The following is a 461373-nucleotide window of genomic DNA, read 5'->3' on the forward strand; positions in this document are numbered from 1 at the left end:
CGATCGCATCCGGCCTCTTTCGGTCCGGATCGAAAGCCGCGACGTAGGCTAGCGTCTCGGCTCCCGCCTTCATTGCCATGCGCGGGGAGGGGTAGAAACTCGGGTCAGGTGTCCAAGTCATGACGCGTCCTCCTCTTGAGATTCAGGCTGGGCAGTCTTCACCCAGACCAGGTTGGGTATTCCATCCAGCTTACTCCCTTATTCGAGAGTGAGACGTGGATATGGCTGGCGGTGTGCAGCTCGCGGGACAGGTCACAACCTGCCGAACCGCAGCGGTAAGACGCATCACCCGATCGGTGGATGCGGAAGCCGGCGCGCCCCGCACCGCTTGCGCACGACGCGTCAATAGTTCTGCAATATTCGTTGGGCTTCCGGCGAGAGGAACATGTATTTACACCGACGAATATCCAACTTCGACTACTCGAACCGGTTCCAAACCGGCTACGGTTGCAGCCGTATTGGTTGAGGAATACCGTGGAGCGACGGTGCGCAATCTCGGGTCCTCACTTCATCCGCTTGAACCGCACGCTCTTGCCATCGGCCTGCCGTGTCGCGATGTAGCCGCCGGCGAGGCAGGCTTCACGTTGCGGCATCTTCTCCTGCGGGCTGCGCAGCGTCTCCCACCACGACGCGCGATGCGCGGCGCGCGGCAGCGCGGCGTCGATGATCTCCTCGATCTGCTCGAAGCTCAGCACGAATTCCGGCAGCTTCTGCTTCTTCAAATAATCGCGCAGCGCGTCGTAGTCGTTCACTTGTATCCCCGGTTGCGCGGTTGCTCGAAGCCGCCCCCGCCCGCAGCGGCCTTATCGCCGGAATCCGGCAACCAAAAGTTAACTCATTAGCAAAACCTTGTCGCCACTTAAGGCCGCGGCAACCACTCCCGTTGCATCCAGAAGGATCGGGAGCGAACGATGCGATTTGGACGGCGCAAAAATAATGCCAGCCGGCCCTGGCTGCTATCGGCGAAGCTCTTGATCGCCTCATCGGTGGTGACGGTGATCGGCTTCTCCGCGATTTGCGCCAGCGTCATGCTCGACATGCGCCGTGGCGAGGAAGAACTGGCGCGCCAAACGCTTGAAAATCTTGCTTCCGGCATCGAGGCCGACATTAGCCGCAACATCGAGCTTTACGACCTGTCGCTGCGCGCGGTTGCGAGCAACGTGGTGATGCCGGAAATCAGGGACGTCAGCAGGGAGGTCCGGCATCTGATCCTGTTCGATCATGCCGCGACCGCGAAATATTTCGGCGCGATCCAGGTGTTCGACGCCGAGGGACGGTTGACCAACGACGCCTCAACACTCGATCCGGTGCGGGAGGATCGCAGCGACGAAGAGTATTTTCGGGTTCATCGCGATGGACCCGACGTCGGCCTTTATATCAGCCGCCCGATGCTGCATCGCGGCGCCTATTCCATCGTGCTGAGCCGCCGCATCAGCGGCGCCGACAGAAGCTTTCTCGGCGTGGTCGCCGGCTCGATCCGCTTTTCCTATTTTCACGACCTGTTCGGCCGGCTGAAACTCGGCCCGGGCGATACCATCACCGTCCTGCGCACCGACCGCACCATCATCATGCGGACGCCGTTCGACCTCGACGTCATCGGCAAGAATCTGGCGGAGCGGCCGAACTGGAACCCGGCGAATTTGCAGAATACCGGATCATATTCGGGCGCGGGCCCGGTCGATCCCATCCCGCGCATGTACGTCCGGCGCAGCGGCTCTAGTCCGCTGTTCGTTGTGGTCGGAAAGCCGCTGGACAGCATCTTTGGCCTGTGGCGCACCGAAGCAACCCGGATCGCCGGCATCATGCTGGCGCTGACTGTCTTCGTGATCGCGGTGACGCTGTTCCTGGCGCGTGAGATTACCCGCCGCGCGCTGGCCGAGGACAAGCTTGAGGAGCTTGCAACCACCGACGCGCTGACCGGGTTGAAGAACCGGCGCAAATTCGACGCCGAGATCGATTCCGAGTGGCGCCGCGCCACCCGCCAGAAAATGCCGCTGGCGCTGTTGATGATCGATGCCGACCACTTCAAGTCCTACAACGACAGCTTTGGGCATCAGGCCGGCGACGAGGTGCTGATCGGCATCGCCATCTGCATTTCGGATTCGGTGCGGCGCGCCGGCGACTGCGCCGCGCGTTATGGCGGCGAGGAGTTTGCCGTGCTGTTGCCGGGGGTCTCACCCGCGGACGCGCTGCGGATCGCCGAAACCATCCGGCTGAAAGTTCAGCAATGGTCCGGTGGACCGACGCCGACGACCGTCAGCATCGGCATTGCCAGCCTGACGCCGTCGGCGGCATTGGATCGGACGATTTTGGTGGAAGCCGCCGACAAGGCGCTCTACGCCGCCAAGGCCAATGGCCGCAACCAGTCGGCGCTGGCGAGTTTTCCGCAGCTCTCGCTGGTGGCGTGAGGGCGGCGAAGACAATGGCGCGTAGACGTCATCCCGAGGTGGGCGCTCTTTGGCAGCCGTGGCGCGCATCGTCCAGCTTGGCATGTACTCCGGCTCTGGACCATCCGTCTACGAACGGACGCAACCGTCCTCACTTGATCGCATGGTGACCGGCCGCCTGTCCTCCGTCGACGTGGAGAATTTCTCCAGTTACGAATCCCGCCGAGTCCAGGTACATCACCGCGTCAACGATGTCCGACACTTCTCCCATTCGGCCCATGGGATGTAGCGAGGCCAAGACCTGATAGGCCTCGAGCGGATGCATCGAGGTCTTGATGATTCCCGCCGAAACTGCATTCACACGCACGCCATTTTTTGCGTACTCTATCGCGAGCGATTTCGTCGCGGCGTTCAAGGCACCCTTGGTGAGAGATGCGAGTACGGCCGGCACGCTGGTCATCGGCTGGTCAACCAGGCTGGTCGTGACAGTCACGACATGACCACTTCCTTCGCTATTCATGACCTCTATCGCACGTTGGGTCATGTGAAAGAAGCCCGTGACATTGGTGGCCATATAGGCAGCGTAGTCATCGTTCGAATAGGCGGTAAACGGCTTGGCCATGAACATACCGGCGTTGTTGACCAGCGTGTCGACACGGTCGAAGCGATCCATCGCTTCCTTGAACACCAGATTAGCTGTCTTCGGGTCGGCCACATCTCCTTGCACCGTCGCGATATCAGGATCGTCGCTTGGTTTGATAGATCGCGAAGTCGCAACGACCCGGTAGTTGCGGCTTCTGAAGGCATGGACGAGCGCTGCGCCGATTCCCTGCGATGCCCCCGTTATCACGGCCACTGCCTGAGCTGATCTCATTATTCAAACCAATCTATTGATGACGTTCGATGCACTGAATAATCAAGAGGGGGCCGGTCTCGAACAACCCGTGATGTGATGCTTCAGGCCGCGCCGCTCGCCAGTAGCGGATCGTAATCCGGTCGTTTCATCATGGTATGAAGCTGACGCCGGCGGACACCCATGTTACCGCCGTCGAAGATCGGAAGAGCGAGTGCATCCTGCAAAAGACGTCCCAGTGGGGCTTCATGATCATAGCTGTCGATGCCGACGACGCGCATCAGATCGATGATCACACGAACCGCCGTCTCGGAGCCGTAGATTTTGGCCTGGATCGCAAGTTCATCAGCAGCAGGAGACTGCGTGTCGACGGCATGGCACGCGCGCCAGCTCAGATATCGCGCCGATTCGATCATCATTTTTGCGTCGGCCAACGCATATCCCACCGCCTGATGCTCGATGATCGGATGAACGCCGCCACGCCGTTCGGTCCGGGCGAAGTTCAACGCGAAGTCGAACGCCGCCCGCATCAACGCCACGCCAAGGATTCCGACCAACGCCGCGGTGCCGGTAAAGCTGGCAGCCGTCAGCGCGAGACCGCCACCCTCCTCCCCGAGCAGATTGTGCCGCGGCACGGAGACATTCTCGAAACGGAATTCCGGCGTGAGATGCGCACGGTGACCGACAGAATCGATTGCGCGCTCAAAGACGATGCCTGATGCGGGTCGTTCAACCGCAATGACAGAAATGGCGTTCTCAGGCGGAACGTCAGGGTCGGTACGGCACACTACACATAAAATGTCTGCACCTTTCCGATCCCAGCCAGTCGCCGAGGAAACCCACTTCTTTCGGCCATTAATGATCCAGCGGTCGCTGTGGAGTTTGGCGACGGTGCGCACACCCTCGCCTGGCAGCGGAGCAGCGGCGTTAGCGCTGCCACCTGGTTCGGTTGAGCAAAACCCGGCCAACGGCGCCCCGCTCTTCTTCAAGAACGGGCCGAGCAGCCGGCTACACTGCTCCGGCGTGCCTCCGAGCAAAATCGGCAAAAGACCGAGCACAGTTCCAAGCATCGTCAAGGTGACGCTTGCATTTACGCTATAGAATTCCTCGGCCATGACGGCCATGTCGATCAGGCCAGCGTTCTCGCCACCTGCCGGAGCCGGAATGCATTTCCGCAAAAAGCCGGCTGCCACCAGGGCTTCGTAGATAGGCCGGGTCGCAAGAAATCGCTCCTCTGGGGTTGGCAGCAACTCGGCGGCCTTTGCCCCTGCAAGCACGTCTGCGGCGAACCGGCGGGATTCGAGCTGGAGCTCGCGCTGCTGTGGCGTAAGCGTAAAGTCGATTGCCATCGAGACTTTCCCAATTTGATGACGTTTTAGCCGCCCGGCAAACGGCTATCCGATCGGAGCAGGAAAGTCTTGGAGGGTAGCGCCCGATTTATTGGCTTATGGTGCACCACAGCCTGCGAGATCAACCGCAGTCGCGCTACGGGTTATTGTCTGGGCGTGATCTTTTCGGAGAACCAGCTTTTTTCCGGATCGCGCTTTAGCCAGAGCTCGAACTCATGGTGCGACGAAACTCTCGGGGTGTCGCGCCATTGGCGCGCTTGAACAGCCGGTTGAAGTGCGAAATATCCCGAAAGCCCGCAGCGAACGCGATTTCCGCTATCGTTTTGTTTTTGTGATTGTCGAGCAAATTACGGGTGCAGACAAGAATCCGCTTGCCGGTTACGTGCTCTCCAACCGACCGACCCGTCTCGGAAAACAGCTTGTGCACATAGCGCTGCGAGCAATGAAATTTTCGCGCCAGGGTCGCAGCGGAAATGCTGGGATCGTCGCTATTACGATCAATATGGTCCAGCATCATCGACAACAATACGGGGGCGTTGGTCCGCTCGGACACCCCTTCTGCGAGCACACCAGTTGCATGAAAAATCAGATCGACAATGTGTGCGCCGCTGAGGGCAGCCATTTCCGAAGGTGCCTGTAAGCTGAGGCAAAGTTCGGCATAACCTGCGAGCGTGCGGGAGAGGGCACGGCCTCCTTCTGTCGCAGACAGGGTCAGCCGCGGCCGCTCGGAAAAATTGCTCGGCAGCAGATGCCTCGGTACGGCAAAGCAAAATAGTTGAAAATCACGACCATTTGCGATTTCGAACGGCTCCGTCGTGTCCGCGACAGCAAGATCTCCCGGCCCGCAGATCTGCTCGTGACCGCGCTGCGTGTAGCGGCCCACCCCTTCAAGTTGAAGATTGATAAAGCACAGATCGTCGCTACTGCGCGCTATGTGGGAACGCAAGCGCAGAACCCTGTGTTTGGTTGCCGTGACGCGGGAAATCTGGATGGGAGCAGCGTCAGTCCTGGATATCGACCCTTGGAAAGGATGCTCGATTATTTTGCGCGGCTCCAGTTGGACGAAAGCGTTCGCGAGATCGTCAGCCCAGCTGCCAAAGGGCTGATCCGTTTGACACTGTTTTGCCGACCACTCCATGGCGTCCCAATAAATGCGGCTGCAAACCCGACGGTCTAATCAGGATACGATATATTTTGGCGGAGAACGGATCAAATCTCGCGGAGGACATTCGAGTGCCGGCGAAGCTCCGCGAAGCAATCCGGAGCCCCGGGGAAAAGGTGGATTGCTTCGGCGCTTCGCTCCTCGCAATGACGGTGGAAAGAGCCTGCACTCCCTCACTTCTCCAGATACCTCTTCATCTCTTCCCGCAAACCGTCGCGCAACTCCGCGCGGGCCATGCCGTAGGCGATATTGGCGCGGAGGAAGCCGGCTTTCGAGCCGCAATCGTGCCGCTCGCCCTCGAACTCGACGCCGTAGAAACTTTGCGTCTTGGCGAGGCCGATCATGGCATCGGTAAGCTGGATCTCGCCGCCGGCGCCGCGCTCTTGCGTCTCCAGGATCTTGAAAATCTCCGGCTGCAGGATGTAGCGCCCGGTGATCGAGAGATTGGACGGCGCGGTGCCCTTGGGCGGCTTTTCCACCATGCCGTCGACCTCGAACATGTTGCCGTGGGCATGGCGCTTGCCGACCCCGCAGATGCCGTATTGATGGGTGAGATGCGCGGGCACTTCCTCGACCGCGATCAGGTTGGATTTTTCACCGAGCTTGCCGGCGGCCTCGATCATTTGCGCAAGGCAGCCCGGCGTGTTCAAGACCAGCTCATCCGGCAGCACCACCGCGAACGGCTCGTTGCCGACGATGTCGCGGGCGCACCACACCGCGTGCCCAAGTCCAAGCGGCGCCTGCTGCCGCGTAAAACTCATGGCGCCGGCTTCGGGCTGGTCGCGCGCCAGAATTTCGATTTCGGCCTTCTTGCCTCGGGCCTGGAGGGTGGTGTCGAGCTCGAACATGCGGTCGAAATGGTCCTCGATCACGCCCTTGTTGCGCCCGGTGACGAAGACAAAATGTTCGATGCCGGCCTCTTTGGCCTCGTCGACCACATATTGGATCAAGGGCTTGTCGACGATGGTCAGCATTTCCTTCGGCATCGCTTTGGTGGCGGGCAGTACGCGGGTGCCGAGGCCGGCGACCGGGAAGACGGCTTTGCGGATTTTCATGGGATGAGCGGATTACCTTTGAGGGTGCGGGCGGGCGGTGCTTTTCAATGGCATGTTGGTAACTGTTTTGCAGCCGGTAACAAAGGCGGATGTAAGGAGGGCCCGCAGCTGCCCTGCCGGGGCTGAACCGCCTTCCTGCCTGCAAAATCTTGCTTTTGTTAATCTATTGGAAACCGTGACAATGCCTGCTGAAAGCGGGATATTTGCGTGTATTGCGGGTGGATCATGACACGACCGACCGGACGTTTGGCCGACAGGCGATGGAGCGCGCTGGTCCTTGCAGTGGCGCTCCTGGTATCCGGCGACGCCCGCGCGCAGTCCACGGGCGGCGGGCTGTCGAACCTGTTCGGCAACATTTTTTCCGGATCGAACTCCGCTTCCCCCGCGCAACCGCAGACGACACCGGGCGGTAATGGGGCGCCGCCCTGGAGCGGCGAGGACGGCGCCTCTGGCCATCCCCTGATGACGGCGAGCGCGATCCGACAGGCTGCCGCTAATTTCGGCAATTGTGTCGCCGCGATGTGGCCGGACGCTGCGCGCCGCAACATCACGCAAGAGAACTTTCAGCGTTTTACCGCGGGTCTTGAACCCGATCTGCGCATCATGGACCTGATGGATTCGCAGCCGGAATTCACCAAATCGATCTGGGACTATCTCGACATCCTGGTGAATGACAACCGCCTCGCCAAGGGAAAAGAGATCCTCGCCAAGTACAAAGCGCAGTTCGATGCGACCGAAAAAGCCTATGGCGTCGACCGCTATGCGATCGCGGCGATCTGGGGCATTGAGTCGAACTATTCGACGCAAATGGGCGACCGCAGCGTACTGCAATCGACCGCGACGCTTTCCTGCATCGGCCGCCGCCAAGCCTATTTCAAGGACGAGTTCCTCTCGGCGCTCGAAATCCTCAACCGCGGCGATCTCAAGCCGGAACAGATGCGCGGCTCCTGGGCCGGCGCATTCGGGCCCACCCAATTCATGCCGACCGCGTTCAAGCGCTATGCCGTCGATGCCGACGGCGACGGCCGCCGCGACGTCGTCGACGATCCCGCCGATCTGATTGCCTCGACCGCCAATAATCTGAAAAAGGACGGCTGGCAGACCGGCCAAACCTGGGGCTACGAGGTCGTGGTGCCGCAAAACTTCAACTACATGCTGGCGGACCGCGCGAAGACGATGACGATCGCGCAGTGGGAGCATCTCGGCATCAACCGCGCCGGAAACCAACCCTTCCCGCATCCGACCGAGAAAGCCTATCTCTTGGCCCCGGCCGGCGCCGAGGGCCCCGGTTTCCTGATGCTGCAGAATTTTCGCGTGATCATGAAATACAACCCGGCCGAGGCCTATGCGCTGGCGATCGGCCATTTCGCCGACCGCTTGCGCGGCGGTCAGCCGTTCGTGCAGCCCTGGCCACGGCAGGAGCGCGAATTGTCGCGGGCCGAGCGGCTGGAACTGCAGCAGCTTCTGGCCCAGCGCGGTTTTTACCGCGGCACTCCGGATGGGCAACTCGGCGGTCAGACCAGGGAGGCGCTGCGCAGCTTCCAGGCCTCAATCGGGGCGCCGGCGGACGGATTTGCCTCCTCCGACGTGCTGGAGCGGCTCAGGGGGCACTGAAACGCCGGTTTCAGCCCCGAAAGTAACCCTGAAAACCACGTTTGCGCGCAGCCCTTGACGGCTGCGGGAAATGCCCGGTTTATGGCTTCGAAATCTGCCCGCTTGCAGCCTGATTCCGCTATCATAGTTATTGCCGATCGATTGCGACGAAGCCGCATGAACCAGAAAAACTCCTTTTTGCGCCTGTTCACCGAGACCGGTCCGCTGGTCGCGCTGGCCGTGGCGATCGCGCTGTTGGTGGGGATCGCCGGCCCGGCCTCCGCGCAGTTTTTCAATTTCGGCGGCTTTGGCGGGCCGCCGCGGCCGCAACCGCGCAGCAATGGCGGATTCGGCGGTGGCGGCGGCTGGTTCGGCGGCGATCTGTTCGCGCCATTCCAGCAGCAGGCGCCGAAGCGGCCGGTGGAGAATTTTTCCAAGGCGCCGCCGCCGGAGAAGCGCGAGAACGCGACCGCGCCGGAGCGCAACGTCGTGGTGCTCGGCGACGCCATGGCCGACTGGCTCGCTTATGGTCTCGAGTACGCCTACACCGAACAGCCCGACATGGGCGTGATCCGCCGGAGCAAGACCGTCTCCGGGCTCATCAAGTATCAGCCCAAGGGCGATCCGGCCGATTGGGCCGCCGCCGCCAAGGGCATCCTCGCCAACGAGAAGCCGGACGCCATCGTCGTGATGCTCGGGCTCAACGACCGCGTCGCGCTGCGCGAGCCGGCGGTCGATAAATCCGACAGCAAGTCGTCGGACAAGAAGACTGGCGACAAGGGCGACAAGAAGGACGCCAAGGCCAAGCCCGACGCCAAGCCTTCGGATGGAAAACCCGGCGACGCCGCCGCTGCAAAACCGGAAGACAAGCCGGTCGATACCGAATTGGCTCCGGAGGATGCCGATAATGACGCGCCGCCGGCGATCGCACCGGAAAAAAGCGCGCGCTCGCCGAACGGCCTCTACGAGTTTCGCGAGGAGCGCTGGGTCGAGCTCTACACCAAGAAAATCGAAGAGATGATCGCGGTGATGAAATCCAAGGGCGTGCCGGTATTGTGGGTCGGCCTGCCCGCGGTGCGCGGCGCCAAGGCGACCTCCGACATGCTGTTCCTGGATGCGCTCTATCGCGATGCCGCCGGCAAGGCCGGCATCACCTATGTCGATGTCTGGGACGGTTTTGTCGACGAAGCCGGCCGCTTCGTGCAGAAGGGCCCGGACTTCGAAGGCCAGATGCGCCAATTGCGCACCTATGACGGCGTGTACTTCACCGAGCGCGGCGCGCGAAAACTCGCCCATTATGTCGAGCGCGAGGTCACCCGGCTGTTGGCTGCGCGTTCGGCCCCGATCACGCTGCCGACTGAACCGGCGACCCCTGATGCCAATGCGCTGCCGGGCCAGCCGGCGCCGCGGCCGCTGGCCGGACCGATCCTGCCGCTGGTGGCGTCGTCGGTCGGCACCGATCAATTGCTCGGCGGCCCCGGCTCCCGCCCGGCCGCGGTCGATGCGCTGGCGGCGCGAACGCTGGTCAAGGGCGAGCCGCTGGCGCCGCCGGCCGGCCGCGCCGATGATTTCGTCTGGCCGCGCCGCGAAGTCGGGCGCGAACAGGCCAAGGGCGAAACGCCGGTGGCCTCCGTTGCCCCCGACGGAACGGTCGCCGCGCCGGGCGCGCCGGCAGCGCCACTGAAGCCGAAAAAGCCTGCGCCGAGTCAATCGGGCGCACCGCCGCGGAATTTCTTCGGATTTGGCAACGCGCCGCGTCAGCCTCAATTCGCGCCGCGTCCGCCCGGCAACGTTCCGCGCCCACCGGCCAACGTCGGACGGTCGGCGGGACTACCAGGTTTCTGGTGAGGAGCGAGTCTCGCGGGTCTCCAAGCATGAGGCCGCAGCCGTCCGAAAAGCGGCCAAGGCTGCCGCTCAGAAGGAAGCGTTTGGCGATCGACTTCGCCTAATATCGATAGCGCCAGCGTGGCGGCGGCCGCCGCGGCGGGCGCGTCATGAATAGCGCCAGCGCAAATCCGATACCGGCCGCGACCAACAGCGCACCGAGCGGATTGTCCTGCACCTTCCTCGCTACCGCCTGCGTACCGTCGCGAAGAGTCTCGCCGCTGTGCTCGTAGACGTCCCTCGCCTGGCTGGCGACGGTATCGCTGGCTTCGCGCGCGGCGTCCTTTGCCTGGCCGTACAGGTTCTGCACGGTGCCTGCCGCCTCGCGGGCGCGGCCCGCGGCCTTGGTCTGGGCATCGCCTGCGATATCGCCGGCAGCGCCTTCGACCTTACCGGCGAAATCCTTTGCCGATCCGGCAATTCGATCCTTGTTCATCGCCTAACTCCTTGTTGCGCGCGTATTCGGAATCGCAAAACCGGTTTCCACTTTTGCGGAATACGCGCCTCGAAATGAATCTCGATGAGCTAACCGATGAGGCTCGTTGCGGTTCCTAACGCTTACAGAATGAGTCCGCCGTCGACCACGAGCGTCTGGCCGACGACGTAGGATGAAAGCGGCGAGGCCAGGAACAGCGCCGCGCCGGCCATGTCGGCCGGCGTTCCCAATCGCTTCAGCGGGATGCGCTCGATCGCGCCTTCGAGCCGCTTCGGATTTGCCGTCGTCACTTTTGTCATTTTGGTATCGACAAGACCGGGCGCGATGCCATTGACGCGAATGCCGTCTTCCGCCCACGCCTGCCCCAGCGTCCGGGTCAATCCGACGGCGCCGGTCTTCGAGGCATTGTAGGCCGGATTGCCCTTTGTCGAATGATAGGCGGCGGTCGAGCTGACGATGATGAGCGAGCCTTTGCTCGCGCGGAGCATCGCCTGGAATTTGCCGGCGCAGGCCATCAGGCTCATCAAATTGACTTCGAGCACTTTTCGAAAGCCTTCCATTTCGAATTCGCCGCGCCGGTAGATCACCGCGCCCTGCGCCAGCACCAGCACATCGAGCCGGTCGAACGCCGGCTTGAAATCCTCGATCGCTTTTGCGTCGCTGACGTCGAGCTGCGCGTAATCGAGACCCGCAAGCTGCGATCCCTCGGCCGGCGAATAATCGGCGGCGGACGCGCGGGTGCCGCAGACATGGACCTGCGCGCCATGGGCGCGAAAGGCCTGCGCGATGCCGTTGCCGATGCCGCTGGAGCCGCCGACCACCAGAACCTGCTTGCCGCCAAAATCCAGTTCGTTCATCGTGGGCCTCGAATTTTTGGGTCGCGGCGAAAACATAACAGCAAATAGTCCGGGGAAGAAACGCATGTCCGATTTCAAGCAGCTCAGCCGCTCGGTCAGAGGATTGACCGTTCTCGTCACCGGCGCTGCAAGCGGCATGGGCCGCGCCACCGCGCATGTATTTGCCGCCGAGGGCGCCAACGTCGCGGTGACGGACTTTGCGGCTGACGGCGCCAAAACCGTCGCCGCCGAGATCACGGCCAAGGGCGAGACGGCAAAAGCCTGGACGCTCGATGTCGCCAATCGCGAAGAGATCAACGCCGTGGTTGGCGACGTCGCCGCGCATTTCGGCGGCCTCGACATCATCGTCAACAACGCCGGCATGTCGGTCCACGCCAAGATCGACGATGAGGATTACGACGCGGCATGGGCGAAGGCGCTTGCGGTGATGCTGACGGCGCATCCGCGGGTGATCCGCGCTGCGCTGCCCTATTTGCGGAAATCGAAATCGCCGCGGATCGTCAATATCGCCTCCACCGAGGCGCTTGGCGCCACCGCCGAGCTCAGCCCGTATTCCGCGGCGAAGGCGGGCGTGACCGGTCTGACACGCTCGCTCGCGGTGGAACTCGGCCGCGAGGGCATCACCGTGAACTGCATCTGCCCGGGTCCGATCACGACCGCGATCACGGCGCGGATCCCGGACGAGCACAAGGAGATCTACGCCAAGCGCCGCACCGCGCTGCGCCGCTACGGCGACCCCGAGGAGGTCGCGCACATGACCTTAAGCCTGTGCCTGCCGGCGGCCTCGTTCCTGACCGGCGCGGTGATTCCGGTCGACGGCGGCCTGATGGCCCGGAATGCGTGAACAACTCATCATTGCCGGGCAAAAGGCGCGAAGCGCCGTCTTCGCCTTGACGACCCGGCAATCCATCCCCTTCGAAAGGGCCTTTGCGAAGATTGGATCAAGTCCGGGCATGACAGATGTGTGCGCTGCACAGCCCGCAAAACGTTGACATCGCATCCTCTGAGGGTAATTTTTTCGCCAAAATAAAATAATGTGGGGCAACCGCTCCGTCGTTCGATCAGGAGAAACGCCATGACGGTCTCGATCCGGCAGCTTCAGGCGCATTTTTTCGGCGAGGTGTCCGGCGTCGATTTGCGTAAGCCCCTGACGCCGCAGGAGGCTCGGGACATCGAGGCCGGCATGGACAAATACGCCGTGCTGCTGTTCCCCGGCCAGGACATTACCGACGAGCAGCAAATGGCGTTCGCGCTGAATTTCGGCGAGCGCGAGAATCCCCGCGGCGGCAATATCATCAAGCCGCAGGAGTCGCGGCTCTCGACCGGCCTCAACGACGTCTCCAACCTCGGCAAGGACGGCAAGCCGCTGCCGCGCGACAGCCGCGTCCATCTGTTCAACCTCGGCAACTGCCTGTGGCACTCCGACAGTTCATTCCGCCCGATTCCCGCAAAGTTTTCGCTATTGTCGGCGCGAGTGGTGAACCCCAAGGGCGGCAACACCGAATTCGCCGACATGCGTGCGGCCTATGACGCGCTCGACGACGACACCAAGGCCGAGATCGAGGACCTGATCTGCGAGCACTCGCTGATGTATTCGCGGGGATCGCTGGGTTTCCTCGATTACAGCGAGGAAGAAAAGGCGATGTTCAAGCCGGTGCTGCAGCGGTTGGTGCGGACCCACCCGGTGCATCGCCGCAAGTCGCTGTATCTGTCGTCGCATGCCGGCGCCATTGTCGGCATGAGCATGCCGGAGGCGCGGCTGTTGCTGCGCGACCTGAGCGAGCACGCCACGCAGCCGCAGTTCGTCCACGTCCACAAATGGACGGTGCATGACCTCGTGATGTGGGACAACCGCCAGACCATGCACCGGGTGCGCCGCTATGACCAGTCGCAGCCCCGCGACATGCGCCGCGCCACTGTGGCCGGCACGGAGCCTACCGTCGCGCAGCAGGCGGCGGAGTAAGACTGCTTGTCAGGGGCTGGTGAGCCAATTCACCATAGCTGTCATCGCCCGCGAAGGCGGGCGATCCAGTAAACGCAGCTGTTTGTAACTACGACGGCCGGCGATTACTGGATGCCCGCCTTCGCGGGCATGACGATCCATTTTTGGGTGACACAACGCCCTACGCGTGCCCGGCTTCGTTCGACAGCACGCCGGGGTCAATCCCGATCTTGCGCAAGGCGCGGAGGTATTTCTCCTCGACGTCGCCGCCGAAGATCAGGTCCGGATCGGCATCGCAATGCAGCCAGCCATTGTCCTGGATTTCATTTTCCAATTGTCCCGGCGCCCAGCCGGCATAGCCGAGCGCGAGGATGGCGTGCTTGGGGCCTGCGCCCCGCGCGATCGCCTTCAGGATATCGACGGTCGCGGTGAGGCAGATGTCGTCGTCGATCCGAAGCGTCGCATCCTTGATGAAGAAATCGCTCGTATGCAGCACGAAGCCGCGTCCCGTATCGACCGGGCCGCCCTTGAGCACCTTCATGCTCTCGGCGTTGACCGGCAGCTTGATCTGGTCGGCCTTCTTGATGATGTCGAGCTGCACCAACAGTTCGGGGAAATCGATGCTGCCCGCGGGACGGTTGACGATGATACCCATGGCGCCTTCGGAGGAATGCGCGCAGAGATAGATTACCGAACGCTCGAAGCGGGGATCTCCCATCACCGGCATCGCGATCAGCAATTGACCATCGAGGTAGCCGCGATTGGGCAAATTGTCGCCGACGCCGGCTTCGTTGCGGCGAACCATCTTCGGTTTTTTGCCTTCAGGGTCCATCCGCAAAGGACTCTCGTGTCGATCCACATCCTGATATTGGGTGGCGCGTCTGTCAATCAAGCTTGCAACCGCCTTTAGTCACACATCACAAGCAATTCAATGGTTTGCGCTTCCGCTAGCCTGTAAAGACGTCTCATGATCGTCACAGTTCCCCTGCGCGGCGCGCGCGGCTTTGCCGCAACTTTATGCGCGTCATGCCTGTTTGCCTCAGCCCTGGCGACGGCGGCTTACGCCCAGGATGCCTCGCCCTGGCTGCGGGATGGACACTCCGCGGTGCGGCTCTTGGCGGGATCGCGCAGCGGCGCGGTGCTGCTGGGCGGCATCGCCTTCCAGCTGCAGCCGGGGTGGAAAACCTACTGGCGGACGCCCGGCGATTCCGGGGTGCCGCCGCGTTTCGACTTCTCCAAATCGGACAATGTCGAAGCTGTGACCGTGCTGTGGCCGGCGCCGACCAAATTCGACGACGGCGCCGGCGGCCATTCGCTCGGCTATCACGACGGAATCGTGCTGCCGCTGCGGATCGTCCCGAAAAGTGCCGACAAGCCGGTGATGCTGCGCGCCGATATCAACTATGCAGTGTGCGAAAAACTCTGCATTCCCGTTGAAGCCAGCATCGAACTCCCTTTTACCAGCGTGGCGAGCACTGAAGACAGCGCGCTGTTCGCAGCGCTCGATACCGTGCCGAAGCCGGCCAATGTCGGCGATCCCAATCCCTTGACCATCCGCGACGTCAAGCGCGAGGGCAAATCCACCGTGCTGGTCGACGTGGTCAGTCCCGACGAGCGGGCGGTCAACCTGTTTGTCGAAGGGCCGACGCCGGACTGGGGGCTGCCGGTTCCGAAATTGCTCGAACACAGCCCGCCCGGGGTCAAGCGTTTTACCTTTGAGCTCGATGGCGTGCCGCCCGGGGTGAATCCCGACGGCGCCGCGCTGAAACTGACACTGGTCAGCGGCGACCGGTCGTATGAGTTCAATATCAATCTGGATTGACCCTCGGTGTCGTCCCCGCGAAAAAGCGGGGACCCATACGCCGCGGCCTCGCTATCTAGCGCTGGGGCCAGACGGCTTTCTAACAACTAGCTTCGGTGGTTATGGGTCCCTGCTCTCGCAGGACGACGGCGGAAGCATTTCGGGACGACAGAGCCACCGAATCTTAACGAATAGTTGATAGGCCGCTTCCATCGCCGCCTTTGTGCGGTTCCTCGGGGAACTCCTGCTGTGGCCGTGACGGACACTCAATCCGCAACAGCTTTGCCGCGAGGGGTGATCGCTCGGCTGCGATCGATGCTGAACGGCTTGCTTGGCGGCTCCGGCGAAGCGTCGGTGACCAGGCGGCTTGCCGGCACGATTTTTGTCATTCGCGTGGTCAGCGCTGGCCTCGCCTATCTTTCGCAGATCCTGCTGGCGCGCTGGATGGGCGGCTCGGATTACGGCGTCTATGTCTATGTCTGGACCTGGGTGCTGCTGCTCGGCAGCATGATGGATTTTGGCATTTCGGCGTCGGCGCAAAAGATCATCCCGGAATACCGCACCAGCGGCGAGCACGCGCTATTGCGCGGCTTTCTCTCCGGCAGCCGCTGGATGACGTTTGCCGTGTCCTCGGCCGTCTCGCTGCTGCTGGCGGGCGTGATCAGAGCGCTGTCGCCCTGGATCGGTGCGAACGAGATCGTTCCGCTTACTATCGGCTGCCTGACGCTGCCGCCCTTCGTGGTCGCCAATACCCAGGACGGCATCGCGCGTTCACATGACTGGATGCGGCTTGGGCTGATGCCGCAATTCATCGTCCGCCAGGCGCTGATCATCGGTTTCACCGCGGGCGCGTTTGCGCTCGGCTTTCATCTCGGCGCGACCGCGGCGATGCTCGCGAGCGCGGGTGCGGTGTGGATCGCGATGATCGGGCAGATGGTGGTGCTCAACCGCAGGCTCGAAGGCCATATCGAGCCGGGCCCGAAGGCCTACGACTTCCGCGGCTGGCTCGCGATCTCGCTGCCGATCCTTCTGGTCGAGGGTTTTTATCTGCTGTTGTCCTACACCGACGTCTTGGTGCTGCAGCAATTTCGCCCGTCCGAAGAGGTCGGCGTCTATTTCGCCGTGGTCAAGACGCTGGCGCTGGTGTCTTTCATTCATTACGCGATGTCGGCGACAACAGCTCATCGCTTTGCCGAATATCACGCGCTTGGCGACAAGCCGCGGCTGTCGGCCTATGTCGCGCATGCGATCAACTGGACGTTCTGGCCCTCGCTCGCCGCGACCATCGTGCTGCTGGCGTTGGGCAAGCCGCTGTTGTGGCTGTTCGGACCGCAATTCGTTGTCGGCTACGACATCATGTTCGTCGCCGCGATCGGGCTTGTGGTGCGCTCGGCGATCGGCCCGGTCGAGCGATTACTCAATATGCTCGGCCATCAGCATATCTGCGCGCTGGCCTATGCGCTGGCCTTTGTCATGAACCTGGCCCTGTGCGTGGCGCTGGTGCCGCACTTCGGCGGCCACGGCGCCGCCGCCGCGACCTCGATCTCGCTGGTGTTCGAGACCGTGCTGTTGTTCTGGATCGTGCGGCGCCGGCTCGGCCTGCACGTGCTGGCGTTCGGGAAGCGGGACTCCTAACCTCTTCCCGCTCTTTTGCGGGGAGAGGTCGAAGCCGAAGGCTTCGGGTGAGGGGCGAGGCAAAATATCAGACGCGATCAAACTCGTGGAAGACCGCGATTCTGATGTTTCTCGATCTTGGCTAACGTCGTGCCTTGCCCCTCACCCGCTCGCAAGATGCTCGCGACCTCTCCCCGCAGAAGAGCGGGGAGAGGTTAAGAAGGCGCTGGCCACGAGCGCCAGCCCCTACTCCGCGGTCCAGCCGCCGTCGATCGAGAGATTGGTGCCGGTGATTTGCGCTGCGTCGTCGCTGCACAGGAACAGCGCCAGGGCTGCGACCTGTTCGGAGGTGACGAATTCCTTGGTCGGCTGCGCTGCCAGCAACACGTCGCGGATGACTTGCTCTTTGGTCATGTTGCGCGCCTTCATGGTCTCCGGAATCTGGTGCTCGACCAAGGGCGTCCAGACATAGCCGGGGCTGATGCAGTTGCAGGTGACCTTGAATGTCGCAAGCTCGAGCGCCACGGTCTTGGTGAGGCCGGCGATGCCGTGCTTGGCCGACACATAGGCCGACTTGAACGGCGAGGCGACCAGCGAATGCGCTGAAGCGGTGTTGATGATGCGGCCCCAGCCGCGCTTCTTCATGCCGGGCACGGCGGCGCGGATACCATAGAACGCCGACGACAAATTGATCGAGATGATCGCTTCCCATTTCTCGGGCGGAAATTCCTCGATCGGGGAGACGAATTGGATGCCGGCATTGTTGACGAGAATATCGACCGAACCGAAGGTCTTTTCGCCGAGCCCGATCATATCGGCGATCTCGGCGGGCTTGGTCATGTCGGCAGGCGAATAAACCGCCTTGACCTTGAAATCGGTCTCGATCGCGGAGCGCTCCTTCTCGATGTCGGCCGGCACGCCCATGCCGTTGATGACGATATTGGCGCCGGCGCCCGCAAAGGTGCGCGCATACGCAAGGCCTATGCCGCTGGTCGAGCCGGTCACCACCGCAGTCTTGCCTGTCAATGTACCCATTTATTTGTTCTCCTGTTTGCCGTCGGAGGTCTCAGAGCCGTCCCCCGTGAGGTCGTAAGTCACCATGGTCTCGCCGTTTTGCGGCCGCTCCAGCCACTCCTTGTGGCGCATCGACAGATGAACGTCGCGCACGCCCGATTCCCAGTGCTCGACCATGCCGACATGCGAGAAGTCGTAGTCCTTGGACGACGACTCGTAATTTTTGCTCTTGTAGATCAGGTGCACCACCGTGACTGTGTTTTCCTTGGCGGCCTTGCAGAGGATTTCGACCGACGGATCATTCCTCAAATGATCGGGCAGCTTCTCCAACAAGTCGCGCAGCGCCTTGCGGGCGTTGTGAATCTCTCTGTTCTTGTCGGTATTCATGCGGGTGCGGCTGGAATAGCGGATATCCTTCTCGCGCTCCGAGGCCTCGAGCAGGGAGGCCGGCAGCGGACCGCGCGCGCTGAACAGGTCGACCTGGAAGATCAGGAGATCGTTGGTGGTTTCCATGTCCAGCACATAGTCGAGCGGCGTATTGGAGGCGACGCCGCCATCCCAATAATGCTCGCCTTCGATCACGATGGAGGGGAAACCCGGCGGCAATGCGCCGGACGCCATGATATGTTCCGGGCCGATTTTCTTGCCTTGCTTCCTGAATTCGAAATTGTCGAAATACCTGAAATTGCCTGTCGTCACGCTGACGGCGCCGACGCTGAGACGGCATGTCAGATCGTTGATCCGGTCGAAATCGACCAGGCGCTCGAGTGTCTTGTGCAGCGGCGCGGTGTCGTAATAGCTCTGCGATTGGGGGCTGCCCGGCGGCCAAAGCGGCGCCGGTGGAATCCGCGGGGTGAAGAAACCGGGGACGCCGAAGGTCGCGATCAATGCGGCGCTGGTCTCGTTGAACAACACACGCCCGCGGTCACTTTTAGTGACGGGATTCCAGGGCACCGGTGCTGAAACCATCTGCCAGAATTCCTTGAGGCGCTCTACCCGCTTTTCCGGCGGGTTGCCGGCGATGATCGCCGCATTGATGGCGCCGATCGAGATCCCGGCGACCCATTCCGGTTCGAAATCGAAGTGACACAATGCCTGATAGGCGCCGGCCTGATAGGAACCGAGCGCGCCGCCGCCCTGCAGGACCAGCACGCGCTTCGCCTTCGCAGGTGTCGTCGCTGGCTCTGGGCTGGAAATATCCATCATGACCGCTCGATCAAATGACAAAATGCGATTGCACCGTGGCGTCAGTTCGCGATGCCGTCAATCAGCCAGGCGGCCAGACAGCGATCACGCCGAGTTTATCGCAGATCCGAGGATGCGAGAATAAGCGTCCAGAACACCTTGTACTTGGTATTTGGAGCATAGCTCGCCGCGATGCCTAATTTTGTGACACCATTTTTCAGCATATTCGCCCGGTGCGGGGGCGAGTCGCGCCAGCCCGAAAACGCTTCCGCCAATGTGTGATATCCGGCGGACACATTTTCCACGGCTAGCGTTGCGGGATAACCGGAGGCGTTCAGGCGCTTGGCGAGCGGCGCCTTGACATCGTGGTCCATCTTGTTCGCGCTCGCCATGGCCTGGGATTGCTGCTCCGCAAGCTTCATCAAGTCAGGATCGACCACGACGGCGCCGACGCCATTGTTCTGCCGGTACAGCGAGATCATCGAGGCGGCGGCCTGGGCATCCAGCTTGGCTGCCGGATCGGCCATGCTGACATACATCGAGGGCTGCTCGATCGGTGTTTCCGACGCGCAGCCGGAGAGCGCCAAAAGCCCGATAACGGCGAACACCGCCCGCATGATTCGAAGTTCCCCCAAATGAGGGGCAGTTGTTGCATACCAACCGTGGCTGAAAGGTGAACGGCGGGGCTTTTTTGGGCCCGGCGAAGCCGCCACAAACACCGGCGTCATCACCCGCGAAAAGCGGGTGATCCAGTATTCCAGAGACGTCAGCGATAGAACCGAAAAGCCAGGGCGTACTGGATACCCGCTTTTCGCGGGTATGACAGTCGTTACTGGTTGAGCCAGCTTACGACGTCTTCACCGTATGAATGCCGCATTCGGACTTGGCGCGGCCACGCCAGCGGCCGGCGCGGGCGTCCTCGTCGGGCGAGGTCCGGCTGGTGCAAGGCATGCATCCGACCGATAGAAAGCCCGAGGCCGCGAGCGGATGCGGCGGCAGGTTTGCGCCCTTGAAAATCGCCTCGATCGCTTCGCGCGAGACGTTGGCGAACGGATTGAATTTCAGCCTGATGCCATCCTGCTCGACGACGGGAATATCGGCGCGCAGCCCGCCCTGAAAGCGCTTGCGCCCGTTGATCCAGGCGGCAAACGGTGCCAAGGCCCGCTTCAGCGGCTCGACTTTGCGGATCCGGCAGCAGGCATCGGGATCGGAGAACCACAATTCACGATCGGGATCTTCGCGAGACAGCGTCTCTTCCAGCGGCTTGATCGAGCGGACGTCGCGCAAGCCCAACTTTTCGATCAGCGTGTCGCGATAGGCGAGCGTTTCCTCAAACAGCCATCCGGTGTCGAGAAACACCACCGGGATCGCCGGATCGACATCGGCCATCACCTTCAGTAGCGCCGCTGACTCCGTGCCGAACGAGGACACCAGCGCGAGACGCTCGCGGCCGACGGTCTTCAGGGCGGCGGCGATCACCTCCGAAGGCGATGCCCCGCGAAGCGCGCGATCGAGTTCCTCGGCCGGCGGCGAGGTAGGCGCGCCCGGGTCCGGCAACACTTGATGTGCAAGCGCACTCATGGATTGGCACTTTCCGAATGGCGCAGTTGCATCCGCCGGTGCAGCGCCGAGATGCGGCCATCGCCGGTCGGCTGATAGAACACCGAGTAGCGTTTTGCCGTCGCAGCGAACGCCTCGGCGTCGCTTTCCTTTTTCACTTCAAACGCGTCGAAGCCGGCGCGCAGCATGAACACGAATTGGTCGCGAAGCACCTGGCCGGTGGCGCGCAGCTCGCCCTTGAAGGCGTGGCGTTCCCGCAACAACCGCGCCTGGCTATAGGCGCGGCCATCGCGAAAATTCGGGAACACCAAGGCCACAACCGCAAGGCCGTCGAGATAGGGCACGAGATCGTCGACGTCGCGATTGTTCGGCCAGATCACGCCGGTGCGGCCGGCGCGCCGCGACAGCGCCTCGGCGTCTTCGAGAAACCGTGCGGCCGAAATCAGGATCGCGCCATCGAGGGGAATCTCGGCGTCATCGGCGACATGGACGAACGCGTCGGTTACGATTTTACCGTTCTTAACGAGTGGCATAGACACGCTCCCTGAAAGGTTCGACGCCGAGCCGCTTTACCGTATCGATGAAAAGCTCATCGGGTCGCTCGCGCAGCGCAAGATAGGCTTCGACGATATCCTCGACGACGTCGGCGACTTCGCCGTAGGGCACCGCCGGCCCGATCAAGGTGCCGACCGCGGCGTTTTCGTCGGCGCGGCCGCCGATCGTGATCTGGTAAAATTCCTCGCCGTTCTTCTCGACGCCCAGAATTCCGATGTGGCCGACGTGATGATGGCCGCAGGCGTTGATGCAGCCGGAGATGTTGATGTGCAGCCGCCCGATCAGATTGGCGGTCTCGTGGTTGGCGAAACGCCGCGTCAGTTCCTGCGCGATCGGTATCGAGCGCGCGTTCGCCAGCGCGCAATAATCGAGGCCCGGGCAGGCGATGATGTCGGAGACCAGATTGACGTTCGGGGTCGCAAGGCCGGCCTTGTCGAGCGCCTTCCACAGCGCCGGCAGGTCGCGCCGCGCGACATGGGGCAGCACCAGGTTCTGTTCGTGACCGACCCGAATTTCGCCGAAGGAATATTTGTCGGCGAGATCGGCGACCGCATCCATCTGATCGGCGGTGGCGTCACCGGGCGGTCCACCGACCGGCTTCAGCGACAATGTCACGATCGCATAGCCCGGAACCTTGTGGAGGAACACCGAATTCTTGCGCCACGCCTCGAAATGCGGATCGTGCGCAGCCTTCTTCAGTTCCTCCGGCATGTGCGGCAGCTTCTCGTAAGCCGGATAGGTGAAGCGCGAGCGGATGTCCTCGACCATGGCATCGTCCAGCGTCAGCGCGCTGTCGCGCATCGCCTGCCACTCGTCCTCGACTTCCTGGGCAAATTTCTCGATGCCGAGCTCGTGCACCAGGATCTTGATGCGGGCCTTGTAGATGTTGTCGCGCCGGCCGTACTGGTTATAGACGCGCAGTATCGCCTCGACATAGCTCAGGAGATCGCGGCCCGGCACGAATGATTTTATCGTTTTGCCGATGAACGGGGTGCGGCCGAGGCCGCCGCCGACCAGCACTTCAAAACCGGTTTCGCCGTCGGCATTCTTGTGCAGGCGCAAGCCGATGTCGTGCACTTTTATGGCGGTGCGATCGTGCTCGGACGCGGTGATGGCGAATTTGAACTTGCGCGGCAGGAACGAGAATTCCGGGTGCAGTGTCGAATATTGCCGCAGCAATTCCGCCCAGATGCGCGGGTCTTCGATTTCGCCCGGCGCGACGCCGGCCCACTGGTCGGAAGTGATGTTGCGGGTGCAGTTGCCGCTGGTCTGCATGGCGTGGATGCCGACTTCGGCCAAATCGGCCAGCGCGTCCGGCAGTTCGGCGAGCTTGATCCAGTTGAACTGGATGTTCTGGCGCGTCGTGAAGTGGCCGTAGCCGCGATCGTAGCGCCGCGCCACATGGGCGAGCCGGCGCATCTGCTCCGACGACAGCGTGCCGTAGGGGATGGCGACGCGGAACATATAGGCGTGCAACTGCAGATAAACGCCGTTCATTAGCCGCAGCGACTTGAATTCGTCCTCGGTGAGTTCGCCGGAAAGACGCCGCTTTACCTGATCGCGAAACTCAGAGACGCGCTCGTTGATCAGCGTGCGGTCGATTTCATCATATGCGTACATGGACTTAAAAACCTTACGCCGGAACCGGCAGCTCGATGGTGACGCCCTGGCGGCGGATTTGTTCGCGCAGATTGCCGGGCTCGATCTTGCCGCCGTCCTTGATTTCGACCGGCGCGATATAGGCGCCGATGGCGCCGACATCGTCGGCGACCGATTCGGAAAGCAGCTCTCGCGCCTCATCCGCGGCGCGGACGATCGCGGCATCGGACAAATCGGTCGACCAGCCTTTTGCGGCCGTGCGGTAGATCACGACGCCGTCCCAGGTGCGGTTGGCGGTGACGATGGAGGGGCCGGTGATCTTGATTTTTTGTTGCAGCGGGGAGGTCATTCGGCAGCTACCTGAAAATAAGAGGCCAGTTGAGCGAGGTTTTGGTGGCGCCATGGCGCGGAGTGCGCGACCACATCGCCGATGATGAGAATGGCGGGACCGCCGTCGATCTTTGCGACCAGGTCCGGCAATTGATCGAGCGTGCCAACGGAAGCTTGCGCGTCCGGCCGCGTCACCCGCGCGAATACCCCGACCGGGGTTTGAGGCGAGCGCCCGGCGGCCAACAGACCAGCGCGGACCGATGGCGCCGCGGTCATGCCCATGTAGACGACGACCGTCATCTTCTCGTCAGTCAGTGTCGACCAGTCAACGGTCTGGGCGTCCCTGGCCTTGTGCGCGGTGAGGAAGGTGATGCGCAGAGCCTCGTGGCGGAAAGTGAGCGGCACTTCGAATTGCGCGGCAGCGCCAAGGCCTGCGCTAATTCCGGGAACCGCCGAATAGGCGACGCCGGCCTCGCGCAATGCTTCGATTTCCTCGCCGCCGCGGCCAAACACAAAGGGATCGCCGCCCTTCAGCCGCACCACGCGCTGGCCTGACTTCGCAGCTTCGATCATCAGTTTGTTGATGGCGTCCTGGCCGATGCCGGGTTTACCGACGCGGCGGCCGACGGCGATGCGCGCGGCATCGCGGCGCGCGCGATCGAGAATTTCCGGCGACACCAACTCATCGTAGAACACGACGTCAGCGTCCTGCAGCGCGCGCAGCGCTTTAATCGTGAGCAAATCCGGATCGCCCGGACCTGCGCCGACCAGCGTCACCCGGCCGTCGGCCTGACCGGACGCGGACGCGCCGGCAAAGGCCGAGGGATCGGCGATGTCTTTCAGCGCCGCTTCAGCATCACTGCTGCGCCCGCCGAGCACCAGGGCGCCGATCGGGCCGTCGACGACGCGCTCCCAGAAACGACGCCGCAGCGCGAACTCGGGAATGCGGCCATGGATGGTCTTGCGCCAACGGCCGATGAAATTTGCGAGATCGCCGATGCGCGCGGGCAGCGCCGCTTCGATGCGCTCGCGGACGCGCCGTGCCACCACCGGCGAGGCGCCGCCGGTGCCGACGGCGATAACGACGTCGCCGCGATCGACGATCGCGGGAAAGATGAAGGTCGAATGCGCGAGGTCGTCCATCACGTTCACGGGGACGCCGACCGCCTTCGCGCGCGCCGACATCGCAGGTCCAACCTCGCCCGCGCCGGCACAGAGGATCGCAATCACGCCGGAAAGCTCGGCGGCGAGTGGGTCGCCATGGGCAAGCTCAACCCGCGAGGCGTCTTCCGTAGAGAGCCCGCTCACATCATGATCGCCGTCGGTTGCGTACCAGCGGACACGCGCCCCCGCGGCCGCCAACAGGCGCAGCTTCGCCCGCGCCAGGTCGCCGGCGCCCACGAGAAGCACTGGACCGGTGCGCAGATCGAGAAATACCGGCAGGAATCGCATGCGATACTCGCTTCCCCAACTTCTGGGGTTGACTGGAATTATTTTCTATATATGTGTCTTTCAACGCCCGCAAAGAGAAAATTATTTCTTCTCTATTGCAATGCAACTATAGAATTTTCGCCTCTCAAGTCCAAGGGTCAGAGATGCATCTTCTCGACAATAATTCCGCTGGCGACCGGTTGCTCAGGGCGGATCTGCCCGAGGGCTCGGTGGCGACGAAAATTTCCACCCATCCGCGCTTCGAGCCGCCGACGATGGACCATCTCGACGCGCTGGAAGCGCAGAGCATTTACATATTCCGCGAAGCCTTCGCGCGGCTCAAGAAGCTCGCTCTGCTGTGGTCGCTGGGCAAGGACTCCAACGTGATGATCTGGCTGGCGCGCAAGGCCTTCTTCGGCCGCGTGCCGTTCCCCGCATTGCATGTCGATACCGGCAAGAAGTTTCCGGAGATGTATGCATTCCGCGATCGCTACGGCAAGGAATGGGAGCTCGATCTTCGGATCGAACCCTGCCCGCCGCTGGAGACCATCGATCCGACCCTGCCGCCGGCGGCGCGATCCGCTGCGCGCAAGACTGAAGGGTTAAAGCTCGCGCTCGCCAAATATGGTTTTGACGGATTGATCGCCGGCATCCGCCGCGACGAGGAAGCGACCCGCGCCAAGGAGCGCGTGTTCTCGCCGCGCGGCACTGAAGGCGGATGGGACGTGCGCGATCAGCCGCCGGAATTCTGGGACCAGTTCAACGCCTCGCCGCCATCAGGCGCGCATTTGCGCGTTCATCCGATCCTGCATTGGACCGAGGCCGACATCTGGGCCTACACTCAGCGCGAGAACATCCCGATCATCCCGCTTTACCTCGCCAAAGACGGCAAGCGCTATCGCTCGCTGGGCGATCAGGACATCACCAATCCTGTGGTCTCGAACGCTTCCAGCATCGAGGAAATCCTGATCGAGCTCGACGGCACCAAGGTGCCGGAGCGCGCCGGGCGCGCGCTCGATCACGAAACCGAAGACGCTTTTGAGCGGCTGCGCGTCGCCGGCTATCTTTGAACGGATAAAGAAGTTGAGTGCCCAGATGAACATGATCGTCCCATCAAGCGTATCGTCGACGCCGAACGGCACCACGCGTCCGCAAGTCCGCATCGTCATTGTCGGCCATGTCGATCATGGCAAGTCGACGCTGGTCGGACGCCTGCTGCACGAGACCGGCAGCCTGCCCGAGGGCAAGCTCGAGATGCTCAAGGCGGTCAGCGCGCGTCGCGGCATGCCGTTCGAATGGTCGTTTCTTCTCGACGCGCTGCAGACCGAGCGCGACCAGGGCATCACCATCGACACCACGCAAATCAGATTCCGCACCCGCTCCCGCGACGTCGTGCTGATCGACGCCCCCGGCCACGCCGAATTCCTGCGCAACATGATCACCGGCGCCTCGCAGGCCGACGGCGCCGTCCTGATCATCGACGCGCTGGAAGGCGTGCGCGACCAGACCCGGCGCCACGGCTATCTCCTGCATCTGCTCGGGGTCAAACAGGTCGCGGTTGTCGTCAACAAGATGGACCGGGTTGATTTCAGCGCGGCGCGCTTTAACGCGATCAGCAAGGAGATTTCCGCGCATCTGACAAGCCTTGGCGTCACGCCCGCGGCGGTGATCCCGATTTCGGCGCGCGATGGTGACGGCGTTGCCGAGCGCACGGCGAAAATTGCCTGGTACAAGGGACCGACCGTGGTCGAGGCGCTCGATGCGCTCGAGCCAGCGCGTCCGCTGGAACAACTTGCGCTGCGGCTGCCGGTGCAGGCGATCTACAAATTCGATGACCGCCGCATTGTCGCGGGCCGCGTCGAATCCGGAAGCCTCAGTGCCGGCGACGAGATCGTCATCATGCCCGCGGGCAAGATTGCCAAGATCAGGACTGTCGAGAGCTGGCCGGTGACGCCGGTCAGGGGACGCCAGGGCGCGGGCCGTTCGGTCGGCATCACGCTCGATCGCGAATTGTTCATCGAGCGCGGCGACGTCATTGGGCATGTCGGAACCAGTCCGCGCGATACCAGCCGGATCCGCGCGCGCATTTTCTGGCTGCACGACAAGCCGCTGGCAAAAGGTGACTCGATTTTGGTCCGCCTCGGCACGCGGGAAACCCGCGCCACCGTGGTCGCGATAGAGAAGGCGGTCGATCCCGGCGAATTGTCGAGCGTCGAGACAAAGTCGATCGCGCGCAACCATGTCGGCGAGATCGACATCTCGCTGGCGCATCCTATGGCCGCCGATCCCTATACGGAAAATCCGCGCACCGGGCGTCTGGTGATCGAGGTCAATGGTCGCATTGCCGGCGGCGGGCTGGTGCTGTCGGTCGATGCCGGACAGCGCGCCATTCCCGTCGATATCGTGCCGGTGGAATCGGCGCTCCGTCCCGACGAGCGCTCGGCGCGCTATCACCACAATGGCGCGGTGGTCTGGCTGACGGGATTGCCGGGCTCCGGAAAATCGACCTTGGCGCGCGCGCTGGAGCGCCGGCTGTTCGGCAATGGCGGCTCGCCGATCCTGCTGGACGGCGATACGCTACGCGCCGGGCTCAATGGCGATCTCGGTTTTTCAGCCAGCGATCGCACCGAGAACATCCGCCGGCTCGCCGAAGTCGCCACCCATCTTGCGCGCAACGGTCACATCGCGATTGTCGCCGCGGTGTCGCCGTCGCGGGAAGATCGGGCCGCGGCGCGCCGCATCGCCGACGATCTGTTCCGCGAAATCTATGTCGCGACGCCTGCCGAAGTGTGTGAGAGCCGCGATCCCAAGGGCCATTACGCCAAGGCGCGCGCCGGCACGCTCAATGGGTTTACCGGCATCGGCAATGATTACCAGCCGCCGACATCGAGCGAATTGATCATCGACACCTCGACGCGCCCGGTTGCGGAGGCGACCGACGAGATCGAGCGGATGCTGGCGAAATCTGGCATTCTGTTCGACGAACTGGTGGACCTCGCGGCCAATATCTAAGGTTTTGTTGCACGCCTTTGTTATGGGCAATTCGGCGTCGCCCATAGCGTTTTCGAGCGAAGTGGGTACCGTTTCGCGTGAAGAAAACGCGTCAAACAAAGACTTAGAGCCCTTCTCACAACCCCGGCTTTAGCGCTAAAAGGGCATTGAACATGCCCTTTGCGGGGCTGTTTTGCCGTTTGTCCCCCTGAAAGCCGCGGCCTAGCCGGCGGTTTCCGTTAAGAAAAATCCCATCATGAATCGCATCGAAGCCCACGGATTGAAGATCGCCCCCGTTCTGTTCGACTTCATCGCCAAGGAAGCGACCCCGAAAACCGGAATTTCCCCTGACGCGTTCTGGGCTGGCGTTGCCGCCATCATCCGCGATCTCGGGCCGAAAAACCGCGAGCTGCTGGCGGTCCGCGACGCCCTACAGACAAAGATCGACGATTGGCACCGCGCCCACAAGGGCAAGCCGTTCGACATGAATGCCTACACGGCGTTCCTCAAGGAGATCGGCTATCTCTTGCCGGAGCCGCCGACCCGGAAGGTCGAGACCGCCAATGTCGACGAGGAAATCAGCAAGATCTGCGGACCGCAACTGGTCGTGCCCCTCACCAATGCGCGTTATGCGCTCAACGCCGCCAACGCGCGCTGGGGCAGTCTTTACGACGCGTTCTACGGCACCGACGCGATCCCGCATGATCCCAGTGAAAGCGGCAAGGGATACAACAAGGCGCGCGGCGACAAGGTGATCGCGAAGGCAAAAGCGTTTCTCGATTCCGCGGTGCCGCTCGCGACCGCGAGCCACACCGACGTGACTTCCTACAGCGTCATCGCCGGGCAGCTTGCAGTCAAACTGAAAAGCGGCAACGCCACCGCGCTGAAATCGAACGCGCAATTCGCGGGCTTTCAGGGCGATGCTTCGGCTCCCTCGGCGATCCTCTTGGTCAACAACGGCATGCACATCGAGATCAGGATCGACCGCGGCCACATCATCGGCAAGGATGATCCGGCCGGCGTCGCCGATATGATCCTGGAATCGGCGGTCTCGACCATTCTCGACATGGAAGACAGCGTCGCGGCGGTCGATGCCGAAGACAAGGTTTTGGTCTATCGCAATACGCTCGGCCTGATGAACGGAACCTTGTCGGCCGATTTCGAAAAGGGCGGCAAGACGCTCAAGCGCGCGCTCAACCCCGACCGCGTCTACAAGACGACGGACGGCAAGGAACTCACGCTGCATGGGCGCAGTCTTTTGTTGATGCGCAATGTCGGTCATCACATGTTCACCGATGCGGTGCTCGACGAGACGGGCGCCGAAATTCCGGAAGGCCTGCTGGATGCCGCCGTCGCCGGCCTGCTTGGGCTCCACGATCTCAAGGGCACTTCGAAGCTGCGCAACAGCCGCACCGGATCGATCTACATCGTCAAGCCGAAGATGCACGGCCCCGACGAGGTGGCGCTGACCTGCGAATTGTTCGGCGGGGTCGAGAAAATGTTGGGGCTGCCCGAGAACACCATGAAGGTCGGCATCATGGACGAGGAGCGCCGCACCACGGTAAACCTCAAGGCCTGCATCCAGAATGCGCTGGAGCGCATCATGTTCATCAATACCGGCTTCCTCGACCGCACCGGCGATGAGATCCACACCTCGATGGAAGCGGGTCCGATGATCCGCAAGAACGACATGAAGGCGCAGCCCTGGATCAAGGCCTATGAAGACTGGAACGTCGACATCGGCCTGATCGACGGCCTGCCCGGGCATGCCCAGATCGGCAAGGGCATGTGGGCCGCGCCCGACAAGATGGCCGACATGCTGGCGCAGAAGATCGCGCATCCGCAGGCCGGCGCCACCACCGCCTGGGTGCCGTCGCCGACCGCGGCGACCTTGCACGCGCTGCATTATCACCAGGTCAACGTGCTGGCGCGGCAGCAGGAGCTGGCGAAGAATGGTCCGCGTGCGAAACTTTCCGACATCCTCACCATCCCGGTGTCGCAGTCGAACTGGGCGCCGGTCGATGTGAGGCAGGAGATCGACAACAACTGCCAGGGCATTTTGGGCTATGTCGTGCGCTGGATCGACCAGGGCGTCGGCTGCTCCAAGGTGCCCGACATCCACGACGTCGGCCTGATGGAAGACCGCGCCACCTTGCGGATCTCGAGCCAGCATCTGGCGAACTGGCTGCATCAGGGCGTCATCACCAGGGAACAGGTGATGGAGTCGCTGAAGCGGATGGCGGTCGTGGTCGACAAGCAGAATGCAGGCGATCCGCTGTACCGGCCGATGGCGCCTTCGTTCGACGGAGTTGCCTTCAAGGCCGCGTGCGATCTGATCTTCAAGGGGCGCGAGCAGCCAAACGGCTACACCGAATACATCCTCACCGCGCGCCGCAGGGAAGCCAAGGCGGCGGGCTAGAGTTCCGTCGGAACGTTCGAACTGCGCAATCGTTGATTTGCCATCAACGCAAGAGGAGATGGCGAATGGATTGGAACCGGGTCGAAGGCAACTGGAAACAGTTCAAGGGCAAGGCCAAGGAGAAGTGGGGCAAGCTCACCGACGACGATCTCAACGTGATCGAGGGCCGCCGCGAGCAGCTCGAAGGCAAGCTGCAGCAGCGCTACGGTTTTGCCAAGGACCAGATTCACAAAGACGTCGATGACTGGTTCAGGACGCTGAAGTAATTTTGCGGCACTGAACGAACGAAAAGCCCCGGCAAAATGCCGGGGCTTTTTTGTTCGTCATTGCGAGCCAACGGGTCGGCGCGAAGCGCCGCCCGATGACAGGCTCCGCGAAGCAATCCATAGCGCGGCAATGGGGAAAGCTGGATTGCTTCGTCGCGGAGCCTGTCATCGGGCGCGCGTTCGCGCGACCCGTTGGCTCCTCGCAATGACGAGAAGCTAAAACACCGCGATGTATTTCAACAGCGAAATCACGCCGAGGATGATGACGACGACACGCGCGATTTGCTTGGCGCGGCCATCGAGCGGCAACATGTTGATCAAGTACAGAACGAGAATGATGACGAGAAACGTGATGAGTACGCTGACAAGCATCCGAAATCCCCCTGACCACGTGAGATGCGAAATTAGGCGTTTGTTAACGCGTGTCGGGCTGGTCGGTTCCAATGGAGGAACCGGCGGCTGCCGCGGCGAAGCCGCCTTCCGCCGCCACCGTAGAATTACGGGTTAACACACTGTCTAAATCTTTACCTTTATTGGCCTAACTACGTGAGACTGGGGGCCAATTATGCTGAATCGCTTGACCGTTGGTGCGCTGCTCAAGGCCGTCATCCTGACAACCGCCTTCTGCATTGTCATCGGATTCTCACTCAACGCCTGGGAATCCTGGGGGCGCCTGCAGGTGACGAGCCGCATCGCGGTGATCGCGGATGCGTCGGCCGACCTGTTCAAGGCCATGCACAACCTGCGCACCGATCGATCGACCACCACGAGGCTCCTGAACTCCGATGCTCCCGTCGACAGCGAGGTCGACAAATATCTGCGCAGCGTTCGCGACGCGCAGATGCCCGCGATGGCCAATGCGCTGACGCTGCTGCCCTCCATCGAATTCGCCCAGCAGCAGACGCTGGTTCCGGAGCTCGACCGCCTGTTCAAGACGCTGACCGCGGAGCAGAAGGAATTCTGGGAGGAAATGAGCAAGCCGAAGGGCTCCCGCCGTGCGGCGCTGCCCAAGGAATACATGGAAACGACGGGCGCGTTGCTCGAGACGCTCGACAAATTGTCCGCCGCACTTGCCGCCGCGGTCAACCATCAGGATCCGGTGATCGACCAGTTGCTGGCGATCAAGCAGATCGCCTGGCTGCTCCGCAACACCGCCGGCGAGGCGTCGCTGCTGGTTTCGCAATCGATCACCGCTGGACAGCTGTCGCCGGAAGCCCAGGTGAAATATCTGAAATTCGTCGGCGGCATCGATATCGCATGGAACGCGCTGCAATTGACGGCCGCGGGAATGAAATTGCCGCCGGCGCTTGCCGCCGCGATCGACGCCAACAAGACCGCCTATTTCGAACCGGAATACGTCGCCCTGCGCGATCGCCTGATAGCGACGCTGATGAGTGGCGGCAAGCCCGAATTGACCGCCAACCAGTGGACCCCGATCACGGTCGGCCGGCTCAGCGCCGCAGTCAAGGTTGCCGAGACCGCGCTTGATGCGGCCAAGGACCAGACCGCCGTCCAGCACGCATCCGCGCTGCGTTCGCTGGTGGTGCAGCTCACGCTGCTGGCCGTAGCGCTTGGTTTGACCTTCGGCGCCATGATGATGGTCACCCGCCGCGTCATCACGCCGCTGCACAACATGCGCGACGCCATGCTGAAGGTGGCCGCGGGCGATCTTGCCGTCGACACCGGATACACCGCCCGCCGCGACGAGATCGGGGCGCTTGCCGGCGCGCTCGAAACCTTCAAGCAGCAGGCGACCGACAAGCTGCGGATCGAAGCGCAGGAGCGCGAGCGCAATGCCGGCGCCGCCGCGCGCCAAAAGGCGATCGAGGCTTATGTCGGCGATTTCGAGGGCATGGTTCGCCAATCCCTGCAGCAATTGGGCGACGCCTCGAACCAGATGCGGACGACCTCCTCCGGTCTGTCGGCGGTATCGCGCCAGACCAACGAGCGCGTCCAGGTCGCCGAGAAGGCCTCCGGCGAGGCCTCGATGAGCGTCGAAACGGTTGCCGCCGCGTCGGAGGAATTGAGCGCATCGATCAACGATATCAGCCAGCAGGCGGCGCATGCGGCCGGCATCGCCAGCCGCGCGGTCAGCCAGGCGCGGGAAACCGACGGCACGGTGCAGGGGCTGGCAAAGTCCGCGGGACGGATCGGCGAAGTCGTCGGCCTGATCAACACCATCGCCGCGCAGACGAATCTCTTGGCGCTGAATGCGACCATCGAGGCGGCACGCGCCGGTGAAGCCGGCCGCGGCTTTGCCGTGGTGGCGTCGGAGGTCAAATCGCTGGCCAGCCAAACCGCGAAAGCGACCGAGGAGATTTCCGAGCAGATCGCCGACATCCAAAAGGTCGCCGGCGACGCCATCGACGCCATCAAGGGCATCGGCAGCATCATCGGCGAGGTCAACGAGGTCGCGACCGCAATCGCAGCCGCCGTGCAGGAGCAGGGCGCCGCCACTCAAGAGATCACCCGCAGCACGCAATTCGCAGCCCAAGGCACCAAGAACGTCTCCGAGAATATCACCGGCGTCAAAACCGATGCCGATGCAGCAGCCGCGGCGGCGGAGGACGTCAAGCACGCCTCGCAGACGCTGGAAACGCAGAGCCAGCAACTGGGCAACCAGGTGACGGACTTCCTCGGCAAGATCCGCGCGGCGTAACCCTACGTCGTCCCTGCTTTCGCAGCGACGACGATTATTCCCGAGCCACCACCGGCACGCGTTGATAGCGCGCGCGGATCCGTTCCGATGCGGGCGAGAAATTCAACGACGCGCCGCGCTTGTCGGCGACGCGCCCGGCGGCCATCAGCGCTCCATCGGCGCCCACGACGATGTCGCCCTTGCGCAGGGTCGGATCGTCCTCGATTTTGACCGGCGCCAGCCCCATCTGGTCATGGCCGTTGCAGGTGCATCCCGCAACGATCTCGCTGCGATAGCGAAACGCGTTCGGCAATTCGGAATATGGTTTTCCGTTCTCGGTTGCGGCGTCATCGATATTGCTGCCGTAGACGATCTCGGTTTTGCTGGCCGGGCAGAAATTATTGCAGGAAGCCGCCCGGCTCTGGCTATCGGAAGCGACAATCGGGAAATAGCGCCCGTCGCAGGTGCGCACGCAATAGGCCTGACCACCGGACCAGGCGCGCGGGCGTACATCGATGGGCGGCGCCAGCGGGCCGCCATCATTGGCGAATGGCATCGAGATCACCGGCGGCCGGCGGCCGAAGGCGCCGAACAGCGCCGAGAAGAAGTCTTCGGCATGCGCGACCTGCGCCAAGGCCGAGGCGCCCAAAACCGCCGCGACACCCAGCGCGACCTTTCCGCCTGATCTCCTGATCATCCTGGTCCCCGCCAAACTCTAGTAAAGCGCCGAGGTCGAGACGTTCATCGCCTGACGGCCCGTGGGCAGCGCGGTCACGGCCGGGCGCGGCGCCACCGGGTGAACAGTGGCCGTCCCGCGCGCCTCAAGCCGCGGCGCATTCTTCGGCAGCACCACGACCTTGGTGCCGACGCCGACGCGGCTGAAGAGATCAGCGACGTCTTCATTGGTCATGCGGATGCAGCCCGAGGAGACGAACTTGCCGATGGTGGTGGGATCGTTGGTGCCGTGAATGCGATATTGGCTCGAGCCGAGATACATCGCCCGCGCGCCCAGCGGATTACCCGGCCCGCCGGCGACGAAGCGCGGCAGATAAGGCTGGCGCGCGATCATCTCCGACGGCGGATACCAATCCGGCCACTCGGCCTTGCGGCTGATGGTCTGCACGCCGGCCCAGGTGAATCCCTCGCGGCCGACGCCGACGCCATAGCGAATGGCCTTGCCCTGGCTCAGCACGTAATAAAGCGCGGTATTGGGGGTATCGATGATGACGGTACCGGGCGCTTCGGTGGTGTTGTAGGTGACCGTTGTGCGCCGCAGCCGCTCCGGCAGCACGCTGGTGGTGCCGTCGCCTTCGTCGGTCAGCGCCGGCGAGGCTGGCGCGAACCCATTGGCCGAGGGAAATGCACTCTGCGGTGCAGATGCGTAGCCGAGAATTTGCGCATTCGCCGCGTCCGAGAAGATTACGGGCGAAAGCAACAATGCGGCGCCGACCACCAGCGCGCCTGTCGCGCGCAGCGAAAGAGTGCTGATACCTGAGATATTCTGTGTCATGAGCTGCCCCGTTGGATATGCATCACGGTGATGCTCTGCGGCGAACCAACGTCACCGGGGCTCCTCGGTTCCATCGCGACTCGAACCGAGCACGGGCCTGTCAAGCTGGCCGCCCTCACGTTTCCGCGATGGAACTTTTGCAAGGTGCGCAAGTTGAGCGGTCCGGAGCCAAGGGTGAAACATTGCGTATCCTTCCCGTCGAAGCGGCCGGCACACCACTGTCTGAGAGCAATGCCGAACAACCGCCGCTGATCCGACGCGCGGAGGCGGTTGCGTTCGCGCTGGTGGCGCTGCTTCTGATCTGCGTCGTCGCGGTGCTCTACGTCGCCAAGGGGTTCTTCCTCCCGGTGGTGGCCGCCTTCATTGTCGGCACCATGCTGTCGCCGGCCGCCGGATTTCTGGAGCGGCATCGCATTCCCCGCGCCGTATCGGCGGTGCTGATCGTGAGCGCGGTCTGCGCCGGGGTTACCTTCATTGTCGGCCTGATCTCCTCGCCGCTGATGGAATGGAGCACGCATCTGCCGGAGCTCGGCGCGCGGCTGCGGGACAAACTGCATGTGTTCGACCGCCCGCTGGTGCTGTGGCAGGAATTGCAGAACATGCTCGGCGTCTCGGAATCGCTTCCAGCCGCGCCGTTTCAGCTGCCGAAATTCGACTGGGTGCAGCCGACCGTGGAATTCCTCTCGCCCACCTTCACCGAATTCCTGCTGTTCTTCGCGACCCTGGTCCTGTTCATCGCGAGCTGGCGCGACCTGCGCCGCACGCTGATCATGAATTTCGCCGAACATGACGCGCGTCTGCGCACGTTGCGGATCCTCAACGAGATCGAGGGCCAGCTCGGCGGCTATCTGCTCATGGTCACCGCGATCAATCTCGGTGTCGGCGCCGCCACCGGCATCATCTGCGCGCTCACCGGCATGCCAAATCCGGCCGGGCTCGGCGCGCTCGCCGCGACCTTGAATTTCTTTCCGATCATCGGCCCGGTCGCGATGTTCGTGACGCTGACGGTGGTCGGCGTGATCAGCTTCTCGACGCTCAGCGCCGGCCTGATCGCGCCGCTGGCCTTTGTCGGGCTGACGTTTCTCGAGGGTCATTTTGTCACACCCACCATCATCGGCCGCAGGCTGGAGCTCAACGCGCTCGCGGTGTTCATGGCGCTCGCATTCTGGACCTGGCTGTGGGGCCCGATGGGCGGCTTTCTGTCGTCGCCGCTCTTGATCGTGGCGCTCATTCTCAAAGAGCATCTTTTTCCGGTGCATTCGCCGCAGTTGCCGCCGGACTGATTGCGTTTCGTCAACGCGGGCGACTTGCGAAGGCGGAGGAAGTGGCCTGCGGAACTTCCGGCACAGGGGAACGTTTCTCCCAATGCAATTCCAGTTTCAGGGAGCTTTTGATGTCCAGTACCAATGGCGAACTCGGAATGAAGGATATCGTGGACAAAGCGACCTACGATCGTCTCGAAAAGGATGTAACAGCCGTGAAGAACGATATTTCAGCTCTGACCGATCAGATCACCGACGTGCTCAACTCCTTCGCCGGCACCGCAAAGAAGCAGGCGCGCCAGGGCTACAAGCAGGCCCGGGCCAATGTCGATTCGGCTGTCGACGACCTCTCGGAGCGCGGCGGCGCGGCACTCGATGCCGCGCAGGACGCCGCGATGTCGATCGAGGAGACCCTGGAAGACATCATCACGCAACGCCCGCTGGCGACTGTTGCCATCGCGCTCGGCCTCGGTTTTCTGATCGGCGCGGCGTGGCGGCGTTAAAGGCTGCCGAAGCGATATTTTGATCTGAAGAGCGGCGCGAACGCGCCGTCTCTATGTTTGAGAGCATTACTTTAGAGCGAGGCGTCGATGTTTGCGCGCTTGATCGATGATTTCAAGGACAGGACCGGGACGGCGTTGCGGCTGACCTCGCTCGCGGCGATGGCGGCCTTCACTTTGCTTATCGCGATCGCGTTTCTCTTCGCCGCGGGTTTTGTCTGGACGCTCCGGACCTACGGCCCGATCGCAGCCTGCGTGGCGGCAGGGTGCATCTTCCTTGTCCTCGCCCTCATCATGATGGGCGTCTACCTCTCGCGCAAACGTCAGATCGAGGCCCGCGCCGCGGCGCGAACCAAATCGGCGTTGCAGACCGCGCTTACCGATCCGATGGTGGTGGCGGCCGGTCTTCAAATGGTCCGCGCCATCGGCGTCAAGAAACTGATCCCGATCCTGGCGGTCGCCGGCCTGGCGCTGGGATTGATGGCGAGCCGCAACACTGATTCCGCCGGCGATCAGGCGCCGGCGGAGTGAGCTGGGAGCGCGGAGGCTTGTAGCCCGGGTGAAGCGAAGCGAAACCCGGGACCCCACCCTCAAGCAACGAAGGCCCCGGGTTACGCTTCGCTGCACCCGGGCTACGGATTCATTTTTCAAACAGCCGCAGCTTCGCGATCTCGCCGCACGTTTTGCGCGAGGTTTGCAAGAACATTCCGCCCTCTGAGATCCGAGGGCGCAGGGAATGCCGGGCGCCCGATGCGCCCGATAGCCGCGTGTGCAATGGTAGTGGTAGAGCGCACACGCGTTAGTCAGGTCACACCGGAATCACCCGGCATCCCCCGCGCAATGGTTTTACGGCTTATATCGTGCTCTCCCCGGTGAGCCGGGCTTTCTTGCCACCGTCATCGGCGGAATTACTTCCGCCAACTTGACACCAGCGTCGGGGTGTCAGGACCACACGACTTCGCCGTCCGCAAGTCAGCGCTCTCGTCAATAGCGCCGCCCGCGTCCACCGCATCCCGCCCCGCGTCCGTGACGATCGCGAGCCGCCCCTCTGTGGGACGAGACGGCGGGGGATATAGAGGTGATTTGGGGTAAGCGCGAAGCGGCATATTTTTGCAAAGGGGACTGGACGACCCAAATCAGCCTGAAGTTGTTCACGAATTTTCTGTTTTGGCGCACGGCCGTTACGGCACTCAATTCGTCATCACCGGGCTTGACCCGGTGATCCAGCGGCTTCGGAAAAGTTCTTTTCGAAGCGTGATGGATTGCCGGGTCAGGCCCGGCAATGACAGGAGGGGAAACGGCTCAGGTCACGCAGCGGCCGGGCTGCAGTTGTTTTGCAACTTCTGTCAGCACGCTGACCACGGGTTCGCAGGCGACCGTCGGCTTGCGGGCGCCGGACGATTTGGTCACGAACGGCGGCCGCGCCATGCTGCGGGCCACGGAGGCGACTGGTACCCGGATAAGAAACGACGTCGCGGCAAACCCGTCCAGCCGCAGCGAAACGGTCCGCGTCGGCATCGCCTGCCCCGCCGCGCGAACGGCACGGTCGGCCTTGGCTTCGCGATTGATGCTGGCCTCGGGCTCACCAAAACCCTGCAGAAAATTTGCCTGAAGCGTGGGCAGATCGCGGCCCGACGCGAACTGGACGGCGCCGAACGTCAACGCGATGGCGCTCGCGCCCAGAATTCCCTTGGAAATTCCTCTGGAGAGCTGTGACATGTTCGGTTTACCCCTCGCCCCATTGGCGATCAGGGACACAACGCGAACAGACGATGGCGGTTCTCTGAACCGTGATCACTTAACCGTGTGCAAAAAATTTTGAAAAATATTTGGGAGCGCGGGAACGACTCCGGGGGGTTCTGCGTCATCCCAGCAGCCGGTTATCCCCCCTGCCCCATTGACCGGCGATGTAGGGCGCGACTGTGGTGATGCCAGTCGCGCCCTGCTTTTTTATGGCAAAAGCAATCTAAAGCAATCTGCTGTGTACGAGCCCTGTGGCTGGTGCCGTTACAGCGAAAGTCCGGCGCGCCGCAAAGCGCGCCGGACTTTTTCAATGCCGCCGCTGGCTCAGCTCGCCGCCGCCCTCGGCGTGCGGTTGCGGGAGTTGCGCTGGAAGAACAGCGCCTGGCTTGCGACCGCCGAAACCATCGCCGGCTGGAACGGCTTTGAGATCAGGAACGCCGGCTCGGGGCGTTCGCCGGTCAGGAAGCGCTCGGGATAGGCGGTGATGAACACCACCGGGACCTCGAACACCCGCAGCAATTCGTTGACGGCATCTAACCCCGAGCTGCCGTCGGCGAGCTGGATGTCGGCCAGGATCAGGCCCGGCCGCTTGTTCTTGGCGAGCGCGACGGCGTCGGTATGGGTGCGGGCGACGCCGATCACGTTGTGACCGAGGTTCCGGACCAGGCTCTCCAGATCCATCGCAATAAAAGTCTCGTCCTCGATGATCAGCACATCGGTCGCGATCTCGGCGGCCATTTCCCGGCCCGCGGCGTCGGCGAGTTTACGGGTCTCGGCGATGTCGGTGCCGAGAATGAAGGCCACCTCCTCCTCCGAGAAGCCTTCCAGCGACAGCAGCAGGAAGGCCTGGCGCGGTAACGGGGTGATGTTCGACAGCCGCCGCTCCGGCGGCATCGGCAACGTCGCCACGTCGGCATTGTCGTTGACGGCAACCGAATTCCAAATCTGGGTAAACAGCCGGAACAGCCCGGCGCGCGGTCCGTGCCGCTCGTCGAGCAGCGACGGATCCTGAAGCAGCGCCTCAAGCATGGCTCCGACATAGGCGTCGCCGGACGCCTGGTTTCCCGTCAAGGCGCGGGCATAGCGCCGCAACAACGGTAAGTGTTCAGCAACGAGCTGTGATCGGGACATCCCCACTCCGTCATTTCCTAAGGGTCAGAAACATCACGTTGGGGCGACCCGGTTCCCCCTGGTGTGCCTATTTACGCGTGAACCGCATAAAAGTTCCCGCCTCCAGGAACTTTATCGTCCGGCTCGAATTAGTCCCCCTACAGTTGATGCCGTGGCAGAGCTTCAGATTCAAAGATAACTCTTGAAGTTACAATGGCTTAACTCTCGGGGAAACGTGGAACATGTCATGAAAGATGTAAAGTCTCAAGCCAGCAAGAATGCGGCACCGGGCAAGCAGGGCGGCCTCAATGCCGAAATTCAATCAAGGATCGGCCACCAGCTCCGCGCCATGTATGACGATGTCGTGCGCCAGGGCGTGCCGGATCGTTTCGCGGAGCTGATCCGCAAGCTTGATGTTCCCAAGCCCGATACCCAAGTGGAAGATACGGGCGATCAAACAATCAAGAATGACGGGAGGGACTAATGCCTCTCACAGACTCGCTTCGCGACGACATCTTGGCGTCGGTGCCCAGCCTGCGCGCGTTTGCCATCTCGCTCTCCGGCAACGGCGATCGCGCCGACGACCTGGTGCAGGAGACGCTGCTCCGCGCGCTGGCCAATATCGACTCGTTCCAGCCCGGCAGTAATCTCGCGGCATGGCTGTTCACGATCCTGCGCAATCTGTTCCGCTCGGACTACCGCAAGCGGCGGCGCGAGGTCGAGGACGCCGATGGCAGCTATGCCAAGACGCTGAAAACCCAGCCGGCGCAAAGCGCGCATCTGGAGTTCGAGGAGTTTCGCGCAGCACTGGACAAGCTGCCGCAGGACCAGCGCGAAGCCCTGATCCTGGTCGGCGCCTCCGGCTTTTCCTATGAGGACGCCGCGGCCATTTGCGGCTGCGCCGTCGGCACCATCAAGAGCCGCGTCAACCGCGCGCGCTCAAAGCTCTCGGCGCTGCTCTATGTCGATGGCGCCGAGGATTTCGGCCCCGATGAAACCGTGCGCGCCGTGATCGGCGGCAGCGGCTGATAGGACCCACATTCCGTCATTGCGAGGAGCAAGGCGACGAAGCAATCCAGCTTGCTTCGCGGCCATGGATTGCTTCGCCGAGGGTCGCAATGACCTCTTCTTACCTCGCCCCGCTTGCGGGGAGAGGTCGAAATTCTCGCGTAGCGAGAATTTCGGGTGACCATCCGCGCGTTCGGTGTTCGCGGAGGCAGCCCCTCACCCCGACCCTCTCCCCGCAAGAGCGGGGCGAGGGAGAAGGGACGAGGAGCAAGGCGACGAAGCAATCCAGCTTGCTTCGGGGCCGTGGATTGTTTCGCTGAGGGTCGCAATGACGGATTCACGCCGTTGTCGTCCCTGCGAAAGCAGGGACCCATAGCCACCGGCGCGCGTGGTGAGGTCAGCTGGTCGCTCCAGCTTTTCAAACGTCGAATATCGGTGGTTATGGGTCCCTGCCTTCGCAGGGACGACGGCTGATGATGTGTAGCTACCGCCCCGCCCGCGGCGGGGCGGAAAATTGTTCGGTGCGGTCGCGCTCGGTCATGTCGATCACGGTCTCCATCGGCGCGGTGAGTTCGTAGACGTAAGAGACGTCGGTGAAATACCGCTTCGAGACCCCGCCGAGCGCCTCCGGCGCGACGCGGTCGAGCAGGATGACGCCGAAATCGCTGTCTTCGCGGCGGGTCGCGGCGCTGGTGTTGAACTCCTCCCAGCGAAAATGAAAAATCGTGTCGGGGTCCTCCCCGTTCACTTCCCAATGCGCGACGATATGCGGGTGCTTGCCGACCAGCGACAACCCCTCGTCGGAATGCGACGCCAATTCGAAGAACAACAGCGACAGGCTTTGCGCGGCGCGCGCGCTCACCGCGATATCCGGACCGCTCACCGCGATGCGCTCGGCATGCGGGATCGCGCGCGCCTCGAACAGGCCTTTCAGTTTCACGCCCTGCCACTGGCTTTCGCTCAACAGCGAGACCACGTTCGACATCGCATGGATGCGGCCGATCAAGAGTTCGCGCGCGACGTCGATGTCGGAGCCATGGCGCAGCGTGCGCGTCACGATCGACTGGATCACCGCGAGGATGTTTTTCACCCGGTGATTGAGCTCGTCGATCACGGCGGTGAGCCGGCGCTCGAAGCCGATACGCACCTGGATCTCGCGGCTGAGCCGCAGATTGTTGTAGGCGACATAGCCGAACAATCCGCAGACGATGCCGGTCAGTGCCAACCCGATCGCCGCCACCACGGCCGCAGTCTCCTCCGCCCGCTTCACCGCATTGGTCTTGGCGTAATAGCCGAGCTGCCAGTCGCGGCCGCCGAACGTCACCGTCCGCGTCATCGAGGGCGGCGGCCCTTCCTGCGAAGCAGTTCGCGCGGTGACGATGCCCTGGTCGTTGGCGATCAATTCACCATTCGGGCTGCGCGGATCCTTCAGCACCACCGAGAACAGCGAGAAATCGTCATTCGCCAGCATCAGCGGCGCCAGTTCATAGGAGAACGTGACAAAACCCGCCGGCTGCGTCGCGCCCTCCTGAAGCACGGGCGCGGCCAGCACCACGCCGACCGGCCCGTTCGACCGCAATAGCGGGAGCGGGTCGGACGCGACCGGCTTACCCTCGATCATCGCCTGGGTCAGCATCGGCCCGAGGATCGGATGCTGATCGAGCGCGCGGCCCGCGGATGCCATCGTCTCGGCGTTGCGCGGTTCGACGTCCATCAAGACATCGATCGGCTGATTGAGCGCGCGCGTATCCTGCGGTTTATCGTCGTAATTACGGATGGTCGGGTTGGGAAATCCGGCGCTCAGGAGCTCCGTGCGGGCCGCGTCCAGCTCGTTCGGCTTGAGCCGCGCGACCCAGCTTGCGACCACAAAATCGGTCTTGAAGGCATAGATCGAGGCGCGCAGCGGCTGCAGCATATTGGCCTTGATCACCGATGGCGCCCGAAACAGGCCGGAGGCGACGCGGGCGAGCAACTCGCGCTCGGTCAAGCGGTCCTGGACCAGGCTGGCATGGATGTCGATCGCGCGCGCCAGGGCGATGCCGTCGACCGTCAGCTCCTGATCGTGGACCCGGAACGCCGCAAGCCCGGAGAGCAGAACTCCGATGAACGCGATAAAGCCGATGATGAAACCAAGCCGAACCACTCGCTTGCTCAAATCATGCGAAGTTGGCGAAAAGGAAGTAGCAGCATCTTGGGTCCGCCGGGGCGGCAACAAACCGATACAGGATGGAAATCAACCGTCAGGGATATTGGAGGAGCGATCATTCGTACGCAACTGCGGTTGATGGAGAAGCTTAATAGAGCGGGCCAGGGGGCTTAATCTGGCGAGGACCGGAGAATGCTAATCGCGGTAAATCGATTTGGTTCCGGCGGAGCGCAAAAAGGCTATTATTTTGCCCCGATCGAGCGTCGCGGGGAAAAGAGTGTTAACACCGGAGCGCGCGGATTACTCCGCGTTAACGAATGGGTGAGCTTGCCGTTTAGCTCGCTTTGGCCTTTGCCCCGTCCTTGGCCTGCGAACGCAGCCCGCCCTTGTCCTCGATGAAGCCGACAATGCGCTCCAGCCCCTCGCTCTTGCGCAAATTGGTCATCACGAAGGGCCGTTCGCCGCGCATCCTTCTCGCGTCGGTATCCATCTTTTCCAGCGAGGCGCCTACATGCGGCGCGAGGTCGATCTTGTTGATGACCAAGAGGTCGGAGCGGGTGATGCCGGGGCCGCCTTTGGAGGGGATCTTGTCGCCGGCGGCGACATCGATGACATAGATCGTGAGGTCGGCAAGCTCCGGCGAGAAGGTGGCGGCAAGATTGTCGCCGCCGGATTCGATCAGCACCAGATCGAGATCGGGAAATTTCGCGCGCATGTCGGCGACCGCGGCGAGATTCATCGAGGCGTCCTCGCGGATCGCGGTGTGCGGGCAGCCGCCGGTCTCGACACCGGCAATGCGATCCGGTGTCAGCGACCCCGAGCGCACCAGAAATTCCGCATCCCATTTGGTGTAGATGTCGTTGGTGATCGCGGCGATATCGTAGCGCGCCCGCATCGTCTTGCAGAGCAGGTCCATCAGCGCCGTCTTGCCCGATCCGACGGGGCCACCGATGCCGACGCGAAGCGGGCCGTGGGGGTTGGACATTTCAGTTGCTCTTTCCATTATCGTCGTCCCTGCGAACGCGGGGACCCATACCGCGTGATCTATCAATGAAGCGGCGTGGTCGACGCCTTTTGCAACAATTAGCGCCGGTGGTTATCGGTCCCCGCTTTCGCGGGGACGACGGATTGATAGATGACATCATGACCGGAACAACCTGGTATATTGCGTCTCGTGCCGCAGGCTCGCGAGATCGGCGCGAAAATTGGCGCTGCCGAGATCATCCAACGATGCATCGAGCGCGCGTCTGGCGGTTGCGGCGACGACCGGCTCGAGCCGGGCCAGCACGCGCTGGCTGTCGGTTTGTCCCAATGGAACGAGCCGGCTACCTGCAGAGATCCAGTTCGATGTCAGCGCGTGAAGGAAGGCGTGCAGCGTGGATGCGAGCGGGATTTTGTGCGCGGCGCTGACGAGACCGACTGCGACGGGATAGACGAGCACCTCGCCAGCCGCAATCATTTGCTCGAGGCCGTCGCAATTCCATGCCGCGCGCGCGATCTCGATGAAGGCGCGTCCCTGCGAGGACGTCTCGAGCTGCCGCTCGCGCGAGGGCACGAAGGCGGCCGCGAGTTCGGCGATGTCGCGAAGGGCTCCGTCGTCACCAGATGACGCGGCGCGGTGCGCCTGCGCCAAAAACACGCCATCGCAAAATCCGGACCCGTCTGACAGCATCGATGACAGCCAATCCCGCAGTGACGAAGCGTCGACGATATCGCCGGCTTCCACCGCCCATTCGATGCCACTGGAATAGGAGAACGCGCCGACCGGAAAGGCCGGCGATAGAAAGGTCATCAACCGAAAAAGCGCCGCGGCCTCGCTTTCGCTCAGGCCATCCCGGTCGTCGATCGGTGGCTTACTTGTGGTCATGAGCATGGGAATGGCCGTGATTGTCGTGGTCGCAATGCTCGTCGTGGTGATGATGATCGTGGTGCTGATGATCGTCATGGTGATGATGATGATCGCCATGGTCATGCGACGAATGATCGTGCGATGCATGATCATGACCCGCGTGCTGGTGCGGGTCGCTTTCACCGGCGTGCGCGTGGCCGCCGGCGTAGGCGCCGCCTTCGGGATCGAACGGCGCCTCGATCTCGATCACGCGCGCGCCGAGGCCTTTCACCATCGCTTCGATGACGTGGTCGCGCCGGATGCGCAGGCCTTTTGCCATGATCTGCGTCGGCAGATGACGGTTGCCGAGATGCCAGGCCAGACGGACCAGATGCTGCGGGTCGGCCCCCCTGATCTCGATCAACGGCTCCGGCGCCGCCACCACCTCGATCAGCCGGCCATCTTCCAGCACCAGCGCGTCGCCGCCGCGCAGCGCGACGGCGTTTTCAAGGTCGAGCAGGAATTCAAGTCCGCGCGTGCCGCTCATCGCCATCCGCCGCCGGTGCCGGTCGTCGAAATCCAGCACGACGGTGTCGGCCGGGGCTTCCGTCCAGCGATGCTGACCATGGACCTTGGTTGCGCGGATCATGTGCTTATAGCTTCTCGACCTTGCCGTCGCTGATGATCTCGATCACCGTCGGCGACACTTTTAGCGGCGCGGAATATTCGCGCCACACCTTCATATGCGGGGCGCGGCCATGCGCGTTGAGGTCCTCGCGGCTCTCCCAGCGCTCGACCACGACGAACAGATTGGGATCGTGGATGCTGGTGTGGCTGTCATAGGAAAGGCAGCCCTTTTCCTTACGGGTGGCGGCGACGCATTCCTTGGCGCCCTTGATGAAGGCATCCCGCGCCTCCGGCTTTACCTGCGAGGTGGCGACGACATAGATCATGGTGTTTCTCCCGGTTGGTTTTCTTGATTAGCGGACATCAACTTTTTCCGGCGTGATGATCTCGATCTTCGGCGGTGCGGCAAAACAGTTCACGGCGGTCCGGCCAAACGTTTTCATATGCTCGGCGGCGCGGTGCGGCACCAGCGCTTCGGCGTTTTCCCATTGCTCGACGAACACCATCTTGGTCGGATCGGTGACGCTTTCATGCATGTCATAGGCGATATTGCCGGGTTCCTTGCGGGTCTCCTTGATGCACGCGGTCGCGGCCGCGATGAATTCGGCGCGCGTCTCAGGCTTCACGGTCAGCGTGGCAACGACGTAAATCACGAAAGTCCTCCCGGCTATGTTCCGGCTTCAAGCGCCGGGATGACCCTAGTACATGAAATAGCGCTGCGCCATGGGCAGCACCTCGGCCGGCGCGCAGGTCAGAAGCTCGCCATCGGCTCGGACCTCATAGGTCTCCGTATCGACCTCGATGTTGGGCGTGGCATCGTTGTGGATCATGCTCTTCTTGGAGATATTGCCGCGGGTATTTTGCACGGCATAGAGCCTTTTCTCGATGCCGAGCTTCTTGGCCAGCCCCGAGGCCACCGCAGCCTTGGAGGAAAACACCACCGAGGATGCCGTGAGCGATTTGCCGAAGGCTGCGAACATCGGCTGGTAATGCACCGGCTGCGGGGTGGGAATCGACGCATTCGGATCGCCCATGGGCGCTGCCACGATCGAGCCGCCCTTGATGACGCATTCGGGTTTCACGCCGAAGAACGCGGGCGACCACAGCACGAGATCGGCGAGTTTGCCTTTTTCCACCGAGCCGATCAGCTTTGAGACGCCGTGCGCGATCGCGGGGTTGATGGTGTATTTCGCGATGTAGCGCTTGACGCGGAAATTATCGTTGTTGCCCTTGTCCTGCGGCAATGACCCGCGCTGCTTCTTCATCTTGTCGGCGGTCTGCCAGGTGCGGATGATGACTTCGCCCAGCCGCCCCATGGCTTGCGAATCCGACGACATCATCGAGAGCGCGCCGAGGTCGTGCAGGATGTCTTCCGCCGCAATGGTCTCTTTCCGGATGCGGCTTTCGGCAAACGCGAGATCTTCCGCAATCGAGGGATCGAGATGGTGGCACACCATCAGCATGTCCAGATGCTCGTCGATGGTGTTGCGGGTGAATGGGCGGGTCGGATTGGTCGAGGACGGCAGCACGTTCTTCAAGCCCGCGATCTTGATGATATCAGGCGCATGGCCGCCGCCGGCGCCTTCGGTGTGGAAGGCATGGATGGTACGGCCCTTGAAGGCTTTTACGGTGTCTTCGACAAAGCCTGACTCGTTCAGCGTGTCGGTGTGGATCATCACCTGGATGTCGTGATCGTCCGCGACCGAAAGACAATTGTCGATTGCGGCCGGCGTGGTGCCCCAATCCTCGTGCAGCTTTAGCGCACAGGCGCCGGCCTTGATCATCTCGACCAGCGCTGCCGGGCGCGAGGCGTTGCCCTTGCCGGAAATGCCGAGATTGACCGGAAACGCGTCGAACGACTGGATCATCCGCGCCATGTGCCAGGGCCCGGGCGTGCAGGTCGTCGCGTAAGTGCCGTGCGACGGCCCGGTGCCGCCGCCCAGCATCGATGTAACGCCGGACATCAGCGCGTGCTCGATCTGCTGCGGACAGATGAAATGGATATGGCTGTCGAACCCGCCGGCGGTGAGGATCTTGCCTTCGCCGGCGATGACGTCGGTGCCTGGGCCGATCACGATGGTGACGCCGGGCTGGATATCGGGGTTTCCAGCCTTGCCGATGGCGCTGATAAAACCCTCTTTGATCGCGACATCGGCCTTCACGATGCCCCAATGGTCGACGATCAGCGCGTTGGTGATCACGGTATCGGCCGCGCCCTGCTTGTTGGTGACCTGCGACTGCCCCATGCCGTCGCGGATCACCTTGCCGCCGCCGAATTTTACTTCTTCGCCATAGGTGGTGAAATCTTTCTCCACCTCGATGATCAGATCGGTATCCGCAAGCCGCACCCGGTCGCCGGTGGTCGGCCCGAACATGTCGGCATAGACGGAACGTTTTATCTTGACGGACATGTCGTGCTCCAGCTCTCAGATCGCGAGAATCTCAATATGCCAGTCTCAGCGCTTACCAGAATGAGCAGCGCGTTGGGAATCCAGTGCAGCGACTTTCGTGCCCATTGCCGGCTTGGGGACTCGCGGCCACCCCTCTCCCCAACCCTCCCCCGCAAGGGGGGAGGGAGCGACGGAGCGGAGCTTTTGTCGAACGCGATCACGGCTTCCCCTTCGTGTCACTTTGACGCGAGCCACCGGCGGAAGGGTTCCCTCCCCCCTTGCGGGGGAGGGTTAGGGCGGGGGGTGCCGCTTGCTCCGCTGCCTGACCAATAGCCAGCACGACACCCTCCAGATTCTTCATCACATCGTCATTGGTGAAGCGGAGCATGCGATATCCGCGGGATGCAAACCATGCATCACGCCGTTCATCATGGCGGACGCGCTCCTCGAAATCGTGGCTTTCGCCGTCGACCTCAACGACGAGTTTACAGGAGTGCGCCACGAAATCCGCGATGTAGTTGCCCATTGGGCTTTGTCGGCGAAATCCGAGCCCGGCGAGCCGATTTGCCTTCAAATGGCGCCACAACAAGATTTCGGCGCGCGTCATTTCGCGTCTCAACCGTTTAGCACGGGCTCGCTGTATCTCATCCACCGGAGTGTGCGGCATACCCCCCTCCCCAACCCTCCCCCGCAAGGGGGGAGGGAGCCCGACAGCGGTGATCGCCTCACAGGAAATCACAGCTTCCCCATTACATCGCCGCGGAAACCGTAGACGGTGCGTTTGCCGGCAAGCGCCACTAGCTGCACGTCGCGGGTTTGGCCCGGCTCGAAGCGGACCGCGGTGCCGGCGGCGATGTCGAGGCGCATGCCGCGGGCCTTCTTGCGGTCGAATTTCAGCGCGGGGTTGGTTTCGAAGAAATGGTAGTGCGAGCCGACCTGGATCGGCCGGTCGCCGGTGTTGGCGACGTTAAGCGTCACCGTCTTGCGGCCGGCATTGAGCTCGATCTCGCCGTCCTGGATGAAGAGTTCGCCGGGGATCATCTTTCCTCCTCCGTCATTCCGGGGCGAGGCGCAGCCTCGAACTATGATGTGCAATTGCACATCGGAGAATCTCGATCAACAACTTCTGGATTCCGGGTTCGCACTTCGTGCGCCCCGGAATGACGATTTCAATTTCATCTGATCGGCTCATGCACCGTCACAAGCTTCGTGCCGTCGGGAAAGGTCGCTTCGACCTGGATGTCGTGGATCATCTCGGCAATGCCCGGCATCACCTGGGCGCGGGTCAGGACCTGCGCGCCGGCCTGCATCAATTCGGCGACGCTGCGGCCGTCGCGCGCGCCCTCGACGATGAAATCCGAGATGATGGCGATGGCCTCGGGGTGGTTGAGCTTGACGCCGCGTTCCAGCCGCCGCCGCGCCACCATGGCCGCCATCGAGATCAGAAGCTTGTCCTTTTCGCGGGGAGACAGATTCATGCGAGCACTCTAATAAATTGGAAAGGCCTTACTTGATCTAACCTAATTGAGCCACAGCCGGGGCAGCGCGGCGTCAGATGCGCGGCCGAGCACCGCGATCATGTCGGCGCGCAGCCGCGCCGCATCTTGGGCACAGAAGCGGGCCATTGCAAACCCATTCCACGCGGAAATGCCGACCTCGCCACCGAACGAATTCGCCACCTCGCGAATCCGCGTCACCAGCGCCTCGTCGCCCGGCACGATCAGCGCGGTGCCGATCGCCGCGCCGCCTTTTGCGACCGCCGATTTTGCGAGTTTTTCGCCGATATCGCCGTCGAGCCGGATGTTTTCCGCGAACACCAGCCGGCCGCCGCGCGTGAGCCGCCAGCGGTCGACGAACTCGCCATGTAGCATCCGCTCGCCCATCGCGGCGCGGCCGAACACCACGATTTCGCAGAGCAAGAGCGAGGCGTCCGCGGCAAGGTCGATGTCGATCCGGCGCGAGACCCGAGCACGGTCGAACAGAATGGTCTCCTGCGGCAACCAAGCAAGGTGCGCACCGGCCGCAACCTTCAGCGCAATATCGAGCTCCGCCGCCGGGCCCTGCGCGCGGTAGATTTTTTCCGCCGCCGCGGTCGTGACCGCAAGCCGCGTTCCTTCGCCGGCCGCAATATCGATCTCAAAACGGTCGCCGCCGGCGACGCCGCCGGCGGTGTTGACAAAAACCGCCGACAGCCCGTCGCCCTCGGGCGAGGGAAAGCGGACGCGCAGCGAGCCGGATTCATGCAGATGATGGCGGCGGGTCACGCCTTCGACCTGGCGCACGTCGAACCTGACCGCGCCCCGCGCCCGGTTGGCCGCGAAAATCACAGACGCCGCGCTCGTGGTATCGGTCCGCATCCGCCCCTAAACCCTCCCCAACAGGGCGCGCGGCCTTGTCGGGCCGCCTCACCAAGCCTCGTTACAGCGCCATCTGACGACTAATCTCGGCGGGATCGAGGGTGCTGCGATCGCAGGAAAATTTCACCGCGCCCCGGTCCATCACGGCGAAATAGTCGCCGAGCTCGCAGGCAAAGTCGAGATATTGTTCGACCAGCACGATCGCGATGTTGCCGAGGCTGCGCAGATACGAGATCGCGCGCCCGATATCCTTGATGATCGACGGCTGGATGCCCTCGGTCGGCTCGTCGAGAAGCAACAGTTTTGGCCGCATCACCAACGCGCGTCCGATCGCGAGCTGCTGCTGCTGGCCGCCGGACAAATCGCCGCCGCGGCGCCCGAGCATCGATTGCAGCACCGGAAACAGCGAGAATACGTCATCGGGAATATGACGGTCCTCGCGCTTCAACGGCCCAAAACCTGTCTTGAGATTTTCCTCCACCGTCAATAGCGGAAAAATCTCGCGGCCCTGCGGCACGAAGCCGATGCCCTTGCGCGCGCGCTCGTAGGGCCTCAAGCCCGTGATGTCGGCGCCGTCGAAATTGATCGAGCCCGACGCAATCGGGTATTGGCCGACCATCGCGCGCAGCAGCGAGGTCTTGCCCACGCCGTTGCGACCCAGCACGCAGGTGACCTTGCCGGGCTCGGCCGAGATCGAGACGCCGCGCAGCGCCTGGGCGGCGCCGTAATAGAGGTTGATGTTTTCGACCTTCAGCATCGCGCTCACCGCCCCAGATACACTTCGATCACCCGATCATTGGAAGAAACCTGATCGATGCTTCCCTCTGCCAACACTGTGCCTTCATGCAGGCAGGTCACCTTGACGCCGAGCTCGCGGACGAAGGTCATGTCGTGTTCGACCACCATCACGGTCTTGTCCTTGTTGATTTCCTTCAGGAGCTCAGCGGTCTGATGGGTTTCGACGTCGGTCATCCCGGCGACGGGCTCGTCGACCAACAGCAATTTGGGATCCTGCGCCAGCAGCATGCCGATCTCGAGCCATTGCTTCTGGCCATGCGACAGGCTGCCGGCCAGGCGGTTGCGCGCGTCAGTGAGGCGGATGGTTTCCAGCACCTTCTCGATGCGCTCGGTTTCCGGCTTGCTCTCGCGCCAGAACAGCGTGCCCTTGACGCTGTGATCGACATTGAGCGCGAGCAGCAGATTGTCCTCGATGGTCTGGCTTTCGAACACCGTCGGCTTCTGGAATTTGCGGCCGATGCCGAGCTCGGCAATTCGCGTCTCGTCGAGACGGGTCAGATCCGTGATGCCGTCGAACAATACCGTGCCCTCATCCGGCTTGGTCTTGCCGGTGATGATGTCCATCATGGTGGTCTTGCCGGCGCCGTTCGGGCCGATGATGGCCCGCATCTCGCCGGGCGCGAGCGTCAGCGACAGATTATTGATGGCGTGAAAGCCGTCGAAGGAGACGTGCACGCCGTCGAGATAGAGCAGCGCCGAAGTCGCCCGTGTATCCATGACGTTCATGCGCTCACTCCGCCGGGTTCGGTTCGCTGACGCCGTCCTCGCGCGCGGCGCTCGCGGCGGCCGCCGTCACCGCCAGGCGCTGCGCCTTCCAGGGCTCCCACCAGGCGTTGAAGGTGCCGACGATCCCCTTCGGCAATAATAACGTCACCAGAATGAACATCGCGCCCAGCATGAACAGCCAGTACGGCGCGAGCGAGCCGGAGGTGAAGAAGGTTTTTGCGTAATTGACGACGACGGCGCCAAGCGCAGCCCCGATCAGCGTGCCGCGGCCGCCGACCGCGACCCAGATCACCGCCTCGATCGAATTGCCCGGCGCGAATTCGCTTGGATTGATGATGCCGACCTGCGGCACGTAGAGCGCGCCGGCGACGCCCGCCATGCAGGCCGACAGCGTGAACACGAACAGCTTGTAGGACTCGACGCGGTAGCCGAGAAACCTCGTGCGGGATTCGGCGTCACGCACCGCGATCAGCACCTTGCCGAGCTTCGAGGTCACGACCGCGCGGCAGATCAGAAAGCCGATGATCAGCGCCAGGCAGCTCAGCGCGAACAGCGCGGCGCGGGTGCCGTCGGCCTGCACGTTGAAGCCCAAAATGTCCTTGAAATCGGTCAGGCCGTTATTGCCGCCGAAGCCGAAATCGTTGCGGAAGAACGCCAGCAGCAACGCGTAGGTCATGGCCTGGGTGATGATCGAGAGATAGACGCCGGTGACGCGGGAGCGAAACGCCAGCCAGCCGAAGCAGAACGCGAGCAGGCCAGGCGCCAGAACCACGATCAGCGCCGCGAACCAGAACATGTCGAAGCCGTGCCAGTACCACGGCAGTTTCGGATAATTCAGGAACACCATGAAGTCGGGCAGGATCGGATTGCCGTAGACGCCGCGGCTGCCGATCTGGCGCATCAGATACATGCCCATCGCGTAGCCGCCGAGCGCGAAGAACGCGCCATGGCCGAGCGAGAGGATGCCGCAATAGCCCCAGATCAGATCGATCGCGAGCGCCAGCACGGCGTAGCAGACATATTTGCCCCATAGCGCCACCAGATAGGTCGGCACCTGGAAGAACGAGCCCGCCGGCAACAACAGGTTCGACAGCGGGATCAGGATTCCGCAACCCGCGACCACGATCAGAAACAGCGTCGCGCTGCGATCCAGCGAGCGCGTGAGCACGTGCGGCATCATTGGCTCTTACCTCTCCCGCTTGCGGGGGAGGTCGACGCGCTCGGCAGAGCGCGGCGGGTGGGGGAATTGCCTCCACTTGGCGCCGGCGCTCGTGGAGAGACCCCCACCCCGACCCTCCCCCGCAAGCGGGAGAGGGCGCTAGAGCCGCGCCCGGCAAGGCATTCAAATGCAACAAGCGGCATCATGCTTCCACCGCCCGCCCCTTGAGCGCGAACAGGCCACGCGGGCGCTTCTGAATGAACAGGATGATCAGGACCAGAATGGCGATCTTGCCGAGCACGGCGCCGGCGACCGGCTCGAGGAACTTGTTGGCGATGCCGAGCGTGAAGGCGCCGACCAGCGTACCCCAGAGATTACCGACACCGCCGAACACCACCACCATGAAAGAGTCGATGATGTAGCTCTGGCCGAGATTGGGACTGACATTGTCGATCTGCGACAGCGCAACGCCTGCGATCCCGGCAATGCCCGAGCCCAGGCCGAAGGTCAGCGCATCGACGCGCGAGGTCGCAATTCCCATCGATGCCGCCATTCTGCGGTTTTGCGTCACCGCGCGCATCTCGAGCCCGAGCGCCGTATAGCGCAGCATCGCCAGCAGGATGACGAATACCGCGAGCGTGAAGCAGAGGATCCACAGCCGGTTATAGGTGATCGTGATCTGTCCGATCTCGAACGCGCCGCTCATCCAGGAGGGATTGCCGACCTCGCGGTTGTTGGGACCGAAGAGGGAGCGCACCGCCTGCTGCAGCACCAGCGACAATCCCCAGGTCGCGAGCAGGGTCTCCAGCGGCCGGCCGTAGAGAAAGCGGATGATGCTGCGCTCGATCAGGATACCGATCGCGCCGGCGACGATGAAGGACAGCGGCACCGCGATCAACAGCGAATAGTCGAACAGTCCGGGATAGCTGGTGCGGATGATGTCCTGCACCACGAAGGTGGTGTAGGCCCCTAACATCACCATCTCGCCATGGGCCATGTTGATGACGCCCATCACGCCGAAGGTGATGGCAAGACCGATCGCGGCCAATAGCAGCACCGAGCCGAGCGACAGCCCGTACCAGGCGTTCTGCACCATGGACCACATCGCAAGGGTATTCTGGATCGACGAGGTGGCGCTGGCGGCGGCGCGCGCGATCGCCGGCGGCTGGTCTCCGCTCAACCCGGTCAAGAGCGCCAGCGCTTCCTGATCGCCGCGCGACTTGATGGCGGCGATGGCTTCGAGTTTTTCGGCGTCGGTGGCGTCCTCCTTGAACAACAGGATCGCCGCGCGCGCTTCGTTGAAGGCGAGCTTCGCGCCCTTGTTGGTCTCCTTGGCGAGGGCACTGTCGATCGCCGGCAACATGGTCTCGTCATGGGTCTTGAAAACCGATTGCGCGGCCTGGATCCGCGCGGCGGGATCGGGCGATTGCAGCGTCAGGCTGCCGAGGGCTGCCTCCACGGTGCGGCGCAGGCGGTTGTTGAGGCGTACCGCGGCCGCGCTATCGGGAATGCTGTCGACCGGCGCGCCGGTTGCGGCATCGATGATCTTGCCGTCCGCTTCTTTGACGTAAACTTTCTTGGTATCAGGATCGGCCATCAAGCGGTCGTCCTGCAGCGCGCTGATGATGCGGTAGGCCAGCGGATTGCCGCTGGCCGCGACAACGCCGATGGCTTCCTCGGTATCGGAAAACTCGTCATTTGCGAATTTACTGACCGCGTCGTCGAACGGTCCGGCTATGACCGGCAGCGCGGTGGCAATAATCAGCAAGAATGCAAATGGGAATGCGCGGACGTATTTAACGGCTTTGGTAAACACTGGACGACCCCGGCAGAAGCAGAAGGAAGGCGGCGGATATCGCCGCCTTCCTGGTTTTTGGGCGCTAGAGCGTGATGACTTTTCTTCGAATCGTCATCCCGCTCTATCTTTATCTTTTATTTGAGCATGATCTTCTCGGAAAACCGGTGGCCACTTTTCCGGATCATGCTCGAGGACTTAGCTCAGGAGCCCTGACCGCCGCACTTGTTGGTCTTGGTGTTCCAGTTGCCGCACTTCTTGCCAACCCAGTCGCCGATCAGGTCCTTGGAGCCCTCGAGCTCCTTCGACCATGCATCGCCGGCCACCAGGCCCGGGGTCTTCCACACCACATCGAACTGGCCGTTGCCTTTGATTTCGCCGATGAACACCGGCTTGGTGATGTGATGGTTCGGAAGCATCTTCGAGATGCCGCCGGTCAGGTTCGGCGTTTCGATACCGGGCAGAGCGTCGATCACCTTGTCGGCGTCGGTCGACTTCACTTTCTCCACCGCCTTCACCCACATGTTGAAGCCGATGACGTGCGCCTCCATCGGATCGTTGGTGGTGCGCTTCGGGTTCTTGGTGTAGGCCTGCCAGTCCTTGATGAACTTCTCGTTCGCAGGCGTCTTGATCGACTCGAAGTAGTTCCAGGCGGCGAGATGGCCGAGCAGCGGCTTGGTGTCGATGCCGGCGAGTTCTTCTTCGCCGACCGAGAATGCGACAACCGGAATGTCGGTCGCCTTGATGCCCTGGTTGCCGAGCTCCTTGTAGAAGGGAACGTTGGCGTCGCCGTTGATGGTCGAGACCACCGCGGTCTTCTTGCCCGCCGAACCGAACTTCTTGATGTCGGCGACGATGGTCTGCCAATCCGAATGACCGAACGGCGTGTAGTTGATCATGATGTCTTCCTGCTTGACGCCTTTCGACTTCAAGTAGGCTTCGAGGATCTTGTTGGTGGTGCGCGGATAAACGTAGTCGGTGCCGGCCAGCACCCAGCGCTTCACCTTTTCGTCCTTCATCAAATAGTCGACGGCAGGGATCGCCTGCTGGTTCGGCGCCGCACCCGTGTAGAACACGTTGCGCTCGCTCTCTTCGCCCTCATACTGCACCGGGTAGAACAGGATGTTGTTCAATTCCTTGAACACCGGCAACACCGATTTGCGCGACACCGAGGTCCAGCAGCCGAACACGACGGCAACCTTGTCCTTGGTGATCAACTCACGCGCCTTTTCGGCGAACAGCGGCCAGTTCGAGGCGGGATCGACGACGACGGCTTCGAGCTTCTTGCCGAGCACGCCACCCTTTTTATTTTGCTCGTCGATCAGGAAGAGGATGGTGTCCTTCAGCGTGGTTTCGCTGATGGCCATGGTGCCGGAGAGCGAATGCAGAACGCCGACCTTGATGGTGTCGTCGGCGGCTTTCGCTGACGTGAACGCGGCCAGGCCCAAAACCAGGCCGGCGGTCGCCGCAAGCCAGCGGCGGCGGCTCAGCGTCGCTATATCGTGAGTAAGTTGTGTAAGCATGAAATGTCATCTCCCTGACGCAGGCGTGAAACGCTACGAAACGGCCCCAACGGCCGCCTGCGTTAATGGAATCGCAAGAACCATGCCACGGTAGGCACCAGTGGTAACGTGATGGCTTCGTTGAGGAATCCCCTGTTGCGAGGCGATCCGCGGCGACTATTGCCTAAATTTTAGACTGAAAAGATGTATACTAAATCGGCAAAGTGTTTAATTCGCCAGCAAATATGACACGTTGGCTAAATTTACGGCAGGCAGCTTTTTTGCACTGCAGCGTGCACCAAGACCCCAATTTCGATTGGTAAATCAGGCCTTTGGGGTCCGCCTCTTAACCGCAGCGGCGGGCCCCTGCACGATTCACCTTGAAAGCGCCGTGTTCGTGTTCCATATCAGGGGCACGACCTAGGGAATCACCGGGTCATTGCGAGCCGCGTGTTCTGAGCCCGTCCAACGGTTTCTGGCTTGCCCTTATCAGCTAACCAAAACCGACGCCCCAAACACGCGGGTGTCTCTGACACCCTCGCGCGCTCCTGGCGAACACCGCCGGGCGCCTGCCTTTTGTAATGGAAAGAACCCACCTTTTGACCTCCTTTCAGGATTTCGGCCTCGCCGAACCCATCTCGCGTGCGCTCAAAGAAGAGAATTACCTCACGCCCACCCCCATCCAGGCTCAAACCATCCCACTCGCGCTGACCGGCCGTGACGTCGTCGGCATCGCGCAGACCGGTACCGGCAAGACCGCCGCGTTCGCGCTTCCGATCCTGCATCGCATTCTGGAGAACCGCATCCGGCCGCAGCCCAAATCCTGCCGCGTGCTCGTGCTTTCTCCGACCCGCGAATTGTCCGGACAGATTCTCGACAGTTTCAACGCCTATGGCCGTCATATCCGCCTCACTTCGGCTCTCGCGATCGGCGGCGTCCCGATGGGACGTCAGGTCCGCTCGATCATGCAGGGTGTCGAAGTCATGGTAGCGACCCCCGGCCGCCTGCTCGATCTCGTGCAAAGCAACGGGCTCAAGCTCGGCCAGGTCGAGTTTCTCGTGCTCGACGAGGCCGACCGCATGCTGGACATGGGCTTCATCAACGACATCCGCAAAATCGTCGGCAAACTGCCGATCAAGCGGCAGACGCTGTTCTTCTCGGCGACCATGCCGAAGGATATCGCCGAACTCGCCGAAGCGATGCTGCGGGATCCGGCCCGCGTCGCGGTGACGCCGGTCGCCTCCACCGTCGAGCGTATCACCCAGCGCATCATCCAGGTCGATCACTCCAACAAGCCCGCCTTCCTGGCGCAGCTCCTCAAGCAGGAACCGGTCGATCGCGCGCTGGTCTTCACCCGCACCAAGCATGGCGCCGACAAGGTCGTGAAGGGCCTGGCACGGGCCGGCATTAGTGCCGATGCCATTCATGGCAACAAGTCGCAGAACCACCGCGAGCGGGTGCTGGCGGCATTCCGCGCCGGCGACATCCGCACCCTCGTCGCCACCGACATTGCCGCCCGCGGCATCGACGTCGATGGCATCTCGCATGTGGTGAACTTCGACCTTCCCAACGTGCCTGAGACCTACGTCCATCGCATCGGCCGCACCGCGCGCGCCGGCGCCGAGGGCGTCGCGATCTCGCTGATCGCGGGCGCTGAGGAAATGGGGTATCTGCGCGACATCGAAAAGCTGATCCGCATCGTCCTGCCGCGCGAAGACCGTCGCACGCCGGGCCACCGCGATGCAGCACCCGCGCCGGCCCAGCATCATCGCGGCGGCCGTCCCGCCCCGCGGGTGCATGCCGCCAGGGTCAATGACGCGGCACCGGGATCGAAAGGTCCTCGCCGCGGCCGCCGTTCCGGTGGTAATAATGGCGTTCCGCCAACCAACCGGCACGAGGCCAACCGGCAGGAGCCGCACCGAGCCTCGCCGCAAGGCGGCGGCAAGGCTGAAGGGATGCAAGGGGTTGCTTTTTTGCATCGCGAAAGCCGACCGAATACCAAACCCAACCGCACCCAACGACCACGCTAGCCGTCGATCGATCTGGAGAGAACCATGGCTAAAGAAGAGCTGATCCAGTTCGAAGGACTGGTGACCGAAATCCTCCCCGATGCACGTTACCGCGTGCAGCTCGATGCCGGACACGAGATCGTCGCCTACACCGCCGGCAAGATGAAGAAGAACCGCATCAAGACACTGGCGGGCGATCGGGTGACGATCGAGATGTCGCCCTACGACCTGGAAAAAGGCCGGCTGATCTTCCGTCACAAGGACGAGCGTCCCGGTGGCGGCGGCGGCGCGCCGCGTGGTGCACCGCCGCGCGGCCAGTTCCGGCGCAGGTAAGCGCTGGAGCCTCGGTCCCGATGGATCAGAACCGAGGCTCCGCTCTTTATTTGACGCGTTTTCGTCACGCCAACCGCGCTTCGCGCGAAAACGCCCCGATCGCCATTGCCTCGAAATCGCGCACGACGAAAACGTGTCGCCGCGCCGTTACTAGCCCTCGCGCGCAACGGCGGGCGTGGCCAAAAAATCGCGCACCTCAGGATTGTTTTGGGGGCTATTTTGGAATAATATGACCTTATCGATTTTCGGCCGGACGACATTAGCTATCCACCGGTACAGCCGGTTTAGACGCTGACGACCCTTCCAAAAATTCGATCTCACCAGCCCATTGAAAGTGGGCTTCGACTATATCTTTCTTGAGAAGGGACTATCCCGTGAGCATGGGAACCGTGAAGTGGTTTAACGCAACCAAGGGCTTCGGCTTCATTCAACCGGACGACGGTGGCAACGATGTGTTCGTGCACATCTCTGCCGTCGAGCGCGCCGGCCTTGGTACGCTGCGTGAAGGCCAGAAGATCAGCTACGAGATCGTAGCCGATCGTCGCTCTGGCAAGTCATCGGCCGACAATCTGCGCGCCGCCGGCTAAGCGAATTTCTTATCGTCCGGCCTTACGCGAGCCCGGACTTTAGGGAAATTCCATCCGCATCAAACAAGAAAGGCCGCGCTGATAGCGCGGCCTTTTTCTTTTAGCGATGCTTGCATTGGCGTACCGCCGGTTTGCATTGGCGTGCCGCCGGTCATCCGCCTCAGGTCTGCGGACAGAGGTTGTTGTTGGCGGCGACGTTGGGCTGCGGAGGGTTAGGAACAGTATAAACGACGCAAAGGGCCTGACGCGGCCTGCTATAGGCGACGTCGCTCAGCGTCAGGTTGTTCTTCAGCACATAGCCGATCCCCATAGGCTTGTAGTTATAGCTGACCTCGCTGAACAGCAGGTAGGTTTTCTTCACGAGAAGCGCCGCCGGAACGATAGCTGTAACGATGTCGCCCGCAGTGCGCGTCGAAGTCGTCAGCGTTGCCTGCGTGTCGCCGTTGCTGGCGATGAACCCGGCCCTGCTCCATTGGATCTTCGCGACCTGGTTGTTGTCGACATAGATCTCCGAAATCTGCAGCTTCGCGGCTGTTACGTCATAAGGCTTCAGGATCGGTATGGCGGACGTGAAGACATTTTTCAGATAGGTATCGTCGACGGGCGCGTATTGTGCATTCGTCACCGCCGGGTCCGGCGCCGCCTGAGACGTCACGTCGGCCAGCGTTCGCGCGTCCAGCGTTACTTTGCGGTCGACCGCCACCCCGGATGAAACCTCGACCGCGCCAAAGAACATCACCGCCATGATCGGAAGGATCATGGCGAATTCGGTCGCCGCGATGCCGCGCGCATCCTCAAGACACCGCACGGCTGCGAGCCGCATGCGAAGCCAGAACCCTTGCATTGACATGGTTTTCATCTGGTTCGGCCCTCAGTAAGGCTCGGTCTGGAACGCCGCGGCCGCGGTCAGCAATCGCTTGCTGCCACCACACAAACTCGAAATGTTGTAACCGAGCCCGGTAACGATCATGGGCCATTGGTAGAACAACCGCACGACCACGATCTGGCTGGGGCCGCCGGGGTTGTAGCCGATGCCGGTGGGGTCGAAACAGCCGCCGCTGTCGATCTGACTGCTGAGGACGACGTTCGAGAATGCCGGATAGCTCTTCACATCGATAGAGAGGTTGGCGCAACTGAATAGGATCGGGATCTGGTTGCAGACATAGGACTGGAAATCGGCTTGCTGGTACTTCGCGGTCTGCGCTTGCCCGGTCATGATCATGCGCGCGCCATCCTGGGCCATGGTTTCGAGCACCTGGCCTGCGAAAAACACCATCGCGGTCTCGAGGATCGCAAACAGCAGCGCAAAGAACATCGGCGCGACCAGGGCGAATTCGACGGCCGTCGAACCGCGGCGGCTGCGGCGGAATCGGCGCAATATTTTTCGCAATGAGACGGTTGAGGCAGCGGAGGATGGCATCGAGGAACCCCAGGAACGGCAGCGATGGCCTGCGTACAAGAGTTAGCTGAAACTGATTGTCGAAGTGTTTCGCCAAATCAAAGCAGCGTGGGCCGCACTATTAACCGCGCGCTAACCATGATCTGGATGTTTGCGCGAAGCCGCTCCACCAAGCCGGGAAGCAAGAACCTTCACTTAGCGGCCCGCCAAGGCTTCGCGCTCATCGGCACGAGGGATTGCAGGTGAACGATTGGCGAGTGGCGGCGCCCCGGTAAATGGTGATGAGCTTGTTGTCGGCGGTCTCAACGACCTTTTCCGGTCTACTGTCGGCGATGCTGCGCAGCGCCAGTGACAAGATGCCCTCCTGGCGTGCTCTCGCCAACATCTCTGCGTCGTTAGGCGACAATTCCAACGTGGCGGTTTTTCCCAGCACCGCGTTTTGACCGTCCTTCTCCTTGGGCGCCTGATCGATCGCAAGAACACGGACATTGGTCAGTACGGCCTGAGACGTGATGATATCGGGGGGCGTGGAGCCGTCGGGACTTGCCGGCGCGTGTTCGCGCTTGGTTACCAGGACATCGACGCGATCATTGGGCAGAATAAAGCCGCCCGCGCCGGTTTCCGCCGAGATTTCCGTCGAGACCGCTCGCATGCCGGTGGGCAAAATCGCGGCCATGAAACCCGATCCGTTGGCCTTGACCAGCTTCTGCTCGCGGATCGGTTCGCCGGCGATAAAGGGCGCGCGGGCAATCGACCCGGCGAGTTCCGTGGCCGCCTGGGGGCGGTCGCTGCGGCGAATGAAGCTGCCGCTTGACGAAGATTGGGTCCAGGTCTGCCACAGCAGATTTTCGGGGGCGACGGTCTGGCCAAGGGCGATGTCGTCCTTGGCGACCAGGACGTCGACGGTCGGCAATTGCGCGACCGGTTCCACAGGTGCCTTGTTATCCGAGGATCCGCTGACAAGATAGGCGGCCAGGCCGCCCGCGATCAACGCGATGGCCAGAACAATAATGCGTGCGGATTTCATACGCTTTACTCTCACAATACGCCGGGCGGGAACTTCCCGCCGTAGGACCGGAGTTAATCAGTGATCCGTCAAAACTCGATTAACGAAGCGTATTGAAATGGTTCCACCAAGCCCTCCGAATTCAGAGGGCTTCATTCAGGCCGCACTTGCGACGGCTTTTGGCCGGAGGGCGCGCGCGGCAAGGGCGTGGCCAAGCCGGTTGAAATGACGCTCGAACAAGGGTTCGATCACGTAATAGCTGACCCCCAGCGAGGCGCCGGTGACCAGCACGAACATCGGGATCAGATCGACCGAAATCAGCCTGATGATCGCCGCCGCGCAGGCGAAGTGCGTGAGGTAAATGGCGTAGGAATGTCTCCCCAGAAGCGCCATAAACGACACCGCGACGTTCAATGCCAAAATCGCGAACGAAATGACAAACAAAACGAAGATTTGAGCTCCCCGCGAATCTTCCCATGACCAGCACAGACACGCTCCAATCAGCAACAGGATACCCAGTGCCGGCGGATTTTTTTGCTCGATGCACTGGTAGAGCAAGATGCCTAGTCCGAAGCAGATCAATTGCCGCGGCAGCCAGCAATAGAAGAACGCGTTAGCAAGATACGCCTGGTTCGCCGGCAGCGAGGCGGCCATCTGCGGTATCAAATATCTTTGCGCCGCGAATTGCCCGACAACGCTGATCAGGGCGACCGAAACGTAAAAGAAAATCGGGCCGTTGCGCCGCCTGAGGATATAGATGATCAGCGGAAACAGCAGGTAAAACTGCATTTCCACGGCGATGCTCCAGCCGCCCGGAACCACCGAATTAAATGCGGTGACGCTCGACCAATGCAGGAAAAACAACGTCAGCAGGATGTCGCGCGCACTGATGCCGTCGGGGGCCCAGAGCTTAATAAGGCCCTCGCCTTTCGTCACCAGGAGGTAGAAAAGGATGGCCAGCCAAAACAGCGGAACGATCCTGAAGATGCGACGAATATAGAACGAGCGGGCCGCGGCGAGATCGTCCCTGGCTCCGTATGTCAGCATCATCGTATAGCCACTGACGATGAAAAATAGCTGAACGCCCATCTCGCCATGGTTCGATGCAAATGAACCCAGGCCCGCGACGATGCTCGTCGTGAACCAGGCGCAATGCCCGAGCAGGACCAATAGGATGGCCATGCCACGCAACACGTCCAGCGATTGATTGCGTTCGGTCATGGCTTGCCCGGTCAATGGGCGGTGCGGACATGCAGCACGGCGTTGTCGTCCGCATAGACGCGGCTCCAGCCGTCGAGATGGTCCAAGAGGCTTGCCGCCGGCGTCACCGGCGTCAGCAGCACCGCGTCGATGTCGTAATCCCTGAGCAGGTTGAGAAAAAGATTGACGTCCTTGAGCTGGAGCGCGCGGTAATAGTTCATCTCGAAGGCCTCGCCGTACAGCTCGGCGCGGCCGTCGATGAACACGGGCAGTTGCCGCGAGATCAGATATCCACCGAACGGAAGGTCGTTGAGAACCCGCTTGGGGTGTCTCGCGATCAGTGCATCGACGGCGGCGGCCGGCGACTGGATCGCCGTCGGCGAATATTTGGAAGTAGCCGCGAAGGCCCAGGTCGAGGCGCCGAGCAAAGCGGCCAGTATCGCGGCTGACGCGATCGGGAAATTGGTCCTGACCGGGCGCACCGCCTTTAGCCCGAATTGCGACGCGACGGGCGTGAGCACCACGAGCGGCATCAGCAGCGCAAGGATCTCGATGTTGCGGACGTGCGAAAGGGCCATGTGAAACAGCCCGAGCACCAGCAGGATTCGCGGCGGCGTAAGCTTGACGCCGCAATAGAGCGCGAGCGCGATCGAGGCGAAGACATAGGCTTCGAACGGACTGAGGCGGCTGAAGTCCGCCGGCATCCATTCGTAAATCAAATGCAGCAATTCGCCGAGGTCGAGGATCTTGCGCGCCGCAAGGATCGATCCCCATCCGTAGGGCGTCGCGCAGCACGCCACCAGCGCGCCGATGCCGAAGGCGATCCATCGCAGCGCCAGCCGCCGACGTTGCGGGGCTTGCGCATTCCACAGTGCGTCAAGTGCGAACGGCGCGACCAGAGCAAGCCCGAACACGAAGCCGCCGTGAAGGTTTGCCCACAGCGCGATCAGCGGCAGCAGCCAGAACGACGGCGCCTCGCGCCGCTCGCTCGCTTCCACCAGTCCGTTGACCCACGCCACCATGACCGGCAGCACCAGCACATGCGGGCGCGCCAGCAGGTGACCCGTCGACAGCATCAGCGCCGCCAGCGCAATGATGTTGGCGTAGGTTGCGGGAATCTTGCGCCCGAGAATGTGCGCGAACAGCGCAAACGTCGCGGCAATGCTTGCCGCCGACAGCACGACCGGCCCGCTCCAGCCCGCCAGCTCGTAGGCTTCGGCAAACAAGACCTGCGCCAGCCACGAACTCGAAACCCAGGGCTCGCCGGCCTTGGTGAAGGAATAAAGATCGACGTGCGGGACGGCGTTATGATCGAGGATCCATTTCCCCGCCGCGATCTGCCAGTAGGTATCGGAATCGTTGAGCAGGCTGCCGCCGTTGATCACGAGAAGCAGGTATACGCCGAGGCCGAGCCAGAGCCAGGCCGGAAGCCGGCCAAGACTGAAAGCCCTCTCTTGATGGACGGTGTCGACGCTGACGCTCATGAAGAGAGCTCTCAAACCATCGCGCTAGTGGCGGAACGGATAGGCCAATTGCCCGCCGATCTCGGTGGGGATCGCCGGATCGTCGACGCCGTAATTGTCCGGCAGGCTGTTCTCCGGCATCCGGAAGGTGCCGAACAGGATATCCCAGACCGGAAAGGTCCCGGCGAAGTTGGTGTTGCCGCCCTCTTCCAGTGAGGTGTGATGCCAGCGGTGGAACACCGGCGTCGCCAGCACATATTTGAACGGGCCGAGCGTCCAGCTCAGATTGGCGTGGACGAAGGCCGAGTGGAAGGTCGTGAACGGCCCGACCCACAGCATGATGTTGGGCGAGATGCCGGCGGTCAACAGGATGACGTCGACCATGATGGTTCCGAGGAACAGGTTCACCGGATGGAAACGCGCCGCCGAAATCCAGTCGAGATCCTCCGAGGAATGATGGATCGCGTGATATTTCCAGAAACTGCTGCCGTGAAACATCCGGTGCAGCCAGTACAGCATGAAATCCGACGCAACCAGGAACACGATGGCCTGCAGCCACAGCGGCATCATGGCGAGCGGGCCGTGACCGTTGTCGTAGAACGCGACCAGTTCGTCGGCGTCGTGAATCTTGAAAATGAGGCCGGCGCTGAACACCAACAGCCCGATCCGCAGCACGCGCGCGAACACCGGAACGAAGAACCAGTAACAAATGTCGGTCACGAGCTCGCGCTTGCGCCACCACGGAGTGCCGGCATTGCAGGCCCAGAAATGGGTCAGCACGGAGAACACCAGCGCCAGCACGATCGTGATCGGCACCACTTTGGCGATCGTCTCTCCCAGCAGATGGACGACTTCCAAGGGCAAACTGGACATGACTACCTCATCTGATCGGGGACCTTACGCCTACGCCTCGCGGCTTAAGGAGCCATGAATCCGGCGTGGTCGATCGTGCATGATAACGCCGCGCGGTCTCCATGATGAAGGCCGCCAAGATCGACATCGGATTCTAGCGAAGCTCTTAATTCGAAATTTACTGTGCTCAACAAGAGCCCGTTCCAGCGGTGTTTCCGCGATCGAATTAACTGTGCCGCAATCGTCCCTGCTTACGGTTCCCCCATGGTCACGGTGTGCTGAGAACGCCGGGGATCAAACTTAAGTTCGACCAGCCACGTGTACACATGGAGCTATTTATGAAGAATATCGTTTCGCGTTTTGTGAAGGACGAGTCCGGCGCAACCGCCATCGAATATGGTCTGATCGCCGCCGGTATCGCCATTGCGATCATCACCGCTGTTAACGGCGTCGGCAGCAAGCTGTCCACCAACTTCAACACGATCTCGACCTCGCTGAAGTAAGCGTCGGTTCGGAAATCGGCTGCGAGGGCCCCGGGGCATCCCCGGGGCCTTTGTTGTCTCCGGCGGATATGGATGGCGTAACCATGCGTAAGCCCGATGTCGCTTCCGTCACGCGAGGCAAGGCGTCGCTGCCGGCGGCGAGCCGCGACGAAGCTTCGACGCAACTGGTCTGTCTCGCGCTGGCGCTGGCGCTGGTCGTCCTCGCCGCCCGGATCGCCAGTATCTGGTGATTGCGTCCTTACCGTTTCCCGATTGTTCATCTCTGGCCGCTAACCTAGCGGCGATGCTCCGACCCCGCGTCAGCCGCACGGACCATAGAACCCCATGATCCTCGATATCGCGCGCCTCGCTTTGTTTCCGGCCCTGATGGCGTTCGCCGCCGCGAGCGACCTTTTCACCATGACGATACCGAACCGGGTATCGCTGGCGCTGGCGGCGGGGTTTTTGGTGCTGGCGCTGTTGGGCGGGATGGCCCCCTACGAGATCCTCTCGCATGTCGGCGCCGGCGCTGCGGTGCTCGTGGCGGCCTTCGCCTGCTTTGCCATGGGCTGGGTCGGCGGCGGCGATGCCAAGGTTGCGGCTGCGGCCGCGCTATGGTTCGGCTTCGGCGATCTCATGGACTATCTGCTCTATGCCTCCTTGCTTGGCGGCGGCCTGACGGTGCTGCTGCTGCAGTTCCGGCAATGGCCGCTGCCCTCCCCGTTCGCCGGGCAAGCCTGGCTGATGCGGCTGCACGCCAAGGAAACCGGAATTCCCTACGGGATCGCGCTCGCGATCGGCGCGCTGTTGATCTACCCGGAGACGGATTGGATCAAGGCGGTCGACCTCACCCACTTCGCGATCCGCTGACCGGGCCGCTAGCCGCGAAATACCTGAAGTAACCCGGCGTTAAGGCGATTTAGATACGCCTCATTAACCATGCTTTGACGAATAGCTGGTCAACTCCCATCACGGCGGCGGAAGCGTCGCCGCGTAATGTGGAAAGTGAAGCGTAATGAATACCGCACGCATTGTCGTCCTGACCATCGCTGTCGGTGCCGGCGGCGTCACCGCATGTCTTGCGCGTGGGATGGACACCAGGTCTTTCCCGGCTGAACCCGGCGCGCACCTGCCGTCGGCGGGCACGCTGCCGCCGGCGCAATACAGCATTACCGATCTCAACGCGGCCGATACTTCCGGCGATCAAGCTCCCACACGCGGCAGCATCAAATTGGTTCGCTCCGGCGTCTCGACCCCGGCGATGGCACAGAAGTGACCGAAAGGACGACCGAAATGGAATGCAGGGGAAATCAACCGACGATGCGGGCCTTTTTGGTCCGCGCCCTGTCGTTTTCGGCCGTCGTCGCGCTGACCCTCAATCCGGCCCTGACGCCGGTGGTGGCGAGCGACTATCGCGCTGCGGCGCCGCTTGCCGCGCCCGCCGGACAGATGAACGCGCGCTCGCTGGCGCTCGGCGTCGGCAAATCGACGGTGATCGATTTACCGCGTGACATCAAGGATGTGCTGGTCGCCGACCCGAAGATTGCCAACGCCGTGGTCCGCTCGGCGCAACGCGCCTATATCATCGGCGCCGCGGTCGGCCAGACCAACATCGTGTTCTTCGATGCCGCGGGCGAGCAAATCGCTGCCTACGATATTGCCGTCACAAGAGACCTCAACGGCATACGCGCCGCGCTCAAGGCGACGCTGCCCAATTCCGACATTTTTATCGAAGGCCTCGGCGACGGCGTGATCCTGACCGGCTCGGCGGCGTCCCCGATCGAGGCGCAGCAGGCGGGCGAACTGGCGGCGCGGCTGGTGGGCGGCGCCGACAAGGTGGTCAACTCAGTCACGGTCCGGGGCCGCGACCAGGTGATGCTGAAGGTCACCGTCGCGGAAGTGCGGCGCGACATCATCAAGCAGATGGGCATCGACCTCAGTGCCAACCTGAATTACGGCACCGCGGTCGTGAAATTCAACAATGCCAACCCGTTCACCGCAAACGGTGCGCCGCTTGTCACCAACAACGCTCTGACGACGTCGTTCGGCGGCGCTCCATCGGTGCAGGCCACACTGCGCGCGATGGAAAGCGCCGGCGTGGTACGGACGCTGGCCGAACCCAACCTGACCGCAATCTCCGGCGAGTCCGCGACCTTTATATCCGGCGGCGAATTTCCGATTCCGACCGGCGTGACCTGCCAAACGACGACGTCGGGCGCGATCGGACAATGCGTCCAGACCGTCACCTACAAGAAATTCGGCATCTCGCTCAACTTCACGCCGGTGGTGCTGACCGAGGGGCGGATCAGCCTGCGGGTGATGACCGAAGTGTCGGAAGTCTCGACCGAGAACTCTTTGACTGGCGGCGCCGGTGGAACGACGATTCCCTCGGTCAAGACCCGCCGTGCCGAGACCACCCTGGAGATTCCATCGGGCGGCGCGATGGCGATGGCCGGTCTGATCCAGGATCAGACCAAGCAGGCAATCAACGGATTGCCCGGGATGGCGCAATTGCCGATCCTCGGATCGCTGTTCCGCAGCCGGGATTACATCAACAGCCAGACCGAGCTGGTGGTGCTGGTGACGCCTTTCGTGGTGCGCGCCGTTGCCCAGAAGGATCTGTCGCGTCCCGATGACGGGTTTGCGGCGTCATCGGATCCGCAAGCCGATCTGTTGGGCAGCGTCAACCGCATCTATGGCGTTCCGGGCCGCGTCGAGCCGGCACGGAATTATCACGGCACCTATGGCTTTATCACCGACTGAGACGGGACGAGGACGAAAACGATGACAGCCAGGATACCCGTCGATCACAGGCGCGCTTTCCGCATCGCCGGAGCGCTGATCGGCCTTGCCGTCGCGCTCGGCGCCTGCACGCATACCGACGAGGGGGTGTCGCAGGCGAGCATTCCCAACGATTATCGGCTGCGTCATCCGATAGCGATCGAGGAAGCCAACCGCTCGGTCGTGATTTTCGTCGGTCACGCGCGCGGCGGTCTTTCCGCGAACCAGCGCGCCGATGTGGTGGGGCTCGCCGAAGTATGGCTGCATGAAGCGACCGGCGCGATAACAGCCGATGTGCCGGTCGACACGCCCAATGCGCGGCCGGCGGCGGATGCATTCCGCGAAGTTCAGGCGCTGCTCGCCTCCGCCGGCGTGCCGCCGCGCGGCATCGTCGTGCACCACTATCACCCGACGGATCCGCGCCAAATGGCGACGATCCGGCTGAATTATCCGAAAATTTCCGCCATCGTTGGTCCTTGCGGGGTGTGGCCGGAGGATCTCGGACCCTCGATCAAGAACAAGGGATATTACGAGAACAAGCCGTATTACAATTTCGGCTGCGCCTATCAGCGCAACATGGCGGCGATGATCGACAACCCGTCGGATCTGGTGCAGCCGCGGCCCGAAACGCCTTCCTATACGACGCGGCGCACCGAAGCTTTCGAGAAATATCGAAAGGGTAATACCACCACGACCACCTATCCCGAGGCCGATAGGGCCAAACTTAGCGATACCGGCAAATGATCAGCTACGCCCGTCAAACCCCCGAAGCGCAGCCAGACGACGCGGCGACGCCGGCAGACGATCACATCGCGCCGGCACCGCGCGTGTCGGTGCAGGCGTTTTGCGAAACGGTGGAAACCGCGGCCGCCGTGCAGTCGGCGGGCGAAGACCGCCGCCTCGGCAAGGCCCACCTCAAGATTCAGATGGGCGGCATGGCCGCCGCCATCGAGGCCTATCGCACGGCGCCGACCCCGAACGTGATCATCCTGGAGACCGAAGGCCGCGGCGACATCCTCGCCGGCCTCGATCAACTGGCGACCGTGTGCGACTCCGGAACCCGGGTCGTGGTGATCGGCCGCATCAACGACGTCACGCTGTATCGCGAACTGGTGCGCCGCGGCGTCAGCGATTACGTGCTCACGCCGGTAAATGCGCTCGACGTGGTGCGATCGATTTGCGGATTGTTCTCGGCGCCGGAGGCCAAGGCGGTCGGCCGCATCATCGCCATCGTCGGGGCAAAGGGCGGCGTCGGCGCCTCCACCATCGCCCACAACGTCGCCTGGGCGATCGCGCGCGACCTCGCGCTGGATTCGGTGGTCGCCGATCTCGACCTCGCGTTCGGCACCGCCGGTCTCGACTACAATCAGGATCCCTCGCAAGGGATCGCGGATGCGGTTTTCTCGCCCGATCGGGTCGATACCGCGTTCGTCGACCGCCTGCTGTCGAAATGCACCGATCATCTCAGCCTGCTGGCGGCGCCCGCGACGCTTGATCGGGTCTACGATTTCGGCGTCGAAGCCTTCGATTCGATCTTCGACACGCTTCGCACCACGATGCCCTGCATCGTGCTCGATGTTCCCCATCAATGGTCGGGCTGGACCAAGCGGGCGCTGGTGGGCGCGGACGATATCCTGATCGTCGCAGCGCCCGATCTCGCCAACCTGCGCAACACCAAGAACATATTCGACCTCTTGAAGGCGTCGCGGCCCAACGACCGGATGCCGCTCTATTGCCTCAATCAGGTCGGCGTGCCGAAGCGGCCGGAAATCAACGCCAGCGAATTCGCCAAGGCAATCGAGAGCCAGCCGATCGCATCGATCCCGTTCGATCCGCAAATGTTCGGCTCGGCCGCCAACAACGGCCAGATGATCGCGGAAATCAACGCCGCGCATCGCACCACCGAAATGTTCCTGCAGATCGCGCAGCGGCTGACAGGCCGCGGCGAAACCAAAAAGCCGCGGGGTTCGTTCCTGTCACCCCTGATCCAGAAGTTGCGGGCAAAGAAGTAAGCGCCCGCGTGGAGTACTATCGTGTTTGGTAAGCGTAGCGGAAATGAAGGTGACCAGCGGGCCATGAAGCCCGCCGCGATCGCGCCGGAACCGGCTTCCAGCCCGGTGGCGGCGCCCGTCGCTCCGCGCGCCGCCCCTCCGCCTGCCATTGCCTCGCCGCCGCTCGCGCCCGCCAGACCGGCGGCGCCGCCGCCCGCGATGGAGGCGCGGCGGTCGGACACCTATTACCAGGTCAAAGCGACCATCTTCGGCGCCCTGATCGAAGCGATCGACCTTGCCCAGCTCGCCAAGCTCGACGGCGAGTCGGCGCGCGAGGAAATCCGCGATATCGTCAACGAGATCATCGCGATCAAGAACATCGTGATGTCGATCGCCGAGCAGGAAGAACTGCTCGACGACATCTGCAACGACGTGCTCGGCTACGGCCCGCTGGAGCCGCTGTTGTCGCGCGACGACATTGCCGACATCATGGTCAACGGCGCCGGCACGGTGTTCATCGAAGTCGGCGGCAAGATCCAGCGCACCGGCATCCGCTTCCGCGACAACCAGCAGCTCCTCAACATCTGCCAGCGCATCGTCAGCCAGGTCGGCCGGCGCGTCGACGAATCCTCGCCGATCTGCGACGCGCGGCTTGCCGACGGCTCGCGCGTCAACGCCATCGTGCCGCCGCTGGCGATCGACGGCCCCGCGCTCACGATCCGCAAATTCAAGAAGGACAAGCTGACCCTCGACCAGCTCGTCAAGTTCGGCGCGATCACGCCGGAGGGCGCGGAAATCCTGCAGATCATCGGCCGCTGCCGCTGCAACGTGCTGATCTCCGGCGGTACCGGCTCGGGCAAGACCACGCTGCTGAACTGCCTGACCCAATATATCGATGAGGACGAACGCGTCATCACCTGCGAAGACGCCGCCGAACTGCAGCTGCAGCAGCCGCATGTGGTGCGGCTGGAGACCCGTCCGCCCAACATCGAGGGCGAGGGCCAGGTCACCATGCGCGAACTGGTCCGCAACTGCCTGCGTATGCGCCCTGAACGCATCATCGTCGGCGAAGTCCGCGGACCGGAAGCCTTCGACCTGCTGCAGGCCATGAATACCGGTCACGACGGATCGATGGGGACGCTGCACGCCAACAATCCCCGCGAGGCGCTGTCACGCTGCGAATCCATGATCACGATGGGCGGCTTTTCGCTGCCGTCGCGAACCATCCGCGAGATGATCTGCGCCTCGATCGATGTTGTCGTCCAGGCCGCGCGCCTGCGCGACGGCTCCCGCCGCATCACCCACATCACCGAGGTGATGGGGATGGAAGGCGACACCATCATTACCCAGGACCTGTTCATCTACGATCTGGTCGGTGAGGATGCCAATGGCAACATCATCGGCAAGCATCGCTCGACCGGCATCGGACGGCCACGGTTCTGGGATCGCGCACGCTATTACGGCGAAGAGAAGCGGCTTGCCGCAGCACTCGACGCTGCCGAAGGGAAGTAAGGGGCGGCCCATGAACACGCAAACACTCGCATTATCCTTTCTCGCGGCCACCACGATCGGCGGCCTGGCCTGGGTCTTTGTCTATCCTCTGCTGTCGGGAGAGAAACAGGCCGAGAGCCGCCGTGCGTCGATCGGGAAACCGGAGCCGGCCGCGCGCCAGGCCGAGAAGACCCAGCGTTCGCGCCGCGAGCAGGTCGAAGGAACGCTGAAGGATCTCGAAGCGCGGCGTCAGAAGGAAAAGCGGATTTCGCTGAACGTCCGCCTGATGCAAGCCGGCCTCGCCAGCTGGTCGACCCAGAAATTCATGACCGTTTCCGGCATCCTCGCTGCCGCAGCCTTTGTGCTGGCGTGGGTGGCCGGGGGCGGGATATTGGGGGCAGCCGGCCTCGCCTTCGGCGCCGGCTTCGGCCTGCCGCGCTGGGGCCTGAGCTATCTCAAGAACCGCCGGGAAAAGAACTTTCTCAAGGCGCTGCCGGATGCCGTCGACGTGGTCGTTCGCGGCATCAAGGCCGGCCTGCCGCTGTTTGACTCGATCAAGGTCGTCGCGGCCGATGCGCCGGAGCCGCTCAAGAGCGAGTTCAACGCCATCATTGAAACCCAGGCGATCGGCATGCCGCTCGGCGATGCATGCGCGCGGCTATTCGAGCGGATGCCGGTGCCGGAAGCGAACTTCTTCGGGATCGTCATCGCGATCCAGCAAAAGTCCGGCGGTAACCTGTCGGAAGCCCTGGGCAATTTGTCGAAGGTGCTGCGCGACCGCAAGAAGATGGCGGAGAAGATTCAGGCGATGTCGATGGAAGCCAAGGCGTCCGCGTCCATCATCGGCTCGCTGCCGCCGATCGTCATGCTGCTCGTCTACATGTCCACGCCCGACTACATCGCGCTGCTGTGGACGCATCCGACCGGTCAATTGATGCTGGTCGCCTGCGTGACCTGGATGTCCATCGGCATCCTGGTGATGAAGAAAATGATCAACTTCGACTTCTGACGGTGCACCATGGCTGATTTTCTGATCACAAAGCTCCACGACCCGCATTTCATGACCATGTTGCTCGCCGCCATCGCGGTAAGCGCGACCGCGTACACGCTGATCATGCCGCTGTTTGCCGGCGAAAGCCTGGCGAAGCGGATGAAGGCGGTCGCGAGCGAGCGCGAGCGTATCAAGCAGCGCGAGCGCGAGCGTCTCAACAAGTCCGAGAAGGTATCGTTGCGCCAGACGCCGAAGCAGCTCGTCTCCAAGGTGGTGGAGGACTTCAACCTCGGAAAATGGCTGGCCCAGGAGGCCGCGCGCGAAAAGCTCACCATGGCGGGCTACCGCGGACAGGCGCCTTACATCACTTTCCTGTTCTTCCGCCTGGTGACGCCGATCGTGTTTTTCCTGGCGACGGTGCTGTATGTGTTCGTGATTACGCATTTGGAAAAGCCGATGACGATCAAGATCGGCATCTGCATCGGCGCGGCCTATTTCGGACTGCAGGCACCGATGCTGTTCCTGAAGAACGCGATCTCGAAGCGTCAGCTTTCGATCAAGCGCGCGTTTCCCGACGCGCTCGATCTGCTTCTGATCTGCATCGAGTCCGGCATGTCGATCGAAACCGCCTTCCGTAAAGTCAGCACCGAGATCGTGACGCAGTCGATCGCGCTGTCGGAGGAATTCACGCTGACCACGGCCGAATTATCCTACTTGCAGGATCGCAAGGTGGCTTACGAGAATCTGGCGAAGCGCACCGGGCTCGAGGGCGTGAAATCGGTCTGTCTCGCTCTGCAACAGTCGGAGCGTTACGGAACGCCGCTCGGCCAGAGCCTGCGCGTGATGGCGCAGGAAAACCGCGACATGCGCATGAACGAGGCCGAGAAGAAAGCGGCCGCGCTGCCGCCGAAGCTCACCGTGCCGATGATCCTGTTCTTCCTGCCATGCCTGTTTATCGTCATTCTCGGGCCGAGCTACATCAAGGTCACGATGCTGCAGTGAACCTGGCGGCGGCGGTTGGCTAGAGCGGCGGCATCTTCGCCGAAATTTCCTCGCACGATGCTGTCGTCGCCCGGCATAGCCGTCCGAAGGACGGCGTCGCTTCCGCTCGCCTATGACCGGGCGATCCAGTACGCCGCGGCGTATGATTTCATCATCGGCGTCTCTGGAATACTGGATCACCCGCCTTCGCGGGTGATGACAGCTTCGAATCCCTTACTCAGCGTGGCTGAGGGCTGCGATCGGGACCGCCGCGGCGCGGCCGCGCGGACTGTCCTTGTGGCTCAGCATCTCCTTGAGATAAGCGACGTTGGCGGTCGCCTCCTCCGGCGGCAGATCGGCCTTGACGATGCCTTCGGCCTCGCTGAAGCGGCCCTGCAAGCCGACCACCAGACCGAGATTCTGCCGTACCCGCGCATCCGCACCCTTGCTGGCATAAGCCTGCCGCAGCGTCTCTTCGGCTTTCGGCAAATCCCTGGAGAGCATGTAGGAGAGGCCGAGATTGGATAGCACCGACGGCTCGTCGGGCACGATCTTGAGCGCGCTGGCGTAATAGCGGCGCGCCTCGTCATGGCGGCCCATTTGATCGAGCGTGGTGCCCTGTACCGACAGGATTCGCCAGTCGGGATTGTCCGGGGTATGGGCGCGGCTCAGCACGTCGAATGCCTGCTGGAAATTACCGTTATCGGCGAGCGCCCGGCCCCAGGCGGCGAGCAGCGCCCGGTTGCCGGGATGGGCGATGGTGGCTTGCTCGAGCACGGCGGCGGCCTGGGAGCGCTGCCCGGTGGCGCGCAGCGCCTGTCCATAGGCGAGCGCAGCCTCGGCATCCCTGGGATTGGCGCGATAGCGCTCGCCGTAGGCATCCACCGCGCGGCGCGGCTCGGCATCGGGGCTCGGGTTGGCGTCGGCCTTGGACGTGATCGATCCCGTGATGTCGGACATGGTTTGGCAGCCGCCAAGGCCCGCGGCCAACATCGCCGTCACGGCCGCGGAGGCGAGAAGCCGGGCAAGGCTGCACTTGAGAGGAATGGGCACTTTAGCTCACGATTTCGGGCAAATTGATCGAGCCGAACGCGCCAGCAATAGACTGTTAACCCTAATGGCTGGTTAATTGCCGCATGCGGCGGCAGCCGGAGGCGTTCTTCCCTTCTCCCCTCGTGGAGAAGGTGGTCATAGGCGGCCTTTGGCCGCCGTTCTTTAATAGGACGCCGATGCTTTGCATCGGCTATGCGCGGTCCGCGACGGTTGAGGGGTCTGTATCCGCGGTGAGAACCCCTCACCCGCCTCGCTTCGCTCGGCACCCTCTCCCACAAGGGGAGAGGGTAAGCCAGCCGCCGGCTTCAACCCAGCCGGTCAATATTCGATGGCGAGGCGTTTCCTGATCTCATCAACACGCCTGTCGAGCGCATCGAAGCGGGCGTGAACGGCCCGGTCGTGAAGGTAGAAAATATACCCCCCGGCCAGAAATCCGAAAATCCAGTGATGGGTTTCCACGTAGATCAATATCTGCTCAATCGCGTGACCGATGGAAACAACGATGTCCCACACGACGTTCCTCGTTTCGAAAAAATGAGATTTCCGATTTTGAATACCGGATTTTTGGGCATGCAGAGCCTATCACGATCCCCAGGCGGCGTGTAGTGGGCGGCAGCATGCTGCACCAAGCGATTGCGGTGCCGCAAAAAAGCTGCAAGCTCTCGCCAGTTGACCCGTTGCGCCAATTCCGCCCCTGCCCTGCCTCCAATTGAAGATCGAGAACCGCATGCCTTCCGTGTTCGAAACCGCCCCCGCCGCATCTTCGATCCCGATCCTGTTCGCGACCAAGGCGACATGGGTGGAGATCTGCGCCGGGCTTCCCCTCGAGGCCCGCCAGTTCGCGCTGGACAATGGCTTTGCCGCCAAACCCGGCGCGTGCCTCACGCTGCCGTCAGCGGGCGGAAAAATTGCGCAGGTTCTGTTCGGCCTCGAGGACGCGACCGCCAAATCCCGCGACCTGTTCCGGCCCGGTTCGCTGCCCGGCCTGCTGCCGCCCGGCATCTACCGCTTTGCCAACGCGCCCCACGACACGCGGCTTGCCGCACTTGCCTTTGCGCTCGGCGCCTACCGCTTCGGCCGCTACCGCAAGACGGAGGCGCCTGAGGTCAGACTGGTGCCGCCGGATGGCATTGACGCCACCGATATCACGCGGATGGCGGACGCCGCCTGTCTCGCCCGCGATCTCATCAATACGCCATCGAACGACATGGGGCCCGAGGAATTGGCGCAGGCTGCGGAGCAACTGGCAAAGCGCTTCGGCGCCAATTTCAACTGCATCGTCGGCGACGAGCTGATCCGGCAGAATTTTCCGCTGATCCATGCGGTCGGGATGGCGTCGTCGCGCGCGCCCCGGCTGATCGATTTCAGCTGGGGCGATCCGGCCCACCCCAAGGTGACGCTGGTCGGCAAGGGCGTCTGCTTCGATACCGGCGGGCTCGACTTAAAGCCCTCCAGCGGCATGCTGATCATGAAGAAGGATATGGGCGGCGCCGCCAATGTGCTGGCGCTGGCCCAGATGGTGATGGACGCAAACCTCAAAGTGCGCCTGCGCGTCCTGATCCCCGCGGTCGAGAACGCGGTCGCCGGCAATGCCTTCCGCCCGCTCGACATCTTCCCCTCGCGCAAGGGCCTGACCGTCGAAATCGGCAACACCGACGCCGAAGGCCGCCTGATCCTGGCCGACGCGCTGGCGCTGGCGGATGAGGAAAAGCCCGATCTGCTGGTCGATATGGGCACCCTGACCGGCGCGGCGCGGGTGGCGCTGGGGCCGGATTTACCGCCCTTTTACACCGATGATGAGACGATGGCCGCAGATCTCGCGGCTTGCGCGAAACAGGAGAACGATCCTTTGTGGCGAATGCCGCTGTGGCCGGCCTACGACACCTGGCTCGATTCGAAAGTCGCAAACCTCAACAACGCGCCGTCGGGCACCTTCGCCGGCTCGATCACCTGCGCGCTCTTCCTGCAGCGCTTTGTCGAGGATGCCAAGAGCTGGCTGCATCTCGATATCTATGGCTGGACGCCGTCGGCAAAGCCGGCGCGCCCCGAGGGCGGCGAATGCCAGGCTGCGCGCGCGCTCTACAAACTATTGAGCAAACGCTATGGATGATCCGCGCCTGACGCCGGCGAGGGGCGACCTCGCCGCCAAATATCTGGAGGGCAAAGTCAAGGCGGCGCGCTTTGTCGAGGGTGAGGAATTCGAGATTGCCGATGCGCTCGCGCCGTTGCGCGAGGCGCCGTCCTCCGATGCCACGCTGTTGACGCAGGCGCTGAAAGGCGAGCACGTCACCATCTACGACCGCAACGGCGAAGGTTATGCGTGGGGCCAGTTGAACAGCGATGGCTATGTCGGCTGGCTTCCCGACCGCGCGCTGGCAAAACCCGGCGGCAGGCCGACGCACCAGATCACGAGCTTGCGGACATTTGCCTTTCCGGGTCCCTCCATAAAACTGCCGCCGCTCGATACGCTTGCGATGGGCGCCTTGGTGACGGTTGCGCGCGAAGACGGTTCTTTCGCGGTGACGAGTGAGGGCTGGTACCTGCCGCGGCAGCATGTCGGCAGCATCGGCCATCCTGAGAAAGATTTCGTCGCGGTCGCCGAACGCTTTGTCGGCACGCCGTATTTGTGGGGCGGCAAGACGAGTCTGGGGATCGATTGCTCCGGCCTGGTCCAGGTATCGCTGACCGCGGGGGGTACTGGCTGCCCGCGCGACAGCGACATGCAGCAGGACGGACTAGGCAGAACGCTCGATCCGGCCGAGTCAAAAAAATTGCAGCGCGGCGACCTGATTTTCTGGAAGGGCCACGTCGCCATCGTGCGCGATGCCGAGACCATCGTCCACGCCAACGCACATCACATGGCAACCGTGATCGAGAGTACCGGCGAAGCCATCGCGCGCATCAGGAAAGCGGGCAGCGAGGTCACGTCCATCAAGCGTTTGGCGTGAAGCGCTATTCGGCGACGACGTCGCCCGGCGCGGCCTCGAGCCGGAATGCGGCGGCAAACAGCGCGCGGGTGTAGTCGGTCTGCGGCGACTTGAACAGTTCCGACGCCGGACCCTCCTCCACCACCTTGCCGTCCCGCATCACGATCAGATGGCTTGCCAGCGAAGCAACCACGCGCAGATCGTGCGAGATGAACATGTAGGTCAGGTCGCGCTTGCGCTGCAATTCGCGCAGCAGATCCACCATTTGCGCCTGGAACAGCATGTCGAGCGCGCTGGTCGGCTCGTCCAGCACGATGAAATTCGGCTCCAGCACCACCGCGCGCGCGATTGAGATGCGTTGGCGCTGGCCGCCGGAGAATTCATGCGGATAACGAAACCGCGTCGCCGGATCGAGGCCGACATCTCTGAGCGCCTTGATCACCCGCGCCTCGCGCTCCTCCCGTGACAGCCCGCTCTGATGCACGCTGAGTCCTTCGGCGACGATGTCGCCGACCGGCATCCGTGGGCTCAGCGCGCCGAACGGATCCTGGAACACGATCTGCATGTCGCGGCGGAACGGCCGCATCTCCTTGAAACGCAGGCCCTGGATATTTTTGCCGAGAAACACGATCGGGCCGAGGGAGGTGATCAGCCGCAACAGCGCGAGCCCCAGCGTGGTCTTGCCGGAACCGGATTCGCCGACGACGCCGAGCGTCTCGCCCTTGCGCACCGACAGCGTGACGCCGTCGACCGCCTTGATGAAGCCGACGGCCGAGCGGAGCAGCCCGCGCCTGACCGGAAACCAGACTTTCAGGTCGCTTGCCGATATCACGACGGGGGAATCCGGCTGCGGCGGCGCGGGATCGGGTTTCGGCTCGGCCGCGAGGAGATCGCGTGTGTAGGGATGTTTCGGCGCGGTGAAAACCTGTTCGACCGGCCCCTGCTCGACGATCTTGCCGCCGTTCATGACGCAGACCACGTCCGCGATCCGGCGCACGATGCCGAGATCGTGGGTGATGAACAGCATGCTCATGCCGAGGCGGGTGCGAATTTCCGCGAGCAGCGTCAGGATTTGCGCCTGCACGGTGACGTCGAGCGCGGTGGTCGGCTCGTCCGCGATCAGAAGATCCGGCTCGTTGGCGAGCGCCATCGCGATCATGACGCGCTGGCGCTGACCGCCGGACAATTGATGCGGATAGCTTTGCAGCCGCGTCTCCGGTTCGGGAATCCCGACTTGCGTGAGCAGCTCGAGCGTTCGCGCCCGTGCCTTCGCGCCGCTGATCGGATTGTGCAGCTGCAGGATCTCGCTGATCTGCTGCTCGATCGTATGCAACGGGTTGAGCGAGGTCATCGGCTCCTGGAAGATGATCGAAATGTCGTTGCCGCGAATGCCGCGCATCTCGCGCTCCGACAGGCCGAGCAATTCGCGGCCCTGGAAGCGGATGCTCCCCGAGGGATGCGACGCGGTCGGATACGGCAACAGCTTCAGGATCGACAAGGCGCTGACGGATTTTCCGGAGCCGGATTCGCCGACCAACGCCACGCACTCGCCGCGCTTGATCTCAAAGGAAATATGATCGACCGCGACGGAAGTACCGCTCGGCTGATGGAACGCCACCGACAAATCCCTGACATCGAGCAGCGGCTGGTTGATCGCGTCCATGGGCGGCGCCTACCTGAACGTCTTGCGCGGATCGAAGGCGTCGCGCACGGCTTCGCCGATGAAGATCAAGAGCGACAGCATGATCGCGACCGCGAAGAAGCCGGTAAAACCGAGCCATGGCGCCTGGACGTTGGCCTTGCCCTGCGACAGCAACTCGCCGAGCGACGGCGAGCCCGGCGGCAATCCGAAGCCCAAAAAGTCGAGCGCCGTCAGCGTCATCACCGAGTGCGACACGATGAAGGGCAGGAACGTCATGGTCGCGACCATGGCGTTCGGCAACAGATGGCGGAACATGATCACGGCATTGGAGACGCCGAGCGCGCGCGCGGCCTGGATATATTCGAAATTGCGCCCGCGCAGGAATTCCGCGCGCACGAGGCCAACCAGCGACACCCAGGAAAACAACAGCAGGATGCCGAGCAGGATAAAGAAGCCCGGCGGCAAAACCGCCGATATGATCAAAAGCAGATAGAGGTAGGGAATCGCATTCCAGATTTCGATGAAGCGCTGGAATAGGAGATCGATCCAGCCGCCGAAATAGCCCTGCACGCCGCCGGCGGCAACCCCGATGATCGAGGAGAGGATGGTGAGCGTGAGCCCGAACAGCACCGAGATGCGGAAGCCGTAAATCAGCCGCGCCACCACGTCGCGGCCCTGATCGTCGGTGCCGAGCCAGTTATATTCGAGATCGCGGCAGCTGTTCAGGCCCTTCTTCTGCACCACTTCCTTGCATTCGGCCTCCGTCAGCATCCAGGTAGGCTTTGACGGCGCCGGCGTCGGCAGATCGAGATTGTGGGTGTCGTAGGAATAGCGGATCAGCGGCCAGACGATGAAGCCGCCCTTGTCCTTGATCAGCTTCTGCAGATAGGGATCGCGGTAATCGGCGGCGGTCTCGAAATCGCCGCCAAAAGTGGTCTCGGAATAAGAAACAAACGCCGGAAAATACAGATGTCCGTCGAATTTGATCAGGAACGGACGATCGTTCGCGATCAATTCGGCAAACAGCGACACGAAGAACAGGATCAGGAAAATCCAGAGCGACCAATAACCCCGGCGGTTCGCCTTGAAATTCTGCCAGCGGCGCTGATTGAGCGGCGACGGGGCGAACGCATGGCGCGTGACCGGCACGGCTTGGCCGAGCGGCGTCGGCGTCTTGGTTTCGACCGGCGGGATTGCGGTGATCGTCATCAGACCTCCCGCGCCTCGAAATCGATCCGCGGATCGATCCACATGTAGGTGAGGTCGGAGATCAGATTGACCACAAGGCCGATGAGCGAGAAGATGAACAGCGTCCCGAACACGACGGGATAGTCACGATTGAGCACGCTCTCGAAACCGAGCAGGCCGAGCCCATCGAGCGAGAAGATGGTTTCGATCAGGAGCGAGCCGGAAAAGAACGCGCTGATGAACGCGCCGGGGAAGCCGGCGATCACGATCAGCATGGCGTTGCGGAAGATGTGATTGTAGAGCACCTGCCGCTCGCTGCAGCCCTTGGCGCGCGCGGTCATCACATATTGCTTGCGTATCTCGTCGAGGAACGAATTCTTGGTCAAAAGCGTCATGGTGGCGAAGGCGCCCAGCGCCATCGAGATCAGCGGCAAGGTGATGTGCCAGAAATAATCGAGGATCTTCCAGTACCAGGGAAATTGCGACCAGCCGTCTGAGGTCAAGCCGCGCAGCGGGAAGATGTTGAAGAACGAACCGCCGGCGAACAGGATGATCAACAGGATCGCGAACAAAAATCCGGGGATGGCGAATCCGACGATGATCACCGCCGAGGTCCAGGTATCGAACTTCGAGCCGTCCGCTACCGCCTTGCGGATGCCGAGCGGGATCGAGATCAGGTAGGTCAGAAGCGTCATCCAGATGCCGAGCGAGATCGAGACCGGCAGCTTCTCCTTGATCAGTTGCAGCACGCTGACGTCACGAAAGTAGCTCTTGCCGAAATCGAATCGTGCAAAATTCCATACCATCAACGCAAAACGTTCCGGCGCCGGCTTGTCGAAGCCGAACTGCTTTTCCAGGCTCTTGATGAAGTCGGGGTCGAGCCCCTGGGCGCCGCGATATTTCGAGCTGACGACGTCGGCGGATGCGCCCACCTGCTGGCCGCGCGCACCGAAATCGCCGCCGGATGAACCCGAAATCCGCGAAACGCCGCCGGTATCGGCGCCGGAAAGCTGCGCGATCACCCGCTCCACCGGCCCGCCCGGCGCGAATTGCACCACGGCAAAGGAGACGAACAGGATCCCCAACAGCGTCGGGATCATCAGCAGAATGCGGCGGGCGATATAGGCGCTCATGAAATTATTTAGCCTGCTCGAGCTTGGCCGCTTTGGCGGCATCGTACCACCACAGAATGCGCTCGCCGACGCTCGACGAATAATTGTCGATCTGATAGCGCGGCAAGGTCTCGGGATGACCGAACACATCCCAATAGGCCACCGGGTGATTGGCGCGATACCAATGCGGCACCCAATACCGCCCGGCGCGGAACACCCGGTCGAAAGCGCGACAGGCGGTCGTCAGGTCGGCGCGGGTGTCGGCGGCCAGAATCTTCTCGATCAACGCATCGATGGCTGGATCGGCGATGCCGGCCAGATTGTACGAGCCTTTGGTAGCGGCAGCCTGCGACGAGAAGGTCGGACGCATCGAGTCCCCCGGCGTCGCCGCGATGCCGAGGCGCTCGGTGGTCATATCGAAGTCGAAATCCTCAACCCTGGCACGGTATTGCACGGCGTCGACCAGCCGCAGGCTGGCGTCGATCCCGAGCGTGCCGAGATTCTTGATGAAAGGTGCATGGTGCGGTTGGAACGAAGGCTCGTCGAGCAGAAATTCCAGCCTGAAGACCTCGCCGTTCGGCAGCAATCGCTTGCCGTCCTTGATGACGAGTCCGGCCTCGTTGAGCAGTTGCGAGGCCTTGCGCAGCAAGGCGCGATCCTGCCCCGACCCATCCGACACCGGCGGCACGAAAGGCGGACCGAACACCTCGTCCGGCACCTGGCCGCGAAACGGCTCGAGCAGCCTGAGCTCTTCGGGCGACGGTGGCCCGTTCGCCACCATGTCCGAATTCTGAAACAGCGATTGGGTGCGCGCATAGGCGCCGTACATAATCGTCTTGTTGGTCCATTCGAAATCGAACGCCTGGATCAGCGCTTCGCGCACGCGCGGGTCCTTGAACTGCGCGCGGCGCGTATTCATGAACCAGCCCTGCGCACCCGCCGGCGACTGATCCGGCAAGACTTCGCGCTTGACGCGGCCATCCTTGATGGCGGGGAAGTCGTAGCGCGTCGCCCAAATCCGCGCGGTAAATTCTTCGCGGAACAGATAGCTCTTGCCGCTAAATCCCTCGAAGGCGACATCGCGGTCGCGGTAGAATTCGTAGCGAACGGTATCGAAATTGTAGACGCCGCGGCTGACCGGCAGATCGGCTCCCCACCAATCCTTGACCCGATCGTATTCGATGTAGCGGTTGGCTTCGAATTTTCCGACCTTGTAAGGTCCCGACCCCAACGGCGGATCCAGCGTCGATTCGTCAAACGGACGCGTCGCATAATAAGCCTTCGAGAAAATCGGCAAGGTCGCGACATAGAGCGGCACATCGCGCCCGCGTTTGTCCGCGAAGGTGACGGCCACCGTCATATCGTCGAGCGCTTCGGCCTTCACCATATCGCGCAACTGCACGATGACGAGCGGATGGCCCTTTGCTTTCAGCGTCGTGAACGAAAAAGCGACGTCATGCGCGGTCAGTTTCGAACCGTCGTGAAAACTGGCCTGCGGCCGCAGCGCAAATTTGTAGGTCAGTTTGTCCGCGGAAATCTGCGCCGACTTCGCCGCAAGGCCGTACACCGCGTCCGGCTCGTCACCCGCGCGCGCCATCAGCGTCGCAAAAGTGAGGTCCATGCCCTGCGCGCCTTCGCCCTTCAGGATGAAGGCGTTGAGCGAATTGAACGTAAAGTAGGACTGATTATACGAGCGGACCGAGGGAATCGTCGAAAACGTCCCGCCTTTCGGCGCGGCGAGATTCACATAGTCGAGATGATGGAAATCCGCCGGATATTTCAGGTCGCCGAACACCGATAGCCCATGAACCTCGGCGCCAAACTCCTCCGCCGCTCTTGCGGGCCGCAGCAGGGGTGCGCTCAGCGCGCCAATTCCGAGACCGAGCACATGCCGGCGGGAGAACAGCGCCATGCGCGAAAAATCCCTCAAGACCGCTTGCCGATCCTGGCAGCCTTGTCGGCGTCGTACCACCACAATGACGGCAGACCGGAACGGCCATATTTCGGCAGCGGCTCGGCGTGGCTGAAGCGATCCCAGCGCGCATAGCGCGAAAAGCCATAGGTGAATTGCGGCACGACATAGAAATTCCACAACAGCACACGGTCGAGCGCTTTGGTCGCGGCCACGAGGTCGGCGCGGCCCTTGGCGAAGATGACCTTGTCGATCAGCGCATCGACGGCGGGATTCTTGATGCCGATGGTGTTTTTCGCGCCGGGCTGGTCGGCGGTCTGCGATCCCCAGAACTCGCGCTGCTCGTTGCCGGGCGACAGCGACTCGCCCCAGACATCGGTGATGATATCGAAATCGAAGCTGCGCAGCCGGTTTTCATACTGCGCGTCGTCGACGACGCGGATCGAGGTGGTGACGCCGATGCGTTCCAATGACGGCTTGTAGAACAGCGCGATCCGTTCGGCGGACGGGTCCTGAACCAAAATCTCGACGGTGAACGGCTTGCCTGCCGCATCCACCAATTTGCGGTCGCGGATCTCGTAGCCGGCCTCTTTCAAAAGCCGCATGCTCTCCCGCAAATTGGCCCGCACCGCTTCCGGATTGCCGCCGACCGGATTCTGATAGGGGGTCGTGAAAACTTCCGGTGGCACCTTGTCGCGCACGGTCTCGAGGATCTCCAATTCCTGCCCCTCCGGCAGTCCCTTTGCAGCCAGCTCCGTTCCCTCGAAATAGCTGTTGATGCGTTTGTATTGGCCATAGAACAGTTGCTTGTTCATCTCCTCGAAATCGTAAGCATAGTTGAACGCCCGGCGCAGCCGCGCATCCTTGAACTGGTCGCGGCGCAGGTTGAGCACGAAACCCTGCATACGGCCCGAATCGTTGATCGGGAATTCTTCCATGACGACGCGCTTTTCGGTGACCGCCGGAAAATCATAAGCGGTCGCCCATTGCTTCGCCGAATTCTCGGTGATCCAATCGGCCTGGTCGGCCTTGAACGCTTCGAGCGCTACGGTGTTGTCGCGGAAAAACTCATAGCGCATCTCGTCGAAATTGTTCTCGCCGATCCGTACCGGCAGCTTCTCGCCCCAGTAATCCTTGACCCGCTCCAGCACGACCGACCGGCCGGCGACGAACTGTTTGATGCGGTAGGGGCCGGACCCCAACGGCGGCTCCAGCGTGGTCGCCGAGATATCGCGCTTGCGGCCCTGGCTGTCGGTGCCTTCCCAATAATGCTTCGGCAATACCGGCAATTCGCCGACGATGGTCGGCAGTTCGCGGTTTCCCGGAGCATCGAAAGTGAATTTTATATCGCGCTCGCCGATCTTCTCGTATTTCACGACGTGACGATAATACGAGCCGTACATCGGGCTGTATTTCTTCAGCGCCTCGATCGAGAAAATCACGTCCTCGGGTGTCACCGGCTGGCCGTCATGCCAGCGCGCCTCCTTGCGAAGCCGGTAGGTCACCCAGGCGAAATCGTCGGGATGGGAAGCGGCTTCCGCCAATAGGCCATATTCGGTGACGATCTCGTCCTGCGACTTCGCCATCAGCTCTTCGTAGATCAGGGCGGCGGCCGGCGCGATCGAGCCTTTGACGCCGGCAACCGCGATGTTGAAATTGTCGAAGGTGCCGAGCGAGATCATGCGGGCGACGCCGCCCTTGGGGGCGTCCGGATTGACGTAATCGAAGCGCTTGAAGTCGGCGGGATATTTGATGTCGCCGAACAGCGACAGCGCGTGCCGCCAGGCCGGTTCGCTAGTCGCGGCCTGCGCCGCCGCGGGGCTTGTCGCCGGGAGGCCGGTCGAAACTCCCAAGACCGGGGCTGCGGCGGCAAGGGTTCCACTCTGAAGAAGCTGTCGTCGGGTAATTGCCAAATGGGAGTTCCTGTTGGTACCGCGCTATTGAGGACGCAATATAAGGCAAGGGTTCGACAGGTTAAGTTGCTTTTTCCTCATGATACTAGCCCGCTCGGAGCGCCGGTGCGGCGAAACGTCCCGATAACGCGGGCGCGACCAGCAAAAGTGGGTACCGGTTTTGCGTCCGGTCGCGCTCCAACTTATAAAAGCGCATGATCTTACCGCCAAACCGCTCACACTTTGGCGGATCATGCGCGTGACCTGATAGCAAAACGGCCAGGCGATGCCCGGCCGTTTGCAGCAGAAGATCATTCCGGCCGGAGGCCGTTACTTCGACGCCGTCGGCAGCGGAACCGGATTATCCGCAAGCGTGTGCAGATAGTCGATCACGTCGGCGCGCTCGCTGTCCTTCTGGATGCCGGCAAAACCCATCGCGGTGCCCGGAACATAGCCCTTGGGGTTGGCGATGAACTGGTTGAGGTCGTCATAGGTCCATTCACCGCCCTTGGCCTTCATGGCGGCCGAGAAATTGAACCCGCGTCCCTCGCCCTTCTTGTCGCCGACGATCCCGTAAAGGTTCGGACCGACCCGATTCGGGCCGCCCTTCTCGAAGGTGTGGCAGGCGGCGCATTTCTTGGCCGCGGCGGCGCCCTTTTCGACGGAGGCGGTCTGCAACAGCTTCTCGATCGGCTCGGACGGCGCAGGTGCGGCCTCCTTGCCACCGGCGGGCGCCTCTTCCTTGACGGCGATCTCGAAGCCTGGCTTTTCCGGCATCTTGGGGGCGAACAACGCCTGGGCGGTGAAGCTCGTCACCAACAGAACAAGGCAGGTGGCGAGAATAGCACCGAGAATTTTATTGAGTTCGAAGGAGTCCATATTCGGTCAGGCTCCAGGCCGGAAATGTCGACTTTAGGCCGGAGGGAAACGGCCGCGGATGCATCAGGATTAAAGCTTTCGCACCGCACCCGAGCCACGATCAGATATCGGTTTGCCCGTGCTCTGGCAACCCGTATAAATGCGCCGGCTTTCGCCTGATCCCCATCATTCCAACCGTGTTATCAACCGGGTCCAGACCTCATTCTGATGCCAGAAAAGCGCACTTTGGTGCTGATTCCCGCCCGCATGGCGGCGACCCGCCTGCCCGGCAAGCCGCTATTGGATATCGCCGGCGTGCCGATGATCGTCCATGTGCTGCGCCGGGCCGAGGCCGCCAAAATCGGCCGCGTGGCGGTCGCGACCGACACGCCCGAAATCGCGGCGGCGGTCACCGCCCGTGGCGGCGAAGCGGTCATGACGCACGGCGACCACCCTTCCGGCTCGGACCGGATCTACGAGGCGCTTGGCAAGCTCGATCCGAGGGGTGAGGCCGAAATCGTCGTCAACCTGCAGGGCGATTTCCCGACCATTTCGCCTGAAAACATCAGAAGCGTGCTCGGCCCGCTCGCCGACCCCGCGGTCGATATCGCGACGCTTGCCGCCGAAATCCATACCGAGGAAGAGGACACCGCCCCGAGCGTGGTAAAGGCGATCGGCTCGCCCGTGAGCCCCGGGCGACTGCGCGCGCTCTACTTTACCCGCGCGACCGCGCCTTACGGCGACGGGCCGCGCTACCATCATATCGGCCTCTATGCCTACCGCCGCGCGGCCCTGCAGCGTTTTGTAGCGCTACCGCCGTCTCCTCTCGAGAAGCAGGAGAAGCTCGAGCAGCTGCGGGCGCTCGAAGCCGGCATGCGCATCGATATCACCCTGGTCGAGACGGTGCCGCGCGGCGTCGATACGCCGGCCGATCTCGAAACCGCGCGTCAGCTACTAGCGCCCCGTTTCCGAAGTTCGTAAACCCTCGCGGCCCCACTATACGAACTTCGGAAACAAAGAGGGGCGCTAGCAAATATTGGTTTCCAGTGCCGCTTATCGATTTGAAGTTCCCGGGGTGGACTCGCGGCAAACACTGCAGGAACTTCAAATCGGCGGCACTGGCCAAAACCTAAGCGGCTGGTAAAAGGCGCGCCATGACCAAAGCAACGACCAGACTTAAGAAAATCGCATTCCAGGGCGAGCCCGGGGCAAATTCCCATATCGCCATTGCCGACGCCTATCCCGACGCCGAGCCTCTGGCCTGCGCCACCTTCGAGGATGCGCTGGCCGCGATCACCTCCGGCGAAGCCGATCTAGGCATGATCCCGATCGAGAACTCGGTCGCCGGCCGGGTCGCCGATATCCATCATCTGTTGCCGGCTTCGGGCCTGTTCATCGTCGGCGAATGGTTCCTGCCGATCCGACATCAATTGATGGCGCCGCGCGGCGCCAAACTTGCCGACATCAAGACGGTCGAGAGCCACGTCCACGCGCTCGGGCAATGCCGCCGCATCATCCGCAAGCTTAACATCAAGCCGATCGTGGCGGCCGATACCGCCGGCAGTGCGCGGGATATCGCGGAACGCGGCGACAAGAGTGCGGCCGCCATTGCCTCAAAGCTCGCGGCCGACATCTACGGCCTCGATATCCTCTCGGCTGACGTCGAGGACGAGACCCACAACACCACGCGCTTCGTGGTGCTCGCGCGCGAGGCGAACTGGGCCAAACAGGGCTCGGGGCCGCTGGTCACCACTTTTGTTTTCCGGGTGCGCAACCTGCCCGCCGCGCTCTACAAGGCGCTCGGCGGCTTTGCCACCAACGGCGTCAACATGACAAAACTCGAAAGCTACATGGTCGACGGCAATTTCTTCGCCACGCAGTTTTATGCCGACGTCGACGGCCATCCCGACGACCGCGGGCTCGCGTTCGCGCTGGAGGAGTTGAAATTCTTCTCGCGTGAATTTCGGATCGTCGGCGTCTATCCCGGCCATCCCTTCCGCGCGACGTTTAGCGAGAAGCAGGATTAAAGAGCCACATCACCATGTCGTCCCTGCGAAAGCAGGGACCCATACCGCGTGATTTATCTACAAGGCAGTGTGGTCGACACATTCCGCAAAATTAACGCCGGTGGTTATGGGTCCCTGCTTTCGCAGGGACGACGAATTTTACGCCGCGGCCTTCTTGTCTAACCCGAATGCGTCCGCCAAGAGACTATAGGATTTCTTGCGGGCGTCGTGATCGTAGACGGCGGTGATAACCATGAGCTCATCGGCCTGGCTTGCCGTGATCATCGGCTGCAGCTTTTGCATCACGGTTGCGGGGCTGCCGACGAACAGCCGTGAGCGGTTGCGGGCGATCGAGGCGCGTTCGCTGTCGGTGTAGGGATAGGCGAGAGCCTCCTCGACGCTCGGCAGCGGCGTGTACTGGCCGCGATCCCGGCGCAGACGGTTGAGATCCATCGACGACGCCAGCCGCTCAGCTTCCGCATCGGTTTCGGCCGCGACCACGGCCACGGCCAGAATGCCATACGGTGTCGCGCGCCAGGCCGACGGCTTGAAATGCGCGCGATAATTTGTCAGCGCGTCAACCGCATCGAACGACGCAAAATGATGCGCGAACGCAAAACCCATCCCGACTTGCGCGGCGAGCTCGGAGCTATAATCGCTGGAGCCGAGCAGCCAGATCGGCGGCAGCGGCGTGTCGTCCGGCATCGCCACCACGTTGTTGTAGGGATGGTTTGGCGGGAAATCGCGGGTCTCCCACAAGATCAGTTCATGCAACCGTTCGAGAAAGTCGTCGCCCTCACGGCGGTCGAGCCGGCTGCGCAGCGCATAGGCTGTGGCGCCATCGGTGCCCGGGGCGCGGCCGAGGCCGAGATCGATACGGCCGGGAAACAATGCCTCCAGCATCTTGAAGCGCTCGGCCACCACCAGCGGCGCGTGGTTGGGCAGCATCACGCCGCCGGAGCCGACCCGGATGTTTTTGGTCACGGCGGCGATCTGCCCGATCATCAAATCGGGCGCGGGGCTTGCAACCGATGCGAGATTGTGATGCTCGGCGAGCCAATAGCGGACATAGCCGAGTGCATCGGCATGGCGCGCCAGATCGATGCTGTTGCGCAAGGCGGCCGCGGGCTTGGTGCCGGTGGTGACGACGGAGAGGTCGAGTATGGAAAGCGGGATCATGGGCGTTAAGTTAATGCACGATAGCGGGCGGACAATGATGCCTGTCATGCAGATCAGGCCCGCGCCGGCGGCTGGCGGGGTGACGGTTCGGACGATGGCAAGTGGGACGACATCCAGATGGGGACATCATCTTGCATCATGCCCACTTGAAGGTCGCAAGCAAACTCAAATCACCTTTTACGAGAAATCCATAAATTACAGCATATATCCTGACATTCCAGGGCAAACCCAGGCCAAAGAATATTGCCCACCTTCCTGATATTTCCGGCCTACGTTATATATATTCTACAGATATTGGGCCATTTCCCACGGCCGATGGGCTGTCTGATCCCTGCCATTTGGCTTATTTTAGCGCCCTGCAGCTAGACCTGTGCCTGACCGGAATGAGTGGAGTTTGTGGTTGCCATGACCGAGGTTGCGCCCCCCACGCCGGATGGACACCGCGCGTTCAAAACTCCTGATATCTCGTTCGAGTTTTTTCCACCGAAGACCGAGGAGATGGAGCGCAGCCTGTGGGAGACGATCAAGCGTCTCGCGCCGCTTTCGCCCAATTTCGTCTCGGTGACCTATGGCGCCGGCGGATCGACTCGCGAGCGCACCCATTCCACCATCGCCCGCATCCTGGCTGAAACCGACCTGTTGCCGGCCGCCCATCTGACCTGCGTCGGCGCGGCACGCGGCGAGATCGATGAGATCGTCGGCCGCTATCACGAGGTCGGCGTCCGCCATATCGTAGCACTGCGCGGCGACCCGCCCGGCGGCATCGGCACGCCCTACTCTACCCATCCCGACGGCTATCGCAGTTCGGCCGAGCTCGTCGCCGGCATCAAGCGGCAGCATGGCGATGTCGAGGTTTCGGTTTCCGCCTATCCCGAAAAACACCCGGAAAGCCCTGACTTCGATGCCGACATCGATTTCCTCAAGGCAAAAGTCGATGCCGGCGCGACGCGCGCGATCACCCAGGTCTTCTTCGACAACGACATTTACTTCCGCTATCTCGATCGCGTCCGTGCCCGCGGCATCGATATTCCGATCGTGCCCGGCATCATGCCGATGCACAATTTCAAGCAGGCCCGCAATTTCGTCACCCGCGCCGGCACCAGCGTGCCGGACTGGCTGGCGGAGAAATTCGAAGGCCTCGACGATGATCCCGAAACCCGCAAGCTGGTCGCGGCCACCGTTGCCGCCGGCCAGGTGCAAAAGCTCGCCAAGAACGGCGTCGACACCTTTCATTTCTACACCATGAACCGCGCGGACCTCGTCTTCGCCATCAGCCATTTGCTGGGCATCCGCCCCAATGGCGCACAGAAAGCCGCCTGATCCGATGACCGTGCCTGTTTCCGCCAAACGAACAGCTTTGCTCGCCGCCGCCCGCGAGCGCATCCTGGTGCTCGACGGCGCCATGGGCACCATGATCCAGGGCCTCGAATATGACGAAGCCGCGTTTCGCGGCGAACGCTTCAAGGATTTCCATCGCGACCTCCGCGGCAACAACGATTTGTTGATCCTGACGCAGCCGAAGGCGATCGAGGACATCCACGCCGATTACTTGCGCGCCGGCGCCGACATCGTCGCCACCAACACTTTTTCCTCGACCTCGATCGCGCAGGCCGATTACGACCTCTCCGGCATCGCATATGAGATGAATCTCGAAGGCGCAAAGCTGGCGCGCGCCGCCGCCGAGCGGGTGACCGCCGAGGACGGCAAGCCGCGCTTTGTTGCCGGCGCCATCGGCCCGACCAACCGCACCGCGTCGATCTCGCCCGATGTGTCCAATCCCGGTTTCCGCGCCGTCACGTTCGACGATCTGCGCGCAGCGTATGGCGAACAGATCAAGGGGCTTCTGGACGGCGGCGCCGATCTGCTGCTGGTCGAGACCATTTTCGATACGCTCAACGCCAAGGCCGCGCTGTACGCGATCGCCGAAATCACGGAAGCGCGCGGCATCGACGTGCCCGTGATGATCTCCGGCACCATCACCGACAAGTCCGGCCGACTGCTCTCGGGCCAACTCCCCGAGGCGTTCTGGAATTCGGTGCGTCACGCAAAACCCGTCACCATCGGTTTCAACTGCGCGCTCGGCGCTGAGGATTTGCGCGCACATATCGCGGACATTGGCCGCGTCGCCGACACGCTGGTCTGCGCCTATCCGAATGCCGGATTGCCCAACGAATTCGGCCAATATGACGAGAGCCCGGAATATATGGCGCGGCTGATCGGCGAGTTCGCGCAGGCTGGCCTCGTCAACATCGTCGGCGGCTGCTGCGGCACCACGCCCGACCATATCTTAGCGATTGCCGCCGCCGTCGCGCCGCACAAGCCGCGCGCCGTTCCCGCGATCGAGCCGCGGCTGCGGCTCTCGGGCCTCGAGCCATTCGAGCTGACGCCCGCGATCCCGTTTGTGAACGTCGGCGAGCGTACCAATGTCACCGGCTCCGCGCGATTCCGCAAATTGATCACCGCGGGCGATTACACCGCGGCGCTTCAAGTCGCGCGTGACCAGGTCGAGAACGGTGCGCAGATCATCGACGTCAACATGGACGAAGGATTGCTCGATTCCGAAAAGGCGATGGTGACGTTCCTCAATCTCGTCGCGGCCGAGCCGGACATCGCCCGCGTCCCTGTCATGGTGGACTCTTCGAAATTCGCGGTGATCGAAGCCGGCCTGAAATGTGTTCAGGGCAAGCCGGTGGTGAATTCGATCTCGATGAAGGAAGGCGAGGAAAAATTCATCCACGAGGCCAAAATCGCGCGGCGGCACGGCGCCGCCGTGGTGGTGATGGCGTTCGACGAAGTCGGACAGGCCGACACGTTCGCGCGCAAGACCAAAATCTGCAAGCGCGCCTACGATATCCTAGTCGACCAAATCGGCTTCCCGCCGGAAGACATCATCTTCGATCCGAATATCTTTGCGATCGCGACCGGGCTCGAGGAGCACAATAATTACGGCGTCGACTTCATCGAGGCGACGCGCTGGATCCGGCAAAACCTGCCGCATGCGCATATTTCCGGCGGCGTATCGAATCTCTCCTTCTCGTTCCGCGGCAATGAGCCGGTGCGCGAGGCCATGCATTCGGTGTTCCTGTATCACGCCATCAAGGCCGGCATGGACATGGGCATCGTCAATGCCGGGCAGATGATCGTCTATGACGACATCGATCCCGAGCTGCGCCAGACCTGCGAAGACGTCATTTTGAATCGCGACCCCGGCGCGTCCGAGCGGCTGCTCGCTTTGGCCGAAAAATTCCGCGGCAAGGAGAAACAGACAAAGGAGCAGGACCTCGCCTGGCGCGAATGGCCGGTCGACAAACGGCTGTCGCATGCGCTGGTGCACGGCATCACCGAATTCATCGACGTCGACACCGAGGACGCGCGCAAGCTTGCCAAACGTCCGCTCGACGTCATCGAGGGGCCGCTGATGGCCGGCATGAACATCGTCGGCGACCTCTTTGGCGACGGCAAGATGTTCCTGCCGCAGGTGGTTAAATCGGCCCGCGTCATGAAGCAGGCGGTGGCTTACCTCATGCCGTTCATGGAAGAGGAGAAGGCGCGCAACCTTGCCGCCGGCATCGCCAGTGACGGCCGCAGCTCCGCCGGCAAGATCGTGCTCGCGACCGTGAAGGGCGACGTCCACGACATCGGCAAGAACATCGTCGGCATCGTCCTGCAATGTAACAATTTTGAAGTCATCGACCTCGGCGTCATGGTGCCCGCGACAAAAATCATCGAGACCGCGAAGGCCGAGGGCGCCGACATCATCGGCCTGTCCGGCCTGATCACACCGTCGCTCGACGAGATGAGTTTTTTGGCCGGCGAGCTCGAGCGGCAAGGCATGACGGTGCCGCTCTTGATCGGCGGCGCCACCACGAGCCGCGTCCATACCGCGGTAAAAATCGACCCGAATTATCGCGGCGGGCCGGTGGTGCATGTCAATGACGCGAGCCGCGCGGTCGGCGTCGCCTCCTCGCTGTTGTCGCCCGACAAGCGCGAGGCCTACGCCACTGAGGTGCGCGCCGATTACGCAAAAATTTCCGCGGCGCATTTCCGCGCACAGGCCGACAAGAAGCGGCTGAAGCTCGCGAACGCCCGCGCCAACGCGGTCACGATCGATTTTGCAAAAACGCCGCCGAGGAAGCCGGCGTTTCTCGGCATCAAAAGCTTTCGCGACTACGACCTCGCCGAACTCGCAAAATACATCGACTGGACGCCGTTCTTCCAGACCTGGGAACTGACCGGGCGTTTTCCGGCGATTCTCGACGATCCCAAGGTCGGTGAAGTCGCGCGCTCGCTCCATGACGACGCGCGCAAGATGCTCGACCTGATCGTGAAGGAAAACTGGTTCAAGGCGCAGGCAACCATCGGCTTCTGGCCCGCCAATGCCGAAGGCGACGATATTCTGGTCTATGCCGACGACAGCCGCAAAAACCAGATCGCCACCTTCCACACGCTGCGCCAGCAGCTCGAAAAACGCGAAGGCCGTTTCAATGCGGCGCTGTCGGATTTCATCGCGCCTCGCGCGAGCGGCGTGGCCGACTATATCGGCGCGTTCGTGGTCACCGCCGGGATCGGCGAGGATGTCATCGCCGACCGCTTTAAAAACGCCAATGACGATTACTCCTCGATCCTGTGCAAGGCGCTGGCCGACCGTCTCGCCGAAGCCTTTGCCGAGCGGATGCACGCCCGCGTACGCCGGAAATTTTGGGGTTACGCGCCGGACGAGGCGCTGTCGCCGGAAGACCTGATCCTGGAAAAATACCAGGGCATTCGCCCCGCGCCCGGCTATCCCGCGCAGCCCGATCACACCGAGAAGGCGACCTTGTTCGCGCTGCTCGACGCGGAAAACACCGCCGGCGTCAAACTGACCGAGAGTTATGCGATGTGGCCTGGCTCATCCGTCTCCGGGCTTTATTTCAGCAACCCGGAAAGCTTTTACTTCGGCGTCGGCAAGATCGAGCGCGACCAGGTCGAAGACTACGCCGCGCGCAAGGGGTTTGAGGTCACGGAGGCCGAGCGCTGGCTGGCGCCGGTGTTGAACTATATCCCCGCGCAGGATCAATCGGCGCAAGAGCGGCTGGTGAAAGAGGCGATGCCGACACTGGCGCCGGCCTCCGCCGTCCCCGCCAACGATGTGGCCTCGCATCCGCCCGGCTGCACCTGCGCGGTGCATCTGGCATACCGGAAGAAGGCGGCGAGGGCGTAGCCTCAACCTCTCTGTCATACCCCGCGAATGCGGGGTATCCAGTACGCTGCGGCCTCTCGATTGATCACCAGCGTCTCTGGAATACTGGATCACCCGCTTTCGCGGGTGATGACAGCTGTGTGCGTTGCTCCTGGCTCAGATCATTTCCCGCTCGGCGGGGCCAGCGGCTGCACGATTTCCTGGAACGGCGGCAGCGCTTCGCAGCGCGCGGCGTGGGCGGCCAGGGCCGGATATCCCGCGCCGTCAAACAGGGCCGGATGCGCTTCGCCGGTAAACCGCAGCACGCAGGCGACCGCGATGTCGGCATGCCCGATATTCTCGCCAAACCAGAACGGTTTTGCGATGGCGGCACGCTGCTTTTCGAGCGCCGTAAGCACGCCGCCGATCTGGGTCTGGCAGCGCTCGACCCAGACCTTTGACTCCTTCTTGCGCAGCGCACGCTCATAGAGAAGACTGACCGCCTTGTCCGCCAGCCCGGTCGCCAGCGCGCAGATTTCCAGGGCATGGCGGCGCTCCGGCCCGCGCGCGGCAATCATGGCCTTTCCCGGCCCGACCCATTCGTCGAGATAATCGAGGATCGCCGTGCTCTCGATCAGCACCTCGCCGCTGTGCAGCACCATGGTCGGCACCCGCCGCAGCGGATTATAGGGCGCGATCTTGTCGCCATCGCTAAAGGTCGACCACGGCCAGTGCTCGTAAGGCAGCTCGTAAAGCCGCAACGCAATCGCGACGCGGCGGACGAAGGGGGAATCGTATTGGCCGATCAGGATCATGGCGGTCGCATCCCTTCCCTATTCATCATGGCGGGCATAGCCGGCTGAAGGACGGCGTCGCTTCCGCTCGCCATAGCGTCCAAAGGACGGCGTCGCTTCCGCTCGCCTATGGACCCGGCCATGACGGCAGAGCGAATCCTACCCCTCTCCCTCGTCTCTCGCCAAGAACCAATCCCTTCCAACCGCTCGCCCGGCCCCCGGCCTGCTCGCGGAATTCCATTTTTGACTGGCGGGCCGGCCCGAATCACCGGCTTGATGCAGGATAGGCTGAGGGAGCGAAGCCGTGTCGCGCCACCATATCCTGCCGCCGATCGTCTACACGCCAGTGCCGAAGCCGAAAAAGGCCGAGAGCCGGCCGAAGACCGGCCGCCTGCAAAAGAAGGGCGCGGCCGCGAGCGGGGAGGTCGGCGACCTCGAAGAGACCGGCGAGGTCGGGGCATTCGCGGCGGCGCGGGCGGCCACTCACCCATTGCCGGATACCTCTACGTCGATCGGGGCCGCCGAACAGCGAATTCCCTCGACCACCGGCAAGCTCAGCGAGAGCACCTTGAGAGAGCTGCTGCTGGCGCAGGAGCAGGAAAGCGCGGCCGGGGCTGGCACAGACGTGAATGCCCGGATCAAGTCCGGGCATGACGACTGAGAACGCCTACCCCTCCCCCTCATCGCTCGCCAGCACTCCCTTCACGGCGCGCGCCCAGCCGGCGAGCTTCCGCTCGCGCGTGGCCTGGCTCATGTTCGGCTTGAAGCGGTGCTCCAGCCGCCAATTGTCGGCGAATTTTGACGGTTCGGGATAGACCCCCGCCGCGAGGCCCGCGAGGTAGGCGGCGCCGAGCGCGGTGGTTTCCTGGATCATCGGGCGGTCGACCGGGGCGTCCAGCAAATCGGCGAGGCGCTGCATGGTCCAGTCGGAGGCGGTCATGCCGCCGTCGACGCGGAGCACGATGTTGGCGGCTTTGGCGTCGGGCCAGTCGGCGCGCATCGCGGCCCACAGGTCAAAGGTCTGGTAGCAGACGCTTTCCAGCGCGGCATGGGCGAGCTCGGCAGGTCCCGTGTTGCGGGTGAGCCCGAACAGCGCGCCGCGCACGCGCGGATTCCAGTAGGGCGCGCCGAGGCCGACGAAGGCCGGCACCAGGTAGACGCTCTGGGTGGAATCGGACTGGTCGGCCAGCGGACCGGTTTCGGCGGCCTTCTTGATGATGCCGAGCCCGTCGCGGAGCCACTGCACCGACGATCCCGCGACGAAGATCGAACCCTCCAGCGCATAGGTGCGCTGGCCCTTGAGCTGATAGGCAATCGTGGTGAGCAGCTTGTTCTTCGACTTGACCGGCGTGGCGCCGGTGTTGAGCAGCGCAAAACAGCCGGTGCCGTAGGTCGATTTCATCATGCCGGCCGAAAAGCAGGCCTGCCCGATGGTCGCGGCCTGCTGGTCGCCGGCGATGCCTGCGATCGCGATGGCGCCGCCGAACAATTCGGGCCGGCTTTCGCCGAAATTGGCGGAAGAATCCTTGACCTCCGGCAGCATCGAGCGCGGCACCCGCAGGATTTTCAGCAGCTCGTCGTCCCACTCCCCCAGGTGGATGTTGAAGAGCAGCGTGCGCGAGGCGTTGGTGGCGTCGGTCGCGTGCACCTTGCCGCCGGTCAGCCGCCACAACAGGTAGCAATCGACGGTGCCGAACATCAGTTCCCCGCGCTCGGCCCGGGCCCGCGCACCGGGCACAGAATCGAGGATCCAGGCGACCTTGGTGCCTGAGAAATAGGGGTCGATGATCAGGCCGGTCTTTGCAGAGATCGCGGGCTCGTGACCCTCCGCTTTTAGTTTGGCGCAGATGTCGGCGGTGCGGCGGTCCTGCCAGACGATGGCGCGATGCACCGCGGTGCCGGTGGCGCGGTCCCAAACGACCGTCGTTTCGCGCTGGTTGGTGATGCCGATCGCGGCGATGTCCTTTGCCGTAAGGCCCGCCTTCTCCATCGCATCGCGGCAGGTGATGACGGTCGAGGTCCAGATGTCCTCCGGCTCGTGCTCGACCCAACCCGAGGCCGGAAAATGCTGCGGGAATTCCTGCTGCGCGGTGGCGGCGATGGAAATATCGCTGCGAAACACGATGGCGCGCGAGGATGTGGTGCCCTGATCGATGGCCAGCACAAAGGACATGGCGTTTTTTCCTGGCGTTGCTTCCCGGGGGTGGTTGGTGGTGTTGCGGCAAGGCAAGCGGATTGGCGCGCGGAGGTCAATATGGCGGCGAGTGCGCCGCACCCTCGGTGTGCCCCCTCTCTCGCGCTTGCGGGGGAGGGCTGGGGTGGGGCTCTCGCCGCAATGGGATTCGCGGAGAGAGCCCCCACCCGCCTCGCTTTGCTCGGCACCCTCCCCCGCAAGCGGGAGAGGGGAAGAGGCTACGCGGACGCTGTCGTTACGCCGCCGTCGACCACAATCGTCTGGCCGGTCATGAAGCTCGAGGCATCGGAGGAGAGATAAGCGACCGCGCCGGCGATTTCGTCGGGTTCGCCGATCCGGCGGAGCGGTGTGGTGGCGCAGCGGTGTTTCAGGCGCTCTTCGTCTTCCCACAAGGCGCGGGCGAAATCGGTCTTGACGAGGCCGGGCGCGACGCAATTGACGCGGACGCCTTTCGGGCCCCATTCGCCGGCGAGGCTGCGGCACAGCGCAAAATCAGCGGCTTTCGAAATCCCGTAGGCGCCGATCACGGTCGAACCGCGCAAGCCGCCGATCGAGGAGATGATCACGACCGAGCCGTTGCCGCGCGCCGCCATCGGCGGGATCGCGAGCGCACAGAGCCAGATGTTGCTCTTGACGTTTGAGCCCATGATCTTGTCGAAGGCTTCGTCCTTGATGTCGAGCAGCGGGCCGTAATAGGGGTTCACCGCGGCGTTGCAGACGAGGATATCGATCTTGCCGTAGTGTCTTGTGGCGCCCGCAATCAGCGCCTCGACTTCCTCGCGGCGCGAGATGTTGCAGGGGATGACATGGGCGTCGCCGCCCGCTTTGCGGATGCCGGCCGCCACTTCCTCGCAGGCGTCCGCCTTGCGGCTGGAGATCACCACCTTGGCGCCGAGTTTTGCCAACAGCTCCGCCGACGAACGGCCGATGCCGCGGCTGGAGCCGGTGATGACGGCGACTTTTCCGGTGAGATCGAACGGGGTGTTTTTCATGGCACGTACTCCCTCTTCTGTTTTATTTGCTTGCTCTCGTTTCGTCATGGCCGGGCTTGTCCCGGCCATCCACGTCTTTCTTGCTGCTATACCGTAAAGACGTGGATGCCCGGGACAAGCCCGGGCATGACGAGGATAGTGAATCGCGCGAGCGCAAATTCCACGCGCTCGGGACGACGTGAGCTACACCAATCCGCCGCTGTTGGTGACGCGGCGCAAATGATAGTCCGTGTCGCCAAGGCTATTCTCGATCATGGTCAGGCGCTTGAAATAGTGGCCGATCTTGGCCTCCTGGGTCATGCCGATGCCGCCATGCAATTGGATCGATTGCTGGCCGACGAATTTTCCGGATTTGCCGATCTGCACTTTCGCCGCGGCGATCGCGGTTGCGCGCTCCCTGGCGTCGTCGAAGTCGGACGCCATGGTCGCGAACATCGACATGCTGCGGGCCTGTTCGACCGCGACGAACATGTCGGCGGCGCGGTGCTGCAGGGTCTGGAAGCTGCCGATCGGCACGCCGAACTGCGTGCGGGTCTTTAAATATTCGACGGTGGTTTTTAGCGATTCATCCATGATGCCGACGGCTTCCGCGCACATCGCGGTGCGGGCGTCGTCGACCACACGCTCGATCAGCGGCAAGGCATTCTCGGGATCGCCGATCGCCGCATCGGCGCCGACCTCGACGCCGGTAAAGGTGATGTCGGCGGCGTGCAGGCCGTCCTGGGTCGGATAGGCTTTTTTTGTAACGCCCTTGGCGTTGCCGGGTACCAGGAACACGCCGATGCCGCCAGCGTCACGCTGGCCGCCCTTGGTGCGCGCGGTGACGATCAAGATATCGGCGGTGTCGCCATTGAGCACGACGAACTTTTCGCCGTCGATCACCCAGCCCGAGCCTTTTTTCTTGGCCGAGGTCGCCACATCCTGCAGGTCGTAGCGCGAGTTCTTCTCGAGCTGAGCAAACGCAAACGTCTTGCTGCCGTCGATGATGCCGGGGATGTGCGCGGCTTTCTGCTCGGCCGAGCCGCCGCGCCGCAAAAAGCCGCCGCTGATCACAACCGTCGGCAGATAAGGCTCCAGCACCAGCGCCTTGCCCAAGGCCTCCATCACGATCATGGTCTCGACCGCACCGGCGCCGAAGCCGCCGTCGTCTTCCGAGAACGGCAGGCCGAGCAGGCCCTGTTCGGCGAGCTTGCCCCAGACGGCTTTGCTCCAGCCGCCCTTCTCCTTCATGTATTTCTTGCGCGCGTCGAAATCGTAGGACGAGCCCAAGAGGCCGTCGACGCTTTCCTTGAGAAGCCGCTGCTCCTCGGACAAATCAAAATCCATGTTCTTTAGTTTCCTCTGACTACCATTTGTCGCCGCGACGCGCTGGCTTCTTAACCTCTCCCCGCCTGCGGGGAGAGGCATAGGCCGCCTCCGGCGGCCGTTCCTTAAAGAACGCCGAAGCGTAGCTTCGGCTATGTCGCATCGCAGATGCGATCCGGGTGAGGGGGTACCGCGCTAACTGTTGTCTTCAGTGTTCGCGGTGGGAAGCCCCTCACCCCAACCCTCTCCCCGCAAGAGCGGGGCGAGGGAGAAGAATTAAAGCCCCAGCACGGCCTTGGTGATGATGTTGCGCTGGATCTCGTTGGAGCCGCCGTAGATCGAGACCTTGCGGTTGTTGAAATAGCTCGGCGCGATCTGCGCGGTCCAGTCCATCGTCTCGTTGGAGCCGTCATCGCCGTGCTCGTCATAGGGCGCGGCGAACGGGCCGATCACTTCCATCAGAAGCTCGGTGGTGGCCTGCTGGATTTCCGAACCCTTGATCTTCAAGACCGAAGACGCCGGGTTCGGCTTGCCCTTGCCGTGCTTGCCCTCGTCGGCGACGACGCGAAGCTGGGTCAATTCCAGCGCCTTCAGCTCGATCTCGACCTCGGCGAGCTTTTCGCGGAATTTAACATTCTCCAGGATCGGCTTGCCGCCGGACTCGACCTTGGACGCCAGGTCCTTGATGCGGCGGATGCGCTCCTTGGAAACGCCGACGCGGGCAATCCCGGTGCGCTCATTGCCGAGCAGGAACTTGGCATAGTCCCAGCCCTTGTTCTCCTCGCCGACGAGATTTTCAAGGGGAACCTCGACGTCGTCGAAGAACACTTCGTTGACTTCGTAGCCGCCGTCGATGGTCTGGATCGGACGCACCGTGATGCCCTTCGACTTCATGTCGACCAGGATGAAGGAGATGCCGGTCTGTTTCTTTGCGGACGGATCGGTGCGGCAAAGACAAAAAATCATGTCGGCGTGCTGCGCCAGCGTGGTCCAGGTCTTCTGGCCGTTGATGACGTATTTATCGCCCTTGCGCTCGGCTTTGGTCTTGAGCGAGGCGAGATCGGAGCCGGAGCCGGGCTCCGAAAAGCCCTGGCACCACCAGTCGTCGACACTGGCGATGCGCGGCAGATAATGCTTCTTCTGCTTTTCATTGCCGAAGGTGTAGATCACCGGCCCGACCATGCTGACGCCGAAGGCGAGCGGCGCCGGCGCCGGGTGCATCTGCAGTTCCTCGTTGAAGATATAATGCTGCACCGAGCTCCAGCCGGTGCCGCCATATTCCTTCGGCCAGTGCGTCACGCCCCAGCCCTTCTTGTTCAGGATGCGCCACCAGTCGACCATCTCCTGCTTGGAAAGATGCCGGCCTTCCTGCAGTTTCTGCCGCGTCGAGGGCGGCACGTTGTCGCGGAAAAAGGCCCGCACCTCTTCGCGAAACGCCACTTCTTCCTTGCTGAAGCTGAGATCCATTGGATCCTCCTGTGAGCGAATGAGTTTTATTCGTAAGCTACGCGTTATCTTTATCTTTCGTCGTCCCTGCGAAAGCAGGGACCCATAACCACCGGCGTTCGTGAGTAGCAAAGCCGGCTACCACACTGCCTCAAGCGTATCCCCGGCGTATGGGTCCCCGCTTTCGCGGGGACGACGAGGGTGCGAGATGTCATGACCGACCTCCTGATGCGACCTGTTGCTTCGCCTGCGCAGGCTGCCGGTTGCGCAATTCGTGGCGCGAGAGTTTGCCGACCGAGGTGCGCGGCAGTTCGTCGACGAAATCGAGCGCGGCCGGAATTTCGTGTTTCCCCAGTTTGCCGGAGAGGAATGTTTTAAGCTCTTCCAGGGTGAATGGAGTTGCGCCAGCGCGCAATTTGACAAAGGCCTTCGCCGCCTCGCCGCGGTAATCGTCGGGAATGCCGATCACGATCACCTCATGCACGGCGGGATGGGTGTAGATCGACTGCTCGATCATCTGCGGATAGACGTTAAACCCGCCGGAGATGATCATGTCCTTCTTGCGGTCGACCAGATAAAAATAGCCATCGGCATCCATGTAGCCGATGTCGCCGGTCAGGAACCGGTCGCCGACAAAAGCTTCCGCGGTTTCCTTCGGCCGGTTCCAGTAACCCTTGGTGACGTTCGGCCCTCTGATCCGGATTTCGCCGACCTCGCCCACGGGCAGCACCTTGTTCGGATCGTCGAGCGCAACCACGTCGAGTTCGATGCCCGGCAGCATCAGCCCGATCGAGCCCGGCTTGTCCGGACCATCCTGCGGATGCGCGGTGCCGGGCGAGCAAGTCTCGGTCATGCCCCAGCCGCTCTTCAGCTTCATGCCCACCTTGCGCTCGAAGATTTTTGCGACCTCGACCGGCAGCGGCGCGCCGCCCGAGCCGCAGCTCGCCAGCGAGGAAAGATCGCGCTTGTCGAGATCGGGCAGCGCCGCGATCGCGATCCACATGGTGGGAACGCCGGGAAACGCGGTCGCGCGCTTCACCTCGATGTCGCGCATCACGGCTTCGACATCAAAGCGCTGGTGCAGCGAAATCAGATTGCCGCGCTGGAGCGAGGACAGCATCACGACCGTCAGCGCGAAGATGTGAAACAGCGGCAGCACGCAGACCACGCGCTCGATCGCGTCGCGCTTGGCGCGGGCCGCCTTGCCCCAGACATCGTACATCGACACCGCCGAAGTCAGATTGCCGTGGCTGAGCATGGCGCCCTTCGGCAAGCCCGTGGTGCCGCCGGTATATTGCAACAGCGCGACGTCATCGGCGTCGATCGAAGGCCATTGCGAGGGCTTCGTCGCACCGTCGATGAACTGCCGGTAGGTGATGATCGCAGGACTTGCCGGCAGCGGCGTCTGCGGCGTTCCGACCTTGCCCCAGTGGTCGTCCTCGCAGACGATCAGGCGGTCGAGCAGGCCTTTTGCCAAAAACTTCAGCGCCGTCGGCAATAGTGCCGAAAGATTGGAAGTGACGAGAATGCGTGCGCCGCTGTCGCTGAGCTTGTGCGACAGCGCGATCTCGCCGTCGAGCGGCGACAGATGCACGATCCGCGCGCCTGCCTTCAGCGCGCCGAAGAAGTTGATCGGATGATCGGGGGTGTTGCCGAGGAACAGTGCCACTGAATGGTTCTTGCCGTAACCGGCGCGCAGGAAGGCTGCGGCCGCCACCTCGACCATCGCTTCCAGTTCGGCGTAGCTAATCGGGCGGTCGCGGAATTCGATCGCCGGCCGCGCGCCATATTGCATGGCCGCATTCGACAACAGATCAGGGAGCGTGCCCCGCGCGATCGGATCGTCCCAATGGACGCCTTCCGGATAAAACTGTTCGCCGGGATGGGTCATGCGCGCATCGCCGATCGCGAGGTGAGCGCTGCTGCGCAGGCTCCCCTCCCCCTTGCGGGGAGGGGTTGGGGAAGGGGGTCCACACGGGCAGTCCCACCTTCGCCCTGTGAGCTACGGCGGGCAGTCCCGATGCGGCTACCCCCCGCCCTAACCCTCCCCCGCAAGGGGGAAGGGAACGGAGAAACTGTGCTGTTAATCACCATCAAGCCGCTTTCGCGGTCTGCGCCAGCGACGCAAAGGTCTTGCCTTCACTGGCCAAGCGCTTGAGCAGCGGCGCCGGCTCCAGCGAGGGATCGTTGGTCTCCTTGGCGTAGAACGACAACCGGTCGGCGATGTGCTTCAACCCGACCTGGTCGGCATAGAACATCGGGCCACCGCGATAGATCGGCCAGCCATAACCATAGAGCCAGATCACGTCGATATCGCTCGGACGCGCAGCGATCCCCTCTTCCAGGATCCGCGCGCCCTCGTTGATCATCGGATACATCATGCGCTCGAGGATTTCGTCGTCACTGACGACGCGGCGCTTGCGCCCGAGCCGCTGCAGGGTCTCGTCGATCAGTTTTTCCACTTCCGGATCGGGCAGCGGCGAGCGCGAGCCGCTTTCATATTTGTAATAGCCCTTGCCGGTCTTCTGGCCGAAGCGTCCGGCCTCGCACAGCGCATCCGCGATTTCCGACTTGATGCCGCGATCCTTGCGCGAGCGCCAGCCGATATCGAGGCCGGCGAGATCGCCCATCGCGAACGGCCCCATCGGCATGCCGAACTTTGTGACCACGGCATCGACCTGCTGGGGCAACGCGCCTTCGAACAGGAGCTTTTCGGCCTGCTTGCCGCGCTGCGCCAGCATACGGTTGCCGACAAAGCCGTCGCAGACGCCGACCACCGCCGGCACCTTTGCGATCTTGCGGGCCACCGCAACCGCGGTGGTCAGCGCATCCGGCGCGGTCTTTGCCGCGCGCACGATCTCGCACAGCTTCATCACGTTCGCCGGTGAGAAGAAGTGCATGCCAAGCACGTCCTGCGGACGCTTTGTCTCCTTGGCAATCTCGTCGATGTTCAGATACGAGGTGTTGGAAGCCAGCACCGCGCCCGGCTTTGCAAATTTGTCGAGCGCTGCGAACACTTCCTTCTTGATCGCCATGGTCTCGAACACGGCCTCGATCACCAGGTCAGCGTCCTTGACGTTCTCAAGGCCGACCACGCCGTTGATCAGGGCCATCCGCTTGGCGGGTGCGTCGGCGGGAATGCCGCCGCGTGCGGCGGTGGCCTCATAATTCTTCTGCATCACGCCCATGCCGCGCTTGAGCTGCTCCTCGCCGGTCTCGATCAGCGTTACCGGAATGCCGGCATTGGCAAACGACATCGCGATGCCGCCGCCCATGGTGCCGGCGCCGATGATGGCGACGCGCTCGACGTTACGCGGCTTGGTGCCGTCTGGGACGCCGGCGATTTTTGCGGCTTCGCGCTCGGAGAAGAAGGCGTAGCGCTGCGCCTTCGATTGATCGCTGGCGACGAGCTTTAGAAAACCTTCGCGCTCCTTCTTCAATCCTTCATCGAACGGCAGGTCGATCGCGGCGCCGACCGCATCCGCCGCGGCGAACGGCGCTTCCAGCCCGCGCGCCTTCTTGGTCATCGATGCGACGGCGTTGGTGAAGATCGAACGGTCGGCCTTGGCGGCGGCAAGTTTTGAATCGTCGTCGCGCAATTTGCGCAATGGACGCTTCTCCGCCAGCACTTTTCGGGCAAAGGCCTCGCCGCCGGACGCCGGCCCCTCGACGATTTCCTCGATCAGGCCGTTCTTGAGCGCGTCAGACGCGCTGATCGGATCGCCGCCGACGATCATCTTGACCGCGAGCTCGGGGCCGACCGCGCGCGGCAAACGTTGCGTGCCGCCGGCGCCCGGCAACAGCCCGAGCTTTACCTCGGGCAGACCCAACTTCGCGTCCTTGGTGGCAACGCGAAAGTGGCAGGCAAGCGCGACTTCGAGGCCGCCGCCAAGGGCTGTGCCATGAATGGCGGCAATGATCGGCTTCGGCGAGTTCTCCATCACGGTCAGCACCTCGTGCAGGCCCGGAGGCTTGGGCGGCTTGCCGAATTCGGTGATGTCGGCGCCGGCGATAAAAGTGCGCCCCGCACAGGTCAACACGATCGCCTTTATTTCGGGATCGGCGATGGCGCTGTTGATGCATTCCAGAATGCCGCCGCGCACCGCGGCGCTCAGCGCATTCACCGGAGGGCTGTTGACCGTGACGATGCCGACGACGTCATGACGCTCGAGTTTTACGACTTCGCTCACGAGACTCTCCCTGGAATAAGCTGCGCTTCGTTGTGTTGTTGTTAACGTGAACCGCTTGACTTGCGTTTACCGGCTATTTCGCACTGCGGAATTTAATTCCACATCTTGACACGGAGGGTTATTTTGAAGCAGGTCCGTTGTCAACGAGGTCCGTACAGCGGCAGGAAATGAAACGTCCAGGCAAGAAGGTGGCGACCGATCGCAGCTTCGTCGTCGCGCTTTCCCGCGGCCTTGATGTGCTACGCGCATTCCGTCCCAACGACGGGCTTCTTGGCAATCAGGAGATCGCGGCCCGTACCAACTTGCCAAAGCCGACCGTTTCCCGGCTGACCTATACTTTGACCAAGCTCGGTTACCTTACACCCGTTCCGCGGTTCGAGAAATATCAGTTGGCGCCGTCAGCCATGTCGCTCGGCTATGCCGCCCTTGCCAATCTCGGCGTTCGGCATTTGTCCGAGCCGTTTCGCGAGGAAGTGATGCGGGAGACCGGCGGCGCGGTCGCGGTCGGCGGCCGCGATCGCACCAGCATGATCTATTTCGGCCAGAGCCGCGGCATGACTCTCGGCGTTCAACTGGACGTCGGTTCGCGAATACCGATTGCAACCACGGCCATGGGCCGCGCCTATATCTGGGCGCTGCCGCCCGACGAGCGGGCCGCCTTACTGCGCGAACTGCGCGAACATTACGGCAGCCGCTGGCCGAAGATGCGCGACGGCATGGAGCGCGCCGGCGAAACGGTGGCAAAACTCGGTTTTGCCATCTCGGCGGGCGAATGGCATGACGACATCCATGCGGTCGGCGTTGCGCTGAAGCTGAACGACGGAACCGGTCCTTACGCGTTTAACTGTGGCGCTCCGGCATTCCGTTTTACGGAAGATCGGCTGCGCAACGATATTGGACCTCGCCTCGTGGCGATGGTAAGGAACATCGAAGCCGCCTTGGGCGGCGCGGCGCCGCAATCAAAAAAAGACAATAAGAAGTTGAAATCAGGAGGGAAAGTTGCACGTGTGGTCGAGGGGATCAGATAGCCTTCATCATCGCGACCAGCGAACGGGTTCGCATGGTCACTCCAGCCCAGCGCGTGATATGGGCGGGACCAGATGACGCAGGCACAGCTCGCGCAGGGACAAGATCCCCTGCTTGCGGTCCGCGACGTCAGCGTCGTGTTCGGCGGCATCGTCGCGTTGAATGGCGTGTCCTTTGACATGCATCAGGGCCAGATTCTCGGCCTGATCGGGCCGAACGGCGCCGGCAAGACCACCCTCTTCAATTGCCTTTCCCGGCTCTACCAGCCGAGCGCCGGCGACATCCTGATGGAAGGCCGCAGCATTCTGACGCGTCCGCCGCACCGGATCGCCGAAATCGGCATCGGCCGCACCTTCCAGAACGTAGCCCTGTTTGCCAATCTGTCGGTGCTCGACAACGTCCGGGTCGGCACCCATTCCCGCACCAACAGCGACATCATCAGCGACTCCCTGAAGCTGCCCTGGGTGCGCCGCGGCGAGGCCGCCCTCAACAAGCACGTCCACGACATCGTCAGCTATCTCGACCTCGACGACGTCGCCCATGTCACGGTTTCCGGATTGCCGTTCGGCACCCAGAAGCGCGTCGAATTGGCCCGCGCGCTCGCGGCCGATCCGAAGATCCTGCTGCTCGACGAGCCCGCCGGCGGCCTCAACCACGAGGAAGTTCACGTGCTCGGCGACCTCATTCGAAGGATTCGCGACGAACGCAACGTCACCATCCTGCTGGTCGAGCATCACATGGGCCTGGTGATGTCGATCGCCGACCACGTGGTGGCGCTGAATTTCGGCCGCAAGCTCGCCGAGGGGACGCCGGCCAAGGTGCAATCCGACCCGGACGTCATCAAGGCCTATCTGGGGAGCAAGGACCAATGACGGCGATGCTCAACGTCAAGGATTTGCGGGCCTATTACGGCCAGGTGCAGGCGCTTCATGGTCTCAGTTTTGCGCTCAACGAGGGCAGCCTGACCACGCTCCTGGGGGCCAACGGCGCCGGCAAGACCACCACCCTGCGCGCGATCTGCAGCATGGTGCGCTCGACCGGCGCGATCGAATTCGAAGGCAAGCCGTTGTCCGGCCGGTCGACCGAGAACGTCGTCCGTCTCGGCATTGCACATGTGCCGCAGGGCCGCGGCACCTTCACCACCATGACGGTGGAGGAAAATCTGCAGCTCGGCGCGATCACACGCAACGACAAGAAGAACATCGTTTCCGATATCGAGCGCATGTACGACCATTTCCCGGTGCTCAAGCAGCGCTATGCCCAGCAGGCCGGCACGCTGTCGGGCGGCGAGCAGCAGATGCTGGCGGTCGCCCGCGCGCTGATGCTGCGTCCGCGGCTGATGCTATTGGACGAGCCGTCGTTCGGGCTGGCGCCGCTGATCGTGCGCGACCTGTTCAAGATCCTCGGCAAGATCAATCGCGAGGACAAGGTCACCATCCTGGTGGTGGAGCAGAACGCGCAGCTCGCGCTGGAGCTCGCCGACCAGGCCTATGTGATCGAAACCGGCCGCATCGTGATGTCGGGAAACGCCGCCGAGATCGCGAATAACGAAGACGTGCGTAAATCCTATCTGGGTTACTAAGGGGAACGCGGTCATGGAGCTTTTCGTCAATCAAATCCTGGCCGGGATTTCCACCGGCGCGATCTATGCCTGCATGGCGCTCGCCGTCGTCATGATCTACCAGGCGATCGATCATCTGAATTTCGCGCAGGGCGAAATGGCGATGTTCTCGACCTTCATCTCCTGGCAGTTGATGCAGTGGGGCGTACCCTATTGGGGCGCCTTTGTGCTCACGCTGGCATTCTCGTTCGCCGGCGGCATCGCGATCGAGAGGTTGCTGTTCAGGCCGCTGGCGAAAGCGCCGATCCTGACCAACGTTGCCGGTTTCATCGCACTGTACGCGATCATCAACAGCGTCGCCGGCTTGATCTGGGATTTCACCATCAAGCAATACCCGACGCCGTTCGGGTCCTCGCCGTTTCTCGGCAGCCAGCTGATCTCGACCCACCAGGCCGGCATGATCGGCATCACTATCCTGCTGTTGATCGGACTGTATTTCTTCTTCCAGTTCACGCGGATGGGGCTTGCGATGCGGGCGGCCGCCTCGCTGCCTGAATCGGCGCGGCTGGTCGGCATCAACACCTCGTGGATGATCGCGCTCGGCTGGGGCATGGCGGCCGCGATCGGCTCGATCGCCGGCATGATGATCGCGCCGGTGGTGTTTCTGGAGCCGAACATGATGCTCGGCGTCCTGATCTACGGATTTGCCGCCGCGGTCCTCGGCGGGCTGACCAGTCCGTTCGGCGCGGTCATCGGCGGCTTCCTGGTCGGCATCTTCGAAAATCTGGTCGGGACCTATATCCCCGGCGTCGGCAATGAATTGAAACTGCCGATCGCGCTGGCGCTGATCATCACCGTCCTGGTCGTCAAACCCGCCGGCCTGTTCGGCCGGCCCATCGTGAAGCGAGTTTGATCATGAGCGCAATTCAGGAAGTCGTCACCGAAGCCCCGGCGGTAGAGGCCGTTCCCAAGCGGGCCATGACGCTCGGCGCCGGAACCTCGCTGGTGGTGCTGGCGTTGCTGATCGCGGCGCCCTTGTTCGTCAAGAACTTCATCATCTTCCAGCTGACGATGCTCCTGATCTACGGGCTCGCGGTGCTGGCGCTCAACATCCTGACCGGCGGCAGCGGCCAATTCTCGCTCGGCCAGAGCGCGTTCTACGCGGTCGGCGCCTACACCTCGGCGATCCTGATGGAACATCTGGGCATGAATTACGCCCTGACCTTGCCGATCGCCGGCATCATCTGCTTCGGCTTCGGATTCCTGTTCGGCCAGCCGGCGCTGCGGCTCTCCGGTGTCTATCTGGCGCTGGCGACCTTCGCCTTGGCGACCGCGATGCCGCAACTGCTAAAACTCGGCTATTTCGAGAACTGGACCGGCGGCGTGCAGGGCCTGGTCGTGACCAAACCCGACGCGCCGTTCGGGCTGCCGATGTCGCAGGACATGTGGCTCTATTACTTCACGCTCGTCGTCACCATCGCGATCTATATCTTCTCGGTCAACCTGCTGAGGTCGCGTTCGGGGCGCGCCTTCATGGCGATCCGCGACAACGAGATCGCGGCCTCCGCCATGGGCATCGACGTTGCGCTGTACAAGACGCTGGCGTTCGGGGTCTCCGCCGGCATCACCGGCGTTGCCGGCGGCCTGGGCGCGATCGCCGTGCAGTTCGTCGCGCCCGACGGCTACACCATCCAGCTCGCGATATCGCTGTTTCTCGGCATGGTGGTCGGCGGCGTCGGATGGCTGCCCGGATCGATCGTGGGTTCGGCCTTCATCATTTTCGTACCGAACATCGCGGAGGGCATCTCAAAAGGCCTCTCCGGCGCGGTGTTCGGCGTGCTGCTGTTCCTCGTGATCTTCCTGGTGCCGCATGGCGCAAGGCAAGTCGCCATGGTCGCCCATCAACTGGTCGGCAAGTTCAAGAAAAATTAACAAGGAGAAACAATGCTTTCTGCAAGAATACTACGAATCGCCGCGTTTTCGACGGCGGTCATCGCTTTCGCTACCACCTCGGGCACCGCACTTGCCCAAAAGAAATACGACACCGGTGCGACCGATACCGAAATCAAGCTCGGCAACATCATGCCCTATAGCGGCCCGGCGTCGGCCTATGGCGTGATCGGCAAGATCGAAGACGCCTATTTCAAAATGATCAACGAGCAGGGCGGCATCAACGGCCGCAAGATCAATTTCATCAGCTACGACGACGGCTATAGCCCGCCGAAAGCCGTCGAACAGGCCCGCAAGCTGGTCGAGAGCGACGAGGTTCTCTTCCTGTTCGGGCCGCTGGGGACGCCGTCGAACTCGGCGATTCAGAAATACCTGAACTCCAAGAAGGTGCCCCAGCTCTTCGTTGCAACCGGCGCGACCAAATTCGGCGACTACAAGGATTTTCCCTGGACCATGGGATGGCAGCCTGCCTACCAGAGCGAGGGCCGCATCTACGCGAAGTATCTCTTGAAGGAGAAGCCTGACGCAAAGATCGCGATCATGTATCAGAACGACGATTTCGGTAAGGACCTGTTGAAGGGCCTGAAAGACGGTCTCGGCGACAAGGCATCTTCCATGATCGTGGCCGAGGAGAGCTACGAGGTGGCAGAGCCGACCATCGACTCGCACATCGTCAAGCTGAAAGCGACCGGAGCGGACGTCTACTTCAGCATGACCACGCCGAAATTCGCCGCCCAGAGCATCAAGAAGGTGGCCGAACTCGGCTGGAAGCCGATGTACTTCCAGAGCAATGTCGGAGCGTCCGTCGGATCGGTGCTGCAGCCCGCCGGTTTCGAGAATGCGCAAGATATTCTCTCCGCAGCCTATGCCAAGGACGGCGCCGACGCGCAGTGGGACAATGACGAGGGCATGAAGAAATTCTACGCCTTCCTTGCGAAGTACGCGCCGGAGGCCAACAAGGCCGACGGGTCGGTCGTGTTCGGCTACGGTCAGGCTCAAACCATGGTGCAAGTGCTGAAGCAGGCCGGCGACAACCTCACGCGCGAAAACATCATGAAGCAGGCCGCCAGCATCAAGGATTTCGCCCCCGACACGCTGCTGCCGGGCGTGAAAATCAACACCAGTGCGACGGATTTCTATCCGATCGAACAGCTCCAGATGATGCGGTTCAAGGGTCAGAAGTGGGATCTGTTCGGACCCGTCATCAGCGGGGAAGTCGGCGGCTAGAAGCGTTTTCAAGCGAAGTGGAAACCGGTTCGCGTTAAGAAAACGCGTCAAATCAAAAATCTAGAGCCCCGTTTCGATGGAATCGAAACGGGGCTCTAGGCCGCGCCTTTCACGGGTCTGTGACCCGACCCTGTTCGACTAAATGACGCCCCCTGCGACGCTGTCGCAGGGGGCTTTTTGTTGCTGGTCGGCTGCGGAAGGTATTCAATCCGGCGAGGAGCCAACAAGCGCTCCCAATCAAGAAAATCGACACATTCAACCGGGACCAAGGAGGTCGACATGCCTGCTATCCATTTGCGATTGGGGGCCTTTTCGGCTGCCCTCGCAGTGCTTGCGTTAGCCAGCAACCCAGCACTGGCGCAAAAGAAATACGACATCGGCGCCACCGATACCGAAATCAAGATCGGCAACATTATGCCCTATAGCGGGCCCGCCTCCGCCTACGGCGTGATCGGCAAGACCGAACAGGCCTACTTCAACAAGATCAATGCCGAGGGCGGCATCAACGGCCGCAAGATCAATTTTATCAGTTACGACGATGCCTATAGCCCCCCGAAGACGGTCGAGCAGGCGCGCAAGCTGGTCGAGAGCGACGAGGTGCTGTTCATCTTCAATTCGCTGGGCACGCCGCCGAATTCGGCGATCCAGAAATACATGAACACCAAGAAAGTGCCGCAGCTGTTCGTCGCCACCGGCGCCACCAAGTGGAACGACCCGAGGGAATTCCCGTGGACCATGGGCTGGCAGCCCAACTACCAGAGCGAATCCCGCATCTACGCCAAGTATATTCTCAAGAATATGCCGAATGCCAAGATCGCTATCCTCTACCAGAACGACGACTACGGCAAAGACTACGTCAAGGGCCTGAAGGACGGGCTCGGCGCCAAGGCCCCCTCGATGATCGTCGCCGAGGAAAGCTACGAAACCACGCAACCCACCATCGATTCGAGCATCGTCAAATTGAAATCGACCGGTGCCGACGTGTTCTTCAACGTCACCACGCCGAAATTCGCGGCGCAGGCGATCAAGAAGATCTCCGAAATCGAGTGGAAGCCGCTGCATATTCTGAACAACGTCTCCGCCTCGATCGGCGCCGTGATGAAGCCGGCCGGTTTTGAGAACTCGCAGGGCATCATCTCGTCCACCTACCTGAAGGATGCGTCAGATCCACAGTGGAAGGACGATGCCGGCATGAAGGCCTTCGACGAGTTCCTCGCCAAGTACTTCCCTGAAGGCAACCGGGTCGATGCCAACCTGATGTACGGCTACACCGTCGCGCAAGGCCTCGTTTATGTGCTGAAGAACTGCGGTGACGATCTGACGCGGGCGAACATCATGAAGCAGGCGGCGAGCATCAACGGGCTCGAGCTCGGCGGGCTGCTGCCGGGCATCAAGGCGCAGACCAGCGCTACTGACTTCGCTCCGATCTCCCAGCTCCAGTTGATGAAATTTAATGGCGAGAAGTGGGATCTGTTCGGCGACATCATCTCCGGCGACGTCGGCGGCTGACACCGTTCCGAGCCGGTTATTCCGGCCGGCTGACTACTAAAAAGGCAGCCCCTGCGGCAATGCTGCAGGGGCTTTTTGTTGCTGGCCGCCCCCAAATGGTATTCAATCCCGCCCGCGTCGCAAGAAATCTCAATCAACAAAATGGCGCATGCACAAGCATCTCAACAATGGGAGATCAGGAATGCCTGTTGCCATCAGCAGAGTAGCCATTGCTTCCGCCGCGTTCGCTCTGTTCGCTGCGTCGAGCAGCGGCGCGCTCGCTCAAAAAAAATACGACACCGGCGCCACCGATACCGAAATCAAGATCGGCAACATCATGCCCTATAGCGGTCCCGCTTCCGCTTACGGCGTGATCGGCAAGACCGAGGCCGCCTACTTCAAGAAGATCAATGATGCCGGCGGCATCAACGGCCGCAAGATCAATTTTATCAGTTACGACGACGGTTATAGTCCGCCGAAGACCGTCGAGCAGGCGCGCAAGCTGGTCGAGAGCGACGAGGTGCTGTTCATTTTCAATCCGCTCGGCACGCCGCCGAATTCCGCGATCCACAAATACATGAATTCGAAGAAGGTGCCGCAGCTGTTCGTCGCCACCGGCGCCACCAAGTGGAACGACCCCGCGAACTTCCCGTGGACCATGGGCTGGCAGCCGAACTACCAGAGCGAGTCGCGAATCTACGCCAAGTTCCTGTTGAAGGAAAAGCCTGACGCCAAGATCGCGGTGCTGTACCAGAACGACGATTACGGCAAGGACTATCTGAAAGGCCTGAGGGACGGGCTCGGCGCCAAGGCGGCCTCGATGATCATCGCCGAGGAGAGTTTCGAGACCACCGAGCCCACGGTCGACAACCACATCGTCAAGCTCAAATCGACCGGCGCCGATGTGTTCGTCGATATCGCGACGCCGAAATTCGCCGCGCAGGCGATCAAGAAGGTCGCCGAGATCGAATGGAAGCCGCTTCACATCCTCAACAACGTCTCGGCTTCCATCGGTGCGGTGATCAAGCCGGCGGGCTTTGAGAATTCACAAGGCATTATCTCCGCCACCTACCTGAAGGATGCTTCCGATCCGCAGTGGGACAACGACCCCGGCATGAAGCAGTTCTATGACTTCATGACCAAGGATTTTCCGGAAGGCAACAAGCTCGACGGCTCGACCGTGGTCGGCTACGGCGTCTCGCAAACGCTGGTCGAGGTGCTCAAGAAGTGCGGTGACGACCTAACCCGCGAAAACGTCATGAAGCAGGCGGCAAGCCTGAAGGATTTCCGCACCGAAGTCCTGCTGCCCGGCATCATGATCGACACCTCACCGACCGATTTCGCCCCGATCAGCCAGCTTCAGCTGATGCGGTTCAAGGGTGAGAAATGGGATCTATTTGGCGACGTGATCTCCGGCGACGTCGGGGGCTGAGTTCCCTCTCCGCGGAGCCGGCGTGTTTCTGCTCCCTCGCCCCGCACTTCGCGGGGAGAGGGTTGGGGTGAGGGGCTGCTTCCGCAGGTTCCTTAGGATGACGAGTTCGAGGTGAGTCCCCCTCACCCGGATTGCTTTCGCAAATCCGACCTCTCCCCGCAAGCGGGGCGAGGTGGAGCAACCCCCCGCAGCGTGCTGCGGGGGTTTTCTTTTGCGAAAATCGGATGGATAACCTGACGGTGCAAGTGTCCATCCCGATTCCCGTGAAGCCATGACCGACAGACGTCCCCTCCTGCGCGCGATCTTCGATGCCGCCGTCGCCGCCGCACATCCCGACATGGTGCTGGCGGCACACCTGCCTCCCGCACCGAAAGGCCGGGTGATCTGTCTCGCCGCCGGCAAGGGCGCGGCCGCCTTGGCCGCGGCGGCCGAGCGGCACTATCTCGACCAGCTTGGCCTGCCGCCGTCGCGCCTCGAAGGCATCGCGACCACCCGCCACGGCCATGGCGTGCCGACGCGACGGATCAAGGTGATCGAGGCCGGCCATCCGGTTCCCGACGAAGCCTCGCTGAAGAGCGCGGAGGAAAGTCTGCATCTCGCCGCGAGCGCCGGCGCTGACGATCTCCTGCTGGTGCTGTTGTCGGGCGGCGGCTCGGCGAACTGGATCGCGCCGGTCGAAGGCGTGTCGTTCGCGCAGAAGCAATTGTTGAACCGCGCGCTATTGCGCTCGGGCGCGCCGATCGGCGAGATGAACGCGGTTCGCAAGCATTTGTCGCGGATCAAGGGCGGTCGGCTCGCACATGAAGGCAAGCGCGCCGAGATCGTGACGCTGGCGATCTCCGACGTTCCCCGTGACGACCCCTCCGCGATCGCGTCGGGACCCACAGTACCGGATCCGACGACCTTAGCGGATGCGCGCGCCATCATCGCGAAATACGGCATCAAGGTCGACGACGCGATCCGGCGCGCGCTAGACGACCCCAGAAACGAGAGTTGCAAGCCCGGTGACCCCGCTTTCGTCCGCGCGCGGTTCGAATTGATCGCGCGACCGCGGGCATCGCTCGACGCCGCGATCCGGGAGGCAAGCGCGGCGGGATACGACATCGTCGATCTCGGCGCCGACCTCGAAGGCGAGGCGCGTGAGGTGGCCAAGGATCACGCGAAACTTGCGCTGCGGGCGCGCAGCGAGCGCAAGCGCGTCGCGATCCTGTCGGGCGGCGAACTCACCGTCACCGTGCGCGGCAACGGCCATGGCGGTCCCAATCAGGAATATGCGTTGGCGCTGGCCGACCTGCTCAAGGGCACATCCGGCATTTCGGCGCTGGCGGCGGATACCGACGGCGCCGATGGCGGCGGCGGCAGCGCGACCGACCCGGCCGGCGCCATGATCGATCAGATCACCTTTGCGATGATGGCATCGCTTAACCTCGATCCGCAGGCCTATCTCGACAACAACAACGCGACCGCCTTCTTTGCCGCCACCGGTGATCTCCTGCTGACCGGCCCGACGCTGACCAATGTCAACGATATCAGGGTGATTTTGGTGGATCGCGAATAGGCGCTTGAACCCAGGCGAGCGCCTGCATCATCCAAGCTGGTTGGCGGGTTTTGGCGCCTCCAGTACTGTTCGGCCGATCGATTGCCAGGCAGGCGACGCCGCGGGCGCACGACATGGTTGATCCCGCCGACGGAAGCAGGAATTTCAATCCCCTGTGGAACGCGATGTTCTCGGGTGAACTTCCGATGCTGCGGGCCGGAAAATGCTCCGGCTGATGTCTCCGACCGCACATGACCGCTGCCGCCTCTGCTACGCCGGCTTCGACGGCTTCACAGCGCCGATCATGCGCGCCATGGGCCGCGCGCAATGGCGGCGCAATCCTCATTATTGCGAGAAGTGTGAATCGGTGCTCGCCGAACAACGCGGCGGCACCGAGATGGAAATCGCGGTGCTCTTTGCCGACGTACGCGGCTCGACGCAGTTCGCTGCAAGCATGCGGCCCGCCGAATTCGCGGCGCTGATACAGAGATTCTTCAAGACCGCGACCGAAATATTCACCTGGACCGACGCCATCATCGACAAGATGGTCGGCGACGAGGTGATCGGCATCTTTGTTCCCGGCCTGATCGGTCCCGATTATCGCCGGCGCGCCGTTGCGGCTGGACTCAAACTGCTTCGCGCCACAGGCCATGCTGATCCGGCCGGACCTTGGCTTTCAATAGGCGTCGGCGTGCATGCCGGTGAGACGTTTTTGGGCTCGATCGGCGCCGAAGGAGGTGCCTACCAATTTGCCGTGCTCGGCGACACCATGAATTTCGGGGCCCGGCTGGTCGCCGCCGCCAAGGGCGGCGAAATGGTCCTGAGCGAGGCCGTATGGAAGGACGTCTCCGGCGAGGTGGCGGCTCAACCGCGAAGCCTCGAACTCAAGGGCTATGCCGGGCCGGTCAGGACTTACGCGACGCAGCTGACGCCGAAATAGTCCGCGCGCGCGGCGCGCTCCAAGACCCCCTCAGACGGCCAAAATTATTAACCCTTTGTTGAGCGAATTTTAAGGAACTCGCCAAAAATCCGGGCATCTCAAGGGCGGAGTTCACCAGCTTTGGCTTCTAATAGGCCGCTCCCAGCGTCGGAGCGCCGCAACAATTTGCGGCGGGGGAATACCAGAAATGACGTCGGAATCTATTGCGCATACCGCCGATCCGAGCCCGGCCGACCCGACCCGGCTGCTCGAGCATGCGATCAACAATCTGTCGCTCGGGCTGATCATCTTCGACGCCAAGCGGGAGGTCGTGTTCTGCAACACCCGCTATATGGAAATCTACGGGCTTTCGCCCGAGCAGGTGAAGCCCGGCACGCCGACCGCCAAACTGATCCAGCACCGGCTGAATTTGGGACTCAAGGTCCAAGCAAAGCCCGAGGATTACGTCCGGCAGCGCGTCGAGGGCGCCGTCGTCGCCGACACGACCACACAGGAATTCGCCGACGGCAGGGTCATCGCCTACACGGTTCACCCGATGCCTGGCGGCGGCGGGATGGCCACGCATGAGGACATCACCGGGCGGGAAGAAATCGGCGCCCGCCTGCAGGCGCAAGTCGAGTTGGGCAAGCAGCAGGAAGAGGATTTGCGGATCCGAAATTTCCAGTTCGATACCGCGATCAACAACATGTCGCAGGGACTATGCTTCTTCGACGCCTCCCATCGGTTGATCGTGTGCAACGACCGCTACATCGACATGTATGATCTGCCGCGCGACCGCATCGGTCCCGGCACGCCGCTGACCGAGGTCGTCGATTTGCGGTTTGAGGCCGGCAGCTTTCCTGCGATGTCGCGCGATGAATATCTGCACTGGCGCACCAATGTTGCGATATCCAACGAGCCGACCGACAGCATCGTCGAACTCCGTAACGGGCGCACCTTCAAGATCAGGCATCGGCCGATGCCCGACGGCGGCTGGGTTGCGACCCACGAGGACATCACCGAGCAGCGGCAGTCCGAGGTCAAGATCGAATATATGGCCCACCACGACGCGCTCACCCACCTCGCCAATCGGGTGCTGTTGAACGAGCGGCTGGAGCAGGCGCTGGGCCGCCGCATCCATCGCGAGCAGATGGTCGCGGTTCACCATCTCGACCTCGATCAGTTCAAGGCCGTCAACGACACCTTCGGCCATCCCGCCGGCGACAAGCTGCTGAAGATCGTCGCCGAGCGCCTGCGCGCCCTGGTCGGGGAGACCGACACCATCGCGCGGATGGGCGGCGACGAATTCGTTATCGTGCAGGCGCCGATTGCCGATCCGGCCGACGCGACCGCGCTGGCGCTCCTCATTATTGCCTCGATGAGCGAACCCTTCGAGCTGGACGGCCATCAGGCCGTGATCGGTGCCAGCATCGGCATTGCGGTCGGCCCCAACGACGGATTGCGGCCTGATCGATTGCTGCGCAACGCCGATCTTGCGCTATACCGCGCCAAAGGCGATGGGCGCAGCACGTTCCGCTTCTTCGAGCCGGCGATGGATTTGCAGATGCAGACCCGCCGTACCATGGAGCAGGATCTGCGCAAGGCGCTGCCCGGCGGCGAGTTCGAGCTCTACTACCAGCCGGTGGTCAATTTGGCGAGCAACGAGATCAGCGGCTTCGAGGCGCTGATCCGCTGGAACCATCCGAAACAGGGAATGATTGCGCCGGCCTCGTTCATTCCGCTGGCCGAAGAGATCGGCTTTATCGTCCCGGTGGGCGAGTGGGTGATCCGGCAGGCCTGCGTCACCGCGGCGGCGTGGCCGGAGCATCTTCATGTCGCGGTCAATATTTCAGCCGCCCAATTCCGCAGCCCCGGCCTGATGCAGGTGATCGTGGGGGCGCTCGCAGCCTCCGGCCTGTCGCCGACCCGGCTCGAGATCGAAATCACCGAAACCGTGCTGTTGCAGAACAGGGAAGCGACGCTTTCCGTGCTTCACCAATTGCGGGCGCTCGGCATCCGGATCGCGATGGACGATTTCGGTACCGGCTATTCCTCGCTGACCTATTTGCAGTGTTTTCCGTTCGACAAGATCAAGATCGATCGCTCCTTCGTCAAGGACATCACGGAAAACGCCGGCTCGCTCAACATCGTCCGCGCGGTGGCGGCGCTCGCCAGTGGCATGGGCATGACGGCGACCGCCGAAGGCGTCGAAACCTCGGAACAGCTCGACACGATCACGTCCGAAGGCTGCACCGAGATGCAGGGCTATTTGTTCAGCCGGCCGCTTCCCGTGGCCGAGATCGAGCGGCTGTTCCTCTCGCGGCGCGAGACGCCCGGCCGTATTGTCGCGGCGTGATTAAGCCACGCCGTCATTCCGGGATGGTCCGAAGGACCAGACCCGGAATGACGGTGTGCTCAAAACTCCTTCGCGATCGTGGCCAGCATCTCGAGCAGCGCAGCGCGGTTGGCCGGGCCCAAGAGTTCGTTGAGACGCGCTTCATGCTTGGCGGCGACCAGCTTCTTGGCGCGCGCCAGCACCGCTCTCCCTTTGTCGGTCAAGACCAGGATGTGGGAGCGGCGATCGTTGGTCGAACGCATCCGCGTGCAGAGGTCGCGGCTCTCCAGGCCGTCGAGCATCGCGACGAAATTCGGCCGGAGGATGCCGAGCGTGTTGGCGATCTCGGTCTGGTTGCGCCCGGGATTTTTGTCGAGCAATAGCAGCACGGAAAACTGCGCCGGTGTCAGTTGCAGCGGCTCGACGCAGCGCAGAAAATCCTCGAACACTTTCAATTGCGCACGCTTGAGCGAATAGCCCAACAGCTCCGACAACTCCCCGAGCTGCAGCGCCGTGCCTTCCGCCGCCCCCTCGGCAGGCTCCTTGCGGGCGGGGCGGGACGTCTTGCCGCTTTCCTTGGCGGTTTCGACCGCAGCTGTCTTGGAAACAGTCATCGCTCGATGCTCGTAATCCCGGTAGGCTGCAAGCGGCCGAGGCCGAAATTGTCCGGCCCTTGAGGTTATATTTAATAATTGTTATACACTATATCAAATACCCACGGCGTTTTTCAACTGCTGTGATCGGGCCTTCCGGGGGGCATCCCAAGCCGCTTCCGGCCCGAGGTGTGAGGGGGAGCGTCCGATCTTGAACACGACGATCATGCTGTTCCTGCTGCAGGACGGCATTACCAACGGCGCGATCTATGCATTGCTCGGCCTGGCGCTGGTGCTGGTGTTCGCCGTGACCCGGGTAATCCTGATCCCGCAGGGTGAGTTCGTCACCTATGGCGCGCTGACCTATGCCTCGCTGTCCTCCGGCCAAATGCCCGGTACCGCCCGGCTGGCGGTGGCGATGGGCGTCGTCGCGTTCGGCCTCGATCTGTACGCCGGCCGCCGAGCGCTGCACCTCGCGCTTGTCGGGCGCGCCTTCGCGGTCAATATCGTTTTGCCCGCGCTCATCTTCGCGATCACTTCCTGGCTCGCCGGCCGCCATCCGCCGGCCGGCGTCTGCATCGCGCTGTCGCTTTTAATCGTCGCCTCGATCGGGCTGTTTCTCTATCGCATCGCGTTTCAGCCGATTGCCCACACCTCGGTGCTGGTGCTGTTGATCGCCTCGGTCGGCTGCCATCTTGCGATGCAAGGATTTGGATTGGTATTTTTCGGCGCTGAAGGCCAGCGCGGGCCGACCATTGCGGATACCGCCTTGACGGTCGGCCCGCTGCGTTTCACCGGCCAGAGCCTCGCCGTCTACGGCATCACCATTGCCTTCATTATCGCCCTGTGGCTGTTCTTCGGCCTGTCACTGTACGGCAAGGCGCTGCGCGCGACCGCCGTCAATCGGCTCGGCGCGCGGCTGGTCGGCATAAGGACCACGCTGTCGGGACAGATCGCGTTCCTGCTGGCATCGGTGATCGGGGCGATTTCGGGGATCCTGATCGTACCGATCACGACGCTCTATTACGACACCGGATTCCTGATCGGGCTGAAAGGCTTTATCGCCGCGATCATCGGCGGCCTCGTCAGCTATCCCTTGACCGCGATCGCGGCGCTGGTGGTTGGATCGGTCGAGGCCTTTTCCTCGTTCTATGCCAGTAACTTCAAGGAGGTTATCGTTTTCACGCTGATCCTTCCGGTCCTCTTGCTGCGGTCGCTGGCGGCGCCCGCGGTCGAGGAAGAGAAGGATTGACCGCGATGCCGCAGCGGCTGCCCATCATCCTGTTTGCGCTCGTCATGGCGGCGATCCCCTTCATCCCGGACATGCCGCCGTTCTGGATCGTGCTGTTGGACAATATCGGCCTGTCGGCGCTGGTGGCGATGGGGCTCGTGCTTCTGACGGGCGTGGGCGGTCTCACCTCATTCGGCCAGGCAGCGTTTTGCGGGTTTGGCGCCTATACCACGGCGGTGTTGACGACGGCCTATGGAATGTCGCCATGGCTGACGCTGCCGGCCTCGCTTCTGGTGAGCGGCCTTGCCGCGGTCCTGCTCGGCCTCGTCACGGTGCGATTGTCCGGCCATTATTTGCCGCTCGGCACCATCGCCTGGGGCCTCGGGCTTTTCTATCTGTTCAGCAAGCTCGAATTTTTGGGCCGCAATGACGGCATCTCGGCGATCCCGCCGCTCTCGATCGGCTCCTTCAAAATGATCGACCCCGGAGCGATCTATTTTGCCATCTGGATCGCGGTGCTGCTCGCGGCGCTGCTGACGATGAACCTCTTGGATTCCCGCACCGGCCGCGCCATCCGCGCGCTGCGGCGCGGGCATATCGCCGCCGAAGCGTTCGGCGTGCAGACGCCGCGCGCCAAACTCCTGGTGTTCATCTACGCCGCGGTGCTGGCGGGCCTTTCCGGCTGGCTCTACGCCCATTTCCAGCGCGCCACCAATCCGACGCCGTTCGGCGCGCAGGCGGGCATCGAATATCTCTTTGTCGCGGTGGTCGGCGGCGCCGGCTATGTCTGGGGCGGCGTGCTGGGCGCGGCCATCGTCGTCATCCTGAAGGAAATTCTTCAGAGCTATTTACCCTATGTGTTCGGAGGCCAGGGCCAGCTCGAGACCATCGTGTTCGGCATCCTGCTGGTGCTCTTGTTGCAACTTGCGCCGACCGGGGTCTGGCCCTGGCTGGTGGCGCGACTGCCGTTCAAACCAAGCCGCAAGCGTCCCGATACTTCGCTGCCATTGCCACCGCGGCCAAAGCCGCCGGCCTCTGTTGGCGTGCTGCTGCAGATCGACAATGCCCGAAAACAGTTCGGCGGCGTGGTCGCGGTCAACGATGTCTCCTTCGACGTCCAGGCCCGCGAGATCGTGGCGTTGATCGGGCCGAACGGCGCCGGCAAGAGCACGACTTTTAATCTCATCACCGGCGTGCTTCGCCCGACCGGCGGCAGCATCTCGATTCTCGGCAACAAGTTCGGTCATGCGCGACCACAACAGGTGGCAAAACTCGGGATCTCCAGGACCTTTCAGCATGTGAAACTGGTGCCGGACATGACGGTGTTGGAAAACGTCGCGATCGGCGCGCATCTGCGCGGCCGCGCCGGAGCGCTCGCCAGCATGTTCCGGCTTGACCGGACTGATGAGGCCAGGCTGCTGGCGGAAGCCGCGCGTCAGATCGAGCGCGTCGGGCTCGGCGACCAGATCGATGCGCTGGCGGGCTCGCTCTCGCTCGGCCAGCAGCGCATCGTCGAGATCGCGCGTGCGCTGTGCGTCGATCCGATGCTGCTGTTGCTCGACGAACCGGCGGCGGGATTGCGGCATATGGAGAAGCAGCAGCTGGCTGCGCTGCTACGCCAGTTGCGCGACGGCGGCATGTCGGTGCTTCTGGTCGAGCACGACATGGGATTTGTGATGGATCTCGCCGACCGCGTCGTCGTGCTCGACTTCGGCACCAAGATCGCGGAAGGCACGCCCGACGCGATCAAGACCAATCCCGAGGTGATCAAGGCCTATCTCGGAGCGGCGGCATGAGCGCTCTTTTGCAGGTCACCGATGCGCATATCGCCTACGGCAAGGTCGAGGCCGTGCGTTCGGTGTCGCTCGAGGTCGGCGACAACGAGATCGTCACCATCGTTGGCGCCAATGGCGCCGGCAAGACCACGCTGTTGAACGCCGTCATGGGGATCTTGCCGCTGAAGGGCCGCGTGCGCTTTGCCGGCGCCGACCTGGCGCGGCTCGAGATCGAGGACCGCGTGGCGGCGGGCTTGAGCCTCGTGCCGGAACATCGCGAACTATTCTCCACCATGAATGTCGAGGACAATCTGCAGCTCGGCGCGTTCCGGATTGCAAAAGCCACCGCCGCAAAATCCTTTGAGCGCGTCTACACCCTGTTTCCACGGCTGAAGGAGCGGCGCAAGCAATTGGCGGGCACGCTGTCGGGCGGCGAGCAGCAGATGCTGGCGATGGGCCGCGCTTTGATGGGCGCGCCGCGGCTGTTGATGCTGGACGAACCCAGTCTCGGGCTCGCGCCGATCATCGTCGCCGATATTTTCCGCACCATCGCCGAATTGCGCGCCAGCGGCGTGTCGGTGCTCCTGGTCGAGCAGAACGCGCAAGCCGCGCTGCAAATCGCCGACCGCGCCTATGTGATGGAGCTCGGCGAATTCGTGCTCGATGGCCCGGCAAAAGACATCGCCGCCAACGCACGCGTCGTCGCGAGCTATTTGGGATTTCAGCACGAAGGCGCGAGCGCGGTTTAACGCTCACCGGCCGTCATGCCCCGCCACCGGGTCTCGCCTTCGGCGAGCCCGATGACAGGCTCCAGCGGGGCATCCAGTACTCGGCGACGTCGAGATTCTTTCACTGCCGGCGGTGATTACTGGATCATCCGCTTTCGCGGATGATGACAGTGGTGGTGTGGCCTCACTTCGCCAGCACGTATTTCCCATCCTTCACCGTCAAGAGAATGCGCGAGCGGTCGTCGAGGCCGTAGCGGTCTTTGTCGGTGAAGTTGTAGACGCCCTGGCTGGCGGCAATGTCGCGTTCGCTGATCAATGCCTGGCGGATCGCCTCGCGGAATTCCAGCGTGCCGGGTTTTGCGGTTTTCAGCGCGACCGGGACGACGCGTTGGAGCACCAGGAACGCATCGTAGGAATGGCCGGCGAACTGGCTGCGGCTGTTCGCGCCGTATTTTGCCTCGTAGGCCTTGTCGAGCGCGAGGCCGGGCTTTTTCGTCAGCGCGCTGTCGGGCTGATCCTCGGGATCCATCACCGGCCCCGACGCCATCAGCACGCCCTCCGCCGCCGGACCCGCGATGCGAATAAAATCCATGCTGGCGGCGCCGTGGGTCTGGTAGATCAGGCCCTTGTAGCCGCGCGCCCGCAACTCGGTCTGCGGCAGCCCCGCCGCGGTGCCGGAAGCGCCGACAAGAATGGCGTCGGGATTGGCGGCGACGAGCTTCAGCACCTGCCCGGTCACCGACGTGTCCGGCCGCGCAAAACGCTCTTCATCGGCCAGCGTCATGCCCATTGCGACGCCTTGCGACTTGAAATCGTTGAACCAGAGATCGCCGTAGGAATCGGAGTAGCCGATATAGCCGACGGTTTTGACGTTATGCGCCTTCATATGCTCGTACAGCACCTTGCCCATGATCGGGATCGGCTGCGGCATGGTCACCGACCATTTTGCGCGGTCCGGCGTGATCGGGAACGGCGACAGGCCGATATGGGGAATGCCGGCTTCGTTGGCGACATTGGATACCGCAATGGTCGGCGGCGTCGTCGACGAGCCCATGATGATGTCGGCCTTGGACTCCGTGACGAAGCGCCGCGCATTGGTGGTAGCGTTGGTCGGATCGCCGCCGTCGTCAAGCACGATGACCTTTAGCGGTACGCCGGCGATTTCCTTGGTCACGAAATCGAGCGCGTTGCGCTCGGGAATGCCAAGCGCCGCGCCCGGTCCGGTGGTCGTCAGCGTGATGCCGATGGTGATTTCATTGGTCTGTGCCGGCGCGGGCAACGCCGGCAGCGCAACCGACGCCGCAAGCACCGCAGCCGACAGATAAAACCTCTTCATTGGATCCTCCCTTGGAATTGTTGTTCAGTCTCTTTGTTTGAGCATGATCTTTTCGGAAAACCGGTACCCACTTTTCCGGATCATGCTCTAGATCAAAATTCGCTTCGCAATTCAGCCCCTTCTTTAGGCGATGCGCGTCGTTTGGTCACGCTCCCGGCTGATCAGCCCCGCATGAACTTCGCAACGATCTCCTCCGGCACCGCTGCTGATTTCAGCTGCGACGGATCGTCGGGGTGACGGCCGACCAGCACGCGGGTCTCGAACGCCTCGATCGCCAGCGCCTCGCCCTTGAACACCTTGTGGGTCACCTCAAAACTCGATCGCTTAAAGCTTTCGACACGGCTCTCGATCGCGATCCAGTCGCCATGGGTGGATGCGATATGGAATTTCGCCCTTGTATCGACCATGGGAATGCCGACCAGGCCATATTTTTTGATGATGTCCTGCTTGGAAAAACCCGCCGCCTCGAACAGGATCGAGGTCGAATCGTCGAACATCTCGAAATAGCGCGGATAATAAACGATGTTGGCGGGGTCGCAGTCGCCCCACTGGATCTGCACATTCCTGCGGTTGACGAACATGCAACGTGCCTAGCGCGGCGCCATGCGGAGCGCGGCGTCGAGCCGCACAACTTCGCCGTTCAAATAAGGATTGTCGATCATGTGCAGCGCCAGCGAAGCGAACTCGTCGGCGTGCCCGAGCCGGCGCGGGAAAGGTATCGCCGCCGCCAATGAGTCCTGCGCCTCCTGCGGCAGATTGGCCAAAAGCGGGGTGAGGAACAGCCCCGGTGCGATGGTCAGCACGCGAATGCCGAACTGCGCCAGTTCGCGCGCGATCGGCAAGGTCATCGCGACGATGCCGCCCTTTGACGCCGAATAGGCCGACTGTCCGATCTGACCGTCATAGGCCGCAACCGACGCGGTCGAGATCACGACACCGCGCTCGCCGGTCGCAAGTGGCTCCAGTTTTGCCATCTCGGCGGTCGCAAGGCGGAGCATGTTGAACGAGCCGATCAAATTGACTTTTATCACTTTATCGAAATCGGCAAGCGGCATCGGGCCGTCCTTGCCGACCACCCGCTTGGCGACGCCGATGCCGGCGCAATTGATCAAGACCCGCGCCGGGCCATGGGCCTTGGCCGCCGCGGCGACGGCGGCTTCGGCGGAGGCTGCGTCGGAGACGTCGCAGACGATGGCCGTCCCTTTGATCTCGGCGGCGACGCTCTCGGCGAGTTTTGCGTTGAGGTCGCAGACGGCAACTTTTGCACCCTGCGCTGCTAGTCTTCGCGCGGTGGCGGCGCCCAGTCCCGATGCGCCCCCGGTGACGATGGCGGCCTGATCCTTTAACTGCATGATGTCTCTCCCTGGCGGAATTGTTGTTGGGGTTGGCTAAAGCGTTATCACGTGCGCAGGCAGCGTTGGCGAATAAATCTCGTCGATCAGGCCGGCGCGATGATCCAGCACCGCGCGCTGGTTGATCGAGCCCTTGTCGGTGACTTCGCCGCGATCGATCGACAGCGGCGTGCCGAGCAGCACCGCGCGGGTGATCCGTGTCGACGATCCCGTCGCGGTCCCCAGGAATTTTGCAAACCGCTCGCGAAACGCGGATCGAATCAGGGGATCGGAGGCGGTCGCGGCAAGATCGTCGATCGGAAGCGTCGGATTGATCAGGCGGCAGCCGTCGAGATCGAGCACCACCAGCGCCGAAATCTCGTCGCGGTTGATGCCGGCGATCACGACGTCGCGAACCAGCGGCGCGCAGGCCGCGACAAATCGCGCCCGCAGGGGGCCGACGCTGACCCAGGTGCCGCTGGCGAGCTTGAAATCCTCGGCGATGCGGCCGTCGAAATCGAAGCCGGCGCTGAAATCGTCCGAAACGACCGGTTTCAGCGCGTCGCCGAACTTATAAAAGCCTTCCTCGTCGAAGGCCGCGGCGGTCAATTGCGGCTGGCGCCAATAACCCGGTGTGACATTCGGCCCTTTGGCGCGAACCTCGAGCTTGCCGTTGTTGGGAACAAGCTTTGCGTCGTTACCGGACACCGGCAGCCCGACATGGCCGGAGCGGCTGGTGGCAGGTTTTACGGACATGAAGAACGGCGCGGTCTCGGTGGCCCCCAAGCCGGTCAGCATGGGCACGCGGTATCCGGTCTCCTGCGCGCCGAGTTCATCAAGGCTGTTCCAGATAAACGGCGATAGCGCCGCGCCCGAGAAGAACATCGCATGCAGCCTTGCGAAGAATTTTGCGCGCAACGCCTTGTCGTCGCGCAAATAGGGCAGCAGCGATTCATACCCCTTCGGCACGTTGAAATAGACCGTCGGCGAAATCTCGCGCAAGTTACGCACGGTCTCCTCGATGCCGCCGGGCATCGGCTTGCCGGCGTCGAGATACATCGAGCCGCCGTTATAAAGCGTCAGCCCGATGTTGTGATTGCCCCCAAACGTGTGGTTCCACGGCAGCCAATCGACGATCACCGGCGGCTCGTCTTTGAGGAACGCCAGCGTCTCGCGAAGCATCACCTGATTGGCGCAGATCATCCGCTGGGTGTTGATGACAGCCTTGGGATTGCCGGTCGAGCCCGATGTCAGCAGGAATTTTGCGATCGTATCCGGACCGATGGCGTCATGCGCGGCATCAAGGTGCCGATGCTCCGGCGTCGCCAGCAACTCGCCGAGCATCGTCACATCGCGGCCGGGCACGCGGCCGTGCGCGGCCACGATCTCGGTGCCAAGGGAGACATTGGCTTCGAGCGCTTCCGCAAATTTCGTGGCGTCATCGGCGAACACGAGCCCGGGCGTCAACAGCTTCATCAGAAAAGCAAGCTTGCCGTAGTCTTTAGACACCAGCGAATAGGCCGGCGACACCGGGCAGAACGGAATGCCCGCATAGAGCGCACCGAACGCGACCAGCGCGTGGTCGATCGAATTGCCGGAGAGGATCACGACCGGCTTTTCCGCGGAGAGGCCGCGCGCGATCAGGCTCGAGGCAATGCGCCGGCTCGATACCAGCAATTCTCCGTAGGTGATTTGCCGCCAGCCGCCGCTCGCATCGCGCTCCGCCATGAAGACGCGGTTGGGCTCCGCCTTGGCCCAATGATGCAGGCGATCGGTCAATCGAACCGGATACTCGCCGAGCGCCATTTTCGGGCGGAGATAGATCGTGCCGTCGCTGCGGCGGTCGATTGCGACGTCGGGGTCGCCGAACGAGATCGGGCGCAGCGGCGCGTCGCTGCGCGGGGTCGGGACCGACATGTTGGGTTTTGCAATCATGTCAGGTCGGTTTTACCTTGGCGGTCTTGCGATCGAGAAACGCGCGTATCCGAGTTTTGGCCTCTTTGTCGCTCTGCGCCACAGTTGCCATCAGCGACTCCATCAGAAGTCCGGCCTGCGGGTTGGCTTCCGCGATCATCGGCAGCGCCTGCAGCACCGCGAAATTCGTCAGCGGCGCGTTGGTCGCGACCTTTGCGGCGAGCTCCATCGCCTTCGGATAGGCATTTCCTTCCTCGGTGAGATATTGCGTAAAACCGTAAGCCGCGCCCTCGATCGCGGAATAGACCCGTCCCGTGAGCATCATATCCGTCATCCGCGCGACGCCGATCAGCCGCGGCAGCCGCACCGATCCGCCGCCGCCGACGAAAATCCCGCGCTGGCCTTCCGGCAGTGCGAAATAGGCCGACGGTTCGGCGACGCGAATATGCGCCGCGCATGCAAGCTCGAGCCCGCCGCCGATCACCGCGCCTTTCAGCGCCGCGATCACCGGCACGCGGCAATATTGCACGCGGTCAAACACCCGGTGCCACATCTGCGAATGCTGCAGACCTTCGGTCGCATCCTGCTCGGTCAGCTCGGAAAGGTCGAGGCCGGAGGAAAAATGATCGCCGATGCCGTGGATCACCACGGCTCGGATGTCGTCGGGGATGTTCGAGAAGCAATCAGCGATGGCAAGGATAATGCCGTCGTTCAGCGCATTACGCTTGGCCGGGCGGTTGAGGCCAACGGAAAGCACGGGGCCGGAAACCTCGACCTTGAGCAGCGCGGGCTGGCCCGCAGTCGCGGCAGATGCGGCGTTTCCCATCGGTTTATTACGTCCTGTGCAGAATAGTTATAGTTTATAACTATTGCGGGTGGAGTCAATCCTAGACGGACGCGCGGTGCGCCCCCTCTCCCGCTTGCGGGGGAGGGCTGGGGTGGGGGCTCTCTCCGCATTGGAATTCGCGGAGAGAGCCCCCACCCGCCTCGCTTGGCCCGGCACCCTCCCCCGCAAGCGGGAGAGGGAGGAATCGCCGGGACGATTCGCGGAGAGATTCGGCGGATCCTCACAACACCTGATGCACCGCGATCTCGACGCGGTCGGGGTGCCTTGCGCCGACGCCGATGAACAGGTTTTCCATCAGCCAGCGGTATTTTTCGGCACCCGTTTCGAATCTCGGCACCGAGCGGAAATAAATCAAAGCGGGATCGACCGTTTCGCCTTTTGCAATCCGGTCCAGAAGCTCCTTCGGACCAAAGCGGATGCCGATATTTTCGATGTAGACGATGGCGCCGTCGTCCAGCTCGAAAGCGTACTTTGCCTCGAGCTCGGTAAAACCGTTCGGACGAATGGTCTGGAAATCCGCGCCGACCGGAAAGATTTTTCCCTGGATGCCCTCGCCGAAAACCTCGCCGCCGAGGATCGGAATGATCCGCCTGATACCATGGCCGTGATCGCCGGCAACGATTGGGGTGCCGACCCTGATCGCGAGGCTGAAGACATATTTGGTTTGAAGCGCAGGGATCATAGAATTCCAAGCCCTCTCTAAATATTTTCCAGTTCGATGGCTTCATCCTTCGAGACGCATCGCTTCGCGATGCTCCTCAGGATGAGGTGTTAGACCCTCATGGTGAGGAGCGCGGCAAAGCCGCGCGTCTCGAACCATGTGGCCCCGTTCGATGCCCTATTGAGCCATCATCCGCTGCGGCAGCCAGGTCGCCAGCAGCGGAAATGCAATGAGGATGACGAGCCGGACCAGGTCGGTCAGGACGAACGGGATCACGCCTTTAAAGATCGTGGCAAACGACACGTCCTTGACCACACTCTTGATGACAAAGACGTTCATGCCGACCGGTGGATGGATCAGGCCGAGCTCGACCGTCATCACGATGATGACGCCGAACCAGATCGGGTCGAAGCCGAGATGGGAGATCACGGGGAAGATGATCGGTACCGTCAGGATGATCATCGCCATCGCGTCCATCAGGCAGCCGAGCACCAGATACATCAGCATGATGAGGGCCAGCACGCCGTAGGGGCCGATGCCGAGGCTAGTGAGAAATTCCGTGACCTTCTGTGGGGTCTGCGTCACCGTCAAAAAATATCCGAAGATCAGGGCGCCGATCAGCACCGTGAACACGGCGGCGGCGGTGCGGGTCGCCTGCAGAAGCGAGGCGAGAATCTTTTCCCGGTCCAGCCGTCCGGTGAGCAGGCCGATCAGGAACGCGCCGGTGGCACCGACGCCGCCGGCTTCGGTCGGGGTAAAGCGCGGCAGGAACGGCAGGCCGTACAGCCCGCCGATGACGAACACGAACAGCAGCACCGGCGCCCAGATCTGCTTCAGCCCCGCAAAACGTTCGGGCCAGGTGGTGTGCGTTCCCTTTGGCAAAAAGCCCGGCCGGAAGTAACCGATCAGCGCGATGGTGATCATGTACATGGTCATCGCAAGCAGGCCGGGAATGATGCCGGCGATGAACAGTTTGCCGATGTCCTGCTCGGTGATGATGCCGTAGACCGCGAGTACGGTCGACGGCGGCAGCATGGCGCCCAGCGTGCCGCCGGCCGCAATCACGCCGGTGGCAAAGGATTGCGGATAGCCGAAGCGGCGCATTTCAGGATAGGCCACGGCCGAAAAGGTCGCGGCGGTCGCGACCGATGAGCCGCAGATCGCGGCAAAGCCGCCGCACGCCGCAACCGTGGCAATGCCGAGACCCCCGCGTAAATGTCCGACAAACCCGTTGGCGGCGCGGAACAGTTCGCGGCTCATCCCGGAATTGCTGACGAACGTTCCCATCAAGAGGAACATCGGAATCACGCCAAAGGTGTAGTCGGTCACCGTACGCATCGAGGTCTGGCCGACCAGTTTTAAGGCCGGCGTGCCGCCAACGAGATAAGAGAAGCCGGAGACGCCGACGAGGCCCATCGCCATGCCGACCGGCACGCGCAACAGCATCAGCGTGAACAGCGCGACAAACCCCAGGATGGCGACGGCATCGGTGCTCATGCCGTCTACTCCACGGTCTTGATCTTGGGGTCGTGCATCAGATCGGGATGAAAGATCAGGCGGTACGTACGCACGGCGATCAACAGCACCGCGGAGACGTCGCCGGCCCAGGCCACCGCAAAAAACGGCCAGGTCGGCATGTGCATGTCGAAGGTGAGCACGTTGTCGTTATAGGTGACGCGCACCTTGTCGAACAGCGTCCAGGTCTGCACCGTCACCACAAACAACAGCACCAGCGTCGCGAACACATCGATCATCCGCTGGTATCTTGGGCCGACATTGGCCCAGATCAGGTCGACGGTGATGTGTCCGCCGCGATAGCTGGTGGCGGCGATGCCCCAGAAGATCAAAATCCCGAGCAGCAAGCGCCCGATATCGAAGGAGTCCGGGATCGCATAGTTCAGCGTGTTGCGCAGCAGGACCGAGATGAAAACATCGAGCGCGACGATGCCGACGAAGCCGGCCGCGATCCATTCGATCGTGTCTATGAAGCGGTCCATCGAAGCGCGCTGCATTTCTCCCCCTTGAAAGCGTTTGCGCGGTGAAAACGGCGGCGGGAGATTTTCCCGCCGCCGCTCTTGAGGCGTCAGTGACGCGTGATTACTGCGTCAAGGCGTTATATTTGGCGAGCGACGCCTTCAACTCCGCCATCGCCGCGTCCGGATCGACGCCTTTGGCCTTGACGCCATCGGCCCAGGTCTTGACCAGTGGCTCGGCGGCCTTCTTCCACTGTGCAAGCTGGTCCGGTGTCAGCGTATAGACTTCCTGGCCGGGCTCGGCCTTCACCTTGTCGACGCCCGCGTCCTCGAACTTGCCCCAGGGTTCGCCGACGCGGCCGGCCGCCTCGGTATTGCAGTTGTCGTCAATCGCCTTCTTCTGGCGGTCCGACATCTCATTGTACTTGTCCTTGTTCATCACGAAGGCGAAGGTCGTGACATAGAGCGGCGCGTCCATGTGATACTTGGTCACCTTGTCGACGCCAAACAGCACCAGCGACCCCCAGGGGAAGGTAACGCCGTCGGCGACGCCGCGCTCGATGATGTCGCGCACTTCCGGCGCCGAGGACTGCACATTGGTGCCGCCGAGCAGCGTCACGAAATTCCCCATCGTGGCATGCGCAGGCCGGATCCTCAGGCCCTTGATGTCCTCGGGCACCACGATCTTCTTGGTGCGTGAGTGGAACGATGACGGCGAATGGATGAAGGCAAGGCAGAACTTGACGTCCTTCATCTCCTTCTCCGCATACTTGCGATACCAGGCGTCCAGCCCCTCGGAGCCGCCCTTGGCATCCGACATCAGGAATGGAAGCTCGCCGGCGCCGATGATCGGGAAGACGCCGGGATCGTAGCCGGGATTGACGTAGGTGACGTCGGCGATGCCGTCGCGCGCCATGTTGTAATGGTCTTTTGCCTTACCGAGTTGTTGCGCCGGAAACACCTTGTACTTGATGGTGCCGCCTGAGGCCTTCTCAACCGCGGCGCCCCAGTCTTCCATCGCCTTCTGCAGCGGATGGGAGGCCGGCACCCAGTGCGAAATCTTCAGCTCGAAGGTTTTTTCCTGCGCGAATGCGGGCGTCACGCTCAACGCCAGCGCTAACGCCAATAGATTCTTCCTCATCGACATCCTCTCCCTCCTGGCACAGGCTTTCAGTGGCCCTTTGCAGATATTGTTATATGATATAATTATCATTGCAAGTCGGCGGCCGCGACCGCAGCTCAGGTTGAAGCCTATAACACCGGAGGGAGCAAGTATTGCGGACAAAAGTAGCAATCATCGGCGCAGGCCCCGCGGGATTGCTGCTGGGCCAACTGCTTCACTCTTACGGGATCGACAATTTCATTCTGGAACGCCAGACGCCGGACTATGTGCTCGGCCGCATCCGCGCCGGCCTTTTGGAAGAAGGCACGGTGGCGCTGCTCGACGAAGTCGGCGCCGGCGTGCGCGCCCATCGCGAGGGACTGGTGCATGACGGCATCGAGCTCGCGTTCGGCGGGAGCCGCCATCGCATCGACATGAAGGCGGCGACCGGCAAGACCGTGATGATCTACGGCCAGACAGAAGTGACGCTCGATTTGATGAATGCGCGGAAGGCCGCCGGCCTGACCACGGTTTACCAAGCGGCCGACGTCAAGCCGCACGACTTCGACACCGATCACCCGCGTGTCACTTACGTCAAGGACAGCATCACCTACGAACTCGACTGCGATTTCATCGCGGGCTGCGACGGTTTTCATGGCGTCAGCCGCGCCAGCGTAAAACCTTCGGCGATCGAGACGTTCGAACGGGTCTATCCGTTCGGCTGGCTCGGGATTCTGTCGGAGACGCCGCCAGTCAGCCATGAATTGATCTACTCAAATCATGCGCGAGGCTTTGCGCTGTGCACCATGCGCTCGATGCACCGCAGCCGTTACTACGTGCAGTGTCCGCTCGACGATCATATCGATCAATGGCCTGACGACCGGTTCTGGGATGAATTGAAGCGGCGGCTCGACCAGAAGGCGGTCGACAGTCTCGTCACCGGGCCGTCGATCGAAAAGAGCATCGCGCCCTTACGCAGTTTCGTCGCCGAGCCGATGCGGTTCGGGCGGATGTTTCTGGCCGGCGACGCCGCGCACATCGTGCCGCCGACCGGCGCCAAAGGATTAAACCTCGCCGCGAGCGACGTGCACTATCTCTCGAGCGCGTTGCGCGAATATTACGACGAGAAATCTTCCGCCGGGATCGATGGCTATTCCGCAAGAGCACTGGCGCGGGTCTGGAAGGCGGTGCGCTTCTCCTGGTGGATGACATCCATGCTGCATCGCTTTCCCGACACCGAAGGTTTTGGCGCGAAGATTCAGTTGGCTGAATTGAATTATCTCGTGGGTTCGAAGGCGGCGACGGCATCGCTGTCGGAGAATTATGTCGGGTTGCCGTATTAAGGTGCTCGCGCGACACACGACCCTCGTGGTGAGGAGCGCGTCTTCGCGCGTCTCGAACCATGAGGCCCGCGGACCATCCTTCGAGACGCGGCGAAGACGCCGCTCCTCAGGATGAGGGCGGAGTTTGTTGCTGGATGAGGGCGGTCATACCATGCTCACACTCTACTTCGCGCCAGGCTCGAGTTCGATGGCCGTGCACATCGCGCTGCACGAAATTGGGGTGCCGTTCGAAGCAAAGCGGATGTCGTTCAAGGGCAACGACATGAGCTCACCGGATTATCTTGCACTCAACCCGGAAGGCAAAGTCCCGACGCTCCTCGTCGACGGACGCCCGCTCACCGAGGTCGCGGCGATCCTCTATTATCTCGCAAAGCGTTTTCCGGAATCTGCGCTACTGCCGCGCGACGATATCGAGGCCGACGCGCAGGCGCTGTCATGGATGTCGTTTGCCGCCTCCACGCTTCACCCGGCGCGACGGCGTGGGCTGGATCATGCCAGGGAAGTCTGGGGAATTGCCGATCGGCGGCTGGGCAGCGGCTGGGCGCTGCAAGATTATTCGATCGCCGACATCCATCTATTTCGGCTGTATTGGCGGTTCGCTAATTCGCTGAAGCCCGCACCCGAAATCTTTCCCAACCTCACCGCGCATTATGCACGCATGATGGCAAGGCCCGCGGTGCAGAAGACGATCGAAGTCGAATCCGCGATTGGGTATGAACTGCCGGCGTAATTGTCGTCACACCGTCGTCATACCCCGCGAAAGCGGGGTATCCAGTACGCTGCGGCCTATCGTTCCTATCGCAAACGTCTCTGGAATACTGGATCACCCGCTTTCGCAGGTGATAACGACCGGGGCTGTTTAAAACTTTGTATGCGGTGCATTTCGCGATGAGATCGCGTTCAATGGCAGCGACGATCGCCACCATTCGAGCGCTGCATATGACTGACACCGATATCCCCGCAGGCTTCGAGCCGCATTTCCGCAAAAGCCCGTTCACCGATCCCTGGGAACCCTTGTATTCGATGCGGTCCGATAAAGCCGTCATCATGGGATTGCGTCTGGCAAAACCGCATACCAATGCCCGCGGGCTGATTCACGGCGGGCTGATCGCATCGCTTGCCGACAACGCGATGGGCCATAGCTGCGGGCAGGTCGCTCGCCTGGGCGCTGCATCCTCGCTGGTGACGATCGGGCTCGCCGTCGATTTCGTCGGCTCCGCGCAGCTTGGGCAATGGCTCGCGGTCGAGCCGGAGGTGATCAGGACCGGCAGCACCATCTGCTTCGCGCAATGTCTCATCAAGGCCGACGACGCCGTGATCGCCCGCGCCAACGGGACCTTTCGCGTGGTGCCGAAGAAGCCTTAATTCGTTCCGGTGCCCGCATCAATTTCCGCCGTCATACCCCGCGAAAGCGGGGTATCCAGTACGCCGCGGCGATTATGGGAATCGAGACGCTGCGTTTACTGGATCACCCGCCGGAGCCTGTCATCGGGCGGCGCCTTGCGCCGACCCGGTGGCGGGTGACGACACCAAACGTTACGTTCCAAAATGCCAGTCGCTGATCTCGACCACGAGGTCGATGAAGGTCCGCACCTTGGCCGACAACAGCCGCGAGGTCGGGTAGACCAGATGGATCGGCAATGGCGGCTGCTCGAATTTTTGCAGCACGATCTTGAGCCGGCCGCGCTCGATGGCGTCGGCGGCCTGATACGCCAGCACCCGCGTCAGGCCGCCGCCCTGCTCGGCATATTGGATCGCGGCGTCGGCGCTGTTGGTCGTGAAGCGCGGCGTAGCGGCGAGGCGAACCTCGCGGCCGTCCTCGACGAACTGCCACTCGGTTGAAGCCGTCGCGCCGAACTGGATCGTTTCGTGAGACTCGATCGCCGCCGGCCGCTTCGGCTCGCCGCGCGATTTGAGATAGTCGGGTGAGGCGACCACGATCCGCCGCATCTCGCCGACTTGGCGCGCGACGAGCGTGGAATCGGGTAGATGGCCGATCCTGACCGCCAGATCGACGCCGTCTTCGACGAGATTGATCACGCGATCCGATAGCCGCAACTCGCCCGCGACCTCGCCATAGCGCATCAAATAGGCCGACATCACCGGACTGACGTGCAGACGGCCAAAGCCGACCGGCGCCGAGACCACCAGCCGCCCGCTCGGCCGCGTCCGCTCGCCCTCGGCCGCGCCTTCGGCTTCCTCGACGTCGGCGAGAATGCGACGCGCGCGCTCCAGATAGCGGGCGCCGACATCGGTCAGCGCGACCTGCCGCGTGGTCCGCTGCAACAGCCGCGCACCGAGACGATCCTCGAGCGCTGCGATCAGCCGAGTCACGTTCGAGGGCGACTGCCCGAGCTTGCGCGCTGCGGGGGCAAAACCGCGCAAATCGGCCACCGCGACAAAGGCCTGCATGGCGTCGATACGGTCCATGGCATTATTTCATATCTTGCAATGATGAAGTGTCAATCCGGACGATTGTTCAAATTTCAAAAATATCCATGTTGGCGGGCGGAAACCGGCGCAAGGCGCCGCTGACTGCAAGGAGAAGCTCCGATGTCAGACGTTCACACTTATTCCAGCGACGTGGCGTTCAGCCCGGCGGTGAAGGAAATTCAGACCCGCAAGGGATCGCGCCGCGCTTACGCGCATGCCGAAGAAAATGGCGGCTGGCGCACCGAAATCGATGAAAACCTCGAAGCGTTCCTGGCCGCGGCCAACAGCCTCTATTTCGCCACCGCGAGCGCGGATGGCCAGCCCTATATCCAGCATCGCGGCGGGCCGAGGGGCTTTGTCAAAATCCTGGACAAGAACACCCTCGCTTTCGCCGACTACAGCGGCAACCGGCAATACATCACGCAAGGAAACCTCTCGGAAAATCCGAAGGCGCATCTCTTCGTGATGGACTACGCCCATCGCCGCCGGGTGAAGATCTGGGGTGAGGCGCGGGTGGTCGATGACGATCCGGCGCTGATGGCCTCGCTGATGCCGCAGGGCTACACGGCGCGGCCCGAACAGGTCATCTTGTTCAAGATTTCGGCGTGGGACACCAACTGCCCGCAGCATATTCCGCAAAAGTTCGATGCGGCCGACGTCGCGGCAGCGCTGTCCTCGCGTGATGCACGGATCGCGGAATTGGAGGCGGAGCTGGCGGCGATGAAAGGCGGGGTAACATAAAAATATCGTCGTCCCAGCGAAAGCAGGGACCCATAACCACAGGCGTCAATTGTTACCAAAGCCGTCTGCCAGTGTGCCGCTTCCGACGGCCGCGGCGTCTGGGTCCCCGCTTTCGCGGGGACGACCGAGGTGGTTCATGCAGCCTCCTGCTGCGGAGCCCACGCAAAATCCGGATAATATTGGAGCATCATCCGGTCGACATAGGCCGTAAGATTTTTGAAGCGTTCAGTGCGCTCGCGTAGTGGCGAAGTGAAGAACGGCGTCAGGATGCCGGCGAGCGCGCCGAAGGCGGTGGCATCCGTGCCGCAGGGCGTGTCGCCCATCAGATAGGGCTTGTCGCCGAGCTGGACGGAGAGCGCAAACAGCGAGCGGGCGGCCAGGTCGACGTCCTCGTCCGGGGCGTGGCGGCCGAGGCCGCTCAGCAGGTAATTCTCGGCGACGCGGAATTGCGCGTCCTCGCGAAGTTTCTCGCGCATATGCTCGGGCGCGCCATCGAAGAAATGCGTCGGGCCCTTGGCAAAATTATTCGGATCGACCCAGCGCGCGCCCACCAGCGCCCAGTAGACGTGGTGCTCGATCATGCGTTCGAACGCCCAGACCTGGGCACGCTGCTGCAGGTTGAGCGGCGCGTCGAAGTCGAAGCCGTATTTGCCCTCGATATGCGCGCGAATGAAGGTGGAATCGGCAATGCTCTCGCCTTCATCAACGATATAAGGCAATTGCCCCTTGGGCGAGGCCGGGGGCATTGCCTTTTCCTTGCGATAGGCAAGACCTGCCATCTTCAACTGGACTTCGGTCTTGGTCACAAACGGGCTGATTTCCGGCAAGCCGAAGCCGGTGCCGAAGCCATAGAGGGTGATCATCAGAGCGCTCCCGATTTCTTGAGCAGGCGCTTGAGGCTAGCCATCCCCTGCTGCCACCGTGGTGTCAGCAGCGGCGACATCGAGGTCCAGAGGTCGAGGCCGTATAGGATCATCATGGACAAAATTCCCTTTGTTGGAGTGTTGTCCCGGTATACTGACCCCCTGCTGCCAACATGCTGTCAGCAGCGGTTAGCGGCCCTCTAATAGAGACAAAAGAGACTTCGCCATGAGACGCGCCGACCGGCTGTTCCAGATCATCCAGGTGCTCCGCCGCACCAGGAATCCGCTGACAGCGGATGCCATCGCCGCCGAGCTCGAGACCTCGAAGCGGACGATCTATCGCGACATCGCCACCCTGATCGGACAGCGCGTGCCGATCCGCGGCGAGGCCGGCATGGGCTATATCCTGGAGAAGGGATTTGACCTGCCGCCCCTGATGCTCACCCCCGATGAGATCGAAGCCGCCGTGCTCGGCGCGCAATGGGTCTCAGGTCATGCCGATGCCGTGCTGGCACGCGCAGCCGAAGACCTGATGTCCAAGATCGCCGACACCGTCCCCGAGCGCTTGAGGCCGTTTGTGCTCGAACCGGCAAGCCGCGCCCGCCCGGCCTGGCAGAAGGAGGCCGACCGTATCGACATGGTGCGGACGCGCTCGCAGATTCACGAGGGCAAGAAGATCGCGCTGCGCTATCGCGACGAACACGGCCGCGACAGTGAACGCACGATCTGGCCGATCGCGATCGGCTATCTCGAGGCGGTGCGGCTGTTGGCGGCATGGTGCGAGCTGCGCAAGGATTTTCGCAGCTTCCGCACCGACCGCGTCGTCGACGCCGTCTATCTCGACGAAAAATATCCGGAGCGGCGTGACCTGCTGCGGGCGAAGTGGCGAAGGAGCCTTGTGTGGGAACCGCCCGGCGATACCTGAGGGATGCAGCCACGCGGGCCATGGCCGGTCGGCTAATTCCGCGCTAAACGGGACGCATGGAAACCAGCGACAGCATCATTGACGACAAAAGCCCGTGCCAGGCCTGCGGCGCCTGCTGCTCCTATTCGCAGAACTGGCCGCGCTTCACCACCGAGGACGATGCCGCGCTTGATCTCATTCCGGCAAGATTCGTCAATGAAAGATTGTCGGGCATGCGCTGCGAGGGCGACCGCTGTTCGGCGCTGTCAGGCAAGGTCGGGGTTGCGACCTCCTGTACCGTCTACGCGGTGCGCCCGGAAGTGTGCCGGACCTGCGTGCCGGGCGATGTCGAATGCCAGATGGCGCGGCGACGGCACGGGCTGCCGGTGTTAGTCTAATTTTTTTGGTGTCGTCCCTGCGAAGTTCGCAGGGACGACAGCTGCTACGCCGTGACGGCTTCGGCAAAATCGTCGTCGAGTTCGTCCTCGATCGGCGAGAAGGTGGAAAGCGGCTTGGTTGAGAGCGTGATCGGCTTGCGATTGCCGTAGGAGGACGACGGCGCGCTGCGTGCCGCGGGTTCGCGAGACAGTGCGTAAAGGGTCGAGCCGACGCGGCCGCCGAGATGGACCAGTTCGCGCTCGCTGCAGCTTGCCGCGATCGAGAGCGCCAGCGCATGCAGATGGCTTCGGCGATAGCAGAACAGCGCGAGCATCGCCCTGACATCGGAAGAGACACTCGCGACCAATTGGGGCAGACCGTTTTCGTTGGCGCGGTACATTTCGCCAAGCAACTCATCCCCAACCGGGCAGAAATCGTTCTCAAAGGCGTCGCGGCTTGAAAACATGAGCAATCCCCCTGTTAACAAGATGCAACGCGACTCTCTAACGAAAGGTTAACCACGGTTCCCGTAATCGCTCGGGCATGCTTGTAGGGATAACCCGAATCGGACAGGCCAAAGCTTGCTCTACAGCCCGTTCGCCTTGATCCAGTCGGCCACCGCCCGGCCGATGGCCGGCCCGGAATCCTCCTGGATGAAATGCGAGCCGGAGACCGTCACTTCGCGCTGATTGTTCCAGCTCCTGCAAAATTCCCTGGACGCGCCGATCAGGATGGCACCGGGCTCGGCGTTGACGAACAGCTTCGGGATATTGTTCTCGGCCATCCATTGCGAATAATCGGCCGCGATCTGCACCACATCGGCGGGCTCGCCGGCGATCGGGATTTGGCGCGGCCAAGTCAGCGTCGGCCAGCGGTGCTCACGCTCGAGAAACGGGGCGCGATATTCCGTCATCTCGGCCTCGCTCAGTTTCCGGAGCACCGAGCCCGGCAGCACCCGCTCGACGAACATGTTGCGGTCGAGGATCATCGCCTCGCCCTTGTCGGAGCGGAAGCCCTGGAAGATCGGCACCGCCTGCGGGCTCCAATGGTCCCAGGAGGCGATCGGCCGCACGATCGCCTCCATATAGGCGATGCCACGGATACGGTCGCGGTGCCGGTTGGCCCAGTCGAACCCAAGCGCCGAGCCCCAATCGTGCACCACGAGCACGACGGATTCTTCAGCGCCGATCACCGCGTCAATGAAAGCGTCGAGATATCGGCGGTGGGTCACGAAGCGGTAGGTGTCGGGACCCGGATTCGGCAATTTGGCGGAATCGCCCATGCCGATCAGATCGGGCGCGATCAGCCGGCCACGGCCGGCAAGCTCGGGAATGACATCGCGCCACAGATAGGACGAGGTCGGATTGCCGTGCAGCAGCAGCACCGGCCTGCCCTCGCCGCGTTCGTGATAAGCCATGCGGCTGTCGAGCACATCGACGGTCTTCTTGGTCAGCGGCTGCTCTGTCATTTGGATTCTCTCAATCGGCAATAGCGATCGCCCTGGTTTCCAATGTCATCATCCGCGAAAGCGGATGATCCAGTATTCCACCGGCATTGAGTTCCAGCACCGGCTCCTCGGTATACTAGATACCCCGCCGGAGCCTGTCATCGGGCTCGCCGAAGGCGAGACCCGGTGGCGGGGTATGACGGCCTAGATGGATGTCGCGCCGCAAACCGCCAGGCGCGTCAATTCGCCGCCATGAGGATCGCGAGAAAAAAATCGGTGAGATGGTGCAGCGCCTGATCGACCCCGATCAGCGTCCAGAACCACGGGTGCTCGTTCTCCAATGTGACGCCAAATCGCGAGGCGCAAAGTCCCTTGGCGCGGTCAACCGTGATGTGAATGGCAAAATCGATCAGGGCGACGAACCAGAACCGCGGCGCGATAATCAGGATCAGCACCATTGCAACCGCAAGGTGCACGAGGCAATGCGCCAGGAGCGGCAGCGCCCATCCGGTCTTCTGGTCCTTGCCGATGGCCATCCAGGACGTCTGCAGGACGAAATCGGCGATGACGTGCTTGACCGTCAGCACGAGCATCCAGCCGATCAGCGCACCAACCGGGACCGACGAGGACAAAAGGGGGAACGACAAAGCTGGCGGCCTCGCTCGGACTGAAGGGCACGGACAGAACTGGGAGGCTTGCGCGCAACTTCTTCTTAAATCCGGACATTTCGACCGGTATTGCTCATTTATGACACCTCCCCGGACAGAATGCACCTACGGGGAACCCGAAAAACCTCTGGTGTGACTTAACTGCGATAGGTCGGCGCGCCTCCGCCGGCAAGGTTACCGGAAGCCCTGATTTGCAATCCGCCCTGAGGCGGATATCATCATAGTGCTGGAAAATTGTCGTTCTTTTTTAGATATTTACGATCTCGTTGGGCGAACCTTCGGGGCTGGTCAGGCCGCGATGCGCTCCGCGGGGGCGGGTATGAGCCATGAACGCTGAAGTCCCAACGCAGCAAGCGAAAGCGCCCCCCACGCTCGTCACCAGCAATCGCCGACAGGTCGTGCTGTTTGCCGCGCTGACATTGATACTGACCATTGCAACCGTTTGGGGTGGCCGCATCTGGCTGAAGCATTACGAAACGCTGGTGTTCGCCGTCGGCGACGCCAACGGCCCGGAGGCGCGATTCGCCGCCAAGCTTGCCACCGTGCTCAAGAGCAACGCATCGCGGCTGCGGCTGAAGATCGTGGCCAACGCCGATAGCGCCAAAGCGCTCGCGCAGTTCGATCGCCGGCAGGCCGATCTGGCCGTGCTGCGCACCGACGCAAAAGTTCCGCCGCACGCGCGCGCGCTGGCGATCCTGGAACACGACATCGTGCTGCTGATCAGCCCTCCCGGCAAAAAGATAAAGTCGCTCGCGGAACTGAAGAAAAAGAAGATCGCGGTTCTCGCTGCCAGCGACAGCAGCGCGGTCTTCGTGCGCAACAGCCTCGACATCTCGGAAAACTCCGACGCGGCCGCGCGGGTCCAGATGGCGCCGCCGAATTCGTTCGAAAAGCTGTTCAGCTCGGGCGGTTTTGGCGCGGCGGTGGTGATCGCGCATGCGTCGACGATCGTCAAGGACAAACGCTACGAAGAATATGCCAAGCGTGGCGGCTTCACCCTGAACGCGATCGACGAGTCGAAGGCGCTGGCCCGGCGAATTCCCGGGATTACCGAGGAAACGCTGGCAACAGGCATGGTTTCCTCCTCGCCCGCGATACCCGATGACGATCTCGATACCATCGGGTTGCAATGGCTTCTGGTCGCGCAGAACAGGATGTCGACGGGTACCGCGGGAGATCTCGCGCGCGCGATCTACGAAAACAAGGCCGAACTGGTGCTGGACGACGGTTTCGCCACCAAGATCGAACCGGCGGACACCGACAAGGACGCCTTTGTCATCGCCCACCAGGGCGCGGCGGAATACATCAACGACGAAACCAAATCGTTCATGGACCGCTACAGCGACATGATGTATCTGGGCGCCGGCGCGCTCAGCGTCATCGGTTCGATATTTGCCGCGATCTACACCAATCTGACCCGGGTCGCGCCGGAAAAGGCCAGCGAACTCGCAACCGCCATCCTCGACATCGGCGAGCGGATGGAACATGCGACCTCGCTGGACGCGCTTGACGCGCTGCAGGATGAACTCGAGGCGATCCTGCGCGGCGCGGTGGTCGGACTGCGCGACGGCACCATCTCGACCGACGGACTGGAGACGTTCAAGCTCGGCTACGAATTCGTGCGCGACGAACTCGGCATGCGGCGCGAGAGCCTGAAGCGCCACGCCGGCCATGAGGACAATGTGGTGATCGTCAAGTCCGCCCAAAGCGCGTAGGGGTGCTCGTTTAACGCTGCTTTCGTACCTCGTTGACGGCCTCCTCCCGCCCGGGCACTTTGGGGGACCGGTCGCGCGCTGCGCGGCCGCATCTGGTGTTTTTTCCAGCGAAAGGCGCTGCCTCCCCGATGCCCAAGCCGCGTTCTTTCCCGGCTCTGACGCTATTCGTGATGGCGACGGCCGGCCGCAACCTGACCCGGACGGCCTATGTCGCGGTCTTGACCGGCGTCGTCATGATGGTGCTGCTGACGGTCGACCCCGCCTATGAGGCCGCGCATCATTGGGTCGACGCGGTGCTGTGGGCGTGTCTTTCCTTCTTCACGTTCGAATGGGTGGTCCGGCTTCGCCACGCTTTTCACGCGCGCCGCATCCGGACTTACGCGCTATCCGGCCGCGGGCTGCTCGACGCCGTCTCCGCGATTGCGATCCCGCTCGCTCTCATCCTTGGCTTCGATCCCAAAACGGCTTGGCTGCTGGGCATCTTCTGGATGTTCAAGGTGGTCCCGGGGATTCCGGGACTACGGCAATTACGCCGGGTGCTGGTGCTGGAATCCGGGCCGCTTTTGAGCGTGCTGGTGCTCTTCCTGATGGTCTTGTTCCTGGCCTCGGTCGTAATGTATTTCCTGGAGCGCGACGCCCAACCGATGGCGTTCGGCAGCGTGCCTGCGGCGTTATGGTGGGCGGTCGCGACCCTGACCACGACCGGATATGGCGACGTGGTGCCGATCACGCCGCTCGGCCGGCTGATCGCGGCTTTGGTGATGATCTGCGGCCTCGGCGTGTTCGGGCTCTGGACCGGTATCCTCGCCACCGGTTTTGCCGCCGAGACCCGCCGCGACAATTTCCTGAGAACCTGGGAGTCGGTGAGCAAGGTGCCGTTCTTTGCGGCGCTTGGTCCCGCGGCGATCGCCGACGTGACGCATATGCTGCGCACCATGGACCTGCCGGCGCGCACCATGATCATCCGCAAGGGCCAGGCCGGCGACTGCATGTATTTTATTGCCGCGGGCGAAGTCGAGGTCGATCTGCCGGGCAAGAAGGTGACGCTCGGCGAAGGCGCGTTCTTCGGCGAGATGGCGCTGCTCGGCAACAACACGCGTTCTGCCAATATCACGACCACGCGGGTGTCGCGGCTATTGGTGCTCGATCTCGTCGATTTCCGCCTGCTGATGGCGAGGCATCCCGATCTTGGCGAGACCATCGATGCCGAAGCCAAGCGGCGCGCGCTGGAGAACAAATGATGCAGGAACACGCTCCCCGCACCACGGACGCAGCGAGCCCGCCGGTGCTCGATATCAAGGACGCACGCGCCACCATCCGCCTCAACCGGCCGAAGCATCTGAACCGGCTGCAGCCCGAGGATCTCGATGTGCTGGCAAACCTGTTCGACCGGATCGAATCAGATCCCGCGATCCGCGTTCTGGTGCTGACCGGCACCGGCCGCGCCTTCTCGGCCGGATACGATCTTGGCTCGATCGCCGATCGCGCGGCTAAGGCCGAGGAACAGACCGCCGGATCGGCGTTCGAGATCGTCGTCAACCGGCTTGAAGACCTCGCGATCCCGACGATCTGCCGGATCAATGGTGGTGTCTATGGCGGTTCCACCGACCTGGCGCTGGCCTGCGACTTCCGCATCGGCGTCGACACGTGCGAGATGTTCATGCCGGCGGCCCGGCTGGGCTTGCATTACTACACGAGCGGCATCGCCCGCTACGTGTCGCGGCTCGGCGTCGACAATGCCAAAAAACTGTTCCTGACCGCAGAGAAGATCGGCGCGGCGGAGATGCTCCGGATCGGCTACCTCACCGCGATGGTGCCGGCGGAAGCGCTCGACGAAGAGGTCGATCGACTGGCGGCGACGCTCGCCGGCAACGCCCCGGTCGCGATGGCCGGCATGAAGCGCGCCATCAACGAATTCGCCCGGGGCCGGCTCGATGAAGCCGCCGCCGACCACCGCCACCGCGACAGCATGCGCAGCGCCGAGATCAAGGAAGGCATCGCGGCGTTCGCGGAAAAGCGCCCGCCGAAGTTTTAATCGGTTTTCAACGCGGACCTCGACCTTATCCTTCGTCATGGCCGGGCTTGACCCACCACTGTCCGGTTCGATTTTTGTAGACAGGGTGCATGACGAGGATTCTTCTGTGTTTTGAGCGCTTCGCACACGTTCGAGACACCGAAGGAGGTCCACGCCATGCGGCATCAGAATAGCGTATTTCACAGTCTAACAAAGCACGTTCCTTGGTCTAAGTTCGAACAGATCGTGGAGAAGTACGGGGCCGACCGGCTGGTGCGGAAATTGACGACGAAGCGTCAGTTCATCGCATTGCTGTACGGGCAATTGAGCGGCTCGACGAGCCTGCGGGAGGTCGTGACCGGGATGGCGAGCCACGAGACGCGGCTTTATCACGTGGGGGCGGCACCGGTGAAGCGTTCGACGATGTCGGACGCCAATTCGACGCGGCCTTGGCAAGTGTTCAGCGAGCTGTTCGCGCAGATGCTGCCGCAAGCGCATCGTGGGCTGCGGCGCGCGACGGCAGACGCGGTCCGGCTCATTGATTCCACCAGTGTTCGGCTCTCCAGCCTGAGCGAGGGCTGGGCGACATTTTCGGCCGATGTGTTCGGCGCCAAGGCGCATATCGTCTACGATCCGAATGCCGATCGGCCGGTTTACTTTGCGGTGACGCCCGCTAACGTCAACGACATCACAGCCGCCAAGGCGATGCCGATCGAGCCGGGCGCAACCTACGTCTACGACCTCGGTTATTACGATTATGGCTGGTGGGCGCGGCTCGATGACGCCGGCTGCCGCTTCGTGACGCGACTGAAGAAGAATACCCCGTTCAGCGTGGTAAAGGAGAACCGCGTCCCCAAAAACAGCAATATTCTGCGCGACCGCGTCGGTCATTTGCCGGCCCGGCTCGCCAACAGCCGCAAAAATCCGCTGCAAGTTCCGGTCCGAGAGATCACCGTGATCATCGACACCGGTAAGCTGTTGCGCATCGTGACCAATGATCTCGACGCGCCGGCAGAAGAGATCGCAGAGCTTTACAAACAGCGCTGGCAGATCGAATTGTTCTTTCGCTGGGTCAAGCAGACGCTTCGAATCAGGCACTTCATCGGTGTCTCCGAGAATGCCGTCCGCATTCAGATCGCCATCGCCCTGATCGCCTTTCTCATCTTGCGCATGGCCCAGCTGGCTCAAAAAGCGGTGCACAGCCCTCTCGAATTTGCCCGCCTCGTCCGCACCAACCTCATGCACAGACGCCCGATCAACCATTTGCTCGAACCCCTACAGCCGATCCCGATAAACCCCGATCAGTTGAAACTTGGACTATACTTCCAATGAACCGGACAGTGGTGGGCTTGACCCGGCCATCCACGTCTTCCTGCTCGGGCCTCAAGACGTGGATGCCCGGGACAAGCCCGGGCATGACGGCTTTTGTGCGGAGCCGGTTATTCGTCCACGAACTTCACCGTATCGGCAAGGCTCGCCCGCGTCGTCCGGTAGCTGTTGGCCTTGTGCTCGCGGTCCGGATATCCGAACGAAATCCCGCACACCACCCGGCGGTCGTCGCCGAGCCCAAAATGCTTGCGCACCAATTCGGAGTGAAACGCCAATGCGGCCTGCGGTATCGTCGCCACGCCCAGCGCCTGCGCCGCGAGCATAAAGCTCGTGACATAGCCGCCGCAATCGATCGCGCCGTAGACGCCGAGCGCCTCGTCGGTATGGACGATGGCGACATGCGGTGCGCCGAAGAAGTTGAAATTTTCCAATGCCTGTTTTGCATAACCGGCCTTGTCGCCCCTGGGAATTCCGAGCGAATTATAAAGTTGAAAACCGCTTTCGCGGCGACGCTCCAGATAGACGCCGCGATATTCGCGCGGAAACGGAAAGTCGCCTGTGTTCGGCTTGCCGCTACTGGCGGCGCCATACATCACATCGCGAAATTTCTTGGCCGCAGCACCCGAGGCGATCGCAAGCTGCCACGGCTGGCTGTTGCACCACGACGCGGTCTTTTGCGCGGCCGCCAGGATGCGCTCGATGGTCGGGCGCGGCAGCGGCTCGGGCCGGAACGCACGGCAGGAAAAACGCTCGCTCAGCAGGTCTTCAAGGACCTCGATCGGCGCGGTGTCGATTTTGCTATCCATCACATCATCGCCTCTGTTGGGCCAACTGGGATTTATCTTCCCTTGGTCGGAATCTTGTTGAACGGCACATCCTTGTCGACGCGGATGTCGCCGGGTAGGCCCAGCACGCGCTCGGCGATGATGTTGCGGAGGATTTCATCGGTGCCGCCGGCAATCCGCATCGAGGGCGACGACAGCAGCATCTGCTGGAATTGTCCGCGCGCTTCTTCTTCCGCAGCTCCGGTGAAGACGCCGGCTGCGCCTTCGAGGTCCATCGCATACATCGCGATGTCCTGCAGCATCGCGCCCGCCACCAATTTGCCGATCGAGTTTTCCGGTCCCGGACGCTCGCCTTTCGACAAGGCCGAGATCGCACGATAACTGGTGTATTTCAGCCCGCTCGCCTTCACCGCCCAGCTCGCGAGTTTGGAGCGGGTGGCGCGATCGTCGATGGCGAGCCCGTCCTCCGTCATCAGATTGGAGCAGAACTCGAACATCTCGGGAAAGCCGGTCGCAAGCCGCGAGCCGATCGACATCCGCTCGTTCATCAATGTGGTCAACGACACGTTCCAGCCGTCGCCGACCGCGCCGAGACGCTGATGATCGGGAATAACCACGTCGGTGAAATAGACCTCGTTAAACTCCTGCATGCCGTTGGCCTGCTTGATGGGGCGCACTTCGACGCCTTTGCTCTTCATGTCGAGGAAGAACATGGTGAGGCCCTTGTGCTTCGGCACATTGGGATCGGTGCGCGTGATCAGGAGGCCGTAATCAGAATAGTGCGCGCCGGAGGTCCAGATTTTCTGGCCGTTGATCACCCAGTTGTCGCCCTGCTTCTCTGCGCGCGTGCGAAGACCTGCGACGTCGGATCCGCCGGCCGGTTCCGAGAAAAGCTGGCACCAGATCTGTTCACCGGAAGCGAGCTTTGGCAGATAATGGCGTTTGTGCTCCTCGGAGCCATAGGCCATCACGGTCGGCCCGCACATGCCCTCGCCGATCTGAAATGGCTGCGTCAGCTTGCCGTAGACGCCCTCTTCCTGCTGCCAGATCACGCGTTCGATCGGCGTGGCGCCGCGGCCGCCATATTCCTTCGGCCAGTGCAGGCAGGCCCAGCCGCCTTCGGCTTTCTTCTTCTGCCAGGCCTTGCCGACGTCGACGATCTCTTCCTTCTGCAGTCTTATTCGGCCGAGCGAAGCCTTCGACAGTTCCGCCTCATATTGCTTCGGCGCGTTGGCGTCGACCCATTTGCGGGCGAGGCTGCGGAATTCGGCTTCCTGCGGGGTGTCATCGAAATTCATGTGAGCCTCTCATGTTTCAAACCCGAATCAGCATCTCACTCCTCATGGTGAGGAGGCGCTCTTGCGCCGTCTCGAACCATGAGGCCCGTGGCCCATCCTTCGAGACGCGGCGAAGACGCCGCTCCTCAGGATGAGGTCGATTTTTTCACGCGCGTCCCTTGGTCGGTATCTTGTTGAACGGCACGTCCTTGTCGACCCTGATATCGCCGGGTAGGCCAAGCACGCGCTCGGCGATGATGTTGCGCATGATCTCGTCGGTGCCGCCTTCGACGCGGGTGCCGGGCGCGCGCAGCAGCATCGCCTGGAATTTGCCGGTGGCTTCCGCGTCCTCAGGCCCGCTCAGCACGCCGGCCGCGCCCTGCAAATCGAGCGCATAAGCTGCGACATCCTGGACCATCGAGCCCGCGACCAGCTTGCCGATCGAATTTTCGGGGCCCGGACGCTCGCCCTTCGATAGCGCCGAGATCGCGCGCATGCTGGTGTATTTCAGGCCGCTCGCCTTCACCGCCCATTGGGCAAGTTTTGAGCGAACGTCGCGGTCGTCAATCGCGGGGCCATCCTCCAGCATCAGACTGCTGCAGAATTCGAACAGTTCCGGAAAACCTGTGGCGACGCCGGCGCCGATCGACATGCGCTCGTTCATCAGCGTGGTCAGCGACACGTTCCAGCCGTCATTGACTTCGCCGAGCCGCTGCGCGTCGGGTATTTTGACATCGGCAAAATATACCTCGTTGAAATCGGACTGGCCGTTGGCCTGCTTGATCGGCTTGATCTCGACGCCCGGGCTCTTCATGTCCAGGAAAAACATGGTCAGCCCCTTGTGCTTGGGCACATTGGGATCGGTGCGGGTCAAGAGGATGCCGTAGTCGGAATAATGCGCGCCTGAAGTCCAGATCTTCTGGCCGTTGATGATCCAGTCGTCGCCGCGTTTCTCCGCGCGCGTGCGCAAGCCAGCAACGTCGGAACCGCCGGCGGGTTCGGAGAATAGCTGACACCAGATCTTTTCGCCTGATGCCAGCGGTGGCAAATATTTTCGTTTTTGCTCCTCGCCGGCAAACGCCATCATGGTCGGCCCGCACATGCCGTGGCCGATGATGAACATCGAGCTGAGCTTGCCGAACGCGCCCTCCTCCTGCTGCCAGATCACGCGCTCGATGGGCGTTGCACCTCGGCCGCCATATTCCTTTGGCCAGTGCAGGCAGGCCCATCCCGCGTCGGCCTTTTTCTTTTGCCAGGCTTTTGCCACTTCGAGGATGTTGGCGCCCTTCAATTGCGTGCGGCCGAGCGAGGAGTTTTTCAGTTCCTCCTCATACTGCCTCGGCGCATTCGCCGCGATCCAGGCTTTTGCCTGGGCGCGGAACGCGGCTTCTTGCGGGGTGTCATCGAAGTTCATTCGCTTTGTCCTCACTCGTCATTCCGGACGATCCGCGCCCCCGCGGATCGATCCGGAATCCAGAAGTTACTTACGCCGAGATTCCGGGTTCGCGCGGAGCCTGTCATCGGGCCGCGCTTTGCGCGGACCCGTTGGCGCGCCCCGGAATGACGTTGTGATCACGCCGCGTTCTTCTTGCGCATGCGGTCGATCAGCGCATCTTCCCAATAAGACAGACTGCCGAGCGACAGCGCGGTGGCATTGGCGCGGCGGTAATACATGTGGCAGTCGAACTCCCAGGTGAAACCCATGCCGCCATGGACCTGGATGTTGTTCTTGGCGCAGTGCTGGAACGCCTGCGTCGCGCTGATGCGTGCCGCGGCCGCAGCTTCCGGCAATTCCGAGGCGTTGGTCGAGAGCGCCCAGGCGCCGTAATAGCAATTCGAGCGCGCCAGCGTCGCCGAGACATACATATCGGCCAGCATGTGTTTGACGGCCTGGAACGAGCCGATCGGCCGGCCGAAGGCGATGCGATCGAGCGCATAGTCGCGGCCCATTTCGAGCGCGCGGTCGGCGCCGCCGACCTGCTCGAAGGCCAGCAGCACCGCGGCGCGGTCGAGTACCTGCGAAATAATGCTAAAACCTTCGCCGGCGGGGCCGAGCGGCTCGGCCTTGCAGTTGTTGAACGTTAGTTCGGCTTGTCCGCGCGATGGATCAACATTGGTCAGCGACTTTGCTTCGACGCCCCCGGCCTTCATGTCCACCAGAAACAGCGAAATATCGCTATCGCGCCCGCTCGAGCCGGTGCGCGCGGCGACGACGGCAAAATCAGCAATGGCGCCGTCGGGCACCGGCTTCTTGACGCCATTGAGGCTGCCGCCGGTTGCCGAAAGTTTTATCAGCTTCGGCGACGGATTGCCCTTTCCTTCGAACAAGGCCAGCGTGCCGATGGCTTCGCCCGAGGCAATCTTGGGCAGCCATTTTTGCTTCTGCGCCTCGCTGCCGGCCAACAAAATCGCTTCCGCCGCCAGATAAACGGTGGACGAAAACGGCACCGGCGCCAGCGCCCGGCCCATTTCTTCCGCGATCACGCAGAGTTCGAGATGTCCGGCGCCGGCACCGCCGAACGCTTCCGGAATCGCGACGCCGAGAAAGCCCATCTCGGCAAGGCCCTTCCACAGTTCGCGGTCATATGGCTCCTTGCCGTCGAGCACGGTGCGCACCGCTTTCGGCGGGCACTTTTCGGCGAGGAATTTTCGCGCTTCGTCGCGGAGCTGTTTTTGTTCGTCGGAGAAATCGAAATTCATGGCGGCGTACCTTTTACTGGCTGTCATTCCGGGGCGCGTTGCAAACGCGAACCCGGAATCTCGAAGTAAGGAACCTCTGGATTCCGGATCGGTCCGAAGACGGACCGTCCGGAATGACGGTTTGTGGTTGCGGTTGATGGGTTTCGCAAGCGCTCAACCCATCCTACGATTAGTTCAAAATGATCACGTCCTCTCCGGGCGCATCGGCATAGAGCCGCTCCACCAATACGGCGCGGCGCTCGAGGCCGGCGCGCTGGTTGATGTAGCCCTTGTCGGTGAGTTCATTGCCGTCGATCGAGGCCGGCTCGATCATCAGCATCGCACGCGCAATCCGCCGGCTGCTGGCGCCTTCGCTCGATTTATTATGCGCATCCAGGCCGCGCTTCAGGCAGGCCAGCACCTCGGGATGCTTTACGACTTCCTCATAGCTCGCGTCGGGATTGCCTGTGATCTGCCGGCAAGCGTGCAAATTGGGCCAGGCCAGAAGCGCCACGAACGGCCGATCCTGCCCCGTGACCAGCGCATCCTGCACGACAGGCGTCGCCGCGGCGATGGCGTCGGTGCGCAAGGAGCCGACGTGGACGAAGGTTCCGGTCGTGAGCTTAAAGTCCTCGACCACGCGGCCAGCAAAAATGATGCCCTGCACGGGATCTTCGGGATCGACGAACACACCGGCATCGCCGATGCAATAAAAGCCTTCGTCGTCGAACGCGGCCTTGGTGAGCTCGGGCTGACCGAAATAGCCGGGCGTGACGTTGACGCCGCGCAGCCGCAATTCGTATTTCGCACCGCACGGCACCATCTTCAATTCGACGCCGGGAAACGGCAGGCCGATCAGGCCGACGCGCTCGGTATCCCAATAAGTCCCGGTCGCGGTCGGCGCGGTCTCGGTCGAGCCCCAACCGGTATAGAACACGATGCGCTCGCCGGTGGCGCGCACCGCGAGCGCCTGCATCCGGTCATAGAGATCGTCCGGCAGCCGCGCGCCGCCATACGCCATCATGCCCAGATTTTTGAAGAAACTTCGGCACAGCCCGTCGTCCTTTTCCATGGCAGCCGCCAGCGCGGCATAGCCCGCAGGGACGTTGGCGTAATAGGTCGGCGAGATCTCGCGTAAATTTCGCAGCGTCTCCTCGATCATGCCCGGCATCGGCCGGCCGTCGTCGATATAAAGCGTGCCGCCTTCGGTCAGCACCGGATTGAACAGCGCATTGCCGCCCATGGTGTGATTCCAGGGCATCCAGTCGAGATACGTCGACGGCGGCCCGTTGGGATCGCGCGGCCGCACCTGCATCATCATCGCCGCATTGGCGCACATCATCGCCTGCGTGTTGATGACCGCCTTGGGCATCCCGGTCGAGCCCGAGGTGAACAGCAGTTTTCCCACCGTATCTGGCGTGATCTGCGCAATCGATTGCTCAACGTCTTTTGTGATCCGCGTCGCGGCGAGATCGGCGAAGGCGATGCTCTTGATGCCTTCGCACGGACGGACAACATGAATGACGGTGACACCATCGAGAGGAAGCGCCTTCAGCGCTTTCTCAAAGGTCGGGCCGTCCTGCACCATCACCACCGCCGGCTTGATGAGAGCGAAAAGATATTTCAGCTTGGCGTGATCGTGGCTCATCAGCGAATAGGCCGGCGACACCGGCGCTGCCGGCAACCGCGCCTGCATCGCCGCCATCGTCATCAGCGCGTGCTCGATCGAATTGCCGGAGAGGATCGCAACCGGGCTTTCGGGTTTGAGCTTCAGACCGAGCAGGCCTTGCGTCAGCGCGTCCACGCTGCGCTTGGCTTCGGCATAGGACAGCTTGCGCCATTGCCGGGCGGTGCCTGTGCGCTGCGCGAGCCAGGTCCGGTCGGGGCGCTCGCTCGCCCATTTCGAGAGAGAGGCCGGGATATGCTTCTCATACGGTTTGAGGGGAATGCGCGACTTCAAGACGATGACGCCGTCGCCCCGCCGCTCGACCGCGATATCCCGCTTCAGCCATTCGATCTTGCGAAAGCCCGGCTTTGTCAAAACCGCGGCTGCATTCCCACTCATATTGCATCTCCCGGAATTTCTTGGTCCTTTGCGGATCCTTATGTCTTACCGCCCGATATAGACAGGCTTTCGCTCGTCGAGAAAGGCCCTGATGCCTTTGTCAGCGAATCGCGGCGCCGATTGCTGCGCCCTCTCCCCTTGTGGGAGAGGGCATCACCGGCGGCAGCCGCGCATTCGATGCGGTGAGGGGTTGCCAGCCGGATAGAACCCCTCGCCCGTCTTCGCTTCGCCATAGCCGATGCTAAAGCATCGGCGTCTTATCTAAGAACGGCGGCCGAAGGCCGCCTATGCCTCTCCCACAAGGGGAGAGGGGAAGAAGAACTACCGCGGCGCCATGCGGATGGCGCCGTCGAGGCGGATGGTTTCGCCGTTGAGCATCGGGTTCTCGACGATGTGAACGGCGAGGTTGCCGTATTCAGAGGCATCGCCCAGCCGCGCCGGATGCGGCACCTGGGCGCCGAGGCTCTTGCGCGCCTCTTCGTTGAGCCCCATCAACAGCGGCGTCAGGAACAGGCCGGGCGCGATCGTGTTGACGCGAATCTTTTGGCTCGCGAGGTCGCGCGCCGCCGGCAGCGTCAAACCGACCACACCGCCCTTGGACGCCGAATAAGCGATCTGGCCGATCTGACCTTCATAGGCCGCCACACTCGCGGTGTTGATGATGACGCCGCGCTCTTCCCCGATGGGCTCCGCGGTGACCAGACGTTCGGCAAATAGCCGAAGCACGTTGAAGGTACCGATCAGATTGACGTTGATGACGCGGACAAATTTGGCGAGCGGATAGACGCCGTCCCTGCCGACAATGCGCTGCGAGCCGCCGATGCCGGCGCAATTCATCAGCACGCGCGCGACACCATGGGCGCTTTCCGCCTTCGCAAGTCCGGCCTTGACCTGCTCCTCGTCGGTGACGTCGGCGTGAACAGCGACGCCCTTCACTTCGGCCGCGACCTTTTCGGCATTCTCCTTGCTCTGGTCAAGCACGGCGATTTTTGCGCCTTTGGCGGCCATGGCGCGCGCGGTGGCGGCGCCTAAGCCCGAGCCACCGCCGGTAATGAGAACAGCAACGTCTTTCAACTGCATGATAAAACCTTTCCTTGGGCGTTTTCTTTTAGGTAGGCGAATGGGGAGTAGCGAATAGAAGAACCGCCTTCTATTCGCTATTCGCTACTCCCCATTCGCCCTTTTGGTCGTCAGCATGCCCCCGCAAATCAAAGCTTCCATATGCCGGATATACTGGCGGCAGACCTCCTCGGTGACCGGGCCGACGCCGGTCGCGCGCGACATCGCGTGCCGCCCGAAGAACAGATGATCGCAGGCGCCGATCAGGCTGGTGTAGAACAACACCGGATCGATGGTGCGGAACTCGCCGGCCCTGATGCCTTCGGCAAGCAGGCGGCGATGAAAATCCAACAGCGGCGCGACAAAGAATTTTGAAACCTCATCGGCCGCCTCCGCGCTACTTTCGTGCAGGAGATAGTGGATCAGCCGGTTCATATAGGGGAACTGGTGGTACGCCCGGATGATACCGGCGATATGCAGCTTCAGTTTCGCGGTCGGCGTGATCGGTTGCGCCAGGAGATATTCGAGGTTGGCCACTTCGGTGGCGGCATCGCGCGCCAGCAGCGCCAGCAACAACCCGTCCTTGTTGCCGAAATGATATTTCACTAGCGCGGCGTTGACCCCGGACTTCTGGGCGATGTCGCTCAAGGACACCTCGATCGAGGAGCGCTCGATCATCAATTCGCTGGCCGCGACCAGGAGTTTTTCCGCGGTGGTGTTCCTTCCGCCCGGAAGCCTTGTCGGTACGCTGGTAGTCAATTGTGATCCCATGACCCGTCCGCGGGGGAATTCCAAAAGAAAATTCGAGGGCAGATAAGCCGATGCCGGCGCCGCACTCAAGAGTTAATTGATTGATTGACTAAATCCCCAGGCGCCTCTTAAATCCGCTCCCGTCATTGAAACACCAGCCAATAACAATCAGGGAGAACAATCATGGCCGAGGCTTATATCGTCGCCGCCGCCCGCACCGCCGGCGGCCGCAAGGGAGGGCGCCTCGCCGGCTGGCATCCGGCGGATCTCGCAGCCTCCGTGCTGGATTCGCTGATCGAGCGTTCCGGCGCCGCCCCCGATCAGGTCGAAGACGTGATCATGGGCTGCGTGATGCAGGCCGGCGAGCAGTCCAACAACGTCGCGCGCAACGCCATCATGGCGTCAAAGCTGCCGGAGAGCGTGCCCGGCACCTCGATCGACCGGCAATGCGGTTCCTCGCAGCAGGCGCTGCACTTCGCGGCGCAAGCCGTGATGTCCGGCAGCATGGACTGCGTGATCGCCGCCGGCGTCGAATCGATGACCCGGGTGCCTATGGGACTGGCGTCGCAATTGCCGGCCAAGAACGGTTTTGGCCATTACAAGAGCCCGAACATCGAGAAGCGCTATCCGAACATCGTGTTCAGCCAGTTCACCGGCGCCGAGATGATGGCGGAGAAGTACGGCCTGTCGAAGAACGATCTCGACGAATATTCCTATGAGAGCCACCAGCGCGCCATTGCCGCAACGCAAGCCGGAAAATTCAAGGACGAGATCATCCCGCTGCAGATCACTCGCGCCGATGGTTCGACCGATACCCACACCATCGACGAAGGCATCCGCTTCGATGTCAGCCTCGATGGCATCAAAGGCGTCAAATTGATCGCGGAAAACGGCAAGCTCACCGCCGCCTCTTCCAGCCAGATCTGCGACGGCGCCTCCGGCGTGATGGTAGTCAATGAAAAGGGGCTAAAATCGCTCGGCATCAAGCCGATGGCGCGGATCCATCACATGACCATGATGGGCGGCGATCCCGTGATCATGCTGGACGCGCCGCTGCATGCGACCGAGCGCGCGCTGAAGAAGGCCAACATGTCGATCGACGACATCGACCTGTTTGAGGTCAACGAGGCCTTTGCCTCGGTGCCGACCGCATGGCTGAAGACCACCGGCGCCGATCCGGCGAGACTGAACGTCAACGGCGGCGCCATCGCGCTCGGCCATCCGCTCGGCGGCTCCGGCACCAAGCTGATGACCACGCTGGTCAACGCGCTGAAGCAGCGCAACAAGCGCTACGGCCTGCAGACCATGTGCGAAGGCGGCGGCATGGCGAATGTGACGATCGTGGAGCGGCTCTGAGAACTCGTGGGGCGGCTTTAATAGCAAGCCCCAACAACCGGTGTCGTCCCGGCCTTGAGCCGGGACCCATAACCACAAATGTTGGCGGTTTGCCGGGCTGGGGCTACAGCTTGTTTCAACAATTCAAATCGGTGGTTATGGGACCCCGCTCCCCGTGCGCAATTGCGCACTAGGCGGGGACGACCACGTTGATTGTTTCGGGATTTCATCATGACGCATCCCTCGATCCACGCGCGGACACAGCCCGACAAAATCGCCTATCAGATGGCGGGGACCGGCAAGGCGATCACCTATCGCGAGCTCGATGAACTATCGAACCAGGGCGCGCATCTGTTTCGCGCGCTCGGCCTGAAGGCCGGCGACCACATCGCGCTGTTGATGGAAAATCGCCTCGCGTTCATGGAGATCTGCTGGGCGGCGCAGCGAAGCGGGCTCTATTATACCGCGATCAGCCGCTACCTCACCAGCGAGGAGATCGCCTACATCATTAGGGATTGCGGCGCCAAGATCGTCATCACCTCGCCGAAATGCGCCGAACAGATTAAGGGCTTAATCACCGGCGCGGCTGGCGAAGCCTGCTTCTACATGATCGACGAGCCGCTGCCGGGCTTTCGCTCCTTCGACAAGGAAGCGATCGCGCAGCCGACCACGCCGATATCAGACGAAGTCGCCGGCTACGACATGCTGTATTCGTCGGGCACCACTGGGCGGCCCAAAGGTATCAAGAAGCAATTCGCCCATGGCCCGATCGACCTGCCGAATCCATTTCTGAAAGTTCTCTGCGCCGACATGTGCGGAATGAATTCCGACAGCCTTTATTTATCGCCGGCGCCGCTCTATCACGCCGCTCCGCTGCGCTTCAACATGATGGCGATCACGCTAGGGGGCACCTCGATCATCATGGAATCCTTTGACGCCGAGGAATTTTTGCGCCTGGTCGAGAAGCATGGGATCACCCAGTCGCAGCTGGTGCCGACCATGTTCGTGCGCATGCTGAAACTGCCGGACGAGGTGCGCATCCGTTACGATGTCTCGTCGCTCAAAGGCGCGATCCACGCCGCCGCGCCCTGCCCGGTCGATGTGAAGGCAAAAATGATCGAATGGTGGGGACCGATCCTGATCGAATATTACGGCGGCTCCGAGGGCAACGGCATCACAGTGTCGACGTCGCAGCAATGGCTAACCCATCGCGGCACCGTCGGTCGCGCCGTTGTCGGCAAGGCCAAAATTCTCGACGAGAACGATCAGGAATTACCGGTGGGGGAGATCGGCACGGTGTACTTCGCCGATGGGCCGGTGTTTTCCTATCACAACGATCCCGAGAAGACGAAACGCGCCTATAACGCCAGGGGCTGGTCGACACTCGGCGACGTCGGCTATCTCGACGACGAAGGCTTTCTCTATCTCACCGATAGAAAATCCTACATGATCATTTCCGGCGGCGTGAACATCTATCCGCAGGAGACCGAGGACGTGCTGATCACGCATCCCGAGATCGCCGATGTCGCGGTGTTCGGGGTCCCCAACGAGGAAATGGGCGAAGAAGTCAAGGCGGTGGTGCAGCCGCACGACATGGCGCGCGCCGGCAAAGAGCTCGAAGCCGAACTGATATTGTTTTGCCGAAAACATCTGTCGTCGATCAAATGCCCAAAGAGCATCGACTTCGAGGCCGAACTTCCACGCACGCCCACCGGAAAATTGGTGAAGCGGCATTTGCGGGATCGCTATTGGCCGAAGACGGCGGCGCGGGTGTAGCAGCAATCACCTCTCAACGTCGTCATGCCCGGGCTTGTCCCGCGCATCCACGTCTTTACAATCCATCGGCATAAAAAGACGTGGATGGCCGGGACGAGCCCGGCCATGACGACGAGGAAACGAGCCGATGCCCTCCCTCCCCGACATTCCCCTTCCCCCCGGCATCCGCTCGCGGTTCGTCGACGATATCAACGGCCTTCGCATGCATGTGCTCGAAACCGGCTTCGAGACGCGCGGCCGGCCCTGCATCCTGCTGCTGCATGGCTTTCCCGAGCTCGCCTTTAGCTGGCGCAAGGTGATGCCGGCGCTGGCGGCGGCCGGTTATCACGTGATTGCGCCGGACCAGCGAGGCTATGGCCGCACCACCGGTTGGGATGCGGATTACGACGGCGATCTCAATTCGTTCCGGCTGCTCAACCTGGTGCGCGATGCGCTCGGCCTCGTGTCGGCCTTCGGCTATCGATCGGTCGATGCCGTGGTCGGACATGATTTCGGCTCTTCGGTCGCCGCGTGGTGCGCGCTGGTGCGGCCCGATGTATTTCGATCGGTGGCCCTGATGAGCGCGCCGTTCGCAGGGCCGCCGCAGCTCACATTCAATACCGCCGATGCGCCGGCGCGGCCGAAACAAGCCGATCCCGTGCATCGCGAACTCGCGGCGCTGCCGCGGCCGCGCAAGCATTATCAATGGTACTACTCGACGCGTGCGGCCAATGCCGACATGCACCGCGCGCCCCAAGGCGTGCACGATTTCCTGCGCGCCTATTACCACCACAAGAGCGCCGACTGGAAAGACAACAAGCCCTATCCGCTCCAATCGTGGTCGGCGGGCGAGTTGGCAAAACTGCCGACCTACTACGTCATGGACCTCGCAAAGAACATGGCCGAGACCGTGGCCGAGGAAATGCCGTCAGCGGAAGCGATCGCCGCCAACACATGGCTGCCCGACCGCGAACTCGCCTTCTACAGCGCCGAATATGCGCGCACCGGATTTCAGGGCGGCTTGCAATGGTATCGCTGCGGCACTTCGGGCGCGTTCACCGCCGAACTCGAGACTTATTCCGGCCGCACAATCGACGTGCCCTCCTGCTTCATCTCGGGAAAGCAGGACTGGGGCACCTATCAGCGCCCCGGCACATTCGAGGCGATGCAGACAAGGGCATGCGCGCGCATGATCGGCGTTCACCTGATCGACGGTGCCGGCCATTGGGTACAGCAGGAGCAGCCGGAGCAGGTCAGTCACCTGCTGTTGCAATTCGTGAAGCAGGCGAGCGAGGCTGCGTCCGGTTAAGTTCATCGCCAGTTCATCATCGCTCCGGCATCATGGCGCTATTCGCCGCAGGAACCGTTTCCGGGTGCCGGCGTTCTTGACCACCGGGTAATGCGCCCGCGAAAGTCACTGGAGGAGGAGAGATTTATGGAGAAGAAGATCGCTGGACTTTTGGGAGCCGTGGCGACGCTCGGGGCGATGAATGCCGCGCAGGCCGCGCCGGCGCCTAATCCAGCCCCGAGCGACATTTTGCGGGCTAATTCCTTCGCGGATCTTCTCACACCGATCCCGAACGCGGCATCGCTGCTGCAGGCGATCGATGAATCGGCGCCGGTCCCGTCAGCGGACGACAACGTCCAGCTGGCCCAGTTCTACTACCCGCATCATCACCATCATCACCACCACCACAACGGATATGGCCGATATTATGGGTATGATGAGGGGCCCCGCGTCATCATCGTGCCTCGCCGATACCGGCATCACCATCACCACCATCATCACCATCATCACAGCTTCTATCGCCGCGACTATTGAGGTCGCGCGCCATCGGATGATGAGAAAACAGGACCCTTCGGGTCCTGTTTTTTTACGCTGAATGTTTTCCGGTTGGGCCGAATCATGGCTGCGAATGAACGGCCTCGTGGTTCGAGGCGCGCGGCATTGCCGCGCTCCTCACCATGAGGGTCTAAGACCTCATCCTGAGGAGCCGCGCGTTTGCGCGGCGTCTCGAAGGATGAAGCCTCGCATCGAAACGCTCTATTCCTCGCGGGCTTTCTCCTTTGCCGCGCGATGCAGATGGCGGTAGGTGCCGTCGAACACGGTATCGGTGGACGACGTCCATTCGGTCCCGGCCGACAGCGTCGGCCTGGAGTTATAGATGCGACGCGCCTGCAATTCGCGCTCGGCCGCCTCCTCCTCGTCCATCCGCTCGAGATCGAAGGGCGCTTCCTCGGGGATCACGAGGATCTGCGCGAACGGCTCGTTGGGGCGGAAAATGTGGGTGCGGCCCTCGGCCGGCGCCTTGAACACGCAGAAGAACATCATCGGCCACCAGTTCCGGATTAGCGCCGGCACCGCGATCGGCACGGTGTCGGTCGGGTCGGTATAGAACCGCGGATGCGGCTCGGTCCGGATCGCCATGCCCTTCTCGACCTTGAGATCGAGCAGTATCTGGTAGGTGTAAAAATGGTCGCCGAAATTCCGGAACGGCGGCCATTGCACGCCGCCGTCGGGCGGCGGCCCCCAATCTCCCTCCATGACCAAATGGCTGTCCTTGGTCGTGACGTGGAATTCGTTGTCGTATGGATAAAACAACTCGATCCCGTATTGCGCGCCTTCCGAAAACGGAACGCAGTGCCAGACCTGTTCGCGCGAACCATCGGCGCGCGGTTCGCGTTTTCCGGCCCATCCGGGAATCTCGAGCTTGGTTCGGCGCGGCGCCAGCCGCGGATCGTTCAAGCGGTATTTGACCTTGTCCATGCGATCTCCCGGTGGATGTTCCCTTTCGATAGGAACCCGAACGGGCATCGGCCGCAACGGTTCCAAACGGCGGGATTTGGGTATCACGGAGAAGCTATCCGCCTTTTTTCACGCGGCGAATTGACCCCGCTCGATCGAGCCTCTATAGCTTTAGAACCATTCTAAATTAGGACGGTTCTAATGAAGAATTTCGCCGATTTGACCGAGCGCGAAGTGCTGGCGGTTGCGATCTCCGCGGAGGAGGAAGACAGCCGCATCTACATGACCTTCGCGGAAGACCTCGCGGAGCGCTACCCGGAATCTGCGAAATTATTCGAGGAGATGGCGGAGGAGGAAAAAGGCCATCGCCACATGCTGCTGCAGATGTACGAACAGCGCTTCGGCCCGAACCTGCCGCCGATCCGACGCGACAATGTGCGGGGATTTTTGCGCCGCAAGCCGATCTGGCTGACCAAGAACCTGCCGCTCGACACCATCCGGAAAGAGGTCGGGACGATGGAGTTCGAGGCCGAGCGGTTTTACGTCAAGGCCGCCGAGCAGACCCAGGATGTCGGCGTCCGCAGGCTGCTCGGCGATCTCGCGGAGGCGGAAAAAGGCCACGAAAAGACCGCGGCCAAATTGACCGACGAGATCCTCAAGCCGGACGTGCGCGCCGAAGAGGACGCGACCCGCCGCCGCGTGTTCGTGCTGCAATATGTCCAGCCGGGCCTCGCCGGATTGATGGACGGGTCGGTGTCGACGCTGGCGCCGTTGTTCGCGGCCGCCTTCGCCACCCATCAGAACTGGCCGACCTTTCTGGTTGGATTAGCCGCCTCGATCGGCGCCGGCATCAGCATGGGTTTTGCGGAAGCTTTGTCCGACGACGGATCGCTGACCGGACGCGGTTCGCCCTGGCTGCGCGGCACGGCCAGCGGCGTGATGACGGCGCTCGGCGGTCTCGGCCACTCCATGCCTTTTCTCGTGCCGGACTCCTGGCCCAACGCGTTCTGGATTGCGACTGCGCTCGCAGGCATCGTTGTGTTCTTCGAATTGTGGGCGATTGCCTACATCCGCGCGCGCTACATGGATACCCCGTTCCTGCAGGCGGTGTTCCAGATCGTGCTCGGCGGCGTCATCGTGCTCGCGGTCGGCATCTTGATCGGTGCGGCGTAGGCGGTGAAGCAAGCAATGATGGAACGTCGTTTCAGACGCGGCTTGCGCTGCCTCTACGTGCTGGCCGGTGCGGCTGCCACGATCGTGGCGGCACAGACGGCTCAGGCTACCGATGAGATTCAAGTCTACAACGCCGGCATTGCAGCCGTCGGCCAACTCACGATACAGCAGCACCTCAATTATATTCCACTCGGCGTGAAGGACCCGCCGTTTCCGGGCGGCCTCATCTCCAACAACAGCATCAATGGGACACCTGAATTCGCCTACGGATTGACCGACTGGTGGGAAGTCGGGCTCTATTTGCCCTTCGCCATCAAGGACCAGCAATTTCTCTCGAACTCCTTCAAGCTGCGCACCCTGTTCGTCTCGCCCAATGCCGACCAGCGTAACCTTTTCTACGGGGTCAATTTCGAGTTCAGCAACACCACACCGAAATTCGCCCAAACCAGGTTTGCCATGGAGATCCGGCCCATCATCGGTCTCCGCAATGCGGATTACGAATTGATCGTCAACCCGATCGTGGACATCGGCTTCGGAAAATATGGTGAGGCGGACTTTGCGCCCGCGGTACGCGTCGCGCGAAAGCTCGACAAGGATCTGTTCGTGGGCCTCGAATATTATGCGGATTTCGGCAAGATCGGGGATTTCCTAAAACTTCCCGACCAGCAGCACCTCTTGTTCGCCGTTACCGATTTCAAGCTCGGCGTCATGGACGTGAATTTTGGCGTCGGTTACGGATTGACGCCGGGCTCTGATCGCTGGGTCATCAAGACGATTTTGGGATACGCGTTTCCGGTTCCCGGCAGCGCTTCAAACGAACAGACCACCGCCGGGCCTGTCAACCCGATGTCGCATCACTCCGCGCGAGCGTTTCAGCCCTGATGCGGACAATGCATGGTTAGCGCGTCGTGCGCCTCTCGTTTGCAACACGGCAAGATGGTGAATTGCATTGCCGTTCGCTTGACCCGTTCTAATTCCGTGATTCTTGTTTCCTGCTATGGAATAACTTGAGCATCGCCCGGATCGTTGCGACTAAGACAACGCTCTGGCCCAAGGGAATCTCATGACTGATCATTTGCAATACGGGACCACCGCCAAGGTGTTCCACTGGCTCATCGTCGCACTTCTCGTCGCACAATATACAATCGGCTGGTTGATGCCGGACATTCACCGGGGCATGAAGCCCGGCGTCGCCATGGCATTCCATGTCTCCATTGGAACGACCATCCTTATCCTCATCGTTTTGCGGTTTGCCTGGCGACTCACTCACCACGTGGCTCCCGAGAGTTCGCTGCCGCCATGGCAGCGGCTGAGTTCGGAAGCTGTACATTGGCTGCTTTATGCGCTGGTATTGGCGACGACCATCACCGGCTGGCTGTTTGCCTCGTTCCGCGGCTGGTCGATGGAATTCTTCTTTCTCGCGCCGATGCCGATGCTGGCTTCGGAAAACCCCGAGGCCGGGAAGCTCATCGACGGCTTGCATCAGGCGATGGAATGGAGCCTGCTGGCAGTTATCGGCATCCATGTCGCGGCGGCGCTGGCCCATCTGTTCATCTACCGCGACCGCATCATGCAGCGGATGCTTCCGGGGTAGAGCATGATCCGGAAAAGTGGACCCCGGTTTTCCGAAAAGATCATGCTCAAACAAAAAAATGACGCTAGAGCCTGATTCAATTCAATTGAAACAGGCACTAGCGGTCCCCCCCCACAGCAATAGCCGTCTAGCGGCCGTCGCCGCAACCGGGCATCATCTCCGCACTCACAAACCAACGAGTTCAGGAGAAAAGCCTTGGCCAAATCGCAATGGAGCTTCAAGTCCGCCACCGAATTATCGGCGGCGCTTGCGGCAAAGAAAGTCTCGGCCGTCGAACTGGCGCAGGACGCGATCGGACGGATTGAGCGTCACGACGACAAGATCAATGCGATCTGCGTGCGCGATTTTTCACGCGCGCTCGAAGCCGCCCGTGCCGCCGACGCGGCGCGCGGGCGCGGCGAGGCCAAGCCGCTGCTCGGCATTCCCATCACGGTCAAGGAATCCTACAACATCGCAGGGTTGCCCACGACCTGGGGCTTTCCGCCCCAGAAGGATTTTCGCCCCAGCGAAGACGCGCTGTCGATCTCCCGCGTCAAGGAAGCCGGCGGCGTGATCCTAGGCAAGACCAACGTTCCCCTCGGGCTCGGCGACTGGCAGAGTTACAACGACATCTACGGCACCACCAATAACCCTTTCGATCTCGGCCGCACGCCGGGCGGTTCCTCCGGCGGATCGTCGGCGGCGCTCGCCGCCGGCTACGGGCCATTGTCGCTCGGCTCCGACATCGGCGGCTCGTTGCGCGTGCCGGCGTTCCATTGCGGCGTCTACGCCCACAAGCCGACCTACGCGCTGGTGCCGTCGCGCGGCCACACCCCGCCGCCGTTCCCGCCGCTGCCGCTGGACCGCGATCTCGCCGTGATCGGCCCGATGGCGCGCTCGGCCGCGGACCTTTCGCTGCTGCTCGACGTTGTTGCCGGGCCCGACCCACTGGAAGCCGGCACGGCCTACTCGCTTGCGCTGCCGCCGCCGCGCCACGGCGAATTGAAGAATTTCCGTGTGCTCGTGATCGATACCGATCCGGTGATGCCGACCGATAAAACCGTCCGTGGTGGGATCGAAAAACTTGCCGCCAACCTCGCCAAGGCCGGTGTCAAAGTCGAACGCAGCAGTCCGTTGCTGCCCGACTTCGCCGCGTCGTCGCGGCTTTACATGCGGATGCTGATGTCGTTCCTTGGCGCAAACTTTCTGCCGGAGAACTATGCGGGTGCGCAGGCCGCGGCCGCGCAGCTTGCGCCCGACGATATGAGTCTTCCGGCGGAGCGCCTGCGCGGCATCGCGCTTAGCCACCGCGACTGGGTGATGGCCGAAGGCGGACGCGCGCGGCTCCGCGCGCAGTGGCGTGAATTGTTCAAGACCTTTGACGCGGTGATCTGCCCGGTGATGCCGACGCCGGCCTATCCGCACGTTCATTCGGCGGACCAGGAAACCCGCCGCGTCAATATCGACGGCAAGGACTACGTCTATCCCGACCAGCTGACCTGGCCCGGCATCGCCACCCTGCCCGGCGTGCCGGCGACTGCGATACCGACCGGCTTTTCGCCGGAAGGCCTGCCGATCGGCGTCCAAATCGTCGGCCCTTGGCTGGAAGACCGCACGCCGTTAAAACTCGCCGAACTGATCGAGCGCGAATTCGGCGGTTTTGTTCCGCCGCCGATGTTTGATGATTAGACTCGTCCTCATCCTGAGGAGCGGCGTCTTCGCCGCGTCTCGAAGGATGGGCCACGGGCCTCATGGTTCGAGACGGCGCAAGGGCGCCTCCTCACCATGAGGAGAACCAATGGAGGAAACATCATGAGAAATGACCTCGCCGAACTGACGAGCCTCAATCGCGATTACGTCAATTCCGTCCAGAATTCCGACGTCAAACGTTTCGACGAAATTCTCGCCGAGGACTTCTATTGTTCCAATCCCGACAAGTCGCTGGTCGACCGGGCCGGCTTTCTCAAACAGACGGCGATCCCCGTGACGATCAAAAATCTCGAAGCCCGTGATGTGAAGATTCGCATCATGGGCGATTTCGCCATCATCCACGCCGCGACGAGCTACACCACGCCGGACGGCAAACAGGCTTTTGGCCGCTACACCGATTGCTGGGCGCGCCAGAACGGCCGCTAGCTCGCGGTGTCGGCGCATGTGTCAAGGTGAGCCCAACGAAAGCTCAATTGAATAATGGCGTCATGCCCGGCCTCGTGCCGGGCATCCACGTCTTTCTTTGCAGCAAGCCCCAAGACGTGGATGGCCGGGACAAGCCCGGCCATGACGAAGAATTTATTGTTGTTGCGCGAAGCAATCACGCATCAAACATAATCACGCTGCGCACCGTCTTGCCGGCCTTCATCGCGGCAAAGCCTTCGTTGATTTCCGAGAGCTTCAGCTTGGCCGAGATCCAGTCCTCCAGATGCAGCTTGCCGCGCAGATAAAATTCGACCAGCCGCGGCATGTCGACGCGAAAGTGGTTCGAGCCCATTGACGAGCCCTGGATCTTGCGTTCACGCAAAAAGTCAAAACCGTGCAGCTCGATCTTCTGGCCGAACGGAATCATGCCGACAATGGTCGCGGTGCCGCCGGGCGCCAGCATTGCAAACGCCTGTTCCGCGGTTTCCTTGCGCCCCAGCACTTCGAATGAGTGATGCACGCCGCCGCCGGTGAGCTCACGCACCTGCTGCACCACATCGCCGTTTTGCGGATCGACGATGTCGGTGGCGCCGAGTTTTGTGGCCAATTGAAGTTTTGCCGGATTGGTATCGACCGCGATGATGCGGCCGGCGCCGGCGATCTCGGCGCCATTGATCGCGGCCATGCCGACGCCGCCGCAGCCGATCACCACCACGTTTTCGCCCGGCGCGACCTTTGCGGTGTTGACGACCGCGCCAAATCCGGTAATGACGCCGCAACCGATCAGCGCGGCGAGATCGAGCGGCATGTCCTTGCGGATCTTTACAATTGCGTTTTCGTGCACGAGCATCTGCTCGGCGAACGACGACAAATTGAGAAACTGATTCAGTTTCTCCGACCGCGCCCATGACAGCCGGTTGGATGCGCCGGGCAGCATCTTTACCGTGGTGTCGGTGCACAACACCGTCCGCCCCGTGGTGCAATTGTCGCAGGTGCCGCAGAATACCGACAGGCAGGTGACGACATGGTCGCCCGGCTTGACGTAATTGACGTCGGAGCCGACCTTCTCGACCACACCGGCCGATTCATGGCCGAGCACGGCCGGCAGCGGATGCGGATAAAGCCCTTCCATGAAATGCAGGTCGGAATGGCAGAGGCCGGCAACCGCGGTGCGGATCAGGACCTCGCGCGGCCCCGGATTGGGCAGGCTGACGTCCTCGATCACCAGCGGCTTGTTGACTTCATGCAGGACGGCGGCCTTCATCGGTGTTTCCCCTTTTTGCTTTATCGTTTTCACTCACGGGAGGTCGGCTCCCTCTCCCAAAGGGAGAAGTAAAACCGCGCTCGTGGCGACATTGAGCCTACGCTGCCAAAAGCAATTCGCCAACCTCGGCCATGCCGACCGCGCGCTCGCCGAGCAGATGGCCTGACATCGTGCGCTGCACCGAATTTTCCGTGAGCCGGAACGGATCGCTTGACGAGACCCGGTGATCGATCACCATCCGCGACAGCAGCAGCCTGCGCGCATCGCCGCGCATCTCGTGGATGCGCCCGCCCTCCCAGGCCAAAGCGACGGCGCTCGCGACATGATAGAGCAGGCTGGTGGCGCGCCGCGCCTCGGCCTCGTTGTCGCTGCGCGCGGCGACCTCGCGGGCAAAGCCGACGGCGCGGTCGGTGAGATCGCGCAAACGATCGCGCCAGGCCGGCGGCACATTGGCGCTGTCGTCGAGGCGGGCATGCAGGTCGGCGGCGAGCGCCGCATCAGCACCATGGCGGCCGACGGCGCGCCCGAGCGCATCGATCGCAACGATGTTGCCGGTGCCTTCCCAGATCGAGCCGAGATGGGCGTCGCGCAACAGCCTGCTGGTGGCAAATTCCTCGATGTAGCCGATGCCGCCGCGCATCTCCAACGCATCGCCGCAGACTTTTCGCGCATCGCGGGTGGCGCGGAATTTTAGCGTCGGTGTCAGGATGCGCAGCAATGCCGCTGCGTCCTGGCTGCCGGCTTCGGTGCGGTCGAGCGCGTCGGCCGTGACAAAACTCATCGACAATGCCTGTTCGGTCGCGAGCATGATCTTCATCAACTGCCGGCGCGCCAGCGGCAGATCGATGATGCGCTGTCCAAACACCACGCGATTTGCGGCGACCGTCATCGCGTCGTGATGCGCGCGGCGCATCAGCGCGGTGGATTTGACGCCGTTGGAGAGCCGCGACGAATTGACCATCTCGGCCATCTGCACAAAGCCGCGATCGAGCTTTCCGACCGCGTAGGCGATCGCGCCTTCGAGCTTGATCTCGCCCGATGCCATCGAGCGGGTGCCGAGCTTGTCCTTCAAGCGGACGATCCGGTAGTGATTTTGCGAGCCGTCGTCGAGCTGCCGCGGCATCAGGAACAGGCCGACACCGCGCGTGCCACCGACCGCGCCTTCCGGCCGCGCCAACAGCATCACAACTTTTGCATCCGCGTTCGAGCAGAACCATTTTTCACCATGGAGCCGCCAGTGATCGCCTTCCTGCACCGCGGTCGTGGTGAGCTTGCCGACGTCGGAGCCGCCCTCCTTCTCGGTCATGAACTGGCCGCCCTGGGTCAGTTTGCTCATGTCGGTCTGGGTCAGCCCGTCCAGATATTTTTCCTTCAACGCCGCGCTGCCGAATTTTGCCAATAGCTTGGCGCAGCCGTCGGTGACGTTGATCGGGCAGCCCAGCCCGAATTCGGCCTGGTTGAACAGAAACGTAAACGCGTGCTTCGCCACCACGGGATAGGGCTCGGGCCAGCCCATGATGCCCTTGCGCAAGGACATCGCATGAATGCCGAATTCGCCGAACGCCGCGCGCTCCAGTTCCCGATAGGCCGGATGATACTCGATCCTCTGCACGTCACGCCCGAACCGGTCGCGCTGGTGCAGCACCGGCACATGCCGGTCGGCCAACCGCGCGCATTCGTCGAGGTGGCCGCCGGCAAGCGCGCCGAGGCGGTCGAGATGCGGCTCGATATGGCGAAACAGCGGCTCCGGCAGATGGATACGCAGCAGATCGGCCAGAGCCGGATCGGCGCGGTAGAAATTCATGCCCGACGTATCCGGCGCCAGCAAACCCGGCTCACCGGCTGAAGTCACATCGTTGTGCTTGGCTAGCTCGTGCATTTGCAACCCTTGTTCGTTCCACCCTGAGTTTTAGATGATATAGATCATGCTAGGGATAAGGCCGGCGACAAGCCGCCAAAGACAATAATATCCAGGGAATAAGAGAGGAAACCCATGGCGGACACTTATCGCATCATCGGCGCCGAGATGTCGCCCTATTCGGTCAAAGTGCGCTCCTATTTTCGCTACAAGGAAATCCCTCATCAATGGATTTTGCGCAATGCGGCAAGCCAGGCGGAATACGAGAAATACGCCAGGATGCCGATCATTCCCCTCGTGGTTACGCCGGAGGGAACAGGCATTCAAGACTCCACCCCGATCATCGACGCCATGGAAAAGCGTTATCCGGAGCCGTCGATCCATCCCGACGACCCCGTCGCCAACTTCATCTCCGCGCTGGTCGAGGAATTCGGCGACGAGTGGGGCAACAAATGGATGTTCCATTTCCGCTGGGCGCGCGAGGTCGACCAGATCAGCGCAGCGGGGCGCATCGCACGAATGCGCGGCGGCGACGTCAGCGAAGACAAGCATACCGCCTTCGCGAGCCAGGTTCGTGCCCGCATGGTCGATCGGGTCTGGTTTGTCGGGTCCAATGAGGCGACCGCGCCGCGGATCGAGGCGGGGTTCATCGAGATGCTTGGATTATTGAATAGCCATCTCGCGACGCGGCCATATCTGTTCGGCGGCCGGCCGGCATTGGCTGATTTCGGCCTCTGGGGCCAGATTTACGAAATGTGGACCGACCCGACCGGCGGCGCGATCATCGGCGGCAGCGCACAGCATGTGCTGGATTGGGTGCACCGGATGTTGTGGCCGAAGGCGGAAGGCGCATTCGAAGCCTGGTCGACGCTCGAGCCGACACTGATGCCGATCCTGACGAGACAGATCGGCGTGCAATTCATGCCCTGGACCTGCGCCAACGAAAAGGCGGTAGCCGAAGGGCGAGACGAATTCAGCGTCACGCTCAATGACAAGGTCTGGACCCAAAAACCGCAAAAATATCACGCACGGTCGCTCGGCATGCTGCGCGCCAAATATGCAGGTGTCGCCGACAAGGCCGAGCTCGATTCCGTCCTGGGGGCCGCGGGCTGCCTCTCCGGATTGCGCGGCTGACGACGCTATTCTGAAGGATGAGGAGACATTCATGGAAATACCAAAATACAAGATCGCCCTGATCGTCGGCGCAGGCTCAGGCCTCAGCGCGTCGCTGACGCGGCTGTTCGCCCGCGAAGGCATCCGCGTCGCGCTGGCCGCGCGCCAGGTCGAAAAACTCGGCGCGCTCTGCACCGAGACCGGGGCCAAGGCCTATGCCTGCGACGCCACCAAGCCGGAGGAGGTCGAGCGGCTGTTCGGCCTGGTCGAGCGCGAGATCGGCGTGCCGGACGTGGTGGTCTATAACGCCAGCGGCAGGGCCCGCGGCCCCTTCACGGAACTGGTGCCCGCGGATGTCGAGAAAGCCATCGCGGTGAGCGCATTCGGCGGCTTTCTGGTGACGCAGCAGGCAGCGACGCGGATGCTGCCGAACAAGCACGGCGCGATCCTGTTCACGGGTGCTTCGGCCAGCGTCAAGGGCTATGCGCAATCGGCGCCGTTCGCGATGGGCAAATTCGCGCTGCGCGGCCTGGCCCAGAGCATGGCGCGCGAATTGTCGCCGCAGGGCATTCACATCGCGCATTTTGTCATCGACGGCGGCATTCGCAGCGCGGCGCGCTCGGAGCCCGCCGACGGGCCGGATTCGATGCTCGATCCCGACGCGATTGCGTTGAGCTATTGGAATGTTTTGCAGCAGCCGCGCAGCGCCTGGGCCTGGGAGATGGAATTGCGGCCATGGGTCGAGAAGTTTTAGGGATGACGGGCGTCATGCAATAGGACTACAATGACCGGGTCGCAAGCCCTGGGAGGACCGAATGGGTATTGAGCAAAAGATTGCCACCGAAATCACCATCGACACCGGCACCAATGAACTCCTGTGCGCGATCCGCGACCGCGTCGCCATCATAACGCTGAACCGGCCCGAGGCACGCAACTCGCTCTCCGACCATCTGACGCCGGCGCTGCGCACCATGATCAGGACCTGCGGCGAGAACCCCGATGTCGGCGTGCTCCTGATCACCGGCGCAGGCACTGCCTTCTGCTCGGGCGGTGACGTCAAGGGCATGGGCGCCAACCGCGACAAGAAAAAGCAGGACATGTCCTATGACGAGAAGGTCGCCGATTTGCAGGAGCGGCAACGCCTGCTGACCGGTGCGCTGGTGTCGGTCCGCAAGCCGACGATTGCGGCACTGCCCGGCCCCGCGGCCGGCGCAGGCCTTGCCATCGCCATGGCCTGCGACATCCGGATCGCCGCCGAATCGGCGTTCGTTTCGACGGGGTACCTGCGGGTGGGCCTAAGCGGCGATTACGGCATCGCGTGGCTGTTGACGCGCCTCGTCGGTACCGCTCGGGCACGGGAATTGATGTTTACGGCGGATAAAGTCGATGCCGCCAGATGCGAGAGAATTGGCCTCTTCAACCGCGTCGTGCCGGACGCCAAGCTTCAAGAAGAGGCCTTTGCGGTGGCCAAGTCGATGGCCGAAGGGCCGACCATTGCGCTGCGCTACATGAAGGACAATCTCGACGAAGCCCTCACGTTCGATTTTGCCACCGCCCGCGACCATGAGGCCGAGCGCCTGATCCGCACCACCATGACCGCGGATCACCGCGAAGCGGTGCAGGCGTTTATCGAAAAGCGCAAAGCAGTGTTCAAGGGGAAATGACTTCATTCACGCCGCTGCTTCCGCACGCGCGTTGCGCCGGATCACCTGCGGCGGTTGTCCGAAGGTACGCAGGAAGGCGCGGCGCATGCGGTAGCGATCAGCAAAACCCGTTTGCCGGGCGATGACGTCGATCGAATGACGGCTCTGTTCCATCATCAAGCGGGCGGCCTCGATGCGCAGGTTCTCGACCGCCTTGGCCGGCGATTGGCCGGTCTCGGCGCAGAACGCACGGCTGAACTGGCGCGGACTTAGATGTGCGGCTTCGGCGAGCTGCCGAACGTTCAGCGGCTGATCGAGGTTACGCTTCGCATACGCCAATGCGCTCTGGATACGGTCTGATTTCGGCTCAAGCTCCAAGAGCGCCGAAAACTGCGACTGGCCGCCGGCACGCCGGTGATAGACCACGAGCTTCCTCGCCACCGCCCGCGCCACGTCCGCGCTAAAATCCTTCTCAATCATAGCTAGCGCAAGATCGATGCCCGCAGTGGCGCCGGCCGAGGTCCACACCGGACCGTCGATGATGAAGATGCGGTCTTCCTCCACCTTCACCTTTGGGAAGCGGTCCCGCAAATCGCGCGCGTGATACCAATGGGTGGTCGCGCGTCGCCCGTCGAGCAGGCCGGCTTCGGCCAGGTTGAACGCGCCGGTGCAGATCGCGGCGACACGCCGGCATCTTCCCAAAGCCTGCTGCAGGAATTTGATCGCGCCCGGCGTCAATGATCCGATCACGTCGCTGCCGCCGATGATCAGCGTGTCGAAATTCGTATCGTCGAACGGCTCGGTCGCGACACTGACGCCGATCGAGGCGCGGACGGAGCCGCCCGTCTCGGACAGCAGACGTACGTCATAGACCGGCTCGCCGATCTCCCTGTTCGCGTATTCGAAGGTGGACATCACCGCGCAGCTGAGCACGTCAAAGCCTGGGAAGACGATGAAACCGATGCACTGCATGGGCCGCTCCACGATGTCCTAAAACGTCACTTATATGACATTTGAGACGCGGGCTCGCAAGCCTAAGTACGTGAAACGAAGTGCTCGGCACTGTCGAACAGCGGGAATGGCGGAGAGCGGGAGCGCGGGACTTTACGCGCCAACGCGACCCAACCATCGCGAGAAGCTGCCGGGTTCAATCAACATGCTTGAGGAAGAAAATGCCGAAACTCAATGGAAAGATCGCAGTCATCACCGGTGGAAACTCCGGGATCGGCCTGGCAACAGCGAAGGTTTTCGTGAAGGAAGGCGCGCGCGTTTACTTCACGGGCCGCAGGCAGGCAGAACTCGAAGCGGCCGCGGCCGTTCCTGGACCGAGCGCGACGCCCGTCCAGGGCGACGTCTCCAAGCCGGCCGATCTCGACCGCCTCTACGACCAGATTCGCGATGAGGCGGGACGCGTCGATGTCGTTTTCGCCAATGGCGGCACCGTCGTTCTGGCGCCGCTCGGCGGCCTTGCGGAGGAGCACATCGACAATCAACTGGATGTGAATGTGAAGGGCGTGATCTGGACCGTCCAGAAGGCCCTTCCACTGATGGGGCCGGGTGGCTCGATCATCTTGAATGCCTCGATCGTCGCCACAAAAGGCTGGGCCAACTGGAGTGTCTACAGCGCCACAAAGGCGGCGGTCCGCAACTTCGCCAGGACGTGGTCGTCGGATTTGCAGGGCCGGAACATCCGGGTCAACGCGATCAGCCCTGGGGTGATCCCGACACCTGGACACGAAAAGACCGGCGTTGGACGAGAGGCACTGAACAGCTTCATGGAGCACGCGGCGAGCATAACGCCGCTTGCACGAACGGGAACCGACGAGGAGGTCGCGAAGGTCGTCGCCTTCCTGGCCTCTGACGACAGTAGCTTCATCGCAGCCAGCGAGATCTTCGTCGATGGCGGCATAGCCCAGATCTGACGAGCGTCACGCCGCCGCCTCCGCCCGCGCGTTGCGCCGGATCGCCTGTGGCGGCTGTCCGAAGGCGCGCAGGAAAGCGCGGCGCATGCGGTCGCGATCGGCAAAGCCGGTTTGCCGGGCGATCACGTCGATCGGATGGCGGCTCTGCTCCATCATCAGCCGCGCGGCCTCGATACGCAGGTTCTCGATCGCCTTGGCGGGCGACTGACCGGTCTCGGCGCGGAACGCACGGCTGAATTGGCGCGGAGAAAGATGCGCCGCTTTGGCTAGCTCTTGAACGGTCAGCGGTGCGGCAAGATTGCGCTTCGCATAGGCCAATGCGCTCTGGATACGGTCCGATTTCGGGTCCATCTCCAGCAGCGCCGAAAATTGCGATTGTCCACCAGCGCGCCGGTGATAGACGACGAGTTTCTTGGCTACGGCCCGCGCGACCTCCGCGCCAAAATCCTGTTCGACCATGGCGAGCGCGAGATCGATGCCGGCGGTCGCTCCGGCCGAGGTCCACACCGGACCGTCGACGATGAAGATGCGGTCTTCGTCCACCTTCACCCTTGGAAACCGGGCCTGCAATTCTCGCGCGTAATACCAGTGCGTGGTCGCGCGCCGGCCGTCGAGCAGGCCGGCTTCGGCCAGGATGAACGCGCCGATGCAGATCGAGGCAACCCGCCGGTATCGTTCCGGAGCCCGCCGGAGAAACTCGATCAGCCCTGGCGTCGACGGTTCGACCACGGCGCCACCGCCGACAATCAGGGTGTCGAAATTCGCATCGTCGAACGGCTCGGCCGCAACGCTCATGCCGGCCGAGCTGCGGATGGACCCGCCAGTCTCGGACAGCATCTTCACGTCATAGGCCAGCTCGCCGACCTGAAGATTTGCGAATTCGAACACCGAGATCACGGCGAAGCTCATGAGCTGAAAGCCGGGGTAGACGATGAAACCGACGCGCTGCATTGGCTGCCTCCATCATGTCCTAAAACGCCGTTTATATGACATTTGAGACAGGCGCCCGCAAGCCTAGATTTCCTTTGCAAGTGGCCGACGAGCCGTCGGCGGACAAAGGAGACAAAGATGAGCACCACCAAAACAAAGGGAGCAGCACTGATTACCGGCGCTTCCTCCGGCATCGGCGCGATCTACGCAGATCGGCTGGCTAAACGCGGCTACGACCTGATCCTGGTCGCCCGCAACCAGAGCCGGCTCGCCGCATTGGCCGACCGGCTGAAAAAAGAGACAGGCCGCTCGGTCGAGACGATTGCAGCCGATCTCAACGACAAGGCGGATCTTGCCCGGATCGAGACGACGCTGCGCACAAACGCGAGCATTACGCTGTTGGTCAACAATGCCGGCGTCGGCGCCGCAGCGCCGCTGCTTAATTCCGACCTCGAGAAGATGGACGAGATGATCCGCCTCAATGTCGGCGCACTGACCCGGCTGAGCTACGCAGCGGTGCCCGGCTTCGTCGCGCGCGGCGGCGGCACCATCATCAATATCTCTTCGATCGTGGCGATCTCGCCCGAAACGCTCAACGGCGTCTACGGCGGCAGCAAAGCGTTCGTATTGGCGTTCAGCCAATCGCTACAGCATGAGCTTGCCCCGAAAGGCATACGGGTGCAGGCGGTCTTGCCCGGCGCGACGGCGACGGAGTTCTGGGATATCGCCGGCCTGCCGGTTCACAATTTACCCGCCGCGATCGTGATGCGGGCTGAAGACTTGGTCGATGCCGCGCTTGCCGGTCTCGACCAGGGCGAGATCGTCACCATTCCATCCCTGCCCGACAAGGACGAATGGGATCGGTTCGAGGCAGCTCGCCGCGCGATGTCCGGGAAGCTCTCCAGTGCTGTGCCGGCGCGCCGATACAACATCGGGCATCCCCAAACTGCAAAAGCATGACCTGGCGTTCGGTAGCGCAATCAGCATCGATTGCGACAAACGTTGCTTCGGCGAAGCTTGACCTAAACGCCCAAGTCTTCACGGCAAGCTTCGCTGAATCCCCGAAGCACATCGATGTCGTCCCGCGGCCTGTCTTGCGGATTACTGAAATCCCGGTTCGGAAGGTAGTAGGTTTCGACGATATGCTGCATCACCTGCTCTGCGCTTGCGATGACATCGGCTGGCGCGAGCAGCCGCAATCTCCCGACAAGTGCGTAGAGCCGGACAAATTTCGAGGGATCCTCGAGTTCATGGGTGAGCGCATCGGTAAATAGTTTCGAAGCCTCCTCGATGAACTCGCCATAGACATGTTCGCGGCGAGCCGCGCGCTGCGCAACGCGTCGGGCACGCTCCTGCGCGTCCTGGCTAAGCCAGGTCGTCGCGAACGAAGCGATCGCGCCGATCCCCGACCCTGCGAGGGCGGCGATCGCGGATATGTAAGCACCGTTCATGACGCCTCGCGATCAGGGCTGGTGGAGCAGCGGTCTTCAGAAGAAAAGCAAGGCAAGCATCGCTAGCGCAGCAACTACGATGCCGACGGCAAGGGTGAGAATGACCGGCACGCGGAGCGGCGTGTAGTCGGACGTTGAGCTTTCACGCATTGGTCGGTACTCCCTGGGATCCCCCTCGCGTCGAAGCACTGCGTCGCGCTGCCACAAGCAAACGGCCGGCCTTGGGGAGAGGGACGGAATCCCGCAGGCCGGCCGCCGCACCGCGACGCTCGATCTGGGATGGGGGCTAATTTCCCAAACCGGCGCCGTATCACGATGTCCGGACTTGGGTGAGCGCTCCCCAAACCGACCGTCGCATCGGGAACCCGTAAGCTCCGCGGTTCTTGCCGTCCGAACGCCTCAATGAACCTCCCGCAGCGGTTAATCGGCCTTGCTGGCAGCAATTACCGCTAGCCATTATATAAACTATACTGTATCGTTTGTATAACTCGACGATCAGCTTGGCAAGGAGAATTGCGGATGACGAACGGGGGAATTGCAGTGACCAAACTCCCCGTCCGGCGGGGCGCGGGTGGCCGGCCCACCCGCGAGGAGGCGGTGCGGCGTGACGCGCGGTTGCTCGACGTTGCAACGACCCTGTTCATGGAGCGAGGTTTTGACGGCACATCGATCGATGCGGTCGCGGAGGCGGCCGGCGTAAGCAAGCCAACGGTTTATGCGCGTTACCGCGACAAGCGCGATCTGTTCGCGGCCGTCCTGCGCGGCCGGATTCGAGATTGGCTGGCTCCGCTCTCGGTGGCGGCCGAGGCCCAGGCCACTGATAGCGACCCCAAAAATATCGAAACGACGCTGCATGAGCTTAGCCGGCACATGCTCGACCACGCATCGATGCCGGAGTGCGCCACGCTGCAGCGGATTTTGGCGGCGCAGGCCATCCAGTTTCCCGAATTGGCAAAGCTCGCGCATGAGGATGGTTGGCTGCGCGGTGTGCGGGGCGTAGCAATTCTGCTTCGGTTGTTCGCCGCGCGCGGCGAGATCAAGGCGGACGACCCTGAACTCGCAGCCGACCTGTTCCTCAATCTTCTGCTCGGGCACTCCGCGCGCCTCGCCCTCCACGGCATCGCCGACGATCCGGAATTTCTGGAACGGCGAAGGCGGGCTGTCGTCGAGCTTTTTTTAAACAGCGTGAGAGCGCGCTGAATTCGGATAGCCAGTGGCGTTGCCTAAAGCATGATCCGGAAAAGTGGGTACCGGTTTTCCGAAAAGATCATGCTCAAACAAAAAGTTAGAGCGGGATGACGTTTCAAAGAAAAGTCATCACGCTCTAGGGCTCTTGCTTCAAACCGCAGCCTCAAGCGCGATTTGTTGCGCCGCAAGCCGCCAGCTCGCGCAGGGAATTTCCTGCGGTGCGCTATCGAAATGCTTTTCGAAGCGCACCAGCTTCCAGTCGTCCGGGTTGTGGGTGAAGGCAAAGCCGGATTTGCGGGCGAGCGCAATCATCGCCTCATTGGAGCGCAGCGTATCGCCGAACAGGCGTTTTGCGCCGAACGCCGCGGCTCGGCATTCCATGTTCGCGAGCAGCACCGATCCGATGCCCTGGCCCTGCCAGCGGTCGTCGATCGAAAGGCCGAATTCGAAACTGTTGGTGTCGGCGTGGAACGCATAGCGGGCTTCGCCGACGATGGTCTCAAAACCATCGATCGTCATGGTTGCGACGACACTGAAGCGGTCGCCTTCGCCGACATGGGTGAAACGATAAAGCTCTCCCTTCGGCAGTTCGCTCATGGCGCCGAGGAAGCGATTGTAGCGGGAGCGGACCGTGAGCGCCCGGAAATAACCCTGCAATGTCTCGGCATCGCGCGGCTCGCTAAAGCGCACCGTCAGCGACTTGCCGCTGCGCAGCCGCAGGATATCCGAATGCTGCCGGAGGTCGTTGAGGCGAAGCGCGGTCATTGGAGGCTCACGAAGTTTTCCGAAAGACAGTTCCGAAAGTCGTCGGCCGGCGTCCCCCAAAAGAGGCGACGCCGGCCTGGCTGCTCGTTAAGCCCGCCAAAACGGCTTTTCGGTCTCGTGAACGATGTCACTCCACGAAAGCCCGACGTCATGCAGGTCGCGTTCGGTCCACTGCGCCAGTTCGCGCCGGCTGCGCTGACGATCGCGCCAAGTGTGGAAGATTCCACCGAGCTGCGAGAAAAAGCCCTGGCCATGATGATTTGTCATCGATACATCTGAACAACTGGACATTTTTATCTCCTAAAGCTAATTTCTTGCCGCTAATATCGGGCTTTTTCGGTCTTTCGACAAACGACACTTTGTACCGCTTCACATGACATAAATTCATGTATCCGGAAGGGATGGGCCCCATCATGACCGGCAGATTGCCGTCGCTCAATGGATTGCGCGCGTTCGAGGCTGCCGCCCGGCATTTGAGCTTCACCAATGCCGCGTCCGAGCTGAATGTCACGCAGACCGCGATCAGCCACCAGATCCGCCGGCTGGAGCAGGAACTGGGGATTCGCCTGTTCGTCCGGCAGAACCGCGCGCTGGCGCTGACGCCGGAAGCAAAAGACTACCTCCCCGGGGTCCGCGCGGCGTTCAACGATCTGCGGCTTGCCACCGACCGGGTGCTGCGCCGCGACAACGACCATGTGCTGACGGTCTCGACACTGGCGTCGCTGGCGGCAAAATGGCTGTTGCCACGGCTCTCCGCGTTCCAGGAAGCGCATCCCGGCATCGACGTCCGCATTACCACCTCGACCAGCCTGATCGATTTCAAGAGCGGCGATGTCGATGCGGCGATCCGCTACGGCCGCGGGCATTGGCCGGGCCTGCGCGCCGACTGGCTGATGGCCGACGAATTGTTCCCGGTCTGCAGCCCGGCATTGCTGACCGGAGAGAAGCCGCTGCGCTGCCCGCAGGACCTCGCCCATCACACGCTATTGCATTCGAGTGGCGGCTATGACGACGACTGGCGGCTGTGGCTGACCGCCGCCGGGCTGCCGGCGGATATCTCGAAGCAGCCCGGGCTGACCTTCGACCTGATTTTGGTGACGGTTCAGGCCGCGCTTGACGGGCTCGGGGTCGCGATGGGCCGAACCTCCTATGTCGAGGCCGACATCGCCAAGGGCCGCCTGGTGGTTCCGTTCAAAATCGCGCTGCCGGCGGACGCCGGATTCTATCTCGTTTCCCCCGAGGCGAGCGCGGACCAGCCCAAGCTCGCGTCCTTTCGGCAATGGCTGAAAGCCTCGTTGCAGAACAAAACCTGAAAAACCATTCGCGTGCAACGCGGTATCGCCGTTTTGCCGACGTTTTCCGGTTGGTCGCGCCGCGCCGGCATGGCAGATTGAGAAACACAAATAGAGCAGTGTCGGCTAGCGTGAAGTCTTTCCGCAGAGGCCACGAAACGGGGAGAATTTCACCATGTCGCAGACGTCGACGTCACAACCGCCACAGATCAAATCGCGCATCGGCGCCATTCTGCGCGCGACCAGCGGCAATTTCCTCGAGCAGTTCGACTTCTTCCTGTTCGGCTTTTATGCTCCCTATATCGCGAAAGCGTTCTTTCCGTCGGAGAACGAGACCGCGGCCTTGCTGAATGCGTTCGGCGTGTTCTGGCTCGGCGCGTTGATGCGTCCGGTCGGCGCGATCGTGCTTGGCGCCTATATCGATCGGATCGGCCGCCGCCTTGGCTTGATCGTCACGCTGGCAATCATGGCGGCTGGCACGGTGGTCATCACGGTCTGCCCGAGCTATGCCACGATCGGCGTCGCCGCGCCGATCATCGTGCTGATCGGCCGCCTGTTGCAGGGCTTTTCTGCCGGCGTGGAGCTCGGCGGCGTATCGGTCTATCTCTCCGAGATCGCGACGCCCGGCAACCGGGGCTTCTACACCTCATTCCAGTCCTCCAGCCAGCAGGTCGCGATCTTCGTCGCCGCGGTCATCGGGTACGCGCTAAATGAATTGGTGAAGGGGGATGCCGTTACGTTGCTGGGGGGATTAGAAATCGCCAAATGGCGAATTCCGTTCCTGATCGGCTGCCTCATCATTCCCGTTATTTTCGTGCTGCGGCGGACACTGGAAGAGACCCCGGCTTTCCTGGCGATGAAGAAACATCCAACTGCCTCGGAAGTGTTTGCTTCAGCGGCGGCGAACTGGCGCATCATCCTTCTTGGAATGATGCTGGCGGCAATGACCACCGTGACCTTCTATTTCGTCACCGTCTTCACGCCGTCTTTTGGCAAGGAGCTGAAACTCTCTGCCCAGGATAGCCTGCTGGTTACCCTCCTGGTTGCCGTGACCAACTTCATCTGGAATCCGGTCGGGGGCGCACTGTCTGACCGTGTCGGCCGGAAGCCGGTGTTGCTGGCAATTACTGGGCTGTCTTTCGTGACCGCCTATCCCGCGCTGCTCTGGCTCACCGCCGCCCCGACTTTCGGCAAGCTGCTGGCGGTCGGAATGATGTTTTCGCTCTATTTCGGCGTCTACAGCGGCACGATGCTGGGCGCGCTGGTTGAAATTGTGCCGGCTCACGTCCGCACCACATGCTTCTCGCTGGCGTTTGCGTTGGCAGCAGCGCTATTCGGCACCTTTACGCCGTTTGCGGCATTAAAGCTGACTGCAATGACTGGCAATAAAGCGTCCCCCGGATTCTGGCTCATGTGCGCGGCGGCCAGCGGCTTCATCGCCGCCCTCGCCATCTACCGCGGAGGAGCGGTCGAGACCCGCGAAGCCGTCACCGCCTAAGCCTGAGGGCCGGCCGGGCGCCTGCCTGGCCGACCTTCCTGTTTTGATTTCCATGCAAACAAAGCTAACAAGACGCATGGTCGATTTATCCCGTAAATTCGATGTGCTGGTGATCGGCGGCGGCAATGCCGCGCTGTGCGCCGCGATCAGCGCGCGGCGCACTGGGGCCTCTGTGCTGGTGCTGGAAGGCGCGCCAAAGTTTTACCGCGGCGGCAACACCCGCCATACCCGCAATATGCGCTGCGCCCATGATGCGGCGACCGAGATCCTCACCGGGCCCTATACCGAAGAGGAATTCTGGGAAGACCTGTTGCGCGTCACCGGCGGCCAGACCGACGAGGAACTGGCGCGACACATGATCGCCGAATCGAAGGACATCCTGCACTGGATCGTCGAGCAGGGCGTGCGCTGGCAACCGTCGCTGGGCGGCACGCTGAGCCTCGGGCGGACCAACTCGTTCTTCCTCGGCGGCGGCCGCGCGATGCTGAATGCGCTCTATCTGACCGCCGAAAAACTGGGCATTGAGATTCTCTATGACGCCGAGGTGATCGACCTCGAAATCGAGCACGGCATGTTTCTTTCCGCCGTGCTCAAGCAAGGCGACGGTCGCGCCAAGGCGCGCGCCGCGACGCTCGTTGCCGCCGCCGGAGGTTTTGAGGCCAACATCGAATGGCTCAAGCAATATTGGGGCGAGGCTGCGGACAATTTCCTGATCCGCGGCACGCCCTACAACCGCGGGTCTATCCTTAAAATGCTGCTGGCGAACGGGGTGCAGGAGGTCGGCGATCCCACCCAATGCCACGCGGTCGCGATCGACGCCCGCGCGCCGAAATTCGACGGCGGCATCATCACGCGACATGATTCGGTCGTGTTCGGCATCGTCGTCAACAAGCACGCCGCGCGGTTCTACGACGAGGGCGAGGACATCTGGCCGAAGCGCTACGCCATCTGGGGCCGATTGGTTGCCGCCCAACCCGACCAGATCGCTTACATCATTTTCGACGCCAGTTCGCGCAACTCGTTCATGCCGACGCTGTTCCCGCCGATCGAAGCCGGCTCGATCGCCGGGCTCGCCGATAAACTCGATCTTAATCCCACGGCGCTGGAAAAAACCGTCGCTGAATTCAACGCCGCCGTGCGGCCCGGCACCTTCGATCACACCATCCTCGACGATTGCCGCACCGAAGGGCTGACGCCGCCGAAGACCCATTGGGCACGAAAAATCGAGACGCCGCCTTTTTATGCCTATCCGGTGCGGCCCGGCATCACCTTCACGTATTTGGGCACCCGCGTGAACAAGCAGGCGCGCATGGTGATGAAGGACGGCAAGCCCGCCGCCAACATGTTCGCCGCCGGCGAAATCATGGCGGGCAACGTACTCGGCAAGGGCTACGCCGCCGGCATCGGCATGACTATCGGCAGCGTGTTCGGCCGAATCGCTGGGCGGGAAGCGGCGCAAAATGCCAAGAATTAGAGAGCGTTTCGGTTCACCTCGCCCCGCTTGCGGGGAGAGGTCGGATTGCGCCGAGCGATGCCAACGGGTCGCGCGAAATGCGCGCCCGATGACAGGCTCCGCATCGTCCGAAGCAATCCGGGTGAGGGGGAATCTCCGCGAGCACGGTCCGTGGAGAGTCCCCCTCACCCCAACCCTCTCCCCGCAAGCGGGGAGAGGGAGAACTGGTAGGGAGCAGCCATGACACGCCTTGTCGTTCTTTCCGCCGCGGCAGTTCTGATGGCCGGGACCGCGGCCAACGCCGCTGACCCGATCGCGCTCCGCGACATGGGCTCGTTCCATGTCGGGGGACGGCTGGTGGAGATCAGCGGCAAGCCGGTCAAGGAAGTCACGTTTACCGCTGGCGGTGTGCCGGCCAAGGTCGACCCGAACGGGACGTATCAAGTCGAGCAGATGTACGTGCAGTATTTTCTGCCCGCCAATGAAACCGGCGCCTTTCCGCTGTTGCTCTGGCATGGCGGCGGGCTGACCGGCGTCACCTACGAAACCACGCCTGATGGCCGCGAGGGCTGGCTGAATTATTTCCTGCGCAAGGGCTGGAGCGTTTACAATTCGGACGCCGTCGAACGCGGCCGCGCCGGCTGGGCGCAATACCCCGACATCTTCAAGGGCGAGCCGGTGTTTCTGACCACCAGCAATCCGTTCGAGCGGTTTCGGATCGGCGACGGCCCCGGATCCTACGATCCCGATCCCGCCAAACGCAAGCTGATGCCGGGCAGCCAGTTTCCGAACGAGGGTTACGAGAATTTCGTCAAGCAGAACGTGCCGCGCTGGACCACCACCGACGATGCGGCGATCGCCGCCTATATCGCCGAGATCGATCGCGTCGGACCGTGCATCATCCTGTTCCACAGCCAGGCCGGCACGTTCGGCTTCAAGGTCGCCCAAGCCCGCCCCGACAAGGTCAAGGCGCTGATCGCGATCGAGCCCGCCGGCGTCGGCGATCCCGCCAAGGTAGATGTCCTGAAAAATATCCCGACGCTGTTTGTCTATGGGGACTACATCGAACGCGATTCGCGCTGGCCGAAAATCCGCGCCACCGGCATAGCCTTTGCCGACAGCATGAAGGCCGCCGGTGGCACGGTCGACGTCGTCGACCTGCCGAAAATCGGCATCAAGGGCAATTCGCACATGATGATGATGGACAAGAACAACGCGGAGATCGCCGCGCTGATTCAAACATGGCTGGAAGGCAAGGGGCTGACGAAAAAGCCCTGAGTCATTTCGAACCGGAAGCGGCGCAACATGCACGGAAGCAAAATTCTCGAGGAAGCCGACCGCCTGATGACGGTCTGCAACTCCTGCCGCTACTGCGAGGGCCTGTGCGCGGTGTTTCCGGCGATGGAAATGCGGCGCTCGTTTTCCGACGGCGACCTGAATTATTTCGCCAATCTCTGCCATTCCTGCGGCGCCTGCTACACCGACTGCCAGTTCTCGCCGCCGCATGAATTCAACGTCAATGTGCCGAAGACGCTGGCTATCGCGCGCGCGGAATCCTACGCCGCCTATGCCTGGCCGCGCGCCTTTTCGGGCGCGTTCGCGCGCAATGGGCTTGCTATCAGCATCATCGCGGCGTTGAGCGTGGCGGCGTTCATTTTCGGCTTTGCCGCGTTTAACGACCGGCAGGTGCTGTTCGGCATCCATACCGGCCCGGGCGCTTTTTACGCGCTGATGCCGCACAACGCGATGGCGGCGCTATTCGGCGCCGCGTTCCTTTACGCGATCGTGGCGCTGGTGATGGGCGTGCGCGCCTTCTGGCGCGATATCGGCGAGCCGATCGGCATGCTGGCCGATCCGCCATCGCTCTGGCAGGCGATGAAGGACGCGGGCGAGTTGCGCTATCTCGATGGCGGCGGCGTCGGCTGCGTCAACGAGGATGAGCGGCCGACCGACCGGCGCAAGATTTTTCATCATTTGACGTTTTACGGTTTTGCGCTTTGTTTCGCGGCGACGTGCGTCGCGACGCTCTATCACTTTCTGCTGGCGCGTGAGGCCCCGTATGCGTGGTGGGACCTGCCGGTCGTGCTGGGCACGCTCGGCGGCATTGGGTTGTTGATCGGGCCCGCGGGCCTGTTCGCGGAAAAATCAAAACGCGATCCCGCGCTGGTCGACGAGAAGGGCGCAGGCATGGATACAGCCTTCATCGCCATGCTGTTCCTGACCAGCTTGACCGGCATCGCGCTGTTGCTGTTACGCGACACGGCAGCGATGGGACCGTTGCTGGCGCTGCATCTCGGCGTGGTGTTTTCGCTGTTCGTCACCATGCCCTACGGCAAGTTCGTGCACGGCATCTATCGCTATGTCGCGCTGGTGCGCTACGCCAAGGAGCGGCGGCAGGCGGGGCATACGGTTTAACCCCGTCATTGCGAGCGAAGCGAAGCAATCCATCACGCCGCGGCACGGAAAGCTGGATTGCTTCGTCGCAAGTGCTCCTCGCAATGACGGGGCCGGAAATTGCGATTCAAATTTCAAACAGCAGGTACGCGTCCGCATTCTCGCGGCACGATTTGCCCGAGCTTTGCGTTTTGTTTTCCCTCAAACAGGAGGGAGCAGGGAATGCCGGATGCGCGCTGCACCCGCGGTCTCGTGTGCAAAATGCACGAAAGAAAACGCACACGAGCATACAGGTTCAGCGGAGGCACTCCGACATTCCCTGCGCAATGGCTTTACGGCTTACTTCGCGCTCTCCCCGGAGAATCGGGCTTTCTTGTCTCCGTCGTCTGCGGATAGCTGGCTCATCCGCGCCCGGTCGGGCCGACTTGCCTTCCGCAGACTTGACGCCAACCACTGAGGCGTCAGGACCACACGACTTCACCGTACGCTTCAGCACCGCTCGTCAGCACGTCCTGTGATCGCTCACGAGCCCTAAAAGCCCGCCCTGCAATCCCATCGCGCGCACGACGCCGCCGCGTCCACCGCATCCCATCCCAACGTTCGTGACGATGGCCAACGCCCCTTCCTCGGGGACAGGATGTCGGGAGTCCTAAAACTGATTTGCCCGACGGGTTAAGCGAAGTCTTGCCCGTCGGGTTATTTTGCCGCAGCCACGACCGCCATCAAGGCGTGAACGCATGAATCCACATTGTTGGGCGGGCCTCCGCTTTGCTATGCATCCCGGACTCAAGTCGGACGTCGCGTGATGTCCGAAATGTGCCGACAAGCGAAATTGCGCGCCCGCTCGAATGGAGGAGTCGCCAACTGAGGCGGCCCGGTCGCGTGCTGCGTCGAGCACGGGCCGGGCCTCGCCAGCAGACCCAAATCCGACCCACGAAAGGCTCGCGTGTCTAGCCTTGTCGCCTTGCCGCCGAAAGGGCGACGGCGCTGGTCTTTAGCGCGACGATAGCTGGGGCGATCGCGCCATGACGAAGTAGCCACACCCCGCCGCCCCGAAGAGATAAATTAAGGCAGCAACCCATCCCATCGAGTTCATCGTACCTGCCATGGTCCCCATAACAACTACAACCAAACCGACCGTGTTTGCGATCACGGTGGCGATGAGCACGCCGCGCACCGATTCGGAAGAGTTGTCCCGGGCGAACCAGAAAATTAGGCCCAATGCCAAGAGTGCTGCACCGAACAGTCGCGCCATAAGAACTGAGGAAGGCGATGTCGTCATTCCATAGCTGGTCGCCACCTGTTCCGGAGCTAATACAAAGCCGACACCATGCACCAACGCAAGAACGGCAATGATTGTAAAGAATGTTTTGATCGTCATGTCGTACACCCCCATCCACCGCCGACAGCGAAATGCCAACCGGCGTCGCTAACAGATCGGAACCATACCGATTAGGCAACAATCGTTATTGCAGGAACTCTCCGAGCCGACGACTGCTGCACCGCACTCCGCTCTTGCATGCCGCTGTAATTTCGGACGACTTGGTTTAGATCCCCGGAACAGCCAAAATATTCAGCGTGGCGGCACCGTGTCGAAGCATCTTCACTGGGGCATAATCCGGCGAGTGCCAGAATGCATGGATGGCTTCCATCGAAGGAAACTCGAACACGACCATCGGCCGTCCATCAGGTTGTCCCTCGAGGACTTCGACTTTCCCGCCCCTGACCAAAAGCTTCCCACCGAACTTCACGATAAGAGGGACGACGGCTTCGCGATATTTCTGATACTGCCCTTCGTTATTGATCGTACTCTGAACCATGAAATAGGCAGCCATAACTCTCTCCCTTCAAGCCGATATCCCCTACGGAATGCAAACCCGCTCATTCAGGCCGCGGCCCGGCTCCCCGATTGGCGTCCTTTTACAGCTTCCGTATACGGATAAATAGATTGATACCGTTTGGCTCTTGATCGATTCGGACCGACGCCCCTTGAATGTTTGCGGCCTTTGCAAGAGCTAGAAGATCATCCTCGTCACGATGTATCAGTCGCCAGCCGCCAAATTCCATGTAGCTTCGGTGCGTATTTCGATTAGAAAAATTGCCTATAACAAGTTCGCCCATAGGCGACAAGGCTGCCGACAACTTACATAACAATCTGACGAATAGATCATCTTCCAAATAGTCGAATAGCCCCGCGCTCCAAACAAGATCGTAATCATTAGCCAGCCGACATCGGAAAATGCTTTTATTTTCAAAAGACACTTGATGGCTAAATGGTTCCAGGAGCTGCTTGGCATGTCTTACGGCGTTCGGATCTTGATCTACGCAGTGAATCTTAGCATTGCGTGTTTTATCGTTGGATGACTCGCTAAGAAATTCAAATACGTCTCGACCTGGCCCACTTGCTACATTCAGAATTCTGACAGGCTGGCTATTGGACGCGACCGTATCTTCGAACAATCTTATGCAGTAGTCCTTGCGAGCGCGTACTGCACGAGGCGCTGAACTCCAATGGAAATAGTGATCCCAGCGCTCCAGCGCGGGGTCGGTTGAAGTCTCCATTTTGTAGATTCGGTCAATTATTTCGAAATCGCCATGATACCCATGCGGACGAATACAAACAAACCCTTGATTTGTTTTCGTGGTGTTGAATGCACCTTTCGAGCGCTGAACGAACTCCGTAATTGCCTGACCATTTTCTAGAATTCGACATTTTTGGAGCTTATCAAAAAGCGCAGAGATCCGCTCGTATTCATGCGCTTCGGGACCCGACTTTTCAATGAAGCCACCAAGTTCTGAAAGCAGGTTTGCGAAACCCGCGTCATAGTTAGGGTTGGTAGCAGAATCATGCATGCTTGAAGCTACTCCCGGCGGCCGTTCGAGCAGCCTCGATGCGATTTCCAGGAATTCGTACGACATTCCATACTAATCCAAATCGCTCAAGTTGAGTGATCAACCAACCATTGACGTCGATCTCTCTTGCAGAGAGTCCGTGGAAAGCGGATCTGGGAAAGCAATGATGATTGTTGTGCCATCCATCGCCGAAAGTAAGCAAAGCTATGAAGAAGTTGTTCTTGCTTCCGTTGCCCTGCTTAAACTCCTCACTACCGAAACGGTGGCCGATTGAATTTACGGACCATACGACGTTATGGAGCACCGTCGTTCGGAGACATCCGCCAATTAGCAAAGCGCTCCAGGCAGCTTCGATCCCACCAAAAACAAACCCAAAGCAATATGGTAATGCGAGGGAAAGTACTGGCCAAATCCAATGTGTGCGGCTCAAAAACATCACCAGGCGGTCTTTTTCCAGGCCAGCGCCGTAGACCTGCACATCGGTGGTCGTACAATCAAACATCCAGCCCAAGTGCGCGTAAAGTAGACCTCGTAGGCCACCCTTCTCTTGGCCCCACGGATCAACATACGGGGAATGGACGTCACCGAATTCGTCAGTGTGTGAATGATGGCGACGATGGTCAATCACCCACCGCAGAACAGAACCTTGAAATGCCATTGAGCCAAAAGCGCCAAGCAAGAAGGCGATAACGGGAGTTGTATCGAAGCTTCTATGAGAAAAGTAGCGGTGAAGCCCCAGGGCCGTTCCCAAACCGACGAAAAGATAAAAGATGAGAAAGGCCGACAAATCTATCAACGATAGACCACAGCGGGACATGTGTTCGATTGCGATGACGCTACCGATAAGCGGAATCCCAATGAGAATAGAATTTTCGATCCGCTTTATGACCGCTGGCGTTCCCCCGAAATGAATCCCATTGAACGCTGTCGAACCGGGTTCAAAATTGATTGAGCGCTGAACGCGCCGTACTAATTTGCCCATGGTTGTTGCATTAGTGCTCATTCGGAAGGCATTCAATCATGACCGCTCCGGTCGGACAGCAAATAGAGCCCAGACGAGGCTAAGAAACGTTCGCAAGCCTAGACAAAAAGCCGATTGGCGGTACCTTTGACGATTGACGGTCGGTGGTCCTGACCCAAATGGGTTAGGGGACCAAAAATCGAGATATTTTTTGCCGAGTATAAGTTCTCTAGAGAGGCCGAATATTCTTTATGGCGTCGGTGGATTTTGATCGATTGAATGCTATCAGCAGCCGCCTCGGCGAGGCAGTGATCGATCCTGGCTTATGGCCGTCTCTTATGGTGGAAATCTGTCGTGCAGCTAATACGACAGGTGCCGCGCTTCTTCAAAGTGACATGCGTACCCCTGACATTCCCATGACCGGGTCAGCGCAAGAAATTTTCCAATCCTATTTCAAAAACAATCTTCATATTAATGATGTGCGGGCAGTCCGGGGTACTCCGCTGCTTTTGGCCGGTTCTCCGGTCGTTACCGATCAAGACATCTTCAAGTCTGAACGAGAGATGCTGCTCGACCCTCTCTATGCAGATCTCGACAATTACGGTTTCCGCTGGTGGGCGGCGGTCGGATTCATGTCTGGCTCCGCATTGTGGGGGCTGTCACTGCAAAGGACAAAACAAGAAGGTCAATTCGAAGCCCCGGAGTTAGCCGCACTATCGCAGCTCTCGCGGCGGCTGAGCGAAACGGCGACCTTATCGAAGGCGGTGGGAAGGCTTGTGCTTTCCGGGATGACCAACGCCTTGCATCTCGTTCGCCAGCCGGCTTTAGCGCTCGACCGGCGCGGATTCGTAATAGATGTGAATTCAAGCGCGGATAAAGTGTTTGATGAAGAAATCAGGATAAGAAATCGAAGACTTTTTGTACTCGATCAATCCGCGAAAGCTGCGCTGACGAACTTGATCAGTCAGCTACGGAATACGCCAGATACGGCAGCGATAGAAGCAGCACCCATTGTTGTTAGACGAAAAGCAAAGCAACCCGTCGTTATCCGTATTCTGCCAGTCGACGGAGCTGCTCGGAGTCCGTTTCTTGGTGCAAGGGCCATTCTGATTCTCGACGACTTAAGTATCAGGCAGAGAGTAGAAAAGAACGTGGTCTTATCCGCTTTCGGACTAACGCCAACGGAAGCGCAACTTGCTATTCGAATTGCTGGAGGGCTATCGCTCGACCAAGTCGCCGAAGAGTTGAATATGAGTCGGGAAACCTCTCGCAACCATCTGAAAGCGATTTTCGCGAAAACGGGAACACATCGTCAAGGTGAATTGGTCGCCCTGCTGTCGAGGCTCTGATAAATGACCTCGCCGCTGAATACGAAGTCTTGGCGGCCGTACCCGCCAAGACAGGCACTTGTGTGCACGGCCCGATGACGCCCCGAGGTTCAGAAAACGGCAGTGTAACTGTCTGCTCGACATCTGGGAGGACGTCGGGGCCGGTCGAATGAAATATGTCTGGTGGTCGCCGACTTCCGAGTTGAGTCAATCGCGTCGATTTTGCCATGTCCGCGGGATGACCGGTTTGGGGGTAATATCAGAAGTGCCGACACCGGCTATGAATCGGGCTCTCGGTAAAGGTTAGTCAATCCCTACAAATCCACCACCACGTAATCGCTTTCCACCGACACGGCGAGGGTCTCCGCCACATAGGGCCCCTTCACCACGCTGGCGCCCGGCTCGACATTGACCGGATAGGCTTTGGCGCGGAAGCGTTTGGGGTCGCAATAGGATTGGCCGGTGCGGATGTCGAATTCCCAGCCGTGCCAGGGGCAGCGGATGATCTCGCCTAATCTTGTGTATTCGATCTCGCCGGGATCGGAGGATTGCGCGAGCCCGATCAGCGGCCCCTCGCACAACGCAGCGCCCTGATGCGGACAGCGGTTCAGCAGACCGAAGAACTCGCCCTTGATGTTGAACACCGCGATCGGACGCTCACCGATGGTGAGGAACTTTCGCGACCCCGGCGGCAGTTCGTCTACCGGAGCGATGACATGGCGTGTCATGTTTTTCTCTGACGCATGATCTTTTCGGAAAACCGGTTCCCACTTTTCCGGATCATGCTACGAAAGCCCGTAAACCTTCCGCGCATTGCCGAGATAAAACGCCTCGCGGTTGGTGTCGCTGACGCCGGCGGGCAGCACGCGTGACGGGTCGTCAAAATCCCAGTGCGGATAGTCGGTCGCGAACAATAATTTGTCCCAGCCGATCCAGTCGATCAATTCGAACAAATGGTCGCGCCGCTCGGGGTCCTCCATCGGCTGCGTGGTCCAATAGATGTGGTCGCGGATAATTTCCGACGGCGGACGCTTTACGTGCGGCACTTCGCTCTTCAAACGCTGCCAGGCCTTGTCGAGCCGCCAAGCCAGCGACGGCGCCCAGCCAAAACCGGCCTCGATCATGATCATCTTGAGTTTTGGATGTCGCTCGAACACGCCTTCCAACACAATGCTGGCCAATGCCGTCTGCTGGCACTGCGAATGGCCGACCATTTCTTCGATGTAAAAACTCGGCCAGCCGGAGGCGGTGATCGGATTGCCGCCAAAACCGAAGGCGTGCACGCCGACCGGAAGCCCCGCTTCCTCGGCGGCTTCGTAGATCGGCCAATAGCGGCGCTGGCCCAGCGGTTCGACATTGCGGCTCAGCAGCAGCACCTGGACGAAATTCTTGTCGCCCGCGCGCTTGCGGATTTCGGCGGCGGCCGTCGGGCCATCCTCGTTCGCCACCACGATGGAGCCCTTCAGGCGAGAATCCTTAGCTGTCCATTTTTGGATCTGCCAGTCGTTGATCGCCGAGCAGATCGCCGCCGCCAGATCGTGGTTGCGGATACCCTGCCCGGTGTTGAGCGGATTGAGCACGCCAAGCACGACATTGTTGGGATCGAGATGCTGCTTCTGCATGAACGACAGCGACGAACCCTGCGGGCCGCCTTCCGGCGGGTAGGCGTCGCGCCGCGACGCGTTGGGCTGCGCCTTCGGATAGGGCGGGCCTTCCATCATGCCCTGATAGGGATGTTTTTCGTACCTCTCGAGATGTTCGTGCCAGCGTTTTGCAAGATACGGGTACAGTTCGGTCTTGGTCGCCCGCGCGGGATGGATGTCGCAATCGGCAATCGCGGTCTTGGCGGCAACGGTTGAGGCCTGCTCCGGGCGGTCGCGGAACTGGATGTTCATGGCGTCGTCTCCTTGGCCACCTGCTGCTTCAGGCGCGGATAGGTCGCGTGCGGATTATCGATCATGATCTTGCGCACGAGATCGGACGAAATTCCCTCCGGCAGCACCTCGTCGCCTTCGAACTGCCAGTGCGGATAATCGGTCGAGAATAAGAGCAATTCGTCCGACTGCATATGGTCAAACAGCCGATTTAATGTGTCGGGATCCGGCGGCGCATCGACCGGCTGCAGCGAGAAGCGGATATTGCTGCGCACAATTTCCAGCGGCGCACGATCGACCCACGGGGTTTCCATGCGGATGCCGCGCCAGAATTTATGCAGCCGCCAGAGATAGGACGGCAGCCAGGTGAAGCCGCTTTCCAGCATCACCATTTTGAGGCGAGGATGCCGCGCGAACACGCCCTCCACGATCAGGCTGGTCAACTGCGTCTGAAACGCCTGCGCCTGCGCGACATAATCCTCGATGTGATAGGAGCCCCATCCCACTGACGTCGGCGGATTGTGATAATTGCTGCCCGCGTGGATGCCGATCGGTAACCCCAGCCGCTCGGCTGCGGCGTAAATCGGCCAGTACGCGCGTTTGCCGAGGGGGATATCACCCATCACCAGCATCAACACCTGGACGAAGCGATGATCCCGGCCGCAGCGCTCGATCTCCGCGACCGATTTTTCCACGCTCTGCACGGGAATGACGATCGAGCCGCGCAAGCGCGCGTCCTTGTCGAGCCATTCCTTTACCAGCCAGTCGTTCAGCGCGCGGCAGAACGCGTCGGCCATATCCTCGGAAAACACCATCTGCACGCCGTACAGCGGATTGCAGATGGCGTGGCTGACGCCGAACGGGTCGAGCGCCTGCGCCTTCATGTCGTGGAGACTGGAGCCGGGCTTGCCCTGCGCCGGGCGCCAGTCCGGCCGCGCCGAGATCGGCGAATTGGTCGGATAGGATTGCGAGACCAGATCGACCATGCCCCGGGTCGTGACCTGGTCGCGCCAGTAATCGTTGAGATGGGGCAACAGGCTCGTCAAATGAGGCAGGGCCGGATGCAGATCGCAATCCACGCCGCCCGCGATCGGAGACGTCATGACCTCTGGCTTTCCTCTTTTGCCCGTGGGGCGCCTGATCACGGCACCTTGCAAGCCACGCCGCATTGTTTCCTGGCATTCAAGCAGGCCCGCCCGCCGCCCGCAACTGGCGCAAACGATGCATTGATATGCTAGAGAATCGGGATTCGACCCTGGGGGAGGTTTTTCATGCTTCGGATTGCAATGGCAGCGGCGGCAGCCACCCTGTGGCTTGCGGGCGCCGCCCGCGCGCAGCAACCGCCGCCGGCCGCGGCCCCGCCGCCACCGGATTTTTCCAAGGTCGAGATCAAGACCACCAATCTCGGCGACAACGTCTATATGCTGGAAGGCCAGGGCGGAAACATCACCGTCGCGGTGGCAAAAGACGGCATCATCATGGTCGACAGCGAGTTCGCGCCGCTGCATGACAAGATCAGGGCCGCGATATCGGCGGTCTCGAACCAGCCGGTCAAATACCTCATCGACACCCATTTCCATGGCGACCACACCGGCGGCAACGAAGCCTTTGCCAAGGACGGCGCCGAGGTCATCGCCGAGGTGAATGTCAAGAAGCGCCTTGCCGCCGGGACCACCAATGGGCTGACCGGCGTCAAGACGCCGCCGGCGCCTGTGGGCGCGCTGCCGACGAAAAGCTACACCGGCGCCTTCAAGATCAGGCTCAATGGCCGCGTCGCCGATCTCACCCACATCGCCAACGCCCATACCGACGGCGACACCTATGTCTGGTTCAAGACCGCCAACGTGCTGTCGACCGGCGATACCTTCACCAATGGCCGCTATCCCAACATCGACTTCGCCAATGGCGGCAACATCAAGGGCATGATCGTGGCGACCGAGGCCTATCTCAAATTGACCAACGCCAAATCGAGAATCGTGCCGGGCCACGGCCCGATCGCCGACAAAGCGGCGTTGATCGAGTACCGCGCCATGCTGGTCACCGCGCGCGACCGGATGGCGGCGCTGGTCAAGCAGGGCAAGAGCGAGGACGAGGTGGTGGCCGCAAAACCGTTCGCCGACCTCGACGCCAAATGGGCACCGACCGAGCTTGCGAGCAAAAACTTCATCCGTGTGGTCTATCACTCGCTCGCCGACAAGCCCGCCCGGCGGACATTCATGAAGAGACTCCTCCAAAGGATTTGAAACCAGATGCAAGAGCTCGTAGGGATCGCCGAGAAGATCGCCGCCAAACTGAAAGAGCGGCACGAGACCATCGCGGTCGCGGAATCCTCGACCGGTGGCCTGATTTCCGCAAGCCTGCTCGCGGTGCCCGGCGCGTCCGCTTATTTCCTCGGCGGCGCCGTGGTTTATACCCGCGATGCGCGACGGCTTTTGATGGACATCCCCGATGACGCAATGAAGGGTCTGCGATCGTCTTCGGAGCCTTATGCGAAATTGCTCGCTAACCAAGTCCGCCAGCGCTTTTCGACCGATTGGGGCCTGTCGGAGACCGGCGCCACCGGGCCAACCGGCAACCGCTATGGCGACGCGGCGGGACATAGCTGCATGGCGATCGCGGGCCCAGAGGCGGAAGTCATGACGCTCGAGACCGGCAGCAGCGACCGGCTTGCGAATATGCACGCGTTCGCGGGGACGGCGTTGAATTTGCTCTTGCGGAATTTGTCGCGGTGAAGGTTCGACGGATAGTGCGCAACTTCGCGCCTCCACCATGGTCGTCATACCCCGCGCAGGCGGGGTATCCAGTACGCCGCGGCTTCTCGGTCTGATCACTTACGTCTCGGAGTACTGGATCACCCGCCTTCGCGGGTGATGACGACCGAGAGTTTTTCAAACAGCCAGTTCCAGATACAGCTTCACATTCCCGCGGCGCGATGCGTCCGAGTTGTGCATGAAACTTCCGCCCAAGAGGGCGTGGGGAATGCCGGGTGCCGATGCACCCGCAGCCGCGCGTGGTGTGTAGTAAACACGCGCGTTAGTCACCACAGGTCCACCGGAACAACCCGGCATTCCCGCACGCAGCGGTTTTAACGGTTTCCTTCGTGCTCTCCCCGGTGACCGGGCTCTTTTGCCACCGTCATCAGTGGAATCGCTTCCACCAACTTGACACCAGCGTCGGGGTGTCAGGACCACACGACTTCGCCGTCCGCCTTCGTGCCGTTCGTCAACGGCACTATCGGCGTTCACCGCATCCCATCCCGCGTTCGTGACGACCGCGATACGCCCCTCGAGTGGGACGAGACGGGGTGAGTTTTAAAAGTGATTTGGGTCAGATGGGAATGGATTTATTTTTGCGAATGGGACTGGACGACCCAAATCACGTTGATCCGGTTCAACAAATTAGCGCCGCGGCGCAAGGCGCTACGACGCTCTTGATTTGCCCGTCGGGCAAATCAGTAACGGACTACGACTGTTTCGTCATTGCGGCTTGCGATGGATTTCGCGCAGCGCTCAACCCATCCTTGCTGCTCTTTCTGTCGACGCAGCGCGCGTCGACCGTGCATGCGCGCGCTCAACACCGCGGCGTCATCCGTCACCGCATAGCCAACCAAGAGCGCACCCCATGCGTGGGATGCGCTCCTGGGCGCCCTTCCCGGCCCGGTCAATCCTTGGCTTCAGACCTCTCGCCGCGCCTCATCGGCCTCGTTCGCCAGCTGATGCAACAGCGTGAAGAATCCCGGCGATTGCCCGATGAACAAGCCATCCGCTGACAAAGCCCGCACGGCCCCCATGGCGGCTCCCTTCGTCTCGGTTGGGCGAATGATCGAGCACGGCGGGAACCTGCGGTTCAGAAAAATGGTGGGCTCCGGCATGATCAGGTTCGCCTGCAGGTCCTCGCTGATGCCGGCGACGCCCAGGTTCGGAAACGTAAGCCCATTGGTCGGATCCGTGATCGGCTTCGCGTTGCCCGCCTTGTCGTGCCAGACTTGGAAGTGCATGGTCTCGGTCGGCCCGATGCTGAGCAGGATGCGCAGCACTTCCACGTTGGAGACGCGCTGCGCCAGCGATGGATACAGGCTGCTGCCGCCCTGCTCGATCGTTCCGAAATGGAATGCCGCCGTGTTGGCGATTGCCTGGATGTGGTTCGTTGGCTGCAGGTCGGCATCGCTCCGCGGGATGGCCGGAAACTGACCATTGCTCAGGCCGGGAACGGCTTGCGCGAAGGTATCGCCGAAATCAGGATTGAGAGTGCTGCTACGGTAGCGCGTCCACCAGGACGTATCGATCGTGAGCAGCATCAGGTTGGTCAGGCGCCCGATCTGCTGGGCCCCGGTCGCCCGGCTGCTCGGCAAGGTGCGGAACTTGTCGAGATTGACCGGAGCGGCGTTCTTTGACTCCAGATAGGCATTGAGGAACGTGAAGTGGCTGAACTCATCGTCCGTATTGTCGTGAATGTATTGTGACATGTCATTGTCGATATTATTAAGGGCCCCCTGGTAAAGAGAACTCCCAGAGCCGCCGGGAACCTCGGCGTCCGGGATTCCGCCGAGCTCGTTGTATTGCTGCCACAGATCGGTTTCGATGATTTCAAGCGCGCAGAGGAAGCGGAGGATAGCGATATCTCCCTCTGTAAGTTCCGTATCGCGGGCAAAGCTTCTTGAAGGCAACGCGTTGGTCAACAGACCGGCGCCGATGAGTCCCGGTCCCACCAGTCCAGCTCGCAGAATGGAACGTCGGCTGGCGGACTTTGCGAATGCATTTGCTTGCTGCTGCATGATCTGCTCCTGCTGATGATATCGAGCGAGCCTCGACCTCAACAGAAACACCGCTCTACCATAGGTTATGTCACTCACAATCCCGTGACGCTAATAGTCATCAAGCTGAAATCTGCTTTGCATAGTTTGGTGCGATAACTAGCGCCTGCGGTTATCGGTCCCGCGTTCGTTCGCGGGGACGACAATGTCCCTTGCGGTCACTTCTCCCGGAACGCGCGCATCGATTGGTCGCTCGGCGGCTTGATCAAATGGGAAAGCACGGTGCGGTCGCCGGTTTACAAGCGCGCCAGCATTATCGCGTGGAAAAATCACGCACGGTACCTACCAATTTGTCGGCTCCAACGCGTTGTCCTACGGTACCGCTTCGGAGACCTTTCTCATCATCTTCACAAAGATGCAGCATGTAACCCATGGGATCGAACCAGGCCCGAAGCAATCTAAATCCGCCAATCTCTTGGTCGGCGTACATCGCCGGCACGACATAGCGCGCCGCAAGCGCCGCGCATAAAACAAGGTTGCGAGGATCGGAAACCTATACACCAGACCTGTGCGTGGCCAACGGAGTGATCGCTAGCCGGCATCGAGACGTCGGCGCTAGTTGGTGATTTTAGGCGGCGACCATCCTTACCGCCGGAATCTTCCAGGAGCCATCGAAGCAAAAGTTTCGAACGGGCGCTTTTTGCATAGTCGCGCTGCATTTCTTCCATCAACCTGCAGAAACGCAGGCGGCTTCTCGGAAATACCCGGGGGCAGACGAGCGATGCTTGCGAAGAGACCGGCAGTCGCCGCCGCGGCTGAAAACGACGCAACACCGAATCGCAAACGACGCGAATTCGCGATTTGCCGATTTATCGATTTACAACTCGAGGAGAGCTGTCATGAAACATCTAATCATCCCTCTGTTGCTGGTAGGTAGCTTCATTGCCTTTAGCACCATGGAAGCAAGCGCCGTCGTCTGCGCTCGCGGCGTGGTTCGCGCAGGCTGCGTCGCCGCCGGCGGTGCTGCGGTCGTCGCCGGCGGTGCTGCCGTCGTCGCACGGCCTGTTGCCCGTCCTGCCGGTGCCGTGGTCGCGCCGCGGGGTGCCGCCGTGCGCCGCAGGGTGTACTGACGATCCCGCGGACTCGGCAGCTCAAGATCCCGCAGCGTCAAATGCGCGGCAGAACGGCCGAGGCCACACTCAGCGAGTTTGAGAGTAGAGCCAACCTATTCCATTGCTCTGTTGTGAGCCGAACAGCCTTGGAAAGGTGCTACAGCCTCTTGACATGAAAACGGTAGATCCCTGCTTTCGCAGGGACGACATTGCGCTACTTCTCCCGGAACGCCCGCATCAACTGGTCGCTCAGCGGTTTTATCAGATACGACAGCATGGTGCGGTCGCCGGTCTGGACAAAAGCTTCGGCCGGCATGCCCGGGATCAGCTTGTTGGCCCCGCCGAGGCGCGCGACTTCTTCCGGCGGCATCGAGACGCGGATGGTGTAGTAGCTTTGCCCGGTGCGCTGGTCGGTGGTGACGTCGGGGGAGACGCGGGTGACGACGCCATTCAATTCCGGCGTGGTGCGCTGGTTGAAGGCCGACAGCCGCAGTAGCGTCTTCTGGCCGATCTGCAGTTTGTCGATATCCTGCGGGTTGACCTTGGCCTCGACCTGAAGGTCGTCACTTTGCGGCACGATCATCATGATGGCGTCGCCGGCGGTGATCACCCCGCCCACGGTGTGCACGGTCGATTGCAGCACCATGCCGTTCTGCGGAGCGCGGATGTCGGTGCGTCGTAGCTGGTCTTCGGCGGTGACCTTGCGCTCGACGAATTCGCCGATCTTGTCGTTGGTCTCGCGCAAATCCTTCGACACCTCGCTGACCATGTCCTTGTCGACCTGAATGATCTGCAATTCGGTCTCGGTGATCTTGCCCTTGGCCTGGGCACGGGAGGCGATGTATTGCGCGCGCTCGCCGTTGAGCCTGGCGGCGTCGCGCTCGAGCGTGGTCAGGCGCGAAATCTGCACCAGATGTTGGTCGTAGAGCTGGCGAACGCCGGCGAGTTCCTTTTCCACCAGCGCGATTTCCTGGTCCTTTGCCTTTTCCTGTGCCGCCAGCCCCGCGATCTCCTCGTTCAACTGGGTCACCCGCTCGCGCAACTGCGCCTTTTGCCCGACCCTGCCGGTGACGCGGACATCGAACAATTTGCTCTCGCTGACCATGACGTTCTTGACATCGGGATCGGCGGCGCGATCGAGCAGCATTTTGGGAAACACGATCTTGTTGATGCCCTGCTGTTCGGCCTCGAGCCGCGCCGCCCGGGCCCATAAGCCGTCGAGATTCTTGGTGACGATCGCAAGGTTAGCCTTGGTGACGGTGTCATCGAGCCGCACCACAACGTCGCCGGCCTTGACCAGATCGCCATCGCGCGCCAGCACTTCGCCGACCACGCCGCCGGTCGGATGCTGCACTTTCTTGACATTGGATTCGACCACGATCGATCCCGGCGCGATCAATGCGCCCGAGATCTGCGTCGTCGATGCCCAGCCGCCGAGCCCGCCGGCGAGAACGGCGACCACCGCGAGCCCGACGATCAAATGCAGCCGGATCGAACGCCGCGCGCTCTGCAGCTCGTTGTCGCTCATGACTTGGCAACGCCTCCTTCGGAGACGATCTTGATCGGGGTCGGCGGCGCAACCCGCTGCAGCACTTGACCCAGCACGGTTTCCTTGGGGCCAAAGGCCTGCATGCGGCCGTCCTTGAGGACCAGAAGCTGATCGACCCCCTCGATTCCGATCGGCCGGTGCGCGACCACCACCACGATGGCGCCGCGCTCGCGCGCCGCGCGGACCGCCCGCGTCAGCGCCTCATCGCCCTCGGTATCGAGATTGGAATTCGGCTCGTCGAGCACGATCAGGAACGGATCGTCGTAGAGCGCCCGCGCCAGCGCCACGCGCTGTGCCTGGCCGGCCGAAAGCGCCGCCCCCTGCTCGCCGATCTGGGTATCATAGCCGTCGCGCATCTTGATGATCATCTCGTGGACGCCGGCCTCTTTCGCCGCAGCGATAATGGTCGCGGAGGCGGCGTCGGGATCGAAACGGCAGATGTTCTGGGCGACGGAGCCTGCGAACAATTCGACATCCTGCGGCAGATAACCGACGTGGCGGCCGAGCACGTCGGACGACCACTGATCGAGCGCCGCACCATCGAGGCGAACCTTGCCGCGGAACGGCTGCCAGACGCCGACCAGCGCGCGCACCAGCGAAGATTTTCCGGATCCGCTCGGGCCGATGACGCCGAGGCCATTTCCGGCTTGAAGCGTAAACGTCACGTCCTGGACGATAATTTTCTGGTCGCCCGGCGCCACGAGGCTGACGGCCTCGACCGACAGCCGGCTCGACGGGTTTTGCAATAGCGTCGGCGTCGCGCGTGCGGGCAACGATCCCAGCAGCTTGTTCAGCCGATGCCAGCTCTGGCGCGCGGCCACAAAGCCTTTCCAATGCGCAATCGCGAGATCGACCGGCGCCAGCGCGCGCGCGCTCAGGATCGAGCCCGCGATGATGATGCCGGCGGTCGCCTCCTGATGAATCACGAGATAGGCGCCGACCGCGAGCACCGCCGACTGCAGGGTCATCCGCAGGACCTTCGCGATCGCCCCGAGACCGCCGGAGACGTCGCTGGCGCGCTGATTGCCTTCGAGATATTTTTCGTTGGCTTCGCTCCAGCGCCGGGTCAGCCGCCCGGCCATTCCCATCGCGACCAGCACCTCGGCGTTGCGCCGGCTGGTGGCGGCGAGATCATTGCGGCGCGCGGCGAGCCCCATGGCCTCGCGGGCCGGCGCGCGCGACAAAAATTCGGTGACGACGGTAAGCGAGACCAGAATGATCGCGCCGACCAAAGCGGTCAGCCCGATCATGACGTGAAAGGCAAAACAGATCGCGAGATAAAACGGCAGCCATGGCAGGTCGAAGAACGCGCTCGGCCCCAGGCCGCCGAGGAATGAGCGGACATTGTCGAGATCGCGCAGCGGCTGCAGCCCCTCGTTGCGGCTGCCGACCATCAGCGGCAACCGCACGATGGTATCGAATACCCGCGCATTGAGCGCCTCATCGAGCGAGGTTCCGATCCGCCCGAGAATCCGCCCCCGGATCAGGTCGAGAACGCCTTGCGCCACGTACAGGCCGCCGGCGAGGATCGCCAACCCGACCAGCGTCGGGACGCTGCGGCTCGGCAGCACCCGGTCGTAAACCTCGAGCATGAACAACGAGCCGGTCAGATACAAAAGGTTGATCATGCAACTCATGATGCCGACGCCGATGAACGCGTTGCGGCAGGCGCGCAGCGCATCACCGAGTTCGGAACGCCGGACACCGGGAACGGCTGCCATCACTTCGGGTCTCTTCACGTGGGAGTCCGCGACCCCCTTGTTCCCGAGGGTACGCCACTGTCATTTCTTAGCGATTTTTGTACCCAGCGTCCATTGAAGTCGGGTTAACGGCGAGCGGTTCGGACGGCCGGAAATGCAGGCTCAGGCGTTGGCGCGATCGGCCGGGATGGCCCAAAGGGAAGCCGCCGGGAGCGGTTAACTGGTCGCCGGTGCCGGCTCTTCGAAGATTGCACCAGGGCGAAGGGCGTCGAACCCCCGGCCGACCTCGTCGGCTACGGCCAGAACAATGCCCCCGCCCGAGCGAGGCGGCCGGTTACCACCTCCGCCTGCTGCGGCGCGGCCGACGACTACGCCGCGTCCGCTTCTTAGGATGGGTTGCGGCGATGGATCGCGGATGCGGTCGGGCACGCGAGTTAGGGGGGCACCACAATTCGTCATCACCCGCGAAAGCGGGTGATCCAGTACGCCGCGGCCTTTCCGTTTCATCACTGACGCTGCGGAGTACTGGGTCGCCCGGTCAAGTGTACGGCCGGTTATCATGGAGGCAGTCTAGAACCGGCCCCCCCTTCGGACCAGCCGCACGATCAACAACAGCACGACGGCGCCGATCGCGGAATAGATGATCTCCGAGATGATGCCCGAGCCGAGGTGGAAGCCGAGCCTGGGAAATATCAGGCTGGAAATGAACGCGCCGGCGATGCCGACCACAATATCGCCGATGATGCCGAAGCCGGTGCCGCGCACGATCTTGCCGGCCAGCCAGCCCGCCACCAGGCCGACGAACAGAATAACGATAATGCCTTCATTGGACAGATACATAACAGCTTCCCCCCGGTTGTACGCGAAATGCCCGCGCGCTGCGTGCGCAGCCTAGCCATAATTGGCCAACGTGACGACTCCATTTTGCGGGAGCTGCTTGCAGGATTTTCCGGGCTAGCCCGCGACGGCCGCTTCGGCGAGGATGCATCTTGCGATCCGCCCCTGTCCGGCCTGGACGTTGGGCGGCCGCTGCTCGACGCAGCGGGCTTCGGCGAAGCTGCAGCGCGGTGCAAAAGAACAACTGCTCGGCGCCTTGTCGAGCGAAGGCGGCGTCCCCGGGATGGTTTCCAGCCGCTGGCCGCGCTTGGCGCCATGGACGGTTGCGGCGAGCAAGCCGCGCGCATAAGGGTGGATCGGCGCGCGCACGATCTGGCCGAGCGCGCCCTGCTCGACGATCTCTCCGGCATACATCACCGCGACGCGGTCGCAGATTTCGATCGCGACCCCGATGTCGTGGGTGACGAAGATGACGGACATGCCGAACTCGCGCTGCAATTCGCGCAACAGCAGCAAGATCTGGATCTGCACGGTGGCATCGAGCGCGGTGGTCGGCTCATCCGCGAGCAGTATCTTTGGCTTGCAGGCGAGCGCCAGCGCGATCATGGCGCGCTGCCGCATGCCGCCGGACATTTCGTGCGGATAGGCATCGAGACGGCGTTTGGCGGAGGGAATCCGCACCACTTCCAGCATTTCCAGCGCGCGCGCCGTCGCATCCGTCTGGCTCTTGCCTTCGTGGCGCATCACGCTTTCCGCGATCTGCGCCCCGATGGTGTAGACCGGATCGAGTGCGAGGGCCGGCTCCTGAAAGATCATCGAGACGGTCTGGCCGCGAAACGCCGACAGTTCCTCGTCGCCGAGCGCCAGCACGTCGCGTCCGAGCACCCTGACGCTGCCCGAGATTTGCGTCCGCTTCCTGGGCAATAGCCGCATCAGCGCGCGCAAGGTCACGCTCTTGCCCGACCCGGACTCGCCGAGCAGCCCGAGCACTTCGCCTTCGCCCAGTGAAAAGCTGAGATCGTTGACCGCATGCACAATGCGATCGCCGGTGAAGCGAATGTTGAGGCCAGTGACATCGACGAGGTTGGTCATGCGAGTTTTGGCACGCGGGCGTGGAAATCGGTTACGCGCTGGAACGCCGCCCCGATGCGTAACAACGTGGCCTCGTCGAATGAGCGGCCGATCAGCTGCATGCCGACGGGAAGTCCATTGCGGGTAAAACCCGAGGGGATCGAAAGCGACGGCAGGCCGAGATAATTGATCGGGCGGGTAAAGCGCGTCAGCCGGTGGATCACGCTTTCCGCATCCGGGCTGTTGCCGACGTCGCTCTCGGCGATGGTCGGAGCCGGGACGGGCGCCGCCGGCGCGATCACGGCATCAACGCCGGCGGTTGCCGCCATGTGCGCCGACAGCGCCGGGCCGCGCCAGCGCAGCGCTTCGAGATAGGACACGCCGGGGATCGCAAGCCCGTTCTGCAGGCGCATCAGAACCTGCGGGCCATAGTCCTGCGGGCGCTCGATCAGCCATCGCTTGTGGAAGCTGGCTGCTTCGACGGCGACAATAAGCTGAGCGGCCGCGGTGAGCTGGCGCTGGTCCGGCAGTTCAACCTGAACGACATTCGCGCCTTCGCGCTTGAGGGTCGCGATGGTCTCATCGAGGACGCGCGCCACTTCAGGGTCGAGATCGTCGACATAGAACGAAGTTGGCACGCCGATAGTGAGACCCCTCATCGGTTCTCGCGTCGCGGCCATGTAATCCGGGATGGGGCTCGCGATCGCGGTGGGATCCTCTGGGTCGGCGCCCGCCATCAGGCCGAGCAGCAGCGCGCAATCCTCAACTGTGCGCGCCAGCGGCCCGACAGTGTCGAGCGACTGCGACAGCGGCATCGCGCCGGCGCGGCTGATCCTTCCATAGGTCGTCTTCAATCCGGTGACGCCGCAGAAATGCGCGGGCATCCGGATCGAGCCGCCGGTGTCCGAGCCGAGCGCCGCAAATGTCAGCCTTGCTGCAACCGCCGAGCCCGATCCCGACGATGAGCCGCCGGTGATGTGATCGAGCGCGAAGGGATTATGCACCGCGCCGTAATGCGAATTGTGGCCGGTCGGGCCATAGGCGAACTCCACCATCTGCAGCGAGCCGAGCCGGATCGTGCCGGCATCCTTTAGCCGCTGCAGCGCGGTCGAGGTCGTCGCCGGGACAAAATCGCGGCGGATTTTCGAGCCGCAGGTGACGACCTTGCCGGCGTCGTAATACATGTCCTTGTGCGCCAGGGGCACGCCATGCAGCGCGCCGCTGACCTTGCCCCGCGCCAATGCCGCGTCGGCGGCATCGGCCGCGGCGAGTGCGTCGTCGGCTTCGATCGCCATGAAGGCGTTGAGATGCGGCTGCCATTGCTTGATTCTCTCAAGGCAGGACTGCGTCGCCTCGCGCGAAGACAGTTCTTTTTTCGAAATCGACCGCGCGACTTCGGTCAAAGACAGCAATGCCGGTTCTGCGCTCATTTCGAAACTCTTGTCATCTGCACGAGGAGGAAGGTGGCCGGCTCCAGATCGAACGGCAATGTGCCGGCGACCGGCGCAAAGCCTTCGAAGGCGGGACCGATGGAATTCGCGATACGCGCCGCAACTTCAGGACTTGCGGGCACGCCCGCAACGTCAGCGATAACCTTGATCTCTTTTGCCGTGGGGCTTGTCATGCGGTCTCTCACTCCTTTGCCGGCGCGCGGCTATGTCCCGAGCCCGGGATCGCCATGTAGCACGCGGCCTGATGCCCCATTCTATCGATGTGGTTAAGTTTTGGCGTTGCATTTGCGCAGAGCGGCTCCGCGTACGGACAACGGGTGTGAAACCGGCAGCCCGAGGGCGGATCGATCGGGTTGGGCGGGTCGCCCGAGATCGGCGGCGTTTCAGTGCGGTTGTCCGGATCGGAAGACGGCATCGCTGCCAATAGCGCCTTGGTGTAGGGATGCGCCGGCGCGTCCCACACCTGGTCGACCGGCCCGAGTTCGACGACTTCGCCGAGATACATCACGAGCACCCGGTCGGAGATGTAGCGCACCACGTTGAGATCGTGGCTGATGAAGAGGTAGGTCAGCCCGAACTCGCGCTTGAGATCGACCAGGAGATTGAGCACCTGCGCCTCGACCGATTTGTCGAGCGCCGATACCGCTTCGTCCAGGATCACCAGGCGCGGCGACAGCGCCAGCGCGCGGGCGATATTGACGCGCTGGCGCTGTCCGCCCGAAATCTCATGCGGATAGCGATTTGCAAAAGTTTCCGGCCGCAAACCGACCTTGCCGAGCAGCTCGCGCGCCAGCGCCCGCGCGGCGCTGTCTGCCATGCCGTGGACTTTTGGGCCGAACGCGATCGATTCCTCGATCGTCAGGCGCGGATTGAGCGAGGCGTAGCTGTCCTGAAACACCATCTGCATGGCGCGGCGCAGCTCGCGCAGCGACAGCGCGCGGCCGACCGACATGCCGTCATAGATGATGTCGCCGGAATCGCGCGTCATCAGATGCATCAACAGCCGCGCAGTGGTCGACTTGCCGCAGCCGGATTCGCCGACGATGCCGACGGTTTCGCCCTTGGCGATGGAAAACGACACATCGTCGACCGCGCGCACCGTCTTGCGCTTGCTGAAGAGATCGCCGCGCACCGGAAAATGTTTTGTCAGTCCGTTGACCTGCAGCAGCGGCTGCGCCGCGCCGCCGCGGTCCTCGATCGGCTCAAGCAGTTCGACCGGTGTGTTGGTTTGGTTCATGGCTCAGTTCCGGATATCCATGGCGCTGCGCATGCCGTCGCTGAGCAGATTGAAGCCGATCGACACCGCGAAGATCATGGCGCCGGGGAGTGCCGCCACCCACGGATTGACATAGATCGCGGTGCGCAGCGTGTTGAGCATCAAGCCCCATTCCGGCTCCGGCGGTTTTGTGCCCAAACCCAGGAACGATAAGCCCGCCGCCAGGATCATCGATACCGAGATCAGACCGGTGGCGTAGACAAAAATCGGTCCGAGCACGTTGCCCAGCATGTGCACGCGCATGATGGTGAAGGGTCCGGCGCCGGAGGCGCGCGCGGCTTCGACGAAATCCATGTTGCGGACACCGGTGGTGACGCTCTCGGCGACACGGGTGATCTGCGGCACGAACACGATGGTCAAGGATACGATGGAATTAACGATGCCGGCGCCGAGCGCGCCGGAGATCGCGATCGCCAGCAGCACCGAGGGAAAGGCATAAAACACGTCGACGGTGCGCATGATCGCGGTGTTGAGCTTGCCGCCGACGTAACCGGCGACGAGGCCGAGCGAGGTCCCGACCACAAAGGCAAAGATGACAGGCAATATGCCGACAATCAGCGACAGCCGCCCGCCATAGATCAGCCGCGCCAGCATGTCGCGGCCGAGTTCGTCGGTGCCGAGCGGATAGCCCACCGTGCCGATATGGCGCAGCCTTCGGATCATCGAGCCCTGATAGGGATCGGCCAGCCCAAGCCACGGCGCGCACAGGGCTGACAGGAAGATCAACGCCAGAATGAACGCGCAGGCCATGCTGACCTTGTCGCGCGTCATGCGCCGCCCGACGGTGGCCCAATAGCCGCGCGCTTTTGCGGCAGGCCCGGCCTGCAGGGCAGCATCCGATATTGCGGGGCTGATGCTCACTTAACTCTAGCTCCGCTTGATACGCGGATCGATCGCGGCCTGCGCGATATCGACCAGGAGGTTGAGGATCACGAAGAACAGCGCCAGCACCAGGATGGTGCCCTGCAGCAGCGGCAGATCGCGCTGGAAGATCGCGGAATTCAATAACAGCCCGGAGCCCGGCCAGGAAAACACGGTTTCGATCAGGATCGAGCCGCCGAGCATGTAGCCGAGCTGCAATCCCATCACCGCCATCGCGGTCGGCGCGGCGTTCTTTATGACATGGCGAAAGACGTGGGTCTCGCGCAGGCCTTTGGCGCGCAGCGCCTCGACGAAATCCTGCGACAAGATATCGCCGGTCAGCGCGCGCACGGTGCGGGTGACGATGCCCATCGGGATCACCGAGGTGGTGATCGCGGGCAGGATCAGATAGCGGATGTGCTCCCAGTCCCATCCCCAGGCGCCGGAGCCGCCGGGGCCGGCGCCGACCGCGGGCAGCCAGTTCAGCTGCACCGAGAAGATGATGACCAGCACCATGCCGAGCCAGTAATGCGGCACCGAGACGCCGGCGATCGCGATCGAGGTCGCGACCTTGTCGACCCAGGTGTCGCGGAAATAGCCGGCGATGAGGCCGAAGAACAGTCCGAGCGTGAACCCGATCAGCGCCGCCGCGATCGCCAGCGTCACGGTGTTGCCGACCGCGCGCATGACTTCTGACAGCACCGGCCGCCCAGTCGCGATGGAATGGCCGAGATCGCCATTGACGGCCTTCCATAACCATAAACCGAACTGCACCGGCAGCGGACGATCGAAGCCATAGGCGGCGCGCAATTGATTGGCGAGTTCCTGCGACGCATCGGCGGGCAGAATCGCGACCAAGGGATCGCCGGGCGTGATGTGCACCAGCATGAAGCACACCAGCGCCACGCTAAGGACGATCGGGATCACATAGACGATGCGGCGGGCGATATAGGCGAGCACGGAATTACTTTCGGTTAGTCAGCAGAAATTCGTTCGCGAATGCGGTTCAGAGGCCAAGGCTGCAACTCCCTCCTTCGTCATGCCCGGGCTCGTCCCGGGCATCCACGTCTTACTTCCTCTGCGAGACAAAAGACGTGGATGGCCGGGACAAGCCCGGCCATGACGGCTGAAGGCCTGGCGATGCCATGACCGCTAACCTCCGCTACGGCGTCATCGAGATCGGCGAGAAGTCCACGAACCAGCTCTTCGGCTGCACGAACCCCTTGACCTTCGGGCTCATCGCACGCGGCGCGACGTCGTGGGCAACATACAGGAACGCCGCGTCGTCGACGGAGGCCGCGTGCAGTTCGGCCAGCACCTTGTCGCGCTCCGTCGGGTCGAAGGTCTGGCGCGCCTTGGTCACGAGCTCATCGAATTTGGGATTATTGATGTAACCCCAATTATTCGACACCGGCGGTGCCATCGACGACTGCAGGAATCGCACCAGCGCGAAGAACGGATCCATCGCCGCATAGGTCACATTGACCGCGTTAGAGCCGTTGGCGGAGGCGTCCTTGGCGCCGCGCCGCCAGTTGGCGAGCAGCGTGTTCCACTCGATGACGTCGAACTGCACGTCGAAGTAACATTCGGCGAGCGCCTGCTGCAGATATTCGTTCATCGGCAGCGGCATCATCTGGCCCGAGCCGGAGGCCGAGGTCTGGATCTTGACCGTCAATTTCTTGGCCGGGCCGTAACCCGCGTCCTGCATCAGTTTTTGCGCGGCGGGCTTGTCATACTTGATCTGGAAGGTCGGGTTGCCGCGCCAGGGATGGCCGGGTTCAAAGGTGCCGGTCGCCGGCACCATCAGGCCCGCGAGCAGACCGTCCCTAAGACCCTCGCGATCGATGCAGAGATTGGCCGCCTTGCGGACGCGGATGTCGTTCCAGGGCGAGCCCTCGGCGCGCGAGAACTGCCACGGCCAGACATGCGGCTCCTCGTTGGAGTAGATATTAAAGCCGCGCTGCTTGATTTCGGCAACCGCATCCGGCGCCGGCGCTTCGACCCAATCGACCTGGCCGGACAATAGCGCCGCGGTGCGCGCGTTCGCCTCCGGCATCGGCAACAGCAGCATCTTGTCGACTTTGGGGATCCGCGCCTTGTCCCAATAATTTGCGTTCTTTGCGAGTTCGAGCCGCTCGCGCGGGGTAAAGCTCGACATTTTCCAGGGGCCGGTGCCCGACGCATCCTTCGCAAAGGCGTCCCACGCGGCCTGCGATTTCGCTTTGGCATCCGCGCCGGGCGCCGCATCGAACAGCTTTTGCCATTTCGCCGGGCTCGCCATGAACAGGTTGGTGAGGTTGATCGGCAGAAAACTGTCGGGTTCCTTGGTGGTGAATTCCACCGTCATGTCGTCGATCTTGCGCGCCGAGGCCAATGTCGGCATCCGCGAAGCGGTGAGGCCGACCTGGCTCGAATCGTACTGCGGCGCATCCTGCTTCAGCACCTTCTCGACATTCCACACCACGGCATCGGCGTTGAACGGCGAACCATCGTGGAATGTGACGCCGGGACGAAGCTTGAACGTCCATTTCTTCTTGTCGGCATCGTCGACCTTCCATTCGGTCGCAAGGCCCGGGATCAGGACGCTCGGCTTGTCGGCGGAGGAGAGGTCCCACATCGTCAGCGCGTCATACATGGTGAGACCGGTGAAGCGGTTACCTTCAAACCCCTGGTCGGGCTGGCCGAGCGTGCGCGGAATGTCGGCAGCCGTCATCCCGATGCGCAAAATTGTTTCGGCGCCGGCGATCCGAGGCGCTGCCAGGCAAGCCATCGCCAGCATCAAACCCGCCGCCGCCAGCCGGCGTTTTCGTGATTTTTCGGTCCGCATCGCAACAATTCCTTCTCGACTTCGATGACTATTTCTTATGCAACCTCATGCAACGGCTGTGCCAATGGAGGGGAATTTTCTCCCAACGCCCCGTTGGCCCCACAATTCCATGTGACTGCATGCGAAGAAACAAGCAGGGATGCCTATTCTGGCATCAACCTTGCAAGCTAACACCGCGTTGGCATTAGGTATTCCGAATAATCGCCCGATGGAGCTTAGTTCATGCGCGCCCGAAATTCGAAGCTATTTGCGACCCTGGCTCTCACCCTCGCCCTGGGCCTGCCTGCCGTTCCGGCAAAAGCCGAGTCCGTGGTGCGATACGGCATCTCGATGGCCGATATTCCGCTGACGACCGGCCAGCCGGATCGCGGCGCGGGCGCCTATCAGTTCACCGCCTACACGATCTACGATCCGCTGGTCGCCTGGGAAATGGATGTGTCGGATCGGCCCGGCAAGCTGGTGCCCGGGCTCGCCACCGAATGGAAGGTCGACGACAAGGACAAGACCAAGTGGCGTTTTACCCTTCGCAAGGGCGTCAAATTCCATGACGGCAGCGAGTTCAATGCCGACGCGGTGATCTGGAATCTCGACAAGGTGTTGAACGACAAGGCGCCGCAATTCGACAAGCGGCAGAGCGCGCAGGTGAAGACCCGCCTGCCCTCGGTTGCGACTTACGCCAAGATCGACGACTCCACGGTCGAGATCACCACCAAGACCGTCGACTCCTTCTTCCCCTACCAGATGCTGTGGTTCTTGGTCTCGAGCCCCGCGCAATACGAAAAGCTCGGCAAGGACTGGGACAAGTTCGCCAGCGAGCCTTCCGGCACCGGACCATTCAAACTGACCAAACTGGTGCCGCGCGAACTCGCCGAGCTCACCAAGAATCCGGATTACTGGGACAAGAAGCGGATTCCGAAAGTCGACAGACTGGTGCTGATTCCGATGCCGGAAGCCTTGACCCGTACCAACGCGCTACTCGCCGGCCAGGTCGATCTGATCGAAACGCCGGCGCCGGACGCGGTGCCGCAGCTCAAGGCGGCGGGGATGCGGATCGTCGACAACATCACGCCGCATGTCTGGAATTATCACTTGAGCGTATTGCCCGGCTCGCCCTGGACCGACATCCGCCTGCGCAAGGCGCTCAATCTCGCGATCGATCGCGATGCGGTGGTCGGCCTGATGAACGGCCTGGCAAAACCGGCCAAGGGTCAGGTCGACCCGTCGAGCCCGTGGTTCGGCAAGCCCACGTTCGACATCAAATACGATCTCACTGCTGCGAAGAAGCTGGTCGAGGAAGCCGGCTACTCCAAGGACAAGCCGCTGAAGACAACTTTCATCATCGCCCAAGGCGGCACCGGGCAGATGCTGTCGCTGCCGATGAACGAATTCTTGCAGCAGAGTTTTAAGGAAATCGGCATCGACATCGACTTCAAGGTGGTCGAACTTGAGACGCTCTATACCCACTGGCGCAAGGGCGCGGCCGACGAAATGAACGCCGGCATCACCGCCAACAATATCGCCTATGTGACATCGGACCCGCTCTACTCCATCGTACGGTTTTTCCATTCGAGCCAGGTCGCGCCGGTCGGCGTCAACTGGGGCGGCTACAAGAACCCGAAGGTCGACGCGCTGATCGACGAAGCCAAGCAGACTTTTGATACCAAAAAGCAGGACGAATTGCTGGCGCAGGCGCATTCGCTGATCGTCGACGATGCCGTGCTGGTATGGGTGGTGCACGACACCAACCCGCACGCGCTGTCGCCGCGAATCAAGAAATTCGTGCAGGCGCAGCACTGGTTCCAGGATTTGACCACGATCGGGGTGGAGTGAATTTTCACTGTCGTCCCTGCGAAAGCAGGGACCCATAACCCCCGCTGTGGGCTGCTGATCGAGCTGCGTCCTCAGCCTCACACAACACAGACATCGGTGGTTGATGGGTCCCGGCTCAAGGCCGGGACGACAAGGGCGCTTGACCTAGAGTATGCTCTAGCTTGTAGAGAGCTGGCTGTCCCCATGCAAAAGGAGCAGCCAGATGACATCAAGCGAAAACAAACAGCTCGTCCAGACCATCATGGAAGCGCGGTCGCGCCGCGATCATGCGCCGTTCCTCGCGGCGATGGCCGATGATTTTGTCTGGCGGATTAGCGGCTCGAGCGCCTGGTCGGGCGAGTATGTCGGCAAGGCCGAGGTGCGCGAGCGACTATTAAAACCGCTCTACGCGCAGTTCATTGCGCCGTCGAGCATCACGCCGACCCGCATCCTGGCGGAAGGCGACCATGTCGTCGTGGAATGCCATGGCGACGCAACCACCATATCCGGCGAGCGCTACGCCAACACCTACTGCCTCGTCATCCGCCTGGCGGGCGGGCAATTGCGCGAGATGACGGAATATATGGACACGGCGCTGGTCGAGCGCGTGCTGCAGCTGCCGCCGCCCCGCGGCTGAATTGTTCACGATTAAACCGCCGTCTTGCGCGTGTTCTTCACGCGCCGGTGCGGCTCGACTGCGGGCCGAGCGCCATTTTCCATCCATTCGTCATAAAACTCGACCTTGGCGTCGATCAGGGCGAGCGCCTCGGTCCACCGGGTGATGTTTTGACGGACACGCACCTGGTGTCCCGCGAGCAGCGCGCGACGCTGCCGCAAAGCGGCGGCGCCCTGCTTTGCCAATGCGGTGTATTCACGCATCTGCCTGATCGACATTCCGGTGCAGCGCAGCCGTTCCATCAGATCGAGCCAGCCGACGTGATACTCGCTATAGACCCGCCGGCCGCTGCGGTCCCTGATAACACCGGGTATCAGCCCCTGCTGCTCATACCAGCGGATGGTATGAATGCTGCGCCCGGTGCGGCTCGCCATCTCGCCGATGCGAAGATCCTGTTGCATGTTCCGTTCTCCGGCTCCCGCAGTATATCGCGTGCCGTCGTTCACTTCGAGATGATGATATGATCTGGCGGGAGACCGGCTTGATGCCGCGCATGCATGGCGGTGTAGGCGGCTTCGATATGCGCCGTAAAAAGTCCGGCATCGAACAAAGGCGTCGCCAGACGATTATCAGCGAGTTTTGCCCTGATGGCAGCCAATTTCTGGTTGGTTGTCGCGAGTTCGATCGCCAAACGCTCGTACTGCTCGGATGTCGTCGTTACCAGTTCCGGAAGACCGACGGCATTGAGCAGGCTGGCCGCCACTCGGCCAACAAACGTCTCGCCGAGACAGGTCAGCACCGGTAGCCCGGCCCACAGCGCGTCGCTCGCGGTGGTGTGGGCGTTGTAGGGTAGTGTATCCAGAAACAGATCGGCCGCACGATGCCTTGCGAGATGCTCAGGCGGCGGCATCCGAGGCGCAAAAATCAGCCGCGCCGCGTCCACCCCTCGCGCATGCGCCTCTTTCCTCAGATTGTCGGCTGCCTTCGCATTGTCCTGGAGCAGCCAAAGCACGCTGCCCTCGACTTGTCGCAGGATCCGCATCCAACCATCGAAAACGGGCGGCGTGATCTTGTGGTTGCTGTTGAAGCAGCAAAACACAAAGCCGGTCTCGGGCAAGCCGAGCTCGGCGCGGGTGAACGCTTTGTCCGCAATCGGACGCCTGGTGTCGTTGACGAAGTAGCTGTCGGGCAGAAAGGCGATCCTTTCGGAGTAATGCGGCTTGTGATGCTCCGGAATCACCATGCGGTCGGCGACCATATAATCGATATATTGGGCGGCCATGGTTCCCGGATAGCCCATATATTGCACCTGGATCGGCGCAGGCCGGCGGGCGAAAATGCCGGTTCGGGAATCCGTGGTGAACCCCATCAAATCAACGGCAATGTCGATTTCGAGCGATTTGAGCAGATCGGCAATCTCTTGGTCGCTATGGGACCTCACGTCGACAAAGCGCTCGAACGATGCCTTTAGGCGGGCGCGTATTTCCGAATTGTCATCGACGCCGAATGAAACACCCGTGATCTCAAATCGGGATTTGTCATGGCATTCGAACATTCCGGCCGTCAGAAAGGAAAGTGCATGCTGGCGGAAGTCGGCGGAGAGATAAGCCACGCGGATGCGATCGTGATCATATCGCTCGCCGTGCCAAACTGGATTTTTCGCAGGCGGGAAATTCTGTGCGACCCATGTTCGAGCGCACTGCAACTGGTCTTCGCAAGACGAGGGAACAGCGAGGAAGATGAAAGGCTGGGTATTGACCAGCCCGCTCCTGACCGATGCAACCAGATGCGCGCATTCGGCCTCCCAATTGCTCCAGTCGCAGAAATGCATTTTGGCATAAAGCCGATGACCTTCCGCACCCATCAAATCGGGTCTTAGGGCGAACACTTTGTCATAGGCGGCAAAGGCTTCGTCATGGCGCCTGAGTTTGGAGAAGACGTTGCCGCAGTTTCTGTGCGCCTCCGCGTAGTCCGGCTGAAGGTCGATCGCCTTCGCATAGCTCGCAAGCGCCTGTTCGGAACGCCTTAAGGCAACCAGCGCGTTGCCATGGTTGACGCAGGCCTCCGCGAAGTTTTGATCGAGCGCCAGCGCCCGGTCGAAGCTCGCGAGCGCCTGCTCGGGACGCCCAAGATCCATCAGCGCCTTGCCCAGGTTGTTATGCGCCGCGGCGACTTTTTCGTTCAGCGCGATCGCTTTCCTGAGCAGCTCGATGCCGCGCCGGGTACGCCCTGTTTGCAGGGCGATCACGGCCAGCATATGCAGCGAATCGAAATGCTGCGGCTCTCGTTGCAGAACATCCAGATAGATGCGCTCCGCGGCCGCAAGATCGCCTTGCCGATGCAGCGCCAGCCCCTGCCTGAACCTGGATTGCAATGCCGGCCCTCATGCTGAGCGACGATGCCCGCGCCTACTTTGTCAACAATGCAAAAGCGCCGTCCCAGTCTTCGGGCGGCGGGTTTTTCTGATAACCCCGAATTCGCGCGTCGTACAAATTGTACAGATACTCGAGCGCGTGGGCGTCGTCGGTCTTGCGGCCGCGCTCGATCGCCTCCCGCGCGCCATCCCAGTCGCGGTTGCGATAACACGCCAGCATCTCGATGGTGAGGTTGCGCAGGCGCTGGAAGCGACCGGACTGTGCGACGTCCTCACGGCCGGCGATGGCGTAGATGACCTCGGGCTCCTTCTTGCCCTTGACCATGATGAAATCGAGCTCGAGGATCGCGAACTTGTCCTTGACCGCAAGCGCGGTCTTGGAGCCGACGATGATCGGGAAACCGTACTCCTTGGACTGTCCCTCGAGGCGCGAGGCCAGATTGACGCTGTCGCCGAACACCGAATAGTTGAATTTCTTGTCGGAGCCCATGTTGCCGACCACGCAGGCACCGGTGTTGAGGCCGACGCCGATGTTGAGCGGAACAAAGGGCAGCCCGGCCTCCTTGGCCTCGAGCTCACGCTGCTCGTTGAGCTCGTCGACCCGCTCCAGCATATCCAGCGCCGCCTCGCAGGCGTTGAGGTGATGCTGCTTGTCGTCGAGCGGCGCATTCCAGAACGCCATGATCGCATCGCCCATATATTTGTCGATCGTCCCCTTGCGCTCGAGGATCGCGTTGGTGAGCGGCGTCAGGAACCGGTTCATCAGCGCGGTCAGGCCCTGCGGGTCGTTCTTGTAGGTTTCCGAGATCGAGGTGAAGCCTCGCATATCGCTGAACATGATGGTCATCTCGCGCTCCTCGCCGCCGAGCACGAGCTTTTCCGGCGACTGCGCGAGCTGTTCCACGAAGGCGGGCGACAGATACTGGCTGAACGCCGAGCGGATCTGCCGCCGCTGCTTCTGCTCGCGCACGAAGCTGAAGAAAATCAGGGCCAAATAGATCGCGGTGGTCGACATCAACGGATAGGTGAAATCGATCAGGAGCCGGTAGTGCACGTAAAAATACCAGGAGGTTCCGATCAACAGCGTCCCGAACAGGGCGCCGATGGCAAGCAGCGTAGCCGGTCCGAATTGCGGCGCGAATATCACGACCAGAATTCCAAGCACGATGGCCGCCAAAAATTCGATGGCGAAGCCGTAACTCGGCTCCGACAGCACCGCATGCGTCAGCGCGCTCTCGATCACCTGGGCGTGGATTTCGACCCCCGGCATGGCGCGCGACACCGGCGTGGTCTTGATGTCGTTCAGCCCCACCGCCGAGGTCCCGATCAATACCAGCTTGCCCTTGATCTTTTCGGGAGGCACGCGGCCTTCGAGCACGTCCACTGCCGGAATCAGGATCGAAGCATCGCGGCGCGCGAAATGCACCCATAGCTGGCCATTGGCGTCGGTCGGGACCTGAAAACCCTTGACACCGATGCTTTTGATCCCGGCCTGGTCGGATTTGATGAAGATGGTGTCGGTGCCGGTGATTACCCGCAACATTTCGAAGCTCAGTGACGGCATCGTCACGCCCTGGGCCAGCAAGATCATCGGCACCCGCCGGACGATGCCGTCGCGTTCCGGATTGATCGTGAGCAGGCCGCGCCCGGCGGCGGCCTGTTCCAGAACCGCCGTATTGCGCAACAGGCCCGGGAATCTGAACATGAACCGCTGCGGGTCATCGCCCAGCATGGCGAGGCCGGTCACCGGAAGCGTCTTGTCGAGTTCGCTTCTGGCCTCGGCAAGCCCGGATTCGCCCAGCACCACGCGCGAATGCCGCATGGTATCGGCGAACACCTGATCGTTGCTCGGCAGCGCGCGCAATCTGGCCCTGGTTTCCTCATCGAGATTGCGGAACGTATCGGCGGCGACGTCGGGGTTGAGCCGGTCGGGCTCCGCGAAGATGACGTCGAAGGCGATCACGACGGCGCCGAGCCGGGTGAGGTCGGCGACCAGATCCGCGATCGTGGTCCGTGACCACGGCCACTGCCCGAGTTTGGCGAGGCTCGGTTCGTCGATATCGATAATGGCGACCGGCGAGGTCGCGAGCTTCTTGCGCGGATCGATGCGCTGGAAGGTATCGAAGGTCCGGACGCGAATCTCCTCGATCGGCGCGAAATCCGCGACCCGCAGCACCGCAATGCCGATCAATAGCGCCAGGCACACCAGCCGCGCATACCCGAACTTCCGCGCGAACCAGCGCCGCAATATCCGTAACCGCTTCATGTCATCCAGATATCACGCTCGGGCGGATTGATCACGTTTGTTGTTGTGGCGGAATTTTGCTTCTTCCCGGCTGCATGTCGCACTTGGAAGCGAGAGCCAGAGCCTGATGATTTTGAGTTGAATCGTCGCCTGCGCAAGTTCGATCACCTCGCCCCGCTTGCGGGGAGAGGCATAGGCCGCCTACGGCGGCCGTCCTTAGATAAGAAGAACGCCGAAGCGAAGCTTCGGCTATGTCGCGCAGCGATCCTGGTGAGGGGGATTCTCCGCATAATTTGTGCTTCAGCATTCGCGGAAACAGCCCCTCACCCCAACCCTCTCCCCGCAAGAGCGGGGCGAGGGAGAAGTCACCGCCGCGCCTCAACCTAAAGTCATCACGGTCTAGACGTGGAAGATGAAGTCGCTGTTGTGCAGATTGGCGATGAGGGTGTTTTTCAAGAGCAAGGTGTCATGGCTATCGAGCTTGATCAGCGTGTCGTTGCCTTGCTGGTGTTCGGCGGCCGGAAGCGTCGCGGCTGAAATGTTGGTGAATTGCCGGATGTCGATCTTGTCCAGGCCGTCGACAAAATCGGTGATCTGGTGCTGCGCGACGTTGGTTCCTGAATTCGGCTTGAACACGAACTGGTCCTGGCCGCCGCCGCCGGTCAGGATGTCGCCATAGCCGGTGCCGAAGATCACGTCCTTGCCGGCTGTGCCTGTCAGAACCACCGGCGTCGTCTGCGGGGGATTGGCGAGGTTGAATATGAAATTGACCGTGTCGGTGGCGCCGAAGCTGTCGGCGACGGTAACCGTGACCTTGTCGGTCGCAGGCGGCGTAGAGCCGGGATCATAGATGACACCCTCGGCCAGATCTTCGTTGGTTTGACCCAGGGTGTCGGAGTTGGTCTCGGGGGTCACGGTGCTTCCCGGCCCCGTGGTCGTTGCCGTCACTTTGAAGATTTCGGAGGATGCCGCGGGGTCGGAGTCGGAGACTTTCAGGCCCGAAATCGTCGTTGTCCCGTTCTCCTTCGAAACGATGCTGAATTGGTCGGTCTCGATCACCGGCCCGTCATTGACCGTTAGCGCGATGTGCTGGGTGGTCGTCTGCGCGCCGCCCGCCCCGGTATGGCCCTGGTCGTTGGCGGTCACGTTCAGCGTGTCGGAACCGTAATAGCCGGAGGTCGGCGTGTAGATGATACCGTGCGCCAGCGCCGTGTCGATCGCGGTTTGCGAGCCGAACAGATTGACCGAGCCGGAAACGTTGCCGGCCACGGAATCGAGGCCCGCGGCGTTCTCCAATGTCACCGTGCCATGCGCCACCGCGAGCGTCACCTCGATCTGCGCCGTGCCGGCATCGCCGTCGGAAACGCTGATGCCGTTGATGGCAAGCGGCGTGCTTTCATTGGTGGCGAGCGCGGCCGTCGAAATTGTCACCACCGGCGCATCGTTGAGCGCCGCGACATTGAACGTGACGTGCGCCGTCGACGTCACCCCATCGTCGGAGACCGTATAGGCAAAAGTGTCGGCGCCGCTGTAGTTTGCCGCCGGCGTGTAGGTGATGATGTTGCCGTTCAGGTTGACCGTGCCGCCGTGCAGGCTGTGGCCGCTCTGATCGCCGACAGAGGTGATGGTGAGAGCGCTGTTGTCGATATCGGTGACGTTGGCGAGCAATTGCGCCGCCGTCAGGGTCGTGCCGGTATTTTCATTGAAGGCGATCTGGTTCGGCAGGCCGCCCCATTCTTCTAAATAGCCCGCATCCTGCCAGGTGATCGGAACGTCGTTCCAAGTGCCGTTCGCGGAGATCTGCATCGCCGCGTTGCTGCTGCCAAACCCGCCATTGGGCTCGCCCGGGTTCCAGTTGGTGTAGGTGAACAGCGTTCCCGCTTCGGGTCCGGCGGTCCAGGTCCAGGTGCTCGGATCGTGCGGGTGACCCCCAGGCGAGGCATTCGTGGTGTCGCCCGCGGTCCAGGCGGTTTGACCATTGCCGATCAAATGGCTGATGAAGCTGTTCTCGGCGGCGCTGGTGATGGTGGCGAGATAGGCGCCATCGCTCGCGGCGCCCGTCTGCGCCTGAGTCCAGCTTGCGGACGAGGACGCGCCGACAAACCTGTAATAATGCCCGTTATCCGTATCCAGCACCCAGCCATTGCCCGAAGGCGGCGAGGCGTTGGAGATGGCGTCGTCATGCGCCACCGGCGGCGCGGCGGCGACCGTGCCCGCCGACTTCAAGCCGGTTTCGGTATTGCCGTGGGTGTCGGTGAACGACACCCCCACCGTGATCGCCTTACCCTCGTCGACTTCCGTCGGCGTATAGGTATTGCCGGTGTCGCCTGCCACCTTCTGGCCGCCGACGGTCCAGGTATAGGTGAAGGTGGCGCCGCTGCCGGTTGGCGCATCCGCATCGGTCACGTTCGCGGTGATCTTCTGATTAGCGACCGCGTTGTTGCTGCCATCCAGGCCGGTCAGCGCAATCGTCGCGTTCTCGCTTGGGCTCTCCGCCACCAACGCCGTCGCAGCGCTCGTCACCTGCGCCGTGGAACTCTTATCGGGGTCCGACGTGGTTGCCACCACGCGAATATGAAGTCCTTCGTCAGCCTCGCCTAATGTGTATTGCGAGCTGTCGGTTCCGATGTTGCCCCAATTGGTGCTGCCATTGGCCGAACTCTGCCACTGGTAGTGAATACTTGCGTCACTGTCATTGGTCGTGACATTCGCCGTCAGCTTCTGGCTTTCCGTGACGACGCCCGTGATCGCCACCTGATCGGGAGCATAGGCAAAGGTGTCGACGCGCGTATAGGTGACATTGTTGAAGACGTGACCGGTTACCCCAAACGTCTGGGTAGAGGTTTGAACGCCGCTATTCAGCAGTTCGAACGAGCCCGTGATCGCCGAGCTATTGGCGGTGAGATGCGACAGATCGAGTTGAATTTGAGTATTGCCTGACAGCTGCGCCGCGCTGAGCGTTTGGCTCGCAATCACGTTGAACGTCGTCGTCGAATAATCGGCCTGTACGAGCTCGACTTTCACGCCTCCCAAACCGGTGTTGGCGACGATAAGCTGAACCATCTCGTCGTTCGCATGCGTCGCCGTCGAATCGTTGAGATCGATGCCGTATTGCTGGCCGACGAACTTTGGGGCGGTCAGGTCGAACGTCGCACTCACCGCGAACGTGGAATTTTCCTTCAGTCCGCCATTGCTGACGGCCTCATCCTGCGTATTCGTTTGCAGCCGGGCAATGACCTGGGCTCCGCCAATGGAGAGGGCCACGGCACCGGTAGACGCCATGACGGCCTTGCCGTTGACCTCCGTCCAGGTGCTGCCGATGGTGGTGAAGCCGACGGGAGTGCCTCCGAAAGTGCCTCCCGCAGGGGGCGCCTGGCTGAAAGTATCATCGAAGACGACCGAGCCGCCCTTGACGATCTTCAATTCATCGACCGAATAGCTGAATGGCGCCGTCAGCTTCGGCGTAATATCCGCGATGGTGCCGAACGAGTTGATGGTTTGCTCGGAGTTGCCGGTCGGCTGGTCGTTATAGGTCGTGACAACCTGCAGCGATTTTCCTTCGTCGCCTTCGGTCGGCGCATAAAATGAGTTGGTGCTGACGGTCGCCCAGTTGGCTCCGTCGAAAACCTGCCACGCATAGGTCAGGCCCGCTGTGACTGCGATACCGCCGTCAGTCACGCCGGTGACGTTGATTTGGGCGCCTTCCGCCGCCTGGGTGGCATTCGCCGTAGCAACCAGATCGTTGCTTGCGCTCTCCTGCACGGTGCCGGCGGAAGTCAAGCCGGCCTGGGCATTGCCATGAGTATCGGTGAACGTCACCGACACGGCGATCGCCTTGCCTTCGTCCGCTTCCGTCGGGGTGTAGGTGTTGCCGCTGTCGCCTACCGTCTGGCCGCCGACCGTCCAGGTGTAAGTGAAAGTGGCGCCGCTGCCGCTTGGCGCGTCCTGGTCGGTCACGCTGGCGGTGATCTTCTGATCCTGGACGGCGTTGCCGCCGGCCAAGCCACCAAGCGCAATCGTCGCATCGCCGCTCTGCCAGACCGCGCTGCCATGCAGCGTCAGGTTTCCGGCAGAGTTGACGAGGTCCTTCGCGGTCGTTCCGCTGCTGTCATTGAGCGGATAATAGGCGGCCAGATTGGCTTCACTGCCCGACAGCGCGGTGAATTCGAGCGCCTGAATCTGGCTTTGAGTAAGCGCCGCGTTCCACACGCTGACGTCGCCGATCGAGCCGGTGAAATTCTCGCCGCCGTCGCCCCCGATCGTCATGAAATCCGGGTAGTGCGCCGGGCCGGGAATACCGTTCGCGCCGGCTTGGGCGGTGAAGTCGGCCACGCCATCGACATAGAGCGTGTAACTGCCGGCCACGTGCGTGAGCGCAATGTTGTGCCACTGACCGGCAGCCAGCTTGAAACCGGTATCCAGGAAGGTTTGGCCGCCGATGAGGATTTGCAGATCAAGACCGCTCGAGGTCACAAGTCCGAAGACCCCAAAGCCAGCGTCCGACGTGCTCCCGTTGTAGAAAACGTCCTGATAGTTACTGCCGCCGCCGTTCCAGTCGACCCAGCCTGCAAGCGTGACGCCGTCGTTGGCGCCGTTGCCGACATGGGTGGTAGCCACCGGCCCGCTGGCGAATGCATTGCCATCGAAGTGCAGGAACGTCGTGGCAAAGCTGGTCGGGCCCGCCGGCGCTTCCGCGACCGTGCCGGCGGCGACGGTGCCGGCCACGGCATTGTTGTGGCCGTCGGTGTACGACACCTTCACCTGCAACGGGCTGCCTTCGACCGCCTCCGTCGGCGTGTAGCTGGCACTGCTGCCGCTCTGCACATTATTCCAGTGCGCGCCGTCAAAGCTCTGGAAGGTGTAGACGATGCCGCTCGCCGGTGCGTCCGTGTCGGTCACGACAGCGGTGATCTGCTGGTCCTCGACCGCGTTGCCCGCCTGGTTCAGGCCGGCAAGCGAAAACGTCGCGTCGTTGACCGCATCCACCGTCACGGCAAAATCGTTGGTGAAATTTTTGGTGTCAGTCGCACCACCGACCGCGGGGTCGGTGACCGTCGCATCGACATGCAGGGTGAAGTTGCCGTTGTAGTCGATGGGCGGCGTCATCGTCAGCGGCGACGTTCCGAGCGAGGCCATCTGCGATGCGCTGATCACCCAGTGGCCGTCATCCGCGCCGGTACCCAGGGCGCCCACCGAGAAGGTCGCGCCGGGTGGGAAGCCGGAGAGTTTTAGCGCGAGCGTGTCGGAGGCGTCGGTGTCGGTCAGCCCGGTGAGACCGGCCAGCGTGACGGTGCCGTCTTCGAGCCCGTGATAGGCGTTGGAAATCGACAAATTATCGATCGTGTCGAGGTGTGTGTCGCCGTTGCCTTCGCGGTTCGTGATGGTGACGAGGTTGCCGGCCGCCACGCTCGCGAAACTGCCGGTCGCGGAGGCAACGGTTTGGCCCGACGCGTGATCTTTGATCACGAAGGTCTGGTGCGCGCCATCGTCGGTGATGCTGACATCGTAGACTGTGCCGGGGTTGAGCGAGGCATCAACGCGCACCGATTGCCCGGTCGCATTATCATTGATCAGAAGCGCGCCGGGATCGCCTATTCGCCAGTTGGCGACGAAACTGATGCCGTTGAGGGCGCCGCCAAACGTTGGCTCGGTCGCGCCGTCGGTGCGGTCCGTAACCACAAGGTAGTCGCCGCCCTCGGCAAAACTCCAGGTGAACGAAGTATGCAGCGGCGTGGCGGACGTCGGCGTGAAGCCGGCGACCGTCTGCAGAATTCCGCGGTCCTGAATGTGAAGCGCGCCGCCGGATTGGGTCACCGACCCATCATGGTGCTCCTCCACGTTGATCGTCGGCACATAGACGTGCCACTTGGTCGGATCGAGCGTGGCGCCGCTGAAGTCATCCGCGACGGAGTTGACGAAGAGGCCGGAGAGCGCCGGCGCGTCCGCGACCGGGTTCACCGTGAGCGCAACGGTCTGATCGCCGGTCGGCCCACTCGGCGCCGCACCGCCGTCGGTCGAGGTTGCCGTCACATGCAGCGCATCGGAACCTTCGTACTCGCCGCTCGGCGTGTAGCTCAGGCTCTTCAGAACGGTGTTCACGTCGGTTGCAAGCCCAGACACGATCACCGTGCCGGTGCCATTGCTTGTGAGCGTTACGTCACCCGGCAGACTGCTATCGTCGATATGCAGCGTGCCGTGCGCCACGCTCAGCGTCGCCGCCACCGGATCGTCTTCGTCGCCGGCGGCCGGCGTTACGCTGACGCCCGTGATCGGAACTGTCTTGTTTTCGTCAACCGCAATCGCAGCGCTCGACGTATCCGGAACCGTCACCGTCGGCGTGTCGGAGACCGGATTGACCGTCCCCGCCGAGACCGTCGTGTGATCCGTGTTGCCGTTGGCGTCGGTGAAGGTGAGGGAGACCCGCAGCGCGTGGCCCTCATCCGTCTCGCCCGGCGTATAGTTGGCGCTGGTCACCCCGGTACCGGATCCGTCGATCCAGTGATTCGGGGCGTCTTGTATCTGCCACTCATACTTGGCGTTGGTAACAGACTTGCCGCCATCGGTGATGACCGCAGTGATGGCGCTGCCCTCGGACGGATTGCCGTTGGGGTCGAGCCCGGCGCTAATCGCTCCGGGAATCTCGGTTACGTCTGTGCCGTGTTGGGATGACCCGTCATTGGCAAGCGCCCAATGCACGCCGGTGTAATCGCCAGTTAGCTTTATGTCCGAAACGTCGACACCACCAACGAAGATCGAGAGAGTGCCGCCGGAAGCGTTCCCGGCATAACGGACCGTCGGGCTGCTTAGATAATTGATATCGCGCAGATCGAGCGTGTTGTCGTCGAGGCCAGAAACCGTTCCGTGAAATGCGTTCGAGTGATCGAGCTCGAGGGTGCCGGTAGACGCGGCCGTGAAAGCGATTTTCGTCAGTCCATAGGGGTCTGGAGACTGAACCGTAGAATCGGCGCCGAGTTCAAGCAACGAAGCGCCGATGATCTGGGCGTTGCCCGAGAACGCGGCGCCGACGATCAGGCTTCCGCCGTTCGCCTCGAGCACCCCGGTGTTGTTCACGGTACTAGCCGAGTCGATGGTCAGCGTTCCGCCGGTCGATTCCAGTGTCCCGGCGTTGTTGACGATCGCCCCGTTAATGGCATTGGTGCCGGCCGCCGCGTTGATGATGCCATCGGAAATCGTGGCGACGGTGCCGCCGTTGATCGTCGCATTCTGCAAATCGACTGTCGAACTTGTCTGTGCAACGGAATCGACCGCCTCGACCGCGCCGCCGCCATTGTTGACCGTCGTGCTGTTCAGCACCAGCAGGCTGCCGTTGACGGCTTCCAACGTGCCACCGCTGTTGCTCACCGTCTCGCCGATGAGGTCGAGCTCGCCGCCGTTCGCCGCCAGCGTACCGGCATTGGAGACCGTGGCGGCATTTTTGATAGCGCTGACACCGCTGGTGGACTCGACGGTATCGCTCGCGCCCGTCGTATATACCCCGCCGCCGCTGATCGTTGCGTCTTCGAGCTTGATCGTCCCGTTCGTCCCGGTGACGTACACGATGCCGGTGATGTTTACGCCGTTGACCAAACCGCTCGTATTGTTGACGGTGCTGTTGACGAGGTCGAGTTCGGCACCGTTGGCCTCGAGCGTGCCGGCGCTGTTGGTGATGCTCGCCGCGCCGTTGATCGTGCTGACGCCGCTTGTGGCGACGATCGCGGCCTGGGCCGTGATCGAGATATTGCCGCCGAAGATCTTTGCATCCTGCAGGCCAATGCTCGAATGCGCCGTGCCCGACGGATCGCCAACCGCCGCGATCGTACCGTTGACCAGGCCGAGGCCGGAACCGGTATAGTTGGTGACGGTAGTGTTGATCAGCAGCGTGGCGCCGTTGGTGGCCTCCAGCGTTCCGGTATTCGTCAGCGAGAGCGTATCGAGCTTGAGGGCATTCTTGCCGTTGGCATCGATGACGCCATTGCTGTTATTGACCAGCACCAGCCCGCCGCGCCCGATCTCGCCGGCACCGGAAATGGTGTTGTTGTTGTTGGTGAGTTGGTCGCCACTTTTGATGGCCGCGATGATATTGTGCGTGTCGTCCGACAGCGTGACGTGGCCGCCGCCATCAAATCCGGCAAACCCCTGGTCGATATAAAGGTAAGTGTTATGGCCGGTGGAGTTCAGTTCGATGGTGCCGGTGTTGTTGATATAAGCGGCGCTGATCAGGGTCAGCGAGCTGTTGTCGGTTATCGCAAGGATACCGGCGTTGTTGACCCGGCCCGTCAGGTCGGCGACGCCGTTCGCGGTGTTGATCGTATTGCTGGTCCCGCCGACGGTATCGATCTCTCCGCCAACCTCGGTCGAAACCGTATGCTGTAGGAGCGTCGCGCCCTGGAGATCGATATGCGATGCCGCGCCGGCCATGGTCACACCGGTCGCGGCGTCGGACACGGTAGTCGCGATCAGCGTCAGCGTACCGCCGTTGACGGCTTCCAGCGTTCCGCTGTTCGTGAAAGAAACGGCGGAGTCGATAGTCAGCGCGCCGCCATCGACTTTGATGGTGCCGAGGTTGGTAATGGTCTCGGCATCCAGCGCGTTGCCGCTGCCATTGACAATGATCTGCCCGGAATTGCCGAGCGAGCCGTTTTGCAAAACGCCGTTGCCGTCCAGGAACAGCGTGCCGTTAATGTTGATGGTGACGCTGCCGCCGTCGATGGTGGCGCCGTCAATGCCGTCGAGCGTCAGCGTGCCGCCGCTGTCGACCGTGGTCGCGCCGTTGCTGATGTAGGTGCCCTGGTCAAGCAGCAGCGCGCCGTCGGCAAAAATCTCGAGCGCGTTGTTGGCGGTGACATTGACGCCATCCAGCGCGTTGCCAAAGCCGTTGACATTGATCTGGCCAAAATTGCCGAGCGAGCCGTTCTGCAGAACGCCGTCGCCGTTCAGGTTGAGCGTGCCGTTGTTGGTGATGGTGCCATTTTTAGTGACGGCGGCGCCCTCGGTGAGGGCGTTGATAAAGATGCCGCCACCGGTAGCGCCGTTGTTGATGGTGGCCCCGTCAAGGGTCAGCGTGGCGGCGCTGTCAACGGTGATCGTGCCGCCAAGTTTGGTGGTCGTCCCGTAGGTATTGGTGATCTGGGTGCCGAGATCGAGCAGCAGCGCGCCGTCGGCAAAAATCTCGAGCGCTTTGTTGGCGGTGACGTTGACGCCATCCAGCGCGTTGCCGCTGCCGTTGACATTGATCTGGCCAAAATTGCCGAGCGAGCCGTTCTGCAGAACGCCGTCGCCGTTCAGGTTGAGCTTGCCGTTGTTGGTGATGGTGCCGTTTTTGGTGACGGTGGCGCCTTCGGTGACGGCGCCGGTAATGACGCTGGGGGGAACGGCGTTGTTGATAGTGGCGCCCTGGACTGTCAGCGTGGCAGGGCCATCGACGGTGAGGTTGCCGCCGGTGTTGTCGACATTCACCAGGACGTTGAGCGTGCCGCCGCTGACGTCGATGGTCCCGGAATTCGTGGCGCTGCTTTGATCCTTGAAATCGCCGCCATGGGTAAGCTTGATCGTGCCGGAATTCTGCAGAACGCTCGTGATCAACAGTTCGAGCTGGCCGCCGGCACTACCTGCAGGAACCTCGGCGCCGACGGTCAAGGTGCCTTCATTGATCAGTTTTGCGCCGGTGGTATTGGCGGCGTCCAAGGTCACTGATTTTGCGGCGACGGCTTTTGTTCCAACCTCGTCGCTCGTGATCGTGACCGCGTACTTCCCCGTGCCGCCAATGACCTGCTCGTCGGGAATGACGACATCGTCGCTTGCGGTCGGGACGTTGCCGGTTTCCCAGTTCGCGCCGTCACTCCAGAGGCCGTCGGTCGGATGAATCCAGGCCACGTCGGGCGGGTCGACGTGCGTAAGGGTGACCGTGACGTCTTTCGTCGCCGTCGCGCCGAGGGAATCGGTGACCGTGATGGTATAGGTCAGCGTCAGCGTCTCGCCCTTCGGCAGGAAATCAGCCAGGAAATCCGGCAACTTCGCCAGTTGCCAGGTGACTATTCCGTTGCCCGTGCCGGTGCTGTCGGTGCCGATCCGGGCCGTCAGCGCCGCTTCAAACGCAGCTAGCGGCGTCGGCGGAACGGCGCCTCCCGACCACACCGGGGTCTTGAGTGATACCGTAACCAAATGGGTATCGGTTAAATCCGGATCCGTGAAAGCCAAGATGCCGCTGGCCGGCACGGCCTTGCCGGTGACCGGGTCCGTCGGCGCCAGAAATCCCCCGGCTTGGACGTCACCCGTAAAGGCCACTGCGGGCGCGGCACTGGTAATGACCGGACGGTCATTGGTGCCGGTGATCGTTACCGTAAACGACTGGGTGGTCGTCTCATTATTCCCGGCAAAATTGTTCTGGACCGTCACATTGTAGGTCAACGTCAGCGTCTCGCCGGCGGCGAGGAAATCGAAATTGCTGTCGGCGACGCTGTAGGTCCAGGTCGCAAAGCCGTTGTTGTTGTTGCCCGCGTCCGGGTTGGGCTTGAAATCGAGTTCCACCGCCCGGATGTCTGCGATCTGCAGCGCATTCAGCGAGGTGGTGACGTCGTTACCGTGGGCGTCATGGTAGACGTACGCATTCTTGTCGACCGCCACCGTCACCGTCGGGACGTCGCCGGGATTGATGTCGACCCAGTTGATCTGGACGACGATATGGTCGGGTTGGGCATCGCCGGTCTGGCCGGGGAGCTCGCCAAAGGAAAAGCTCTTGGCAACGTGGCCGCTGGGGTCGAGGATAGCGACGAGCGGCGACCCGGGAATGTGCCCCAGGAGGCTCGTCGGCCCGGTTATGCCCGAAACCCCCGAATTGTCGGCCGTCTTCACCAGCAAAACGACCGGGGTAGCAGTCGTGCCATTCGGCAACACGATCGGCGTCTGCTGCTGAGGCGTGATCGAATCGGTGAAATGCTCGAGCGATTTCGGGTTGGAATTGTCGGTGAATTTCTGCGCGAACACGTCGGTGATGAGCTTTTGCACATCCGGCGGCAGCGCCTCATTGGTGATGCTGACGATGCCTTGATGGATGTGGATCTGCTGGCCGGCCTGATTGACCTCCGCGATCGGCGTGAGCGTGTTCTTGTCGAACAGGATATACCTGCCGGTGGTGCCGTCGGGCTCGACCAGGACCTGGAATTTCGTATCCGGCGCGGCGAGGGCGCCGGGAATGCTGAAGTCGATCTCGACCAAAACCGCGGTGCCGCGGATGCCCATGGTCGCGACCGGCGTATCGACCTTCATGTCGCCGTGCTTGGCGGTCTCGCCGGCGACAAATGTGATGGTGCCCGCCACCAGGCTGAGCAGCGAGGAATTGTTCGACCCGTTCGGGTCGTACACCATCTCGTTGAGCACCATCCGCGCATTCGAAGAGAGGCCGAACACGGTGCCGTCGATGAAGGTGACGCCGAGCGTCGAATCGGAGCCGGACTGAACGACGTCGCCTTTTTCGACGTTGTCGCCATTGTTAAGGATGATCGAGACGCCGTTGCGGATCGCGGTCGCGCTGCCGACCAGCTTGGTGACATGGCCGATCACCGCGGCGGCGGCCGGCGCGCCTCCGGCTTGCGCATATTCGACATGGCCGGTCAGCGCGCTGACGATGTCGCCGGTGAGCTGGGCGCCGTCGGGCGAAGCAAGCGCCGCGCGCTTCTCGCCCTTGAAGTAATCCTGGAGGACCAGTTCGTGGTCGTCCTTGGAAAGGATCAGGTCGACGCCGGACCGCTTGAACTCGCCGTTGAAAAGCAGCTGCGTGTCCGGAACGATAATCGCCCCGGACGGAATGTGGGATGGATGCGGAGAAACAGTCTCGAAATGGGCATGCGCATTGGAATGCGCCCCAAAACTGTCAGCAGGCAGCTTTGCGTCGAATTTGCTAACGAAATTCAATGGCCCCACCCGAAAAGGGTTAATATTCAAATAATAATTACAGTCTAAGCTTGCTTATCACCGGCCAACGCGTTGCGAAACCATCTCCTGCTTGTGCAAATCTTGGGCAAGTCGATTTCCGGAGACCGGCAACGCAATATCCGCCCCAGCAGAGCTTGCGATGTCCCAGTATTACGTGCCGTTGTGGCTAATGCAGAGCAGTATTGGTAGCGAATGAGTGGGGTATCTTCTGTAATTCCGTGTATAGAATCTCGCGCCGATACTTGCATCAACTTTCCCCTGCATTCCCTTGCAGGATACTGCGCCAATCTCTGCGCTAAATCTGTGATCTAAATAACAAAACCCGCGATTCCCACTGAATTAGCCATATTCGGCGGAATTTGTCGAAAATACAACCTTAGCTCGGCATTTCAAGGCTAAGCGCGCTGTTTCGGCCACAGCAAGGGGCGATCCGTAAAATTTTCAGCAAACTGGCGAGACGGATTTCAGGCTGTTTCGGGCTTTCCGGCCGGTTCGGGCCGGCTTTAATCAGAATGATAGCCACCCCGCCTATCGTCGCTTCTCGAAACGATCCGGTCACGAGCTGGCTAACCAGCCCGCCGATGCCCGGACATTGGGGCGTCAGATGCGGATTCTAGGTCACTCTCGCGCGTTGCTCGTCGTCATGGTTGCCTGCGGCATGGCCTGGCTTGGACCGGCGGCGGCCGGCACGCTGCTTTCTCCCGGCTCTGCGGCTCTGGTCAGAAAATCCGCCGAGCCGTTCGGGTTGTTTGCCGCCGTCCTGTCCGGCGGGGCTTTGCGGGAAAAATGGCTCGATGTCGCGCGCAAGCTCGACGACGAAGGCGTGCAGCTCGCGCTTTGCGACGGCGACCGTGATCGCTGCGTATCGGCGGCCGCGCTGCGATTTCTCGCCATCGTCGACCTTGGCAGAGCGCGCGAGGGACGCGCCCGTCTCGGCGAGATCAACCGCGCGATCAATCTGGCGATCCATCCGGTGAGCGATCTGGCCCAATACGGCGAAATCGACGTCTGGAGCTCGCCGCTTGCGACGTTTTCCAGCGGCGCCGGCGATTGCGAAGACTATGCCATTGCAAAATTCGTGGCGCTGCGCCAGGCCGGCGTCGCGCCGGACGACCTGCGGATCGTGATCATGCGCGACACCATCCGCGGCGAGGACCATGCGGTCGCAGCGGCGCGGCTGGATGGACGCTGGCTGATGCTGGACAATCGCCGGATGGCGATGGTCGAGGACGCCGATGTCAGGAACTACCAGCCGCGGTTCGTGATCGATCAATCCGGCGTCATGCAGTATGGCGACGCCCCGCTGCTGGTCAGCGCGCCCGGCCGCGATCTTGCGCCCTTGGGCGCACAGGATCTAGCCGCCCAGCCCGGGCTGGTCTCGCCCATCGACTAGAAATCACGCGCTGTCCGGTTACGGCGGCGTGCGCGGGCCGGAAAATGGCGGGGAATCGCCAAAGCGATTGACATGTCTCCGCTCGCCTCGATGATATGTTCCGTGACAAGATGAAGCCAGCAGGCTTTCTCGAAGCGGAGACCGGGATGCGGGGATTGGGGCTGGGGCTGGCTGCCGTTGCGATTCAGATCGGCCTGGCGCTTCCCGCCTGCGCGGAGGACCAGCCTTCCTTCGACCGCTCGATTCGCGACGCGCTGCCGCTGTTCGAAACCAACCATTGCGGTGTTTTCAGCGACGTGGCGGAGCTGTTGTTTTGCGGCGAGCCCGCACTTAACGCCGTCGTCGAGAAACTGCACGGCGCGATCCAGGCGCGGCTGAACCGGATTCCGAACCGGCGCCTGGCGATCGAGGAAAACGCCGAATGGATCAAGGACCGCAATTCGAGTTGCGGCATTTTTGGCTCGCAAAAAATCTCGAAGGAGGAGCTCAAGCCGATCGAGGCCTGTCTGTTAAAGGAAACCGAGGAGCGCATCGCGATCTTGGAGGATCCGAATTTCGATTGTCTGGCGACCAACACCACCGCCGGGATGCTCATCTGCAGCGACCCCGCCCTGGCCATCGCCAAGACCGAACTCAACAGCCTCGAAGTCGGCCTCCTCGCCAAATTGAAGCCGGACGACGCCAAGGCGGCACTCGCCGAATATGAGCGATGGAGCAGGGAGCGCGACCGGAAATGCGGATTGGTGGACAAGGACAACGTGCCGCTGGACGAGTTGTCGGCGTCAGAGGCTTGTCTAGCCGACTATATGAAGGGGAAGACCGAGGAGATCGTTGCGGCCAAGGGCGATCCGAAGAAAATCTTTGGCCGGCATCAATTCTCGCCTCTGCCCGACGCCGACGCCGTCGATCTCTGTGTCGCGCAAATCCATTCGGCCAATGCCTGCGATGATTTCGTCACCGTAAACCGTGTGTTTCCAATTGACGACGAGGTCGCGGAAAAAGAGGCGCTGATAACGGCCGAAGTCGAATTGATCGTGCTGTCTCCGTTTGCCGTCTGCAGTTCGGTCGCATCGAGCTGCACGGGGACCTGCTGGGACGCGAAATCGGGGAAGGCGAAGTCGTCGCCGCCGTCGCCGGGAACCAGGGACAGTTTTCCGGTCGCGCATAAGTTGAGGGTCGAAAAGGCATTCGCGTTTCTGAAAACCGATAGCGGTGGCTGGCGCTGCACCACGACCGCACTCCAGCCGGTCGATTTCGGCGTGTCGCAAAGCGGCCCCTAAACTCGACAACGACCAATTCGTTCCGTCGCCTACCAAAAAATTTTGCATCGTTTTGTCGCAGCGCATGCGCGGGCGATATTTCGCTTGGCGAAAAAAAATCACGAGACGAATTTTTTCTTTTCCGCTTCGCGACGACCTTTGATTGACGTCATCGTTTCCCCGGGCATAGCATCAACGCCGATCCGCTAAGAGATCGTCAGGGAGGAACGCATGAAACGCATCGTGCTTGCCGTAAGCCTTGCCATCCTCGCGCTGTCAGGCGCGAACGCCCAAACAAATGACGAATTGATCAAGGGCGCGACCGATACGTCGAACGTCCTCAATTATGGAATGGGCTACAATCTGCAGCGGTTCAGTCCGCTGAAGCAAATCAACAAGGACAACGCGAAAAACCTGGTGCCGGTGTGGAACTATAGTTTCGCCGACGACCGCAGCGAGGAATCGCAGCCGCTGGTCTACCAGGGCGTCATCTATGTCACCAGCCACAACGCCACGATGGCGATCGACGCCAAAACCGGCAAGCAGGTCTGGAAGACCAAGGTCGAATATCCGGCGGAAACGCCGCGCATCGTGTGCTGCGGCATTATCAATCGCGGTGCCGCGATTTTCGACGGCAAGCTGTTCCGCACCACGCTCGACGCCAATGTGATCGCGCTGGACGCCAAGACCGGCAAGGAACTCTGGCGCCAGAAAGCCGCCGACATCAAAGAGGGCTATTCGATGACGGTAGCGCCGCTGGTCGCCGACGGCGTCGTCCTGACCGGCATCTCGGGAGCGGAGTTCGGCACCCGCGGTTTCATCGATGGATGGGATCCGGCGACCGGCAAGCATCTGTGGCGTACCAATACGATTCCCAGCCCCGATGAGCCCGGCGGCGACACCTGGAAGGGTGATACCTGGAAGTTCGGTGGCGGATCGACATGGATCACCGGCTCCTACGATCCCGAGCTGAACACGGTCTATTGGGGCATCGGCAACCCGGGACCGTTCAATTCGGCGGTGCGGCCCGGCGACAATCTTTACACCTGTTCGGTGCTCGCGCTCGAGCCGAAGACCGGCAAGATCAAATGGCACTATCAGTTCTCGCCGAACAATCCGTTCGACTATGACTCGGTCGCCGAGATGGTGCTGGCCGACCTTAACGTCGAGGGCAAGCCGACCAAGGTCCTGATGGACGCCAATCGCAACGGCTTCTTCTATGTCCTGGACCGGACCAACGGCAAGCTGCTCGCGGCCAATCCTTATGTGAAGGTGAACTGGGCTACCGGCATCGACCTGAAGACCGGCCGCCCGATCGAAACCGACGTCTCAAAGGACGCGCGCGACGGCAAGAAGGTCGTGGTCTACCCGTCGATTCTCGGCGGCAAGAACTGGGAGCCGATGTCGTACAATCCGCAGACCGGCTTCGCCTATGCCAATACGCTCGCGTTCGGCGGCCACTACAAGACCGAGCCTGTGACCTACAAGGCCGGCGAATGGTATCTCGGCATGGACCTCACCGATCTCTGGGAATGGGGTGACGGGCCGCGCGGGCACCTCAAGGCCATCGATCCCCTGAGCGGAAAGACCAAGTGGGAAGTGCCAAGCGATATCCCGCGTTTCTCCGGTGTGCTTTCGACCGGCGGCGGGGTGGTGTTTTCGGGCCAGCTGACCGGCGAGTTCGAAGCGTTCGACGCCGACAGCGGCAAGAAGCTCTGGCAGTTCCAGACCGGCTCCGGCATCGAGGGACAGCCCGTGACCTGGCAGCAGGACGGCGTGCAGTATGTCGCCGTGGCCAGCGGCTATGGCGGCGTGTACTCGCTGTTCTCCGGCGACGAACGGCTGGCCAACATACCGGCCGGCGGATCGCTGTGGGTGTTCGCGGTAAAAGCCCAATAGGCGGACTAGCGAGTGATCAAGGGACGTTTTGGCTGGACGGCGGCGTATTTCGCCGCCGTCGCGATAACCGCAAGCGCGCTCACGACGGTCCGTCCTGTCAGGGCGCAACAAGATAGCGAGGTCGATCAAGCGAAGATCGACCAGGGCAAGGTTACGTTTGCGCAAAAGTGCTCGCACTGCCACGGCCCCAACATGGTCAATGCCGGCACGATTGCCCCCGATCTGCGCAAGTTTCCGGACGACAAGGAACGCTTCTTCACCACGGTGAAGTTGGGCAAGAACGGCAAGATGCCGCCTTGGGGCGACCTCTTGAGCGACGATGAGATCGCGTGTCTGTGGGCCTATATGTCGAGCCGGAGAAATCCATGAGGACCTGGCTGGCAGCATCAGGCGCGACGGTTCTGCTCATGGCTGTGGCCACGCTGACAGCGGCCGCCGCTGATGAGGCCTTAAGGGTCTGTCTCGACGAGGATCTGCCGCCGCTTTCGATGCATCATCGCGGCGCGCCCGACTCTGGCTTTGATGTCACCCTGGCTGAGGCGATCGCTCAAAAACTCGGCCGCCCGCTGAAGATCCAATGGTTCGAAAGCAAGCTCGACGAGGATTCGAGCCCCGCGCTGGAAGCCAATGCGCTGCTCTCGGACGGCCGCTGCTCGCTGGTCGGCGGCTATGCCCTGACGAAGGACTCCCTCGTCGTGCCCGGCGTCAAGACCGCAAAACTGCCGGATTTCCAGGGCGCCACGCGCGACGATCGCAGGCGCCGCGTGCCGCTCGGCGTGCTCGCGCCGAGCGAGCCGTATATCTATTCGCCGCTGACCGTTGTGCTTGGTCCGAAGGCGCGCGACCGCCGCATCGCCGGCGTCGGCGACCTCGCTAGCCTGCGCATCGGCATCGAAAGCGGCACGCTCGCTGACGCCATTCTGATGACGTTCGGCGATGGAAAACTGATCGACGACATCACGCATCTGGTCCCCGGCCGGGACGATCTGCTGGGCGCGCTCGATCGCGGCGATTTTGATGCGACGCTGCTCGATCTGCGCCGCTTCGATGCCTACCGCGCGGCCCATCCGGACACCAGGCTCGCTCCATCCGGATATTATTTTCCGATCGGCGCCAATCGCGGATATGTCGGCCTTGCCAGCGATCCGGCGCTGCTCGACGCGGTCAACAAGGCGCTCTCCGATTTGCAAGGCGCGGGCACCATCGCCGAGCTCGGCCGGGCGGCCGGACTCACTTATCTCCCCCCGCGAGAGCCGGCGATCCTCGGCGACGAGATGCTGAGGGTGCTGCAGAAGTGATGTTGGCTGCTCTCGGCGGTCTGGAGAAAGAACGACTCCATCGATTCGTCATGGCCGGGCAAAGCCGTCCGAAGGACGGCGTCGCTTCCGCTCGCCTATGCCCGGCCATCCACGTCCTTCTCGCTGATGCGCCGTCAAGACGTGGATGCCCGGGACAAGCCCGGGCATGACGAGTTGTATGGTCGGCAACCCCTCAGAACATCAGATTGTCCTTCACCAGCACCCAGCGGCCGTTCTTGACCTGCTGGACCTGTGTGATCGTATTGGCCAGGTGATCGGTCTTGGAGAATTTTGTCGGCGGTGAACTAAAAATATCGAGGAACTTGTCGCCGGACTCCAGCGCGTCCAGCACCTTCTGGCCGGTCAAATCCTTGCCGGCCTTGTTGACGTAAAACGCAAAGGTCTCGACCGCATTGTAGCCGATGATGGCCTGGGTGTTGGCGTCGGTGCCGAACATCTTCTTGTAGTTGGCGAGCCAATCCTTGACCTTGCCCTTGGCGGTGTCCTCGTAGGGAATTTCAAAGCCCGACGCCGCGTAGAGCCCTTCCACCGCGTCCTTGCCCAAGGTCGGCACTTCCAGCACGTTGGTCGGCGTGGCGCCGAGGAAGGTGACGTCCCATCCGAGCTTTTTGGCTTCGCTCATCGCGCCAATGGTCTCGCGGATCACGGTGCCGAGCACGACCAGATCGCAGCCGTCGGATTTCATTTTTGCCACCTGCGCGCTGAAGTCCGACGCACCGCGCTTGTAGCTCGTGACGGAGGCCGGCACGACCTTCATCGCGTCGAGCTGCTGGGTAAATCCGTCGAGCACGTTTTTGCCGTACTCATCGTCCTGATGCATGATGCAGGGCTTTTTGAAATTCTTCGCCTCCATCAAGTATTTCAGCGCCGCGCGCGTGCTCTCGACATACGGCAACAGGTTGTTGAACTTCAATCTCTCCTGCGGTTTTGACGGGTCGAACTTGAAGGTGAATTCGGCGGCCGTCAGCGGAAACAGCTGCAGCACGCCGGCGTCGAACAGGATGTCCTGCGCGGCAAGCACGGTCGGCGAACCCATCGGGCCGATCATGGCAAATATCTTGTCGCGCTCGACCATCTTCTGCGATGCCAGCACCGCCTTCTTCGGATCGTAGCTATTGTCCTCGAGGATCATCTTGAGCTTGCGGCCATTGATGCCGCCGGCCGCGTTGATTTCCTCCACCGCCATCTTCATGCCGTTGGAAACCGGAACACCCCACACCTTGATCGGGCCGGACAAATCCTGATGGGTGCCGATCACGATCTCGCTTGCCGAGATGCCTTCATTGGTGACCTTGGTCTGGGCTGCGGCCGGCAGATGGGACAGCGCAAGCGCGCCTACCGCAAGGCCCAGCGCCTTGAACGATTTCGACATTTCAAGTCTCCTCTCCTTAGGCCCGTGTTGAGCGAAGGGTGGGCCTCTGGTCCTTCGCCGTTTTTCAAACTTCGTAAGCCTCACGCCACCGCGCGTTCGCCATACATGGCGTCGATCTCGATGGCATAGCGCTTGTTCACGTAATTCCGCTTCAGCTTCATGGTCGGCGTCAGTTCCTCGTCCTCGGGCGTCAGCTGGCGCTCGATCAGGAAGAATTTCTTGATGGTTTCGACGCGGGCGAAATTGGCGTTCACCGCCTCGATCTCGCGCAGGATCAAATCCTGGACTTCGGCGGCCCGGCACAGGCTCGCGTAGTTGGTGAAGGGGATGTCGTGGTCCTGCGCGAATTTTTCGACGTTCTCTTGATCGATCATGACCAGGCAAGTCAGATAAGGCCGCTTGTCGCCGATCACGACGGCGTCGGATATGTAGGGCGAGAATTTGAGCTGGTTCTCGATCTCGGACGGCGTGATGTTCTTCCCGCCTGAGGTGATGATGATGTCCTTCATCCGGTCGGTGATCTTGACAAAACCTTCGTTATCCAGCGAGCCGACGTCGCCGGTATGCAGCCAGCCTCTGCTGTCGATGGTCTCGGCAGTTTTTTCGGGCTGGTTGAGATAACCCATGAACAGGAAGTCGCCCTTGATCAGGATTTCGCCCTGCGGCGAGATTCCGACCTCGCCCCATGGCACGGCCTTGCCGACCGAGCCGAGTTTGATGCGGTCCGACGGCATCAAGGTCGCGACGCCGCAATTTTCGGTCTGGCCATAGACCTCGCGCATGTCGATGCCGAGCGCGAGATACCAGCGGATCAGTTCCGGCGCGATCGGGGCAGCACCCGTGAAGGCGATGCGGCAGCGGTCGAGCCCGAGCATGCGCCGGATGTTGCGGAACACCAGCCAATAGGCGGCACGGTTGGCGAGACGCAGCGACAGCGAGGGCGCCTCGCCCTCCAGCCTACAATCGGTCATGCGATAGCCGATCGCCAGCGCCTGGCGGTACATCCAGTTCTGGAACGCCGTCGCATCCTTCAGCGCGATCGTAACGCCCGAGTAAAACTTCTCCCAGATCCGCGGCACCGCCAGGAACGCGGTCGGCTGTACTTCGCGCAGATTGTCCGGCACGGTTTCCGGGCTCTCCGCAAAGTTCATCACCGATCCCAGCGCGAGTGAAGTGTAATAGCCGCCGACGCGTTCCGCGACATGGCAGAGCGGCAGGAACACCAGGCGCTCTTCGGCGTCGGTTGCGGGAATGAAATCGCTGGCGTGGCGCATCTGATGCGTCACGCTGCGGTTGGAATGCATCGCGCCCTTGGACGGACCTGTCGTACCCGAGGTATAAACGAGAATGGCGAGGTCGCCGCTTCCGCGGCTTGCGATCATCTCGTCCCACAGCGGCTCGCGGCCCACCATGTGATTGCTGCCGAGCGCCATGAATTCGGCGAGCGACATCACCATCGGGTCGGAAAAGCCGCTTAAGCCTTCCATGTCGAACACGACGATTTTTTGCAAGGTCGGGCAGCGCGCGCGGCAGGCGAGAATCTTGTCGAGCTGCTCCTCGTCCTCGGCGAAGATCACTTTTGTGCGGGAGTCGTTGACGAGGTATTCCACCTGCGTCGCGGAATCGGTCGGATAGATGCCGGATGAGACGCCGCCGGCGCACAGGATGCCGATATCGGCGAACACCCATTCCGGCACGGCGTTGGCCATGATCGAGGCGACGTCACCCGGGCGAAAGCCGATCGCGTGCAGGCCGTAGGCAATTTCCCTGGAGATCTGCAGCCATTGCCGCCAGCTGGTCGGTTGCCAGATACCGAACTTCTTCTGGCGGATCGCCGGCCGCTCGCCGCGCGTCTCCGCCGCGAGCACAAGGCTCTTCGCGATCGTGTCGGCGACCGTCAGCACTGCCGGTCCGGCCATGCTCAATCCCTCCCTCTCCTCGCCCGCCCCGGATGCCGGCTTGACAGCCGGTCTTTTTCCGAAGCAGGCCCCTATTTAACGCCAACTCCTTTTCAACGCCAAGTTTTCTTCTTTTTCCAGCGCCGTTCGCCCCGGGCGCCTTCTTCCTTGGCGCCAAGGTAGAATTCCTGAATGTCCTTGGAATGCATCAGCCGCTCACAAGTGTCGTTCATGACCACCCGGCCGATCTCCAGCACATAGCCATAATGCGCCGTCTCCAGCGCGACCTTGGCGTTCTGCTCAACCAGGAGGATCGACATGCCCTGCTCTTCATTGACCCGGCGGATGATCGTGAAAATCTCTCTTACCAGGATCGGCGATAGCCCAAGCGAGGGTTCGTCCAGCAGCAACAGCGTCGGCCGATTCATCAAGGCGCGCCCGATCGCGAGCATCTGCTGCTCGCCGCCCGAGAGCTGGCCTGCCGGCTGGTTGAGCCGCTCCTTCAGCCGCGGGAAATATCCGTAAACCCGCTCCAGGTCGTCGGCGACCGCCTCGCGATCCCGGCGTGGATAGGCGCCCATCATCAGGTTCTCGCGGACCGAGAGGAACGGAAACACCTCGCGCCCCTCCGGCACATGGCTCAAGCCTAGCCGCACGATCTTGTCGGCCTCCATGCGCTGGATCGGCTTGCCCAGAAATTCGATCGAGCCTTTCTGCGGGTCGAGAATGCCGGAAATGGTTTTCAGCACCGTGGTCTTGCCGGCGCCGTTGGCGCCGAGCAGGGTGACGATCTGCCCGCGCGGGACTTCGAGGCTGATGCCCCTGATCGCCATGATCGGCCCGTAATAGCTCTCGATGTTGCTGAGTTTTAGGATGATGTCCGGCGCGCTCATGGCATCATCCTCTAGGCGCCGAGATAGGCGGCGACGACGTCGGGATGACGCTGCACCTCGGCCGGCGATCCCATCGCCAGCACCCGGCCGTAGTTCAGCGCGATGACGCGGTCGGACACGCGGTTCACCAACGTCATGTCGTGCTCGACCATCAGCACGGTGACCCCGAGTTCACTCTTCATGTCGCGGATCCAGAACGACATGTCGTCGGTTTCCTCGACGTTCAGTCCCGATGATGGCTCATCCAGCAGGATAAGCTTTGGCTCGGTGCAGAGCGCGCGGGCCAATTCGATCACCTTGCGCACGCCGTAAGGCAATCCCGAAATCAGCTTGTCGCGGTAGGGCTCCAGATCGAGGAATTCGATCACCTGCTCGACGCGGCGGCGATGGATTTTTTCGTTGGAGCGGACGCTCGGCAGAAACAAGACCTCCTGCCATAATTGCGTGGTGGAATGACGGTGCCGCCCGACCAGGAGATTACTGAGCACGCTCGCATTCTCGAACAGTTCGATGTTCTGGAAGGTGCGGGCGATGCCGAGCTTTGCAATGCCGAACGCCGGCGCCTCGGTGATGTCCTGGTCCTCAAAATAAATCCGGCCCGAGGTCGGGTTATAGATTCGCGAGATCAGGTTGAAGATCGAGCTTTTGCCGGCGCCGTTGGGGCCGATGATCGAGAGTATCTCGCCCTTCTCGACGGCAAAACTGACGGCGTCGACCGCTTTCAGGCCGCCGAAATGCAACGAGAGATTTTCAGCGCGGAAATAGCTCATCGGTTCCGCTCCGACTTCACATAGATCTTCTGCCGCTTGAAGGTGGCGCGCTTGTAAAGCGGGAATAGCTGGAAAAACAGCTTGATCTTCAGCCAGCGTCCGTAAAGGCCGAGCGGCTCGAACAGCACGAACAGCACGATGATCACGCCATAGATCGCGCCTTTCAGGCCGTTAGCGGAAGCAAACGCCGCGACGCTGTCCTGGATATGCGCGGCGCGCGCGCTGCCCGCGCCAAGTGCCGCGGCAACGCCGGCGACCATGCCGGGGACATCGTCCTTCAGATACGTCAGGAACGGATCGATCATGACGATGAAGATCGCCCCGAGCACCGCGCCGTGCAGGCTGAAGGCACCGCCGATCAGTATCACGATGATGAATTCGATCGAAAGCTGGAGGGTAAACATTTCCGGGCTGATAAAGGAGAGCTTGTGAGCGAACAGCACACCGGCAAAACCGGTAATAGCCGCGCTGATCGCAAAGGATTTAACCTTGTAGAGCGCGACGTTGATGCCCATGCTTCGCGCCGCCGTCTCGCTGTCGCGGATCGCGACAAAGGCGCGCCCCGTGGGCGAGCGCAACAAATTTAGCGTGCCGACGATGGCGAGGATCAGCACGCCGAGACAGAGGAAATAAAACGCAGGGCTGTCGCGCGGCACCGTCGTGCCGAGCATCTGGATGGTCTTGACCCGCATGCCCTCATTGCCATTGGTCACGCTTTCCCACCGCGCCAGGATTTCCTCGACAATCAGGGCGAAGGAAATCGTCGCGATCACGAGGTAGATGCCCTGCAGCCGCAGCGCCGGGAATCCGACCAGCGCGCCGATAATCCCGGTCAACAACCCGGCGGCGAGAAAATAGACCGGGAATGGCACGTTGAATTGCTGCAGATAGGCCGCCGTATAGGCGCCGATCGCAAGAAACGCCGCGTGGCCCAGCGAGGCCTGCCCGGTAAAGCCGGTGAGGATCATCAGTCCGACGCCGACGGTGGCGTAGATGCAGACGAACACCAATTGGCTCATGATGTAGCTACTGAGAACGAATGGCGCGATCGCCAGAAGCGCAAGTAGCGCGCCGTAAGATAAGGCGTATCCCGAATGCGGAAACAGCCTGATGTCGTCTTCATAATCGGTCTTGAACATGAAGCGCATGGCTGAACCCTAGATCATGATCCGATCGAATCGGATCATGATCTCTCCTCTTTGTTTGAGCATGATCTTCTCGGAAAACCGGTTCCCACTTTTCCGGATCATGCTCTAGACTTTCTTGCGCATGCGCAGGCCGAACAGGCCTTCGGGCTTGAGCAGCAACACCGTCAGAAGCACGACATAGGGCGCGACGTCCTTCCATCCTTCCGCCAGATAGAAGCCGGCCATGCTCTCGATCACGCCAATCAAAACGCCACCGACCACCGCGCCGGGGATCGACCCAAAACCGCCGAGCACGGCGGCTGGAAACGCCTTCAGCCCCAGCACCAGGCCGACATTGGAATGAATGAAGGTGATCGGCGCCAATAATACGCCGGCGCAGGTCGCGACCGCGGCGCTGATCGCCCACACGATCGACACCACGCGCTTGACCGGGATGCCCATGTAATAGGCCGCAAGCATGTTCTCCGAACTGGCGCGCATCGCGGTGCCGAGCGTTGTCCGGTTGAAGAACAGATAGAGCAGCGCGCACAGGATAATGGTCGCCGCGATCACCGAGAGCTTGTCATAGGCCAGCACCAGCGAGCCGATCCGCAGCACGCCCTGGCTGAACGGGGTTTCGATCTTGAAATCGTCGGTACCCCAGATCATGCCGACCACCGAGCGCAGGAAATAGCCGAGCCCGATGGTTGCCATGATGATCGAGAATTGCGGATAGCCGAGGATCGGCCGCACCACCAGCCGTTCGGCCAGCATGCCGAACAGCGCCATCGCCGCGACGGCTGCGGCAAAGCCGATCCAGTAATTGAGGCCGAGCAGGCCGATGAAGGTAAAGGCGAAAAACCCGCCCAGCATCATCAAATCGCCTTGCGCGAAATTGACGACCTCGGTGGCCTTATAGACAAGGACAAAGCCGAGCGCGATCAGGCCGTAGACGCAGCCGAGCGCAACGCCACTCACCAGCTGCTGAACGAAGTCCAGCATCGCCGACATCCCTCCCCGATGCGCCGGCGATTCTATCGATCACCTCTGGCGCATCTTGTGTCCAAGCGCTGCCCGGCGTCGCCTGCCGAACAGCCTGCACATTGTCCGTTCTCATTGAGCCCAAAGCGCCGATCCCTGTCAACAAAGCGCTGGTTGCCGCGTTAGACGCCGATTGCATGCAAATGCCGCGACCTTGGGCCGGTTTCGCGCATTGGCGGGATTTGCGGGCTTCCGTTCACCGCGCCGAAATATCTTGGGTCCATGGTGCCCACCGACATGCAACCCACTGGATTATCCGGACATCCATCATGAAGCCGCAAGATTCCGCGCTGGAAGTGCGAGGGTTAACGAAGCGTTTTGACCGCCTGGCGGTCGACGCGCTCGATCTCACGGTGCGATCGGGCGAGTTTTATGCCCTGGTCGGGCCGAACGGCGCCGGCAAGACCACGACCTTGCGGATGGTCGCCGGGCTGTCGCGGCCCGATGCCGGTTCAGTCGCGGTATTCGGCATCGACGCGCTGGAAAATCCGGTCGCGGCCAAGCAGGTGGTGGCATGGGTCTCCGACGAGCCGATGATTTATGACAAGCTGACGCCGCTGGAATATCTCGAATTCGTCGCCGGTCTTTGGGGCGTCGATCCCGCGGTCTCGGAGCCATCAGCGCATCGTCTGCTCGGCTCGCTCGGCCTGGAGCCGCATCTTACCGAAAGGTGCGAAGGCTTTTCCAAGGGCATGCGCCAGAAGGTTGCGCTGGCCGGCGCCCTGGTGCACGACCCCCGCCTGATCATCCTCGACGAACCCTTGACCGGGCTCGACGCCGTGTCGGCGCGTCACGTCAAGGGACTATTGGGCGACCGCGTCCGCGCCGGCTGCACCGTGATCATGACCACGCATATTCTCGAAGTCGCCGAACGCATGGCCGACCGCATCGGCGTCATCGCCGCGGGCCGGTTGGTCGCGGAGGGGACGCTCGCTGAGCTGCGCCAGCAGAACGGGCACCACGATACCAGCCTCGAAGACCTCTTTATCACCCTGGTCAATCCCGAGGCCGCTGCCGCATGAGCTCGGCCACCGCCCTCACCTGGTTCGCCCGGCACGAAATCCGCCTGGCATGGCGCGAATGGCTCGCGATGATGACGGGCGGCCGACGCGGGCGAAAGCGCCGCGCCGTGATCGGCCTGATCGCGTTTGCCGCGATCATGCATCTGCCGGCCTATGCCGTGGTCGGCCGCTTCGCCGATCTGAAGGCGCCGCTCGACAAATCCACCCTGATCGTCATGTCAGCGTCCATCTTCCTGGCCTGGGCCCTGATGCTGTCGCAGGCGATCGAATCGGTGACGCGAGTGTTTTATGCGCGCGCCGATCTCGATCTGATCATGTCCTCGCCGGTGCGGCTCAACAACGTGTTCTCCGTCCGGATCGCCGCGATCGCCTTGACGGTGATTGCGATGGCGCTGCTGTTGTCGACGCCGTTCGTCGACGTCCTCGTGATCGGCGGCGGCATCCGCTGGTTTTCTGCCTATGGCGTCGTCGTCGCGATCGGCCTGTCGGCCGCGGCGGTTGCGATCGCGGTCACGATTTTGCTGTTCCGGTTGATCGGCCCGAGCCGGACCCGGCTGGTGGCGCAAATTCTCGCCGCCATCATCGGCGCCGGTTTTGTCATTGCGCTGCAGGTCGCCGCGATCCTGTCTTACGGCACGCTGTCGCGGTTCGCGGTATTGACCTCGGACGCCGCAGCCGCCTTCGCGCCTGATGTCGACAGCATGCTCTGGTGGCCGGCGCGCGCGGCGCTCGGCGACGGCGAAGCGCTGCTGTTGCTGTTGGCCGGCGGCCTGGTGCTGCTCGGCACGGTGATGGCGATGTTCTCGGCGAGGTTCGCCGACACCGCGGTGCGCGTTTCCGCGAGTACCGCACCAGGACATCAAGCGTCCCGCGCCAAAGCGTTCCGCGCGGGCTCGCGGCAACAGGCGCTGCGGCGGAAGGAATTTTGGCTGCTGCGCCGCGATCCCTGGCTGGCGTCGCAGACCCTGATGCAGCTGTTGTATCTGGTGCCGCCGGCGCTGTTATTGTGGCGAAATTTTTCCGACAGCTCCGCCGCCATCGTGCTGATTACGCCGGTCATCGTGATGGCCGCGGGCCAGCTCGCGGGCGGCCTCGCCTGGCTGACGATTTCAGGCGAAGACGCCGCCGATCTGGTCGCGACCGCACCGCTGCCGCCCTCGCGCGTGATCCGCGCCAAGATCGAGGTGGTGCTGATGGTGATCGGCGCCATCTTCGCGCCATTGGTTTTGCCGCTGGCATTTCTCTCGCCGCTGCAGGCCGCCATCACCGCGCTCGGCGTCATGCTCGCGGCGGGATCCGCCACCGCGATCCAGCTCTGGTTCCGCGTCCAGGCCAAGCGCAGCCAGTTCCGCCGCCGCCAGACCTCATCGCGGCTGGCGACTTTTTCCGAAGCGTTTTCCTCGATCGGATGGGCCGCGACCGCAGCCCTTGCGCTGGCGATCCCGATCGCCGCTGTCATTACCGGATTGATGACGCTGGGCATCGTCGCGGCAACGTGGAAGATCAGCCCGCGGCGGGAGTAGCGCGGTTCGCCGAAGAACCGCAAAAATTGAGTGGCTGGTCCTCGACAATTCCAGGTAATCATTCATAATTGCAACCAAGGCGTCACAAACGTTTGGGGAGCAACCATGCGCGTTTCGCAAAGTAACGATCATCTCCGGGTAAAGGCGATAGCGGGTACCCATGTCGTGCTGATGGCGCTCGACATGGACGAGACAGAGCGCGCGGGCTTGCACGGTTTCGCCATTAAGCGCGGCCAAAGCGGCCAGCCGCAGACCTGGCTGCGAGGAATCAAATATTTCAAGGACCTGGTGCCGACGCCGGACCCTCGTGCCGACTATTCATCGCGCGATCAGCCATTCCAGACATTCCTGTGGTCTGACTACGGGGCGAGCCCTGGCACGCAATACGATTTCACCATCGTTGCGCTCTATGGCGACCTTCACGCCATGGAAGGACGCCACACGCTGACCTTCTCGATCAAGACCGAACAGGAATACGACGCCAACGGCCAGGGCGTCTGGTTCAATCGCGGCGCCATCGCCAGTCACGCTTTCGCAACGAAATTCAACAACAAGGCGCTGACCAGCGAGATGACGGATAACGTCAGTGATGACGGCAAACTGCTCGATCCCGAAACGCAGTGGCTGTCGCGCGGTCTCGCGGAAGCCTGCCTGCAATACATCAACGGCGCGAAGCGGGGCGAAGGACTGCGCGTTTGCGCCTACGAGTTCACCTATCAGCCGATACTGCTTGCGCTGAAGCGCGCGCATGATCGCGGCGTCGACGTTCAGATCGTCTTTCACGACACCAAGAAAGACAAGGATGCGAACCGTGCGGCCATCACCAAAGCTAACCTTCCGGCATCGATTGTTCATCCGCGCACGCGGACGGCGATTCCACACAACAAGTTCATTGTGAAGCTGGTCGACGGCAAGCCGCAGCAGGTGTGGACCGGATCGACCAATTTCACCGACACCGGGTTCTATGGCCAGACCAATGTGGGGCAGATCGTTGCCAACGCCGCGTTGGCGAACGCCTATCTGGATTACTGGACGGAATTGAAGGGGGATCCGGTCCACAGCCAGGCGCTGAAAAACGCGATCGGCCTCACACCGAACCCGCCGAATGCGATCTCGAAGTCGTCCGTTGTCCCATTCTTTTCGCCGCGCATCGCAGACAACATGCTCGACTGGTACGGTCAGCGCATCATTGACACTGCGACACTGGCGATGATGACCATTCCTTTCAACGTCGCGACCACGATTCTCGCGGGCCTCGGCAAGACCGGGAACGCCATGCGCCTGGTCATTCTCGAGGACGTTCCAACCAAGGAGGTCAGCGACGCCGAAGCCCGCAACAAGGGAAAGCTGGCGTTTTCGAACGGCGCTATCCTCGGCAAGTCCTTCATCAAATACAAGGCGGGCGGCGCGAAGGTGACGCCGATCCCGAACTCGGGCCTGGACGATTGGTTCATCAGCGAGGAGTTGGATCGCCCAACCAATTCGGGTCACGTTTTCTTCGTCCACGCCAAGATCCTGCTGATCGATCCCTTGTCGGACGATCCTCTGGTCTGCTCCGGCTCGGCGAATTTTTCGACCAATTCACTGACCAGCAACGATGAGAACATGCTGCTGATCCGCGGCGACACGCGCGTGGCAGATATCTACATGACCGAGCTCGATCGCATCTTCCGGCATTTCCGCGCGCGCGACATCATCAACAGCGAGGCGGCCGCGGGTCAAAAGGAGGACTGGCTACTGCTCGACCCCACCGACGGCTGGATCGGGGCGAACTTCAAGGACGGAAGCTACAAGAACAATCGCCGATTGCTGTTCTTCCCGGCCGGAACGCCCGCCAAGGCTTGGAGCGTTGCGGCGGCCGGCGACCCCAATCCGTTCGGCGATGAGGCAGCGCGCGCGGTGAAGGTTCGCGCCGACAAGAACGCCAAGGCTAGGGCGCGAAAGGCCGGCGGGGCCGGCAGCAAATCGACAGCCGCACCGAAAAAGAAGGCCGCTGCCTCGAAGAAGAAAGCCGCCGTGAAGAAGGCGAAAACGCCCGCGAAGACCGCAAAGAAAAAGAAGAAGGCCGCCAAGAAAAACAAAACTTCGAAAAAGACAGCCAAGAAGAAGGCCGGAAAGCGTACCGCGTCAAAAAAGACGGCTTCGAAGGCAAAAAAGAGCTCAACGGCGAAGAAGCGGTGAGGGCGCTGGCCCTTGATCAGCTTATTGCCGCAGCTGTGAGTATGCCAGCGCGGACGCGCCGCCTCAAAACGTCAGCTGCACCTTCATCGATTTCGATCGGTCGCTGGCAAGCTCAAAAGCCTCGATCGCCGATGCGAACGGCAGCGATGCGGTGATCAGCGGTTTTACATGGATCAGGCCTTCGCCCATCAAACGCAGCGCGAGCTCGAATTCCGGATCGAAACGGAACGTGCCGCGCAATTGCAATTCCTTTGTCACGATCGTGTTCACCGGCAAGGTCATCTCACCGCCGAGCCCGAGCTGCACGATGATGGCGCCGGGGCGCAAGAGATCGAGCGCGGAGCGCAGCGCCACCTGATTGCCGGACGCTTCGAACAAGATATCGAACACACCCTTGCCCGCCCGATACGGATCGAGCGCGGCGGCTTCCGTCGCGCTGTTGACGGTACGGCTCGCGCCGAGTTTTTGGGCGACCGAAAGCGGCGCGTCGGCGATGTCGGTCACGACGATTTCCGCGGCACCGCCATAGCGCGCCACACGACCATCAGCGCGCCGATCGGACCGCAGCCGGTCACAAGAACGCGCTTGCCGAGCAGCGGACCGGCCTGCTTGCCGGCGTGGAGGCAAACCGCAAGCGGCTCGGCCATCGCGGCTTCGCCGAGCGAGAGCTGATCTGCGATCGGGATCGCCTGCGACGCATCGACCGTGACGTGCTCGCGAAAGCCGCCCTGCACGTGGGGCATGCGCATGGCGCTGCCCATGAAGCGCATGTCGAGGCATTGATTGCGCATGCCCTCGCGGCAATGGAGGCAGATGCCGCAAGGTTGGCTCGGATTAACGGCCACCCGCATGCCGGGCTTAAGATGCGACACGCCGGTGCCGACCGCTGCGATGGTGCCTGAAATTTCGTGCCCGAGCGCCATCGGCTCCCGGATTCGGACCGTGCCGAATCCGCCGTGATGGTAATAATGCAAGTCTGAACCGCAGATGCCGCCGGCTCCGATCTTGACACGCACTTCGCCCGCCGCCGGTGCCGGATCGGGAACGCTGTCGATCCGCAGGTCCTTTGGGGCATGGATGACGACGGCTCGCATGGGCATGATCTCCCGTGGTTTTCGTCCGCGAGTCTACATCGCAGCCAGCATGCCACCGTCGACATAGATGATCTGGCCGTTGACATAGTCGGAGGCGCTCGAGGCCAGGAACACCGCCGCGCCGACCAGTTCGTCGGGACGTCCCCAGCGTTTCGACGGGATACGCGACATCAGCCAGTTGTTAAAATCCGGGTTTTTCACCAGTGCCTCATTCATGTCGGTCAGCATGTAGCCGGGCCCGATGGCATTGGCCTGGATGCCGCTCGCCGCCCATTCGACCGCCATCGAACGCGTCAGGTTCTTGATGCCGCCTTTGGCCGCGGTATAGGGCGCGATCGTCGGCCGCGCCAATTCGCTCGCCAGCGATCCGATGTTGACGATCTTGCCGCGCTTGCGCGGGATCATCCGTTTCGCCGCTTCGCGGCCGATGATGAAGGCGCTGGTGAGGTTTGTCTCCACCACCTTGCGCCATTCCGCCGAACTCAACTCGACCAGCGGCTTGCGCAGCTGGATGCCGGCATTGTTGATCAGGATGTCGATCGCGGTTCCGGCCGCGTCAAAGCCTGCAAAAGCATCGACGACGGCAGGCTCATCGGTCACATCGAAGGCCACACCGTCCGCCGCGTGTCCGGCGGCGCGCATCTCGGCCACGGCGGTTTCGACGCGCGCGGGATCGACGCCGTTGACGATGGTCCGCGCGCCCGCTTTCGCCAGCCCTTCGACGATGGCGCGGCCGAGTCCGCGCGAGGAACCGGTCACCAAGGCGGTGCGGCCGGAGAGATCGAACAACGCCTGCGACATCGCAATACCCTTAGATGTTGGTGCGGCGCACGGTCAGATCGGAACGCGCAAAGACCGCCGGCTTCAGGTCGGTGCAAAGGCCCTCCCCCTGCATCGGATAGACGTAGCCGTTCTTGATCACCGGCACCTCGGTGACGAGCTCGTTATACCAGCCCCTGTAGAAGGCGCGCACGGATTCCTGGATCAGCGTGTTCGGCTGGCTGAACGACATGTGCACCGCGGCAGCGAAACCGACAGGGCCGATGCAATCATGCGGCGCAAAGGGCCGATGATAGGTTTCGGCCATGGCGGCGATCTTCCGGCCTTCGGTCAACCCGCCGGTCCAGCACAAATCCACCATCACGACATGCATTGCATCGCGATCCAGCATGTCCTTGTAGGGATAGCGTGAACCGAGCGTTTCGCTGGCGCAGACCCAGACATCCGTCGAACGCGCGTATTCCGCCAGCGCCTGCGGCGAGTTCATGCGGATCGGGTCTTCGTACCAGGTCGGCTTGTAAGGTTCGAGCGCGCGCGCGATCTGTTTTGCCGTGGGCAGATTCCATAGCGAATGGAACTCGACCATGATCTCCATTCGGTCGCCGACGGCTTTTCGGATTTTCTCGAACGGTTCGATCGCCTTCTTCATCTGTTCCGCGCTGATGAACAGGCCCTGATTCTCCTGTGCCGGCGGATCGAACGGCCAGATCTTCATGGCGGTGATGCCGCTTTCCAACAGGCTTTCGGCGAGCGCGTCGGCGCGGTTCATAAAACCGTCGAGGTCTTCGTACGGACCTTCGCCCTCACCCAGGCTCCAGTTCGACACCGGTTTGATGTTGGTGGAGCGAACGTATTTATAACCCGCGCAGGTGTTGTAGATGCGCTGCTTGTCGCGGCACAAACCGCCGAGCATCTGATGCACCGGCTGGTGGCAGGCCTTGCCGAACAGGTCCCACAGCGCGATGTCGATCGCGGAAGCGGCACGATATTCGACACCGGTTGAAGATTGCGCCATCGGCAGATTGAGCATGTCGCGATGGATCGCTTCGATATGTAGGGGATCGCGGCCGAGCAGGCGGCTGGCAAAGGTGTCGTGGATCTGTGCCTCGACGGCGCCGGCGCCGTAGAAGGTTTCGCCGAGCCCGATCAGGCCGGCATCGGTATGCACGCGGACCCACAAGACATTGGCGAACTCCTCCGTGCGCAGGGTCTCGATCGCTGTGATCTTCACGAGCCGGCATCCTCCCATCAATGTTGGCCCTCGCCCGACCAGTGGCCGTCACGGGCTCTTATTCGTTGCAGCAGCGGCCCGTATTCGGGAACCGCAACGGCAGGAAAGAAAACATAACTCCCATTGTAATATATCACAATATGTTTTATCGCTCGCCCCCGAAGGCTGCCGCCACAACAAAAAAACGCGGCCGGAGGGAGAGAAATGGCAAGGCGCAAGAGCGCTCTCGGACTGGTCCGTTCGGACGAAGGCGGCGCGCCCGCAAGGCGCAACCGCATCAATTTCTTCGAACTCGCCTATCAGCGCATCGAGGACCTTCTGGTCAATTGCGAATTGAAGCCGGGACGTTTCCTGACCGTGCAGGAACTGCAGGATGTGACCGGGTTCGGACGGACGCCGGTGCACAACGCCGTCAACCAGTTCGCCGACGATACACTGATCATCATCCAGCCTCGCCATGGCCTGCAGATCGCGCCGATCGATCTTTCGCGCGAACGGTTGCTGCTTGGGCTGCGCCGCGACATCGAGCGCTTCGTCGTCAAGCTCGCGACCGAGCGCGCCAGCCTCTCGCACCGCAATCAGGCGCTTCACATCGAACGCGTGCTGAGAGAGAAGCACGACACCATCACGCTCGACCAGTTCAACAAGCTCGACCGGCGCGTCGATGCGTTGCTGCTGGAGGCCTCCGGCGAGCCGTTCCTGACGCATACACTGCGGCCGCTGCATACGATTTACCGCCGCATCGGCTTCATTCATCATCGCTATATGCCGGGGCAAGCCGACCTGTCAGGCACTATCGACAATCATGTCGCGATCCTCAATGCGTTTGCGAACCGGCGCGTCGACCGCGCGGTGGCTGCGACCGACGCGCTGATCGACTTCATGGACAGCATGTTCGATGGCATGGAATCCGGTATCGATCCGAGCCTGCTCGACTGCAGCATCGAGCCGCTGCTCGGCGTGTAACAACCGATTTACAAAAAGCTCCAGGGAGAAACGAACATGACGACGGCAGTGCTTCCACATCAAGCGGCGATGGACAGCGCCGTCCGCTACCTGATCACCAAATACAGCCCGAAGGGCAACAAGGTCGGATGGCTGATGATGGCCTCGATCCTGGTCGAAGCCTGGGATCTCTATTCGATCGCTTTCGTCCTGATCTTCGTCCGCGATCAATTCAACCCCGATCCGTTCCTCCTGGGTCTCGCGGCGGCCGGCACGCAAGGCGGCGCGCTGATTGGGGCCCTGATCGGCGGCTGGCTGTCGGACAAGATCGGCCGCCGCGTGATGTTCCTCGCCACCATGGTGCTGTTCATCGTGCTGGCGCTGGCGCAGGCCTTCGTGCCCAACATCGGCTGGCTCATCGTCATTCGTTTTCTCCTGGGCGTGCCGCTCGGAAGCGATATCTCGACCGGTTATACCTACATCATGGAATCCATGGCCAAGGGCGAGCGCGAGGTGATGGGCAACCGCTGGCAGTTCATGTTCGCCGTGGGCGAAGTGCTGACGCTGGCGGTGATCGCGATCTTTCTCGTTCTCAACATCGACCACGAAACCGTGTGGCGGGTCGTGCTCGGCCTCGGCGCACTGCCTGCACTGATCATCCTCATCATGCGCCACGACGTGCCGGAAACCGCGGTGTGGCTGGTGCAGCAGGGCCGTTTTCGCGAAGCCAAGGAGGTCGCGCTGCAGATGTACAACGACAATCTCGACATGCTGCCGAACGAGGACGTCGTACCGGCGAAGCCGCGGCCGTCGGCCTTCCTCGCCGATCTGCGCAAGGATCCGATCCGCTGGCGCGCCACGCTGTATGGCTGGATCGCCTGCTTCGCGCAGGCCAGCGAATTCTCGACCTTCGCTTTCTACCTGCCGGTGCTGTTCGCGATGGTCGGCGTGTCCACGATCCTCGGCAACAACCTCGTCACCATGGCGCTGTTCTCGTTCGCCGCGGTCTCGGGCTGGGTCGGACCGCTGTTGACGCCGAAGATCGGACATCGCGGCATCGGCATCGCCGGATTTTCAATCGTGATGGTTTCGCTCCTGATCGCCGCCGCCGCGCTCTACACTGATCACAAATATGTGCTGCCGTTCGCCGCGGCCGGCATGCTGTGGGGTCATTATTGGAGCGCCTCGAACTGCATGACCATTCCGACCATGGTGGCGAAACCCGAGTATCGCGGCACCGCGAGCGGTTTTGCCTATATGTTCGTCAAACTGCCATCGTTTCTTGCGATCTTCCTGTTCCCGTCGCTGTTCGCGGCGATCGGCCAGGCCAACGCGACGCTGTTTGTCGCCGTCTTTCCGCTGATCGGGTTGCTCGCGGCAATCTTCATCCTGCCCGAGGTTTACGGCTACGAGCACGATTGAGAAGCGCCGGCAAAGCCCGCCTGTCGGATGAGGCGCGGCATGGCAGCTCTGTGTCTTCCGCCGTCGTCATGACGGAAGCAGGATTGCGCGCTACAGTGCAGGTGCCACCGGTCCCCGGGTCCTGCCATGTTGCGATGTTTTTCCGTTGTCTTCGCCTTGTTGAGTTGGCTGATGGTACCAGCCGCCGCGCAGGATGCGCCGCGCAGCGAATGTCTGGCGATGGCGAACGCGACGCCGCGCGCCACCCCGGTCGGTCTTCGCGAGGCCGCGGCGAAAGCCGACGAAGTCGCGATCACCTATGCCGGCCATTCGACCTATTACATCGACACGCCCGGCGGCGTTCGGATCGCGACCGATTTCAGCGGCGCCAACACGACCGGCCGGCTGCCCGATATCGTCACCATGAACCGGGCGCACTCCACGCACTACACGCTGTTTCCCGATCCCCATATCCCCCATGTGCTGCACGGCTGGGGCGACGACGGGCAGCCCGCCAAGATCGCGCTTCGGGTCGGCGACGTCTACATCCGCAATGTCACGACCGACATCCGGCGCTATTACGGCGATGATTCCAGCGCGGAGATGATCAGGGACGGCAATTCGATCTTCATTTTCGAGGTCGCGGGCCTCTGCATCGGCCATCTCGGGCACCTGCATCACAAGCTCGACGACAGCCATTTCGCGGCGATCGGCCGGCTCGATATCGTGATGGTGCCGATCGACGGCACCTATACCATGTCGCTCGACGGCATTTCGGACATCACGCGGCGGCTGCGCGCCTCGGTGGTGCTGCCGATGCACCGTTTCGCAACGCCGCTCGAGGAATTCATGCAAAAAATCGGTCAGCAATTCGAAATCGACGTGCGGACCGAGCGGACCCTGACGATTTCGCGGGAGACGCTGCCGGCCACGCCGACCGTCATTATTCTCAAGGGGGTTTGACACGCCAAGTTCGACGCGCGCAGAGACTTGATCGTAAGGTATTTTTACCTTACATTGACCTCGAAATGAGGCCATCGATGATTACACTTACCGTAACCGCCAAGGGACAAGTTACCCTGCGCAAGGACATCCTGAGGCATCTGGGTGTTCAGCCGGGGGAGAAAATCGCCGTGGATAAGCTTCCTGACGGCCGGGTCGAAGTGAAGGCCGCTCGGCCCACGGGCAATATTTCGGATGCATTCAATTTCCTGAAGAGGAAGGGCGGCCCGTCCTTGTCGATTGAGGAAATGAACAAGATTGCCGCCCGGGGTTGGGCCGGCAAGCGATGAAGATTACGGCCGATACCAACGTCCTGGTTCGGGCAGTCATTGGCGATGACGCGCAGCAAAGCAAAGCCGCTCAGACGATTCTAAAGAAGGCAGACGTCGTTGCGCTGGCGATACCGGCGCTCTGCGAATTAGTATGGGTACTGTCGCAGGGCTACAAGGTTCCGGCGCGGGATATCGCCGAAGCGATCAGGCGTTTGATGAACGGTACCAACGTCGCGGTGAACAGGCCCGCGGCGGAAGCCGGATTGGCTGTGCTGGACATAGGCGGCGACTTTGCCGACGGTGTCATCGCTTATGAAGGAAGCTGGCTCGGCGCGGATGCCTTCGTTTCCTTCGACAAGAAGGCCGTGAGGTTGATGGAAGCACAAGGCAGATCGGCTCAGTTGCTGGCCTAGATAATCTCTGCGCGTCAATTTTTGCGGTAATTCAGGGAGCGAACACCATGGCCAGCAATGCCCCCGTATCCGGAAGCGGGCTCTATGCCGATCCGCGCGAAGACTGGCTCGCCTTGCGGAAGGAGGAGATCATCGATCCACAGCGCCCGATCGTCGACCCTCACCATCATCTGTGGGACCGCGGCGGCCAGCGCTACATGATCGAGGAGATGGCCGCCGACATCGCCTCCGGCCACAATATTGTTGCAACCGTCTATGTCGATTGCCGCTCGATGTATCGCGCACACGGACCGGAAGCGTTCCGCCCCGTGGGCGAAGTCGAATTTGCTAACGGCGTCGCGGCGATGAGCGCGAGCGGCGGCTATGGTCCGGCCGCGATCTGCGCCGGCATTGTCAGCCACGTCAATCTCTTGCTGGGCGAGGATGCCCGCGCCGTGTTGGAGGCGGAAATTACCGCCGGCAATGGCCGCTTCCGCGGCATCCGGCATTCCTCGGCGTGGGACGCGGACCCAAACGTCGCCGGCATGTATGCGACGCGCCCGAAAGGCCTGTTGCTCGACGAAACGTTTCGCAAGGGATTTGCCTGTCTCGCGCCGCTCAACTTAAGTTTCGACGCGTGGCTGTTTCACCCGCAGATCGGTGAGCTTGCCGATCTCGCGCGCGCCTTTCCGGATACAAAAATCGTGCTCGATCATTGCGGCGGCCCGATCGGCCTCGGCGGTTACGCCAACCGGCGCGACGAGATTTTTGCGGAATGGAAGGCGTCGACCCGGGACATCGCGAAATGCCGCAATGTGGTCGTAAAACTCGGTGGCCTCGCGATGCGGTTGCTGGGCTATGATTTTCACGAGCATCCAAAGCCGCCATCGTCCGAAGAGGCGGCCGCGGCGTGGCGCCCCTATATCGAGACCTGCATCGAGGCGTTCGGCCCCGAGCGCTGCATGTTCGAGAGCAACTTTCCGCCCGACAAGGGCCAGTGCAGCTATCAAGTGATCTTCAACGCCTTCAAGCGCATCGCCGCGCAATATAGCGAGGCGGAGAAGACCGCGCTGTTCTCGAAGACGGCGACGGATTTTTATAGGCTCCGGCCTGCCTAATGGCGATGGTGGTGGGCAAGGATGTCAGGCTTTGGTGCAATCCATGGAGAGGCGGCGATGAAACGGCGGACTTCTTGGCTGAAGATGCTTGGATGCCTCGCAATCCTGGCCGGAATATCGAATTTTGCTGATACCTCGGCCCATGCAGCAACCATCGTGGCTCTTGGCGCCAGCAATACCTTTGGCAAGGGGGTTGCGCGCAATCAGGCCTATCCTGCGCAACTCGAAGCGATATTGCGAACGAGGGGACTCAACGTCCGGGTGATAAACGCCGGCATCAACGGCGACACGACGCAGGGGATGCTGGGGCGACTGGATCGCGCCGTGCCGAACGGAACCGGTGCCGTTATTTTGCAGCCGGGCGGGAACGACGGACGCAAGGGGAGCCCGGATCGCACGGCCGAAATTCAGAGCCGCTTGAGTGCCCGGGGTATTCCAGTGATCCTGATGCCAAACAATGTTTTGAAGGGATTGCCTCACCAGCCTGACGGTCAGCATTTGACCCCTGACGGCTACCGCATGCTGGCAGAGTCGGTGGCCTCTCAGGTCGCGGGGGCGATCGGCCGCTAGGCTCTCAGGCCGAGCCCATCAGGCTCGCGGGCTGGCGCTTGCCGGATGGCAGCAGCGTTCGCTTGATCTTGGAGAACACCCGCAGCGCGAAGCCGAGCAGCACCGGCTGGGTCTTGCGGCAGAACGCGAGCTTCTTGACGCGGCCGTCGACATGCCATTTGGCATGCGCGCCGTCCTTGAAGAAGATGACGTCGCCGGGGCCATATCGGGTCGGACCCATCGTATCGCTTTCGAGCACGATGGCGCCTTCGAGGATCAGGATGGTCTCGTCGAAATCATAGTACCAGTTGAACTTGCCCTCGCTGCACTGCCAGACCATGGTCGACGCCAGCCCGTCCGCGCTTTTCGACAGCACGCAGCATTGCGCAACCGGATTGCCCTCGATGATCCACGACGGCTCGATCGGCCGCGGCGTCAGGTTGACGACGAGGTTGGCGGTTTCGATCAGCGTGCGGGACATCAAAAACCTCAAACGGCCAGATTCAAGAATTGGCTCAAGATGCGGAGCGAACGCAGCTTGGCGAAGTGCTGCGCCAAGCTAGGAATAAACTTTTAAGCCTTTCTTACGGCGCTCGGTTCAATCGCAGCAAACGAGGCCGGATTTGACGGCAAATCAGGCCGCGGCGGCTACTTTTTGCCTCCATCCGCCGGCGCCGACCCGATCAAGGCCTTCAGGAAGGTAACCATGATGCGGCCGCTGCGGCTCGTCTCGCCGTCTTTCGACACCAGCGCCATGCCGCGGCCGAGCGCGATGAAGCCGGTGGCGATATCGACGGGATCGGCGGGCGGCTTCTTGCCGAACAGCTCGAAAAGTTTGGTGACGAACGTGCCCAGCGCGCGGCGATGCTTGCGGTTCAGTTCGTTATAACCTTCCGCAAACGAAGGGCTGCGCAGCGCCTGCAATTGCAGCTCGATCGCCAACACCGCAAAGGCGGGATCGGAATTGATGGTCGCGGCCCATTTCTCTATGCCCGCCATGGCCTTCGCGACATCACCCCCGGCGCTGCTCAGCGCGGCCTCGATCTTGGCGCGCTCTTCGGATTGGTGCCGCTGGACGAGCTCCAGCAGGATCGCCTCCTTGTCCGGAAAATTCGAATAGAACGCGCCCTGCGAAAATCCCGCCGCGTCCGCGATGTCGCGCACCGAGGCCTGGGCGAAACCTTTCCTGACGATCTCGTCGCGCGCCGCCTCGATCAGGAGGTTCTTGGTACGCGCCTGACTTTCCTCGCGATTCAGCCTTGGCAATTTGGGTCGCTCCAGACAACAGATAGCAGTTGATTTTCAGATAGCTAGTGGTATTTGTAATCCGAAGCGGCCGATTGGGGCTCCGGGAGGACGTATATCATGGAGACCAGATCGTTGGACCGCATGCTCGCCATCCTGGCAACGTTTGCCGCGTTGACGGTGGCCGGCATGGCGGTCGCCATCCTCGCGACAAAAGGTTCGCAGGATTTCTTCCAGACCGCGCGCCCGGTTGAAGCCTATGGCGCGTATCTTTCGACCCCGCTGGTCGCGTTCGGCCTTCGGCTCAATCTCGGGCTCGATAACCTCTTCATGCTGTTCTACGGGGCCTTCTTCATCGTGCTGAGCGTCCGGCTGCGCGACACACTCGGGCCCAGCCTCGCCGGCACCGCGCTTGCCGCTGTCATGCTGACGGTCGTGCTGGATTCGATCGAGAACCATCACATCATGACCATGGTGCATTCGATCCAGAACGGGCTGCCGCTGTCGGTGACCGACGGGCAGCTTCAGATGATCGCCTCCCAAGTAAAATTTCACGCCAGCTATCTTGCGGTTCTGCTGTTCTCGTTCGGATTCCTGCAACTGGGAAAGCTCGGCCGCATCATCGCGATCGTGCTGTGGTGCTACATTCCCTGCGGCGTACTGATTTCGGTGATTCCGGTCGAGCAGGCCAAGGCACTCGTGCTCGGACGAACGATCTTCTTCGTCTTTGCCTTCATCCTCTCGGCCGTCCTGTTCTTTTCGCTCGCCAAAAAATCAGCGCCGGCGCCGTCAAGCCAAAACATAGCATAACCGACCAAGGAGCGCGCCATGCCCATCACGGTGATCACGATTGTCGGCCGCACTTTGCTCGCGCTGCTGTTCATTCTCGCAGGGCTTGCGAAGATCGCCGGCCCTCAGCCGTTCCTCGATCATATGGCCGCCCACCACATTCCCGGCCTGTTGCTGCCGCTGGTCATCGTGCTCGAACTCGGCGCCGGCGTCGCGCTCCTGATCGGATGGCAGCTCACCTGGTCAGCAGGCGCGCTGGCGTTGTTCTGCGTCGCCACCGCGTTCGTGTTTCATCTCGACCTCGCCGACAAGGCCGAGCGGACGCTGTTCGTAAAAGACCTCGCGATCGCCGGTGCGCTGATGGTGATCGCGGCCGGCGCGGCGCAGATGCGCGGCGCGGTATCGATCGGATAGCGATACGGCCGGCTCCCCCGACCCTGGCCTTCGACTGAGATTAATTTGGCGTGCGTTGCGGCGGATGCCATTGCGGCCGCCCTACATTGCCGAGCAGCGAGACAAGTTCGGCCTGGCGCGTTGTTCCGGTTTTGGCAAAGACAGCCTTGACCTGACTGCGGATCGTTTCCTGCGACAGGCTGAGGCTCGCCGCGAGCTCGCCGATCGTCTTGCCCTCGAGAAGTCCGTTGGCGGCGCGACTTTCGGCCGGCGACAGGTCGAACAGGCCGTTGAGCAAATCGTCCGGCAATGATTGCGGCGAGCCGAGCGGCGTAATCACGAGGATGGCCATCGCCGACCCAAAAATGTCATGGGCGGAGCGGCGGACCGGCAGCAGATGGATTACCATGGCCGCGTCATCGCCGTTCGACGGCACCGGGATCGACCTGGCACCGGTTTGAAATTCACCGGAATTGAGATGTTCGATCGCCTCCGACAGCAGCGAATTTGCGCCGGAATGGGTCAAGGCGATCCTGCCGAAGCCACGCGAAACGATCTGCTTGCCGGCCTGCTCGAATAGCGGACTTGTCGCAACGATCTTTCCATCGCCCACCATGACCGCCGAAGGAAGGCCCATCGTCGTAAGCGATTCGAGCATTCCTTGCGCGCGCTCAAGGCGGAGACGAGCCGACATCAGCGCCGCCCGTGCCAGATGCGGCCGCAGCGAGTTGAGCCTGGCAATGACGGTGTCGTCGATCGGACCCTCGGCGAGGCCGCGCTCGATGCTGATGGCCAGCATGTCGTCGCTCGGGACTTGAAACACGGCTCCTGCGGCCCAACCGAACCCGCGCGGATAAAGCAACTCCTGAAACGTCGGATCCACCGCCATTTCAGCCGATGTGAACATATCGATCTCTCGCATGAACCCCAGATGTTTGTGCTTTAGCAGCCGTTCCATCCGTGGATTTCGCACATGAAAACCGCCTTCGACGAAGGCGATACCCAAGTGCCTGACCGATTCCGAGGACGTCCACCGCAGCGTGTGCGGATCCGTCGTCAGCAAGAATGTGCCGATTGCTCCGGCCAATTGCGCCAGCCGATCGAGAACCGACGGCCACTTTTCGGGGACCGCGGCCGCTTCATAGATCAAGTCGAGCAGCTCGCCGTCGTCGCCGAGCGACATTTTCCGTCCTCCCGTTGGCGCCAGCATCGAGAAACCCGTTCAAGCGCAATCGGGGGGCGCATTGAAGCAACTGTAGCTGGTTCGCCCAAACGGGTGAAGCCAATTCAAGTCACCTGGATCCGCGATGAAGCGAGCTCTATACCGGCCTCAAGGGCATCCTTGACTGGTGAGATCGCCGTCTCCTTGCGGATAGAGCTTGAGGAAAGCCGCGGTGGCCTCGGTGACGCGGCGCGCGATCTCGCTCGCGCTCGGCCGCTCGGCGACGCGGAGCAACAGGCCGGTCATGGAATTGCCCCACACCAGCCCGGCAAATTGCTCAGCCATGACATCAGGATCGCCGCCGAGAAGTCCGGCGGAGCGAGCGCGGGTCATGATGGCGCGCAAGGCGGCACGGCTGGGCTCGATCCCCGTCACGTTCAGCGCCTGTGCCACCTCCGGCGCGCGGACCGCCTCGGCGATCGCCAATCGAAACACGGCAACCACCGTGGGATCGCTGATCTCGCGCAACAACTGCGTCGCGAAGGTTTTCAGCGTGCGCGAAAGCGTTTCGCGGTCATGCGGCTCGGGCATGCCCTCCGGCATCTGCAACCGTTTGGCGCGCTCGCGGATGCAGGCCGCCAGCATCTCCTGCTTGCTGCCGACCAGCGCGTAAAGCTCCCGCTTTGAGACCCGGGCGCGCGTCGCGATCTCGAGCGTGCTGGTGGCGGCAAAGCCGCTCTCCATGAAAGCCGAAAATGCCGCGTCGAGGATGCGCGTGCGCGCCGGGGGCTCATCGGGATTTTCCGCGCGCGGTTTCGTGATCGATCGGGTCGCCATCGTCCCTTGACTTGGTACCAATCGGTACCATACCTTCACCTGTTGGTACCATATGGTACCCGGGCGATGCAAAATGTAAAGGGAGCAACAGCCATGGCAAAACCAGTCCTCGTCACATCGGCGGCCGGCGGCCGGCAAGGCAAGACCGGGCGGCACGTCTCCGAAATGCTACTCGCGCGCAAAATTCCCGTCCGCGCCTTCGTCCACAAGATCGATGAACGCTCGGAGGCGCTACGCGCACTCGGCGCCGAAATATTCGAAGGCGATTTCCTCGACGCTCGTTCGGTCATGCGCGCGGCGCAGGGCACTTCAGCCGTCTATTTCGCCTATCCGGTGCAGGATGGCCTGCTCGATGCGACCGCGGCGATGGCCCTTGCCGCGCGCGAGGCCGGGATTTCGCGCGTCGTCAATCTGGTGATGCTGCAGTCGTCCCTCGACGCTCCCACCCCGCGGATGCGGCAGAACTATTTGTCCGAACAGGTTTTCGAATGGGCGGGAATCGGCGCGGTACATGTCAGGGCCACCGTGTTCTACGAAAATCTCGGCGCACTGGTCCGCCAGAGCCTGCCGGCGCAAGGCGCGGTGCGGCTGCCCTGGGGCAACGAACAGACCATGCTTCCGCTGGTCGCGGCCGAAGATGTCGCGCGCGTCGCGGTCGGGCTCCTGGCCAGTCCCTCGCTCACGGCGGGCACGGCCTATCCCCTGGTCGGCACGGTGATTTCGCTGCAGGAGATCATCGCGACCTTCGGCCGCGTGCTGGCCAAGAACGTGCGCTACGAAGAGATCACCGACGAGGAATGGCGCAGCGACGCGCTGGCGCGGGGTTACGGTCAGCATGCGGTCGAACATCTTTCCGCGCTCTGGAAGGCGCTTCGCGGCGCAAGCCTCGATCCGGAACGGGCGCGCTTCGCGGCGACCGATACGATCGAGAAAATCGGCGGCGCGAAGCCCAAGACGTTCGAGCAATTCGTCCGCGCAGGCCAAAGCGGCTTGCTGGCGAAGACGGCCTGAGGCGTTAACGGCGGAGCCGGGCCAGCGCCGCCTCGAGTTCCGCCAGCGCCAGGATGATCCCGCCGCCGCTTTGGCGGATGAAGTACTCAACCTGCAGATTGACGGTCGAGCCTTCATTGTCGGCGGAAAGCCGGAAATCGCCGCGATAGCCGATGATCGGCTTACCCTTGGCAAAGCCGTATCCGATTTCGGCCGCGGTGCCGCTATCGACGTCGACCCCGTCGAGGACGGCGAAGATGAGATCGCAAGCGTCGATGGCCGCGCGGTTGTTGCCGCCGATTTCGACATTCAATACCCGCCACGCATCGCGCCTGGCCCCGCCGTACGGCAATTTGAGGACCGCGTCGATCCGGGATTGATCCGTCAGCGTCCAGGGATCGAGCGCCTCATGACCGAGCCGCTTGAGCTCGGCGAGAATTCGATCGTTGTGGAATTCCCGTCCGGCTTCCGAAAATCCGAGCGGTCCGGCGGTGTAAATCTTCAAAGCCACTCTCCATCAAAATCGGGCTGCGCCCTCAGGGCACGGGACATTGCTTGGAAGCGTAAGCGTCGTTGAGGAATTTCGCCAGCCGAAGGCCGGCGACGCCGAGCTGGCGACTGACAATGGGTGCCACCCTCTGATAGTAGGCATCGCCGAGCACGCTGTTTTCGGGCAGCAGCGCCCAAACGGCTTGCGCCGCCTTGTGGGTTTCCTCGGCCCATTGCTCCGGCGTGCCGCCGTCAATGCCGCTGACTTTCGCCTCCGGACTCGTGAGCCAGCCGTTGCCGGTCTCCAGCAGGTCGACATACCTGCCCCAGTCCCACACCGTCCCCAGGATAAGCCCGCTGTCCCAAGCGGCGTGGAATTTCATGTAATCGTGCTGGGGGATGCACGATCCGGTACATTTATCGCCACGCGCGAACAAATCGATGATGATGTCGTTGCCGCCGGTCTTTTCCAGGATGACGTGCAGCGGCTGGTGGATATCGCCGACAAAATGCACGGCGAATTTCAGCGCCTCGACTTGCTTGTCGCCGGGCGCGCAACGCAATTCGTTCCTCAGCCGTTTGAGCTCGTTGACGATGCGATCGCCCCTGGTCGCCTCGTCCGCCGGGTGGCAATCGACGGCTTCGTCATAATTGTCGCGCGCGAGCGGAATGCTGACGAAGTGCCAGTTACTGGTTTCGGGGCGGGCGTCGCGGGCGTCGTCGGCCCAGCTCGCGATGGCGGCGAGCGAATGGCCCTTGCCCAGCAATTGCTCGACCATCGTGGCGGCCTCCGGGCTAAGACGATGTTGGGCGATCTCGGCGATGATCGAATGACCCTCCTGGCCCCAGGCCAGCGCCTGTCCGCTCAACGCGCATGAAAGTACCGCAGCTAAGATGGCCGTTCTCATGGTCGGTCTCCGCGTCAGATCAACGGGACAGAAGTGTGCCATAGAGACATAACAATCAAAAGATGCGGGTGATTTGCCGCGCCCGGCGCCGGGCTGCACATCCGATCGTTGCCGGTGTCACGCCGAGTTCGACTTCTTTCTTTCGCACGCCGGCCCAGGCCCGCGCATGTAATGGCGTTCGGCATGATAGGACGATCGCCCGAAGAACCCGAGTACATTCGTCATCAGCGAGAGCAGCAGTTTGCGAAAGAGATGCATGGGCCTAACCCTCAGCTCGCGGAAAAACCCTGTTCAGTGGAATTCAGCCCGAATACCTGGAGGCGGCGAGAAACCAAGATCGCCGCGCGCGATGACGGCCTCGCGTCCGCCATGTCGCTGCAACTGTTCGGCCTGACGTTTCTTGGCACGGGCGTCGACATCTTCCGGGGAAAGCATCGCCCGCAGCGCGGCTTCGCATTGCGCGAGAACTTCGGCGAATTGCGGTTCGGCGGAAAGATCCTTTACTTCCTCGGGATCGGCGGCCAGATCGAACAGCTGCGGCGGATATTTCGCATAATGCACATACTTGAATTTGCCGAGGCGGATCGCGAAGGCGCCCGTGGTCGATCCCATGCCGTGATATTCGCTCAATACCGTGCGTTGCGGTTTCTCGCCATCGGCGAGCCGCGCCAGCGATACGCCGGGATGATCGGCATCGATCATGCCGCGCCCGCTTTCGCCGACGCAGTCGATGATGAAGGGATAGATATCGACGAGATTGGCCGGCGTATCGACGATGTGCCGTTTGGGAATGCCCTCGCCGGCGACGATCAGCGGCACGCCGCAGGTCTCTTCGTAAAGTGTCGATTTGCCCCACAGGCCGCGCTTGCCGAGCGCATCACCGTGATCGCTGGTATAGATGACGCGCGTGTCATTCGATAACCCGGCGTCGGCGAGCGCATTGAGCACCTTGCCGGCTTGTTCGTCCATGAAGCTGCAGAGGCCGTAATAACCCGCAACCGCGCGCCGGATGTCTTCTTGCGTCTTGAAATAGTCGTCGAAATTAAAGGACGCCGCATAGTCGCGCACGAAGGGGTGGGTCGGCCGTTCGTCCTGCTGGTAAAAGCGCGGCATCGGAAGCTTCGGATCGTTGAAATAGCGGAAGTAATGCTCCGGCGGCGCCGTCAGCGGGTAATGCGGCGCCACGAACGAGACGAACAGCACCCACGGCCTGTCCTGATATTTCGGCGCCTCCTGATGCAGCCAGACCTGCGCGCGCGCCGCAATCTCCCGATCATATTGGGTGTAGGGCGACTCGCCCGGCCCCGCCATGCGCGCCATCTTGTAGGCCGCGCCGCGCACCGGCAGGTCGTCGCGGATCAGGCCCATCAGATCGCCCTTGCCCTCGATGACCTGCATCGGAACGATCGATTCCGAAAATCCGCTGTCATCGTCATCCGAGCGAAAGTGAAGCTTGCCGACGGACACGACCTGGTGGCCGGCATCGCGCAGGCGGTGATGCCAGCTCGGAACCGAGCCGTCATAGGGATCGGCGTTGTCCCAATATCCGATCTGGTGAATGTATTTGCCGGTGGCAAAAGAGGCGCGCGCGGGGACGCAGACCGGCGACGGCGTCCAGCAATCGGTAAAGCGGGTGCCGCGCGCCGCCAGCGCGTCGAGGTGGGGAGTGGACACGAGCTTGTGCCCGTAACAGCCCATCAGCGCGCGGCTGTGCTGGTCCGACATCAGGATCAGCAGGTTCTTCGCCTTCATTGCATCTCTCCCGGCCAGCGCGATCGGGATTACTGCATAGTATATTACTCTGTAGTATGCAACCCAGAACCGGGCTACACTCAACATCGGCGGGTGATCGCAGCGAGCACCAATCACAAGCCGGCGAGGGAAATGCCATGTTGCGATTTCTGTCGTTCTGCCTGTTGTTGCTGTTCGGTTCTGCGCCCGCATGGGCGCAGCAATGGCCGCAGCGGCCGGTGCATGTGATCGTGGCGTATCCCGCCGGCGGCGGCGCCGATACGATCGCACGCGTGCTGGCGCAGAAGCTTGGCGATATCTTCAACCAATCTTTCGTGGTCGAGAACAAGTCTGGCGCCAGTGGCATGATCGGCGCTGCGACTGTCGCGAAATCGGCGCCGGACGGATATCTGCTGCTCGTCGCCTCGCCGGCGGAGGTCGCGCTCAATCAGAATCTCTTCAAGGACATGAACTACGATCCGCTCAACGACCTGACGCCGATCACGCTACTGGCCTGGACGCCGCTGGTACTGGCCGCGCATCCGAGCTTCGCCGCCTCGACGCCGGAAGAATTCATCAAACTTGCGCAGGGCGAGCAGGTTGATTTCTCGACGCCGGGTATAGGCAGTTCGCATCACCTCGCCGGCGAATACATCAACGCCCTGCGGCACACCAAGCTCGTGCATGTGCCGTATCGGGGGGCCGCGCCCGCGGTCACCGACGCCGTGTCCGGCCAGGTCAAGCTCACGATTTCCGGCATGCCGCCGGTGGTGCCGTTCCTGCAATCGCACATGCTGAAGGCGATCGCCGTCACCAGCAAACAGCGCTCGCCGCAATTTCCCGACATTCCCGCCTTGGCCGAGGTCAAGGGTTTTGAGGATTTCGATTTCACCAACTGGTTCGGGTTGCTGGCGCGCGCCGGCACGCCGCCGGAGATTCTCGACCGGCTGCACAAGGCTTCGATCGACGCGCTGAACGATCCACAGGTCCAGAAAATTCTGGCGAGCCAGGCCGCGGTCCCGGTGGGCGACACGCCGGCCGAATTTCGTGCCTTCATCCGCACTGAGGCGGCGAAATATGCCGGGATTGTCGACATCACCCATCTCCAGTTGAAGTGATGCCATGTCGAAGCAGGCCGAACAGCGACAATGATCGATAGCATTCAGGCGCGGGTAGCGGCCGCGCACGCGGCCACCGGCCCGAAATATCAGATTCTGCGCGATGCGATTCTCGGCGCCATCACCAGTGGGGAGGCGATCCCCGGAATGCGTCTGCCGACCGAAGCCGAACTCTCCAAGCTGCTTCCCTACAGTCTAGGGACGATTCAAAAGGCCTACGGGCAATTAGTGCAGGACGGCGTCGTCGTACGTTCGCGCGGCCGCGGCAGCTTCATCGCACCGATCCAGCGGCAGATGGCCGAACCCCGGCATTGCCGCTTCCTCGGCGACGACGGAACTATACTGCCGGTCTACCCTCACCTCGTCGGACATCAGCAGGTGCGCACCGAGAGGCGCTGGACCGAACTGTTTGGATCGGGAGTGAAGGTGGCCCGGATCGATCGCGTCATCTCGATCAACCATGAATTTGAAGTCTTCAGCCGGTTCTTCGCCCCGCAAGCAATCACCCGGAAACTCCTCAACCGGGCGCGCAACGACGCGGAAAGCGCCAATTTCAAGCTGATCATGTTGCGCGAGTTGGGAATGCCAATCACGCGCATCGTGCAGACGATCGTTCGCACCGACGATAATCCGAAGAAACAGCTGGGCTGGCGGCCGCATCTCGTTCTCGAGGCGACCGCTTATACCGGGGAAGGCGAGGTCGCGTATTTTCAGGAAATCTACATTCCGCCCGTCGACCGCAAGCTGCTGTTCGATTCCGATCTCCGCCTCTAGCACTATTTCGACTTGGGTGAACCGTCGTGCTCTGTGCAGAGCATCAGAATTCGTCATGCCCGGGCTTGTCCCGGGGCATCCACGTCTTGCCAGTATCGCCACAAGAAAGACGTGGATGGCCGGGCATAGGCGAGCGAAAGCGACGCCGTCCTTTGAACGGCTATGCCCGGCCATGACGAGGGAAATTACATTAGCCGGTTTCGCCGCCCTTCAACGGCAAGCCGCGCAGCACCAATTGATTGAGCCGGTTGGCGAACGCGGCCGGATCCTCCGGCAACTCGCCGTCGAGAATCTGCGCCTGCTCGAACAGCAGCAGCGACAGATCGCGCGCCTCGTCTTTCCCGCCGGCGATGGCGGCGACGAGGGGATGGCGCATGTTGATCTCGAGGATCGGTTTTGTCACGGCGCCCCGGTTTTGCTGCGCCAGCAACCGCTCGAGCGCACGATCCCGCCCCGCGCCTTCCGCCACCAGGCATGAGGCGCTGGTGGTGAGCCGCTGCGAGGCCCGCACATCGGAGACCCGCTCGCCCAGCGCATCCTTGATCACGGCGATCGTTGCGGCCTCGTCGGCGGCAGGTTTTTCGTTGTCGCCCACTTTATCGTCGAGCAAAGGGACAAGCCCGAAATCGACGTCGCCCTGGCTCAGCGATTTGAGCGGCTTGCCGCCGAAATCGAGCGGCGCCGAGGTCCAGAACGCATCGACCGGGTCGGTCAGCAGCAGCACCTCGATGCCGCGGGCGTTGGCCGATTCCAGCTTGGGATTGGATTTCAAGCGCTCGATGCTGTCGCCGACCAGATAGTAAATCTCGGTCTGGTTCGGTTTCAGGCTTTCGGCATATTGCTTCAGCGAGCGCTTCTCGCCCGCTGTCGTAGAGAAGCGCGATAACGCCAGCAATTTCTCGCGGCGCTCAAAATCCTCCCAGATGCCTTCCTTGATCACCGGGCCGAACGCGTCCCAGATCTTGGCAAACGTCTCGGGCTCTTTCTCGCTTAAGGATTCCAGTTCGCCGATCACGCGGCCGGTGACGGCCTTTCTGATCTGCACAAGCTGCGGATTGTTCTGCAGCATTTCCCTGGAAATATTGAGCGGAAGGTCTTCGCTGTCGATCACGCCGCGGATGAAGCGGAGATAGCCGGGCAACAGATCGGCATCGTCGGCAATGAAGACGCGGCGGACATATAGTTTGACATGTCCTTTACGGTTCGGCTCGAACAGATCGAACGGCTTTGTCGAGGGCGCAAACAACAGCACCGCATAGGACTGCCGGCCTTCGGCGCGATAATGCAGCGTCATCGCCGGCTCGTCGAAGGCGCCGGCGATCGAACGGTAGGCCTGCTTGTAATCTTCCGCCGTCAATTCCGATTTCGGCCGCTGCCACAACGCGCTCGCCGAATTGATCTGCCGCGGCTCGCCTTCCTCCGGCTTGAGCTCGATCGGGAACTGGATGTTGTCGGAATAGGCGCCGACGATCCGTTCGATCTCGTAAACTTCCAGATATTTTTGCGCGTCCGGTTTTAGGTGCAGAACGATTTCGGTGCCCCTCGTGATGGGCTTTGCATCTTCATCGGTGGCGGGCGCGATATCGAATCCGTTGCCTCCCGACGACGTCCAGGTCCAGACCTCGGCCGCCCCCGCGCGGCGGCTGGTGACGACGATGCGATCGGCCACCATGAAGGCAGCGTAAAAGCCGACCCCGAACTGGCCGATCAGGCCGGCGCCGTCCTTGGCCTCCGTGAGACGCGACAAAAATGATTTGGTGCCGGAGCGCGCGATGGTGCCGAGATTGTCGATCAGTTCCTGCCGATCCATGCCGATGCCGTTATCGATCACGGCAAGCGTGCCGGCCTTCTTGTCGGGCACGATGCGGATTTTCGGCAGCTCGCCGTCGGCGGTGAGGTCCGGATTTGCGATCGCCTCGTAGCGGAGCCTGTCAAGCGCGTCAGACGCATTCGAAATCAGTTCGCGAAGGAAAATGTCGGTCTCCGAATAAACGGAGTGCACCATCAGGTTCAACAGCTCGGCCACTTCGGCCTGAAATGGCTTGTGCTCGGCAATCGTATCCGTCGTCATTGTCGGGCTCGCATATGTTGAAAGGGAGAGACCTGATATAGCAATGCCGGTTCGGCTGGCAAGATTTAAAGAGATGCCGCCGCGCTGGCTAAAACCCCGGACACGACCGAAGGGGCGCCTTGATTTCCGGCATTTATCGGCATTTCCGCGCGCATACGCGGCATGCAACGAGCCGCCTGCTGGCCGGCGCGTATCCGCATTAGATGATGCGTCAATCTGGAGTGCCTTTTCGAATGTCGACGGAAATAATCTCGGCGGAGCGCCCGGCCGCAGTCGATGGCCTGCCGGCGGAACGCCGGGCATGGGCGGCGGCCGCGATTTTCACCGCGCTCGCGATGGCCTCGCTCGATACGGCGATCGCCAATATCGCGCTCCCCGCCATCGCCGCCGATCTGCATGTCGGCCCGGCCGACGTCATCTGGGTGGTGAACGTCTACCAGATTGCTCTGGTGGCAACGCTGTTGCCGCTCGGCGCGCTTGGTGAAATCGTCGGTCATCACCGGATTTATCTCAGTGGCCTCTTGCTGTTCACGCTGGCGTCGCTGCTCTGCGCCTGCGCCTGGTCATTGGAAAGCCTGTTGATCGCGCGGGTGCTGCAGGGGCTGGGCGCCAGCGGCATCATGAGCGTGAATACGGCGCTGGTTCGTTACGTTTATCCGGGCCGCCTGCAGGGCCGCGGTTTCGGGAACAACGCGATGGTGGTCGCGACCGCCTTCACGCTCGGCCCGACGATTGCCTCCGGCATCCTGGCGATCGGGCCGTGGAGCTGGTTGTTCGCCGTCAACATCCCGTTCGGCGTGGCGGCGATGCTGATCGGCCTGAAGACGTTGCCGCGGACCCCGAGGGCGACGCATGCCTTCGATTTTCCCGGCGCGCTGCTCGCCGCAAGCTGTCTCGGCCTTTTCATTCTGGGAATCGGAAGTGCGGCGCATCACGCGCGGATCGAACTTGTCTTGTCCGAACTTGCCGCCGCCGTGCTGCTGGGCTTTATCGTGATCCGCCGGCAGGCCGATCATCCGGCGCCGATGCTGCCGATCGACCTGTTTCGCCGGCCGCTGTTCGCGCTGTCGACGGCGACCGCGATCTGCTCGTTTGCGGTGCAGGGCCTGGCGTTCGTCTCGCTGCCATTTTATTTCGAGGACGTTCTCGGCAGATCGCAGGTCGAGACCGGGTTCTTCATGACCCCGTGGCCGCTGGTGGTCGCGGTGATGGCGCCGATCGCGGGACGGCTGTCCGATCGCTACCCCGCGGGCATCCTCGGCAGCATCGGCCTCGCTTTGCTTGGTGTCGGGATGGGGCTGTTGGCGATGCTTCCTGCAAATCCGCATCTCCTCGACATCGTCTGGCGGATGGCGATCTGCGGATGCGGCTTCGGCTTTTTCCAGGCCCCGAACATGAAGGCGCTGATGTCCAGCGCCCCTCCCGGCCGCAGCGGAGCCGCGAGCAGCATCGTGGCGACCGCACGCCTGACCGGGCAAACCACCGGCGCGGCGCTGGCGGCGCTGTGCTTTAACCTCGCCGGCCGTGAAGGCGCCACCACCGCGCTGGTGCTCGGCGCGGGATTCGCCGCGATTGGATGCGTGATGAGCAGCCTGCGGCTGATGGTCAGGGCGCAATAACGGTCAGGCGCGCTTCCTTGGCGTTTGCTCATTGACGCCTGTGCATCGGCATAGGACATTCCGGTCGATGCGTAAGCGAAGCTGGGAATCGGCCATGACCGTCCACCATTTCAAGAATTTCGAGATGCTCGATCCCGACGCCGGGGAATTGCGTGGCGGTTACGAACTTGTCGTCGAAGGCGACAGGATCAAGGAAGTATCAGCCGGGCCGATTAAGCTGGCAGAGGCCGGCGTCATCGACTGTGGCGGGCGCACGCTGATGCCCGGCCTGATCGACAGCCATGTGCATGTGGTGCTCTCGGAGGTCGCGCTCCGCAACCTCGAAAGCGTGCCGTTGACGCTGATGACCGCGCGCGCCGCCGAATTGATGCGCAGGATGCTCGACCGTGGTTTTACCAGCGTACGCGACACCGGCGGCGCCGACTGGGGCCTGAAGGAGGCCACGGAAAAATGGCTGCTGCCGGGGCCACGGCTGTTCATCGCCGGGCGCGCGATCGGCCCGACCGGCGGCCACAGCGACGGCCGCCGCCGCACCGATCTGGGCGCGCGCTGCCACTGCTGTAACGCGCTGACCTTCGCCATGGGCATCGCCGATGGCGTTTCCGAGGTCCGCCGCGTGGTGCGCGAGGAGATGCGCCAGGGCTGCGACCAGGTGAAGATCATGATGTCCGGCGGCGTCGCCTCGCCCTATGATCCCCTCGATAGCCTGCAGTTCTCGGTCGACGAGGTGACGGCCGCCGTGGAAGAGGCGCGCGCCTTCGGCCGCTATGTCTGCGCCCACGCCTACACGCCGGAAGCCATCACCCGCGCCGCGCATGCCGGCGTGCGCACCATCGAGCACGGCAACCTGATCGATGATGCTTCCGCCAGGCTGATGGCCGAGAAGGGCATGTTCCTGGTCGCCAATCTCGTCACCTATTTCGAGATGAAGAAGCGTGCCGCCGAATACGGCATGAGTTCGGACATGCTGGCCAAGAACGACCTCGTCATCGAAGGCGCCCTGAAATCGCTCGAGATTTGCAAGCGCCACGGCGTTCCCGTCGCCTACGGCACCGATCTGCTCGGCCAGTTGCAGGTGGCGCAGTCGGAGGAATTTGCGCTGCGCGCGCAAGTGCTGTCGCCGGCCGAAATCATCCGCTCGGCCACCACGATCGGCGCGCAAGTGGTGCGGATGGAGGGCAAGCTCGGCTGCCTGAAGCCGGACGCCTTCGCCGATCTGCTCGTCGTCGATGGCAATCCGCTAAAAACCCTGACGCTGTTACAGGGCCAAGGCCGGCACCTTTCGGCGATCATGAAGGGCGGGCGCTTCCACAAGAACCGGCTGCAGTGATGTCCCAGCAAATCCTGTTCAGGAATTTCGAACTGCTCGAACCTTCCTTCGGCGAGCTTCGCGGCGGCTACGAGCTGCTGGTCGAGGGCGACACCGTCAAGGAGCTCAGCGCGACGCCGATCAAAACCACCGAAGCTGGCGTGATCGACTGCGGCAAGCGCACCTTGATGCCGGGGCTGATCGACAGCCACGTCCATGCCATCCACAGCGAGGTCAATGTTCGCTTCATGGAGATGATGCCGCTGACGCTGATCACCGCGCGTGCGGCGACGCGATTGCGCGCCATGCTCGACCGCGGTTTTACGACGGTGCGCGACACCGGCGGGGCCGACTGGGGCATCAAGACCGCCATCGAAACCGGACATATCGTCGGCCCGAGGCTTTTTATCGCGGGCCAGTCGATCGGCCCCACCGGCGGCCATTCGGATTCGCGCCGGCGCACCAACAGAGGCGGCGAATGCGTCTGCTGCAACGGCCTGCAGTTCAAATCCGCCGTCGCCGACGGCGTCGACGAGGTCCGCAAATCCGCCCGCGAGCAGATGCGCCAGGGCGCCGACCATGTGAAGATCATGATGTCCGGCGGCGTCGCCTCGCCCTACGATCCGCTCGACAGCTTGCAATTCTCCGATGGCGAAGTCAGCGCCGCGGTGGAAGAGGCAACCGCCTTCGGCCGCTACGTCTGCGCCCATGCCTATTCCGCCGAGGCCATCAGCCGCGCCGCGCGGCTTGGCGTCCGCACCATCGAGCACGGCAATCTGATCGACGACGCGTCCGCCAGACTGATGGCGGAAAAGGGCATGTACCTGGTTGCGAACCTCGTCACTTATTACGCGATGAAAGACCGGGCCGCCCAGTACGGCATGATCGGCGAAAGCCTCGCCAAGAACGAAATCGTGCTGCAGGGCGGGCTGAAGTCGCTCGAGATCTGCAAGCGCCATGACATCCCCGTCGCCTATGGCAGCGATTTGCTCGGCGAGTTGCACTGGGACCAGTCGAAGGAGTTCACGATCCGCCAGGAAGTCGTCTCGCCGATCGAGATCATCCGCTCGGCGACCACGATCGGCGCCGAAATCCTGCGTATGAAGGGCAAAGTGGGCACCTTGCAGCCGGGCGCCTTTGCCGACGCCATCCTTGTGGACGGCAATCCGCTGAAAGACCTTGCGCTGCTGGGCGATCAAGGCAAACATCTCTCTCTGATCATGAAGGCAGGGATCTTGCATAAGAACCGGCTGAATTGATCGTTAGGCGCCCGTAGAGAGACTATCTTGATCGTCGTACAGGGGTGGACATCATCACGCATGGTCGGCCGCATGGCGCTTCGAGCCGCGGCCGGCGTGTCGCTAGCGTATATCCTGCTGCCGATGTTTTTCGTGATCTGGCTGGCGTTCTTCGCGCAGGAAATTCCGTCGTTCCCCCCGGAAGGCTATTCGCTGAAATGGTTTCGGGCCATTGCCAGCAATGACCGATTCGTCACGGGATTTCTGCTCAGCCTGCAGGTCGCGCTGGTCGCGACATCGATCGGCCTCGCGATCGGCGTTCCCGCAGCGGTTTGCCTGGTGCGAGGGCGTTTTGCCGGACGTGAGGCAGTGAACAATCTTTTGCTGCTGCCGCTGATCGTGCCGGGCATCGTGCTTGGCATCGCGCTCTATGTCTTCCATGTCGAAGCCGAGATCGCGACCGGCTGGCCGATCCTCGGTTCGCTCAGTGGCCTGATCGCCGGCCATGTGCTGATCACCGTTCCCTGGACGGTGCGCCTGATCACGGCAAGCCTCGTCGGCATGGATCGCACCGTGGAGGAAGCCGCCCAAAACCTCGGCGCCGATCGCCTGACCACGTTCCGGCGCGTCACCCTGCCCGCCATTTTGCCGGGCATCGTCGCGGCCGCCTTGTTTGGCTTCATCGCCTCGTTCGGGAATCTGGAAATGAGCCTGTTCCTGGTCGGTCCCGGGCGCACGACGCTGCCAATCGCGATCCTGCAATATCTAGAGTGGAAGATCGACCCGACGATTGCAGCGGTGTCGGTGCTGCAGATCCTGTTTATCGGCGGCGCCATGCTGCTGACCGATCGCTTCGTCAAAATAGGCCGTGTGGTCTGACGATGGCGCGCCTGCAGTTGAGTAGCGTCACCAAGTCCTACGGCGACTTCAAGGCTGTTGACGATGTCTCGCTCGAGATCGCCGATGGCGAATTCCTGGTGCTGCTCGGCCCCTCCGGCTGCGGCAAGACCACGACATTGCGCATCGTCGCCGGTTTCGTCGAGCCGACCGCCGGCAGCGTGCGCCTCGGCAAGGATGACATTACCGCGCTGCCGCCGTGGAAACGCAACGCCGGGCTCGTGTTCCAGAGCTATGCGCTGTTCCCGCATATGACGGTGAACGAGAACATCGCCTTCGGCCTCGAGATGCGCAGGATGCCGAAGGCCGAGATGGCGCCGAAGATCACGGAAGCCTTGCGCCTGGTGCGGCTCGATCATCTCGGCGACCGGCTGCCGCGGCAATTATCCGGCGGCCAGCAGCAGCGCGTCGCGCTGGCGCGCGCGCTGGTGTTCCGGCCCGACGTGCTGCTGCTCGATGAGCCCTTGTCCAATCTCGATGCCAAGTTGCGCGGTGAGGTGCGGGTCGAAATCCGCGAATTGCAGCGAAAACTCGGACTAACCACTGTGATGGTGACCCACGACCAGGAGGAGGCGTTGACCATGGCTGACCGCCTTGTCGTCATGAGCGAGGGCCGGATCCGCCAGATCGGATCGCAGCAGGATCTCTACGAGCGGCCTGCGGAAAAATTCGTCGCCGATTTCGTCGGCCGCTCGACCTTTATCGATGGCCGCCGGGATGGCCCCGGGCGCTTCGTCTCGGCCGGCGGTCTCATCGTCGCCTGCGAAGGCAACGGCAGCGGCAGCGCATCGCTGGCGCTGCGCCCCGAACGGCTGGCGCTGATGTCGGCGGCGGCAGCTGCGATGGACAACTGCTTTCCCGGAACGGTCGAATTCATCTCCTATCTCGGATCGCAGGTCGATCTGCACGTCCGCCTGTCGCCAAAGGAACGCGTCATCGTGCAAATCCAGAACCGGCCGGAAGCGCCGCTGCCGGTGATCGGAGAACAGGTCCATGTCGGCTGGAGCAAATCGACAGGCCGGGTGTTTCAATCATAATATCTCTGCCAACCCATCAACGCCCCGGAGGCATCACCATGACCAAGCCAAAATCCCGCCGTGAGGTACTGCTCGGCGCAGCGGCACTGGCCGGCGCGGCCTATCTGCCGCGCGCGGCATCGGCCGAGGGGAAAGGCCGCATCGTTGTCGGCACCTGGGGCGGCGACTACGCCCGGCTGCTCAACAAGAATATCGAGGTGCCGATCCTGATCAAGGACGGCTGGGAGGTGGTGCAGGATCAGGCCGGCGATCCCGAACGGCGGTCAAAGATGCTCGCCGAAGTGCGGTTGCCGCGCGGCACGTCCGATGTGCAGGGTCTTTCGGCGCTGAACATGTTCCAGATGCACGACGCCGGCACTATTTTGCCGATCGACTACGGCAAGCTGAAGAACGCGGCCAATCTGCTGCCGTCGATGAAATATCCCTACGGTATCGGCCAGATCTATTCCGGCAAGGTCGGCGTCTACAATCCGAAGCTGATCACGACCGCGCCCACAAGCTACAAGGACGTGTTCGATCCCAAGCACGGCAACAAGCTCGGTATCATCGACATCCAATACCAATACACCATGGTCTGCGCGGCGCTTGCCGCCGGCGGCAAGGTTGGCGATCTCGAACCCGGCAAGAAGCTGCTGCTGGAGTGCAAGAACGCCGGCATGCGCATCTATCCGACCAACGAGGCGTTCGCTCAAGGGCTGAAGTCGGAGGAGTTCGGCATCGGCGTGATGTGGAAGGCGCGCGTCGTGCAATGGCAGAACGCGGGCATTTCCGTCACCGCCATTACCCCCACCGAAGGCGCGCTTGCCTATGTTTCGGGTTTTGTCATTCCGAAGAACGCGCCCAACAAGGACGGCGCCTACGCCTATCTGGACGCCATGCTGGACAAGGGCGCGCAGGAAGCCTTTGCCGTCGACATGGGCTACAATCCGACCGTCACCAACGCCGTGGTCGCGCCCGATCTCAACAAGCGCATCGGCTTCACCTCCGACGAGGTCAAGAAACTGGTCGATCTCGACTACGACTACATGAACAAGAACGACGTCGACTTCAAGGAATGGTGGGACAAGGTGCTCAAGAGCTGAGCGGGCATCGACGATCCGATGGCCACGACCGCTCCAGCGCAATTTCAGTCCGACGAGGCGCCGACCTCTTTGCTCTCGGCCTCGACGCTGGTCGGACCGGCGACGGTGTTCGTGGCCGCCGGTCTCCTGGTGCCGCTGGCGATCCTGCTGCGTTACAGCTTCAATCGTTTCGATCCGCGGCGGATGATGGTGGAGACGTTCTCGCTCGACAACTACGTGAAATTCTTCGCCGATCCCTATTACACCGGCGTGCTGTGGACGACGTTGCGGGTCGCGGCCCTTTGCACCGTGATTTGCCTGGTGATGGCTTTGCCGCTCGCCTATGTGCTGGCGCGCACCCGGTCGCGGTACAAGAATGTGCTGATCATGCTGGTGGTGCTGCCGCTATTCGTCGGCAACGCGGTGCGCGCAGCCGGCTGGATGACCCTGTTCGGCTCAAAAGGCTTTCTCAACGTCACCCTGATGCAGTTCGGCGCGATCAGCGAGCCGCTGCAGCTCATGTATACCGAGGGCGCCGTCGTTGCCGGCATCATCGCCGTCAACCTGCCCTACATGGTGCTGACCTTGCAGAGCGTGATCGAAGGCATCAACCGCAATGTCGAGGAGGCCGCCTTCAGTCTCGGCGCAGGTCCCATGACGATGTTTCGCCGCGTGCTGCTGCCGCTGTCGCTGCCCGGCATCCTCGCCGGCACCATCTTGACGTTCATTTTGGGCATGAACGCCTATGCGACGCCGGTGCTGCTCGGCGGGCCCAAATTCAGGATGATGGCGCCGCTGGTTTACGGACAATTTCAGCTCAACAACTGGCCGTTCGGCGCGTCCGCCGCGTTCGTCCTGATGACCGCGACGCTCGGGCTGACTGCGAGCGCGAATATCCTGATACAGCGCCGGTTTCGGCGATGACGATTGAAAGGGGATTCTGATGACGGTTGGTGTCGGCGGTTCGACCGCGGAGGCGGAACTCGCCGCTCTCAAGAACATGCGTGGCGACGTGCCACCGATCGGTGTCGATGAGCGGCTCAAGCGCATCGCCCGGGCGCAATCGATCATGCGCGAGAAAGGCATCGACGCGCTCTATCTCGATGTCTCCTCGAGCATGACCTATTTTACCGGATTGAAATTCCGCCGCACCGAGCGCATGCACAGCGCGGTGCTGCCGGCGCGCGGCGAGATCGTCTATGTCTCGCCGGCCTTCGAGGTCGAGAAGCTCAAGACCATGCTCTCCTTCGGCGACAAGATCGCGGTCTGGGAGGAGGATGAGGATCCGACCGCGACCGTCACCGAAACCGTGCGGGCGCTTGGCTATCCCTCTGGCACGATCGCCGTCGATGAGGCGACGCCGTTTTTCACCTTCGACGGCCTGCGCCGCGCCGGCAACGCCTACACTTTTATCAATTCCATCGACGTGACTGCCGGTTGCCGCATGATCAAGTCCGAGCAGGAGCTGGCGCTGATGCAGACGGCGAAGAACATCACGCTGGAAGCGCACAAGGCCGCAGCCCGCATCATGCGCGAGGGCATCACCACCCCCGAGGTGCAGGCGTTTCTCACCGCCGCGCATCGCAAGCTCGGCTCGGAGGGCGATCCGCCGTTCAATGCGGTGCTGTTCGGCGAGGCGACGGCCTATCCGCACGGCGTCCCCTATCCGCAGACGCTGAAAGACGGCGACATGATCCTGATCGACACCGGCGCGCCGGTCGATGGCTATCTCTCTGATATCACGCGCTCCTACGTGTTCGGCGAACCGACCAAGCGCCAACGCGACGTCTGGAATCTGGAGAAGGCGGCGCAGGCCGCGGGCTTCGCGGCCGCCAAGCCCGGCAACCGCTGCGAGGACATCGACATCGCCGCCCGCGGCGTGATTAACGGCGCCGGCTTCGGCCCCGGCTATGCCACGCCCGGCCTTCCGCACCGCACCGGCCACGGCATCGGGCTGGACGTGCACGAATGGCCCTATCTCGTGAAGGGCGACAAGACCGTACTGAAGCCCGGCATGACCTTTTCGAACGAACCGACCATCTGCATCTACGGCGAATTCGGCGTGCGCCTCGAAGACCACATGGTGATCACCGAAAACGGCGCCCGCTGGTTCACCCAGCCGGCCCATTCGGTCGACGATCCCTTTGGTTTGGACAAGTGAGGGCGAAACTCCCTCTCCCCGCACTTCGCGGGGAGAGGGTTGGGGTGAGGGGCTGCCTCCGCAAATTCCGAACATACGTGCGCGCGGAGACCCCCCTCACCCGGATTGCTTCGCAATCCGACCTCTCCCCGCAAGCGGGGAGAGGTGAGTCGGACTCGTACACCGATTCAACTCAACACCATCACGCTCTAACGTCGTTGAACCCGTCAGGCCCACTCGCCCTTGCGGAACACCGGCACACGGCGGCCGTCGGCGTGGACGCCGTCGATGTCGATCTTGTCCGAGCCGATCATCCAGTCGATGTGGATAAAGCTCTTGTTGCCGCCTTGGGCTGCGATCTGCTCCGGCGTCAGCTTGTCGCCACCGACAAAACATTTCGAATAGCACTGGCCGAGCGCGATGTGGGAGGCGGCGTTCTCGTCGAACAGGGTGTTGAAGAACAACAGCCCGCTTTTCGAGATCGGCGAGGAATGCGGCACCAGCGCCACTTCGCCGAGCCGGCGTGCGCCCTCGTCGGTATCCAGCACCTTGTTCAAGACCTCTTCGCCGCGCGTGGCTTTTGCTTCGACGATGCGCCCCTCTTCGAACCGCACCGCGATGCCGTCGATCAGCGATCCCTGATAGGACAGCGGCTTGGTGCTGACGACATGGCCGCTGACCCGGCGGGCATGCGGGGTGGTGAACACTTCCTCGGTCGGGATGTTCGGGTTGCAGGTGATGCCGTTCTTGGAAGTCGAGGCGCCGCCGACCCATTCATGGCCGTCGGCGAGCCCGACGGTGAGGTCGGTGCCGGGCCCTGAATAATGCAGCGCGTGGAAACGTTGCCCGCTCAGCCATTCGGTCCGGCTGCGCAGCGCGGCATTGTGCTTGTGCCAGGCCGAAATCGGGTCATCATTGTCGACGCGCGAGGCCGCGAAGATCGCCTCGGCAAGCTTTGCCACCGCAACATCCTCTTCGTCACCCGGAAAAACCAGCTTCGCCCAGGCCGCGTTTGGATAGGCGATGATGTTCCAGTTGACGTCGAAATTGACGATCTTTTGCAACGCCGGCTGATAGGCGATCGAATTGGCCTTGCTGGCGCGCGCGACTTTTGTGGGGTCCTCGCCGGACAGTAACATCGGATTGTCCCCGACGATGGCAAGCCGTGCGGTGTTGGCGTCAAACGCCTTCGCCATCCCCTCGTACAGCCAGCCGGCGGCGCGGTCGAAACTGTCCTCCGGCGCGAACCGGTAGCGCGACAGCGTCACCACGTCGTCCGACAGGATCGGCGTCACCAGGCCGGCGCCTGCCTTGTAGGCATGCTCGGCGATCTTGCGCAGCAAAGGCAGCGCCGCGGTGGGCGCGGTCACCAACAGGTCCTGTCCTGCCTTGAGCTGCAACCCGACCTTGACGGCCACTTCGGCGAGACGTTCGAGTTTGACGGGATCGATCGGTGCCGAGATGTTGCGCTCGTGGACGGTCATGGGATTTGGCCTGTTGCTGGTAAGTTACATGGTTATTAAGTGTTTAATCAGGGATAGATCAAGATCACCCTTCCAATCGGCAAGAGCGCGGCCCCATAATTCCTGCACAATAAATGCATCTTGCCGTCATACGGCGGGGCTTGCATTTAATTCGCGATCGCGCTTACTTTGTATTGCAAAGTTATTGGGGATGGATGAAACATGCGCGATCTCGACAAGGCGCTCGCCGATATCTTCACCATTCGCAACCAGATTGCCGCCGGCACGGCGTTTCGCGGCTATGGTCCGGAAACCGTCGCAGCCACCGGCGGTTTGGCGCTGGTCACGGCGGTGGCGCAATTCCTTTGGCTCGACGATCCGACCGGCCATCCGCTCGCCTTTTTCACCGGCTGGGCAGCGGCGGCGCTGCTGTCCGGGGCCATGATCTGGATCGAGATGCAGGCGCGGTCGCGCCGGCACCATTCGGGGCTTGCCGACGCCATGGTGCGTCAGGCCGTCGAGCAGTTTCTTCCCGCGACCGTTGCCGGTGCCTCGCTCGCGGCGATGTTGTGGAAGTTCGCACCGGAGACGCTGTGGATGCTGCCGGGGCTGTGGCAAGTGTTTGTCAGCCTCGGGGTGTTCGCTTCCGTCCGCTCGCTGCCGCGCACCGTCGCGCTTGGCGGCGCCTGGTATTTCGTGGCCGGTTTCGCGACGCTGTTGCTTGCGAGCCAGAGCCACGCGCTGTCACCCTGGACTATGGGCCTGCCGTTCGTGTTCGGCCAGTTCCTGATGGCCGCCATCCTCCATTTCGCCTCCGGAGAAGCCGATGCCGAAGATTGAGTCGAACAGCGCGCCGTTTTCCTATGACGGCCTCGATCGGGTGATTCACGAGAAGGCGAGACTCGGGCTATTGACCTCGCTGATGGCGCATCCGAAGGGATTGGCATTCGCCGATCTCAAGCAGCTCTGCGGATTGACCGACGGCAATCTCAGCCGCCATCTCCAGGTGTTGCAGGAAGCAGGACTGGTCGAGGTGACAAAAGGTTACGAAGGCAACCGGCCGCACACCTCTTGCCGGCTGACGAAAACCGGCCGCCGCCGCTTTCTCGAATATCTCGCCGTGCTCGAGCGGCTGGTGCGCGACGCCGCCAGGGCCGCCGGCAGGGAAGAGACCGCCGCCGGCAAGCTCCGCATCCTTCCCGCCTGACCGAAATCCTCGAGCCCCTTTTTTTGAAAGGACGCTTTGTAATGCAAAGCAATCTCTCATCCAAACCTCAGTCAAAGCTTCACGTCGGCATCATCATGGATGGCAATGGACGATGGGCGACGCGGCGGCAGCTATCGCGCCTGCGCGGCCACGAAGCCGGCGTCGAGGCGATCCGACGCGTGGTTGAAGCTGCGCCCGACCAGGGCGTCGGCACGCTGACGCTCTATGCATTCTCGAGTGATAATTGGCGCCGGCCGAAGGCGGAAGTCACGGCGCTGATGGCGCTATTGCGGTTTTATCTGGCGAGCGAGGTCGAGAGTCTCGTCCGCAACGGCGTTCGCCTCACCGTGATCGGCCGCCGCGATCGCTTGCCCAACGGTATCGCCGATGCGATCGGGCGCGCCGAGGCCGCGACGGCAAAAGGCGATGTCCTGCATCTGCGCATCGCGGTCGATTACTCCGCCCGCGATGCGATCCTCAAGGCCGCGGCAAACGCCGCAAGCGAAGGCGATCTCACCCGCGAGAAATTTTCCGATCTGATCACCGGCGAACCAGGCCTTCGCGACGTCGACCTCGTGATCCGCACCAGCGGCGAGAAGCGGCTGTCCGACTTCCTGCTCTGGGAGAGCGCCTACGCCGAATTGCATTTCACCGATCGGATGTGGCCGGACTTCGGAGGCGAAGATCTCGCCGAAGCCCTGGCCTCGTTCCACGGACGCGAACGAAGGTTCGGCGGCCTGCAGCCGGTCAGCCCTGAACTCACACCCGAAGTCGCGCTTTAGCTTCTAGAACTGTTTCGACTTGGGTTGGATCGTTGCGCTCCGTGGAGAGCATCAGAAGTTCGTCATGCCCGGGCTTGTCCCGGGCATCCACGTCTTACCTATATCGCCGCAAGAAAGACGTGGATGGCCGGGCATAGGCGAGCGGAAGCGACGCCGTCCTTCGGACGGCTACGCCCGGCCATGACGAGGAAATGGGTCAACGCTCAGCCATTGCGGAATGTATAGGCGTAGCCGTTGATCGCCGGCGCGCCGCCGAGATGGGCGTAGAGAACCTTCGATCCCTTGGGGAAATAGCCCTTCTTCACCAGGTCGATCATGCCCTGCATGGACTTACCTTCGTAGACCGGATCGGTGATCATGCCTTCGAGGCGCGCGCAAAGCCGGATCGCCTCTTTTGTTTCCTGCGACGGGACGCCATAGGCCGGGTAGGCGTAATCTTCGATCAGCACGACATCATCGGCGACGATGTTCTTGCCGAGCTCGACGAGTTTTGCGGTGTTTTGCGCGATCTCGAGCACCTGCGCCTTGGTTTGCGCCGGCGTAAAGGATCCATCGATGCCGATCACCTTGCGCTCGCGGCCGTCCTTGGCAAAACCGACCAGCATGCCGGCATGGGTCGAGCCGGTGACGGTGCAGACGACGATATAGTCGAATGCAAAGCCAAGCTCCTTCTCCTGCGCCCGCACCTCCTCGGCGAAACCGACATAACCGAGCCCGCCATATTTATGCACGGAGGCCCCGGCCGGGATCGCGTAGGGCTTGCCGCCTTTTGCCTTCACATCCGCGATCGCATCTTCCCAGCTTTGCCGGATGCCGATGTCAAAACCCTCGTCGACCATCTCGACGTCGGCGCCCATGATCCGGCTCAACAGGATATTGCCGACCCGGTCGTAGACCGCGTCCTCATGCGGCACCCAGCTTTCCTGCACCAGGCGGCACTTCATGCCGATCTTGGCCGCGACCGCTGCGACCATGCGGGTGTGGTTCGACTGCACGCCGCCGATCGAGACCAGCGTATCGGCGTTGGAGGCGATCGCGTCGGGAATGATGTATTCGAGTTTTCGCAGCTTGTTGCCGCCGAAAGCGAGCCCCGAATTGCAGTCCTCGCGTTTGGCGTAGAGCTCGACCTGGCCGCCCAGATGTTCGCCGAGCCGCGCCAGCTTCTCGATATAGGTGGGTCCGAAAGTGAGGGGATAGCGTTCGAATTTTTCCAGCATCCGAGGGGCCCTTCAGTGGGTGTGATGCCCGGAAATTAGCATTTTGTGCGAGAAAGGTGCTCTCGAAGTTGTTCCAGATATTACCCAATTTAGCTAGCAATTGTGGCTATTCCGCTGCTATCTTCGGAACTATCATCAAAATACGGAAGATCCTTCCATGTCACGCGAGCTAGACCGGATCGATTTGAAGATGCTGCGGCTGCTCCAGGGCAATGGCCGGCTCAGCAACGCCGAACTGGCGCAGCTCGTCGACGTCAGCCCCGCGACCTGCCACCGGCGCACGCAGGTGCTGTTCGAGGAAGGCTATATCAACGACGTCCGCGCGATGATCGCGCCGCACAAGGTCGCGCGCGGCGCGCTGGTGATGGTCGGCGTCGTGCTCGACCGCTCAACGCCGGAAAGTTTTGCGGCGTTCGAAAAAGCCGTCACCAAGCTGAAATTCATCCTCGACTGCCATTTGGTCGCGGGCGACTTCGACTATTTCCTGAAAATCAGGGCCGAAGACATCGCGGATTTCAAGCGTATCCATGGCGATCAATTGATCGCGCTGCCCGGCGTGCGGCAGACCCGAACATTTTTCGTGATGAAGGAGGTCGTCGACAACGCGCCGCTGGAGTTTTGATCGACGGACCGCACACCGCTCACCCGCCGCTGGCCGTCTTCCGCCTCCGTCTTCCGTCTTCAAATCGGCATGCTTGCCGAGAAAGTCCGCGATCTCTGTCTCGACCGCTGTGGCGAGCAGGGCACGGGCGCCGTTGCGCAAGATTTCGGTGAGTTGATCGTCGAACAGTCTTGGCTGAATCAGCTTGATAACGTTATCCTGCGGGACGGCATATCGCTCCTTCGGTGGAGAAGTGGCGGCGTCAAGCACCTCCATGATATCCCGCCTTCCCGATTCCCGCCGTCACCAACATTCGGCGATAGCTCCTACATGGCCGAAGGAATGAAGTAGTGACTGATCAGTGACTGCTCCCAATTCTGCCCCAAAGGCTACGCTGTTCTTGCTGGCCGGACTGACCGCGCTTAGTGAGTTTGCGGTCACGGCTTATATCCCGGCGATAACAATCATCGCCGATGGCCTAGGTGTCCGGACAGAGATAGTTCAGACGACCGTTTCGGTGGGGCTGGTAACGGGCGCGATAGCAGGATTGGTCATTGGCGCTGTCGCCGACTCGATGGGACGCCGCCAACTGCTTTTCCCGGCTCTGGGGCTCTATATTGTGGGTAGCGTCTTCGCTGCCGCAGCGCCCTCGATCTCCTGGTTATTTATTGGTCGTGTATTTCAGGCCGTTGGCGCCTGCGCGGGAATAATATTGAGTCGCGCAATCGCCCGCGATCTCCATTCTGGCCCTCAGTTAACGCGATTGTTGAGTGGAGTAACACTGGTTTTTTCGTTGGCCCCGGCAGTTGCTCCTCTTTTTGGCGGCCTTCTTGCTGCATGGCTTGGATGGCGAGCGATCTTCGCATTCGCGGCCATCTACGGGTGCGCTGTATTTGTCGGCATGCTTCTTCTGCCGGAAACGAAAAAGGGGCCGGCCGCGCCGATAAAAGTCAAAGCAATCTTCGCTACCTATAAAAGTATCCTGACTTCAAAGAGTTTCATTATTCCAAACATGGTTGCTGCAGCCCTGATCGCATCGATGTTTGCATTTATGGTGAGTGCCGCTCCCATCTTCGTGAAAGGGCTTCAATTGAGTCCGGCTTTGGTGGGATGTTTTCCGGCCGTGGCCGTGAGCGGCACGATATTGGGCGCCTCGCTGGCGAGGTGGGCCGCAACGCGCGTTCAGCCGGCGAGGATAGTGCGTGTCGGTTCCTTGATTGCCTTAGCGAGTTCGATAGCGATGGCATCGATTCCGATCTCGGCTCCATATCTGCTGGGAGCAATCACTTTCTTTTGTCTAGGGTTTGGCTTTGCCTTGCCGGTTACGGTCTCGATGGCGATGGCCGATTATGGAGACAAGGCGGGCGCGGCGTCAGCATTGCTGGGCGCCATTCAGTCCATAGGCGGTACAATCGGCGCGTCGATGGTAGCATTGATTGGCGGCTCCATCTATCGAGCGATGCCGGCTGCAATGATAGCTGGTAGTGTCGCCGCGTTGACGCTTAGCCTATCGTTAAGGGCCGTGGTGGCCGCACAGAGATACTCGCGTGAGCCCGCGTAGGCCGACGGCTGGGTTGTGTCGGCTTCAGGCAAGCGAATTCCAGCCCAGCTTGTTACAACGTGATCGTCTCGTAGCGCCGGCGCCCGGACGGTTTTCCGAAAGATCACGCTCAAACAAGGAGCGATGAGATCTTGCTAATGCCCGGCGGATTGTCGGTTCATTTCCTCCAAAAGCTCGCGCATGGCATCGAACTGCGTGCCGAAGCCTTTCCAATCTCCGGATTTCAATCGCTCGACCGCCCGATTGTAGCGATCGAGCGCCTGCCGTGCTGGACCTGCCGCCGGAGCTGCTGCGGGAGCTTCCCCTGTCGTGCTTGAGACTGGCGCCGCAGCGCCGGGTTCAATGAACAGCGCCGACAGGGCCTCGGCGAGCGTCTCCTTCATCACCACATGTTCACCATAGGCCGCGATCACACGTTTCAGTTCCGGCAGGTGTCCGTGCTCCGCGCGCAAATAGAGCGGCGACACATAAAGGATCGAGTTCTCGATCGGGATCACAAGCAAGTTCGCGCCGCGGATCACCCGTGAGCCCATCTGGTTCCACAGCGTGAGTTGTTGCGAGATATCGGTGTTTTGGTTGATCCGCGCCTCGATCTGAAACGGCCCGTAGACGAGCTTCTCCTTGGGGAACTCGTAGACGATCAGTTTGCCGTAGTCGGGCGCGTCGCAACGCGCGGCGAGCCAGGCTATCATGTTGTCGCGGCGGCTCGGTACCATCGGAAGCATCAGGAAGAACTCGGCCTGCGGCTCGCCGGGCAGCCGCATGATGATATAATAAGGGGTCATCATCGAGACGCCGTCGCCGCCCGGTTGCCGCGGGAACTGCCAGAGATCCTCGCGGTTGTAGAAAACGTCAGCCGCCTCCATGTGGTAGGTTTGATAGAGCCGCGCCTGAATCAGGAACATATCCTCCGGATAGCGAATGTGCTTCTGCAAGTCGGGAGGCATGGCGGCGAACGGCTTGAACAGGCCCGGGAAGACCCGCCGGTAGGTCGCGGCAATCGGGTCGCCGGGGTCGATCAGATAGAAGTCGACGGTCCCGTTATAGGCATCGACGATAATTTTCACCGAATTGCGAATGTAATTGAGATCGAGATCTTTCGCGGGCTGCGCCGAAGGGAAATAGGAACTCGTCGTATAGGCGTCCTGCATCCAGAACATTCGCCCATTGCTGACAACCAGATATGGATCGTGATCGAGCCGGAGGAATGGCGCGATGGTGCGCATCCGTTCCTGGATATTGCGCCGGATCATGATCCGGCTGTCGGCCGTGATGTAGCTTGAGAGAACTAGGTTCGGATCGTTGAAGTAGTAAGCGAACAGCGTTCTCCACACCAAAGCTCCGATCGGAACGCCGCCGGCACCGTCATAGGCCGCATAGACGTTGTCTTTCCCTTTCGGATAATCGAATTCCGGCGTGCTCCCCTTGACGATGACGTAATCGTCGCTCTCTTCCCCGTAGTAGATGCGCGGCTCGTCGATTTTTGGACCTCCGTCGGCAACAGGAGGAATATCCCGCAAATAGAAGACCGGCAGTCCTTCGGTGCTCTTGCGGGTGACCGGGCTCATCACCGCGCCATTGCCGTGAGTAAACAGCAGATGGCGGTTGACCCATGTCTGAGCATTCGGCGGCAGCAAGGAGGGCCGCAATTCGCGTGCCGAGAGCATCACGCTTTGGTAGGATCCATCGAGCCAGTAGCGATCAACGTCAAGGTCATGGAATTTGTAGTAGGTACGGATTTCCTGCAGCTGCGCGTAGGTATCCGACAAGGGCAACCAATCCCACAGCCTGATATTTTCGATTGTCGCCTTGTTGGCCTCCAGCGTCTTGAAGGTAAGGTTTTGTTCGGCAGCAAACGGCTTGGCCGCGATCTGATCGAGATGGTAGGCCTGCCTGGTGAGCGCGATGTTGCGCTCGATGTAGGGCTTCTCTAGCTGCAACTCGGATGGTTTGACGAAAAACTGCCGGAACAGCACTGGGACCGCACCAGACAGCATGAAGGAGCCGATGCCGACGAGTAGGAACCCGGCGGCAGGAAGCCGGTAGGTGCGCACCTGCAGGTTCATCCACGCGGCGAGCGCCGCGACGATCGAAAGCCCAATCATCAACCACAGGCCCGGTAGCCCGACATGTACATCGGTGTAGCTTGCGCCGACGACGACGCCGTTGTCGCCGTAGAGCAGGAGATAGCGGTCGAGACCATAGGACCAAGCCTTCACCGCGAAGAGAAGACCGGCCAGCACCGAGCCGTGGGCAATCACTGCCGGCGACACTGATCGGTTGTAAGCATCGTATTCGATGTCGCCGTGCACCCAGTAGATCGTCCCGGCAAAAAGCGTGCTCAGAACGATTGCGAGCAGCATCCAGTTCTTGATTGCGATATAGGCGGGCAATGAGAAGAGATAGAAGCCGATGTCTTTGTGGTAAAGTGGATCGTCCGCGCCGTATGGCACGTGATAGAGAAACCGCAGGTAGATGCCCCAGTTGCCGGCTTCAGCCGCAGCAACCAATAGAGCGAGCAGGCCTGCACCAACTGCGATCGCCCGGGGCCACGGCAGTCGATCACGCATGAACGTGAGCAGATTGGGCGGCGGCGTATGGCCTGAGGGGTTCGCGGCGGAGGCGGCGACGGCATATGCCGCCTGCCGCCGGCCAAAGCGCACCGCAAACCACCCGTTCAGCCAAAGGACGATGGCGGTCGCCGTCAAAACGGTAAAGAAGACGACGGCTTTGGCGCCGATCGTCGTCAAGAAAACCTGCAGATAACCGATCGAGGAAAACCACAGCCAGTCGACCAGGAAGTCGCTCGTGAGCTCGAGGAGGATCAGGCAAATCCCGACCAGGACGGCCGCAATGATGAACCCGACCAAGGCGCTTCGCCTTGGTGCCTTCCGCCCGGGTCCGGTGATCCCGATCGTCATGGTTTGATGATAGCGGAAATGACGGACGCTTGCCGCCGGAATCGTGGTCGGCTGGCGTGTATTCTCAAGCCAGCGTATGCACGATCACCGGACCGGCAACCGCCGTGGCTGGCCCGATCAGCAGAGGCGCGAGGTTCCGTTCGCTCCATGCGAGCCCGCGTCTGTTCGACTCCTCAGCTCCCGCGTGGTTGTTGAATATGCTGATTGCCGTAACCGTGTCGTCCGGCGCGTAGACCACATAATAGGCCATGAAACCTTCGACATCGCTGATGATCGGAATGGCCCCCTCTTTGATCCTGCGTGCCAGCTCTTCGGCCGTGCCGGGCTTTGCTTTGCCCTGACGAATGGCGGCATACATGGCTTCCTCCTTCATAGCTGGGCTGCCCGCCGCCGCGACCATGTATCAGCCCAAAGCAGGCGGGACGTGAGCAGCGGGTTTTCCCCGCATACTAAACCCTACGCCATTGCCCGCAACGACGAACTGGCTCGCGCAAGGACATTAAAACGAGCCACCGATGCGATTGAAAGGAATTCGAATATTATCTTGTCACAGCGTGATGGTCTCGTAGCGGCGGCGTTCGGAGGCTTTTGCGACGGCTTCGGTCCGGGTGCGCGCGCCGAGTTTCCGGAACACGGATTCGACATGGAATTTCACCGTGTGCAGCGAAATGTTCAGGCGCCGCGCGATGGCCTTGTTGGTCAGGCCTTCGGCAAGTGCGGCCAGCACTTCGAGCTCGCGCGGCGTCAGTAGCGCCTGACCGTCGGTCTCGCGCATCGCGCCAAAACCCAAATCCGCGTCAGGCACGCGCACGATCAGCCCGGCAGCCACCGCCCGTATCGCGGCATCGATCTGGTCCGCGCCGGCATCGCGCGATAGCACGCCGGGCAAGTCATGATCGGCCCCTCCGAGCGTGACCACCGGGCGGGTTTCGCCTGCCGGGCGGTCGCCGTCCGCCAGCACCACGTCGGCTGCATCCTCGCCGCCGACGACAAGATGCCCGGCCTCCGCGATCACCCTGCTCAAGGCGTTACGGCGCTGTGAATCCACGGCATGAACGGCGACCCGCAGCCGCCCGGTTGGTGCCAGCTTGTTGGCCGCCTCGCTCATGCGGCCTGCCGTTCTGCGATCGTTGCCTGCACCGTGATCACCGCGCCGCTCCTGATCAGGCGAAGATCGGCCTTTCGCCCGATACTATCGGCGCCGAACAGTCTTGCTAACCTCCGGAACCGATGCGTCGAGGTCCCGTCGACGCTGAGGATGATGTCGCCGGCCACAATTCCGGCCTGCGCCGCGGGGCCGCCTTCGGCGACCGACATCACCATCAACCCGCTGGACTGCCCGGCGGTCTCGCGCAGCGCGTCGGGCACGGCGACGGCCTGCAAGGCGACCCCGAGCCAGCCGCGCGCGATGCGGCCATCCTTCAGCAATTGCGGCACGATGCGTTCAATGGTTGCGGTCGGTATCGCAATGACCTGGCCGCGCGGCCCGAAGGTCGACATGCCCATACAGCCGCCGGCGGCGTCGAAAACCGGCCCGCCCTCTTCGCGCTGAGCCAGACGGAGATCGAGCACGATACGGCGGTCGATCAGGCCGCCGCGGCTCGAATGCCATTCGGGCCCGGCGAGATTGACGAGCCCGAGCCGCGCGCTGGCAGCCCCGGTTCCATCGGCGCCGATCGCCAATGCAACCGCGCCGGTCTGCGCCTCGCCCGCGGCGATCGACGGCGCGACAAGCGGCGTTGCCGGCCGCAAAATCGCGATATTGGTGCTGGGATCGCGTCCGGCGATCTTGGCCGTCACGACCGAGCCGCCCGGCGCAACCAGCTCAAATTCATCCTTTCGCGGCAGCGACTGCTCGGAGGCGACGACGATATCGGATCGCCACAGCAAGCCGGTCAGATGCCGGCCGTGCGCAAGGCGGATCGCGACGACAGCGTTGTTTGCGGTTTCCGCGCGCGCGACGAGCGCGTTCGAGAATTGGACCAAGGGGTCTGCAGCGGGGTCTGCTTGATCGGTCATGGGATGCTCCTATCCGTTAAGATAGGTACGAAACTGGGCGATGCCGCAGCTAAAGACTATCGGCCGGACGGCCGGGCCGGTCCCGGCCATTTGGCCGGGGTTGCCCCGCCGCCAATGGCCCGAGCAGAATTTGCTATCGGCGATCCCGCATTTGGAATGGACTTGCCGCTGTCGGCGATTCAGAATCGGGGCATGGGACAGGTCGATCATACCAGCGAATGTCCGCGATGCGGCGCGAGGGTGACGCTTGCGCAGGCATCGGGTGAGCGGGGCGCTCGCGTATCCGTTTGCGAGGAATGCGCGCGTCCCGATCCGTTCAAATCCGGCCACGCCAACGGATGGCTTCGGGGCGAGCTGCGCCCGCCAAAGTAAGCGTTGGCGCGGCTCAGAGCGCTGAATTCCGCACCAGCATTTTCTGGCGCCGCTGATCACTACCGACCACCTCGGCATAAGCCTCGATCGGATGGGGGCGTCCGATCAGATAGCCCTGCATTTCGTCGCAGCCTTCGCGGATCAACGCCCTGAGCTGCTCCTTGGTTTCGACACCCTCCGCAAGCACGGGCAGCCCGAGCCCATGCGCAAGGCCGATGACGGCGCGGACGATCGCGAGCGAGCGGTCGGTGCGGCCGAGGCTTGCGACAAACGAGCGGTCGATCTTGATCCTGTCGAGCGGAAGCGATTGCAGGTAGGACAGCGAGGAATATCCGGTGCCGAAATCGTCGAGCGCGATGCGGATACCCAATATCTTCAGGGAATTGAGCATCGACGCCGCGCGCGCGAGGTTTTCGATCAATACCCCCTCGGTGATCTCGAGCTCGAGCCGCGCCGGCGGGATTCCGGTTTCCTGCAGCACCGTTCGGACCATTTGCTGCAGATCGCCCCGGCGGAATTGGATCGCCGACACGTTGACGGCGACCTGCAGCGTGTCGTCCCATGAGGCCGCTTCGCGGCAGGCCTGCCGCAGCACCCATTCTCCGATCCCGATGATCAGATCGCTCTCCTCGGCGATCGGGATGAATTCCGCCGGCGGCACGATGCCGCGTTGCGGATGATGCCAGCGTACCAGCGCTTCGAACCCGATGATCTCGCCGTCGCTGTGGCGTTGCGGCTGGTATTCGACAAACAACTCGCCGTTCGCGACCGCGGAGCGGAGATCGCGCTCCAGCGCTCGCCGGTCGCGCAACTGCTGATCCATCGCAGGCGTGAAGAAACGGACCACGCCGCGGCCTTCGTGCTTGGCGCGATAGAGCGCCGCATCGGCGTTGGCAAACAGCGAGCGCGCGTCTTCGCCGTCCCGCGGATAGACCGCGATCCCGATGCTGAGATCGAGGTCGAAACAATGGCCGTCGATTTCGATGCCCGCTTCGAGCGCGCCGCGCAGCCGGCTCGCCAGCAGCTCGGCGCTTGACGGTAGCGGATCCTGTTCGGTGATCGCGATGAATTCGTCGCCGCCGATCCGCGCGAGGAAGGCGCCTTGGGCGGCGACCTGAAGGCGCGTTGAGGCCTCGCGCAGCGCCTTGTCGCCCATCGAATGCCCGAACAGATCGTTGATCTCCTTGAAACGATCGAAGTCGATGCACAGCACCGCGAAGTTACCGTTGCGCTGGCGGGCTCCCTCGAGCGCCCGCGAAAACTGGCCATCCAGCGCGGCGCGATTCGGCAGATCCGTCAGCGCATCGTGACACGCCAGATGCAGGATGCGTTGCTCGGCGCGTTTGCGGTCGGTCATGTCGAACGCCACCGCAACGGCGGCATCGCGGTCGTTGTAGCGCAACGGCCGCGCCTCGATGGCGACGTCGATCACCCTGCCGTCGGCCGTGACATGGCGGCGGGTTTCGTGCCCGGTCTGCAAGCCCTTGTTCTGGCGAAACTCGTTGTGCAGTCTTTCGGTCTCCTCGGGAACGCGCAAATCTTTCACCGTCATCGACAGCATCTGCTCGCGGCTGTAGCCATAATGGCGGCAGGTCGCGGCGTTCACCGCCAGAAGTTCGAGCGTGTTGATATCGACCACCCACATCGGCAGCGGGTTTTCCTCGAACAGCAGGCGGAACGAGGCCTCCCGGCGTTTCAAGTCGGTGATGTCGACGCGGATACCGATGCTGCCGCCGTCCGACATGCGGCGTTCCTCGATCCGGACCCAGCGATCCCCCGGCAATTGCTGCTCATGCGTGCTCTGCGGTTGCGCATGGCGGGCGAGGCGCTCGCGCAACCATTGTTCTTCGCAACCCTCGGCTTCCGGATATTGTCCGCGCGCCAGTCCGAAACGCAGCGTCTCCTCGAAACTCACGCCTGCCGCAATCGCCTCCAGGCTCTCGCCATAGGCTTCGGCATAGCGCTGGTTCCACAGCACGTAGCGATCGTCCTTGTCGAGGATCACGAGACCTTCCGGCACCACGTCCAATGCGTCGATCAGGGTCGCATGCGCCGCGCGGGCGGCAGCCTCAGCCCGCTCGGCATTGGATTTTGCTTCGGTGAGCGCCTTTTCGGCGTGGAACCGCTCGGTGATATCCTCATGGGTCGCGACCCAGCCGCGATCGGGCATCGGCCGATGGCAGATCTGGAAGACACGGCCGTTCGCCAGTTCGACGATGGTGTCGTGCACCTCTTCGCTGGCCACCAGGTCGTTGCGCCACGCGAGGTATTCGTCTTGGGTCATGGCGGGAAAGCTTCCCGCCGCGAACCTGAGATCGACGATCTCAGCCAGCAGCATGCCCGGCTTCACGCTCTCCGGCGGCAGACCGTACAAGTCGAGGTAGCGCCGATTATACGCGATCAGCCGCTGCTCGCCGTCGAAGAAGCACAGACCCTGCGACATGTTGTTGAGCGCCAAGTCGAAGCGGCTGGCGATCTCGCGCGCCTTGGCCTGCTCCTTCAGCGCGATCATCTCGGCCGTTCGTGCGCGCCTGCCTTCGGCGGAAAGCTCCGCCCGCGATGCGACCAGATTGACCAGATCACGGTAGCTGGTGTTCATCATCCGGATCAGCGGCACCAGCAACAGGCAGAGATTCAAGCCGATGCAGACCAGCGGCGCTTCGCCGGTGAACATCAGCCGCAGCGAAATCGGAAGAGCGGAGATCAGCAGCGTGAGTCGGGCGGCGCTCGGAAAGCTGCCGAGGCAATAGGCGCTTGCGACCGAGCCAACGAAGACGAGGAGTGCGACCGGAGCGCGCATATCCGGATCAACATATTCAAGCAGCGCCAGCGTCCATAACGAAAAGCCCGCGTTCATTGTGGAGGCCAGGATCCGGGTCCTGAAGAGATGGTTGAGAGCTTGTTCAGCGGTCGGCACCACCGCTCTCAGCCTCATCCAATAGGTCATGCGGGATACGCTGGCCAGTAGAAGGATCCCCGGGACGCCGAAGCGAAACCAGATCGGAAGCGACGGCGACAGCACGTAGGCAAGACTGATGCTGTCAATGATCAGCACGCCGTAGAGAACCGGAACCTGCGTCGTCAGGATGCGGAACTGCTCGAGGAGCAGCGCGCTGCCCACCGGCGTTTTGGCATTGCCGAGATAGAACCAGCGCCGAACGGCTTTCAGCGCTTTCTTCGGGACGACGGCTTCGATCATGCCCAAGGCTAATCGAAGAGGGGACAATTGCCCGTAAACAACCTTGGTAAGGGTGAACTTAAAATCCGAGATATCTGCGCAGAACCAAAGCTTTGCCGCATCGACGGCGCAAAATCGAACGGCGGACTCCGGTAATATTGCGGATGAAGACGGAGCTTCGAGGTAACCAGATACCTCCACTACCTCCGGACGCGAGCATGTTACGTTGACGCTCGTCAAGGCGTCAGGACCGTCCCCGGCGTTCCAGAGTTCATCAGAAAAATCAGCAGGAGAGCCACGATGATCAGCCACGGCACCTTCACTTGGAACGAGCTCTATACGGATAATCCCAAGAAGGCCTGCGATTTCTACGGCTCGCTGCTCGGCTGGCAGTTCGAGGAGATGCCGGGGCCGGATGGCGTCTACCGGATCGCCAAAGTAGGCGACCGTCCGGTCGCCGGAATCTTCGAAATGAAAGGCGAGCATTTTAGGGGCGTGCCGCCGCATTGGCTCGCCTATATCGACGTCGACGATATCGACAAGCGCGTCGCGGCCGCCAAGAAGGCCGGAGCGCAGATGATACGCGAGCCCTTCGATGTCGAGGGCGTCGGCCGTCTCGCCATCTTCAAGGACGCCGTCGGCGCGCTGATCGCGTGGATGACGCCGGTTCCGCGCGGCTAGAGCGCGATGACTTTTCTTCGAATCGTCATCCCGTTCTATCCTTTTGTTTGAGCATGATCTTTTTCGGAAAACCGGTACCCACTTTTCCGGATCATGCTCTAGCGCGCGATTCTGCTCTAGACGTGGTTCTTGCATAATTGACGATGTCTATCGTTTCGCATTGCCGGTCACGGCGGGCGCGACATCGCTAAAATGCACCCAGAAATTGACCGTCCGGTCCTCGAAATCCGTCATCGCGGCGAACGGGATCGAAAGGGTTTCCGAAACCTGCCCGAAGCTCAAGGTGACCGAGAAGGATTTTTGCCTGACGGCGAGGTCGCGATACTGATACTGAAGCAAGATGCTCATCTGCTGCGGATACAGCGCGCGCAGCCGCGGCGGGATCGAAACGCCCGAGGCGTCGGTGCGAAAGGCGATCAGACGTTCATTGGGGACCTCGTCCGGAAGGGTCGAGGGCGGCAGGCTCATCAGGATTCGCCGCACCACCCCGCGCATCGCCGTGCCGACGGCGGCGGCATCGTGCAGATCCACCCCGGCGAGCGCTTCATCCGCCATCTCCCGGTATCGCAGTTCGGGATAGACCTCGCCCACCTCGGGATCCATCTGCCTGGCGCGGCCGATATCGGCCTTTCCGTCCGCGGTATTTCCATTGTTCAGTTTGGCGAGCCCGAGTCCCGCAAGAGCCCTGACGCTGGTGGGATCGAGGTCGATGGCAGCGTCATAGTCCTGGGTTGCGAGATCGTATTGCCCATTGTCGCGATAGGCGTCGCCGCGGCCGATGAGCGCGCGGGACCGCGCGCCGATGCCTCTGCGGTTTGTTTCCAGTATCGCCGAACAGATCGCGATCCGCCGATCCGGTCTCACACCGGTTCGATCAACGCATCGGCGCGCCATTTCGTGGTCGCGCATCGACATGATCGCCAGCACGAGTGCGAGCGCGCTGATCGCTATTCCCAACGGGATGAAATTCGAAAGTCGCGCCAGTCGGCCGCGCCCGGCCTGATCCGGCTGCGGCTCTAGCCGGCGTGCGAGCTGTGTCTCCAGATAGGACCACGCCAGGCCTCCGATGAGGCCGGTGCTGTGGGCCCAATTGGCGATCGAGCCGAGCGCCCCGATCCAGCACAGAAAGAACCATCCAACGCTGGTGATGACATCGAATTTGTGCAGGACGTATCCGGAATTGGCATCAGTGCGCATTTGCATGAAGACATAGGCGAGCATGCCGTAGATGACCCCCGACATGCCGCCGAAGGTGGGGCCTGCGGCGAAAAACTGCGCGAGGTTCGACGCGATCCCGATCACCACAACGAAGCCGCCGAGGAAGAAGGATCCTCGTTTGGCCTCGATCATGCGTCCGAGATCCCACAGCCAGATCATGTTGAACAAAAGATGGACCGGGCCAAAATGAATGAAAGCGGGGGTCAGCAGCCGCCACACCTCGCCGGCCTTGATTTGCTCCAGGCCGAGGCTGTCGGGATTTGCGATGGAGAGCGCGCGCAGAATTTCCTCTTCGGAGCCGAACTGCATCATCGCCGCGATGGCGACGCAGATCGCGATCAATGCCAGGGTCAAAGAGGGAAATGTCTTCATCGAAGGCGCCGCGTCATTGCGAAAGTCAGCCGCTACCGATCTTGGTCACCGCGTTGCGGGGATAGGTTCACCTTAAGGGGGGTGCTGCCGGCATCCGACGTGACTTCGCGTTCCCGCGGCGCGATCCGCCCGGGTGATGCATGAACTGTCCGCCCAAAGAGGGCGTGGGGAATGCCGGGCGCCGATGCACCCGCAGCCGCGCGTGTAGTGTAGTAAACACGCGCGTTAGTCACCACAGGTCCACCGGAACATCCCGGCATTCCCGCACGCAATGGTTTACGGCTTATTTCGTGCTCTCCCCGGTGACCGGGCTCTTTTGCCACCGTCATCAGCGGAACTGCTTCCACCAACTTGACACCAGCGTCGGGGTGTCAGGACCACACGACTTCGCCGTCCATATGCAGGCGCTCTCGTCAGTAGCGCCGCCTATGTCCACCGCATCCCGTCCCGCGTTCGTGACGACCGCGAAGCGCCCCTCGAGTGGGACGAGACGGTGATGGATATACGAGTGATTTGGGTCAGACGAGAAGCGGAATATTTTTTCGAATGGGACTCGACAGGTTTTTGCCCGACGGGCAAATCACCTGCAATTGCAGCGCGACGCGTGATCGCCGCTTGCCATTCTTCGCCGGGTAGCGGACCTTGTCGCACATCAGGCGGAGCGGAGCGACCAACCTGCTGCGCAGGCCGCGACACGCGGCGCTTGCGACGTTCGCTCGGAAGACGTTCGCCCGGAAGAAAAGAATTCGGGAGCAAACAATGACCAGCGTGCTCGACGGCTATCTCGTGGATCCCAACCTGTCTCTCCTCGACAAAACGCGGATACAGGCCCAAGTGCTGGTGCCGGTGTTGCGCGCGTTGCGGGCTGAGCTCGGAAAGGACAAGGCCGACGCCATCGTGAAGGGAGCCTTGCGCGACTGGTCGAAGCAGCTGTTCGCGGCAATCGGCGATGGCATCGACGGCAATCCGCGGCGCAAATGGGCGGCCATCCAAAGCGTGTGGGGTGAGGTTTCCGGCAGGGAGGTCGAATTCGAGATTCTGCGCCATGACGAAGAGGCGCTGGACATCGACGTGACGCGCTGCCGCTTCGCCGAATTCTTCCGCGCACTCGGCGAACCCGAACTCGGCGCGCTGCTGATATGCGAAGCGGATTTCGATATCGCGGCGGTCGGCGAAGGCGAGGTCAGCCTCGATCGCGCACAGACGATCATGCAGGGCAAGCCGAGTTGCACCTTCCGCTACAAATTCGCGCCGCGGTAGTTACGAGATAGCCACTGGTCCGCATGAGCATCCCGTTCAAAACGATCCGGTCCCGCGCCGAGAAACGCAAGGGCGGGGCAAAGGCGCTGCAGGCGCTGCTGCCTCCCAAGCCGGAGGAAAAGGCGCTCGCCAGACTTGGCGACGACCGCGCGCCGGCGAGAGCGCAGATTTGGTCTCAGGCGGCCGTCCCGAATCCGAATCCGTCATCGCCGAGATACTTCTGCAGTTGTTTGATCCGCCGCTGAATAAGGGGAGCTCCGTCGTTCGGACCGGGAATATAGATGGGCCTGCCGTCGCGACCGAACTGAAAGACCGCCTCGCTGGCGTCCGCGCTCACGTCGCCGAACATCCGCTCCACCGCTGCGAAGTCCCGGTGCGGCGCGAAACCGATCGATTGCGACCACGCCGCAAGATCGCGAAGCAGCTTGCGGGCGTAGCTCGGATCGACGGAAACCATAGGCGACCCGGCATCCGTCGCGTCCATGTACATCTCGAAAACGTCGCGTTCGACCGATTCGAACATCACATCCTTGATGCCGAGACAGAACACATCGATCAGAAACGAACTCAACGCGAGGTGATCGCGCGTGGCGCCGCGCGCCAGAACCAGCGTTCCCATGCCGATCTCGAACAATGATTCGGTGAGGAAGCAGTGTTGAATGGGCGCACGCGCAGCCCGCAGCACGAGGGCGGGCAAGCTATTCTCCAACAACTCGGCCCGTCGCTTCTGCGCCACCACCTGTTTCCGGCGTTGGGCCTTTCTGGCGCGCTTTTGTGCCATGTTCGTTGCCATGGTCCACTCCCCGGTGATTCGGAATTCCTGCATAATACAGGTGAAAAACCCACTCGGTGGGGTGGCGGCGCGCGTTATCAACAAGCCTCAGTCCGGTGCCATGAGCCTTTCAGCCGAGGCATTGCACAAGATGTCCGATGTGGAATTGCCGGCGGCCTATGTCGAAGCCCAGCGACAATTCGCTCGTCGCGACGGGTCAACTTCACAGTGCCCCCAGCCCGAAATCTGCATGAGACGGTGCGTATGCTTCATGCTATGATCAAACCAGGGCAGGCCGAGAGACGCTGATGCTGTTTCGTCTCGCATTTGTCCTTGTGTCGATGGCGGCGCTGCTGGTTCACCCCCATGACGCCGTGGCGCAGGATCTGCTGCGCTATGTCGACCTCAACAGTCCGGAAATGTCGACTTCCGAGATGACGCGTGCCGAGGTCGACGCGCTGCTCAAGGCGGCGCCCCCGGGGGGCGGAGAGCAACGCTCTGCGAATTTGGAAGGAAAGCGACTGTCGCACCTCGATCTCTCGGGCCTCGACTTCTCCGGCAGCAATCTTCGCCTGGCAAGGCTCAATCGGACGGATCTGAAAGGCGCGCGCTTCGATCGGGCCATCCTGAACCAGGCCTGGCTGATCGACGCGGATTTGACGGAGGCGTCCCTCGTCAAGGCATCGCTGCTCAGCACGCAGATGCAACGCGCCAAGCTTGGCGGTGCCGATTTGAGCGGCGCCCGCATAACCGGAGATCTATCCGGTGCCAGCCTGATCGGGGCCAAGCTTGCGGGAGCCGATTTGAGCGCGGACATGCGCAACCAATCGATGGGCCTGATGCGTGGCGTGCTCAAGTCCGCCGATCTCAGGAATGCTGATCTGAGCGGCGCCAATCTCTCGCGCGCCAATCTCGAATTCGCAAAGCTGCAGAACGCCAATCTGGCCAACTGCAACCTCAACCACGCCAGCCTTGCGGGAGCCGACCTCTCCAACGCCAATCTCGCTGGTGCCGATTTCACCGAGACCGACCTCGACTCGACCCTCTTGCCGAGCGCGGCCGCGCTCGCCGAGGCCCGCAATCTGGACAAGGCCTGGAACTTGAACCAGGCGCGGCGCCCACAACAATAGCCCGCCGGATTCGTGCATGACCATCCCGTTCAAAACGATCCGCTCCCGCGCCGAGAAGCGCAAAGGCGGGGCGAAGGCGCTGCAGGCGCTGCTGCCTCCCAAGCCGGAGGCAAAGGCGCTCGCCAGACTTGGCGACGACCGCGCGCTTGCGGAGATGACCCGGCGGGTGTTTTCGGCGGGTTTTGCGTGGAGCGTCATCGAGGCGAAATGGGCAGGATTCGAGCAAGCGTTTCTGAAATTCGAGCCGGGCCGGCTTTCGCTTGAGCCCGACGAGTTCTGGGACGCCTTGATCAAGGATGCGCGCATCGTGCGCAACGGCGCCAAGATCATGTCGGTGCGCGCCAATGCCTCTTTCGTCCGGGAAGTCGCGAAGGAACATGGCAGTTTTGGAAAATGGCTTGCCAAATGGCCGTCCTCCGACCAAATCGGATTGCTCGAGCTGCTGGCGAAGCGCGGCAGCCGGCTCGGCGGCAATACCGGCCAGATGTTGTTGCGCTTCCTCGGCTGGGACGGGTTCGTGACATCCAAGGACGTGGTCGCGTGCCTGCGCGATTCTGGTCTGGACGTGGCGGAGGCGATCACGTCAAAACGCGACCTCGCCAAGGTGCAGGCGCAGTTCAATGCGTGGGCCGAGGAGACGGGATTGCCCTATACGCACCTGTCACGGATTTGCGGGATGTCTATCGGCGAGAATTATGGGACCGATACGCTGGCGCGTTTTGTTGACGGGGAGGCGTGAGGGCGCTCGCCAGAAGGAATTCGAACTCCCCGCCGCCTCTTGCGATCGGACGCTCCGTGGCATATGTCTATGGCATATGCTTGGAGGCAAGCTCATGACCGAGCAAAGGCACGTCAGATTGTTCCGCAATGGCCGCAACCAGGCGGTCCGTATTCCCGTCGAATTCGAGTTGCCGGGCGATGAAGCGATCATGCACCGTGACGGCGACCGTCTGGTGATCGAGCCGGTGCGCAAACGCGGACTGGTCAGCCTGCTCAAGACGATGAAGCCGCTGGAGGAGGATTTTCCCGAGATCGACGATCCGGTACCGGCGTCGGAGAACGTGCTTTGACACGCTACATGCTGGACACGAACATCATTTCCGATCTGGTCAGGAACCCGCAGGGCCGAGCCGCGAAGCGGATCGCCAAGGTGGGCGAGGGCAACATCTGCACCAGCATCATCGTTGCGGCCGAGTTGCGCTACGGATGCGCCAAGAGCGGCTCGAAGCGGTTGCTCAAGGCCGTCGAGGATCTGCTCGGTGAGATCGACGTGCTGCCGTTCGAAGTGCCGGCCGACACCGAATACGGCGGAATCCGCGCCGAACTGGAAGCAGCCGGAAAACCGATCGGCAGCAACGACCTGCTCATCGCCGCCCACGCCCATGCGACCGGTGCCACGATCGTCACCGCCAATAGGGACGAGTTCAAACGCATCCGTGGCCTGAACGTGGAGAATTGGCTTGCTTGAGAACGCGAATTAACGATTCACTCGCGCGCTTAGCACCTGTCAAATGCGAGGTCATGATGAAGCGTTTGGTAATCGCCGCCCTGTTGTTTTTTCCCGGCATCGCGCATGCCGAATATTTCGACACCGGCGCCGATCTGTGGAACCTCTGCACGGATAACGCGTCCGGACACAATTATCTTTGTATGGGGATGTCGACCGCCTATTTCGACATGATGCACGCAACAGGCTATCGATGTGCCATGCCGGCCGTCGATCGAGAGAAAGTGCGCGACGTTGTTCTCAAATATCTCACTGATAATCCCGACAAACGCGGACAACCGGCGTCCGAACTTGCCATCGCCTCGCTGAAGACCGCATTTCAATGCGTCGAGCCGGCTCCGCCACAGGCCATGCGCCCGAGCGCACCAGCGCCAAAGGCCGGCAAGCCGAAGGGCGGCCCGATTTTGCTCACCCCGCAACAATGACCGGACCATGACGCTATCCATCGAAGAACTGTGGAACATGCCGGAACCGGCGCTGATCGCCGCATACCACAGCGCCCGCCGCCAATACGTTGAAAAGAAGTTCGCACGCGACACGCAGCGCGCGCGACTGGAATGGATGAAAGCCAAGCTGTTCATCAGCAGTTCGGGCGGGGTGACCGACCGCAAGATGGCCGTCGATGTATCGGAGGAGCTTGCCCGCAAAGGCCAGGAGCTGCGGGAGATGACGCGCGATCTCGACCTTCTCAAGGTCGACGTCGACGTCATCGCCATGGTCATCCGGCTGCGCGGGGTATCAGCGGCGGCAGGCCTACATGCCGAAGACGCGGCGGACGGCGATCCGGAGCGCTAGGGTGGGTGATCGGGCCCTCATGCACGAGGTCCACGGCGTGGCACTTGAGGAGGTCGCGCTGGCGCTCGGGATCGCGTCGACTGACGCGCAAAATCTCATGGCCAGAGCACGCCGCCGCATCCGCGCCGGCGACAAGCCGGCGCCAGGGGCAGCGACCAAGGCCGGTGACAAGCCCGGTTAGAAGGCCGATCAGCGCTCCACGGCGCCCTCGCCTCCGTCGATCTGGCGGCCCATGAGCGCGATGGCGCGCTGGTAGACCTGTGCGGCGTTCCATGCCTGGATCGCCGCGAAATTGGCTTCGCCGGGCTGGTATCCGGCGCCGGCACGCCAGCCATGGGCCTTGAGGAAGTTCGCCGTCGAGTTTAGCGCGTTGGCAGCGACGTCGAGATTGCCGGTGCCATAAGCGAGGATGTTCTTCGGCAAAAACTGGGTCTGGCCGATTTCGCCATGCATCGAGCCGCGCGTGCTTGCCGAGAGGGCGCCGCGATCGATCAGCTGCAGGGCGGCGTAGAGTTGCTCGGTGAAATATTCCGACCGACGGCAGTCGTAGGCGAGGGTGGCGACGGCTGAGAGCATGTTCTGATTGCCGCGCTGGCTTCCGAAGCCCGTCTCCATTCCCCAGATCGCGATCAGCGGCCCCGGCGGGACGCCGTAACGCTGCTGGATGGATGCGAACAATGCGGCCTGGGATTGCTTCAACGAACGACCGCGGGCGACGATGGTCGAAGCCCCGCGTTTGGCGAGAAACTGATCGAGCGACAGACCGAAGCTTCGCTGGCCGCGGTCGGCGGCAATGGTCGCTGCCGCATAGTTCGTCTGCATCAACGCCGCGATGCCGGAGCCGCCGACGCCTTTTGCCCTCGCCTCCCCCGCGAATTGTCCTTTCCAGGCCTCGAAACCGGCCGCCGAGCTGCCGCACTGCGCGGCATCCGCTTTCGTGCCCAGACACGCGAGCACAGCCCACGCCATGAAGGCAGCCGTCGCAATTTCCCTGCCCCTGATCATTCAAAACTCCCTCGCGCCGTTTGGAAGAAGGTTAGCTCCGGACCCTAGGGAGTTGCTAGGGCGATTGCGCTCCGCCGGCCTGCAGACCGGCAGAGGACCGACGGGCGATCGACAGGACCTTGAAACTTAAGATCTGGCGCGCCATTCAGAACAAAACTACGAACTCTTATGTATTTGATATTACGATATAAATTCAAGCGGGCCTACACGCCCGCAGTACCAGTTCCGCACAATGCGTTGAGCAGCCCACATTATGACGAATAGCAGCCGCCTACCGCCGGACCGGTGTATTGCAGAGTCGACTCACGTGGCGACGCGCCGCGGCCGTGGTCCGGGATATTGATCAGCGCGTGGCCGCAATGCAGACCTCAGGCCACTGCCCGGGTTGGATGCCGACGATCAAGCGGCGCGCGCTGACGCAGCGAAGCGCGGCGCTCGCCGATGGTATCTCATCGAGATACGAAAGCCTTGCAATACGTATCCCGACGGGATACGTATTGCTCATGATCAGGAACTTCAAGGGGAAATTTGCCGAGCCGATCCTTCAGGGCCGCAGGGTCCCGAAGGGTTTCCCAGCAAATCTCGCCAAGGTAGCTCGCCGAAAACTGATTATGGTGGACGCCGCCACCTTTCTTGAGGCCTTGAACTCGCCTCCCGGAAACCGCCTTGAAGCTCTTAGGGGCGATTTGGCGGGTAAGCACTCGATCCGCATCAACGATCAATGGCGGGTCGTGTTCAGGTGGACCGATGCGGGTCCCGAAGACGTGGAGATGATCGACTATCACTAGCCAGACCGGCCGAATGTGGCCACCGAATAGGAGTTCGCACATGGCAAAGAAACTTCCGCCGGTTCATCCCGGCGAAATCCTGCGGGAAGAATTTCTCGTTCCGCTTAAGCTGACACCTTACGCGGTCGCGGCCGCGCTGAACGTGCCGCGCACCCGGATCGAACGCATCGCGCGCGAAGAAAAGCCCGTTACGGCCGACACCGCGCTGCGGCTCGGCAAATTCTTCAAGACCGGCGCTGCGTTCTGGATGAACATTCAGACGCGCTTCGATCTCGAAACGGCCGAAGACGTGCTCGCGCCGCAGATCAAGAAGATCGCGTCTTACGAGGCGGCGTGAGAGCGATGCAATAACCTGACCGGAAAACAAATCGCGCGCACCCAATATCTTGTAACCAATTGCCTGATAGCCAATACGGCGTTTCGCAGCCATGCGGGCCAGAAGGCGCGTAGCCGCTGCGCCCCGTCGCGCGGTTCTCCCAACGGACGGGAAAGACATCTGAGCGACCGCGGAAAAGTCGGCGAAACAGAGCAATCTCCTCTTTGATTGTCGAATTCCGGTCGATGGGATCGCCGGCTCTTGCCGGAAGGACCACCTTAATGGCCGCGGTCCCCTCACTCTGCGCCGATCGCAGAGCGTTGATCTCGGCTACGATCTCCTCGCGCTGGCGTTCCAGCGCAGTGATCGTGGCGCGAGTTCGGTAATTCTGGCGTCTATTTGCGTCATCGTGAAGATTGGCGTGTGCCCACTTGATCCAACGTCAGCCTGACGCAATTTTGCTTCGCCCGATAGCGCCGATCCTAGCCCCGGGTTCGCAGTTTTATTCTGAATGGTGGCAAAATGGCGCGCCCGAAGAGATTAGAACTCCTGCCCCCCAAGATTCGTAGTCTGGGCCGGACCATTGAAATCATTGAGGTCTGTTACCATAAGTCCGCCCCAAACCCAAAAAATGCAAGCAAGATGGCGATAAATCGCCGCCGCCAGTTACGTTAACAGGGACGTCGAAAGCCGTAAAACCTTACTCCAAACCGGATGTCCGCTTCGCGCGAAGTGGCGAGTTGGTAATTCTGTTTGGGGAGAGCCAGACTGCTCAGTCGTTATAAATGATACGCTCGCCATAGAGCGACGCGGAGGGCGGGGTGGCGGAGGAGCCCCTATGCTTCTACGTCCTGTCGACAGAGCATCATGCCGGTGGCCCGCTTTGCGTAGAGTCGAGGTGTGACGCGGTAGCTTTAGGTTCGAACATATCTGTTTCCGCCCCTTTCGTTCGGCGGTGCCTTACTGGTTCGACCATGTCCCCGTTTCCACACCCCGCTCATCGAACTGGACAGGCAGATTTCCCGCATCCAGCTCTCGGACAAAACTTCACGCCTTCACCCACGGCACGTCGTGCCCAAGCCTGCTCAGGCGTACGAGCCCAAAGTGCCCGTAAAGATGCGAGAGTGGATAGCTCCCGCCCTTGCGACGCCTGGTTTTGTGCTTGAACTGCAACCACCGGCGCAGCCGCATCGCTGTGTAGCTGTCGAGTGCCCGATACGCCTTGCTGACGGTGCCTACTCGAAAGTAGTTCGCCCATCCGCGCAGCGTGCGGTTCACTGTGCCCACCAGCTTAGTGACCTCTTGCCATGTCCCCGTTCGGTCCGTCAGTGCATGGATTTGCTCAACCATGCGCTTGATGCTCTTCTTCGATGGCCGGTAACCCAGGCGCGCCTGGCCGGTTCTCACAGAATACATTCGTCCGAACGTGTACCCCAGAAAGTCGAACTCCCCTTCCGGGACCTTGCAGATTCGTGTCTTCTCCTCGTTGACCGTGAGCTTCAGCTTGCTCATGATCTTGCGCAGTTGTTGCAATGCCTCATCGGCTTCGCCCTTCTTGCACAGGATCACAAGATCATCGGCATAGGTCACGATACGACTGCCGAGGCGTTGCTCCAGTCCGAGCTTCTTCCATCCCAGCACGAACCGGCGCATGTATATATTCGCCAGCAACGGTGAGATGGGTGAACCCTGCGGAATGCCGCGCCGGTTGTCCCGGGCTTCGGTCGTGCGTGTCTTCCTTCCTCGATCATCGGTTTCTTCCACGGGGCATTCCAGCCACATCTTGATCAGATGCAGCACGCGTCGATCAACGATCCGGCGCGCTACCGACTGTAATAGCTCGGCATGGGGGATGCTTCCGAAGTAGTCCGCGAGGTCGGCGTCAACGACTTCCGGGTGGCCCCGGAACATCAGCTCTTCCACCTTGACCACCGCCTGTTGGGCATTGCGCCCGGGCCGGTACGCGTACTGTTCGGGTGGAAGGTCGGCTTCGAAGATCGGTTCCAGCACCAGCATCGCTGCTGTCATGCAGACCCGATCCCGCACGGTCGAGATGCCCAGCGGCCTGAGCTTGCCATTGGCCTTCGGGATGAACACTCTTCTGATAGGATCCGGATGGTAGCTCTCCTCCCGGAGCGCAAGCGCCAGTTCGCCAAGCCACCGCTCGACGCCATACGCCTCGATGTCCGCGAAGTCCTGACCGTCTACCCCCGGTGCGCCCTTGTTGGAGCGGCACTGGGCAAACGCATGGGCCAGAATGTCCTCACGGCTGATCTTGTCGTACAGGGCGTAGAAGCGATAGCCGGCTTCTGCCTTCGCTTTCGCGTGCAACGCCTTCTGCAGTTTCTGAACAGTTTTCGGAGTTGATAGGTTGCCCAATCTCCAAATCCCTCACCACTTGTTGCGTCTGTCTTGAACTGAGGTCCCTTCCCTCCACCGGCGTTACCCGGCTTCAGCGGTACTACGAACCTCTCCGCCACCCCAAGGCGCCCGGCCTGTCCCTCGCGGGCGTCCGGTTGGTCATCGCTGACCACGCCTTGGGGCTTCCCGTGTTGCGTACGCTTTCCTTGTGTACATGCCGCCGCCAGTACCCCGGTGCAGCAGCTAGGCGTAATCTTCGCTCGTTCACCTAGCCGTATCAGCCTTCCCCGATATGGCAGTCGGGTCGGCCTGCACATCGACCTTTTCGAGGCTTGCTCAGCGTTTACTCGCGTTGCGGCCTGCACACTCGCGCTGTCGCCAATTCGCGACACGCTAATCGAAGGCTTCAGCCACTTCGTTACCTCCATGACTGCTCCGATTGCTTCCGGCTGGAGCGATTGCCGGGTGGGGCTTGCACCCACTGGAAAGCGCCGCCTTTGCACGGCGCACGCCAATGGCGGTCATTTGCGACTATCCCGCGCGCGAGAGCTAAAGCTGACGAAATACTGCGCTCGGCCACGCAGTGGGCATCGAACCGGGTCTATGCGCTTGTCATTTTTGGCCGTAGACTTCTTGCAACCACCGATTCTCAGCCAAGGATCGATCGGTACAGGCCCAAATATCGATCGGCCATGAGATCTACCGTGAAGCGTGCAGATACCGCCGCACGGCACGCGGCGCGATCGATTTCGCCGATACGATTGATCGCATCTACCGCCGCATCGAGGCTGTCGACCAGGAAGCCGGTTACGCCATCCTCGATCAGCTCGGGCATCGATCCGCGGTTGCAGGCAATCACTGGCGTTCCGCAGGCGAGCGCTTCCACCACCGACAGGCCAAACGGCTCATCGAAATTGATGAGGTGGAGCAGCGCGCGCGCGGAGCCGAGAGTCCTTGCGCGCGCCGCGCCGCCGACCGGGCCAAGATAGACGACGGACCGGCCGTCGAGTGCGGGCGCGACCAGCTCGTTGTGATAATTCTGGTCCTGGACGATGCCGGCCATGATCAATTTCCGTCTGGATCGATGGGCTGCCGTGATCGCTTCAGCAGCCCCCTTGTCCGGATGAATGCGGCCGAAGAAAAGCAGATCTTCGCTGCCATGCGGGTCGAAGGGAAAGTCCTGCAGCGGGATGCCATGGTGGATCGTTGCGGCATAGCGCAGGTCCGGATGGCGGTCGGCCTGGCTGATCGCGACATAGTGGACGCGATTTTCGTATTGCTTGAAGGCGGGCAGAATGCGCTCTGACGAGAAACCGTGGATCGTCGTCACCATCGGGGTCCCGACCAGCCGCGAGAAGGCGAGCGGTACGAAATCGGCCTGGTTGTGAATAAGATCGAACTCACCGGCCTGTTCAAAGACATGGGCGACGTGGAGCATCTCCCACACTTTGGCGTCGATCGCGGGGTCCTCGGAATAGGGCGCCGGGCAAATGCCATCGAGCCTGGCCGCGGTTCTGCTATCCTTTGTGGCGAACAGGGTGACATCAACACCGCGCGCCACCAGCGCCTCGGTCAAGAGACTTGTGACCTGCTCCCAGGGACCGTAATGGCGCGGCGGTGTACGCCAGGAGATCGGCGCCAGCATGGCGATACGCAAGCAACCCTCCTTCCCTGCTTGGTGCTATCCGGCCCTAAGCACTACACCTTCATTCGACCGTAGTAGGATGGCCCCGCCTTCAACCAGCGTCGCATCGTCCACAGTGGACAACAGCAACCGACTCCCACGCGCCCAATCCGGCAACTGCAGTCGGTGCGGCCTCCCCCCGAAGTTGAGCGCCACAATCAGCCGCTCCGCGTCGTGTCGGCGCTCGTAAGCAAGTATCTCGCCTTCCCCACTCAACAGTACGAAATCACCGGTCGACAACGCCAAGCAATTCCGCCTGAGCGCAATTAGCCGACGATAAAGTGTCAAGATTGATTGAGAATCTTCCGTCATGCGCGCCACGTTGCGCGTGGGCCAGTCGGCATTGAGCGGCAGCCACGGCTTAACCGTGGTGAAACCGGCATTTTCGCTCTCATCCCATGGCATCGGCGTGCGCACGGGGTCGCGGCCCAACGCCAAACCGGGCTCGCGCAACTCGCGCGGGTCCCGGACCTGGGATGGTTCGATCCCGACATCACTCAAACCGAGTTCGTCGCCATAGTAGAGCGTGGGTGTGCCGCGGAGCGTCAGCAACAGCACCGCTGCGACGCGGGCCTGGGCCTGACCGCGCTTGGCGGCAACGCGCGGCCGGTCATGGTTGCCGAGCACCCAGTTTGGCCAGCCACCGGACGGTAGCGCCGCCTCATAGTTGGCGATCAATGCCGCAAGGGAGCGCGCCCCCCACGGCGTATCAATGAGCTGGAAATTGAACGGCAGGTGCACCTCTGGGCGCGTATCACCATAATATTGCATGAGCCGATCGACTGGCAGGTAGACCTCACCAATCAGGACTCGCTCGCTCTGTCCCCTGGCGCCATAGCTGTCGGCGATTTCACGCATATCGGCGGCGATCCGGTGCACCTCGGGCTGATCTGTCGAATGAAGTTGAAGCAGGCGGTGCATTTCGCCCATTTCGGACCGATAGGCCGGGTTGGGTGGATTGTCCGGGAAGTCTGCCGCCTTGAGCATGTGCCACAGCACGTCGATACGGAAGCCATCGACGCCGCGGTCGAACCAAAAACGCATCACATCGTACATCGCCGCTTGCACGGCTGGATGACGCCAGTTGAGGTCTGGCTGCTCCTTCAGAAAGGCGTGGTAGTAATATTGTCTGGTTGCCTTGTCCCATTGCCAGGCTGAGCCGCCGAAATCGCTGATCCAGTTGTTGGGTGGTCCGCCGTCAGCGGCAGGATCGCGCCAGATGTACCAGTTTCTTTTCTGATTTTCCCGCGAAGAGCGGCTCTCGACAAACCACGGGTGCTGGTCGGATGTGTGGTTGGGCACGAAGTCGAGCAAAACCTTAAGCCCCCGCCGATGGGCTTGCATGAGCAGATCGTCGAAGTCTGCCAGCGTGCCGAAGCGTGGATCGACGTCGCAATAGTCGGCGACGTCATAGCCGAAATCAACCATCGGCGACGGGTAGACGGGGGAGATCCAGATCGCGTCGACCCCAAGGCTGACAAGATATTCGAGCCGCCGCCCGATCCCCGTGAGGTCGCCGATGCCGTCGTCGTTGGTGTCCTGAAAGGAACGTGGGTAGATCTGATAGATCACACCCGCCTGCCACCATAGCGCGGTCATGCAGAAGCCAATCCGAGCGGTGAAAAATAACTCTCTACCTGTTGTGATCGGAAGTCGACGGTTTTTCTCCAGATCTCGTACTTCGGACCGGTTGGAACTGTAGCCGAGCTCTGCGCAAGGACGAATGTCCGCTTTGCGGCAGAAGCGGTCATTCGATCTTCGAATCTCCGCAGCCGCGACCAGCTAAGAACGAACCTCTCAGCACTTCCTAGTGGCCAAGACACCTAGTGGCCAAGACACGCCAGTGCGTCACGTCGATCTCGGGATGATATTGCTTCCAGAGTTTGCGTGGCCTATCGCTCGGTAAACGCCACGTCCAGGGAGTTGAACACCGGTTTGAACATATATCGAATGATTGACTTTGAGCCGGTCTGAATGTGCGCTTGAAGAACCATTCCTGGCGTAATTGGATAGTTGGTAGTGCCAGAGCGAACATGGTCCTGCAGAAGTCGTATGGTGGCTTTGTAGTAGGGCTCGGCAATATTTTGATTTTGGCCTGAAGGATTTTGTTGAGCGGGCGGCGGCGAAAAGGTCGTAGCCGACAAATATTCGACCTTGCCCCGAACAGGACCGAAGATCGTGCTGTCATAGGTCAAAAGCCGAATCTCCGCATCCGCATCCGCGCGTATGTGGCCGGAATCCTTCGGATCGATGTGTACCTCGGCGACTAACTCACGTTCTGTTGGTACTATCCGGGCCACGAGGTCGCCAGGTCGTACAACTTCTCCGATCGATTTCGGAGCGAGCTCTTGCACGATCCCATCGGAGGGCGCCCGAACCAACAGGCGATCGGAGCGATCGGCAAGCTTGACCAACTGCTGTTGGGTTTCTGCCAGATCAGTGGCAGCCTTAACCCTCTCCTCGCTTAGCTTTTGGTGTGCCTTGGCATCAGCTTCCCACAAGCTGCTTTCAGGCGCGGGCCGCCACCGCAATATCCCGCTCTAGCAACCCTATTACCTCTCCAAACATCCAAATCTCGTCGTCGGTATAGCGGCCGGCTATCAATACATCGGTCGCATACCACAACGCTCGCTGGCGGCTCTCTGCTGTTCCCCGCGACACCGCAACTTCTAGTTCCTGCAGGAATGACATTGCTTCAATCGTTTGTCAGGAATTCTAAGCGATGCGCCTGTCCCCATAATTCAAGGCGGGCGCACCGGGGAAATAGGTAGAAACGCAGCAATCAATAACCGGAGCTTCGGGACCAACGATCAATTTGGCCACACTATAAATCTCGCTTAATGGTCGAACGCGAGCCAACTGCCGGGGCTGCATCACGCGCGCCTCCTGTGACCTATCGACAAAGTAAAGACTATCCTCGATTTCTTAATGGATTTCGCCGGAGAGGTGATCGACGTCCTCCGAGGGCTTGTAAACGGCAATGAGCGGTAATCTGTGGCCGCTGGTATTGAACGATTACTCTCAGTCCAAACTCGCAAGAGCATGAACGGTGCTACCGCACCGTCGCGAAAGACGATCACATCTGCCGCGATGCGCCGGTGTCGTTTGACCGAACCAAAAACCGAAGCATGGGTGAACCTGACGGAGCCTCGCGCGCGGCAACCCTTTATTTAGAACACATGACCACACTGGCTAGCGGGCTACTTATCTTGCCCGTGCGAGAAACCGTCGCCGTGTTCTCAGCTCGGCGGCGGCTTTTGCTGCGCCTCCACTTGAGCGTCCAGTCCCACGAAACTCCCTCGGGCCAACGCCCTCGATCGATTTTTCCGCTTCTGTTTCGTTAGGGTTTAGCGACCGCGTAAACATGCCCTTAAACCGACGAACTCATAATGCGGTGTCTGATTTCAGAGGTAATTTCATGATCGACGACAAAGTGAAAATCAAGTGCACGAAATGCTCGCAGATATTCCGAGAGCGGGCGCAGAAAATCCGCAACGGGTTTCAAACGAACTGTCAGCACTGCAATCGGCTGATTACGTTCGATACCAGTTCGGAAGATAACAACATTCGCCGCGCGCTCATGAGCGCCAAGGAGGTACGAATGGCACTTGAAGCCCGACCCAAGGAAGGGTCGGTGGCACAAGTCTAGGTCGGCGATCGGAAGTCGCGCTCGTCGCGTTCTTCCCTTGTGCGATCGGTAGCGCGCAATGGACTCAAGCGAGACAAAACTGAGGTCCTAAGGCTTCACTCCCGCATTGCGCCAGACAGACGCTGAAGACCGCTTCGCGCGAACTCCGGACGGTACCCACAAGGAAGCTTTTTGACCTCCTAATGGACATGCGACGATCGACGTCTGGGCCTCGTATGCTACGGCATAGAGCTGGCTAAGCTTGGTTGTCCGGCGACCCATGTCTCGATAACTTCAAACTTGCTGCTGAAAGCAATGAGGTCGGCGCGATAGCCCGGCGCGATCGCTCCGAGCTGGGACTCTAGGCCGAGAAACGTTGCCGGCGTGCGAGAGGCCATTCTCAGCGCGTCGGCAACCGCCACACCAAGCAACGCGACCGCATTGCGCACCGCCTGCATCATGGTCAAGTGGGCACCGGCGAGTGTGCCATCTGGACCCGTCAAGCGATCGCCCTGCAGCAAGATCCGTCGCCCCTGCAGCAGGAAATGCCGCTGATCCGTGCCAACCAGGGGCATAGCATCGGTGACCAGCATCAAACCATCGCGCCCCTTGCAACGCACGGCGACACGCAAGGAAATGGGGTCGACGTGAAGGCCGTCGCAAATGATCCCGGCAAATAATCGTTCGTCGTCGAGTGCGGCACCGACCACGCCCGGGTCGCGGGAACTCAGCTGGGACATAGCGTTAAATAGGTGGGTGACACCTGTCACCCCGCGATCCGCAGCCCGCTTAATTTGGGTTGCAGTCGCGTCGCTATGGCCGGCCGATACACGCAATCCCGCTCCGATAAGATCGTCAATCAGCGACGTAGTCACGCATTCCGGAGCCAAGGTCACCATTGAGTGACCGCACCTGCCAAAGCTCTTTATGGCCGCGAGATCGCGCTCGTTCGGCACGCGAATCTCAGATTCCAGATGAATACCCTTACGAGCTTTGTTGAGCGCAGGGCCTTCGAGGTGAAACCCGAGCACGCCGGGAATCTGCAATGCGGCCGGAGCGACCGCAGCGAGGCGCTCGATCACATCGGTCCGATCGGTGATCAGCGTCGGCAGACAGCCTGTGGTCCCCCTCTTGCGGTGAGCCTCGACTATCCGGCGCACGCCGGCCTCGCTCGGCTCATCATTCAGCAGAACGCCGCCACCGCCATTGACCTGGATATCGATGAAGCCGGGCGCGAGGATCGCGTCGGCGGGAAGTGCGGTTATGCCGCGCGACGGCGGGTCTCCGAAGCCGACGCTTTCGATGAGGCCACACGAAATCGTGACTAGAGCGGGCCCTCGCATTGCCGTTCCATCGAATAGTTGCGGCGCGGCGATCGTGAACCCGGTCGGGGGCGGGGAGTCGTCCATGATCTTCATCGCGCGTTTGCCCCGTGTGCTAGTCTAAGCATCGGTAAGGTACTGCCGCATGAACCCCAGATCGCACAGCCGGTTCCCTCAAAACGACAGCCTATACCGGAGGCCTCCGATGGACCCGGAACCAACCTCTGCACGTTGGAACGGAATGGTGACGAAAGGCGCATTGTACCTCGGAATTGACGGCGGAGGCAGCCGTTGCCGCGCTCGCATCGAGGATGAATATGGTGCAGCGCTCGGCGAGGGTAGCTCGGGGCCGGCAACGACGCGGTTGGGCATCGACCAGGCGTGGCGGTCAATCCTGCAAGCGTGCGCGGCTGCAGCCGAGCAAGCAGGAATAGCGCGGGAGGATTTTGCGCTGATGCACGCCGGGATCGGTCTTGCGGGTCTCGGGCGCCGAGGCGCCCAAGCGGCGCTTAAGGAGATTGCGCATCCGTTCGCGTCCGTTCGCTTTATCGGCGACGGATTAACTGCCTGTCTCGGTGCCCATGGTGGTGCGGACGGCGCCATCGTTGTCGCCGGCACTGGCTCGATCGGCGTCGGTTTGATCGGTGGCCGCGAACTCCGCTTCGGCGGATACGGGTTTCCAATTTCTGACGAAGGCAGCGGCGCCGACATCGGCTTGCAGGCAATCAAGCTCGCGCTCTGTGCAGCGGATGCGCGCGGCGAGACATCGCCGCTGCTCGAGGAATTGCTTGGTGCTTTCGACCATGACCCCCTTCAGGCAGTGGCCTGGTCTGAACAGGCGACTGCGACCGACTATGCCGCCTTCGCGCCGATGGTGTTGCGACATGCGACTGCGGGCGACCCAATCGGCCGGCGCATCGTTGAACGCGCAGCTGATGCGATCGGCGATCTCCTCGATGTGTTCTTGCGGCATGGAATCGAGCGGCTGTCGCTGGTCGGCGGGTTGTCGGGACCAATCGCCGCGTGGTTGACTTCCGATCTGCGCGGCCGCCTCACACCTCCGGACGGTGATGCGATCGCGGGCGCGCTACTGGTGGCGCGTCGGCGCGTTGCTGTGGTTGAGGCGGCCGCCGAACGCGAACGCGTTGCCAAGGTTCCAAATCAGTGAGAGGAACGGATCGCACGCATGGCTACCGAAGACGTCGACCCTCGCTTTGCTGATCTCGACGCTTGGTCGCTGGCGTCAGCGATTGAGGCGATGTGGGAGGGCCAGCTCGCCGCGGCCGCGGCCGTGGGGCGCGCGCTTCCTGCCATCACGGCGGCGACAAGTGCGGCAAATGAAGCGCTTGGCGATCACGGGCGCCTGATCTACGTTGGCGCGGGCACCTCAGGCCGGGTGGCTGTGCAGGACGGAGCGGAGCTGACGCCGACTTTCGCTTGGCCCCAAGAGCGGCTGCGCTTCATCATCGCCGGTGGCGAGAGCGCATTTGTCGCAAGCGCCGAAGGCGCCGAAGACGATGTCGCCAATGCAGTCAAACAGATCGATGCCGCGCGACTCTGTCCGCATGACGTTGTGATCGCAGTCGCAGCGAGCGGCACGACGCCGTTTACCGTGGCGGCCCTGCAACAGGCCGGCACGTACGGCGCCGTTACGATCGGCGTTGCCAATAATCCTGCCACCGCGTTGCTCACATCAGCGAAATATCCGGTGTTGGTCGAGACGGGGCGAGAACTGATCGCCGGCTCGACGAGGATGAAAGCCGGCACAGCGCAGAAGATCGTGCTTAACTTAATCTCGACCGGCATTATGCTGCGCCTCGGCCGCGTCTATCGGGGCATGATGGTCAACATGCAGACGACAAACGCGAAGCTGAAGCGCCGTGCAGAGGTGATGGTTGCCCGGATCGCCGGTTGCGACCAAGCGCAGGCTGCTTGTGCCCTTGAGCAAACCGAGGGGGATATCAAGATGGCCGCTCTCGTAGCGTTGGGTTACGACAAGGCCGAAGCAGAGCTCATTCTCGCAAGGCACAAGGGTAATCTGCGTCGGGTGTTCGCGGATCTCACCTGACGATTGCAGTGAGTAACGGCGAACAGCGGGCGTGCAGCGAAGATGGAGCTTGTGAGCAATGGCACAATCCGGTTCTTCTGCAATGGCGCACGAGATTTTGGAAAGTGCGGACGTCGTCTCGCGCATCGTCCGCGACCGCCATGCCATCGCTGAAGTTGCAAGATGCCTGGATATTGGCGCCGCGCCCGTTGCTGTCCTGTGCGGCCGCGGAAGCTCCGGGCATGCCGGAGTCTTCTTGCGCTACCTCATCGAAACCCGGCTACACTTGCCGGTGTCCGCCAGTGCTCCGTCGGTGATCACGGCATTTCGTAAGCCGCTGACGTTGCGCAATGCGCTGTTCATCGTGATCTCGCAATCAGGGCGCAGCCCCGATCTGATCGCTGCAACGCAGTCCGCGCGAGCTTCCGGTGCTCGCACCGTTGCAATCGTCAACGCGCTGCCGTCGCCGGTCGCCGATGCCGCCGAGTTCGTCGTTCCGATCGAAGCCGGGCCCGAACATTCGGTCGCCGCCACCAAGACCGTCGTCGGCTCGATGGCGGCAGGTGCTGAGCTCATTGCGGCATTGGCCGACGATACGGCTCTTAGGTCGGCTCTCGATCGCCTGCCGGAGCGCCTTTACCGTGGGCTGACACTCGATTGGACCGAAGTATCCGATGATCTCGCCGGCGCATCCGCCGTGTTTGTCGCCTCACGCGGTCTGGGCCTGGGCTCAGCTCGGGAAATTGCGCTGAAGCTTGCCGAGATACTGCGGCTACCCGCGCTTGGTTTCAGCGCCGCCGAGCTGCAACACGGCCCGCGCGCTGCCTTGTCATCGAAGACGCCAGTCATCATGATGCGCTTAATGGATGAAACAGCTGCCACAGTGGATGCGGTGGCGACCGAGCTGCGAGAGCGCAAGATTGCGCTTCATCTGTGTGGCGGCCCGCGCAGCACGCTGCCGTGGTTAGGCGACGATGATCCCGCAACCGACGCAATCACCATGCTCGTTCCGGCCTACCGCATGATCGAACGCACCGCGCAGGAGTGGGGATTTGACCCGGATCGTCCGCTGCAACTGAGCAAAGTTACTGAAACCTTCTGAGCTTGGCGCCACAGCGTTTAGACGCGCACGCCGGCGGATCGAGCCTGCGGTTAGTCCGCCGCACGCGCTGCGAAATGTCCGCTTCGCGGCGGCAGCCATAACCGGTTGTTCGGCTAATTCGCCACCGCGGCGTCTGTTCGGGATGCTACGGCACCGGTCAACGCTTCGAACGCGGGTCAGGCTCCGGGCGGGCGGCAGCACACGTCATGGTCGACATCCCTGCGAAGGGCAACGGAAAGTTCTGAGTCGTATGTGATTGCTGCGCTTGCGCAGCGATGGTCGGGACTGTTTTCTTATTCAGCCGCCAACGCGGTTGCCCAGCTGAAATCATAATGCGCGCTCAATGCTTTCATCGCGACGACTGCACCCAGAACGCAGATGATCTGCAATAGCGTCCTCGTCGAGAAAACCTTATTGAAGAGCCTCATATGATCTTCCGCTTTTGCTTAGTCATATTGTCAGCGAGCCGGGTGGCGGCGCATTTGACCTAGCGTCGGTGGCCTAGACGAATCCCAAGCTTGAGCGCCTTCTGCCGCAGCGAACCCACACTACGCTTTGTAAGCTTCGCAATTTTAACGACGGGTGTTTTCGCCTTTGAGTGCGCACGCAACTCCTTTACATCGGCTTTGGTGTATTCGCGACGCACGACCGTCTTCTTTGCTTTTTTAGGCACTCAATATTCCTTGATTGTGAGGCCGCCTTAGTACCACAGATAGCGTGAGCAGCAAGCGTTATCAGCTTTAACGCCGAGCCTCGTGCCCCGTGTGTACCGAAAACTTAAACCCGGAGATAGTGATGATGAAGCCATTGTGCGAGCGAATGCCGCAAACTGCTACGGAGCCTGGTTCCGAAATGGTAAGCTCTCTGCTCATGCCTTATCGGTTACGAGAGGCTGTTTGCGGATGAATGACCGCTTCGCGCCTGAAGCGAAACTCAAATTCACCGGCCAGGTGCGGCAAAACAGGTTGAACTCCATGGACGCTCGCGATCAACGGGATCGGCAGCAGTTCCATGAAGCGAAGATATTCGACGCCGTTCAAGCGCCGGTTTTAACTGGCTCGATCGACGCTGCCCTGCTCCGCGCGTTTATCGAAAATATCGAGATCGGCGCCAGCCGAGAAGTGCCGAAGGCTGCTGCGCTGGATGATCTGCGCGGCTACCGGCGTCTCGCGGCAAGTGAGAGGTCACATCGATTCACACAAGACCCACTTCGCATGTCGCGATCACCGCGAGTGATTTCTTCATTTTTCCTTGGGCGGTTCGGTCGAAATGGCGAGGCGTTGGAGTAGGTCGGTCGAAGCACCTGTACCGTGCGGCTCGGTCGATGTGAGCGTTCTTGGAAGCATGCAATCGGTAAGCAGCCGTCCGTCAAGGTGATCGATTTCATGTTGAAAGATGCGTGCCGGCCATCCTTTGAGGGACCAGGTTTTCCGCCGGCCATTCGGCTGAAATCCTTCAACCTCGATCGCCCAGTGGCGGCAAACATCCGCCTTAAAACCGGGAATGCTGAGACACCCCTCTGTCTCGATCACCATCTCCGGGGAAGTCGCGTACCAGATCGGATTGATGACTGCCTCAAACGGGAAAGGATATCGATTCCGAGCCTTTTGCTGTCCGGGAGACAGATGGCTCATCCGATCTTGAGTGTCCTCAACAACGAAAACGCGTAATGGCACGGCAATTTGCGGCGCCGCAAGGCCTACGCCATTTCCCGCCAGCGTCACACGCATGACATCGATCAGTTCGTGAAGCGCGGGAGTGCCGAATAGTTCTTGCGGTACATTTCGTGTGCCGTTACGGAGCGCCGAATGGCCAACTTTGACTATCTCGACAGCGGTCGCAGGAACATCAAAGATCATTAGCAATCCCAAAAAGAGCGCGTGCGGTCTATGTACACAGGATTAGCCGAGCGGTGTACCGGCCGTTTAGTTGCCATCGCGGCAAGCCGATCCTTTTCTTTCACGTACGCGCCGGTGGGCTCGCTGGCGCGTATCACTTGCGACCTCAAATGCGATGGGAGATCTTCAACATCTCTGCGGCGCGCTCGCCTATAACAACGCATGGCGCCATGGTGTTGCCGGTTGTGACCCGCGGCATAATGGAACCGTCAGCGATACGCAGGTTGTCGATCCCATAGACATTAAGTTTGCCGTCTACGACCGACATGGAATCGCGGCCCATCTTGGCAGTGCAGGCTTGGTGCCAGTATGTGACAACGCAATCTCTAACAAAGGCTTCCAGAGATTTTCCCTTCATCCCCCCTGGTATCACCTCGCGCTTTACGAATGGCCGCAGCGCGGCGGAGTTCGCAATCTCGCGGCAGAACTCCACACACCTGACCATGGCCTTCAGATCATCAGGGACTCCTAGATGATTGGCTGTAAGTTCTACCGGGTCGAGAGGGCTCGGCCCGGTGAGACGGATATGGCCTCGGCTCTTTGGGCGGACAATACCGGGGATAAATGTCCATGAGTTCTCCGGCGGATTGAATTGGGCTGTCTCGGGGCTGACAAATAAACCCTCGCCCATGGGACACAGCATGTCCGGTGTGTCGAGGCTGGGGTCGCTCTTCCAAAAGACCATTGCCTGCTCTTTTTGGGCGACTGCTTCGGGCTGTTGATGTTCCCAAACACACCCCAAAAGCAAAGGATGGTCTTGAAAGTTTTCTCCCACGCCTGGAAGATGTCGCACAAGCGGTATCCCGAGGCGCTGTAACTCAGCCTGATTCCCGATACCGGACTGCATCAGTACCTTTGGTGTATTGATCGCGCCTAGCGATAGAACAATCTCGAGTCCAGCCCCGATGCGAAGGACCTTTCCATCATGAGCAACCTCGACGCCGGTCGCCCGCTTTCCCTCCACGGTCAGCCGCGTGACCATTGCTTCTGTGAGGACGGTAAGATTGGGCCGGTCCATGTAGGGGAAGACATACGAGCGAAATACGGAGAGTCGCCGTCCATCACGGATTCGCCGCTCGATCAATGAGCAGCCTCCATCACCTTCCATCATGCGGCCATTAAGGTTTTCGAATGATGGAATCCCCGCCGAGCGCGCGCCCTCATATATGGCAGGGCCGATCGGGCTGGTGGGGAGCGAGGGCCGTACATAGACCAGCCCTCCGGTTCCGCGGTACTTCGGGTCCGGCTCGCCCTGCCAATCTTCAATGCGGCGATAGATGTTCAGGACTGACTCATAGTTCCATGCAGCGTCTCCCGCCTCATCCGCGAAGTAGTTCCAATCGTTCTTGTGGCCGCGCACCCAATACATCACGTTGATGCTGGATCCGCCGCCCAGCACTTTGCCCATGGACATCGAAAGAGCGCGCCCATGAAGCGCTGAATTTGGCTGCGCCTTAAATCCCCAGTCTCGCTCGCTTCCCAAATTGGTAGCCCAATTACTAGCATCCATGACGGCCGGCACATCGTCACTGCCCCCCGCTTCGAGCAGGAGCACGCTGACGTCCGCGTTCTCCGCCAATCGGCGCGCTACCACCGAACCGGATGAGCCAGATCCGCAGACGATGAAGTCATAGTGCGGCTTGAGTTCAGCCGTGAGCTTTTGTTGGTTGGCACGTACCCGTTCGCCAAATCCCGTCGTGTGAGTGGCCTGCTCGTCGCTCATCTCGCGTTCCTTATGCGGAGTCTTGGTCGGAGGCGATCCGACCGTCGTCGTTCAGTCGAGGTCGCCGCCTGCCACGGGCAGGGTAACGCCGGTGATGAAGAAGGCCTCGTCCGAGGCCAGAAACTCTCCATTAGCTCTCGCGTGGGACTAAATTGCTCCGACCCATGCCTCTATCCTGCTTTGATATTGGGTCCTGCAAACCTAGATCGGCCGAGCATGAGCGTCATTGGCTGTCGACGCCCTTTCGCTCGTACGGCGGCGCACGGCGCGTTGCGCCCGAAAGTTTGTTGGAGATAGCGTCGCAGGGCTCATCGGCTTGACGTACGCCGGGGTCAGACGTTTAGGCCTCACCATCACCCACCTGCGTGGGACGCCCCATCGGAGCGGATAGGCAACTTCCATTCGTGAGTCTAATTGGTGCGACTACTGCAGTACGACTTGCCCATGGCAGCTTGTTCGGTGCGAATTGCCGCCTCACGCATCGTGAGCCAATGACGCACTTTTAGCGGTGCGGATACGCCCACGGCTCGGCATGATCTCCCGAATGGGAGCCTGGGGTATGCCCGAAGCGACGGCGAAATTTTCGATTGAAATTGGTATAGTCGCCAAAGCCGCTGGCGAAGGCGATATCGCTGATGGGCTGGTTTGTTTTCAGAAGCGACCGACGTTTTAACAGACCCGCGGCATAATCCAGACGAACCGAGCGTATGAAATCACTGCAGGTGGAGTTCCTCACCGTGAAGAGCTTCTGAAGGTAGCGTAACGAGATTCCTGCCTCAACCGCCACGTCGCAAGGACCGAAGGCCGGATTGGCAAAGTGCTCCTTGATGATATCGCAGATGCGCGTGAACAGTCTATCTGTATGAAGAGAAGTATCATCTGGATCGGACGGTGCGAATAACGCGCCTAATAAATCGTAGTATGCGAGACGCATGTAGGCGTTGGCCGGAACGGACATTAATGGCTCTTCTTCGACGCCCTCCTGAAGGAGTTGACGGAGCGGTCGCGCTGCGGCCGCTCCGCTCCGTCTAGAAGGACAGCGCGGTTCGAAACCCAGATGAGACACCAGGGACCGGCGCGGCAGCTGCAAAGACGCCCAATAGTCGCTTCCCTTCTCCGATAAATATGTCACTGGCCGGGCCGCGTCGACGAGAGCGACATCACCGACCTTGAATTCCATAATCTGGTTATTTTGAATGATTCTGGACTGACCAGCCATCTGAAATAACGCGTAGTAGTGATCAACAGCATCCGCACGGACGTCCTGGTGGGTGCGCTCGAGGCGATAAGCGTTGGAACTAAGCTCCACTGCTCTGAATCCGAAAATGGTTCGGAGGCGCGCTCTGCCAGAAAAGGCCTTGGGTTCGATCCCGTCCGGCGTGTACCGGCCACAGATCGAGCGGACCACATCTCGCCACGCTTCGTAGTTCAGATTTGGGGTGCCGAGAAAGTCGCCGCTTGAATGCATCATCGCCTCTATCAGGTGCGTTCAAACTCGCTTCTCAAGGTGAGAGTTCAAGGGAAGAAGCTTTCTTCCGTACCGGTGCCGCAGCCAGCTCTTTCCATAACGCGTGACATATTCAAGATGACACCGATTTAATCCGGATTGGGATCACGATTGATCACGCCTCTGACACTTTACAGTATGGCCAGTGCGCATCTGTACAGGCAGAAAGGGCGCGATCGTCTCGTGACGTCTATCTTGGCTGCGATACGCTCTGATCGTCTCGGCGATAGTTGCGATCATCGCCGACCGCTTGAGAGACTGATCGACACTTCGGAGAGAACGAGCCATGACACCAAGCATCATTGAACGTCTCGACACAGCATTGGTCGAGGATTCGGCCGACGGTCTGTTTCGTTGTGATCGTGCGATATTTACCGATGCCGGGTTCTTTGAGTTGGAGATGAAGCACCTGTTTGAGGGAAACTGGGTGTATCTAGCGCATGAGAGCCAGATTCCGAACAAGCATGACTATTTCGCAACTTGGATCGGACGACAGCCCATCTTTATCGCCCGCAACAAAGACAACGAGCTCAACGCGTTCATCAATGCCTGCAGTCACCGTGGCGCGATGCTTTGCCGTTACAAGCGTGGCAACAAGTCGACCTTCACCTGCCCGTTCCACGGCTGGACATTCAGCAATTCCGGAAAGTTGCTGAAGGTGAAAGATGCCGACGGCGCCGGTTATCCCGAGCAGTTCGACAACGAAGGCTCGCACGATTTGAAGAAGGTCGCGAGGTTCGAGTCCTATCGCGGCTTCCTGTTCGGAAGCCTCAATCCAGATGTGAAGCCATTGGCCGAACATCTCGGCGAGGCCGCAAAATTCATCGACATGATGGTTGACCAGGCACCCGACGGACTCGAAGTCCTGCGCGGTTCGTCTAGCTACATCTACGACGGCAATTGGAAGCTGCAGGCTGAAAACGGCGCCGATGGCTATCATGTGTCGTCGGTGCATTGGAACTACATTGCCACGACGAGTCGCCGCAATGCGGCATCGGATGACGTCAAGGCGACCGATCTCAGCAAGATGAGCAAGCTGAAGGGTGGTTACTATTCGTTCGAAAACGGGCACATGGTCGTTTGGTCTCGGTTTGCCGACCCAACGACCCGGCCCGCCTACGCGTACGTCGACCAGCTCACGGCAAAGCATGGCCGCGCCAAGGCGCAATGGATGGTCGAGAACCTGCGCAACCTCTGCCTCTATCCAAATCTCTATCTGATGGACCAGATGAGTTCGCAGCTGCGCGTAACCCGCCCGCTGGCGGTGGATAAGACCGAAGTGACGATCTACTGCATCGCGCCCAAGAGCGAGCCGGCAGAGGAGCGGGCGCGCCGCATTCGCCAATACGAAGATTTCTTCAATGCCAGTGGCATGGCGACGCCCGACGATCTCGAGGAATTCCGCGCCTGTCAGCAGGCCTACATGGCCAAGGCGATGCGCTGGAATGACTTGTCACGCGGCGCGACGCACTGGATCGAGGGTGCCGACGAGGGAGCGCAGGCGATCGACCTTCATCCGTTGAGGAGCGGAGTAAAGGTCGAAGACGAAGGTCTTTTCCTTGTCCAGCACGGCTATTGGTCCGACGCGCTCCGGGCGGCAGCGCTCAAGGGAGATGGCGCATGAGCCCGATTCCCTTGTCCGGGGTCGAAGCGTTTCTCTATGCCGAAGCCCGTGCCCTGGACGACCGGGACTGGGACACGTGGCTGGCCTTCTACGCGCCCGACGCGAGCTTCTGGATGCCAGCTTGGGACGACAACGACAGACTCGTCGAAGACCCGCAAGCCGAGATTTCCCTGATCTACTACGCCCGTCGCAGCGGCATCGAGGATCGCGTCTTCCGCATCAAGACCGAACGGTCGAGCGCCAGCACCCCCGAGCCGCGGACGTCGCACAATATATCAAATGTCGAAATCCTCTCCCGGAACGACAGCAAAATCGACCTGCGCTTCAACTGGCTGACGCTCAGTTATCGCTACAAAATCGTCGACACCTATTTCGGAGTTTCCTTCTACACGCTCGAAATGACAGGTGAACGCCCCCTGATCAAAGCCAAAAAGGTGATTCTGAAGAACGACTACATCCACCACGTCGTCGACGTCTATCACATCTGATGATGGCAGGCAGATGGAGCAGACGCGTGCCGCACAAGATTGCTCTCAATTTTGAAGATGGAATCACCAAGTTCATCGATTCAGGCGAGAGCGAAAGCATCGCCGACGCCGCTTATCGCCAGGGCATCAATGTGCCGCTCGACTGCACCAATGGGGTTTGCGGCACTTGCAAGGCCTTTCGTCAATCGGGTGAGTTCGACCCTGGATCCTATATCGAGGATGCGTTGAGCGATGCGGAAGCGGCCCAAGGCTATGTCCTCTGTTGCCAGGCAAAGGCGAAGAGCGACATGGTGATCGACATCCTGGCTTCCTCCGGCGCGTGCAAAGTGAAGCCCAAGGACACAATGGCCGAGATCGTCGACGTCAAGGCCTTGTCGGCCCACCGCATAAGGCTGTCGGTCAAGCCGCTGGAAGGTGCGTTCCCGATGTTCCTGCCAGGGCAATATGTCAATGTCACCGCTCCGACTGAGACGGTGAAGCGGCCCTATTCCTTCACCTCCGCGCCGGGCGCCGATGTGGCGACCTTCCTGATCCGCAATGTGCCCGGCGGCAAAATGAGCGCCTATATGGCGGCGACGGCCAAGAAGGGTGACAGGCTCGTTCTCAACGGCCCGTTCGGTAGCTTCTACCTTCGTGCGCCGCGACGCCCGATCCTGTTTCTTGCCGGTGGGACCGGCGTCGGGCCGATCCTGTCGATGCTCGAGCATCTGGCTGCGCGGGGTGCTAACGATCAGCCCGTGCGGCTCGTTTACGGCGCGCGCAATGACGCCGATCTTGTCGAGGTCGAACGGATCGAGGCGCTCAGAGCGCGGATTCCGAAATTCACCTATGACACCACCTGTTCGGGCCCTGGGAGCTGTCATCCGCTGACCGGCCATGTGACGGATCATTTCAGCGCCGGCGCGCTGAATAACGGCGACGTGGACGTTTATCTGTGCGGGCCGGCAGAGATGGTCGAGAGCGGGCGACAGCATGTTGCGAAGCTCGGTCTATTGCCCGCAAACATTCATTTCGAAAAGTTCGCTCCTGCGAGCGAGGCCATCGCAGTATGATGTAAGGCGCATCCGCGTATGACACGTCTAACCCTCCCTGGCGTGGGCGATGCTTACGGAGATCGAGGCCCGAGCAAGAGCGCAGCGGACCATGCGGCGCGTGATTGTCGGCGAACGAGCGACGGACCTGCTGAAGGCGAGGCATCAAACCTAGCATGAGCATGACTCCGAATTTTCGGTCCATGGAGAAGGTTACAGTGTGAAGGAGGCCAATGTGATCATTGCGCGGCGTCGAATGATTATGAATGTTCTTGTTTTCGCGTTGTTCGCGGTCGCTGTAGTGATCCCGCCGGCACTTGCTGATAAACGAGAGGATGCCTACGCGGGCGTCGAACGTTGGTCAGAGGCATTCAACTCTGGGGACGTCGAACAAATAGTTCGCATGTATACGAATGATGCGCTAGTACTCGGTACACTTAGCCCCGGCATGACTTCAAAGCACGATGATCTTCGTGCTTATTTCAAGGCGGCTGCAGCCGCACAATTTAAGGTGAAGCTCCGCGACCATTCTGCTGTTGCCCTTGCAGAAGATGCTGTTGCGATCGCTGGATTTTACGATTTCTCAAGACCGGCGGCGGACGCCCAACCTGTTGTTGTCCCTGCACGCTTTAGTTTCGTCATGGTCAAAAAAGACGGCATTTGGAAGATCGCTCATCAACATTCTTCGGTGCGGCCGAAATCGCCTCAATAAAACGCGTGGGTAAACGCAAAAAGCGACCCTTCCGGATTACCTTCGCTGGTATCGCAGGAATTGGTGGATTGCGGCGGCTCGCAACACCCGATTGTTGCGATTGCTATGAAACATCGCGGGACAACGTCCGCCTTGCGCCAACACCGGATCTCCCTCAAATTTGGCTTTTGACCCGACTGGGACATTGACGCTCAGATGGGGTCGGGGGCATTGCGACCCTTCGTCAATCCAGGCGGGACACCGTCGCGCATTACGCGGGTAACGCCTCACTCGGTAGATGCCATGGCGGGAGCGTGCGCTTTTCGCGTCCGTTCCTTGGCAAACCCAAATCAGCCATCGGGCAAACCATCTACCGGCTTTATCCGAGCCCATCAAACCGAACGTTAATCAAGCTTATTCCCAGAACTGTTCAACGCGCGCTGATCAATCTGGCGATTGAGGACGCAATCGCGGGGGAAGAGTCTTCCTGCAAAAAATGTTTTCCGTAAACCACCTCGTAGCTTTCGAGATCCAAAGCCTTCAGCAAATGAGGTGCGTATTTTTTCATTCTCAAAGCTGGATCATCCTTGCCCCAAATGATCTGGGCCGGGAATTTTCGCGCCTTCAGAGCGGCCTTGATGCCGTGCTCAAAAGTGGGGGTCCGTTCGAAGCTCCGCATAATCTGGAGGAACGCTAGTCCGCTATCTGGCCCCAAGAGAAGCTGGGCATAAGCAGCGGACTCTGCTCTGTTGATGTTGCGCGTGCCGAACGTTTTATTGAGAACATAAAACATCGGAGTTCGCGCGGATTGTAGCCAGAGCCGCCCGACAACCGGCCAAGCAAAAGGCTCCATGACCCACGGCCGCCGGAATTGGCTCACATTGACGAGCGTATTGAGAACCGTGAGCGACTTAATTCTATCGGGAACGCGCCGGATGATATCAAAGCCGATAGGGCCTCCTATGTCGTGAACCACTAAATGAAAATTTCTTATGCCTGCCGTGCCGATAGCTTTCAGATACCACGTGGCGAACCCGCTCCAGCTGTAGTCGAAATCGGCCGGCCGATCGGCAAGACCCAATCCCGGCAAATCAAGAGTGACCCCCTCAAGCCCACGGCTGGCCAATTCCGGTAGAAGCTTTCGATAAAGAAAGCCAGAAGTGGGAACCCCATGAACGCAAATAACGGTCTCTCCCTGGCCCATCCGCCACAAGACCGTGTTCGCCCCTTCGACCTCGAGAATACGGCCCTGCTGCCTCCATTGTTCGATTAACCGATTAGCGTTCATGGTCCCCCCTCACCATCAAGGGTCACGGCCCTAAACTTATTTCGGAGCTCCCGAAGATGGCACGGCAGTCGGTGCTTGCCCTGTCGGGAAGGCAGTCAGCAACCGGATCTTCCAAGCGCCTCCTTCACGAACCTCTACCGCGGTCCAACGGCCGTTCGCCTCAAGAACGGAACCATTCTGGCTTCGACCGCTAATGCGAACTTCACCCATCGATATCGCGGCATCGGGTCCGAGAGACGAAACATCCTCGAGAGCTATATCTTGATGATTGAACCCGGTTTTGAATGCATTTTGGTAATACTGTTCGACAGATTTCTCTGGGCCTGCAGGACTAACTAGCACCCCATCCTTTGTGTACAGACCTGCAATACCGGATGCATTCTGTTTGTTGAAATTCTCGGCGTACGATGAGACCACCGACTCAATCTGGTGCCGCAAGGATCGATCGCTCTGCTGTGCCGATGCAGGGAGTGCGAGAGCGATCACGATGATTGGCACAATCTGATATGCGCGCATTTAAATCGCTCTTCCTTGACTTTCGGCGTGACGCATCGAGCGCGTCCTGCGGTGACTTGGGAAATGGTATTTCCGTCTGCGAGAACGGTTAGAGCTATCTAAGCGCCCCGCGTTACGACGCGATTTCACCACGGAGGAAATGCGTTACAGCCGTAATTGGGCCCGCGATACTGCAGGATTACCACGGGGAAGCGATATCTGCCCTTTGGCACTTAGCTGAAGTTGGTATTCTCGCGAACGTCCGCTTTGCGCCGGAAGCGGCCGTTCCTATTGATGCTGGAACGATGTCTGCGTACAGCATCACCGTGCGTACTTAGCGACGACGAGGCAAGCACGAGGAGGCAAAGGCGGGCCACGAGGATCTTACGCCTCGTGCAGGATTGACCGCAGACGCCGCGCCAAGTCTGCGAGGCGGAACGGTTTGTCAATGATCGGAAACTCGTCTACCGCTCCATGTCGCTCCAGCACGTCCCCCGCGTAGCCTGAGGTGAGTAGGATCTTGATGCCCTTGCTCAGCCGCCTTGCTTCGCGGGCAAGCTCAACACCGTTCATTCCGTTTGGCATCACGACGTCGCTAAACAAGAGATCGATTTCCTGGCCACTCTTGAAAATCTGGATAGCTTCCGCACCATTCCGGGCACAAAGAACCCGATAGCCGAGCGCGGTTAGATTTGCCGATGTGACTTTCAGGAGATCCTCATTGTCATCAACCACGAGGATTCGCTCCGAGCCTCCCGGGATGGCCTGCTTTTGGATAGCTTCCACCTCGGCATCAGGCTCTTGCGTAGCTTTGGGCAGGTACAGGGCGACCGTTGTTCCGGCGCCGGGCGCGCTTTCGACAGCAACGTACCCCCCGGATTGTCGGACAAAGCCATAGACCATGCTGAGACCGAGCCCGGTACCCTTGCCGACCTCCTTGGTTGTGAAGAAGGGCTCAAAAACCCGATCCCGTATTTCGGGAGGCATCCCGCAGCCGGTGTCCGTGACGGACACCTTTACATACGATCCGGGCAAGCACTCGGCCACGGCTCCCTTATCCAGCACGACGTTCCGCGTCTCGATCTTGAGTACGCCGCCGTCCGGCATGGCATCGCGCCCGTTCAGGGCCAGGTTGAGGAGAGCGGTCTCCAGCAGTGACTGGTCGACGTGGCACAGCCAGAGTGGCCCATCGGTCAGCAGCTGGACCTCGCATGCTCCTCCGACTGCCTGGCGGATGAGCCCCTGGAATTCAGAAATCAGCTCGTTTGCGTTGACCAGTGTTGGACTCAGTCTCTGCCGCCGCGAAAAGGCGAGAAGCTGCGACGTTAACTTTGCTCCCCGATCAGCGGCACGCCGTGCAGCCGTGACGAACTGACGGACCCTGCCATTATCCGCAGCTTCCTCGATGAGTTCGAGGTTCCCGGAGACCACCATCAGCAGGTTGTTGAAATCGTGCGCGATGCCGCCCGTGAGCTGGCCGACCGACTCCATCTTCTGGCTCTGGTGAAGCTGCTCCTGCATGAGGCGGCGCGCTTCCACGGCGTGCTTATGCTCGGTGATGTCTCGGAAGTAGACCGCCAGGCCTTCACTGGAGGGGAACGCATTGAACGCGTACCAGACACCGCGGCGAGGACATTGCGCTTCGAACGAGGCCGGGCGCTGGTCCGACATGGCTTCTCGAAGTTGGCTGAAAATCTCGGTGTCGGCGGCATCCTCGAAGGCTTCCCATAGTTTCGCACCGATCGGATCGGGCCGTCCGGCTATCAGCGTCCAGGCCCGCCCATTAAGGTAGCTGACGCGCCAGTCTCGATCGACGATGGCCACGCTGTCGGTCGTGCTCTCAAAGATCGTCGTGATCCGAGCTGCGGCTTCCTCGGCTCTCTCCTTCGCCTCGGACAATTCTTGTTCGCGGTGCTCCAGCGCATCGGCCATGGTGTTGAACGCGTCGGCGACCCGCGCGATTTCGGATTTTCCACGGATGTCCACGCGACGGGCATATTCGCCGAGCCGCCACTGGTTCGCGGCGTCGACCAATTGGCCAAGCGGGCGATGGATGAACTGCCGGGCGCCCAACGATGTCAAAACTAACACGAGCGAGGTGCTCAGGGCGATCAGGAGGATGCCGCGTTGCGTGCGATTTTGGATCTCAGTGAAGGCCCGCGCCTTGTCGATGCCAAAGCTGACGACAAGTCCCCCGGAATCAGCCCGCAAGGCCGAGTAGCCTTCGATCCGCTCCACGCCATCGATGTCGAGGATATCGACCGCGCCGCGGTCATCCATTTTCAGGTATTTGTCACCGGGCATCTTTGTGCCGACGAACCGGTCGTTATCGGGGTAGCGGGCGAGATAAGTGCCGTTGCGGTCCGTGATGGCGAGCGCGGCTCCTTCCGGAACACCCTTTCGAGCGATGTAGTCGGCGAGCCAATCGAGGCCAAGACCCGCCACAATGACGCCGGCCATGCGGCCATCGTCGCCGTAGAACGGCAACGCAAACTGAACGATGTTCCGGTCGGTTGCCAGACCTTTCGAGTATTCTCCTACCGTGAATTGGCCGGTCTTCACAATGTTGGCAAAGTAGCGCCGCGCAGCGATGTTGATTGGCCGATGGTCGCTGTTCGTGTTGCAGAAGGACCGGCCATTCAAGTCGGTGACGAGAAACCTGATGAACGCCGGAAATCGCTGCTGTATCGCAGCCAAGTAAGCATCGCATGCCTGGCTGTCCCTCGCTTTTATCGACGGCAGTTCCGACATTGCGATCAGGACCTGACGAATTCCCTGGACGATCTGCTGCTGTTCTGCCGCGGCGAGCTTGGCCAGGCTGAGCGCCTGATTCTGCACTTCGACTTGGCGCGCGCGGCGCAGGTCGAATTCATTGTGCACTTGGATCGCAATCGCAGGAAGTAGCGCGACAGCCACCAACACGAACAGGCGCGATAAGAGGGTCACTTCTCAGCTGGCCCTGATCCTGTACCGTTCGCCCGTCCGGCTGCTGAAGGCGTCTCGATCGACGGTGAAGCGCTCACGACAATGCGCCCGTCATTCATCCCGCCGGCCGTGATACGAGCGTCGGGCAGGCGTGGTTCTAAACTGATCTGTCCCATGTCAAAACTCTATGCCGTCGGCCGCAGAAGATGTAGGGGCTCGTGTTGCGGGTCGGTGCCAATAGCGAAAAACTTGGTTACGATCGTAACACGTCTAGGATTTGAGACCGGCGGAAAGCTGATACCATAACGTCGAAGGCCCAGCGCCGGTGCCTTCTCGCAGGCAGTGCCGCCGAATTGACGACCTTTTAACCCGACCTTGCGCAGCGCTGCAGCGCTGCGCTCATGCGGCACGGGCTGAATTTTGAAATCCAAAATTCATTTCAACTACCGGCAAACCCCCATGATCGATGGACAACCGAATGTTTGTTTGAGCCGCGTTCGGTTGTCCGAGCCCTTGGCCGGCGAACAGTCAGCTATCGAAATTAGGAGCGGAGGAATGCCCGGCGAACCCGACGAGGTGGGCCACATACTTGTGGTCGATGACGACGCGATGGTGCGGCAGACGATCACCAATTATTTGGAGGAACACAATGTGCCGGCGGCTTCCGTGTCGTCCCGGCAGGACTTGAGCCGCCATCTCAAAAAGGCGCATCCTAGCCTGATCCTTCTCGATCTGCGGCTCGGCCAAGAGGACGGCCTGGAAGTCTTGAAAGAGATCAGGTCCCATTCACACGTTCCTATCATCATCATGACAGGCCACAGCCGAGAGGAGGTGGACCGCATTGTGGGTCTCGAACTCGGTGCGGACGACTACTTAGCAAAGCCGTTCGGCCTCAGGGAAATGCTGGCGCGTGTCCGCGCCGTCTTGCGGCGACACGAAATGGGCCGCGCAGCGCCAGCCCGCGACCCGGAGAGAGGCGGGTACCGGTTTAACGGCTGGTCGCTTGAACGTCGCACCCGTCGCCTCGTCAATCCGGACGGCGCGCCGGTCTTGCTGACCAAAAGCGAATATGCCTTGCTGCTCGCGTTTCTCGAAGCGCCGCAACGGCCGCTCACGCGGGAGATGCTTCTTCAAGCAACGCGAGTCCACGAGGACATTTTCGACCGAAGCATTGATGTCCAGGTTTTGCGTCTGCGACGCAAGCTCGGGATCGACCCGAAAGCGCCACGTGTAATTGAGACGGAGCGCGGCGTTGGCTATATCTTTACGGCCATAGTCGAGCCGTTTTGAACAGTCATCGCCGAAGTCGTCGAAACCGACCGACAACGAAACTTGCTGGCGGAACTTGGATGTGAGGTTATCCAGGGATTTCGCCACGCGCCAGCGCTATCGCCCTCCGCCTTCGGGCGTTGGCTGCTTGACCATAGTGCCAAGCGCGCGAGTGCGATGCTTAGACGCGTTGGTCGATCCCCTCTCCCAGCTGCCAGGCGCCGACGCTTCTCCTCGCGTCTCCTCCACGAAGCACTTGGTTAACACTTTCCGCGCTCGGCGCCCTCGAAGTCAGCTGGTGGCGCCCAGACGACGAGATCATTCGTCGCATGTCCGCTTTGCGCCAGAAGTGGTCAGTCGGAATTCGCTTGGGGGTGGCGGAGATGGTCTGTCTTGGCGCGCATCTTCGGCCACGGCGTCGCACCAAAAGGCGAGCGTGGTGTTCTCTCTGGCTGAATATCTGGCCGCTGGTTGTCCCTTTCAGCTAGGGCAAAATATGCGACCAACGTCGCGCGCCATCCTCTGGCGCGCCACAGCTTTCGTCGAGAATTAGACCGCCGCCGGCGCCATGTCGGCGTGCGCCGGATAATCGATGTAGCCTCGCCCGTCGCCGCCATAGAACGTCGAACGGTCGTAGCGGGTCAAAGGCAGGTTGCGTCGCAACCGTTCGGGCAGGTCAGGATTGGAGATGAAGTGGCGGCCGAAGGCGACGAGGTCGGCGTCGCCCGACGCGACGATTGCCGTAGCACTCACACTCGTGAAACCGCCCGCCGCGATCAGTGTGCGGCGAAATTTTCGCCTCAGATGCTGGGCTGCGATCGGAGCCTGGCCCTTGACGATCTCCTCGATGCCCTTGATACGCGGCTCGACCACGTGGAGGTAGGCGATGCCAAGTCGATCGAGCTCGGTCGCGACGTAGCCAAAGGTCGCGGCCGGGTCGCTGTCCGACATCGATCCGTAGGTGCCGCTCGGCGCGATACGGACGCCCACGCGATCGGCACCCCAGACGGAAATCGCAGCCTGCGTCACCTCAAGCAAGAATCGCGCGCGGTTTTCGATTGAGCCGCCATATTCGTCCGTGCGTTTGTTGGTGCCGTCCTGCAGGAACTGATCGGGCAGATAGCCGTTCGCGCCATGGATCTCCACGCCGTCGAAGCCAGCCCGCAGTGCGCGCTCGGCGCCAACGCGGAACTCCTCGATGATGCCAGGAATCTCTTCAAGCGTAAGCGCACGCGGCATCGAGAACGGTACTTCACCCTGCCTGGTATAGGCATAGCCTTCTGCCGTGATCGCGGACGGCGCGACCGGCGGCTCGCCATTCGGCTGCAGATCGGTGTGTGACTGACGGCCGACATGCCACAGTTGCAAGAAGATCCGGCCGCCCTTGGCATGAACCGCATCGGTGACGCGGCGCCATCCTTCGATCTGACGATCCGAATAGATGCCGGGCGCGCCGGCGTAGCCGTAACCGCGGATCGAAACCGGCGTCGCCTCGGAAATGATCAGGCCACCCTTCGATGCGCGCTGGGAATAATACTCGACCATCAGGTCGCTCGGAATGTCGCCTGGATCGGACCGCATCCGCGTCAGCGGCGCCATCACGACACGGTGGGAGAGTTGATAGGGTCCAATTTTGCCCGGCGAGAACAGAGTGCTCATGGTTGTCTCCTTCAGGTTTGGATGACGACGGCCGATGGTCGCTGGACGTAGCGCCCCATCAGCCGTCTCTTGAGAAGCGCGATGGGATCGCAGTCGCGCTTCCGGTTTTTTGCCGTTGTCAGGCCTTGACGGCGGCAGCCCGCTGCAGCACCGGAATCATGTCTTCGGGCTCGGGCCTGTGGGTGTAGTCGGGGTTCACTTCGGAGTAGAGGATCGTGCCATCCTGGCCGATCACGTAGCGGGCCGGCATCGGCAGGGTCCAACCCGGATCGTCGTTGAACGTCGGCAGATCGTTCTTGAGGCTCTTGTAGAGCTCGATCAGATAGTCGGGCAGCTCGAAGCGCAGGCCAAATGCGGCGCCGACCTTGCCTTTTGCATCCGACAGGATCGGGAAGGTGAGCTTGTTCTGACGCACCGACTTGCGGCTGTTCGGCGCGGTCTGCGGCGAGATTGCGAGCAGCGAGGCTCCATACCTGTCGAACGCCGGCTTGGCGGCCTCCAGCGCCTGCAATTCCATGTTACAGTAGGGACACCAGACGCCGCGATAGAAGCTGACGACGAGCGGGCCGTTCTTCAAAATCTCATCCGAGCTGACGATGTTCCCCTCGGGATCCGTCAGCGAGAAGGACGGAGCCACGTCGCCGGCTTTCTTGGCGCGCTGCGCAGCGCCGGAAGCGATAAGCTCAGCGGTGGCGCGGTGCATCGTCTCGATCACGGAACGAGGAACGCTGTAGGGCGGCTTGCCGGCTTCGAAATCGACCTTGAAAGTATCGAGTTTGGCTTGCAGTGACATGGCGGTTCTCCTTGAGGTTTTCGCGTGAACTTGTGGATCGAGGTCACGCGAAGAACCTAAAGGAGGCCGCCGAGACGGCTAGCGAGGCCGTTGGACTAGGCTCTATTCCACTCGGGAATAGTGGCGCATCAGGTTCAGCAACCACGACAGATGATCAGCTTACGATCGAGTTCTGCATCGAAAACCTGTTGCTCTCGCTCCCACGCCGACAGGACCTCGTTCTGGGGGACGTCGGCTCTTGTAGGTTGCCGATGACCGATCGGCGCGAGCCAGGGCGAGTGCGAGGTCAGGCTGTTCTGATCGGACGCTGCAGCAGGCGAAAGCAGGCCGAACAGGGCAACGCCGGCAACGACCGCTGCGGCAACGCTCGTCAAACGATTCTTAGTTGAGTTGGACATGGTGTGACACTCCTTCTCGCGGGCTCGGGATGAGCAACTCCGCTTCGGGTGTCACCTTACTGATCGAGCAGAGACGCTGAATGCCGGCAGGTATCGAAGAGATGCTTGTTCGTCTCATCAACCGCCGCTGATAGAGCTCACTTGCAGAGCCCTCTGGTCGCGTCGGCCAGATGTGCGGCATTCCTGGTAACGATAAGTCTTATTCGCGCGCGATGGCTACATCGCATTGACTTCACCTCCAATGTCGAGCCGCAAGCCCGTCGCTCGGAAGCTCCGAACGATCAAAACGAGGAGTGTGACGTGACGAACATCGCCATCCCATCGATAAAGCCTGCCCTTGACATGAATCCTTATCCAGAGGAGATGCCATCCTGGTTGACGATGCTGTTTGCGATCGCATCCGGGCTGCTTGCGGCGAACGTCTACTACTCACAGCCAATCGCCGAATTAATCGCAACCTCTCTCGGCCTTTCTCCCTCGGCGACAGGCCTCATCGTCGCTTTCACGCAGGCAGGATTCGGGATTGGTCTGTTCTTGATCGTTCCGCTCGGTGATCTGATGGAGAATCGTCGACTCGTTCTTGCGCTGATTGGCTTCACCGCCCTTGCGCTCTTGACCATCGCCACCTCGACTGCGCCGACGGTGTATCTCGCTTCGGCACTTCTGGTCGGGCTGGGATCCGTCGCTGTACAGGTTCTTATCCCATTCGCGGCCCACATGGCTCCGGAGCGTGTTCGTGGGCGGGTGGTGGGCAACGTGATGAGCGGCTTGATGATTGGCATCATGCTCGCGCGGCCGGCATCGAGCTTCGCGACGCAGGCCATGTCGTGGCATGCGGTGTTCTACGTCTCGGGCGGAGGCATGTTTGCCTTGGCGCTCGCGTTGGCCTTGGCGCTGCCGAAGCGGCAGCCGGCAGTGACGATCTCCTATCTCTCGCTCCTGAAATCAATGGGCCGCCTTGCGCTCACAACGCCCGCCCTTCAGCGGCGGGCACTTTACCAGGCTTGTCTATTTGGGGCGTTTAGCCTGTTTTGGACGACCGTGCCGCTGCTGCTCACGGGGTCTGCCTTCCACATGTCACAGGGTCAGGTGGCACTCTTCGCGCTGGTTGGCGGTGCCGGCGCAATCGCGGCGCCGCTCGCGGGGCGCGCCGCGGACAGAGGATGGACCGAGCCCGCCACAGCCTTCGCCATTCTCTGTGTTGCGGCCGCGATTTTGATCACTCGATTTGCTGCCGCAGGATCTTCTTTCGGAATCCCGCTTCTGATCGCGGCGGCGATCCTGTTGGATTTTGGGATGACGGCCAACCTTACGCTCGGCCAGCGTGCGATCTTTGTGCTGGGGGCCGAATACCGTAGCCGACTAAATGGACTTTATATGTCGGCGTTCTTCGCCGGAGGCGCGGTCGGTTCGACGCTGGGTGGCTTGGCTTATGCGCTCGGCGGCTGGAGTCTCGCTTCGTGGATCGGATTTGCGCTCCCGATGCTGGCGCTTGCTTTCTTTCTGATGGACTGGATTCGTGCTCGCGCGTAGCCTCACGATGCGAATGTTCAAAACATCGGCGATGAGGCGAGCTGGCCCGCCGCCTTGTCACTTGCTGATGGACGCGCCGCCTGGCTTTGGGCGAATGTTCTGGGCGTCACGGATTGAAGCTGCGTTCGAAGAAATCGACAAAAGCCCGCGTTTTCGCTGTCGCGGCACGCCCGGTCGGAAACACGGCCCACAGATCAAGCGGTGGAAGGCTCCACTCCGACAGCACCGCGCTCACCGCACCCGAGCGCAGTTCCGGGGTAAACATCCACTCCGACGCAATGGTCAACCCGACATGAGCGAGCACCGCGGCTCTGACGCCTTCAGCAGCTGTCACTTTCAATCTGCTCTGAACCTTGACCGCAGCTTCAGAGCTGTCGCGCTGAAACGCCCAGACGCTGCCTTCTCCCTGCAGATAGACCACGGCCTGATGCTTGCTGAGATCGGCCGGGGTTGCCGGCGTGCCGGCACGATCGAAGTAGCAGGGCGTACCCAAGACCAATCGCTTGCATCGTCCGATGCGCCGAGCCGTCAGGGCCGAATCCAGTAGCTTTCCCATCCGCAGCGCTACATCGATACCCTCCTGCACGAGATCAATCTGGCGGTCGTCAAGCACGACTTCCAGGTCGAGGTCCGGATGTTGCGCGAGGAACTTCGGCAGCAAGGGAATGAGATGAATGCTGGCAAAGGTGACGGCTGCGCAGATTCGCAATCGTCCCTTCAGCCCGGTGCCGGCGCCGCGTGCGGCAAGTTCCGCTTCGTCGGCCTCCTCGATCGCGCGCTTGGCACGTTCGAAATAGCCGAGCCCGGCTTCGGTCGGCGTAAGTCCGCGTGTCGAGCGCGTGAGCAGCTTGACCCCTAGATAGTTTTCCAGCTGAGCAACCGTCTTCGAAACCGCCGGTTGACCGATCCGAAGCTGCCGCGCTGCACCTGAGAAAGATCCCGTCTCGACCACGCGGATGAAGGTCTCCATCGAAGCCAGGCGATCCATCGTTGTTCTCCCCTATTCTCTCTGGGAATGAGCGATATTGCCGGGTCCTGTCTGCCACGGCAGCGGAAAATTGGCGATGTCTTCTTGCGACCCAAGCGGGGTGCCTGGGCAGACGGAGACGACCGATGACCCTGAACCACCGATTTCATGCCGACCGCCCAGCCGCTTCCCGCAACGGGCCGCGAACAAGAGCTCTCGCGGCTCATGCAGTCCAGGCGCTCAGCGCGGCCACAGCCGATGCCCTGTATGCCTACGCGGTGACCGGCAGCGCTTTCGCAACCCTGATGGCGCTGGTCGCACCGCATTTGGACGTTTTCTTGCGTTGCCTCTTCCACGGGAAGGGATAGGCCCGGAGCCTCCGATCTGTCAGCCCCGTCCGGACAAAAACGGGAGCTGATACAAGCGGCCGGTTGCATCGAGGTCCTCGACTTTCCATTCGCCGCCAATACCCTGGATCATCCACCTCAGGAACGCCCAGAGATCGGTATCAACGTCTTCTTCGCTTAGGGGCTCCAGCGCGTCGACGAGCGCATAGACTTCGAGCCCGTCGGGAAAAGGCTCTCCGCTGCGACCGACGAACACGAGCGAATAGATCGCTCCGGAGGGTCCGCGGAAATAGCCAGATTTGGACAGGCCGTTGGTATCGAGCGAAAAGCGCCGAATGAAGAATTCCCGAAATTCCGAGTAATGGCCGACGCGATCTTCCGCAAGCACGAGCGCGCTTCTTTTCCCGTCGAGGCTGGGCCTTTCGATGACTTCGACCTCGGTCATGGCTTGCTCCCGTCAATACGGTCGAGGAAGTCGTTGATCTTCTCCGCGATCTCGGCTCCCGAGTCCTCCTGAAGGACCGCACGGGCGCTGCATCGAGCTTCATCGCTCTTCTCCTTAGAAACCGCTCAGCTCATGGAAAGAAAATCACGGCCTGGCCATTCAGGCGAGGCAGCCTCGCAACTGCACCGAGGCAATCTCCAGTCTCGAAATCGAAAGCGACGACTTCGTCTTGAGCCACACAATAGAGCCGGGCATGCGGCCCGAAGCGCAAACCCCGCGGCTTCCGAAACCGCACGCCATATTTTGGAACAAGCACCCGTGCGAGACGCCCGTCAGCGTGGTCATATTCGCGGATCGTCGTCACCGCATTTGCTGCACCGAATGGATGCTCGCTGCTAACGACGATATTGCCGCTTGGCGCGATCGTAAGGTCAAGCGGACTGAGTTCGGGGTCTCTCACCTTCCATGATGGCAGCATCCGGCGATCGGAATCGAACGCCAGAATGGTGTTATCGCCTTCTCCGCCCGGTCCGATGCCGGAGGCGAGAAAGAGCCTACCATCATGCCCAAATGCAAAGCCGCGCGGGAACGGAACGACATGGGGCGGCAAGATGTATTCGCCTGCACTGTCGAGCTTTCGGGCGAAGGCCATGATCGTTCGCTCGCTGCGGAGGCCGACATAATATCTGCCGTCCGGCCCAAAATTTCCGCCGCCCGGATTCAATCCGACGATGCTTCTGCTCGCGTGCACCGCACGTCCGTTGCGGTCCAGCGCGAGAATCCGATTTAAGCCGCTGTTGACGAAGAGCAATCTGTCGACGGGGTCGATCCCGAGCCCACGAGGATCGGCGATTCGCGGATCGTCGCCGAAGACGCCAATCGGCCTGCCGTCGTCAGCGAAAGCGAGAACTTTTCCGTAGCCGGCGCCGTTCACACCGGTTGCACTTGTGACTAGGAGCGTCATGTCAGTCTCGGCACATATTCAAGGCAAGATCTTTTGACGCTTCAGGCTATCAACGGCCGCGATCAGCGACTTCGCGGAGTCCATCCTCTCGGCAAATCCGAACTCGTAGATCTTGTTGACGTTCGAGATGACGTCCGACTCGGTGTGGAAGATGAAATCGCCAAACGGCCACCCGACGAGTTTGGACAGATCCGGTTGCACCAAACCGTGCCGTTCAGCAATCCTCTTCCAGACCGGACCCTTGTCAGCCATATGCTGCGCAAGCTTCAATGGGACCGGCGGCGCCACTTCGAGACCGAGATGCCGGGCGATATCCTCCCACATCCTTTCCCAACGAAAGACGTCGCCGTTGGTGATATTGAAGGCCTCGCCTGAGGCCTTCTCCTCTGTTGCCGCCCACGCGCTTGCCCTCGCAAGCAGGCCCGCATCAGTGAACTGAACAAGTTGTTGGTACGCCTTGTCAGTGCCCGGAAATCGCATCGGGATACCCAGTTCGCGTGAAACCTCCGCAAAGACACCAACCACCAGCGCGATATTCATCGGATTGCCAAAGATATCTCCCACCACGACGTCTGGAATGAGCGCAACATTGTCCCAACTGGCCTTCGATGCGCGCGCTCTGAGTTGCGCCCGCTGTGAGAGGTAGATGTTGGGCGGCATATGCGGCGGATCGCTTTCTCTGGCTGGCGTCCTCACATTGGCGCCGAGATGAATGCCGTAGATCTTAAATCCCTCGTAACTGACGACCCGCCTAAGCGGCGCCCCCAATGTGTTGAGGCCGTCCAACAGGTTTCCAAGCATCTGGCCATTTCGCTCGGCTTCAACGGACAGGTTGGGATCCGGACTCAGGGCCGCGTAAAACAGATGCGTGGTGTCATTGGCGGGCCTGAGGGAGGCTGCGATCGCGTCGCGATTGGTGAGATCGACGGTGATCGTCTCGAGCCCGCTGATCGGCTGGCGCGCAAGCGCACGCACCCTCCAGCCCTGCCGTTTCAATTCCATCGCCACCGGGTGGCCGACGATGCCGCTGCCGCCGGCGACGAGGGCGACCCGCCGCGTATCGCTGTTCGTCATATCGAGCCTCCTGGTTACAAGCCAAAATCCGTTCGCACACTCAAAGCGCGCTCAATCCGCCATCGACGACGAGGTCGGCGCCGGCAACGTAGCTGCTCTCGTCGGAAGCTAGGAACAGCGCTGCGGCAGCAATCTCCTCGGGGCGGCCAAGGCGGTTGAGCGGAGTGGCGGCCCTAAAGTTCGCCCTTATCGCGTCAGCGCCTTCTTTCGTTGCCGCCTGCGCGTCGATGATGGGCGTGTCAATCGCGCCGGGGCTGATCGCGTTGACACGAATGCCACGATCCTTGAGTTCCGCCGTCCACGTGCGCACAAACGAACGAACGCTGGCCTTGGTTGCGCTGTACGTGGTGTAGAGCGGAATGCCCTTGAACGCGGCGATCGATGAAATCAGGATAATCGCGCCGCCATCGCGGAAGAGAGGAAGTGCCTTTTGGACCGTGAAGAGAAGTCCGCGCACGTTGGTGCCAAAGGTCTTGTCGAAATTCTCTTCCGTCGCGTCGACGAGTGGCTGCGGATCGATGAAGCCCGCGTTTGCAACCAGGATATCGATCTTTCCCTTCTCTTCCCTGATTCTCCCATAGAGCTGATCGAGATCACCGAGGTCCCGCACGTCTCCGCGAACAGGCGCGACGGCGTCTCCAATGAGAGCAGCGGCCATGTCGAGGTCGTTCTGCCGGCGGCCGGTGAGATACACGAACGCACCTTCCTTCACAAACCGCTGCGCCGTCGCAAGTCCGAGGCCGCTGCTGCCGCCTGTTATCACCGCCACTTTACCCTGCAATCTGGGCATCATTCTCTTCCTTCCCGATTCAGGCATACCCGTGCCAATGGATACGTCAGGTTTGTGCGCATCGGATCATCGACTTCCCGATCGATGCGCTGCTTGCAACATCGTTCGTTCCTGCCATCCAGGTAGCTCTCCTGTCGGCATTAGGCTTATTCCAGACCGGAATGGAAAAGGCGGCACAGCGGCATCGGTGAGAGCCGGGCATCCGGACTACTTCGCGGCTGGCGGCAGGAGCTTGTGGTCGATCAGAGACTGCAGTGCGTTGCGGAACGAGTCCTCGGTATCAATTGTCTTTGTGAACCCAGCCTGGCGCAGCTTGACGGTGCTCACAAAGGCCCGAGGTCCTTCCGGGGCGCCATAAGCGAACGCGAAGTCCGCGTGCTGATCCCCTTGTCCAACCAGCTCCCGTAGATTCCGGGAGCGAAGATCGTACTTTGCGACGATCCGGTTCCAAGCATCCGCGTTTTCATCGAGGTATGCTGCCACGCTCGTTGGCGTGTCCGGTCCGGTTTCGACGCCGAGGGTTTCGGCCATGGCCGGCCACACATTGCGCCACTCGAACACGTCGCCGTTCGTGATGTTGAACGCCTCGTTCGCTGCCTGGGGCGACTGCGCAGCCCAGACCATCACGTCCGCGACGAGGTCTGCATCGGCGGCTTCCCAGACGAACGACGGGCCGCCAGGAAAGCCGAACGATTCACCCTTCTCGCGGCGGATTGCCGCGTAGACTCCGATGGCGGGGACAACGTTCAACGCACCTGGGGTTGGACCGGTGACGAGCTGCGGGCGTAGAGCCGTATAATTGAAGCCGTGCTGGGCGCCCATCTCACCCACATAGGCTTCCTGATCGAAAAAGAAGTTTTGGTGATCCCTACGGGCATCACGTTCGCGGGCCGGGATAGGGATCGGGTGCAGGTGCACGCCGTAGATCTTCGTTCCCTGGAGAATGCTGACGTGCTGGAAATTGGAGGCGGTGCGCACGATCGGCGCCACCACGTTGCGCAGCATGGCGTTGTTGGTCTCGATCTGTTCCTTGCTCGACCAGCCAGCGACCAGCTCAGGCCTCTCGTGCAGGGCCGTGTAGGCGATATGCGTGATGTCGGTCAGCGGCTCGAACGCGGCGCGGGAGCTTTTCTCGTCCCGCAAATCGACCGACAGAAACTCAACATCCCGTCCGCTCGGCAGCTCGGGCTTGCGGCGTGAGACGCCGACCACCTCCCAACCGGCGGAAAGAAACTTCTCGATCGCGGCGACCCCCAGCAGGCCGCTTGCACCCGTGACCAGGACCTTATTCCGAACGATCTTTCCTTGGTTGCTCACGCTCATGATTCTTGGACCCCGTGTTAATGAGAAGGTTTGCTCGTCGCAGATGCCTATGCGGCCGTTGCGTTAACCTCGATCCATTTTGCGATGTTGGCCGCGGCGTCGCCGTAGAAGGTCCGATAAAGATCTTCGGTTACGTAGCCGATGTGAGGCGTCGCGAGGACGTTCTCCAGCTTCCGGAAGGGGTGATCTAGACCCAACGGCTCCACCTCGAATACGTCGACCGCGGCCCCGGCTATCCTACACGCCTGCAGAGCTTCGATCAGGGCAGGCTCGTCGACGATTGGACCTCGTGACGTGTTGACGAGTCTCGCCGTCGGTTTCATGAGCGCGAGTTCGGGCGCCCCGATCAGGCCTCTGGTGCGCTTGCTGAGGACGAGGTGGACGGTCACGATATCGGCTTCGCGGAACAGCGTCTGCTTGTCGACGAGGATAGCGCCGGCCGCGCTGGCCTTCTCTTCGGTCAGGTTCTGACTCCACGCGATCACCCGCATACCGAAGGAGAGACCGATGCGCGCGACTTCCTTTCCGATGTTGCCCAATCCGACGACGCCCAAGCTCTTGCCTCGGAGGTTTGAGCCGAGGTCAATCTGCCACCCGCCGGCCTTCAGCGAGGCTGCCTCCCGGTCGATGCGCCGCATGCTCGCCAAGATCAGCGACCAGGTGAACTCGATGGTCGGCGTGGCGTCGTAGCCGGTCGCGGTCACCATGATGCGGCGCTCGGCTGCGGCTTCCATGTCGATCGAGGCGTTGCGCGGTCCCGTTGAAGCGATCAGCCTGAGCCGGGGTAGCTGGCTCAGAATCTCCTTCGTCAGCGGAGTGCGTTCGCGCATCACGCAGACGACGTCGAACGGACGCAGCCGCTCGACGACGGCTGCCGGATCAGCCAGGTGGTCGTTGAAGACCGTGATCTCCGCGTGCCGCCGCACGGCGGACCAGTCAGCGAGTTGTAGCGCTACGTTCTGATAGTCGTCGAGGATCGCTACCTTCATGGATGTCCTCCGTCACCTTCGTTCGGCGGCAAAAAACTCGGCCAAAGCTCCGGTCACCGCCTTGGGGTCGTTCTCCATCGGAATGTGGCCGGCCGACTTGATCCGGACGAGCCGCGTCTCCGGGATTTCCCGTGCGTAACGTTCGGCATAGTCGACCGTCTGGAATCCGTCGTCTTCGCCCCAGACCAGAAGTTTGGGCATCTTTGATTGCAGCAGAGCCGGCAGCATCTCCATGGTGTAGCGATGGTCGGCTGCGCCCGCGAGCGCCAGCCATGAGCGGGCAACCCTCGGGTCCGTCCAGGGTTCAAGATATTCGCTGATCTCGGCTTCGCTTGCGGGGCGCCCAAGCGCCTTCACGACGGACACGCGACGCGCGGCCAGAACGTCATCCCGCGTCGTGGCGGCAGCCACCGCCGGATCCCGAAAGCGGGCAACGCCGGGTACCGGCCACGAATCGTACATGATGCCGTTCACCACGGCCACGCGCGGCACCTCCACGGTTCCTGCGAGCGCCAGATGCTGCGCCACCCCTCCGCCAATGTCATGGCCGGCGACCATGACCGGCCCCTCATGCCCGAGCGCTTCGAGGAAACGCACGAGCCAGGCGGAGAGACGCGGGACCGAAGCCTCGCTCAGGGTGAGTTCGCCTCCGGAGCGGCCGAAGCCGGGGAAATCGACCGCCACCGGGCGAAGGCCCGCCGCGGCGATGCCGTCGAGCACGGGCTGCCAGACGCGGCTCCAATAGGTGCCATGAAGCAGGAGCACCAGGGAACCGCCCTTGCCGGCGGTCAGATAGCTGATCGGAACGCCGCCTACGTCGATTGTCTTGCGCCTCGTCATCGGACGATCCTCCTGACATGATCCTTGCCGAGCCCGACGGCTTCATAGTGGCTGGTCGCGTGCTCGAGCTTGGTGAAAACATCTTCGTATCCGAGCGCCTCGCCGTAGGGATCGACATAGGTGTATCCACCCGTCACGTGAAAGAGCGTGGCCATTTCCTTCACGTCGTCCGGAACGACGAGCGTGTGCGTCTCGCCGGGCGGCTCGAATGCGTAGTCGCCTGGGGTCGCGATCCAGTCGTGCTCAAGGTAGCGCCATTTTCCGCGCAGCGTGAAGGCGTGCACCGGTCCGGAATGGCGGTGACGCGACAGCACGCCCGAGGACCGGACCCTGAGGATGTTGATATAGTAGCCCTGGCTCACATTCAGGACGAGCGGCCTGAAGGCAACGGTCGGCGACTGCGGCACCCATTCGCGTTCGTCCCCGTCAAGTTCCAGCGCGGAGCCGACGAACACATCCGGCACCATGCCTGCGGGCTGGGGTTTCTGGTACGCGATCTTGCTCTGATCGATGGTCCGGCGCTCGGGTGCCTGCTGTGAAGACGTGATCGTCATTTTCTCCTCCATCATGCAATGGGGCCGTCGGAAGATTTCCACTCGTTGCCGTCAGCCTGCCGGCGCTCTGCTGGCGGTCTGTCCGAACAGGATCTTCTTCCCTTCCTCGGTAACGGCGGGACGGCTCGAGTACGGCTCGCCTCTGGCGTAGGCCCGCTGCGTCCCGGGGCGCTCGCGCACCGTGTCGAACCAGCGCCGCAGGTTCGGGAAGTCATCCAGATTCTGCTGCTGGCGCTTCCAGGGAACGATCCAGGGATAGGAAGCCATGTCGGCGATGCTGTACTCGTCGCCGGCGACGAACGTGCGGTTTTCGAGATGATGATCGAGCACGCCGTACAGACGGTTCGTCTCCTTCACGTAGCGGTCGATCGCGTAAGGAATTTTGCTTGGCGCGTAGATGCCGAAATGGTGGTTCTGTCCGGCCATCGGCCCTAAACCACCCACTTGCCAGAACAGCCACTCCATCGCGGTCTTGCGGCCGCGGACGTTCTTCGGCAGGAAGCGGCCGGTCTTGTCGGCGAGGTACAACAGGATGGCGCCCGACTCGAACACGCTGATCGGTTCGCCGCCGTCGGACGGTACGGTATCGATGATCACCGGCATGCGGTTGTTCGGCGAGATGGCGAGAAAGTCGGGCTTGAACTGATCGCCGGCGCTGATGTCGACCGGGTGGATCGTGTAGTCCAGTCCCGCTTCCTCCAGGAACATCGTGATCTTGTGACCGTTCGGCGTAGGCCAGTAGTAAAGGTCGATCATTTCCGTCTCCTCTGCTTGTCCGCCAAGTGCGAGGCCGCGGGCCCTGCCCCTGCCGGTGGCAAGGTGCGGCCTCGGTCGCGGTCAGGCGGCGCGCTTCAGCTTCCCCGGCGCTCCACTCCGCGCCCTTCATGAACGGATCAAGTGGCGTCTGCGCGAGGTGGTTGGTGTAGTTCGAGATCAGCTTGGTCGCGGCGAGGACGAGCACGTCGAGCACGGCGCGATTGTCGTAGCTCGTCGCCTTGAAGGCGTGAAGCGTGAAACCGTTGATCATTTCTCGTTTCCTTGCGAATGATGTGGCGGTGACAAACTTGCGTGTCCGCCGGCGCCGGGGCAGTCGCTTTGGGGCAATATCATTCATTCCTGTCCGGAATGAACGAGCCCCCCGGTTTTCGAGCGCCGTGCGGCAGGGTCATGCTGGGCGACGCGCACCACGTCCTGCTTCAGGAGATAGAACGAGACGGCGAGCAGCACGACGTCCTTCATCAGGAACGGGACGTTGCCGGTCATTGCCGGAAATCCGGCCGCAGGATCCCAGCCGTCAGGCATGAACGGAATGATTGTGACCGTTGCGATGAAGGTCGCGGTCGAACCGGCGGCACCGAGAATTCCGAGCCGCTTGTCCCAGAACCCCGCAAGCAGCAGGGTGCCGAACGTCCATTCGGAGACACCGAGAAACCAGCTTGCAGCCTGGTGGCCAAACACGGGGTACAGCCACCAGATCAGCGGACCGTTGCTGATGAAGGGCACGAGCCGCTCCGCCTCATACGGCCACCACTTTTGGTAACCGAAGAAGAAAAACATGATCACCATCGATGCGCGGACCAGGTGGTAGTCGAGATCCTCGGTGAGCACGCCGGACCGGCGCAGGATCAGGACGAACGGGCTGACTGCTGTGTTGAGAATCGCGTTCATTGTTGTAACTCCTTATGTCGAGCGTCGTCATGCAGTCGCTTCACGCGACCGCGGGGAAGTTGATTTCATTGGCGGACCTCGCCGCCCCCGCAAAGCGAGGGCGACTTTCTGACGCCGGTCAGGCGGCGGGTTTGAGCTTGCCGGGCGGCGTCCATTCGGCGCCCTTCATGAACGAATCGTTCGGCGTCTCGGCGAGGTGGTTGGTGTAGTTCGAGATCAGCTTGGTCGCGGCGAGAACGAGCACGTCAAGCACAGCGCGATTGTCATAGCCCGCGGCCTTGAAGGCAGCGACGTCGGCCTGGCTCACCACGCCGCGCTGGCGGGTGACTTTTGCGGCGAACTGGCGCAGCGCCTCGAGCTTCGCGTCGGCGATGGGGCGGCCTTCGCGGACAGCGGCGATCGCGGCATTGTCGACCTTCGCCATGCGCGAGAGGTTGGTGTGACCCGCCATGCAATAGGTGCACTCGTTCTCGTAGATGATGGCGAGATAGACGATGTTGCGCTCCTGCGGCGTGAAACCCGTCTTCTCGGCAATGCCCCAGAGTGTGCTGTAGGCCTCGAGCGCCGCAGGGCTCTCGGCGAGGACGCGGTGCAGGTTGGGCACGAAGCCCCAGGCCTTCTGGACGCCGTTCAGAATCTCGGCAGAGGCTGCCGGCGCGGTGGCAGTCTCGTGAAGCGTGAATCCGTTGATCATTTGTCTTCTCCCTTCTTGAACAATGTTAGCGCACCATCCCCCATTCCCCGGCGCTGCGGCAGACGCGATCTGGCGATATGATTCATTCCGATGGGGAATGGACCTCTTCCAATCGATGACGCGGCTTTCCCTCTAGCGCGAGTTAAACGTTTTAAAATGTTGTTAAACGTGGAACTCGCAGGTCTGAAAAAGCCTGTTGCCCCATTAAGGCAGACGCCGGGCCACCGGATCTCAGATATCGCGGCGATTGCGCAAGATGATCAATTGGATGATGCGATCGTTATGAGGCGTGAAATAAAAGGCCAGGACGAGCGGGTCCGGCAAACCGCGTTTGTCAAAATTTCCATCAATATCGGCAGTGACAATGAAATTGTCGTAGTGCCTCACGATTGTCGTAACTGCGATCGTCAGTTTTTCGCCGATGATGTCCCGTTCTGCCCAGTCCCTGATGGCCGCTTTGCCCCAGTAGTCCCGTAGCTGATCGTTGACAAGCGCGTCGTCGGCAAATGTGACCATCAACCGCTCCAGGTCGAAGCTGTTCGTAGCCTCGACAAAGGCTGCGACTAAGGACGGAAGCGCAGTTGATGCATTGGTCGACGAACGGGGGCTTGGCATGTGGATCAACGGCCATGGCGAATTGACGGCATTTCAACACCATGCCTCACTTAGTGAACCCTGGCTCCTTGTATCCTGTAAAAAATTGTAAAATCAGCAAGAGCGACTGTTCAGGCGCACTGGCGCGTTGGCAGTTCGGGGCAGCCGCAAATCGCTTCTGGCACGTCCAGCAAGGGCATCATCCGCACGCGTTGGTGCGACTTACGATCATGACTGCAAATCTTCCAGGAGCGCGCGCGCCTGCTTGAGGTCTTCGGTTTGAAATCCTTCCGTGAAGCGGCCGTAGACGAGCGCAAGATTATGGCGAGCTTGATCCCGCTGCCCGCCTTCGGAAAGAAGGCGGGCCAAGGCCATTGCCGCCCTCAGCTCCAGGGCGAGCGCTGATTGGACGCGCGCGACTTCGATCGCTTCGGTCAGACAACCCATCGCCGACGCCCGGCCATGCCGCGGCATGGCCGCAAGAATCTGCGCTTTGATCCGCAGAAGTTCGGACATGTCGTACGTCGATCCGCAATCTGTCGCGCGCGCGATTGCGCCATTGACCGTGAGGAGGGCCTCCTCCACCTGCCCGGTCATGCGCAGGCCCTCGGCCAGCGCTCCCGCAAAAAGCGTAAGCAAGATATTCAGCTTTTTGGCGGATAGGGTATCCAGCGCACTCCGCAGCAAGTCGACGCCGGGTTCCACTTCGTCGCGAGCAATGGCAAGGGCGCCCTTCAGTCCGAGGCCGGCGGCGCGGTACGGCTCGATCGAGTGTCGTCTCGCATATTCGATGAGTCGTTCGACGTAGTCGCCGGCAATACGGAAGTCGCCGCTCCAGAAAAAGACCGGCGAACCGTAGGTCAGCGCGACGCATATCGAAAGCGGGTTATCTCGGCTCACAGCTCCGTCGACGGCGTTTCTTGCGATACTGCGCGCCTGGTCGGAAAAGCCGCGCAGCCACAAGGTGCGGGCGAGGCTAATGGGAGCGTAGATGCGATGATCAAAGCCGAAGAAGTTCGGGATGACCATGCCAGGCGCGGCTGCGCGAGCCATGCCTCGCTCACCGTAAAATTGGGCCTCGGCCTGGTCTCCCATGAAATGGTAGCAAGTGCCGAGCATGAAGTCCGCGACTGCCAGGCCCGCCGGGTCTTGGGGGCCCTCCACGAGCGTTGCGCTCTGCTGCGCAGCCGCGAGCGCGGCACGGAAATCGCCAAGCCGCATGAGAAGCCGATACAAGCCGTAAAGAAGCTGCAATTGGTGACGCCGGTCGCCGAACGCCTCCTCCAGCGCAAGTCCGCGCTCGATCGCGGCGCGAACCTGGTCGGCGTTTCCGCTTATGTACATCGATGATAACGCAAGGGCCTCCTGAAGGATCATCTCCTGTCTGGTGCCACGGGCTGCGTCATCGAGGCAGGCGAGCGCACGTTCGCACCACCGGTCGCACTCCTCGAGCAGTGACAATCCGATGAACAGGGGCGCCGCCCAGGTAGCGAGCTCCACGCCGACGGCGACATCGCCGTCGGCAGAGAATGCCCATTCGAGCGCCGCCCGCACATTGCCAATGTGCGAGGCGTATCCCGAAAGGTCCTGCTCGCCGAACCTCGATTGAACGATTTCGTCGTGTTGGAGAAACTTGGAAAAAAAGCTCGCGTGCCGCCGGGCGACGCGATTGGCTTCGTCCCGCTCGGCGAGCTTTGCTCCGGCATAGGCGCGTGTCGTGTCGAGCAGCCGATAATATGTCGGTCCATGTACCGGCGCAGTCGATATCAGCGATTTCGCGAGTAGGCTTCCGAGACTCTGTGTGGATCTCACCTCGTCTGTCTCCGTCTCGGACGCAACGGAGCAGGCGGCCTCGAGCGTGAAATCCCCCACGAACACCGAGAGCCTGCTAAGAACGGCCCTTTCGTGCTCGGGAAGCAGATTGTAGCTCCAATCGAGCATCGCGTTCAGCGTTTGGTGTCGGGGCAACGCGGTTCGGCGTCCGTGCCAGAGCAGGCTAAAGCGATTGTCGAGCAGCTCCGCAATTCCACGAATCCCAAGAGAGCCGGCGCGACTGGCGGCGAGCTCGATGGCGAGTGCGATTCTATCAAGTCGGCGGCAGATCGTGGCGACGATCGGCGCTTCGACGTCGCTCAGAGTTGCGCTATAGCCGCCGGCCGCTGCCCGCTCCATGAAGAGCTGAGCAGCCGGGTATCTCAGCACTTCCGCGGCAGTCAGATCGGCATGTCCGGGCGGACAATCAAGTGAATACAACAAGTGGACGCGCTCACCTTCGACACGCAGCGCTTCGCGGCTGGTCGCCAGGATATGCGCGTGTGGTGCCTCGCTGACGACCCGTTCGGCCAACGCCGCTGCCGAGTCGATCACGTGCTCACAGTTGTCGAGAATCAGGAGGACCTTCTTGTCGCCGAGAAACGCGACAAGACTGCCGAACGGGTCGTGGGCCTGAACCATGAACCCGAGCGCCGAGGCGACTGACGTTGCGACGAGCTGGGGATTGGTCAACGCACTCAGATCGACAAAGAAAACCGCGCCGCTGAAACCGTTCAATAACGCATGCGCGACGGAAACGGCAACGGTCGTCTTGCCTATGCCGCCCGGGCCGACGATGCTCACGAAGCGCCCCATGATGAGCTGCTCCGATACGGCTCGAACGGCTTCATCTCGACCGACGATTCGCGCCAATCGCGGCGGTAGCTTCCTCGGTCGCCCGCCGTCAGCGTGTCCTTCGACCGTAATCGACGGCCCTATCGAGCGTGTGACGGGCGCGACAAAACAATAGCCGCGACCGGCAACGTTTGATATGTAACGAGCCCCCTCCTCTCCGCCGAGTGCTTTCCGTAAGGTGGCAATCTGTACGCGGAGATTGGCCTCATCCACCGTCACATTCGGCCACGCGATTGTGAGCAATTCCTTGTAGCTGACGACTTCCCCTGCCCGCTCTGTCAGCGCAATCAGGGTGTCCAGGGCGCGTCCGCCGAGCGGTACTGGATCGTCAACCTTCTTGAGAAGCCTCTCGGCGAGAGACAGGCTGAACGGGCCAAAGGAAAGCACGTCCTTGGCCTGGAAGTCACGACGACCAGTCATGTGCTCTTGCGTCGGCATCCCGGACATCCGTGCGAGGCGGAGCTGCTAGATAGGAAAGCCGAGGTTTCTTCGCGCGGAACCGGTGTGGACTGTAGCGCGAAAAGTCCTCGCTTGATGCAGCGGCGAACCCAGGCCTCCACCCATCGAAGGGCAACATCCCGAGCGAAAACCGGAGGTCCGATCGGGCCCAAAATCGTATTCGCAACAGCGGCAGGGAGCATATGATCTTGCGGCGCAGTCGGCAAGTTCGCGCCGTAGGCACGACATCGCTATGTAAGTGCAAGGCTCGTATGCTGGTTCCGCTGTGCTGAAAGCCGCCGGCAAGCTGTTGCTTGCCGACGACTATTTGAGTTGCGCAGGATCTTTGCTGCGTGACGCGCACCACGTCCCGCTTCAACAGATAGAGCGATACGGCCAGCAGCACCTGGCCGCAAGGTCGCCGCTTGGCACAGTCCGCCCTGATCATCTCTAGGCTGGTGCCTCACCTCCCCTCGCTGGCCGGGGCTCATCAGTCGGTCCACCATCATCGGCCTTTATCGGATTCGCGTCGCCGGGGACCGCCAGCCTTGCAAAGACATCTTGGCCGGACAGCTCCTGCATCTTGCGCCATTGGGCCGGAGTGATGCCCATGTGGCCCTTGAACGCGCGCTGAAACGCCGCTTCCGATTGATAGCCTACTGCCTCCGCCACGGCGCCGGTGGAAAGAGAAGATTTTTTCAGTTCGTTCGCCGCGAGCGTCATCCGTATGTCGGTCAGGAGGTCGCTGGCCGAGCGCCCGAGCTTCTCCTGGAATTGGCGCGCGAGGGTTGCCCGCGACATGTTGCACAGGCGCGCAAGGTCGGGCAGCGACCATGCGCGCGCAGGTTCGTTGAACAGAGCGGCCACCGCGGGAGCAAGGCGTGGATGACCGGCCAAAGCAAGGAGGCCGCGTGGCGCGTCTTCGGTCTCGCTTGCGAGCCGCAGCACAAGCGCGAACATCGCCGTCGACAGCGCGTTCAGCATCGCACGGCCGCCGAGATGATCGTCCGCGGACTCACTGCGCATCAGTGAGACGAGGCCAGCGAGCTGCGCGGCCGTTTCCTTCTGTCCAGCGCGAGTACCCGCATGCACTATCAGGCGCGGCGGCAGATAGCTGCGCAGAAGACGGTCGTGCGGCGGAGTGACGGCGAAGTGTCCGCACAACAGATCGAGCCGTTCGTCCGAACCGAGATTTTCGCTGATCGTGAAGTTGAGGGACGCACGGTTGCGGGCCGGCAGGGGCGCGGCCCCGCTGCCATCGTGCATGACGTGCCGTGGGTTACCTGGAAGCAGGAGAATGTCGCCGGCCTTCAGCTGCAACGGTCGGCCCCCAGCCGGATCTTCCAGCGTCGCGGAGCCGGCGAGCACGGCGTGATACGGGATTTCGTTCGCCTCGCCCGGCCCTTGGTCGATGCGCCAGGGCGTGCCGTAGAAGCAGCGCAAGTCGAGCCGCCCGCGTACCGGCATCATCTCGAACAGCCGGCTGAGCCAATCCATGGCGCCCTCCTGAAAAAGCCTAGGTGAGACGGTGGAGCATATAGTCGAGATTTATCGGCATTCAAAGTCTCAAGGCGCAGCCATACTGTCATTTCGCAATCGTTCACCAACCCTCAACAAGGAGTGCCAACATGTCTCGTCTTTCAGTTCCGAATCTCGAATCCGACAATGGTCCGTCGGGTCAGATCTATGCCCAGATCAAGAAGGCCATCGGCAGCGTCCCGAAAACCTTCGCGGCCATTGCCGCCCACGGCCCTGCCGCCCTGAAGTCGATCCTCGCCGCTGACGCCGTTCTCGCTGCGGGCACACTGACCAAGCGCGATCAGGAGGTAATCAAGCTCGTTATCAGCGCTGCCGGCGGCTGCGATTACTGCGTCGCCGCCCACAACCATCTGGCCAAGCTCGCCGGGGTGAAGCCGGACGCGCTCAAGCAGATCCGCGAGGGCCAGCCCACCGGCGACGCCAAGGGCGATGCGTTGGTCCGCTTCGTCCGCAAGCTCGCGCAGTCCAGCGGCACCGTCAGCGACGAGGATTTCGCCGCGATCAAGGCTGCGGGCTACAGCGACGCCCAGCTGGTCGAGATCAGCCTGGCTTTCGCGACAACCGTCTTCACCAACGTCTTCAACCGCATCAACGACACCGAGATCGACTTCCCCGCGGTTGCGTGAAGCGACCGTGCACCCGTTAGATCTCGAATACGAAAGGATCACAACCATGACCACGCTTTCCACCACCCCTCAAAATCCGCTTGTGCGCGCACTGCACAGATCCGGCCTGCTTGCGGAGGATCTCGACTACCACGTTGTTCGGGCCTCGATGGTGATCATGTTCTTCTTCTTCGGCTACCAGAAGTGGTTTCCGTACGAGTTCGAAAGACTGGTCCCGTTCATCAGCAACGGGCCGCTGATCTGGTGGCTATATCCAGTCTTTGGCCACGCCGGCGCCAGCTATTTCCTGGGCGTCTCGGAGTGGACCTTCGGGTCCCTACTGCTTGCAGGCTTCTGGGACAAGCGGCTCGGCGTTCTTGGCGCCCTCGGCTCGACCGGCACCTTTATCGCGACGGTCACCATCATTCCGTTCATGCCGGAGGGCTGGGACGTCGCCGCGGGAGGCTTCCCCGCGATGACGGGCAACGTGCCCTTCCTGATGAAAGACGTCGTTCTGCTGGCCGTGTCGCTCTACCTACTGAGGCAGGATGTTGTCCGGCTGATCCGGCAATGAAGTCACGTATACAACTCGGCGACTCGCCGGCGAGTGCGAAGCTTGCCGGCGAGTTAGTTTGTGAGCATCAGAATTCCGACCTTCACACCCGAGCAATCAAACCAGCGCTGATCAAAGGTCAGGCGTGCACGATCCAATTGGGAACCAGCGATTGTCCACTTTGCGCCAGCAGCGGTCATTCTTATAAGCCGGCTTCGGCTTCTAAAGCCAAGAAAGCGATTGCGGACTACAAGAAAGCGATTGGGCGCCCGGATGGGATGGCCGAGCTGTCGATATTTTATTGCGAAGAAGCATTCAGCTTTTTAGAGTCCTGCACTATTGAAGATGAAAGCTACTTTGCTGCTCTGATCCGCATGTATGAACGGTCCCTCGAATTCGTATCCAGCCTACCTCTTGCCGAGCGCGCCACCTTCCTCGAGCGTCTGGACAAGCTTAGATCACGCGGGAGACACGTCGGCTGGGGAGTTCACGACGAACTCAATAGCCTTTGGTATGCTGCCGCTCTCGACGAGAGTGAATAACGGCTCGTTCTATCGGTTCCTCAATTGATGAGGGGACCCAGCCGAACCGGAATGTCCGCTTTTCTGCCGCTATCGAGGGAAAATCGGACGTATTGCGGACATCGCCAAGACGACGCAGATGACCAATTCAAACATTGCGCTCGCTAATATGGTCGAATTACTGGTTCGGCCGAGACCAACACGAGGCCTCTTTTGGTCGGGCCTGGCATGGTGTAATCTTTATCCAGATCTGCTTTTGGGATGGGACGTGCCGACGTCTTCGTTCCAGGTGAATGGCAGCAGGAATGCCGTCGGCAGGCAACTCACTCTCTTAAATCAAACCGACAGTCCTTTTTGTGCCGGTCTCTTACTGAGCATCCGCCATGCGCGCGGACGCGAGGCGATGCGCGAATGGTTACTTTGACCGCAACGAGGGAACGCCATGAAACCAAACCTGGGAACGTTCGTCACCGCGCTGTTGGCAAGCGCATTCACCGCGGCAGGCTGGGCCCAGGGACTCGGCCGCGCGCATTTTGAGACCTCGTGCACGCCGCAGGCGCAGGAGAAATTCGACCGCGGCCTGGCGATGGTGCATTCATTCTTCTATCCGGACAGCGTCCAAGCCTTCACCGAAGCCGCTGCCGCCGATCCGCAATGTGCTATCGCCTACTGGGGCATCGCGATCAGCCACCGCCCCAATCCGTTGATCCTGCCGCTGTCCGCCGCCGTCTTGAAGAACGGATTGGAGGCGGTTGAACAGGGCAAAGCGATCGGTGCCAAGACCGAGCGCGAGCGCGACTGGCTTGCAGCGATGGAGCTTTACTACAGGGACTACGACAAGATCGATCAGACAGAGCGCGGACTCGCCTACGAAAAGGCGATGGAAACGCTGACGCAGAAATATCCTGATGATCCAGAGGCTGCCATTTTCTATGCGCTCGCTCTCAATGAGACGGCGCTGCATAGCGATAAGACCTATGCAAAACAGCTCAAGGCCGGTGCCATCCTCGAAACGATTGCGGCGAAGCTACCGGACCATCCGGGCGTGCTGCATTATCTGATCCACACCTACGATTACCCGCCGCTCGCGCAACGCGGCCTTGATGCCGCCGATAGATATGCCGAGGTCGCCCCCGCGGCGCAACATGCCCAGCACATGCCCTCGCACACCTATTCCATGCTCGGGTTGTGGACGCAGTCGGTTGCATCGAACACGAAGTCCCGGGCGGTCGCCCAGGGGCAGGCGGCCAAGCTCTGGCCGGGGGCGACACATCCAGGCGAGCCGCACCATCTGGACTTTATGGAATACGCCCTGCTGCAAATGGGACAGGAGGGACCTGCGAAGCAGCTACGTGACGACAGCAACGCTATAAAAAAGCTCGGGTTTGAATACTTCCCAAGCTATACCGCGCTCGCGGCGGTGCCGGCGCGCTTTGCGTTGGAACGTCAGGCATGGAAGGAAGCAGCCGCGCTTGAACCGAGGGGCAGCCAGTTTCCGCAAGCCGAGGCGATCACCTATTTTGCCCGTGCCGCCGGCTCAGCCCGCAGCGGCGACCTTGCCGGTGCCGACCGTGAGGTCAACAAGCTCAAGGAGCTTCGCGCCGCGCTGGAAAAGGCGAACCAGTCCTACTGGGCCGAACAAGTTGAAGTCCAAATATTGGCTGCATCGGCCTGGATCGCGCATGCCAAAGGGGAGGAGAAGGAGGCGCTGAAGTTCATGCGCGCTGCGGCAGACGTGGAGGATAACAGCGAAAAACACATCGCGATGGAAAACAGGCTCTACCCGATGCGCGAACTGTTGGGTGACCTCCTGCTCGAACAGCAACAGGCGGCATCAGCGCTAACTGAGTACGAGACTTCGCTGCAGTCGACGCCCAACCGGCTGCGTGGCCTGTACGGCGCAGCCAAGGCTGCGGAGGCAGCAAGTGAGCCAGAGAAAGCAACGGCCTACTTCGGCAAGCTTGCCGAGTTGACGAAGGACGCCGATACCGATCGGATGGAAATTCGCGAGGCCAGGGCTCATTCGATGCAGCGGTAAGCGGCTGCACCGAAGATGAATGGAATAGCTGCCGGACGTGTGTCCGGCAGCTACTAATGGCATAGCGATCATGAGGCGTTCGACCCTAATCGCCGCCGTGTTCGGCCTGCTGGCTGCAGTGCCGGCAGGGTACCGCTTGACCCTACCTGCCTGGCAAGATCCAGCTGCGGCGCCGGCCGGCGCGGATAATGCCGCGTCCAAAGCGGTGCTCCCAATCGAAGCTTGGCCAATCTGCTCGACCATGGGATCGATGACGGAGACGGCGGATTGGGCGTCGCTGGATCCGGATTTCGCGGCCGGCAAACGAGCGCTCGTCGCTGGTGACGGGTACAGGGCCATCAATGCTTTCACCGCTGCAGCGCTTCGCGACTCCCGCAATGCCGATATTCAGAACTATCTTGGTTACGCCTATCGCCGCCTGCGGCAACTCGATCCAGCAATGCGGCATTATCAGCAGGCTCTTATGCTCAATCCTCGGCAACGCAGCGCACACGAACACCTGGGTGAAGCCTACATGATGCAAGGCAATCTCGCCAAAGCCGAAGAGCATCTCGCGGCTTTGGAGCGGATTTGTCTGATTCCCTGCGGCGAATACGATGATTTGAAGCAGGCTATTGCAGCGTACCGCCAAGTCGCGTCGCGCTAGACGGTGTCGGCTCATGGCACTTCGCTGAATTCGGGTTTGAGCGAATGACCGCTTCGCGCCCGGAAGCGGACCTTCATTCCAAGTCAGCCTTAATCCAACTGAGACATGTCGCGAACTTACTTTCTGTTGTCGTCCGCGTTGTTCCAGGGTTGTTTTTGGGGTGAAATCGACCTAGCTCAAGACAGCAGGGACGAACCGGGCATTCCTTTATCAAATGGATCGGTATCTAGGAGGTCAATTCCCGTATGCGACGTTCTTCTGGCCGGCGCTCGTCGCAGCATCAGCCGCTGAAACTGCGTCGTCCATAGCGGCACATTTTCTGGAATTCTCAGGCGATGCTGGTGGCGACCGCGCTCCGCAAGAGCCGGAAGGAGCCACGCCAAGCAAGATTGCGTTTGAGCTGCATGCAGTCCGGCTCCGTGACTTTACGATGGTCAAGAGCGGCGTTCCCACCCTGCTGTGCACACCGCTCGCGCTGCATGGAGCCGCTATTGCCGACCTTGCAGCCGGACACAGTCTCGTTGCCGCCCTCCGCGGTGCTGGAATTGAACGACTGTTTATTGCCGATTGGCGCTCGGCCAGCGCTGACATGCGATTTCTCGGCATTGACGAATATCTTGCCGATCTCAATGTCCTCGTCGATTGTGTCGGTGGCTTGGTTGATCTCATAGGGCTTTGCCAGGGAGGCTGGTTGTCACTGGTCTATGCCGGACGATTCCCAGCTAAAGTACGCAAGCTTGTTATGGCCGGCGCGCCGGTTGATATTGCTGCGCGGCAATCCCGATTGTCGGCTATCGCCGAGGCGACTCCCCTGATCATGTTTCAGAGCCTGGTCAATCTCGGCGATGGTCGCGTTATCGGCCGCAATATCGCGCCGTTCTGGGGAAACGACACTGACGCAAGCGATATCCGCGAATCTCTGCAGCTGCTTGAGCCGATCGGCTCGCCAGAATTCACGCGGCTCGAAGCCATCTTCAAAAGCTGGAGTTCTTGGACGATCGACGTTCCTGGAACATACTATCTCGAAGTTATCGAGAAGCTATACAAGCGCAACGAACTCGCCGGCGGAAGCTTCGTCGCCCTGGGGCAAAAAATCGACCTCTCGCGTCTGCGGCTTCCAATGTATCTTCTTGCTGGGAGCGCCGACGAAGTGGTTGCCCCGGAACAATTGCTTGCAGTGGAGCGGCTGGTAGGAACGCAGCCGGAGTATCTACGCCACGAGGTCGCCCCGTGTAATCATCTTGGTCTGTTCATGGGGAGGCGGACGCTTGAACAGTATTGGCCGAGGATTGTGCGTTGGATGAAAGAAGTCGATTGAATAAGCCTGGCCACTTCCGCTAGAGCATGATCCGGAAAAGTGGGTACCGGTTTTCCGAAAAGATCATGCTCAAACAAAAAGATAGAGCGGGATGACGATTCGAAGAAAAGTCATCACGCTCTAATGGCTGATTGTGTTGCAGAAATGGGCTGCTGCCGATTAGGCTTACGTAGAGTGCGTTTTGCACTCCGATGTCCCGAAGGCGCGCGATCCCCGGCATCACCCAGCACGTGCTGACAACGCAGCTTCGCGGACCCGCAAGCTCCGCGGCGCGCGACTGAATCGGCCAATGTGCTACGCATTTTTGTCACTTGCAGAAGACACCGCGAAACGAAGCGAAGGACTTCGCTCTAGTGGGACTGAGCGTGGGGCGCGGCATTCATCAGCAGCACACCAAAAAGGAGGACCAGATAGAGCATCGAAAACACGAACAGGCGACGAGCAGGCCGCCTTTCCCCGTCATTGCTCCGACGTACTTGCCATGCGAGAACAATCATGATCGCTCCGAGCATCGCCGCAGCCGCGCCATAGATGGCCCCCGCGAACCCCAGTGCCCAGGGTATCAGTGAGGTCGGAACCAGAAGAACGCTATAGAGAAGAATCTGGCGCTTTGTTTCGGCCCTGCCGGCCACGACCGGCAACATCGGCACACCGGCGCGAGCATATTCTCCGGCAAGATTGAGCGACAGTGCCCAGAAGTGGGGTGGTGTCCAAAGGAAGATGATCAGGAACAGGATGAGCGGTTCGAGCCCGACATTTCCGGCGGCCGCAACCCAGCCGATCACCGGAGGGAGTGCGCCAGCCGCACCACCAATGACGATATTTTGCGGTGTCCGGCGTTTGAGCCACATCGTGTAGACCACGACATAGAAGAAAATTGTGAAAGCAAGCAGCACAGCCGCGGCCATGTTCAGCAAGGTGCCGAGGGCCAGAATGGCGCACATGCCAAGCATCAGTCCGAAAACTAATGCTTCCGAGCGCGACACACGGCCGCTCGGAATTGGACGCATGGCGGTACGCGCCATCACCGCATCGATGTCGGCGTCGTACCACATATTGAGCGCACCTGCGGCGCCAGCTCCGGCAGCTATGCAAAGAAGAGCAACGACACCGGTGAAGGGATCGATGCCGCCTGGTGCGACCATGAGACCGACTAGTGCAGTAAAGACGACCAGCGACATAACGCGCGGTTTCGTCAGCGCGACATAGTCCCCGATGTTGGCATAGCTCCCGCGAAGAATTGAACGATTGATTTGCATGAGATTAATGCCTCGTCTTGCAAGCGACATGGCGACCTCTTTCAGTCCGATACTCAAAAAAAGCCATCGGTTTTAGAACACTCTTGTCCGGCAGTCTCCGGAAGGCGACAGGCCCCGGTTTCACCGACTGCGCCGCTACTGCACCTTCGCGAATTTTCTTCCGGCAGGGATAGTCCCTGCCCCCTTCTTCTTTCCCGTAGAGTCGAACTGTTTGAGATAGGCGACGACATCGTCAATTTGCTTCGGATCTTTCAAGCCTGGAAAAGTCATTTTGGTACCGGGTATCTTGGCCTTCGGATCCTTGATGTATTCGCGGAAAGTTTCTTCATCCCAGGTGATGCCGGAATTCTTGTTTGCGGGAGAATAGCTGTAGCCTTCAATCATCCCGGCCTGTCGCCCGAACAGCCCGTTGAGCACCGGGCCGACGGCGTTCTTTGCGTTCTCCCCGATTTGGTGACACGCCTTGCATTGGGCGAAAATCTTCTCGCCCGAAGCCGCATCCTGGGCATGCCCAGGGACGATCGCGAAGATTGCGGCCCCGAGCACGAGAACGAGACTGCGCATCCGTCCGTGGCCGTCCATGAGCACACCGTTGGTAGACTAGCTCAGCGAGTTGATGATTTCCCGATAAGCCGCCTCGGGAAACGCTTTCAGCGTGCGCGTCCGGACGTTTCCCAGCATGCCCAGCTGCAGGCTGAAACGTGCCGCCACAGCGTCTTCCGGAGCTTCGAAGATCGCAACCATGTCATAGTCGCCCATGGTCAGGTAGAAGGATTTGAACTCGCCGCTCATATCTTTGAGAGCTTTCTTCGCAGCGTCCAGACGACGTGGCGAGTCCTTCGCCTTCAGGATTCCCTGCTCGGTCCAATTTGCAAGCATGACGTAGGTGGTCATAGCCGTCCTCCTTCTGGTACGAGGCAATGGTGGCTACGCGGTTGGCGCAAAAAATATGACCCGCAGGAGATGCGTGTAGTCGGATTCGAACACCATGATCGCCACAAACACCAACACCAAGACCGGCGGCAGCAGGATGGCATAGGCCAAGGCCAACCGCTCCCAGGCCATGTGCATGAAGACGGCGACGATCAAGCCAGCCTTCAACACCATGAAGAGCAGGATCAGCGACGGTCTGAGATAACCGTGGATGCCAAAGAAGTCGACGAGATAGGAGCAGGTGGAGAGAACGAACAACCATCCCCAGACCACGAGATAGAGCTTGATCGGATGCTGCTGGCCCTTTGTGTGCGTGGCTCCTGATGCAAGAGCCTCATGCATGTGAATATGCAGCGAAGGTTGTTGCCCTTCGACATGTACCGCTGTGTTTGTCATGCGCCAACCTCACCAAAGGTAAAAAAAGGCAAAGATGAACACCCACACAAGATCGACGAAGTGCCAGTACAGGCCGGTGATTTCGACGATCTCGTAATACCCCTTCCTGCTCGTGAAAAAGCCGCGCCGTTCGACGTCGAAATCTCCCCGCCAAACCTTTCGCGCGATGGCGATCAGGAAAATCACGCCGATCGTCACGTGGGTGCCGTGGAAGCCAGTGATCATGAAAAAGCTAGAGCCAAACTGCGCCGCGCCCCACGGGTTGCCCCAGGGCCGGACGCCCTCCATGATCAGCTTGGTCCATTCGAAGGCCTGCATTCCGACGAACGTTGCGCCAAATGCCGCCGTGGCCAGCATCAAGGCTGCGGTTTTGGCGCGATCGCGGCGGTAACCGAAATTGACGGCCATCGCCATCGTCCCGCTGCTGCTGATCAGGATGAAAGTCATGATGGCGATCAGGATGAGCGGGATTTTCTTATCTCCGATCGTGAGGGCGAAGACTTCGCTGGGGTTCGGCCAGGGCACAGTCGTGGACATTCGCGCCGTCATATAGGACAGCAGGAAGCAGCTGAAGATGAAGGTGTCGCTCAGGAGGAAGATCCACATCATGGCCTTGCCCCACGAGACATTCTTGAACGCGCGCTGATCCGAGGACCAGTCGGCAGCAATGCCTTGCCAGCCTGCAGGCCGCGTGATGGATGTTGCGGTGTTTGTCAGCGCAGTCTCTGCCATTGCGTCTCGGCCCTCCCTAAGTGAGCAGCTGGCGACAGATGTCGACGAAATCGTCTGTCCAGCCCGTCAGCAGACCGAGCAAGACCAGCCAGACCAACAGCAGGAAATGCCAATAGATAGCGCAGAGCTCCACGCTCAGACGTACCCGCGTCATCGCAGCGCCACGCCACACCTTGGCGGTCGTTCTGCCAAGGGCCACCAGACCGCCCATCAGATGCAACCCGTGCACCGCAGTGATCAGGTAGAAGAAGGAATTGGCTGGATTGGAGGCGAGAAAATAGCCTGCGACGCGCAGCTGTTGCCACGCCAGGAGCTGCCCGACCAGGAATGTAACGGCAAACGCTCCCCCTGCGCACAGGCCGATGATTGCACCGTCCGTGTCGTCCCGGCGCGCAGCCACATGCGCCCATTGCAACGCGACACTGCTCAAGATCAGGACGCCGGTGTTAAACCACAGCAGCCTGGGCACGGGCAGCGCCCGCCAGTCCACCATGCTCATGCGCATCGAGTAGGCGCTGATGAAGAGCGCGAACAACGAGCCGACCACCGCGAGAAACACGCCCAATCCGATTTTCGCCGGCGGCAGGGACGAAGTGCTCCCCTCGCGCAAATCGACGGCTATTCCTTCTTCCAGCCAGGGCTTGGCTGCCAGCCCTTGCTGCGAGAGCCACCATCCCGCAATTGCCGCTATTCCAGCCATGAACAGGATAATGGCGCTCATGGGTGGGCCGCCTGCGCCAACAATCCGGCCGGCGGTTCATTTTGCGGCACGAAATCCCGCGCGGCGCCGGGTACGCTGTAATCGTAGGCCCAGCGATAGACGATAGGCAGATCCTTGCCCCAGTTGCCATGCCCCGGCGGGGTCTCCGGTGTTTGCCATTCCAGCGACGCGGCTCCCCAGGGATTGCCGCCAGCCTCTTTTCCTTTGAACAGGCTCCAGATCAGATTGAACAGGAACACAAGCTGGGCGAAGCCGACGATCAAGGCCGCCACGCTCATGAACGCGTTGAGGTCATGGGCGGATGCCGGGACGAAGGCCGTTTCGCCAATGTCGTGGTAGCGGCGGGGCATGCCCAGCAGGCCGAGATAGTGCATGGGGAAGAAAACCGCATAGGCCCCGAGGAACGAGACCCAGAAGTGGAATCGTCCAAGCGCTTCATTGAGCATTCGTCCGGTGACTTTCGGATACCAATGATAGATCCCGCCAAAAACGGCCATAATCGGCGCAATGCCCATCACCATATGAAAGTGGGCGACAACGAACATCGTGTCGGACAACGGAACGTCTACGACCACGTTGCCGAGAAACAGGCCGGTCAGGCCGCCGTTTACGAAGGTGATGATGAACGCCAGCGCGAACAGCATCGGGACGGTGAGATGAATGTCGCCGCGCCACAGGGTTAGCACCCAGTTGTAAACCTTGATGGCGGTCGGGATGGCGATGATGAGCGTGGTGGTGGCGAAGAAGTACCCGAAGTACGGGTGCATGCCGCTCACATACATGTGGTGCGCCCACACAACGAAGCTGAGGGCGCCGATTGCCACGATAGCCCAAACCATCATGCGATAGCCGAAGATGTTCTTCCGCGCGTGGGTGCTGATCAGATCGGAAACGATGCCGAAGGCCGGCAAGGCGACGATGTAGACTTCGGGATGGCCGAAGAACCAGAACAGATGCTGGAACAGGATCGGGCTGCCACCTCCATACTTCGTCAGCTGGCCCATCTCGACCAGTGTGGGCATGAAGAAGCTGGTTCCCAAAATGCGGTCGAGCAGCATCATCACCGAGGCGACGAACAGCGCCGGGAAGGCCAGCAGCGCCATCACGGTGGCCGTGAAAATGCCCCACACCGTCAAGGGTAAACGCATCAACGTCATGCCGCGCGTACGCGCCTGCAGCACCGTCACCACGTAATTCAGCCCGCCCATGGTGAAGCCGATGATGAACAGGATCAGAGAGGCCAGCATGAGAATGATGCCCCAATCCTGTCCGGGGGTGCCGGAGAGAATCGCCTGGGGTGGGTACAGCGTCCAGCCGGCGCCGGTGGGCCCGCCAGGCACGAAAAAGGTCGAGGCCAGCACCACGACTGCGAGCAGATAGACCCAGTAGCTCAGCATGTTCACATAGGGGAAAACCATGTCCCGGGCGCCGACCATCAGCGGGATAAGGTAGTTTCCAAAACCTCCCAGAAACAGCGCGGTGAGAAGATAGATCACCATGATCATGCCGTGCATGGTGATAAATTGAAGATATTGGTTCGGATCGATAAACGAAAACGTGCCGGGGAATCCGAGTTGCAGCCGCATCAGCCATGACAGCACCAGCGCAACCATTCCGATGGACATCGCCGTGATCGAGTACTGGATGGCGATAACCTTGGCGTCCTGCGAAAAGACGTACCTCGTCCACCAGCTTTTCGGATGATAGAGCTCGACCTCCGCCACTTCAGCCGGCGGGATGCCTGCGATTGTGTCAAACGGGACATCGACCATCGTAATGCCCTCCTTGGTCTTCCTCTATTCAGCGAAGAGTTCGCCTCACGACATTCAGCGTCTCTTCGTCGATACTCTCATTCGGTGCCTATCTTATAAGCCGCCTTCGCGACGCTGCGATTCCCGGATAATTCGGCGAATGTTTTCTGCTTCTCCAGCCACGCGTGATAATCTTTCTGTTCCTCTACGATGACCTTGCTCCGCATCTGCGCATGTGCGGCACCGCAGAGTTCCGCGCAGAGAACCTCGAATGTTCCGGTGCGGGTGGGCGTGAACCAGTAATATGTAACCGAGCCCGGTATCATATCCATCTTCGCCCGGAACTCGGGCACATAGAAATCATGCAAGACGTCAATTGAGCGCAGCAATATCTTCACCGGTTTTCCGACTGGCAGGTGCAAGTCGTCGTTTTCAATGACGATGTCGTCTTGTCCGGCGGGATCGTCGCGATTCAACCCGAGAGGATTCTCGGAACTGACGTTGCGGGCATTGGAGGTCCCAAGCCGGCCGTCCTTTCCGGGAAGCCGATAGCTCCAGAGCCACTGCTGTCCCACGACCTCGACCTCGGTCGCATCGGCCGGAACGGTGACGAACTGGTGCCAGACAACGAGCCCGGGTGCCAACATGGCTGCGACGCCGATGGCAGTCCCGACGCTGAGCCACCATTCGAGCTTCTTGTTTTCGGGATTGTAGGCTGCCTTCCTTCCCTCCTTGTGCTCAAAGCGGAAGACGCAGTAGGCCATGAACGCGACGATCGCAAAGAAAACCGCCCCGGTGATCCAGAACGTCAGGGTGATCGTGTTGTCGATGTAGCTCCAATTTGAGGCGATCGGCGTCCACCACCACGGGCTGAAGAGGTGAAACAGCACCGAGGCGACCGCGACCAAGAGCAGTATGATTGCTACAGCCATCCCTCATTCATCCTCGCCGTTAAGGGCTACGGATACGAATTAGAGGGCGGAGCTCACGCCTATCGCAATGGCCGAATTCACATTCGCCATCGTCGTGTCTCTTGCCTCGCCCATTCAACCGGTCGCGACGTCAAAACATGACACAGAGCACACGTTACGACCGCAATCTCATCGGAACTGGGGGCGCTAGAATTTCAAGATGGTACGCGTCGAGCTTGGCGTCAAGAGGAGTATGCCGCGCCCTCGTCCGGCGCTTGTTATCCGCAATGCCGCGTGGGCCGGCGAGCACCGTTCGGCACCAATGGTTTTTGACGCAACGCAACAAACGATTTGTGCAGATGCACAATTCAACTGTGCGTGCTATCTCGCTTGAATCGCGCTAACCTCACCTCACAGGTCGCGACGGGTTTCGTCCGGCGAAGCTCCTTTTCGTTGAACTTGGTTTGCCGTACTCGGCTCGATCGCGATTTTCGCACATGGGGCGAAACGCGTGACTTAGGGCGCCGTTTTCACCACGGCGACCACGAGCAAGGAGACCGGACCATGGCCACACAATATTTCGCAAGACCTAAACTACAATTGTTCGGCATCTCCACCGCATTTGTCGTTCGCAAAATCGGTCTTTCCGACTTAAGCGACGCGTTGCGCCTGGGCTGGGAAGACTTCAAGGCCATACCAACTCACGCCATTGTCCTGTGCGTGATTTATCCCGTTCTCGGTCTTGTTCTGTTCAGACTGGTCGTTGGCTATTCCGTGTTGCCGCTGCTCTTTCCGCTGGCAGCCGGTTTTACGTTGATTGGTCCCTTTGCCGCGCTCGGCCTCTACGAGCTCAGCCGCCGCCGCGAGCGCGGCGAGGAAGCCGCTGCGTGGGATGCTATGCAGGTGCTGCGCGCACCGTCTTTCGGCGCCATTCTCGGACTCGGCATGCTCCTGTTCGCCCTGTTCTTGACCTGGATCGCCACCGCGGACGCGATCTACGTTGCAACCTTCGGCCACGCTCCGGCTGCAACCATCCCTGACTTCGCGACGCGTGTGTTGACGACACCGGAAGGATGGTTGCTCATTATCGTCGGCTGCGGCGTCGGCTTCCTGTTCGCGGTCGTGGCTCTGTGTGTCAGTGTTGTGTCGTTTCCGTTGATGCTCGACCGGCATGCGTCTGCGATAGACGCGATCCGGACGTCGTTGCGGGCCGTGATGGAGAATCCATTTGCGATGGCCGTATGGGGGCTGATTGTTGCGGCACTGCTGGTGATCGGTTCGCTACCGTTGTTCGTCGGTCTCGCAGTCGTTCTGCCGGTGCTCGGTCATGCCACCTGGCATCTTTATCGGAAGGTGGTGGAGCCTGACCCGAATCCCCCACAAGAGGAGCCCCGCCCTGCGATAGGTCACCGCTATGCGGCAGATTTCCCGGCCTCTCTATTCCCGTGGAGTCATGAGCGCTAGTCGTAGGAGTGAAAATGGGAAAGCCGGGATCGCGCCGCCGATTTTGTGTCTACGGTCGCTGGATCTAGTTACACGCCCCCAGCAACGCATGGGCATCAGCCAACGGCGAGCACTCGCGCGGCCCTCGCGGGGAACATGCGCTAGAGCCTGATTCAACTCAGTTGAATCAGGCTCTAGCGTTATTGTTTTGTTTGAGCATGATCTTTTCGGAAAACCGGTTTCCACTTTTCCGGATCATGCTCTAGATGTCGTAATAGAGATGAAACTCGTGGGGATGGGGGCGCAACCGGACGGCATCGACCTCCCTTTTTCGCTTGTAGTCGAGCCAGGTTTCGATCACGTCGCTGGTGAACACATCGCCGCGTAACAGGAACGCGTGATCGCGTTCGAGCGCGTCAAGCGCCTGATCCAGCGATCCGGGCGTCGATTTCACCTCCTTCGCCTCTGCGGGCGGGAGATCATAAAGATTCTTGTCGATCGGCCTTCCCGGATCGATCCGGTTGTTGATGCCGTCAAGGCCGGCCATCAGCATCGCGGCAAAGGCCAAATAGGGATTGCAGGAGGGATCCGGCGAACGAAACTCGACGCGCTTTGCCCGCGGGTTCGGCGAATACATCGGAATCCGGCAGCAGGCTGAGCGATTGCGCTGGGAATAGACCAGGTTGATCGGAGCTTCGTAACCCGGCACCAGACGCCGATAGGAGTTGGTGGTCGGGGCGCAAAGCCCGCACAACGCCCAGGCGTGACTCAGCAACCCACCGATGTAGTAGCGGCCAAGCTCGCTCAGCTCGGCGTAGTCCGCCTTGTCGTAGAACAGGTTGGTCTCGCCCTTCCACAGACTCTGATGAACATGCATTCCCGAGGCGTTGTCCTCGAACAGCGGCTTTGGCATGAACGTCGCGGTCATGCTGTGCTGACGGGCGGTGTTCTTTACCACATATTTGTACATCATCAGGTTGTCGGCCATGCGGGTGAGTGTGGTGAAGCGCATGTCGATCTCGTTTTGGCCGCCGGTCGCGACTTCATGGTGATGGGCTTCGATCGCAATCCCCAGCGACTCCATCGTCAGTACCATTTCGGTGCGGAGCGCCTGCATGCTGTCGGTTGGGGGAACCGGAAAGTATCCCTCTTTCGGGCGCGGCTTGTGGCCCAAATTCGGCGCTTCCTTCTTGCCGGTGTTCCAGCTGCCTTCGCTGGAATCGATTTCGTGGAAGGCGTAGTTGATACCCTGTCCGTAGCGCACATCGTTAAATACGAAGAACTCCGCCTCCGGGCCAAAATAGCTCGTATCGGCGCGGCCGGTGCCCTTGAGGTAGGTCTCGGCCTTCTGGGCGATATAGCGGGCGTCACGGCTATAGGATTGACCGGTCAAAGGATCCCTGATGTTGCAAATCAGGACCAGCGTCGTCGCCGGGGTGAATGGATCGACGAAGGCGGTCGTCGGGTCCGGGACGACCAGCATGTCGCTTTCCTGGATCTCCTGGAAGCCGCGGATCGATGAGCCGTCGAACCCGATGCCTTCATCGAGAGCATCGATATTCACCGCGCTCGGCGGAACGGAAAAATGCTGCCAGACCCCCGGCAAATCGGTGAACCGCAGATCGATCATCTGGACCTTCTCGTCCTTGATCGCCTTCAGGAGATCTTCGGCTGTCGCACAATTCGGAACCATGGCTTTACTCCTGTAACCGAGAGGAGGCACTTTGAAGATCGTGTCGCCGTTCAGCCGCTGCGAAGTGACCTGGGGCGGATTTTGGTCCGCGTTCCACCCGCTGCCGCACCGGCCTGATCCGGCGTGGCGGCGCTCGCATTCAGGCACACCTTGTCACGCGCGAATCGGCAGCTTCAGCTTTGGTGCGGTCCGCGCATGAGCTTCATGGCGTCTTCGATATGCCGCCAGTCTTTAGCCAGTTCGAACTCGCCTTTTGCTTCAAGCTCGATGGCGTTCCGGGCAGCTTCCGCTATGGCCCGGGCGCCGTGTGCTTCCAGCAACTGTCGCGCATAGTCATGGATTTCGATTTCTCGCATGGCGTCATGCTCCTCTTGTTCTGCGCGCGACCGAGAACTCCAGTCGGGGCAGCAGGACCGTAGACGTTGACACCCATCAAGCCCCCGCAGTCTGCATCCTGGCGCGGGACGTTTGCAAGAGCCACTTCAGATCATGGGCCGCCAAGATCCGGCACTTGCAGCCATTCCACGACGGGAATGCCGTAGTACCTCTTCTGCCCGTGCCGTGAGCTTTCATTAGATATACAGTATGAGCATTGGCGATGAGTATTGGCGTTCCCGCTCTGCGCGGTGCGCTATTCCAACCCGTGCTCAAAGTCGCTTCCGATCAAGGTCACCTCGCGCCGTCCGGTCGTGGGCCAGATGGTTGAGCAGATCCGTCAGCAAGGTTGATCGGTTGCTCGATCGCCGGGATGGGTTCCTCGACAACAAGCATGGGAAGCTCCGACGAACTCTGTACCGTCAAATGATATCGGATTGCGGCGTGCCCTGATTTCTTTGACAATACGTTGCGCCGCTTTCCTTAAATTGTTATCGCGAAGCCCTTCGCCGCGTGGGCTATTTTTCATTGCTCGTTGCCAAAGATCATCGAGGGCTTTGGCCGACACCCTCGACATATCGGCGACTCGCTTGGCGTCCAGACCGGAGGTCGGCTTCGCCGGGTCTTCGCGGCGCGCCACTGTGTCCATTTCATGCATCACTTTTCTCCTTCTTCCAGCGACGTGGTGCCTGCGGCCCTCGGTGGCCGACTTGCCGCCGCCGCCAGGCGGACCAGCGCGGCGGCGACGTCAGCGAGAAATAGAAATATGAGAGGTTGGCCACAATAACGGGAAGCCGACAATTCTGGCCAAAGCCACAGCACATATGGCCATGCAGGTGAACTCCAGGGCAGCGTGGTCGAGCGCGTGAATTCAGGTAGCCGCATAAGATTGTTCCGCCGAAGAATTACGGACCTGGTGATAGCTCGTGCCGCCCGGTCGGCGGTACGGCTTTAGAAATCGAACGTTGACCAGGGCTGATGCTGGGCGCGCCATTTCGGGCCGGGGCCACGCATGTAGTGCAGCTCGGGCCGGTAGCCGCTGAACAGGTCCTTCACCAGGCCGTGAACGACATTGGCGAAGCTGGAGGTCGAACCCGCTGTATCGCGAGCAGAACCTGACAACGTGTTTGCGTCTATGGTTCTCATTGATGAACTCCTCGCATTGTCTTGCCGCCCCGAACATCGGCGGTTACGACCCAAAGCGTAATCGTAGAGAGAAGGACCTGGCCATTGAACGGAGGTTGATCGGTACGTTACATTTGGCTGAGAAGAGCATACCTAGGTTTAAGATCGGCCACCCGGTGCACACGTCGTGCGCACGCAGCCCTCTAAAACATTGAGAAAAATTGAACTCTCGCTCCAATCCATCATGAGCCTGTTTGGGAGGTGCTCAATTGCAATGTTGTCTGTCAGCGTTTGAATATCAGGCGCTCGGTGCTCAAACGTTCCTGCCAATTGTGGCGCTCGAGTTCGGGATCCGTGTGCTCCTCCACGGGCCGGCCAATACAGAGATAGGCAATCAACGTCCAGGTGTCGGGCACTTCAAGTATCCGACATACGTTCTCCGGTTCGAGGATCGAGATCCAGCCAAGCCCAAGTCCCTCGGCGCGCGCCGCAAGCCACAGCGTCTGGACTGCGCCAACAACCGAATATTGCAGGGTTTGCGGCATGGTTTGACGGCCGAGGCCACTGCCCGCCTTTGTTGCCTCATCGGCAAAGACAGCAAGGTGCACGGGGGCCGCTTCGAGTCCTTCAAGTTTTAGTCTTGCATATTGCGCGCGCTGTTCGCCGTCATAGTTTTCGAGCGCCTTCGCGTTGGCGCGGACAAAACTCGACCTCACCGCTTCCCGGCATTGCGCGGTCTCGACAAGCACGAACCGCCAGGGCTGGCAATGTCCAACCGAGGGAGCGTGGCTCGCAAGTTCAAGCAACGACCGAATCAAGGCCGGATCGATGGGATCGCGGCGAAAACGTCGGACGTCGCGCCGCCACAGCACGAGATCGCGGAACGCTTGCCGAAACGCGGCATCGAATTCCCGAGAAGATGGACCGGGCGTTTCGCTCATAGGCCCACTCGGTCGATGACATGGAAAAACGTGCCGGTTATCGAGCCCTGTCGCACACCTTGTTCGGGCACTTCAGCGCCTGCAGCATCCCGGCAATCAACGAGCGGATCGCCGCTCGCCAAAACCGTGCTCGCATAGTGGAACTCGTGGCCAAGCACTTCCGTTCCCTCCGCACCCAGCGAACAGGCCACGCGAAGTCGCGCGCGTCGATAGCCCAGATGCAGCCTGCGGTTCGCAAAAGAGGTTTCGAGCCCGAGCAGACCGGTCATTTCGTGCTTGTTCCCGCCGGCGTCCTCGAGGCCGTGCCCCAACACCATGTAGCCACCACACTCGCCGTGGATCGGAATCGAGCGGTGGGCAAGCTTCTGGAGACCGCTTCTGAAACCATGAGCAGACGCGAGCACGCCGGCATGGAGTTCCGGATAACCACCGGGCAACCAGACGGAGTCGGCTGACGCATCGGGAGCCTCGTCGGCGAGCGGCGAGAACGGAATGATTTCCGCGCCCGCAAGCCGCCATTGCCGAACGAGATGCGGATAGATGAACGAAAATGCCCGGTCCTGCGCCAGCGCAATGCGCTGTCCGGGCGGGCGCAATCGGGATTGTGCTCGATCGGATTGGTCGTCGCGGATGGCCGTCGCAGCCTTCGCAGGCCGCGCAGATTGCCTGATCGCATCGAGATCGATGGCAGCCCCAATAACATCGGCGAGAACGTCCAAACGTTCATCGATCGCCGGCAACTCCCGGGCCTGCACCAGACCGAGATGCCTCTCGGGCAGCGCGAGACGATCGTCGCGCAGGATCGCGCCGAAAACGCGCATCTTTAACCGGTCGAAGGCCGGCGCGAGCAGCGATAAATGCCGTTCGCTTGCCAGGCGATTGAGAATCACGCCCGCGATATCGACGTCGTTCCGATATCTTGCGCAACCGAGCGCCACGGCCGCCGCCGTCTCGGTCTGGCCGGTGACGTCGAGCAGGAGCACAACCGGCCACCCGAGCAGAGAAGCGAGGTCCGCGGTCGCGCCAGACCCGCACTGCCCTCGTGCCGCGGCACCGTCGAACAGTCCCATCACACCTTCAGCAATGCAGATATCCGCGCCTGCGGAGACTTTGGTCGCGAGGGTTGCAATCAGGTCCTCTCCCATCGCCCAGCTGTCGAGATTGTAACTCGGCCGGCCCGCGGCGATCTCGTGGAACGCCGGGTCGATATAGTCCGGACCGCATTTGAAGGGCTGCACGTGAGAGCCTCGGCGCCGAAGCGCACGCAACAGCCCGAGCGTTATCGTTGTTTTCCCGGCACCCGAGCGTGGCGCCGCGATGATAAGGCCTGGCGGTCCGAGGTGAGGAATCATCGCCAGCCAACCATATTGGCCAGAAGCTGTTGCCTCACTCCCGCGATGGCACCGACGATCACGACCGCCGGCGCGCTGACGCCTTGGGTCGCGGCGTCTGCGGCGGCCATCCCAACGGAGGTTTCGATGATGCGTTCCTGCGCCGTCGTCGAGGAACTGATGATCGCGGCGAGCGTATCGGGAGGCATGCCGCCGCGTTGAAACGCGGCCATGATCTCGGACAAATTGGCCATCGGCATATAGACGATGATCGGCTGCCCGGTACGCGCCAACTTCTCCCACTCGGCTTGCGAGGTCCCGTCCGCCGCCCGGCTTCCCGCCACCAGGATGACGGCATGGTTGGTCTGGCGCATTGTCGCCGGAATACCGGCCAACGCCGCAGCCGCAAGCCCCGATGTAATGCCGGGAATGATCCTGAAGCGAAGCCCGGCCCGCGTCAGCGCCAACGCTTCCTCTCCGCCGCGCCCGAACACAAAGGGGTCGCCGCCTTTCAGGCGCAGAACGCGTCGCCCCATCCTGGCGCGTTCGATCAGAAGTTCGTTAATGTCGGCCTGTTGAGCCGAGGGCCTGCCGCCGCGCTTGCCTGCAAAGATCAGCTTTGCTTCCTTGTCCGCCAATCTCAGGATACGTGGATCGACGAGGGCATCGTGAACGACGTCGTCGGCCACCTGCAACGCGTGTAGCGCATGCAATGTCAAAAGCCCGGGATCGCCTGGACCCGCACCGGCAAGCCAGACTTCGCCTGGCGCGAACTCCGGGAAATTGGGGAGGCTATCGGTGAGCGGCTTCATGGGGAAATCGTGATAGGTTTCGGTGCGCGGAATCGGAGCGGAATGTGAGCGACGCCGAAGATAGCAATGAGACAAGACCGGGTCAGCCGCTCAAGCGCGGCTGGACCACCGGCACCTGCGCAACGGCCGCTACACGAGCTGCCTATGAGGCGCTCGTCACCGGCGAATGCCCGGATCCCGTCGAAGTGCAGCTGCCGAATGGCACGCGCGTCAGCTTTGCGGTAGCTGTTTTCGAAGCATCCGACGGCGGCGCGACCGCAGGGATCGTCAAAGACGCTGGCGACGACCCCGATGTGACCCATGGCGCCGTGATCAAGGCGACGGTGCGAGCGGGTACGCCCGGTTCCGGCGTTATCTTTGTTGCGGGCGAAGGCGTGGGAACGGTGACAAAACCCGGCCTGCCGGTCCGTCCCGGCGAGCCCGCCATCAATCCGGTTCCACGCGAGATGATGCGAAGCGCCGTTCGCGAAGTGATGGAACGGTTTGGGACATCCGGCGACGTCATGGTCGAACTCTCGGTCCCCGGCGGCGAAGCGCTCGCCGCCAAGACGCTCAATGCGCGTCTCGGTATTGTTGGCGGACTTTCGATCCTCGGCACCACCGGGATTGTCGTTCCCTATTCCTGTGCGGCCTGGATCCACTCCATTCACCGCGGTATCGACGTGGCGCGCGCCAGCGGTCTCAAACACATCGCCGGCTCCACGGGATCGACTTCGGAGATGGCCGTTCAGAAGCTGCACGGCCTCTCCGAAACCGCGCTCATCGACATGGGCGACTTCGTCGGCGGCATGCTGAAATATGCGAAACGACACCCGATCCCGCGCATCACCATCGCCGGCGGCTTTGCCAAAATGACAAAACTCGGACAAGGGCTGCTCGATCTTCATTCCAAATCCGGCAGCGTCGACCTTATCTGGCTTTCCGAACTTTTGCGGGAAGCGGACGCGCCCGCCGACCTCGTAGAACTTTGCAAGGACGCCAATACGGCGTTGCTGGTTCTGCGGGAGGCCGAAATGCGCGGCATACCGATTGGCGAATTCGTCGCCAGGGCTGCGTGGAAAACGGCGGCGCAGGTGCTCGATGGATCGCAGATCGCCGTCGACATGGCGGTGTTCGACCGCGAAGGTAAAATCGTCGGGCGCTGGGGATAGGTTTTCGATCATACGCCGCCTCCCCGGAACCGTCGGCGGTATCCGCTATCGTAAAGGGCACTGTCGCGGAAATCACGCGCCGCCAGCACGTCGCCGACGATGATGAGCGCCGTACGCTCGATACTTGTCTTTTTGACCTCCGCCACGATGGTGCCGAGCGTCGCCCGTATAATCTGCTCGTCAGGCCAGCTTGCGCGGAACACGACCGCAGCCGGGCAATCCCCGCCATAAGCGGGCACCAGTTCCGCGACGGTTTTTTCGATCGCGTGAATGGAGAGATGTATCGCAAGTGTCGCACGCGTTGCGGCGAAGGCGGAAAGCGTCTCGGTTGCGGGCATCGCCGAAGCGCGTCCCGGCGTGCGCGTCAGCACGACCGATTGCGCCACTTCAGGCAATGTCAATTCCCTGGCCAGCGCGGCTGCGGCGGCTGCAAAGGCGGGAACGCCGGGGGTGATCGTGTAGGGGATATTGAGGGCCTCAAGGCGCCGTAACTGTTCGCCGAGCGCGCTCCAGATTGACAGATCCCCGGAATGCAGGCGTGCAACATCCTCGCCGCGCTCCGTGGCTTTCGCTATCTCCGCGACAATCTCGTCGAGCGACATCGGCGCTGAATCAATGATGCGCGCTCCCGCCGGGCAATAGCCAAGCAAAGCTTTCGGCACCAGCGAACCGGCATAGAGGCAGACCGGGCAATTGGTGATGAGATCGCGCCCCCGCACGGTGATGAGGTCCGCTGCTCCGGGTCCCGCCCCGATGAAATGAACGGTCATGAGCCCTCACTGATGGCGATGGCACAGGTTACCTTGTCAGTCGCGACTCGTGCGCCGAGAAGCCGGGCGTTGCGGCCCGCCGCGACCAGGGCTGACGCCTCCGCGATCGACGGCACACCCTTGAGCGCCTGAACCCGCGGCGAGCGTGTAACGATTTTGTCGGCAACCCGATCTAGATCGGCGAGCGAACACCGGATGAGAGGAACCGCGAGAGATCGAGCGGCGTCTGCAATCCCACACTCTTCTGCCTTCGACGCTTCGGTCGCGATCGCGTCGAGGTTTTCGCGGGCAATGCCAAGCGTAGCAAGAACTGAGTGAACCAAGCTCACAATATCTTCGGACAGCGTCCCGCGCTTGCATCCGATGCCGACGACGATCATGGCTTCCTCACCCGCCATTGCGTCACCGGCATCGAGGGACGCCAGCCAAACATGGTGCCGACTTTGTCCGCGCGCGCGACCTGCAGCCGAGCGAGATCGCCGCCGAAACGCTGGAAATAATCGGCGAGCCGCGCTTCCGTCTCGAGCGACACCGCATTGGCAACGAGCCGACCGCCGGGTTTCAGCGCCGCCCAAACCGCTTCGAATACGCCTTCATCCATCATGCCGCCGCCGACAAACACAGCATCCGGTCGAGCAAGCCCCGCCAGCGCCTCCGGCGCGCGGCCTTGCACGATCCTGAGCTCGGGCACGCCGAGCGCCGCGGCATTGCGGGCGGCGCGATCCGCGCGGTCGTTACGCGCCTCGACACCGATCGCGCCTAGGGAGGGATGCCGCAGCAGCCACTCGATCGCGATCGACCCGGCGCCAAGCCCGACATCCCACAGCAGTTCGCCGTGCCGTGGCTCGAGCGACGAAAGCGTTACGGCACGAATTTCCCGTTTTGTCAGTTGGCCATCGTTCTCGAACAACGCGTCGTCGAGGCCGGACGCGAGGGCGATGATCGCGGCCTCCGGTTCCGCGATCACCTCGATCGCGATCGTATTGAGCGGAATAATCTCCTCAATATCGAAATTCGCTGCCCTGGCGCGGCGTATCCGCTCGCGCGGACCGCCCATCGCCTCGAGCACGGTGATACGCGATTGCCCCATGCGATGCGCGTCGAGAAGCTTGGCGAGTTTTGCCGGCGTCGTGTCGTCCCAGGAAAGCACCAAGATGCGCGCGCCGGGTTGCAAATGCCGGATGATGCCTTGCAGCGCGCGGCCATGCAGCGTGACGGGTGCAACGTCCTGCAGCGACCATCCCATCCTCGCCGCGGCGAGGCTGAAAGCCGAGGGTTGCGGCAGGCAAACGATTTCTTCGGCCGGGACAAACTCCGTGAGCTGCTTGCCGACGCCGAAATGAAAGGGGTCGCCGCTCGCGAGAACGGCAACCGCGCGCCCGCGGTGCCGCTTGACCTCGCTAAACGCGTCGCTCATGGGACTGGGCCACGCCAGACGCCGCCCGCGGATCAGATCGCCCGCGAGTTCCAGATGGCGCGCACCGCCGACGACCAGTTCCGCCGATGTAATCAGCCGCCGGGCAACCGCGGACAGCCCTTCCACGCCATCCTCGCCGATGCCGACGATGGACAGCCAGCGCTGCACGTTGCAGGTTGCGGGCTCAGCGTTCATGGAGATGGCCCCCGATGCGCGTTCTCATCCTTGGAGGTACCACGGAGGCCTCGGATCTGACGCGCCTGCTGGCGGCGGACTCCCGCTTTGACGCGACGATTTCGCTTGCCGGGCGTACCGCAAACCCGAAGGCGCAGCCCGTGCGAACGCGGATCGGCGGCTTTGGCGGCGCTGACGGTCTCGTTGCCTGGCTGAAGCAGGACGCAACGCAAGCGGTCGTTGATGCGACGCATCCCTACGCCGATCAAATCTCCACCAACGCGGTCGAGGCTTGCGCACGACTTGCGATCCCACTCGCCTCGATCGTGCGCCCTGCCTGGGAGCTCCGGCCGGGCGACACATGGATTCCCGTCGCAAGTGCCGAAGCTGCCGCTGACGCGCTGGGACCAGAACCTCGCCGTGTGTTTCTTACGCTTGGCCGCCTCGAGCTTGGCGCTTTCGCAACCGCGCCCCATCATCACTATATCGCGCGCACGATCGATCCGCCCAACGATGTCCCGCTGCCGCCCGATATCCGGCTGTTTTCCGGACGCGGTCCCTTCGACTGCGAATCTGAAACGACGCTGCTCGCACGCGAGAAGATCGATGTGCTGGTCTCCAAGAATTCGGGCGGGGCGGCGACCTACGCGAAGATCGAAGCGGCGCGCCGTCTTGGTATTCCGCTTGTGATGATTGCGCGTCCGAACAAGCCGCGCGGACATGGCGTCGAAAGCGCGGAGGCGGCCGTCATCTGGCTTGAACATCAGCGCACTCATCGCACCACCTCATGTTCGGCACGCGGCGTATAGACAAAGGGCCTGCGTCCGTTTCGTGAGACCAGCCGTGTCGCCGCCGCGCCAATGATGACGAGCGTACGCATATCGGCAAGGGCTGGATCTGCCTCGCCCAACTCTGTCATGACAACGCGCGCTTCGGGTGTCGCAGCATTTCTGACAAAGAGCACGACGGTCTGAGGCGATTTTTTCGTTCTCAGCAAATTGAACGCGCGGCCAAGCTGATTTGGCCTCGCCCGGGAAGCAGGGTTATAAAGCGCAATGACAAAATCGCCGTCCGCCGCGGCGTGTAAGCGTCGTTCGATCGTCTCCCATGACTTCAGATTGTCTGACAACGATATCGCGCAAAAATCCGCGCCGAGCGGTGCGCCAACTTCGGCGGCTGCCGCAAGCATGGCCGTTATCCCGGGCTCGATGCGAATATCGAGCTCCCGCCAGGCGGGATCGCCGGCTTCTATGGCTTCGAACACCGCCGCAGCCATTGCGAACACGCCGGGATCACCACCCGAAACGACGGCGACCTCTCTGCCTTCGATGGCGAGTGTGAGCGCGTGGCGTGCCCGGTCGATCTCGACACGATTGCCTGAAACATGACGGCGCCCGCTGGCGATGGTTTTTGGAATCCGATCGAGATAGGTTTCGTATCCGACGAGATCCGTCGCGGCAGAAAGCGCTTTCGTGGCCGCGGGCGTCAAGAGGTCCATCGAGCCTGGCCCAAGACCGACGACAACCAGCGAGCCGCTCACAGCCGCCTCCCCTGACCCGGGATCAGCACCATCGAAAAGTAAGGGCCTTTGCCGTCAGGACATTCGGACAAGGGCATGATCTGCTCCGCTTGCATCGTGCCGCGCTCAACATAAATCGCGCGCGCGAGCAATCCGGCCGCCTCGACCGCCCGGCGGACTTTTGCGAGATTCTTGCCGACCTTCATGATGACGGCGGCGTCAGTCTCCGCGAGCCGGCGGGTCAATTGTTCCTCAGCCAAAGTTCCAGGCAATACCGACAGGATGTCATTGCCCCAGGTGATCGGCGCATTGGCGCGCGTCCAGCAGCCCGACATACCTGTGACGCCGGGAACAATTTCGATCGGGAAATCGCGGTTGAGCCGCCGCCACATATGCATGAACGATCCATAGAAGAACGGATCTCCTTCGGCCAGAAGCCCGACAGACTTGCCTTGCCCGAGCAGTTCCGCGAGCGTCGCGACACTTTCTTCATAGAAGCAGGCGATCTGCTTTTGATACGAAGGATGTTCGGGCGGGATCTCGTCGGTGACCGGGTATTCGAGCCGAAGCTCGCTTCGGCCCGGCCCCAACAAGGGATCTACTATGCCGCGCGCATTGCCCTGCAGCCCTCGTTTGGCAAAAAAGGCCAGCACGTCGACATCGCGCACCAGCGCCGCCGCTCGCAGCGTCAGATAACGGACATCGCCTGGTCCAACCCCGATGCCGTAGAGCGTGCCTGCGCAGGCGGTTCCTGCGATCGCGTCAAGAGCTGTCATTCGCGTTCACTCGCCAGCGCATTGATGGCCGCTACCGCCATGGCGCTTCCGCCTCTGCGGCCGCGCACGACAAGGAATGGCACGCGCCCCTGCAACCGGAGCGCTTCCTTGGATTCGGCGGCGCCGACAAAGCCCACGGGGACGCCGATAATGGCGGCGGGAAGCGGCGCGCCCTCGTCGAGCATTTCAAGCAGCCGAAACAGCGAGGTCGGCGCATTGCCGATGGCGACAAGGGCGCCTTCGAGATGAGGCCGCCACAGCTCCAGCGCCGTGGCCGAGCGCGTATTGCCGACTTTGGCAGCGAGGCGCGCGACGGCGGGATCGTCGAGCGTGCAAATAACGGGGTTATCCTTCGGCAGCCTGCTGCGGGTGATGCCATGCGCGACCATCTTCGCATCACACAGGATCGGCGCGCCCGCCAATAGCGCCGCGCGGGCGCTGGCGGCGAATGTGGGCGACATCTCGATATCACGAGCGATATCGGTCATGCCGCAGGCATGAATAATCCGGACCGCGACTTTTTCCTCGATCGCCTCGAAGCGGGAGAGGTCGGCCTCGGCGCGGATGATCGCAAACGAGTTGCGGTAGATCTCCGACCCGTCGCGAATATAGTTTTGAGATTCAGTCATAACGGCGTCCTTCAGCGAAGATTGTGCCGGGATCAGCGGCAAGCTCCGCGAAAGACGCGCTGCCTGCGGGGCACTCCTGGGCGGTTCCGTTGCGAACGATTCCGTATTTGCTCTCGGCGCCGACCAGCACGAGATCAGCCGCGGCGGATTTTGCGCACCCCTTGGCGCAACCGGAGACGTGAATGGTGCCTTCAAAGCCGAACCGGGACGACAATGCGGCAAGCCGCCGCGCATCGCCACGGGTGTCGAGGCTCGTCGACCGACAAGCCGGCGCGCCGGGACACGCTTCGACCCTAAGCAGCGGATCATCGGGATCAGTGATCAAGTCAACGGATCGAGCCGCATCGAGCACCGCATTTCCCGTCAACGCGCCGACGACCTCGGCGTATAAAATGCGCCACGGCGACAGCCTGACCTCTTCGACACCGAAGGCAGCCATCTCGCCGGCAAGCTTTTCAAGCTGAGCGGTCTCGACCCGGCCGAACGGCGCTGCGACGCCAACCGCGAACCGGCCCGCGCCCAAATCACGCAGGCCAACGTGCCGATCCGACGATCGTTGGGTCTTTCGTTGATCGAGCTCCAGCGGATTGAGCCGCGACCTCATTGCTGATCGGATGGACGCGAGGCCTTCGGCGGGAACGGCACGCATGCGTTGCCGTTTCACGTTCGACACGACTGCGAGGAAGGCGCTGGCGGTCTCGGTTGCAGCGGTGGCTGCGGCTGCGGCAGAGACCGAACCAAGCCAATCGATCCCGGCTTGCGTATCGAGACCGATCGCGACTGAGGGATTTGCGCCGTCGCGAATAGCCGCAATACGAATGTCGGCCCGCTCATCCGCCAGCGTCAGAGTCCCGCAGCCATCAATGATAAAACAAAACTTGGACGGCAGCGCCCACAGAGCGTGTTCGGAGGTAAGCAATTGCGCCAATTCCCGTGCAATCCCGCGGACATCAAGCACTTCAGTCGGATCGATGCCCGCAAGCGGGCTGACCATCAGGTTACGTACCGCCTCCGCTTCCGGAGCAGGATCGAGAAGGCCGAGCCCCGCGATTACGTGTTGCAGTCCCAGCAAACTTTCTTCGCCAACGCCGCGGATCTGCAGATTGGCGCGGCGGGTCAGGTCGATATGGCCGTTGCCGAAACGCCGAGCCGCTTCGGCAAGAACCAACATTTCGTCCGGCTTGAACATCCCGCATCGCGGGCGCACGCGGACGATCAATCCGTCGCCGCTTTGCATCGGCTTCAGAGCGCCGGGACACCAGCCCTTCACCTCGAATACGGCGGCATGCTTCACGTTGCGGCCTCCGTCTGTGGACCGCGAGCCTCCCGCGATTTCGCGATGGCACGGTCGAGCTCGCCGGCAACGGCGTTGCGCCGCGCCACCCAGAGGCCGCGCGCCAGCGCGTCGCGGAGCCGCGCGACAATCGCAGCCGCGGCTGCCGGATTGGCCGCGGTCATCCTCGTCAAGGTCGCTTCATCCGCAATCAGGGCATCATGCGTGACGTCGAATAGATGATTCGACACGACGCGGGTTGTTGCCGCGAAGGCATAGAGCGCGTCGACGCCCTGGGCGATCTCGGCTACGCCACGATGACCGTGACCGAGCATGCCATTGATCCAACGAGGATTGGTCAGGCGTCCCCGAACCACACGTGCGATCTCCTCGGCAACCGTACGGGCTTTGGGCGTCGACGGTTCGCTTGTGTCGAGGTGATAGAGTTCCGCATCGTTGCCGAGCAACGCTGCGGCCGCCGCAAAGCCGCCGACGAAATCGGCAACCCCGTCACCGTCAAGAAGATCCCGCTCGCGGTCGTCTTGCGGATGGACCAGGGCATCGGCGGCCGACACCCGGGTACGAAAGCCATCTCCCGCCGGCATGACCGGCTGCGCGCCGCCGTAAGCGTGGGTTACAGCGGAGAGGTAGGCCTCGCCAAGATCTTCGCGCGCCCGCCAATTGCCGTCGAGCGTGAGATCAGTCGTTCCCGCCCCATAGCTGCCAGGCGCGCCACCAAAAATGCGGGCAAGATTGTCGCCGCGCCGGCGGGAGCCGGCGATCGGGTTATCGGAATCGTCTTCGTCGAGCGCCGCGACCTTGCGAATCGCCGCGTCAAGAAGCGCGATCTGCGTTTCGAAAATATCGCGGAACAGACCGGATATCCGCAGCGTCACATCGATGCGCGGGCGTTCGAGTCTTGCCAGCGGCAAGACTTCAACGCCTGTTACACGGTTGGATGACATGTCCCAAACCGGTCGCGCGCCGAGATAGCCGAGCGCCTGCGCTAGATCGTCGCCGCCAGTTCGCAGCGAAGTCGAGGCCCAAAGATCGATCACAAGAGAGCGCGGGTAATCGCCGTGATCCTGCAAGTAGCGGCGCACCACCTCATCTGCAGCCCTCAGACCGATCGTTGTGGCCGTCCGCGTCGGGATCGATCGCGGATCGATCGTCGTCAAATTCCTTCCCGTCGGCAAAACATCGGCCCTGCCCCGGCTTGGCGCACCGGCAGGACCCGGGCTGACGCGGCGTCCGTCGAGCGCCGCCAGAAGTGCCCTCTCCTCGTGCGCGGCACTGCTACGGACCGCCGCTTCGATCTGCTCGCGCCGATCACCCGTTGCCGAAGTACCTGCTGCCGCAAGGATCGCCTCGACCAGCGTCGACTGTGCTTCGGCCTCCGGGGCGCGTCCGAAAACATGCAGCCGGTCGCGGATACTGAGTTCCTTGATATCGCACAGACGTGCATCTAGCTTTACAATTGCATCCCTGGCCGGCTCATCTCTTGAAAGATTGCATTCGATGGCGAGGCCCGTTGCCCAGGCCGTGTCGATAATCGCGTTTTCAAGCAAACCGAGCCGGCGCCGATCGAGGCCCTCCGCGTCGGCATATTCCTCGACCAATGCCTCCAGTTCGGCCATCGCACCATGCAGCCCCGCCGCGCTCAGCGGCGGCGTGAGATGACCAATGGTCACAGCGCTGAGCCGGCGCTTGGCCTGCACTGCCTCGCCCGGATTGTTGACGATGAAGGGATAAATCACCGGCAGCGGCCCCGTCACCGCCTCGGGCCAGCACTCGGCGGAAAGGGCCAGTGCCTTGCCGGGCAGCCACTCCAGCGTGCCGTGGGTTCCGAGATGGATGAGCGCGTCGATCTGCGCCTGCTCTCGTAACCACGCGTAGAGCGCGGCGTAGGCATGGCGCGGGGGGATTGATGTGTCGTGATAGCCGGCTTTGCGATCTCGCGCCGACCCGCGGTCAGGCTGGAGAAAAACCAGCAGCTTGCCGGTTTTGAGCACAGCAAAAGAAAAAGTGTTGTTATCGACGAGCGGGTCGGCGGCAGGGCCGCCCCATGTATTCTCGATCTCGTCCTGCAGACGCGGCGGCAAAGCCTTCAACCATCTTAAGTAAGAGCTAAGGGGAACGTCGAGGCGAGCCGAATGTCCCACCAGCAACATCTCGACGTCGGCGGCGTGCAATTCTCCCGCGCCAACATCGTAGCCTTCCCGACGCAAAAGATCGACGATTTGAACGACGCTTTCGGCGGTGTCGAGCCCAACGGCATAACCGGCACGTCCGGCGCGGGCCGGATAATCGGACAGAATGAGTGCGAGCCGACGCTCCGCGCGCGGGGTTTTGCCTAATTTGACCCAACGGTCAGCCTGGCGCGCGACAAAATCAATCCGATCGGGACAAGGCTTGTGCCGAACGGCTGCAAATTCAATTCTGGGATCAAAGTCGTCCTCGGCCTTGAACGAAATGGCACGGCTCAACAGCCGGCCATCGAGTTCGGGCAACACCACGTTCATGGCGAGATCGGCCGGAGACAGACCGCGCGGCGATGAAGCCCAGGCTTCCTGCGCGTTGCTTGCCAGCACAACCTGCAGCACGGGAACATCGGCGGCGTCGAGGACCGTCGTGCCGTCATCGCGCAGCGCGGAAAATGCCGTCGCATTGAGGATAATCGCCGGCCGGCGCGCGGCGATCAATTGGCCGATACTTTCCGCTGCCGCGGGGTCCTTGAGACTGGTGACGGCAACCGCAACCGGCGTCAGGTCTTGTCTTTCGAGCGCAGCCATCAGCGCACGGATGGGAGCGGTGTCGGCGGCGAGCAGGCTTGCTTTATAGAACAGGACGAGCGCAACGGGGCGCTGGTCAACCGCGCTGATCAGATCCTGCAGAGGCAGCGTACGCCCGTCGGTGGAAAATCCGGCCACCGGTCCGATCGGCATCGCATCAGCCCAGGAAATGTCGCGATCAAGAAGGCTGCCGACATATCGCAGAGCCTGGCGAAGATTCTCCGGCCCGCCTTCACGGAAGAATTGATCCAGATAAGACAGCGTCTCTGCTGTCACCGTCGAGATTTCCGCCAGACGGGGATCGGGGCGATCGTCGCCGGGCAAAGCGGCGAACAGGATATTTTTTTGGCGCGCGATCGAGGCGATGATTTCCAGTCCATATCGCCAATATTCAAATCCCCCGAGACAGCGCACGATGACCGCCCGCGCATGCGCGATAACGCCCTCGACATAAAGGTCGACGGACATCGGGTGCTTCAGCTTTTTGAGACTTGCAAGTCTCAACGTCGGCAGTATCTCGGCATCCAATTGCCACGCCGCCGCAAGAGCTGACAGATCGCTGTCAGCGAAAGAGAGCACGACGATTTTGGCCGGCGACTGTTCGAGATCGACCGCGGCTTCCGCCTCGTCCAATTTCGCGACGTTGCTCGCCAGCAGGTGCATGCGCGCTCAGCCCAGGATCAGGTTTCGGATGGCCTTGGCATCGAGCCCCTTCTGACCGATCACGACCAAACGGCTCAAGCGCTCCTCGTCCTTGTGCCAGGCGCGATCAAAGCGATGTTGTATGCGGGACCCGACTCCCTGAATCAGAAGGCGCATCGGCTTGTCCAGAATTTCGGCGAATCCCTTGACGCGAAGGATGTCATGCTTCGCCGCCGCCTCGGCAATTTTTTGGATCAGGATTTGTGGCGTCTCGAAGCCTCTGAGATCGATGACAAAGGACTCAAAATCGTCGTGGTCGTGTTCGGCCTCATTGTCGTGATGTGAGACCCGGTTTGCAACGTCACTTTCGGTAGCGACCCCGAGCCCCAGGAGGACCTTCGGCGATACGCGGCAGTGCTCCACCTCGACGATCTTGACCGATCCGGAAACCACCCGCCCGATCTCGCTGATTACCCTGCCCCGTTCCTCCGACGACATCAGATCGGCCTTGTTCAAGACGACAAGGTCGGCACAGAGAAGCTGATCTTCATAGACCTCCTCAAGCGGGTTCTCGTGATCGAGCGAGACATCCTCTGCCCGCCGCCGGCTCACGGCATCGGGATCGTCCGCGAACCGTCCGGCCGCAACCGCCGCGCCGTCAACCACGGCAACAACGCCGTCAACCGTGACACGCGAGGCGATCTCCGGCCAGTTGAAAGCCTGCACCAGCGGTTTGGGAAGCGCTAGCCCAGACGTCTCGATGACGATGTGCTCCGGCGGAGCCGGGTGATCGAGGAGACGCTTGAGCGCGGGAACGAAGTCATCGGCCACCGTGCAGCAGATGCAGCCGTTGGATAGCTCCACGATGCGGTCTTCCGGGCAGCTCTCGATGCCGCAGCTCTTCAAAATTTCGCCGTCGATGCCGACGTCGCCGAATTCGTTGACGATCACCGCCAGGCGGCGTCCGCCCGCATTTTCAAGAACGTGGCGAACCAGCGTCGTCTTGCCGGCGCCGAGAAAGCCCGTGACGATTGTGCAAGGGACTTTTGTCAGAGATGTCATCGGGAACTGTCTCCAATGTTCGCTAAAACGGAGAGCGGCGGGACCCGCGCAATCGTGTTCTTGCGGATGTGGACGGGGCGCTCGCGCCAGACCGGCAGCCCGTCGGCGTGGGAATGATGAAGTCGGGCAAATTGGACCACGTCATCGGCATGCTGTTCGGGATCGAGCGCGCCGATCACGTAGGTCCATTTTCCCGGCCCCGAGACCGCGACCGTGCAACCGCGGTTGCAATTTGACAGACACTCGACGGGCACGATCTCGATATCGGCCGCCCCATCTTCGAGACGCTGCGACAGGATCTCCATCAGACGCGCGCCGGGGCGCGCCTTTTGATCCTCGGTCGTCTCGCCGAGCAGGCGGCAGGTGATACAGACGAACAGTTTCGAGGCGCTTGGGCGCGGCGAGGCCCCGCTATCGGTGAATGCGGTCATGTGCTTGGCGCGCTCAGCCCGGGAAGCCGGCAGTTGCAACCATCACGGCGCCGATCAGGGCGATGAGAGCACCGGCTGCGGCCATGCCTGCTCGGTTGAACGAGGGAGCGCGTTGCTGGATTCTTGTCGTTGCCGCGTAGGCCGCGACGGCAATGGCGGTCTGAATCACAAACAGACCGGCGAGATATGCGCCGAGCGGTGAAGCTTCGGCTCCGACGATGGATTCGCCGAGTGCATAGCCGTGGAACACGCCGACTGCGGCAAACAACACGGCCGCCGGCAACACGCCGAGCGATAGCCGAAGCGCAACCAGACCGCCGATGAGTAGCGTGGAAAGTCCGACAAGAAGCTCAGCCGCCGGAATATTGGCGCTGGCAAGATGCAGCGCGACGCCGAGGATCATGGCCGCACTGAACGCAAGCACCGGGCGAACGCCGCGGCCGAGCAACGCCGCCAAAATTCCGACGCCGACGACGGCTGCGAAATGATCGAGCCCGATGATCGGATGCCCAAGCCCCGACAACAACCCCTGCATGAAGGTGACGGGAACCTTGCCGCCCATCATATGGTGCGCCAGCGCCTGCGCCGGCGCCAGCATCGCGGCACCCACAACAAGCACGCTCAATTTATTGAGCAAGGATCGATTGAGCAAAGTCTTCATCGCGGACCTCCGTCGTCATGGGCTTCGTGCGCCCTGGCCTGGTGCCGCTTCCGACGGGGTCCCATCGCGACAAAATTCGTCGCTGATAAGCCTTCAACATGACCATCGCGACGCCCCGCGCGACGAGCCGGATAACAGCGTTCTCGACGGCAGGTCTCCTGGCTCTCGGGTCTCAGCGTCCGGCCACCTTCCCGGTTGCCCAGTGGTGTCTTGGCCTTCAGCTCGCCGACTACAGTTGCGGGGGCAGCCGCGGATTTGGGGCCCCATGCCTTTGGAGGCTAAGGTTCCCTGACCGCATTCCCATTCAATCCCCTTGCGGGGAACCGTCACCCGATTGATAAGGGCAAGCATCAACCCCCGTCAATCGAATTCGCCGATCATGAACGTTCCCCCGCCTCGTCTGACCTTCGTTCTCGGCGGCGCGCGGTCCGGAAAGAGCAGATATGCCGAGAACTTAGTGATGGACTGCGCTCCGCCCTGGGTCTACGTGGCAACCGCCGAAGCCCATGATAGCGAGATGGCGGCGCGGATTGCCGCGCACCGCAACCGACGCGATGGCCGCTGGCGCACCGTCGAGGCCCCGCTCGATTTGGCGAGCGCGATCGCAGCGCATGGCAGCAAAGGACAAGCCGTGCTGATCGATTGTCTCACGCTCTGGCTCAGCAATGTCATGCTGGACGGTCGGGATTTGATCGCTGAGCAGCAGCGGTTGATCACGGCCCTTGGCAACGCCGACGGACCTGTTGTCGTCGTCTCCAATGAAGTCGGCTTTGGCATCGTTCCCGATAATGCGCTGGCGCGAGAATTTCGTGATGCGCAAGGCCGCCTCAACATGCAGGTGGCTGCGATTGCCGACCGCGCTGTCTTGATCGCGGCGGGATTGCCGCTCATTCTGAAATAGACGGAAGGAATTTTAACTCCATGACAACCGAAACCGACGACGAAGCGCGCCACAAGGCAAAGATGGCCAACCGCAAGGCGGTTCAGGATGCCGAGGTCGCCGGCAAGACGATCGAGAAAGGATTGCTCATCGTCCACACCGGCAAAGGCAAGGGCAAATCGACGGCGGCTTTCGGTCTTCTGCTGCGCGCCATCGGACGAGGTTTTCAGTGCGGCGTGGTGCAGTTCGGCAAGGGAGCCTGGCAGACCGGCGAGCGCGCTGCGATCGAGCGTTTTGGCGATCAGGTCAAATGGTACACACTTGGTGAAGGTTTTACCTGGGAAACCCAGGATCGTGCCCGCGATGTCGCCGCCGCAGAGCGCGCCTGGGACCGGGCGACTGAACTGATGGAAGATCCCTCGATCCGATTGCTGATCCTCGACGAGCTCAATATCTCCTTGCGCTACGATCATCTCGACCTCGGCCGGGTCCTTGCGGCGTTCGCGAGCCGGCGGGCTGACTTGCACGTCGTCGTCACCGGCCGCAATGCAAAACCCGAATTGATCGAGATAGCCGACCTCGTGACCGAGATGGTAGCCGTGAAGCACCACTTCGCGGCCGGTGTCAAAGCGCAGCAAGGCATCGAGTTTTGAGCCCAGCCCGCGCGATCATGCTGCAGGGGACCGGCTCGGACGTCGGCAAGTCGCTGCTGGTTGCGGGATTGGCGCGGGCTTTCACCAATCGCGGCCTGCGAGTGAGGCCTTTCAAGCCACAGAACATGTCGAACAATGCCGCCGTTACCGCCGACGGCGGCGAGATCGGGCGCGCGCAGGCGCTGCAGGCGCGCGCGGCGCGCGTGCAACCAAGCGTGCACATGAACCCCGTGCTGCTGAAGCCGCAGAGCGAAACCGGCTCGCAGGTGGTCGTACAGGGCCGCGTCGTCGGCAATGCCAAAGGGCGCGAATATCAGGCGATGAAGCCCAAACTTCTCGGCGCTGTGCTTGAAAGTTTTGGCCATCTTGCGCGCGAGGCTGACCTCGTGCTGGTCGAAGGCGCGGGCTCGGCGTCGGAAGTGAACCTGAGGTCCGCCGACATCGCCAATATGGGCTTTGCTCGCGCGGCCGGCGTGCCGGTGGTCCTGATCGGCGATATCGATCGGGGCGGCGTGATCGCCAGCCTCGTTGGCACCAAGGCCGTCATCGCTGCCGAGGACGCCGCGATGATCGCAGGCTTCATCGTCAACAAATTTCGCGGCGATCCGTCTCTGTTCAGCGAAGGGATGGCCACCATCGCCCGACACACGGGCTGGCAACCGCTCGGTCTGGTGCCGTTTTTCGACTTGGCGCACAGGCTGCCGGCGGAAGACGCGCTCGGGCTTCAAACTGGCTCCTCGCGCGGCGATAGCGATCGCACCCTGATCGTGGTGCTGGCCTATCCCCGCATCTCGAATTTTGATGATTTTGATCCGTTGCGCCTTGAGCCGGGCGTTAATGTTGTCTTCATCAGGCCTGGACAGCCCATTCCCGGCGGCGCCGCGCTGGTGGTGCTGCCGGGGTCCAAGGCCACGATTGCCGATCTCGCCGCGCTGCGCGAAACGGGATGGGACACTGACCTCAACGCGCACGTGCGCCGCGGCGGCTATGTGCTCGGTGTTTGCGGCGGCTATCAGATGCTCGGCGCGCATATTTCTGATCCGGACGGAATCGAGGGACCTGCCGGCGCCGTCGCGGGCCTTGGTTTGCTCGATGTCGAGACCGTGCTCGGGGGCGACAAGGTCCTCGTCGATATCGTTGGCACGAGTGCCGATGGGGCGGCGCCCTTCGAAGGATATGAGATGCACGTCGGACGCACGACCGGTACGGGGTGCGCGAAACCACTCTTGCAGTTTGCCGACGGACGAAAGGACGGAGCGGTCGACGGCTCCGGCCGCATCGCCGGTTGCTACGTTCACGGGCTCTTTTCCGACGACCGGCAGCGCGACCACTGGCTGCGCCGCGTCGCAAACAAGCCCTCTGGACTCGCCTACGAAACCGACGTCGAGGAGACCCTCGACCGCCTTGCCGGCCACATCGAGCAACACATCGACTGCAACCGTCTACTTGATCTGGCCCGCGCACCCGATCTCAAGCAAACGCCGTAACCGCAGCCAATCCTGCAACGCATACGAATTGGATTGCGCATGCGAGCCGGTATTGCCTGAGAGCTGTGCGGATGTCCTGGACGCCGGCCGTCTCGCGGCCATCACCAATCCAATGATCGTCAATCGTCGTTCCGTGATAGGCGCGCGGGCCGGCAAGCCTGAGACCTAGCGCGCCTGCCATTGCTGCCTCCGGCCATCCAGCATTCGGCGAGCGGTGCCTATTTGCATCGCGCCACACGGCCATGATTGCACCGCGGGACGACAACCCGGATAATGGCGCCGAGGCCAGCAGCAGCCAAAATGCCGCGAGCCGCGAAGCCGGGAGGTTGACGAGATCGTCCACTCGCGCCGACGCCCAGCCAAAGGCGAGATAGCGCTCGGATTTATGGCCGATCATGCTGTCCGCCGTATTGACCGCCTTGTAGCCGCAAACTCCGGGCAATCCGGCGACAAGGAGCCAGAACAGCGGCGCTACGACGCCGTCGGAAAAATTTTCGGCGAGGCTTTCGATGGCAGCGCGGCTGACGCCCGCTACATCCAGGTTTTGCGTGTCGCGTCCGACAATCATCGACACCGCTTGACGCCCTGCCTCAATACCTTTCTGCTCCAGCGCATCGGCAACCGCCCGGACATGCGAATCGAGGCTGCGCTGGGCAAGCAGCGTGCTGGCCACCGCTCCCGAGATGAGCGTACTCGCGAAGCCTGGGAGCAAGTGTTGCGCGAGCAGGAAGATGACCGTCCCCGACAAACCGCTGACGCCAAGCAGTAAAACCAGTGTCGTAGAGCCAAACATCCGACGGCGTTCGAACGAGAACTCAGGACGGTTCCAGGCGCGCTCGCACCATGCTATCAGCGTCCCGATCCAGCTCACCGGATGGCCGATCCAGCGATAGAGGGTGTCCGGAAATCCAAAAGCTGCTTCGATTGCGAGCGCGGTGAAAGCGAGTTCGGCGAACATGCGTGATCCGGAACACCTGGGTAGTGTAAGTTCTCTGCCTATCACGCAGCCCGCTGCCGCGGAACAGATCTCGCACGGCGGCAATCTGGATGCCGCGCGAAGAAGGTTTCCAGGCGCGCCGGAGCCATGGATCGATCTATCGACCGGCATCAATCCCGCCCCCTTCCCTATTCCCGATTTGCCGGCGGAAATCTGGTCGCGTCTGCCAATGCGCTCTGAAGAGGAGGAGCTGCTGGCCGCAGCAGCGATGAGGTATCGCGTTGCCGATCCCGGCATGATCGTCGCTGCACCGGGCACGCAGGCCTTGATCCAGCTTCTTCCCCGCTTCCTCCCGATGTCTTCGGTTGAGATCCTCGGGCCTACCTACGAGGAGCACGAGGCCTGCTGGATAAGACAAGGCCATCGCGTTTCGGTGGTAAGCGATCTCGACCGGAGCAACCGCGCCGATGTCGTCATCGTCGTCAATCCCAACAACCCGACTGGACGTGTCATTCCCTCGAGCGCGCTCCGTACCGTTGCGCAGGCGCTTGCGAAAAAGAACGGGCTGCTCGTCGTCGACGAAGCCTTTGTCGATGTGCTCCCCGAAACGGCGAGCGTTGTCTCAGACCTGCCGCCGGCCACGATCGTTCTGAGGTCGTTCGGGAAAACCTACGGATTGGCAGGCTTGCGCCTCGGTTTCGCGATAGCCGATACCTCGCTCGCAAGCCGCATCCGTGCCGAGCTTGGGCCTTGGGCCGTGTCAGGCCCCGCGCTCCGGATCGGCAAGGCGGCGCTTTGCAATCCGCACTGGCTTGCCGCAACGACCACCCGTCTTCAGTCCGATCAGCAGCGGTTGGATGCCATGCTGGAAGCTGCGGGTTTTGCCGTGCTCGGCGGAACGCCGCTTTTTCGCCTCGCCCGCCATTTCGAGGCTGTGAAAATCGTCGAGCATTTGGGACGCCACGGCGTTCACGTTCGCGCCTTCTCGCACGAGCCACAGTGGCTGCGATTTGGTCTGCCTGGCGGCGAGGCGGCGTGGAACCGCCTTTCTACCGCATTGTTGGGCGCGTGACGGTTGCGAGTTTCACACCTTGCCGAGCACAAGCGCCAGCAGCAGCAAGCTCTCGGTAACCTCAACGCTCGCACCAAGACAGTCACCATTGATACCACCGAGCCGCCAGCGCCAGAACAGGCTCCCAAGCGGTATGACCACGAGCGCCGCAATCAGTGGAGGGGCAGCCCAGGCGCTTGCGCCGACCAGGACCACGCTCCACGCCGCGATCATCGACCAGCGGATATCCGAAGAGAATTTTTCGGCAAGGCCCGACTTCAGGGTCGGGACGGTATGGCTCCATACAAGCGCGCCGAAGCGGGCCCAGGCCGGAATGAGGATGAGTGCCCAAGGCGACGCGGTCGCGGCGACTGAAGCCAGCAGCACCAACTTGCTTGCAATCTGCAGGGTGATGGCCATGACGGCGAAACCGCCGGCGTGGGGATCGTCCAAGACTTCAAGAAACCGCTCGCGATTTCGATGCGAGGCGCCAAAGGCATCAGCGACGTCGCCGAGGCCATCAAGGTGCAATCCTCCCGTGATCCAGACCCAGATGATGACCGCGGCGAGCGCGCCGACCCAGGGATCGACCGGCCTCAGACCCCAAATCGGAAGCGCGACGGCCGCACCGATCATGACGCCGACAAACGGGAAGAAGACGGCGGATTGGCTCAGGTCTTGCGGCTTTAGATCAGTGATCCCCGGCGTCGGAAGCCGTGTCAGAAACTGGACGGCGACAATCAATCCGCGCGGGATCATGGCTGGCTGATCTCGACAATCTCGCCCCAAAGCCGTGCATCGGCAACTGCGAGATTTAGACGAATGCGCGTGCCAAATCCGATGCGCAGTGCCCACAGGCAATCGATTGGCAGCCCACAAGCCTGATGCAGCGCCGCGCGCATTGGTCCTGCGTGGGTCACGACGAGTACGGGTCCGGGGCTTGCGGGATCGACGAGGCGGCTCAACGCGCGAGCAATTCGTGCGTCAAAACTAGCCCAGGATTCTCCACCCGGAGGCGGGTTGGCTCGGGGATCGCGATAGAACGCGGCGAGCGCCGCGCGCATCGCCGGTTCTGCTTCGAGTTCAGACTTCAAACGACCATCCCATACGCCGAAATCCAGCTCGGCCCAATCATCGTCGATCATCAGAGCCAGATTTCGGGACCTTGCAAGCCTTTCAGCTGCCTCTCGCGCCCGCAATAGCGGCGAGGTTACGATGGTTGGCCAGCTCTGATGTTCTGTCTGGGAGCTAAATTGAGTCCAGCCTTCCGCCGCAAGGACGCGATCGGTTCTGCCGTCAAGATGTCCTTCCCGGCCCGTCGCGCCGTGACGGAGGAGATCGACCAACATCACGGGATGCGCCCGGAGACAGCTGCTTCATCAAATGTTGCCATGCCGTTATGAAGGGCACAAGCGAGACGCAAAACGGGTAGCGCCAGCGCCGCGCCCGACCCCTCTCCGAGCCGCAGCCCGAGATCTAAGATCGGTCGAGCATCCATTTCTTCGAGCATCAACTGATGGCCGCGCTCCGCCGAACGGTGCGAGAAGATCAGCCATGGACGGCACGACGGATTGATGCGAACCGCCGCGAGCGCCGCAACGGATACGATGAAGCCATCGATCAGCACCGGCACCCGGTTTTGCGCCGACGCGACGATGGCGCCCGTCAGTGCGGCAATCTCCAGCCCTCCGACAGCCGAAAACACATCCTCGACTTTGCTGCCGGACCCTTCAATCCCGTGAAACGCCAGAGCTTGCTTGATCACAATCACCTTGCGCTCCCGACCGGCGTCATCAAGGCCAGTGCCGTTGCCGACGACGAGTTCCGGCCGCCGGCCGGTGAGCGCGCAGGCGATCGCGGCAGCAGACGTCGTGTTTCCAATCCCCATCTCTCCGAGAATGACCAGATCGGCTCCTTCGGCGATCACCTGACGCAGCGCTCGCCGCCCGCATCCGAGAGCCTGAACCACCTCCGGTGGAGTCAACGCGGCCTCCTCACCGAAATCGCGCGTGCCCCGTCGCGGCTTGTCCGTCAACACACCGGGGACAGGCTGTTCCGACAAAGTACCGGCGTCCACAACCAACAGCGGCACGCCGAGTTCACGAGCGAGCACGCTTATTGCCGCCCCGCCACTCGCGAAATTGTACAACATCTGAACGGTGACATCCGACGGGTAGGCAGATACGCCCCTGGCCGCGACACCGTGGTCGCCGGCAAAGATGATGATCGGCGCCCGCAGCGCCCGCGGACGATCCGTTCCTTGCAGCGCCGCAAGATCAATAGCCAACCGCTCCAGATGACCAAGCGAGCCCGCTGGCTTTGTCAGATTGGCTTGCCTTTGCCGGGCAAGCTTTGCATGCGTTTCCGATGGCACCGGACAGTTGCCGCCGATCCAATCCGCCATACCCAACCCTTTTTGAGCTTTTGATCGACGGCATGAATGCCATGACAAATCACGCTTGGCAAAGCCGAACTAGCGCGAAGGTCAGACGGTCATCATCAATTGCCGCCGAGTCAAGAATGAACCCTCTGTTGGCTTGCCGGGCGCAAGGCAGCAATGGCCAAGGCCCGACCCAGTTCACTATCCATCACGCGGATCGGGGACATCCGAGATTGCGGATTCCGCGATTAGAGCCCACGGATAAGACGGTACGCCGATTCACGATTTGCCGGGCGAGCTCACGCGTCTCCTAACATCCGTCCGCCACTGGCCGGAATGCAAGGGCCGTCACATCCCTGCTGCGACTTTGGACGACATCTTCCTAATCAATTTAAAGCAGCACGTCTTGGCGTCTGATCGGATTGCCGACCTCCTAAGCTCACTGACGGAACGTCAGGCTGCGAAGAGCGAGTCCACCGATCGAAGGCTTCTCACGCTGCAGCGGGAGGTGGGCGATACCGAGGATCGTCTCAAGCGGCTCTACCGCTCCATTAAGGACGGCATCGTTGAGCTCGACGACATCCTGCGGGAACGCACCGCCACCCTGAAATCCGAGCGGGAACGTGCCAAGGCCGCACTCGATCGCGCCCGCGCCCAATGCGGCACCGTCGCGGCTATAGCAAATGGCGCGCCACTCAGGATAAAACTGCGAACTCTTACACCATTGAAATCCCAATATAATTTTTCTGGAGCGCACGATTGCCTGACCTCGCCAGCCTGATACTTCGGACCAGCGCGGGCGCTACAAAAAAACCCGTTGATTTTCGTCCGAGCGATCCAGTTCCGGGTCGAAGCGATAGCGCGCGCTTGCTAGACTGCGGCGGGTCGCGCTCAATGCGGCCGCCAATGATCTCATGACGAGCGGGAATATGGCCAGCAAGCATTTGCTCGCGGGGTTGATAAAATGGTCGACGCGCGACCAATGGGGCGATCGGTTCGAGCAGATCCTTGAAGACCATCTGCTGCCCACCTGCGAGGAAACCGGCCTTGATATCGACGATATCGTCGCAACCGTCGGCGAAGATTTGTTCATGAGCACGGTGTGGGCCTGCGCCTTCGAGGATTTCCTGACCCGTGAATTCGGCGACGGCGGCAACGCTATCGACGACTATCTGAAACGCCGCGGCTGGAAGGAGACGGCGTCGGTTCGCGCCTACATGGCCGCGCTGCGAAACTCGACCATGAGCCTCTATGAGGTGAGCGATATCGTCCGCGGCACCTCGTTTCGGGCGCGCGACCTTATCCGTGGCGGCGAGCCGGTGCTGATCAGCGAGCGGAGCGCGACCCGCACCCTCAAACCGTGGGACCGCATTGCCGCGCGCGTCGTCCGGGTGGGATCGCAAATGCAGATCGGCGGCGGCGGGCTGGCGTTTGATCACGACACATCGGAAGCGTTCATCGAAGCCTTGCGCGGATTCGAGACGCTCAGCAGCGAGGAAAAGCGGGAGCTCGCGAAAGCGAGCGGACAGGACCTCGACGAAACGACGGTCGTCGACCTTCCTCCGACGGAGAGGTTGCGCGCGATAAGTCCCATGTTCACAACCTTTTGGCTCCTGGACCTGATTGATCGAGCCGAAGCACCGGAAATTCCCGATTTACGCAACGTCGAAGGGGACGAACTGGTCCTGTGCGAGGTGCGCTATCCGCTCGCAGCCGGCACGACGATCGACGACATCCAGGCGCTCCTGGAGGCACGTCCCGAGTTTCGCCCAGCCACCGCGACGTCATGGAACTGGGTAAGCCTGGGAAAGCCGGCTGCGGCATCATCGAATGACAGCGAACATTTGCAGGAATCGCTGAGCTTCGAAACGAGGCTCGAGGATAGCGCGCTTGTGCTTGGCAATGTGGAGTTGGAAGACAAGGCCTTGGTGCTCGCTGTCAACTCCCGGATGCGTTCCGACCTTGGACGCGCGCTGCTGTCCGAGATACTCGGGGCACGCATCGGGCAACCTTCGGTCAAGACAGAATCTGTCGAGCAAATCCTCGCATCACACGATGGAGCCATGCCCCAACAGCTCGACATCCCCGAAGACGAGCGTTGCGCCATCATCCATGATCACATGGACCGGCACTACCGTGACGCGCTCGATCGACCAATTCCCGTGCTTGGAGGCGAGTCGCCGCGCGCCGCGGTCAGAACGGACAGCGGACGGATCAAGGTCGCCGACTGGCTCAAAATGATCGAGAACCGGACGGCGAAGTCCGCCGACCCCGATAGCGCGATGGCAAATTACAGCTTCGGCTGGCTATGGACGGAATTGGGCATCAACGAACTGAGGCGGTGAATGAAGTGAGCAGACGAGCTAGAATCGTCATGGCGTCTCACGATCTCGCTGCGCATCTGCCAAGGACTGCGGCTCGACCAGCAGACCTTGTCGTTCGTAACGGCGACGGGTCCTGCTGAAGCGCACGACGACAGCATGTCGGGTGCTTTTCGCCTTGGCGCGCCGCGTGAGCAAGGCATCGCCCGCCGGCAGATACTCGAGATCATCGAGGCCAACGCAGCGCAGGCACGCAGGGCCTGGAGTCTCCATCATCAACAGATCCCCGGTGTCGCCGCACCGATGGCATATCCACTCCGTGTTCAACGGCTGGACCACCACCAGTTCCGGGGCGCGGCTTGCCCTTTCCGCCAGGCGCTCGCGTTTCTTCTCGGAAAGCTCGGGCGAGACCCAATGTGTCCGATATGACGCCTCGATCGCAGGATTTCCGCTTCGGCTGAAGCGCGGCGTCTGGCGCCGCGGCGTACGATCGACATATACCGTCTCGCTTGCGGACAATCCTCCGGCGGTCGCCCAAGCGCGGAATAGCCGCATGGCTTCCGAGATGCGCGAGGGATCGGTCTGGATCGCCTCCTCCAGGCAATCGATCTGCCCGCGGCGCCAGCGCTCGACCGCTCCAGAGTCAAGCCATCCGATCCCGACGAGGATGTCGATGGCGCTCACAAAGTGCCGGGCCGCAAGTGCCGCTTCAGCCGCTTTGGCGACACGATCAGCAAGTGGAACGCGATTCTTCCGGCTCATTCCGTGGTCGAACTCGCTGTTCGGTGCGGTGCAAGGATCGGCGACATGCCAACTCCCAGCAAGCTGGACAGCGTTTCGTGAACGATCGTCAAGTCGACGTGCTGGGCGTTCAAGAATTATACGCAGCGAACGCACGCGTGAGAAATCACGGTCATCCGATACCCGGGCGGAGCTTCGGCCGGCATCCGCAGAGTTCGCAGTTTTGTTCTGGATGGCGGAAAAGTGGCGCGCCATCCAGAATAAAACTACGAACTCTTATGTGATTGAAATTGAAACATAATTTGTGCTTGTGCTCAAGCACAAAATGGCACCATTCGTCGTATTGCAAAATGCGCTACAGAATTCTACATTGCTGCCATGGAGGTCCCTGATGCCCCGAGCCGTTGAGCGCAAGGAGTATCCGCTTTCGATGCGGCTGCCCGAAACTGACATTGCCATCATAGACCGGGCTGCCGCACTGCGTGGCCGCTCACGCACCGATTTTGTGCGTGACGCGGCGGTACGTGCAGCCGAGGATGTGCTGATGGAGACGGCGCCCATTCGAATGAGTCCTGCCGGATTCAAAGCTTTCATGGCGGCATTGTCCGGACCGGCCACCCCGGTGCCGGAAATGATCGAACTCTTCCAACGCGCGGCACCATGGGAGACCAAAGCGTTTTCGAGCGAAGTGGATGCCGGTTCGCGTGAAGAAAACGCGTCAAAGCAAAAAGGTGGTTCGGATACCGGGGGCTGAAGCTTGGCAATCTCCGGCCCCGAACCACTGACGCCGGCTCATAGTCTCGACGACTTCTCCTGCGGCAAGCCATCTCTCGACCGGTGGCTCAAGACGCGGGCGCTCTCCAATCAGGAAAAGGGCTTCACGGCGGTGATCGTCGTTCACGAAGCGAATCGGGTGGTCGGCTATTATGGCCTTGCGCCGACAGCGATCGTGCCATCACGCCTGCCGCGGTCCATACGGACCGGTCAGCCGCCCGACCCTGTCCCCTGCCTGCTATTGGGACAGCTTGCAACGGATCAGAACTGGACCGGCAAGGGCGTTGGCACCGGCCTACTCAAACATGCGCTGCAGCGCTGCGTCACGGCCGCAGGCCTCATCGGAGGGCGCGCGCTGATTGTCAACGCGGTTGACGCCGAAGCTGCTGCGTTCTGGGGGCGACGCGGTTTCATTCCCTCAAAAGACGATCCGCTCGTCCTTTTCAGGTCGATTGCCGACATTGTGGCATCGCTTCGCTGAAACCGAGCAGCCCGCAGGCGGAATTCGGCGGGGCATGTAAAACGCCTCGCCTTATTGGATGCTAATTCCTCCGTGCCGAACAGGCTCTCGGCTCCGGCCGATTCGAAATCAGGAGATTGCTGTTCCGCGAATCAATACACAGCGCTAATGATCGCGAGGAGATGCCGGTCCAATTCGGAGAAGTTCCATGGCCCTTCCTCTCGTCCAACAGCACCCGACCTTGGCTTGGGGCGGCGATATGCCTTCGACGCGGGACGATATCCTTGCCGGGTATCTTCACCTTAGGGAAATCTCCAAGAGACTTCATGAGGAAGTTCTTAAGTCCATATCCGGCGACACACTGCTGAAACACGCGCGTCGGCTCGGATTGGCACAAGGAAAGACGTTGATTCTCGATGACACGGACGAGATGTATTACGTCTACGACCTTGCCATTTACACAGCGCCGGCGGATCGTTCGCGGGCAATCGACCGCTACGCGAAGTCGGCCAAGTTTGAACCGCAGTCCGACGAGCAGCTGATGCTGGACGCGATGCGCACGTCGCAGTTTGCAATACTCCTGATCGAACAACGTCACGACGCGGTGGGCCTGATCGCCACCGATATTCTCCGCAACTCCAAAGTATGGCTGCTCGACGTCGGGCTTGAGAGTTCGATGGACGACGGAGAATTGATCGCTACCAGGCTGTTCACCCCTGGGCCGTTCTCGATGACCGCCGGCGTCAACGTTCCGTTCGAGATCGAAATGCTTGAGCCGATTTGCACGCTGCTGCCCCAGCGCATGGGCAATAGCAAGCTGAGCCGAATAGCTGAGGACAGGCGCTTCGCTGAAGCCGTCTACAAGGTAGGGCTCGCGGACGGCGTCATGGATCGCCTGGCCTATCTTGATCTACCCGATCGAGCCTGACCTCGGATCGTAGGATGGGTTGAGCTCTCGCGAAACCCATCGCCCCTCGGACTGACGCCGCAGACCAAGTATGGTCGCAACTCCGTCTGCGAAGCATCATGTTCACGCCACTGGACATTGCTGGCGAGAACTTAGCACGTTAGCGTCAGATCAATTGGCATTCTTCGGTGGCATCTCGCATGGGGCAATGATGGGTTTCACAGGGGCTCAACCCATCCTTGCTGCCGATGATGAGCCCGACCAAAACTAGACTGTGATTGCGATCGCTGACGGGCTCATTCGGCAATCCTCATAGGTAAACAACGCCGTAGGGAAAGGTCGTCAGCTCAATAGAGCCTCCCGTTCCAAAGCACCGAGATCGCCATAAAGCTCGCGGCATAGCGACCCTTGACCTCAGCAATCGCGCGCTCGGTTTCTTTTTGACTGATGCCGTACTCGCCAATGTTAAGGTAGACCACCAGCCAACAGGGCGGGTAACCTTTTTCCCGCTTTTTGGGCGACAGCGTTGTCCAAGTACCTTGGGATCGAGGCGGCACGCGCGATCCAATTCTCAACTGGATCGTGCGTCAAACCTTTCGGCTGGCGATATTCCTTCCCCAGCTTTCGACCACCGTGCGTGCTTGTAACCTCGATGTCGTGATCGCATCCTTCCAATCTAATCAAGCCATCAGGCCAACGCTCGGATGGAGCAACTAGCCGAACAGCTTCGGCGCGCTGTCTCTTCGCGAACTTCCCAAGCACATACGCTTCACGCAGGAATTTAAATTCAGCTCGGTTGAAAAACTCTGGTCCTGGAGAGCGGGCGCACAACCCGACTGTGACGCGATAGAATTCTTCGTGCGACTTCCATTGTGAGAGTGACTCTTCCGCAGCAGTTAGCTCGTTGTCGCAAGGTGGAGGCCCTGTCGGCAGATCTTCCTCTTCGTCCAGCAAAGGAAGCGGATCAGCTTCCAAAGCCGCATCAATCCAAGCGTCCCAATCGTCGAACGAATCATCCATGGCCTATTCTATCAACGAGACGCACCCGCGCCGCTGAGCCGTGCCGAGATGTATTTCGGGACAGGCTGGGGCGAACTAGGTCCGCGATGGCCCATCGTACGAGACCATCCCTTCAGACGATACTGGTTGATACTTGGTCGGGGGACGGCCGCAAACGATCGGGCTAAATAAGCCACTGAAATCGCTGACACAGCATGGCGCGCCACGGCCGATGAAGATGGGCACTATTGCTTCGCCGTGGCGCTATGATGCAACGGCCGCTTAAGCGATCCGGCCGGATGACCACCGATGGCCTGCGATCTTGCGCTACGCCTCATGGGCGGCTGTCCGCCCGATCTCGCCGGTGGTCCGGTTACCCTTCGGCTGCGGCCATTTCGATCAATCCCAGGAACGGCGCGATGGGCCAATAAGCGACATCAGTGACGAGCCGACAATTGATTAACCTATGCCCGTCAGTCCGATTTTCGCCGCTTGGACGATTGCGTCCGTGACTCGCAGGTTCTGCAATCCGTCGCGTCGGGTCACCAAGGGGCTTTTGCCTCGCCGCGGAATGCCGTTTTAGAAGCGTCATGCGGAGCGTGGGGGGGCGCAGCCGACCAACATCGGCTGACGATTTTTGGATCGGGTCCGAAGTTTCTCTGATTGGACTATTCGAGCGGCACGGTAAGTTTTTTGATTGTGGTCCCGGTGTCAGGACGGAGGCCACGCCACCACACAAACGCCTCCGCCGCCTGCTCGACCAGCATACCGACTCCGTCCGCAAGCCGCTTCACGCCGGCGTTCCGCGCCAGCCGGAGGAATGGCGTAAGACCCTTTCCGTATAGCAACTCATAGGCAAGGCAATCGTCGCCAAAGACCTCTGGGCTTATCGGCGGAAGCTCGCCGCGCAGGCTGGCAGAGGTTGCATTCACGACTAGATCGAACCGGCCAAGTTTTTTGTCGGCGAGGGCCGAATAGCCGATGGCAGTAATCGGCCCATATTGCTTAAACTGACGGCCAAGCTCTTCCGCCTTAGTTACGGTGCGGTTTACTATGACCAGCTCCGTCGGCCCCTGCTCGAGGAACGGCAGCACAACGCCGCGTGCTGCGCCACCCGCGCCGAGCAGCGCCACCCGGCGCCCCTTCATCAAGCGGCCGAGATTGCGTGTGATATCGTTGGTAAGGCCGACGCCGTCGAAGTTCTCTCCGGTCACCCGATCTACCTCGAACTTCATCGCGTTGACGGCACCAGCGAGCCGGGCGCGCTCCTTAAGATCGGTGCAATACGCGAACGCGTCCAGCTTGAACGGCGCGGTGATGTTGAGGCCTAAGCCGCCTTCGCGCCGAAACTTGTCCACCACTTCGCTGAAGCCGCCGATAGGAGCCTCAATCGCGGCGTAGTCGATATTCTGCCCGGTCTCTTTAGCGAAGCTGAGATGGATCAGCGGCGATTTCGTGTGGTCGATCGGATTGCCGACCACGGCATATTTGTCAGACATAAGTCGCTCCCCACGCCTTCGTCTCGTTGACAGCAGGCTCGCGTACAGCACGCCTTCGCTGACCTCGGCTGCCTCCTCCTTTTTTCGATATTCGGACTTTTCGATTGACATGCGCCCCGCGCCTAAATCTTCTCCAATGCTACCCCTTCAAGTTCTACCGCCGCAATGTCCGCCTCGGGTCATTCGCGTCGATATTGCCGAGTCCGCCTTCTCGTCCGCTATCGACAATACCCGACATCACCCGACCGAGAGCTGGGGCGCAGATCTCGCCCGATTAGGACTGCAAGATAAAAGCGACGATGTCGCTCGGGGCCGTCGGGGGTGGTAAGTGTTTGTCTGCACATTGATTTGGATGGCACTGCAGCGGCACCGCATGAAGTGGCCTGGTGCCGCTCGAACCGAGAAAGCATTCAAAATCAACGTTCCGAGCGCCATCGTTCGCAGCATGGCGTCTTGTTGCGCGTGCTCGGCGGGATGTCCGGCCAGGAACGCATGGGAGGCCGCTGCCGGACCAACGGTGCGCCGTTGGCCCGGCTCTTTTGCTTCCATGCGTTCATGGCCTGCACTGCGCGATCGCGCTCATGCTGCAGAGAAAGTGCGAGTTCGCGGGGCTGCAGCGTGACTTGGCGTGGACTTCGGCCATTCTGTGGATCGGCCAGGCCTGCCACAGTGGCGCCATGGCTCCCCCTCACAAATCGCAGCTACGGCGTCCGCCGGATCGCGCCCCACTTGACGATCTCTACGACTATGCGCGTGCGCCCGCGCGTCGTGGTCGACGACGAGCAAAGCGCGCTTCGATGACATGGGCGGTGACGGATGATTGGCCGAAGGACGTGCCGGTGACCGAAACGGAGATCGATGTATTCGAAGCTTGGTTCGGTGATCTGTTCGACGAGTTGTTTGGAAAGGACTGAGGGGACATCACCATGGCTGCAACGGTTCGGGCGGCTCTCTACCTGCGGGTTTCGACGGGACGGCAAGCCGATAGCGATCTCTCCATCCCGGATCAGCGCCGCCAGGCGAAGGGCTATTGCGCATCGCGTGGGTGGGAGATTGTCTCCGACTATGTCGAGCCGGGCGCGTCTGCGACCGACGATCGGCGGCCGGAGTTCCAGCGCATGATCGACGCGGCGACGGTCAAGCCGCCGGCGTTCGAGGTGATCCTGGTCCACAGCTTCAGCCGCTTCTTCCGCGACCAGTTCCAGCTTGAGTTCTACGTCCGCCGGCTCGCCAAGAGCGGCGTGCGTCTGGTGTCGATCACGCAAGAGCTCGGCGACGATCCGATGAGCAACATGATCCGCCAGATCATGGCGCTGTTCGACGAATATCAGTCCAAGGAGAACGCCAAGCATACGCTGCGGGCGATGAAGGAGAATGCACGGCAAGGCTTCTGGAACGGCGCGCTGCCGCCGATTGGTTACCGCATCGTGGAAGCCGCCGAGCAGCGCGGCCACCGCACCAAGAAGACATTGGAGATTGATCCGATCCAGGCCGAAACCGTGCGGCTGATCTTCCGGCTGGCGCGCGAGGGAAACGGCTCATCAGGGGCGATGGGCGTCAAGTCAATTGCCAAACACTTGAACGAAGCCGGCATCCGAACGCGTGACGGTGGACGCTGGGGCATTGACGCCGTGCACAAGGTGCTGACGCGTACGACGTACACCGGCCGCCACCGCTTCAACACCAAATATTGGAAGACCCGCGAACGCAAACCGGAGGCCGAGGTGGTCGAAATGGCGGTGCCGCCGATCATTGAGGTCGCCGAATTTGAGGCGGTACAGACGTTGCTCAAGACGCGCAGCCCCGCACTGAGCGCGCCGCGCGTCGTCAGCGGCCCGACCCTCCTTACCGGCATCTGCTTTTGCGCTGCCTGCGGTGGCGCGATGACACTGAGGACCGGGAAGAGCGGGAGGTACAGGTATTACACTTGCTGCACCAAGGCCCGGCAAGGTGAGACTGGCTGCAAGGGGCAGACCGTTCCCATGGAGAAGCTGGACAGCCTCGTTGCCGACCACATCGAGCAGCGACTTTTGCAACCCAAACGCCTAGAGGAAGTCCTCTCGGCAGTCCTCCATCGCCGGAAAGAACGTGCCGAGCGCCGAACGACGCATATCGCCGAATTGCGCAAGCGCGCGGCCGAAGCGGAAGCCAAGCTCAAGCGATTGTACGATGCAATCGAAAACGGGATCGCCGATGTATCAGACCCGATGCTCAAGGAGCGCGTGACCGAGCTGAAGTCCGTCCGCGATCAGGCCCGCGCTGACGCAGAGCGGGCCGAGGGCGCGCTCGATCGGGCTGGACCGAGCATCACACCCCAAGCGCTCAAAACCTTCGCCAGCCAAGCGCGCAGGCGCATGCGGACCGAATCCGGCGGCTACCGCCGTGACCATCTCCGCGCCCTGGCCCAGCGCATCGAGGTGGACGCGAAAGAGGTTCGCATCATGGGATCGAAAAGCGTGCTCCTGCGCACGCTTGTCGCGGCGTCCAGCGCAAAATCGGCAGGTTTTGGAGTGCCCAGTTTTGTACCGAAGTGGCGCGCCCGAAGAGATTCGAACTCCTGACCCCCAGATTCGTAGTCTGGTGCTCTATCCAGCTGAGCTACGGGCGCGTATTTCGCGGGGCATCGGGCCTGACAGCCCGCATGCATCCGAGAACGTATTCGGAAGGTCGCGAAAGAGCGCTTTAGCTACCCGCTCCGGCCTTGATTGGCAAGCTCCGGAAGGAGGCGTCTGACTACTCGTCATTCCGGGGCGCGCGCCAGCGCGAACCCGGAATCTCGCGCCATTACATCGGGATTCCGGGTTCATCGCTTCGCGATGCCCCGGAATGACGGGTTTGGCGGCAATTACGCCCGCGCCCGCTCGTTGCGGACGCTCAAAAGTTCCACCGGCCGGTCGGGAATCGCGACCCGGAAGGTCGCGCCGATGGTGCCTTCCACGAGATTGATCTCCCCGCCATGGGCGCGGACCAGTTCGGCGGCGATCGCTAAGCCCAGCCCGCTGCCGCCGGGGCGGCCAGAGGTCTGGAACGCCTCGAACAGATGGTCGCGGGCCTTTTGCGGAACGCCGGGGCCGGTGTCGGAAACCTCCACAATCGCGACCGAGCCTTCGCGGCGTCCGGTGATGCGAATCTGCATGGTCGCGGCGTCGCCGCTCGGACGGTTTTCCAGCGCCTGCGCAGCGTTGCGCACGAGATTGAGCAGCACCCGAAACAGCTGATCGGGATCGGCGTCGATCGAAAGCCCGCGCTCGATCGCGCTGATCCAGGTGATCGACGCATCCGAGGCAAGGCCCACGGACTCCCGCACCTCCGCGACAACAGGCTCGATCGGGATCATGCGGCGGTCGGGCGCGGCCTCCTGGGCGCGGCCATAGGACAGCGTCGATTGGCAGAACGCGATGGCGCGCTCCAGCGAGCGCATCAGTTTCGGGGCAAAGCGCTGCACCCGCGGATCGGGCACGCTGGCGAGCTGGTCGGAGAGCAGTTGCGAGGAGGCCAGGAGGTTGCGCAGATCGTGGTTGATCTTCGACACCGCAAGCCCGAGGGCTGCGAGCCGGCTCTTCTGATGCAGCATCGACACCAGATCGCGCTGCATGTCGGACAATTCGCGCTCGGCGACCCCGATCTCGTCGCCGCGGTGGCTCGGCGCGATGATGCGCGCCGCACTTTCCGGATCTTCGTGGAAACCGACCAGGCTCGCGGTCAGCCGCCGCATCGGCCGCACGAACAGATAATGCAAGGCCAGATAAACCAGTCCCGCGGTGAGCCCCGCGATGATCAGCGCGACCAGCAGCACATTCTGGGAAAACCGGTACATCGCCCGGCGCAGCGGCTGTTCGTCGATCACCACCTCGATGAACTGGCCGCCGCTGGTCGACGGGCCGACCACGCGGATCGCCTGGTTGCCGGTCTCCAGCATGATCTCGAAGGAATCGACGATCGCCGACCACACCGTCATGGTCCGCATGTCGACGTCGTGGTCGATCGCCGGCGGCAGGCCGGCGCTGGCGAGCAGCCGCCGCTGCTGGCCCATCTTGATGGCGACCGCGCGCGCGCCGATGCTGGTCAGGATTTGCCGCGCCAGCGAATCCGGAACCATACCCGAGGGGGCGGCATCCAGCACCAGCGCCGCGGTATTGGCCGCCGCCAGCCGGTCGTTGAGCCGGTTCATCCGGAAGTTCGCGATCGCCGGCACATAGATCAGCATTCCCGCGATCATGACCAGGGGAATGGTGAGCAGCAAAAGCTTGCCGGACAGCCCGAGCCGGCGCGGCGGTTTGGGCCGCGGCCGTTCCGGTGTCGCCTGTTCGTCAGTCATGGACACGAAATCTGCTCTCGACGCCTGATATACGAAGATGCGGCGCGCTCCGGAACCGGTCAAATTACGGATCGCTAATGTGTTTCCGTACCTGATCTAGTACGCGCCACGGCGATCGCCATCCTCGCAGGCAAAAACACCGCGAACCTTGATATATTCGGGTGAAATTGCGACGTTTTGCGGAACGGCAACATCGCCTCAAATGTGACAAGCGGCCTGATTGACGAAAACGGGTCGCTCCCGTATAAGCCGCGCCAATTGTCCGCGATGACCCGGTCCGACCGGGGCGGCTCGTTTTGGGCCGGAATATGGCCTTACTCTGGGCCGACCAGCATCACCGGACTTACCTCATTAATCAGGCAATTGTCAGCTTAAGCGGCAAATTGTTAGCGGAGAACGACCCGTGAAGCGGACTTATCAACCCAGCAAACTGGTGCGCAAGCGCCGACACGGCTTCCGCGCCCGCCTTGCAACCACCGGCGGCCGCAAAGTCCTCGCCGCGCGCCGCGCGCGGGGCCGCAAGCGTCTGAGCGCCTGAGCCGGGCTTCCCGGAGATTTCAACATGGATCGGCTAAGGCAGCGGGCGGACTTCCTCGCCGTTGCCGATGGCGCGCGGGCTTCCAGCACGGCTTTTACGGTGCAAAGCCGCCGGCGCGACGATGACGGTCCGATCCGGGTCGGCTTTACCGTTACCAAAAAGAACGGCACCGCCACCGAGCGCAACCGCATCCGGCGCCGGCTGCGCGAGCTCGTGAAATTGCTGGATGCCGTATCAATGCGGCCGCACAGTGATTATGTGCTGGTCGGCCGCCGTGCCGCGCTGACGAGCGACTTCGCGACCATGCTTGGGGATCTCCGCTCGGCGCTTCACCGCATCGACCGGCAGCAGGCGCGACCGCCCAAAGCCGCAAACCGAATTGAATGACGAGACCTTGAACGATGACCGATAATCGCAACACCATCCTCGCCGTCATTCTGTCCGGCCTCGTGCTGATCGCGTGGCAATATTTCTACAACGTTCCGGCGATGGAAAAGCAGCGCGCCGCCCAGCAGGCGCAGAGCGAACTGGCCAAATCCACCCCGCAGGGCGGAACCGCTTCCAGCCCCGCGACCACGCCACAAGCCGGCGCGGCGCCGACGCCCTCGGCCAATGCGCCCGCGGCGAATCAGCCCGCCTCCACGGCGCCCGTCAGCCACGAGGCCGCGATTGCGGCTGGCCCGCGCGTCAAGATCGAGACCCCGCGCGTCACCGGCAGTATTTCGTTAAAGGGGGCGCGCATCGACGATCTGTCGCTGGTGCAGTTCCGCGAAACCGTCGATCCGGCTTCGCCACCGATCGTGCTGTATTCGCCCTCGGGCACCGAAAACCCTTATTACGCAGAATTCGGCTGGGTGCCGGCCAGCGGCTCGACGGTGAAGCTGCCCGACCGGGACACGCTGTGGCAGCAGGAAAGCATCGGCAGCCTGACGCCCTCAAGCCCGGTGACGCTGAAATATGACAATGGCGAGGGCCTGATTTTCCACCGCACCATTTCGATCGACGACCGCTACCTGTTCACCATCAAGGATGACGTCAGCAATATCGGCAACGCGCCGGTCACGCTTTATCCGTTCGCGCTGATCTCGCGGCACGGCACCCCGAAGGTCGCGGGCTACTACATCCTGCACGAAGGCCTGATCGGCTATCTCGGCGACCAGGGCCTGCAGGAATACCCCTACAAGAAAATCGACGACGCCAAGACGGTCTCCTTCAAGGTCACCAACGCCTGGCTCGGCATCACCGACAAATACTGGGCCTCGGCGCTGCTACCCGACACCAATGCGCAGTTGCAGGCGCGCTTCTCCTCCAATCTGGTCGGCGCGATCAGGACCTATCAGACCGATTATCTGCAGGACCCGCAGACGATCGCGATCGGCGGCACCGGCAGCGCCAATGCGCGGCTGTTCGCGGGGGCCAAGGAAGCCAGCGTCGTCGGCATCAATTTTCCGTTCGCGGGTTTCGGCGGCTACAACAAGGAGCTTGGGCTCAACCATTTCGATCTGCTGATCGACTGGGGCTGGTTCTATTTCATCACCAAGCCGATGTTCCTGGCGCTCGACTTCTTCTATCGCCTGTTCGGCAATTTCGGCATCTCGATCCTGCTGGTGACGGTGATCGTGAAGCTTTTGTTCTTCCCGCTCGCCAACAAATCCTACGCCTCGATGGCGAAGATGAAATCGGTGCAGCCGCAGCTCGCCGCGCTGAAGGAACGCTATCCCGACGACAAGGTGAAGCAGCAGCAGGAGATGATGGAGATATACAAGAAGGAGAAGATCAACCCGGTCGCAGGCTGTCTTCCCGTCGTCGTGCAGATTCCGGTGTTCTTCTCGCTCTACAAGGTATTGTTCGTCACCATCGAGATGCGGCACGCGCCGTTCTTCGGCTGGATCAAGGATTTGTCCTCGCCCGACCCGACCAACATCTTCAACCTGTTCGGGCTCTTGCATTTCGATCCGACGCAGGTGCCGCTATTCGGGCATTACCTGGCGCTCGGCGTCTGGCCGATCATCATGGGCATCACGATGTGGTTCCAGATGAAGCTCAATCCGACGCCGCCGGATCCGACCCAGAAGATGATCTTCGACTGGATGCCGTTGATCTTCACCTTCATGCTGGCGGGTTTCCCGGCGGGGCTTGTGATCTATTGGGCCTGGAACAACCTGCTGTCGGTGCTGCAGCAGAGCTTCATCATGCGCCGCAACGGCGTGAAGGTTGAATTGTTCGACAATATCAGGGGCACGTTCGCCTCGAAAAAGGCGACGTAGCCGGCCTCGCGTAAGGGGCGCATCGGTCTCTAATCCGTCATGCCCGGCCTTGTGCCGGGCATCCACGTCTTTAGAAGTTGCGAAAAGAAAAGACATGGATGACCGGGCATAGGCGAGCGGAAGCGACGCCGTCCTTCGGACGGCTATGCCCGGCCATGACGATGGATAGAAAGCCCTTCGCATGACCGCTGATCTCGACGCTGACCTGATCGAGCAGGGGCGAAAACTGTTCGCGGGCGACTGGCAATTCTTCTGGGCCGCGCCCTCGATCGAGACGCTGCCCGCGATGGCCGGCATCGAGGTGGCGTTTGCCGGCCGTTCCAATGTCGGCAAATCCTCGCTGATCAACGCGCTGACCGGCCGCAATGCGTTGGCGCGCACCTCGCATACGCCGGGCCGCACCCAGGAACTGATCTTCTTCGAAGGGCCCGAAAATGCCGGCTTCCGCCTGGTCGATATGCCCGGCTACGGCTACGCCCAAGCCCCGAAAGCAAAGGTCGCCTCCTGGACTGCGCTGATCCACCAATTCCTGCAGGGGCGTAGCAATCTGGCGCGGGTCTATGTGCTGATCGACGCCCGGCATGGCCTCAAAGACGTCGATCTCGACGTCCTGAACACGCTCGACAAAGCGGCGGTGAGCTATCAGGTCGTATTGACAAAAGCCGATCAGGTGAAGGCCTCTGAACTTGACCAAACCGTCGCCGCCACCGCGGCCGCGCTGACAAAACACCCGGCCGCCTTTCCGGAAATCCTCGTGACATCCTCGCGCACCGGCGCCGGGATGCCGCAATTGCGCGCGGCCATGGTGCGGCTGATCGGGGAGCGCAGCTGATGGGGTTTCGTCTGTTTCGCATTCTGATCATTCTGGCCGGCGTGATGGGCGCCGACGGCGTCATCCTGGCGGCGGCCGCTGCGCATCAGGCGGACGCAACCCGGCTTGCGGGGGCATCATCGATGCTGCTGTTTCATGCACCCGCCGTGCTCGCGGCGGTGGCGCTGGTCGAGCGGGGCATTATTCATGGCCGGATCGGAATCATCGCCGCATGGGGCTTTGTCATCGCGACCGCGCTGTTCGCGGGCGACCTGACCTTGCGGCAATATGCCGGCCACAGCCTTTTTCCGATGGCTGCCCCGGCCGGCGGGACGCTTCTGATCGTGAGCTGGCTCGGACTTGCGGTAGCGGCGGCCTGGCCGCGGCAGCGATAACGACGCCGCCACTTTGCGCGGTGCCCGCCAATCAGCTAGAAACCGGCCCACCCCGCCCCGTGTGAGACCCGCTTCATGACCGACGCGCCCGATATCAGTCCGCTCGACCAGGCCCGCATCCTGTCGGAAGCGCTGCCGCACATGCAGCAATATGACGAGGAAACCATCGTCATCAAATATGGCGGCCATGCCATGGGCGCCGAAGAAACCGCGAAGGCGTTCGCCCGCGACATCGTTCTTCTGGAACAGACCGCCATCAATCCGGTGGTGGTGCATGGCGGCGGGCCGCAGATCGCGACCATGCTGAAACGCCTCGGCATCCAGTCGGAATTCGCCGCAGGCTTGCGCATCACCGATGCGGCGACCATCGAGATCGTCGAAATGGTGCTGGCGGGCTCGATCAACAAGCAACTGGTCGGCTATATCAACGAGGCCGGCGGCAAGGCGGTCGGCCTGTGCGGCAAGGACGGCAACATGGTGAGCGCGGTCAAGGCGACGCGCACCATGGTCGATCCGGACTCGCATATCGAGAAGGTGGTCGATCTCGGCTTTGTCGGCGAGCCCGAAAAGGTCGATTTGACGCTGCTGAACCAGCTGATCGGCTATGAACTGATCCCGGTGCTGGCGCCGCTGGCGACCTCGCGCACCGGGCAAACTTTTAATGTCAACGCCGACACCTTTGCCGGCGCGGTCGCTGGCGCGCTCAAGGCAAAAAGGCTGTTGCTGTTGACGGACGTTCCCGGCGTGCTCGACAAATCCAAGAAGCTGATCCCGGAACTATCGGTCAAAGACGCGCGAAAACTGATCGCCGACGGCACCATTTCCGGCGGCATGATTCCCAAGGTCGAGACCTGCATCTACGCGCTCGAGCAGGGGGTCGAGGGCGTCGTCATCATCGACGGCAAGATGCAGCACGCGGTGCTGCTCGAATTGTTCACGAATCAAGGCACCGGCACGCTGATCCACAAGTGATGAGGTATGACCATCCATCGTCATGGCCGGGCTCGTCCCGGCCATCCACGTCTTTCCAGCCGCAAGCGCGCAAGGAAGACGTGGATGCCCGGGACAAGCCCGGGCATGACGGTCTGAGAATCATGAAGTCCGTCTCAACCGCCCTGCTCGCCTTGCCCGCCGCGCTGATCTCCCTCTTCATCTCCTCCGAACCGGCCTATGCCGACCTAAAACTCTGCAACCGCATGAGCTATGTGGTCGAGGTCGCGATCGGCATCGACGACAAGGCCGCAACCGCAACGCGTGGATGGTTTCGCATCGATCCCGCCGCCTGCCGTGTCGTCGCGCAGGGCACGCTGACCGCCGACCGCATCCTGCTCCATGCCCGCGCGCTCGGTGTCTACGGCTCCTCGCCGATCCCGCAAAATGGCGGCGACACGCTGTGCATCGCGCCCGATAATTTTGTCATTGCCGCCGCCCGCCAATGCCGCAGCGGGCAGAGCCCGGCGCCGTTTACGCAAGTCAATCCGACGAAGGCCGATGACGGCAATCTGGTCGCCTATCTCGCCGAGGACAGCGAATATGACGACGACCAGGCGAGGCTCGCCGGCATCCAGCGCCTTCTGGTGATCGCAGGTTTCGACGCGGCGCCGATCGATGGCGTCGACGGTCCGAAGACGCAAGGGGCACTGGCGGCATTCCTGAAAAGCCGCGGGATGACGCCCGATATCGTGCAGACGCCGAATTTTTTCTCCATGATGATCGACGCGGTGCAATCGCCCTCGTCCACCGGGCTTACCTGGTGCAACGACACCCCGCACAAGATCATGGCGGCGGTTGCGACCGACGACGGCAAGGCCGTGACCAGCCGCGGCTGGTACCGGATCGATCCCGGCAAATGCCTGCATCCTGACGTCACCGGTCCGCCGAAGCAGATTTTTTCCTTCGCTGAAGCGGTCGATGCCGAAAACCGCACCATCAAACTCAAGGACAGAGCGCTGAGCTGGGGCGGCGCCAGGGAGCTTTGCACCCGCGAGAGCAAGTTCGAAACCACCGAACAGGGCGACTGCGGCACCCGCGGCTTTGCCGCCACCGGCTTTGCCGCCGTCGACTTGTCAAGCGGCGGCAAGACGCTGCGCTTTGCGCTGCCGTGATGAATTGCAAAATTAGGCATCAACACTCTTTTTGTCGTCATCACCCGCGAAAGCGGGTGATCCAGTACTCCGCGGCCTCTGCCGTTTCTCTCGACCGCCGCGGCGTACTGGATGCCCGCCTGCGCGGGCATGACAGCGAGTAATATAATGAAGACCACCCGCGCCTTCGGCCACATCGACACCTGGGTGTTCGATCTCGACAACACGCTTTATCCGCATCACGTCAATCTGTGGCAGCAGGTCGATGCTCGGATCGGCGAGTTCGTCCGCGGCTGGCTGAATGTTTCGCCAGAGGAAGCGCGGCGAATCCAAAAGGATTATTACCTGCGCTACGGCACCACCATGCGCGGCATGATGACCGAGCACGGCGTGCGCGCCGACGACTATCTGGCCTACGTGCACGGGATCGATCATTCGCCGCTCGAGCCCAATCCCGCGATGGGGGCTGCGATCGCAAAACTTCCCGGGCGCAAATTGATCCTGACCAACGGCTCGACCGACCATGTCGACAAGGTGTTGGCGCGGCTCGGCCTCGCCACGCATTTCGACGCGGTGTTCGACATCATCGCCGCCGAACTCGAACCAAAACCGGCGCCGCAGACCTACCAGAAATTCTTGGATACGCATCAGGTCGATCCCTTGCGATCGGCGATGTTCGAAGATCTGGCGCGCAACCTCGTGGTCCCGCACCAGCTCGGCATGACCACGGTTTTGGTGGTGCCCGACGGCTCCAAGGAAGTCGTGCGCGAGGACTGGGAGCTGGAGGGCCGCGACGCCGCTTATGTCGATCATGTCACGGACGATCTGACGGGGTTTTTGGCGGGGCTTGGGGCGGGGTAGGGGCACGCTTGCGCCGCGACCTCTAGCCGTCATACCCCGCGAAAGCGGGGTATCCAGTACGCCGCAGCCTCTGAAGTAATCGTCAGGCTTCACGGAGTACTGGATCACCCGCCTTCGCGGGTGATGACAGCCTGATACGAGGCGCCAGCGCCTTGACTCCTTGGCCCCAAATCCCGACAAAGCCTCCCGCCCAACTAAAATCGCCTTGAGGAAATCCCGATGTCGCTGACCGCCCTGGAATCCGCCATCAACACCGCGTTCGAGGCCCGCGACGGCATCTCGACCGCAACCAAGGGGGAGGTCCGCGAGGCGGTGGATCACGCGCTCGAATTGCTCGACAAGGGCGAGGCGCGGGTCGCCGAGCGCGAGGCCAGCGGCAAGTGGAAAGTCCATCAGTGGCTGAAGAAGGCGGTGCTGCTGTCGTTTCGATTGAACGACATGAGCGCGATTTCCGGCGGCCCCGGCAAGGCGTCGTGGTGGGACAAGGTGCCGTCGAAATTCGAGGGCTGGGGCGAGAACCGGTTTCGCGATGCCGGTTTTCGCGCGGTGCCGGGCGCGATCGTGCGCCGCTCGGCCTTCATCGCCAAGAACGTCGTCTTGATGCCGTCCTTTGTCAATCTCGGCGCCTATGTCGATGAATCGACCATGATCGACACCTGGTCGACGGTCGGCTCCTGCGCCCAGATCGGCAAGCGCGTGCATATTTCCGGCGGCGTCGGCATCGGCGGCGTGCTGGAGCCATTGCAGGCCGAACCCGTGATCGTCGAGGACGATTGCTTTATCGGCGCGCGATCGGAAGTCGCCGAAGGCGTCATCGTGCGCAAGGGCGCGGTGCTGGCGATGGGCGTGTTCCTCGGCGCGTCGACGAAAATCGTCGACCGCGATACCGGCGAGACCTTTGTAGGCGAGGTACCGGAATATGCCGTGGTGGTGCCGGGGAATTTGCCGGCCCGACCGCTGAAGAACGGCCAACCCGGCCCCTCCACCGCCTGCGCCGTGATCGTCAAGCGGGTCGACGAGCGTACCCGCGCCAAGACCAGCATTAACGAGCTGTTGCGGGACTAATCTATGATTCTCCCTCGCCCCGCTTGCGGGGAGAGGGTTGGGGTGAGGGGGACTCTCCGCGCACTCGGAGCCGCGGAGAGTCCCCCTCACCCGGATTGCTTCGCAATCCGACCTCTCCCCGCAAGCGGGGCGAGGTGAACCCGCAGCCGTTTCAGACGACCAATATTCCGTACCGCGATCCGTTCTCGCGGGTCCGGAGGTCGCGATGGACTACGTCTGGTTACTTTTCAGCTTTAAGGGCCGCATCAACCGCGCCAGATACCTCCTCGTGCAGGGGGCTCTGCTCACTTTCTGGTTCATGCTTTTCGTCAAGCTTTCGATTTACTTTTCACCGCAATGGCAGGCCTTGCATTTCGACTGGGTCGTCGCAATCACGATGATCTGGATCAACGCAGCCACGACGGCCAAGCGGCTTCACGATCGAAACAGGAGCGGTTGGTGGGCAGTTGCAATTTTTATCCTTAATCGCCTCTCCTATGTTTACTATGGTCTTTTTTTCGGACTCGCCTTCGGCGTTGATATTTCGACCGCCGAGGAATTGCTGCTCGTAATGCTTGCTGTTGCCATGTCCCTTTTGCAAACCTGGGTTATCATCGAGTTGGTTTTCATGATTGGAACTGACGGACCCAACCGGTTCGGGCCTGATCCGACGCGTGCTGCTCCCAATCTTCCCACGGATTCGCACCCGGAGCCGGATCGCGTTCCGGATTTTCTGGTGCGCCGCGCTAGCCTATCCGCCAGGTAGTTACCGCACATTTAGTGAGCTTTTGCGGTACTAACTCGAACCTGTGGCTCCCTGGCACGACCAATCTAGGGCGGCTTTTATCGGCCGTCCGGAGGCTGAGCCGTGGACAATAGCTACACCAGCAACGCGTTTCTGTTCAGTTTCCAGGGCCGCATCAACCGCGCCAAATACTGGTATGCGATCTTTGCCAGCTCGGTCGCCTGCCTGGTGTTCATGTCGATCCTGGCGTTCGCCATCGGCGGCATCACCGGTGCCGGCGTCACGTCGGTCAATCTCTATTTTCTCGACTGGCTCCGCGATTTCCCTTCGTTCCCTTTCACCGTCAGCTTTCGTGATGCTGCTCCCTTGCCGGCCGTGGTTTTGTTCTATGCCATGGGAGCTCCGATCTTCGTCGTCGGCATGTGGTTTTTGGCGGCCGCCACAATCAAGCGGCTGCACGACCGCAACAAGAGCGGCTGGTGGATCGTCCCGTTCTTCATTGCCCCGGCGCTTCTCGACAGGTTGTCGGGCTGGATCGACGACCCGACCACGGCGATTGTCGTCAGCGCGATCGCCTTCGGCCTGACCGTCTGGTGCTTTGTCGAGTTGCTCTTTCTGAGAGGGACGCGCGGGCCTAACCGGTTCGGGCCCGACCCGCTGGCACCCGTCGATACCCGGCCGGGCTGGGACCAGGAAAGCGAGGTGGAATTTGTGCCGCACCGTGGCGGCCCGACACCGTAATCCCGGCATCGAACCGGAACCGCGCCCGGCGCGACTCATGCCCAGAACGCGCCTTTCCCGGCAGTCCGGAGGACCAGACAATGAGTTTGAGATCATTTCTGTTCAGCTTCGAGGGCCGGATCAATCGCGCCAAATACTGGCTCGTCGCGTTGGCCTCCCTCATCATCGCAATGTTTATTATGATGAAATCGCTCTTCGTGCTCGCCGACAGCCTCCGCGAGGCCGATCCGGCGACGATCGCGACGTTTCTTCCCATATTATTCTACGCGATCGCTTATCCATTATTCGCCGTCGGCCTGTGGACATACGCCGCCACGACGATCAAGCGGCTTCACGACCGCAACAGAAGCGGCTGGTGGATTATCCCCTTCGGCGTTCTTCCCGTCCTGCTTCCGGAAGTCGCGGGCGCGCTCGGCCAATCGTATCTGGCACTCTTCCTCGGGACCGTTGCTTTCGTTCTCAGCATCTGGAGCTTTGTCGAGACGTTCTGCCTGAGGGGGACGCGCGGACCGAACCGGTTCGGGCCCGATCCGCTGGGCGCAGATCATTCGAGCATCCCTGCGATCTCGCATGGGCTTGCCTAAGGCGTTAACGAATTTCTCGGCGCGGTGCTGGCCGATCGGTAGCCGCGCATGGTAAGCGGGGGCATGAATGATGCCCTCTCGATTGCCCGCGATCTCGTCCGCTGCCCCTCGGTAACCCCGGCCGATGCCGGGGCGCTTGGGGTGCTCGAAAATATTCTCGAGGCGGCCGGCTTCGAGGTGCATCGCGTCACCTTCGGCGAGCCCGGCACCGCCGATATCGACAACCTCTATGCCCGCATCGGCACCAGCGCTCCGCACATCACCTTCGCCGGGCATACCGACGTGGTGCCGCCGGGCGACGAGAGCGCCTGGAGCCATGGCGCCTTCGCGGGCGAAGTCCGGGACGGCTTTCTCTACGGCCGCGGCGCCGTCGACATGAAAGGCGGCATTGCCTGCAGCGTTGCCGCGGTGCTGGATTATCTCTCAGCCAACGGCGGCAAACCAAAAGGATCGATCTCGTTCCTGATCACGGGCGACGAGGAAGACATCTCCATCAACGGCACCATCAAGCTGTTGCAGTGGGCGGCCGCGCGTGGCGAGAAATTCGACCATTGCGTGCTCGGCGAACCCAGCAATGTCGAGGTGCTCGGCGACTGTATAAAAGTCGGCCGCCGCGGCTCGCAGTCGGGCACGCTTTATGTCGACGGCGTGCAGGGCCACGTCGCCTATCCGCATCGCGCGGCAAATCCTGTTCCGGATATTTCGCGATTGATCGTGGCGCTAAGCGACGAGCCGCTCGATCACGGCAGCGCGCAGTTCCAGGCCTCCAACCTCGAATTCACCTCGGTCGATGTCGGCAATACCGCGAGCAATGTGATCCCTGGGCAGGCGCGGGCAAAATTCAACATCCGCTTCAACGATCTCCACACCCAGGAGACGCTGCGCGCGCTGGTCGAGGCGCGGCTGGCGAAGGCTGCGGGAAATCGGATCCGCGCGCGGATCGTGTGGGAACCGTCGAATTCAAATGTGTTCGTGACCAAGCCCGGCCCGTTCACCGATTTGGCGGTCGCCGCGATCGAAGAGGTCACGGGACGCCGGCCAGAACTCTCCACAAGCGGCGGCACCTCGGACGCGCGCTTCATCTCAAGCTATTGCCCGGTGATCGAGTTCGGCCTGGTCGGCCAGACCATGCACCAGATCGACGAGCGCACCCCGGTGGCTGATTTGGAGCGGCTGACGAGGATTTATCGCGGCGTGCTGGATAGGTATTTTGGGTGATCTCCCTCGCCCCGCTCTTCGCGGGGAGAGGGCGGGGGTGAGGGGCTGCCTCCACGCACACCGAATGCGCGGTGAGTCCCCCTCACCCGGCGCTACGCGCCGACCTCTCCCCGCAAGCGGGGCGAGGTAAGAAGGCCTCAATACTCCACCCGTACCAGATACAACCCGTCCGGCGGGGCGACGGGGCCGCAGGCGGTGCGGTCGCGGGCGGCGAGGGCTGCGGCGAGATCGTCGGCGCTCCAGCGGCCTTCGCCGACCCAGACCAATGATCCCACCATCGAGCGCACCTGGCTGTGCAGGAACGAGCGCGCCGAGGTGACGATGTTGACGGCGTCGCCGTCTCTTACGACGTCGAGCTGGTCGAGGGTTTTCTCCGGCGACTTCGCCTGGCACTCGGTGTCGCGGAAGGTCGTAAAGTCGTGCTTGCCGACCAGGCGTTGCGCGGCGGCGTGCATCGCATCGCTATCGAGCGCCCGCGGCAATCGCCAGGCGCGGCCGATGTCGAGCGCGAGATTGGCGCGGCGGTTAGCGATCCGATAAAGGTAATGCCGCTTTTTCGCGGAGAACCGCGCCTCGAAATCGGCGGGCACGATCTCCGCACTGAGCACGCCGATCGGATGCGGCCGCAAATGCGCGTTCAGCCCGTCGCGAAACCGGCCCGGCACGAAGTGTTTTGTAATATCGCAATGCGCGACCTGCGCGATCGCGTGCACGCCGGCGTCGGTGCGGCCGGCGCCGTGAACGCGGACCTGCTCGCCGCAGATCGCCTTGACCGCGTCTTCCAGCGCGCCCTGCACGGAGGCGCCATTGTCCTGGATCTGCCAGCCGCAATACGGCGCGCCGTCATATTCGATGGTGAGTTTGTAGCGGGGCATCAGGTTAGCCGTATCGGCGGCTTGATCGGCGTGCCGCGCAAAAATTCATCCGCCTTCATCGGTGCCTTGCCGGCGCGCTGCAAGTCGAGGATTCGGATGGCGCCCTGCTGGCAGGCAATTGTGAGATGATCGTCGAGGAATTCGCCTGGTACGCCCGAGCGATCGATCATTTCACAGCGCAGGATTTTGACCCGAACCGGTTCGCCCTCGATCGGCATTTCGCACCAGGCGCCGGGAAACGGCGACAATCCGTGGATGTGCCGCAGCACTTCCCGCGCGGGCTTGTTCCAGTCGATCCGCGCCTCGGCCTTTTCGATTTTTGTAGCGTAGGTGATGCCCGCTTCGCTCTGTTTTGTCAGTTGCAGCATGCCGCGTTCCAGCGCGCCGATGGCGCGGACCATCAGATCGCCGCCGAGCCGCGCCAGCGCATCGTGCACATCGGCCGCCGTCATCGCGTCCGTGATCGTCATCCGCTCGGCCATCGCCACGTCGCCGGTATCGAGGCCAACGTCCATTTTCATCACCATCACGCCGGTCTCTCGATCACCTGCCATGATGGCACGATTGATCGGCGCCGCCCCGCGCCAGCGCGGCAATAGCGAGGCATGCAGGTTGAAGCAGCCGAGTTTTGGAGTGTCGAGAATGGCCTGCGGCAGGATCATGCCATAGGCGACGACCACTGCGGCATCGGCGTTGTGCGCGCGAAATTTCTCCAGAGCCTCCGGCGTCTTTACGCTCATTGGTGTCTCAACGGGAATGCCGAGCCGCCGCGCTTCCTGCTCGACCGGCGTTGGCTGCAGCTTCATGCCGCGCCCGGCCGGCTTTGCCGCACGGGTGTAGACGGCCGCGATCTCATGGCCATGGGCCACGAGCTCCAGCAGCGTCGGCACCGCGAAGTCAGGCGTGCCCATGAAGATCAAGCGAAGCGGCATGTTCTCTAAATTTCCTCGACGGATTTCAATTTACTCGTCATGGCCGGGCTTGTCCCGGCCATCCACGACTTGAGTATCGGCGACAAAGACGTGGATGCCCGGGACAAGCCCGGGCATGACGGCTGAGAGGGGGACTCGAACCCTACTCCGCTGCCCTCTTCGCGGCCTTGGCAAACTTCTTCAGCACGCGGTCGCGCTTTAATTTCGACAGATAATCCACGAACAGCACGCCGTTGAGATGATCGATCTCATGCTGGATGCAGGTCGCGAACAGGCCCTCGGCGTCCTCCTCATGCACCTTGCCGTCGAGATCGGTGAAGCGCACGCGGACTTTCGCCGGCCGTTCCACCTCCTCGTAATATTCCGGGATCGACAGGCAGCCTTCCTCGTAAACCGACATCTCTTCCGACGAGGACAGAATCTCCGGATTGATGAACACGCGCGGCCGCGGCTTGGTCTCGCCGTCTTCCTCTTTCTTGGCCAGATCCATCGTGATCAGCCGCAGCGGCTGCGCGACCTGGATCGCGGCGAGGCCAATTCCGGGCGCGTCGTACATGGTCTCGAACATGTCATCGGCGAGCTTGCGCACCTCGGCCGTGACCTTCTCGATGGGTTTCGAGACCAGCCGCAACTGCTTGTCGGGGAGGATGATGATTTCTCGGATAGCCATGGCGGGCGATTTAAGCGGTTGATTTGCCGGGGTCAATGCGCTGTTCCCGCGCGTCAAGGGTTCGTTAACCACGTTTTTTAAGCGATGGTTAACCACGAAAATTAGGGTTCGGTTAACCATAAATGTTCGCTCTTCGTTCGCGTTCAAGGCCGAATCGGCTACAAGGGCGGCATGAACGAGATCCTCTTTATGGCCGGCGACCTGCCGGTCCGAACCGGCGCGGCGCTGATCGGTTTTGGCGGCCTGGCGCTGGTCCTGCTCCTGATTATCGTCATCGTGATCACACGCTCCGGCCGGCGCGGCGCGGAACTGGCGATGGCCCAGGCGGTGCGAGCCGACGAGCTCGAGGAGCGGCTCTCCGAAATGCTCCGCGCCCAGAGCGAAAACTCCGTCCGCGTCGATGCGATGGGGCAGGTGCTGGCCGGCCGCCAGGCCGAGATGGCGCGCGCGGTCAATGAGCGGCTGGATTCGGTGACCCACCGCGTCGGCCAGTCCATGGAACAGACCACGCGCCATACGATGGATAGCTTGCGCGTGCTGCACGAGCGGCTCGGCATCATCGACAATGCGCATAAAAATCTGACCGACCTGACCTCGCAGGTGACGACGCTGCGCGACGTGCTCGCCAACAAGCAATCGCGCGGCGCGTTCGGCCAGGCGCGGATGGAGGCGATTGTCCAGGACGGCATGCCGAAGGGCTCTTACGAGTTCCAGCACACGCTCTCGACCGGCAAACGGCCGGATTGCGTGGTGTTTTTGCCCGACCAGCGGCCGCTTTGTATCGACGCGAAATTCCCGCTGGAGGCGGTGACCGCGCTGCATGATGCACGCACCGATGAGGCGAAAAAATTCGCCGCCCAGCGGCTGCGCGCCGACGTCATGAAGCATGTCAGCGATATCGCCGAGAAATATCTGATCACGGGCGAGACCCAGGACACCGCGTTGATGTTCGTGCCGTCGGAATCGGTCTACGCCGAGATCCACGACAGCTTCGATGACGTGATCCAGAAGGCTTATCGCGCCCGCGTGGTGCTCGTATCGCCATCGCTGTTGATGCTGGCGATCCAGGTGATGCAGCAGATCCACCGGGACGCGCGGATGCGCGACGCCGCCGACCAGATCCGCACCGAGGTGCTGAACCTCGGCGACGATCTCGGCCGGTTGCGCGATCGCGTATTAAAGCTGCAGAAGCATTTCTCCGACGCCAACGAGGATATCAGGCAGATCCTGATTTCCGCCGACAAGATCGAGAAGCGGGCGGGCCGGATCGAGGAACTGGATTTCAGCAAGGAACCGGCGGAGCCGCCGCGGCTGGTCAAGCCGGCCGGGCCGGAGTTGTTTCCTGTTCCCCGGAAGCTGCAGGCGGGGGAGTAGGGCTCCCCGCTGCCACTCTTCAAACGGCTGTCGTCGCCCGGTTGACCGGGCTTGACGACTACTCAGGTGTCATCGTCCGCGAAGGCGGACGATCCAGTACTCCGTGACGTCTCGCCTAATCTCGCGGGGCGCGGCGTAGTAGATACCTCGCCTTAGCGGCGTATGACGGACGAGGTATGATGGCGAGAACCTATGCGCCGGCTATGCTCGAATACAGATCGTCCCAAATTGGGATTGTGTTCCTCGATCAGCCGAATTTTCCAGGCTCGATTCCACCTCTTTAGTCGCTTCTCGCGCTTAATCGCGTTTTCGGCATCATCGAACTGTTCGAAATAAACCAACCTGTCGACCCCATATTTCTTCGTAAAGCTTTCCACCTGCTTCTGACGATGTTCGTAGACCCGACGAACAAGATCGTTGGTCACGCCGATGTAAAGAGTGCCGCCGATGCGATTGGCGAGTATGTAGACGTAGTAGCTTCGTGCTCCCATCAGCCACCTCTGGAATACTGGATCGTCCGCCTTCGCGGACGATGACACCGAGTAAATTAGAAAGCCGGGCGATGACAGTCTTTTTTGCCCGAATCTGCTAACACCCTTTGCATGACTGCCCCTGAAGCCGCGTCCGAACCGACAATCGCTACGCCAACGCCCCGCGCCTCCTGGCGCGATGGTCTTGCCGTCTATCTGCAACGGCGGGTGCTGATCGTGTTGCTGCTCGGATTTTCCTCCGGGCTGCCGCTGGCGCTGTCGGGGTCGACGCTGCTGGTATGGATGCGCGAATCAGGCGTCGATCTCGGGACCATCGGCCTGTTCGCGCTGGTGGGCACGCCGTACACATTGAAATTCCTGTGGGCCCCGCTGGTCGATGCGCTGCATGTGCCGTTGTTCACGCGCGCCTTCGGCCGCCGCCGCGGCTGGCTGGTGTTTTCGCAACTGCTGTTGATTGTCGCGATCCTGCTGCTGGCGCTGACCGATCCGGCGCGCTCACCGCTATTCGTCGCGCTTGGCGCGCTGGCGGTGGCGGCGATGTCATCAACGCAGGACATCGTGGTCGATGCGTTTCGGGTCGAGAGCCTGCCGGAAAGCGAGCAGGCCGCCGGCATGGCCTCCTATGTCGCGGCCTATCGGATCGGCATGCTGGTCTCGACCGCGGGCGCGCTGTTTCTGGTGAGCGCATTCGAATCGACCGGCCTCCCGCGCGCTTCAGCGTGGATGTGGGGCTATGTGGCGATGGCGGCGCTGGTGCTGATCGGCACCGGCACGGCGCTATCCGCCACCGAGCCCGAGCAATCGGCACGCGCGGAAGCCGCCACCAGCACCGAGACCGCGTTTGCGCGCGTGATCCATGCCGCGGTCGGCGCGTTCTCCGAATTTCTGCGCCGCAAGGACGCGCTCGCGGCGCTCGCCTTCGTGGTGCTGTTCAAATTCACCGACGCGTTCTCCGGCACGATGACCGCGCCGTTCGTGATCGACCTTGGTTTTTCCCGCAACGACTATGCCGCGATCGTCAAGGGCGTCGGCCTCGCCGCGACCCTGATCGGCGGTTTTGCCGGCGGTTTTGTCGCGCGGCGCTATTCGCTTGCCGCCAGCCTTTGGATCGGCGGCGTGCTGCAGGCGGTCGCCAACCTGTCGTTCTCCTGGCTGGCGCTGGTCGGCGTCAACGAATGGGCGCTGGCGCTCGCCATCAGCGCGGAAAATTTCACCAGCGCCATCGGTACCGTGATCTTCGTCGCCTATTTGTCGGCGCTGTGCCAGAACCCGCTGCACACCGCGACCCAATATGCGCTGCTCACCGCGCTTGCCGCGGTGGGGCGCACCTATTTGTCCTCAGGCGCGGGCTATGTGGCGAAGGCGACGGGCTGGCCGTTGTTTTTCGCGATCTGCGTCGTGGTCGCGATCCCGAGCCTGATCCTGCTGGCCTGGCTGCAGCGGCGCGGGCATTTTGCGGAGCTGGAGACCCCCGTCGTCATCACCCGCCAACGGGTCGGCGCTTAGCGCCGCCCGATGACAGGCTCCGGCGGGTGATCCAGTATTCCAAAGGCTTGCGATAGATCGAGAGGCCGCGGCGTACTGGGTCGCCCGGTCAAGCCGGGCGATGACAGCAGTGAATTGGGTAACACCGTGCCCTCAATGCTTCGTCACCACGCTCCATTTCGTCACCACGGCTTCGCTCATCTCGCCGGCGTCTTGCGCGCAGGCGACCTCGTCGACTTTCAGCGAGACTTCCTTGCCGACGAAATTTTTCAATTGCGCCGCCTGGGCGTCGCTATTGGTGACGATCTGAAACGTCTCAGGCCCGGTTTCCAGCCCGCACAGGCCGTTCGGCGGCGGCAGCCGGCGCGGCTCGCTGGTGAGCTGATAGGTTGCGGCGCGCTTGCCCTTCTTGGCGCCGCGCAGGCGGAGCGCATTGAGCTCTCCGGAAAGCACGTCGCCGGCATTGATCAGCTTGGCCGCCTTCGGCGCGGGCTCGGCCTGCTGCGCCATGGCGGCAGGCGCGGCTGAACTCGCCGCCAGGACTGCGGCCAAAGCGAACCGTATGGCGAAAAGTCGTTTCGTCATGTCACCTATTTCCGTATCTGGTTGCTAGAACAATGTCCGCTGCCGCATCGCAGCCGACAGCGTGCCTTCATCGAGATAATCGAGCTCGCCGCCGACCGGCACGCCGTGGGCAAGTCGCGTCACCTTGACGCCCGCCTCCTGCAGGAGGTCGGTGATGTAATGCGCCGTGGTCTGGCCGTCGACGGTCGCGTTCAAAGCGAGGATGATCTCCGTCACCTGCGGATCATGCGCGCGGGCCACCAGCGCATCGATGGTGAGGTCCTGCGGGCCGACGCCGTCGAGCGGCGACAAGGTCGCGCCGAGCACGTGATAGCGCCCGTTGCTGGCATGGGCGCGCTCCAGCGCCCAGAGATCGGCGACGTCGGCGACGACCACGATGATCGAAGGATCGCGCCGCGGGTCGGTGCATACCGTGCAGGGATTTTGCGTGTCGATATTGCCGCAGCTCTTGCAGACCTGGATCTTATCAATGGCCACCTGCAGCGCGCCGGCAAGCGGCGTCATCAGTGCCTCGCGCTTCTTGATCAGATGCAGTGCCGCGCGCCGCGCCGAACGCGGGCCGAGCCCCGGCAGCCGCGCCAGGAGCTGGATCAGGCGTTCGATTTCAGGACCGGCAACGGCTGTGGCCATCTCAGGTGAGGCCCAAGCCCGGCGGCAGACCCAAGCCGCCGGTCAGCGCCTGCATCTTTTCCTGCATCGCCAGTTCGGCCTTGCGACGCGCATCGTTATGCGCGGTCACCAGTAGGTCCTCGAGGATTTCACGCTCCTCCGGCTTGATCAGCGAGGGGTCGATCTTGACACCCCTGACTTCCATCTTCGCGGTCATGCGCACGCTGACCAGGCCGCCGCCGGAAATGCCCTCGACCTCGACATTGCCGAGTTCCTCCTGCATCGCCTGCATCTTCGATTGCAGCTGCGCCGCCTGCTTCATCATGCCGAGAAAATCAGCCATGAACCGTTCCTCTGAAATCGCTATTGATCGTCGCCATCGGAATTCTCGACCGTGTCTTCCCCGTTAACATGGGATTCCGGCGGCTCGGGGGCAAGCTTGCGGACCTCGACCACCTTGGCGCCGGGAAAGCGCGCCAGCACTTCCCTTACCCGCGGATCGGCTTCGGCGGCGCGCTCGCGCTGGCTGCGCTCGACTTCCATCTGCGAGCGCAGCGTCGGCTGACCGGCCTCGTTGGACACGATCACGGTCCAGCGCCGGCCGGTCCATTGTTCGAGCTTTCGCGACAAATCGTTGATCAGGGTGCGCGCGGCGCTGCGCTCCAGCGCCACCTCGAGCCGCCCGTCCTCGATGCGGACCAGACGGACATCCGACTCCAGCGCGCCTTTGGTCAGGAGATCGCGCTTTTCGGCGGCGAGCGCCACGAGTTCCGGAAAGCTCGCGATCCGAAGCGCTGCGGGCGCGGACTGCGCCTCCGGCGGCGGTGCGACCATCTGCGGGCGCGCTGAGGCCTCGGCGCCGGCACGTGGCACGGCCGCGGCCGAGCGCGGCGCCGGTGATTGCATCGCCGACACCGGCGCGGCCGGCGCGCCGCGCGAGGCGCCGTTGCCAGTAACAACCGGCGAGGCGCCGCCATTCTGCTCGAGCATCTTGATCGCTTCGTCCGGGGTCGGCATATCGGCGACATAGGCGATCCGCACCAGCACCATTTCCGCGGCAGCTGCCGGGCGCGTCGCGGCCTGCGCCTCGGTAATGCCCTTGAGCAGCATCTGCCACATCCGCGACAGCACCCGCATCGAGAGCTTTGACGCAAAATCGCGGGCGCGCACGCGCTCGGTTTCGCCGAAGGCGACATTGTCCGCCGTCGCCGGCACGATCTTGACGCGCGTGACGAAGTTGACGAATTCGGCGAGATCGGACAGCACCACGATCGGGTCGGCGCCGGTGTCATACTGCTCGCGGAATTCCTTGAACGCGCTGGCGATATCGCCGCGAACCAGCGAATCAAAGAGATCGATCACCCGTGTGCGGTCGGCAAGGCCGAGCATCTGCCGCACGGCGTCGGCCCGCACCAGGCCCGCGGCATGCGCGATCGCCTGGTCGAACAGCGAGAGCGAATCGCGCACCGAGCCTTCGGCGGCGCGGGCGATGATGCCGAGTGCCTCGGGTTCGACCTCGACGTTTTCCTTGGCCGCGATATTGGCAAGGTGCTTCATCAGCACGTCGGCCTCGACCCGGCGCAAGTCGAACCGCTGGCAGCGCGACAGCACCGTCACCGGGACTTTGCGGATTTCGGTGGTGGCGAACACGAACTTGGCGTGCTCCGGCGGCTCCTCCAGCGTCTTCAGGAAGGCGTTGAACGCCGCCGTCGACAGCATGTGGACTTCGTCGATGATGTAGACCTTGTAGCGGGCGCTCGCCGGCGCATAGCGCACGCTGTCGTTGATCTGGCGCACGTCGTCGACGCCGGTATGGGAGGCCGCGTCCATCTCCAGCACGTCCATGTGCCGGCTTTCCATGATCGCCTGGCAATGCACCCCCAGAACGGGCATGTGGATGGTCGGCCCCTTCACCGAGCCGTCAGGCAGTTCGTAATTCAGCGCGCGAGCTAGAATCCGGGCGGTCGTGGTTTTGCCCACCCCGCGCACCCCGGTCAGGATCCAGGCCTGCGGGATCCGTCCGGTCTCGAACGCATTCGAAACGGTGCGGACCACGGCGTCCTGGCCGATCAAATCCTCGAAACTGGAGGGGCGGTATTTGCGCGCCAGCACCCGATAATGCTGGCCGGCGGAACCGCCTTGCTGGGTGCTGTCGGGATCGGTTGGGGACATTAAGGAAGCGCCAGCGTCGGTCATCGATCGATCCGCAACTCTGATTGTCTCTCGAAGCCGGCTTTGCGGAATGAAGCGGCGAATTCGAGCGCCGCACGGGGAGTGCCCATCTTGGCGCGATTCGCTCGAAAAAACAGGTAGGAGACTGACGAGCGACCCGATCCGGACCTCGTTAGGGCTGCTTCCTTCCGGACCTGACCCGGTTGGCGAGTGGCTCGTCCACCGCCAATCTCCCGGCCCTTATTTGGGGCCAAAAGGCGCGGAAAGCAAGCCACCCCATCCCGTCATACCCCGCCACCGGGTCTCGCCTTCGGCGAGCCCGATGACAGGCTCCAGCGGGGTATCCAGTACCTACGGCACTATCGATAAATTGATAGGCCGCCGAATACTGGATCATCCGCTTTCGCGGATGATGACGCCTTGGTATGACGTAAGGAGCGGTGTCCGTTTCAGGCCACGTCAAACCGAAGCCATCGGTAAACGATGGACGCACCAGGAACCCACATGCCTTCCGATACTCCCGCCTGGTCGCTGCACTCACGGCTCAAAGAGGACACTATCGACATCGGCGACCTGCCGCTGTGCCGCGTGCTGGTGATCAAGGACGCGCATTACCCGTGGCTGCTCCTGGTGCCGCGCCGGCCTGATGTCGCGGAAATCATCGACCTCGCCGAGGTCGAGCAGGCCCAGTTGATGACGGAGATTTCCCGCGTCGCGCGCGCGCTGAAAGAAATCACAAAATGCGACAAGCTCAACATCGCAGCGCTCGGCAATCTGGTGCCGCAACTGCACGTCCATATCATCGCCCGCCGTTCCAGCGATGCCGCCTGGCCGCGCCCGGTCTGGGGGGTGATGCCGCCGCTCGCGCACGACGCCGAGGAGGTGCAACATTTCATCAGCGCGCTTCGCCGCAAAATCTGGCTTGGTTGAACTCATGACAGCATTCGATTCCTTTCCCCTGGGGCGACCGGCCTTCGTCAGCAACATCCTCGATCGCGCCGCGCATCTGCGCAATGACGACGCAAAGCTCATGACGCTGGAAGGCAACCGCGACGCCCGCGCCTATGTGGTGTACCGCGACTCGCTGGTGGTGAAGCAGGAGGCCGGCAGTCCCCGCGCGCTGCTCACCGTCGACGAGGCACTGAAATTCGGCGCCAATCCCGGCACGATCTTTTTGGGCCTGCGCGACGGCGCCGCGGTGTTCGGCATGGGCATCGCGGCCGCGGCCATAGAGAAATTGATGACCCGCGACGACGTCGCCGTGACCGAATTGCGCGGCATGGCGATGCAGGGCGTGGTGCCGCCCGACCAGCTTTCGGCGATCGCAATGGCGAAATCGATGGTGAACTGGCATCAGCGCCACGGCTATTGCGCCAATTGCGGAACCCGCACCGCGATGAAGGAAGGCGGCTGGAAGCGCGAATGCCCGAATTGCAAGGCCGAGCATTTTCCACGCACCGACCCTGTCGTGATCATGCTGGTGACCTCGGGCGACAAATGCCTGCTGGGTCGGCAGAAGCAATTTCCCGCCGGCATGTATTCGTGCCTGGCGGGCTTTGTCGAAGCCGCCGAAACCATCGAGGACGCGGTCCGGCGTGAGATTTTCGAGGAAAGTGGAATCCGCTGCACCGACGTGAATTATTATATGACGCAGCCCTGGCCCTATCCGTCATCCCTGATGATCGGATGCACCGCGCGCGCCACCAATGAGGATATCATTGTCGACCGCACCGAGCTCGAGGACGCGCGCTGGTTCGACCGCACCGAAGCAACCCTGATGCTGAAAAGACAGCATCCCGACGGCCTCGCCGGGCCGCACCCGTTTGCCATTGCCCATCATTTAGTCGGCCGTTGGCTGCAGATCGACCTCGGCACGCGCGCATAGCTGGAACCCCGCCATGGTTCATCGATTAACAGCTGAGATCAGGTTCCGTCAGGGGGCAGCACGGACATGATGAGCGAGCCCATGAACTTTCACGCTGCCGCGCCAAAGATTCCCCCGCGCATCCTGTGCATCGGTATGCCGGTGCGCGACCTGACGTTTCGCGTGCCGGGCCTGCCGGCGCGCGGCTCCAAGGAGCACGCCACGCATTTCGACGAAATCTGCGGCGGCAATGCGCTTAATGGCGCGATCGGGATCGCGCGGCTCGGCGGCCGGGCCTCGATCTGCGGCCCGATGGGCGACGCGAAGGAAACCGCGAGCCGCTATATTTTCGAGAAGATGGCGCATGAAGGCATCGACACCAAGCACATCGTGCACATGCCGGGCCTGGTGACGGCGATCTCCAATATCATGATCGATCCTTCCGGCGAACGCACCATCGTGACCTTCCGCGATCCGCAATTGTGGAAGGTGCATCTGCCCGACACCGACGAATTGCTCAGGGATTGCCACGCCATCCTGACCGAGAGCCGCTGCGCGCCATTCTGCACCGAGCTCTGCGTCGAGGCCCGCCGGCGCGGCATTCCGGTCATTGTCGACGTCGATCGCGCGATGTCGTTGCGCGAGGGGCTCTTGACCGCGTCGTCGCATCTGGTGTTCTCGAGCGAGCCGTTGCAGGAAACGGCCGGCGTCGCCGACGACGGCGAGGCGCTGAAGAAAATCGCAAAACTGACGCCGTCATTCCTGGCGGGTACCCGCGGCGCGCAGGGCACGATTTGGCTCGACGAAAATCAGAACCTGCAGCAGACGCCGGCCTTCCCGGTGCATACCGTGGATACGCTGGGTGCGGGCGACGTGTTCCACGGCGCCTTCACGCTCGCCATCACCGAGAACCAGGATATTCCGGAGGCGCTGAGGTTTGCTTCGGCCGCAGCAGCGCTGAAATGCACCCGTTTCGGCGGCGCTTTCGCCGCCCCGCAACGTGCTGAAGTCGCGGAGCTTTTGAGCCAGGGCCAGCCGGCCAGCCCGGCGCGGACGCCCCAATAATGGGCTTGCTTTAGAAGAATTTTCTATATATGAGGGTATTAGGCCCCATAATTGGAACAATTCTTCCCATGTCCGACCTCGCCGTTCAGATTCACGAGCACAATCGCCGCCTCGATGCCATCGACCGCAAGATCCTGACGGTGCTTCAGGAAGACGCCTCCCTCTCGGTTGCCGAGATCGGCGACCGGGTCGGACTATCCTCAACGCCATGCTGGAAGCGCATCCAGCGGCTGGAAGCCGATGGCGTGATCCTGCGCCGGGTCGCCCTGGTCGACCAGAACAAGATCGGGCTCGGCATTACCGTCTTTGTCTCGGTCGAGAGCGCCGATCATTCGGAGGCATGGCTGAAGAAATTTGCGGACGCCGTCAGCGCGATGCCCGAGGTGATGGAGTTTTACCGGATGGCCGGCGACGTCGACTACATGCTGCGCGTCGTGACCGCGGACATGCAGAGCTACGACGTGTTTTACAAAAAACTGATCGGCGCCGTGCCGCTGAAGAACGTCACGTCGCGTTTCGCGATGGAGAAGATCAAGTCGGTCACCGCATTGCCGGTGCCGGCAGCGGCGTAGGCTCGTCGGGCTCCCTCACCCCGCAAGCACAATTGTCATCGCCCGCGAAGGCGGGCGATCCAGTATTCCAGAGACGTTGGTCATTTAATCGAGAAGCCGCGGCGTACTGGATACCCCGCTTTCGCGGGGTATGACGGTTGAAGGTGTGGCGCGCGGCGCGTCCCCGAAAATCAAATCTTCTGATTATATTCCCCAACCTCGGGATGGGTGCGCAGCACCGAATCCATCGCTTCGAACATGTCGCGCATGCGCTGCTCGGAAACCGGGCTCTCGACCACGACCACCAGCTCCGGCTTGTTCGATGACGCCCGCACCAGGCCCCAGCTGCCATCCTCCACCGTCACGCGCACGCCGTTGACGGTGACGAGATCGCGGATCTTTTGCCCCGCCACTTTCCCTTCCTTTTTCTGCAGCGCCTCGAAATGCTTCACCACGGCATCGGCGACGCCGTATTTGGTCTCGTCGGCGCAATGCGGCGACATGGTCGGCGACGACCAGGTTTTCGGCAGCGCATCCTTCAAATCCGCCATCGACTTGCCGGGCGCGCGATCGAGCATCTCGCACACCGCGATCGCCGAGATCAGGCCGTCGTCATAGCCGCGGCCGAACGGCTTGTTGAAGAAGAAATGACCTGACTTCTCGAACCCCGCCAGCGCGCCCAATTCGTTGGTGCGGCGCTTCATGTAGGAATGGCCGGTCTTCCAATAGGTGGTCTTGGCGCCCTGCTTCTGCAGCACCGGATCGGTGACAAACAGTCCGGTCGACTTGACGTCGACAACGAATTGCGCGTCCTTGTGGATCGCCGACATGTCGCGCGCCAGCATCACGCCGACCTTGTCGGCAAAGATCTCCTCGCCGGTGTTGTCGACCACGCCGCAGCGGTCGCCGTCACCGTCAAAACCGAGGCCGACATCGGCCTTGTGCGCGAGCACCGCGTCGCGGATGGCGTGCAGCATTTCCATGTCTTCGGGATTGGGATTGTATTTCGGAAAGGTATGATCGAGTTCGGTGTCGAGCGGCACCACCTCGCAGCCGATCGCCTCCATCACCTGTGGCGCGAACGCGCCCGCGGTGCCGTTGCCGCAGGCGACCACGACCTTCAGCTTGCGCTTCAGTTTCGCCCGATTGGTCAAATCGGCGATGTAGCGGGCCGGGAAATTCTCGTGGAACTGATAGGATCCGCCGGCCTTGTTCTTGAACTCGGCATTGAGCACGATCTCTTTCAGGCGGGTCATCTGGTCGGGGCCGAAGGTGAGCGGCCGGTTGGCGCCCATCTTGACGCCGGTCCAGCCATTGTCGTTATGCGAGGCCGTCACCATCGCGACGCAGGGCACGTCGAGCTCGAATTGTGCGAAATAGGCCATCGGCGTCATGCACAGGCCAATGTCGTGGACCTTGCAGCCCGCGGCCTGCAATCCCGAAATCAGCGCGTATTTGATCGAGGCCGAATAGCCGCGGAAATCATGCCCGGTGACGACCTCCTGCTTGGCGCCGAGTTCGGCGATCAGCGCGCCCAACCCCATGCCCAGCGCCTGAATGCCCATCAGGTTGATTTCCTTGCCGAACAGCCAGCGCGCGTCATATTCGCGAAAGCCGGTCGGCTTCACCATCGGCTCGGATTCGTAAGCGTAGGTATTCGGAACCAGCACGGATTTCGGCTTTGGAAACATCAACATGACCTTTTCGTGAAACGCTGCACGTTCGCAAGACGCTGCAAGCAGCGTGCCGCAGCCTTAGCGAATGCGCCGGCGCGAAGGAAGGTGGGACAGCCCGCTTGTGGCGATTAATTACGGCGGATTGGCAGCGGCGGAACTATTGTTCCAGTACCATCTTGCCGTTGGCGTATTCAAACCGTTTCAGCTTCGACAAGAACGACAGGCCGAGCAGGTTCTCCGACAGCGCTTCGTCGGGTAGCACCATGGCATCGACGTCGCGCACCACGAGCCCGCCGATATCGACCATCGCAAGCCGCGCGCGCGCCGCCTTGATGGTGCCGTTGGCGGTGGTGACGGGCGCGTTAAACTCGCCGCGGGTCGGACGCAGGCCGAACCGCGCCGCCGATTTTTCGTTCAACGCCACCACCGACGCGCCGGTATCGACCATGAAATCGAGGCGCTGGCCGTCGATGCGGCCTTGGGTTTGGAAATGACCGCGGGAGTCGCGGGGAATGTCGAGACTGCGAGAGCCGGCCTGTCCGACCGTTTCGACGGGCGCGACTTTTCGCGCGGAGGTAGCGGCCGCGGGGGCCGGAGTCATCTTGTCCGCCATCTGCGCCATGAAGGTGCCGAGGCCGATCATGATCGCGGCAAAAATCATAATGTTACGCATCACGCCACACTCGATGAGATCGGCAATATCACCACGCCTGCCGCCAAACCGCGACTAGCGGCTGAGGCAGCGGCCGCCATTTTGGCGAAAAGGATGAGCGAAGGGTTAACGGGGGCGCTTACCTCGCCCCGCTTGCGGGGAGAGGTCGGATCGCATCGACGGATGCGATCCGGGTGAGGGGGAGTCTGCGCATAATTTGTGCTTCACCATTCGCGGAAACAGCCCCTCACCCCAACCCTCATTTGCGCTAGGTTTAGCTCTGGACACAAGGAATCGCGATATGATTCAAGCTTGGGATGAAGATTCGCCCTGAGATTTTGGATCACTGGCCGGAGGTGAGCGCGCGCCTTCCGGCGGATTTTGACGTGGAAGCAACGGCGCGGGCGCGAGGCGCCTTCACGCGGGCGCGGGAAATCAAGAACGCTGAAACGCTGTTGCGGCTGGCGCTGGCCTATGGAGGCCTCGGAATGTCGCTGCGCGAGACCTGTGCGTGGGCTGAGGCCGGCGGGATCGTCAGCTTGTCCGACCCATCCCTGCTCGATCGGCTGTGCAAAGCAGCGCCTTGGCTCGGCGACATTGTGGCTGCGCTGATTGCCGAACAGGCAAAAGTACCCGCTGGACGCTGGGCCGGGTATCGCTTGCGTGCATTGGATGGAACGTCGATCTGCCAACCGGGAGCTGACCGCACGACATGGCGCCTGCATGTCGGCTACGACCTGGCAACGGGTCAAGTCGATCAGCTCGAGTTGACCGACGGGTATGGTGCCGAGAACCTTCAGCGCCTCACCTACCGGCCGGGCGATATCGTGCTGGGTGATCGCTACTATGCGCGACCGCGCGATCTGCGGCCCGTGGTGGAGGCCGGTGCAGACTTCATCGTGCGGACCGGCTGGAACTCGTTACGCCTGTTGCAGGCGAACGGCGAGCCTTTCGATCTCTTTGCCGCACTTGCCGCTCAGGCCGAACAGCTAAGCGAGGTGCAGGTTCGCATCCACGAAGGCATCACGGGGTCTCCACCACCGGAGCCGCTGATGCTGCGCCTCATTATCCGACGCAAGGACCCGGAACAGGCGCAAGCCGAGCAGAAGCGTCTGCTCAAAGACGCCAAGAAGCGCGGCCGGCAACCCGACCCGCGCAGTCTCGAGGCGGCGAAGTACATTCTTCTCCTGACCTCGCTGCCGGTCGCCGCCTTCCCGCCGTCCGAGATCCTCGCCCTTTATCGCTTTCGCTGGCAAATCGAGCTGGCGTTCAAAAGGTTCAAAAGCCTGGCCGGCCTCGATCTGCTGCCGGCCAAGAAGCCTGAACTCGCGCGAGCATGGATCTACGCAAGGCTGATCGTCGCCATCATCGCCGAACAGATTGCCGGGCAAGTCCCGGACTCTTCCCCCTCTGGACCCGGCACCACGCGCAAGCCCATCGCGCTGGCGTCTCATGAAGATAGCCCTCGCCACCATTTGCGCCGCCATTCGCGGCCCACTCCTGTGGCAAACTGTCTGCAACCTCTTCACCAAAATCCGTCGTCACCTCTGTGAGCCACCGCGCCGACGCCGAAAACAATGCGACTATCTCAACGCACGCTTAACCTAGCGCAAATGACCCCAACCCTCTCCCCGCGAAGAGCGCGGCGAGGGAGCGATAGAGTCACGTCCCCTTTGGCTTGACCCGGCGCGTCGGCATCGCGCTGGCCGGGTCTTCCGGCCAGGGATGGCGGGGATAGCGCCCGCGCAGATCGGAACGTACCGCCGCATAACTGCCGCGCCAAAACCCGGGCAGATCGCGCGTCACCTGCACCGGGCGGTGCGCCGGCGACAATAGTTCGAGCACCAGCGGCACCGCGCCTTTCGCGATCGACGGATGGGTGTTGAGCCCGAACAATTCCTGTAAGCGGACTGCAATGGTCGGCCCCTGCTCGGCCTCATAGTCGATCGCAAGCTGAGTGCCGGTCGGCGCCTCGAAATGCGTCGGCGCCTCGCGTTCCAGCCGCGCGCGCAATTCCCACGGCAATAGCGACATCAGCGCATCCGACAGATCACTGGGCGAAAACTCCCTCAGCGAAATCTTGTCATAGAGCGCCGGCACCAGCCATGCCTCGCGCTGTTCCGCGAGCGCGCCATCGCTCAAATCGGGCCAAAGATTCTGTGGAGTTTCTGCCTCGGCCTTGCGCAAGAACATCACGCGATCGCGCCACTGCTTTAGCGGCTTTGACCAAGGCAGTTTGTCGAGGCCGGCGGCGATCAGCCCATCGGCCAGCACGCGCGCAGTTTCCGCCGAGGGCGATAGCGCCAGTGGCGCTTCCGACAGCGTGATCGCATGCAATGTCTTTTTCCGACGCGCGCGCAAGGCCATTGCATTGCGATCGAACGAAACTTCGTCCGCGCTCTCGATCTGATCCGCAAAGTGCTGCTCGATCTCGCCTTGCATGATCGGCGCCGCCAGCAGAATGCGGCCCTGGGCAGCAGTTCCCGTGAGTTCGGCGACCGCGATATAGGGCGCGCGCGCCAGTGCTGAGGTCTGCTCGACCGCGGCGCCCCGCCCATTCGCAAGCACAAAACTGCCATTGCCGCGGTTGCGCGCGACGCGGTCGGGAAACGCAAACGCGAGCATGATTCCGGTAGAGGGTTCGTCAGGCGGGCGGAAGTCCTTCCGCTCCCCTCCCCCTTGCGGGGAGGGGTCGGGGAAGGGGGTGCCCCGAACTCGGACCACCGTTGTGGCCCCCTCTCCCCGACCTCGAGAGCGAGCTTCGCTCGCCTCGGACCCCGCAAGGGGGGCGGGAGAAGAAAGAGCGCCCTCGGTGGCTGCCACCTGCGAGGCCCAGCGCTGCGCGAGGCTGCGCGCGCTGGAGGCGCGCTGCGAGCGGTCGCGGCGGAACTGATCGAGCCTATAATCGAGATCGACGCTGTCGCCGCCGAGCCCGCGCTCGGTGAGAACGGCGGCAATCTCCGAAGCCTCCTCGCCCGCGCCGAGCCGATGCGAATCCACGATCATGCGCGCCAGCCGCGGCGGCAGCGCCAGGGCGCGCAGGCTTTTGCCTTCCGCCGTGATCCGGCCGTCGGCATCGAGCGCGCCGAGTTCACGAAGCAGGCTGCGCGCCTCCTTCAGCGCGGGCACCGGCGGGGGATCGAGGAACGCCAGCGTTGCGGGATCGCTGACGCCCCATTGCGCGAGGTCGAGCAGGAGCGACGAAAGATCGGCGCTCAAAATTTCGGGCTGGGTGTAGGCCGCAAGCGAGGCGGTCTGCGGCTCATCCCATAGCCGATAGCACACGCCGGGTTCAGTGCGGCCGGCGCGGCCGCGGCGCTGATCGACCGCGGCGCGCGCCGCGCGCACGGTCTCCAGGCGCGTCAGCCCGATATCCGGCTCATAACGCGGTACCCGCGCCATGCCGGAATCGACGACAATCCTGACGCCTTCGATGGTCAGCGACGTCTCCGCGATCGATGTCGCCAGCACCACCTTGCGGCGTCCTTTCGGCGCCGGCGCGATGGCGCGGTCCTGCACACTGGCGTCGAGCGCGCCGAACAGCGGCACGATTTCGATGCTCGCATCGTGGACACGCTCGGCGAGAAAATTCTGGGTGCGGCGGATCTCAGCGGCACCCGGCAGGAACGCCAGCACCGAGCCGGGATCGGCGCGCAGTGCGGTTGCGATCGCATCCGCCATCTGCCGCTCCAGCGGCGCATCGGCTTTTCGGCCGAGATAACGCGTCTCGACCGGATAGGCGCGGCCCTCGCTCGCGATCACCGGTGCCTCGCCAAGCAATTTTGCGACGCGAGCGCCGTCGAGCGTTGCCGACATCACGAGGATGCGCAGGTCCTCGCGCAAGCCGGTTTGCGCATCGCGCGCCAGCGCCAGGCCCAAATCAGCGTCGAGCGAGCGCTCGTGAAATTCGTCGAACAGGATGGCGGCCACGCCTGACAATTCCGGATCGTCGAGAATCTGCCGCGAAAAAATGCCTTCGGTGACGACTTCGATCCTGGTCGCGCGCGACACCTTTGAGCCGAAGCGGACGCGGTAGCCGACGGTCTCGCCGACGCGCTCGCCGATCGTGTGCGCCATGCGCTCGGCGCTGGCACGGGCCGCAATCCGCCGCGGCTCCAGCACGACGATCTTTTTGCCGTTCGCCCAGGGCTCATCGAGCAGCGCCAGCGGTACCCGCGTGGTCTTGCCGGCGCCGGGCGGCGCCACCAGCACGGCGGCGTTTTGGCCGGCCAGCGTGCGTGCGAGATCGTCGAGGACGGCGTCGATCGGGAGGGGGGTGTCGAAGGAGCGGGGCAAAAATTCATCCGTTCATGCTCCCTCGCCCCGCTCTTGCGGGGAGAGGGTTGGGGTGAGGGGCCCTATCCGCGAATTCTAGCGTCTCAACTGCGGAAGCTCCCCCTCACCCGGATCGCACCGGACGATGCGGAGCCTGTCATCGGGCGCGCGTTCGCGCGACCCGTTGGCATCGCCGAGGCGATCCGACCTCTCCCCGCAAGCGGGGCGAGGTAAGACAGGCATCACTTCCTTGGCTCAAGCCCCCGCCCGACGCTCTCATAGATAAATCCCAGCGCGGCCATGTCCTCGGGGCGGTAGATGTTGCGGAGATCGACGACCAAGGGGTGGGCCAGTTCGCGCTTCAGGCGATCCAGGTCGAGCGTGCGGTATTGCACCCATTCGGTCACCACCACCATCGCGTCCGCGCCGCGCACGCAGGCATAGGGATCGTCGCAATATTCGATGTCGGGCAGTTCGCGCCGCGCCTGTTCCATGCCGACCGGATCGTGCGCACGCACCTTGGCACCGAGGTCGAGCAGTCCGGTGACCAGCGGGATCGATGGCGCCTCGCGCATGTCGTCGGTGTCGGGCTTGAAGGTGAGACCGAGCACGGCGACCGTCTTGCCGCGCAGGCTGCCGCCGGCGGCACTGGAGACCTTGCGCGCCATCGCGCGCTTGCGGTTGTCGTTGACCGCGAGCACGGCTTCGACGATCCGCAACTGCACGTCATGATCGAGCGCGATTTTTACGAGTGCGCGGGTATCCTTGGGAAAGCAGGAGCCCCCAAAACCCGGGCCGGCATGCAGGAATTTCGAGCCGATCCGGTTGTCGAGCCCAATGCCGCGCGCGACTTCCTGCACGTCGGCGCCGACTTTTTCGGCGAGATCGGCGATCTCGTTGATGAAGGTGATCTTGGTGGCGAGGAACGCATTGGCCGCGTATTTGATCAGTTCCGCGGTGCGCCGCGCGGTAAACATCAACGGCGCCTTGTTGAGCGACAGCGGCCGGTAGACATCGCCGAGCACCTTGCGCGCGCGCTCGTCCGAGGTGCCAATCACGATGCGGTCGGGAAATTTGAAATCCCGGATCGCGGCGCCCTCGCGCAGGAATTCCGGGTTCGAGGCGATCACGACGTCCGCCGACGGATTGGTTTCGCGAATCAGCCGCTCGACCTCATCGCCGGTGCCGACCGGCACGGTCGATTTGGTGACCACCACGGTGAAGCCGGAAAGCACGGCGGCGATCTCGCGCGCGGCAGCGTGGACATAGCTCAGATCGGCGTGGCCGTCGCCGCGCCGCGACGGCGTTCCGACCGCGATGAACACGGCATCGGCATCGGCGACGGGCGCGGCGAGGTCGGTGGTGAAATCGAGCCGTCCGGCCTTGACATTGGAGTTAACCAGCGCGTCGAGACCGGGCTCGAAAATCGGGATTTCGCCGCGGCGCAGCGCCGCGATCTTGTCGCCATCCTTGTCCACACAGGTGACCTGGTGGCCGAAATCGGCAAAGCAGGCGCCGGAAACCAGCCCCACATAGCCCGTGCCAATCATGGCGATGCGCATCAAATCACCTTGCCCGTCATCGTTAAGAATTCGAGCGCGTCTTAAAGCATTTCCGCCCCCGGGGGAAAGGGGAAGGTTCCGGAAATCGGCATGTCATTTGTATGAATAAAGGAGAATGAAACCTAACGGTCCGATGATGCCGCAACGGCGCGCCGAAAAGGGACACCGATGACTGGAAACGGCACATCCGCCCTCACCGAGCGTTTCGCGGGCTCAGTGCCCGGGCGCGTCGATTGGGTGGATTACGCCAAGGGCATCTGCATCGTCATGGTGGTGATGATGCATTCGGTGCTGGGCGTCGAACTGGCCGCCGGCCAGACCGGTTTCATGCATCTTCTGGTGATGTTCGCCAAACCGTTCCGGATGCCGGATTTCTTCCTGATCTCGGGCCTGTTCCTGTCAGTTGTCATCGACCGCGACTGGCGGACCTATCTCGACCGCAAGGTCGTGCATTTTGCCTATTTTTACGTGTTGTGGGTGACGATCCAGTTCGGCTTCAAGGCGCCAGGCTTCGCCGCCGAGACCAGCTGGGCCCATGTCGGCTACCTTTACCTGGAATCCTTCATCGAGCCGTTCGGCACGTTGTGGTTCATCTATCTGCTGCCGCTGTTCTTTGTCGTGACGAAAGCTGCGCGCAAATTACCGCCGCTCCTGGTCTGGGTCGTTTTGGCCCTGCTGGAGAGCGCACATGTCGCGACCGGCTGGACCGTGATCGACGAGTTCTGCGCGCGCTTCGTCTATTTCTATTCCGGCTACCTGTTCGCCGGCTATGTGTTCGCATTGTCCGATCGCGCGCGGGCGCATCCTGCGCTGGCGCTTGCCGGACTGGCGCTCTGGGCGCTCCTCAATGGCGGCCTGGTGGCCTCAGGTTTGAGCGAATGGCCGGTTGTTTCGCTGCTGCTCGGGCTTTGCGGCGCCTGCGCCATTGTCATCCTGGGCACGCTACTGGCGCGGGCGCATTGGCTGAATTTCCTGCGCTTTTGCGGCGGGCATTCGATCGTGATCTATCTGGCGTTTTTCCTGCCGATGGCCGCGACGCGGACGCTGTTACTGCGGTCAGGGTTGATCCCCGATATCGGGACCATCTCGCTGATCGTCACGGTCGTGGGCGTCGCCGGGGCCATTGCCATCTGGCGGATCGCGCTTATGCTCGGCGCCAATTTCCTGTTCGAGCGCCCGGCCGCGTTCTGGATCGCGCCGAAAAAGCCGCAAGCCGCGCTGCAGGCGGCGGAATAGGTCTTCGCGCCCCAAGCAAGCTGTCATCGCGCGGCATAGCCGTCCGAAGGACGGCGTCGCTTCCGCTCGCCTATGACCGGGCGACCCAGTACGCCGCGAAGCCTGTGATAAAGCTTTGACGCCTCTGGAATACTGGGTCACCCGCTTTCGCGGGTGACGACAGCTTGTATTGTGTTTGGGTAACGCCAAAAAACGAGCATCAAAGGCTGTCATTCCCCGCAAAAATCCCTAAATTTCGGCCATGCCGAAAACCTCCCCAACAGCCGCCGCGAAGCCCGTTGCCGTCAAAGCCCCTGCTAAGGGCGCCCATGTCTTTCTGGTCGACGGTTCCTCCTATATTTTCCGCGCCTATCACGCGCTGCCGCCGTTGAACCGCAAATCCGACGGCCTGCAGGTCAACGCCGTGCTCGGCTTCTGCAACATGCTGTGGAAGCTGTTGCGCGACATGCCGCTGGACAACCGGCCGACCCATCTCGCCATCGTGTTCGACAAGTCGGAAATCACCTTCCGCAACAAGCTTTACCCCGACTACAAGGCGCACCGGCCGCCGGCGCCGGACGATCTGATCCCGCAATTCGCGCTGATCCGCGAGGCCGTGCGCGCCTTCGATTTGCCCTGCCTGGAACAAATTGGCTTCGAGGCCGACGATCTGATCGCGACCTATGCGCGCGAGGCCGGCGAGCGCGGCGCCACCACCACCATCGTCTCGTCGGACAAGGATTTGATGCAGCTCGTCACCGACAAGGTGACCATGTTCGACACCATGAAGGACCGCCGCATCGGCATTGCCGAGGTGATCGAAAAATTCGGCGTGGGACCTGAAAAAGTCGTCGAGGTGCAGGCGCTGGCGGGGGATTCCACCGATAACGTGCCGGGCGTGCCCGGTATCGGCGTCAAGACCGCCGCGCAATTGATCGTCGAATACGGTGATCTCGAAACGCTGCTGTTGCGCGCCGGCGAGATAAAACAGCCGAAGCGGCGCGAGGCGCTGATCGAGAATGCCGAGAAGGCGCGGATTTCGCGACAATTGGTGCTGCTCGACGACAAGGTCGAGCTCGAGGTGCCGCTCGACGAACTCGCGGTACATGAGCCCGACGCGCGCAAATTGATCGCGTTCCTGAAGGCGATGGAGTTTTCCGCGCTGACGCGAAGGGTCGCCGAATATTCGCAGATCGATCCAGCGGATGTGGAAGCGGATGCGGGGATGAAAAGTGGCGCCAGTGTGTTTGCGCCTCTGCCGCTTGCGGAGAAGGTCGACGAATCCGGCAACGCGCCCAAGGGCGCGGCGAGTGGCGATTTGTTCGCCCGGGGAGACACCCCCACCCCACCCTCCCCCGCAAGCGGGAGAGGGAGCCTACCCGGCAAACCTGGAGGGGGCAAAGAAGACAAGGCCGCAAGCCTCAAGGGCACACCCATCTCGCTTGCCACCGCCCGCGCGGAGGCTGCGCGCAAAACGCCGGTCGATCGCAGCAAGTACCAGACCATACGCAGTCTCGAACAGCTCAACGCCTGGATCGCGCGCGCGCACGAGGCCGGTCATTTCGCGATCGAGGCCAAGGCCAATTCGATCGATCCGATGCAGGCCGAGATCTGCGGCATTGCGCTCGCGCTCGCGCCCAACGACGCCTGCTATATCCCGCTCAGCCACAAACAGTCGGGCGATGGCGCCGGGCTGTTCGCCGCTGGTCTCGCGCCGGACCAGATCAAGACCGAGGACGCGCTTGAGGCGCTGCGGCCGCTATTGGAATCAGCGGGAATCCTCAAGATCGGTTTTAATATCAAGTTCAACGCCGTGATGTTCGCGCAACATGGCATCGTGCTGCGCAACCATGACGACGCCCAGCTGATGTCGTATGCGCTCGACGCCGGCCGCAATTCGCATGGGCTCGACCAGCTGGCGCAAACCTGGCTCGGCCACGCCAGCATCAGCCACGGCGAACTGACCGGCAGCGGCAAGGGCAAGCTGACGTTCGACCAGGTCGCAATCGACAAGGCGACGGCCTATTCGGCCGAGGATGCCGATGTGATCCTGCGGTTATGGCGCGTCTTAAAACCGCGGCTCGCCGCCGAACGCATGACCACCGTTTATGAGACGCTGGAGCGGCCGCTGATCTCGGTGCTGGCGCGGATGGAACGGCGCGGCATTTCGATCGACCGCCAGGTGCTGTCGCGTCTGTCAGGTGAATTCGCCCAGACCGCGGCGCGGGTCGAGGCCGAGATTCAGGAGATCGCCGGCGAGCCGATCAATGTCGGCAGCCCCAAGCAACTCGGCGATATCATTTTCGGCAAGATGAATTTGCCCGGCGGCACCAAGACCAAGACCGGCGCGTGGTCGACCTCTGCGCAGGTGCTCGACGACCTCGCCGAACAGGGCCACGAGTTTCCGAAAAAAATCCTGGAATGGCGGCAGGTTTCAAAACTGAAATCGACCTATACCGATGCGCTGCCGACTTACGTGCATCCGCAGACCCACCGCGTCCACACCACCTACGCGCTGGCTGCAACCACCACCGGGCGGCTGTCGTCGAACGAGCCGAACCTGCAAAACATTCCGGTGCGCACTGAGGACGGCCGCAAAATCCGCCGCGCTTTTGTCGCGACGCCGGGACATAAACTGGTGTCGGCGGATTATTCGCAGATCGAATTGCGGCTGCTCGCCGAGATCGCCGACATTCCCGTGCTCAAGCAGGCGTTCCGCGACGGGCTCGACATCCACGCCATGACCGCGTCGGAGATGTTCGGCGTCCCGATCAAGGGGATGCCGGCCGAGGTGCGCCGCCGAGCGAAAGCGATCAATTTCGGCATCATCTACGGCATCTCGGCGTTCGGGCTCGCCAACCAGCTCGGCATCGCCCGCGAGGAAGCCTCCGCCTACATCAAGAAATACTTTGAGCGGTTTCCGGGCATTCGCGCCTATATGGACGCGACGCGGGATTTCTGCCGCAGATACGGCTATGTCGAGACGCTGTTCGGCAGGAAATGCCACTATCCCGATATCAAGGCCTCCAATGCCTCGGTCCGTTCCTTCAACGAGCGCGCCGCGATTAACGCGCGGCTGCAGGGCACCGCGGCCGACATCATCCGCCGCGCCATGATCCGGATGGAAGACGCGCTGGAGGCGAAAAAACTCTCGGCGCAGATGCTGCTGCAGGTTCACGACGAACTGATCTTCGAGGTGCCCGACGACGAGGTCGCCGCGACATTACCCGTGGTGCAGCACGTCATGCAGGACGCGCCGTTCCCCGCGGTCGCCCTCTCGCTGCCGCTGCATGTCGATGCAAGGGCGGCGGACAATTGGGACGAGGCGCATTAGGCTCTTCTCTTCGCCTCTCCCGCTTGCGGGGGAGGCCGACGCGCTCGAAGAGCGCGGCGGGTGGGGGAAATCTCTCCGCGAACTCCAGCATCCGTTATGCGGCAACACCCCCACCCCAGCCCTCCCCCGCGAAGAGCGGGAGAGGGAGCGCACCGCATGCGTGGATGCTCAGCACTCACCCCTGAAATATTCGACCAGCAGCAATGCCCATAACGAAATGGCATCGCATCGAGATGCGCGTTAAACATCATGCATCTCCCGCCAACGAGTCCCCCATGCCCCATCTCACGTCCCTGCTCGGTTTTGCCCTGGTCTCGCTCGGCATGGTGCTGACGCCTGGCCCGAACATGATCTATCTGATCTCGCGCTCGATCACGCAGGGGCCTGCGGCGGGCATCGTGTCGCTCGGCGGCGTCGCGCTCGGGTTTGTGTTCTACATGCTGTGCGCGGCGTTCGGCATCACTGCGCTGTTGTTTGCGGTGCCTTATGCCTATGACGCGTTGCGGCTCTCGGGCGCTGTGTATCTGTTGTGGCTGGCGTGGCAGGCCGTGAGACCGAACGGGCGCTCGCCGTTCCAGGTCAAGAAGCTTCAAGTCGATGGGCCGCGCAAATTATTCGCGATGGGGTTCGTCACCAATTTGCTCAATCCGAAGATCGCGATGCTGTATCTGGCGCTGTTGCCGCAATTCATCGATCCCGCGCAAGCGAGCGTGCTGACGCAGTCGCTGGCGCTGGGCTCGATCCAGATCGTGATCAGCGTCAGCGTCAACGCGATGATCGCGCTCGCCGCCGGATCGATCGCGCTGTTCCTCGGCACGCGCCCGACCTGGCTGTTGGTGCAGCGCTGGCTGATGGGCACCGTTCTGGCGGGGCTTGCGGTGCGGATGGCGCTGGAAACGCGGCGGGCGTAGGGCGTTCCTTCGCCTCTCCCGCTTGCGGGGGAGGCCGACGCGCGAAGCGCGGCGGGTGGGGGCTCTCCCAAACCTCCAGCATCTGTTATGCGGCGAAACCCCCACCCCGGCCCTCCCCCGCAAGAGCGGGAGAGGGAGCAGAAAGAAAACTCAATCCAGTTTCGCTTCCATGCCGCGCTTGACGGCGGGGCGGGCCATCAGCGCGTCGTACCAGCGTTTGACATGGGGGAAATCCGCAAGCTCGACCTTATGGCGCGGATGCCGCCAGGCCCAGCCGAGGATGGCAAAGTCGGCGACCGACAGGGGACCCGCGACGAACTCGTGGGTAGCGAGGCGGCGATCCAGGACGCCATAGAGCCGGCGCGTCTCCGCCATGAAACGCTTCAGGCCGTAGGCGCGGTCGGTCTCATTCTCCAGCGCGATGAAATGATGTACCTGCCCCGGCATCGGGCCAAAGCCGCCCATCTGCCACATCAGCCATTCATAGACCGGGATGCGCTCGATCAGCGGGAGGGGGAGGAATTTTCCCGTCTTCTCCCCGAGATAGAGCAGGATCGCGCCGGATTCGAAGATGCTGACGCGCTTTCCTGCGGGGCCGTCGGGATCGACGATCGCGGGGATCTTGTTGTTCGGGCTGATCGCCAGGAAATCTGGCGCCATCTGTTCACCCTTACTGATGTTGACCGGGAACACCTTGTAAGGCAGCCCCATCTCCTCCAGCGCAACGCTGATCTTGCGGCCGTTCGGCGTGTTCCAGGTGTGGAATTCGATGGTCATTTCTTTGTCATCCCCCCGCGAAGAGCTTTGACAGTCAGTATCGCGTAAGCTGGCGGCCGTACAACTCCCTTTCCGCGGGGTCGTCCCCGCGAAAGCGAGGGGACGACGATAATGTTGACGGCGCGACATCGCTCTGGAATGGGCGCGTATCCGCCGATAATGTGAGCAGCCTTTCACAACTTCCGGAAAAACCCTTGTCCAAATCAGCCTCCCGCGCCCGTCTCGCCGAGATCATCCGCAAGCGCTCATTCGGGCGTGGCGAGATCACGCTCGCATCGGGCCGAAAGAGCGACTTCTATTTCAATCTCAAGCCGACCATGCTCGACCCCGAGGGGGCCGCGCTGCTCGCGGAACTGACTTATGACGCGCTGAAAGACGACGCGCTCGACTTTGTCGGCGGGCTCGAGATGGGCGCGGTGCCGCTTGCGGGCGCGATCGCGCAGCTGTCCTGGATCAAGGGCCATCCGATCGCGGCGTTCTTCGTGCGCAAGAAGCCGAAGGAACACGGCGCCAAGCTCGCGGTCGAAGGATTGGCAAAAGGCGAGAGCCTGCAGGGCAAGCGCGTGGTGATCGTCGAGGACGTCACCACCACCGGCGGCTCGGCGCTGAAGGCTGTGGAAGCGGTGCGCGACGCCGGCGGCGAGATCGCGCTGGTGTTCACCATGGTCGACCGCGAAGAAGGCGCCGGAGAAACTTTTGCGGCGGCCGGCATCGCATTTCGCTCGCTCTACAAGGCGGGCGAATTTTTGAAGGGGTAGCCTTCCTTCTCCGTCGCGCGCGCGGGGACTCTCTCCGCTCCCTCGCCCCGCCCTTCGCGGGGAGAGGGTTGGGGTGAGGGGCTGCCTCCGCGAATATTGAAGCACAACGCATGCGGAGCCTCCCCCTCACCCGGCGCTTCGCATTTCTTTTCCGCCATCCGGCGCTTGCTCATAGCTCGTTTACCATCGCGCACTAAGGTAAATTCGAAGCTGAGGCACGCCTTGCGCCCCAGCGGTTTTGTTGCGTCGGGTGGAGTAAGCGTTGCGTACCGAGTTGCCTTATCAGCGCATGCGGCGCCGCATGACGTCTGTTGCCGCCGCCATGCTTGTAAGCTCCGTTGCGCTGGCGCCGCGGAGCGCGGCCGCCGAGGGCCTGTTCGACTTCTTCTTTGGCGGCCAGAAGCAGCAACAGCAAAAAGCCGCCCCGCAAGCGAGTTTCTTCGCCGACCCGTTCGGCCTCAACCAGCAGGCCGCGCCGACGCCGCCGCGCGCCGTCGCGGGCTCCGGACCGGCCTTTTGCGTGCGCAGCTGCGATGGTCGCTATTTCCCGCTGGCGCGCGCCAACGCGTCGCCGGTTCAGACCTGCCAGGCGTTTTGTCCGGCGAGCCCGACAAAAGTCTTCTACGGCAGCACCATCGACGGCGCGGCGTCCGCCACCGGCGAGCGTTACGCCGACAGTGAAAACGCCTTCGCCTATCGCAAGGCGATGCGCGCCGACTGCACCTGCAACGGCCGCGACCCGGCGGGGCTCGCGCCGGTCGATCTGACGCTCGACACCTCGCTGCGTCCCGGCGACGTGATCGCCACCACCAATGGGCTCGTCGCCTATTCCGGCGTCAAGGTCGGCATCAACCAGACCGCGGAATTCACCCCCGTCGCTTCCTATCCGGGCCTCACCGCCGAAGTGCGGGCGCGGCTTGGCGAGATGAAAGTGGCGCCGGTCAGCGCGGAGACGGTCGCCAATGACGCGCCGCCGCCTAATGTCGAGCTGCCCACGGCGTCAGTGCCGAAGGTGGCCTCGCAAAAGGCGAAACGCGCGGAAGTGGATTAGGCGAAATCCGAACCCTCATGGTGAGGAGGCGCTCTTGCGCCGTCTCGAACCATGAGGCCACCGTCGGAGTCCGTGGCCATCCTTCGAGACGCCGCGCAAGCGCGCGGCTCCTCAGGATGAGGGCTGACAGCGCTTCACCGCCCCACAATCACGCCGATCACGTTCGGCGCCGACAGATATTTTTCCTCGATCTTGGCACGCGCCGCGGCACGGATCTCCGGCGTCAATAGGCCGCGTTTTTCGGCGAGGATCATCCAGCAATAGCCCCACCAGTCCGTCAGCATGCCGCTGTCGTCGACGAGATCGTAACCCTGCTCGGCGGCGAAGATGCGCGCATGCGCTTCATCGAGCGCATCGAGAAAGGCGTGATCCGCGTCGGAGAACAAATCGTCGCTGAAATCATCGGTCGTGTAGCCCCACACCGACATGCAGACGGCGTTGAACTCCCGGTCGATCGCGTCGTCGTCCACGAGCCGGCGGCGGGCGGCCTGATGCAAAAGCGACAGCGAGCGGGCGAAGTCGGCGATGCGGGTGAGCGCGAATTGATCAAAGGCGATGGTGGACATGTAGTCCTCGAATCTTGCGACAGACCATAGATGTTGTGTGAGCGACGTTTCGAATCACTATGATATATCAAACACTTGCTAAAGTGTTCTTAATTTGTTCCAAGTATATCCGGAACTCCGACTTTGATCTTTACGATTCAGGCTCCGACGGATTTTTTCTAAGTGGATTAGGGGTTGGCGATGATGATGATCCAAACAGGCCGAGGCAGGAAGCTAAGAAAGTATTTCCTCCTCACCGCCTTTATCTTGCTCGTGACCGGCTCTCTTGGGCCACTGCTGACCCTCCACTGGTAGTCATCACGCTCTAGGCCCTGTTTACAAAGCTGCATAGCGTAGGCCTCTACGGATAGCAGCAATATCGAGCGCGTCACCACGTCGCCACGACCGCGTATGATCGATAACTGATAATGCATGATGCATAACCAACGCGGTATGGTAAATTCAAGGATGCCAGTTCAGGAGTGGTGCCGCTCCACGTTCCTGCTTGACTCACACATATCTCGGCGGTTATGTGTTAATCAATAGCCAGCAGGTTATCGATCCCAAATGCCGAACGCTCATGATGTGCTGTTCAGAACGCTCGCCGATCCGACCAGGCGGGCTCTGTTCGAACGACTGTGCCGCGAAGGAGAGCAGACAGTGGGGGCGCTGACAGCTCAGTCCGGGGTCTCGCAACCGGCCGTGTCAAAGCATCTCGGGGTCCTGAGGCAGGCCGGGCTGGTGCGCGACCGCCACGAAGGGCGACAGACCCATTACAGCGCGCAGCTCGGCGCGCTTGCCCCGCTGATCGACTGGACAAGCCAAATGGCCGGCTTCTGGCAAAACCGGTTCGACCACCTCGAAGATCTACTCAAAAGGATGGACCAATGAGCAATACGGCGACCGAAACGCTCTCCGTCGTTGTCGAACGTGAGATACCTTATCCGCCGGAAAAGATCTGGCGCGCGCTCACGCAACCACACCTGATCGAGGAGTGGCTCATGAAGAACGACTTCAAGCCTGTCGTGGACCACCGTTTCAATCTTCGCGCAGACTGGGGCGCTGTCGACTGTCAGGTGATGGCAGTCGAGCCGAACAAAACGCTGTCTTACACATGGGCGGCCTATGGTCTCGAGAGTGTCGTCACTTGGACTCTCACCCCTACGGGCACGGGAACCCACCTGCGCATGGAGCAGTCGGGCTTCCAGCCGGATCAGCAGCAGGCCTACAAGGGCGCCAAGTACGGATGGCAGAAATTCTTCGCGACCCTGGAGCAGGTCTTGGCGCGGATAGATTGAAGTCTGCCGGCACAATTCGCTACATTACTATTGTGGTCGCATGAAAAGGACCAGAATTCGAGGCATAAAGATCAAATGAATCCATCGGAACGTATTGACGAGCTGATCGCAAAGCTCACCGACTGGCGTGGCAAAACGTTCGCCAGCATCCGCAAGAGCATCCTTGAGGCCGACCGGGAGATAATCGAGGAATGGAAGTGGATGGGAAGCCCGGTGTGGTCTCGCGACGGAATGATCGCGGTCGGCAACGCCCACAAAGATAAGGTGAAACTTACCTTTTCCCACGGCGCGAGCCTGCCGGATCCTGACAAGCTCTTCAACGCGGGCTTCGGAGGCAAGGTGTGGCGAGCGATCGATATTTTCGAGGGTGATACGATTAATGAGCGTGCTCTAAAAAATCTCGTCCGTGCCGCTGTCGATTACAATCAGATCAAATTGAAGAAGAAAGCGTCTGCGGGTACTCGAGCGAAAGTACCCAAAAGCAAGAAAGTACACAGAAGTAAAAAGACGTGAAGCTATAGCTTTTTCTCGCTAATTGTCCCGCTGGCTCGAGTCCGCCGCGTCGGCGGGCGGCAGAAGGGGTTCGAGCAAACGCCCCTCCGCTTCGCTCAGGTCGCCGCGCCTCAATCCTGCCTCCCTCCAAGAGGCATTCTTGAATCAAAGCCTAAGTCATGCGTCGACCACTTTGTAAACGGCGCCTAGCAAGTATGCTCAAACGCAGTTTGATTTTCGGGGCCACGCTTTTCCCAATGCTCGCCATCGCAGACGATGGTCCGAAAGTACCGAAGATCGAAAAAATTGAAGGTCTCTTCGGCTGCGAGATGAAGCCAAAATCGGTCTGCGCGAACCCCTGTAAGACATGGGCTGATGCCCAGCCTGATCCCAAATACTCATTCAATATTTGCTTTGCCGATTGTCGAAAGCGCGTGCGATGCCTAAGTGAGGATTGAGGCTGCCTCGTACTGGTCGAAATCGCCACGCCACCCAAGGTTTGAAGATCAAGAAGTCGCCTCATCGGCGGCGCCTTTTCTCGAAGGCGCGCTACTGACGACTACACATAGTCGATGTGGTCCTCGTTCCTGCGGCCGCTGGGATCGGCGCGCTTTGTTTTCACAAACGCGAAATAGAGAAACGCCAAAATCGCCGCCAAAGCGAGAAGAGGTCCTAGCCAATTAGGCACCACCAGCTCCCTTCAGGCCGCCTGAAACGGCAATGTCTTTCACCTCACATCGCCGACAGCATCTTGTCGCCGCAATAATTGGCGTAGAATTTTCCGCCGCATTGCCGGCGGATCGCGGCACAGCGCGCGGCGGGGGAGGCGTTGGCGGCCACGCTGAACGAGCAGCTCAGGCCGTCGGCGCTTTTGCCGGACTTGCCGGCGGCGAAGGCCGCGCTGGTGGCGGTGATGCAGAATACCAGAATCGCGGCGGCGATAATCTCGATCGCTAGTCTCATGGCCCGGTCCTCCCACGGATAATCGCGACATCGTTGCGTCCAGCGGATTTCACTCTATCACCAAAGCGGGCCCGCGCGGAGCGCGACAAAATCGGCCCGGTCCTTGCATAAAAACTATGCATGCATTGCACAAATGCCCCGCCGTCCCCGCGGGTTTCGATCCCGGCCTAACAAGCGTATCATTGTTCCAAGTGTAAGGTTGCAGGATGTCCAACGTGCCCGATCCATCATTCCCGGCAAATATTCCAGCCCTCGGCCAGCCCGTCGACGAACTGGCGCTGGCCGAGATCAAGAGCGCGATCCTCGGCAAGCTCCGCCTTGCGATCGGCAAGGATGCCGGCATGGCGACCCGGCACGACTGGTACAAGGCGGCAGCGCTCGCACTGCGCGACCGCATCGTGCACCACTGGCTGACGGCGGAAAAGCAGAGCTACGATGCCGGCTCCAAGCGGGTCTATTACCTGTCACTGGAATTTCTGATCGGCCGTCTGTTCACCGATGCCTTGAATAATATGGGGCTGTTGAAGGTGTTCGAGGCAGCGCTGGGCGATCTCGGCGTCGGGCTTGAGGATTTGCGCAAATGCGAACCGGACGCAGCGCTGGGCAATGGCGGTCTCGGACGGCTCGCGGCATGCTTCATGGAGAGCATGGCGACGCTCGCGATCCCCGCGATCGGCTATGGCATCCGCTACGATTTCGGCCTGTTCCGCCAGATCATCGCGCAGGGCTGGCAGCAGGAATATCCGGACGAATGGCTGAGCTTTGGCAATCCCTGGGAATTCCAGCGGCCGGAGGTGGTCTATCACGTGCATTTCGGCGGCGGCGTCGAACATGTCGAACGCAAGGGCGGCGACCTCGCGATCTGGCATCCGGCTGAAACCGTGCAAGCGGTCGCCTTCGACACCCCGATCGTCGGCTGGCGCGGCCAGCACGTCAACGCGCTGCGGCTGTGGTCGGCGCGCTCGCCCGACCCCTTAAAACTCGACGTCTTCAACACCGGCGACTATCTCGGCGCCAGCGCCGAGGAGGCGCGCGCCGAATCGATCTGCAAATTCCTCTATCCGAATGACGAGAGCGCGGCGGGCCGCGAACTGCGGCTGCGGCAGGAATATTTCTTCGTCTCGGCCTCGCTTCAGGATTTGATCAAGCGGCATCTCTCCTCCGACGGGCAATTGCGCAATCTGGCGTCCAAGGTCGCGGTGCAGCTCAACGACACCCATCCGAGCCTCGCCGTCACCGAATTGATGCGCATCCTGGTCGATCTGCACCATTTCCGCTGGGACGAGGCGTGGAAGATCGCGGTCGCGACCCTGTCCTACACCAACCACACGCTGTTGCCGGAAGCGCTCGAGACCTGGCCGGTCGAACTGTTCCAGCGCCTGCTGCCGCGGCATCTGGAGATCATCTACCGCATCAATGTCGCGCATCTGGCGCAGGCGGAAGAGCGCTGTCCCGGCGACGTCGATTTCCGCGCCTCGGTCTCGCTGATCGACGAGAAGGCCGGCCGCCGGGTGCGGATGGGGCAATTGGCGTTCGTCGGCTCCCACAGCATCAACGGCGTCTCGGCGATGCATTCCGACCTGATGAAGGAGACCGTGTTCCACGATCTCAATCATCTCTATCCCGGCCGCATCAACAACAAGACCAACGGCATCACCTTCCGCCGCTGGCTGATGCTGGCCAACCCGAAACTGACCGACCTGCTGCGCGAGGCCTGCGGCGAAGCCGTGCTTGACGATCCCTCGCGGCTCGAACATCTCGAGGCGCTTGCCAGCGACAGCGCGTTGCAGCAGAAATTCCGCACCGTCAAGCACCACAACAAGATCGCGCTGGCGCGGCTGATCGGCGAACGCCTCAACGTCATGGTCGACCCGGGCGCGCTGTTCGATGTCCAGATCAAGCGCATCCACGAATACAAGCGGCAGCTGCTCAACATCGTCGAGACGGTGGCGCTGTATCAGGCGATGAAGGACGATCCGAAGCGCGACTGGGTGCCGCGGGTAAAAATCTTCGCCGGCAAGGCCGCGGCGAGCTATCGCTACGCCAAGCTGATCATCAAGCTCATCAACGACGTCGCCGACATCGTCAACAACGATCCCGCGATCGGCGGACGGCTGAAGGTCGCCTTCCTCGCCGACTACAATGTCAGCCTCGCGGAAGTGATCATTCCGGCCGCCGATCTCTCTGAGCAGATTTCGACCGCCGGCATGGAAGCCTCCGGCACCGGCAACATGAAGCTCGCGCTGAACGGCGCACTCACCATCGGCACGCTCGACGGCGCCAATATCGAAATCCGCGATCACGTCGGCGCGGAGAACATCGCGATCTTCGGCATGGAGGCGATGGACGTGGTGGTGCGGCGCAAGCAGGGCCTGGATGCCACCGACGTGATCCGGCGGTCGCCAAATCTTTCCCGCGCCATCAACGCGATCGGCAGCGGCGAATTCTCGCCCGGCGATCCCGGCCGGTTCGAATCGATCGCGCACGCGCTGCGCTATCTCGACCATTACATGGTGTGCGCGGATTTCGACTCCTATTACGAGGCCCAGCGCGGCATCGACGCGCGCTGGCAGGTGGTGCCGGCATGGACGCGGGCCTCGATCCTCAACGTCGCGCGGATGCCGTGGTTCTCCTCCGACCGCACCATCCGCGAATATGCGCGGGATATCTGGAACGTGCCGGTGCGCGGGACCGCACCACACGGGTTGCAGGAGACAGGCGCGCAACGCGGGGCGACCCGCTGAATCCGCACAACCATTACCTCCAGCGTCATTGAATTCGGCCTGCGCAGCCATGATATTACGCGGGTAATATAAGAACGTCATTGCGAGCCAACGGGTCGGCGCGAAGCGCCGCGATGACAGGCTCCGCGAAGCAATCCAGAATTTGCTCTGCAAGCTGGATTGCTTCGTCGCTTTCGCTCCTCGCAATGACGGGGAAATACCGATTGCGAGGACTCCAATGCTCACCAAGACTCAGCACCTGTTCGACGACGCCACTCGTGTCAGCGCCGGTGACAGCCGCTGGCAGGGGCGGACCAGCGAGGATTACTGGGCCTTTGTCGGTCCGTTCGGCGGCGCCACCGCCGCGACCATCCTGCGGGCGCTGATCGATCACCCGCAACGATCAGGCGAGCCGCTCGCGCTCACCGTCAATTTCTGCGCGCCGGTCGCACAAGGCGATTTCGATCTCGATGTTCGGCTGGTCAAGGCCAACCGCTCGACACAGCACTGGGCGGTCGAAATGACGCAAGGCGGCGGTGAGGTGGCGACGCTCGCCACCGCCGTGTTCGCCGAGCGCCGCCCGTCATGGTCGCACCAGCGGGCCGAGTTTCCGCATGCAAAACCGTTCGAACAGACGCTGCCTTATGCCAAGGTGGCGGCAACATGGGTCAAGCAATATGATTTCCGCTTCGTCGAGGGCGAGCCGGAATTGGGCGGCGCGAAAAAAGACGCGCCGGCGAGTGCATTTTCAAAGCTGTGGATCGGCGACCGTGTTCCCCGAAAGATCGACGCGCTGTCGCTGGTGGCGATATCCGACGCGTTCTTCGCCCGCATCTTTCATGCCAGGCGCGAACTGGTGCCATTTGGCACGGTATCACTGACGACCTATTTCCACGCCGACACGGATGATCTTGCGAAAGAAGATATTACGCGTGTGCTCGGCGTTGCCGACGCCAGGATTTTTCACAAGAGCTACGGCGACCAGAACGGTGAATTGTGGTCACCGAGCGGGCGCCTGCTCGCGACCACGACGCAGATTGCGTATTTCAAGGCGTGAGAAGACGCGCCCGCTTGTCGTCCCCGCGAACGCGGGGACCCATAACCACCGATGTTTGTTGTTATGGCGAGCTGGGGTCCCAGCTCGTTTCAAGATCAATATTTGGGGTTATGGGTCCCGGCTCAAGGCCGGGACGACCGTTACTCCGCCGCGAGCTTCACTTCCGGTGCCGCGGCGCGAACGTCGGCGTCGACCTGGGCTTCGAACTTGGCAAAGTTCTTCGCGAACATGGCGACCAGCGCGCGTGCGGTCGTGTCGAACTCGGCCTTGTCGGCCCAGGTTTTTATCGGATCGAGGATATGCGGCTCGACGCCGGGCAGCGAGGTCGGCACCGCGAAACCGAAATAGCGGTCGGTGCGGAAGTCGGCGTTGCGCAGCGAGCCGTTCAGCGCGGCCGTCAATAGCGCCCGCGTTACCTTGATCGGCATGCGGCGGCCGGTGCCGTATTTGCCGCCGGTCCACCCGGTGTTGACCAGCCAGCAATCGACGTCGTGTTTTGCAATCAGGTCGCGCAACAGATTGCCGTATACCGAGGGGTCGCGCGGCAAAAACGGCGAGCCGAAGCAGGTGGAAAATTCCGGCTGCGGCTCCTTGCCGAGCCCGCGCTCGGTGCCCGCGACTTTGGCCGTGTAGCCGGACAGGAAGTGATACATCGCCTGCGCCGGGGTCAATTTTGCGATCGGCGGCATCACGCCGAACGCGTCCGCGGCCAGCATCACCATATTCTTCGGATGCGGCGCGCGGCCGGTGCGCGAGGCGTTGGGGATGAAGTCGAGCGGATAGGCGGAACGGGTGTTTTCGGTCTTCGAGCCGTCGTCGAAATCGGGCTCGCGGGTATGCTGGTCGAGCACGACATTCTCCAGCACCGCGCCAAACCGTTTGCTGGCGGCATAGATCTCGGGCTCGGCCTCTTTCGACAGTTTGATGCATTTGGCGTAGCAGCCGCCCTCGAAATTGAACACGCCGTCACTGCCCCAGCCGTGCTCGTCGTCACCGATCAGGGTGCGTTTCGGATCGGCCGACAGCGTGGTCTTACCGGTGCCGGAGAGGCCGAAGAAGATCGCGGTGTCGCCGTCGGGGCCGACATTGGCCGAGCAATGCATCGGCATCACGCCCCTCTCGGGCAGATAATAATTCAGCGTGGTGAACACGCTCTTCTTCATCTCGCCGGCATAATAGGACCCGCCGATCAAGACGATCTTGCGGGCGAAATCGATCGCAACCACGTTCTCCGAGCGTACGCCGTGGCGTTTTGGGTCGGCCTTGAAACTCGGCAGGTCGATGATGGTCAGCTCCGGCACGAAACTCTTAAGCTCCGACGCCTCGGGGCGGATCAAGAGCGTGCGGATGAACAGCGAATGCCAGGCCAGTTCAGTGAAGACCCGGGTCTTGATCCTAAAACTCGGATCGGCGCCGCCATAGAGATCCTGCGCGAACAGCGTCATGCCTTCGGCATGGGTCAGAAAATCCTTGTAGAGGGTATCGAACTGCTCTGACGTGATCGACTGGTTGCCGGCCCACCACATGTTCTTGTCGGTTGTGGCATCGCGAACCGTGAACTTGTCCTTCGGGCTGCGGCCGGTGAACTCGCCGGTGTCCGCGCACAGCGCGCCATCGGCCGACAGCACGGCTTCGCCGGCGGCAAGCGAATGCTCATAGAGCTGCGGCGCGCCAAAATTCCAGTTGACGCCCTGGAGTTTTCTTAAGCCGAATTTATCGGCGCCGAAGGCACCGTTATGCACGCCCGTCTCTTGCACGGAAGACTCCTCCTCGAACCCGCGTATTTCCGGCGCGAAACGCGCCCATTGTTGCGGTGACCCACATTATAGCCTTCCGGCCATGGTCCGGCGACCTATTAGTCATGAACGCCGATCTTGCCAAGCCGATCCCGTATTAATTGGTTTATTCCGTGGCGATGATCGTTCTCTGTCCATCGCTTGCTGCAGCGCAGGTATGATCTCTAAGAAATTTACAATGGTTGCGGTGTCACGCAACAATTTGGCCGCGATCTTGCGTCCGGAGCGGACGCGTTGCGTATTGCGACGCAAAATCGATCGTTAACGCGCCGCCCCCTCGCCGATCAGGGCAAACGGGCCCCACATTGCCGGATAAGCATTTTTCGGCGACGACCTATCGTTGAGATAGGCAAGCATCGCCTGGCGCAGGGCCTCGGCGCGGCCGATTTGCGGGTCGGATTTCAGACGATCGAAGGTCGACGTCGCGAGCCTGGTCGCCGCTTCGGAATCCACCGCCCAATGCGAGACCAAAAGCGCCCTCGCGCCGGCATAAAAGAACGACCGCGCCAGGCCGGACAGCGCCTCGGCGCCGGGCTTGTCGCCGGCGATGGTGTTGCAGGCGGATAGCACAACCCAATCCGCGTTGAGTTTTAACTGCGCGACTTCGCTCGCGGTGAGTAGCCCATCGTCGAGCTCGGACGGCACTTTGGGAATGCTCAGCGCCAGCGCCGGTTCGGCGACGCCCTTGACATCGCCGGCGACCAATCCATGGGTGGCGAAATAGACGATGCCGTAATCGGCGAGCGGCGCACGCTTGACCGTGGTTTCGCTGGCGTCGCTGCCGAGATGAATGTCGGAGGCGGCAACCCCGAGGTCTTTGGCGACCGCGTTCAGTTCGTCGGCCGTATCCGGCAATGGCGGCAGCGCCTGCGCGAGCCGCGCGCGATCGACGCTCGCGCCTTGCCAGAACTCGGTATAGGCCGATGCCGTCACGCTGCGGGAAGCCTGTTTGGTCGCGCCGCGCCTGTCGCCGCTACCTTCCTGCGCTGGGTTGAACAAGGGATCGCCAAAACCGGTCATCGGTTTTGTGCTTTGATCCTTGCGCGCAAAAGCCCGCAGCGCCTTCAGACTGCCGACCGACGGCAATACCGATACGGCCTGACGCTTGAGCAGCCAGGCCGCGTCGCGATAGCCCTCGATTTTCTCCGGGATCGCGGCGGCGGGCTTCTCCGTCACCAGGAGATGGAACGGCAGCGCCGTCAGCGCCCCCGAGGGCACGACCAAAAGACTGCGTTTGTCCTTCACCAGCGTCTCCACCGGGCCGAGCAGCGCCGCATAGAGCCTGTAGGCCTGCGCAAGATCGAACAGCCCGGCCTTGCCGGACGCATCGCTCGCGCTGCCGACGTCGAGGCCGTGGCGGAACGCGGCGACCTCGCGCGAGAGCGCTTCGGCGCCGAGGGAGAGCTGCTTCCAGTCAAAGCCCTCACGCGTCAGCGCAACGACGTAGCTTTCCTTGTCGGCGACCGCAAACAGCACCAGCGCTTCGTCGCCGGACAACAGTGCCTGAATTTCCGCGTGCGTCATCGGAAGCGGATTAGACAACGCGGCGTAATCGGGGAATTCGGTAGCGAGCGTTTTCTGCAACGTCGCGCGCTCGGCGGAAACAATGCCGAGCCGTGCCCTGGCCCGCTGCTCGGAAGCAGCATCCCGCTTCGACGGCTCCTTGGAGACCGCCGCGACGATAGTCTTGTCCAGGGTCTCCGCCTCGGCGCCGAGGTCCTGGTCCCTGCGAACCAGCTCGGCGAGGTGATCGCTGCCGGCGGCGAGGCGAACCGCAAGCTTGTTCACGGCGGAAGCCGCCGATGACTGGGCGCCGCGCTGAACCACGTTGAGCGCGTCGTCGAGGGCTTTTTCCGCGGGCATCAGTTGCTTCTGTTGCGCCGCCGACAGCACGGATAGCGCTACGCGCAACTGCGCATGGCCGCTCGCGATCGCCTTTTCCACCAGCGGCAAGGCGTCGGGCGTGCGGCCCTCGGCCTGGTAGAACGACGCCAGATTGTTCAGCGACTTCCAGGTATCGGGATGGTCGGAGCCGACCGCCTTGTCGCGGATCGCGAGCGCGCGCTGATAGAGCGGCTCGGCATCGGCATAGCGGCCCTGCCTCTCGTAGAGGTCGGCCAGATTGTTCAGCGAACGCGCGACATCGGCATGATCGCGCCCGAGCACTTTTTCGCGGATCGCAAGCGACCGCCTGATCTCTTGTTCGGCTTCGGCATAGCGGCCCTGGACCTTGTGGACCTGACCCAGATTGTCCAAAAGCGTCGCGACCGCGGGATGCTCCGGCCCGGCCGCTTTCTCGTAGATCGAAAGCGCGCGCTTGAACAGCGGCTCGGAGTCGGCATGACGGTCCTGCTTCTCATAACACGTAGCCAGATTATTCAGCGACTGCCCGACATCGGGATGGCCTGACGGCAGCGATTTTTCGCGCAGCGCCAGCGCCCGCTTGAAAAAAGGCTCGGCCTCGGCATAACGGCCCTGCCGCTGGTAAAGCGCCGCCAGATTGTTCAATTCGGGCGCGATCTCCCGGGAATCGAGGCCGAACACCTTTTCCATGATGGCGATGGCCCGCTTGTTCATGGGTTCGGCTTCGGCGTCGTTGCCGACATCGCTGTAGAGCAGCGCCAGATTGTTCAAGGCGCCCGCGACGTCGCGATCGACGGGTCCATGCGCCTTCTCCATGTCCGCCAAGAGTTGCCGCGCCAGCGGGATCGCCTCGGAATATTTACCGGCCCGGCTAAGCTCCTCGATATGGGCGCCGCGCGCGGCCACGCCTTGCGCCGACGACGGCGCCGTGAGGCAAATGCTGGCGAAGAGCGCCAGCCACATTATCAATGCCAATCGATTAACGGGTTTCATGATGCGCTCGCCCTCACACTTGCCTTGTGTCGGGCGAGGTGCGGCTATTCTTTCGCCCGCGCCTCATCCGCCAGTCTGATCAACATCTTCCGCAACGCTCCCGGCCCGGTCACCCGCTCCGGAAAATCAAGCCGCAAGGTTTTGCTACCGGCCGCCAGATCGATCCCGTCGGGATCGCAGCCGGTGCAGCGCCAGTCTCCAGGGTCCGCACCGAGCAGCCTGGTCGCATAGAGGTTAGTCGCGTCGCGATGATCTGCGTTCATGTGGTCGACGGCGCCCTGCTCGGCTTCCAGCAGCGCCCCGGCATCGGAAATGTCGGTCAGGAATTTCTCCGGCTTGAGGTCAACGATCCGCCCGAAACCCGCCACCAGATGCGCGCCGGACGGCCTGATCCGAAAAAAGGCAAAATCCTTGAACTCCACAAAGGCTTCCGCGGACGGGTGGGCGTTGAGGTAGCGCCGGCGCAGGATCGCCGCGTCATCGCCGCTGGCCTCCTCTGCATGCCCCGCCAGCATGATCCGCGATCCCTCCAGCGGATCGCCCTCGGCACGCTCGTCCAGCATCAGCGAGACCCTGGGGTCGGCGAGCAGATTTTTCGTATGCAGCGCCAGGCGCGAAATCAGCAGTATCGGGGAACCGTCGGGATGGCTCGCGACATTAACCAATGAGCAATAGGGGTCGCCGGAACCCGCCATCAGCGTGGCCAGGGCCCCCTGGCGGCTTTTGCGCAACAGCGACCGGGCGAGCCGGCCAGGGTCAAAATCAGCGGTGGGCTGCATGGGTCATTTCCGTACATCTCATTGCAAAAATAGGGCTTTTCGAGGCCGTGCTGATCTTCTATACAGGCGGCGAACCCATGGTTCGTATGGGGCTTCGGGAACTCGGTCACACTTGCGCCCAGCTTGCATTGCTCGGTGACCAGGCTCAAAGCCATTTTATGCGGCGCATCGCTGGATTGCTCGCCGTTTCAGCCAACCTTAGTTTCTGAAAGCAGGCTCATGCCCACAATCGCCTTGGTCGACGACGACCGCAACATCCTCACCTCGGTCTCGATCGCGCTTGAAGCCGAAGGCTATCGCATCATGACCTACACGGATGGTGCCTCCGCGCTCGACGGCTTCCGCACCTCACCGCCGGATCTCGCGATCCTCGATATCAAGATGCCGCGTATGGACGGCATGGAGACGCTGCGGCGGCTGCGCCAAAAATCCGACCTGCCGGTGATCTTTCTCACCTCCAAGGACGAGGAGATCGACGAATTGTTCGGCCTCAAAATGGGCGCCGACGATTTCATCCGCAAGCCGTTCTCGCAGCGGCTGTTGGTCGAGCGCGTGAAAGCCGTGCTGCGCCGCGCGGCGCCGAAGGATCCGACCGCCGTTCCAAAGGAAACCGATGCCAAGGCGCTCGACCGCGGATTGCTGCGGATGGATCCGGAGCGCCACACCTGCACCTGGAAGAACGAGCCGGTGACGTTGACGGTGACCGAGTTTCTGATCCTGCAGGCGCTGGCGACGCGCCCGGGCGTGGTGAAAAGCCGCAATGCATTGATGGATGCCGCCTATGACGATCAGGTCTATGTCGACGACCGCACCATCGACAGCCACATCAAGCGGCTGCGCAAGAAATTCAAGGTGGTGGACGACGATTTCGAGATGATCGAAACCCTGTACGGCGTGGGCTACCGTTTCAAGGAAACCTGATAGCTAAGGAAACTTGATTTGCCCGGCATTGACAGGCCGCATTGTTAACTGACGCCGCGGCCGGTCTGGGATAGGATGACAAGGCGCGGGGGCGCGCCTCCCCAAGATGCAATCGAAACAACCGGCAGTTTTGGCCATTGCTTGATCGAACGCAGCCTGATCCAAGCCTGAATACCGAGGGCGCCTCACAAGCCCTGGTTCTGGACAACTATGCCGTCGAAAGCCCACAGGTCGCGGGCTGGCGGCCGCTCGGCTGGCTGAGCCGCGCCGGACAATTCTTTTTCGCGCTCAGCTTCTCGAGCCTCACCCGCCGCATCGTTTCCTTGAACCTCGCCGGCCTGGTCGCGCTGGTGGCGAGCGTGCTCTATCTCTCGCAATTCCGCGCCGGCCTGATCGACGCGCGGGCGCAGAGCCTTCTGGTGCAGGGCGAGATCATCGCCGGCGCCATCGCGGCGTCGGCTACCGTCCAGACCAATACCATCACCATCGATCCCGACCGCTTGCTCGACCTCAAGCCCGGCGAGACTTATGGCGCGCCGGATGAATATTCCGGGCTCGATTTCCCGATCAATCCGGAGCGCGTCGCACCGGTGTTGCGTACCCTTATCTCGCCGACCAAGACCCGCGCCCGCATCTACGATCCCAACGGCGGATTGATCCTCGACAGCCGCAATCTGGAAAACGTGCTGCGCTTCGAATTGCCGCCGCCCTCGGCGCAGAAGCCGGGGATTGCCGAGCGCGCGATGATCGCGGTCCGCACCTGGCTCAACCGCGGCGACCTGCCGCTCTATCGCGAACTCGGACCCGAGAACGGCAACGGCTATGAGGAAGTCGCGGACTCGCTGAAAGGCCAGAAGCGCAGCATGGTCCGCGTCAACTCCCGTGGCGAGGTGATCGTCTCGGTCGCAGTCCCGGTGCAGCGCGGGCGTGCCATCCATGGTGCCTTGATGCTCTCGACCCAGGGCGACGACATCGACCATATGGTCACCGTCGAGCGGCTGGCGATCTTGAAAGTCGGCGGCGTCGCTTCGGCGGTCATGATCGTGCTGTCGCTGCTGCTGGCGAGCACCATCGCAGGTCCGGTGCGCAGGCTCGCCGACAGCGCCGAGCGCGTCCGCCGCCGCATCAAGACCCGCGTCGAAATTCCGGATTTCACCCGCCGCCGCGACGAGATCGGCCATCTCTCCGGCGCGCTGCGCGACATGACGGATGCGCTCTATAACCGCATCGAGGCGATCGAAACATTCGCCGCCGACGTCGCCCATGAACTAAAGAACCCGCTGACCTCGCTGCGTTCCGCGGTCGAGACGCTGCCGCTGGCGCGCAACGAGAATAGCCGCGCGCGGCTGCTCGAGGTGATCGAGCACGACGTCAAACGGCTCGACCGGCTGATCTCGGACATTTCCGACGCCAGCCGGCTCGACGCCGAACTGCAGCGGCAGGATGTGATGCCGGTCGATCTGCGCCGCCTGCTGAACACCCTGACCACGGTCGCCAACGAGACAAGGCTCGGCCACGACATTGCCGTCGAAGTCCGCTTCGAAGGTCGCAGCCTCAACGACACCTTCTCGGTGCCGGGCCATGATTCGCGGCTCGGACAGGTGATCTCCAACCTGCTGGTCAACGCCCAGTCCTTCTCCGATGCCGGCGGCAATGTGCGCATCATCTGCCGCCGCGTCCGCTCGGAAATCGAAATCATCATCGATGATGACGGGCCGGGGATTCGCGAGGATGCGCTGGAGAAAATCTTCGAGCGCTTCTACACCGACCGGCCGCATCAGGGCTTTGGGCAGAATTCCGGATTGGGGCTGTCAATCTCGAAGCAGATCATCGAGGCACATGGCGGGCGGATCTGGGCGGAGAACCGCGCAGGTCCGCTGAATGCCGACGGCGAGCCCACGGTCGCGGGCGCGCGCTTTGTGGTCAGGCTGCCCTCCCCATGAATGCCGGCGCTGCCAGCGTCCATGCCTCAGCGGTGAAGGTTGGAAATCGTGCGGTGCTGATCCGCGGGCCGTCGGGCGCCGGCAAGTCGCGTCTCGCCTTCGACCTCATCCTCGCCGGCCGCGCCGGACAGGTTCCGGAGGCCGTGCTGGTCGGCGATGACCGTGTCCATCTCGACACAGCTGACGGAAAACTTGTGGTCAGCCCGGCTCCCGAATTGGCCGGACTGATCGAGATCAGAGGGCTCGGCATCCATCGTTGCGCCTTTATTGATGAGGCGATTGTGGACTTGGTGGTCGATCTTCAGGCAGCCGACGCCGAGCGCATGCCGCCTCGGGACGCGCTGCTCACCCGCATTTCCGGTGTTATAGTACCTCGAATCCCCGTCGGGACGGGCTATTCGGCCCTTCCGCTGGTCGTGGCGGCCCTGACAATGACCGCAATTTCATCTTCCGCCCAACCCGCGGGCGATTGCCCGAAGGGAATTGGTAACCATATCAGCCCCACTATCGCCACAGAATAAACCGGCGCAGGCTCCCCTCTCTACCGCCAAATTTCCGGGAGAATCGCGAAGGTCCCCTCTTGCGCAGGGGCTCTGGATGGTCAAAGTGGCGCGTTCGTGCGGTGCACCAAAAAGCACCCGCGAGGAGTTTCCGATGATTGGTCTAGTACTTGTGACCCATGGGCGCCTGGCCGACGAGTTCAAGGCGGCGCTCGAACATGTCATGGGCCCGCAAAAGCAAATCGAAGCTGTGACGATCGGAGCCGAGGACGACTCCGATCTGTGTCGCAGCGACATCATTGAAGCGGTCAACCGCGTCGATAGTGGCGATGGCGTCGCCATCTTGACCGACATGTTCGGCGGCACGCCTTCCAATCTCGCGATCTCCTGCATGAGCCGTCCGAAGGTGGAAGTGCTCGCCGGAATCAATCTCCCCATGCTGGTCAAACTGGCAAAAGTTCGTGAAGAGCGCTCGCTGCCCGACGCGATCGCGATGGCCCAGGAAGCCGGCCGCAAATACGTCACCATTGCAAGCCGAGTTCTCGCCGGCAAATGAGCGACGACGCCCCGTCGCCTGAGAACGAGGCCGGGCCGAGTGTCCCAACGGGCGCTGTTTCTCGCGAACTCCCGATCATCAACAAGCGCGGCCTGCATGCGCGCGCCTCCGCAAAATTCGTGCAGATGGTCGAGCGCTTCAATGCGGAAGTCTGGGTGACCAAAGGCAGCGAAACCGTCGGCGGCACGTCGATCATGGGATTGATGATGCTCTCGGCCGGACCCGGCACCTCGATCACCGTCTCCGCCATCGGCCCCGACGCGCAAGCCGCCATCGACGCGATCACCGAACTGGTCGGCAGCAAGTTCAACGAAGAGAACACGTGAGGCTTAGAGATTGGAGCGTTGTGTCGCCGCGGCGATAGTGCGCTCCCTCGCCCCGCTCTTCGCGGGGAGAGGGTTGGGGTGAGGGGCTGTCGCCGCGTCAAGATAGAGGATTGTGGCAAGCCTCGTGCCCTGCCCCTCACCCGAAATTCGCTATCGCGAATTTCGACCTCTCCCCGCAAAAGAGCGGGGCGAGGTTAAGAAAAAGCCCGGCACGCGGGGCGAGGTAAGGAAGCGCCGCATCCCCTACTTCGCCGGTGGCACAATATAAACTTTCCAGCCAATCGCGGGACCCGGACGCCCCTTGAAGAAACGCTGCGTCGTGATCGCAAGCTGCTCGGCATCTTTGCCGTTCTCCTTCATCCAGGCCTCGCAGACCGGCAGCCGCCCGTCGGTTGTGTCGCAGATGCCGATAAAACCCAGCCGTTTTGCTTCCTCGAGCGAGGTCAGGCCCGACGACCAAAGTTCTCCCGGCGTGAACGGCGCCGGATGATCGGGACTGTAAAACGTCATCGGCTCGCCCATTTCCGTGGTGCCGGCAACCACCGTCCATCGCGAATGAAAGCGGCTATGCCAGGCTTCGGTCAATTCGCGGGCTAGCTGCGAGCGCGCGCCATAGGTCGCGGCGCCGTTCGGATTGACCGCCAACTCTTCCACCGCGATGGTGGGTGAAGCCGCAAGCGTTGCGAGCGAGACGACGAGCCAGATCGCGGCGATACGAAACAGCGCAATTTTCTGAACCCGCAGCGACGGGATCGCGACCAGCGCCAAAGGCGTCAGGAAGAACAGCGAAATTCCCCAATCGGTCTTCATATAGACCGTGAATATCAGGCCGCCGAGCGGCGGCCCGATCGCGACAATCGACTGGATGATCCAGACGTTGAGTGCCTGCGAGAAATTGACGCTCTGATTGGCGCCGCGTGACCAGGCATGCGCGCACAACGCAGAGGGTTGCCGCACGAGTTTCAGCCACCATCGCGGCGTCCATGCCAGCGCAATCGCCGCCAGCGCCACGGGCAGAGCGAGCAGCGCCAGATTGTGGCCGATATAGCCGAGCACGAGTTGAAAGCTCTGCGCGCGGCTCGACAGGCCGTAGACGTCGCCGGCATAGGTCAGCGGCACGAAGTCGACGCTCCTGAGCCACACCAGATGCGGGATCATCGCAATGACGAGCGTCACAATCGCGACCCAGGGCGCCGGCGAGCGCAGGAATTTCAAGCGCTCGGGATGGATCAGCGCCGCAAGGCCAATGGCGCCGATCATGGTCAGCACCCAGTATTTCGTCATCAGCGCCAGCGCGCCGGCGAGGCCGAGCCACAGGCCGGCGCGGACGCTGCGTTTTTCAAACGCGTTCAGATAGGCCAGCACCACGAGCGGCAGCGTGACGAGCTGCAGCAGATCCGGATTGTATTTGAATCCCTTGAAATTGAAGATCGGGTAGAGTGCGAGCATCACCACGACAAAGAACGCGCGGCGGTAATCGACCACGCGCAGCGCAATCAGCCACGAGATCACAAGGCCGCAGCCGAGCGTCGCCATCGCCAATGCGTAAGTGGCCCAGTCGGCAACCGGAAACAGCTTGAACCAGAGGCCGGCGACCCAGCCCGCCAACGGCGGATGTTTGCCGTAGCCGAACTGGAACTTCTGGCCCCAGGCAAAGGCCTCCGCGACGTCCATATGGACGTCCTGCGCGGCTTTCAGATTGATCAAAATCAGGGTCCAGAGCACCGCATGGGCTGTGGCAAAGCCGATCACGAGCCACAGGCTCGCTTTGGGATCGCAGGCCGCGGCCGCAAGCCACGCCGCGAGCCGCCGGATGGTTGGCCTGCGGCGTCCCCGCGCGGCCGCGGGCAAAAATGAAGCAGTCGACATGGGCCTCTGCGTAGCGCGTTTTCGGCGCAAGTGGAATCAGCTTGGCGTGAAGAAGCGCCGTTAAAACGGCGCAATATGGTTGCCGCCCCGGGGCGCGAGTGCTATCTCGCGGCCATGACATCCATCCCTATTTCCAACATCCGCAACTTCGCCATTGTTGCGCATATCGACCATGGCAAATCGACGCTGGCCGACCGTCTGATCCAGACCACCGGCGGCCTGCAGGCGCGCGAGATGAAGGAACAGGTGCTCGATTCCATGGATATCGAGCGCGAGCGCGGCATCACCATCAAGGCGCAGACGGTGCGGCTGACCTACCCGGCCAAGGACGGCCAGACCTATACCCTCAACCTGATCGACACGCCCGGCCATGTCGACTTCGCCTATGAGGTTTCCCGCTCGCTCGCCGCCTGCGAGGGCTCGCTGCTCGTGGTCGATGCCAGCCAGGGCGTCGAGGCGCAGACGCTTGCCAACGTCTATCATGCGCTCGACGCCGGCCACGAGATCGTGCCGGTCTTGAACAAGATCGACCTGCCGGCCGCCGAACCGGACCAGGTCAAGCGGCAGATCGAGGATGTGATCGGCATTGACGCGTCGGACGCGGTGATGATCTCGGCCAAAACCGGCCTCGGCATCGACGACGTGCTGGAAGCGATCGTGCACCGCCTGCCGGCGCCGAAGGGCGACCGCGAAGCGTCGCTGAAGGCGCTGCTGGTGGATAGCTGGTACGACGTCTATCTCGGCGTCGTGGTGCTGGTACGCATCGTCGACGGCACGCTGAAAAAAGGCCAGCGCATCCGGATGATGGGCACCAACGCGGCCTACGACGTCGAGCGCGTCGGCTTCTTCACCCCAAAGATGCAGCAGAGCGAGGAGCTCGGCCCCGGCGAGATCGGTTTTATCACCGCCGCCATCAAGGAGGTCGCCGATACGCGAGTGGGCGATACCATCACCGACGACCGCAAGCCGGTCACCGACATGCTGCCCGGCTTCAAGCCGGCGATCCCGGTGGTGTTCTGCGGCCTGTTCCCGGTCGATGCCGACGATTTTGAAACCTTGCGCGCGGCAATGGGGAAATTGCGCCTCAACGACGCGAGTTTCTCGTTCGAAATGGAAACCTCGGCTGCATTGGGCTTCGGTTTCCGCTGCGGTTTTCTGGGGCTGCTGCATCTGGAAATCATCCAGGAACGGCTGCAGCGCGAATTCGATCTTAATTTGATCGCGACCGCGCCGTCGGTGATCTACAAGATGCGCCTGACCGACGGCCAGGTGATCGAGATCCACAATCCGATCGACATGCCCGACGTCGTCAAGATCGCCGAGATCGAGGAGCCCTGGATCGAGGCCACCATTCTCACTCCCGACGAATATCTCGGCAGCGTGTTAAAACTTTGCCAGGACCGGCGCGGCTCGCAGAAGGAGCTGACTTATGTCGGCAACCGCGCGATGGTGAAATACGAGCTGCCGCTCAACGAGGTGGTGTTCGATTTCTACGATCGCCTGAAATCCGTGTCAAAAGGCTATGCCTCGTTCGACTATCATCTCACCGACTACAAGCCGGCCGACCTCGTCAAGATGCAGATCCTGGTCAACAACGAGCCGGTCGACGCGCTGTCGATGCTGGTGCACCGCCAGCGTGCCGAGGGCCGCGGCCGCGCCATGGTCGAGAAGATGAAGGAACTGATCCCGCCGCACATGTTCCAGATTCCGATCCAGGCCGCGATCGGCGGCAAGGTGATCGCGCGGGAAACCGTCCGCGCGCTGCGCAAGGACGTCACCGCAAAATGCTACGGCGGCGACATCACCCGCAAACGCAAGCTTCTGGAG

The 461373-nt window shown here is 61.8% G+C and carries 418 protein-coding genes, 1 tRNA gene, 1 other RNA gene, 4 pseudogenes and 1 riboswitch (2 of these 425 only partly in view); of the genes and pseudogenes, 198 read left to right on the forward strand and 226 right to left on the reverse strand.

The features are described from left to right. Nucleotides 1-121, reverse strand: the beginning of a protein-coding gene (locus B5526_RS13855) for a selenium-binding family protein (protein WP_079538775.1). Its footprint begins 1271 nt before the window's first position; only the first 121 of its 1392 coding nucleotides appear in the window; the start codon lies at nt 119-121; the stop codon falls past the left edge of the window. Nucleotides 122-503: 382 nt separating this feature from the next. Further along, complete coding sequence (locus B5526_RS13860) at nt 504-752, reverse strand: DUF7662 domain-containing protein (RefSeq protein WP_079538777.1); 249 nt, start codon at nt 750-752, stop codon at nt 504-506. 159 nt (nt 753-911) lie between these two features. Here B5526_RS13860 and B5526_RS13865 point away from each other — a divergent pair, with 159 nt between their 5' ends. Beyond that, entirely contained in the window at nt 912-2408 is a 1497-nt protein-coding gene (locus B5526_RS13865) for a sensor domain-containing diguanylate cyclase (protein ID WP_079538779.1), read from the forward strand. 130 nt (nt 2409-2538) lie between these two features. Here the strand turns inward: B5526_RS13865 and B5526_RS13870 are convergent, their stop codons facing one another. The 4 genes from B5526_RS13870 to galU all read right to left on the reverse strand — a co-directional run bounded on the left by B5526_RS13870 (nt 2539) and on the right by galU (nt 6806). Further along, complete coding sequence (locus B5526_RS13870; RefSeq protein ID WP_079538781.1) at nt 2539-3261, reverse strand: SDR family NAD(P)-dependent oxidoreductase; 723 nt, start codon at nt 3259-3261, stop codon at nt 2539-2541. Between the two features lie 83 nt (nt 3262-3344). Then, on the reverse strand, nt 3345-4589 hold the full coding sequence (locus B5526_RS13875; protein WP_079538783.1) for an acyl-CoA dehydrogenase family protein: 1245 nt from the start codon (nt 4587-4589) through the stop codon (nt 3345-3347). 196 nt (nt 4590-4785) lie between these two features. After that, a complete protein-coding gene (locus tag B5526_RS13880; RefSeq protein WP_079538785.1) occupies nt 4786-5727 on the reverse strand; it encodes a helix-turn-helix domain-containing protein in 942 nt (313 codons plus the stop codon). Between the two features lie 197 nt (nt 5728-5924). Next, on the reverse strand, nt 5925-6806 hold the full coding sequence (gene galU / locus B5526_RS13885; RefSeq protein ID WP_079538786.1) for a UTP--glucose-1-phosphate uridylyltransferase GalU: 882 nt from the start codon (nt 6804-6806) through the stop codon (nt 5925-5927). Between the two features lie 225 nt (nt 6807-7031). Here galU and B5526_RS13890 point away from each other — a divergent pair, with 225 nt between their 5' ends. Continuing rightward, entirely contained in the window at nt 7032-8420 is a 1389-nt protein-coding gene (locus B5526_RS13890; protein WP_079538788.1) for a lytic murein transglycosylase, read from the forward strand. A 156-nt stretch (nt 8421-8576) separates the two neighbouring features. After that, complete coding sequence (locus B5526_RS13895; protein ID WP_079538790.1) at nt 8577-10247, forward strand: SGNH/GDSL hydrolase family protein; 1671 nt, start codon at nt 8577-8579, stop codon at nt 10245-10247. Between the two features lie 97 nt (nt 10248-10344). Here B5526_RS13895 and B5526_RS13900 read toward each other — a convergent pair whose 3' ends face one another. Together B5526_RS13900 and B5526_RS13905 are read right to left on the reverse strand one after the other, a co-directional pair. Then, nucleotides 10345-10719, reverse strand: coding sequence for a CsbD family protein (locus tag B5526_RS13900; protein WP_079538792.1), 375 nt, complete (start codon nt 10717-10719; stop codon nt 10345-10347). Nucleotides 10720-10841: 122 nt separating this feature from the next. Continuing rightward, a complete protein-coding gene (locus B5526_RS13905) occupies nt 10842-11576 on the reverse strand; it encodes an SDR family NAD(P)-dependent oxidoreductase (protein WP_079538794.1) in 735 nt (244 codons plus the stop codon). 64 nt (nt 11577-11640) lie between these two features. Between B5526_RS13905 and B5526_RS13910 the strand changes: the two genes are divergently transcribed. Together B5526_RS13910 and B5526_RS13915 are read left to right on the forward strand one after the other, a co-directional pair. After that, nucleotides 11641-12420 carry an SDR family NAD(P)-dependent oxidoreductase gene (locus B5526_RS13910; RefSeq protein ID WP_079544988.1) on the forward strand — a complete coding sequence of 260 codons (780 nt, stop codon included), beginning with the start codon at nt 11641-11643 and terminating at the stop codon, nt 12418-12420. Nucleotides 12421-12651: 231 nt separating this feature from the next. Then, the gene (locus tag B5526_RS13915; RefSeq protein WP_079538796.1) at nt 12652-13539 is read left to right on the forward strand and encodes a TauD/TfdA dioxygenase family protein; all 888 of its coding nucleotides are present in this window, start codon (nt 12652-12654) and stop codon (nt 13537-13539) included. A gap of 160 nt (nt 13540-13699) precedes the next feature. Here B5526_RS13915 and B5526_RS13920 read toward each other — a convergent pair whose 3' ends face one another. Next, nucleotides 13700-14350: a YqgE/AlgH family protein gene (locus B5526_RS13920; protein WP_079538797.1), complete on the reverse strand. Its 651-nt coding sequence runs from the start codon at nt 14348-14350 to the stop codon at nt 13700-13702. 135 nt (nt 14351-14485) lie between these two features. On the opposite strand from B5526_RS13920, the gene B5526_RS13925 reads away from it, so the two are divergent. Continuing rightward, nucleotides 14486-15340, forward strand: a complete 855-nt coding sequence (locus B5526_RS13925; RefSeq protein WP_079538799.1) for a protein-disulfide reductase DsbD domain-containing protein — start codon at nt 14486-14488, stop codon at nt 15338-15340. A 294-nt stretch (nt 15341-15634) separates the two neighbouring features. Beyond that, nucleotides 15635-16954 (forward strand): flippase, encoded by a 1320-nt coding sequence (locus B5526_RS13930; protein WP_433994624.1) that lies wholly within the window; start codon nt 15635-15637, stop codon nt 16952-16954. A gap of 225 nt (nt 16955-17179) precedes the next feature. On the opposite strand, the gene B5526_RS13935 is transcribed toward B5526_RS13930, so the two are convergent. The 8 genes from B5526_RS13935 to cysG all read right to left on the reverse strand — a co-directional run bounded on the left by B5526_RS13935 (nt 17180) and on the right by cysG (nt 24628). Next, the gene (locus B5526_RS13935; protein WP_079538802.1) at nt 17180-17968 is read right to left on the reverse strand and encodes a 3-hydroxybutyrate dehydrogenase; all 789 of its coding nucleotides are present in this window, start codon (nt 17966-17968) and stop codon (nt 17180-17182) included. After that, nucleotides 17969-19153: a DUF3734 domain-containing protein gene (locus B5526_RS13940; RefSeq protein ID WP_079538804.1), complete on the reverse strand. Its 1185-nt coding sequence runs from the start codon at nt 19151-19153 to the stop codon at nt 17969-17971. It abuts the gene before it with no gap. A gap of 95 nt (nt 19154-19248) precedes the next feature. Further along, complete coding sequence (locus B5526_RS13945; protein ID WP_079538806.1) at nt 19249-19749, reverse strand: CAP domain-containing protein; 501 nt, start codon at nt 19747-19749, stop codon at nt 19249-19251. A 229-nt stretch (nt 19750-19978) separates the two neighbouring features. Continuing rightward, on the reverse strand, nt 19979-20713 hold the full coding sequence (locus B5526_RS13950; protein ID WP_079538807.1) for a phosphoadenylyl-sulfate reductase: 735 nt from the start codon (nt 20711-20713) through the stop codon (nt 19979-19981). Beyond that, nucleotides 20710-21225 (reverse strand): DUF934 domain-containing protein, encoded by a 516-nt coding sequence (locus B5526_RS13955; RefSeq protein WP_079538809.1) that lies wholly within the window; start codon nt 21223-21225, stop codon nt 20710-20712. The genes B5526_RS13950 and B5526_RS13955 overlap by 4 nt, the downstream gene beginning before the upstream one ends. Beyond that, nucleotides 21212-22867, reverse strand: coding sequence for a nitrite/sulfite reductase (locus B5526_RS13960; protein WP_079538811.1), 1656 nt, complete (start codon nt 22865-22867; stop codon nt 21212-21214). The genes B5526_RS13955 and B5526_RS13960 overlap by 14 nt, the downstream gene beginning before the upstream one ends. Nucleotides 22868-22880: 13 nt before the next feature. Then, entirely contained in the window at nt 22881-23195 is a 315-nt protein-coding gene (locus tag B5526_RS13965; protein ID WP_079538812.1) for a DUF2849 domain-containing protein, read from the reverse strand. Then, entirely contained in the window at nt 23192-24628 is a 1437-nt protein-coding gene (cysG, locus tag B5526_RS13970; protein ID WP_079538814.1) for a siroheme synthase CysG, read from the reverse strand. The genes B5526_RS13965 and cysG overlap by 4 nt, the downstream gene beginning before the upstream one ends. 254 nt (nt 24629-24882) lie before the next feature. Between cysG and cysD the strand changes: the two genes are divergently transcribed. From cysD to B5526_RS13990, 4 genes are all read left to right on the forward strand, one after another. Next, nucleotides 24883-25677, forward strand: coding sequence for a sulfate adenylyltransferase subunit CysD (cysD, locus tag B5526_RS13975; RefSeq protein WP_079544989.1), 795 nt, complete (start codon nt 24883-24885; stop codon nt 25675-25677). A 25-nt stretch (nt 25678-25702) separates the two neighbouring features. Beyond that, entirely contained in the window at nt 25703-27619 is a 1917-nt protein-coding gene (gene cysC / locus B5526_RS13980) for an adenylyl-sulfate kinase (RefSeq protein ID WP_079538815.1), read from the forward strand. A gap of 235 nt (nt 27620-27854) precedes the next feature. After that, nucleotides 27855-30017: a malate synthase G gene (locus B5526_RS13985; protein ID WP_079538817.1), complete on the forward strand. Its 2163-nt coding sequence runs from the start codon at nt 27855-27857 to the stop codon at nt 30015-30017. A 65-nt stretch (nt 30018-30082) separates the two neighbouring features. Continuing rightward, on the forward strand, nt 30083-30283 hold the full coding sequence (locus tag B5526_RS13990) for a CsbD family protein (RefSeq protein ID WP_079538818.1): 201 nt from the start codon (nt 30083-30085) through the stop codon (nt 30281-30283). Nucleotides 30284-30499: 216 nt separating this feature from the next. Here B5526_RS13990 and B5526_RS37705 read toward each other — a convergent pair whose 3' ends face one another. After that, nucleotides 30500-30655 (reverse strand): Thivi_2564 family membrane protein, encoded by a 156-nt coding sequence (locus tag B5526_RS37705; RefSeq protein ID WP_154071304.1) that lies wholly within the window; start codon nt 30653-30655, stop codon nt 30500-30502. Nucleotides 30656-30848: 193 nt separating this feature from the next. Here B5526_RS37705 and B5526_RS13995 point away from each other — a divergent pair, with 193 nt between their 5' ends. Then, nucleotides 30849-32942, forward strand: a complete 2094-nt coding sequence (locus B5526_RS13995) for a methyl-accepting chemotaxis protein (RefSeq protein WP_079538820.1) — start codon at nt 30849-30851, stop codon at nt 32940-32942. A gap of 34 nt (nt 32943-32976) precedes the next feature. Here the strand turns inward: B5526_RS13995 and B5526_RS14000 are convergent, their stop codons facing one another. Both B5526_RS14000 and B5526_RS14005 read right to left on the reverse strand, forming a co-directional pair. Beyond that, entirely contained in the window at nt 32977-33618 is a 642-nt protein-coding gene (locus B5526_RS14000; protein ID WP_079538821.1) for a DUF2865 domain-containing protein, read from the reverse strand. A gap of 18 nt (nt 33619-33636) precedes the next feature. Beyond that, nucleotides 33637-34431: a L,D-transpeptidase gene (locus B5526_RS14005; RefSeq protein WP_079538823.1), complete on the reverse strand. Its 795-nt coding sequence runs from the start codon at nt 34429-34431 to the stop codon at nt 33637-33639. A gap of 182 nt (nt 34432-34613) precedes the next feature. Here B5526_RS14005 and B5526_RS14010 point away from each other — a divergent pair, with 182 nt between their 5' ends. The 3 genes from B5526_RS14010 (at nt 34614) to B5526_RS14020 (ending at nt 36724) form a co-directional block, all read left to right on the forward strand. Further along, nucleotides 34614-35714, forward strand: a complete 1101-nt coding sequence (locus B5526_RS14010) for an AI-2E family transporter (RefSeq protein ID WP_079544990.1) — start codon at nt 34614-34616, stop codon at nt 35712-35714. 110 nt (nt 35715-35824) lie between these two features. Next, entirely contained in the window at nt 35825-36196 is a 372-nt protein-coding gene (locus tag B5526_RS14015; RefSeq protein ID WP_079538824.1) for a DUF883 family protein, read from the forward strand. An 87-nt stretch (nt 36197-36283) separates the two neighbouring features. Next, nucleotides 36284-36724: a hypothetical protein gene (locus tag B5526_RS14020; RefSeq protein WP_079538826.1), complete on the forward strand. Its 441-nt coding sequence runs from the start codon at nt 36284-36286 to the stop codon at nt 36722-36724. 771 nt (nt 36725-37495) lie between these two features. On the opposite strand, the gene B5526_RS14025 is transcribed toward B5526_RS14020, so the two are convergent. Together B5526_RS14025 and B5526_RS14030 are read right to left on the reverse strand one after the other, a co-directional pair. Continuing rightward, nucleotides 37496-37912: a hypothetical protein gene (locus B5526_RS14025; protein ID WP_079538827.1), complete on the reverse strand. Its 417-nt coding sequence runs from the start codon at nt 37910-37912 to the stop codon at nt 37496-37498. A gap of 348 nt (nt 37913-38260) precedes the next feature. Continuing rightward, the gene (locus B5526_RS14030; protein WP_079538829.1) at nt 38261-39067 is read right to left on the reverse strand and encodes a response regulator; all 807 of its coding nucleotides are present in this window, start codon (nt 39065-39067) and stop codon (nt 38261-38263) included. A gap of 226 nt (nt 39068-39293) precedes the next feature. On the opposite strand from B5526_RS14030, the gene B5526_RS14035 reads away from it, so the two are divergent. Continuing rightward, the gene (locus B5526_RS14035; protein ID WP_079538830.1) at nt 39294-39530 is read left to right on the forward strand and encodes a NepR family anti-sigma factor; all 237 of its coding nucleotides are present in this window, start codon (nt 39294-39296) and stop codon (nt 39528-39530) included. Further along, a complete protein-coding gene (locus B5526_RS14040; RefSeq protein ID WP_079538832.1) occupies nt 39530-40075 on the forward strand; it encodes a sigma-70 family RNA polymerase sigma factor in 546 nt (181 codons plus the stop codon). Before B5526_RS14035 ends, B5526_RS14040 begins: the two co-directional genes overlap by 1 nt. A gap of 463 nt (nt 40076-40538) precedes the next feature. Here B5526_RS14040 and B5526_RS14045 read toward each other — a convergent pair whose 3' ends face one another. The 16 genes from B5526_RS14045 to urtA all read right to left on the reverse strand — a co-directional run bounded on the left by B5526_RS14045 (nt 40539) and on the right by urtA (nt 55403). Continuing rightward, entirely contained in the window at nt 40539-42197 is a 1659-nt protein-coding gene (locus B5526_RS14045; protein ID WP_079538833.1) for a CHASE domain-containing protein, read from the reverse strand. A gap of 337 nt (nt 42198-42534) precedes the next feature. Then, the gene (gene ureG, locus B5526_RS14050; protein ID WP_079538835.1) at nt 42535-43185 is read right to left on the reverse strand and encodes an urease accessory protein UreG; all 651 of its coding nucleotides are present in this window, start codon (nt 43183-43185) and stop codon (nt 42535-42537) included. 156 nt (nt 43186-43341) lie between these two features. Next, nucleotides 43342-44073, reverse strand: coding sequence for an urease accessory protein UreF (locus B5526_RS14055; protein WP_079538836.1), 732 nt, complete (start codon nt 44071-44073; stop codon nt 43342-43344). After that, entirely contained in the window at nt 44054-44677 is a 624-nt protein-coding gene (locus B5526_RS14060; RefSeq protein ID WP_079538838.1) for an urease accessory protein UreE, read from the reverse strand. Before B5526_RS14060 ends, B5526_RS14055 begins: the two co-directional genes overlap by 20 nt. Nucleotides 44678-44681: 4 nt before the next feature. Next, a complete protein-coding gene (locus tag B5526_RS14065; protein WP_079538840.1) occupies nt 44682-44981 on the reverse strand; it encodes a putative quinol monooxygenase in 300 nt (99 codons plus the stop codon). Between the two features lie 27 nt (nt 44982-45008). Next, nucleotides 45009-45308: a putative quinol monooxygenase gene (locus tag B5526_RS14070; protein WP_079538841.1), complete on the reverse strand. Its 300-nt coding sequence runs from the start codon at nt 45306-45308 to the stop codon at nt 45009-45011. Nucleotides 45309-45353: 45 nt separating this feature from the next. Then, nucleotides 45354-47066 (reverse strand): urease subunit alpha, encoded by a 1713-nt coding sequence (gene ureC / locus B5526_RS14075; RefSeq protein ID WP_079538843.1) that lies wholly within the window; start codon nt 47064-47066, stop codon nt 45354-45356. Between the two features lie 196 nt (nt 47067-47262). After that, the gene (locus B5526_RS14080) at nt 47263-47652 is read right to left on the reverse strand and encodes an endonuclease domain-containing protein (protein ID WP_244562293.1); all 390 of its coding nucleotides are present in this window, start codon (nt 47650-47652) and stop codon (nt 47263-47265) included. Nucleotides 47653-47780: 128 nt separating this feature from the next. Further along, nucleotides 47781-48086, reverse strand: a complete 306-nt coding sequence (locus B5526_RS14085) for an urease subunit beta (protein ID WP_079538845.1) — start codon at nt 48084-48086, stop codon at nt 47781-47783. A 134-nt stretch (nt 48087-48220) separates the two neighbouring features. Beyond that, nucleotides 48221-48523, reverse strand: coding sequence for an urease subunit gamma (locus B5526_RS14090; protein WP_079538846.1), 303 nt, complete (start codon nt 48521-48523; stop codon nt 48221-48223). A gap of 42 nt (nt 48524-48565) precedes the next feature. Next, the gene (locus tag B5526_RS14095) at nt 48566-49402 is read right to left on the reverse strand and encodes an urease accessory protein UreD (RefSeq protein ID WP_079538847.1); all 837 of its coding nucleotides are present in this window, start codon (nt 49400-49402) and stop codon (nt 48566-48568) included. Nucleotides 49403-49463: 61 nt separating this feature from the next. Then, entirely contained in the window at nt 49464-50159 is a 696-nt protein-coding gene (gene urtE / locus B5526_RS14100) for an urea ABC transporter ATP-binding subunit UrtE (RefSeq protein ID WP_079544992.1), read from the reverse strand. 5 nt (nt 50160-50164) lie between these two features. Further along, nucleotides 50165-50926 (reverse strand): urea ABC transporter ATP-binding protein UrtD, encoded by a 762-nt coding sequence (gene urtD / locus B5526_RS14105; RefSeq protein ID WP_079538848.1) that lies wholly within the window; start codon nt 50924-50926, stop codon nt 50165-50167. A gap of 4 nt (nt 50927-50930) precedes the next feature. Next, the gene (urtC, locus tag B5526_RS14110) at nt 50931-52106 is read right to left on the reverse strand and encodes an urea ABC transporter permease subunit UrtC (RefSeq protein WP_079538850.1); all 1176 of its coding nucleotides are present in this window, start codon (nt 52104-52106) and stop codon (nt 50931-50933) included. Between the two features lie 181 nt (nt 52107-52287). Continuing rightward, a complete protein-coding gene (gene urtB, locus B5526_RS14115; RefSeq protein ID WP_079544993.1) occupies nt 52288-53850 on the reverse strand; it encodes an urea ABC transporter permease subunit UrtB in 1563 nt (520 codons plus the stop codon). A gap of 233 nt (nt 53851-54083) precedes the next feature. Then, complete coding sequence (urtA, locus tag B5526_RS14120) at nt 54084-55403, reverse strand: urea ABC transporter substrate-binding protein (RefSeq protein ID WP_079538851.1); 1320 nt, start codon at nt 55401-55403, stop codon at nt 54084-54086. 560 nt (nt 55404-55963) lie between these two features. Between urtA and B5526_RS14125 the strand changes: the two genes are divergently transcribed. The 3 genes from B5526_RS14125 (at nt 55964) to B5526_RS14135 (ending at nt 58311) form a co-directional block, all read left to right on the forward strand. Continuing rightward, nucleotides 55964-57412: a DEAD/DEAH box helicase gene (locus B5526_RS14125; RefSeq protein ID WP_079538853.1), complete on the forward strand. Its 1449-nt coding sequence runs from the start codon at nt 55964-55966 to the stop codon at nt 57410-57412. Nucleotides 57413-57436: 24 nt separating this feature from the next. Further along, complete coding sequence (infA, locus tag B5526_RS14130; protein WP_079538854.1) at nt 57437-57724, forward strand: translation initiation factor IF-1; 288 nt, start codon at nt 57437-57439, stop codon at nt 57722-57724. A 374-nt stretch (nt 57725-58098) separates the two neighbouring features. After that, nucleotides 58099-58311 carry a cold-shock protein gene (locus tag B5526_RS14135; protein WP_011474122.1) on the forward strand — a complete coding sequence of 71 codons (213 nt, stop codon included), beginning with the start codon at nt 58099-58101 and terminating at the stop codon, nt 58309-58311. Nucleotides 58312-58471: 160 nt separating this feature from the next. Here the strand turns inward: B5526_RS14135 and B5526_RS14140 are convergent, their stop codons facing one another. The 6 genes from B5526_RS14140 to B5526_RS14165 all read right to left on the reverse strand — a co-directional run bounded on the left by B5526_RS14140 (nt 58472) and on the right by B5526_RS14165 (nt 64252). Beyond that, a complete protein-coding gene (locus B5526_RS14140) occupies nt 58472-59170 on the reverse strand; it encodes a TadE/TadG family type IV pilus assembly protein (protein WP_349642779.1) in 699 nt (232 codons plus the stop codon). 12 nt (nt 59171-59182) lie between these two features. After that, the gene (locus B5526_RS14145; RefSeq protein WP_079538855.1) at nt 59183-59731 is read right to left on the reverse strand and encodes a TadE family protein; all 549 of its coding nucleotides are present in this window, start codon (nt 59729-59731) and stop codon (nt 59183-59185) included. Between the two features lie 199 nt (nt 59732-59930). Then, entirely contained in the window at nt 59931-60737 is an 807-nt protein-coding gene (gene cpaB / locus B5526_RS14150; RefSeq protein ID WP_079538857.1) for a Flp pilus assembly protein CpaB, read from the reverse strand. Between the two features lie 135 nt (nt 60738-60872). Beyond that, complete coding sequence (locus tag B5526_RS14155; RefSeq protein WP_079538859.1) at nt 60873-61937, reverse strand: acyltransferase family protein; 1065 nt, start codon at nt 61935-61937, stop codon at nt 60873-60875. An 11-nt stretch (nt 61938-61948) separates the two neighbouring features. After that, entirely contained in the window at nt 61949-63400 is a 1452-nt protein-coding gene (locus B5526_RS14160; RefSeq protein WP_079538860.1) for a hypothetical protein, read from the reverse strand. 24 nt (nt 63401-63424) lie between these two features. Next, nucleotides 63425-64252 carry a sterol desaturase family protein gene (locus B5526_RS14165; protein ID WP_079538862.1) on the reverse strand — a complete coding sequence of 276 codons (828 nt, stop codon included), beginning with the start codon at nt 64250-64252 and terminating at the stop codon, nt 63425-63427. Between the two features lie 317 nt (nt 64253-64569). On the opposite strand from B5526_RS14165, the gene B5526_RS14170 reads away from it, so the two are divergent. From B5526_RS14170 to B5526_RS14210, 10 genes are all read left to right on the forward strand, one after another. Further along, nucleotides 64570-64734 carry a Flp family type IVb pilin gene (locus B5526_RS14170; protein ID WP_079544995.1) on the forward strand — a complete coding sequence of 55 codons (165 nt, stop codon included), beginning with the start codon at nt 64570-64572 and terminating at the stop codon, nt 64732-64734. An 83-nt stretch (nt 64735-64817) separates the two neighbouring features. Then, nucleotides 64818-64964, forward strand: coding sequence for a hypothetical protein (locus tag B5526_RS37710; protein WP_154071307.1), 147 nt, complete (start codon nt 64818-64820; stop codon nt 64962-64964). Nucleotides 64965-65058: 94 nt separating this feature from the next. Further along, complete coding sequence (locus tag B5526_RS14175) at nt 65059-65583, forward strand: A24 family peptidase (RefSeq protein ID WP_079538863.1); 525 nt, start codon at nt 65059-65061, stop codon at nt 65581-65583. 145 nt (nt 65584-65728) lie between these two features. Beyond that, nucleotides 65729-65989 carry a hypothetical protein gene (locus B5526_RS39740; RefSeq protein ID WP_079538865.1) on the forward strand — a complete coding sequence of 87 codons (261 nt, stop codon included), beginning with the start codon at nt 65729-65731 and terminating at the stop codon, nt 65987-65989. A gap of 17 nt (nt 65990-66006) precedes the next feature. Continuing rightward, entirely contained in the window at nt 66007-67476 is a 1470-nt protein-coding gene (locus tag B5526_RS14185) for a type II and III secretion system protein family protein (RefSeq protein ID WP_079544996.1), read from the forward strand. A 21-nt stretch (nt 67477-67497) separates the two neighbouring features. Beyond that, complete coding sequence (locus B5526_RS14190; protein ID WP_079538867.1) at nt 67498-68238, forward strand: CpaD family pilus assembly protein; 741 nt, start codon at nt 67498-67500, stop codon at nt 68236-68238. Beyond that, nucleotides 68235-69506, forward strand: a complete 1272-nt coding sequence (locus tag B5526_RS14195) for an AAA family ATPase (protein ID WP_079538869.1) — start codon at nt 68235-68237, stop codon at nt 69504-69506. Before B5526_RS14190 ends, B5526_RS14195 begins: the two co-directional genes overlap by 4 nt. Before the next feature lie 21 nt (nt 69507-69527). Further along, a complete protein-coding gene (locus tag B5526_RS14200) occupies nt 69528-70997 on the forward strand; it encodes a CpaF family protein (RefSeq protein WP_079538871.1) in 1470 nt (489 codons plus the stop codon). Nucleotides 70998-71007: 10 nt separating this feature from the next. Then, nucleotides 71008-71985, forward strand: coding sequence for a type II secretion system F family protein (locus tag B5526_RS14205; protein WP_079538872.1), 978 nt, complete (start codon nt 71008-71010; stop codon nt 71983-71985). Between the two features lie 9 nt (nt 71986-71994). Continuing rightward, nucleotides 71995-72969 carry a type II secretion system F family protein gene (locus tag B5526_RS14210; protein WP_079538874.1) on the forward strand — a complete coding sequence of 325 codons (975 nt, stop codon included), beginning with the start codon at nt 71995-71997 and terminating at the stop codon, nt 72967-72969. 213 nt (nt 72970-73182) lie between these two features. Here B5526_RS14210 and B5526_RS14215 read toward each other — a convergent pair whose 3' ends face one another. After that, nucleotides 73183-73941 (reverse strand): tetratricopeptide repeat protein, encoded by a 759-nt coding sequence (locus B5526_RS14215; protein ID WP_079544997.1) that lies wholly within the window; start codon nt 73939-73941, stop codon nt 73183-73185. 378 nt (nt 73942-74319) lie between these two features. Beyond that, nucleotides 74320-74514 carry a hypothetical protein gene (locus B5526_RS14220; protein ID WP_079538876.1) on the reverse strand — a complete coding sequence of 65 codons (195 nt, stop codon included), beginning with the start codon at nt 74512-74514 and terminating at the stop codon, nt 74320-74322. A 214-nt stretch (nt 74515-74728) separates the two neighbouring features. Between B5526_RS14220 and B5526_RS14225 the strand changes: the two genes are divergently transcribed. Both B5526_RS14225 and B5526_RS14230 read left to right on the forward strand, forming a co-directional pair. Further along, nucleotides 74729-76111, forward strand: coding sequence for a leucyl aminopeptidase family protein (locus B5526_RS14225; protein ID WP_079544998.1), 1383 nt, complete (start codon nt 74729-74731; stop codon nt 76109-76111). Beyond that, on the forward strand, nt 76104-76949 hold the full coding sequence (locus B5526_RS14230; RefSeq protein WP_079538878.1) for an NlpC/P60 family protein: 846 nt from the start codon (nt 76104-76106) through the stop codon (nt 76947-76949). The genes B5526_RS14225 and B5526_RS14230 overlap by 8 nt, the downstream gene beginning before the upstream one ends. 4 nt (nt 76950-76953) lie before the next feature. Here the strand turns inward: B5526_RS14230 and B5526_RS14235 are convergent, their stop codons facing one another. From B5526_RS14235 to B5526_RS14260, 6 genes are all read right to left on the reverse strand, one after another. Next, nucleotides 76954-78591, reverse strand: a complete 1638-nt coding sequence (locus B5526_RS14235) for an ABC transporter ATP-binding protein (protein WP_079538880.1) — start codon at nt 78589-78591, stop codon at nt 76954-76956. A gap of 9 nt (nt 78592-78600) precedes the next feature. Then, entirely contained in the window at nt 78601-79779 is a 1179-nt protein-coding gene (locus tag B5526_RS14240) for an ABC transporter permease (RefSeq protein ID WP_079538882.1), read from the reverse strand. Further along, nucleotides 79779-80891: a microcin C ABC transporter permease YejB gene (locus B5526_RS14245; RefSeq protein WP_079538884.1), complete on the reverse strand. Its 1113-nt coding sequence runs from the start codon at nt 80889-80891 to the stop codon at nt 79779-79781. Before B5526_RS14245 ends, B5526_RS14240 begins: the two co-directional genes overlap by 1 nt. Nucleotides 80892-80895: 4 nt before the next feature. Beyond that, nucleotides 80896-82782, reverse strand: coding sequence for an extracellular solute-binding protein (locus B5526_RS14250; RefSeq protein WP_079538886.1), 1887 nt, complete (start codon nt 82780-82782; stop codon nt 80896-80898). Between the two features lie 14 nt (nt 82783-82796). Then, entirely contained in the window at nt 82797-84695 is a 1899-nt protein-coding gene (locus B5526_RS14255) for an extracellular solute-binding protein (RefSeq protein ID WP_079538888.1), read from the reverse strand. Nucleotides 84696-85004: 309 nt separating this feature from the next. Further along, nucleotides 85005-85553 carry a c-type cytochrome gene (locus B5526_RS14260; protein WP_079538890.1) on the reverse strand — a complete coding sequence of 183 codons (549 nt, stop codon included), beginning with the start codon at nt 85551-85553 and terminating at the stop codon, nt 85005-85007. A gap of 207 nt (nt 85554-85760) precedes the next feature. Here B5526_RS14260 and B5526_RS14265 point away from each other — a divergent pair, with 207 nt between their 5' ends. Together B5526_RS14265 and B5526_RS14270 are read left to right on the forward strand one after the other, a co-directional pair. Further along, nucleotides 85761-86513: a 3-deoxy-manno-octulosonate cytidylyltransferase gene (locus tag B5526_RS14265; protein WP_079538892.1), complete on the forward strand. Its 753-nt coding sequence runs from the start codon at nt 85761-85763 to the stop codon at nt 86511-86513. Between the two features lie 173 nt (nt 86514-86686). Then, complete coding sequence (locus B5526_RS14270; RefSeq protein WP_079538893.1) at nt 86687-87559, forward strand: prephenate dehydratase; 873 nt, start codon at nt 86687-86689, stop codon at nt 87557-87559. 138 nt (nt 87560-87697) lie between these two features. Here B5526_RS14270 and B5526_RS14275 read toward each other — a convergent pair whose 3' ends face one another. After that, on the reverse strand, nt 87698-88717 hold the full coding sequence (locus B5526_RS14275; RefSeq protein ID WP_079538895.1) for an LLM class flavin-dependent oxidoreductase: 1020 nt from the start codon (nt 88715-88717) through the stop codon (nt 87698-87700). Nucleotides 88718-89122: 405 nt separating this feature from the next. Between B5526_RS14275 and metF the strand changes: the two genes are divergently transcribed. Both metF and metH read left to right on the forward strand, forming a co-directional pair. After that, entirely contained in the window at nt 89123-90037 is a 915-nt protein-coding gene (gene metF / locus B5526_RS14280; RefSeq protein WP_079538897.1) for a methylenetetrahydrofolate reductase [NAD(P)H], read from the forward strand. A gap of 4 nt (nt 90038-90041) precedes the next feature. Continuing rightward, a complete protein-coding gene (metH, locus tag B5526_RS14285; RefSeq protein ID WP_079544999.1) occupies nt 90042-93917 on the forward strand; it encodes a methionine synthase in 3876 nt (1291 codons plus the stop codon). A gap of 140 nt (nt 93918-94057) precedes the next feature. On the opposite strand, the gene B5526_RS14290 is transcribed toward metH, so the two are convergent. After that, nucleotides 94058-94690 carry a glutathione S-transferase family protein gene (locus tag B5526_RS14290; RefSeq protein WP_079538899.1) on the reverse strand — a complete coding sequence of 211 codons (633 nt, stop codon included), beginning with the start codon at nt 94688-94690 and terminating at the stop codon, nt 94058-94060. A gap of 283 nt (nt 94691-94973) precedes the next feature. Between B5526_RS14290 and B5526_RS14295 the strand changes: the two genes are divergently transcribed. Next, a complete protein-coding gene (locus B5526_RS14295) occupies nt 94974-95330 on the forward strand; it encodes a hypothetical protein (protein ID WP_079538901.1) in 357 nt (118 codons plus the stop codon). A gap of 6 nt (nt 95331-95336) precedes the next feature. Here B5526_RS14295 and glpK read toward each other — a convergent pair whose 3' ends face one another. The 6 genes from glpK to B5526_RS14325 form a co-directional block, all read right to left on the reverse strand. Continuing rightward, nucleotides 95337-96842 (reverse strand): glycerol kinase GlpK, encoded by a 1506-nt coding sequence (gene glpK / locus B5526_RS14300; protein ID WP_079538903.1) that lies wholly within the window; start codon nt 96840-96842, stop codon nt 95337-95339. 239 nt (nt 96843-97081) lie between these two features. Further along, a complete protein-coding gene (locus B5526_RS14305; protein ID WP_079538905.1) occupies nt 97082-97855 on the reverse strand; it encodes an SDR family NAD(P)-dependent oxidoreductase in 774 nt (257 codons plus the stop codon). A gap of 183 nt (nt 97856-98038) precedes the next feature. Further along, nucleotides 98039-99181 carry a pimeloyl-CoA dehydrogenase small subunit gene (gene pimD / locus B5526_RS14310; protein WP_079538907.1) on the reverse strand — a complete coding sequence of 381 codons (1143 nt, stop codon included), beginning with the start codon at nt 99179-99181 and terminating at the stop codon, nt 98039-98041. Between the two features lie 255 nt (nt 99182-99436). Further along, a complete protein-coding gene (pimC, locus tag B5526_RS14315; RefSeq protein ID WP_079538909.1) occupies nt 99437-100627 on the reverse strand; it encodes a pimeloyl-CoA dehydrogenase large subunit in 1191 nt (396 codons plus the stop codon). Nucleotides 100628-100817: 190 nt separating this feature from the next. Next, nucleotides 100818-102497, reverse strand: coding sequence for a dicarboxylate--CoA ligase PimA (gene pimA, locus B5526_RS14320; protein WP_079538910.1), 1680 nt, complete (start codon nt 102495-102497; stop codon nt 100818-100820). 202 nt (nt 102498-102699) lie between these two features. After that, a complete protein-coding gene (locus B5526_RS14325; protein ID WP_079538912.1) occupies nt 102700-104796 on the reverse strand; it encodes a 3-hydroxyacyl-CoA dehydrogenase NAD-binding domain-containing protein in 2097 nt (698 codons plus the stop codon). 167 nt (nt 104797-104963) lie between these two features. On the opposite strand from B5526_RS14325, the gene B5526_RS14330 reads away from it, so the two are divergent. The 11 genes from B5526_RS14330 to B5526_RS14380 all read left to right on the forward strand — a co-directional run bounded on the left by B5526_RS14330 (nt 104964) and on the right by B5526_RS14380 (nt 118292). Next, nucleotides 104964-105824 carry an IclR family transcriptional regulator gene (locus tag B5526_RS14330; RefSeq protein ID WP_079538914.1) on the forward strand — a complete coding sequence of 287 codons (861 nt, stop codon included), beginning with the start codon at nt 104964-104966 and terminating at the stop codon, nt 105822-105824. Between the two features lie 72 nt (nt 105825-105896). Beyond that, nucleotides 105897-106694, forward strand: a complete 798-nt coding sequence (locus B5526_RS14335) for an ABC transporter ATP-binding protein (RefSeq protein WP_079538916.1) — start codon at nt 105897-105899, stop codon at nt 106692-106694. After that, nucleotides 106691-107404: an ABC transporter ATP-binding protein gene (locus B5526_RS14340; RefSeq protein WP_079538917.1), complete on the forward strand. Its 714-nt coding sequence runs from the start codon at nt 106691-106693 to the stop codon at nt 107402-107404. The genes B5526_RS14335 and B5526_RS14340 overlap by 4 nt, the downstream gene beginning before the upstream one ends. A 13-nt stretch (nt 107405-107417) precedes the next feature. Then, the gene (locus tag B5526_RS14345) at nt 107418-108296 is read left to right on the forward strand and encodes a branched-chain amino acid ABC transporter permease (protein ID WP_079538919.1); all 879 of its coding nucleotides are present in this window, start codon (nt 107418-107420) and stop codon (nt 108294-108296) included. 2 nt (nt 108297-108298) lie between these two features. After that, complete coding sequence (locus B5526_RS14350; RefSeq protein WP_079538921.1) at nt 108299-109315, forward strand: branched-chain amino acid ABC transporter permease; 1017 nt, start codon at nt 108299-108301, stop codon at nt 109313-109315. A gap of 12 nt (nt 109316-109327) precedes the next feature. Then, nucleotides 109328-110560 (forward strand): ABC transporter substrate-binding protein, encoded by a 1233-nt coding sequence (locus B5526_RS14355; RefSeq protein WP_079538923.1) that lies wholly within the window; start codon nt 109328-109330, stop codon nt 110558-110560. Between the two features lie 279 nt (nt 110561-110839). Beyond that, nucleotides 110840-112069: an ABC transporter substrate-binding protein gene (locus B5526_RS14360; protein WP_079538925.1), complete on the forward strand. Its 1230-nt coding sequence runs from the start codon at nt 110840-110842 to the stop codon at nt 112067-112069. Between the two features lie 181 nt (nt 112070-112250). Next, nucleotides 112251-113480: an ABC transporter substrate-binding protein gene (locus tag B5526_RS14365; RefSeq protein WP_079538926.1), complete on the forward strand. Its 1230-nt coding sequence runs from the start codon at nt 112251-112253 to the stop codon at nt 113478-113480. Between the two features lie 271 nt (nt 113481-113751). Next, entirely contained in the window at nt 113752-115038 is a 1287-nt protein-coding gene (locus tag B5526_RS14370) for a glycerate kinase type-2 family protein (protein ID WP_079538928.1), read from the forward strand. Between the two features lie 214 nt (nt 115039-115252). Beyond that, complete coding sequence (locus tag B5526_RS14375; RefSeq protein ID WP_172842040.1) at nt 115253-115957, forward strand: adenylate/guanylate cyclase domain-containing protein; 705 nt, start codon at nt 115253-115255, stop codon at nt 115955-115957. Between the two features lie 187 nt (nt 115958-116144). Then, nucleotides 116145-118292: an EAL domain-containing protein gene (locus B5526_RS14380; RefSeq protein WP_079538931.1), complete on the forward strand. Its 2148-nt coding sequence runs from the start codon at nt 116145-116147 to the stop codon at nt 118290-118292. Nucleotides 118293-118351: 59 nt separating this feature from the next. Here the strand turns inward: B5526_RS14380 and B5526_RS14385 are convergent, their stop codons facing one another. After that, nucleotides 118352-118885 (reverse strand): MarR family winged helix-turn-helix transcriptional regulator, encoded by a 534-nt coding sequence (locus B5526_RS14385; protein WP_079538933.1) that lies wholly within the window; start codon nt 118883-118885, stop codon nt 118352-118354. Between the two features lie 205 nt (nt 118886-119090). Between B5526_RS14385 and B5526_RS14390 the strand changes: the two genes are divergently transcribed. From B5526_RS14390 to B5526_RS14400, 3 genes are read left to right on the forward strand one after another with little or no spacing between them, the layout of a single operon-like run. Next, on the forward strand, nt 119091-120116 hold the full coding sequence (locus B5526_RS14390; RefSeq protein WP_154071706.1) for a branched-chain amino acid ABC transporter permease: 1026 nt from the start codon (nt 119091-119093) through the stop codon (nt 120114-120116). 5 nt (nt 120117-120121) lie between these two features. After that, nucleotides 120122-121891, forward strand: coding sequence for a branched-chain amino acid ABC transporter ATP-binding protein/permease (locus B5526_RS14395; protein WP_079538937.1), 1770 nt, complete (start codon nt 120122-120124; stop codon nt 121889-121891). Further along, nucleotides 121888-122619: an ABC transporter ATP-binding protein gene (locus B5526_RS14400; protein ID WP_079538939.1), complete on the forward strand. Its 732-nt coding sequence runs from the start codon at nt 121888-121890 to the stop codon at nt 122617-122619. Before B5526_RS14395 ends, B5526_RS14400 begins: the two co-directional genes overlap by 4 nt. A gap of 163 nt (nt 122620-122782) precedes the next feature. On the opposite strand, the gene B5526_RS14405 is transcribed toward B5526_RS14400, so the two are convergent. From B5526_RS14405 to B5526_RS14445, 9 genes are all read right to left on the reverse strand, one after another. Continuing rightward, nucleotides 122783-123934, reverse strand: a complete 1152-nt coding sequence (locus tag B5526_RS14405) for an ABC transporter substrate-binding protein (RefSeq protein WP_079538941.1) — start codon at nt 123932-123934, stop codon at nt 122783-122785. A 161-nt stretch (nt 123935-124095) separates the two neighbouring features. Further along, nucleotides 124096-124515, reverse strand: a complete 420-nt coding sequence (locus B5526_RS14410) for an acyl-CoA thioesterase (RefSeq protein ID WP_079538943.1) — start codon at nt 124513-124515, stop codon at nt 124096-124098. Nucleotides 124516-124524: 9 nt separating this feature from the next. Then, complete coding sequence (locus B5526_RS14415) at nt 124525-125286, reverse strand: SDR family NAD(P)-dependent oxidoreductase (protein ID WP_079538945.1); 762 nt, start codon at nt 125284-125286, stop codon at nt 124525-124527. Nucleotides 125287-125322: 36 nt separating this feature from the next. Continuing rightward, nucleotides 125323-127182, reverse strand: a complete 1860-nt coding sequence (locus B5526_RS14420) for a feruloyl-CoA synthase (RefSeq protein WP_433994625.1) — start codon at nt 127180-127182, stop codon at nt 125323-125325. 19 nt (nt 127183-127201) lie between these two features. Beyond that, nucleotides 127202-128005 carry a crotonase/enoyl-CoA hydratase family protein gene (locus tag B5526_RS14425; protein ID WP_079538948.1) on the reverse strand — a complete coding sequence of 268 codons (804 nt, stop codon included), beginning with the start codon at nt 128003-128005 and terminating at the stop codon, nt 127202-127204. A 241-nt stretch (nt 128006-128246) separates the two neighbouring features. Then, on the reverse strand, nt 128247-128708 hold the full coding sequence (locus B5526_RS14430) for a DUF3237 domain-containing protein (protein ID WP_079538949.1): 462 nt from the start codon (nt 128706-128708) through the stop codon (nt 128247-128249). Between the two features lie 156 nt (nt 128709-128864). Further along, complete coding sequence (locus B5526_RS14435; protein ID WP_079538950.1) at nt 128865-130184, reverse strand: TRAP transporter large permease; 1320 nt, start codon at nt 130182-130184, stop codon at nt 128865-128867. 5 nt (nt 130185-130189) lie between these two features. Continuing rightward, nucleotides 130190-130699, reverse strand: a complete 510-nt coding sequence (locus B5526_RS14440; protein ID WP_079538952.1) for a TRAP transporter small permease — start codon at nt 130697-130699, stop codon at nt 130190-130192. Between the two features lie 85 nt (nt 130700-130784). Continuing rightward, nucleotides 130785-131801 carry a TRAP transporter substrate-binding protein gene (locus B5526_RS14445; RefSeq protein ID WP_079538954.1) on the reverse strand — a complete coding sequence of 339 codons (1017 nt, stop codon included), beginning with the start codon at nt 131799-131801 and terminating at the stop codon, nt 130785-130787. A 134-nt stretch (nt 131802-131935) separates the two neighbouring features. Here B5526_RS14445 and pobA point away from each other — a divergent pair, with 134 nt between their 5' ends. From pobA to B5526_RS14460, 3 genes are all read left to right on the forward strand, one after another. After that, nucleotides 131936-133105: a 4-hydroxybenzoate 3-monooxygenase gene (gene pobA, locus B5526_RS14450; protein ID WP_079538955.1), complete on the forward strand. Its 1170-nt coding sequence runs from the start codon at nt 131936-131938 to the stop codon at nt 133103-133105. 151 nt (nt 133106-133256) lie between these two features. Beyond that, nucleotides 133257-133835: a glutathione S-transferase family protein gene (locus B5526_RS14455; RefSeq protein WP_079538957.1), complete on the forward strand. Its 579-nt coding sequence runs from the start codon at nt 133257-133259 to the stop codon at nt 133833-133835. Nucleotides 133836-134044: 209 nt separating this feature from the next. Further along, nucleotides 134045-134470: a PaaI family thioesterase gene (locus B5526_RS14460; RefSeq protein ID WP_079545000.1), complete on the forward strand. Its 426-nt coding sequence runs from the start codon at nt 134045-134047 to the stop codon at nt 134468-134470. Nucleotides 134471-134641: 171 nt separating this feature from the next. Here B5526_RS14460 and B5526_RS14465 read toward each other — a convergent pair whose 3' ends face one another. Continuing rightward, on the reverse strand, nt 134642-135535 hold the full coding sequence (locus tag B5526_RS14465; protein WP_079538959.1) for a LysR family transcriptional regulator: 894 nt from the start codon (nt 135533-135535) through the stop codon (nt 134642-134644). Between the two features lie 123 nt (nt 135536-135658). On the opposite strand from B5526_RS14465, the gene B5526_RS14470 reads away from it, so the two are divergent. Then, nucleotides 135659-136279: a pyridoxamine 5'-phosphate oxidase family protein gene (locus B5526_RS14470; RefSeq protein ID WP_079538960.1), complete on the forward strand. Its 621-nt coding sequence runs from the start codon at nt 135659-135661 to the stop codon at nt 136277-136279. Nucleotides 136280-136413: 134 nt separating this feature from the next. On the opposite strand, the gene B5526_RS14475 is transcribed toward B5526_RS14470, so the two are convergent. Continuing rightward, complete coding sequence (locus B5526_RS14475; RefSeq protein ID WP_079538962.1) at nt 136414-137142, reverse strand: glutathione S-transferase family protein; 729 nt, start codon at nt 137140-137142, stop codon at nt 136414-136416. A 226-nt stretch (nt 137143-137368) separates the two neighbouring features. Between B5526_RS14475 and B5526_RS14480 the strand changes: the two genes are divergently transcribed. Then, nucleotides 137369-138067 (forward strand): helix-turn-helix transcriptional regulator, encoded by a 699-nt coding sequence (locus tag B5526_RS14480; protein WP_079538964.1) that lies wholly within the window; start codon nt 137369-137371, stop codon nt 138065-138067. A 56-nt stretch (nt 138068-138123) separates the two neighbouring features. Beyond that, nucleotides 138124-138444 (forward strand): YkgJ family cysteine cluster protein, encoded by a 321-nt coding sequence (locus B5526_RS14485; RefSeq protein WP_079538966.1) that lies wholly within the window; start codon nt 138124-138126, stop codon nt 138442-138444. A gap of 44 nt (nt 138445-138488) precedes the next feature. On the opposite strand, the gene B5526_RS14490 is transcribed toward B5526_RS14485, so the two are convergent. From B5526_RS14490 to B5526_RS14500, 3 genes are all read right to left on the reverse strand, one after another. Continuing rightward, a complete protein-coding gene (locus B5526_RS14490; RefSeq protein WP_079538968.1) occupies nt 138489-138890 on the reverse strand; it encodes a hypothetical protein in 402 nt (133 codons plus the stop codon). 120 nt (nt 138891-139010) lie between these two features. Continuing rightward, nucleotides 139011-139892 (reverse strand): haloalkane dehalogenase, encoded by an 882-nt coding sequence (locus B5526_RS14495; RefSeq protein WP_079538969.1) that lies wholly within the window; start codon nt 139890-139892, stop codon nt 139011-139013. A gap of 218 nt (nt 139893-140110) precedes the next feature. After that, on the reverse strand, nt 140111-140464 hold the full coding sequence (locus B5526_RS14500) for a DUF3307 domain-containing protein (protein WP_079545001.1): 354 nt from the start codon (nt 140462-140464) through the stop codon (nt 140111-140113). Between the two features lie 401 nt (nt 140465-140865). On the opposite strand from B5526_RS14500, the gene B5526_RS14505 reads away from it, so the two are divergent. The 4 genes from B5526_RS14505 (at nt 140866) to B5526_RS14520 (ending at nt 145600) form a co-directional block, all read left to right on the forward strand. Then, nucleotides 140866-142254: a TAXI family TRAP transporter solute-binding subunit gene (locus B5526_RS14505; RefSeq protein ID WP_079538971.1), complete on the forward strand. Its 1389-nt coding sequence runs from the start codon at nt 140866-140868 to the stop codon at nt 142252-142254. 128 nt (nt 142255-142382) lie between these two features. Then, nucleotides 142383-143495, forward strand: coding sequence for a cyclic nucleotide-gated ion channel (locus B5526_RS14510; RefSeq protein WP_079538973.1), 1113 nt, complete (start codon nt 142383-142385; stop codon nt 143493-143495). Further along, nucleotides 143492-144289 carry an enoyl-CoA hydratase/isomerase family protein gene (locus B5526_RS14515; protein ID WP_079538974.1) on the forward strand — a complete coding sequence of 266 codons (798 nt, stop codon included), beginning with the start codon at nt 143492-143494 and terminating at the stop codon, nt 144287-144289. Before B5526_RS14510 ends, B5526_RS14515 begins: the two co-directional genes overlap by 4 nt. Before the next feature lie 156 nt (nt 144290-144445). After that, nucleotides 144446-145600, forward strand: a complete 1155-nt coding sequence (locus B5526_RS14520) for an IS4 family transposase (protein WP_079544713.1) — start codon at nt 144446-144448, stop codon at nt 145598-145600. A gap of 107 nt (nt 145601-145707) precedes the next feature. Here B5526_RS14520 and B5526_RS14525 read toward each other — a convergent pair whose 3' ends face one another. The 7 genes from B5526_RS14525 to B5526_RS14555 all read right to left on the reverse strand — a co-directional run bounded on the left by B5526_RS14525 (nt 145708) and on the right by B5526_RS14555 (nt 154233). Further along, entirely contained in the window at nt 145708-146403 is a 696-nt protein-coding gene (locus tag B5526_RS14525; protein WP_079538976.1) for a nitroreductase, read from the reverse strand. Nucleotides 146404-146435: 32 nt separating this feature from the next. Further along, nucleotides 146436-147680, reverse strand: coding sequence for an acyl-CoA dehydrogenase (locus tag B5526_RS14530; protein WP_079538978.1), 1245 nt, complete (start codon nt 147678-147680; stop codon nt 146436-146438). A gap of 145 nt (nt 147681-147825) precedes the next feature. Then, nucleotides 147826-149073: an acyl-CoA dehydrogenase gene (locus B5526_RS14535; protein WP_079538979.1), complete on the reverse strand. Its 1248-nt coding sequence runs from the start codon at nt 149071-149073 to the stop codon at nt 147826-147828. 158 nt (nt 149074-149231) lie between these two features. Next, nucleotides 149232-150359: an acyl-CoA dehydrogenase family protein gene (locus B5526_RS14540; RefSeq protein ID WP_079538981.1), complete on the reverse strand. Its 1128-nt coding sequence runs from the start codon at nt 150357-150359 to the stop codon at nt 149232-149234. 169 nt (nt 150360-150528) lie between these two features. Beyond that, nucleotides 150529-152403, reverse strand: coding sequence for an AMP-binding protein (locus tag B5526_RS14545; RefSeq protein WP_079538983.1), 1875 nt, complete (start codon nt 152401-152403; stop codon nt 150529-150531). Nucleotides 152404-152724: 321 nt separating this feature from the next. Then, complete coding sequence (locus tag B5526_RS14550) at nt 152725-153483, reverse strand: SDR family NAD(P)-dependent oxidoreductase (RefSeq protein ID WP_079538985.1); 759 nt, start codon at nt 153481-153483, stop codon at nt 152725-152727. Between the two features lie 84 nt (nt 153484-153567). Then, nucleotides 153568-154233 carry a TetR family transcriptional regulator gene (locus tag B5526_RS14555; RefSeq protein ID WP_079545002.1) on the reverse strand — a complete coding sequence of 222 codons (666 nt, stop codon included), beginning with the start codon at nt 154231-154233 and terminating at the stop codon, nt 153568-153570. Between the two features lie 162 nt (nt 154234-154395). Between B5526_RS14555 and B5526_RS14560 the strand changes: the two genes are divergently transcribed. From B5526_RS14560 to B5526_RS14575, 4 genes are all read left to right on the forward strand, one after another. Beyond that, nucleotides 154396-155568, forward strand: coding sequence for an acetyl-CoA C-acetyltransferase (locus B5526_RS14560; RefSeq protein ID WP_079538986.1), 1173 nt, complete (start codon nt 154396-154398; stop codon nt 155566-155568). A gap of 210 nt (nt 155569-155778) precedes the next feature. Beyond that, nucleotides 155779-157323, forward strand: a complete 1545-nt coding sequence (locus tag B5526_RS14565; RefSeq protein WP_079545003.1) for an acyl-CoA synthetase — start codon at nt 155779-155781, stop codon at nt 157321-157323. A 127-nt stretch (nt 157324-157450) separates the two neighbouring features. Continuing rightward, the gene (locus B5526_RS14570) at nt 157451-158611 is read left to right on the forward strand and encodes an alpha/beta hydrolase (protein WP_079538988.1); all 1161 of its coding nucleotides are present in this window, start codon (nt 157451-157453) and stop codon (nt 158609-158611) included. A gap of 126 nt (nt 158612-158737) precedes the next feature. Beyond that, nucleotides 158738-159124 (forward strand): hypothetical protein, encoded by a 387-nt coding sequence (locus B5526_RS14575; protein WP_079538990.1) that lies wholly within the window; start codon nt 158738-158740, stop codon nt 159122-159124. A 222-nt stretch (nt 159125-159346) separates the two neighbouring features. On the opposite strand, the gene B5526_RS14580 is transcribed toward B5526_RS14575, so the two are convergent. Further along, nucleotides 159347-160069 (reverse strand): hypothetical protein, encoded by a 723-nt coding sequence (locus B5526_RS14580; protein ID WP_079538992.1) that lies wholly within the window; start codon nt 160067-160069, stop codon nt 159347-159349. 180 nt (nt 160070-160249) lie between these two features. Here B5526_RS14580 and mbfA point away from each other — a divergent pair, with 180 nt between their 5' ends. From mbfA to B5526_RS14605, 5 genes are all read left to right on the forward strand, one after another. Further along, on the forward strand, nt 160250-161221 hold the full coding sequence (gene mbfA / locus B5526_RS14585; protein WP_079538993.1) for an iron exporter MbfA: 972 nt from the start codon (nt 160250-160252) through the stop codon (nt 161219-161221). Nucleotides 161222-161236: 15 nt separating this feature from the next. Further along, nucleotides 161237-162103, forward strand: coding sequence for a hypothetical protein (locus B5526_RS14590; protein ID WP_154071309.1), 867 nt, complete (start codon nt 161237-161239; stop codon nt 162101-162103). 181 nt (nt 162104-162284) lie between these two features. Beyond that, complete coding sequence (locus tag B5526_RS14595) at nt 162285-162815, forward strand: cytochrome b (protein ID WP_079538995.1); 531 nt, start codon at nt 162285-162287, stop codon at nt 162813-162815. Between the two features lie 195 nt (nt 162816-163010). Beyond that, complete coding sequence (locus tag B5526_RS14600; RefSeq protein WP_079538996.1) at nt 163011-164483, forward strand: amidase; 1473 nt, start codon at nt 163011-163013, stop codon at nt 164481-164483. A gap of 123 nt (nt 164484-164606) precedes the next feature. Next, complete coding sequence (locus tag B5526_RS14605) at nt 164607-164930, forward strand: nuclear transport factor 2 family protein (protein ID WP_079538998.1); 324 nt, start codon at nt 164607-164609, stop codon at nt 164928-164930. A gap of 175 nt (nt 164931-165105) precedes the next feature. Here B5526_RS14605 and B5526_RS14610 read toward each other — a convergent pair whose 3' ends face one another. Both B5526_RS14610 and B5526_RS14615 read right to left on the reverse strand, forming a co-directional pair. After that, nucleotides 165106-166194 (reverse strand): Zn-dependent alcohol dehydrogenase, encoded by a 1089-nt coding sequence (locus B5526_RS14610; RefSeq protein WP_079539000.1) that lies wholly within the window; start codon nt 166192-166194, stop codon nt 165106-165108. Nucleotides 166195-166291: 97 nt separating this feature from the next. Then, a complete protein-coding gene (locus B5526_RS14615; RefSeq protein ID WP_079539001.1) occupies nt 166292-168073 on the reverse strand; it encodes an acyl-CoA dehydrogenase family protein in 1782 nt (593 codons plus the stop codon). 114 nt (nt 168074-168187) lie between these two features. On the opposite strand from B5526_RS14615, the gene B5526_RS14620 reads away from it, so the two are divergent. The 3 genes from B5526_RS14620 (at nt 168188) to B5526_RS14630 (ending at nt 170829) form a co-directional block, all read left to right on the forward strand. Further along, nucleotides 168188-169186: a glutathione S-transferase family protein gene (locus B5526_RS14620; RefSeq protein WP_079539003.1), complete on the forward strand. Its 999-nt coding sequence runs from the start codon at nt 168188-168190 to the stop codon at nt 169184-169186. A gap of 31 nt (nt 169187-169217) precedes the next feature. Then, on the forward strand, nt 169218-169919 hold the full coding sequence (locus B5526_RS14625) for an SDR family NAD(P)-dependent oxidoreductase (RefSeq protein ID WP_079539005.1): 702 nt from the start codon (nt 169218-169220) through the stop codon (nt 169917-169919). A 79-nt stretch (nt 169920-169998) separates the two neighbouring features. Continuing rightward, nucleotides 169999-170829 carry an enoyl-CoA hydratase gene (locus B5526_RS14630; protein ID WP_079545005.1) on the forward strand — a complete coding sequence of 277 codons (831 nt, stop codon included), beginning with the start codon at nt 169999-170001 and terminating at the stop codon, nt 170827-170829. A gap of 6 nt (nt 170830-170835) precedes the next feature. Here the strand turns inward: B5526_RS14630 and B5526_RS14635 are convergent, their stop codons facing one another. Beyond that, complete coding sequence (locus B5526_RS14635; RefSeq protein WP_079539007.1) at nt 170836-171780, reverse strand: GlxA family transcriptional regulator; 945 nt, start codon at nt 171778-171780, stop codon at nt 170836-170838. A gap of 200 nt (nt 171781-171980) precedes the next feature. Here B5526_RS14635 and B5526_RS14640 point away from each other — a divergent pair, with 200 nt between their 5' ends. Further along, nucleotides 171981-172730: an SDR family NAD(P)-dependent oxidoreductase gene (locus tag B5526_RS14640; RefSeq protein WP_079539009.1), complete on the forward strand. Its 750-nt coding sequence runs from the start codon at nt 171981-171983 to the stop codon at nt 172728-172730. Between the two features lie 6 nt (nt 172731-172736). Here B5526_RS14640 and B5526_RS14645 read toward each other — a convergent pair whose 3' ends face one another. Further along, on the reverse strand, nt 172737-173681 hold the full coding sequence (locus tag B5526_RS14645; RefSeq protein WP_079539010.1) for a GlxA family transcriptional regulator: 945 nt from the start codon (nt 173679-173681) through the stop codon (nt 172737-172739). Between the two features lie 117 nt (nt 173682-173798). On the opposite strand from B5526_RS14645, the gene B5526_RS14650 reads away from it, so the two are divergent. Next, on the forward strand, nt 173799-174620 hold the full coding sequence (locus B5526_RS14650) for an SDR family NAD(P)-dependent oxidoreductase (protein WP_079539012.1): 822 nt from the start codon (nt 173799-173801) through the stop codon (nt 174618-174620). 62 nt (nt 174621-174682) lie between these two features. Here B5526_RS14650 and B5526_RS14655 read toward each other — a convergent pair whose 3' ends face one another. Beyond that, nucleotides 174683-175111: a hypothetical protein gene (locus B5526_RS14655; protein WP_079539014.1), complete on the reverse strand. Its 429-nt coding sequence runs from the start codon at nt 175109-175111 to the stop codon at nt 174683-174685. A 540-nt stretch (nt 175112-175651) separates the two neighbouring features. Here B5526_RS14655 and B5526_RS14660 point away from each other — a divergent pair. Then, complete coding sequence (locus B5526_RS14660) at nt 175652-176311, forward strand: TetR/AcrR family transcriptional regulator (RefSeq protein WP_244562294.1); 660 nt, start codon at nt 175652-175654, stop codon at nt 176309-176311. A gap of 138 nt (nt 176312-176449) precedes the next feature. On the opposite strand, the gene B5526_RS14665 is transcribed toward B5526_RS14660, so the two are convergent. Both B5526_RS14665 and B5526_RS14670 read right to left on the reverse strand, forming a co-directional pair. Then, a complete protein-coding gene (locus B5526_RS14665; RefSeq protein WP_079539017.1) occupies nt 176450-177064 on the reverse strand; it encodes a GNAT family N-acetyltransferase in 615 nt (204 codons plus the stop codon). Nucleotides 177065-177151: 87 nt separating this feature from the next. Then, entirely contained in the window at nt 177152-177355 is a 204-nt protein-coding gene (locus B5526_RS14670) for a DUF1127 domain-containing protein (protein WP_079539019.1), read from the reverse strand. Between the two features lie 122 nt (nt 177356-177477). On the opposite strand from B5526_RS14670, the gene B5526_RS14675 reads away from it, so the two are divergent. From B5526_RS14675 to tcuB, 5 genes are all read left to right on the forward strand, one after another. Further along, on the forward strand, nt 177478-178377 hold the full coding sequence (locus B5526_RS14675; RefSeq protein WP_079545006.1) for a transcriptional regulator GcvA: 900 nt from the start codon (nt 177478-177480) through the stop codon (nt 178375-178377). Between the two features lie 154 nt (nt 178378-178531). Then, complete coding sequence (locus B5526_RS14680) at nt 178532-179854, forward strand: MFS transporter (RefSeq protein ID WP_079539021.1); 1323 nt, start codon at nt 178532-178534, stop codon at nt 179852-179854. A 76-nt stretch (nt 179855-179930) separates the two neighbouring features. Further along, nucleotides 179931-181328 carry an FAD-dependent tricarballylate dehydrogenase TcuA gene (gene tcuA / locus B5526_RS14685; protein ID WP_079539023.1) on the forward strand — a complete coding sequence of 466 codons (1398 nt, stop codon included), beginning with the start codon at nt 179931-179933 and terminating at the stop codon, nt 181326-181328. A gap of 219 nt (nt 181329-181547) precedes the next feature. Beyond that, entirely contained in the window at nt 181548-182585 is a 1038-nt protein-coding gene (locus B5526_RS14690) for an esterase (protein WP_079539025.1), read from the forward strand. 27 nt (nt 182586-182612) lie between these two features. Continuing rightward, a complete protein-coding gene (tcuB, locus tag B5526_RS14695; protein ID WP_079539026.1) occupies nt 182613-183722 on the forward strand; it encodes a tricarballylate utilization 4Fe-4S protein TcuB in 1110 nt (369 codons plus the stop codon). A gap of 973 nt (nt 183723-184695) precedes the next feature. Here tcuB and B5526_RS14700 read toward each other — a convergent pair. The 4 genes from B5526_RS14700 to B5526_RS14715 form a co-directional block, all read right to left on the reverse strand. Continuing rightward, a complete protein-coding gene (locus tag B5526_RS14700) occupies nt 184696-185082 on the reverse strand; it encodes a hypothetical protein (RefSeq protein ID WP_172842041.1) in 387 nt (128 codons plus the stop codon). Between the two features lie 166 nt (nt 185083-185248). Then, on the reverse strand, nt 185249-185536 hold the full coding sequence (locus B5526_RS14705; RefSeq protein ID WP_079539030.1) for a DUF1330 domain-containing protein: 288 nt from the start codon (nt 185534-185536) through the stop codon (nt 185249-185251). Between the two features lie 85 nt (nt 185537-185621). Next, complete coding sequence (locus tag B5526_RS14710; protein ID WP_172842042.1) at nt 185622-186554, reverse strand: class I SAM-dependent methyltransferase; 933 nt, start codon at nt 186552-186554, stop codon at nt 185622-185624. Beyond that, a complete protein-coding gene (locus tag B5526_RS14715) occupies nt 186547-187557 on the reverse strand; it encodes an acyl-CoA desaturase (RefSeq protein WP_079539032.1) in 1011 nt (336 codons plus the stop codon). The genes B5526_RS14710 and B5526_RS14715 overlap by 8 nt, the downstream gene beginning before the upstream one ends. A gap of 209 nt (nt 187558-187766) precedes the next feature. On the opposite strand from B5526_RS14715, the gene B5526_RS14720 reads away from it, so the two are divergent. Next, nucleotides 187767-188864 carry a helix-turn-helix transcriptional regulator gene (locus tag B5526_RS14720; protein ID WP_079539034.1) on the forward strand — a complete coding sequence of 366 codons (1098 nt, stop codon included), beginning with the start codon at nt 187767-187769 and terminating at the stop codon, nt 188862-188864. Nucleotides 188865-189157: 293 nt separating this feature from the next. On the opposite strand, the gene B5526_RS14725 is transcribed toward B5526_RS14720, so the two are convergent. The 3 genes from B5526_RS14725 to B5526_RS14735 are packed head-to-tail and all read right to left on the reverse strand — an operon-like array spanning nt 189158 to nt 191820. Next, on the reverse strand, nt 189158-189571 hold the full coding sequence (locus B5526_RS14725) for a Rieske (2Fe-2S) protein (protein ID WP_079539036.1): 414 nt from the start codon (nt 189569-189571) through the stop codon (nt 189158-189160). 57 nt (nt 189572-189628) lie between these two features. After that, nucleotides 189629-190738, reverse strand: coding sequence for an amidohydrolase family protein (locus B5526_RS14730; protein WP_079539038.1), 1110 nt, complete (start codon nt 190736-190738; stop codon nt 189629-189631). Continuing rightward, a complete protein-coding gene (locus B5526_RS14735) occupies nt 190735-191820 on the reverse strand; it encodes an amidohydrolase family protein (RefSeq protein WP_079545007.1) in 1086 nt (361 codons plus the stop codon). Before B5526_RS14735 ends, B5526_RS14730 begins: the two co-directional genes overlap by 4 nt. A 168-nt stretch (nt 191821-191988) precedes the next feature. Between B5526_RS14735 and B5526_RS14740 the strand changes: the two genes are divergently transcribed. Both B5526_RS14740 and B5526_RS14745 read left to right on the forward strand, forming a co-directional pair. Continuing rightward, the gene (locus tag B5526_RS14740) at nt 191989-192960 is read left to right on the forward strand and encodes an MBL fold metallo-hydrolase (protein WP_079539039.1); all 972 of its coding nucleotides are present in this window, start codon (nt 191989-191991) and stop codon (nt 192958-192960) included. A 6-nt stretch (nt 192961-192966) separates the two neighbouring features. Further along, nucleotides 192967-193449 (forward strand): CinA family protein, encoded by a 483-nt coding sequence (locus tag B5526_RS14745; RefSeq protein WP_079539041.1) that lies wholly within the window; start codon nt 192967-192969, stop codon nt 193447-193449. A gap of 941 nt (nt 193450-194390) precedes the next feature. On the opposite strand, the gene B5526_RS14750 is transcribed toward B5526_RS14745, so the two are convergent. Next, nucleotides 194391-195491, reverse strand: a complete 1101-nt coding sequence (locus tag B5526_RS14750; protein WP_079545008.1) for a ferritin-like domain-containing protein — start codon at nt 195489-195491, stop codon at nt 194391-194393. Nucleotides 195492-196369: 878 nt separating this feature from the next. Here B5526_RS14750 and B5526_RS14755 point away from each other — a divergent pair. After that, nucleotides 196370-196600, forward strand: coding sequence for a hypothetical protein (locus B5526_RS14755; RefSeq protein WP_079539042.1), 231 nt, complete (start codon nt 196370-196372; stop codon nt 196598-196600). A 196-nt stretch (nt 196601-196796) separates the two neighbouring features. Here the strand turns inward: B5526_RS14755 and B5526_RS14760 are convergent, their stop codons facing one another. From B5526_RS14760 to B5526_RS14805, 10 genes are all read right to left on the reverse strand, one after another. Further along, a complete protein-coding gene (locus B5526_RS14760; RefSeq protein ID WP_079539043.1) occupies nt 196797-198110 on the reverse strand; it encodes an HlyD family type I secretion periplasmic adaptor subunit in 1314 nt (437 codons plus the stop codon). Then, complete coding sequence (locus B5526_RS14765) at nt 198107-199852, reverse strand: type I secretion system permease/ATPase (RefSeq protein WP_079539045.1); 1746 nt, start codon at nt 199850-199852, stop codon at nt 198107-198109. The genes B5526_RS14760 and B5526_RS14765 overlap by 4 nt, the downstream gene beginning before the upstream one ends. Nucleotides 199853-200401: 549 nt before the next feature. After that, complete coding sequence (locus tag B5526_RS14770) at nt 200402-200671, reverse strand: GlsB/YeaQ/YmgE family stress response membrane protein (RefSeq protein WP_079539046.1); 270 nt, start codon at nt 200669-200671, stop codon at nt 200402-200404. A 114-nt stretch (nt 200672-200785) separates the two neighbouring features. Beyond that, the gene (locus tag B5526_RS14775) at nt 200786-201760 is read right to left on the reverse strand and encodes an ABC transporter ATP-binding protein (protein WP_079539048.1); all 975 of its coding nucleotides are present in this window, start codon (nt 201758-201760) and stop codon (nt 200786-200788) included. Further along, the gene (locus B5526_RS14780) at nt 201757-203169 is read right to left on the reverse strand and encodes an Asp-tRNA(Asn)/Glu-tRNA(Gln) amidotransferase GatCAB subunit A (protein ID WP_079539050.1); all 1413 of its coding nucleotides are present in this window, start codon (nt 203167-203169) and stop codon (nt 201757-201759) included. The genes B5526_RS14775 and B5526_RS14780 overlap by 4 nt, the downstream gene beginning before the upstream one ends. Next, the gene (locus tag B5526_RS14785) at nt 203166-203363 is read right to left on the reverse strand and encodes a hypothetical protein (RefSeq protein WP_079539051.1); all 198 of its coding nucleotides are present in this window, start codon (nt 203361-203363) and stop codon (nt 203166-203168) included. The genes B5526_RS14780 and B5526_RS14785 overlap by 4 nt, the downstream gene beginning before the upstream one ends. Before the next feature lie 8 nt (nt 203364-203371). Further along, entirely contained in the window at nt 203372-204427 is a 1056-nt protein-coding gene (locus tag B5526_RS14790) for an ABC transporter ATP-binding protein (RefSeq protein WP_079539053.1), read from the reverse strand. Nucleotides 204428-204430: 3 nt separating this feature from the next. Further along, nucleotides 204431-205327, reverse strand: a complete 897-nt coding sequence (locus tag B5526_RS14795) for an ABC transporter permease (RefSeq protein ID WP_079539055.1) — start codon at nt 205325-205327, stop codon at nt 204431-204433. Between the two features lie 6 nt (nt 205328-205333). After that, nucleotides 205334-206287 (reverse strand): ABC transporter permease, encoded by a 954-nt coding sequence (locus tag B5526_RS14800; protein WP_079539057.1) that lies wholly within the window; start codon nt 206285-206287, stop codon nt 205334-205336. Between the two features lie 202 nt (nt 206288-206489). Next, nucleotides 206490-208106 carry an ABC transporter substrate-binding protein gene (locus B5526_RS14805; RefSeq protein ID WP_244562362.1) on the reverse strand — a complete coding sequence of 539 codons (1617 nt, stop codon included), beginning with the start codon at nt 208104-208106 and terminating at the stop codon, nt 206490-206492. A gap of 270 nt (nt 208107-208376) precedes the next feature. Between B5526_RS14805 and B5526_RS14810 the strand changes: the two genes are divergently transcribed. Next, entirely contained in the window at nt 208377-209984 is a 1608-nt protein-coding gene (locus B5526_RS14810; protein ID WP_079539060.1) for an ABC transporter substrate-binding protein, read from the forward strand. Between the two features lie 202 nt (nt 209985-210186). After that, a complete protein-coding gene (locus B5526_RS14815; protein ID WP_079539062.1) occupies nt 210187-210600 on the forward strand; it encodes a nuclear transport factor 2 family protein in 414 nt (137 codons plus the stop codon). Nucleotides 210601-210611: 11 nt separating this feature from the next. Here the strand turns inward: B5526_RS14815 and B5526_RS14820 are convergent, their stop codons facing one another. From B5526_RS14820 to B5526_RS14835, 4 genes are all read right to left on the reverse strand, one after another. Continuing rightward, entirely contained in the window at nt 210612-211040 is a 429-nt protein-coding gene (locus tag B5526_RS14820; RefSeq protein ID WP_079539064.1) for a MerR family transcriptional regulator, read from the reverse strand. 41 nt (nt 211041-211081) lie between these two features. After that, nucleotides 211082-212953, reverse strand: coding sequence for a tetratricopeptide repeat protein (locus B5526_RS14825; RefSeq protein ID WP_079539065.1), 1872 nt, complete (start codon nt 212951-212953; stop codon nt 211082-211084). A 34-nt stretch (nt 212954-212987) separates the two neighbouring features. Then, complete coding sequence (locus tag B5526_RS14830; protein ID WP_079539067.1) at nt 212988-215219, reverse strand: CHASE2 domain-containing protein; 2232 nt, start codon at nt 215217-215219, stop codon at nt 212988-212990. Nucleotides 215220-215597: 378 nt separating this feature from the next. Beyond that, nucleotides 215598-227108 (reverse strand): LamG-like jellyroll fold domain-containing protein, encoded by an 11511-nt coding sequence (locus B5526_RS14835; protein WP_172842043.1) that lies wholly within the window; start codon nt 227106-227108, stop codon nt 215598-215600. 625 nt (nt 227109-227733) lie between these two features. On the opposite strand from B5526_RS14835, the gene B5526_RS14840 reads away from it, so the two are divergent. The 5 genes from B5526_RS14840 (at nt 227734) to B5526_RS14860 (ending at nt 232978) form a co-directional block, all read left to right on the forward strand. Beyond that, a complete protein-coding gene (locus B5526_RS14840; protein WP_079539070.1) occupies nt 227734-228522 on the forward strand; it encodes a transglutaminase-like cysteine peptidase in 789 nt (262 codons plus the stop codon). 110 nt (nt 228523-228632) lie between these two features. After that, the gene (locus B5526_RS14845) at nt 228633-229802 is read left to right on the forward strand and encodes a lysozyme inhibitor LprI family protein (protein WP_244562295.1); all 1170 of its coding nucleotides are present in this window, start codon (nt 228633-228635) and stop codon (nt 229800-229802) included. Between the two features lie 210 nt (nt 229803-230012). Next, nucleotides 230013-231680, forward strand: a complete 1668-nt coding sequence (locus tag B5526_RS14850; RefSeq protein WP_079539071.1) for a methanol/ethanol family PQQ-dependent dehydrogenase — start codon at nt 230013-230015, stop codon at nt 231678-231680. Nucleotides 231681-231692: 12 nt separating this feature from the next. After that, on the forward strand, nt 231693-232049 hold the full coding sequence (locus B5526_RS14855) for a c-type cytochrome (protein WP_079539073.1): 357 nt from the start codon (nt 231693-231695) through the stop codon (nt 232047-232049). Next, on the forward strand, nt 232046-232978 hold the full coding sequence (locus B5526_RS14860; protein ID WP_079539075.1) for a substrate-binding periplasmic protein: 933 nt from the start codon (nt 232046-232048) through the stop codon (nt 232976-232978). The genes B5526_RS14855 and B5526_RS14860 overlap by 4 nt, the downstream gene beginning before the upstream one ends. A gap of 193 nt (nt 232979-233171) precedes the next feature. Here B5526_RS14860 and B5526_RS14865 read toward each other — a convergent pair whose 3' ends face one another. The 6 genes from B5526_RS14865 to B5526_RS14890 all read right to left on the reverse strand — a co-directional run bounded on the left by B5526_RS14865 (nt 233172) and on the right by B5526_RS14890 (nt 240061). Beyond that, nucleotides 233172-234371: an ABC transporter substrate-binding protein gene (locus B5526_RS14865; RefSeq protein ID WP_079539076.1), complete on the reverse strand. Its 1200-nt coding sequence runs from the start codon at nt 234369-234371 to the stop codon at nt 233172-233174. A gap of 80 nt (nt 234372-234451) precedes the next feature. Further along, a complete protein-coding gene (locus B5526_RS14870) occupies nt 234452-236290 on the reverse strand; it encodes an AMP-dependent synthetase/ligase (protein WP_079539078.1) in 1839 nt (612 codons plus the stop codon). 92 nt (nt 236291-236382) lie between these two features. Further along, nucleotides 236383-237162: an ABC transporter ATP-binding protein gene (locus B5526_RS14875; RefSeq protein WP_079539080.1), complete on the reverse strand. Its 780-nt coding sequence runs from the start codon at nt 237160-237162 to the stop codon at nt 236383-236385. A gap of 11 nt (nt 237163-237173) precedes the next feature. Continuing rightward, nucleotides 237174-237932 carry an ABC transporter ATP-binding protein gene (locus B5526_RS14880; RefSeq protein ID WP_079539081.1) on the reverse strand — a complete coding sequence of 253 codons (759 nt, stop codon included), beginning with the start codon at nt 237930-237932 and terminating at the stop codon, nt 237174-237176. Beyond that, nucleotides 237929-239080: a branched-chain amino acid ABC transporter permease gene (locus B5526_RS14885; protein WP_079539083.1), complete on the reverse strand. Its 1152-nt coding sequence runs from the start codon at nt 239078-239080 to the stop codon at nt 237929-237931. Before B5526_RS14885 ends, B5526_RS14880 begins: the two co-directional genes overlap by 4 nt. A 105-nt stretch (nt 239081-239185) precedes the next feature. Next, entirely contained in the window at nt 239186-240061 is an 876-nt protein-coding gene (locus tag B5526_RS14890; protein WP_079545010.1) for a branched-chain amino acid ABC transporter permease, read from the reverse strand. Nucleotides 240062-240369: 308 nt separating this feature from the next. On the opposite strand from B5526_RS14890, the gene B5526_RS14895 reads away from it, so the two are divergent. From B5526_RS14895 to B5526_RS14905, 3 genes are all read left to right on the forward strand, one after another. Next, the gene (locus tag B5526_RS14895; protein ID WP_079539085.1) at nt 240370-241122 is read left to right on the forward strand and encodes an ABC transporter ATP-binding protein; all 753 of its coding nucleotides are present in this window, start codon (nt 240370-240372) and stop codon (nt 241120-241122) included. Then, a complete protein-coding gene (locus B5526_RS14900; RefSeq protein WP_079539086.1) occupies nt 241119-242645 on the forward strand; it encodes a permease in 1527 nt (508 codons plus the stop codon). The genes B5526_RS14895 and B5526_RS14900 overlap by 4 nt, the downstream gene beginning before the upstream one ends. A 105-nt stretch (nt 242646-242750) precedes the next feature. Beyond that, a complete protein-coding gene (locus B5526_RS14905; RefSeq protein WP_079539088.1) occupies nt 242751-244826 on the forward strand; it encodes a phospholipase D-like domain-containing protein in 2076 nt (691 codons plus the stop codon). A 63-nt stretch (nt 244827-244889) separates the two neighbouring features. On the opposite strand, the pseudogene B5526_RS14910 reads toward B5526_RS14905, so the two are convergent. The 3 genes and pseudogenes from B5526_RS14910 to B5526_RS14920 form a co-directional block, all read right to left on the reverse strand. Beyond that, a pseudogene (locus B5526_RS14910) lies at nt 244890-245920 on the reverse strand (L-idonate 5-dehydrogenase). A 33-nt stretch (nt 245921-245953) separates the two neighbouring features. Continuing rightward, entirely contained in the window at nt 245954-246721 is a 768-nt protein-coding gene (locus B5526_RS14915) for an SDR family oxidoreductase (RefSeq protein WP_079539089.1), read from the reverse strand. 10 nt (nt 246722-246731) lie between these two features. Then, a complete protein-coding gene (locus B5526_RS14920) occupies nt 246732-247931 on the reverse strand; it encodes a mandelate racemase/muconate lactonizing enzyme family protein (protein ID WP_079539091.1) in 1200 nt (399 codons plus the stop codon). A 204-nt stretch (nt 247932-248135) separates the two neighbouring features. On the opposite strand from B5526_RS14920, the gene B5526_RS14925 reads away from it, so the two are divergent. The 7 genes from B5526_RS14925 (at nt 248136) to B5526_RS14955 (ending at nt 253631) form a co-directional block, all read left to right on the forward strand. After that, nucleotides 248136-248897 (forward strand): GntR family transcriptional regulator, encoded by a 762-nt coding sequence (locus tag B5526_RS14925; protein ID WP_079539092.1) that lies wholly within the window; start codon nt 248136-248138, stop codon nt 248895-248897. A gap of 36 nt (nt 248898-248933) precedes the next feature. Beyond that, entirely contained in the window at nt 248934-250298 is a 1365-nt protein-coding gene (locus B5526_RS14930) for an MFS transporter (protein WP_079539094.1), read from the forward strand. 126 nt (nt 250299-250424) lie between these two features. Further along, complete coding sequence (locus B5526_RS14935; protein WP_079539096.1) at nt 250425-251240, forward strand: MBL fold metallo-hydrolase; 816 nt, start codon at nt 250425-250427, stop codon at nt 251238-251240. Between the two features lie 77 nt (nt 251241-251317). Further along, on the forward strand, nt 251318-251569 hold the full coding sequence (locus B5526_RS14940; protein WP_079539098.1) for an AbrB/MazE/SpoVT family DNA-binding domain-containing protein: 252 nt from the start codon (nt 251318-251320) through the stop codon (nt 251567-251569). Further along, nucleotides 251566-251964 carry a type II toxin-antitoxin system VapC family toxin gene (locus B5526_RS14945; protein WP_079539099.1) on the forward strand — a complete coding sequence of 133 codons (399 nt, stop codon included), beginning with the start codon at nt 251566-251568 and terminating at the stop codon, nt 251962-251964. Before B5526_RS14940 ends, B5526_RS14945 begins: the two co-directional genes overlap by 4 nt. 47 nt (nt 251965-252011) lie before the next feature. Next, nucleotides 252012-253061: an amidohydrolase family protein gene (locus B5526_RS14950; protein ID WP_079539101.1), complete on the forward strand. Its 1050-nt coding sequence runs from the start codon at nt 252012-252014 to the stop codon at nt 253059-253061. A gap of 57 nt (nt 253062-253118) precedes the next feature. Further along, nucleotides 253119-253631: a GDSL-type esterase/lipase family protein gene (locus B5526_RS14955; protein WP_244562296.1), complete on the forward strand. Its 513-nt coding sequence runs from the start codon at nt 253119-253121 to the stop codon at nt 253629-253631. 4 nt (nt 253632-253635) lie between these two features. Here the strand turns inward: B5526_RS14955 and B5526_RS14960 are convergent, their stop codons facing one another. Both B5526_RS14960 and B5526_RS14965 read right to left on the reverse strand, forming a co-directional pair. Then, nucleotides 253636-254091, reverse strand: a complete 456-nt coding sequence (locus B5526_RS14960; protein WP_079539102.1) for a cupin domain-containing protein — start codon at nt 254089-254091, stop codon at nt 253636-253638. A 167-nt stretch (nt 254092-254258) separates the two neighbouring features. Further along, complete coding sequence (locus B5526_RS14965) at nt 254259-254876, reverse strand: TetR/AcrR family transcriptional regulator (RefSeq protein WP_172842044.1); 618 nt, start codon at nt 254874-254876, stop codon at nt 254259-254261. A 99-nt stretch (nt 254877-254975) separates the two neighbouring features. Between B5526_RS14965 and B5526_RS14970 the strand changes: the two genes are divergently transcribed. Together B5526_RS14970 and B5526_RS14975 are read left to right on the forward strand one after the other, a co-directional pair. Continuing rightward, nucleotides 254976-255665: a hypothetical protein gene (locus B5526_RS14970; protein ID WP_079539106.1), complete on the forward strand. Its 690-nt coding sequence runs from the start codon at nt 254976-254978 to the stop codon at nt 255663-255665. Nucleotides 255666-255683: 18 nt separating this feature from the next. Then, on the forward strand, nt 255684-256058 hold the full coding sequence (locus B5526_RS14975) for a DoxX family protein (protein WP_079539107.1): 375 nt from the start codon (nt 255684-255686) through the stop codon (nt 256056-256058). A gap of 40 nt (nt 256059-256098) precedes the next feature. On the opposite strand, the gene B5526_RS14980 is transcribed toward B5526_RS14975, so the two are convergent. Continuing rightward, the gene (locus B5526_RS14980) at nt 256099-257220 is read right to left on the reverse strand and encodes a helix-turn-helix transcriptional regulator (RefSeq protein ID WP_079539109.1); all 1122 of its coding nucleotides are present in this window, start codon (nt 257218-257220) and stop codon (nt 256099-256101) included. Between the two features lie 147 nt (nt 257221-257367). Then, nucleotides 257368-258036 carry a TetR/AcrR family transcriptional regulator gene (locus B5526_RS14985; RefSeq protein ID WP_079539111.1) on the reverse strand — a complete coding sequence of 223 codons (669 nt, stop codon included), beginning with the start codon at nt 258034-258036 and terminating at the stop codon, nt 257368-257370. A gap of 93 nt (nt 258037-258129) precedes the next feature. Between B5526_RS14985 and B5526_RS14990 the strand changes: the two genes are divergently transcribed. Further along, nucleotides 258130-259047 carry an NmrA family NAD(P)-binding protein gene (locus tag B5526_RS14990; protein WP_172842045.1) on the forward strand — a complete coding sequence of 306 codons (918 nt, stop codon included), beginning with the start codon at nt 258130-258132 and terminating at the stop codon, nt 259045-259047. Between the two features lie 4 nt (nt 259048-259051). Here the strand turns inward: B5526_RS14990 and B5526_RS14995 are convergent, their stop codons facing one another. The 3 genes from B5526_RS14995 to B5526_RS15005 all read right to left on the reverse strand — a co-directional run bounded on the left by B5526_RS14995 (nt 259052) and on the right by B5526_RS15005 (nt 262175). Next, nucleotides 259052-259531 carry a nucleoside 2-deoxyribosyltransferase gene (locus B5526_RS14995; RefSeq protein WP_172842046.1) on the reverse strand — a complete coding sequence of 160 codons (480 nt, stop codon included), beginning with the start codon at nt 259529-259531 and terminating at the stop codon, nt 259052-259054. A 31-nt stretch (nt 259532-259562) separates the two neighbouring features. Beyond that, entirely contained in the window at nt 259563-260423 is an 861-nt protein-coding gene (locus B5526_RS15000; protein ID WP_172842047.1) for a S1/P1 nuclease, read from the reverse strand. A gap of 291 nt (nt 260424-260714) precedes the next feature. Continuing rightward, nucleotides 260715-262175 carry a sulfatase-like hydrolase/transferase gene (locus B5526_RS15005; protein WP_079539117.1) on the reverse strand — a complete coding sequence of 487 codons (1461 nt, stop codon included), beginning with the start codon at nt 262173-262175 and terminating at the stop codon, nt 260715-260717. Nucleotides 262176-262312: 137 nt separating this feature from the next. Here B5526_RS15005 and B5526_RS15010 point away from each other — a divergent pair, with 137 nt between their 5' ends. Next, entirely contained in the window at nt 262313-263272 is a 960-nt protein-coding gene (locus B5526_RS15010; RefSeq protein WP_172842048.1) for a Bug family tripartite tricarboxylate transporter substrate binding protein, read from the forward strand. Between the two features lie 30 nt (nt 263273-263302). After that, nucleotides 263303-264046 carry a GntR family transcriptional regulator gene (locus tag B5526_RS15015; RefSeq protein WP_079539120.1) on the forward strand — a complete coding sequence of 248 codons (744 nt, stop codon included), beginning with the start codon at nt 263303-263305 and terminating at the stop codon, nt 264044-264046. A 190-nt stretch (nt 264047-264236) separates the two neighbouring features. Here B5526_RS15015 and htpG read toward each other — a convergent pair whose 3' ends face one another. Then, nucleotides 264237-266117 carry a molecular chaperone HtpG gene (htpG, locus tag B5526_RS15020; RefSeq protein ID WP_079539122.1) on the reverse strand — a complete coding sequence of 627 codons (1881 nt, stop codon included), beginning with the start codon at nt 266115-266117 and terminating at the stop codon, nt 264237-264239. A 233-nt stretch (nt 266118-266350) separates the two neighbouring features. Between htpG and B5526_RS15025 the strand changes: the two genes are divergently transcribed. From B5526_RS15025 to B5526_RS15060, 8 genes are all read left to right on the forward strand, one after another. Then, nucleotides 266351-267736, forward strand: coding sequence for an MFS transporter (locus B5526_RS15025; RefSeq protein WP_079539124.1), 1386 nt, complete (start codon nt 266351-266353; stop codon nt 267734-267736). A 94-nt stretch (nt 267737-267830) separates the two neighbouring features. Next, nucleotides 267831-269066, forward strand: coding sequence for a metal-dependent hydrolase family protein (locus tag B5526_RS15030; RefSeq protein WP_079539126.1), 1236 nt, complete (start codon nt 267831-267833; stop codon nt 269064-269066). After that, nucleotides 269066-270304 carry a metal-dependent hydrolase family protein gene (locus B5526_RS15035; protein WP_079539128.1) on the forward strand — a complete coding sequence of 413 codons (1239 nt, stop codon included), beginning with the start codon at nt 269066-269068 and terminating at the stop codon, nt 270302-270304. The genes B5526_RS15030 and B5526_RS15035 overlap by 1 nt, the downstream gene beginning before the upstream one ends. Nucleotides 270305-270331: 27 nt before the next feature. Further along, complete coding sequence (locus B5526_RS15040) at nt 270332-271162, forward strand: ABC transporter permease (protein ID WP_244562298.1); 831 nt, start codon at nt 270332-270334, stop codon at nt 271160-271162. Nucleotides 271163-271179: 17 nt separating this feature from the next. Next, nucleotides 271180-272217, forward strand: coding sequence for an ABC transporter ATP-binding protein (locus B5526_RS15045; protein WP_197688438.1), 1038 nt, complete (start codon nt 271180-271182; stop codon nt 272215-272217). A gap of 38 nt (nt 272218-272255) precedes the next feature. Continuing rightward, a complete protein-coding gene (locus tag B5526_RS15050; protein ID WP_079539133.1) occupies nt 272256-273299 on the forward strand; it encodes an ABC transporter substrate-binding protein in 1044 nt (347 codons plus the stop codon). 18 nt (nt 273300-273317) lie between these two features. Next, nucleotides 273318-274202, forward strand: coding sequence for an ABC transporter permease (locus B5526_RS15055; RefSeq protein ID WP_079539134.1), 885 nt, complete (start codon nt 273318-273320; stop codon nt 274200-274202). Nucleotides 274203-274221: 19 nt separating this feature from the next. Continuing rightward, the gene (locus B5526_RS15060; RefSeq protein ID WP_079539136.1) at nt 274222-275439 is read left to right on the forward strand and encodes a M24 family metallopeptidase; all 1218 of its coding nucleotides are present in this window, start codon (nt 274222-274224) and stop codon (nt 275437-275439) included. 206 nt (nt 275440-275645) lie between these two features. Here B5526_RS15060 and B5526_RS15065 read toward each other — a convergent pair whose 3' ends face one another. After that, nucleotides 275646-276902 (reverse strand): aminopeptidase, encoded by a 1257-nt coding sequence (locus B5526_RS15065; protein ID WP_079539138.1) that lies wholly within the window; start codon nt 276900-276902, stop codon nt 275646-275648. A gap of 201 nt (nt 276903-277103) precedes the next feature. On the opposite strand from B5526_RS15065, the gene B5526_RS15070 reads away from it, so the two are divergent. Genes B5526_RS15070 through B5526_RS15080 form a run of 3 tightly spaced genes read left to right on the forward strand, consistent with a single transcriptional unit; the run spans nt 277104 to nt 278870 of the window. Then, nucleotides 277104-277721 (forward strand): hypothetical protein, encoded by a 618-nt coding sequence (locus B5526_RS15070; protein ID WP_079539139.1) that lies wholly within the window; start codon nt 277104-277106, stop codon nt 277719-277721. After that, nucleotides 277708-278088: a transcriptional regulator gene (locus B5526_RS15075; RefSeq protein WP_079539141.1), complete on the forward strand. Its 381-nt coding sequence runs from the start codon at nt 277708-277710 to the stop codon at nt 278086-278088. Before B5526_RS15070 ends, B5526_RS15075 begins: the two co-directional genes overlap by 14 nt. Nucleotides 278089-278129: 41 nt before the next feature. Further along, on the forward strand, nt 278130-278870 hold the full coding sequence (locus B5526_RS15080) for a di-trans,poly-cis-decaprenylcistransferase (RefSeq protein ID WP_079539142.1): 741 nt from the start codon (nt 278130-278132) through the stop codon (nt 278868-278870). A gap of 203 nt (nt 278871-279073) precedes the next feature. On the opposite strand, the gene B5526_RS15085 is transcribed toward B5526_RS15080, so the two are convergent. Next, complete coding sequence (locus B5526_RS15085; RefSeq protein WP_079539144.1) at nt 279074-280087, reverse strand: 1-aminocyclopropane-1-carboxylate deaminase; 1014 nt, start codon at nt 280085-280087, stop codon at nt 279074-279076. Between the two features lie 157 nt (nt 280088-280244). Between B5526_RS15085 and B5526_RS15090 the strand changes: the two genes are divergently transcribed. Further along, nucleotides 280245-280709, forward strand: coding sequence for an Lrp/AsnC family transcriptional regulator (locus B5526_RS15090; RefSeq protein ID WP_079545012.1), 465 nt, complete (start codon nt 280245-280247; stop codon nt 280707-280709). Nucleotides 280710-280745: 36 nt separating this feature from the next. Here the strand turns inward: B5526_RS15090 and B5526_RS15095 are convergent. Next, nucleotides 280746-280964, reverse strand: a pseudogene (locus tag B5526_RS15095) (hypothetical protein); the annotation flags it as partial. Nucleotides 280965-281088: 124 nt separating this feature from the next. Between B5526_RS15095 and B5526_RS15100 the strand changes: the two are divergent. Continuing rightward, nucleotides 281089-282249 carry an MFS transporter gene (locus B5526_RS15100; protein WP_172842049.1) on the forward strand — a complete coding sequence of 387 codons (1161 nt, stop codon included), beginning with the start codon at nt 281089-281091 and terminating at the stop codon, nt 282247-282249. Between the two features lie 134 nt (nt 282250-282383). On the opposite strand, the gene B5526_RS15105 is transcribed toward B5526_RS15100, so the two are convergent. The 5 genes from B5526_RS15105 to B5526_RS15130 form a co-directional block, all read right to left on the reverse strand. Continuing rightward, nucleotides 282384-285170, reverse strand: a complete 2787-nt coding sequence (locus B5526_RS15105; protein WP_079539147.1) for a UPF0182 family membrane protein — start codon at nt 285168-285170, stop codon at nt 282384-282386. A 64-nt stretch (nt 285171-285234) separates the two neighbouring features. Beyond that, complete coding sequence (locus tag B5526_RS15110; RefSeq protein WP_079545013.1) at nt 285235-285528, reverse strand: antibiotic biosynthesis monooxygenase; 294 nt, start codon at nt 285526-285528, stop codon at nt 285235-285237. Between the two features lie 189 nt (nt 285529-285717). Further along, complete coding sequence (locus tag B5526_RS15115) at nt 285718-286278, reverse strand: response regulator transcription factor (RefSeq protein WP_079539149.1); 561 nt, start codon at nt 286276-286278, stop codon at nt 285718-285720. After that, the gene (locus tag B5526_RS15120; RefSeq protein ID WP_079539151.1) at nt 286275-287189 is read right to left on the reverse strand and encodes a S1C family serine protease; all 915 of its coding nucleotides are present in this window, start codon (nt 287187-287189) and stop codon (nt 286275-286277) included. The genes B5526_RS15115 and B5526_RS15120 overlap by 4 nt, the downstream gene beginning before the upstream one ends. Nucleotides 287190-287574: 385 nt before the next feature. Further along, entirely contained in the window at nt 287575-290760 is a 3186-nt protein-coding gene (locus B5526_RS15130; RefSeq protein WP_079539155.1) for an EAL domain-containing protein, read from the reverse strand. Between the two features lie 279 nt (nt 290761-291039). Between B5526_RS15130 and B5526_RS15135 the strand changes: the two genes are divergently transcribed. After that, on the forward strand, nt 291040-291420 hold the full coding sequence (locus B5526_RS15135; RefSeq protein ID WP_079539157.1) for a VOC family protein: 381 nt from the start codon (nt 291040-291042) through the stop codon (nt 291418-291420). Nucleotides 291421-291567: 147 nt separating this feature from the next. Here B5526_RS15135 and B5526_RS15140 read toward each other — a convergent pair whose 3' ends face one another. Beyond that, nucleotides 291568-293010: a ClpXP protease specificity-enhancing factor SspB gene (locus B5526_RS15140; protein WP_079539159.1), complete on the reverse strand. Its 1443-nt coding sequence runs from the start codon at nt 293008-293010 to the stop codon at nt 291568-291570. Between the two features lie 759 nt (nt 293011-293769). Here B5526_RS15140 and B5526_RS15145 point away from each other — a divergent pair. Next, the gene (locus tag B5526_RS15145; protein ID WP_079539161.1) at nt 293770-294270 is read left to right on the forward strand and encodes an L-2-amino-thiazoline-4-carboxylic acid hydrolase; all 501 of its coding nucleotides are present in this window, start codon (nt 293770-293772) and stop codon (nt 294268-294270) included. A gap of 175 nt (nt 294271-294445) precedes the next feature. On the opposite strand, the gene B5526_RS15150 is transcribed toward B5526_RS15145, so the two are convergent. Continuing rightward, nucleotides 294446-295147: a hypothetical protein gene (locus B5526_RS15150; protein WP_154071312.1), complete on the reverse strand. Its 702-nt coding sequence runs from the start codon at nt 295145-295147 to the stop codon at nt 294446-294448. Between the two features lie 203 nt (nt 295148-295350). On the opposite strand from B5526_RS15150, the gene B5526_RS15160 reads away from it, so the two are divergent. The 7 genes from B5526_RS15160 (at nt 295351) to B5526_RS37720 (ending at nt 298655) form a co-directional block, all read left to right on the forward strand. Continuing rightward, nucleotides 295351-296172, forward strand: a complete 822-nt coding sequence (locus B5526_RS15160) for a pentapeptide repeat-containing protein (RefSeq protein ID WP_079539166.1) — start codon at nt 295351-295353, stop codon at nt 296170-296172. Between the two features lie 16 nt (nt 296173-296188). Further along, nucleotides 296189-296911 (forward strand): DNA-3-methyladenine glycosylase I, encoded by a 723-nt coding sequence (locus B5526_RS15165; RefSeq protein ID WP_079539167.1) that lies wholly within the window; start codon nt 296189-296191, stop codon nt 296909-296911. 94 nt (nt 296912-297005) lie between these two features. After that, entirely contained in the window at nt 297006-297242 is a 237-nt protein-coding gene (locus B5526_RS15170; protein WP_079545014.1) for an antitoxin, read from the forward strand. 8 nt (nt 297243-297250) lie between these two features. Further along, entirely contained in the window at nt 297251-297640 is a 390-nt protein-coding gene (locus tag B5526_RS15175) for a type II toxin-antitoxin system VapC family toxin (protein ID WP_433994626.1), read from the forward strand. Nucleotides 297641-297696: 56 nt separating this feature from the next. After that, nucleotides 297697-298104, forward strand: a complete 408-nt coding sequence (locus B5526_RS15180) for a Rap1a/Tai family immunity protein (protein WP_154071313.1) — start codon at nt 297697-297699, stop codon at nt 298102-298104. Between the two features lie 37 nt (nt 298105-298141). After that, nucleotides 298142-298474 (forward strand): hypothetical protein, encoded by a 333-nt coding sequence (locus B5526_RS15185; RefSeq protein WP_244562299.1) that lies wholly within the window; start codon nt 298142-298144, stop codon nt 298472-298474. A 37-nt stretch (nt 298475-298511) separates the two neighbouring features. Continuing rightward, complete coding sequence (locus B5526_RS37720; RefSeq protein ID WP_154071314.1) at nt 298512-298655, forward strand: hypothetical protein; 144 nt, start codon at nt 298512-298514, stop codon at nt 298653-298655. Nucleotides 298656-298663: 8 nt separating this feature from the next. Here B5526_RS37720 and B5526_RS15190 read toward each other — a convergent pair whose 3' ends face one another. Then, complete coding sequence (locus B5526_RS15190; protein WP_079539174.1) at nt 298664-299479, reverse strand: lytic murein transglycosylase; 816 nt, start codon at nt 299477-299479, stop codon at nt 298664-298666. 359 nt (nt 299480-299838) lie between these two features. Here B5526_RS15190 and B5526_RS15195 point away from each other — a divergent pair, with 359 nt between their 5' ends. Both B5526_RS15195 and B5526_RS15200 read left to right on the forward strand, forming a co-directional pair. Beyond that, nucleotides 299839-300267: a type II toxin-antitoxin system RelE/ParE family toxin gene (locus B5526_RS15195; protein ID WP_349642783.1), complete on the forward strand. Its 429-nt coding sequence runs from the start codon at nt 299839-299841 to the stop codon at nt 300265-300267. A gap of 40 nt (nt 300268-300307) precedes the next feature. Next, nucleotides 300308-300604 (forward strand): HigA family addiction module antitoxin, encoded by a 297-nt coding sequence (locus B5526_RS15200; RefSeq protein ID WP_079539176.1) that lies wholly within the window; start codon nt 300308-300310, stop codon nt 300602-300604. Here the strand turns inward: B5526_RS15200 and B5526_RS39745 are convergent. The 6 genes and pseudogenes from B5526_RS39745 to B5526_RS15220 all read right to left on the reverse strand — a co-directional run. After that, the gene (locus B5526_RS39745; RefSeq protein WP_154071315.1) at nt 300573-300860 is read right to left on the reverse strand and encodes a TOTE conflict system archaeo-eukaryotic primase domain-containing protein; all 288 of its coding nucleotides are present in this window, start codon (nt 300858-300860) and stop codon (nt 300573-300575) included. The two genes, B5526_RS15200 and B5526_RS39745, sit on opposite strands and share 32 nt — an antisense overlap. Before the next feature lie 770 nt (nt 300861-301630). Next, complete coding sequence (gene ltrA / locus B5526_RS15205) at nt 301631-302962, reverse strand: group II intron reverse transcriptase/maturase (RefSeq protein WP_154071316.1); 1332 nt, start codon at nt 302960-302962, stop codon at nt 301631-301633. A 631-nt stretch (nt 302963-303593) separates the two neighbouring features. Beyond that, complete coding sequence (locus tag B5526_RS38445; RefSeq protein ID WP_197688439.1) at nt 303594-304601, reverse strand: glycosyltransferase family 4 protein; 1008 nt, start codon at nt 304599-304601, stop codon at nt 303594-303596. Between the two features lie 24 nt (nt 304602-304625). Next, nucleotides 304626-306227, reverse strand: coding sequence for an alpha-amylase family glycosyl hydrolase (locus B5526_RS38450; RefSeq protein ID WP_172842050.1), 1602 nt, complete (start codon nt 306225-306227; stop codon nt 304626-304628). A 293-nt stretch (nt 306228-306520) separates the two neighbouring features. Further along, on the reverse strand, nt 306521-307129 hold the full coding sequence (locus tag B5526_RS15215) for an HlyD family efflux transporter periplasmic adaptor subunit (RefSeq protein ID WP_172842051.1): 609 nt from the start codon (nt 307127-307129) through the stop codon (nt 306521-306523). Nucleotides 307130-307142: 13 nt separating this feature from the next. After that, nucleotides 307143-307319, reverse strand: a pseudogene (locus B5526_RS15220) (DUF2336 domain-containing protein); the annotation flags it as partial. A 727-nt stretch (nt 307320-308046) separates the two neighbouring features. On the opposite strand from B5526_RS15220, the gene B5526_RS15225 reads away from it, so the two are divergent. After that, nucleotides 308047-308277 (forward strand): hypothetical protein, encoded by a 231-nt coding sequence (locus B5526_RS15225; RefSeq protein ID WP_244562300.1) that lies wholly within the window; start codon nt 308047-308049, stop codon nt 308275-308277. A gap of 218 nt (nt 308278-308495) precedes the next feature. Here B5526_RS15225 and nagA read toward each other — a convergent pair whose 3' ends face one another. Next, the gene (gene nagA / locus B5526_RS15230) at nt 308496-309674 is read right to left on the reverse strand and encodes an N-acetylglucosamine-6-phosphate deacetylase (RefSeq protein WP_244562301.1); all 1179 of its coding nucleotides are present in this window, start codon (nt 309672-309674) and stop codon (nt 308496-308498) included. Nucleotides 309675-309819: 145 nt separating this feature from the next. Here nagA and B5526_RS15235 point away from each other — a divergent pair, with 145 nt between their 5' ends. The 4 genes from B5526_RS15235 (at nt 309820) to B5526_RS15255 (ending at nt 314016) form a co-directional block, all read left to right on the forward strand. Then, nucleotides 309820-310746, forward strand: a complete 927-nt coding sequence (locus tag B5526_RS15235) for a BadF/BadG/BcrA/BcrD ATPase family protein (protein ID WP_079539183.1) — start codon at nt 309820-309822, stop codon at nt 310744-310746. 18 nt (nt 310747-310764) lie between these two features. Further along, a complete protein-coding gene (locus B5526_RS15240) occupies nt 310765-311646 on the forward strand; it encodes an N-acetylmuramic acid 6-phosphate etherase (protein WP_079539185.1) in 882 nt (293 codons plus the stop codon). Between the two features lie 58 nt (nt 311647-311704). After that, complete coding sequence (locus B5526_RS15245; protein WP_244562302.1) at nt 311705-312727, forward strand: SIS domain-containing protein; 1023 nt, start codon at nt 311705-311707, stop codon at nt 312725-312727. Nucleotides 312728-313629: 902 nt separating this feature from the next. Next, a complete protein-coding gene (locus B5526_RS15255; protein WP_079539190.1) occupies nt 313630-314016 on the forward strand; it encodes a hypothetical protein in 387 nt (128 codons plus the stop codon). On the opposite strand, the gene B5526_RS15260 is transcribed toward B5526_RS15255, so the two are convergent. The 3 genes from B5526_RS15260 to B5526_RS15270 all read right to left on the reverse strand — a co-directional run bounded on the left by B5526_RS15260 (nt 313969) and on the right by B5526_RS15270 (nt 317816). Further along, the gene (locus B5526_RS15260) at nt 313969-314586 is read right to left on the reverse strand and encodes a peptide deformylase (protein WP_079539192.1); all 618 of its coding nucleotides are present in this window, start codon (nt 314584-314586) and stop codon (nt 313969-313971) included. The two genes, B5526_RS15255 and B5526_RS15260, sit on opposite strands and share 48 nt — an antisense overlap. Before the next feature lie 145 nt (nt 314587-314731). Next, complete coding sequence (locus tag B5526_RS15265) at nt 314732-316348, reverse strand: GMC family oxidoreductase (RefSeq protein ID WP_079539194.1); 1617 nt, start codon at nt 316346-316348, stop codon at nt 314732-314734. A 502-nt stretch (nt 316349-316850) separates the two neighbouring features. Next, a complete protein-coding gene (locus B5526_RS15270) occupies nt 316851-317816 on the reverse strand; it encodes a helix-turn-helix domain-containing protein (RefSeq protein ID WP_172842052.1) in 966 nt (321 codons plus the stop codon). Between the two features lie 325 nt (nt 317817-318141). Here B5526_RS15270 and B5526_RS15275 point away from each other — a divergent pair, with 325 nt between their 5' ends. The 4 genes from B5526_RS15275 to B5526_RS15290 all read left to right on the forward strand — a co-directional run bounded on the left by B5526_RS15275 (nt 318142) and on the right by B5526_RS15290 (nt 321710). Beyond that, the gene (locus B5526_RS15275) at nt 318142-319479 is read left to right on the forward strand and encodes a Rieske 2Fe-2S domain-containing protein (RefSeq protein ID WP_079539197.1); all 1338 of its coding nucleotides are present in this window, start codon (nt 318142-318144) and stop codon (nt 319477-319479) included. Continuing rightward, complete coding sequence (benB, locus tag B5526_RS15280) at nt 319476-319967, forward strand: benzoate 1,2-dioxygenase small subunit (RefSeq protein WP_079539199.1); 492 nt, start codon at nt 319476-319478, stop codon at nt 319965-319967. The genes B5526_RS15275 and benB overlap by 4 nt, the downstream gene beginning before the upstream one ends. A gap of 26 nt (nt 319968-319993) precedes the next feature. After that, nucleotides 319994-321019 (forward strand): benzoate 1,2-dioxygenase electron transfer component BenC, encoded by a 1026-nt coding sequence (benC, locus tag B5526_RS15285; RefSeq protein ID WP_154071317.1) that lies wholly within the window; start codon nt 319994-319996, stop codon nt 321017-321019. A 199-nt stretch (nt 321020-321218) separates the two neighbouring features. Beyond that, entirely contained in the window at nt 321219-321710 is a 492-nt protein-coding gene (locus B5526_RS15290) for an SgcJ/EcaC family oxidoreductase (RefSeq protein ID WP_079539203.1), read from the forward strand. 409 nt (nt 321711-322119) lie between these two features. Here B5526_RS15290 and B5526_RS15295 read toward each other — a convergent pair whose 3' ends face one another. The 3 genes from B5526_RS15295 to B5526_RS15305 all read right to left on the reverse strand — a co-directional run bounded on the left by B5526_RS15295 (nt 322120) and on the right by B5526_RS15305 (nt 326418). Then, the gene (locus B5526_RS15295; RefSeq protein WP_079539204.1) at nt 322120-322977 is read right to left on the reverse strand and encodes an alpha/beta fold hydrolase; all 858 of its coding nucleotides are present in this window, start codon (nt 322975-322977) and stop codon (nt 322120-322122) included. A 36-nt stretch (nt 322978-323013) separates the two neighbouring features. Next, nucleotides 323014-323493 carry a YybH family protein gene (locus B5526_RS15300; protein ID WP_079539206.1) on the reverse strand — a complete coding sequence of 160 codons (480 nt, stop codon included), beginning with the start codon at nt 323491-323493 and terminating at the stop codon, nt 323014-323016. Between the two features lie 363 nt (nt 323494-323856). Beyond that, nucleotides 323857-326418, reverse strand: a complete 2562-nt coding sequence (locus B5526_RS15305; RefSeq protein WP_079539208.1) for an ATP-binding protein — start codon at nt 326416-326418, stop codon at nt 323857-323859. Between the two features lie 534 nt (nt 326419-326952). Here B5526_RS15305 and B5526_RS15310 point away from each other — a divergent pair. Next, the gene (locus B5526_RS15310; protein ID WP_079539210.1) at nt 326953-327687 is read left to right on the forward strand and encodes a response regulator; all 735 of its coding nucleotides are present in this window, start codon (nt 326953-326955) and stop codon (nt 327685-327687) included. A 528-nt stretch (nt 327688-328215) separates the two neighbouring features. Here B5526_RS15310 and B5526_RS15315 read toward each other — a convergent pair. From B5526_RS15315 to B5526_RS15325, 3 genes are all read right to left on the reverse strand, one after another. Next, the gene (locus B5526_RS15315) at nt 328216-329325 is read right to left on the reverse strand and encodes an alkene reductase (protein WP_079539211.1); all 1110 of its coding nucleotides are present in this window, start codon (nt 329323-329325) and stop codon (nt 328216-328218) included. A gap of 118 nt (nt 329326-329443) precedes the next feature. After that, entirely contained in the window at nt 329444-330118 is a 675-nt protein-coding gene (locus B5526_RS15320; RefSeq protein WP_079539213.1) for a peroxiredoxin-like family protein, read from the reverse strand. Nucleotides 330119-330252: 134 nt separating this feature from the next. Then, on the reverse strand, nt 330253-330516 hold the full coding sequence (locus B5526_RS15325) for a hypothetical protein (RefSeq protein ID WP_079539214.1): 264 nt from the start codon (nt 330514-330516) through the stop codon (nt 330253-330255). 342 nt (nt 330517-330858) lie between these two features. Between B5526_RS15325 and B5526_RS15330 the strand changes: the two genes are divergently transcribed. After that, nucleotides 330859-332049: an MFS transporter gene (locus tag B5526_RS15330; protein WP_079539216.1), complete on the forward strand. Its 1191-nt coding sequence runs from the start codon at nt 330859-330861 to the stop codon at nt 332047-332049. A 106-nt stretch (nt 332050-332155) separates the two neighbouring features. Here B5526_RS15330 and B5526_RS15335 read toward each other — a convergent pair whose 3' ends face one another. From B5526_RS15335 to B5526_RS15405, 15 genes are all read right to left on the reverse strand, one after another. Further along, the gene (locus tag B5526_RS15335; protein ID WP_079539218.1) at nt 332156-333037 is read right to left on the reverse strand and encodes a LysR family transcriptional regulator; all 882 of its coding nucleotides are present in this window, start codon (nt 333035-333037) and stop codon (nt 332156-332158) included. Between the two features lie 366 nt (nt 333038-333403). Then, nucleotides 333404-333808, reverse strand: coding sequence for a hypothetical protein (locus tag B5526_RS15340; RefSeq protein WP_079539220.1), 405 nt, complete (start codon nt 333806-333808; stop codon nt 333404-333406). Nucleotides 333809-333938: 130 nt separating this feature from the next. Next, nucleotides 333939-334772, reverse strand: coding sequence for a hypothetical protein (locus B5526_RS15345; protein ID WP_079539221.1), 834 nt, complete (start codon nt 334770-334772; stop codon nt 333939-333941). A gap of 18 nt (nt 334773-334790) precedes the next feature. Then, nucleotides 334791-335846 (reverse strand): SDR family oxidoreductase, encoded by a 1056-nt coding sequence (locus B5526_RS15350; RefSeq protein ID WP_079539223.1) that lies wholly within the window; start codon nt 335844-335846, stop codon nt 334791-334793. A gap of 40 nt (nt 335847-335886) precedes the next feature. Continuing rightward, nucleotides 335887-336636, reverse strand: a complete 750-nt coding sequence (locus B5526_RS15355; protein ID WP_079545018.1) for an SDR family NAD(P)-dependent oxidoreductase — start codon at nt 336634-336636, stop codon at nt 335887-335889. Between the two features lie 207 nt (nt 336637-336843). Continuing rightward, nucleotides 336844-337959 carry an SDR family oxidoreductase gene (locus B5526_RS15360; protein ID WP_079539225.1) on the reverse strand — a complete coding sequence of 372 codons (1116 nt, stop codon included), beginning with the start codon at nt 337957-337959 and terminating at the stop codon, nt 336844-336846. 47 nt (nt 337960-338006) lie between these two features. Then, complete coding sequence (locus B5526_RS15365) at nt 338007-338948, reverse strand: D-2-hydroxyacid dehydrogenase family protein (protein WP_079539226.1); 942 nt, start codon at nt 338946-338948, stop codon at nt 338007-338009. A 12-nt stretch (nt 338949-338960) separates the two neighbouring features. Further along, complete coding sequence (locus tag B5526_RS15370; protein ID WP_079539228.1) at nt 338961-339788, reverse strand: alpha/beta fold hydrolase; 828 nt, start codon at nt 339786-339788, stop codon at nt 338961-338963. Beyond that, nucleotides 339785-340255 (reverse strand): 2,4'-dihydroxyacetophenone dioxygenase family protein, encoded by a 471-nt coding sequence (locus tag B5526_RS15375; protein WP_079545019.1) that lies wholly within the window; start codon nt 340253-340255, stop codon nt 339785-339787. Before B5526_RS15375 ends, B5526_RS15370 begins: the two co-directional genes overlap by 4 nt. Nucleotides 340256-340393: 138 nt before the next feature. Beyond that, complete coding sequence (locus B5526_RS15380; protein ID WP_079539230.1) at nt 340394-341098, reverse strand: glutathione binding-like protein; 705 nt, start codon at nt 341096-341098, stop codon at nt 340394-340396. A gap of 354 nt (nt 341099-341452) precedes the next feature. Then, a complete protein-coding gene (locus tag B5526_RS15385; RefSeq protein WP_079539231.1) occupies nt 341453-342010 on the reverse strand; it encodes a YkgB family protein in 558 nt (185 codons plus the stop codon). 118 nt (nt 342011-342128) lie between these two features. Next, nucleotides 342129-342704: a carboxymuconolactone decarboxylase family protein gene (locus B5526_RS15390; protein ID WP_154071318.1), complete on the reverse strand. Its 576-nt coding sequence runs from the start codon at nt 342702-342704 to the stop codon at nt 342129-342131. A gap of 231 nt (nt 342705-342935) precedes the next feature. Continuing rightward, nucleotides 342936-343220 (reverse strand): nuclear transport factor 2 family protein, encoded by a 285-nt coding sequence (locus B5526_RS15395; protein WP_154071319.1) that lies wholly within the window; start codon nt 343218-343220, stop codon nt 342936-342938. Nucleotides 343221-343526: 306 nt separating this feature from the next. Continuing rightward, entirely contained in the window at nt 343527-346403 is a 2877-nt protein-coding gene (locus B5526_RS15400) for an ATP-binding protein (RefSeq protein WP_172842053.1), read from the reverse strand. Between the two features lie 450 nt (nt 346404-346853). Beyond that, nucleotides 346854-347900 (reverse strand): AraC family transcriptional regulator, encoded by a 1047-nt coding sequence (locus B5526_RS15405; protein ID WP_079539235.1) that lies wholly within the window; start codon nt 347898-347900, stop codon nt 346854-346856. Nucleotides 347901-348031: 131 nt separating this feature from the next. Here B5526_RS15405 and B5526_RS15410 point away from each other — a divergent pair, with 131 nt between their 5' ends. From B5526_RS15410 to B5526_RS15435, 6 genes are all read left to right on the forward strand, one after another. Beyond that, complete coding sequence (locus tag B5526_RS15410) at nt 348032-348568, forward strand: carboxymuconolactone decarboxylase family protein (protein WP_079539236.1); 537 nt, start codon at nt 348032-348034, stop codon at nt 348566-348568. A gap of 46 nt (nt 348569-348614) precedes the next feature. Then, the gene (locus tag B5526_RS15415) at nt 348615-349121 is read left to right on the forward strand and encodes a YkgB family protein (protein ID WP_079539237.1); all 507 of its coding nucleotides are present in this window, start codon (nt 348615-348617) and stop codon (nt 349119-349121) included. Beyond that, nucleotides 349118-349642 (forward strand): hypothetical protein, encoded by a 525-nt coding sequence (locus B5526_RS15420; RefSeq protein WP_197688440.1) that lies wholly within the window; start codon nt 349118-349120, stop codon nt 349640-349642. The genes B5526_RS15415 and B5526_RS15420 overlap by 4 nt, the downstream gene beginning before the upstream one ends. Nucleotides 349643-350063: 421 nt before the next feature. Beyond that, nucleotides 350064-351659 carry a hypothetical protein gene (locus B5526_RS15425; RefSeq protein WP_079539239.1) on the forward strand — a complete coding sequence of 532 codons (1596 nt, stop codon included), beginning with the start codon at nt 350064-350066 and terminating at the stop codon, nt 351657-351659. A 70-nt stretch (nt 351660-351729) separates the two neighbouring features. Then, on the forward strand, nt 351730-352305 hold the full coding sequence (locus B5526_RS15430) for a tetratricopeptide repeat protein (protein WP_079539240.1): 576 nt from the start codon (nt 351730-351732) through the stop codon (nt 352303-352305). A 214-nt stretch (nt 352306-352519) separates the two neighbouring features. Next, nucleotides 352520-353623 (forward strand): alpha/beta fold hydrolase, encoded by a 1104-nt coding sequence (locus B5526_RS15435; protein ID WP_079539242.1) that lies wholly within the window; start codon nt 352520-352522, stop codon nt 353621-353623. Between the two features lie 350 nt (nt 353624-353973). On the opposite strand, the gene B5526_RS15440 is transcribed toward B5526_RS15435, so the two are convergent. The 8 genes from B5526_RS15440 to coxB all read right to left on the reverse strand — a co-directional run bounded on the left by B5526_RS15440 (nt 353974) and on the right by coxB (nt 360347). After that, nucleotides 353974-354912 carry a heme o synthase gene (locus B5526_RS15440; RefSeq protein WP_433994627.1) on the reverse strand — a complete coding sequence of 313 codons (939 nt, stop codon included), beginning with the start codon at nt 354910-354912 and terminating at the stop codon, nt 353974-353976. A gap of 105 nt (nt 354913-355017) precedes the next feature. Then, nucleotides 355018-355446, reverse strand: coding sequence for a c-type cytochrome (locus B5526_RS15445; RefSeq protein ID WP_079545022.1), 429 nt, complete (start codon nt 355444-355446; stop codon nt 355018-355020). 36 nt (nt 355447-355482) lie between these two features. After that, entirely contained in the window at nt 355483-355776 is a 294-nt protein-coding gene (locus B5526_RS15450; RefSeq protein WP_079539244.1) for a GYD domain-containing protein, read from the reverse strand. Nucleotides 355777-355809: 33 nt separating this feature from the next. Then, entirely contained in the window at nt 355810-356211 is a 402-nt protein-coding gene (locus tag B5526_RS15455; protein ID WP_079539246.1) for a cytochrome C oxidase subunit IV family protein, read from the reverse strand. Between the two features lie 9 nt (nt 356212-356220). Continuing rightward, nucleotides 356221-356943, reverse strand: coding sequence for a heme-copper oxidase subunit III family protein (locus tag B5526_RS15460; RefSeq protein ID WP_079539248.1), 723 nt, complete (start codon nt 356941-356943; stop codon nt 356221-356223). Between the two features lie 16 nt (nt 356944-356959). Then, nucleotides 356960-357664, reverse strand: a complete 705-nt coding sequence (locus B5526_RS15465) for a cytochrome c oxidase subunit 3 (protein ID WP_079539249.1) — start codon at nt 357662-357664, stop codon at nt 356960-356962. Continuing rightward, a complete protein-coding gene (locus B5526_RS15470; RefSeq protein ID WP_079539251.1) occupies nt 357661-359436 on the reverse strand; it encodes a cytochrome c oxidase subunit I in 1776 nt (591 codons plus the stop codon). The genes B5526_RS15465 and B5526_RS15470 overlap by 4 nt, the downstream gene beginning before the upstream one ends. Nucleotides 359437-359513: 77 nt before the next feature. Beyond that, nucleotides 359514-360347, reverse strand: a complete 834-nt coding sequence (gene coxB / locus B5526_RS15475) for a cytochrome c oxidase subunit II (protein WP_079539253.1) — start codon at nt 360345-360347, stop codon at nt 359514-359516. Nucleotides 360348-360890: 543 nt separating this feature from the next. On the opposite strand from coxB, the gene B5526_RS15480 reads away from it, so the two are divergent. After that, nucleotides 360891-361790 (forward strand): DUF2189 domain-containing protein, encoded by a 900-nt coding sequence (locus tag B5526_RS15480; RefSeq protein ID WP_079539254.1) that lies wholly within the window; start codon nt 360891-360893, stop codon nt 361788-361790. Nucleotides 361791-362031: 241 nt separating this feature from the next. Here B5526_RS15480 and glnA read toward each other — a convergent pair whose 3' ends face one another. The 7 genes from glnA to cobA form a co-directional block, all read right to left on the reverse strand. Then, nucleotides 362032-363462 (reverse strand): type I glutamate--ammonia ligase, encoded by a 1431-nt coding sequence (glnA, locus tag B5526_RS15485; protein WP_079539256.1) that lies wholly within the window; start codon nt 363460-363462, stop codon nt 362032-362034. Nucleotides 363463-363635: 173 nt separating this feature from the next. Then, a complete protein-coding gene (locus B5526_RS15490) occupies nt 363636-363818 on the reverse strand; it encodes a hypothetical protein (RefSeq protein ID WP_079539258.1) in 183 nt (60 codons plus the stop codon). 359 nt (nt 363819-364177) lie between these two features. After that, nucleotides 364178-364495, reverse strand: coding sequence for a hypothetical protein (locus B5526_RS37735; protein ID WP_154071321.1), 318 nt, complete (start codon nt 364493-364495; stop codon nt 364178-364180). Between the two features lie 293 nt (nt 364496-364788). Further along, a complete protein-coding gene (locus B5526_RS15495) occupies nt 364789-364983 on the reverse strand; it encodes a hypothetical protein (RefSeq protein ID WP_079539260.1) in 195 nt (64 codons plus the stop codon). Between the two features lie 263 nt (nt 364984-365246). After that, the gene (gene bluB, locus B5526_RS15500; protein ID WP_079539261.1) at nt 365247-365903 is read right to left on the reverse strand and encodes a 5,6-dimethylbenzimidazole synthase; all 657 of its coding nucleotides are present in this window, start codon (nt 365901-365903) and stop codon (nt 365247-365249) included. Further along, nucleotides 365900-367255: a cobyrinate a,c-diamide synthase gene (locus B5526_RS15505; protein ID WP_079539263.1), complete on the reverse strand. Its 1356-nt coding sequence runs from the start codon at nt 367253-367255 to the stop codon at nt 365900-365902. The genes bluB and B5526_RS15505 overlap by 4 nt, the downstream gene beginning before the upstream one ends. Beyond that, nucleotides 367252-368046: a uroporphyrinogen-III C-methyltransferase gene (gene cobA / locus B5526_RS15510; RefSeq protein ID WP_079539264.1), complete on the reverse strand. Its 795-nt coding sequence runs from the start codon at nt 368044-368046 to the stop codon at nt 367252-367254. Before cobA ends, B5526_RS15505 begins: the two co-directional genes overlap by 4 nt. Nucleotides 368047-368090: 44 nt before the next feature. Here cobA and B5526_RS15515 point away from each other — a divergent pair, with 44 nt between their 5' ends. Further along, nucleotides 368091-369197, forward strand: a complete 1107-nt coding sequence (locus B5526_RS15515; protein ID WP_079539266.1) for a cobalt-precorrin-5B (C(1))-methyltransferase — start codon at nt 368091-368093, stop codon at nt 369195-369197. Nucleotides 369198-369205: 8 nt separating this feature from the next. Here B5526_RS15515 and cobM read toward each other — a convergent pair whose 3' ends face one another. Genes cobM through cbiE form a run of 3 tightly spaced genes read right to left on the reverse strand, consistent with a single transcriptional unit; the run spans nt 369206 to nt 371579 of the window. Continuing rightward, nucleotides 369206-369967 carry a precorrin-4 C(11)-methyltransferase gene (gene cobM, locus B5526_RS15520; protein ID WP_079539268.1) on the reverse strand — a complete coding sequence of 254 codons (762 nt, stop codon included), beginning with the start codon at nt 369965-369967 and terminating at the stop codon, nt 369206-369208. Next, a complete protein-coding gene (locus B5526_RS15525) occupies nt 369964-370347 on the reverse strand; it encodes a cobalamin biosynthesis protein (protein ID WP_172842054.1) in 384 nt (127 codons plus the stop codon). The genes cobM and B5526_RS15525 overlap by 4 nt, the downstream gene beginning before the upstream one ends. After that, a complete protein-coding gene (cbiE, locus tag B5526_RS15530) occupies nt 370344-371579 on the reverse strand; it encodes a precorrin-6y C5,15-methyltransferase (decarboxylating) subunit CbiE (RefSeq protein WP_079539271.1) in 1236 nt (411 codons plus the stop codon). The genes B5526_RS15525 and cbiE overlap by 4 nt, the downstream gene beginning before the upstream one ends. Before the next feature lie 14 nt (nt 371580-371593). Between cbiE and B5526_RS15535 the strand changes: the two genes are divergently transcribed. Next, nucleotides 371594-372367, forward strand: a complete 774-nt coding sequence (locus tag B5526_RS15535; protein ID WP_079539272.1) for a cobalt-precorrin-6A reductase — start codon at nt 371594-371596, stop codon at nt 372365-372367. Here the strand turns inward: B5526_RS15535 and cobJ are convergent. From cobJ to B5526_RS15575, 8 genes are read right to left on the reverse strand one after another with little or no spacing between them, the layout of a single operon-like run. Then, entirely contained in the window at nt 372331-373098 is a 768-nt protein-coding gene (gene cobJ, locus B5526_RS15540; RefSeq protein WP_079539274.1) for a precorrin-3B C(17)-methyltransferase, read from the reverse strand. The genes B5526_RS15535 and cobJ overlap by 37 nt on opposite strands. Next, nucleotides 373095-373853: a precorrin-2 C(20)-methyltransferase gene (locus tag B5526_RS15545; protein ID WP_079539276.1), complete on the reverse strand. Its 759-nt coding sequence runs from the start codon at nt 373851-373853 to the stop codon at nt 373095-373097. The genes cobJ and B5526_RS15545 overlap by 4 nt, the downstream gene beginning before the upstream one ends. Then, nucleotides 373850-374482: a precorrin-8X methylmutase gene (locus tag B5526_RS15550; RefSeq protein WP_079539277.1), complete on the reverse strand. Its 633-nt coding sequence runs from the start codon at nt 374480-374482 to the stop codon at nt 373850-373852. The genes B5526_RS15545 and B5526_RS15550 overlap by 4 nt, the downstream gene beginning before the upstream one ends. Beyond that, nucleotides 374475-375776 (reverse strand): precorrin-3B synthase, encoded by a 1302-nt coding sequence (gene cobG, locus B5526_RS15555; RefSeq protein ID WP_079539279.1) that lies wholly within the window; start codon nt 375774-375776, stop codon nt 374475-374477. The genes B5526_RS15550 and cobG overlap by 8 nt, the downstream gene beginning before the upstream one ends. Further along, nucleotides 375773-379210, reverse strand: a complete 3438-nt coding sequence (gene cobN, locus B5526_RS15560) for a cobaltochelatase subunit CobN (RefSeq protein ID WP_079539281.1) — start codon at nt 379208-379210, stop codon at nt 375773-375775. Before cobN ends, cobG begins: the two co-directional genes overlap by 4 nt. A 6-nt stretch (nt 379211-379216) precedes the next feature. Further along, the gene (gene cobW / locus B5526_RS15565) at nt 379217-380251 is read right to left on the reverse strand and encodes a cobalamin biosynthesis protein CobW (RefSeq protein WP_079539282.1); all 1035 of its coding nucleotides are present in this window, start codon (nt 380249-380251) and stop codon (nt 379217-379219) included. Next, entirely contained in the window at nt 380248-380682 is a 435-nt protein-coding gene (locus B5526_RS15570) for a DUF1636 domain-containing protein (RefSeq protein ID WP_079539284.1), read from the reverse strand. The genes cobW and B5526_RS15570 overlap by 4 nt, the downstream gene beginning before the upstream one ends. Nucleotides 380683-380695: 13 nt before the next feature. Continuing rightward, a complete protein-coding gene (locus B5526_RS15575; RefSeq protein ID WP_079539285.1) occupies nt 380696-381343 on the reverse strand; it encodes a HupE/UreJ family protein in 648 nt (215 codons plus the stop codon). Nucleotides 381344-381474: 131 nt separating this feature from the next. Next, nucleotides 381475-381686: riboswitch (cobalamin riboswitch) on the reverse strand. Nucleotides 381687-381722: 36 nt separating this feature from the next. Between B5526_RS15575 and cobU the strand changes: the two genes are divergently transcribed. From cobU to B5526_RS15590, 3 genes are read left to right on the forward strand one after another with little or no spacing between them, the layout of a single operon-like run. Continuing rightward, complete coding sequence (gene cobU / locus B5526_RS15580) at nt 381723-382244, forward strand: bifunctional adenosylcobinamide kinase/adenosylcobinamide-phosphate guanylyltransferase (RefSeq protein WP_079539287.1); 522 nt, start codon at nt 381723-381725, stop codon at nt 382242-382244. 20 nt (nt 382245-382264) lie between these two features. Continuing rightward, nucleotides 382265-382876: a cob(I)yrinic acid a,c-diamide adenosyltransferase gene (gene cobO / locus B5526_RS15585; RefSeq protein WP_079539289.1), complete on the forward strand. Its 612-nt coding sequence runs from the start codon at nt 382265-382267 to the stop codon at nt 382874-382876. A 17-nt stretch (nt 382877-382893) separates the two neighbouring features. Next, nucleotides 382894-384363, forward strand: coding sequence for a cobyric acid synthase (locus B5526_RS15590; RefSeq protein ID WP_079539290.1), 1470 nt, complete (start codon nt 382894-382896; stop codon nt 384361-384363). On the opposite strand, the gene cbiB is transcribed toward B5526_RS15590, so the two are convergent. Then, nucleotides 384347-385321 (reverse strand): adenosylcobinamide-phosphate synthase CbiB, encoded by a 975-nt coding sequence (gene cbiB, locus B5526_RS15595; protein WP_079539292.1) that lies wholly within the window; start codon nt 385319-385321, stop codon nt 384347-384349. The genes B5526_RS15590 and cbiB overlap by 17 nt on opposite strands. On the opposite strand from cbiB, the gene cobD reads away from it, so the two are divergent. Then, nucleotides 385320-386372, forward strand: coding sequence for a threonine-phosphate decarboxylase CobD (gene cobD, locus B5526_RS15600; RefSeq protein WP_079539294.1), 1053 nt, complete (start codon nt 385320-385322; stop codon nt 386370-386372). The genes cbiB and cobD overlap by 2 nt on opposite strands. Nucleotides 386373-386384: 12 nt before the next feature. On the opposite strand, the gene cobS is transcribed toward cobD, so the two are convergent. The 3 genes from cobS to cobT are packed head-to-tail and all read right to left on the reverse strand — an operon-like array spanning nt 386385 to nt 388755. Beyond that, complete coding sequence (gene cobS, locus B5526_RS15605) at nt 386385-387110, reverse strand: adenosylcobinamide-GDP ribazoletransferase (protein ID WP_079539295.1); 726 nt, start codon at nt 387108-387110, stop codon at nt 386385-386387. Further along, entirely contained in the window at nt 387107-387700 is a 594-nt protein-coding gene (locus B5526_RS15610; RefSeq protein ID WP_079539297.1) for a histidine phosphatase family protein, read from the reverse strand. Before B5526_RS15610 ends, cobS begins: the two co-directional genes overlap by 4 nt. Then, nucleotides 387700-388755 carry a nicotinate-nucleotide--dimethylbenzimidazole phosphoribosyltransferase gene (gene cobT, locus B5526_RS15615; RefSeq protein ID WP_079539298.1) on the reverse strand — a complete coding sequence of 352 codons (1056 nt, stop codon included), beginning with the start codon at nt 388753-388755 and terminating at the stop codon, nt 387700-387702. The genes B5526_RS15610 and cobT overlap by 1 nt, the downstream gene beginning before the upstream one ends. A 343-nt stretch (nt 388756-389098) precedes the next feature. Between cobT and B5526_RS38655 the strand changes: the two genes are divergently transcribed. Beyond that, a complete protein-coding gene (locus tag B5526_RS38655) occupies nt 389099-389512 on the forward strand; it encodes a hypothetical protein (RefSeq protein ID WP_197688441.1) in 414 nt (137 codons plus the stop codon). A 310-nt stretch (nt 389513-389822) separates the two neighbouring features. Continuing rightward, nucleotides 389823-391076 carry a hypothetical protein gene (locus B5526_RS15625; RefSeq protein ID WP_244562303.1) on the forward strand — a complete coding sequence of 418 codons (1254 nt, stop codon included), beginning with the start codon at nt 389823-389825 and terminating at the stop codon, nt 391074-391076. Between the two features lie 27 nt (nt 391077-391103). Here the strand turns inward: B5526_RS15625 and B5526_RS15630 are convergent, their stop codons facing one another. Continuing rightward, the gene (locus B5526_RS15630) at nt 391104-392048 is read right to left on the reverse strand and encodes a hypothetical protein (protein WP_244562304.1); all 945 of its coding nucleotides are present in this window, start codon (nt 392046-392048) and stop codon (nt 391104-391106) included. A gap of 136 nt (nt 392049-392184) precedes the next feature. Between B5526_RS15630 and B5526_RS15635 the strand changes: the two genes are divergently transcribed. The 3 genes from B5526_RS15635 (at nt 392185) to B5526_RS15645 (ending at nt 393955) form a co-directional block, all read left to right on the forward strand. After that, a complete protein-coding gene (locus B5526_RS15635; protein ID WP_079539303.1) occupies nt 392185-392547 on the forward strand; it encodes a DUF1778 domain-containing protein in 363 nt (120 codons plus the stop codon). Between the two features lie 3 nt (nt 392548-392550). Further along, nucleotides 392551-393048: a GNAT family N-acetyltransferase gene (locus B5526_RS15640; RefSeq protein ID WP_079539305.1), complete on the forward strand. Its 498-nt coding sequence runs from the start codon at nt 392551-392553 to the stop codon at nt 393046-393048. Between the two features lie 187 nt (nt 393049-393235). After that, nucleotides 393236-393955, forward strand: a complete 720-nt coding sequence (locus B5526_RS15645; RefSeq protein ID WP_079539306.1) for a hypothetical protein — start codon at nt 393236-393238, stop codon at nt 393953-393955. 444 nt (nt 393956-394399) lie between these two features. Here B5526_RS15645 and B5526_RS15650 read toward each other — a convergent pair whose 3' ends face one another. Continuing rightward, nucleotides 394400-394954, reverse strand: coding sequence for a hypothetical protein (locus B5526_RS15650; protein WP_079539308.1), 555 nt, complete (start codon nt 394952-394954; stop codon nt 394400-394402). Between the two features lie 647 nt (nt 394955-395601). After that, entirely contained in the window at nt 395602-396543 is a 942-nt protein-coding gene (gene aroE / locus B5526_RS15655; RefSeq protein ID WP_244562305.1) for a shikimate dehydrogenase, read from the reverse strand. A gap of 470 nt (nt 396544-397013) precedes the next feature. Between aroE and B5526_RS37740 the strand changes: the two genes are divergently transcribed. Beyond that, complete coding sequence (locus B5526_RS37740) at nt 397014-397346, forward strand: hypothetical protein (RefSeq protein WP_154071322.1); 333 nt, start codon at nt 397014-397016, stop codon at nt 397344-397346. Between the two features lie 12 nt (nt 397347-397358). Next, a complete protein-coding gene (locus tag B5526_RS15660) occupies nt 397359-398993 on the forward strand; it encodes a recombinase family protein (protein ID WP_079539309.1) in 1635 nt (544 codons plus the stop codon). On the opposite strand, the gene B5526_RS15665 is transcribed toward B5526_RS15660, so the two are convergent. Beyond that, nucleotides 398964-399040 (reverse strand) — tRNA-Arg (locus B5526_RS15665). The two genes, B5526_RS15660 and B5526_RS15665, sit on opposite strands and share 30 nt — an antisense overlap. 237 nt (nt 399041-399277) lie before the next feature. Beyond that, nucleotides 399278-400750: a sensor histidine kinase gene (locus tag B5526_RS15670; RefSeq protein WP_079539311.1), complete on the reverse strand. Its 1473-nt coding sequence runs from the start codon at nt 400748-400750 to the stop codon at nt 399278-399280. A gap of 403 nt (nt 400751-401153) precedes the next feature. Here B5526_RS15670 and rpmH point away from each other — a divergent pair, with 403 nt between their 5' ends. From rpmH to dapE, 13 genes are all read left to right on the forward strand, one after another. Continuing rightward, on the forward strand, nt 401154-401288 hold the full coding sequence (gene rpmH, locus B5526_RS15675; protein ID WP_006609582.1) for a 50S ribosomal protein L34: 135 nt from the start codon (nt 401154-401156) through the stop codon (nt 401286-401288). Nucleotides 401289-401312: 24 nt separating this feature from the next. Continuing rightward, nucleotides 401313-401675 carry a ribonuclease P protein component gene (rnpA, locus tag B5526_RS15680; protein WP_079539313.1) on the forward strand — a complete coding sequence of 121 codons (363 nt, stop codon included), beginning with the start codon at nt 401313-401315 and terminating at the stop codon, nt 401673-401675. 14 nt (nt 401676-401689) lie between these two features. After that, nucleotides 401690-403555 carry a membrane protein insertase YidC gene (gene yidC, locus B5526_RS15685; protein ID WP_079539314.1) on the forward strand — a complete coding sequence of 622 codons (1866 nt, stop codon included), beginning with the start codon at nt 401690-401692 and terminating at the stop codon, nt 403553-403555. A 181-nt stretch (nt 403556-403736) separates the two neighbouring features. Next, nucleotides 403737-404387, forward strand: coding sequence for a ribosome biogenesis GTP-binding protein YihA/YsxC (gene yihA, locus B5526_RS15690; RefSeq protein WP_079539316.1), 651 nt, complete (start codon nt 403737-403739; stop codon nt 404385-404387). Next, nucleotides 404387-404761 carry a DUF423 domain-containing protein gene (locus B5526_RS15695; RefSeq protein ID WP_079539317.1) on the forward strand — a complete coding sequence of 125 codons (375 nt, stop codon included), beginning with the start codon at nt 404387-404389 and terminating at the stop codon, nt 404759-404761. The genes yihA and B5526_RS15695 overlap by 1 nt, the downstream gene beginning before the upstream one ends. Nucleotides 404762-404836: 75 nt before the next feature. Next, nucleotides 404837-405733: an acetylglutamate kinase gene (argB, locus tag B5526_RS15700; protein ID WP_079539319.1), complete on the forward strand. Its 897-nt coding sequence runs from the start codon at nt 404837-404839 to the stop codon at nt 405731-405733. A 122-nt stretch (nt 405734-405855) separates the two neighbouring features. Beyond that, nucleotides 405856-406866 (forward strand): DUF1036 domain-containing protein, encoded by a 1011-nt coding sequence (locus tag B5526_RS15705; protein WP_079539320.1) that lies wholly within the window; start codon nt 405856-405858, stop codon nt 406864-406866. A 147-nt stretch (nt 406867-407013) separates the two neighbouring features. Further along, nucleotides 407014-407706: a pyrimidine 5'-nucleotidase gene (locus tag B5526_RS15710; protein WP_079539322.1), complete on the forward strand. Its 693-nt coding sequence runs from the start codon at nt 407014-407016 to the stop codon at nt 407704-407706. 219 nt (nt 407707-407925) lie between these two features. Then, nucleotides 407926-408771 (forward strand): 2,3,4,5-tetrahydropyridine-2,6-dicarboxylate N-succinyltransferase, encoded by an 846-nt coding sequence (gene dapD, locus B5526_RS15715; RefSeq protein WP_079539324.1) that lies wholly within the window; start codon nt 407926-407928, stop codon nt 408769-408771. A 205-nt stretch (nt 408772-408976) separates the two neighbouring features. Beyond that, nucleotides 408977-409516: a DUF805 domain-containing protein gene (locus tag B5526_RS15720; RefSeq protein WP_079539325.1), complete on the forward strand. Its 540-nt coding sequence runs from the start codon at nt 408977-408979 to the stop codon at nt 409514-409516. Nucleotides 409517-409618: 102 nt separating this feature from the next. Beyond that, entirely contained in the window at nt 409619-410236 is a 618-nt protein-coding gene (locus B5526_RS15725; RefSeq protein ID WP_079539327.1) for a DUF805 domain-containing protein, read from the forward strand. 80 nt (nt 410237-410316) lie between these two features. After that, nucleotides 410317-410820 (forward strand): DUF805 domain-containing protein, encoded by a 504-nt coding sequence (locus B5526_RS15730; protein WP_079539329.1) that lies wholly within the window; start codon nt 410317-410319, stop codon nt 410818-410820. A gap of 63 nt (nt 410821-410883) precedes the next feature. Beyond that, nucleotides 410884-412038 carry a succinyl-diaminopimelate desuccinylase gene (gene dapE, locus B5526_RS15735; protein ID WP_079545024.1) on the forward strand — a complete coding sequence of 385 codons (1155 nt, stop codon included), beginning with the start codon at nt 410884-410886 and terminating at the stop codon, nt 412036-412038. Between the two features lie 137 nt (nt 412039-412175). On the opposite strand, the gene truA is transcribed toward dapE, so the two are convergent. From truA to def, 3 genes are all read right to left on the reverse strand, one after another. Beyond that, nucleotides 412176-412913, reverse strand: coding sequence for a tRNA pseudouridine(38-40) synthase TruA (gene truA / locus B5526_RS15740; RefSeq protein ID WP_079539331.1), 738 nt, complete (start codon nt 412911-412913; stop codon nt 412176-412178). Next, nucleotides 412913-413845, reverse strand: coding sequence for a methionyl-tRNA formyltransferase (gene fmt, locus B5526_RS15745; protein WP_079539332.1), 933 nt, complete (start codon nt 413843-413845; stop codon nt 412913-412915). Before fmt ends, truA begins: the two co-directional genes overlap by 1 nt. A 142-nt stretch (nt 413846-413987) precedes the next feature. Continuing rightward, nucleotides 413988-414515, reverse strand: a complete 528-nt coding sequence (def, locus tag B5526_RS15750; protein ID WP_079539334.1) for a peptide deformylase — start codon at nt 414513-414515, stop codon at nt 413988-413990. A 171-nt stretch (nt 414516-414686) separates the two neighbouring features. On the opposite strand from def, the gene B5526_RS15755 reads away from it, so the two are divergent. Next, nucleotides 414687-415889 carry a DNA recombination protein RmuC gene (locus B5526_RS15755; protein ID WP_079539336.1) on the forward strand — a complete coding sequence of 401 codons (1203 nt, stop codon included), beginning with the start codon at nt 414687-414689 and terminating at the stop codon, nt 415887-415889. 190 nt (nt 415890-416079) lie between these two features. Here the strand turns inward: B5526_RS15755 and B5526_RS15760 are convergent. Continuing rightward, nucleotides 416080-416380 (reverse strand): annotated as a pseudogene (locus tag B5526_RS15760) (GIY-YIG nuclease family protein). A gap of 111 nt (nt 416381-416491) precedes the next feature. Here B5526_RS15760 and B5526_RS15765 point away from each other — a divergent pair. Then, entirely contained in the window at nt 416492-417886 is a 1395-nt protein-coding gene (locus B5526_RS15765) for an AmpG family muropeptide MFS transporter (RefSeq protein ID WP_079539338.1), read from the forward strand. A gap of 132 nt (nt 417887-418018) precedes the next feature. Here B5526_RS15765 and B5526_RS15770 read toward each other — a convergent pair whose 3' ends face one another. From B5526_RS15770 to ffs, 5 genes are all read right to left on the reverse strand, one after another. Next, on the reverse strand, nt 418019-418450 hold the full coding sequence (locus B5526_RS15770) for a hypothetical protein (RefSeq protein ID WP_079539339.1): 432 nt from the start codon (nt 418448-418450) through the stop codon (nt 418019-418021). A gap of 24 nt (nt 418451-418474) precedes the next feature. Beyond that, nucleotides 418475-419080: a recombination mediator RecR gene (gene recR / locus B5526_RS15775; RefSeq protein ID WP_079539341.1), complete on the reverse strand. Its 606-nt coding sequence runs from the start codon at nt 419078-419080 to the stop codon at nt 418475-418477. A gap of 1 nt (nt 419081) precedes the next feature. Then, the gene (locus tag B5526_RS15780) at nt 419082-419402 is read right to left on the reverse strand and encodes a YbaB/EbfC family nucleoid-associated protein (RefSeq protein WP_079539342.1); all 321 of its coding nucleotides are present in this window, start codon (nt 419400-419402) and stop codon (nt 419082-419084) included. 20 nt (nt 419403-419422) lie between these two features. Next, complete coding sequence (locus tag B5526_RS15785) at nt 419423-421255, reverse strand: DNA polymerase III subunit gamma/tau (protein WP_079539344.1); 1833 nt, start codon at nt 421253-421255, stop codon at nt 419423-419425. A gap of 113 nt (nt 421256-421368) precedes the next feature. Then, an RNA gene (gene ffs, locus B5526_RS15790) (signal recognition particle sRNA small type) lies at nt 421369-421465 on the reverse strand. Nucleotides 421466-421735: 270 nt separating this feature from the next. On the opposite strand from ffs, the gene B5526_RS15795 reads away from it, so the two are divergent. The 4 genes from B5526_RS15795 (at nt 421736) to B5526_RS15810 (ending at nt 424732) form a co-directional block, all read left to right on the forward strand. Continuing rightward, on the forward strand, nt 421736-422161 hold the full coding sequence (locus B5526_RS15795; RefSeq protein WP_079539346.1) for an HIT domain-containing protein: 426 nt from the start codon (nt 421736-421738) through the stop codon (nt 422159-422161). A gap of 4 nt (nt 422162-422165) precedes the next feature. Further along, on the forward strand, nt 422166-423116 hold the full coding sequence (gene nudC, locus B5526_RS15800; protein WP_079545025.1) for an NAD(+) diphosphatase: 951 nt from the start codon (nt 422166-422168) through the stop codon (nt 423114-423116). Nucleotides 423117-423197: 81 nt separating this feature from the next. Continuing rightward, nucleotides 423198-424160 carry a sugar kinase gene (locus B5526_RS15805; RefSeq protein WP_079545026.1) on the forward strand — a complete coding sequence of 321 codons (963 nt, stop codon included), beginning with the start codon at nt 423198-423200 and terminating at the stop codon, nt 424158-424160. Between the two features lie 68 nt (nt 424161-424228). Then, complete coding sequence (locus B5526_RS15810; RefSeq protein ID WP_079539347.1) at nt 424229-424732, forward strand: Lrp/AsnC family transcriptional regulator; 504 nt, start codon at nt 424229-424231, stop codon at nt 424730-424732. A gap of 170 nt (nt 424733-424902) precedes the next feature. On the opposite strand, the gene B5526_RS15815 is transcribed toward B5526_RS15810, so the two are convergent. Both B5526_RS15815 and B5526_RS15820 read right to left on the reverse strand, forming a co-directional pair. Next, nucleotides 424903-426402, reverse strand: a complete 1500-nt coding sequence (locus tag B5526_RS15815; protein WP_079545027.1) for a phosphomannomutase/phosphoglucomutase — start codon at nt 426400-426402, stop codon at nt 424903-424905. A 142-nt stretch (nt 426403-426544) separates the two neighbouring features. Continuing rightward, the gene (locus tag B5526_RS15820) at nt 426545-427060 is read right to left on the reverse strand and encodes a TIGR02281 family clan AA aspartic protease (protein ID WP_079539348.1); all 516 of its coding nucleotides are present in this window, start codon (nt 427058-427060) and stop codon (nt 426545-426547) included. 296 nt (nt 427061-427356) lie between these two features. Here B5526_RS15820 and B5526_RS15825 point away from each other — a divergent pair, with 296 nt between their 5' ends. Continuing rightward, the gene (locus tag B5526_RS15825; protein ID WP_079538188.1) at nt 427357-428592 is read left to right on the forward strand and encodes an IS4 family transposase; all 1236 of its coding nucleotides are present in this window, start codon (nt 427357-427359) and stop codon (nt 428590-428592) included. Nucleotides 428593-428701: 109 nt separating this feature from the next. Here the strand turns inward: B5526_RS15825 and hrpB are convergent, their stop codons facing one another. Both hrpB and B5526_RS15835 read right to left on the reverse strand, forming a co-directional pair. Further along, complete coding sequence (gene hrpB / locus B5526_RS15830) at nt 428702-431335, reverse strand: ATP-dependent helicase HrpB (RefSeq protein WP_079539349.1); 2634 nt, start codon at nt 431333-431335, stop codon at nt 428702-428704. 221 nt (nt 431336-431556) lie between these two features. Then, nucleotides 431557-432876, reverse strand: coding sequence for a UDP-glucose dehydrogenase family protein (locus B5526_RS15835; protein ID WP_079539351.1), 1320 nt, complete (start codon nt 432874-432876; stop codon nt 431557-431559). A 168-nt stretch (nt 432877-433044) separates the two neighbouring features. On the opposite strand from B5526_RS15835, the gene B5526_RS15840 reads away from it, so the two are divergent. The 3 genes from B5526_RS15840 to B5526_RS15850 all read left to right on the forward strand — a co-directional run bounded on the left by B5526_RS15840 (nt 433045) and on the right by B5526_RS15850 (nt 438336). Further along, on the forward strand, nt 433045-434112 hold the full coding sequence (locus tag B5526_RS15840; RefSeq protein WP_079539353.1) for an acyltransferase family protein: 1068 nt from the start codon (nt 433045-433047) through the stop codon (nt 434110-434112). Between the two features lie 241 nt (nt 434113-434353). Continuing rightward, nucleotides 434354-437425, forward strand: coding sequence for a DNA polymerase I (gene polA / locus B5526_RS15845; RefSeq protein WP_079539354.1), 3072 nt, complete (start codon nt 434354-434356; stop codon nt 437423-437425). A 275-nt stretch (nt 437426-437700) separates the two neighbouring features. Beyond that, nucleotides 437701-438336 (forward strand): LysE family translocator, encoded by a 636-nt coding sequence (locus B5526_RS15850; RefSeq protein WP_079539356.1) that lies wholly within the window; start codon nt 437701-437703, stop codon nt 438334-438336. Between the two features lie 150 nt (nt 438337-438486). Here the strand turns inward: B5526_RS15850 and B5526_RS15855 are convergent, their stop codons facing one another. Continuing rightward, a complete protein-coding gene (locus tag B5526_RS15855; protein ID WP_079539358.1) occupies nt 438487-439113 on the reverse strand; it encodes a glutathione S-transferase family protein in 627 nt (208 codons plus the stop codon). Nucleotides 439114-439307: 194 nt separating this feature from the next. Between B5526_RS15855 and pyrE the strand changes: the two genes are divergently transcribed. After that, nucleotides 439308-439871 carry an orotate phosphoribosyltransferase gene (gene pyrE, locus B5526_RS15860; protein WP_079539360.1) on the forward strand — a complete coding sequence of 188 codons (564 nt, stop codon included), beginning with the start codon at nt 439308-439310 and terminating at the stop codon, nt 439869-439871. A 262-nt stretch (nt 439872-440133) separates the two neighbouring features. Next, the gene (locus B5526_RS15865) at nt 440134-440922 is read left to right on the forward strand and encodes a DUF2865 domain-containing protein (protein WP_433994628.1); all 789 of its coding nucleotides are present in this window, start codon (nt 440134-440136) and stop codon (nt 440920-440922) included. A gap of 134 nt (nt 440923-441056) precedes the next feature. Here B5526_RS15865 and B5526_RS15870 read toward each other — a convergent pair whose 3' ends face one another. Further along, complete coding sequence (locus B5526_RS15870; RefSeq protein WP_079539363.1) at nt 441057-441488, reverse strand: hypothetical protein; 432 nt, start codon at nt 441486-441488, stop codon at nt 441057-441059. Nucleotides 441489-442034: 546 nt separating this feature from the next. Here B5526_RS15870 and B5526_RS15880 point away from each other — a divergent pair. The 3 genes from B5526_RS15880 (at nt 442035) to B5526_RS15890 (ending at nt 443278) form a co-directional block, all read left to right on the forward strand. Then, complete coding sequence (locus B5526_RS15880) at nt 442035-442358, forward strand: ArsR/SmtB family transcription factor (RefSeq protein WP_079539366.1); 324 nt, start codon at nt 442035-442037, stop codon at nt 442356-442358. Further along, nucleotides 442355-442765 (forward strand): SRPBCC family protein, encoded by a 411-nt coding sequence (locus tag B5526_RS15885; RefSeq protein ID WP_079539368.1) that lies wholly within the window; start codon nt 442355-442357, stop codon nt 442763-442765. Before B5526_RS15880 ends, B5526_RS15885 begins: the two co-directional genes overlap by 4 nt. 75 nt (nt 442766-442840) lie before the next feature. Then, nucleotides 442841-443278 (forward strand): DUF1801 domain-containing protein, encoded by a 438-nt coding sequence (locus B5526_RS15890; RefSeq protein ID WP_079539370.1) that lies wholly within the window; start codon nt 442841-442843, stop codon nt 443276-443278. Nucleotides 443279-443989: 711 nt separating this feature from the next. Here the strand turns inward: B5526_RS15890 and B5526_RS15895 are convergent. Beyond that, nucleotides 443990-444220 carry a hypothetical protein gene (locus tag B5526_RS15895; RefSeq protein WP_079539371.1) on the reverse strand — a complete coding sequence of 77 codons (231 nt, stop codon included), beginning with the start codon at nt 444218-444220 and terminating at the stop codon, nt 443990-443992. A gap of 215 nt (nt 444221-444435) precedes the next feature. Between B5526_RS15895 and B5526_RS15900 the strand changes: the two genes are divergently transcribed. Together B5526_RS15900 and B5526_RS15905 are read left to right on the forward strand one after the other, a co-directional pair. Next, nucleotides 444436-446964, forward strand: coding sequence for a glycogen/starch/alpha-glucan phosphorylase (locus B5526_RS15900; protein WP_079545028.1), 2529 nt, complete (start codon nt 444436-444438; stop codon nt 446962-446964). A gap of 217 nt (nt 446965-447181) precedes the next feature. Continuing rightward, a complete protein-coding gene (locus B5526_RS15905) occupies nt 447182-448000 on the forward strand; it encodes an acyl-CoA thioesterase (RefSeq protein ID WP_079539373.1) in 819 nt (272 codons plus the stop codon). 140 nt (nt 448001-448140) lie between these two features. Here B5526_RS15905 and B5526_RS15910 read toward each other — a convergent pair whose 3' ends face one another. The 3 genes from B5526_RS15910 to B5526_RS15920 all read right to left on the reverse strand — a co-directional run bounded on the left by B5526_RS15910 (nt 448141) and on the right by B5526_RS15920 (nt 453431). Then, on the reverse strand, nt 448141-449757 hold the full coding sequence (locus tag B5526_RS15910) for a phosphoenolpyruvate carboxykinase (protein WP_079539375.1): 1617 nt from the start codon (nt 449755-449757) through the stop codon (nt 448141-448143). A gap of 300 nt (nt 449758-450057) precedes the next feature. Then, the gene (locus B5526_RS15915; protein WP_079539376.1) at nt 450058-452652 is read right to left on the reverse strand and encodes a CHAT domain-containing tetratricopeptide repeat protein; all 2595 of its coding nucleotides are present in this window, start codon (nt 452650-452652) and stop codon (nt 450058-450060) included. A gap of 44 nt (nt 452653-452696) precedes the next feature. After that, complete coding sequence (locus B5526_RS15920; protein WP_079539378.1) at nt 452697-453431, reverse strand: HugZ family protein; 735 nt, start codon at nt 453429-453431, stop codon at nt 452697-452699. 219 nt (nt 453432-453650) lie between these two features. Between B5526_RS15920 and B5526_RS15925 the strand changes: the two genes are divergently transcribed. The 5 genes from B5526_RS15925 to B5526_RS15945 all read left to right on the forward strand — a co-directional run bounded on the left by B5526_RS15925 (nt 453651) and on the right by B5526_RS15945 (nt 457677). After that, entirely contained in the window at nt 453651-454352 is a 702-nt protein-coding gene (locus tag B5526_RS15925; RefSeq protein ID WP_029587720.1) for a response regulator transcription factor, read from the forward strand. A gap of 137 nt (nt 454353-454489) precedes the next feature. Next, the gene (locus B5526_RS15930) at nt 454490-456295 is read left to right on the forward strand and encodes a sensor histidine kinase (RefSeq protein ID WP_079539380.1); all 1806 of its coding nucleotides are present in this window, start codon (nt 454490-454492) and stop codon (nt 456293-456295) included. Continuing rightward, nucleotides 456292-456816 (forward strand): HPr kinase/phosphorylase, encoded by a 525-nt coding sequence (locus B5526_RS15935; protein ID WP_079539382.1) that lies wholly within the window; start codon nt 456292-456294, stop codon nt 456814-456816. Before B5526_RS15930 ends, B5526_RS15935 begins: the two co-directional genes overlap by 4 nt. Nucleotides 456817-456949: 133 nt before the next feature. Beyond that, a complete protein-coding gene (locus B5526_RS15940) occupies nt 456950-457351 on the forward strand; it encodes a PTS sugar transporter subunit IIA (protein ID WP_024509305.1) in 402 nt (133 codons plus the stop codon). Next, on the forward strand, nt 457348-457677 hold the full coding sequence (locus B5526_RS15945; protein ID WP_079539383.1) for an HPr family phosphocarrier protein: 330 nt from the start codon (nt 457348-457350) through the stop codon (nt 457675-457677). The genes B5526_RS15940 and B5526_RS15945 overlap by 4 nt, the downstream gene beginning before the upstream one ends. A gap of 243 nt (nt 457678-457920) precedes the next feature. On the opposite strand, the gene B5526_RS15950 is transcribed toward B5526_RS15945, so the two are convergent. Continuing rightward, entirely contained in the window at nt 457921-459546 is a 1626-nt protein-coding gene (locus B5526_RS15950; protein WP_079539385.1) for a glycosyltransferase family 39 protein, read from the reverse strand. Between the two features lie 114 nt (nt 459547-459660). Here B5526_RS15950 and lepA point away from each other — a divergent pair, with 114 nt between their 5' ends. After that, nucleotides 459661-461373, forward strand: partial view of a translation elongation factor 4 gene (gene lepA / locus B5526_RS15955; RefSeq protein ID WP_079545029.1) — the 5' portion only. 93 nt of this gene lie beyond the right edge of the window; the window shows 1713 of its 1806 coding nt (coding positions 1-1713); it begins with the start codon at nt 459661-459663; its stop codon lies beyond the right edge, outside the window.

It is taken from the genome of Bradyrhizobium lablabi, from assembly GCF_900141755.1.
GTDB classification, from domain to species: domain Bacteria; phylum Pseudomonadota; class Alphaproteobacteria; order Rhizobiales; family Xanthobacteraceae; genus Bradyrhizobium; species Bradyrhizobium lablabi_A.

What these genes read in the sequence shown, in the direction of transcription:
- B5526_RS15310 (WP_079539210.1), top strand. Translation starts at nt 326,953, where the DNA reads ATGCCCGGCGAACCCGACGAGGTGGGCCACATACTTGTGGTCGATGAC.
- B5526_RS15470 (WP_079539251.1), bottom strand. Translation starts at nt 359,436, where the DNA reads ATGGTCGATGTCCCGTTTGACACAATCGCAGGCATCCCGCCGGCTGAA.
- B5526_RS14290 (WP_079538899.1), bottom strand. Translation starts at nt 94,690, where the DNA reads ATGATCCTGATCGGCCAATACGATTCCCCCTTCGTCCGCCGCGTCGCG.
- B5526_RS37710 (WP_154071307.1), top strand. Translation starts at nt 64,818, where the DNA reads ATGCGTAAGCCCGATGTCGCTTCCGTCACGCGAGGCAAGGCGTCGCTG.
- B5526_RS14485 (WP_079538966.1), top strand. Translation starts at nt 138,124, where the DNA reads ATGGAAACCAGCGACAGCATCATTGACGACAAAAGCCCGTGCCAGGCC.
- B5526_RS15880 (WP_079539366.1), top strand. Translation starts at nt 442,035, where the DNA reads ATGCCGAACGCTCATGATGTGCTGTTCAGAACGCTCGCCGATCCGACC.
- B5526_RS14605 (WP_079538998.1), top strand. Translation starts at nt 164,607, where the DNA reads ATGAGAAATGACCTCGCCGAACTGACGAGCCTCAATCGCGATTACGTC.
- B5526_RS14830 (WP_079539067.1), bottom strand. Translation starts at nt 215,219, where the DNA reads ATGAAGCGGTTACGGATATTGCGGCGCTGGTTCGCGCGGAAGTTCGGG.
- B5526_RS14370 (WP_079538928.1), top strand. Translation starts at nt 113,752, where the DNA reads ATGACCGACAGACGTCCCCTCCTGCGCGCGATCTTCGATGCCGCCGTC.
- B5526_RS14005 (WP_079538823.1), bottom strand. Translation starts at nt 34,431, where the DNA reads ATGACACAGAATATCTCAGGTATCAGCACTCTTTCGCTGCGCGCGACA.
- cobD (WP_079539294.1), top strand. Translation starts at nt 385,320, where the DNA reads ATGCGTGATCCGGAACACCTGGGTAGTGTAAGTTCTCTGCCTATCACG.
- B5526_RS14185 (WP_079544996.1), top strand. Translation starts at nt 66,007, where the DNA reads ATGGAATGCAGGGGAAATCAACCGACGATGCGGGCCTTTTTGGTCCGC.
- B5526_RS14040 (WP_079538832.1), top strand. Translation starts at nt 39,530, where the DNA reads ATGCCTCTCACAGACTCGCTTCGCGACGACATCTTGGCGTCGGTGCCC.
- B5526_RS14740 (WP_079539039.1), top strand. Translation starts at nt 191,989, where the DNA reads ATGCTTCGGATTGCAATGGCAGCGGCGGCAGCCACCCTGTGGCTTGCG.
- cysC (WP_079538815.1), top strand. Translation starts at nt 25,703, where the DNA reads ATGAACATGATCGTCCCATCAAGCGTATCGTCGACGCCGAACGGCACC.
- B5526_RS15015 (WP_079539120.1), top strand. Translation starts at nt 263,303, where the DNA reads ATGATCGATAGCATTCAGGCGCGGGTAGCGGCCGCGCACGCGGCCACC.
- B5526_RS14560 (WP_079538986.1), top strand. Translation starts at nt 154,396, where the DNA reads ATGGCCGAGGCTTATATCGTCGCCGCCGCCCGCACCGCCGGCGGCCGC.
- urtA (WP_079538851.1), bottom strand. Translation starts at nt 55,403, where the DNA reads ATGCTTACACAACTTACTCACGATATAGCGACGCTGAGCCGCCGCCGC.
- B5526_RS14165 (WP_079538862.1), bottom strand. Translation starts at nt 64,252, where the DNA reads ATGTCCAGTTTGCCCTTGGAAGTCGTCCATCTGCTGGGAGAGACGATC.
- glpK (WP_079538903.1), bottom strand. Translation starts at nt 96,842, where the DNA reads ATGTCCTTTGTGCTGGCCATCGATCAGGGCACCACATCCTCGCGCGCC.
- B5526_RS15940 (WP_024509305.1), top strand. Translation starts at nt 456,950, where the DNA reads ATGATTGGTCTAGTACTTGTGACCCATGGGCGCCTGGCCGACGAGTTC.
- B5526_RS14420 (WP_433994625.1), bottom strand. Translation starts at nt 127,182, where the DNA reads ATGTCGGTCCCGACCCCGCGCAGCGACGCGCCGCTGCGCCCGATCTCG.
- B5526_RS14615 (WP_079539001.1), bottom strand. Translation starts at nt 168,073, where the DNA reads ATGCACGAGCTAGCCAAGCACAACGATGTGACTTCAGCCGGTGAGCCG.
- B5526_RS14160 (WP_079538860.1), bottom strand. Translation starts at nt 63,400, where the DNA reads ATGAGCGTCAGCGTCGACACCGTCCATCAAGAGAGGGCTTTCAGTCTT.
- B5526_RS15180 (WP_154071313.1), top strand. Translation starts at nt 297,697, where the DNA reads ATGAAGCGTTTGGTAATCGCCGCCCTGTTGTTTTTTCCCGGCATCGCG.
- B5526_RS13890 (WP_079538788.1), top strand. Translation starts at nt 7,032, where the DNA reads ATGACACGACCGACCGGACGTTTGGCCGACAGGCGATGGAGCGCGCTG.
- B5526_RS15185 (WP_244562299.1), top strand. Translation starts at nt 298,142, where the DNA reads ATGCCGGAACCGGCGCTGATCGCCGCATACCACAGCGCCCGCCGCCAA.
- B5526_RS14455 (WP_079538957.1), top strand. Translation starts at nt 133,257, where the DNA reads ATGCTCACACTCTACTTCGCGCCAGGCTCGAGTTCGATGGCCGTGCAC.
- B5526_RS13915 (WP_079538796.1), top strand. Translation starts at nt 12,652, where the DNA reads ATGACGGTCTCGATCCGGCAGCTTCAGGCGCATTTTTTCGGCGAGGTG.
- cbiE (WP_079539271.1), bottom strand. Translation starts at nt 371,579, where the DNA reads ATGAACGCTGAGCCCGCAACCTGCAACGTGCAGCGCTGGCTGTCCATC.
- B5526_RS14940 (WP_079539098.1), top strand. Translation starts at nt 251,318, where the DNA reads ATGATTACACTTACCGTAACCGCCAAGGGACAAGTTACCCTGCGCAAG.
- B5526_RS14960 (WP_079539102.1), bottom strand. Translation starts at nt 254,091, where the DNA reads ATGTCCCGCACGCTGATCGAAACCGCCAACCTCGTCGTCAACCTGACG.
- B5526_RS13945 (WP_079538806.1), bottom strand. Translation starts at nt 19,749, where the DNA reads ATGCGGGCGGTGTTCGCCGTTATCGGGCTTTTGGCGCTCTCCGGCTGC.
- B5526_RS13870 (WP_079538781.1), bottom strand. Translation starts at nt 3,261, where the DNA reads ATGAGATCAGCTCAGGCAGTGGCCGTGATAACGGGGGCATCGCAGGGA.
- B5526_RS15765 (WP_079539338.1), top strand. Translation starts at nt 416,492, where the DNA reads ATGACTGCCCCTGAAGCCGCGTCCGAACCGACAATCGCTACGCCAACG.
- bluB (WP_079539261.1), bottom strand. Translation starts at nt 365,903, where the DNA reads ATGAGCGAAACGCCCGGTCCATCTTCTCGGGAATTCGATGCCGCGTTT.
- B5526_RS37740 (WP_154071322.1), top strand. Translation starts at nt 397,014, where the DNA reads ATGCTGCAGAGAAAGTGCGAGTTCGCGGGGCTGCAGCGTGACTTGGCG.
- metH (WP_079544999.1), top strand. Translation starts at nt 90,042, where the DNA reads ATGACCGTGCCTGTTTCCGCCAAACGAACAGCTTTGCTCGCCGCCGCC.
- B5526_RS14500 (WP_079545001.1), bottom strand. Translation starts at nt 140,464, where the DNA reads ATGCTCGTGCTGACGGTCAAGCACGTCATCGCCGATTTCGTCCTGCAG.
- B5526_RS14470 (WP_079538960.1), top strand. Translation starts at nt 135,659, where the DNA reads ATGTCAGACGTTCACACTTATTCCAGCGACGTGGCGTTCAGCCCGGCG.
- B5526_RS14865 (WP_079539076.1), bottom strand. Translation starts at nt 234,371, where the DNA reads ATGTCGAAATCGTTCAAGGCGCTGGGCCTTGCGGTAGGCGCGCTTGCG.
- B5526_RS14215 (WP_079544997.1), bottom strand. Translation starts at nt 73,941, where the DNA reads ATGTTGGCCGCGGGCCTTGGCGGCTGCCAAACCATGTCCGACATCACG.
- B5526_RS14090 (WP_079538846.1), bottom strand. Translation starts at nt 48,523, where the DNA reads ATGAATCTGTCTCCCCGCGAAAAGGACAAGCTTCTGATCTCGATGGCG.
- B5526_RS15115 (WP_079539149.1), bottom strand. Translation starts at nt 286,278, where the DNA reads ATGAGCGAGGCGGCCAACAAGCTGGCACCAACCGGGCGGCTGCGGGTC.
- B5526_RS14520 (WP_079544713.1), top strand. Translation starts at nt 144,446, where the DNA reads ATGCGGCATCAGAATAGCGTATTTCACAGTCTAACAAAGCACGTTCCT.
- B5526_RS14815 (WP_079539062.1), top strand. Translation starts at nt 210,187, where the DNA reads ATGACATCAAGCGAAAACAAACAGCTCGTCCAGACCATCATGGAAGCG.
- B5526_RS14415 (WP_079538945.1), bottom strand. Translation starts at nt 125,286, where the DNA reads ATGCAGTTAAAGGATCAGGCCGCCATCGTCACCGGGGGCGCATCGGGA.
- B5526_RS14490 (WP_079538968.1), bottom strand. Translation starts at nt 138,890, where the DNA reads ATGTTTTCAAGCCGCGACGCCTTTGAGAACGATTTCTGCCCGGTTGGG.
- metF (WP_079538897.1), top strand. Translation starts at nt 89,123, where the DNA reads ATGACCGAGGTTGCGCCCCCCACGCCGGATGGACACCGCGCGTTCAAA.
- B5526_RS15070 (WP_079539139.1), top strand. Translation starts at nt 277,104, where the DNA reads ATGCGCGATCTCGACAAGGCGCTCGCCGATATCTTCACCATTCGCAAC.
- B5526_RS14610 (WP_079539000.1), bottom strand. Translation starts at nt 166,194, where the DNA reads ATGAAGGCCGCCGTCCTGCATGAAGTCAACAAGCCGCTGGTGATCGAG.
- B5526_RS14400 (WP_079538939.1), top strand. Translation starts at nt 121,888, where the DNA reads ATGAGCGCTCTTTTGCAGGTCACCGATGCGCATATCGCCTACGGCAAG.
- B5526_RS14970 (WP_079539106.1), top strand. Translation starts at nt 254,976, where the DNA reads ATGGAGACCAGATCGTTGGACCGCATGCTCGCCATCCTGGCAACGTTT.
- tcuA (WP_079539023.1), top strand. Translation starts at nt 179,931, where the DNA reads ATGGTCGATTTATCCCGTAAATTCGATGTGCTGGTGATCGGCGGCGGC.
- B5526_RS14980 (WP_079539109.1), bottom strand. Translation starts at nt 257,220, where the DNA reads ATGTCGCTCGGCGACGACGGCGAGCTGCTCGACTTGATCTATGAAGCG.
- cpaB (WP_079538857.1), bottom strand. Translation starts at nt 60,737, where the DNA reads ATGAAATCCGCACGCATTATTGTTCTGGCCATCGCGTTGATCGCGGGC.
- B5526_RS14210 (WP_079538874.1), top strand. Translation starts at nt 71,995, where the DNA reads ATGGCTGATTTTCTGATCACAAAGCTCCACGACCCGCATTTCATGACC.
- B5526_RS14820 (WP_079539064.1), bottom strand. Translation starts at nt 211,040, where the DNA reads ATGCAACAGGATCTTCGCATCGGCGAGATGGCGAGCCGCACCGGGCGC.
- B5526_RS15695 (WP_079539317.1), top strand. Translation starts at nt 404,387, where the DNA reads ATGGGGTTTCGTCTGTTTCGCATTCTGATCATTCTGGCCGGCGTGATG.
- B5526_RS13940 (WP_079538804.1), bottom strand. Translation starts at nt 19,153, where the DNA reads ATGATGGATATTTCCAGCCCAGAGCCAGCGACGACACCTGCGAAGGCG.
- cysD (WP_079544989.1), top strand. Translation starts at nt 24,883, where the DNA reads ATGGACCATCTCGACGCGCTGGAAGCGCAGAGCATTTACATATTCCGC.
- B5526_RS15385 (WP_079539231.1), bottom strand. Translation starts at nt 342,010, where the DNA reads ATGAACGCGATTCTCAACACAGCAGTCAGCCCGTTCGTCCTGATCCTG.
- B5526_RS15570 (WP_079539284.1), bottom strand. Translation starts at nt 380,682, where the DNA reads ATGACCGCATTCACCGATAGCGGGGCCTCGCCGCGCCCAAGCGCCTCG.
- rnpA (WP_079539313.1), top strand. Translation starts at nt 401,313, where the DNA reads ATGGATCGGCTAAGGCAGCGGGCGGACTTCCTCGCCGTTGCCGATGGC.
- B5526_RS14985 (WP_079539111.1), bottom strand. Translation starts at nt 258,036, where the DNA reads ATGGCGACCCGATCGATCACGAAACCGCGCGCGGAAAATCCCGATGAG.
- B5526_RS14935 (WP_079539096.1), top strand. Translation starts at nt 250,425, where the DNA reads ATGTTGCGATGTTTTTCCGTTGTCTTCGCCTTGTTGAGTTGGCTGATG.
- B5526_RS14655 (WP_079539014.1), bottom strand. Translation starts at nt 175,111, where the DNA reads ATGAACGGTGCTTACATATCCGCGATCGCCGCCCTCGCAGGGTCGGGG.
- B5526_RS15200 (WP_079539176.1), top strand. Translation starts at nt 300,308, where the DNA reads ATGGCAAAGAAACTTCCGCCGGTTCATCCCGGCGAAATCCTGCGGGAA.
- B5526_RS15465 (WP_079539249.1), bottom strand. Translation starts at nt 357,664, where the DNA reads ATGAGCGCCATTATCCTGTTCATGGCTGGAATAGCGGCAATTGCGGGA.
- B5526_RS15195 (WP_349642783.1), top strand. Translation starts at nt 299,839, where the DNA reads ATGCAGACCTCAGGCCACTGCCCGGGTTGGATGCCGACGATCAAGCGG.
- benB (WP_079539199.1), top strand. Translation starts at nt 319,476, where the DNA reads ATGAGCCCGATTCCCTTGTCCGGGGTCGAAGCGTTTCTCTATGCCGAA.
- B5526_RS14375 (WP_172842040.1), top strand. Translation starts at nt 115,253, where the DNA reads ATGTCTCCGACCGCACATGACCGCTGCCGCCTCTGCTACGCCGGCTTC.
- B5526_RS15850 (WP_079539356.1), top strand. Translation starts at nt 437,701, where the DNA reads ATGCCCCATCTCACGTCCCTGCTCGGTTTTGCCCTGGTCTCGCTCGGC.
- B5526_RS13930 (WP_433994624.1), top strand. Translation starts at nt 15,635, where the DNA reads ATGCTGAACGGCTTGCTTGGCGGCTCCGGCGAAGCGTCGGTGACCAGG.
- B5526_RS14365 (WP_079538926.1), top strand. Translation starts at nt 112,251, where the DNA reads ATGCCTGTTGCCATCAGCAGAGTAGCCATTGCTTCCGCCGCGTTCGCT.
- B5526_RS15350 (WP_079539223.1), bottom strand. Translation starts at nt 335,846, where the DNA reads ATGACGAACAGCGATACGCGGCGGGTCGCCCTCGTCGCCGGCGGCAGC.
- ureC (WP_079538843.1), bottom strand. Translation starts at nt 47,066, where the DNA reads ATGTCCGTCAAGATAAAACGTTCCGTCTATGCCGACATGTTCGGGCCG.
- B5526_RS15300 (WP_079539206.1), bottom strand. Translation starts at nt 323,493, where the DNA reads ATGCGCGCATATCAGATTGTGCCAATCATCGTGATCGCTCTCGCACTC.
- B5526_RS15320 (WP_079539213.1), bottom strand. Translation starts at nt 330,118, where the DNA reads ATGTCACTGCAAGCCAAACTCGATACTTTCAAGGTCGATTTCGAAGCC.
- B5526_RS14955 (WP_244562296.1), top strand. Translation starts at nt 253,119, where the DNA reads ATGAAACGGCGGACTTCTTGGCTGAAGATGCTTGGATGCCTCGCAATC.
- B5526_RS15060 (WP_079539136.1), top strand. Translation starts at nt 274,222, where the DNA reads ATGACGGTTGGTGTCGGCGGTTCGACCGCGGAGGCGGAACTCGCCGCT.
- B5526_RS14790 (WP_079539053.1), bottom strand. Translation starts at nt 204,427, where the DNA reads ATGAACCAAACCAACACACCGGTCGAACTGCTTGAGCCGATCGAGGAC.
- cobU (WP_079539287.1), top strand. Translation starts at nt 381,723, where the DNA reads ATGAACGTTCCCCCGCCTCGTCTGACCTTCGTTCTCGGCGGCGCGCGG.
- B5526_RS14435 (WP_079538950.1), bottom strand. Translation starts at nt 130,184, where the DNA reads ATGAGCACCGATGCCGTCGCCATCCTGGGGTTTGTCGCGCTGTTCACG.
- B5526_RS14565 (WP_079545003.1), top strand. Translation starts at nt 155,779, where the DNA reads ATGACGCATCCCTCGATCCACGCGCGGACACAGCCCGACAAAATCGCC.
- B5526_RS14720 (WP_079539034.1), top strand. Translation starts at nt 187,767, where the DNA reads ATGGCGTCGGTGGATTTTGATCGATTGAATGCTATCAGCAGCCGCCTC.
- B5526_RS14645 (WP_079539010.1), bottom strand. Translation starts at nt 173,681, where the DNA reads ATGCAGCGCGTCGGTTTCATCGTCTACCCCGGCTTTCAGCTCATGAGC.
- B5526_RS14155 (WP_079538859.1), bottom strand. Translation starts at nt 61,937, where the DNA reads ATGACCGAACGCAATCAATCGCTGGACGTGTTGCGTGGCATGGCCATC.
- B5526_RS15410 (WP_079539236.1), top strand. Translation starts at nt 348,032, where the DNA reads ATGTCTCGTCTTTCAGTTCCGAATCTCGAATCCGACAATGGTCCGTCG.
- B5526_RS15190 (WP_079539174.1), bottom strand. Translation starts at nt 299,479, where the DNA reads ATGATCAGGGGCAGGGAAATTGCGACGGCTGCCTTCATGGCGTGGGCT.
- B5526_RS15160 (WP_079539166.1), top strand. Translation starts at nt 295,351, where the DNA reads ATGCTGTTTCGTCTCGCATTTGTCCTTGTGTCGATGGCGGCGCTGCTG.
- B5526_RS15805 (WP_079545026.1), top strand. Translation starts at nt 423,198, where the DNA reads ATGAACTTTCACGCTGCCGCGCCAAAGATTCCCCCGCGCATCCTGTGC.
- B5526_RS14085 (WP_079538845.1), bottom strand. Translation starts at nt 48,086, where the DNA reads ATGATCCCCGGCGAACTCTTCATCCAGGACGGCGAGATCGAGCTCAAT.
- B5526_RS15175 (WP_433994626.1), top strand. Translation starts at nt 297,251, where the DNA reads ATGCTGGACACGAACATCATTTCCGATCTGGTCAGGAACCCGCAGGGC.
- B5526_RS15840 (WP_079539353.1), top strand. Translation starts at nt 433,045, where the DNA reads ATGACTGGAAACGGCACATCCGCCCTCACCGAGCGTTTCGCGGGCTCA.
- B5526_RS14750 (WP_079545008.1), bottom strand. Translation starts at nt 195,491, where the DNA reads ATGCAGCAGCAAGCAAATGCATTCGCAAAGTCCGCCAGCCGACGTTCC.
- B5526_RS14975 (WP_079539107.1), top strand. Translation starts at nt 255,684, where the DNA reads ATGCCCATCACGGTGATCACGATTGTCGGCCGCACTTTGCTCGCGCTG.
- B5526_RS14475 (WP_079538962.1), bottom strand. Translation starts at nt 137,142, where the DNA reads ATGATCACCCTCTATGGCTTCGGCACCGGCTTCGGCTTGCCGGAAATC.
- B5526_RS15895 (WP_079539371.1), bottom strand. Translation starts at nt 444,220, where the DNA reads ATGAGACTAGCGATCGAGATTATCGCCGCCGCGATTCTGGTATTCTGC.
- B5526_RS15135 (WP_079539157.1), top strand. Translation starts at nt 291,040, where the DNA reads ATGATCAGCCACGGCACCTTCACTTGGAACGAGCTCTATACGGATAAT.
- B5526_RS14410 (WP_079538943.1), bottom strand. Translation starts at nt 124,515, where the DNA reads ATGTTCGTCAACCGCAGGAATGTGCAGATCCAGTGGGGCGACTGCGAC.
- B5526_RS15885 (WP_079539368.1), top strand. Translation starts at nt 442,355, where the DNA reads ATGAGCAATACGGCGACCGAAACGCTCTCCGTCGTTGTCGAACGTGAG.
- cobN (WP_079539281.1), bottom strand. Translation starts at nt 379,210, where the DNA reads ATGCACCTGCTGGCGAGCAACGTCGCGAAATTGGACGAGGCGGAAGCC.
- B5526_RS15935 (WP_079539382.1), top strand. Translation starts at nt 456,292, where the DNA reads ATGAATGCCGGCGCTGCCAGCGTCCATGCCTCAGCGGTGAAGGTTGGA.
- B5526_RS15545 (WP_079539276.1), bottom strand. Translation starts at nt 373,853, where the DNA reads ATGACAGCTCTTGACGCGATCGCAGGAACCGCCTGCGCAGGCACGCTC.
- B5526_RS14225 (WP_079544998.1), top strand. Translation starts at nt 74,729, where the DNA reads ATGCCTTCCGTGTTCGAAACCGCCCCCGCCGCATCTTCGATCCCGATC.
- B5526_RS14265 (WP_079538892.1), top strand. Translation starts at nt 85,761, where the DNA reads ATGCCAGAAAAGCGCACTTTGGTGCTGATTCCCGCCCGCATGGCGGCG.
- B5526_RS13995 (WP_079538820.1), top strand. Translation starts at nt 30,849, where the DNA reads ATGCTGAATCGCTTGACCGTTGGTGCGCTGCTCAAGGCCGTCATCCTG.
- B5526_RS14260 (WP_079538890.1), bottom strand. Translation starts at nt 85,553, where the DNA reads ATGGACTCCTTCGAACTCAATAAAATTCTCGGTGCTATTCTCGCCACC.
- B5526_RS14495 (WP_079538969.1), bottom strand. Translation starts at nt 139,892, where the DNA reads ATGACAGAGCAGCCGCTGACCAAGAAGACCGTCGATGTGCTCGACAGC.
- B5526_RS15770 (WP_079539339.1), bottom strand. Translation starts at nt 418,450, where the DNA reads ATGACGAAACGACTTTTCGCCATACGGTTCGCTTTGGCCGCAGTCCTG.
- cobS (WP_079539295.1), bottom strand. Translation starts at nt 387,110, where the DNA reads ATGATCCCGCGCGGATTGATTGTCGCCGTCCAGTTTCTGACACGGCTT.
- B5526_RS13960 (WP_079538811.1), bottom strand. Translation starts at nt 22,867, where the DNA reads ATGTACGCATATGATGAAATCGACCGCACGCTGATCAACGAGCGCGTC.
- B5526_RS14065 (WP_079538840.1), bottom strand. Translation starts at nt 44,981, where the DNA reads ATGATCTATGTCGTCGCCACCTCGCAGGTAAAGCCGGAGGCGCGGGAT.
- B5526_RS15390 (WP_154071318.1), bottom strand. Translation starts at nt 342,704, where the DNA reads ATGATCAACGGATTCACGCTTCACGAGACTGCCACCGCGCCGGCAGCC.
- B5526_RS15255 (WP_079539190.1), top strand. Translation starts at nt 313,630, where the DNA reads ATGAATGACCGCTTCGCGCCTGAAGCGAAACTCAAATTCACCGGCCAG.
- B5526_RS14515 (WP_079538974.1), top strand. Translation starts at nt 143,492, where the DNA reads ATGATGCAGGAACACGCTCCCCGCACCACGGACGCAGCGAGCCCGCCG.
- B5526_RS15445 (WP_079545022.1), bottom strand. Translation starts at nt 355,446, where the DNA reads ATGCGCAGTCTCGTTCTCGTGCTCGGGGCCGCAATCTTCGCGATCGTC.
- B5526_RS14030 (WP_079538829.1), bottom strand. Translation starts at nt 39,067, where the DNA reads ATGTCCCGATCACAGCTCGTTGCTGAACACTTACCGTTGTTGCGGCGC.
- B5526_RS13875 (WP_079538783.1), bottom strand. Translation starts at nt 4,589, where the DNA reads ATGGCAATCGACTTTACGCTTACGCCACAGCAGCGCGAGCTCCAGCTC.
- B5526_RS15110 (WP_079545013.1), bottom strand. Translation starts at nt 285,528, where the DNA reads ATGTATGCCGCCATTCGTCAGGGCAAAGCAAAGCCCGGCACGGCCGAA.
- B5526_RS15340 (WP_079539220.1), bottom strand. Translation starts at nt 333,808, where the DNA reads ATGACCGAGGTCGAAGTCATCGAAAGGCCCAGCCTCGACGGGAAAAGA.
- B5526_RS14380 (WP_079538931.1), top strand. Translation starts at nt 116,145, where the DNA reads ATGACGTCGGAATCTATTGCGCATACCGCCGATCCGAGCCCGGCCGAC.
- B5526_RS14945 (WP_079539099.1), top strand. Translation starts at nt 251,566, where the DNA reads ATGAAGATTACGGCCGATACCAACGTCCTGGTTCGGGCAGTCATTGGC.
- B5526_RS15335 (WP_079539218.1), bottom strand. Translation starts at nt 333,037, where the DNA reads ATGGATCGCCTGGCTTCGATGGAGACCTTCATCCGCGTGGTCGAGACG.
- B5526_RS14915 (WP_079539089.1), bottom strand. Translation starts at nt 246,721, where the DNA reads ATGTCGCAGGCGTTGTTCGATCTCTCCGGCCGCACCGCCTTGGTGACC.
- B5526_RS14875 (WP_079539080.1), bottom strand. Translation starts at nt 237,162, where the DNA reads ATGAGCGCGCCGGACATCATCCTAAAACTCAGCAACATCGAGAGCTAT.
- B5526_RS15365 (WP_079539226.1), bottom strand. Translation starts at nt 338,948, where the DNA reads ATGAAGGTAGCGATCCTCGACGACTATCAGAACGTAGCGCTACAACTC.
- B5526_RS14705 (WP_079539030.1), bottom strand. Translation starts at nt 185,536, where the DNA reads ATGGCTGCCTATTTCATGGTTCAGAGTACGATCAATAACGAAGGGCAG.
- B5526_RS13880 (WP_079538785.1), bottom strand. Translation starts at nt 5,727, where the DNA reads ATGGAGTGGTCGGCAAAACAGTGTCAAACGGATCAGCCCTTTGGCAGC.
- B5526_RS15430 (WP_079539240.1), top strand. Translation starts at nt 351,730, where the DNA reads ATGAGGCGTTCGACCCTAATCGCCGCCGTGTTCGGCCTGCTGGCTGCA.
- B5526_RS15525 (WP_172842054.1), bottom strand. Translation starts at nt 370,347, where the DNA reads ATGATCGTCGTCGGCATCGGATGCAAGCGCGGGACGCTGTCCGAAGAT.
- B5526_RS37735 (WP_154071321.1), bottom strand. Translation starts at nt 364,495, where the DNA reads ATGCATGAAATGGACACAGTGGCGCGCCGCGAAGACCCGGCGAAGCCG.
- B5526_RS14020 (WP_079538826.1), top strand. Translation starts at nt 36,284, where the DNA reads ATGTTTGCGCGCTTGATCGATGATTTCAAGGACAGGACCGGGACGGCG.
- B5526_RS14530 (WP_079538978.1), bottom strand. Translation starts at nt 147,680, where the DNA reads ATGAATTTCGATGACACCCCGCAGGAAGCCGAATTCCGCAGCCTCGCC.
- B5526_RS15505 (WP_079539263.1), bottom strand. Translation starts at nt 367,255, where the DNA reads ATGATTCCTCACCTCGGACCGCCAGGCCTTATCATCGCGGCGCCACGC.
- B5526_RS14860 (WP_079539075.1), top strand. Translation starts at nt 232,046, where the DNA reads ATGAGGACCTGGCTGGCAGCATCAGGCGCGACGGTTCTGCTCATGGCT.
- B5526_RS14055 (WP_079538836.1), bottom strand. Translation starts at nt 44,073, where the DNA reads ATGCTCATGACCACAAGTAAGCCACCGATCGACGACCGGGATGGCCTG.
- B5526_RS14240 (WP_079538882.1), bottom strand. Translation starts at nt 79,779, where the DNA reads ATGACGATCACCGCAATCCCGCCGGTCGAAACCAAGACGCCGACGCCG.
- B5526_RS14735 (WP_079545007.1), bottom strand. Translation starts at nt 191,820, where the DNA reads ATGACGTCTCCGATCGCGGGCGGCGTGGATTGCGATCTGCATCCGGCC.
- B5526_RS15780 (WP_079539342.1), bottom strand. Translation starts at nt 419,402, where the DNA reads ATGGCTGATTTTCTCGGCATGATGAAGCAGGCGGCGCAGCTGCAATCG.
- B5526_RS14440 (WP_079538952.1), bottom strand. Translation starts at nt 130,699, where the DNA reads ATGCAGCGCGCTTCGATGGACCGCTTCATAGACACGATCGAATGGATC.
- B5526_RS14060 (WP_079538838.1), bottom strand. Translation starts at nt 44,677, where the DNA reads ATGATCCGCGCAACCAAGGTCCATGGTCAGCATCGCTGGACGGAAGCC.
- B5526_RS14760 (WP_079539043.1), bottom strand. Translation starts at nt 198,110, where the DNA reads ATGAGCGACAACGAGCTGCAGAGCGCGCGGCGTTCGATCCGGCTGCAT.
- B5526_RS14250 (WP_079538886.1), bottom strand. Translation starts at nt 82,782, where the DNA reads ATGGCGCTGTTCTCCCGCCGGCATGTGCTCGGTCTCGGAATTGGCGCG.
- B5526_RS15905 (WP_079539373.1), top strand. Translation starts at nt 447,182, where the DNA reads ATGCTCACCAAGACTCAGCACCTGTTCGACGACGCCACTCGTGTCAGC.
- B5526_RS14275 (WP_079538895.1), bottom strand. Translation starts at nt 88,717, where the DNA reads ATGATCCCGCTTTCCATACTCGACCTCTCCGTCGTCACCACCGGCACC.
- B5526_RS14590 (WP_154071309.1), top strand. Translation starts at nt 161,237, where the DNA reads ATGATGGAACGTCGTTTCAGACGCGGCTTGCGCTGCCTCTACGTGCTG.
- B5526_RS15120 (WP_079539151.1), bottom strand. Translation starts at nt 287,189, where the DNA reads ATGACCGATCAAGCAGACCCCGCTGCAGACCCCTTGGTCCAATTCTCG.
- B5526_RS14635 (WP_079539007.1), bottom strand. Translation starts at nt 171,780, where the DNA reads ATGCAGTGCATCGGTTTCATCGTCTTCCCAGGCTTTGACGTGCTCAGC.
- B5526_RS15010 (WP_172842048.1), top strand. Translation starts at nt 262,313, where the DNA reads ATGTTGCGATTTCTGTCGTTCTGCCTGTTGTTGCTGTTCGGTTCTGCG.
- B5526_RS15370 (WP_079539228.1), bottom strand. Translation starts at nt 339,788, where the DNA reads ATGACGAGGCGCAAGACAATCGACGTAGGCGGCGTTCCGATCAGCTAT.
- B5526_RS14805 (WP_244562362.1), bottom strand. Translation starts at nt 208,106, where the DNA reads ATGCTGGCGATGGCTTGCCTGGCAGCGCCTCGGATCGCCGGCGCCGAA.
- B5526_RS14015 (WP_079538824.1), top strand. Translation starts at nt 35,825, where the DNA reads ATGTCCAGTACCAATGGCGAACTCGGAATGAAGGATATCGTGGACAAA.
- B5526_RS15705 (WP_079539320.1), top strand. Translation starts at nt 405,856, where the DNA reads ATGAAGTCCGTCTCAACCGCCCTGCTCGCCTTGCCCGCCGCGCTGATC.
- B5526_RS15145 (WP_079539161.1), top strand. Translation starts at nt 293,770, where the DNA reads ATGACCAGCGTGCTCGACGGCTATCTCGTGGATCCCAACCTGTCTCTC.
- B5526_RS15025 (WP_079539124.1), top strand. Translation starts at nt 266,351, where the DNA reads ATGTCGACGGAAATAATCTCGGCGGAGCGCCCGGCCGCAGTCGATGGC.
- B5526_RS14850 (WP_079539071.1), top strand. Translation starts at nt 230,013, where the DNA reads ATGAAACGCATCGTGCTTGCCGTAAGCCTTGCCATCCTCGCGCTGTCA.
- B5526_RS15425 (WP_079539239.1), top strand. Translation starts at nt 350,064, where the DNA reads ATGAAACCAAACCTGGGAACGTTCGTCACCGCGCTGTTGGCAAGCGCA.
- B5526_RS14725 (WP_079539036.1), bottom strand. Translation starts at nt 189,571, where the DNA reads ATGACACGCCATGTCATCGCTCCGGTAGACGAACTGCCGCCGGGGTCG.
- B5526_RS15435 (WP_079539242.1), top strand. Translation starts at nt 352,520, where the DNA reads ATGGATCGGTATCTAGGAGGTCAATTCCCGTATGCGACGTTCTTCTGG.
- B5526_RS14205 (WP_079538872.1), top strand. Translation starts at nt 71,008, where the DNA reads ATGAACACGCAAACACTCGCATTATCCTTTCTCGCGGCCACCACGATC.
- truA (WP_079539331.1), bottom strand. Translation starts at nt 412,913, where the DNA reads ATGCCCCGCTACAAACTCACCATCGAATATGACGGCGCGCCGTATTGC.
- B5526_RS14405 (WP_079538941.1), bottom strand. Translation starts at nt 123,934, where the DNA reads ATGAAGAGGTTTTATCTGTCGGCTGCGGTGCTTGCGGCGTCGGTTGCG.
- B5526_RS14510 (WP_079538973.1), top strand. Translation starts at nt 142,383, where the DNA reads ATGCCCAAGCCGCGTTCTTTCCCGGCTCTGACGCTATTCGTGATGGCG.
- B5526_RS15920 (WP_079539378.1), bottom strand. Translation starts at nt 453,431, where the DNA reads ATGCAGCCCACCGCTGATTTTGACCCTGGCCGGCTCGCCCGGTCGCTG.
- B5526_RS14235 (WP_079538880.1), bottom strand. Translation starts at nt 78,591, where the DNA reads ATGGACGCGATCAACCAGCCGCTGCTCGATGTCAGGGATTTGTCGGTG.
- yidC (WP_079539314.1), top strand. Translation starts at nt 401,690, where the DNA reads ATGACCGATAATCGCAACACCATCCTCGCCGTCATTCTGTCCGGCCTC.
- B5526_RS14270 (WP_079538893.1), top strand. Translation starts at nt 86,687, where the DNA reads ATGACCAAAGCAACGACCAGACTTAAGAAAATCGCATTCCAGGGCGAG.
- dapE (WP_079545024.1), top strand. Translation starts at nt 410,884, where the DNA reads ATGAATGATGCCCTCTCGATTGCCCGCGATCTCGTCCGCTGCCCCTCG.
- B5526_RS15395 (WP_154071319.1), bottom strand. Translation starts at nt 343,220, where the DNA reads ATGGTCACATTTGCCGACGACGCGCTTGTCAACGATCAGCTACGGGAC.
- B5526_RS38450 (WP_172842050.1), bottom strand. Translation starts at nt 306,227, where the DNA reads ATGACCGCGCTATGGTGGCAGGCGGGTGTGATCTATCAGATCTACCCA.
- B5526_RS14885 (WP_079539083.1), bottom strand. Translation starts at nt 239,080, where the DNA reads ATGCGCTTCATGTTCAAGACCGATTATGAAGACGACATCAGGCTGTTT.
- B5526_RS15085 (WP_079539144.1), bottom strand. Translation starts at nt 280,087, where the DNA reads ATGCTGGAAAAATTCGAACGCTATCCCCTCACTTTCGGACCCACCTAT.
- pimA (WP_079538910.1), bottom strand. Translation starts at nt 102,497, where the DNA reads ATGACCCATCCCGGCGAACAGTTTTATCCGGAAGGCGTCCATTGGGAC.
- B5526_RS14195 (WP_079538869.1), top strand. Translation starts at nt 68,235, where the DNA reads ATGATCAGCTACGCCCGTCAAACCCCCGAAGCGCAGCCAGACGACGCG.
- cobA (WP_079539264.1), bottom strand. Translation starts at nt 368,046, where the DNA reads ATGAAGCCGCTCACCGATAGCCTCCCCAATTTCCCGGAGTTCGCGCCA.
- B5526_RS14950 (WP_079539101.1), top strand. Translation starts at nt 252,012, where the DNA reads ATGGCCAGCAATGCCCCCGTATCCGGAAGCGGGCTCTATGCCGATCCG.
- B5526_RS15315 (WP_079539211.1), bottom strand. Translation starts at nt 329,325, where the DNA reads ATGAGCACTCTGTTCTCGCCGGGCAAAATTGGACCCTATCAACTCTCC.
- B5526_RS15720 (WP_079539325.1), top strand. Translation starts at nt 408,977, where the DNA reads ATGGACTACGTCTGGTTACTTTTCAGCTTTAAGGGCCGCATCAACCGC.
- B5526_RS14430 (WP_079538949.1), bottom strand. Translation starts at nt 128,708, where the DNA reads ATGATCCCTGCGCTTCAAACCAAATATGTCTTCAGCCTCGCGATCAGG.
- B5526_RS14230 (WP_079538878.1), top strand. Translation starts at nt 76,104, where the DNA reads ATGGATGATCCGCGCCTGACGCCGGCGAGGGGCGACCTCGCCGCCAAA.
- B5526_RS14330 (WP_079538914.1), top strand. Translation starts at nt 104,964, where the DNA reads ATGAAACGTCCAGGCAAGAAGGTGGCGACCGATCGCAGCTTCGTCGTC.
- B5526_RS15065 (WP_079539138.1), bottom strand. Translation starts at nt 276,902, where the DNA reads ATGACCGTCCACGAGCGCAACATCTCGGCACCGATCGATCCCGTCAAA.
- B5526_RS15075 (WP_079539141.1), top strand. Translation starts at nt 277,708, where the DNA reads ATGCCGAAGATTGAGTCGAACAGCGCGCCGTTTTCCTATGACGGCCTC.
- B5526_RS15635 (WP_079539303.1), top strand. Translation starts at nt 392,185, where the DNA reads ATGCCCCGAGCCGTTGAGCGCAAGGAGTATCCGCTTTCGATGCGGCTG.
- B5526_RS15440 (WP_433994627.1), bottom strand. Translation starts at nt 354,912, where the DNA reads ATGTCGCTTGCAAGACGAGGCATTAATCTCATGCAAATCAATCGTTCA.
- B5526_RS14675 (WP_079545006.1), top strand. Translation starts at nt 177,478, where the DNA reads ATGACCGGCAGATTGCCGTCGCTCAATGGATTGCGCGCGTTCGAGGCT.
- B5526_RS15575 (WP_079539285.1), bottom strand. Translation starts at nt 381,343, where the DNA reads ATGAAGACTTTGCTCAATCGATCCTTGCTCAATAAATTGAGCGTGCTT.
- B5526_RS15270 (WP_172842052.1), bottom strand. Translation starts at nt 317,816, where the DNA reads ATGCATTCAAGCGGCGACTTTCTCGGCACCCCAAATCTGAACTACGAA.
- recR (WP_079539341.1), bottom strand. Translation starts at nt 419,080, where the DNA reads ATGGCCACAGCCGTTGCCGGTCCTGAAATCGAACGCCTGATCCAGCTC.
- B5526_RS14925 (WP_079539092.1), top strand. Translation starts at nt 248,136, where the DNA reads ATGGCAAGGCGCAAGAGCGCTCTCGGACTGGTCCGTTCGGACGAAGGC.
- B5526_RS15950 (WP_079539385.1), bottom strand. Translation starts at nt 459,546, where the DNA reads ATGTCGACTGCTTCATTTTTGCCCGCGGCCGCGCGGGGACGCCGCAGG.
- B5526_RS13950 (WP_079538807.1), bottom strand. Translation starts at nt 20,713, where the DNA reads ATGAGTGCGCTTGCACATCAAGTGTTGCCGGACCCGGGCGCGCCTACC.
- B5526_RS14640 (WP_079539009.1), top strand. Translation starts at nt 171,981, where the DNA reads ATGCCGAAACTCAATGGAAAGATCGCAGTCATCACCGGTGGAAACTCC.
- B5526_RS14125 (WP_079538853.1), top strand. Translation starts at nt 55,964, where the DNA reads ATGGAAAGAACCCACCTTTTGACCTCCTTTCAGGATTTCGGCCTCGCC.
- B5526_RS15245 (WP_244562302.1), top strand. Translation starts at nt 311,705, where the DNA reads ATGGCACAATCCGGTTCTTCTGCAATGGCGCACGAGATTTTGGAAAGT.
- B5526_RS14620 (WP_079539003.1), top strand. Translation starts at nt 168,188, where the DNA reads ATGGCGGACACTTATCGCATCATCGGCGCCGAGATGTCGCCCTATTCG.
- B5526_RS14480 (WP_079538964.1), top strand. Translation starts at nt 137,369, where the DNA reads ATGAGACGCGCCGACCGGCTGTTCCAGATCATCCAGGTGCTCCGCCGC.
- B5526_RS15380 (WP_079539230.1), bottom strand. Translation starts at nt 341,098, where the DNA reads ATGATCGACCTTTACTACTGGCCTACGCCGAACGGTCACAAGATCACG.
- B5526_RS15455 (WP_079539246.1), bottom strand. Translation starts at nt 356,211, where the DNA reads ATGACAAACACAGCGGTACATGTCGAAGGGCAACAACCTTCGCTGCAT.
- B5526_RS13955 (WP_079538809.1), bottom strand. Translation starts at nt 21,225, where the DNA reads ATGCCACTCGTTAAGAACGGTAAAATCGTAACCGACGCGTTCGTCCAT.
- cobT (WP_079539298.1), bottom strand. Translation starts at nt 388,755, where the DNA reads ATGGCGGATTGGATCGGCGGCAACTGTCCGGTGCCATCGGAAACGCAT.
- B5526_RS14245 (WP_079538884.1), bottom strand. Translation starts at nt 80,891, where the DNA reads ATGAGCGCCTATATCGCCCGCCGCATTCTGCTGATGATCCCGACGCTG.
- B5526_RS15890 (WP_079539370.1), top strand. Translation starts at nt 442,841, where the DNA reads ATGAATCCATCGGAACGTATTGACGAGCTGATCGCAAAGCTCACCGAC.
- B5526_RS15030 (WP_079539126.1), top strand. Translation starts at nt 267,831, where the DNA reads ATGACCGTCCACCATTTCAAGAATTTCGAGATGCTCGATCCCGACGCC.
- B5526_RS15375 (WP_079545019.1), bottom strand. Translation starts at nt 340,255, where the DNA reads ATGGTGCCGGATGTGTTCGTCGGCTCCGCGCTGGAACTTGACGGGGAC.
- B5526_RS14715 (WP_079539032.1), bottom strand. Translation starts at nt 187,557, where the DNA reads ATGAGCACTAATGCAACAACCATGGGCAAATTAGTACGGCGCGTTCAG.
- B5526_RS15265 (WP_079539194.1), bottom strand. Translation starts at nt 316,348, where the DNA reads ATGAGCGACGAGCAGGCCACTCACACGACGGGATTTGGCGAACGGGTA.
- urtD (WP_079538848.1), bottom strand. Translation starts at nt 50,926, where the DNA reads ATGAACGTCATGGATACACGGGCGACTTCGGCGCTGCTCTATCTCGAC.
- B5526_RS14580 (WP_079538992.1), bottom strand. Translation starts at nt 160,069, where the DNA reads ATGGACAAGGTCAAATACCGCTTGAACGATCCGCGGCTGGCGCCGCGC.
- B5526_RS13905 (WP_079538794.1), bottom strand. Translation starts at nt 11,576, where the DNA reads ATGAACGAACTGGATTTTGGCGGCAAGCAGGTTCTGGTGGTCGGCGGC.
- B5526_RS15630 (WP_244562304.1), bottom strand. Translation starts at nt 392,048, where the DNA reads ATGGCGCGCCACTTTTCCGCCATCCAGAACAAAACTGCGAACTCTGCG.
- B5526_RS15105 (WP_079539147.1), bottom strand. Translation starts at nt 285,170, where the DNA reads ATGACGATCGGGATCACCGGACCCGGGCGGAAGGCACCAAGGCGAAGC.
- B5526_RS15610 (WP_079539297.1), bottom strand. Translation starts at nt 387,700, where the DNA reads ATGTTGGTCGATCTCCTCCGTCACGGCGCGACGGGCCGGGAAGGACAT.
- B5526_RS14390 (WP_154071706.1), top strand. Translation starts at nt 119,091, where the DNA reads ATGCTGTTCCTGCTGCAGGACGGCATTACCAACGGCGCGATCTATGCA.
- B5526_RS14025 (WP_079538827.1), bottom strand. Translation starts at nt 37,912, where the DNA reads ATGTCACAGCTCTCCAGAGGAATTTCCAAGGGAATTCTGGGCGCGAGC.
- glnA (WP_079539256.1), bottom strand. Translation starts at nt 363,462, where the DNA reads ATGGTTCCGAATTGTGCGACAGCCGAAGATCTCCTGAAGGCGATCAAG.
- B5526_RS15795 (WP_079539346.1), top strand. Translation starts at nt 421,736, where the DNA reads ATGCCTTCCGATACTCCCGCCTGGTCGCTGCACTCACGGCTCAAAGAG.
- B5526_RS14145 (WP_079538855.1), bottom strand. Translation starts at nt 59,731, where the DNA reads ATGCCATCCTCCGCTGCCTCAACCGTCTCATTGCGAAAAATATTGCGC.
- B5526_RS15550 (WP_079539277.1), bottom strand. Translation starts at nt 374,482, where the DNA reads ATGACTGAATCTCAAAACTATATTCGCGACGGGTCGGAGATCTACCGC.
- B5526_RS13920 (WP_079538797.1), bottom strand. Translation starts at nt 14,350, where the DNA reads ATGGACCCTGAAGGCAAAAAACCGAAGATGGTTCGCCGCAACGAAGCC.
- B5526_RS15400 (WP_172842053.1), bottom strand. Translation starts at nt 346,403, where the DNA reads ATGCCGACGCAAGAGCACATGACTGGTCGTCGTGACTTCCAGGCCAAG.
- B5526_RS14425 (WP_079538948.1), bottom strand. Translation starts at nt 128,005, where the DNA reads ATGGGAAACGCCGCATCTGCCGCGACTGCGGGCCAGCCCGCGCTGCTC.
- B5526_RS15000 (WP_172842047.1), bottom strand. Translation starts at nt 260,423, where the DNA reads ATGAGAACGGCCATCTTAGCTGCGGTACTTTCATGCGCGTTGAGCGGA.
- B5526_RS15495 (WP_079539260.1), bottom strand. Translation starts at nt 364,983, where the DNA reads ATGAGAACCATAGACGCAAACACGTTGTCAGGTTCTGCTCGCGATACA.
- B5526_RS14095 (WP_079538847.1), bottom strand. Translation starts at nt 49,402, where the DNA reads ATGCGGACCGATACCACGAGCGCGGCGTCTGTGATTTTCGCGGCCAAC.
- B5526_RS14870 (WP_079539078.1), bottom strand. Translation starts at nt 236,290, where the DNA reads ATGGCCGGACCGGCAGTGCTGACGGTCGCCGACACGATCGCGAAGAGC.
- B5526_RS15450 (WP_079539244.1), bottom strand. Translation starts at nt 355,776, where the DNA reads ATGACCACCTACGTCATGCTTGCAAATTGGACCGAGCAGGGAATCCTG.
- B5526_RS14460 (WP_079545000.1), top strand. Translation starts at nt 134,045, where the DNA reads ATGACTGACACCGATATCCCCGCAGGCTTCGAGCCGCATTTCCGCAAA.
- B5526_RS14545 (WP_079538983.1), bottom strand. Translation starts at nt 152,403, where the DNA reads ATGAGTGGGAATGCAGCCGCGGTTTTGACAAAGCCGGGCTTTCGCAAG.
- B5526_RS14385 (WP_079538933.1), bottom strand. Translation starts at nt 118,885, where the DNA reads ATGACTGTTTCCAAGACAGCTGCGGTCGAAACCGCCAAGGAAAGCGGC.
- B5526_RS14785 (WP_079539051.1), bottom strand. Translation starts at nt 203,363, where the DNA reads ATGACAAGCCCCACGGCAAAAGAGATCAAGGTTATCGCTGACGTTGCG.
- B5526_RS14670 (WP_079539019.1), bottom strand. Translation starts at nt 177,355, where the DNA reads ATGTCCAGTTGTTCAGATGTATCGATGACAAATCATCATGGCCAGGGC.
- B5526_RS14755 (WP_079539042.1), top strand. Translation starts at nt 196,370, where the DNA reads ATGAAACATCTAATCATCCCTCTGTTGCTGGTAGGTAGCTTCATTGCC.
- fmt (WP_079539332.1), bottom strand. Translation starts at nt 413,845, where the DNA reads ATGCCGCTTCGCTTGATCTTCATGGGCACGCCTGACTTCGCGGTGCCG.
- B5526_RS14190 (WP_079538867.1), top strand. Translation starts at nt 67,498, where the DNA reads ATGACAGCCAGGATACCCGTCGATCACAGGCGCGCTTTCCGCATCGCC.
- B5526_RS14810 (WP_079539060.1), top strand. Translation starts at nt 208,377, where the DNA reads ATGCGCGCCCGAAATTCGAAGCTATTTGCGACCCTGGCTCTCACCCTC.
- B5526_RS15535 (WP_079539272.1), top strand. Translation starts at nt 371,594, where the DNA reads ATGCGCGTTCTCATCCTTGGAGGTACCACGGAGGCCTCGGATCTGACG.
- B5526_RS14690 (WP_079539025.1), top strand. Translation starts at nt 181,548, where the DNA reads ATGACACGCCTTGTCGTTCTTTCCGCCGCGGCAGTTCTGATGGCCGGG.
- pimC (WP_079538909.1), bottom strand. Translation starts at nt 100,627, where the DNA reads ATGGATCTCAGCTTCAGCAAGGAAGAAGTGGCGTTTCGCGAAGAGGTG.
- B5526_RS14845 (WP_244562295.1), top strand. Translation starts at nt 228,633, where the DNA reads ATGAAGCCAGCAGGCTTTCTCGAAGCGGAGACCGGGATGCGGGGATTG.
- infA (WP_079538854.1), top strand. Translation starts at nt 57,437, where the DNA reads ATGGCTAAAGAAGAGCTGATCCAGTTCGAAGGACTGGTGACCGAAATC.
- B5526_RS14680 (WP_079539021.1), top strand. Translation starts at nt 178,532, where the DNA reads ATGTCGCAGACGTCGACGTCACAACCGCCACAGATCAAATCGCGCATC.
- B5526_RS14465 (WP_079538959.1), bottom strand. Translation starts at nt 135,535, where the DNA reads ATGGACCGTATCGACGCCATGCAGGCCTTTGTCGCGGTGGCCGATTTG.
- B5526_RS15165 (WP_079539167.1), top strand. Translation starts at nt 296,189, where the DNA reads ATGACCATCCCGTTCAAAACGATCCGCTCCCGCGCCGAGAAGCGCAAA.
- B5526_RS14555 (WP_079545002.1), bottom strand. Translation starts at nt 154,233, where the DNA reads ATGGGATCACAATTGACTACCAGCGTACCGACAAGGCTTCCGGGCGGA.
- B5526_RS15170 (WP_079545014.1), top strand. Translation starts at nt 297,006, where the DNA reads ATGACCGAGCAAAGGCACGTCAGATTGTTCCGCAATGGCCGCAACCAG.
- B5526_RS15360 (WP_079539225.1), bottom strand. Translation starts at nt 337,959, where the DNA reads ATGAGCGTGAGCAACCAAGGAAAGATCGTTCGGAATAAGGTCCTGGTC.
- B5526_RS14350 (WP_079538921.1), top strand. Translation starts at nt 108,299, where the DNA reads ATGAGCGCAATTCAGGAAGTCGTCACCGAAGCCCCGGCGGTAGAGGCC.
- def (WP_079539334.1), bottom strand. Translation starts at nt 414,515, where the DNA reads ATGGCTATCCGAGAAATCATCATCCTCCCCGACAAGCAGTTGCGGCTG.
- B5526_RS14700 (WP_172842041.1), bottom strand. Translation starts at nt 185,082, where the DNA reads ATGACGATCAAAACATTCTTTACAATCATTGCCGTTCTTGCGTTGGTG.
- B5526_RS15730 (WP_079539329.1), top strand. Translation starts at nt 410,317, where the DNA reads ATGAGTTTGAGATCATTTCTGTTCAGCTTCGAGGGCCGGATCAATCGC.
- yihA (WP_079539316.1), top strand. Translation starts at nt 403,737, where the DNA reads ATGACCGCTGATCTCGACGCTGACCTGATCGAGCAGGGGCGAAAACTG.
- B5526_RS14990 (WP_172842045.1), top strand. Translation starts at nt 258,130, where the DNA reads ATGGCAAAACCAGTCCTCGTCACATCGGCGGCCGGCGGCCGGCAAGGC.
- B5526_RS13910 (WP_079544988.1), top strand. Translation starts at nt 11,641, where the DNA reads ATGTCCGATTTCAAGCAGCTCAGCCGCTCGGTCAGAGGATTGACCGTT.
- B5526_RS15345 (WP_079539221.1), bottom strand. Translation starts at nt 334,772, where the DNA reads ATGACGCTCCTAGTCACAAGTGCAACCGGTGTGAACGGCGCCGGCTAC.
- B5526_RS15325 (WP_079539214.1), bottom strand. Translation starts at nt 330,516, where the DNA reads ATGTCCAACTCAACTAAGAATCGTTTGACGAGCGTTGCCGCAGCGGTC.
- B5526_RS15240 (WP_079539185.1), top strand. Translation starts at nt 310,765, where the DNA reads ATGGCTACCGAAGACGTCGACCCTCGCTTTGCTGATCTCGACGCTTGG.
- B5526_RS14525 (WP_079538976.1), bottom strand. Translation starts at nt 146,403, where the DNA reads ATGGATAGCAAAATCGACACCGCGCCGATCGAGGTCCTTGAAGACCTG.
- htpG (WP_079539122.1), bottom strand. Translation starts at nt 266,117, where the DNA reads ATGACGACGGATACGATTGCCGAGCACAAGCCATTTCAGGCCGAAGTG.
- B5526_RS15355 (WP_079545018.1), bottom strand. Translation starts at nt 336,636, where the DNA reads ATGCCCAGATTGCAGGGTAAAGTGGCGGTGATAACAGGCGGCAGCAGC.
- B5526_RS14595 (WP_079538995.1), top strand. Translation starts at nt 162,285, where the DNA reads ATGACTGATCATTTGCAATACGGGACCACCGCCAAGGTGTTCCACTGG.
- B5526_RS15490 (WP_079539258.1), bottom strand. Translation starts at nt 363,818, where the DNA reads ATGCGAGAAATCGAAATCCATGACTATGCGCGACAGTTGCTGGAAGCA.
- B5526_RS15235 (WP_079539183.1), top strand. Translation starts at nt 309,820, where the DNA reads ATGGTGACGAAAGGCGCATTGTACCTCGGAATTGACGGCGGAGGCAGC.
- coxB (WP_079539253.1), bottom strand. Translation starts at nt 360,347, where the DNA reads ATGGCTGTAGCAATCATACTGCTCTTGGTCGCGGTCGCCTCGGTGCTG.
- B5526_RS15420 (WP_197688440.1), top strand. Translation starts at nt 349,118, where the DNA reads ATGAAGTCACGTATACAACTCGGCGACTCGCCGGCGAGTGCGAAGCTT.
- B5526_RS14395 (WP_079538937.1), top strand. Translation starts at nt 120,122, where the DNA reads ATGCCGCAGCGGCTGCCCATCATCCTGTTTGCGCTCGTCATGGCGGCG.
- B5526_RS14570 (WP_079538988.1), top strand. Translation starts at nt 157,451, where the DNA reads ATGCCCTCCCTCCCCGACATTCCCCTTCCCCCCGGCATCCGCTCGCGG.
- B5526_RS14780 (WP_079539050.1), bottom strand. Translation starts at nt 203,169, where the DNA reads ATGAGCGCAGAACCGGCATTGCTGTCTTTGACCGAAGTCGCGCGGTCG.
- B5526_RS15670 (WP_079539311.1), bottom strand. Translation starts at nt 400,750, where the DNA reads ATGACTGACGAACAGGCGACACCGGAACGGCCGCGGCCCAAACCGCCG.
- B5526_RS15480 (WP_079539254.1), top strand. Translation starts at nt 360,891, where the DNA reads ATGGCCACACAATATTTCGCAAGACCTAAACTACAATTGTTCGGCATC.
- B5526_RS14710 (WP_172842042.1), bottom strand. Translation starts at nt 186,554, where the DNA reads ATGCATGATTCTGCTACCAACCCTAACTATGACGCGGGTTTCGCAAAC.
- B5526_RS15295 (WP_079539204.1), bottom strand. Translation starts at nt 322,977, where the DNA reads ATGAACGCTAATCGGTTAATCGAACAATGGAGGCAGCAGGGCCGTATT.
- B5526_RS14000 (WP_079538821.1), bottom strand. Translation starts at nt 33,618, where the DNA reads ATGATCAGGAGATCAGGCGGAAAGGTCGCGCTGGGTGTCGCGGCGGTT.
- B5526_RS13985 (WP_079538817.1), top strand. Translation starts at nt 27,855, where the DNA reads ATGAATCGCATCGAAGCCCACGGATTGAAGATCGCCCCCGTTCTGTTC.
- B5526_RS14880 (WP_079539081.1), bottom strand. Translation starts at nt 237,932, where the DNA reads ATGAGCTATTTCCGCGCTGAAAATCTCTCGTTGCATTTCGGCGGCCTG.
- B5526_RS14575 (WP_079538990.1), top strand. Translation starts at nt 158,738, where the DNA reads ATGGAGAAGAAGATCGCTGGACTTTTGGGAGCCGTGGCGACGCTCGGG.
- pimD (WP_079538907.1), bottom strand. Translation starts at nt 99,181, where the DNA reads ATGGATTTTGATTTGTCCGAGGAGCAGCGGCTTCTCAAGGAAAGCGTC.
- B5526_RS15755 (WP_079539336.1), top strand. Translation starts at nt 414,687, where the DNA reads ATGAACGAGATCCTCTTTATGGCCGGCGACCTGCCGGTCCGAACCGGC.
- B5526_RS14175 (WP_079538863.1), top strand. Translation starts at nt 65,059, where the DNA reads ATGATCCTCGATATCGCGCGCCTCGCTTTGTTTCCGGCCCTGATGGCG.
- argB (WP_079539319.1), top strand. Translation starts at nt 404,837, where the DNA reads ATGACCGACGCGCCCGATATCAGTCCGCTCGACCAGGCCCGCATCCTG.
- B5526_RS15330 (WP_079539216.1), top strand. Translation starts at nt 330,859, where the DNA reads ATGAATCCTTATCCAGAGGAGATGCCATCCTGGTTGACGATGCTGTTT.
- B5526_RS14905 (WP_079539088.1), top strand. Translation starts at nt 242,751, where the DNA reads ATGCGCGTTTCGCAAAGTAACGATCATCTCCGGGTAAAGGCGATAGCG.
- mbfA (WP_079538993.1), top strand. Translation starts at nt 160,250, where the DNA reads ATGAAGAATTTCGCCGATTTGACCGAGCGCGAAGTGCTGGCGGTTGCG.
- B5526_RS15710 (WP_079539322.1), top strand. Translation starts at nt 407,014, where the DNA reads ATGAAGACCACCCGCGCCTTCGGCCACATCGACACCTGGGTGTTCGAT.
- B5526_RS13935 (WP_079538802.1), bottom strand. Translation starts at nt 17,968, where the DNA reads ATGGGTACATTGACAGGCAAGACTGCGGTGGTGACCGGCTCGACCAGC.
- B5526_RS15855 (WP_079539358.1), bottom strand. Translation starts at nt 439,113, where the DNA reads ATGACCATCGAATTCCACACCTGGAACACGCCGAACGGCCGCAAGATC.
- B5526_RS14650 (WP_079539012.1), top strand. Translation starts at nt 173,799, where the DNA reads ATGAGCACCACCAAAACAAAGGGAGCAGCACTGATTACCGGCGCTTCC.
- B5526_RS14765 (WP_079539045.1), bottom strand. Translation starts at nt 199,852, where the DNA reads ATGGCAGCCGTTCCCGGTGTCCGGCGTTCCGAACTCGGTGATGCGCTG.
- aroE (WP_244562305.1), bottom strand. Translation starts at nt 396,543, where the DNA reads ATGTCAATCGAAAAGTCCGAATATCGAAAAAAGGAGGAGGCAGCCGAG.
- B5526_RS14080 (WP_244562293.1), bottom strand. Translation starts at nt 47,652, where the DNA reads ATGACGCGCGCCGAAATCTTGTTGTGGCGCCATTTGAAGGCAAATCGG.
- cbiB (WP_079539292.1), bottom strand. Translation starts at nt 385,321, where the DNA reads ATGTTCGCCGAACTCGCTTTCACCGCGCTCGCAATCGAAGCAGCTTTT.
- B5526_RS14900 (WP_079539086.1), top strand. Translation starts at nt 241,119, where the DNA reads ATGAGCTCGGCCACCGCCCTCACCTGGTTCGCCCGGCACGAAATCCGC.
- B5526_RS15590 (WP_079539290.1), top strand. Translation starts at nt 382,894, where the DNA reads ATGCTGCAGGGGACCGGCTCGGACGTCGGCAAGTCGCTGCTGGTTGCG.
- B5526_RS14340 (WP_079538917.1), top strand. Translation starts at nt 106,691, where the DNA reads ATGACGGCGATGCTCAACGTCAAGGATTTGCGGGCCTATTACGGCCAG.
- B5526_RS14540 (WP_079538981.1), bottom strand. Translation starts at nt 150,359, where the DNA reads ATGAATTTCGATTTCTCCGACGAACAAAAACAGCTCCGCGACGAAGCG.
- B5526_RS15050 (WP_079539133.1), top strand. Translation starts at nt 272,256, where the DNA reads ATGACCAAGCCAAAATCCCGCCGTGAGGTACTGCTCGGCGCAGCGGCA.
- B5526_RS15835 (WP_079539351.1), bottom strand. Translation starts at nt 432,876, where the DNA reads ATGCGCATCGCCATGATTGGCACGGGCTATGTGGGGCTGGTTTCCGGC.
- B5526_RS14895 (WP_079539085.1), top strand. Translation starts at nt 240,370, where the DNA reads ATGAAGCCGCAAGATTCCGCGCTGGAAGTGCGAGGGTTAACGAAGCGT.
- B5526_RS15645 (WP_079539306.1), top strand. Translation starts at nt 393,236, where the DNA reads ATGGCCCTTCCTCTCGTCCAACAGCACCCGACCTTGGCTTGGGGCGGC.
- B5526_RS14345 (WP_079538919.1), top strand. Translation starts at nt 107,418, where the DNA reads ATGGAGCTTTTCGTCAATCAAATCCTGGCCGGGATTTCCACCGGCGCG.
- B5526_RS14840 (WP_079539070.1), top strand. Translation starts at nt 227,734, where the DNA reads ATGCGGATTCTAGGTCACTCTCGCGCGTTGCTCGTCGTCATGGTTGCC.
- B5526_RS14775 (WP_079539048.1), bottom strand. Translation starts at nt 201,760, where the DNA reads ATGACCAACCTCGTCGATGTCACTGGCCTCAACATTCGCTTCACCGGC.
- B5526_RS15130 (WP_079539155.1), bottom strand. Translation starts at nt 290,760, where the DNA reads ATGATCGAAGCCGTCGTCCCGAAGAAAGCGCTGAAAGCCGTTCGGCGC.
- B5526_RS14305 (WP_079538905.1), bottom strand. Translation starts at nt 97,855, where the DNA reads ATGAAAAACACCCCGTTCGATCTCACCGGAAAAGTCGCCGTCATCACC.
- B5526_RS15080 (WP_079539142.1), top strand. Translation starts at nt 278,130, where the DNA reads ATGCAAAGCAATCTCTCATCCAAACCTCAGTCAAAGCTTCACGTCGGC.
- B5526_RS15825 (WP_079538188.1), top strand. Translation starts at nt 427,357, where the DNA reads ATGAAGATTCGCCCTGAGATTTTGGATCACTGGCCGGAGGTGAGCGCG.
- urtE (WP_079544992.1), bottom strand. Translation starts at nt 50,159, where the DNA reads ATGCTGAAGGTCGAAAACATCAACCTCTATTACGGCGCCGCCCAGGCG.
- B5526_RS15405 (WP_079539235.1), bottom strand. Translation starts at nt 347,900, where the DNA reads ATGGATTGGCTCAGCCGGCTGTTCGAGATGATGCCGGTACGCGGGCGG.
- B5526_RS15415 (WP_079539237.1), top strand. Translation starts at nt 348,615, where the DNA reads ATGACCACGCTTTCCACCACCCCTCAAAATCCGCTTGTGCGCGCACTG.
- B5526_RS15090 (WP_079545012.1), top strand. Translation starts at nt 280,245, where the DNA reads ATGTCACGCGAGCTAGACCGGATCGATTTGAAGATGCTGCGGCTGCTC.
- B5526_RS14170 (WP_079544995.1), top strand. Translation starts at nt 64,570, where the DNA reads ATGAAGAATATCGTTTCGCGTTTTGTGAAGGACGAGTCCGGCGCAACC.
- B5526_RS15820 (WP_079539348.1), bottom strand. Translation starts at nt 427,060, where the DNA reads ATGCGTAACATTATGATTTTTGCCGCGATCATGATCGGCCTCGGCACC.
- ureG (WP_079538835.1), bottom strand. Translation starts at nt 43,185, where the DNA reads ATGTCCAACCCCCACGGCCCGCTTCGCGTCGGCATCGGTGGCCCCGTC.
- B5526_RS15275 (WP_079539197.1), top strand. Translation starts at nt 318,142, where the DNA reads ATGACACCAAGCATCATTGAACGTCTCGACACAGCATTGGTCGAGGAT.
- B5526_RS14625 (WP_079539005.1), top strand. Translation starts at nt 169,218, where the DNA reads ATGGAAATACCAAAATACAAGATCGCCCTGATCGTCGGCGCAGGCTCA.
- B5526_RS14140 (WP_349642779.1), bottom strand. Translation starts at nt 59,170, where the DNA reads ATGAAAACCATGTCAATGCAAGGGTTCTGGCTTCGCATGCGGCTCGCA.
- B5526_RS13900 (WP_079538792.1), bottom strand. Translation starts at nt 10,719, where the DNA reads ATGAACAAGGATCGAATTGCCGGATCGGCAAAGGATTTCGCCGGTAAG.
- B5526_RS39740 (WP_079538865.1), top strand. Translation starts at nt 65,729, where the DNA reads ATGAATACCGCACGCATTGTCGTCCTGACCATCGCTGTCGGTGCCGGC.
- B5526_RS15650 (WP_079539308.1), bottom strand. Translation starts at nt 394,954, where the DNA reads ATGGATGATTCGTTCGACGATTGGGACGCTTGGATTGATGCGGCTTTG.
- B5526_RS14770 (WP_079539046.1), bottom strand. Translation starts at nt 200,671, where the DNA reads ATGTATCTGTCCAATGAAGGCATTATCGTTATTCTGTTCGTCGGCCTG.
- B5526_RS15625 (WP_244562303.1), top strand. Translation starts at nt 389,823, where the DNA reads ATGAGCACGGTGTGGGCCTGCGCCTTCGAGGATTTCCTGACCCGTGAA.
- B5526_RS14930 (WP_079539094.1), top strand. Translation starts at nt 248,934, where the DNA reads ATGACGACGGCAGTGCTTCCACATCAAGCGGCGATGGACAGCGCCGTC.
- polA (WP_079539354.1), top strand. Translation starts at nt 434,354, where the DNA reads ATGCCGAAAACCTCCCCAACAGCCGCCGCGAAGCCCGTTGCCGTCAAA.
- B5526_RS14355 (WP_079538923.1), top strand. Translation starts at nt 109,328, where the DNA reads ATGCTTTCTGCAAGAATACTACGAATCGCCGCGTTTTCGACGGCGGTC.
- B5526_RS14360 (WP_079538925.1), top strand. Translation starts at nt 110,840, where the DNA reads ATGCCTGCTATCCATTTGCGATTGGGGGCCTTTTCGGCTGCCCTCGCA.
- tcuB (WP_079539026.1), top strand. Translation starts at nt 182,613, where the DNA reads ATGCACGGAAGCAAAATTCTCGAGGAAGCCGACCGCCTGATGACGGTC.
- B5526_RS14665 (WP_079539017.1), bottom strand. Translation starts at nt 177,064, where the DNA reads ATGACCGCGCTTCGCCTCAACGACCTCCGGCAGCATTCGGATATCCTG.
- B5526_RS13990 (WP_079538818.1), top strand. Translation starts at nt 30,083, where the DNA reads ATGGATTGGAACCGGGTCGAAGGCAACTGGAAACAGTTCAAGGGCAAG.
- B5526_RS14505 (WP_079538971.1), top strand. Translation starts at nt 140,866, where the DNA reads ATGAACGCTGAAGTCCCAACGCAGCAAGCGAAAGCGCCCCCCACGCTC.
- nagA (WP_244562301.1), bottom strand. Translation starts at nt 309,674, where the DNA reads ATGAAGATCATGGACGACTCCCCGCCCCCGACCGGGTTCACGATCGCC.
- B5526_RS15140 (WP_079539159.1), bottom strand. Translation starts at nt 293,010, where the DNA reads ATGAAGACATTTCCCTCTTTGACCCTGGCATTGATCGCGATCTGCGTC.
- B5526_RS15945 (WP_079539383.1), top strand. Translation starts at nt 457,348, where the DNA reads ATGAGCGACGACGCCCCGTCGCCTGAGAACGAGGCCGGGCCGAGTGTC.
- B5526_RS14035 (WP_079538830.1), top strand. Translation starts at nt 39,294, where the DNA reads ATGAAAGATGTAAAGTCTCAAGCCAGCAAGAATGCGGCACCGGGCAAG.
- B5526_RS14445 (WP_079538954.1), bottom strand. Translation starts at nt 131,801, where the DNA reads ATGAGGAAGAATCTATTGGCGTTAGCGCTGGCGTTGAGCGTGACGCCC.
- B5526_RS15870 (WP_079539363.1), bottom strand. Translation starts at nt 441,488, where the DNA reads ATGTCCACCATCGCCTTTGATCAATTCGCGCTCACCCGCATCGCCGAC.
- B5526_RS15660 (WP_079539309.1), top strand. Translation starts at nt 397,359, where the DNA reads ATGGCTGCAACGGTTCGGGCGGCTCTCTACCTGCGGGTTTCGACGGGA.
- B5526_RS13865 (WP_079538779.1), top strand. Translation starts at nt 912, where the DNA reads ATGCGATTTGGACGGCGCAAAAATAATGCCAGCCGGCCCTGGCTGCTA.
- B5526_RS14335 (WP_079538916.1), top strand. Translation starts at nt 105,897, where the DNA reads ATGACGCAGGCACAGCTCGCGCAGGGACAAGATCCCCTGCTTGCGGTC.
- B5526_RS15915 (WP_079539376.1), bottom strand. Translation starts at nt 452,652, where the DNA reads ATGAAACCCGTTAATCGATTGGCATTGATAATGTGGCTGGCGCTCTTC.
- cobO (WP_079539289.1), top strand. Translation starts at nt 382,265, where the DNA reads ATGACAACCGAAACCGACGACGAAGCGCGCCACAAGGCAAAGATGGCC.
- cobW (WP_079539282.1), bottom strand. Translation starts at nt 380,251, where the DNA reads ATGACATCTCTGACAAAAGTCCCTTGCACAATCGTCACGGGCTTTCTC.
- cysG (WP_079538814.1), bottom strand. Translation starts at nt 24,628, where the DNA reads ATGCGATTCCTGCCGGTATTTCTCGATCTGCGCACCGGTCCAGTGCTT.
- B5526_RS15005 (WP_079539117.1), bottom strand. Translation starts at nt 262,175, where the DNA reads ATGAAGGCGAAGAACCTGCTGATCCTGATGTCGGACCAGCACAGCCGC.
- B5526_RS15810 (WP_079539347.1), top strand. Translation starts at nt 424,229, where the DNA reads ATGTCCGACCTCGCCGTTCAGATTCACGAGCACAATCGCCGCCTCGAT.
- B5526_RS37705 (WP_154071304.1), bottom strand. Translation starts at nt 30,655, where the DNA reads ATGCTTGTCAGCGTACTCATCACGTTTCTCGTCATCATTCTCGTTCTG.
- B5526_RS14730 (WP_079539038.1), bottom strand. Translation starts at nt 190,738, where the DNA reads ATGAACATCCAGTTCCGCGACCGCCCGGAGCAGGCCTCAACCGTTGCC.
- urtC (WP_079538850.1), bottom strand. Translation starts at nt 52,106, where the DNA reads ATGATGCCGCACGTGCTCACGCGCTCGCTGGATCGCAGCGCGACGCTG.
- B5526_RS14550 (WP_079538985.1), bottom strand. Translation starts at nt 153,483, where the DNA reads ATGCAGTTGAAAGACGTTGCTGTTCTCATTACCGGCGGTGGCTCGGGC.
- B5526_RS14890 (WP_079545010.1), bottom strand. Translation starts at nt 240,061, where the DNA reads ATGCTGGACTTCGTTCAGCAGCTGGTGAGTGGCGTTGCGCTCGGCTGC.
- dapD (WP_079539324.1), top strand. Translation starts at nt 407,926, where the DNA reads ATGTCGCTGACCGCCCTGGAATCCGCCATCAACACCGCGTTCGAGGCC.
- B5526_RS15815 (WP_079545027.1), bottom strand. Translation starts at nt 426,402, where the DNA reads ATGTTTCCAAAGCCGAAATCCGTGCTGGTTCCGAATACCTACGCTTAC.
- B5526_RS14745 (WP_079539041.1), top strand. Translation starts at nt 192,967, where the DNA reads ATGCAAGAGCTCGTAGGGATCGCCGAGAAGATCGCCGCCAAACTGAAA.
- B5526_RS15035 (WP_079539128.1), top strand. Translation starts at nt 269,066, where the DNA reads ATGTCCCAGCAAATCCTGTTCAGGAATTTCGAACTGCTCGAACCTTCC.
- B5526_RS13965 (WP_079538812.1), bottom strand. Translation starts at nt 23,195, where the DNA reads ATGACCTCCCCGCTGCAACAAAAAATCAAGATCACCGGCCCCTCCATC.
- cobM (WP_079539268.1), bottom strand. Translation starts at nt 369,967, where the DNA reads ATGACCGTTCATTTCATCGGGGCGGGACCCGGAGCAGCGGACCTCATC.
- B5526_RS14535 (WP_079538979.1), bottom strand. Translation starts at nt 149,073, where the DNA reads ATGAACTTCGATGACACCCCGCAAGAAGCCGCGTTCCGCGCCCAGGCA.
- B5526_RS15460 (WP_079539248.1), bottom strand. Translation starts at nt 356,943, where the DNA reads ATGGCAGAGACTGCGCTGACAAACACCGCAACATCCATCACGCGGCCT.
- B5526_RS15260 (WP_079539192.1), bottom strand. Translation starts at nt 314,586, where the DNA reads ATGATCTTTGATGTTCCTGCGACCGCTGTCGAGATAGTCAAAGTTGGC.
- B5526_RS15225 (WP_244562300.1), top strand. Translation starts at nt 308,047, where the DNA reads ATGATCGACGACAAAGTGAAAATCAAGTGCACGAAATGCTCGCAGATA.
- B5526_RS15925 (WP_029587720.1), top strand. Translation starts at nt 453,651, where the DNA reads ATGCCCACAATCGCCTTGGTCGACGACGACCGCAACATCCTCACCTCG.
- B5526_RS15785 (WP_079539344.1), bottom strand. Translation starts at nt 421,255, where the DNA reads ATGACCGACGCTGGCGCTTCCTTAATGTCCCCAACCGATCCCGACAGC.
- B5526_RS13925 (WP_079538799.1), top strand. Translation starts at nt 14,486, where the DNA reads ATGATCGTCACAGTTCCCCTGCGCGGCGCGCGCGGCTTTGCCGCAACT.
- galU (WP_079538786.1), bottom strand. Translation starts at nt 6,806, where the DNA reads ATGAAAATCCGCAAAGCCGTCTTCCCGGTCGCCGGCCTCGGCACCCGC.
- B5526_RS13895 (WP_079538790.1), top strand. Translation starts at nt 8,577, where the DNA reads ATGAACCAGAAAAACTCCTTTTTGCGCCTGTTCACCGAGACCGGTCCG.
- B5526_RS15055 (WP_079539134.1), top strand. Translation starts at nt 273,318, where the DNA reads ATGGCCACGACCGCTCCAGCGCAATTTCAGTCCGACGAGGCGCCGACC.
- nudC (WP_079545025.1), top strand. Translation starts at nt 422,166, where the DNA reads ATGACAGCATTCGATTCCTTTCCCCTGGGGCGACCGGCCTTCGTCAGC.